Below are 454,305 nucleotides of genomic sequence, written 5' to 3' on the forward strand. Positions count from 1 at the left end.
CGCCTCTTCGATCGTGCGGCCCGGAATTCCGCCGTGGTCAGGCAGCGGCTTGTCGCCGACGGCCGGACCGCTGAACCACAGACGCCCGATGTGCTCGAGGCCGTCATAGGAGAAACGAACCATGACGTCGCAGAGTGCTCCGTCAGCGTCGATGGTGGCGAGATGGTGCTCGGCGCGAAAATCAGTCATTCACCCGGAAGCTGCGGCGTCGGTTGACGCGAGGAACGGATCGATCGCTTCCCAGAGCTGCTCGGGACGCTCGACATATGGAACGTGGCCACATCGATCCAGAAAGACAGGTTCGGTCTTGAGAGCGCGAGCCACGTCGATTGAAGACGCGGGTGGAATCGGATCGTCACGACCGTGAACGAGGCGAGCCATCACCTGCAAGCGCCCGATGTCCGGCCGAAGATCAAAATCGCCGAGACTGTCCCAGGTCGACTGCTGCACGCGGCCGACCACACGGAACGGTGTGAGGTTGCGAGCGTTGGCCGGATCGTAGAAATAGCCCGCGACCCCGAGCTCGAATATTCTCTGGCGATATGCATCCGGATCCCTCTCGCGCAAATCTGACGCCATGAGAATCGCGCGCTCGTCCGCAATGGCCGGCGCATTCCCCCGTGCGCGGAGATTCGCGTCGAATTCAGCACGATATTCACTCGTCACAGGCGCAGGACTCATGAGAACGAGGCGAGCCGGCTGCGGGAGCGAAGCGTCCTGAGACTGGGTGATGGCATATAGCAGCGCAAGCATTCCTCCCCAGGAATAGCCAAGAATGGACGGAGACGTAATATCACATTCCTGGCATAGAGCCGCGAGGTCCATGACATGGTCCCGCCAACCGATAGGGCTATTGTCCGACGCCCTCGATTGGCCGCCGCCACGCTGATCGTAGAGCAGCAGATCGTACTTCTCGGCCAGATGCAGCATCTGTGGAAGGAGATACCGGTGATCGGCGCCGGGTCCCCCGTGAAGCAATATGAGAATCGGTCTGCCGGGCTCGCCGTATCGAGCCCAGTAGAGCGGGACCGATGTGGAGCTCGTGAAGCCGGCTTCGCGCGGGGCTGGGATCGGGAGAGGCACGATCCAAATTTAATCTCGACCGCCCCGGCGTCTTGGTTTGTTGCGTACAAACCACACTGTGTAGCGCGGATAAGTCAAATACGTACCGTGATCCACAACTCTCGCATTGGCAAATATCTCAGATTGCTCTAAGTCGTTGCAGCCCAACACGTTGTACTTGTCACAAAATTCTGAGTAAAACGGCATCCGCAATGCTACACAAATGATTGCGAGAAGGACCTGATCCTTATGGTGCTTCGTCGCCCGTTACTGGCCACTGCTCCCAATGGATCTGTGCGAGTCACGCAACGGGAGAGACATCCCCGGGCCTCCCTGGTTTGGGGCACTTTTTTTTGGAGACAGCTTCGTGAATAATCGGGTTACTTCGCTCGTCGCAGCAGCGGTTGCCGTTACGCTAGCCGGCGCTGGCACCGGTAACGCCCAGGCCGTCACCCCTGCCGGCACCTTCGGGAGCCTCCCCGTGGCCACTTTCGGTGGTACTGGAATCCCGAACAACGCAGTCATGACAGGAGGAGTGAACGGCGCCACGATGGGCCTTACGGCGACGCCACGCTATTCCGCTCCGGCCGTTACCAACGATGGTGCAGGTACGTTTTTCGCCGCCGCCGGCCCCAGCGCCACCAACCCAGCATACGCAGGCTGGAACTTCGACTTCTATACCGATGCCGGAACTTCCAATAGTCTGTTCAGGCTGTTCGTGGACCGGGATCCCGGACAGGGCACCAATCAGTGGGCGATGCAGCAGATTCCCCTCGGGACCTACCAGGACTCCTGGAACGAGGGAATGTCGTTTCTGAACGGCGCGTTCGATCCGAATACAGCTGGCGAATACTCGTTCCTGCTCGTCCAGTACACGCCGACCGGCCCCTACGGATACACTGAACAGTCCCGCGTTGCAATGAACGTGGACGTCGGTGCCACAACTACACCGGAGCCATCGTCGCTCGCGCTTCTGGGCACGGGCTTCGTTGGCGTCGCAGGTTTCGTCAAACGTCGCGTCAAGCGGGTGTAATCGCGGCTTTTCCAATAAGAAAGCACCGCAATCCCGTCATTGGGGTTGCGGTGCTTTTTGGTTTCATCGAGGCACGTAGTCCGCGGGGACTTTCGCCCGTTCCTATGTCATCGCGCGGTGAAATCCGTCTTTGAGCTAACTGCGCGGCAGGTCTCCGCGATCAGCTCGGCGACGTTGTTCACGTCGTTGAGCGATATCATCTCGCTCGGCGAGTGCATGTAGCGATTCGGGATCGATACGAGGCCGGTTGCAACGCCTTCGCGAGCGATGTGGATCGCATCGGCATCGGTTCCAGTGTCGCGACCAGCGGCATGCACGCTGAACGGAATCTTCTTTTTCTCGGCGACGTCGCGAAGCAGTCCGAACACTACGGGCGACACCACGGCGCCGCGCGTGAGAACCGGACCGCCATCGAGCTTCGCCTCACCGTGTTCCTTCTTCTCGATATTGGGATGGTCGATCGCGAACGTGACGTCGACTACGATCGCCATCTGCGGCCGCAGCGCAGCAGCTCCGACGAGCGCGCCTCCCCCGCGATAGGCGATCTCTTCCTGGGCGGTCGCAACGGCGACTACCTTCGCCTTGCCGGGCTTTTCGGCGTAGCGCCTGAGAGCCTCGAGAACTGTGAACGCACCAATGCGATTGTCGATCGAGCGCGACGCGATGCGCGAATTTGGCAGCTCGATTGCCCGCGCATCGATCACGCCTGGATCGCCGACCGAGAGCATCGTCAGACACTCCTTCTTGTCACGCGCGCCGACGTCCACCCACAGATCGCGCATCCGTGCACCCTTCTCGCGATCCTCCGGGCGAATGATGTGGATCGGGATCTTCCCCACGACACCGATTACGTCGCCATGGCGCCCGCTGAATCGAATGCGCTGCCCCACGAGAACCTGTGGATCCCAGCCCCCGATCGGAGCGATGTAGGCGTATCCATCGTCATCGACATACGTGACGATTACGCCGATCTCGTCGATGTGGCCGGCAAGCATGATCGTCGGCGACCCGGACGGGTTCACGACAGCCATTGAATTGCCGGAAACGTCCGCCGTCACCTCAGCGAACTTCGAAGCCTCGGCGCGCCAGACCTTGGCAGGCGCTCCTTCAAAGCCCGAAGGGCCGGGAGTGTCAAGAAGCTGCTTGAGAAACTCGATCGATTTTGGTGTAAACATGGTCGGATAATTTACCACGCCCCGGCCGCAGAGAGCGATCGGGGCGTGTTGGTCGATGGCGTGTCCATCCTTGAAAGATCGGCAGCTGGAGCCACAGTCTCAAAAAGACGGGGCACTCAGATGTTTGCAGCGGCCGGTCCATCGCCCGCTAGCGAAGGACCGCCTTTGCTATCGTCTGCAGCTGCATGTTGGAGGTGCCTTCGTAGATGGTGCCGATCTTGGCGTCACGGAAAAACTTCTCGACCGGATAGTCGGTCGTGTAGCCGTAACCACCGAACAGCTCGACGCAAAGCGACGTAACGCGCCCGCAGACCTGGGACGAGTACAGTTTCGCCATCGCGCCCTCTCGTGCGATGTCCTTGCCGGCGTCCTTGAGCCGCGTCGCGTTGTACACCATGAGGCGGGCCGCTTCGATTTCGGTCGCCGCCTGCGCCACCTGAAACTGGATAGCCTGCATCTCGGCCAGCGGCTTGCCGAACTGCTGGCGCTCCTTGATGTAGGCAATCGCAGCATCGAGCGCGCCTTGCGCAACGCCGATCATCTGAGCGCCGATCCCGATGCGACCCTCGTTGAGCGTCTCGATTGCAATCTTGTATCCCTGTCCAGCGGGGCCAAGCACGTTGGCGGCCGGAACCTCGCAGTTGTCGAGCAGCAATTCGACAGTGGAGGAGGCGCGAATGCCGAGCTTGTCCTCCTTCTTGCCCACCCCGAATCCGGGAAAGTCGCGCTCGATGATGAACGCGGTGATTCCCTTGTAGCCGGCGTTCGGATCGACATTGGCGAACACGACATACAGGCCAGCCTCAGCGCCGTTGGTGATCCACAGCTTACGGCCGTTCAGCACATATGAATCGCCGCGCTTCTCGGCGCGAGTTGCAAGTGCGAACGCATCGGATCCGGATCCGGCTTCGGAGAGCGCGTAGGAGCCGAGCGTGCCGCTGGTGAGCATGCCGAGATATCTGGCCTTCTGTTCTTCAGTGCCGTAGCGTGCTATGGGATAGTTGACCAACGTGTTCTGCACGTCGCAGACGATTGCAGCGGACGCGTCGACCTTTGACAGCTCTTCGACAGCCAGCGTGACCATCATTAGCGCACCGCCTGATCCGCCGTACTTTTCATCGACCTCGATTCCCATCAAGCCAAGGTCGAAGTATTGCGGGATGAGAGCGGGATCTATTTTTCCGGCCTTCTCCATGGCCTTGACGCGCGGCGCGACTTCGGTGGCGGCAAATGCGGCCACCGCATCGCGGAACATCAGCTCGTCCTCGGATAACATCGTAAGTGCTGGACGGATATCTTGCATTGTCGGCATCTTCGGGCAATGAGTACGGGTGGTTCAGGCGCGATTCCGGTATCTGGGGAAACGAGCCAGTATAGTATAGGTGAAAGTCCGGTCGTCCGCGACGGTATTCCGCGGCCCTTACCGCAGCCGAGATCACATGCGTGTCCTTCTCGTAGAAGATGATCCAGAGCTTTCCTCCGTCATCACGGACGGCCTGCGCAACGATCACATAGAGGTCAACGCGGCGCAGGATTTTGCGACGGGCCGCGAGCGGGCCCTGCTCGGGACCTTCGACGTGATCGTGCTGGACGTGCTCCTTCCGGGCGGCACCGGGTTCGATCTCTGCCGCATCATTCGGGAGCGAGGAATAACGACCCCGATCCTGATGCTCACCGCCCGGGACGCTGTCGAAGATCGCGTGCGTGGTCTCGAATCCGGCGCCGACGACTATCTGACGAAACCATTCGCGTTCATGGAGCTCACGGCGCGGATCAAGGCACTCGCGCGACGCCGTCCGGCCATCGCTCCGGAACACTACGACGTCGCCGATCTCCACGTCGATATTCCAACACGTGAGGTGACTCGCAGAGGTGTGAAGATCGCACTGACGGCGAAGGAATTCTCGCTGCTCGAGTTTCTCGTGCAAAACGCCGGCAACGTGGTGACGCGCGGTGCGATAACGGCCCACGTGTGGGACGACAATCACGATCCGTTCACGAACGTGCTGGAAGTGCTGGTGCGGAGGCTGCGGCGCAAGATCGACGACGGCTTCGAGCCCAAGCTGATACAAACGCTCCGAGGCGCGGGTTACAGGCTGGGCGTTTGACGGACAATCTCGCACGCCTTCGCAGGCGTCTCACGATATGGTACGCCGTGACGCTCGGCACCATCGTCGTCCTGCTGGGCGCCGGTCTGTTCATCGCAATACGGTCGCAGATCTCGTCGCAGCTGAATGCGTCACTCGCGATGGCATCCGACGCAATTCAGCGCGCCACCAGTATCCGCGAAGCGGAGCAGGCGTCGGCGTCGGGAGCTGTGATGGACGCTGTCGGCGAGCTTCGCATTCCCGACCGCGACCTGTATCTCTTCGACCACAATGCGAGGCCGTTGGTCCCGTCCACCGCGCCGGCGGCAATCACCAATGCCGCGCGAACCGCATTGCAGGATTCGACTGCCCTGCTCACTCTGTATCCTCCCAACGATCACGTACTGCGAGTGTCCGCGAAGCGGTTCCGTTCGCGCGGCGGAAACGTCTACGTGTCGGTTGCGGTCGCCGATCAGCTCGAGCTCGAGGATCAGTACGCCAACCTCATCCTCGCGTTCGGCGCGGCCGCGCTCGGCGCACTCGTATTGTTTGCCGCCGGCGGCTCGTTCCTTACACGCAAATCGATCGAGCCGGTAGAGCGTACGATGAACTACATGCGGCGGTTCATGGCCGATGCCGCGCACGAGCTGCGTACGCCGCTGGCAGTGGTCCGCAGCCGCGCCGAGGTCGCGCTCGCTTCCGGCGGTGATAGCGGCCGGGAGCGCGAGGCGCTGGTTGCCATCGAGCGCGAGGCCACCCGGCTTGGCAAGATCGTGGAGGACCTGCTGCTCCTCGCGCGGTCCGACGCCGGCGGCTGGCCGGTCACGATGAAGCGGATATTTCTGGATGACGTGGTGTCCGATGCGGTGAGCGCCGCCAGCGCGCTGGCATCGCGCAGCGGCGTCAGCCTGTCTCTGGATGCGTTCGAGGAAGCTTCGATAGACGGCGACGAAGCGCTGGTGCGCCAACTGACGATGATCCTCCTCGACAACGCCATCAAGTTCACGCCGTCGGGCGGATCGGTAACGGTGTCGGTGACCAGCTCGCCCCAGGGACCGCTGCTCGCAGTTGCCGATTCCGGAACCGGGATACCCAGCGACCAGATGGCGCACATTTTCGAGCGCTTCTATCGGGGCGATGCGGCGCGCGCCCGCGGTGACGGAGCGGGGCTTGGGCTGTCCATCGGCCAGTGGATTGCGGACGTCCATCACGCACGCATCACATTCCGCTCCGAACCGGGCAACGGCACGGTCGCCGAAGTCCGATTCCCCGCGCCACCGCGAGGCAGGACGCCTGAGTAATCGGCACCGGTTTGATTATGATTTGAAGATGCAAAACCCTTTTCAAGAGGCTCTCGTGTTCGCACGCTTTCTCTCGCTCGCCACGCTGGCGTTCGGGTCGGCCCTGGTAGCGGCGCCGCTTTGCGCACAAACGGCGACAAGCGGTTTTCATGTTACGCGTCGCATTGCTGTTGCCGGAGAGGGTGGATGGGACTACGTCACATTCGACACCGCGCGCAGCAGATTATTCATCTCGCGCTCCACGCGCGTGCAGGTGGTCGACGCAAATTCCGGCCAGCTCATCGCCGAGATTCCCAACACTGGTGGCGTGCATGGAATCGCTCTCGCCTACGGGCTCGGCAAGGGATACACGAGCAACGGTCGTGATACGACGGTGACGGTATTCGATTTCGTGACGCTCGCACCCAAAAAGGTGATCCGCGTTACGGGAGCAAATCCCGATGGAATACTGTACGATTCAGTCACCAACCGCGTATTCACATTCAATGGCCGCGGCCAGAACACGACGGCGATCGACGCTGTTGGCGATTCAGTCGTGGGCACGCTCGCTTTGGGCGGCAAGCCTGAAGCCGCCGTTTCAGACGGTGCAGGTCACATCTTCGTCAACATCGAGGACAAGAGCACCATAGTCGAGTTCGACGCCACGAAGCTGACCGTGCTTCATACATATCCGATTGCTCCTTGCGAGGAGCCTAGTGGATTGGCGATGGATCAGGCGCATCACCTGCTCTTCGCAGGATGTGGCAACAAAATGATGGGCATCATCGATTCCAACACCGGCCAGGTCGTGGCGACCCCGCCGACAGACGCCGGCACCGATGCCAACGCCTTCGATCCCGTGACCGGAACCGCATTCAGCTCGAACGGCGCTGGAACACTCACACTCGTGACGCAGCCCACGCCTGGAAAATTCACGAGCGAGAACATCCCGACCGAGCGAGGGGCGCGCACGATGGCACTGGATCCCAAGACGCACCGGGTCTATCTCATCACGGCCAGCTTCAATCCAGCGCCGGCTCCCACCGCAGCGCAGCCACGTACGCGGCCGAGCATGGTGCCGGGTTCATTTGTGGTACTGGTGGTCGGAAAGGAGTGACCTCGCGGGGCCGGTCGCGGCGTCAACTCGCGACGGCGACCGGCTTCACGAGAACGTCGGCGAACACCTCGAGGGCAAGCTCTGCCTTGCCGAATGGCGCTGATACCTGAACGCCCGCGACCATTGGCTGCACGCGCTCGAGCATTTCCCGCGCGATCGCGATCCCTTCCTGTATCGCGTGTTCCTTGGACACAGCATTAGCACGACGCATGCGCGCGATGATTTCGTCTGGCACGGTGACACCGGGCACTTCGTTCGCGAGGAATTCCGCATTTCTGACTGAAACGAGCGGCCAGATTCCGGCGACGACGGGAATCCGGAGCAACTCGATGCTGCGCAGAAACGTCTCGAGCTGGCCCGCGTCGAACACGGGCTGAGTAATCGCATACTCGGCGCCGGCTTCAACCTTCCATTCGAAGCGTCGTCGTTCGTTGGCGACATCGAGTGCAGCTGGATTCACCCCGACCCCTACAACAAACTGCGTCGGCTCGCCGATTGCATTACCGCCGGGATCCAGTCCGCGATTGAGACTGCTCACGAGGTTCGTGAGGCCGATCGAATCGATGTCGAATACGGCAGTCGCTGACGGATACGGCCCCATCTTCGGTGGATCGCCTGTGATCAGCAATAGGTTTCGGAGTCCTACGGCGGAAGCACCGAGCAGATCGCTGAGCATGCCCAGCAGGTTGCGATCGCGACAGCAGTAATGCGTGACGGTTTCGATGTGCGCGTTCTGCTCGATGAGCAAACTCGTGAGGACCGCGCCCATGCGACTCTGCGCGCGCGGACCGTCGGGGACGTTGATCGCATCGACGCCGGCGTCGCGCAACGCCGCGGCGTCGCGCAGCAGCTTTGACGCGTCCACGCCACGCGGCGGAACCAGCTCGACCGACGTTACAAATTCTCCGGCCGCGATTTTCTTCGCCCAGCGCGACCGATCACCGAAGGGAACGGGTGCGACACCGGTTGCCTTGTTCTCCGAAGGGACATGCGTGACTGTAGCGCGCGAAGTGCGCCCCGAGCGCGGGGCCAGCGGTCGCACACCTTCGGCGATCTCGCGGATGTGCGCCGGAGTGGTCCCGCAGCATCCGCCGATCAGCTTCGCACCGGCTACGACGAGATGGCGCGCATAGGTGGACATGTATTCCGGACTCGCCATGTACATCGTGCGCCCGCCAACGTCGCGCGGCATGCCCGCGTTAGGCTGCGCACTGAGCTTGCGTGCCGTGAGTGGCGCCATCTTCTCGATCGCCTCGAGAATCGTCTGCGGGCCGACGGAGCAGTTGAGGCCGATGATGTCTGCACCTGCGGAATCCAGCGCACGCACGATGTCTTCCGGAGTTGCACCGTACGCAGTGACGCCATCCGCATTGATGGCTACCTGCGCGATGACGGGCATTGCCGCATCGACTGCGCGCGCCGCAGCTATCGCCTGGGTCAGCTCGTCCAGATCCGAAAACGTCTCCAGGATGAAAAGATCGGCACCGCCGTCCTTGAGCGCCTGCATCTGCTCCGCGAAGATCTCGCGCGCATCGTCGCGCGACGTCGGTCCGTACGGCTCCAGGCGAACACCAAGTGGACCGACTGCACCGGCAACCAGAACAGCATCGCCAGCCGACGTGCGAGCCAGTTTCGCCGCAGCGGTATTGATCTGCCGCACATCGGCGGACAGACCGTGTTGCTCCAGCTTGATTCTGTTGGCGCCAAAGGTATTTGTCTCGATCACCTCGGCGCCGGCACTCACATACTCGTCGTGAATCGAGCTGATGAGCTCCGGCGCGCGAATGCTCAGCTCATCGTAGCACTGATTGATGAACACTCCGCGGGCGTAGATCATCGTCCCCATCGCGCCGTCGAAAACGACCAGCGCCTCGGGATCGAGCAGCCGCCTCAGCAGCGCGTCACGCAAGCGCAGGCTCCCGCTCTGCCGCGGCGCCACGCACAGCATAGTAGCGTGCCTCGGGATGGTGCATGATCACAGCCGCAGTCGATTGCTCCGGCATCAGTTGGAACGACTCGCTCAACACCATGCCGATCTCCTCGCTCGCGGGGAGCAACCTGAAGACAACTGCGTGATCTTCCAGATCCGGGCAGGCACCATAGCCCCACGAATAGCGTTTGCCCGAATCGATGCCCAACTCCGCCTTGACGTTTCGGTGACTCCATTCCGCCAACGCCTCAGCGGTCTCGACGCCGAGCCCGTGCCGGTAGTACGCCTCCGCATATTCGTTCGCGGCCTGCAGTGTGGCGAACTTTTCCGTGGCCGCATGGCCGACCGTCACAACTTGCAGTGGTAACACGTCGACGACACCCGAGTCGACCGAGCGGACGTAATCCGCGAGACAGAGCCGCTCGCGTCCTACCATTCGCGGAAATGTGAAGCGTGCGGTCTCGCGCTTGGTTCCGTCAGCTGCGTACGCACCGGCGTCATAAACGATGATCTCGTTGCCGGACGACTGCACCGGGAAATATCCGTACACGACTTCCGGCTTGAGCCACCCCTCGGCTTTCGCCTCCGCCTTGAGTCGCTCCAGGACGGGCTCGAACTCCTCGCGCACCGTGCGCTGATACTGCTCGCCCGAGCCGCGGGCGCCCCACTGGAGGCGATACAACTCGTCCAGATCGAGATACTCGAACACATCGTCAAGCGGAATGTCGCGCAGCACACGCGGTCCCCAGAACGGCGGCGTCGGGATCGGATTGTCGGCAGCGACGTCGCTCCGCGTCGTCGAATCCGTTCCCGCAGCGGTGTCCTTCCCTACCTGCGTATGCAGAAAGATGTCCTTGTGCGCATCAGCCATCAGTTTCTCGACGAAGTCGGCCTTGCGCGTGTCATCCTGCAGCACGTCCATGGTGTCGAGACCTTCGAACGCGTCTTTGCAGTAGAACACACCGGCATCATACGCGCGCTCTCCGTCCACGAACATCGCGCGCCGTCCGAAGCGCCGGTTGATCGCGGCGCCGCCAATCATCACGGGGATGTGGATGCCACGCTTGTCCAGCTCCTGAACGCACAACGGCATCTGCTTGGATGTAGAAACCAGCAATGCGCTCAACCCGATCGCGTCGGCATTGACCTCGATCGCCTTCTCGATGATCGTATTCACCGGGACCTGCTTGCCCAGGTCATATACGGTGTAGCCGTTGTTCGAGAGAATAGTATTGACGAGCGACTTTCCGATGTCGTGCACGTCGCCGTACACGGTCGCGAGCACCACGCGGCCCTTGGTGTATCCCTCGCTCTTCTCCAGGAACTTCTCGAGATGCTGCACGGCCTTCTTCATCACTTCGGCAGACTGCAGTACGAACGGAAGAATCAATTCACCGGCCCCGAACTTGTCGCCGACGTCCTTCATCGCCGGCAGCAGAACACCATTCAGCACGCGAACCGGATCGGTGCGCACGTTCGCGGCATCGAGCGCATCCTCGATCCCTTCCTTCTTTCGGTGCAACACCATCCAGTGAATCTTCTCATCCGCCGTCATGCCTGCCGTCGGATCTTCCTTGGCCGCCGGACCGGATGTACCTGGTTCCGGCGCCGCCGAGAAGTACTCGATGAACATCTGCAACGCATCGGGCCTGCGATTGAACACGAGATCGTCGGCGACCGCGCGCTCAGCAGTCGATATCTCGGCGTACGGCCTGATGTGCGCCGGATTCACGATCGCGGCGTCCAGCCCAGCCTGCACGCAGTGATGCAGGAACACCGAATTGAGCACCGAGCGCGCCTCGGTAGTCAATCCGAACGATACGTTTGAAACGCCGAGAATCGTTCCGACACCCGGCAGCTCGCGCTTGATGAGTCTGATTCCTTCGATGGTCTCTGCCGCGGAATCGATCCACTCCGCGTCACCGGTCGCGAGCGTGAAGGTGAGCGCATCGTACAACAGATCTTCGGGCGCAAGGCCATACTCGCCGACAGCTATGTCGTAGATCTTGCGAGCCACTTCCAGCTTGCGCTCACGCGTCTTGGCCATGCCGATCTCGTCGATCGTCAGCGCAACGACGGCTGCACCGTGCTTCTTGACGAGAGGCACGATGGATTCGATGCGTTTGCGGCCGTTCTCCATGTTGATCGAATTCACGATCGCGCGGCCTGGCACATGTTCCAGCGCTGCCGCAACGACGTTTGCTTCGGTGGAGTCGATCATGAGCGGCGCTTCGACGCCCATCGACAGCAGTTTCACAACCTGAGACATCTGCTCCGCTTCGTCCGATCGCTCGGTGACGGCGACGCATACGTCCAGCACGTGCGCGCCCGAATCCACCTGTTCGCGGCCAACCTCCACGATCGACTCGTAGTCCTCCGCGAGCAGAAAGCGCTTGACGCGACGCGAGCCCTGCGCGTTGACACGCTCGCCGACTATCAATGGCGGCGGCGTCTGACGCAGGGAAGTGGCGCGCATGGCCGAGGAGACCATCGGAAGACGCGGCTCCTCGCGCTCGCGCGTCGACGGCTTCGCTCCGGGTGCGCGCAGCTCGTTCACGCGCGTGACTATCGCTGCGAGATGCTCCGGGGTCGTTCCACAGCAGCCACCGACAATACGGACGCCGAAATCGCGTACGAACTCGCCAAGCGCGTCTGCCATCGGCGCGGGCTCGAGCGGATAGATCGCGTCGCCGGTGCCCGTGTTGAGCGGCAGTCCGGCGTTCGGAATCACCGACAACGGCAGCGTCGCGTTTTCCGCAAGGAACCGAATCGGCTCGCGCATGTGCTCGGGGCCGGTCGAACAGTTCAGGCCGATCACATCCACGTGCAGTGATTCGAGCGTCGTCATCGCGCTCGCGATGTCGGTGCCGAGCAGCATGCGGCCACTCACGTCGAGTGTCACCTGCGCCTGCACGGCGACACGCTTCCCCATCTCCTGGAACGCGCGCTCGATGCCGACAACCGCCGCCTTTACTTCGAGAATGTCCTGCGACGTCTCGATGAGAAGCACATCCGCGCCGCCCTCGATGAGCGCCTTCGCCTGCGCGCAGTAGTTGGATGCGAGCTCTTCGAAGGTCACCTTCGACAGCACGGGATCCGTGCTGGACGGGAGCATTCCGGTCGGACCCATGGAGCCGGCCACGAATCGTGGACGATCCGGCGTCGCGAACTTGTCGCACGCGGCGCGGGCAAGCTGCGCGGCCTTCACGTTCAGATCGTGCGCCCTGTCCAGCAGCCCCCACTCTTCCAGTCGGCGCGGCGTCGATTGAAAGGTGCACGTCTCGACGACATCACACCCGACAGCGAGGAACGATTCGTGAATTTCCTGAATCACATCCGGCCGCGTGAGCACCAGGTTGTCATTGCATCCTTCCAGCGCCTTGCCACCGAAATCGTCGGGGGTGAGATGATAACGCTGGATGTTGGTTCCCATCGCGCCGTCGTAGACGAGGACGCGGTCGGCGAGTGCGGCGAGATACGCGGACGAAATGGAGCGGTCGGGAGAGCTTGAAGTAGTCATACCACCGTAAATACAAAAAGAGGCCCGGCGGGGAGCGCCGGGCCATGAGGGGCGCTTTAGCGAAAGTTTTACGTGGTCGCAATTTGCCTGAAATCGCCACGGGTATCGGTTGTCTCGAACGATAGCCCCGAAAGCCACCCGGGACAAGGGCCGTCCATCCGATAAGCCGGATGGACGGATATAGTTCTCTACATCCCGACCATCCGCAGGAAGGCCCACTCGAGAATCCCAAGCAGGAAGTACGCTACGATCGGCGTGATATCGAACATGCCGAGCCGAGGGACGATGTCCCGGAGTGGGCGGAGCAGCGGCTCGGTAAGGGCGAACGCCCAGCGCACCCAGCCGGAAAACGGCGATATCGGCAGCCAGGAGACGAGAACCACGATTATGATCGCGAGCCGCAGGACGTCGAATGTGAGCTTCACGAGCATGACGAAGAGCCCGGCTGGACCCGATGACGCCGCGAAGATCATCGCCACGAGCCCCTGGAGCACGAAATCGAGGCCGCTGATGATCACGATTCCGATGAACACCGCTCCGACCAGAGCCCAGATCGGCGCCGAACTCGGACTTCCACCCGCGCGTACGATGCGCCGCTCGATGGGTGCCACCATGGGATCGACGAACCGGCGAATGGTCCGTGCCATCGGATGAAATGGGTTTATCCGTCGGGTCCGAACGAGCCAGTCCAGCAGAAAGGCGATCGCAAGGATGACAACAGCGACCGCGACTACTGTGCGGACCGCGCCGGCGAAAAGAGCAAGGAAAGGAAGCAGGGCCATCATTTACCGGGTGAAGGATTCGCGGCTGGTTCCGGAAAGGGCTGATTGGTCGATCGTTTCACGTCGTACACGAACGACTGCACCTTCCCGTCAGACAACTTTACGGTATAAAAGAGTTGCGCGTCGTCCGCGACGGAGTTCATCGCGATGATGCTGCCGCCGGCGGGAATCGGCAAATCGCTGCGCGGCTCCAGCCGTATGGCGGGTCCGCCGCCCATGAGCCCGCGCGGGCCCATTCCCCGGTCCGAGCGTCTATTGTCGCCCTCTTTCTCCCGGGCCTTCCTGAGCGAATCCATGCGCTCGCGCATCTCGTTGCGCAACACTGACGGATCCTGCGGGCCGTACAGGCGCGCACTCGTTGCGCCGGTCGCAGAGCGATACACCGCGACGAGATACTCGTCACCAGCCGTCCTTGCGAACAACAGGGTGTCGTCCGCCTGGGGAATGAGCGACGGCCAACGCGTCTCGCGGATCACGTCGGTGTTGGCGAGAATGATTCTGCCGCGCGGAGCGTCACGGTCGGTCTGCAGGAAAAAATAACTTCCAGCATTGTCCACGAATTCGTAGCGTGAATCGAACGATTGCACAAGCTTAACGACGGGCGCGCCGAAATTGGGCTTGCCGGGATCATCGAGATCGATGAAGTAGATGCGTGTGTGCGAATCCGCAGGATACGAGATGGTGAACACCGCGTAATGGCCGTCGTCGCTCACACGCGCCGCGTAACGCCACTCGGGATGATCGAACTGGCTGAAGATCAGTGCGTCATTCGATTCGGCGCGGCCGAGTCCGTGATAGTAGATGCGCTCGCGCCCATTCGCAGAATCCTGACGCACGTACAGAAAGCCCTTTTCGTCGTGCGACCAGGGGGCAGGCGAGATGCGAGCGTAGTGCAAGACATCGGGAAGATCTCTTCCCGTCTGAACGTCACGAACGCGAACCTGATATGGTCCCGTGCCCGTTGCCGCGCCGACTCCGTAAGCGACGTAGCGGCCGTTTGGCGAGGGCGCGACGATGGAGAAGCTTCCGGCCGGAAGCAGCATGCGCGGAGCGACACCTTCTCCGCTACGCACCTGCAGCGCACCCGACGCGTCAACGTCGAAGTACTGCCTGCCGGTCTTGAACGGCGCGAGCAGACTCGGCGGCGTCAGCTCCGTTATTGCAGAGCGTCCCGGAGCGTTCGCAGCCGTACTCTGCGCAACAACTGTGGTCGGGACGTAACCGCCAACCAGAATGGAGAGAGCCAGCCAGCGAATGTGTCGGTGCATGGGATGGGAGTGGTTGCGTCTGAATCTACGGCAACGTGCGACGTGCCACAGCCAACTGTACGTCGCTGCCACGTTGCGTGTTATCCGATCCTAGATACACCGATGACCCCCATTCCGCACCGATCGAACGCCATAGATTTGTGGGCGGCCGTGCAAGGCCCGCATGTGAACCAACAATCGAACGCACCATGCCCGAATCGAAGGACCGCCGCTACTGGCTCCTCAAGAGTGAGCCAACCTGCTTCTCATACGACGACCTGCTGGCCTCACCCGGCCGGACGACCTACTGGAGCGGCGTGCGTAACTACCAGGCCCGCAACTTCATGCGTGACGACATGAAGAAAGGCGACGGGGTGCTCTTCTATTACTCCGGTGCCGATCCCGCCGGTATAGTGGGGACGGCAGAGATCGTGCGGGAGGGCTACCCTGATTTTTCCGCGTGGAACCCGTCGGACGAGCATTATGACCCCAAGAGCAGCGAGGCCAGCCCGGTCTGGTACATGGTCGACATCCGGGCCGGCGACCGATTCGAGAACTTCCTCGACCTCCCGGGCCTGCGGCACGTCCGCGAGCTGGAGAAGATGGAGCTGCTTAGAAAAGGAAGCCGGCTCTCGGTGCAGCCGGTCCGCCCGGACGAGTGGGCGACCATCCTCCGGATCGGCGGAATATCCCGCCGTGGGCGCTCGCGAGCTCGTTGACGGCATGGCCGGACCCGAGTATGTTACTGACTGGTCAGTAACATACCGAAAACACATATGTCAGCAGAAGTTACGGAACCGCGCTGGCGGCGGCTTCCGGAAGAACGCCCCCAACAGATACTGCACGCTGCGCTCGAGGTATTCGGCGAGCACGGCCTTGCAGGTGCACGCCTGGAAGACATTGCCAGACAGGCCGGCGTGTCCAAGGGCACCATATACCTCTACTTCCCGAACAAGGAAGCGCTGTTCCGCGAGATGGTACGCTCGACCATAGTCGAGGCAATCGTCGCAGGCGAGGGGATTCCAGACACCGGCTCGGCGCGTGAGCAACTGCTCGCATTCATGCAGCACTACTGGGCTTTCGTGCGCACGCCGGCATTCTCGGTGATCTACCGGGTCGTCGTGAGCGAGCTGCACCACTTTCCGGATCTGGTGGAGTTCTACAGCGCCGAAGTCATTGCTCGCACTCAGAAACTTCTCTCCGGCATAATACGGCGTGGCATCGATGCTGGAGAGTTTCGTGCGTTGGATCCAGCGGTCGCGGGGCGGATGCTGATCTCTCTCTTCAGCACGAGCGCCATGTGGTGCTGCAAGCGAAAGTACTTCCCTCACCTTCGCAACCGGCCGGACGAACAGATATACAACGAGCTGGTTGACTTCTACCTTTCCGCGCTCCGCGCGGTACCTCAATAATGAAAGGCAAATTCACCACGTGCATGGCGCTTGTGTTGAGCCTGGGCATTGCATCGGGCATGGCGGTGCAATCACTGGTAGCACAGGACACGACCACGGCGCCGGTACCATCCACATTATCGATCGGCGATGCGGCTCGCATTGCCGCTCGCAACAGCGCGCCGGCGCAGGGCGCACGGATACGTGTAACCGAGGCAGAAGCGCGCGTGCGCCAGAGCCGCGCGGACATGTTGCCATCGTTGAAGGCGTCCGCGTCGCAATTCACTCGAACGCTCAACACCGCGTCATTCGGTTTCTCGCTTCCCGGGCTCAATCCGAACGGACAGATCATCGGCCCGTTCCACGTGCTCGATGCGCGCGGAAGTGCGGAGGCGCCGTTGTTCAACTTCAGCGCTTTCGCGCGGTACCGCGCCGCTGGTGCGGCGGTCAAGGCGAGCAGCGCTTCTGCGACAGTCGCATCGGAGCAGGCAGGCTCACAGGCTGCGCTGGCGTACATCCAGGCGCTGCGTGCTGAAGACGATCTCCGCGCGCGCGGCGAGGACAGTGTGCTCGCTGCCGATCTCGTGAACGTTGCACAGGCTCAGCTCGACGCCGGGACGGGCATCGCCCTGGACGTTACCCGCGCGCAGGCGCAGCTCGCATCGACGCGCGCCGGTCTCATCAACTCGCGCGCGGCGCGTGACCGCACGCTCATTGCGCTTGCGCGCGCGCTCAACGTTCCGGCGCGCACGCCGCTCGTTCTGACCGATTCACTCGGCAGCATGGACACCACAGCCGTGACCACCGACGAGGCGGCAGCCACCGAGCGGGCGTTGCGGAACCGACCCGATCTGCTCCAGGCAGCGGCACGCATTGCAGCCGCCCAACAGGCGGTAAGCGCTATTCGCGCCGAGTACCTGCCGACCGTGTCGCTCGTCGCCGACGATGGCGTCAACGGACTGTCGGTGCATCACATGTTGAATACTTACGAATACGGTCTTCAGATATCAGTTCCGGTTCTCGATGGACTCCGTCGCTCCGGCCGCATTCAGGAGCAGCAAGGTCTGGTGCGCGAAGCGCAGGTGCAGCAGCAGGACATCCGGCAGCAGGCCGCCGCGGACGTCAGTACCGCGATCCTCGACCTGCACGCAGCGGAGCAGCAGGTGCAGGCGACGCGGGAACAGCTGAGGCTGGCCGAGCAGGAAGTCTCGCAGGCGCGCGAGCGTTTTCGCGCGGGAGTAGCCGGTAACGCTGACGTCATAACGGCTCTGCTGGGACTCACCACGGCGCGCACCTCGGTCATCGATGCGCAAACGAATTTCCAGACGGCTCGCGTCGCGCTCGCGCGCGCGCAAGGCGTCGTCACGACCCTTCCCTGAGCACTCACTCTCTCGTAAACATGGCAAGCGAACCCGGCAGCAAGCGCAAGATCATCATCCCCATCGTCATTGTAGTTGCGGTCGTCGCGGCGATATGGGGCTTCAGGACGTGGAGTTATTCACGCAGTCATGAGAGCACTGACGACGCGCAGGTGGACGGCCACATCGTTCCTGTGCTCGCCAAGGTTGGCGGCTACGTGACCAGCGTCGCGGCGGACGAGAATCAGCACGTGAACGAGAATCAGATTCTCGTGACACTGGATGACGCGGAGTATCGCGTTCGTGTCGAGTCGGCGCAGGCCGATCTCGCCGCGGCGGAGGGCGTCGCTGGAACCAGGACGACCGAGGGTCAGGCTGAAGGCCAGGTGGCCACCGCGTCGGGGCAGCGGTCGCAGCTCGATGCCCAGGTCATCGCGGCGCAGGCGGCCAACACGAACGCGCAGGCGAATCTGGCGAGAATGAAGGACCTGGCAGCGAAGCAGATCGTGTCGAAGCAGCAGCTCGATGCTGCGCAGGCAGCAGCAGCAGCGGCCGAAGCGCAGTTGCTCGCGGCGCAGCGCCAGGTCACGACAGCGGGTTCGCAGATATCCACCGCGCAGGCCGGCGTGCGAATCGCCGAAGCACGGTCGAGCGCCGCACAGGCAGCGCTGGACAACGCGAAGCTGCAGTTGAGCTATACTCGCATCACGGCGCCCGCGAGCGGTCTCGTTGCACGCAAGCAGGTCGAGGTTGGCCAGCTCGTGACAGCCGGCCAGCCTGTGATGAGCATCGTGGCGGACACGGGCATGTGGGTGACGGCGAATTTCAAGGAGACGCAGCTCAACGACATCAAGGTCGGCCAGCCGGTCGAATTCGACGTCGATGCCTACGGCGGTTGCACTGCACGCGGGAAGGTCGAGAGCCTGAGCGGCGCGACTGGCGCAAAGTTCGCGCTTCTGCCACCTGACAACGCAACCGGGAACTTCACCAAGGTCGTTCAGCGCGTACCGATTCGCATCGCGGTAACGAATGGATGCCCCGATCATCCTTTACGGCCTGGCCTCTCGGTAAACGTCCACGTAGCGACCCAGTAGCGCACGAGGTAGACGCACCCGGGAGCGCGGTAAGTGATGGCGCTGGGCAGGCGGGCGGTCCGCCGGGGTTTAGATTTCCCGGCGGTGTCCCCACCTCCCAGCCCCTCAACTCAACGCGTGAACGAGCCGTCGCGTAATTCTTCTGACGAGCGGTTACTGACCGCCGCTGCCCAGCGGGGCGACCAGGCGGCGTTCGGAATGCTCGTACAGTTGCATGCAAAGCGTGCGTATGCGGTCGCACGGGCGATTGTGACTGTGCACGAAGATGCGGAGGATGCTGTTCAGGAAGCTTTCGTCCGCGCGTATCAGGCGCTGGACAGATTCAATCTGGAGCAGTCGTTTGGACCGTGGCTCAACCGGATCGTGGCCAACGCGGCACTGGATCTTGCAAGGCGACGGAAGGTACGTACAACTGATGAGCTGCACGAATCGCTCGCGGGAAGCTTTCGTGATCCTGGTGAAGCGGACGAGCTTCGGCGCCGGTTGGGTGAAGCACTGGCGCAATTGCCTGAACGCATGAGATCGGTGCTGGTCTTGCACGACATAGAAGGGTTCGCACACTCCGAGATAGGAAAGACGCTCGGGATACCGGAAGGAACGGCGCGATCGGACCTGCACCACGCTCGACAGCGGCTGCGGGGAATGTTGCGCGACTTGAGGAACGACTGATGACGGACAACCAGATCAGGCTCGACGAGCCGCTGCCCGACAAGGTGATTGCGACCGTGCGCGACATGTATGCGCCGCCTGACGGCGACGCGTACTGGAGTGTGCTCGAGTCGCGCATAATGGCGCGCATCGGTGACTCTGCGGCAGGCCGGTGGTGGATGGTGGTCGGGAGCTGGGCGCGCGGTGGTCTCGTTGCCGCGGCGGCGATCATAGTGGCGGCGGTCGTCGGCGCGTTGCTGATTCAGGCACACGATCGGGATCTGCGCACGGCATATGAGTCGGCCACACAGCCCAGCATCACGCAACAGGTAACCGTGCCGACTGGCGCGCTGAGCGAGCGTGACGGTCCAGATACGCGTGGCGCGACCTTCCGCGACGTAATCTCCTCTCACTAGCACTTGATGCAACAGTCCAAACTGGTCGCGGCCCTGGTGATCATCGGTGCATTCGTCGCTGGCGGGGCCATTGGCGTTGCCGGCGATCGCGCTTTGCGCCCGGACAACGCAAGCGGACCAGTCGATTCCCGCACCTTCTGGAATCGCACCGCGACGGAGTGGGGACTGACCTCCGCCCAACGAGCAGTCGTCGACTCGCTGATGGACGCACAGCGGAAGAAGATCTCCGCGATCTACAAGCCGCTCCGCCCGACGCTGGATTCGGCCGATGCACTGGCCCACCTCGTGAGCGACAGCACCCAGGACGCGCTTCGCCGCGTCCTCAATCCCGAGCAGCAGAAAAAGCTCGACGCCCTGCGCGCCGAGATGCGGAAGCACGACGCCGCGCGCCGCGCGCGACGGATGAAGATGTAGGGCAGGCACGGGGGCCTGCCCGTACGATCATCCGCCCTGCCCCGTCGAAAAGCATTGACGGCGGCGCGATATTACGGGATGACACAAAGTGCGCAGCGGCAGGTTCCACCGTCGATCGGCGCAAAGCCGGACCTCCATACCTTCGAGCACCACTGGCAGGACGAGGCCGACGCGGCCTACCTGTACGACATCCTGGCCGACCTCGAAAAGGATACTCACAAAAGTGATGTCTTCCGCCGACTCTCGGCGGTCGAAAGCCGACATCTCGAGATCTGGGCGAGGCTGATCCGCGAGAACGGCGGAACTCCAAAACAATTCAGGCCCACCGCGCGCACTCGACTGCTCGCGGTGCTGGGCAAGCTGCTTGGACCCGGGTTTCTGCTCCCCATGCTGCTCGCGGAAGAAGGACGCGAGGTGAAGGGCTACATGGACATGCACCGCGCAACGCCGCGCGGTGCACCGGGCGGCTCGGAAGCCCTGCTGCTCGCGCGCGAATCCGCCGAGCACGCCACCGAGCTTTCCGCGATTACAGGGACCAGCGAGGAGCCGTGGCATCGGAAGGGATCGGGCGGATTCCTGCGTAACACGGTTTACGGCTTCAACGACGGTCTCACGGCGAACTTCGGTCTCGTCGCCGGCGTGCTGGGGGCGGCGGCTGCGTCACCGCAGCACATGGTGATCGTCGCTGGCGTCGCCGGACTGATCGCAGACGCGTTGTCGATGGGATCGAGCGGTTATCTCGCGGCCAAGAGCGAGCAGGAAGTCTATCAGCATGAGATCGAGATGGAGCGCGACGAGATTGCGCTGATGCCCGAAGTGGAGCGCGACGAGCTCGCGCTCATGTATGAGGCCAAGGGGATGGAACGCGGTGTCGCCGAACAGCTCGCGCAGGAGATCATGCACGATCCCGAGCGGATGCTCCGCGAGCAGGTTCGGGAAGAGCTCGAGATCGGCGAGCCAAACATGTCGCCGCTGCGCGAGGCGTGGCTGACCGGAGGCGCAACTGCAATTGGTGCGTTGATACCGGTACTGCCGTTCTTCTTTCTGACCGGGCGATCGGCAGTAATAACATCGTTCGTAATCGCGATGGCGAGCCATTTCTTCGTTGGCGGATTGAGATCGGTTTTCACGGGCCGCGGGTTGTTCCGGTCCGGGTTCGACATGTTCGTCGTCGGGCTCGGCGTCGCGGCTGTCGGCTACTACGCGGGAGAATGGGTGGCACATCTGCTATGATGAAGATCACACACGCAGCGCTCGCGTTACTCGTCACAGGTGCGACAGGATGCGTCCTTGTCGCCGGTAACAGCGGCAGTTTTTCGGCGTATCCGACGGACTCGCAGCGGATCGAGGCGCGGTCCGAGATTGTCAGCATGATGGACGCATCCGCGCGCGCCTGGACGAGGGGTGATCTGGATGGTTTCATGGACTCGTACGAGTCGGGCAGCGGAATTACTTACGTTACCCCAACCGGCGTGGTCCACGGTCGCGATGCAATTCGCGCGCGATACGCACCGCGCTTCGCTCGTGGAGCGCGACAGGATTCACTTTCGTTCGAGAACCTCGAGGTGGATCTGCTCGCGCCGGATCTCGCGAACGTCATCGCCTATTACAGGCTGAGTCGCGGCGACTCTACCGTTGCCCGCGGGCCGACGAGCCTCGTGATGCGCAGGCGCGACGGACAGTGGCGCATCATCCACGACCATTCTTCGTGATCCATGGTCCCGCATCGCAGTGGCGTCCGCGGACATTGCCTGAGACATCGCGGTGACGACGCTCACGTCCTGCGGCTCGCCACGGTCGCGGGGCGATCAGGGATGACCGGGCCTTCGGCGGCCAGGGAGAATGCATGCAGTAGGCGTTGAAATTCGACGTTATCGACCTAGCACCAGTGTAGGGCAGCCCCTTACACGGGAAAGTGGGACTTGCCCGACAGTCGCAAGCCGATGCGAGTGGTATGATTCCGAATCACCGTTGACGCGAGAGTGTGCTTTGCGGTCATCACGATGTGTACGTTGAAGCAATCGGACGAGACCGGACACGCTGCGCTGGACGATGTCGCGCCGCGCGATACGACCGCTCCCGCGACGACGCTCGCTCCGCCGCACGGGTCGCCGGGTGCGGTGTCCGCGCGTTACCGCAGGCGCGCGGGAGCGTTCATCGCGATCCTCGCGATCGGAATCATCATAGCGATTCGCCACTACATTCCAGGACTCCTGGGTGCGGCGATTCTCCACGTGCTGTGCCTGCGTGCATATCGCCGCCTGGCCAGCCGCATGCGCCCGAAAAGGGCTGCGCTGGTAGTCGCATTGGGAATGGCAACCCTGTTTCTCATTCCTATAGTGTGGCTCTGCGCAGTGGCGCTTGCGCAGTTTCCTGACACGGTGGCTCGTGTAGTCCAGAGCACGACTTTCCGTCGTCTCGCCGAGCTTCAGATCGGTCCCTTCGACGTTGGCGCGCAGTTCTCGCGAATGCTGGAGTCGCTTGCGACATCCGCACCGAAGCAGGTCTTTTCGCTGGCGGGGAGTGTCACACGCGGCATTCTGAACCTTCTGATCGCGACCGTCGGTCTCTATTACCTGTTGTATCGAGCCGATGATCTATGGGCGCGCGTTCGACCGCTCATTCCATTTTCCGCAGCAGGTGCGGATGCACTGCGGTTGCGTTTTGGCCTCGTAACGGAGGCGACCCTGCTCGGCATGCTCGCAACGGGAATGGCACAGGGCACGACCGTTGGCCTCGCGTTCTGGATCGTGGGTCTTCCCAACCCGATCGTGTGGGGAATGGCAACAGCGATTGCGTCCATCTTCCCGATTCTCGGCAGCGCGCTCGTCTGGGGGCCGGGAGTACTCGTCCTTGTTGCAAACGGGCGCTACGGCGCGGCTGCGGTGCTCGCGCTCATCGGCGGCGTCGTGGCATCCAACATCGACAACATCATCCGGCCACTGATCTATCGCCGCGTGTCGGGCATTCATCCGTTGGCGACCCTGGTCGGTGCGTTCGCGGGAGTTGAACTGATGGGAATCACAGGGCTCCTGATGGGACCTCTCGCAATTTCGTACCTGTTCGAGCTGCTGCGCCTGTATGAGAGTGAGTTCGGCGAGCTGGCGACACAGCAGTAAGCACTCGATTCTTCCGCGGCTGGTTCGCTAGCCACAACCACACCCAATTTCCGGAGGCCTGCATGCAACAAGAGAACGAGACAGAGACAGCAGTTGGGAGGATGACCGCAGGGGTGACCGGATTGAATTTTCGCGGTCGCGTGGTACTGCTCGCGAGCGATGGCTCTCCGGCTGCACAGGCCGGCGCGCGCATCACTGCCGCGCTCGAACGCGAGCGCGGTGCGACACCGGAAATCCTGCACGTGTTCGATCTCAGATCCTTTCCTACCGTGCCATTCCTGGAAGAAGCGCTCGGCGCGGGCGATCAGATGCTTGGCGAAGCAGCCCACGGCGAGCAGCGACTGGAGGTCATCGCACAACTGGCCGGCGTGGCGCCGGAGGCATCGCGTTGGCCAGTTCACATCGCCGCTGGAACTCCGGCTGTCCAGATCGTGACGCACGCCGAAAAGCTGAACGCCGCGCTCATCGTCGTTGGGCTGCGACAGCACGGTCGACTCGACCGCATCATCGGCGATGAGACGACGCTGCAGGTACAACGACATTCCACGTGCGCCGTATTTGCCGCGCGCGGAGACAGCACCGGATTGCCGCGGCGAATTGTCGCAGGGATCGATTTCACGCGAGCGAGCGTTGCCGCCGCTCGGGCGGCGGTGGATATCGCAATGCCGGACGCCAAGATGACACTCGTCCACGCGCAGGAACCGGACGACGGTTCCATCACCGATGACGGACACGCGGTGGTGAACAGCCTCGGAGTGGCTCGTGCGTTGGAAGAAGTTCGCAACTTTCTCGTGAGCCAACTACCAACCGACAGCCCTGTCACGATCGACACGCTCGCCGGATCGGGCCGGCCATCCGAGCTTCTTCTGAGCACGGCGGAGCGAGTCAACGCAGATCTCATCGCGATAGCAAGCAGGCGGCACGGACCCGTAGCCCGTCTCATGCTCGGGTCGGCTGCGGCCGAGCTGGCACGCGCATGCGTCACGTCACTTCTGCTGGTACCGCCAGTTTCATGAGTGCATCCTTCGGGGCGAATACACGTCCGCGCGTGATACGCACCGAGGGCGGATAGCCAAAGGCACCGTGTGGCGCTCTCCTCTACTGGCAATCATGAATCTGGCGGAACGCTGACGCAGGGCGTCACCGTCGCGTGGCACTCGCTCGACGCTGATGAAGCGCTGCAGCGAATCGGAGCGTCACGGCACGGACTATCGGAGGCCGAAGCGGAGCGCCGGCTCGTAACGTGCGGCCGCAACGTCATCCAGGTGGTACGCCCGGAGCGTGCCTGGCGAATCCTCCTGCGACAATTCGCCAGTGTCATTGTTCTCCTGCTCGTAGTGGCAGCGCTTTTTGCGCTGTTCTCCGGTGACGTCGCTGACGCAATCGCAATCGCAGCCGTGCTGGTGCTGAATATTGCCATCGGCTTCGCCACCGAGATCAAAGCGCGCCGTGCGATGGAAGCGCTCCGCCGCATGGATGCGCACCAGGCGACCGTCATCCGGGACGCAGTTGTCAGACGGATAGACGCGGCCAGGGTTGTCCCTGGCGACGTAATCGTCATGGAAGCGGGAAGTGCCGTACCTGCAGATGCACGGATACTGACCGCAATGGAACTGACGACGGTAGAAGCACCGCTGACGGGTGAAGCACTCCCCGTATCGAAGCGCGCTGCACCGCCGGCAGCGATCGACGCACCGCTCGGCGACCGAACTTCAATGCTGTACATGGGCACAACCGTTGTCACAGGAAGCGTCACCGCCGTCGTGGTTGCGACGGGAAGCGGAACCGAAGTCGGACGGATTGGCATGCTTGTGTCCGGCATCTCCGACGAGCCGACGCCGCTGGAGAAGCGGCTCGACGTGCTTGGACGACAAGTCGTGTTCGCGGCAATCGCGGTCGGAGTCGGGGTAGCCGTTCTCGACTTTGCGCACGGCAGTCCGCTCGCGTCGGTATTTCTCATAGCCGTTGCAATCGCGGTCGCGGCAGTACCGGAAGGACTGCCGGCAGTAGTAACGATTACAATGGCTGTCGGCGTACGACGCATGGCGAAACGGAAGGCAGTCGTGCGGCGAATGTCGATGGTCGAAAGTCTGGGGTCGGTGACCGTAGTGTGCACCGACAAGACGGGAACGCTGACGCTCGGTGACATGACCGCCGTTGCATTCTGGACGCCCGATGGTGTTGCATGGCCGGACGCTGGAACCGAGATCGCCGTCAGCGGCGCTGGTTACAGGCCGGAGGGTGAGTTCCTTGTAAACGGAGTACCGACGCCTGCGAGCGACCTTCCGGCACTCCACCGATCGCTGGTTGCAGGCTCCATGGCAAACCGCGCGAATCTCGCTCACACGCGCAGCGACGAGTGGCGTGCGCAGGGCGATCCGACGGAGGCGGCTCTTCTCGTGGCGGCACGCAAGGGTTCAATCGATCGTGCCGAACTGCTGCATACGATGCCCGAAATCGCGGAGCTGCCGTTCTCGAGCCAACGAATGGTGATGGCGACGTTTCATCGCTCGTCCACCGGCGCGATCCAGACATTCGTGAAAGGAGCCCCCGACCGCGTGCTCGCTCGCTGCACCACCGCCGCGACACCGACCGGCGATCGAAATCTGAGCCCAGTCGCGCGGAGTACGGTGCTGCGCAGCAACGAAGCGCTGGCGGCCCGCGGGCTACGTGTGCTAGCGCTCGCAGACGGCCAACCGCAGGGTACGGACGAAGCGAGTCTGCAGAACCTGTGCTTCCTGGGCCTGGTCGGGATGTTTGACCCGCCCGCGCCGGGAGTAGCCGAGACGATTCATTCGTTGCGCACGGCGGGCATACGCACGATCATGCTTACCGGCGACCAACGACTCACCGCAAGCGTCATTGCGCATGCGCTCGGTGTTGCTGCAGAGGGCAGCGAGGCACTCGACGGAGCCGAGATCGACGCGCTATCGGACACCGCCCTCGCCGCGCGACTGGAATCGGTGAGCGCATTCAGCCGAGTGAGTCCGGAAGCGAAGCTGCGAATCGTCGCGGCCTTGCAGATGGACGGAAACGTCGTTGCGATGCTCGGCGACGGCGTCAACGATGCGCCGGCTCTTGCGCGCGCGGACATCGGTGTCGCGATGGGTGGTCGCGGCACGGACGTAGCCAAGGAAGCGGCCGGCGTCGTTCTGGCAGATGACCGGTTCTCCACGGTTGCTGTCGCCGTCGAAGAAGGGCGCGTGATCTACAGCAACATCAGGCGCTTCGTGTTCTATCTGCTGAGCTGCAATCTCGCAGAGGTTCTCGTGCTGTTTGCGGCTGCGATCGCCGGTCTCGCGTCTCCCCTCCAGCCACTCCAGATACTCTGGCTCAATCTGCTGACTGACACATTTCCGGCGCTTGCGCTTGCCATGGAGCCATCCAGTCCAGGCGTAATGACGCGACCTCCGCAGAATCCGCACGCACCGTTGCTGTCGCGGCGACTCGTCCTGACCTCAGGCGGATATGCGCTTCTAATTGCAGCCGCCACGTTCTCCGCTTTACTATGGGGTCTATCGGAAACTGGCGGCGATCGCATCCAGGTGGTTCGGCATGCCGGAACGCTCGCCTTTATGACCCTCGCGCTTGCTCAGATCACGCAGCTCGTCAACGCTCGAAATCTGCCAGGCGACGTGGGCACGCGGCGGATCAACTGGTACGTCGCAGCCGCGGCGGGAGTCGCAGTGGCGCTGCAGCTGGCAACCGTTTACGTGCCTCCGCTCGCGAGAGTGCTGGCCGTCACTCCGATCGACCTGACGGACATCGCCGTCATAACTGCGCTTGCGCTGGCGCCACTCTACGGCGGCTATATCTTTCGATTCGCCGCCGCGAAGTGGCCGCGCTCAGACAGCTATGCTGAGCAACCGTCCAGGAACATGCACGACCTTCTTCGGCGATGACGCAACGAACTTCGCGATAGACTCGTCCTTCATCGCGAGTGCGAACGCCGCATCCTGTGTGATGTCACGCGGCACACGGATCTTGCCACGCACCTTCCCGTTCACCTGAACCACCAGGTCTATCTCGTCGTCGACGAGCAAGGACGGATCGAACTCCGGCCAGCGTGAGTCGAACACGCTGGTGTCGTGACCGAGCTGCTCCCACAATTCTTCAGCGAGATGCGGCGCGAACGGCGCAACCAGTTGCACGAGCGGCTCAACCTCGGCCCGACGCGGAACACGGTCGGACTTGCGGAGCACGTTCATGTACTCCATCATCGCCGCTACGGCCGTATTGTAGCTGAGACGCGGTATGTCCTCGCCCACCTTTTTGACTGTCGCGTGCAACTTGCGCTCGACTTCCGGATCCAGAGTTCCGTCAGTGTCACAATCGCGCACCGAAACCCAGAGACGATCGAGGAAGCGGCGCACTCCGGAGATCCCCTTGTCCCTGAAGTCGCCACCCTCTTCGAAGGGCCCGAGGAACATGAGATAAGTGCGGAAGGCGTCCGCGCCCCACGTGTCGATGTACTCATCGGGATTCACCACGTTGCCCTTGCTCTTGGACATCTTCGCGCCTTCGCGAATGATGAGACCGTGAGCGCGGAACTTGGTGAACGGCTCCTCGAAGTCGAGCAGGCCGGCGTCGTGCAGCACCATCGTCACGAACCGTGAATACAGCAGATGCAGCACCGCGTGCTCGTTGCCGCCGATGTATGAATCAACCGGCAGCCACTTACGCGTGATAGCGGGATCAAATGGCTGACTGTCGTCGCCTACGCTCGGATAGCGCAGGAAGTACCACGCGCTGTCGAGGAACGTGTCGGACACATCGGTCTCGCGGCGCGCCATCTTTCCGCACGTCGGACACGGCACGCGGTACCACTCGTCGTGACGGGCGAGCGGCGAGATGCCTGAATCGTCCGGCTTGAAGTCATCGATCATCGGCAGCAACACCGGAAGATCCTTCTCCGGAACCGGAACGACTCCGCACTCATCGCAGTAGATGATCGGAATCGGCGGGCCCCAGTAACGCTGCCGAGAGATGCACCAGTCGTGCAGACGATAGTTCGTGACTGGAGTGGCCTTGCCCTTTGCCTCCAGCGACTTGACGATCGCGTGCTTGGCGGCGTGCACAGTCATTCCATTGAACTCGCCGGACTCGATGAGCGTCTCGTCTTCGTGCACGACTTTCTTCACAGGCAGCTCGAAGCCGTGAGCGAATTCCAGATCGCGCTCATCGTGCGCCGGCACGGCCATTATCGCACCAGTGCCGTACTCCATCAGCACGTAGTCCGACACCCACACGGGGATCTGCTCGCCCGTAGCAGGATTCGTTACCGTGCTTCCAGTGGCCACGCCGGTCTTGTCCCTGGTCGTCTTGCGCGACACGAGATCGCGACGCGATGCACGCTCGCGATACTCGTCCACAGCCGCGCGCTGCGCATCGGTGGTGTGCGCGTCGACCAGTGGATGCTCCGGGGCGAGCACGACGTACGTCGCGCCAAATATCGTATCCGGGCGCGTCGTGAACACCTTGATTCCATCGAACCAGATCTCGGCGCCTTCGGACTTGCCGATCCAGTTGCGCTGCGCGGTCTTGGTTGTCTCGGACCAGTCGAGATTGTCGAGATTCGCTAGCAGGCGATCTGCGTAGCGCGAGATCGCGAAGAACCACTGCTCCAGAAACCGCTGCTCGACCTTGCTGCCGCAACGCTCGCACTCGCCGGCGATCACCTGCTCGTTGGCCAGCACTGTCTTGTCGGTCGGGCACCAGTTGACCGCGGCCGCCTTCCTGTACACGAGCCCCTGCTTGTACAGCTGAAGGAATACCCACTGCGTCCAGCGGTAATACTCCGGATCGGTGGTCGACAGCGACCGTGTCCAGTCCACCATCAAACCGCCGTTCTCCAGCTGGCGCCGGAAGTTGGCGATGTTGCGCGGGATCATCTCCGCCGGATGCACGCCGACCTTGAGCGCGTAATTCTCGGAATGGATTCCGAACGCGTCGTAGCCCAGCGGCTCGAATACGTCGAGACCCTGCATGCGCTGATATCGCGCAAAAATGTCATTGCCCGTGAACGCAAACATGTTTCCGACGTGCAAGCCTTCCGCAGACGGATACGGAAACATCATCAACGCGTAGTACGGACGCTCGGCACCACGTATGTTGGCGACATTGGTGCCGCGCTCGGCCCAACGCGCGCGCCACTTGGCCTCTATCGCGCCCGGATCGTACGGCGGAACGGTTTCGGATTGGCGGTCGACTGATTCCATTCACTCAAAATAAGGGTGCCGTATAGCCCCGTAGCCCCCGGAAGTCCCGAAAATGGCCGCGTGTGCGTAGCTTTTGGCGATGCCGCAGACACCCACACACCCCAGCTCATCGAATCAGTCCAGTCGGATCGAACACGATCTACTTGGCGAGCGCAGCGTACCATCAGACGCCCTGTACGGCGTGCAGACGCTCCGCGCACTGGAGAATTTCCCCATTTCCGGTACATACGTCGGCCAGTTTCCGACCTTGGTCGCGGCGCTCGCCTCCGTCAAGGAGGCTGCGGCGCTGGCGAATGAGGAGTTGGGCCTGCTGGACGCGAAGATTGCGCGCGCCATAGTCGCTGCCGCGGAGACCCTTCGGCGCGGAGACCACAGCGACCAGTTCCCGGTCGACATGATTCAGGGGGGCGCCGGGACCTCGACCAACATGAATGCGAACGAGGTAATCGCCAATCTCGCCCTGGAGTCGCTGGGTCTTCCGCGGGGCTCGTACGACGTGATCCACCCGAACAACCACGTCAATCTGAGCCAGTCGACCAACGACGTCTATCCCACGGCGGTCAAGCTGGCGCTGCACGCGAGCATCACAGAGCTGCAGACGGCGATGGCCGCGCTCGCTGGGGCATTTCTTCAAAAAGGCGAAGAGTTCGGCGCCTTCATCAAGATGGGCCGCACGCAGCTTCAGGACGCGGTACCGATGACGCTCGGGCAGGAGTTCAGTGCCTTCGCCCATACCATCCTCGAAGACGTCGACCGCCTGGGCGAGGCGCAGAAGCTGATTCTTGAGATCAACATGGGGGCGACGGCCATTGGTACCGGGATAAATGCGCCCGAAGGCTACGCGGAGTCTGTTCGGCGCGAGCTGTCGCGGGTGACAGGTCTGACGCTGATAACCGCGCCCGACCTGGTCGAAGCCACCGCCGATACAGGTGTTTTCGTTCAACTGTCCGGTGTGCTAAAGCGTTGCGCCGTAAAGCTTTCCAAAATCTGCAACGATCTCAGACTACTGTCATCCGGACCACGCGCCGGATTCGGCGAGATCAATCTCCCCCCCATGCAGCCAGGCTCGTCGATCATGCCTGGAAAGGTCAACCCAGTGATTCCTGAGGTCGTGAATCAGGTCTGCTTCGACGTGATCGGGGGAGACGTGACAGTCACGATGGCCGCGGAGGCCGGTCAGCTTCAGCTGAATGTTTTCGAGCCGGTGATTGCCTATCGACTGCTGCGCGGCATGTCGATGCTGCGGAATGCATGCGACGTATTGCGCACTCGATGTGTGACAGGCGTCACAGCGAACCCGGAGCGCATGCGCCACTTTGTTGAACACTCGATCGGCATCGTCACCGCGCTGGTACCGGTTATTGGCTACGAGGCCGCGACCGATATTGCGCGCGTCGCGCTGCAATCGGGGCGCGGCGTTTTCGAGCTGGTACTCGAGCGCGGACTCATGACGCGCGAAGAGCTGGACCAGTTGCTCAATCCCGAAGCGATGACGAAGCCCAGGGGGCGTTGAACGTGCCCAATTTGCCTTGGACAATTTTTCGGAGCCACCGCGGGTAGCCCACCCCGGCAATACGCCCTATCTTACCACTGCTGAACAGATCCACCCTCAACCCACTATCATGATAGGCTCTCATCGCCTGCGCCGACTGGCCCCGCTCGGAGTGGCAGCGGTGCTCGCGTTGGCGCTCGCGGCCTGCGCTCAAAGCTACCCGAACTCCACGTTCACACCCCACTCGGATCTCGGTCGCTCGATCGACTTCCTGTGGAATCGCCTGATGTTCTTCGGGACGATCGTATTCGTTCTGGTCGAGGGGGCGCTGATCTACGTGGTCATCCGCTACCGTCGACGCAGCGAAGATGTGACTCCGCCGCAGACACACGGCCACGTGTTGCTGGAGATTACCTGGACCCTCATCCCGGCGGCGATTCTCGCGTTCATCGCGGTGCCGACGGTACGGACCATCTTTCAGACGCAGGCACCCGCGCCGGCAAATTCGTTGGTGATCGAGGTTTACGGTCACCAGTGGTGGTGGGAATTCCGCTACCCTCAATACAAGTTCACTACGGCGAACGAGATTTACATCCCCAAGGGACGCACAGTCGATCTGGTGCTCCACTCGCAGGATGTCATTCACTCGTTCTGGGTGCCGCAGCTGGCGGGCAAGCGTGACGCGATCCCGAATCACACCAACCATATCTGGTTCACGCCCGACAGCAACATGGCGACGACGGTATGGAACGGCTTCTGTACCGAGTACTGCGGTGACTCGCACGGTGAGATGCACTTCCGCGTCGTGACTGTGAATCCGGATCAGTTCGCGAGCTGGGTCACTCGGCAACAGGCGCCGGGCTTCTTCAGTCCACCACCAGCCCCCGCGGCCCCTGCGGCCCCCGCAGCTGGTGCAACTCCCGCAGCCCCAGCAGCACCGACACCGGCCATACCGACTGCAACTCCAGCGCAGCTAGCGGCGTACATTCTTCCGCGCGCCGAAGTGCCGGATTATGCAATTCCGCACACGCCCTTCCCCGACGCGGTCAAGTTCGACGACAAGCTGCAGGGCGATCCCGCAGCGGGCGAAAAGCTGTTCGTCGGCGCTGGCACGTGCAACGCCTGCCACTCAGTGGCTGGCAATCCACTCGCGGTCGGCACCATCGGACCGAACCTCACGCACGTCGGATCGCGCATCGCGATCGCGGCCGGCATGTACGTCAACGACAAGCCGCATCTTTCCCGTTGGATCAAGAACGCGCGCTTGATGAAGTCCGGCGTTCTGATGCCGACGCTCGGCAAGGGTCAGTACGACCCGCAGACGAAGGCAACAACCCCGTCAGGGCTGTCCGACCAGCAGGTTGCTGATCTCGTGGCATACCTCCAAGCACTCAAGTAGGCGCGAAGACAAATGGCAACGACTGTCATCGACACGACTCCTGCTCACCTCAAACCATTCGTTCCCTCTCCGACACCGGCGACGGTTACTTTGGAGAAGAGCACGATCTGGGGTTGGCTCACCACTACCGATCACAAGAAGATCGGTACTCTCTACCTCTTCACCGCCCTCTTCTTCTTCCTCGTCGGTGGTCTAGAGGCGGAGATCATCCGGGCGCAACTGGGCGGACCCAATCGGCATCTGGTGAGCGCCGAGACGTACAACCAGATATTCACGATGCACGGCACGACCATGATCTTCCTCGCGATCATGCCGCTCAGCGCCGCATTCTTCAACTTCATCATTCCGCTTCAGATCGGCGCGCGCGACGTCGCGTTTCCGCGACTCAACGCATTCAGCTATTGGGTCTATCTGTTCGGTGGTCTCTTCATCAGCATCCCGATCCTGTTCGGCCACGGACCGAATGGCGGCTGGTTCGGTTATGTGCCGCTCACGACCAAGGCCTACTCGGCAGGAATCAACATCGATTTCTGGGTGATCGGTCTGCAGATCCTCGGCATCTCGTCTCTCGCGGCAGGTTTCAACTTCATCACGACGATCATCAACCTGCGAGCACCCGGCATGTCGCTGATGCGGATGCCTGTCTTTACATGGATGGCGTTCGTCGTGCAGTTCATGGTCATCCTGGCCTTCCCCGTCATCACGATCGCGCTCTTCTTCCTGATGATGGACCGCTTCTTCGGAACCCAATTCTACGAAGTTGCGGCAGGCGGAGATCCGCTCCTGTGGCAGCATCTCTTCTGGATCTTCGGACATCCGGAAGTCTACATCCTCGTCCTGCCGGCGTTCGGTCTGGTGAGCGAGGTGCTTCCAACCTTCTCCAAGAAGCCACTGTTCGGCTATCCGGTGATGGTCTACTCGGGCATTCTGATCGGCTTCCTTGGCTTCGGCGTGTGGGCACACCACATGTTCGCCGTTGGAATGGGGCCGGTTGCCGACTCGGTGTTCGGCGTCACGACGATGCTCATCGCGATTCCTACAGGCGTCAAGATCTTCAACTGGATCGGGACGATAGCACAGGGGCAGTTCAAGGCGACGTCCGCATCGCTCTTCTGCGTCGGCATGGTCGCGCTGTTCACGATCGGTGGAATCTCGGGCGTGATGCACTCCTCGCCACCAGCGGATCTGCAGCAGACTGACTCGTATTTCATCGTCGCGCACTTCCACTACGTGATGTTCGGTGGCTCGATCATGGGACTGTTCGGAGGTATCTACTATTACTTCCCGAAGTTCTTCGGTCGTCTGCTGAACGAGAAGCTCGGCAAGTGGCACTTCTGGCTGACGTTCATCGGAATGAACCTCACGTTCTTCCCGATGCACTTCTCGGGCATGCTCGGAATGCCGCGCCGCATCTACACGTACGACGCCGGCCAGGGTTGGGAAGTGTTCAACCACATCTCGACAATCGGCGCGTATCTGCTGGCAGTCGCGACCGCGATATTCATCTACAACTTCTTCAAGAGCCGCGTGTCCGGGCATGCTGCAGGCCCGAATCCGTGGGGTGCAGGCACGCTGGAGTGGACGATTCCATCACCACCGCCGGTCTACAACTTCGCGGTTCTTCCAACGGTTACGTCACGTTATCCGCTGTGGGAAGGCAAGCAGGCTGACATCGAGAGTGCACGTATCAATCAGCAGAGCGGCAAGACCGCCGAGCAGCTTGGGATCGTGATACCGTACAGCACTATCAAACCATTGCTCGCCGCGGCGTTCATGATCATCATGTTCTCTGGCCTGATCGTCGGTCACTGGCTGATCCTGGTGGGAGCGGCTGCGACGGTGTTGGCTCTTTATGGATGGCTCACGAGTCCGCTCGAACCGGAACATCATTAAAGGAACAGGCGCGGATTCATCCGCGCCCTACTGAACCACGACCTTCGCCCGCAATTAATGTCTACTGCGACCGTATCACATCATTATTCGAGCACCGGCCTCGAAAACCGGAAGATCGCGATCTGGGCCTTCATCGGCTCGGAGTGCATGCTCTTCGTCTCGCTCATCTCGACATACCTGATCTACAAGGATCGGAGTGTCGTTGGGCCGTATCCTCACACCCCGTGGACAGACCCATCCACGGGCCATGTGTACCATGCGATTCTGAACATCCCGGTCACGTCGGCCTCGACATTCATTCTCCTCATGTCGTCGCTTGCGATGGTGCTCGCGCTTTCAGCGGTCGAGAACAAGGGCAAGCCACAGCGCAATCTCGGCGAGCGAATCCTCGGCAATTCCAAGCTGTGGCTCTTCATGACGGCGCTGCTCGGACTCGGATTTCTTGGCTGCCAGGCGTATGAATTCACCTCGTTCGTCAACGAAGGACTCACGATCAAGACGAACCTGTTCGGATCGACGTTCTTCACGTTGACCGGATTCCACGGTGCGCACGTTACCGCGGGCGTGATCTGGATCCTGACGATGCTCTTCATCGACTTCAAGCGCGGCCTCGGTCCAGCCGATGCACTCAACGTCGACATCATGGCTCTGTACTGGCACTTTGTCGACGTCATCTGGGTCGCGATCTTCACACTCGTCTATCTCATCCGGTAAATCAGATGGATCACTCACAAAGCCATTCCGCTCTGACACCCGCCCAGGAAGCTGCCGCGGGCCATGAGCACACGGGTCCAGGCTGGTCGGTTTACTGGAAGGTCGCAGTAGTACTGACCCTCATCACGATCGGCGAAGTCTGGGTTTACTACATCCCCGCCTTCGTTGCATCGCGGATGTTTCTTCCCACGCTGCTGACCCTGAGCGCGGTGAAGTTCGTGATAGTCGTGCTCTTCTACATGCATCTTCGTTACGATTCCAAGCTGTTCCGAGTTCTGTTCACGGGTCCGTTGATAATTGCGTGTTGCACGCTCATGGCACTCCTGTTTCTCTTTGGACACCTGCATCTAGGACACGGTGGATAACCTGCTGTTGTTGTTGGCCCTCCACCCGGTCGCGCAGGTCGGGTGGACGGGCTGGTCGGTTCACTGGAGCACGGTAATCGGTATCGCGGCTCTCGCCGCACTGTATCTCTGGCGCGCATCGCGCGCCCCCGAGCCGGGTACACCGACGGGCAGACAGAAGCTCACGTTCTTCGCCGGCCTGTTCGTGATGTTCGCCTCGCTGAACGGTCCGCTGCACGACCTGAGCGACTCCTTCCTGTTCAGCGCGCACATGGTGCAGCATCTGCTGCTCACGCTGTTGCTCCCGCCGCTGCTCATCGCCGGAACGCCAGGATGGATGCTTCGTCCGCTGATCAAACCCAGAGCAGTTCGCGCCGTCGCGAAATTCGTCACACGTCCCGTGTCGTGCTACGTGATCTTCAATCTCGTGATCATCGGATGGCACCTGCCCGTGTTCTACAACGCCGCGCTGGCGAATCACAACATCCACATCGGCGAGCATCTCATGTTCATCGCCGCCGCGGTGCTGTTGTGGTGGCCATTCCTCAGCCCGATGCCGGAGCTGCCGCGGCTGTCGTATCCAGGTCAGCTGTTGTACTGCTTCCTGACGACGCTTCCGATGTCAGTCGTGGCGATCTACATCACCATGGCCGATCACGTGCTCTATCCGGCGTATGCAGCTGCGCCGCGTCTCTGGCACATAACGCCGATGATGGATCAGCAGGCGGGCGGGCTGATCATGTGGGTGCCAGGCAGCTTTGTATTCTACGGCCTGATGACCTTCGTATTCTTCAAGTGGGTCGCCCGCGGCGAGGATAGCCTTGCGGCGGCGCAGGTGGACTGGGTCCCGAAAGCCGACCCAGTCCGCTGACGTCACGCGTCGGTCCCGTCGAGCGCCTCGGTGAAGTGCCCCTTGAGATCGGGATGGCGCATCCACATGAACGTGAACATCACGATCGACGCGAGCAGATTCGCGACCATGATCTGATACCATGCGATGCCGCCGAGCGCGGTGGTGACGCTCAATAGCGCGGCCAGTCCGTAGAAGCCGCCTTCGACGATCACAAAGGTTATGAGAAAGCCGGCGAGTATCGCCGGCGTGCGGCGCGCCTGGTGCACGATCCACGCGACGATGATCCCGATTATCGCGAACGCGACATAGTGGAATATGGTGTAGATCGTGACGTGCAGCGCCATGGTGTCGCTCATGCGCGGAGCCCCGAGAAACCGAAGGAGTCCCGTGCCCAGAACGTCCGGGGTGAAGAATGGGTGGTGTTCGATCGTGTCAACGATCAGCAGCCAGACCGCAATCACGGTGGCGCTCAACACACCTGCATAGATCCCTTCACGAATCGTGTTGTGTTCACGAACGGGCATGCATTCTCCTGAGCAAAAGTAGGGAACGCCGACAGGTAATATTGGCTCAAACCCGCATAAACGACAATCGGCGCCGCCTCGTATATTTGTATCATGGAGCGTGCCGCGCCCGCCCGCCTTCTGTCCCTCGATGTATTTCGAGGTGTGACCATCGCGGGTATGCTGCTTGTAAACAACCCGGGGAGCTGGGGCGCAATCTACCCGCCGCTCGAGCACGCCGCGTGGAACGGCTGGACACCAACCGACGTCATCTTCCCCTTCTTTCTGTTCATAGTGGGGGTGACCACCCATCTCTCGCTCAGCTCCCGCCGCGCGCGCGGCGCGACCGACCGGGATATCATCCTCCAGATTCTTCGACGAGGATTCGTCATCGTCCTGCTGGGCTGGCTCATGGCAGGATTCCCGTACTACCCGCTCACCCGGATCACCGAGATACGATTCGGCGGCGTCCTTCCCCGCATCGGAGTCTGCTACATAGCAGGCGCCCTGCTGACGATGAAGACGAGTCTCAAGCAGCAGGTCGTCATACTGGCGGTGCTGCTGTACGGCTACTGGTTCCTCCAAACACTTGTTCCTGTCCCTGACCAGCACGGCGCCATCGGGGCGCTGCTGCTGAACCGCCCGGATGCCGTTCTGTCGGCCTGGCTCGACCGAACCGTACTCGGATTGCCGCACCTCTGGGTCGGCAGCAAAACGTGGGATCCGGAAGGAATCCTGTCCACGATACCTGCGATCGGAACGGTCATTCTGGGCGTCTTCACCGGCCGCTGGATAACGCGAAAGGACGTGCCGATCGACGAGCGCCTGAACGCGATGTTCGTGGTCGGGGCGCTTGCTATGATGGTCGGACTGATGTGGAACTGGGTCTTCCCGATCAACAAGAGTCTCTGGACCAGCTCCTTCGTGATCTTCACTGGCGGCATGGCGGCAGTCACGCTCGCGGCCAGCATCTGGCTGGTGGATGTGAAGGAAGTACGATGGTGGACCAAGCCGTTCGTCATCTACGGAATGAACCCGATCCTCGCATTCGTGGGATCCGGTGTACTCGCGCGGATCATCTACACGCTGGTACAGGTACCATACGGTGGCAGAATCGTCTCTCTCGAGACGGCAATCTACGAATCAGTGTTCCTGAGCTGGCTCGAACCGCGCAATGCGTCACTGGCTTTCGCGATCTGCGTAGTACTATTCTGGTTCGGCATCCTCACGGTACTCTACCGACGAAAGATCTTCCTCAAAGTATAGCTTCTATTTTCCTGGTGCAGAGAACTCGAAATATCCTGCTCGTTCTGATCGCGATGGCGATCGCACTTCCTGTAAATCCGGCAAGCGCGCAGAAGACCAGCAAGAAACGCAAGAAGGTCGCAGTAGTTCAGAACCACAGACGCAAGCCGTCAAGATCGAGGTCGCCCAAAGCGGCCTCGCCGATCACCGCTGTTGCGCACTACACGTCGCCGCGAAGCGCGTCCGCGCTTGCAAGCGATCTCGGCATCTTCCTGGAGCGGACGCGCAGCGGACAGTGGGGCGTGATGATCACGTCAGTATCACGCGGTGACACGCTCTTCTCGCGTAACCCCGGGCTCGAGCTGAGGCCCGCGTCGACGATGAAGCTCTTCACCACGGGCCTCGCGTTCGATCGTTTCGGGCCGGAGTATCAGTTCAGCACCGACGTACTGCGCGATGGTCCCGTCTCGAGCGATGGTACGCTCCAGGGCAACATCATCCTGCGTGGAGACGGTGACCCGTCGCTGTCCGGCCGATTTCTGGATGGCGGCCCCAACGCTCCGATGGCGATGCTCGCCCAACGTGTCGTTGCTGCGGGCATCAAACACGTAACAGGCGATGTGATTGGCGACGCAACGGCGTTCGACAATTCCCTCGTCCCTGACGGATGGCTCACGCGCTACCTCGGCGCAGGCTACGCCGCACGCGTGAGTGGCCTCTCGCTGAACGAGAACATCGTGTGGGTCGCGGTCTCGCCCGGCTCGGGTAGTCACGCCGAAGTTGCGCTCGAACCGATGACCACGGCGATGACCGTCATCAACAAGGCGCGCACGGTTGGAGGAAGAGGTGCCAACCTGCGCATGAGCAAGAAGTCCGACGGAACGATCACGGTTACCGGAACCATAGGCCGGCAGGCAGGTACGCGCCGTTACTCATACGTGGTAGATGATCCTGCGATGTTCGCGACCGGAGCGCTACGCGCAGCGCTGCAGGCGGCAGGAGTGACGGTCAAGGGTTCGACGCGACTCGCGCCGACTCCGGCGAAGGCCGTAAAGGTTGCAAGCCTGCCCTCGCCAACGCTGGCGCGGATGGTGAGCGCGATGAATCGCGAGAGCATCAACCACTACGCGGAGCTTCTCTTCCGCGACGGTGCACGCGGGCCGCAGCACACGATGCAGGGCACGGTTGCCAACGGCAACCACGCGATGCATCAGTTCTTCGCGCGCGTCGGAGCCGACACGTCGACGATCTACAACGCCGATGGGAGCGGACTGTCGGTGGACGACCGTGTTACGGCGCGATCGATGGTTCAGCTGCTGGATTACGCACACAATGCGAGCTGGGGTCCCGAATTCCACGCGTCGCTGCCGGTTGCTGGCGAGAGCGGAACTCAACGCACTCGCATGAAGGGAAGTCCCGCACAGGGGAACCTGCATGCCAAGACGGGAACCACAAACGACGTGATCGCGCTCGCCGGTTACGTTACTGCAACCGACGGCGAGGTACTGGCGTTTTCATTCCTGTACAACGGCAGCGACCGCTGGAACGCAAAGTCAACGATCGACGTGATGGGCGAGACGCTGGCGAGCTTCGGGCGCGACTGATCGCCGGCGCGACGCGGGAATCAGATCGCGCGGATGTTGATCCCACGCTTCGCCAACTCGGCGATGTACTCCTTGGCCGGTATGCATTCGTCGGGGGTGTGAACCCCGTCCGGCTTGATCTCTCCGCGTGCCTGCATCTGACCCGTGATGCTCAATGAGTAGCCGGTCGTACGCATCATCGCGCTGATTCCGTGCTCCGCGTCGTACTTGTCGATGAGCTCCCAGCCGAGTTTCTTCGCAGTACCATTCTTGCGGCCGCTCACCTCGACGCGCAGCGCGACGAGATCGGGTGACTTGGGCTTGGTGAGGTGCGGACCCATCGCGGCGACTGCCACATCGCGCGGCGCGACCTTCGTTCCCTTCACATTGATCGCGTCGAGGTCGAGCAGTCCCAGATCGCGAATCGCTTCCATGATCTTCGCGTGGCCGGGATAACGTAGCGTCTTGTACTCCATCGTCTTGATCTTGCCCTCGTAGCGGAAGGGCAGAGTCGAGAGTCCGCCGGCAGTGTGGAATGCCTCGAGCTCTCCAACCGGCTTCGCAAATTCCACCGGCTCGATCTCGCTCAGCGCAGTCACCTGCGCGCGCTTGCCGTTCCGCACCACCCACGAAAGCGTCGTGTAGTAATCGAGCACACCTTCCAGCGAGTAGACGATCTGATACTTGAGCGGACCCTCGGGGTGCTGTGGCAGTCCGCCCACGAAGATCTTGACCGAATCGACTTCGTCCAGCTGCGAGATGCCGTACTGCGCGAGAATGGTGTCCATCCCAGGAGCGAGTCCGCAGTCGGGGATCACAGTGCACTTCTGCTCCTTCGCGCGGCTGTCGAGCTTCTTCTGCTCGAAGACGATGTCGGTGTTGCCGCCGAGGTCGCAGAAGTTCACTCCGACTTCGACCGCGTACTTCGCCATGTCGAGATTGAAGTAGTACGGAATCGCGCTCATGACTGCGTCGCAGCCGCGCATCAGAGCGCGCACAGCATCCGCATCGCGCACGTCCACCGGCGTCGGGATCAGCCGCTTGCCGGAGTATGGCTTGAGGAAGTCGGCGAGGTGATCGATGTGAAGGTCGGCCAGCCGAACCTCGGTGACTTCGGGATTCTGCAAGAGATCGTACGCGCAAGCCGAGCCCTGCAGTCCTGCGCCCAAGACGAGCATCCGCATTCTGGTATTCCTCAAACGAAAGTGAAACGACGTGACAGCGAAAACAGAAAACCTCCCATGAACAGCGTGGGAGGCGGCAAATTCAACAAGGCCCTGACACCTATCCGATTGTTACAGGATCGAACAGGTCATCCCCACGCGCGAATGCTGGGCGCGTGCGTTGGGAGCCGCAAAGAGGCTCGGGCGTTCCATGGCTGGAGTAAGGATGTTGGCCATCAGACCCGAATGCTACGGAAGAACGCGGCGAGAGTCAAGGCGACGGACACCCGGCACGCCGCACGATGAGGCTGACGTCGAGCTGTTCCACGAGTGGCTATTCTTCAGATATGACCTGGCAATCCCATCTTCTCACGACGCCGGAACAGCTTCGCGACCTTCTGGAGCGGTCCAAGCGGATCGCCGTACTCGGAATCAAGCCCGATCCACACCAGCCGGCGTATGACATCCCCGAATACTTGCAGCACGCCGGCTACCAAATCATTCCTGTCCCCGTCTACTATCCGGATCTGAAAGAAGTATTGGGTCAACCGGTCTATCGGTCGCTCGTCGACGTTCCTGGTGAAATAGACATCGTCGACGTCTTTAGACGCCCCGCGGACATTCCGAAGCATATCGACGACATGATCGCGAAGCATCCGAAGGCCGTCTGGTTCCAGCTCGGAATTCGGAACGACGAAGCGGCAGAGGCGCTCGCACGTGCAGGAATTGACGTCGTGCAGGATCGCTGCATGAAGGTCGAGCTGAAGCGGATCGGAAGATAGCAGGACAGATCGTCATTCCCGCGAAAGCGGGTCGACGAGTCCCCTACGCGCAGACCTGGTTCCGGCCTCGGTCCTTGGCGCGATACAGCGCGGCATCTGCCTGCGCGAACAGATCTTCCGCGCTGTCGACATGGGGTGACGGGAAACACGAGACGCCGATCGAAACTGTGACTCGGACAGAAGCCGTTCGCGCAGCCTCGAAGTTGTGCTGCTCCACCCGCTGCCGGATGCGCTCGGCGAAAGCAACGGCGCCCATCTCACCCGTTTCCGGAAGGACTACCACGAATTCCTCGCCGCCGTAGCGCGCGACCATGTCCACGCTGCGCACGGCTCGCTGAAGGATCATGCCGATGCCGCGCAACACTTCGTCACCGACCAGATGGCCGAAGGTGTCGTTGACGAGCTTGAAGTGATCCAGATCGATCATGAGCATCGTCAGCGGCGAATTGTAGCGCCGCACCCGCTCCAGCTCGGCGACAAGGCGAATCGTCAGTGCGCGGCGATTGAGTAGATGCGTGAGCGGATCGGTATGCGCCAGCGCTTCCAGGCGCGCGTTATCGGCCTTGGTCTGCTCGATCGTGTGCGCCTGCTCGATCGCGTTCACAGCACTCTTGATCACCGTGTCGGCGAACTCGACATCGCTTGCCGCAAGCGGATCCTGATCGGTCGTGCGACGCAGGAGGAATACGCCGGTGCGCATCTTCTCGAACGCGAACGGAATCGCGATGACGGAGCGCACGTTCATGCGGGTGCCGTCGCGTGCCCACTGTTCACGCAGACGGGCGTACCACGGACTCGTCTGCAGGTCCTGTATCAGCACCGGCCGCTTCTGATCCAGTGCGGCGGATACTTCGGGATAGCGATCGAGCTCGATCTCCAGATTTGCGAGATTGGGTTGCTCGAATGCGGTGGCGACCATTCCACGTGCATCGCCTGCTCTGGCAAGGATTACCGAAGAATGGGAGAGCTGCAGTGCACGGGCGAGTCGCCGGGCGACCATGTGGAAGATCTCCTCGGTGGAGAGATTCCCCATGACTTCGTGCATGATGTCGACGAGGTGACGCTTGCTCTCAGCTTCCTGTCGCGTGCGAAGCAGCTCGCCTTCAGCCTTGCGCAGGGCAGCACGCAGTGCTTCGAGTTGATCGCCGGCTTCGGCGCTAGCGGCTGGAGCCGCAGGATCGGGGAGATTCTGCGGCGTTTGCTCGCACTCCGGACCAGTCACACCCGCTCGAGCGGGATCGGGATCGGGATCGGCTTCGGGAGGATTTCCTTGCGGGTCCACCGTCATCGGATTCCGATCCGCACTCGTGGGATGTGGCGGCTCAGTCAGGTCCCTGTCACTCTTCGTCAGCAAGCGTTTCGACTATCTCCTCATCCGCGGTGCCGTCGTCATCCTCGACCTTGTCTTCGGGGATGACACGCGCAACCGCAGTCACAAGATCGCCATCGTCCAGATTAACGAGCTTAACACCCTGCGCAATTCTTCCTGTCACGCGCACCTGCGAAACCGACGAACGTATGATAACGCCGTGTTTCGTAATGAGCATGATCTCATCTTCGGGCAACACTTCCATCAGTGACACCACGTCACCGGTCTTGTCCGTGCGGTTGACAGTGATGATTCCCTTTCCACCGCGCTTCTGAACTCTGTAATCGTCTATGTGCGAGCACTTGCCGAGTCCCTTTTCGGTTACAACGAGAAGAGTCGCCTCGCGCTTGATCACGACCATTCCAACGACTGCGTCGTCCGGGCGCAGCTCGATGCCCTTCACACCTGTTGTGTCGCGGCCCATCTCGCGCACATCCTTCTCATGGAATCGTACCGACAGGCCATGCTTTGTTGCGAGCACGACGTCGTTCGTTCCACTTGTAACCTGCACGTCGATCAGCTCGTCACCGGATTCAATCTTGATTGCCTTGATTCCGTTGGCGCGCGGATTTGCGTACGCCGACAGTGCGGTCTTCTTGACCGTTCCGCGGCGGGTACAAAACAGCAACGACTGCGTATCCCCGAACTCGCGCACGGGAACCACAGCTCGAATCTGAGTATCGGGCTGGACGTTGATGAGGTTAACGATGGGCTTTCCCCTGCTGGCGCGGCCAGCCTGGGGGATCTCGTGGACCTTGAGCCAGAAACAGCGCCCGTCATCCGTGAAACAGAGGATGTAGTCATGGGTCGACCCGATAAACAGGTGCTCGATGAAGTCCTCTTCCTTGAGCCCCTGCCCGTTCAGGCCGCGACCGCCGCGACGCTGCTTGCGGTAGGTCGAGGTGGACGTCCTCTTGATGTATCCCGTATGTGAGATCGTGATCACCATGTCCTCCTCGGCGATCAGATCCTCGACCGAGAACTCGCCCTGGTCGTTGGTGATCTCGGATCGACGCTCGTCCCCGTAGGTGGCGTTGATCTTCTCCAGCTCCTCGCGAATGATCTGCATGCGGCGCGGACGTGACGCGAGAATGTCGCGCATCTCCTTGATGAATGCGCGCAGATCCTTGAGCTCGGCTTCCAGCTTCTCGATCTCGAGACCGGTGAGCTTGGCGAGGCGCATGTTGAGGATCGCTTCCGCCTGCCGCTCGCTCAGTTTGAAGCGCGCCTGCAGCTGCGTGCTCGCCGTGGGTGTGTCCTTGGCCGCACGGATGAGCTTGATGACCGCGTCGATGTTGTCGACGGCGATCTTCAATCCTTCGAGGATGTGCTCGCGCTCGAGCGCCTTGTCCAGCTCGAACTGAGTGCGCCGCGTCACTACTTCGTGACGGTGCGCGATGAAGTGCATCAGCACATCCTTGAGCGGCAGCACCTTCGGCACCAGCTGCCCCGTCACCGAATCCGGGACGAGCGCAAGCATGATGACACCGAACGTGGACTGCATCGCGGTGTGCTTGTACAGCTGGTTCAGAACTACGCGAGGAATCGCGTCGCGCTTGAGCTCGATCACCATGCGCATTCCATCGCGATCGCTCTCGTCGCGCAGATCGCTGATGCCTTCGAGCTTGCCCTCGCGGACCTGATCGCGGATGTCGATGAGCAACCGGGACTTGTTGACCTGGTAAGGCAGCTCGGTGACCACGATCTGGGCACGATTGGAAGACTCGCGCTCCTCGATCACCGCGCGAGCGCGCATGACGATTCGTCCGCGGCCGGTTTCCTGGTAGTCGGTGATTCCGGCGGTGCCGTAGATGTAACCGGCGGTCGGGAAATCGGGCCCCTTGATGTGCTTGCGGAGCGCGCTGCCCGGAAGATCGGGGTCTTCGATGAGCGCCACGAGCGCGCTCGTGACTTCACGCAGGTTGTGCGGCGGAATGTTGGTCGCCATTCCGACCGCGATGCCGGACGAGCCGTTGACGAGCAGATTGGGCATCGCCGACGGAAGCACGCGCGGTTCCTGCAGGCGATCGTCGAAGTTCGGCTGGAAGTCGACGGTGTTCTTGTCGATGTCGCCGAGCATCTCGGTGGCGATGCGTGTGAGACGCGCTTCGGTGTAGCGGTATGCGGCCGCGTTGTCGCCATCGACGGATCCGAAGTTTCCCTGACCGTCCACCAGCGGATAGCGCAGCGAGAAGTCCTGCACCATGCGCACGAGTGCGTCGTACACAGAGCTGTCACCGTGCGGGTGATACTTGCCGAGCACGTCGCCGACGACGGTCGCGGACTTCTTGTACGGGCGTCCGGGAACAAGACCGAGCTCGTTCATCGCATACAGAACTCTGCGATGCACCGGCTTCAGCCCGTCACGCACGTCCGGGAGCGCGCGCGAGACGATGACGCTCATCGAGTAGTTGATGAACGATTCCTGAACCTCTTCGTGGATCAGCCGCGGGAGTATTCGCTCGCGGTTATTTGGAGCTGTCATGGCGTGTCGATACCGCACTTGCGGTGGGCGTCCGAGCAGGAACCCACCTGATGATTTGAGCTAATTCAGGGCAACCTCGAAATATAGCCGCCGGAACGCCTTTTAGCAACCTCGCCACAACAACGTAAGTTATTGTGGGACAATGATTTAGCGCATCGCTCCCGCAATCGCGCAGTGCGCCGTGATTTCGGTATCTATTCGGGGGCTAAAAGCCGCTAGATTCGGACTCGAACTCGTCGGTCCGGTCGGCAGCATCCTGGGCCGCGTTTTCGCGGTCGATCGACTCACGCTCGGCCTTGTACCGGTTGTACCAGTTCCGCGTCACCTCGCCGGCCAGATCCCGGTTGCCGAGCCCGAAGGCGAGCGAAGCCGAGAGCGCGATGGCGCCGAAGAGGATCGCGAACGCGGTAGTGACGATGTCGGTCGCGACGCCGAGCTCCTGCAGCGCCATGAAGATGGCGATGAGGATCACCCCACCCTTTCCGAACCGCGACAGGGTCGGGCCGCCGTGTATCGCGCCTGCGGAGGCCATGATGAGCCCGCCCACGAAGTCGCCGAGTACGATGCCGACGATGATGATTACGATCGCCGCAATGAGGCTCGGGATGTAGCTCACCAGCTCGCCGAACATGTTGCCGAGCGACGAGAGGCCAAGGGCGTTGGCGGCGATCATCAGGACGGCGAACATCACGAACCAGAAGACCACGCTCGCCGTGACGCGCGTCGGGTTCATGTGGGAACCGGAGCGCTCGACTGCCTGGAGCACGCCACCGCGCTCCAGGATGTGGTTGAAATGGACTCGCCGGAGAAGCTTGTCGGTTCCCTTCTCCAGCAACCTGGCCAGGAGGTAACCCGCGAAGAGGATTACGAGCGCACCGAAGAGCGCAGGGACGTAGTGGTAGAGCTGGTCGAAGCTGTCCTGCAGGCGGTCGCCGAAGCTGGTCGAGTCCATGAATGGGAAATCTATGGGCAACCGCTCGGCCGTGCGCAACGAGTTTCACGCCATGAAGCGGGCGAGATATGGTGCAGTGCGGCTCGCGGTCGCGCGCGAAACGTCCGCGGGTGTGCCCATCGTGACAATCCTTCCTCCCTCTTCACCGGCACCCGGCCCGATATCGATCACCCAGTCGCTTCCGGAAACGACGCGCATGTCGTGCTCTACCAGGACGACGGTGTTGCCGGCATTCACCAGCCTGTCGAGCTGCGCCATGAGCCTCTCGACGTCGGATGGGTGGAGACCGGTCGTGGGCTCGTCCAGGACATACAGAGTGTTGCCACGTGACATGCGCTGCAATTCCGTCGCGAGCTTGATCCGCTGAGCCTCGCCGCCCGAAAGCTCGGTGGCGGCCTGACCGAGGCGGATGTATCCGAGTCCGACTTCGCGCAGCACCTCGAGCGATCGACGCACCGGCTCGTCATCCGCGAAGAATTCCAGCGACGCGTCGACCGTCATGCCGAGGACTTCGGCGATGTTACGGCCGTGGTATTGGATCTCGAGAGTTTTGGCGTTGTAACGCGCGCCGTGACACGTTGGGCAGGGAGTGTACACGCTCGGAAGAAAGAGCAGCTCGACGAAGACGAATCCCTCTCCTTCACACGTCTCGCAGCGACCCTTTGCGACGTTGAACGAGAAGCGGCCGGCGTCGTAATGCCGCGCACGCGCCATCTTCGTGGCGGCGAACAGTTTGCGAACGTGGTCGAACAGTCCGGTGTACGTGGCGAGATTCGAGCGCGGCGTGCGACCGATCGGCTTCTGATCGACGACCACCATGCGTTTGATCTGCCCGACGCCGCTAGCGATTCTTCCACCGAGGGTGGGCGGTGGCGTCTGCTCCAGATCTTCCATCTCACCGGCGATCGCAGGCGCCTCGTGTCCCAGCGCTTCGGCTACGAGCTCGACGAGCACCTGACTCACGAGACTGGATTTGCCGGAGCCCGAAACGCCGGTAACTGTCGTGAGCACGCCGAGCGGGAACGCAACGTCGAGGTGACTGAGGTTGTTGCGCGTAACGTCTGCAAGACGCAGCCATGCGCGCGGCTCGCGAATCGTACGCTCGGGGAGCAGGTCGCGCCCGAAGAGATGGCGACGCGTCTGCGATGCTTCGATCTCCGCGAGTCCCGCTGGCGGACCGCTGTAAAGGATGAGTCCGCCCTGCTCGCCCGCGGCAGGGCCGACATCGACGATCCAGTCGGCATGACGGATCACATCGAGATCGTGTTCCACGACCAGCAGCGAATTGCCCGACGCTTTCAATCGAGCGAGCGCCGTGAGCAACGCTTCCGTGTCGGCCGGATGCAGGCCCGCCGACGGCTCATCCAGAACGTAGGCGACGCCGAACAGATTCGAGCGTACCTGTGTCGCAAGCCGGAGCCGCTGCAGCTCGCCGGGCGAAAGAGTGGGTGTGCTGCGATCGAGCGACAGATATCCGAGACCGAGGTCGAGCAATACTGCAAGACGACCTTCCAGATCCTCTGCAATGCGCTGCATTACCACGACCTTTTCCGGATGCACTGTCTCGATCCTGGCGGCATTCGCAGAGGTTCCGTCGACATACGGTCGCAACATGCTGGCGAATCGCGACAGCGGCAGTCGCGAAATTTCGGCGATGTCGAGTCCCGCGAATTTGACTGAGAGTGATTCGAGACGCAGCCGCTTGCCGTGACAGAGCGGACACTCTGTGCTCAGCATGTACTGGAGCGCGCGTTTCTTCATCAGCGCGCTCTGCGTGTTCGCGAAGCTGTGCAGTACGTGCCGCCGCGCGCTCGAGAATGTGCCCATGTAGCTGGGCTCCTCCTTGCGCTTGAGTGCGCGCCGCGTTTCCGCGGGTGTGTAACCGGCGTACACGGGCACCACGGGCTGCTCGTCAGTGAAGAGAATCCAGTCGCGATCCTTCTTCGAAAGCTCGCGCCAGGGGCGATCGACATCGTAACCGAGTGTAACGAGAATATCGCGCTGATTCTGTCCCTGCCACGCCGTTGGCCACGCAGCTACGGCGCGCTCGCGAATGGTGAGCGTGTCGTCTGGCACCATCGAGCGCTCCGTCACTTCGTAGATGCGGCCAAGCCCGTGACACCGGGGGCACGCACCTTCAGGAGTGTTGGGCGAAAACGATTCGGCGTAAAGCAGAGGCTGCTTGCGCGGATAGTCGCCGGCCCGCGAATACAGCATGCGCAACAGATTCGATAGCGTCGTGACGCTTCCGACCGATGAGCGGGTGGTCGGCGAGCCGCGCTGCTGCTGCAGCGCTACCGCTGGCGGAAGTCCGTCGATGGAGTCGACTTCAGGTACGCCCATCTGATGAAAGAGCCGTCGCGCGTACGGCGCGACCGATTCCAGATAGCGCCGCTGCGCTTCGGCGTACAGCGTGCCGAACGCGAGCGATGATTTACCCGAGCCGGAGACGCCGGTAAAGACCACAAGTGCATCGCGTGGCACGTCGAGATCGACGTTCTGGAGATTGTGCTCGCGCGCGCCGCGAACGCTGATGAAGCCGGTGAAATCGTCGTTGTCGGAGTTTCGCATTCAGCGGGTGCGGGGGGGATGAAGCGCGGAGGTGCCAGACTTGTGCCATGGTCATGACCGTTGGCGGGCGCAGGATGCGGGCAGGCACGGAGCGTCTCACAGGGGCCGGGAGCCCCTCGGGCAGGCACGGGGGCCTGCCCTTACTCAGTTGCGGGTGCCGCGCTTGACGTCGAAGATCGCGCTTCTATGGCAGCTTCCGCATATGAGCCATTCACGCTGGCGCGAGTAGCCCAGGCCGAACGAGCCGCCGCCGATCGATCGGGAGGTCATGCGGCCACCGCAGATGGGGCAGACTACGGGCTGCTCACCGATAAAGGCATCCTTGATCTCGGCAAGCTGGATAGGGGTGTACTGGGCGGACTCGGCCATGCCTTCATTCTACGCAAATGCAGCGTTTATCGCCTCCCGGTGCGGTAGATCTGGATCCGATTGCGCCTGAATGGGCCACGCGCGGATATATCCGATCGACATCCAAATCCGATTGCACGTAACGGGGCCAGGCGCGGAAGAATCCGCGCCGTACGCAGGACCGTCAATTCGGTGCGCGGCGAATATTACGGGGCGCGGTCCGACGGTATGGTCACGACGATCTTCCCGAACTGCGCGCCGCTCTGGAGTCGCGCGAAGGCTTCTCTTCCCTGCGTGATGTCGAATACCGAATCGATCGGTGGCAGCAGGCGACGGTTGCGCAGCTCGTCCGCGACCGCTGCGAACTCGGCGTCGTTGCCCATGGTGGAACCGAGTATGGTCCACTGATTCCAGAACAGCTTGCGCGCGTCGGTGGTAACCGTGGGACCTGACGTCGCGCCGCATGTCACGAGTCTGCCAAATTTGCCGAGCGCACCGAGCGAGGATTGCCAGGTCGCCTCGCCGACCGAATCGACAACGACGTCCACGCCACGCTTTCCGGTGCGCGCTCGAATCTCTTTTGCGACATCCGTCGTACTATAGTTGATGGTTTCGTCTGCACCGAGTTCGCGCGCGCGGGCGAGTTTCTCGTCGCTGGACGACGTGACCCAGACGCGCGCGCCGACCTGTTTCGCGATCTGGAGGGCCGAGAGCGCGACGCCCCCTCCGATTCCCTGGATGAGGACCTGCTCGCCGGGTCGGAGCTGCGCACGCGTAACGAGCATGCGCCACGCGGTGAGCGTTGTGAGGGTGAAGGCGGCGGCTTCGGGAATCGGCGTGTCGCGCGGAATACGTGCGACGTTCCGCTCGGGCACAACTATACAATCCGCGATGGTACCTGGCGCGTGCTCGCCGAGCAGGCGAAAACGAACGCAGAGGGATTGCTCGCCGCGTCGGCAATATTCGCAGGTCCCGTCGCTGAGGCCCGGATTGACGACTACGAGATCATCTGTTCCGTCGACGATACCGACCGCGTCGGCGCCCATTATCCAGGGTGGCGCTATCGTGGCGCCGGGCAGCCCCTTCAGAACGAAGAGGTCGAGATGATTCAGCGCTGCCGCAAGAACACGAATACGGACTTCGCCCGGCGTGGGCTCCGGAACCGGCAGGTTGTCACGCAGCTCCAGCTGTTCGATCCCGCCGTGCGCGGAGATTGTCAGTGCGCGCAAGTGTACTCAGTGAGGGGATATATTTAGGGACAAACATCAAGATACTCGAAATGATCGCTTTGAAAGTTCCGCCCCTCGGGGAATCCATTGTTGAAGCGACGGTGTCGCGCTGGGTCAAGCAGCAGGGTGACGCAGTGAACGCCGGCGATACCATACTGGAGCTAGACACCGACAAGATCACGGTCGAAGTGCCTGCACTCCGCGCCGGGGTTCTGGTCAAACAGGCCGTGAAGGAAGGTGACGTCGTCCATGTGGATGACGTGCTCGGCGAGATAGACGAGACGGCGACGACTGTTGCGCCCGCCGCTGCCAAGCCAGCTCCGCCGGCACAGGCTGCGCCGGCGCCGGCGGCAGTCACGCCGCAACCCACGCAACCTGCGCCGGCTGCGCCGACCGTGGCTACAGGCGCGCCGCAGAAGTCTTCGCCGGCAGCACGCCAGGTAGCCGAGGCACGCGGCGTCGATATCGGCGCCGTTCAGGGCACGGGGCGCGGCGGCGTGGTGAGCAAGCCGGATGTGCTCGCTGCTCAACCATCGGCTCGCCCTTCGGCACAACCGACAGCGGCCGCAACTCCGGCGGCGCCTTCAGGACCGCCTGCGCTCCGCTCCGCGCCTGCTCCGTCAGCACCGGGCGAGCGGGAAACGCGCGAGAAACTGTCGACGCGCCGCAAGCGCATCGCGGAGAACCTGCTCCAGTCGCATCTCGCGACGGCGCACCTGACGACGTTCAACGAGATCGACATGAGCGCCGTCAGCTCGCTCCGCGAGCGTGTGAAGGAGAAGATCGAGAAGCAGCACGGCGTTCGCCTCTCGTTCATGCCGTTCTTCGTTCGCGCTGCATGCATCGCGCTGCGCGATTATCCCGTCGTCAACGCACAGCTGGACGGCGACGAGATCATCTACAAGAATTACGTGAACATGGGAATCGCGGTCGCGTCGGAGCAGGGACTGGTGGTTCCAAACATCAAGGACGCGGATCGGAAAGGATTGCTCGAGATTTCGCGCGACATCACGGCTGTTGCAAAAAAGGCGCGCGATGTCAAGCTGACGATGGACGATCTCACGGGCGGGTCCTTCACGATCACGAATGGCGGTGTGTTCGGCTCGTTGGTATCGACTCCGATCATCAACTATCCGCAGGTCGGCATTCTCGGGCTTCACAAGATCCAGGATCGGCCTGTTGCTATAGCCGGCAAGGTCGAGATCCGGCCGATGATGTACGTGGCGCTGTCGTACGATCATCGCATCATCGATGGACAGGCGGCGGTGCTGTTTCTGGTGCGCGTGAAGGAGTTGATGGAAGATCCTGCCACGATGTTGATCGAATGATTCGAGGCGGCACGGGGGCCTGCCCCCACACGCCTGCCCATCCATGCGCGTAGCGGTTTATTGCGGCGCGCACGCGGGGCTGTCGGCTAGTTTCGCGGAGGCTGCGCGCGCGTTGGGCGATGGGCTCGCGCGAAACGGAATCGGGGTCGTGTACGGTGGCGCGTCGCGCGGGTTGATGGGAGTTCTCGCCGACGCGGCACTCGCTGCGGGCGGCGAGGTGATCGGCGTGTTACCGCGATCGCTCGGACATCGCGAGCTGGCGCACAAGGGGCTCAGCGAGCTCCACATCGTCGATACGATGCACGAGCGCAAGGCGCGCATCATCGACCTGTCGGATGTGTTCGCGGTGCTTCCGGGTGGAATCGGGACCCTCGACGAATTTTTCGAGACGTTCACCTGGGCGCAGATCGGCATTCACTCCAAGCCGATCGCGCTGATGGACGTGGATGGGTTCCATCAACCTCTCCTCGCACATCTCCGCAACTGCGTCGCGGCCGGATTTCTATCGCAGGAAAGACTGGACTCGCTTCTGGTGTATAAGGAAGTCGGGGATTTTCTCAAATTTCTCTCAATGGGCGCAGTACCTTCGGCGGTTGCGCCGAGGTACGCTGCGCTGGCTGAATCATGAATAACTGTGACGTTCTGATAATTGGCGGCGGTCCTGGTGGCTACGTCGCCGCAATCCGTGCCGGGCAACTCGGTCTCAGCACCGTCTGTGTCGAGATGGACAAGACGCTCGGTGGCACCTGCGTCAACGTCGGATGCATTCCATCCAAGGCGCTGCTCACGTCGACCGAGCACCTGGAATTCGCGAAGCTTCACGCCGCGGAGCATGGTGTGAAGATCGAAGGTGTAAGCGCGGACCTCGGCGTTATGATGAAGCGCAAGCTCGATGTCGTCGCGCAGAATACCAAGGGGATCGAGTTTCTCTTTCGCAAGAACAAGGTGGCGTGGGCAAAGGGCCGCGGCACGCTGCGCGCGGGTAACGTGGTCGATGTGACTGCGAACGACGGAACTGTCACGCAGTATCAGGCACGCAACGTGATCATCGCGACCGGTTCGGTGCCGATCGAGCTGCCGTTCTTCAAGTTCGACGAGGAGCGTGTGCTGTCGAATACCGGCGCGCTGACGATCCCCGAGGTACCGAAGCACCTGATCGTGATCGGCGGCGGCGTGATCGGGCTCGAGTTGGGGTCGGTGTGGCGGAGGCTCGGTGCGAAGGTGACGGTCGTTGAGCTGGCGGCGACGATTCTGCCCGGGATGGACGAAGACGTCGTGAAGGAAGCTGACAGGATCTTCCGCAAGCAGGGGCTGGAGCTTCGTCCAGCGACGCGTGTGACGGGCGGACGGCGCGACGGCAACAAGGTCTTCGTCGACATCGAAAAGGACGGCGCGAAAGAGACGCTGGAAGGCGATTACGTACTCGTTGCAGTTGGACGCAAGCCCGTGCTGAGTGGAATCGACGCCGCCGGACTCGGTCTCGCGCTCGGCAAGCGCGGCGAGATCGCGGTGGATGCGCAGATGCGGACCAACCTGCCGAACGTGTACGCGATCGGCGACGTGGTCGGTGGAAAGTTGCTCGCGCACAAGGCGGAGGAAGAAGGCGTGATTGCGGTCGAAGTGATCGCCGGTCACCCTGTGCACATGGATTACAAGTCGATGCCCGCGGTCGTGTACACGCATCCGGAGATCGCGTCATGCGGACTCGCCGAGCACGAGGTGAAGGCGAGCGGCCGTGCGTACCGGACGGGCAAGTTCCCGATGTCCGCGAACGGCCGGGCTCGGACGATGGCAGAGACACAGGGCTTCGTGAAGTTCGTCGCCGACGCTGAGACTGAAGAGATACTTGGATGCCACATCGTTTCGGTGGACGCCGCTGATCTGCTGCAGGAAGTGGTGCTTGCGATGGAATTCCGCGGAACGAGCGACGACATCGGGATAACAGTGCATCCGCATCCGACGCTGTCGGAGTCCGTGAAGGAAGCTGCGCTCGGCGTTTCGGGTCGCTCAATTCACATCTAGATCGACCGTCGAAGCGGATAGGAACTCGTCATTCCCACGAAAGCCCGAGTGACGGGTTAGCGTGCGTATTCGCACATAGCGCGATTTAACGGCCCGCGTGGTCGGGCGTCAAAGGGATGTGACTACTATCCCATTCCTCTGGCGAACGCATGCGGCGCGACGGCTCATCGCGCTTGGTGCTGTTGTTCCGTCGCTCGTGTTGGCGCAGCGGCCCGGTGCGAGCGTTCCCCGCGGAACGAAGCAGGCATCCGGGGCTGTGACGTCCGCTGTTCGCGAGCAGACCGCCGACCAACAGGTGTTGCAGGTGCTCAACCGCCTCGCCTTCGGCCCGCGACCGGGCGATGCGGCGACGGTACGATCGGTCGGTGTAGACGCGTGGATCGATCAGCAGCTGCACCCGGAGCGCATCAACGACGACGCCATGGATCAGATGCTCGCGCGGTATCCGATGCTGCAGCAGGATCAGGCGTCGCTCGCATCGCAGTATGCGGAGGCCCAGCGGCAATTCCGTCTCGTCAAGCGCGATACGGCCGGCCGCAACGCACCGCAAGACATCGACACGAATGCATTGAAGGAGATCCGACGGTCGCACGCGCAGCTGGTCGGCGAGATCGAGTCGGCGCGCGTCGCTCGCGCGGTCGCGAGCAACAGACAGTTGCTTGAAGTGATGACTGATTTCTGGGAGAATCACTTCAACGTCTTCGTGGGCAAGAATGCCATAGAGCCGTACTATCTCGCGGATTACGACCGGACGATACGGCAGCACGCGCTCGGTAAATTCCGCGACCTGCTAGGAGCGGTAGCGCACTCGCCGGCGATGCTGGTCTATCTCGACAACGCGCAGAGCCGCGCCAATCCCGGGCAACCGACGCTTCGCCCGATTCACGCGGGGCCGGGTGGCATGGTGCGCGTGCAGAACGGGGCGCTCGACATCGAAGCGATAATCCGTCGCAGGAATCTCGACCCGCAGCAGGCACAACAGCTTCGCCAGCGCGCGGCTGCCGCGGCGAAGGCCGGTCTCAACGAGAACTACGGACGCGAGCTGATGGAGTTGCACACGCTCGGAGTCGATGGTGGATATACGCAGCAGGACGTGATCGAAGCGGCGCGCGCGCTCACAGGCTGGAGCGTTCGGCCGCCAGCACAGGGCGGAGGTTTCATCTTCCGTCCCGAATGGCACGACGCCGCGGAGAAGGCATTTCTCGGCCACACTCTCGCGGCAGGTCGCGGGGAGCAGGATGGCGAGGACGTGCTGGATATTCTGGCGCGCAGTCCATCGACCGCGCACTTCATATCACGACAGCTCGCGCGCAGGCTGGTAAGCGATTCGCCTTCGACCGCACTGGTCGAGCGGGCCGCACAGACATATCTCAGGACCGACGGTGATATACGCGAGGTCGTGAGAAGTATCGTCACTTCGCCGGAGTTCTTCTCGGAACGTGCATATCATTCCAAAGTGAAATCGCCATTCGAGGTAGTGGTCAGCACCGCGCGCGCGCTGGGCGCGACGCCTGATTCGACCGCGCGGACGGCGCTCGCGGTGGCTTATCTCGGCGAGCCGGTATTTGGACACCGGGATCCGAACGGATGGCCGGAGACGGGCGACGCCTGGATGAATACCGGTGCGATATTGAACCGGATCAACTTCGGGCTCGCAGTTGCGGCCAACAGATTGCCAGGCGCGAACATGCACACGCTACCCGGAATCGATTCGCTGGTGAATGCGCCGCGCGCGACGCAGGTGGACGCAGTCGTAGCGACGCTTCTGGAAGGTGCAGCATCACCGGATACCCGCAAGATCCTGATGAGCGGCGAGCATCCGCTAGCCGCGAGTGCGGCCAGCGCTGCTCAAGGCGCAGCGAATGGAGCTGTTGCCAGCAACGACGCGACGATGGATGAGGCGTCGATGGCGAATACGCCGAGGGTAAAGGGCGGCGGAAAGCTGCAGGGAATGCCGGGACTGCAACGCGCGCTTGCGCGCAATCCGATAGCAGGTCCGGCTCCGCAGCTTAGCGGGCTGGCGCAGATGGTTGGATTTGCACTCGGGTCGCCGGAGTTCCAACGCAGGTAGAGGACACACGCAGACGCGATGGATTGCGCGTCGCAAACTGAGGGCGAATCAGCATGGACCGCAGAGTATTCGTGAAGTCGGGAGCGCTCGCGCTCGTTACGATGGGATTGAGTCCCAGCTTTTTGCGCAGAATGGCGTATGGCATGGAGCTGAAGAACGTCCCCCGGGGGAAGACGCTCGTATGTCTCTTTCAGCGTGGCGCGGCTGACGGATTGAACGTCGTGGTGCCGCATGGAGAGCAGGCGTACTACGACATGCGGCCGACGATCGCAGTTGCGCGGCCGGGGCAGGCGGCGGGCGCGATCGATCTCGACGGATTCTTCGGACTGCATCCGTCGCTCGCGCCGCTCAAGCCGCTCTGGGATCAGAAGCTGCTTGCACCGATCCACGCCGTAGGAAGTCCGAGTACGTCGCGCTCGCACTTCGACGCTCAGGACTTCATGGAAACGGGAACGCCGGACGTGAAAGGAACTCCTGACGGATGGCTCAATCGTCTTCTCGCGGTGGAGGGGACGTGCCAGCAGTGTCAGGCCGAGCCGTTCCGTGCGGTTGCGATGACGGCGCAGACGCCTCGCATACTCGAGGGACCCGCCGAGACGATTGCGATGAGCTCACTGGGGGAGTTTTCGGTTCGTGCGACGGGCAGCGAGGTCGAGCGGCTCGAGGCGCTTTACCGTACGGGGAGCGCGGATCTCGTGCACGGAACCGGGCAGGAAATGTTCGGCGCAGTCAAGCTTCTGAAAAACGCCAATCCTCAGCAGTACGCGCCACGGAACAACGCCGTTTATCCGAAAACGCAGTTCGGTCAGCGGCTCATGCAGATTGCGCAGCTCATCAAGTCGAATGTAGGTTTGGAGGTTGCGTTCGCCGACGTTGGTGGATGGGACACGCATGTGAATCAAGGGAACGGCACGGGACAGCTTGCGGGACGACTGGACGATTTTGCGAAGTCGCTCGCAGCGTTCACGCAGGACATGGGCGATCAGATGAACGACGTGCTCGTGCTGACGATGTCGGAGTTCGGACGTACGGCTCGGGAGAACGGCAACCGCGGTACCGACCACGGCCACGCGACGGCGTTCTTCGCGCTCGGCGGCGGAGTGAAAGGCGGCAAGGTCTATGGCAAGTGGCCTGGTCTCGCGCCGGAGCAATTGAATGAAGGGCGCGATCTCAAGCTGACTACGGACTTTCGCACGGTGTTCAGTGAGGTAGCCGTGAAGCATCTTGGAGCATCGCGAGTAGAGAAGATATTTCCCGGATACACGGGCGGGCCGCAAGAGTGGCTCGGGCTCGTGTGAGCGGAGAGATGAGATGAGAAAAGATGCGTCCGGCTGGGAAGACCAGCCGGACGCTTTTGTTTGTGTGCGCGCGGTTTGAGGTGCGACCGAAGCACTCCGGGAGATCAATCAGCGCCAGCGGGGCGTTTCGATCCAGTTGCTCGGGTTGGCGCGGATGTAACGGCGGATGTTCGCGAGGGCACGGTCGTTACGGATGATGCACTCGTAATAGTTGCGTTGCCAGAGCCGCCCACGGAAACGCGTCCAGCCATGATCGGTCACGGCGTGGCGATAGCGCGCGGTGGTGAGGGATTTGATGTGTTGTACGACGTCGGGCAACGCGATGTCGCGCGCGACGACGTTGACGACGGGGTACGGCGTTTCGCGTGGCGTCGTATCGCGCGCGACGACGTGAACGACGGGGTACGACGTTTCGCGTGGCGACGAATCCGTAGAGGCAGGCCCCCGTGCCTGCCCACGGCACCCCGGATGCGCCGACCCGCCCAAACCCCCACGACGGGGCGTTTCGCGATCGTCGGATCGCGATGCGTTGGATCGCTTTTGCGCGTCGTGTGTGCGTTGGTGTTGGACGGGCGACGGTGCGACACGGCGACGGGACGGCGTTTCGTTGGTTTCGTCACGTGGGCAGGCACGGGGGCCTGCCCCTACGGATTCGTCATCGTGCGAAACGTCGTACCCAGTGGAGGGCGTCGTCGCGCGTGGTTCGTCATTACGCGATGTGACGGATCGCGTCGTTAACGTCGTCGCGGTCACCCGACGCAAAACGACGATCGCGTGAATGTGATCGGGCATCACCTGGAATACGTCGATGTGGACGCGGGGGTGCCATGAATCCAGGTTCGCGATGACGGAATGCACCATCGACCCGGCTTCGCTGAGGAGCATTCTGCCACGCGCGATGCGACCGAAACGCGGGGCGCGCTGCTGTGCTACGATCGTTACGAAATACGCGCCTGCATGCGAATAGTCGTAACCTCTTAGTCGAATTGAATGGCGGCCAACGGCACTGCGTCGCGACGGGCTCACTTACCGAAAGTGTCACCAACGCGACGACAAACGAGGTATCCACGATGTGCGAGCGTAATCACATCCTGGCCATGACCACCCAGCGAAGCTTGCAATGTCGTTGCGTCCACGGCTCGGCTCAACACCCCACAACGCTTAACCAATTCTTAATACTCGCGTCATCGCCGTATAACCTGGAAGTCGTACGTTCGCTTGCGTAGCCATCGGCACCAAGCAAGGCCACTGCGTTGCGCAGCGCCAGGCGCACGTGCAATCCTTTCCGGCGAGGTACGATGTCTCGACCGTTGTTCTGTGCGCTGGCGTTGGTACTTGGAATCACGCAATCGTTGGCGGCACAGACGTCACCGCCGCTCGGCCGCGATGTGCTGCATGGTCATATCAGTGTGGATGCCGGCAAGCCGGTCGCCGGCGCAACGGTGACAGTCACCATGGCGCCGGATCGATCGTATCGTCAGACGCAAGCGGATTCAAGCGGGTACTACGAGATTGTGTTCCCGCAGGGGACCGGCGACTATCTCGTGCATGCTGTTGCTCCGGGCATGGATGCCGCGCGCAAGCGGGTGACGCGAAGTGGGCGTGATTCGGTGTTCGTCGTCGATCTGCATCTGGCACGCACGGCGGCTCAGCAGCTCGCCGCCGTCAATGTACGCACCCGCAAGCCGAAGCTGTACGGTGGTGACGACTTTCGCGGCACGCCCGGACCCGGTGCCGTTGAGCACGACACATGGGACGGCGTCGCTGGCTCTATCGCACCGGATCTCGCCGGGAATCTTGCCGCCATGCTCACCACCGCACCTGGAACGGTAATGACTTCGAGCGGCACGTCCGTCGCGGGGCTTGATCCGGGGCAAAACACTGCGACGCTTAACGGACTGGGGTTTGCCGGAGCCGATGTGTCTCGCAGCGCTGTTACGCACCAGCACATCACGACGTCCACCTACGATCCTGAACGTGGGTGGTTCGGTGGCGCGCAGGAACAGATCGAACTGGACGAAGATGTCATCGCACCGATTCGCCACGCGCATCTCACGCTCGACGCTCCAGCATTTCAGTATACGGACCCGGCGTCGCGCGCTCTCGGACAACGGTTCACGCGTCGCGTCGCTAGCATCGGAGGTGCGGACCGCACCCATCTTGACAAGCTCGCGTACAACTATGGACTGACAGCGTCCCGCCAGATCGATCAACCGGTGTCCCTGTTCACGGCACCTGGCAGCGTGCTGTCGCAATCCGGCATCTCGTCTGATTCCGTCGCGCGATTTGGATCAGAGCTCTCTGCCGTGGGCCTTTCGAGGCCAACAGCTCCTCGTATTGGCACGCGCACATCCGATCACGTCACTTTCATCGGACAGATCGGAAACGCGCCAAGCAATTGGGCGACTTTCGAGGATACGAAAACTACATGGACGTTGGTCGGGTTTGGCTCGGTCGATCGGCAGAACAGTGGCAATCTCACGCCGTCAGCCACAGCCAGCGCGGTGAGCATTCCGCGGAATCGCGATCTTGCTATGCAGGCGCATCTGGTGAGTCATGTGCGCGACAATGTGCTGACAGAAGGGAGCACAGGGATATCGCTCAGTCGTCGCGAGACTCTTCCGGGTGAGCGAATTCCGGCTGCATCTCTCCTGCTCGCGTCAGCGACACCGGCTGACACGAACATTGCGAGCGCGGTGCCTGTGGCGTTCGGTGGAGCGACGACACAACCCACGATCGACCATTGGACATGGGAGACATCGGGAGCTGTAAAATGGTATCCGCTCTCGCATCCGACCCACAGACTCAAGCTGTCGGCGGATGCGCGATTGGATGGCAGTCGCGCGCATCAAATACCATCGCTCGGCGCCTTCACATATCAGTCAATCGCCGATGTCGCGGCGAATCATCCATCGTCATTTACGCGTCTGCTGAACGCGCCGGATCGATCCGGACGGGTCGGTAATGCGTTCATTGCATTGAGAGATTGGTGGCGCGTGGGCCAATCGCTGGAGTTGCTCTACGGGCTCAGATTCGAGGGAACGCGATTCCTCGGCGCACCGAACGAAAATGACGCCGTGCGTGCCGTATTTGGGACTCGCACTGATCACGTGGCGGATGCATATGGCTTCAGCCCGCGGATCGGATTCACCTGGAGCCTTCGCGGTGATACCTATGAGCGCGGCGCCGCTGGCCTGATTGGCCAAACCTCGGCGTTTGCGCACGGCACTCTCCGGGGCGGCTTCGGTGAATTTCGAAGTTTCATGTCGCCGGATATGGTTGCGGCAACCAGCGCGCAAACAGGATTGCGTGATGGCGAGTTGATGCTGACGTGTGTGGGAGCTGCCACGCCAATCCCGGAATGGTCAGCGTATCTCGCCAGTACGAGCAACACTCCGACGAGCTGCGCGAACGGTACGCCATCGTCTCTTGCGTCCGTGGCGCCCACTGTCACGTTATTCGATCCGGCGTACCGCACGCCGCGAAGCTGGCGTGGAAATCTGAGCTATACGTCGAGCGTATGGCACGTCAACTACGTACTGGATGGATTCTACGCCCTGAACGTGGACCAGCCCGGTAGAATCGACCTCAATTTCAACAATAGCCCCGCGTTCATCACCGATGAGGGAAGGCCCGTATTCGTCGCGCCGGGAAGCATCGTACAGGCGAGTGGGATCGTTGCATCGAGCAATGCTCGCCGTACGGCGAGCTTCGGCAGCGTCTTCGACAATGTGTCCACAAATCAATCGATCAACAAGCGCGCGACGCTCACGTTGTCGCCTGACCTCGACGATCTGCAGCGGTGGTTCGCGTCACTGAGTTACAGTCTTTCCAGCACTCGCGCGCGAAGTACCGGCTTCGATGCCGAGACGTTCGGCTCTCCGCTGGAGCGAGGCTGGGCACGCAGCAGCCTCGACGCAAGACATCAGATCATGGTGCAGGGCGGACTGACTGCTCGTCACCTGACATTCACGATGTTCGGAAGAGTACAATCCGGCCTGCCGTTCACACCGATAGTCGGCAGCGACGTAAACGGTGACGGACTGATCAACGACCAGGCATTCATCTACGACCCCACCAGGACATCCGACGCGACGCTCGCGAACGGAATGCGCGCACTGCTGCGCGGTGCGCAGCCCGCAACGCGGAGCTGCCTCGAGCGACAGCTCGGTGGTCCCGCTGCCCGCAATAGCTGCGAGGGACCATGGACCGCGATGCTGAATGCACAGATCATGTATCAGGGCAAGCTTCCGTTCACGAGATGGGGATCGGTGGTATTGTTCTTCACCAACCCGCTCGGCGGGCTGGATCAGCTCGTGCACGGAGCTGACCATCTGCGGGGCTGGGGGGCGTTCGCGATGCCAGATCCAGTTCTGTACACCGTGCGAGGTTTCGATCCATCGGCCAGCAGATTCCTGTACGCGGTGAATTCGCGATTTGGCGATACGAGGCCGAATGCGACGGCCTTTCGCGTCCCATTCCGAGTGACGCTGGACATTTCTGTAGATCTTGCACCAGATCCGTACGAGAGTTTCGTCAAACGCTGGCTTCGCCCCGGGCGCCACGGATTCGACGGCCCGCGAATGACCGCAGCCGCGATCAAGCGAAACTACGACAGGATATTGCCGGACCCGTATCGCGCGATACTCACGGAATCTGACTCGCTGCTGTTGACTCGGACACAGGTCGACAGCCTCACACAGGCCCAGGCAGCGTATCGCAGCGCGCGGGATTCAGTGGTGGTCGATTTCACGACATACCTGGCGAATCAAGGTGACGACTACGACGTCAAAGAAGCGACCAGGCGCGAGGTTGCCGCCGTCGAAGCAGCAACCGAACTGGGACACGTAAGCATAAGGCGTTCACTGCCGAAGATTCTCAACAAGCTGCAGCTACGCATGCTGCCCTACCCCGCCAACCGCCTGTACGCGGCGCCGGGCGACGTGCATGGCACCGAGGCGTTGCGGCAACGTTGAGCGTGCGACCGCACGCGACGCTAGTGAAATATCCTGTGCAGCAACCCGCCAATCCCCTTCCCGATCTTCTCCACCGCGTTCGGCACCTGTATCAACGTGCTGTCGAGCTGGATCTCCGGTGGGCCGGAGTGCACAGGACACGGAGTCGTGGGCAGGGTTCCCGGCTTGAAGTACTCTCGCTGCCTGATCGGACACCATTCTGTCGCCAGATATCCTGTTCGCGCGTCGATCGTCGCCGGAACCATTCCCGCCGGTGGCGCCCATGAATTCGGGGGATCGGGTTCATCCCATCCATTGGTGATGAAATCCGCCCACGCCGGTGCTGCGAGGCGGCCGCCCGACGCGTTGTATCCAACGGGCCGCGGCGTATCATAGCCGAACCAGAATCCGGCGACGATCGTCGGCGTGAAGCCCATGAACCAGACGTCGGTGCCGTCATTGGTCGTGCCGGTCTTGCCTCCAACGAGCCCGTCGACGCCGAGGTCGCGGATGACGTAGCCCGTGCCGTAGTTGACGACTGATTGAAGCATCGACGTGATCTGATACGCGTCCTGCGGAGTCATGACGCGCACACGCTGGTTGTCGCTGCTCCATAGCACCTGGCCGTCCGCGGTCTGAATGCGGCGCACCAGTCGCGGCGTCACGCGAAAGCCTCCGTTCGCAAACGGTGCATACGCTGTCGCGAGCTCCATAGGCGTGACTTCGAGCGCGCCGAGTGCCGCGGACGGGACGTTGGGTAGATCGCTGCGGATTCCGAAGCGGTGTGCGGTCGCGATAATCGCTGGAATGCCGACGAGCTGGCTGACGCGAACCGCCGCCGTATTCTCTGATCGCATGAGCGCGCGACGGAACGTCACATGTCCGCCGTATTCTCCGCCATCGTTCTTCGGCGACCAGATAGTGTTGCCAACCTTGACCGAGATTGGCGCGTCATCGACTTCGCTCGCCGGTGTGTAGCCTGCCGCGAGTGCAGTAGCGTACACGAACGGTTTGAATGCAGAGCCCGGCTGCCGGTGCGCGAGCAACGCACGATCGAATCCGCCGCGTTCGAATGTACGTCCGCCAACGAGCGCGCGAATGTCACCTGTGCGCGGGTCGAGGGCCACCATTGCCCCCTCGACGTGCGGACCGCGGCGCTCGGATTCCTGCTGGATCACCGCCGCCTGGCGCCGGACTGCGCGATCGGCGGCAATCTGCGCTCGCTCATCGAGCGTCGTGTACACGGTGAGATCGTTGACGTCGCGCGATCCGCCCTTGAGAACGGAATCAACGACATCACGCACCGCGTCGATGGCGTATGAGTCACCGGACATGTCCGGCCGCCACTCGTTCTTCGCCACACGAAGTGGAGTCTTCACGTACTGACTGTCTGCCGCAGGTGATATGTACCCTTCGCGCGCCATCAGTCCGAGCACGAGATTGCGGCGCGCGAGGGCTCTGCGTGGCGAACGACGCGGTGTGTACGCCGACGGTCCTTTCGGCAGCGCCGCGAGCATGGCGCCTTCCGGAACCGTGAGGTCGCCCACACTCTTGCCGAACAGATCGCGACTAGCCGCCTCGACACCGTAAACGCCGTTACCCAAGTAGATGACGTTGAGGTAGAGCTCCAGTATCTGATTCTTGGTGAGATTGCGCTCGAGCAGCCGGGAGAGGCGCATCTCCAGCAGCTTCTGACGAAACGAGCGGCCGCTGTACCGGCGAACGGCGAAGGTGTTTCGCACGACCTGCATCGTGATCGTGGAAAATCCTTCACGCACACCGCCGGCGCGAATGTTCCGGAGCGTGGCGCGCACGAGCGCGTGCCAGTCGATCCCGTGATGGTCATAGAAACGGCGGTCTTCCGTCGCGACGAATGCCCGGCGCACGGGAACTGGAACCGCGCTCAACGGTACATTGACGCGGCGTACGACGGCCAGCCGGCTGATGAAGTTTCCCTCGCGGTCCAGAACTCGTCCGCCTTCGTCCGGATGAAACGACCGGATGTCGGCGGCGCTGGGGCATCCGTCACCGCCGCAGGTCGCAAGCCATGCGTCGGACCCGTAAATCGCGACGATGAGAACCGCGATCGCCGCCGTTATATATTGCCTCTTCCCGATTTTGCCGAGCCGTAGATCCATGATCAGAATGTATCGCCCATTAGCAGTTGCCCTCGGCGTGACCGTTGCGGGAGCCGCAATCGCCGGCGCTTCCGTGGCGTCACGCCGGAGCGCCACGTCGCCGCTGAATACCCCAAAGCACCGTGCTACGGTCACTCCGGCAGCGGCGGAGCCGTCCCCGATTGAGTCGCCAGCTCCGCCCCGCGCACCAAACAAGATGGGGCGCATCCCGGTGCTGGAATATCACCTGATCGGTGATCACGACGCTCTGTACAGTAGAACGCGCGAGCATTTCCGCGCGGATCTGGAAGATGCCTATCGCCGCGGATACCGGCCGGTGACTCTGGCGCAGGTGCTCGACAAGAATTTCAGTGATGTTCCGGTGGGAATGTCGCCGGTGGTGGTAGTGTTCGATGACGCGTCACCTGGCCAGTTCAGCTACATCGAAAAGAATGGCAAGCTCGAAATCGACCCTACCAGCGGAGTGGGGATCTGGCTGGATTTCGCCAGATCGCATCCGGGATGGAAGAACCGGGCCGTGTTCTGTCTGTTGAACGGCGCCGCCGCAGGCCACAATTTCTTTGGCGATAACGTGAAGTTTGCCGGCCAGAAAAAGGAGTGGCGGTTCCAGAAGGTGAAGTGGCTCGCTGACAATGGCTTCGAGCTGTGCGATCACACAGTCTGGCATGCGATGCTCAACAAATATTCCGATGCAGTTGTTCAGGAGCAGATCGCGCGCAATGCCATGGCCATCGATTCAGCGGTCCCGGGGTACAGGATCCGATCGATGGCGTTGCCATACGGTATCTGGCCGAAGAATCGCCAGCTCGCATGGCAGGGCTCGTGGCGCGATCCCAAGACCGGCAAGGTTCACAGCTATCACTTCGACGCTGTGATGGAAGTTGCCGGTGGGCCGACTCGGAGCCCCTACGACCCTGCTTTCGATCCCCACCACGTCACGCGCGTGCAGGCGGTCGGAAACAACATCAGGGACGAGCTGGACAAGCTGGACAGGACGAACACGCGCTTCGTACGCTAACGCTTCGGAACTTCCGCTAACGCTTCAGAACTTCCATTTGCGCAGGATTCCGATCGCCTTTTCGAGTGCTTCGCGCTGATCGGGTTCGGTCGCGTTGGCGAGTAGCTGTTCGTATGTGTCTATGGCGAGATCGAGCGACTCGTAATCGTGCTCTGCGCCGGCCAGGGCAGCTGCATTATCGGCCAGATTGGCACGGGCGAGATCGTCGTCCGGGAACTGCACCGTGACCTGGCGCCAGCGTTCGGTCCGGTCGCGGGGATTGGATTCGGCGAGGGCCCACATGTGCCATGCACCGCGACTTGCGGGATCGAGTTTCCGTGCCCGGTCGGCGATCTCGCCGACCAGGTCCGGGCCCCTTCCCTCCAGCCAATATCCATTGGCGAGGCGTACCAGCGCCTGGGCGTCGCCAGGGTTTTCTGCCACTGATTGCTCCAAATCCGCAACCGTGGGGTATGATAGATCGTCCATTTACCGAAATGTATCCCTCTGGACAAGAGTCGCGGGGGGTGCTAGCGTAAAGGGAGCAGTAGAAACCATAGTGCGAACAAGGCGCGTGTGATCGCGCGCAGATTGAAGGGCATAGTCCCCGGGTGCGCCGCGTGAGTTGGCCCCGCGCTCCCCGAGACACTTCCGAATCAACACGACAAATCGAGTGACCGCGACGATTGCGCCCTGCGCCCGTTGCGTAATGCGCTTGCGGCGAGTGTCGCCGGCGCCTCTGTACCCGAAAAAATCTTTTACATGACTGAACGCCGACGTTCAACCCGTCGCGGTCGTGGGCAGAGCCCCGACGATGCAACGTCCACCGATGCGATTTCGGATGCGAATCCGTATCTCGACTCCACTCCGCAGCCCCCATCGGCCCCATCGGCCCCTGCTCCCGCACCGGAGCCGCGGCCGCACCTCGATCCGGTTCCGGCCGTATCCCTGCTCCCGCGCGACAATGGGAGCGACGGTTCATCGGCTCCGCCGGATTCATCGACCGGAGGCGGCGGTGTCCAGGCAGACGGCTCCGGCGGCAATGAGGACGGCGGCAACGAGCGCGGCGGACAGGGACGCGGACGGTTTCGCCGCTTCAGACACCGCAATCGAAATGCCCAGGGCGGCGGCAATCAGCAGCAGCCACCGCAGCAGCAACAGCAACATCAACGGCAGAATCAGAACAACAGCCAGCAGTTCGGTGGCGGACGCCGCAACAACCGCCGCAACCGCCCACAGCCAGATGCCGCACCCCGCGGCCCCGTAGGACCAATCATCGTCGAAGGCGAAACGTCAGGCCTCTTCGATCCGCAGCGCGACGCAGGATACCTCCGCAGCGCAAGCCAAAGCTACCTGGCGGAAGCCAACGATCCGTTCGTACCGGCGCAGCTCGTTCGTCAGGCCGGTCTCCGTCGCGGGGATCTCGTGACGGTCACGGTTGGCCGCGATCAGCGCGGCCGTGTGACCGCCGCCGAATTGCTCACCGTCAATGGGGGCGATCCCGAGGCGGCGCTACGCCGGCCCGAATTTGCGTCGCTCGTCGCGTCGTATCCGGATCGCAAGCTGTCGCTCGAGACCGGCCGTCCAGCCAAGGCCGGGCCGGAGCTGACCCGACGCGCGATCGATCTCATCGCGCCAATCGGCTACGGACAGCGTGCGCTCATCGTCGCCCCTGCACGCGCAGGCAAGACGATGTTGTTGCAGGCGGTCATCGAGGGAATCGCGATCAATCAACCGCACGTGCAGCTGTTCGTCCTCCTCGTGGACGAGCGCCCCGAGGAAGTGAGCGACATGATCTCGATCGGCCACGGCGAAGTAGTCGCATCCAGCTTCGACATGCCGGCTCAGCGCCACGCTGACGTCGCCGAGATGACGCTGGAGAGGGCCCGCAGGCTCGTGGAGCTCGGGCAGGACGTCGTGATCGTACTGGACTCGATAACGCGTCTGGCGCGTGCCTATAACACGATCGAGCGTGGCACGGGCCGCACAATGAGTGGCGGGCTCGACTCGTCGGCGATGGCGAAACCGAAGGCGTTCTTTGGCTCGGCCCGCTCAGTAGCCCCCGAGAATGGTGGCGGCTCGCTCACCATCATCGCGACGGCGCTGGTCGAGACGGGGTCGCGGATGGACGACGTGATCTTCGAGGAATTCAAGGGAACCGGCAACTGTGAGATCAAGCTGGATCGCAGCCTGGCGGAGAAGCGCATCTTTCCGGCCATCGACATCGGGATAAGCGGCACCCGGCGCGAGGACAAGCTGTTCCGTCCCGATCAGCTCGACCACGTCTACACACTTCGCCGGGGTCTGCAGCAGATGCCCTCGAGCTCGGCGATGGAGTGGCTGATAAAGCGAATCGCAGCGACGCCGAACAACGACGCGCTGCTCTCCGGCCTCTGATTTCGCAGTTGCGTCCGTAAGCCCGTCCCGCCCGGAATGCGGAGCCATGGCGGCTGGAAAAACACGTGCGCCTCGCGGCCCGGGCCTTGCTCTCTGGCGGGCATGGTTCCTCCACTTTTGCGGCGATCGCTCCAGGTCGCCGCAGTAGCGGTCGCTTCGCTGGTGATCGCGGCAGCTCCCCTCCCGGGGCAGGCTGCACGGCCGTCGTCCGGCAATCCCGAAATCACCGAGCTGACGCTCACGGGCGTGCACGCGGTCGATCCGGACGAGCTGCGCCTCAATATCGCGACGGATGAGTCGCACTGCGTATCAGTGCTGCTGAGGCCGGTCTGCGTCTTCAGCAAATCGCCGACGTTCTACAAGCGCCTGACGCTGAATCGCGCCGAGCTCGCGCGGGACATGCTGCGGGTGATGGTGTTCTATTTCAAGCGCGGATATCGCAATGCGCAGGTGGACACGACCGTCGTTCCGACCGGTCGGAATGCGGTGCACGTCACGATCGCGGTAAACGAGGGAAAACCGACGCTGGTGTCGGGGATCAGCATAGTGCAGGACACCGAAGTGCTGTCGAAAAGGCAGCTGCGCCGCGTTCTTCTCCTTCGCAAGGGACGGCCGTACAGCCTGATCAAGCTGGACTCGACGATTGCCGCGCTGGATTCGCGCCTGTGGAATCGAGGTTACTCCGATGCAGTAATCGATACCACTGTCGTGCTCGACACCGTCGCCGGGACTGCCGATATCACGATCAAGGCGAATCCGCGATGGCGCGCACGCGTGGCGACCATAACGGTCAAAGGAAACAAGGGCGTCAACGATCGCACCATCAAGAAGTCGCTGTCGTTCAAGCCAGGCGGACTGTACAAGCAGTCGGACGTGCTGGCGAGCCAGCGCGCTCTGTACGAGTCGAATCTCTTCCGCCGCGCCGCGATCGAGGTGCCAACGACAGATGATTCGCTGAAGCACGTGCTCATCGACGTGCAGGAAGCACCGCCGCACGACGCACGTTACAGCGCAGGATTCAACACCGTCGATTTCGTACAGGTCGCAGGACACTATGCCGATTACAACTGGCTGAGTGGCGCCAAGCGGCTGACCATCGATGCGGCTGTAGGGAATCTGTTCGCTCACACATTGAACGGAAACGGCGTGTTCTACGACGTCGGCAAGACCGTGGTCGGAGGTTCGGAGTCACAGTATCTTGCTGCCACATACACTGCCAGCGCCGACGTCAGATATCCGTGGTTCGGATCGCCGAACAACGAGGGTGCATTCGGTGTCTTCGCTCACCGGCGAAGCGCCCCGGGCATATACGTCGACAAGGGGTATGGTCTGAGTGCGACGTTCACGCGAACGCTCACACCGCGCGGGCCGCTCAGTCTCAACTACCGGTTCGAGGAGACGGCCGTGCAGGCCGGCGACGTGTACTTCTGCGTCAACTATGGCGTCTGCGACGCGGCGACGCTCGTTGCGCTGGAGAGGAAGCAACGGCTATCTCCGCTCGCGTTGAGCTTCTCGCTGGACAGGACCGACAATCCGTTCGAGCCGCGGCGTGGCTACCGGACGCAGTTCGATCTGGAGCATGCGTCGTCGTATACGGCTTCCGATTTCAGATACAATCGTGGCGCAGGTGATTTCGCGCTGTTTGTTCCCATCACACGCCATTCGGTGCTGGCCGGCCACCTGAGGGTGGGCATGATCGGCGCGCTGGCGAGCACCACGAACGCCGTGGGAGTCGCGAGTGGAGCGCTGGGTGCGACGGCTATCCTGCATCCGCGCAAGAGATTTTACGCCGGCGGCTCGCAATCCGTACGCGGCTACCCCGAAGGCCAGCTCGGGCCGCGCGTCCTTACGGTGCCGGCCGCAAAGCTGCTGGCAGATGACTCCGCTAACGCGCAGTGCAGACCGGCGACGATCACGAAATGCAACCCAAACGCATCGCTGTTTCGCGATCGTGATTTCGTGCCGCGGCCGCTTGGCGGCAACCGCCTCATCGAGGGGAGCCTGGAGTTCCGCTTCCCGCTGTTCGCGTCGCTCATCGGCGCGACCTTCGTCGATGCGGCCTACCTGGCGCAGAATACGAGTCCGGGATTGCCGAAGAGCAAGGCCGCGATCACTCCGGGTATCGGCGTCCGCTACCTGTCGCCGGTCGGGCCAGTTCGTGTCGACGTCGGCCTCAATCCCGAAACGAGCGAAAAACTGCCCGTCGTCACCGAAGATCTGGCGAGTGGCGGAAGAGGGCTCGTCACGCTCGACCAATCGCGCGTGTACTCACCGACGCATGGGAGCGGCGGTCTCAACTCGCTGCTCGCGCGCCTGACGCTGCACCTGTCGATCGGAGAGGCGTTCTAGATGCGGAAGCGCACCGTCGCTGCTGCCACGGTGGGTGCTCTCGTCGTGCTGGCGATGCTGATCGCCGGTACGGTGCTTTTCGTCACGCAAACGGATTGGGGCAGAAAGAAGGTTGGTGGTTACGTGATCGGCCTGATAAAGCAAGCGGCGCACGGGTACGTAACAGTCGACCGGGTCGATGGCAACTTGCTGAATGGCGCGACGATCGTTGGTCTCACGATTACGGACAGCGCACACGCGCCATTCGTCAAGGCGGATACCGTAGTCGCCACTTACGGAATCGGCGACCTCATCAACAAGCGCATATACCTGGACAATGTCCGCATCGTGCATCCCGTCATCGTCCTGGACCGGATGCCGGGTGGCAAGTGGAACTACGACAGGATCTTTCCGCGCGACACGACGCAGCCGCCCGGCCCACCGGGCTATCTGTCATGGATCACACTGCGCAACGTGACGATGGTGGATGGCGAAGTCACGTCGCACAGCCCATGGACGCCAAGCGATACGCTCAAGGGAACCAAACGAGACAGCGTCATACGGTTCACGCTCAGCCCGCTCGCGCGACTCAACGTGCAGCGCGTCGCCGGCGGATTTCAGAAGACATCGCAGTTCAGGAACATCTACGGAACATTTCCGTTGATGCGGCTGGAGGACCCGAACGACCGTCGCCAGATCATCGATGTGTCGTCACTGCGCATGACCGCGGAGCCGCTGCGGCCGCCTTCAGTGCGGGTGACCGACGTGAAGGGACGTTTCATTCTTCTTGCGGATTCGTTGTACTTCCACGGCATCGACGCAACGCTCGCGAGCTCCAGGCTCTCGAACGGAACGGGACGCTACAATTTCGACAGCAACGATCTGAGGCTCCGGTTGCACGCGGACACCGTGGCAACCAACGACCTGTTGTGGATCGACCCCAGCATACCCAAGGACGGATCGGGCAAGCTGGACTTTGCGCTCGACTGGGTAGGACCAACGAGCGACTACCTCGCGACGAACGCTTCACTCGCGGTTGCCGGTGCCACGATGTCAGGAAGTCTCGGCACGCTGGTTACCGACACGGTCGCGTTTCACGATACCAAGCTGCGCTTCAGCCATGTCGATACGCGCACCATCCAGCAACTGTTTCCGACGATCATATCACCGCGTCAGGGCTACCTCACAGGCCGCATGGCTGCGCGCGGCGGTTTCGGCGCCATGCGCATCGACGGCGACGTTGCGTTCCAGGATCCGCTCACCGGCACGAGCCGCGTCATCGCGCTCGGCACCGTAGGCGCGAGCAAGGGCATCCTGCGAGCGACCGACCTGCACCTGACGTTCTCGCCACTCAAAGTTTCGCTCGCACGTGCAGTCGATCCAACTCTACCGATCGGAGGCACGATCAATGGCAAGCTGATGCTCAACGGCTCCAGCGCAACTGGTCTCACAGCAACCGGCGACCTGGTCCACGAAGATGTAACGGGAAAATCGCACGTTACCGGCAGTGGCACGTACGCGCGCGGCAACCGGACGCCCCTCATCAATGCGAATCTGCAGCTTTTGCCGCTCTCGCTCGCGACCGTCGGCCAGTTCGTGACCGCGGCCGGGCTGCGCGGCACGGTCACCGGTCCGATTTCCGCGACTGGACCAATGCAGAACCTTGCTGTCGCAGCGGATCTGACGACGCCCGATGGCGGAACCATCGTTGCCCACGGCACCGTCGATCTCGCGTCTCGCCCGCAGAGCTATGATCTCAACCTCACAGCGCACCTCTTCGACGCCAGCCAGATAAGCAGCAAGGCACCCTCGTCCCTGCTCACGGCCGACGTTGCGGCCCGTGGGGCGGGCTTCGATCCGGCAACCTTGAATGCGACGGCGACGGCGAACGTGCAGACGTCCACCTACGACAGCGTCACGGTTGATTCCGCAACTGTACGACTTGCAGCTGCGAACGGCCTTCTGACCGTCGACACACTCTCCGTCCACGTCCCGCACGGCTACGCGAACGCGTCAGGTCAGTTCGGCCTGGTCGTTGGCTCCGCCGGAAAGCTAAGCTACGCTGTATCGATCGACTCGCTCGGCGCGCTGTCACGGATACTGCCGCCAACTGATACGGGTGCGGTGACACCGCGACCTGCAATTCTCGCACAGCGAATCGCACGCGCCGATTCAGCGCGGGCACAAGCTGCCAGAGCGACGGTTGCCGAGCGAGCTGTCACCGGAGCGCCGGTCCCGGCGTTTCCCGTCGATACACCAAGAGCCATTCCGCGCAACGCTCTGCGGGGATCGATCGTTGCGAAGGGCACGGCCACTGGCAACATCCATACATTCGACATGGCAGGCTCGGGGACCGCAACCGACATTGTCGCATTCGGAAGCGCCGCCCATGCGATTCGCGCAAACTACACCTGGACCGGCGCGCTCACGCCGCAGTCGCGCGTCAGTGCGCAGGCCAGTGCGGTCAACGTCCTGGCGCTAGGGTTCGCACTTGACACCGTAACGCTCACCAGTTCCTACGCCAAGCCCAGTGGAAACATTACGCTGGCGATTCATCAGGATTCGAACCGGGTCTACAACGCCAGCGCGCAATTCACGCTCGACAAAGACCGGGATGACCTGCTGCTCGACCAGCTGCGTCTCAAATTCGACACAACCGTATATGCCAGTACGGGGCCGGCGAGGATCCATTTCGATCCGATGGAAACGTCGATCGAACACTTCGAGATCAATAGCGCTACTGGTGGACGTGTGTACGTCAATGGCAAGATCCCGGTAAATGGCAACACGGATCTGGAACTGCACGTCACGCAATTCGAGATCGGCAACATTGCAGCCCTGCTGCAGAGCGACGTGAACGCGCGCGGCCTCGTATCAGTCGACGCGCACCTGCGCGGAACTCGTGCCGCGCCGGTCATCGACGGCGCATTCGGTCTCGAGCGACTCGTATACCAGGGCCGCGCGACACCGGAAGTACACGGCCGCGTCAAGTACGCCGACGAAACGTTGCAGACAAACATTACCGCGGGCCGCGAAGGGGGACCGCCGATGCTGGTTGCGCGCGGCACCGTGCCGATCAATCTCGCATTCGCCGGTGTGACCGGTTCACGAGTACCGCACGATCGCGCGATCGATGCAACCATAGACGCCGATTCGCTGCCACTAGATTCGATCCCGCCGCTGAGCGACGTCGTGACGAACCTTAAAGGGCGCGCGCTCGCGAAATTCACGGTCACGGGTACCATCGACCGACCCGACGTGAATGGCCGGGTGACACTGTGGAATGGCAGTGCACGCATCGCACCGCTCGGCGTGACGGCAAGCTACGTGGCCGGCAACATCCGGCTCGTACACGATACGGTGATCGTCGATTCGCTCGTCGCGCACAGCAACGGTGTGATCAGACTTACTGGCGGAATCGGCATCAAGACGCTGACTCAGCCATCCTTCGCGCTCAAGCTCACGGCCAACAACGCGCGCATCATCGACAATGACAACGGAAACCTGTACGCCAATGCCAACGTGAGCTTGAACGGACCGTTCAACAACGTTGACGTCACTGGATTCGCGCACGTGCTCCGCGGCGTGATCTACATACCGGAATCGACGGGGAAGACGCTCGTTGGCGCAGGTGATCCTGCACTGTACGCCGTGGCGGATACGACCAACATAGGCGTCCGCGAGCTGTTTCCGAGCCAGTCGCCACTGCTGGCGAACCTGCGAATGAACGTCGCATTGATGGTCGACCACGACGTGTTCGTGCGCTCCAACGACGCGAACGTGGAAGTGTACACGGACAACCCGCTCCGGATCGGTGTCAATCGCGCGAAGCAGACCTTCCTGGTGGACGGCGTGTTGTTGAGCGATCGTGGCGAGTACCGTTTCCAGAGCCGTCGGTTCCAGATTCGTCAGGGCTCCGCGACGTTCATCAACTCGCCGAAGCTCAACCCGACACTACAGGTGACCGGAGAGTATGACGTCCAGCTTCCGACCCGGGAGGCAATAGCGATCCGGATCATCATCTCCGGGACGCTGGACGCTCCGAAGATATCGCTCGAGAGCGATGCGCAACCGCCGATCTCGCAGACCGACCTGCTCAGCTATCTGGCGTTCGGGCGTACTTCTTCGTCGCTGCTTCAACAGGAGGGTGGCGGCCTGACGACAGGCGGGAGCGGCGGCAGCAACATCGTCGGCGCGGGCGCTGCATTTGCCGCGAAACAGGTAGCGGCCGCGGCGCTTGGTGCACTCACCGATCAGGCGGCCGGCACCGCTGCGCGATCACTTGGCGCTGACTTCTTCAACATCACACCCGCCGCCGTTTCGCTCGACGCGGGCAGTTTTCTTCGCGCGACGCAGGTGGAATTCGCCAAGTACATCCGGACGAACACCTTCCTGCAGCTTCAGGTGCGGCCCGATCCAGCGTCGCTACAGAGGCCAGGCTTCCAGATCACGCATCGCTTCAACACGCGGGCCGGATATCAGATCGATGCCAGCTTCGAGCCGCGCTATCTGCTCAGCCAACCATCGCTGTCTCCCGATCAGACGCCCCAGACGACCAGCGCGTTCGGATTGTTCTTCGTGCGGCAGTGGCGCTACTGAGTCCGGGGGTCCACGCGAGCCGACTCGGGCACTCGTAACGTCGCGCCGAGCGCGGCAGGGCCGCTGAGCGAGCTTGGCGCGTTGAGATGTGCACCGTCGTCGATTCCCACACCCATACGGTTGAGCAACTCGCCGCCCAGCCAGCCCGCCAGTCCGAGGAATGCAACGCCGCTGAACGAGAAAAGAAGCGCAAGTGGCTCCGGTGCAGTCGGTCCATGGAGCCGCAACAGCCAACTCACCAGAAAGAACGTAACCAGCGTCGCACTGCTCAGGCCGTGAAATCCGCCAATGCGCTTGGCCCTCGTTCCTGACGGTATCGCCAGGTAGTCGATCAGGCCGAATATCGCTGCGATTATCCCGCCGACAACGCCCGCGCCGATCATGTAGAACGCGACCAGCGCCCACGTCTGGCCGCCGTGAACTACATAAACGGCGTCGAACAGCGCAGCCGTGGCAAGCAGGCCCATCGGAAAGGATACAACGATCTGGTGCGCCGGATGCCCAAGTAGCTTCGTCTTGCTTTCCACTCACACTCCCGTGTGCAAACGCGTCACTGAACCACCACGACGCCACTCATGCTCAAACCATGAATGGTGCAATGATAGTTGTAAGTTCCAGCTGTGGGGAACGCCACGACGCGCGTGCCGGACGCGAAGTCGGAAACGTTCGCCGGTGCGCCCGCCGTCGTGAATGTCACGTTGTGAGTGGTGCCGGATGTGTTGTTGAACGTGATGCTGCTTCCGGCGGCGATGGTGACCTGCGATGGGTCGAACGCGTTGCTCGATACGAGGCAGACAGTGCCATTACCCGGCGTGCAAGTCGCGGACGGGTTTCCGGGATTGCTCGGAGGGGTCGGCGACGTGCCGTATCCGCCAGAGCCACCGCAGGCCGTTGCCGCCATGATGGCTGTCGCTAGCACAACAGATGAGATGATGTTCATGCACGGAACGTCGCCGCGCACGACCGGCGCATACACCCCGCTTGCGGCGAAGTGCAGCGTTCAAGCGGTGGAGGCCGACGTTACACGGTCAGTGACCGCAGGAACTCGGCGACCGCAGTCCGATAACTTCTCCCTGACGGAAGCCTCGTTCCATCCTGGAGAATGATCCGGTAATCACCCTGCTCGTTCGGGAACACTTCCTTGATGCGTGTCGTGTTCACGATGGCTGATCGGTGAATGCGCATGAACAGCGAAGGAAGCCGGTCCTGGAACGATGTGAGTGTGCCGCGAACGAGGTGGGAAGCCTTGCCCATGTGGATTCTCACGTAGTCGTCCACCGCCTCGATCCAGTCTATGGAGTCGGTTGGGAGAAGAACGTGCTTTCCATCGAGACGGATCGCAAGCCGCTCGGCGTCGCGCGGCGTCTTCATTTCCTCGACGAACTTCCTGAGGTTCTGGATGTGCGACGAGAAATCGGACGATGCGAGACGCGTCTTCGCGCGGGCGACGGCCTGCATGAGACGATCGCGCGCAACCGGCTTGAGCACATAATCCACAGCATGCACGTCGAACGCCTTGAGTGCATACGAGTCATGCGCAGTGACAAAGATGATCATCGGGATGTGCGCCGGATCGAGTTGCGCGACCACGCTGAATCCGTCGATCTCCGGCATCTGGACATCCAGAAGGACGACATCCGGTGCCAGCCGCGAAATCATCTGGACGGCTTCCCGCCCGTTGGACGCATCGCCCACTATGACGACATCGCTGTCGGCTTCCAGAATGGTGCGCAGATGGCGGCGCGCAAGCGGCTCATCGTCCACGATCAATATCTGAACAGGGGCCCGATTCATTGGATCCTCACTCTGTGGGTGCATTCATCGAATCGCCGCGATTCATGTGCTCGACGTGATATGGGATCTGCATCGACACCCGGAATCCGCCCTGCTCCGGACTCTCAACCGTGAATGCGTGGGCGTCGCCGTATAGATACATCAACCGCGCCCGAGCGTTTCCGATACCGATGCGCTCGACGATCAGGTCAGCGGACTGGCCCTTGAGACCAGGTCCGTCGTCGCGCACCTCGAGCGCCAGGAAATCTGCGTCACGCCAGGCTCGAATCTCGATCTTGGTGCGCGCCGAGCACTGGGCGAGTCCGTAGTGGATCGAGTTCTCCACCAGTGGCTGCAGGATCAGAGTCGGAACGAGCGAGTCCCCGATCGAGTCGTCGATATCGGTCACGATCGTGAGCCGATCCTCGAACCGGATGCGCTGAATCGCCGTATAATGGTCGAGTATACGCAATTCGTCTCGCAACGGCACCTCTTCCGCGCCGCCGGCGTCCAACGAAACGCGCATCAGCTCACCCAGGCCCGAGATCATGCGCTGCGCGGCGGGCGGATCGGCGTCCACGAGCGCCGTAATCGCATTGAGTGCGTTGAATAGAAAATGCGGACGAAGCTGCTGCCTCAAGCTGTCGAGCCGGGATGAAGCGAGCCGCATCTGCAGAACTGCCTGTTCCTGCGCCTGGGCCGCATATCGACGCGCGAGTCCCTCGTGCCACCACGTCGCATACGTCGCGATCCCGCCCGCGGCCGCAAGCAAGGTGAGCTTCGCACCCTCATCCAGCAAGGCTACCGACGCCGTCCCGCTGGCAGAGACGGGATCACCAATCGCAACTCCATAGATCACGAGGAAGAGGAAATCCAGCGATGCATATGCAACGAGAATGAACACGGCAACAATCGCCGCACGCCGCGCAGAAGACAGAATTGGTCGCGCCGCAAGTATTGCGAAGTATGCAAGGACCATCGGAGACTTTAGACCAAGCGTCGGCGTCGCGATTATGCCGTAGGCGCCCATCGTCGCTGTCACCGCGACGACGTCCACAATGGGATTCAGCACCGGGAGCCAGGATGGCAACACCGGACGCCGATAAAGGAACCAGGCCTGCCCCACCGTCCACACCAACATGGGCGCCAGAATCGCGGCGTTCACCAGATTGAGACTGCGTGGCAACACCGGAGCATAGGCAGCGGCGGCGATCGCCAGCACGAGCAGCACCACGCCACGTACCGTATTCAACTTCCGCTCGGCGCGATCGCGCTCCACGTCGAGTACGCTCACCTGCCTGTCGACGGCCATGTGCATCGCCCTAACATATGTCGCCGCACCGACGGCGCCAGCCGGAAAAAGACCGCTCAACGCTCGTCCGACGGAGGCTTCTCCTCACCGTGATTGTTACGCAGCTCACCGCGAGAGTGATCCCGTGCATCGTCTGGTTCTTACGTTTCGGCATGCGAAGCCAACTCACATCGCGAGTCGTGCTGCTGGTAGCACTCAGCTGCCTGGGTGCCACGCAGGCCTTCTCTCAATGCCGCCCACCGCGCGGAAGCAACGAGGCCCGCCTGCTCGCCTTTTACTCTGTTCCATTAGTCTTCAGCGCCGATCCGGCATCACTCTCGCTACAACCTGGCGCCGCGAGGCTCTCCGGCGAAGCTGCCTACGTCCCGACGGCGTCGGCGGCATTGCAACACACCGATTACTGCTACACGGGAAAGGCTGAAAACACCGGCCTCACAAGTTTCTTCGGACGTCCGCGCCTCGCTGTCGGTCTGCCGGGTGGCTTCGGGTTGGAGGTGAGCTACCTGCCGCCGATCACGATCGCGGAGGCCACACCGAACCTCGGCAGCGCGGCCATCTGGTTTACACACGGCGTCAACTCAGCCCTTCAATTGACGGGGCGCGTGCATGGCACGGTCGGCACCGTCAAGGGACCGATCACCTGTCCACGCAGTGCGTTGCAGCAGACCGATCCCGCGACGCCATGTTACGGAACGAGCCCCTCAACCGATGAATTCCAGCCGAACATGGCCGGCGCGGAGCTGATTGCGTCCACGAATCCCGCAACTGCGGCGAGCTTCAGGTTCTCCGCAGGCCTGGGCGTCGACGAGCTGTACCCACGGTTCAAGGTGGGTTTCACCGACCTGTTGGGCGGCACCGATCACACACGAATCGCTGTCGATCTCACACGTGTCACGGCGCTGGCCGGCGCAACCGTCCTGCTCGGCCACCGCTGCGACGCGTCAGCGCAGGTCTTCACGTCGTTCTCCGACGCGACCACGTTGCGCGCCACCATCGGCTGTCTGCTCAACCGATAGAGTCAGCTCGCTCCTTTCCCCGCGTACTCGTCCCACAGGGCAGCCATGGCTTTCGTACCAACCCGGAAGTTCTCGACGCTCATCCACTCGTCGGGCGCGTGGGCGTTCTCGCCCGGCAGACCAAACCCAACGAGCAACACCGGCGCGTCGAGAATTCGCTGAAAATCGCCGACGACCGGAATCGATCCGCCTTCTCCAACGATCACCGGATCGCGTCCGAAGGCAGCATGCAGCGCACGACGTGCCGCGTCGAAGATCGGACCACTGAGATCGGCGCGCCACGGACGTCCTCCGTGCACGTAACTCACCTTCACGGTGACGCCGTCGGGTGTGAATTTCTTCACGTGCGCCTCGAACAGGCGAGCGATCTTCGCCGGATCCTGATTCGGCACCAGCCTGCAGCTCACCTTGGCCATCGCCTTGGCTGGAAGTACCGTCTTGGCTCCGTCTCCCGTGTAGCCGGATAGCATTCCGTTCACTTCACACGTCGGACGTGTCCACAGCTTCTCGAGCGTCGTGAATCCCTTCTCACCACCGAGGCTCGTCACTCCGATCTCACGCTCGAATTGAGCGTCGGTGTGCGGCAGCTCCCGCATTCCGGCGATAACCTTGTCCGAGAACGGACTCACGTCGTCGTAGAAGCCCTCGATCGCGACGTGTCCATTCTCATCGTGCATCGACGCAATGATCCGCGCGAGTGCGGTGGCCGGATTGACTACTGCGCCGCCGTATATTCCAGAATGAAGGTCGCTTGCCGGACCCTGTACGTCGATCTGGAAGTACGACAGGCCGCGCAGCGAAGACAGTATCGAAGGTATCCCTTCAGCGAACATCGACGAGTCGGATATCACGACAGCATCGGCCGCGAGAAGCTTACGCTCGCGCTGGACGAACGCCTCCAGATTCTCGCTTCCGACTTCCTCCTCACCCTCCGCGATGACGACAACGTTGCAGGGGAGAATGCTGCGCGTTCGCAGATGTGCCTCGAGCGCCTTGATGTGCAGGAAGAGTTGTCCCTTGTCGTCCACGGATCCGCGGGCGTAGATCCGACCCTCCCTCACCTGCGGCTCGAACGGCGGGGACGTCCAGAGCTCGAGCGGCTCGGCGGGCTGGACGTCATAGTGACCGTATACGAGCACCGTCGGCGCGCGAGACCCTGCACCGCGCCATTCACCGACCACGACCGGATGTCCCGGTGTCTCGTGGATCGAGGCAGCCAGACCGGCCTGCTCGAGCGATCGCTTCACCCATTCGGCCGCTGCGCGGGTGTCGGCATTGTGTGCAGGCTGCGCGCTCACGCTGGGGATGCGCAGGAAATCGAAAAGCTCTTCCTCGATCCGCGACTGGTGTTGCGTGAGGAATGATTCTAGGTCGTTCGCGATCTTCGGCATGAGTTCAATTTAACGGCGCATTTCGGGCCTGCAGCGGGGCTCCGGGCTATCTTACGGCATGCCGAACCGCCTGGCTGGCGAGACATCGCCCTACCTGCTCCAGCACGCCGACAACCCCGTCGACTGGTATCCCTGGGGCGACGACGCACTCGACCGGGCGCGCAGGCTCGACCGGCCCATCCTGCTTTCGATCGGTTACGCTGCGTGCCACTGGTGCCACGTCATGGCGCACGAATCGTTCGAGGATCCTGCGACCGCCGAGCTCATGAACGACAACTTCGTGTGCATCAAGGTGGATCGCGAGGAGCGTCCTGACCTGGACGCGATCTACATGCAGGCGGTTCAATCCATGACCGGTCACGGCGGCTGGCCCATGACGGTCTTCCTGAATCCCGGCGGCGAGCCGTTCTACGGCGGCACCTACTTCCCGCCGACCGACAGACACGGCATGCCGTCGTTCAGGCGCGTACTGGAGGCTGTCGCCGAGACGTACAGGAGTCACCCCGACCGCGTGGCCGCCAGCGCCGAGTCGATGCGGCGCATTTATGAAGCCTCGGCGGTAAGCGACGGCTACGCGGGCAGCATCGATTCCGCATTCCTGGAGCAGGCGTTTCAGGCGATCGCATCCGGCTACGATCGGCGTTTTGGCGGGTTCGGCGGTGCGCCGAAGTTTCCACCGACGATGGTGCTCGATTTTCTGCTGCGTCACTGGGCCCGCACGGGCGAGAATACCGCGCTGGACATGGCGGCTGCGACGTTCGTGAAGATGGCGCGCGGCGGCATTTACGATCAGATCGGCGGCGGATTCGCGCGTTACTCGGTAGATGAGCAGTGGCTCGTTCCGCATTTCGAGAAGATGCTGTACGACAATGCCCTGCTCCTGAGACTCGGCGCGCACCTCTACGAGGCGACGAAAAATGACGAGATCCGCGCTGCAACTGAAAAAGCAGGAGATTGGCTCGCGCGCGAGATGACGTCACCGGAAGGCGGCTTTTACTCGTCGCTGGACGCGGATTCGGAGGGCGAGGAGGGAAAATTCTACATCTGGAGCTCGGAAGAGCTCGACTCGCTGCTGGGCGCTGATGCACCGCTGGTGATGGCGTACTACGGCGCGACGACGGGTGGCAATTTCGAGGGAAGCAACATCCTGAACATTCCCTCCGACCCATCCGAGATCGCACGCCGCTTCGACGTCGATGTTGCAACCCTGGCGACCACGATTGCGCGCGCGGATGAGATCCTCATGCAGCGACGCTCGCAGCGCGTCCGGCCCGGCCTCGACGACAAGATTCTGGCCGGCTGGAATGGGCTCGCGCTGCGCGGGATCGTCGAGGCGGCGCGAGCGTTCAACCGCGCCGATTTCCGTGATATGGCAGCGCGTAACGCGGAATTCCTGCTCACACGTATGGTCGTCGACGGCCGCGTGATGCGCAGCTACAAGGATGGCACGGCGCGCATCGCCGGCTTTCTCGAAGACCAGGCGGCCGTTGCACTGGGCTTTCTCGCCATGTTCGAGCAATCACTCGACGTGAAATGGCTGAACGCGTCACGCCAGTTGGCCCGAGTGATGCTTGCCGAATTCTGGGACGCGGATGCACAGGCATTCTACGATACTTCGAACGACGCGGAGAAGCTCGTATCGCGGCCGCACGATCCCACGGACAACGCTACACCATCCGGAACTTCGCTCGCTGTCGATCTCCTGCTCAGGCTTGCGAATTATGACGACGACCAGTCGTACGGCGACCGCGCGTCGCAGGTAATGAACTCGCTCGCGGGACTGGTCACGCGTTATCCCTCCGCGTTCGGTCACCTGCTCGGCGATGCCGAGTACGCCGAAACGTTCGCGTGCCACGGTGAGTATTGCGACATGCCCTCACCGCGCGCACTGGATATCGCACGGGCCACACCGACCATCAACAAGCAAGCCACAAAGTAATCATCCATGCCGACAGACGGATATTCGTTCACGCGTGGGATCTTCGCCGGTGAGATAAACGACGAGCTGCTGTTCCCATATCCGCCACAGCTCGACACGCTCGATTCATCGGAAGCTGCGACAGTCACCCGACTGGTTCAGGCGATGGAAGGTCGATTGGGCGGCCTCATCGACTCAGTGAAGTTCGATCAGGAGGAAACGATCCACGACGACGTGATCGCCGCACTCGCCGAGCATGGATTCCTCGGCATGACGATTCCGCGACGATTCGGTGGACTTGAGCTGTCGCCACGTGCGTACGCGAGAGTGTGCGAAGCGATCGGCGGTGTCGACGCCTCGATCGGCGTCTTCATCGGAGTGCACTGCGGTCTGGGCTGCAAGGCGATAGTGATGTACGGCACCGAATCGCAGAAGCAGCAGTGGCTGCCGCGCCTTGCGCGCGGTGAGATACTCGTATCCTACGCGCTCACCGAGCCACTGATAGGCTCCGACGCGCAGCACGTGAAGACGACGGCGACGTTGAGCGCCGACAAGTCCCACTGGACCCTCAACGGCCACAAGATCTGGATCGGCAACGCGCATCGCGCCGCTGTTCTCGTCACCTTCGCGCAGACGGAAGTCGAGCGCGACGGAAAGTTCGTGACAAGGCCAACGGCGTTCCTCATCGAGCCCACGATGCCTGGATTCCGCGTTGTCGAAACGGTCCGAAAGATGGGTATTCGGGGATCCACCCAGGCCGAGCTCGAGTACACGGATCTCCGCGTTCCCGCGGCAAACGTGCTTGGCGAGATCGGCCGAGGCTTCGCGGTCGCCGTGCACGTGCTGAACGGCGGCCGGCTCACGCTCGCCGCCGGATGCACAGGCGGGGCCAGGCACGTCTTCCGCGAGATGACCAGCTACGTCGAGCAGCGTATCCAGTTCGGCAAGCCGCTCGCCGACTTCGAGATCACGCAACGGAAGCTCGCGACGATCGCATCGGACATCTACGCATCCGATGCAATGCTCGGGGTCATCGCAAATCTTGCCACGGATAACGAAGCAGACTGGTCGCTGGAGGCCGCGATCGGCAAGGTGTTCGCGAGCGAACTGATCTGGCGCACCACTGATGAAATGGTCCAGCTCGCTGGCGGCCGCGGATTCGTGAAGCCATATCCGTACGAGCGCTTTCTTCGCGACAGCCGAATCAACAGGATATTCGAGGGCGCCAACGAGATCCTGCGACTATTCATCGCGCTGAACGGGATTCAGACACTCTCCGGCCAGCTCAAGGAAGTCAGCGTTGCGCTGCGCGAGCCGATCAAGCATCTCGGACTGCTCAGCGAGTTTGCGGCGGCAAGAGTCCGTAACGCGTTCGGCGCCAGCGCGACACTCGATTTCGAGCTGGACCCAAGGCTTGCTGCGCACAAGGAGTCATTCGAGAAACACGTCGCCGAGCTACGGTCCTCGGCCGAGAGCGCGGTGACGAAATATCGTGGTGAGATCGTGGATCGTCAGATGGTGGTCGAGCGGCTATCCAACATGGCGATCGAGCTGTTCGCCACCGCGTGTGTCCTGTCGTACACCCAGGCCCTGCTCGAGAGGCAGGACGACGCGCGCGCGATCCTCCTGTGCGACATATTCTGCGTGGGGTCGGGCCTGCGGTTCCGCGCTGCGCGCGTCGCCCTGGCTGGCGGCGCCGATGGAACGCTCGATGACGCGCGGCGCGCATTGGCGGCGGAAGTGCGAGCCGATAAGGGATATGCATTACCGGATTCGATTCTCGATGTACCCCGGACAGTCGGCACTGTGCAGTCGGTGAAATGAGCAACGGAGACCAGAGCGCGATGCGCATCCGCGGCCTTCGCGGAGCTACGCGCGTCGCGCGCGACGACTCGGAGTCCATCCGCACCGCGACACGGCAATTGCTCGCGGAGATGCTGTTGCGCAACTCACTGCGCCAGGATGCGATCGTCAGCGCGTTCTTCACGGTTACACCGGATCTCGTGAGCGAATTTCCCGCCAGGGCAGCTCGCGAGATGGGATGGGATGATGTGGCGATGCTCTGTTCGACCGAAATTCCCGTGCCGGGCTCGATGGACCGCGTGGTACGGGTACTGCTTCACGCCGAGCTTCCCGCGAACACTTCGGTGCGGCACGTGTACCTCAACGGAGCAGAGGAATTACGCCCCGATCTGTGACGGCGGCGCAGCTGGACGAGTCTTGACTGGTTGGACCATACGACAACAATCGAGGAATCCAATGCGCGCTTCCATATTCGCCGCATCCATCACGTTTGCGGCTCTCGCGACACCCGTTGTTCTGCCCGCGCAGACACCGCCCGACGGTGCCGAGCTCGTGCGGTTGATGCACGACAGGTACGTTGCGAAGTGGTACACGACACTGACGTTTACCCAGGCCACCGAGCGACGCACCCCCGCCGACACGATGGTGCACGAGACCTGGTACGAGACGATGAAGCTACCCGGCAGACTGCGCATCGATGTCGGCACGCCGGACGGCGATCCGATCATCCTCTTCGCGCGCGACAGCATCTTCGTCCGCCGCGGCGGTCAGAACCTCCCTGCGCGGGCGGGCCGGAATCCGCTATTGTTGCTCGGATTCGACATCTACACGCAGCCCATCGAGCGCAGCGTGAGCGCGTTGCGCGAGGAGGGCTTCGATCTCAGCAAGATGCACGAAGGCACCTGGCAGGGTCGCCGAGTATTCATTGTCGGTGCGGCTGAGGGCGATACGACGTCGAAGCAGTTCTGGGTCGATGCCGACCGGCTGGTCTTCGTGAGGATGGTCGGACCCGTGGCACAGGGGCGCCCCGGCGTCGAAGATGTCAGGTTCGATCAGTACCAGCCCGCCGGTAACGGATGGCTCGCAACCCTCGTAACGGATACGCGTGCCGGCAAGCTCGTTCAGAAGGAGCAATATTCCGACATTCGCGTCAACGTGCCTGTGGCTGACAGCCGCCTGGACCCTGCAAAGCTCGACCAACCCTGACAGATGCTACTGCCCCTCTTCGTTTCAGTCCTTACCGCAACCGCGCAGCTGCCGCGCGACACCGTCACAGATGTTCGGAACCTGCCGATCGTCGAACTACGCGCAGCACACGCCACCAGTAACACGGTCGCGATAATTCTCTCGGGTGACGGCGGTTGGGCCGACATCGACGAGAAGGTTGGAAAGCGACTGCAATCGCGTGGGATCGACGTGGTTGGCGTCGACATGCGCGACTATCTGCGCGGCGGAGGGCGGTCGCCGGCTGTAATTGGACGCGACGTCTCTCGCATTGCGCGGCGCTACATGGCACTCTGGAGGAAGCACGACATTGCACTCGTCGGCTACTCGCGCGGTTCGGACCTGGCGCCATTCGCCGCTACGAATCTCGCTCCCGACATCCGTCCGCATCTCACTCTGATTGCGATGCTGGCCCTGCTGGAGCGCGCAAGCTTCTCCTATCACTTCTCCGACCTGTGGCGCACGACATCGGGCAAGGACGACACGCCCATTCTGCCACAACTCCAGGCACTCAAGGGCGTGCCGATGGTCTGTGTTTACGGAGCTGAGGAAAAGGAATCGCTCTGCCGCTCTGCACCACCGGGACTGATGACGGTCATCGAGCGCAAGGGCAAGCATCACTTCGACGGCAACTACAACGCACTGGGCGACATCGTTTACCAGGCCGTGATGAGAAGCGCGAATGGGACGCCGTTGGGGGATCTGGAAGCGCCTCAGTAACTCAACACCCCATCTACCAGCTTGGCCACGGACGTATAGGGGTGCTCCTTCGCCTCGCCGATCCCCATGATGTGCAGCACTTCCCATTCGTGCGCCTTGAAATAATCGGCGATCATCGACCGGTGACAGCGCCACCATACTGCTTCTGAACACATCGCGGCAACCCTGTCCTCGCGGGCGATCGCGGCCAGCGACTCTGCAGCCTGGGCAAACTCTTCGGTGTCCATGTAGTCGGCATATCCGCGAAACGCCTCGTTCTGCCACTCGGAGTGCGGTGAGTCCGGGAGCGCCTTGCGTCTCCCGCCGAGTGCCGGCATTGGCGTGTATGCGATTCCCGCGGTTGCAAGCGATCGTTCGAGTTCGGCCGGATTGAACTGCGGAAACTTTCGCGATCCTGCGAACCGTCGCACGTCAGCGATACGCATTATGCCGTGCGCGGTCAACAGGTCGATGAATTCAGCAATGGGATGAGTCGAGTGGCCGATCGTCCAGAGCGTTCCTGGCGGCTGCAGGGCTAAAGGTCCGCGCACGATTTGAGAATTGTGCCGCAATTGAGACATACCAGCTTGCACTTGCGCCATTCCAGGCGCGTACTGCCGCACACGTCGCACGTGTCTTCCGGCGGCGTCTCCGTCGAGGCTGATGCTGCCTCCGGGGGTGGCTCAGTACCGCTCTGGGCGCGGTCCAACTCACCCCTCGAAATCGAGCGCCAGATCGAGCGCCGGCGCGGAGTGCGTGAGAGCGCCGACCGAAATCCAGTTGACTCCCGTTTCCGCGATCCCGCGAACCGTCTGAAGATTCACACCGCCGGACGCCTCGATCACCGCGCACCCCGCGACGAGCTTCACGGCGTCGCGCATGTCCTGGAGTCCCATGTTGTCCAGCAGGATGATGTCCGCGCCCGCGCTGATCGCCTCGCCAACCTGCGAGACATCGTCGCATTCCACTTCGATTCGCGTGCCGGACGGAGCAATTGCGCGGGCGCGATGCACTGCGAGCCCGACGTCGTCGCCCAGCGCGGCTATGTGGTTGTCCTTGATGAGCACCGCCTGCTCGAGATCGCTGCGATGGCTCATTCCGCCGCCGCAGCGCACGGCGTAGCGCTCCAGCTTCCGCCAGCCCGGGGTCGTCTTGCGCGTATCGAGTATGCGTGCGTTCGTGCCGCGCACCGCGTGCACGTACTGCGCGGTGAGCGTCGCGATGCCCGAGAGACGTTGCATGAAATTCAACGCCACCCGTTCAGCACTCAACATCCCGCGCGCACTCCCGGTCAGAAAGAGAATCGTGTCCCCGCGATCGATCGGCCGCGCGTCGTGCGAGTCCTCACGGATCGCGATCGTTGGATCGCGCTGCCGGAATGCCTCGATCGCCAACGAAGTGCCACACACCACTCCGTCGCGTCTCGCGACGAGTGCCGCACGCGCAGTCGTCGCAGGATCGATCGTAGCGTTGGTCGTCACGTCCGCGTCTGCCGCATCCTCTTCCAGCGCCGCGTGCACGATGCGCGCCCGGTGCTGCGCGTCGAGCGGAAAGCGCGTTCGCTCTTCCGGTGAAAATGCGAACTCTGCCAGCCGTTGCAGCGACGGGTCGGTGAGCGAGTTGGATTCGATCATTCTCCCGGATCCTCGGCCGTCGACGGATCGAGTGAAAGCGGCGTCGGCCTACCGCCAACTGCCACCATCCGCTCGATTGCACGCCGAGCCTTCGCCGCCGTATCAGGATCGACGGTGATCCTGTGCTGCATGTGCTGCAGCGAGGCCAGAACCTTTGGAAGTGTCGTGACCTTCATGAATGCGCACACCGCCCGATCATTCGCTGGAATGAACCGCTTTGTGGGATTCTCGCGCCGGAGACGGTGCAGGATGCCCACCTCGGTCGCGACAATGAATTCCTCCGAATCCGAGATCGCCGGCCGGCGGATCATTCCCTCGGTCGAGAGAATCTGCACACCCGCGGCGTCCACCGCACCCGACGACACCGCCTCGACCGCGCTCGTCGCGCAACCGCATTCCGGGTGTATGAGAAATTCCGCGCCGGGATGCAGCGCGCGCTGAGCGTTGATGTTCTCCGGATCGATGCCGGCGTGCACATGGCACTCACCCATCCACACGTGAATATTTTCGCGTCCCGTCACGCGGCGCACGTGTGCGCCGAGGAACATGTCGGGGAGAAAGAGAATCTCCCTGTCAGCCGGAATCGAGTTGACGATGTCTACCGCGTTGCCGGAGGTGCAGCAATAATCGCTCTCAGCCTTTACCTCTGCCGTGGTGTTCACGTAGCTGACTACGATCGCACCGGGGTGTTCGTTCTTCCATTCGCGCAGTTGCGCGCCGTCGATCGTCGCCGCGAGCGAGCAGCCGGCAGCCATGTCCGGCAGCAGAACCGTCTTGTCGGGCGAGAGGATCGCCGCCGTCTCCGCCATGAAGTGAACGCCACAGAAGACGATGACCTTCGCTTTCGTCTTCGCCGCCTCGCGGCTCAGTCCGAGCGAGTCGCCGACGAAGTCAGCAGCGTCCTGCACTTCCGGACGCTGGTAGTTGTGCGCCAGGATGACCGCATCGCGTTCACGTGCGAGCGACTTGATGCGCGAGACGATGTCCTCATCCTGTGTCGGGTCGTATATCGATTCAATCATGAATATTGGTTCCGAGATGCGGTGCCGGAGCCGCAATGAGAGTGCTTACCATTCGATGTGGCGATCACGCCACTTTCTCTTGGGACGCGGAAAGTCGCGCCTGAAATGTCCGCCTCGCGATTCCTTGCGAAGCAGTGCTGCCTGCACGATGAGACGTGAAGTCTCGATCATGTTCCCTTCTTCCGTCGCGCCGATCGGGAGGCGCGCCTCGATTCCGTCCAGAATCACGAGGCAATCCAGCAACGCGCCGGCCGTCCGGTCGATCCCTGCATTATCCCACATCACGCGTCGAACCTCGTCGGCTGCAACCTGCGCGGCACCACGATCCAGCAGCGGCGGCGCACTCCACATCGTCGTCGCAGGTTCCGCCGCGAGCGCCACGCCGGTCACCATGTCACGCGCCACACGCTCGGCGAAAACCAATCCTTCGAGCAGAGAGTTGGAGGCGAGCCTGTTGGCGCCGTGCACCCCCGTGCGCGCCACCTCTCCGCACGCGTACAGCCGCGGGATGCTCGCCCGCCCCGCGAGATCGGTCACGATCCCGCCCATCATGTAGTGTGCAGCCGGCGTGACCGGAATGAGATCCGTGTTCGGATTGATGCCGCGCGCTATGCAGAGCGCGTAAATTCCCGGAAAATGCTCTTCGAACGGTCGTTCGAATCGAGTTGCGTCGAGAAATACCTTGTGGCCGGCGCGCTGCTGTCTGAAGATCGCGCGCGCCACGATGTCACGCGGTGCGAGTTCGGCGAGCTTGTGCTCCCTGAGCATGAAACGCTCGCCGCGGTCGTTCACAAGTATGGCGCCTTCGCCCCTTACGGCCTCCGAAACCAGCGCCAGCGGCGTCTCCGCGGTGTCCAGCGCAGTCGGGTGGAACTGCACGAATTCCATGTCGGCCAGCTTGGCGCCAGCCCTGTGCGCGATGGCGTAACCGTCACCGGTGGCCACCGCTGGATTGGTCGTGTAGCGATAAACCTGCCCGCAGCCGCCCGTCGCCAGGACGGTGGCGTCAGCGATGAATTCCGTCGCCTTGCCGGCGACCGTCGCGCGAACGCCGACGCATACGTCGTTATCTATGATCAGATCGAGAACACGCGTTTTCTCGGACACGTGAATCGTGGGCGCCGCTCGCACGCGCTCGATCAGCGTGCGCGCCACCTCGGCGCCGGTCTGATCGCCGTGCGAATGGACTATGCGCCTCCGCGAATGCGCGGCCTCGCGCCCCAGCTGAAGGTTCCCCGCGGTGTCGCGATCGAATTGCGCTCCGGCGGTCGCTAGCTCGCGCACCCGATCGGGACCTTCCTCGACTAGCACTTCGACAGCGGCTGCGTCGCACAGTGCGGCGCCCGCTGCGAGCGTGTCGATCCGATGAAGCTCCGGAGAGTCGCCGGCTCCCAGAGCGGCGGCGATGCCACCTTGCGCGTACGCGGTGGCGCTATCGAAAAGAGAGCGCTTGGTGAGAACGACCACTTCACCCGAATCGGCGGCTCGCCACGCGGTGTGCAGTCCTGCGACTCCGCTCCCAACCACCAGGAAACGAGTGCGAATGCGCTCAGGCATGTGCGAAAGATAGCCACCCGCGCCAGCCGGCGCAGTTCCGATGACGCCCGTACGGCGGCGCTTTGTTCCGCGAACTGAAATCCACTCTATCGTGGCGGCCCAATCCCATTGGAGCAAGCCATGAAGTCGAAGGCGAAGTCGCTCGTGAAGTCCAGCCGCACGCTCATCCGTACGTTGGTCGCCGTCACGGTGATTGCCACGGCAGTTGCACAGCACGGATGCAGTGACACACCAACTGCACCGGTCACACTGACTCCTACTGGCGCTTCGGATGCCATCAACGCACCCGGCGACGACAGCGCACCCGAAACGATCTTCCTCGCCCCGCTTGGGCCCAAAAAACACCCGCGAGGCGTGCTCGACACGACGCTCGCACCCTCGGTCACAATCTGTCGCCTCAACGGTGACGACTGCGGCAGTGCCGACACACTGGCGCATTTCGTCCGTGATTCCACCGCCGACTCGACGCATCGAATCGAGCTCAGCGATCGCGCGTATCACTTCCGCTGGAATGTGGAGGATCTGCCCGCAGATCCATCGGCTGCATACCGCCTGGTCGTCACGCTCGGTGACACCACGGCTGGCTTCACTGATTTCAAGCTGGTCGATCCGGACTATCGACCAGCGGCAGAGGATACATCGCGCTTCGCGTTCATCACCGATCGCAACTGGCTCAATGTTCGATTCCAGATATTCGTACCGCCAGTGACGCTCACTGTAATCTCCGAGCCCGGCGTTCACGGAGATCTCGGCAGCCAGACGTACAGCTTCCGCCGCGGCGACCGTGTGGAGTACAACTTCGCAGCAGACTCGGGCTACCGTAACGCTCTGGTGACACTGGATCAGAATCCCGTTGCAAAACGCGGTCGTGTCACCATGGATGCGTCGCACGTTCTGATTGCATCAGCCGACCGCGAGGCCGGCGTCGCATCCGGCGACGAGTGGATCCTGCGCGACGCGCGTGCACTGCTCAGGTCGAACGACAAGATTGCATCTGCACAGAACCTGCTCCACAAGCTGGACGAGATGCAGGACACCGCCAATATCATGGAGCGGTTGCGGCGCGTCGAGATGACGGTCCTGCAGCGCGAAGCCGATGCAACCGCAATGCCTGCGCTGGACGCCGCACTCGCGGGCCACGCTTTCGACGCCGGGTCAGGCGCGGGATCGGGCAATGAGGCGCCGGGAAACGGTGGCGGCGACATCGGAGACGTTACCGCTTCAGCGCTGCTCGTGCCGCTCGGCACGTCGTCACGTTCACAGCTACTCCCGCAATTGCCGGCACAACTACATCCGGCGACAACTATCATGTCGCCCCTGTCGCCAGCGACGTCCAGCGCCGAGCCTGTGACCATCGCGTACGTGAACGGCATTCTCACCACACCGCTCGGCGCACTGTTCGCCGCGCATCACATAGCGGTAGCTGCACGAGAGGCGCAGTGGTACGCCAACGCTCCATTCGACGTCAAGCTGTTGTACAACCGCAGCGCCATGGCGAGCGAAAGCGGCACCGAGGACCGCTGCATTCTGGAACTGGGAATCCAGGGCGACTGGCTCGGCATCAATTCGCTTCCGGATGAGGTTGCAAGATGTCTCAATAGCACGAGGCCGCACGCCCTCGCGCTGCTGGCCGACTACGCCGAGGTGAGCCAGCAACTGAGCAGTGTGCTCGATCGCTCGCTCAGCGCGCGCCCCGCCGACGTCGATACGATAGCCGCGATCACGACGCGGCTGCGTGATGCGGGGCGGCACGTCGTATTCGTCATGCATTCGCAGGGTAATCTCGTCGTCCAGCAGGCGTTGACGCTGCTCGCTCACAGGGGGAAGTATTCGCAGGCGCGCGACACCACATGCATCGGCGGCGTGGCGCTCGCATCTCCAACCAGCGAGGCGTGGCCGATCGCGCCGCGACACCTGCACGGACTTGTTGTCGACGGCGACGCTATCCTCATGCTCGGTCACAATAAATTCCCGCGCGTGCGCACGCCGCTGTCGGATTCTGCGGCGAGCGCGACCGGCGGTTCGCTTCAAGCGCGGATTGTATCTCTCGTTTCCGCCTCCAGACTTCGATGGGGCCTCCGCCTGCACGGCATCATCGAGAGTTATCTCATGCAACCACCCATGCGCGGACGCATACAGGATGCGATCGTGGCGTCGTACAAGGGTTGCGCACTGGGTGACGTTTCAATCGCGCCAGCCGACATGCGGCTTCGCACAGGCGAGACGCGAAGCCTCAGCGCTGCGTTGCGGGACATGGTCGGTGATCCACTCGACGGTCGCCGTGGACTCACATGGAAGGCAGAATCGCAATCGGATTGGCAGCGTGGCGTCGCCCTGTCATCCGACGGTGTCGCAACGGCGAGATATGTCGGAGGCACGAGTGTGAGCGCCGTGACGCGAAATGTTGTCGGCACGACAGGCATAACGGTCGATCCGGCGCAACTTCACATCTCGGCGAACGAAACCCTTTCGGCGCAATGGGTGTTCGTGTGGCCGCCGAGTACCGGCAATCAGGACCCGATTCCGGATTTCGTCGTCCCGCCGACGAGTTGGGGCGGCGGAAGCTGCGCGGAGTTCACGGTTTTGAAGAGCAACGGCCGAGAAGGGACCGCCAGCAAGCAATGCACCGCTGACTACCACGTTGCGATCGACGAATTCCCGGGCGCTGACAGATACGTGGGCGCATTCTTCGAAAAGCATGCGACCGCATCCCTGTTCAGCGTGTCGGCACGCAACGCATCGCTCCACGGAGCAACCAGCGGGCCGACTCCGAACATAGATCTGCTTCCCGGACCCACGCTCATCGACCGAATCGGCGTGACCGCGCTCGATTTCGCTGGCCATCTTCTCGCGAGCGGTAACGCATGCGTGCACGGATGTCTCGGCTGGCCGGATCTCCAGCACTAGCAGATACGCCCGGCGCGCTCCCCGGGTATCCGGGCAGCCGCCAGTGCGGGCCAACATCTATATTTACCACCCGTGCGCAAGATCATAATCGCCGTCGTGGTACTGCTCGCAGCCCATGTCGCTCTGCTGCTGGCTGGAGCAGGCCGCGGCAACGCGAGCCTCGCCCGCTCCGGCACCACCGTCGGGATTGTTTTCGACGTCGGTGGACGCGGAGACAAGTCGTTCAACGATGGCGCATACGCGGGCGCAGACAGCGCGCGCCGGATGCTCGGCGTCACCGTGCGCTACATCGAGCCTGGCGATGGCTCCGATCGGGAATCGGGGCTTCGCCTGCTGGCCGCGGAAAAGATGGATCTCGTCATGGGCGTCGGCTTCATCTTCACGGATGACCTGACCAACCTCGCGCGGGAATATCCCAACATCAACTTCGCCGGCATCGACCTGTCGCTCGCATACGATTCCACCGGCAAGCTGATCCCACCGCCGCCAAATCTTGCCGCTCTCAAGTTTCGCGAGGAAGAAGGCTCCTTTCTCGTGGGGTCACTCGCAGCGCTGGTTGGACATTCAAAGAAAGTCGGTTTCATCGGCGGCATGGACATACCGCTGATTCACAAATTCGAGGCGGGTTATACCGCGGGTGTGAAGTACGTCTGTCCGGACTGCACCGTGATCGCACAGTACGCCGGTGTCACTCCCGATGCGTTCAAGAATCCCAGCCGCGGCAAGGAGCTCGCGTTGAGCCAGTATCAATCCGGCGTCAACGTAATCTTCCACGCCAGCGGTGCGACGGGCCAGGGCGTATTCGAGGCAGCGCGCGCGATGCACAAGCTCGCGATCGGCGTGGACGCGGATCAGTACAACGACGCACCCGGCTACATACTCACGTCGATGGTCAAGCGTGTGAATGCAGCGACGTTCGATGTGATCCGACGGGCGCACGAGGGACAGTTTCACGGCGGCGTATACTCGTTTGGCCTCAAGGAGGGCGGTGTGGGCTACGTGTATGATGAGCACAACAAGGGACTGATCCCCGATTCCGTGCACGCGCGCGTCGAGGCGATCAAGGCAGACATCATTGCCGGCAAGATCAAGGTACCGACGACCAGATGACGAGTTCGCACACATCCGCGCAAGCGCGCACGCTCGCTGTGCGGATGCACGACATCTCCAGGTCGTTCGGTCCGGTGCGCGCCAATCGCGATGCGTCTCTCGAAGTCGCACTCGGCGAGATCCATGCACTCGTGGGTGAAAACGGCGCCGGCAAGTCCACGCTCATGCGCATTCTGGGCGGATTGCTGACGCCGGATTCCGGCACTCTCGAAGTGAACGGCCGCGACGTCACGGGATGGAGCACGCCGGACGCCATTGCGGCTGGAGTCGGTGTAGTGCACCAGCACTTCATGCTTGTCCCGACTCTTACGGTCGCGGAGAACCTGGTACTCGGCAAGGAACCGACGAGCGGTGGTCAGCTGGATTACAGACGCGCCGTGGCGGACGTGAAGCGGCTTGGCGAAGAGACAGGCCTGGTGATCGACGGAACGCGACTCGTTGCCGACCTCTCCGTGGGCGAGGCGCAACGCGTGGAGATTCTGAAGACGCTGTATCGCGGCGCGAAGATCCTCGTGCTGGACGAGCCGACCGCCGTGCTCTCACCACCGGAAGTGAAGGAGCTCGCACAGGTACTGCGGCGCGTCCGCGATAACGGAGGCACGGTCATCATCATCACTCACCGTCTGGACGAAGTGATGTCGCTCTCCGAGAACATCACCGTGATGCGCGCAGGTGAAACCGTCGCTCGCTTCCACACCGCCGATACGAATCCTGCTGAGATCGCACAGGCGATGGTAGGCCGCCACGTGCGGCTTACGACTCGTGAGTTCGCGATCGTCACGGAGAGCGCAGCTGCCGCGAATGCGACCTCCGCATCGAGTGCGGGCAACGCGTCACCCGGGGCGCCATCCGGTGGCCTTGAAGTGCGTAACCTTCTGGTTACGGGTTTTCGCAGATCGTTCGAAGTGAACGATGTGTCGTTCACCGTCAAACCGGGCGAGATTCTCGGAATCGCGGGAGTCGAGGGCAACGGCCAGAGCGAATTGATCGAAGCGATCGCGGGATTGCGCGCGATCGCGGGCGGCTACGTTGGACTCGGCGGACGGGATGTCACATCCGCCTCGCCGCGCGAGCGGACCGATGCCGGCCTGTCGCACATCCCCGAAGACCGCCAACGACGTGGACTGATAATGAATTATTCGGTCGCGGACAATCTCATACTTGGGATGCAGCATCGTTTCACGCAGCACGGTTCGCTGGACCGCGCCGCGATAGCCGAATACGCCAGCGAGCAGATACGCACCTTCGACATTCGACCGACCGACGCGTCGCTTCCCGCGCGTGCGCTGTCCGGCGGGAACCAGCAGAAGGTCGTCGTCGCGCGGGAGATGGGCGGCGGTCGCGACTATTCAGTACTGCTCGCATCGCAGCCGACACGCGGCGTCGACGTCGGCGCGATCGAGTTCATACACGCACGGCTGATCGCCGCGCGTGATGCAGGCAAGGCGATTCTGCTGGTGTCCGCCGAGCTCAATGAAGTTCTATCGCTGTCCGATCGCGTTGCCGTGATGTGCGGCGGCCGTTTCGTCGTCATGATGCCGGCCGCGGACGCAACCGAGGAAGTGCTCGGCGAGTACATGACCGGCGCAAGAGAAGCAGCATGACGGCGGCACGACGCGAAAAGATAGAGGAAGCGCTGTTTCCTCCAGTCGTTGCGATCCTCATCGCGTTTGTGGCTGGCGACATCATCATGCTCAGCTTCAACCAGTCGCCGTTCGTCGTGTGGCGGCTGTTGCTCGAGGGGACATGGGGCAACGCGTACGGCTTTGGCCAGGTGCTTTACAAGGCGACGACGCTTTCGTTCACGGGAATGGCAGTTGCGTTCGCGTATCGCGCAGGTCTGTTCAACATCGGCGGCGAGGGACAGCTAGCAGCGGGCGGACTCGCCGCCGCACTCGTCGGGTTCGCGCTACCGGTCGGGTTCCCTGCTCTGCTCGCGATTCTGCTGGGCTGCCTTGGTGCCGCAGCTGCCGGCGGAGTCGTTGGCGCAGTGCCGGGATATTTGCGCGTTCGTTTCGGTGCGCACGAGGTGATCACGACGATCATGCTCAATTTTATCGTGCTGGCTCTGCTCAACTGGTTCATTGCAACCAGGCTGCGCGTGCCGGAAACGTTGCACACGCCCGAGATTCATGCGGGCGCGATTGCGCGACTCAGCGCGGTGCTGCCGGCGTTCCACGGCTCCGCGGCGAATCTGTCGGTGATCGCTGTCCTGCTTACCGCAATCGCCATGTGGTACTACATGTTCCGCACGCGTGGAGGATACGAGCTTCGTGCGGTCGGGCTGCAGCCGGACGCAGCCGAATACGGAGGAATCTCCGTCGGTCGCGTTCTGTTCAGCGCAATGACTGTATCGGGCGTCATAGCCGGCCTGGGCGGCATCAACTTCGTGCTCGGCTACAAGTACTACTACGAGGATGGATTCGCTGGCGGCACGGGATTTCTCGGAATCGCCGTCGCGCTCGTCGGACGCAACAATCCGTTCGGCATCTTGCTCGCCGCACTGTTCTTCGCGACGCTGTCGCAGGGCGGCCTCGCAGTCAACGCGTTCGTGCCGAAGCAGATGGTGGACGTGCTTCAGGGCATCGTCATCATAGCGATCGCGGCGTCCGTTCCCGAGGTTCAGCGCATCCTGCTCGGGTCGCGAAGGCGTCCAGTCACGACATCGGCACTCGATTCACAGCCGGCTGCGACAGAGCCGCCGGCAGCGGCGGTCTGACGCGATGAATACCTTCGCCATCGTCACGCAGGTGCTCCGCATCGCAGTACCGTATCTGTTCGCCGCGGCTGGCGGAGTTATCGCCGAGCGTTCCGGCGTCATCTCGCTCACGCTGGAAGGGTACATGCTGGGCGGTGCGTTCGCGGCCGTGGTTGGCACGTTCTATTCCGGCAGCCCGGTCGTTGGCGCGTTGTGCGGCATCGGCGGTGGTGCGGTGCTTGCGCTCATCCACGCCGTTGCGTCGATCAGGTACCGCGCGGACCAGGTGATCGTCGGCATCGCGGTCAACCTGTTTGCGATCGGAATCACGCGCGTTTTCCTCAAGCTCATGTTCGGCAGCTCCTCCAACTCACCCCGCGTCGACGGTTTCGCCACGGGATATGGCGATCCACTGCTGTGGCTGGGGCTGCTCTCTACACCGATCGTCGCGTTCATTCTGTTCCGAACCGTGTTTGGCCTGCGCGTGCGAGCCACCGGCGAGAAGCCCGAGGCGGCGGCCAGCGTCGGCGTGCCGGTGCATCGTATCCAGTACATGGCGGTTCTTCTCAGCGGGGCCCTCGCCGCATTGGGGGGCGTGTACCTGGCGCTGGATCAGCACCAGTTCACGGATCAGATGACGGCGGGCCGAGGGTTCATCGCAGTTGCGGCCGTCATCTTCGGGAGATGGAGCCCGTTGCGCGCCGGTGCCGCGTGCCTCTTGTTCGCGGCTGCGGAGACGGTGCAGATACATCTTCAGGGCAACCATGTGATCGCATCTCAGTTCATCGAGATGATACCGTACGTTCTGACGATCGTTGCGCTGGCCGGAGTGGTCGGACGCGCGATCGCGCCGGCGGCGCTGGGGCGGGGCGAGACGTAGCCACGGTTCGGGTGACAATCGGGTCGACCGCCCCAGCGGTAGCCGGGACGGGGCGAACGGATGTCTCCGCGAGGTGGCTGCTCGGCCCCTTATTCATTCACGCAGCGCAGCCCCCCTCATCGCGGCGAGCCTCCACTCCTGCCGCCGCGCGTTCGGCTAAATTCCCACCACATGCGATGTCACTTGAAAATCCGCTGCACGGCGCCGGCCCAATGTATCCGGTGCAGTTCCAGCCTCATGAACGCATGGACATCCCACAGCCGCACCGGGACCGACTCATACCCACGGCTTCCGGCGTGATCCCGTACCGCCGCCCTTCAACATCTCGCTTCCGCTAGTGCCCAGAAGCGCGGCACTTGGACGCCTGACGGCACTCATCATCACGGCGTTTGTCGACATGGTGGGGCTGCTCATGATCATCCCCCTCATGCCGTACTACGCGCGTTCGTTCGGCGCGAGTGCGCTCATGGTCGCGTTGCTCATGTCGTCGTTCACGGCAGCCCAGCTGCTCAGCGCGCCGTTCTGGGGAAGGGTTTCGGATCGCTACGGAAGGCGTCCCGCGCTTCTCTTCGGGCTCGGTGCCGCAGCGATCGCGTACGTCGTGTTCGCATACTCGACTACGATATGGCTTCTGCTTCTGTCACGCGTCGTACAGGGCGCAGGCGGCGGCACGACGGGCGTCGTGCAGGCCTATGTCGCTGACGCGGTCGAACCGGAGGAGCGAGCCAAGGCACTCGGCTGGATCTCGGCCGCGACGAACGTCGGCGTTGCGCTCGGCCCGCCCGTCGGATCGTTTGCACTCAAGTTCTTCGACGTGCACGGCCCCGGTCTTATCGCCGCCACGCTCTGCGTGCTCAACATCGCGTTCGCGTGGCGCTATCTGTCCGAGTCACGCGACATGGTCGAGGCAAAACGTGTCGAGCCCAAGCGCGGAGCATCGTTTGCGGCTGTGAAGCACGTCTTCACGCACACCAAGGAAGCGGCACCGCGACTCATCTGGGTGTACGCGATCGGCATTGGCGCGTTTCAGGGAATCACGGCGATCCTGGCGCTTTTCCTGGACGACAAGTTCGGCATCACGGCCGATCGCATCTGGGTGATCTTCACGTTCATGGGAACGATTTCGGTGATCACACGTGCCGGGATACTCGGCAAGGCCGTCGACCGGTGGGGCGAGGTGCGGCTGTCACGCATCGGTCTCGTGATGCTCGCAGCCGGACTCGCCGCGTTCCCTCTGATGCCGACGTACGTAACGCTGTACCTCGCAGTGACACTGATACCACTCGGAACCGCATTCACCTTCCCATGCGTCACGTCGATGCTGTCGCGCGTCATCAGCAGGAACGAGCGCGGCCTGTACATGGGGGTGCAACAGACATTCGGCGGGCTTGCGCGCGTCGTAGTCCCGCTCTTTGCCGGCTTCACCTACGACCACTTCGGACATTCGATCCCGTTCCTGGTGTCGTCAGGACTGGTGCTGGTAGGCCTGGTCGTCGGATTGGGTATCGACGATCCAAGAAACCCGAACCGCCAGGTCCAGAAGGCAGCGGCGTAGCCAACGGGGCGGGGCGCGTATCGCGACCGTGCGCGCGGTGATCATCCGGTTTCGATCGGGCGTAAATGCGTCAGCCGTGCCCTGGGGTCGATTGGCGCGGTGTTCATCCAATATCGATCGCGCGTAAAATGACGGTTACGTAATGTGGCGGAATGGGCGCGGTGTTCATCCGATTTCGATATCACGTAAAATGACCAGGCGCGGATGCATCCGCGCCCTACACAGGCGTACCGGAACGGCGCGACACTATGGTACGGGACGCACGCCAGGCACGTGACGGGTTGTCCATTACGTAATTCCGGACTCGTTCTAACGCATCTGCATCGCGAATGATCCTATCGTGAAAGCTGCGCTGCCAGATTGGCGCTGGCGGAGGCTCAGGCACCATTGTGATGTCACGCGACGCACGCTGCTTTGTCCAGCCAACGATATCACTGAGACTTGCTGTCCGATTCCGCGTGGATAGCAGTACGACTATCGCGTGGACGTGATCTGGCATTACTACGAATCGGTCGATAACCACACCATCGAAACTGTCGCACACCGTCAACCAGCGTCTATGAACAGCGAGGCCTGCAGCCGTAAGTGCAATCCCGTGCCGCGTGGGGGCGCCGAAGATAGGTCTGCGGCCGTGCGTAATGGTTGTAACGAAATACACGCCGGCCCTTGCGTAGTCGTATGCCGACCAACGTGGATGCGTGCGCGCATAGAAATTATTCATGGCACAACGATGCGACCGGGCCGAATACTCGATCCCATCGTTTGACAAGCACCACAATTACATCAATGCGTTTGTATCGATGCCCCGCCGACACGGAATTCCGATTGCGCCGTCCCGGTACGCCTGCGTAGGGCGCGGATGCATCCGCGCCTGGTCATTTTACGTGATATCGACATCGGATGAACGCCGCGCCGGTTCCGCCACATTCCGTAACCGTCCATTCACGCGCGATCGAAACCGAATGATTGCCGCATCAATCGACCCCACGACACGCGGATCCGTGTACGAACGATCGGACCTCGATGAACGCCGCGCCGGTCACCCCACATTGCGTAATCGTCCATTTACGTGATATCGAACCCAGATAATCACCGCATCAATCGACCGCACGACGCACCGATCCGTCTACGCGCGATCGAAATCGGATGAACACCACGTCAATCGCGGCGCACTACGCAACAATCACATCAACGCATTTGTATCGATGCCGCGCCGACACCGAATGCCGATCGCGCCGTTCCGGTACGCCTGCGTACGGCGCGGATGCATCCGCGCCTGGTCATTTTACGCACGATCGAAATTGGCTGAACCCACCGCGAACCGCACCGGATCCCCCGGGAGCAGCTGCGCGAATCTCGACAGACACGAATCCCTGATCACCGCGATCTTCGGATATCCGCCTACTGTCGGCCCGTCGTTCATGATCACTATCGGCGTACCGCCGTCCGGGATCTGTATCGCACCAACACAGGCCGGCTCCGACGGCGACGCGGCAGATCCGCTGTGCGAGATCGCGACGCCGTCCAATCGATAGCCACTTCTGTCCGACGCGAGCGAAACCAGATACTCTGTGTTCAGAAATGTCGCCCACGCAGCATCGTCGAACAACGATGCTTGCGGTCCGCGCATTACCGTTACCGGGCCGCCGGAATTCGTACGGCCGCCTCGTTTGTCGTATTCGATATTGTGGTACGGTGTGATCACGTGATCGCCGATGGGCAATTGATCACCGTTGCGCAGCCTGCGCCCGTCGAATCCTCCCATTCCGGCGCTCAGCAGCGTCGATCGGCTGCCCAGCACGATAGGCACGTCGATTCCACCGCGGACCGCGATCAGAACAAACCGCCCGCGCACGATGCGGTCGATCCGCAACTCGTCACCGTTGGCAATGACGATCGGCAGCCACGGATCCGCCTTTACTCCGTTGATGCGCAGTATTGCCTCCGCCCCGCCAATCGCGACCTTCGCCGCGCAACCGAAGCGAAGCGCTCCACCAGCAACAGCCCACTCGATCATCGCGGCGTTGGGATCGTTGCCAAGAATCGCATTGAGCAGCAAACCAGACTCGCGATCCGCGAGCCCCGATACCGGAACTCCAGAATCACGGAAGCCAACGCGTCCCAGATCCTGTATCGTCGCAAACGGCGGCGCCGCAATTACAGTAATTACATCGCTCATCCGTCGACCCTGACGAACCGAACCGAGTCGCCCGCGCGAACCAGTGCAGGCGGGTCACGCGTCGGATCGAACATCGCCATCGATGTCGTTCCGATGAGATGCCAGCCGCCCGGCGTGACCAGCGGATAGATCGCCGTCTGCGCGCCGGCGATCGCGACCGATCCCGCGGGAACGCGCACGCGTGGATTCGTGCGACGCGGGAGTACCAGTGCTTCATCGAGATCACCGAGATAGGTGAAGCCGGGAGCAAAGCCAGTCATGTACGCGCGATACGTCCGCGAGCAGTGCTTCTCGATCAACTCATCCTGCGCCAGCCCCGTGCGCTCGGCAACTTCTGCGAGATCGGGCCCGTCATAACGCACTGGAATCTCGATCAGCGTCGAGCTGTCATCGCTCGCTGCATTCGCATCCCCGATCAGATTCGCAACCTCCGCCGATACGGTCGCGAACGACACCGCCCGACTGTCGAAGTACACTGCGAGTGTCGTGTACGCCGGCACCACGTCCGTAACCGAAGACAGCTGCGTGTCGCGTATGCGTCGAGCAGCAGTACGCACGCGGACACCGACATCCCAGGATATCGTGCGCGCAAACGTTACGAGCAGTGCATCGTCACCAAGCTGCTGTATTATCGGAAATTCATCCACGGGGAGTCACGTTCGGACGTGCATCACGGGCGTGCGAACGACGCCACGCTGATGCCGGCCTGTTCCAGCCGCGTCCGAACCGCACGAACGATGGCAACCGCGTCGGGGCCGTCCCCATGCGTGCAGAGCGATTCGGCACGGATGCTCACGACAGCGCCATCAGCCGAAAGCACCGTACCTGTCTGCACCATTCGCAGCGCACGCTCGGCTACGGCACCCGCGCCTTCCAGTACCGCGCCGGCCTCCGTGCGCGGTACCAGCGTTCCGTCCCTGCGGTACGCGCGATCGACGAACGCCTCGCTCACGCTTCGAATCCCCACCCTTGCCGCCGCTTCGGTCAGCGCGCTTCCCGCAAGACCGAGCAGAATGAGCGACGAATCCACGGAGCGCACTGCACGTGCTATCGCGTCCGCAGTAGCAGCGTCTCTCGCCGCGCGATTGTACAGCGACCCGTGTGGTTTGACGAATCGGAGATGCGCCCCCGCGGCGACACACACCGCCTGCAAGGCGCCGATCTGATACACTACCATCGCTTCGACCTCAGACGGCGTCACTGCAAGATCGCGGCGACCAAACCCTACAAGGTCCGGATAACCCGGATGCGCACCGATCGTTACCCCTCGCCCCGCCGCGTTCGCTACCGTCTCCCGCATCACGACCGGGTCGCCCGCATGGAAGCCGCACGCGATGCTCGCCGATGTCACAGTCGCGAGCAGCGCGTCATCGTTAAGCCTGTAGCGTCCGAAGCCCTCGCCCATATCGGCGTTCAGATCGACGGCCAGGCCGCCTGCAGGGATGAAATCCGACGCGCCCTTCATGACACCAAAGTTGCGGGCGAATCGCTGGCGCCGCAACTTCTGGCATGACTTCTCCCGCCGTCTCCCCGCGCTCGATGCGAACCGTCCTCATCGCGTCCTGTGCGGGCTCGATGATCGAGTGGTACGACTTCTTCATTTTCGGCTCGCTCGCGGCTATCCTGGCGCACCAGTTCTATCCGCCCAACAACCCGACCGCCGGCTTCCTCGAAGCCCTCGCGACCTTTGCCGTTGGTTTCGCGGTGAGACCGATCGGCGCGCTCTTCTTCGGGCGCATCGGTGACCGGCTTGGTCGAAAGAAGGCGTTTCTTACAACGCTCGTCGTCATGGGCACATCCACGTCGGCGATCGGCCTCCTGCCCGGCTTCGCGACGATCGGGTTCCTCGCCCCGGTCACACTCGTCGTCCTCCGCCTCATCCAGGGACTGGCACTTGGCGGCGAGTACGGCGGGGCAGCGGTCTATGTGGCCGAGCATGCGCCAGAGGGAAAGCGGGGCTACTACACGAGCTTCATTTATACCACGGCCACTGTTGGACTGCTCGTGTCGCTGCTCGTCATCCTTGTCACGCGCAGACTGATTGGCGAGGCCGCCTTCGCCGCGTGGGGATGGCGTGTTCCGTTTCTCGTGTCGTCGATACTTGTCGCGATATCGTACTACGTACGGCGCAAACTGGAAGAATCGCCGATGTTCGCGGAGCTCAAGGCGCGCGGCGAGACGTCCTCCACGCCAATTCACGACGCCTTCGGAAATTCGCGATGGAAGGTGATGCTCACGCTCCTCTTTGGCGTCATCTCCGGACATGCCGTGACGTGGTACGCCGGACAGTTCTACGCGCTGTTCTTTCTGCAAACCGTGCTCAAAGTGCCGTTCGGCGCCGCGTACATGGCGGTGACGGTCGCACTCGTTTTCGGAACACCGTGCTTCGTTCTGTTTGGCGCGCTGTCGGATCGCGTGGGCAGAAAGCCAATCATCATGCTCGCCTTCGCACTCGCCGCGATCACGCTGTATCCCTGCTATCATCTCATGGCACGGGCCGCGGCGGGAACGCCCAACGTTCCTGCGCTCGCAGCGCTCATATTCTATCAGATCGTGCTCGCCGCGATGTGCACCGGGCCACTCGGCGCACTTCTCGTCGAAGCATTCCCGACGAGCGTGCGTTACACGGGGGTGTCGTTCGTGCACCACATGGGAACGGGATGGTTCGGCGGATTCCTGCCGCTCATCGCGACCGCACTCGTAGCGCGGACGGGGAATCCCTACGCCGGGTTGTGGTACCCGATAATCGTAACCGCAGTGACGTTCGTCATCGGCGTGACACTGTTCAAGGAACGAAAAGGTACTTGGAGCACGTAGGCAGGAGATGACGACGCTCGCCACCGGCAAGGATGGCGAGCGAATGTGGGGCACGGATGCATCCGTGCCTGTCATTTGCAATGCAATCGAACCTTACGGTCCCTTCTTCGTCGGCGCCTGGAGCTTACCCTTGGTCCAGATCACCAGCAGTGCACATCCGCTATTCGATCCGGATGACAGCTCCATCGGTACATCGACCGGATTGTAGAACTCGACCGCCGCGACGTCCTGCTCGCCGACGATCTCGTCGATCGACTGACCCGCGCTCGCCGATACCGTATTGTTGTCGATGAGGTACGCGACACAACCATTGCCGCGCGTCGTGGAGACGTTTGCACTCGACCCGCTGCCGGTCACGTAGATGCCGGGAATGCGCCGGAGAATGTCGGACGTGTATGTCGGACTGATCTTCTTGATCTGATCGAGATCCATGTAACGGCCCATTCCCATCTTGCGCCGGCGCTCGAATCCAGTGCTTTCCAGCGGATCCGCCTTCGCCTTGACGTCGACGCTGGACAGCACCGGTGTGTATGCACCGAGACGCACCGTGAGCTGATTGGTTGCAAGCGATGTTACATCGATCGGCTGTTCTACAGGTGAGTAGCCTACACGACGCACCAGCACCGATTGCGTGCCGGGAACGACTCCCGTAAGAGTGAACTTGCCATCCGGTCCGGTGGATGTGGATGACTCACTCCCCTGCACCGAGACGCGCGCGCCAGGCACGGGAACTCCACCCGCGTTGGTAACTGTACCCGTGATCACCGCGCGTCCAACCCTGTGCGTCCGCGCCCCCCCGGTCGTGTCGCCCGAAGCGACAATGGCCGGTGGCAATATCAACATGCGCATCGAAAGCGCGTGATCGGCTACTTCGATAGGGACTTCCGCTGTCTTGGCAGTGCCGCGAATCGCCTGCAGCGACCCGCTGAAATTCGCAGGCACTCCGCATATGCGATACGTCCCATCCGCCGCGACGGTCGCCTTCCGCACGTGCGGCGTTGTCCGAAGCCCGACAACTGTGTTCACTTCCGTTTCCGACCACGCAACCGACACCTCGGCGCCGGTGGCCGGCTTATCCGTATCAGCGTCCACCACGCGTCCGAGGATGACGCCCGGCCCGAAGCGAAGCTTTGCCGGCGTGCATACGGAGGTGATCAGCGTACGGGTTCCTGGAATTGCCAGTTCCACCGTCTGGACCTGTCCTGCCGTCACCGTGATCGAGTCCGAGAGCAGCCGGATGCCGAGCGAATCCAGAACCGGATGCGTCACCTCCAGCACGTACTTGCCCGGAGGGATCGAATCGATCCGGAACGCGCCCGCCTCTGTTGTCACCGCGTGCCTCCCCGCCAGCCCCATCACCGCGATGCCGGCACGAGCCAGCATCTCCTCGTGCAGGGAATCGAGCGCGGCGCCCATTATGCTGCCCGTTCCGGGCGCCAGGGCACTAGCGGATGGTTTGTCGGGCACCGCCTTCGTGGCCGTCGAGTCAACCGGCTTCTGGATGATCGAGTGACGTGGAACGATCCGTTGCGCTTGAACGGCAGACGGAAATGGCAGGCAGAACAGCGCAACAGCTGCTGCCAGAATTGCAGAACGGCTCATAGGATCTCTGACCATGTTGCCCCGTATATTACTCCAGATGGGCACTCAAAACTCGAATCGCGAAGTCGTGTTTCTCTCCGGCGTTCGCACTCCATTCGGTACGTTCGGCGGTGCGCTGCGCGACGTCTCCGCCATCCAGCTTGGCGTTATCGCCTCTAAGAGTGCGATAGATCGCGCCAGTATAGCGCCAACATCGATACAGCAGACCATCTTTGGAAATGTACTCTATACCACCAACGACTCGCTGTATTTCGCGCGCCACGTAGCCCTGCGATCTGGTTGCCCGACCGAAGCGCCCGCACTAACTGTAAACCGCTTGTGTGGCTCAGGGTTCCAGGCAGTCGTGAGCGGAGCCCTCGAGATCATCACCGGCGAGGCCGAAGTCTGCCTCGTGGGGGGCGCCGAGTCCATGTCCCAGGCACCACACGCCGTCCGCGGAATCCGGTGGGGCGTGCCACTTGGCAAATCTCCCGCGCTGGAAGATACCCTGACGGAGGGTCTCAAGGACTCATTCGCCAGCGTATCAATGGCAGATACCGCCGAGAACCTCAACGAGAAATACGGCATCGGACGGGCGGCTTCGGATGAGTTCGCGCTCCGTTCGCAGATGCTCACACGGGACGCTTGGGAGTCAGGGGTGTATGACGAGGAAGTGATCCCCGTTCCAGTAAAAAATCCCAAGACACGTGAGACGGAAGATTTCCGCCGCGACGAGCACATGCGCCCCAATTCCACCGCTGAAGGACTCGCAAGACTGCGCCCGGCATTTCGCGAGAACGGTGTCGTGACGGCGGGCAACGCATCCGGCATCGGCGACGGCGCAGCAGCCATGGTCGTAGCGAGCCGCGAATACGCCGACGCGCACGGCATCAAGCCACTCGCGAGACTGGTCTCGTGGGGCCTCGCAGGCGTCGATCCGCGCATCATGGGAATCGGTCCCGTGCCAGCGACAAGGGCCGCGCTCGAGCGCGCTCATATGTCGATCGACGACATGGACTTGATCGAGGTCAACGAAGCATTCGCCACGCAGACGTGCGCGGTTCAGGCCGAGCTGCACATTCCGCGTGAGAAGTTGAACATACACGGCGGCGCGATCGCGCTGAGCCATCCGCTTGCCGCGTCAGGCGCACGCATCACCGTCCACCTGTTGCACGCGCTGCGTGCCAGCGGCAAGCGCTACGGACTCGGCACCGCCTGCATCGGCGGCGGTCAGGGGATCGCGCTCATCGTGGAGTCGCTCGGCGCTTGATCGCAATGCCATCATCCCGCAAATCCGAACGAATGAAGAAGCTTCTGCGTTTCAGTGCCGCTACGGTCGGGGCTGCATCGATCGCCGGCGTGTTTGCATGTGCGTCCGGATCTGCATCCCAGCCGCAGGCGGTCCAGCCAATCATCATGGGCCGCTCTCCTGACACGACGTGGCCGATAAAGACGAGAGAGAATGTCGATCTGTGGCTTCACGGTTTCGCGCTGCTGTCGGACGACAGCTCGGCGCAGGTACCGTTGTTTCGGCGCGGCTACCGTGATGATCTGACCGTCCTGAAGAACAAGGCAAACGTCCTGACGCAGCTCGACGTCAACCACGACAAGCTGGCGAGACAGCTCACATCGAGTCGTCTGTTGATCAACGCGCAGTTCGTTCCGTTCTACTTCTCCTCACTGGAAGAGATGCGTACCGTCATCGACCGCTTCGTTGCGTCGAACGGGAGCCCGGGCTCCGCGAAATCACAGACGGAATCGGCGCAGTTCGCCGTACTCGCGAGCTATTTCCAGAGTCCGGCAGATCGCACCTGGCTCGCGCTCTTCGCATCGTCGTTGTGGGATGAGGACGCCAAGTTCTATCACTCGTACTGGGTGCAGCAGCAGCGCGAGCGCGCCAACGTGATCGACTCGACGACTGCAATGTGGCAACATCTCATGCGCCCGCGCATTCAGCGATTCCTTACCAACACGCAACAGCGCGACGGCGACATAATTCTGTCGCTCCCGCTCGCAGGCGAAGGTCGCACGATCAGCGCGGCCGGTGGCTTCCGTACCACCGTTGCCGTCACATTTCCGAATCGTCCATCCGACGCGCCGGAAGCGATGTACACTCTCGCGCACGAGCTGGTCGGTACTGTCGCAAATGCTGCGATCGCCGACAACACTACGCCAGCGGAGCAGCGCAGTGGTGCAGCAGATCGCATTTCCAGCACGGCAACAGTGCGCGCAGGTCTCATGCTGCTGGAGAAATTCGTTCCTGAGTTGGCAGACGGGTACGCTCGCTATTACATACGCGCGACTGGTGCGACACCGAGCGCCGCGCCACGCACGCAGCTCGCGTCGCTGTTCCCGATTCCAGACGCGATCCGTGACGCGATGAAGCGCCAGATCGACAATATCGACAGTGGAATCTGATCTTCCGGAAAAGGCGTCTGCCAGCACGGCGGTAACCGCGCCCGAGCACGGACTGGATCGTCGTGCGGTGGAGCGTGTGCTTGCGCGCGCCGCCGAGTTGCAGGGGATCGGCGGCGGCGAACAGGACGCGGATGCGATCACTGAAACGAAGTTGCTCGAGATCGCGAAGGAAGCAGGTCTCACCGTCACGAGCGTTCGGCAGGCGCTGGCCGAGGAGCGTACGCGCGTCAGCAACGATACGGACGATGATAGCCGTTGGCTCGTTCGCGTCGCGGGGCCGACATCCGTGTCCGCGTCGCGAACGATTCCGGGCGAGCCGGAAGCCATAATCGCATATCTGGACGCATACATGCAGCGGGACGAGTGCATGCAGGTCCAACGCAGGTTCGCGGATCGAGTGACGTGGGAAGCCAGAAACGACTGGGTCGCAGCGATCAAGCGCGGCCTTCGCAGCGGCGGCCGGTCATACCAGCTCTCGCGCGCCAGTCAGGTTGCCGCAACAGTGGTTCCCGTCGATGACAAGAGGTCGCTGGTTCGCCTGGACGCCGACCTCGCGCCTTCGCGCACCAATGTCGTGCGCGCCGGAGGTGCAGTGACCGCCACGGGTATCGTGGCCGGTGGCACCTTCGTCGCCGGCGCGACACTCGCGCACGTTGCCGTCGGGCTCGCGCTCGGGATGGCCGCGTTTCCGATCGCGATCGCTGGTGGCGGCGCGTATCTCATCCTTCGACGGCATCACGGCTTCGCCGAGCGCATTACGCTCGCGTTGGAACAGGTACTGGACCGACTGGAGTACGGCGAATCGCGTCGTCCTGCCAATCTCCTCGAAGCGCTGGCGGCCCAGCGGCAGATCCACAGGTGACATGCTCATGAGCGACACACATAACGGCATCAAGGTCGTCGCCGTACTCGGCGGCGGACTCATGGGATCCGGCATCGCGCAGGTGTGCGCCGCGAGTGGATACGCGACGACGGTACGCGAAGTTTCCGACGAGCTCTGCGACAGGTCGCGCGCCGCGATCCTCGGATCCTTCGACAGGGCGATCGAGAAGGGCAAGGCGACGGGAGCAGACAAGGAGGCAGCGCTCAAACTGATTCGCTTTACGACTTCACTCGCTGATCTGGCCAGCGCCGACATCGTGATCGAAGCAGTGGTGGAGGATCTCGCTGTCAAGTCAGAGATGTTCGCGGAGCTGGATAAGCTGTGTGGACCGCACACGATCTTCGCGTCGAATACGTCGAGCCTGACCATCGGCGAGATTGCCGCCGCTACTTCGCGCGCGGACCGGTTCGTCGGAATGCACTTCTTCAATCCCGTTCCGGCGATGAAACTGGTGGAGGTCGTGCGGGCAATCAAGACCAGCTCTCGAACTGTCGAGCGCGCGCTCGCGTTCGTGCGTTCACTCGGCAAGGAGCCGATCCGGGCGCACGACAATTCCGGCTTCGTGGTGAATCTTCTCCTGGTACCGTACATGATCGATGCGATCCGTGCACTGGAATCGGGCGTCGCGTCCATTGCGGACATCGACAAGGGGATGATGCTCGGTGCGGGATATCCGATGGGCCCGTTCACGCTGCTCGATTTCGTTGGACTCGATACGACGTACAGGATCGCGGAGATCATGTACGACGAGTATCGCGAATCACGCTATGCGCCACCGCCACTGCTCAAGCGAATGGTGATCGCCGGCATGTACGGCAGGAAATCGGGAATGGGATTCTACGATTATTCGAAGACACCGCCGGTCCCGAACGACCTCGGCGTCTGACGCGCGTTACGACAGCGTGAGTACAGTCGCTCCAACCAGACCGGAGTCGTTCCGTGGACCATTTCGCACGGACGACGCGGCACTCGCCGTTTATTCCGAAGGTGCGGGAATTGCGCGCATGATACCGCGCGCGGTCGCTGTGCCGGCTGATATCGCCGATGTGCAGACCATCGTGCGATGGGCGCACGCGACAGGTACGCCGCTCATCCCGCGCGGATCCGGCAGCGGAATGGCTGGCGGCGCCATCGGCGATGGTGTGATAGTCGATCTCAGCCGCATGCGCGGTATGTCGGCGGTCGATGTCGCGAACCGAACCATCTCGGTGGGCCCTGGAATAACTTGGCAGGAAGTCGAAACGGCCGCGCGTAGTGCCGGCGTTCGCTTTCCACCCGATCCGTCCAGTGGCGCATTCTGCACCGTCGGAGGGATGGTATCCACCAACGCATCCGGTGCGCATTCGCTCAAGTACGGTCCGACGCGTCGGTGGGTGATAGCACTCGACTGTGTGTTCGATGACGGAACGCGTGCGACCGTGCGCCGCGGCGCGCCTATCCCCGACAATGTTGCCGCGCTGCAGCGCTTCTGGAGCATGGCGGGCGCTCTCACTACCGCGGATGCAGTCACGCCGTCGATACATGCAGGAGTGCGCAAGGATTCATCGGGATATGGCATTCACGCATTCGCGGAATCCGACGAACCGATCGACATGATAATCGGGAGTGAAGGAACACTCGCGATCGTAGTTGGCATCGAGCTTCGCCTCGCGCCGGCGCCGCGCGCAACGAGCTCGCTGCTCGGCAGTTTTCCCACACTGGAGTCGGCCGTTTCTGCCGCCACTCAGGCGCGCGATGCCGGGGCCGCAGCGTGCGAGCTTCTGGATCGCACATTTCTCGATGTCGCCGCAAGTGCAGCACCACTGCCACAGGTCCCGTCGGCGTCCGAAGCAGTGCTCCTTGCCGAAGTGGAAGCTGACAGCGACGACGAAGCACGTCACGCAGCGGAATCACTCGCTGCCGCGTTCCGATCCGCTGGTGCAACGTCCGTCGAGCTTGCGCTTACCAGACAGGCCGAAGGCGAAATGTGGGAACTGCGCCACGCAGCGAGCCCGATTCTCACGCGGCTCGGCCCATCACTGACGTCGATGCAATTCGTGGAGGACGGCGCCGTTCCCCCAACGAAGCTGCCGGAGTACGTGCGCGGTGTACGCGCGATTCTCGCGAAGTATCACGTCACCGGCGTGATCTTCGGGCACGCGGGTGATTCGCACGTTCACGTCAATCCCCTCATCGACATCAATCGCACGGGATGGCGCGACATCATCGCCGGAATGCTGGACGAAGTGGTAACCCTGACTGCCAGGCTTGGCGGCACACTCGACGGAGAGCACGGCGACGGGAGACTGCGTACGCCGTTGCTGAGCAGGGTATGGAGCGCGGAGATTCTCCGCCGTTTCGAGGCCGTGAAACGCGCGTTCGACCCATCCGGAATATTGAATCCCGGAGTGAAGATCGCCGTCGCAGGGGAAAGTGCGATCACAAACATTAAATACGACCCCGAGCTTCCACAGCATCCACCTGCGGCGGCGGCCGCACTCGCACGCGTGAGCGATGAGCGTGCGTACGCTGCATTCCGCCTCGACTTGATCGACGGCGTCGCGTAACTTTGGCGAGCGCCTCCCCTCCCGCATACTCACCCTGACCGCTCAGCACACGTGTACTATACCGAGCCCAAGATCACCGTTCTCTCGCGCCCTCAATTCACCGAACCCGCCGGCCTGCCCGTCAACTGGATCGGCGACAGCACGGATGGGGAGCGGCTTGCCGAGTTCGCGGGACGCCTGTGCTACATGAGTCAGCGGAATCCCGCGTCGCGCAGCACGCGCGAGTATCTGGAGAACATCAAGAAGCAGGGCCACGGCAGCGTACTGGAGCACGCGAATTATTCGCTGCTCGTCGAAGGCGTAAGCCGGTCGCTCACGCACGAGCTGGTGCGACACAGAGCTGGAATGGCCTTCTCCCAACTTTCCCAACGCTATGTGGATGAGTCCGAAGCGAACTTCGTCGTACCGCCCGCAATAATCGGTGACGATGCGCTCCGCGACGCGTGGCAGACTCAGGTCGATGCAGCACAGAGCGCGTACGTAGCGCTGGTCGAGCAGCTCATGCAGCGTTATGCGTGGGTTGCGGACAAGGTGCACCGCCGCAAGATGGCACGCGAGGCCGCGCGCGGCGTGCTTCCCAATTCCACGGAAACCAAGATCGTCGTTACCGCCAACGCGCGGGCATGGCGCACACTGCTGGAGCTACGCTCGAGTGAAGGCGCCGAGCTCGAGATTCGCCGTTGGGCGGTGATGGTGATTCGAGTATTGCAGACCGAAGCACCTGGATTCTTCAGTGATTTCGAGATATACCAGGCAGATGATCGACGCGAGGCCGCACGCGTGACGTACCACAAGGTCTGACGGAAGCGTCAGACGCTCACTTCACACATCAGCGCAAGCAGGTTTCCGTCGGGATCTTTCAGAAAGGCCATCCAGATCTCGACATTTTCCAGACGCGCCACGACATGCGGCTTGTCCTCAAAAACGACGCCGCGCTCGGTTAGCGAACTGTACGCTTGAGCAATGTCCGCCACTACGTAATAGATCACCGAACTGCGGTGGTCATGCTCCGGCGACTCCGGCGTGGTGAGCATGAGTCGCATGCCACCGCAGTCGAAGAATGCGAGACCGGGTGGTGCGGCAAACAGGAACTTCAATCCCAGCACGTCACGATAGAAGCTGGTCGCCCGCTCGACGTCGTGAACGTTGATCGCGATCTGCCCGACGCGCTCGATCGCCCAGGTCTGCGTAGAAGCGTCCATGATGGAAAATCTATGCGAAACCGCCAGAAAACTCGCATCAGACGATTTACGGATTCCAGACATCAAATAGGGAGAAGTCCAGTCGGACCCTTACCTGACCCTCATCTGGCATGAAACATCTGATGTCACGCACGCCATCACGACACGTTCTCCATCTCCACAGCGCACGAACCGCGGCCACATTCGCCTGCCTGGTTGTTTCCCTGTTGCTCTCCCCACGGCTCGCCCGCGCCCAGACCGGCGCCGACGTGGTCCGTGGCCGCATCACCGACGACTCGGCGCGCGCCATCGCCGGCGCCAGCATCACGGTAACCCGCGGGCCCGACCGGCTCGTGCAGAAGTCGACCAGCGATAGCACTGGCGCCTTCAGTCTCCGGTTCGACCCGGGCACAGGTGACTACCTCGTCTACGTCACCGCACCCGGCTTCGCTTCTGCACGGCGCCGAGTGCAGCGGGAAGGCAGCGAGCGCGAGCTGGTCGCCAACTTCGTTCTCAGACCGGACCTCGCCAAGCTCGCCGCGGTAAACGTGACGGCATCCAAGCCGGTGCGAGCCCGCAATGACGTCAGCCCATTCGATCCCGAAACAGGCGCTTCAGAAAAATGGCAGGACGGAGTCAAGGGCGACATTCCACCCACTACTGCAGGCGATCTCAATGCTGTGGCCGGCACCATGTCGAACGTCACGATGACCGGTGCGGGTCCGTCCATACTCGGCTCAGGAGCAGAATCGAACCTCACGACCCTGAACGGCATGGGAATGTCCGCTGGGTCGATTCCGCGCGCAGCGAACACGAACGTCAGAGTAACGGGCGCGACTTTCGATCCTACTCGGGGAGGATTCTCCGGTGCCAACATCGACGTGCAGCTCAGTCCAGGGGATCGCTTTTATCAGAGGCGCCGCGGCTATCTGACACTGAGCCCATCCGCGTTGCAGCTCACCGATGCCGTTGGCCGCGCGGCGGGTGTGCAACACGGCACTGTGCGCGGCAGCCTCGGTGCCGATGGCGAGCTCATTCGCAACGCGCTCACCTACAACGTAGCCGTCGATCTCGCGCATAGCGTGAGCCAGCCTGCTACCCTTCTCGACGCGGGTGACGGCGTGCTGCTTCGCGCCGGAGTGTCGCCCGACTCCGTCGCGCGTCTGTTCGGAGTCGCGACACCGCTCGGCCTCGCGCTGTCCGGCCACGGTATTCCCGCATCACAGCAGCACGACGCATTCAGCTGGCTCGGCCGTCTCGACGACACTCGCGACACGCTCGCAACCCGCGCGCTGACAAGCTACGCGACCTACACGCGCGACGGAGGCATCGGCTTCGCCCCACTCAGCGCGCCGTCTGCTGCCGCTGAGCATACACAGGAAGCGCTCGGTGCGCAGCTCACGATCGGCAACTACGTCGGCAGGAATCGCATGGTGCTGACCGAGACACGAATGGGAGCGAACACGGTCAGGAATCACCTCACGCCATACGAAGACATACCGGGCGCCAACGTCCTTGTGCTCTCTCCAGCGATCGATGCATCGAACGGCATTGGTGTGGGAAACCTCGTGCTTGGCGGCGGTCAATCGCTCTTGAACGACACGCGCTGGACACTCGAGGGCTCCAATCAGACAACATGGAATACCAGCGGAAAGCGAAACCACTTCAAGGAACTTATCTGGGGACGCGTCGACGGACTGCGCCAGAGCTCCTTCTCGAATCAACTTGGCAGCTACACGTTCAACTCGCTCGCAGATCTCGCCGCTGGTAATGCAGCGAGCTTTTCGCGCACCCTCTCACATCCAGCCAGTTCTGGAACCGTATGGAACGCAGCAGCAGCGTTCGCTCACCAGTGGGCACCATCGCGCATGTTCAGCGTGTTGTACGGAGCACGAGTCGAGGCTGATGGCTTCGCCTCCGCTCCCGCGCAGGACGCAGCGCTCGATAACGCTCTTGGCGTGCGTACAAATGTTGCCCCGTCGCGCATTCATTTCAGTCCGCGCGCGGGATTCTCATATACGTACAGCCATGACAAGGCCAACGGAAATGGAATGAACAATTCCCCGATTGGCTCGTTCTACCGCAATACGACAGGCGTGATTCGCGGAGGAATCGGCGACTTCCGCGATCTGTTGCGTCCCGACATTCTCGCGAGCGCGTCCGCTGCAACAGGACTGCCGAATGGCACGTCACAGCTCTCGTGCGTCGGCAACGCTGTGCCGTCGCCCGACTGGTCGATGTTCCAGAGTGACCCCGGCACGATTCCCACGCGCTGTCTGGATGGCTCCGGGTTACTTGCAGATTATGCTCCCGCAGTTTCACTGATCAGTCCATCGTACGACGTACCGCACAGCTGGCGCGCATCGCTGGATTGGTCTTCCAACCTCGGTAGCTGGCTGCTCAAGGTTGGCGCACTTGGCTCGTACGACCTCTCACAGCCCGGCACCGTCGACGTCAACTTCGCCGGAACTCAGCGGTTCGCCTTGCCCACGGAAGGCAATCGACCGGTGTTCGTGTCCACCGCCGCGATCGACGCGCCAAGTGGTGCGGTGTCGCCAGCGGAGTCACGCAAGTCGGATCTGTTTGGACGTGTCGGAATGCGGACCAGCGATCTGCGCGGCTACGGCGGTCAGATGACGACTACTATTTCTCCCGACGTATTCAAGTTCCGGTCCCGCTCGGGCTTCTCGTTCTTCACATCGCTGTCCTACACTCTGCAGGAGTCGCGTCGCCAGTTCCGCGGGTTCGATGGTGCTGCGTTCGGCGATCCGCGTCTCACGGAATGGGCGCCGTCCAACAACGACGCGCGCAACATCTTCGTGTACACGCTGGGATTCTACGCGCAGAAAACGGGCGCCGTCACGCTCTTCACCCGTCTGCAGTCCGGACTCCCGTTCACGCCCATCGTGCAGGGCGACGTCAACGGTGACGGTCTGAGCGGCGACCGCGCATTCATCCCGAATCCGGCGCTGGGGGTGGATACGGCGCTGTCGAGCCAGCTGCGTGCGCTCATCGCCAACGGATCATCCAGCGCACGAAAGTGCATTCTCGACAACCTCGGACAGGTCGCTCCTCGCAACGGCTGCCGTGGGCCGTGGACTGCCATGCTCAACCTTCAGTGGAGTCCCCCGTTCCCACGTCGCTGGCTCGGGCGTGTCACACCGAATGTCTATTTCGAGAACGTACTTGGCGGCGTCGACCAGCTTATGCACGGCAGCAGCGGCCTCCGAGGATGGGGCGGTCAGCCAGTCGTCGATCCGGTGCTGCTCGTTCCGCATGGCTTCGATCCAGTGTCGAAGAGCTTCAAGTACGCGGTGAATCCGCGCTTTGCAGATACGCGTCCCGTCAGCACGTTGACGCGGAACCCGTTCAGGATTACGCTCGATTTCTCGCTCAACCTATCCGTCGACTACCCGCTTCAGGAGCTGCGCCGGGCGATCGAGCCCGTAAAAGGGCCACACGGTTACGCGAGACGAACGGCGGACTCACTTGCGGCATTCTATCTGTCACGCACCTCGAGCATCCACAAGTTGCTGCTGGAGAATAGCGATTCGCTCTTCCTCACCAAGCCGCAGATCGCGGCGCTTCAGCGCGACGATTCGGTGTACTCGACCCGAGTGCGCGCGATTTACATCCAGCTTGGGAACTTCCTCGCCCAGCACGAAGGTCGTGATCCGGGCAAGGCGGAGCTCGACAGCGTCAGGAATACGAGCAAGACGTACTGGAAGATCTTCTGGGAGCAGCCGGAGATAGCCGATTCGGCGGTTACACCAGCGCAACGTGAGCTGATGCCGATGTTCAAGAACATGCTGGCGGTCACGCCCAAGGATCGCGAGCACAGTCAGTGGAATTTTGGCTCCCCGGTGACTTTCACTGACAAGCCACGCCAGCCCCAGAAATCCAGCGGACAGATGAACATCCAGGTGGGACACTGAGGCACACGAAAAAGCGGGGCCGCGCTCGTCACGCGTCCCCGCCTGTCCTGCATCATCACCACTCGGACGATTCAGTTTTCGTAATCGCCTTCTCCGTTGTACACCAGCCCCTCGGCTTCACGAACGCGGTCCAGTAGCGCGCCGATTCCATCGGCGGGCGCCTTTTCCGGTGCCGATACTTCCTCGGCACTGCTGCGTTCGAACCACGCCAGATTCAGCGTGGGATCCGGGACCGGTGCGCTGCGCCCGTCGAACACGGGCAACGCTCCGAAATCCATCTTCCCCCCTGGGAGAATCGGGTGTGCACAGTCGTGCACACCGTCGGTACACCGGCGCATAATAACAAGTTTCGCGCCACTGACCAGGAACTTTAGCGCCAGCGTCGAGCTTGTGTAGATGCGCCTCGGAACAGTGACCCTGCTGGTACGATTTCGTCACATGTCGACGGCGGACGGTTGTCACTATTTGTGACAGGGCGGTGGGTTGGGCGCGGTCGCGAACGCGTACCGGTTCGCCATGCGACCTGGTCCTGCCTGGTCTACCGGATCGTCGCCGGATCCACGCCGCGCGAGGCAAATACTCTCGCGACCGTTTCGGCGATCTTGTTGTTCGGCGTACTCGCACCCGCGGTGATCCCCACCACCACATCCCCCGTCTCCGGGAGCCAGGCTGGCGTGGCGACGTCGTCGCGGCCCTGGCGGAGACGGTGGTGAATGACGCCGGCCTCCACGTCGATGCACGCCGCGTCCTCGATGTGATACGTCGGAACCTTGTCCGCGCACATGGCCGCGAGCGAGATCGTGTTGCTCGAGTTGTAGCCGCCCACGACGACCATGACGTCCGGCGGGTCGAGCAACATCTCCTGTACCGCGTCCTGCCGGTCCTGGGTCGCCGAGCAGATCGTGTCGAAGGTGCGGAAATTCGCGGCGGCATATTCCTCGCCGTGCCCGCGCGCCATGGCAGCCTGCGTCTCGGCGGCGATCGCAAGACTCTCGCTCGCGAGCATGGTGGTCTGATTGGCCACGCCGATCCGCTTGAGGTCGCGATCCGGATCGAATTCGGGCGACGCCGCGTGCGGCGAGAACTTGGCGCGGATCTCGTCGGCGGTGCGCTTCCCTTCCAGGAAATCGCAGACGATGCGCACCTCGTCCATGTCCCGCACGATCAGGTACTGACCGCCCGGATATTTCATCACCTGCGACGCCGTGGCGCGCGTCTCTTCGTGGTAGAACTTGCCATGAATGAGGGCGGTGTAGCCGTCACGCGCGTAGCTCTCCACGCGCTTCCAGACGTTGAGGACCGAGCCGCATGTCGTGTCGACCATCACGCAGCCGCGCTCGCGCAGAGTCGCGAAATCGGCCACTGTCACACCGAAAGCCGGAAGCAGAACCACATCATCCGGATTAACGATGCTGAAATCGAACGACGCTTCGTTGGTGTTGGCGTTGTGCTTGAGGAAGATCACGCCGGCTTCGCTCAGCCGACTGTTGATGTGCGGGTTGTGGATGATCTCGCCCGCAAGGTAGATCTTCTTGTCCGGGAACTTCTTGCGCGTCTGATAGGCGTACTCGACGGCGCGCTCGACGCCGTAACAGAAACCAAACTGACGCGCCAGCCGGACTGTCACGCCGCCGGAGCTGATCGAGAAGTCGCGCTCCTTGAGCAGATCGACCAGACGCCCGTCGTACGCGGTCGCCAGCTCCTCCTCCACGTCAGCCTTGAGGCCGAAGCCTTTGCGGAAGTATGTTGGAGGGGTCGTCGGGGCCGTCATGCATTGAAATTTAGTGACCGGTGATATTCGAACGGTCGTTCGACGACGCCAAACCACGCGCCGAATTGGTGGTGGTGGGTACGGCGCGGATATATCCGCGCCTGGCCCCGTTAGGTGCAATCGAATAATGACGCGCCGCTATCGCCGCCCCAGCACCGCCGCGTCGATCTCGATGCACCACGCGTGCAGCAGCATCAGATGCACCTCCTGAATGTGCGCCGTGACACTGCTCGGGACCGCAAGGACATGATCGGCACTGCATCCAACCAGTCCGCGCTCGCCGGTGAGCGCAATCGTTACCGCGCCTTTCTTTGCCGCCATGGCCAGCCCGCGAACGACGTTCTCGGACGAGCCGCTGGTGGTGATCCCGAGCGCGACGTCCCCGTCGCTCGCGAGTCCCTCGATCTGGCGCTCGTACAATGCGCCGTAACCGAAGTCATTGGCGATGCACGTGACCGATCCGACGTCGCCGCCAAGTGCAATAGCCGCGTAAGGGCGACGGGTCTCCTTGAACCGGCCAATGAGCTCGCCCGCCATGTGGCTCGCCTGAGTCGCGGAGCCGCCGTTTCCGAAGCAGAGAATCTTCTTTCCGCCCAGAACCGCTGCTACCAGCGCGTCACCTGCCGCGCCGGCCGCGTCCGCGAGGATCGTTGCGCTTGCCTGCACCGTGCGGATGTTTTCCGTGAAATGGGCGGCGATCAAGTTGCGGCTTTTTTCTGTCGTCACGTTTTCTCTCTTGTGTGATCTCATCCTGTGACCACGGTCGGTCGAGAAGCTCCTGAAGCTCGTCCAATGTATCGGCCTTCACGGCACCGCGCTGCCCACGCACGACGCTGAATCGGAGCGGACGGTCCAGTACCGGCAGCTCGGCCTCGGTGAGCGTGCGGGCTATCTTCTCCGGCAACCTCAATCGCGCGACGCCCGTGCGCGATCCGTCGGCATTCTCCTCGACGTCGTAATCGATCCACGCCTCGCGATCGCGCACGAGGACCATATCGGGCAACAGCGACAGTCGCGCGCGTTCTTCCGGCGACACGAACTCGTCTGGATCGACCGTCAGCCGAGCGTTGCGAAACTCCTCGACGGAATTCACATCTGCGAGCTGATTCTCGTACAGTGCGGTCAGCTCGTCGAATCCCAATCGCGGCGTTGCGCCGCCCGATCGCCGATACGCCTCACGCACTGCGTTGATAGCTGCGTGGTTGCGCTTGACCGACACCTGCCGAGCCTCCTCGCGCGCGGCAGCCTGCGCGAGAATGTGGCGCGCCTCGGCGGCCAGCTCGGGCGGAAACTCGCGCACGGGCTCGATCTCGCGATCGAGCTCGAAGCCGAAATATTCCACCCGGCTGAACAACACCAGCTGGTCGTGCTTGCGGTGCGCATCGTACATCAGCTGCGGCTTGCTGCGGGTGGCGTACTTCCGGATGAGGCTGTCCGGGATCTGCGTCCCTTCGATTCCGGCGCGTGGCTCGCCATTCTTGCCGGCGAAGTAACGCAGACTTCCCGCAATGGCACCCCAGCTCCCGCACACGCTCGTCTTGGAGACGCGCGCGTTGCCTCCGTCGCGCGTCTGCTCGTCGATCACGAGATCGAATGGCATCGTGCGCGCGAGCAGTTCCGCGAATTGCTTGTAGGTATGATCGCGCGCGAATGGCAGCTTGGCCGGCAGCGGCATTCCGAGACTGCGATACACGCTTGCCATGCCGAGCGCAGCGTCCTCGATCGACTTCACGAGCACGCCGCGTCGCTCGGCCCATTCCAGCACCGAATCGTCGAATTGATGCCGGGGAAGTCCGTACACCTCGCCCGTGAAGCCGCATTTGGACAACGCTTCGGCGTACACATTATACGCAGTGAGATGATCGCTTCCCGGCACGAGGAGTCCATCGAGATCGCGCTCCTCGCGCGTCATGCGATGCAAGGACTCGATGCCGCTGATGACCGCGACATACGGGATGAGGTCATCGTCGGCATTCACGAGCAGCTCCGCCCACGGACGATCCACAGGCAGCGCTTCGACCGACTTTCCGTAAGTCGTAAGCTTGCCGTTCTCTACTATGCCGCGATCGTCGAGCAGCGCCAGCGCCTTGCGATACGAGACGCGATCGAGAGGAACCGGAAGATCCAGTGCATCCGCGCGAACTCCGAGAGCTGCGCAGGTGAGTGCGACACGCTCCGAATCACCGGCGAGCTGAAATTCTGGCGCAGTCGGTTGCAGCGATTTGAAATCGATTGCGCGATCGCTCAGTATGAAAACGCGACCGCCATCCACGCGGCCGTGTACGCGCCCCGCCATCTGCAATATCTCGTTGCTGCCGAGGTGCAGCTTGCTGAGCACGTTCTTGCCACGCTCGATGATGTTGGTGAAGCGGGTGTCGTCGATCACGACGGTATCCAGCCCGCGCACGTTGAGTGCGCTCTGGCCCGCAGCCGTCATCGCGAGCACGTACGGTTTCTTCTCCGTTCCTTCGAGGAACGGCCGAATCACGCGAATCGGCTCACCGCCGTGGTAGAACGCAGTATTGATCCGTGGAAACGCCGCGTGCACCGATTCTGCCGCCTGCTCCACACCTGCGCGCGTGGGAAGAAACACTCCAACGCCCCGCCGTTCCTTGAACACCGCGCGCAGAAATTTCTCGTCCAGAAATTCGAGCGGATCCCTGTTGATGACCTTGACCGTCGCCGCCTTGGCAGGATCGAATGCGCTGCTCTCGATCACCGACGCCGAGCCTAGGTACTCGGCGTAGAAGGATGGATCGACCGTCGCGGAGAGCCAGATGTAGCGGCATCCAACGCGCTTGCCGAGGGCAAGGCACAGCTCGAGCTCGGCGGAGGTCTGGTGGATTTCATCGACGATCAGCGTGTCGGTCGCGCGAATGTCGTCGTCCTGAAACCAGCGCCGCGCGATGCCGGTAGTGACGATTATGACGTTCCACGTCGGCGTTTCCGGGGTCGCCTCGCGCTCGCGGTTAACGACGCCGACGCGGAGATCTTTCGTCTTGAGGATCGTCTCGGCGATCGGTCGGATCGCAAGTGTCTTCCCTGTACCCGTGCCGGCAACGATCCCGAACCCCGCGCCGCTTTCGGCCAGTCGCTGAATCTCCGTACCGTGCTCGCGGGCGAGGACTGTCTCAAGATGGAGCGCCAGCGCCAGCTCGATCGTCTCACAGGCCGCGCGCGTGGGTGCGATGACGATCACCCGCCCATTGGGCGGCTCGGCAGCCACGAATGCTTCGTGGTCCGGCGGCAGGTAGCGGTCATGGACCGCGCGCGGAGAGGTCACTACATGGAAGATATCACGATACTGCGACTCGGTTCACGATCCGTGCGGTCCCTCGGCCGCCGCGTACCCGACAGCCGGCATCGCGGCGAGATAATCGTCCAGTCCGGCCAGCGGATCGCCGTCCAGTACCGTGCCGTCGGGCGCTTCCAGTACGAAGCCGGCGTCGCGGATCATCTCCAGATCCGCCCTGGCTTCCTGACCCGCGGTAGTGAGATAGTCACCGATGAACAGGGAGTTCGCGGGGTACAACCCGAGCGGTTGCAGCGATTTCAGGTGCACTTCGCGGCCGCCAGCGATGCGGATCTTCTTGCTCGGCAACAGAAACCGGTAGAGACACAGCACTCTGAGACAGCGGCGCGGATTGAGCTCGTTGATGCCAGCAAGCGGCGTTCCGTCGATCGGAATCAGAAAATTGACCGGAACACTCGATACATCCATCTCGCGCAGCGACAGAGCCAGGTCGATTATGTCGTCGTCGCTCTCGCCCATCCCGATGATACCGCCCGAGCAGCTCGAGATTCCCGCCTCGTGCACATTCCGGATCGTCGTCTTGCGATCCTCGAACGTGTGAGTCGTGCAGATCTCGCCGTGATAGCTCTCGCTGGTGTTGAGATTGTGATTCACCGTATCGACGCCGGCGGCCTTGAGACGATGAGCCTGATCGTCGTTCAGCAGCCCGAGACACGCGCACACTCTCAAGTCGTGATTTGCCTTTATCTCACCCACTGCGTCGAGAATCTTGCCGAACACGCGCTCGCCCGGCGCCCTGCCGCTTATCACGAGACAGAAGGTTCCAGCCTTGAGAGTCGCAGCACGCTCTGCTGCATCGAGGATCTTCTCACGAGCGAGCAGCGGATACTTCTCGATGTCCGCGGTGGAAATCTTCGACTGCGAGCAGTAATGGCAGTCCTCAGGACAGAGTCCGCTCTGCGCATTCAGCAGAAAGTGCAGCCGTACCTTGTTGGACCAGTAATGCCGGCGCACGCGATACGCGGCCGCAAGTTGCGACAACAGCTCGTCGTCATGCGCTGCAAGCACTGCACGGGCTGATTCGTGCGATATGATTCGTCCGTCGAGCGCTTCGTCGGCGAGGGCGTTCCAATCATGGTGCATCATCGAGTCCAAGACTTGTAAGTGATATGTTCGATGCGTCATCCGGAGTTCGCGTGTAGGCGAATGGAATGACGCGAATGTTCGGCAACAATTCCCTGATCAATTCCAGGTTGGTACGCTCTGGCAGGCCATCTTGTTGATCCGTAATCGTGTTCAGCACGACCGCGCGAATTCGGATACCGAACTCCCTTGCGGCGCGCACGGTCAACAATGTGTGATTCACAGTGCCGAGCCTGTTTGGCGCGACTATCACGAGATCCAGACGCCAGCGCCTGAACAGCGTGGCGTAAGACTCCTCCTCGGTAATCGGTACGAGCAAACCACCCGCACCCTCGACGACAATGGCGTCGCTATCGGCGCATAGACGCTCGAACGCGTCGTCGATCACGCCAAGATCGACCGGAGTATTCGCGCGCCGCGCTGCAACCAGTGGCGCCAGCGGCTCGGCGAGTGAAACCGGGCCGACATATTCCATTGGATACGCCATTCCCGTCGCACGCCACAGCGACTCCGCGTCTTCGGTACAGCCGCTCTCAACCGGCTTCATCGCCGCGACTCGCGCGAAGCTGGCGCGCAATGCCGCCACTATCGAGCGAGCCACGATTGTCTTGCCGATCCCCGTGTCGGTTCCCGTCACGCCTATGCCGATCACAGCGATTCCAGAAACTGGCCGATCACGGAATAAACCGCGGCGAGATCCGCCGGAGTCGCGCAGAACGGTGGAAGCACGTACACCACATTCCCTAGCGGCCGCAGCAGGATGTCGTACTGGAGCGCGAATGCTGCGAGATCTCTGCCGATCGGACTCAGGTAGCCGCTGCCGACAGCCAGATCGAACGCGGCTACAGTACCGATCGTTCGCGGATTCCGAGCCAGCGGATGCGATGAGACGCTGGCGATTCCAGCGAGATGCGCATCGTGAATCGCCTGACGCCGCCGCGCGCACTGGTCATCCAGCAAAGCGAGCGACGCGCGGCCTACCGCACACGCGATCGGATTCGCCGTGTACGAGTGGCCGTGGAACAACGTGCGATGTCTGTCCTCGCTCAGGAACGCGTCGAATATCTCGTCCGTGGCGACCGTTGCGCCAAGCGGCAGCGTGCCGCCGGTGAGCCCCTTGCTCAGGCAGATGATGTCCGGTGCAATCCCGGCCCGCTCGCACGCGAACAGCGGCCCGGTCCGGCCGAACCCGGTAAGCACTTCGTCCGCGATGAAGAGGATACCGTTGTCACGCGCGCGCGTCCTCAGCGCGGCGAGCGTTGCTTCGTCATACATCAACATGCCGCCCGCACCCATCAGCAACGGCTCGACGATCAGCGCCGCGATGGCGCTCCCCTCTCGCTCCAGCAGCGCATCGAATGCCGCAACCGTATCACCCGTCGTGGGGTCCGGTAGCCGCCTGACGTCGAACAGGAGCGAGCTGAACGGATCCGTAAATGTTCCGCGCCCGCTCACGCTCATCGCGCCGAAGGTATCGCCGTGATACGCATTCTCGAGCGCGACGACGATCGAGCGCTTGCTACCGCGATTCGCGTGATACTGCAGCGCCATCTTCACAGCGACTTCCACTGCGGTCGATCCATCGTCCGAGAAGAACACGCGGTTCAATCCTTTCGGCAGGATCGCGACGAGATCGCGCGCGAACAACGCCGCCGGCTCGTGCGTGAACGAGGTGAAAATTATCTGATCCAGCATCGCGGCCTGTCGGGTAATCGCATCCACGATCGCCGGATGCGAGTGCCCGTGCAGCGTCACCCACCACGACGATATCGCGTCGAATATCCTGCGTCCGTCCGCCGTATGGATGAATGCGCCGGACGCGCTGGTTGCATGAATTGCCGGCAGCGCACCCAGGTGCTGCGTGTATGGGTGCCAGATATGGCGCGCGTCCGCGGCGACGACGTCTGACAACTGCGTCGTCAATTCAGCACCGCGGCAATCGCACCGACCAGCCCGTCGATGTGACTGGCGTTGTGTGCGGCGCTCACCGTGATGCGAAGACGCGACTGACCCATGGGAACCGTTGGTGGACGAACGGCTCCGACGAGATATCCAGCTTCGCGCAACGCATTGCCGACCGACGTCGTACGCTCGGACTCACCCAGCGCTATCGGCACGATGTAGCCGTCGTCTTCACCGGTTGAAGAATGCCCGATCTCACGCAGCCCGGCGCGCAGATAGCGAGCGTTGCTGCGCAGCATGGTCCGTCGCTCGGGCTCGGAGTTTACGATGCGCAGCGCTTGGAGTGTCGCAGCCGCGAGCGCCGGCGGCGACGCGGTGGTGAAGATGAATGAGCGTGCACGATTCATCAGGTATTCTATCAACACACTCGATCCACAAACGAAGGCACCGATCGTACCAACCGCCTTCCCCAGCGTCCCCATGATCACGTCGATCTCACCTTCCACACCACAATGCTCCGCCGATCCTCGTCCGTTGGCGCCGAGCACGCCCGTCGCATGTGCGTCATCGACGTAGGTCCACGCACTGAATTCCCGCGCGATCGAGACGAGTTCGGCGAGCGGAAAGATGTCGCCGTCCATGGAGAACACACCATCGACCACGATCAGCCTCCGGCGAAAGGTGCCGGCGTCGGCCTCGAGCATCGTACGCAAGGCCGCGAGATCCATGTGTGGAAAGACCCGCACTTCGGCTCTGGAGAGACGCGCTCCGTCTATGAGCGAGGCGTGGTTGAGCTGGTCGGCGTAGATGACGTCGCGACGTCCTGCAATTGCCTGGATGGTTCCGACGTTGGCAGCGTATCCGCTCGGGAAAAGCAGTGCCGCTTCAGTGCCCTTGAATCTCGCGATCTCGCGCTCGAGCTCGACGTGAGCGGCCTGGGTTCCGGAGATGAGGCGTGCCGCGGCGGCTCCAGTGCTGCCAGTCGTCAATGCCTGGACGGCAGCGCGCGCGATACGTGGATCTCCCGCCAGTCCGAGATAGTCGTTGGATGAGAAGTCGACGACGCGTCTGCCGTCCTGCAGCATCTCGACGCCCTCTCCACGCGTCACCGTGCGCATGACGCGCGTGAGTCCAGCGCGCTCGATCGTACTGAGCTCGCGCGCGAGCGCTTCGTCTAGCGATGGAAGCGTAGAGCTCGCGGCGTCGTCGATCGAAGTGATGTTGCGATTCCTGTCAAAAAAAAGGACCCTATCGGGTCCCCGTGGCTGATGCGACTGACTGGATTACCGATGGTGTACGAAGGAAGCGAGCGCAAGTTGAATCTCACGCTGGCCAGCGATGTCGTTCTCCACGTAGAACTCGGTCTCCCACGGCTGATCGGGCCCGTAGCTGGAGCGCGGCTGAACTGGAACCACCTGGCGCGCCTTCAACTTCTTTTTTGGAGCCGGTGCGGGACGCTCGCCCTTGGCCTTATCCAGCTTTGTCAGCGTATCGGAGGGCGTCTTGACCGTGACCGGGCCGGGTTCTTCCGCATGGGAAGCGAGCGGAAGGGCGAAGGCGATGAGCGTACCCACCACAGCCAGCCTTGCGAAATTCAGCCGAGTCATTCTTTGAATATATGACGAGGTACCCGCAATGGCTACAAACTTGCGTTTTGGGGCTGGTTTTGCTGGGTCGGACCCCGGCGGGATCACACAAACGCCTCGCCAGCGATACTGGTTCGTAACGTGTGGACCCGGACGAGAAGCGCCCCGAGCCCGAGTACGGTCGCGATAAACAGCACGATCGAGCCGATGACCGGGAACATCCCGATCAGGAGCAGGAGGACCCCGCCGATTCCAAAACTCAGGAGCGTGCCCGAGCGCCCGGCCCGCGCCCGCCCCCCGAGCACGTGCTTGCCCAGCCAGATCGCGAGCGTCACCCGGCCGATGTACAGTGAGATCCCGTACACAATGGCAGCCAGCAGCGCGAGTGGCAAGCCGATGATCGTGCACGCCACCAGGACGACGGCAATTGGCAATAACAGGATCCATCCCAACCCAACGATCGCCGACCAGCCCGGCCGCACACCGATAACGTCTGCCGCGTCATCCATCAACCGCGGCAGCAACGCAACGATCACGGCCCCGACGACGAGGAAGCCAAACAGCCAGAGCAGCCCGATGACGTACGCGCCACGGCCGCCCGTCACCGCCGGAAGTGCGGTGGTCCGCCCCGTTACGCGCGCGTGAGGATCGATATGAACCTTGCCGGCGGGGACGCGATAGCGCAGGCCGCCCGCGATGGCTGCGCCCGGCCCCAGCATAAGCTCGTCCGCGATGACCTCGACATCGGCGCCGATCGGCCCGTTCAGGACAACGGTGCCTCCGGAGACGAAGACTCCTCCGCGCACAGCGCCATCGACGCGGACCGATCCGCCGGCGAGGTACGCGTTTCCGTCGATTACCGCGTCGCGGTCAACCGTGAGCGCCCCGCCAGCCATGGTAGCATTCCGCGTGACCGCTGCGGTCAGCTGAATCCGACCACCGACGGCCCGGAGCGCGCCATGGACGCGCCCAGCTATCGTCTGGCGTCCCCCGATTCCGAGATAGTCACCGCCGGCCTCTCCCGAGAACCGCACCTCGCCGCCCGCGAGCATGACGTCGCCCGCAACGCTGTCGATCACCTCCGGCGTCGACCCGGAACCCAGCACGTCGTCGCCGCGTCGCACGATTTCACTCTGAGATTGTGGGCCAGTGCAGGCAAGGAGAGCAGCGAACGCTGGAGCGACAAGCGCAAGACCAAGCACGCCAACACGAGCATGATCGCGGACCATCATTGGAGTCTCCCGCAAAAGAGGGCAGCGCGCGACGAAACGACGTTTGAATGTTGGCAATCGTCGGCGAGTTCACTATCCGGAGATTGCCTGTATGTGTGTCCGGGAAAGGGATGGCGTGTGCCGTCCATTCGCCTACCCACGCAACAGTTGCAAACAGTCAGGGATTCGCTGGCATTAAAGACACCGGATGACTGACAGACACGCCTACGGGGCAGGCCTATTATGGGATGACAAGTCCATCTCCCGGCTGCTCGAGGATTCTCGATGTCGACACTCACACTCCCGCACGCAGAACCATCGCTGGAAGTTCAGACGGCGATTCGTGACCTCACCGACGTCACCCGCGCTGACTTGCCAGTGGTCGGCGGGAAAGGCGCCAATCTCGGTGAAATGATTCACGTGGGACTGCCCGTCCCAACAGGCTTTGTCATCACGGTCGATGGTTACGCCCACTTTCGAAACGCATCCGGCATCGCTGGCCAGGTGGACGCGCTGCTGCGATCGGTGCCGGTGAATGACCCCTCCGCCCTGCAGGAGCTGTCGACGCGGCTTCGAGGCCTCGTGCTCCGAGCAGCAATTCCTGACGACCTGGCCGACTCGATCCACGACGCATATGAGCGACTGAGCGCTGCCGCACAATCGAATGCAACCGGAACACCCGATGTCATGGTTGCGGTGCGCTCCTCGGCGACTGCAGAGGATACCACCGCCTTCTCGTTCGCTGGAATGTTCGAGAGCGTGCTCGGCGTGCAGGGCTTCACGGCACTGGCTGATGCGATCCGCGTCTGCTGGGCCTCGACATTCGGGGCACGAGTGCTGTATTACCGCCTGACACGCGGTATGCCTTCAGAAATGCCTGTTGCGGTGATCGTGCAGCAGATGATTGCGTCCGAAAAGTCCGGTGTGATCTTCACAGTCGACCCGGCAACCAGAGACGCCACGCACGTGGTGATCGAGGCCGCGTGGGGAGTTGGCGAGGTTGTGGTGGGCGGCCAGGTTACGCCGGACCATTACGTGGTCGACAAGGCGACGGGCCGAGTAATCGAACGGACCACGCCGCGAAAGGATTTTCTGATCGAGCCGCTGCCGACAGGCGGCATGCACCAGGTCGATCTCTCCACCGACCCTCGAATGAACGCGCCGGTTCTCGGTGACGCCGAGATCGCCGAGCTGGTGTCGCTGGCACGCAAGAGTGAAACGCACTACGGAGCACCGCAGGACATGGAGTTCGCAATCGCCAACTCGCGAATCTATCTCACTCAAACGCGGCCGATCACCACGCTGACACCGGCTGCAACGCCATCTGTCGCGGCCACCTCGGCCGCGCCAGCATCCGGTCCAGCGCCCGTGCTGCATGGAATGGGCGCAAGCCCCGGAATGGGAACCGGACCTGTCAGAATCCTGCAGGCAGTGAGCGAGTCCGCCGCACTTCGTCCAGGCGAGATCCTGGTAACCCGGATGACGTCTCCCGATTGGGTCCCGCTCATGCGTCGCGCAGCGGGAATCGTTACTGATGAGGGCGGCATGACATCGCACGCCGCAATCGTGTCGCGCGAGCTCGGTATTCCATGCGTCGTGGGCACCCGCGACGCTACACGAATACTGCATGACGGGATGGTCGTTACCGTCAATGGCCGCGAAGGAACAGTGACGGAGGGAGCCTCACCCCCGGCAGCCAGTGCACCGCATCCCACGCCGCGCGAGGGAGCGATCTCCACCGGGGCGAGCGCGCCAATCGTTACGGCGACGCGCCTGTACGTGAATCTCGCGGAGCCCGAGCGTGCGGCCGACATCGCGCAACGCGACGTCGATGGTGTTGGATTGCTGAGAGCCGAGTTCATGATGCTGTCCGCGCTCGACGGGATGCACCCCCGCGAGATGCTCGCGCGTGGCGGCGGTGACGACTTCGTTCGACGGATGGCGGAGAAGCTGCATCTCTTCGCATCTGCGTTCGACCCGCGACCGGTGATCTACCGTGCGATGGACTTTCGGTCCAACGAGTTTCGCAAACTGACCGGCGGAGCGGCGCACGAGCCCGAGGAGGAGAATCCGATGATCGGTTATCGCGGGTGCTTTCGCTACACCCGTGAGCCCGACCTCTTCGCACTGGAGCTGCGCGCGCTGTCTGAAGTGCGCAAGGATTTCTCGAATCTGCATCTCATGCTCCCCTTTGTCCGCACCGGCTGGGAGATGACTGCGTGCCGCGCTCTGATCGATGCAAGTCCGCTTGGAAAGGACCGCCGCATGCAGCTCTGGATCATGGCGGAGGTACCCTCGGTCGTGAGCTGGATGGAAGATTACGCGCGCGCGGGTGTAACCGGCGTGTCGATCGGTTCGAATGATCTCACGCAACTGATGCTTGGCGTCGACCGCGACAGTGCAATGCTGGCGCCATTCTACGACGAGCGCGACCGGGCCGTGCTCGATGCCATCCATACGATCATTACAAGATCGCACGAGCTCGGGATGACGTGCTCGATCTGCGGGCAGGCACCGTCGGTTCATCCGGAGTACGCTGCACAGCTCGTGGAATGGGGTATCGACTCGATCTCTGTGAATCCCGACGCCATCGAGCAGACGCGTCGAAATATCGCAGCCGCTGAGCAGCGGGTCATCCTTGCAGCCTCGCGTCGTACCCTATTATCACGTGCTCCATCGTTTCCCACAGCGCACTGAACCCTCACTGGAGATGACCATGCCGCGCAAGACCATAGCACAACTCTTCGATCTGACTGGCAAGACAGCGGTCATCACCGGCGGATCGATGGGGATAGGCCGTGGCATTGCACAGCGTCTTTCCGAAGCTGGCGCTACCGTCGTCATCGCCGACGTCGCCGAGCAGCAGGGAAATGCGTGTGTCGCGGAGCTCACAACAGCGAAGCACCAGGCATTTTTCATCAAGGCCGATGTAAGTTCCGAAACTGACGTCCAAACCCTCGTCCGCGAGACGGTCAGACTCACCGGACGGATCGACATCTTCGTGAGCAACGCGGGGATCTATCCGCAAACGTCGGTGCTCGAAATGGACGTTGCACTCTGGGACAAGGTGCAAGCTGTCAATCTGCGTGGCCTGTTCCTGTGCAATCGCGAAGCGGCGCGATCGATGGCGGCGACGGGCGGCGGCGTCATCATCAATATCGGATCGGTCGATTCCGTGCATCCGAGCATGATCGGCCTGGCTGCCTACGATGCATCCAAGCATGGTGTGTGGGGATTTACCAAGAACCTTGCGCTCGAAGTGGCCAAGCGGGGGATTCGCGTGAACGCCATCGCGCCCGGTGGCATCGCGACCGAAGGACTGAAGCAATCGATGGGACAGGAAAAGCTCCGCGAAAACATCGAAGCCTTCGAAGCCAGCGTTCCGATGGGACGACTTGGCGAGCCCGACGATATCGCGACGGTCGCGCTCTTTCTCGCCAGCGATGCCTCGTCGTACATGACTGGCACGCTGGTCGTGGTCGATGGCGGGGTGCTGTTGCGCTAGCGCCCGTCGATGCGGCAGTAGCCGCGAGGAACCATCCCCACCGCGGCGCGCCATATGGCGCGCCGCGGTTTCAGTCGCCGAACGAGACCCCGGTGGCCCGAGCGGTCAACACTGTGTCGTGATTTGGATCCACGCGCTTCTGCTCGCGTAGCGCCTCTTCAATGGGAATAGTAACGATGTGTGGCGATTGCAGTGCTACCATGTGGCCCCACTTTGCGTCCGCAACCGCGCGAACTGCGGCGCCACCGAATCGTGTAGCGAGCAACCTGTCGTATCCCGTTGGTTGTCCGCCACGCTGCAGGTGGCCGAGCACCATCGAGCGTGACTCCTTACCCGTGCGCTCCTGGATCAGTTCCGCGAGTTGCGCGGCAACGCCGCCAACGCGTACGGCCTGACCCGGTAATGAAGCGCCGAGCACGCCTGCCGCGCGCCCCGCTTCGTGCGCACCCTCGGCCATCACGACGATCGAGAAATGCCGTCCTGCGAGATCGCGCGATACGATCTTCTCGCAAACGCGCTCGGGATCGTATGGGATTTCCGGAATCAGGATCACATCAGCCGATCCCGCGAGACCCGCATGCAGCGCGATGAACCCGGTGTCGCGTCCCATCACTTCGAGCACGAACACGCGGTCGTGCGACTCCGCGGTCGTGTGCAGCTTGTCGATCGCTTCCAGCGCGGTCTGCACTGCAGTATCAAAGCCAAACGTCGTGATCGTCCCGCTCACGTCGTTGTCGATCGTCTTGGGGACGCCCACCACCCGCATGCCCTTGTTCGTGAGCTGCTGCGCGATCGAGAGCGAGCCATCGCCACCGATCGAGATCAGCGCATCGATCCCGAGCTCGGATGCGCGCGCGATCAGCTCGTCCGACCGGTCGACGATCTTGTAGCTTCCGTCGCTCTGGAGCACGGGATACGAGAAGGGATTGCCACGATTGGTAGTGCGGAGGATGGTGCCGCCGAGGTGTCCGATGCCGCGGACGGTCACGCGCGTCAGCGGGACGATATCTTCCTCGCCGAGCAGTCCGGCGTAACCTTTGGTGACACCCAGCACATCCCAGCCACGCTCGATTGCGCCAAGGACCGCGGCACGGATCACCGCGTTGAGACCCGGCGCATCTCCGCCGCCGGTGGAAAGAGCGATTCTCACTTTTGCCTTTCTAGCAGATTCACGATGTCTCGATTATGCATTGCGTCGTGCGTGGGGTCAGCCGGTCGAGCGCGCGAGCCATGTCGCTACTTCGCGTATTTCTGGTATAGCTCGCGGGCCGCTTCACTCTGCATCCCCTTCAAGACGTTCATCGCGGGCGCGCGCAACACGTTGCGCCACGAGGTCTCGGCCATCACCTCTCGCGCCAACGGCAGCGCGGCGTCACCAGCGACCTTGATGTAGGAAGCTAATGCGGTTCCGCGCACGATGGGCGACGCGTCGGCACGCGCCGCGCTTGCGAGCAGCGAATCGGTGGCAGCACCCGGAAAGCTCGCGAGCGATTCCATGGCAATCTGGCGAACGCGCGATGCAGTATCGCGTGCCGCCAGGAACACTGCCGCGCGTGCCACCGAATCGTTGGGGAAGGCGGCAAGCGCGGTTACCGCTTGCCCGCGTAATCCTGTGAACGGATCGCTCGCCGCCGCGATCGCCAGGGCGCGAGCGGCAGATCCATCACCCTTCCGAGCAGACAGCAAGGTGATGGCTTCGTCCCGGGCCGCGACGTCGTCGCCGTGTGCCAGCTGATAGTCCAGCATCGCGGTGGATCGCGGGAAATCGCTCAACGCGAGGATCCACGAGCCCTTGTTCCACTCGATCGCGCGCGGTGCCGATGGCAACGTCATCACGAGATCGCCCTTTCCGTTTCGTACGGACATCGTGCCCCGCACCGGTGCTCCGTCGGTCAGCACTTCGACATCTACGTCGGCGTCGAAATACCCGGTCAACGAATCGCGCGGCTGGATCTCGTCCGCATGCAACGACAACCGCCTGGCCAAGGTATCGTACGACGCGGAGACCCTGAAGACGGGGAACCCGGCCCCGTAAACCCACTGGTCGAAGAACGTCTTGTAATTGCGGCCGGTGCTCTCCTCGAACGCATGCCTCAGATCCTCCGTGACGACGTTATGATACATGTGCGACTGCGCGTAATGGTGTATCGCCGCCCAGAATACGGAGTCGCCGAGCTGGTGCCGCAGCATCTGCAGCACCGTCGCGCCCTTGGGATAGATGTGACCGCTGAAGAAGATCTCGAGCGGATCCTTGACGTACCTGTCGTACACGATCGGCCGGCGATTGCGGCGGTCCGCTTCGATGGTCTCCTGCTCGGCCTCCATCCTGTCCCACATCCCCTCATCGACACCACGCGATGCTTCGCGATAAGTCTGCTCCATGAAGGTTGCGAAGCCTTCATTGAGCCACGCATGCGACCAGTCCCGCGTCGTGAGTAGATCGCCGAACCACTGGTGCCCCAGCTCGTGCGACATCAACCCGTCAGCGTTGAACTGCGGCTCGGCCCACGCTGGATGCAGCATGCCGTCGTCATTCTGCGTTGTCGCGCTCACGTTCTCCATGCCGCCGAAGATGAAATCCGGCACAACGCTCTGCGCGTACTTGGCCCACGGATACGGAATTCCGGTCTTGCGCGAGAATACGTCGATCGCGTCGGGAGTCTTTCCGAACCCGCGCTTCGCAGCCTCGACCGAATCGGGATAGGTCCAGTACTCCACCGGAACGTCGTGCCAGTGATCCCGCACGACCGTGTACTTGCCGGTTACGACGCTCATCAGATACGTCGATGCCGGCTTGGCCTGCGACCAGCTCCACAACGTCCCACCCTTCACTGCACGCTTGCTGATGAGCTTGCCGTTGGAGAGTGCGCTCTCGCCTGGATCCGTGACGACGGAGATCTCCCAGGTCGTCTTGTCGTCCGGATGATCATAGGTGGGAATCCAGTACCGGTTGTCCTGCGCCTCGCCCTGGGTCCACATGTAGTGATTTCTGTCGATGAAATAAGCGCCCTTCTTTGGCTTCAGAGCTTCGTAATCGACCGTGAATGTCGCTCGCGCACGCGCCGCCAGCGGACGGCGCAGATGAACGGTCAGCATCTCACCGTCGTAATCGAACCTGAGCGGCGCGGATCCCGTAGCGACTCGGCGAATCGTCATACCGACGGCGTTGAGCGGTACGTCGGTAATGGGATGATCGAGAGCGGCGATGCGTAGTGTGGTGCTGCCAACAACCGCGTGACGTGCCCAGTCGAATCTCACTCGGAGAGACTGGTGCTGCAGATCGTATTCGTGCGGTGGAAGTGTGTGTACCGTGCCTTCAGGCTCCGGTCCCCACTTGATCAGCGCAGTATCCGAGAACGGCGGCACAGCGTTGGTGTCACTCACCAGCCGCACGTTCGGAATGATCGTCGGCGGGGTTGGTTGAGGGATTTCGCCAGGAACCGCCGGCTCAGGTGATGGTGTGGGCGCCGGGCGCCCCGCGCAGCCGAATGCAGCGGCGCAGACGAGGATCGCGAGCCGAGGGATGATAGCCATTTGTTGCTCCGCAACGGTTTGATACTACGCACTGAGACACGATTCAACCGCCAACTGTTGCTCATGCTACAGTGTCTCATGCGCCGTTTATCATACTGCACGCATCATTCCCACCGAGCGTCGAGCCGGAGATTCGGATTTACGATTCTCGAGCTGCTTCTGGTGGTGACGATTATAGGCGTTCTTACGGGTGTCGCAATACCGAGAACGCGTTACGCACTCGACCGGATCGCCGTGAGCAATTCTGCATCCGACGCCACCGCCCTTCTGGAGCTGGCTCGACACCTCGCCATGACACGCGGCGAACGCTTGAGTGTGGACATCGATTCAGCCCCAGCGCGGCTCACGTTGAGGGCAGGCGTGGACACGATTCGAAGACGCGATGAAAAGGCCATACACGGCGTTCGGTTCGCGCCAAGCCGTTCGCCCGTGGTTTTTTCACAGCTCGGGATAGGATTGGGTGTGTCGAATCTCACCCTCGTCGTCACCCGCGGCTCGGCCGCGGAAACGGTGACCGTCTCGAGACTCGGACGGGTACGACGATGACGCAGAGCCACCGTCATTTCCGCTTTCGCGGGAATGACGGATATACCAGCACGCTTTCGCGCGGATGACGCTCTGGTGGTTTCCCTGCTACGAGTCTACGCGGCGGTGGTACCGAAATCGTAGCCGGGAACGGAGATGCGCGGGATTTCCTGGCCGATCACGCGCTCGATGGTCCGAACCATCGCAATCTCGTCCGGTGACATCAGCGTATAAGCATCGCCACTCGACTCGGCGCGGCCTGTACGACCGATGCGGTGCACGTAATCCTCGGGCTCCTGCGGAACGTCGAAGTTGATCACGTGAGTGATGCCCGTCACGTCCAGGCCGCGCTGTGCCACGTCGGTCGCGACCAGAACGCGCATCGTACCGTCCTTGAAGTCGTCCAGCGCACGCGTGCGTTCCTTCTGCGTCTTGTCACCGTGCATCGCGGTGGCCTGAATTCCGGCCTGGCGCAGATCCCGCACGACGCGGTCGGCGCCATGCTTGGTGCGCGTGAAGATCAGAACCGAGTCCATCTCCTTGTTCTTGAGCAGCTCGGTCAACAGCTGAGTCTTCCGGATGCGCGGAACGGGATAGACCGCGTGCGTGACGCCGGTCGCGGCCATCGAGCGCCGTCCAACCTGGACCACATGCGGCTTCCGCAAATACTTCCGCGAAAGCGCTTCGACCTCAGGCGGCATCGTCGCGCTGAATAGCATCGTCTGACGGTACTTCGGGATCTCGGCGACGACCCGGTTGATCTGCGGAGCAAAACCCATGTCGAGCATGCGATCCGCTTCGTCCAGCACCAGAATCTCGAGATCGTCGAATACGACGTTCTGGCGCTCGATGTGGTCGAGCAGTCGGCCCGGCGTCGCGATCACTATGTCGATGCCCTTCCTCAACGCCTTGGTCTGCGGCTCGAGCGCCACGCCACCATAAACAGCCAGCGTCTTGAGGCCCGAGCGCTCAGCGTACTTCCGGAAGTTCTCTTCCACCTGCACGCACAGCTCGCGGGTCGGCGTCAGAATCAGCGCCCTGGCTCGATGTGGCCCACCCGTCAGCTGATTCAAAATTGGGAGCGCGAATGCCGCGGTCTTCCCTGTTCCCGTCTGGGCGAGGCCTATGAGATCTCTGCCTTCTAGCGCCAGCGGGATTGCCTGGGCCTGGATTGGTGTCGGATGTACATATCCAGCGTCCTGAACCGCTTGCAGAACATCGGGGTTCAACCCGAGGTCCGCGAATGTGAGGGCGGTCTCCTCCAACGTGTTCTCTAAACTCATTTTGATACTAAATATAACCAATTAACCCCTTGATTGCTTGAGTTACCAGGTCCGGGGCCTCCTCTGGCACCACATGGCCGCAGCCATCGATCACGGTAAGAGAGGCGTGCGGCAGCACCTCAACGTACCGTCGTACCCATCTCCGGATCACAAGATTGTCGCTCCGGCCATCCATTATCGCCGTCGGTGCAGAAATGGTTCCAAAGCCACAGTCCGTTCCAGCACTCCACTCGAAAGTGTGCAGCAGGTCCCACATGGCCCGCACGAACCCGGGGAACTGGCTCGGCGCCCAGTACTCATCGATATCGTGTGCGGTGGGACGATACAGACTCCCGTAGACCACGCTGAAGACGGCCGCGATCATCCATCTGTGCAGCAGCCACGGCAGGACCGGCGCGACCGGGCGCGGTGTGAGTGTGCGAAGAATCCTGAGCTCCCACTCCGTGCCGAATCCGGCCGGCGCCAGAAGCGCGAGGGCCGTGACGCGGTCTGGTGCGAGCACCGCCGCTCGCGCGCAGATCGGGCCACCCATCGAATGCCCGACAAGTATTGCGCGCCGGATCCCGAGCGAATCCATCGCCGAAAGGACGCATTCGACCTGCGCATCGAGTGTGTAGAGACGCGCGTCGCCAGGCTTGTCGGATAAGCCGTGACCGGGCAGATCGATCGCAATCGCGCGCAATCCCGCAGCAGCCAGCAACGGCATCAACCTGCGAAACGAATAGACCGAGCATGCCCATCCATGCACGCACACCACCACATGGGCGGCGCTCGCGTCGCCGGTCGCGATCGCACGAATCGTCGTCGCCCCGGTCTTCAGTGCGAGCGTGTGGTACGAAGTGCTGTAGCGTGAATCACCCGCCGGAAACATTTTCTCCGGCGGGATTCTCCCCGGGATCAGACCAGCTTTATCTGCCAACCCAGAAGTCGCGCGATGAGACCGATCCGGAACGTCACGTCGGTCCAACGCCCATCCCCCTCCAGATTCGTCTCGAGTGGGAACTTGGGCCACGCATACGGATTGGTAGTGGTCGGCTCGCTCGTCCCCTTGTTGTGCGGCCGCCATACGCGATCACGCCCGCAGTCGTCCACGAAACGCTCGAAGAGCTTGAGCCACGTTTCGTTCCGTTTGAGGAAGCCCAGTCGTGCCATGATCTCGAGCCACGTCAGCGCGAATGGAATGTCTGCATCGACGACGTTCTTGTTGTGCAGAAGATCACCCATCACGAGGTGCGGCTGCGTGACGATCTCCTTGCCGTACATCTGCACAGCTTCCTGGGTCGGCTTGGGCTGCGACAGATACGCGTAGAGCCGCTCCATCTCCGGATAGTGCTCGCTTCGGAAGATGGGCATGTGTGCAACCATCATCAGCGCATATATCGACGGTGGCGACGCGTGCTCCGCCAGAACGTGCCGATTTCCGATCCGGATCCACGGCTTCTCCGCGAGCGCCGAGTCGAGGTAGGCATCGATGCGCTCCATCGCGCGACGTGCGGAGCCGCGAAGACGCGGATCTGCTTCGTAGCCGGCGTGTGCGAGTGCAGCGGATGACGCCTCACGCAGGATCTGGCGACCACGCAGCGCTATGTCGGGCGCCTTCGCACTCGCACGCAGCTCGTAGAGAAAGCGCGGATCGGTGTCTTCCGCCAGTAGACGAAAGAGCGGCCGCCGAGCTTGCGCCAGCGGCGGAGAATCTCGATGCCATCCGTATTCCAGCAGGCGCTCGACCGCCGGGATGGTGCCGAGCCCCTCGATTCCATCCTTGCCCGGCTTGGGAAGCGTGAGCATCCGCTCGCTCCACGTTCCGTCCAGCGATTGCGTAACCGCGATTCTGATAGCGTACGGCGACGCCAGCGAGAGCGTTTCGAGCTTTGGCCCAGGTGGAAGTCGTGCAACATCGACGAACGCGCGATACTGGATCGGCGGCGCGGCGTGATCGAGGAGCCAATTGAGTGGAAACTCGATCGACGGCTCAGTTGGTTCGGTTGAACCGGTTTCGGCTTCCGGGGCAGCGGACGTCAGCTCGGCCATACGCGCTCACGAATTGGGGTTTGAGGGGCAGATGCATCCGCGCCTCGAATGTTCCGGCCGGTTAGCGCCCATATGCGTCCCGCGCGGCAATTATAGCGCCTTTTTCAGCAAATGCCAGGGGGTAGCACGCTATGTTCTTTACCGACAACGACTTACAGGTTTTGCGATAACCCTTTCTACCGGCCCTCCAAGGCGTCCGTATGGTACTTGCTGCCGGGATTCCAGAGGATCCAGCTATCGAATCCATTGTCGTAACCGGCCTTGATCTGTGCTCTGACCTGTGACGCGCCATACGCGGGCGGCCCCAGCGTAAAGTCCTGATACCATGGCACTATGGCGGCTGCGTTCTTCAATCCAGCCGTTCGTCGCTTCATGTCCTTTAGCACGCGATCGATAGTCGCGTACGGGTGCGCGTTCGGGCTGGCAAGTCCGTACGTACCGGGCGCGAAGTGTGATGGATAGACCATGGGAAGCACGACGTCAGCGCGATCGATGAACATCTCCCAGCGCTGTCCGATTCCCATGTCGGTCGTGTCGGTCGCGGTAAGTCCGAAGACGTCGATGGTCATCGGCATGTTATCGGACTTGAGCGAATCGCGCACGACGCCGAGCTGATCATGAATCACCTGCGCACGCGTTCGGCCGTGCGCGAGCGGGAAGGACGCCTCGCGCACCATGCGATCGTCATCCGGAAAGCGTACATAATCGAACTGCACTTCACTGAAACCGATGTCGTGCGCTTCGCGCGCGAGGTCGATCGCGTATTGCCACACAGCAGGCTGTGTCGGATCCAGCCACGGATGTCCGTTCTTGTCGAGCCACGGCTTGCCGTCCGCGCGACGCTTTATCGCCCACTCGAGCTTCCGCCCAGCCAGCAGCGGATCCTTCGCAACCACTATGCGCGCGATCGGATATATGTTGTTCGCCCGCAGCGAGTCGAACAGCGCAGCCAGGCGTCGCTGTGACATGGGCCGGTTGGTGTCCGCGCCGATCTTCTGCGCGAGTGGTACGCGCGATTTGTACAGCACCAGGCCTCGATCATCCTTCACATCTATGACGAGCGCGTTGACCTCGGTGCGCTTCGCGATGTCGATCAACTTCCACATGCTGTTGCCGAGCGCTGCCCATCGATTGACGTACAGCCCGCGCAGTGTATCGGGATGCGCCACGTACGTGACGGGTGTTGGAACAGTGTCAGGACGCGGCACCGAATCCTTCGAGACACCGGCGTCGTGCGTGCGAGTTGCAGATGCGGACGCAGAGACGGATTTACCGGTAGTTGCGGATTGCGCCGGCTCGCCGCAGGCGGCGACCAATGCCAACGCAAATCCAGCGATCAAGCCAATTCCCGTCCGCGCATTCAATGAGAGAACGGCGCCGCGGCGCCGGTCAGCTATCACGCCTGAGGACTCTCGCCATCTCGTCCTGCGCGTACAGCACGGCATCCACTTCCTTTCCGATCGCGACCGCCTGTTCCGCAACCTGCGTAACGCTGTCGTATGAGCGCGTACCAGTCGAGAGACGGCCGACATCCATGCGAAGCTGCCGCATCGCGCTGATCGCGCGATTCAGCTTGTTGTCCGCCGCCGCACGCCGATTGCGCATCTCGCGCAGAGACACACGCTGGCGACGAAGCTGTACCAGCCTGCGCACGCGCCCCTCGCTCGCCTCTTCTTCCAGCGGATTTGCCTCTGCTTCCAGCTCGCTGATCTCGCGCTCTATCGCATCGCCCATTCCCGGCACGTTCGCGCGGTCCATGTTGTCGATCGCGGATACCAGCTGCTCGATGCGGACGTACAGCGAATCCGCGGATGACGCAACGTCCGGAACGAGTTTGCGCTCTTCATCCGACAACCCGTTCATCATTCGCTGAATATCTGCGCGTGCAACCGCTGCTTCCTGCACGATCGGGTAGCGCTCGACGACGTCTGCAGAGATAGTGGTATGAAATCCGGTCATTCCCTGCATCGAGCCAGGTGCAAGTCCGGACGGCATCGGTGAAAATGAGGTGAGACCACTTCCGTCGCGCATGCGTGCGCGCAGTCGCTCACGCGCGACCTCGCGCTTCTGCGGATCGAACAGCGCACGCGCATCGTCGATCCGTTCGTTCACCACGTCGGCGAAGAGCGCATCGCGCGGCTGGCGAAACACGTCGCGCCAATCATAGCCGCGATTCCACAGCTTGGAGTAGCCGACTGCTATCGTCGCACCCCAGATGGCATCGATGAAGAAGAACGAATGGTCACCGAAAATGCCGAGCGGTATGAACGCGGCGCTGACGGCGAGCCATGTTATGACTTTCTTGCGATACGCACGAACCGGCTCCGCTTCCCAGCGCGCCAACTCGACGGCACGCGAAGGATTGTAGGTCGGCCGAACCGGTGTTTGCGGGCGGCTCATCTGCTGCGTGCGGATCGGCTCCGCCGCAGGCCGCGGCTGGTATGGCGAATTGGACGGAACACCGAGCGTCTGCGTCCGGCCGTTGAGCGCATCCACCAGCGCTGTCGCTGTCGGAAACCGATCACTCGGCTCCTTTGCCAGGCAACGCATGATGATTGCGCCGAGGTCTTCGGGCAGGCCCTGCACCCGCTCGTTGATTGGACGCGGTTGTTCCGTGAGATGCTTCACGAACATGCCGGGCGTATTCGATGCGACGAACGGAAGATCGCCCGACAGCATCTGGTAACCAACAACGCCCAACGAATAGATGTCGCTACGCCCATCTACGCCGCGATCGCCCGCGCACTGCTCCGGCGACATGTATGCCGGCGTTCCGATCGCGAGACCGGTCGTGGTCAGACGTGTATCATTGCCCTCGCTCACCGCGCGCGCGATTCCGAAATCCGTCACCAGTGCGCGGCCGCTATCGGAATCGAGCAGGATGTTGTCCGGCTTGATGTCGCGGTGTACTACATTGCGCGCGTTCGCGTATGCGAGCGCATCGGCGACTTCACACAGGATACGACGCGCTTCTTCCGCAGCCATCGGGCCGCGCTGCCGCAGGCGTTGCGCGATCGTGTCCCCGTCGACGTATCCCATGATGAAGAAGACGAGATTGTCGGCTTCTTCAACCGTGTAAATGGGAACGATCGACGGGTGGCTCAGTTGTGCAGATGTTTCCGCCTCGCGCAGAAAGCGCGAACGGATATCCGCGCGATACGCGAGCTCGGGCGGAAGGACCTTTACGGCAACGAGACGCTTGAGTCGGCGATCGCGAGCACGGTAAACAATGCCCATGCCTCCCCGGCCGATCTCCCGATCGAGCTCGTAGTTGGCCTCGAGCACACGACCCAACTGTGCGCGTAGCGCATCGTCAGGCCGGTTTGGCAGACTTTCGGGCTCGGTCATACGTCAGACCGGCATGCTACCATAAAGAATCCTGCCGTGCTGGCGTGGAACTTGGTGCGCGGAATATGCAATTTAGCGTCATCGGGGCCGTTGCGCGTTAGACACGCGATACGGCTCACGGTTTGCGCCAATTGGCAGAGTCGATCAGATCCGTCGATCGACTGCCACTCGGCGTCCACGACGAATCCGATAATTCCATCATGGCACAACGTCAGACTATCCCTGTTCTTCCTTTGAGAGGAACGGTCATGTTCCCCGGCCTCACCTCGCCCATATCGGCAGGTCGCCCCGGAACCTTACGAGCAATCGAGTCAGCCCTCAAGGCCGACCGGCTCGTTTTCGCCGTCGCGCAGCGCGATAACAGCGACGAGCCGACGGCGGACATCCTTTACTCCATGGGCGTCATCGCCCGGATCGGGCAGATCCAGCGCGGCCTGGGCGGCGTCCAGCTCCTGCTCCAGGGCGAGCAACGCGCCACTGCCCTGCAATACACCACGACCGAGGGCTTCCTGAGCGCCGTGGTCGTTCCCGCCGAGGAGATGAACCCGGTCGATGAGAACGACGCCGCCTTCGAAGCGCTCGAAAAGGAGACGCGCGAGCGGGCCGGCGAGCTGGGAGAGAAGCGCGGCCTCCCCGAAGAGGTCGTCCATCAGGTCCTGGAATCGGTCACGGAGCCGGGCCGCTTTGCCGACCTCGTTGCCGGCTACATCGATCTGCCGGTGGCAGAAAAGCAGGGCCTTCTCGAGACACTGAGTGTCGAGGAGCGACTGCGCCGCGTGCTGGTTCAGGTGCAGCGCCAGATCGAGATGCTCGAGGCCCAGGAGGACATCAAGTCGCAGGTCCAGGAAGAACTGGGCGAGCGGCAGCGCGAGATGTATCTCCGCGAGCAGATGAAGGCGATCCAGAAAGAGCTGGGCGACGGAGACTCGTCCAAGGAAGTCGAGGAGCTGCGCGAGAAGCTTTCAACGCTGCGCCTTCCCAAGGAAGGCCGCGCGGAAGTCGAGCGCGAGCTGGGCAGATTGGAGCGGTCGGGCCGGGAGTCCATGGAGGCTCAGGTCATCCGCACCTACCTGGAATGGATCGCCGAGCTCCCCTGGAACGATCGTTCGAACGACGACCTCGATCTCAAGCATGCAACCGAGGTTCTGGATGCCGATCACTATGGACTGCAGGACGTGAAGGATCGCGTCCTCGAATTCCTGGCGGTTCGTCAGCTCAGGGCACAGCAGCTAGCCGAAGAGGTCAAGGAAACTGGGGCTGTACCCGCCGAGAAGCTTCGCGTCGAAAAGGACGAGGCCACCCCAGCGCTCGGCGAGGAGCCAGAGCCGGAGCCGATCACTGATGAGAAGGAGGTCAAATCTCGCGCGATGGCGAAGGGACCCATTCTTCTGTTCGTTGGACCGCCCGGTACGGGTAAGACGTCCATCGCGAAGTCTATCGCTCACTCGCTCGGCCGCGAGTATGTGCGCATCGCGTTGGGCGGTGCACGCGACGAGGCTGATATTCGCGGACACCGTCGCACCTACGTCGGAGCGATGCCGGGTCGAATTCTGCAGGGGATGAAGCAGGCTGGAACCAGGAATCCTGTCTTCCTGCTGGACGAGGTGGACAAGCTTGGCGTGTCGTATCAGGGCGATCCATCGTCGGCGTTGCTCGAGGTTCTCGATCCAGCGCAGAACGATTCGTTCACCGATCACTATCTCAACATTCCGTTCGATCTGAGCGAGGTGTTGTTCATCGCGACCGCGAACTTCATTCAGAACATTCCCGGTCCGCTGCTCGACCGCATGGAAGTCGTCGATTTTGCCGGCTACACCGAGCGCGAGAAGGCGGAGATCGCGAAAAAGTATCTGCTTCCCAAGCAGTTGGAGGAGAGCGGACTGAACGACAAGGGAATCGAGTTCACCGACGACGCGGTGATGTCGGTGGTGTCGAACTACACTCGCGAAGCTGGCGTGCGCCAGCTCGAGCGTCAGATCGGCGCGGTAGCACGGAAACTTGCGCGCAAGATCGCGAGCAACGACGAAGTGCCGAAGGTCGTCGATGCGGACGAGGTTCGCACGCTGCTCGGAAGACCGAAGGTGCATCCGGAGCACATTCAACCACAGAACGAGGTCGGTGTCGCGACGGGGATGTACTACACGCCAATGGGCGGCGACATCATGTTCGTCGAGGCGTCGATCCGCCGCTTCTACGGCAACCGCTCGAACGACAGCGTGGAGACTGCAGGACCGGGCGGCGCCGTGTCGCTCATCCTGACGGGCCAGCTGGGCGACGTCATGAAGGAGTCAGCGCGTGCAGCGTTCACGTACGCGACGAACAACGCGGCGCGACTTGGCATTCCGAAAGACAGACTCGGTTCCATCGAAGCGCACATCCACGTTCCCGCGGGAGCAATTCCAAAGGACGGACCGAGTGCCGGACTCGCGATTGCAACCGCGCTCGTGTCGGAGATGAGCGACCGTCCGGTTCGTCGCGATGTTGCGATGACGGGCGAGATTACACTGCGTGGTCGCGCGTTGCCGATCGGCGGTTTGAAGGAGAAGGTGCTCGGTGCTCACCGCGCCGGCATCAAGCACATCATTCTGCCCAAGGCAAACGAGCCCGACATCGAGGACATTCCCGAGGAAGTGAGGTCGCAGCTGACCTTCCATCCGGTGGAGACGCTGACCGAGGTGCTGCAATACGCGCTGGAGCCAGCGATGGAAGAGGCTCCATTATCGGTAGCTGTGTAGATCACGGGACTCTTCATGTGAGCGACGTTGCCGAGTCGTCATCCCCGCGCAAGCGGGGATGCATGTAAGCAGTTGGGTTACGGAAAGGCAGGAGGCCCGGAGATCTCATTGGATCCCCGGGCCTCCTGCTTTTCGTACGATCGTTCGGACGTCCGAACGGGTTCGCTACAGTGTGACTATCGGACGTACTCGTAAAGACCCACGAGCCCCACAGCCAAACCGCCGATCGCGATCGCCGTTCCCGCGCTGTCGCCGATCAACAGACCGGCGACGAGTCCTGCCCCGCCGACTGCCATCAGTGCAACGCCCTCGCCCTGGTGCAAACCTGCCGCGGCGGCCGTGTTTACGGCGAGCGGAGCGTTCGCATCGGCCTTGACGTTGATGCCGGCGACGTCCGGCCGGACCATCGAAGGCGCGGTTGCCGGGGCCGACGCAACTACCGGGGCCGGCGACGCCGGCACGAGCGTGGCTGGTCCGGAAAAGCTCTGCGCGGTTAGCGCAGCGGGGGCAAGTGCGACGGCTACAGCTAGCGAAGCGAACAGATGTCTCATTGGGTTCCTCGTGTCATTGTGGTGTGGCGTCCAAGTTACGTGGCGACCAGCCTCTTCGCTGTCGCGCTGACGCGGATAGGCGTATCGCAATCGCCGCGCCGCGATCGCCAAAATAGATTTCCGGCAGTGATATCCTCAAAAAACTCGATCGGCTTCATCGCAGCCGCGTCTGCCGCCATTCTCGTCCTCGCTACCTCCATAGTCGGGGCGACGCCGATCCTGAACGCCGAGACAGGTCTTCCGGTCGCCGACGCGACCCTCATCCACTCGGCGGCCTACACGATGCTCGCGCCGATCTGCACGGTGCTGGACGCCCTGACCTTGCTGTCGTTGCAACAGCATGTGGCGGTGCTCGCGACCGCGGTCCTTTGCGTCATCATATGGAGAGTGTTGCGCGCGCGGTCAGTACGCACGTCAATTTTGCGTGAAGCCGGAGTTGCACTCGCGACGCTGGGGACCATCGTGATCGTTTACGGGACCGGAGCTGTGATTCCGCGCCCAATGGCGGCGATCATTATGCACGATCCCAATGATGTCGTGATCGACTTTCACAGTCACACCAATTCTTCCTGGGACGGAAGGTCCTGGTTCACGCCGGAGCGCAATCGCGCGTGGCACGCCGGCGCAGGGTTCGATGTCGCGTACATCACCGACCACAAGAGTCTTGCAGGCGCGCTTGCCGGAATGCGACGCAATCCTCCCCACGCTGGTGACGGAACCACGTTGCTCCCCGGCCTCGAAGCGCGCGACCAGTACGAGCATATACTCGCGATCGGAATCGACTCGACGTTCGCGATCGATCCAAAGGGCAACTGGCACGATCCGGAACGCGACACGGCCCTTGCCGTGACCGCCGCGGCACCGCTGCTCATTCTCACGATTCCCGGTAACATCGACATGATCCCGGAGAATGAGAAGCACGGGTTCGCCCGACTCTACGCTGTCGAGCTGAGCGACGCGGCCCCGAAGGGAGTCGGCGTAATACAGAAGCGGAGAGCGGCGATCATTCGATTCGCGGATACGCTGAACCTCGCCGTCGTTGCAGGATCTGACAATCACGGTTACGGCAGCACCGCCGCGGGCTGGAGCGTGATGCAGATTCCGGACTGGCGCGCGATGAACTCCGCACAACTCGATTCGGCGATTCAGCGCGGAATCAGGATCGAGCGGCGCCACGCGGTGCGCGTTTACGTACGAGACTCTCCGGACCCCGGCTCGTCCACTCTCGCAACCGTATTCACGGCACCGCTCGTTATCTGGCGCGTACTCGCCGATCTCGACTGGGCGGAGCGGATTTCCTGGCTCGGCTGGATCGTGCTTATCGCTTCGATTGCAACCATGCTGAGCTCGCGCGCGGCTCTCGATACGATTCCACCGGCAGCCCGCAGGAATCCCGAGAAGACCTGAACGGGATCTCTCGCTTCCAGGCGATCCATCTCACCGAGCGATGTCAGGATCTCGCGACGCATCTTGAGGGCGATTGGTGCGACAACCAGCAGCGCATTGAAGCGCGCATCGTAGCGAGCGCCGAGTCCTTCGATGAGCGCAGCAGTGCGCGCGAAGTACACCATGTCGGGCGGGAGAATCACGGGGAAGTCGTACAGCGTTTCGAGCACCTGATCCGCCAGCAGCTCACGCTCGACGAACTCGATCCGCTCCTGTGCGGTGGTGCGCTCGAACGCGACGCCGAGCAGGGTTTCCACGAGTCGCACGATGACGTGCCTGTCAACACCTTCCTGTACCAGGCCGAGTGCGTAGAACCCATCGACGACGCCTGACGCGTCCTTCTTGATCGCGGCGAAGACGGTGCGCACCAGCGCGAGGCGCGTCGATTGCGGAACGTCGACGACGAGTCCGAAGTCGAGCAGGACGATGCGTCCGTCGTCGCCCCACAGAAGATTTCCCGGGTGCGGATCCGCGTGAAAGAAGCCATCGACCAGCATCATCTGCACGTACAGCTCCATCACCGTGCGCACCAGATACTCGGTATCTACCTTGCCGCTCGCGATCAGCGGTGCAAGTGCGTCGATGCGCGTTCCGGCCATGTACTCGAGCACGAGGGCGCGTTGCCGCGTCATCTCGGCGAACACGATCGGCACGGCGACCTTGGGATTGAACGCGAAGTTGGTGCGAATGCGCTCGGCGTATTCGCCTTCCTTGCGGAAGTCCATCTCGTCACCGATTCTGCGCGCAAATTCCGCGAGTATGGCGCGCAGCCCGAGCACGTGAGGATTGGGGAAGAAGCGCTCCGCGCATCGAAGGATGAAGTCGGACGCCTTGACGTCGGACGCGACGGTTCGTTCGATGCGCGGACGCAACACCTTCACGACAACGTCGACGCCGAGATAGCGCGCCCGATGAACCTGGCCGAGCGATGCCGAGGCGAGCGGAACGCGATGCCAGTCGGTGAAGATATCGGTTACCGGACGCCCATAGCTTTCGAGAATTACCTGCTCTATCTGCTCGACCGGGACGGGCGGAACGCGGTCGGTTAGCGTACTGACAGCGCTCAGATAGGGCTCGGGCAGGAGATCCGCGCGACCGGCGAAGATCTGGCCGATCTTGACGAAGCTGGGCCCGAGTTTCGCAATCGTCGCGACGAGGCGTTCCGCGCGGCGCGCATGAAACGACTTGCTGCGCTTCGCCGGCAGGCCGATCACGATCCAGCGCCGCACATCGCGCCGGAACGAGAGGATGAATGGAAGCACGCGCGAGAGCACGTACAGCGTGCGCATATATTTCTATGGTTCAGGTAGCATCGGGAAGACGCATCCGCCTTCGGGACAAACTAGCGATGGGAACGGCCCAGCACACGCACGATCAGTACGATAGCGGCCACACGCATGGCCACGGCCACGGCCACGGCGACCATGAGCACTCCCACGGGGTCGTGGATCCGTCCATTGCCAGCTCGGAGCGTGGGTTGTGGGCGGTCAAGTGGTCCGGGATTCTCCTGCTGGCCATCAGCGTCGTGGAGCTCGCCGTAGTCGCGATGTCGCATAGTACCGCGTTGCTCGCCGACATGATCCACAATTTCGGCGACTTCGCGACCGTGGTCCCGCTCTGGGTCGCGTTCGCGCTGATGCGTCGAGAGCCGGGCCGGGGGTTCTCGTTCGGCTACGGACGTGTGGAGGACCTGGCCGGTGTGCTCGTGGTGGCGGTGCTGTTCATGAATGCGTTGTTCGCGGGTTACGAGACGATCTCCCGCATCGTGAATCCGCAACCCATCGGTCACCTGGCAATCGTGGCTATCGCGTCGATCGTGAGCTTCGTCGGTAATGAGAGCGTCGCGATAATTCGGATAAAGGTCGGCCGCGAGATCGCAAGCGCCGCACTCATTGCCGACGGCCATCACGCCCGCGCTGATGGCTGGACGGCGCTTGCCGTCCTCGCCGGTGCGACTGGCGTTTATCTAGGATTCCCGATCGCCGATCCAATTGCAGGCGTCGTGATCACCATCGCCATTTTTGGAATTGTGTGGACGAGTGCCAAGACGATCTTCACGCGCATACTCGACGGTGTCGATCCCGAGACGCTGGACCAGCTTCGCGCCGCGGCTCTGGAAGTGAGCGGAGTGAAGGACATCACCGATCTGCGTGCGCGATGGATGGGGCATCAGCTGTATGCGGAAGCGAGCGTCGTCGTTGCGTCATCGTTGAGCGTGGGCGAGGCACATACCATTGCCGCCGCGGTCGAGCATCAGCTCGTTCATCACGTGCCACATGTGAGTAACGCTCTGATTCACGTCTGTCCGGCAGGGAATGTGGGGGCGGAGTTTCACGCGGTCGATCCGGAATGTGGAGATTGCGACAAGACCGAGCAGCCTGATCTGGCAATCGCGACACACTCGGCCCCGGTTCCGCGGGCGTAACAGCCGTCACGGACTAATTACATACGCTGGCGCAATATCTCGCCGAGCACGCGCGTCGCATTTGTGATGATGGTTTCGTCGGATCCGCCGAAGCCGAGCAGCAATCCGGTCTGACACGCATCGGCTGCGTAGCAGGTCGACAGCGCGGCCCCTGAAAGTCCTCTCGCGATCATGCGTCGAACCACATCACGATCATCGACGCCGTCTTGCAGCAGGGTCGAAATGTGCAGGCCGGCGTCGGCGTTGTAGACCGTGAGACGATCGGCACAGTGCTCGGCGAGCCCTTCCAGTAGCGCGGCGCGCCGGCTCAGATACAGTGCGCGCATGCGACGAAGATGCCGGGCAAAGTGGCCCTCGCGTATGAAGTCCCTGAGCGCGAGTTGATAGAGCGTCGGCGAGAATATGTCGAGCGCCTCGCGCGCAGCGAGGAACTCCTCCCGGAGCGATGGCGGAGCCACGATGTAGCCAACACGAATCGAGGGGAACAGCACCTTGCTGAAGGTGCCTATGTAGATCACGCGGTCGTGTGCGTCCATTCCCTGCAGCGCACCCAATGGACGACTCACATACCGGAACTCGCTGTCATAATCGTCTTCGAGAATCCACGCGGAATGTTGCGTCGCCCACTCGATGAGCTCCAGGCGGCGCGTTGCAGTCATCGCCGTTCCCATGGGATACTGATGCGACGGCGTAACGTACGCCGCGCGCACTTTCGATCCAAGTGCGTTCAGCGAGTCTATCTGAATACCTTCATGATCGATCGGAACCGGCGCCATGACCGCTCCGCGTGTTGCGAGCGCGGAACGCGCACCGGGATATCCCGGCTCCTCCATCGCTACGATGTCGCCGCGACCGAGCAGCGCCGCCGCGCAGATGCACAACGCCGCTTGCGAGCCAGACACGATGAGCACCTGCTCGGCCTCGCATCGCACGGCGCGTGCGGTGCGCAGGTGCTCTGCTACCGCGGCTCTGAATGACGCTACGCCGGCGGGATCACCGTACGCCATTCGCGCCGGCGTGAGCGCTCTCGCATGACGAGCGACCAGCCGCGACCAGATAGTGTGCGGGAACTGATCGAGCGCGGGTAGACTGATCCGAAACGGACGAAACCCACCATCATCCCGGTAAGGTGGGAGCGGATCGGACAGATGCCGAGTCCGCGGGGTCCGCGATGGCGAGTGTTTCGTGGATCGCCCGGACTGTAGCGGAGATGCGGAGCGGAGCGCATCATCCGGCACCGAGACGCTTACGAAGGTTCCAGATCCGACGCGTCCCTCGAGATACCCTTCGTGCAGCAGTTGATCGTAGGCCGTGAGCACTGGCAGCCGCGACACGCCGATGTCCTTTGCGAGTGCGCGTGTGGAAGGCACGCGTTGCCCCGCGCGGAGCAGCCCTGCAAGGATGGCATTCCGAATCCCGTCGTAGATCTGCTGCTGGAGGGGAATCCCCAATTCCCGATCGATGGGCAGGAGCGACAGGATCTCCGGGCTCGCCGTAGTCTTCACGTCCGGATGGTCGCCAAAGTGGTCATGCCAAGAAGATAACAAATGGCGCTGGTGGGAAGGCCAGTGCCTGGCAATCATCCGTGAATGACGACCGCCCGTGAATTCGCAGCGCCGGCGATTGCTACTCTACACGACGGATCTCACGATTTCGACTTTCTGCACGGTCGATGGAATGTCCACCATCGGCGACTATCTCATCCGCTGTCCGGCTCGTGCGAGCGGTACGAGTTCAATGGAACCGCGGTGGAGCGGCCGCTGTGGGATGGTCAGGCGAACATCGAAGAGCTCGACGCGGAACTTCCTGAATGCAGGCTGCATGGGCTCGCGTTGCGTCTCTACTGCCCGTTGTCGCGTCGGTGGGCGATCCATTGGTCCACCGCCGAAAATGGGACGCTCGATCAGCCCATGATGATCGGTGATTTCAGGAACGGGTACGGCGAATTCTACAACCAGGAGACGTTCGAGGACCGCGGCATCTTCGTGCGCTTTCTCTGGACGAGCCTCACGCGAGAGAAGTGCCGGTGGGAGCAGGCATACTCCGCGGATGGCGGCATGACGTGGGAAACGAACTGGATCATGACCTTCACACGTATGGCGAGGCGACGACGATCGTTCAACCTGCCTCTGAGGCGGCAGTGACATGCCTGCCGGCACCGAGCACACCATGGCCGGTCGTGGAGTTGCGCCGATACACGCTCCGCCCCGGCAAGCGCGAGACGTTGATCGCGCTCTTCGACCGTGAGTTCCTGGAGACCCAGGAAGAGTGTGGAATGGATGTCATCGCGCAATTCCGCGACATCGATCATCCGGACGTTTTCACGTGGCTGCGTGGCTTCACCGACATGGACTCGCGCGAGACTGCGCTGGCGGCCTTCTACGATGGGGCGGCGTGGATCGCGCATCGCGATGCGGCGAACGCGACGATGATCGACTCCGACAACGTGCGCCTGCTCCGTCCGGCGACTCCCACATCGGGCTTCGAGCATGGGAAAGAGGGTCGAGCGGACATCTGCGCGACGCGCATTCCGACCGGACTCACCGTCGTCACCATCTATACGATTGCGCCGCATGCGAGCGCCGGCTTCGTGGACTTCTTCGAGCGAACGATTGCACCGGAGCTGACTGCAAGCGGCGCGCATCCGCGCGCAATGTTGGAAACAAAGCCGGCCGAAAATACATTCCCGCGACTGCCGGTGCGCGAGGGCGAACATGCATTCGTGTGGTTCGCGCAGTTCGACGATGTCGGTGCATACGACCGTCACTGTGCCAAGCTTTGCGCATCACGCGAATGGAGCGAACGGAAGCACGCGTTGCTGGAGGAGCGACTGTGCGCGCCGGTGGAGCGCTGGCGGCTGACTCGAACTGCGCGCTCTCTGCCTCTCTCATACTCGCGATGTGACCTTTCGGATCAGCTATCGCGTGGGCAGGGAGATCCGTGAGTAGACGAACGAACGTGCAGCGAAGTCTGCGGTGCTGTACTCTGCTTGCAGCGCTGCTGCCGTTGCGCCTGTCGGCTCAGGCCGGTTCCGACAGCCTACGGCAGTCCCTCAGTGATGCGTGGTGGACTGGGCCCGTTGCGGCAGCCGGCGCGGGAACGTTACCGCCAGGACACGTCCTGTTCGAGCCGTACTTCTATGATGTGCGCACCGCCCACACGAACAGCTTCGGTTCGAGCGCGTTTGTCGTGTACGGACTCGCGGATCGCATTGCGCTCGGATTCATTCCCGTCATCGGTTACAACAAGCAGAGCAGGAACTCGGGCGGTGGCAAGAGCAGCTCGCATGTCGGGTTGGGCGACGTCAGCCTACTCACGCAGTACCGGCTCACACAGTTTCATGAAGGCAGCTGGATCCCGACCATCTCCGCCCTGGTCGAGGAGACAGTTCCGACCGGCAAGTACGATCGACTGGGAGACCGGCCGAGCGATGGGTTGGGCCAGGGAGCGTACACGACGACGTTGTCGATCTACTCGCAGACGTATTTCTGGATGCCGAATGGCCGGATACTGCGTACGCGACTGGATCTGTCGCAGGCGTTCTCGAATGCTGCGACGGTGCGAGACGTGAGCGTGTACGGTACAGCGGATGGGTTTCGCGGACATGCGAAACCAGGAGGTTCGTTCTTCGCAGATGCATCGGCAGAGTACAGCCTGACGAGGAGATGGGTGTTGGCGCTGGACGTCAACTACGGACAGCGTGCCGGTACGAGCGTCAATGGATATGACGTTTTGAGTTCAGTCAGCGGACAGACCTCGCAAGGCATCACCATGAGCTCGGGGTGGAGTGACGCAATCGGGTTCATTCCGGCCGTGGAGTACAACTGGACTCCGAACCTGGGAGTGATCTTCGGAGTGCGCAGGATCTTGCCGGGCAGGAATTCGTCCGGGTCAGTAACGCCGGTGATGGCGATAAACTTCGTGCGCTAGATGTGTACGGTTGAGTCATCGTCACTTCACGGCCCGCACGGATAGAAATATCCCCTGACGGAATAAATCTGCGGCCACCGAGGTCTTTATGTAATCGCAACTCTCTACCAAAAGACCCATGGCCATCATAAATAATCATGCTCGAGACAATGTCGCGTTACCCGACTCTCGGGAGGAATTCGACCCAGTCAACGAGGAGCCTTCTTCGGACGGGGTGGACCGTCGTCACTTTCTCAGCTGTATGGCGTGGGCTGGAACAGGCATGTTGTGGACGTTGAGCGGCGGCATCCCGCGATCCTCGCTATTGGGCGCCGAGTCGCTGCTGAAGGCAAAATCGAAGGGCGATCTCTTCTTCATGCAGATCAGCGACAGCCACATTGGATTCGACAAGGCTGCCAATACCGACGTTACCGAGACGATGCGAGCCGCCATCGCGAAGATAAATGCATTGCCGGTTCAGCCCGCATTTCTGCTCCACACCGGTGACATCTCGCATCTGTCCAAGCCATCCGAATTTGATACCGCGGACCAGGTGTTGCTGGAGGCGCGCGCCGGCAAGACGTTCTTCATACCGGGTGAGCATGATGTGAGCGTGGACGGCGGCGCGAGTTATCTGGATCGCTACGGCAAGGGAACGCAGCGCGGACGAGTCGGTGGCGGATGGTACAGTTTCGATCACAGTGGCGTCCACTTCATGGGTCTCGTGAACGTCCTCGATCTCAAGGCTGGTGGACTTGGCTCACTTGGCTCTGAACAGCTGGAATGGATAGAAAAGGATGTGAAGCACCTATCCAGCAGCACACCGATCGTCGTCTTCGCGCACGTTCCGCTCTGGAGCGTGTATCCTGCGTGGGGCTGGGGCACGGACGACGGCGCTCGCGCACTTGGCTACCTCAAGCGCTTCGGATCCGTCACCGTGCTGAACGGGCACATCCACCAGACCATGCAAAAGGTAGAGGGAAACGTGTCGTTCCACACGGCACTTTCCACCGCGTTTCCGCAGCCGCGTCCCGGCACCGCACCGGCGCCGGGACCAATGACAGTTCCCGCAGGTCAGCTCCGCGACGTGCTGGGTGTGCGCGAGGTTCGTTACATTCCCGCACACCGGCATCTGGCACTGGTCGATGATACGCTCTCCGGAAATTCTCCTGATGCAGCGTTTGCGGCGGGAGAGGCCAATGCGCGTGCACATGCGGCACAGACGGTTGCCGCCGCGTCAGCCGCACCGCCTCGCTCGAACGAGATCGGCATCGACAATTTCGCCTTTGCGCCCAGGGTTCTGACCGTTCCGGTCGGCGCGAGCGTGACATGGCGGAACAAGGACGACGTGCCCCACAAGATCCAGAGCGCCGACAAGCGTTTCGATCCGTCGCCGCTTCTCGATACGAAGGCAACGTACACCGCTCGATTCACCAAGCCGGGAGAGTATCGCTATTTTTGTTCGCTACATCCTGTGATGCAGGGTACGATTATCGTTCAATGACCGCGTCGTATCCATGATGAGACGCAGCGCCAACGTAGAACCAGCGATAGCAACTGATGCCACGACGCGCGCTCCTGACCACGCACAGGAGCACGGGTTCGAACGCGTCGTGCTGCCGCACCTCTCTGCCGGATTCACACTGGCGCGATATCTCACCGGGAACGCCCAGGATGCGGAGGATGCAGTGCAGGACGCTATCGTTCGCGCAATGAGATACTTCCACACGTTGCGAGGCGACGATGCTCGGCCGTGGTTCCTCACTATCGTGAGACGGGTGTGTCTCACGAGCTACAGTGTCGACTATCAGGCAAGAGAGAACAGTCTTTCTGTGGACGAGCCGGCGCTTCAGCTGATCGACAGCGACGAGACACCCGACACGGCACTGCAGCGCTCGCTCGTCCGCGATCGTGTCCGCGAGGCTGTCGATCAGCTTCCACCTCCGCTGCGCGAGGCCATAGTGCTGCGAGAGCTTCAGGACTGTGCGTACGGCGAGATCGCGACGATCACCGACGTTCCAATCGGCACCGTCATGTCGCGCCTGTCGCGCGCGCGCGAGCGACTGGCTGCATTGCTGCATGGCGTCGTGGACATGGGAGATGTTGCATGAGCGATGAAATGACTGATCGTCCCGATCTGAACACTGCGTTGCGCGACGCGCTCCCCACCTACGAAGCACCAGCCGCGCTTTCAGCGTGGGCAACCGAGCAGGCGCGCCGATTCGACATGGAATCGCGCGGTGAATCTGCTCGGGCGCCCGAGCGGAATCGTGCCAGGACGTTGTCGGTTGCGCGCTGGCAGATGGCTGCGGCCCTCCTCTGTGCCGCTGCACTCGGCTGGGCTGGAGCAACTCTGCGTACCGTCACGCACGGAATATCTGCATCGGATCAGACCGCCAGCGCGCTGGTCGACACGCACATCCGATCGCTCCTGCCCGGACATCTCATCGACGTCCAATCCAGCGACCGGCATACCGTGAAGCCGTGGTTCGCTGGCCGCATAGACATCTCACCACCGGTCATGGACCTGGCATCGAAAGGCTTTCCGTTGATCGGAGGCCGGCTCGACTACGTCCAGGGACATTCGGCGGCAGCGATCGTCTACGGTCGGCGGCTTCATATGATAAATCTGTTCGTCTGGCGCTCCCCTCCTGGCGAGCAGGCTGTAGCGTCGACAGTAAGGGATGGATACGCAATACTTCACTGGACTACCGGGGACCTCAGCTACTGGGCTGTATCCGATGCAGCTCCTGCCGATCTCGATGCGTTTCGGGCGGCGTATTTGGAGGAAGCGTCGCCGCCAGCATCACGCTGACTGATGCCAGCCACAAAAAGGGATCTGACGGGACGCGAAAAGCAGCTCACACATCTTTCAGCTGTTGGCAAAGCGCCACCTCTACTCGGCAGATCGCTGCTCCTTGTCTTCGTCATCATGTTTGGTGCGACGGCGAGTTTCTATCTATTGCTATCGGTTGTTCCGTTGTACGCGACAGCCGCAGGAGCAGGCGGGATCGGCGCGGGATTCGCAACCGGAGCACTCATGTGCTCTACAATCGCAGCTGAGTTGGCCACACCGTACATGATGGGAAAGTTCGGGTATCGTATTGTGTTGGCTGCTGGCCTCGTGTTCATCGGGTTGCCATCGCTGTTGTTGATCCCCTTCTCCAGCATCGCAGCAATTCTGGCGATCTCTCTCGTTCGCGGAATCGGGCTCGGTATAACCGTGGTGATAGGCAGCTCTCTCGTTGTGTGGTTCGTCCCCGAAGAGCGGCACAGTGAGGCACTGGGACTTTACGGTGTAGTTGTTGGTATACCAGCAGTAGTGGGCCTCCCCCTCGGCGTTTGGCTTGCCGTTCATTTCGGATATGCACCAGTGTTCGTGGCCGCCGCAGCGGTTGCAACTGTCGCGATACCGGCAGTATTGGGACTGCCTCGCCGCGAATCTGATCTGACTGAGCCGATCGACTTTCTTCACGCACTTCGAGCACCGGAATTGAACAGGCCAGCGATCATATTTGCGGCCACAGCCATGGCTGCAGGCGTCGTCGTGACATTTCTTCCGCTGGTGGTAACTCAGGCGGACGGAAACGTCGCTGCCGCCGGTCTTCTCGTGCAGGCTGTGTCGATGACGTTGATGCGCGGATGGGCCGGCCGTTACGGCGCGCGGCGCAACACGACATTGCTCACGGCGGCTGTGCTCATGACCGCGGCAGGGATCCTTGCAGTGGCTGCAAGTAGAAACGCAGCCGTCGTACTAACGGCGATGGCAGTATTCGGCGGTGGTTTCGGCATTGCGCAGAACGCGAGCCTCGCACTCATGTTCGAGCGAGTCTCCAAATCCCGCTACGACGCTGTCAGTGCGTTGTGGAACGCCGCGTACGACGCGGGACTAGGTGTCGGAGGCGTCGGGTTCGGCTTGCTTGCCGCTCGCAGTGGATACGGAATGGCGCTTGCGCTCACGGCTGCGCTGGTAGTTGTCGCGCTCATACCAGCACGACGCCTGGCGGCCAGCTAGAAAACCAGCGCGCCACCCTTGAACGCAGTCCACGGATCCAGCTTCAGCGAATCCGGCTCGGTGCCTTCGACCCAATACTCGGTATAGCGCCGATTCGGCGGCGTGAGCGCGTTCGCCATCTGCCCTGTCGCGCGATCGAGCTCCGCGCTGATCACGCCGATCGGCGGCATCCAGTCGGTCTCGCGAGCCCCGCGTGCACTGAGATAGGCCGAGACCATGCGGCCCCACACGGGGGCCGCAATCGCGCCACCCGCGGACGCGCTGCCCATCGGCGTTGGTCGATCGAAGCCCATCCACACACCGGCGACGATTCCTGGCGCGACACCGATGAACCACGCGTCGGTGTTGTCGTTGGTGGTTCCCGTCTTCCCCGCGACCGGTATGCTGTAGGGCACGTACTTGCGCACCGCGGTCGCGGTTCCGCGATCCACCACGTCACGCATCATGTCGCGCGTGACGAACGTTACGCGGGGATCGAGCGCCGGCTGCAGTGCGTGAACCGGCTGCGACATCACCACCTTGCCGCTTGGATCTTCCACCCTGTAAATGAACCTCGGCGTGACCGGCGTTCCGAGATTCGCGAACGTCGTGTACGCGCTTACGAGATTCAGCGCCTGCACCGCCGACGCACCGATCGCGCTTGCCGGAACCGGGGCGATCGGCGACGTGATGCCCATTCGCCGCGCGGTCGCAATGACGGAATCCATACCGAGCTTCTGGCCCAGCTCGACGGCAACGATGTTGCGCGACTTCGCGAGCGCTTCGCGCATCGTGATCATGCCGAGGTAACGGTGATCGTCATCGTCGGGACGGTAGTAGCGACCGTTGGGAAGAAGAATCGCGATTGCAGTATCCGCGAGCATCGTCGTCGGTGCGAGACTGTCTGCCACTGCTGTAGCGTAGACAATCGGCTTGAACGAAGAGCCCGGCTGCCGCATCCCGTCGATGGCGCGGTCGTAGGAGCTGCGTGCGTAGTCCCGCCCGCCGACCAGCGCGCGCACGTCTCCGGTGTTCGGATCCAGAGCCACAACCGCTCCCTGCAGGTAATCCTTCCCGGACGCGATCGTCGGGTGCCTGTATCCCGGCCGTGCCTCTATTGCATCTGCTTCGGCGCGCAGTGCGTCGGTCGCAGCCGTCTGCATCAGGGGATCGATGCTCGTATAGATGCGATATCCACCGGACATAACCGGAATCCCCGCGCGGGTTGCCTGGATGCGCACCACATCGATGAAGTACTGTGCGGGCGCCGGCATTCCCCAGTTGGGAGCCGTGACGAGCGGAGTGGCGCGTGCACTGTTGAACTCCGATTGCGTTATGTAGTGCTGCTGCTGCATCAGCACGAGAACCGTATTGCGTCGCTCGACCGTGCGCGCCGGATGCAGCACCGGATCGTATATCCCCGGTCCCTTGGGCATCGCGGCGAGTGTCGCAGCTTCGGGAAGTGTCAGCTTGCTCGCCGATTTCCCGAAGTAGTGCTGCGCGGCGCTCTCGATTCCGTAGTAGCCGTGCCCGAACGATATGACGTTGAGATAGGCTTCGAGGATCTGTTCCTTGTTGTAGTGCTTCTCCATCTCGCGCGCAGCCTGCTGCTCGCGCCGCTTGCGTTCCAGACGCGCGAGCGCCGACTGATCGCTGTCATTCCGGTTGATGATGTCCGGATGCATGTTGCCGACCAGCTGCTGCGTGATGGTGCTCGCGCCGCGCCGGTCGCCCATGATGTCGTCCTTTATCGCGCCGGCGATGCCGATGAGATCGACGCCGTTGTGTTGATAGAAGCGCTGATCCTCGACCGCCACGAACGCCTGACCGACGTACTTCGGGAGTGTGCGGATCGAGATGCTGGTGCGCAGTTCTCTGCCGATCTCGCCGACGAGCGTTCCGTCATTGGCGAAGACGAGCGACGCCTGCGGCAGCGGGTCGATCCGCCACGGGTCGCCTGAACTGCTCTGGGCGCCCGCGCTCAGCACGGGCGTCGCAAGGAGCAGGAACGCGCTGGTCAGGGCGATCCGCCGTGCGGCAAGGAGCATGCTTTCGAAGATAACCCCGCGTTGGTACACTTTGCGCCTATGTCCTTGCAGGACGGTGTGTTAGCTTCACACCCATGGGTTCCAATACAAATCCCCCGGAGTCGGTAGCAAGTGCCCTCGTGGCGATCCGTCGCCTCGTCCGGACGCTTCGAACGACTGCCGTTTCGGTCGAGCGGGAAACCGGTCTGAGTACCGCTCAAACGTTCGTTCTGCAACTGTTGCTCGAAGCGCCTGCGGAGTCGATGAACGACCTCGCGGCGCGAACGTCCACAGACCAGAGCTCCGTGTCGGTGGTGGTCAGCCGGCTCGAGGCCAAGGGGCTCGTTTCCCGTCTCAACTCGGCCACTGACGCGCGGCGCACCCAGGTCGTCATAACGGCCGAAGGGACCGCACTCATGCACCGCAAGCCGCCCACGGTGCAGGAGCGACTCACCCGCGCACTCTCGGCCATGCCTGCCGGCTCGCTCGGCCAGCTATCCAGTGAATTGAACAGCCTCGTCTCCCTGATGGGCGCCGATGAAGAACCCGCCACCCTGATCTTCGAAGATGACGCAGCCGGCAGCAGTTGAATCACAGCATACCCCACCCTTCTACGACGTTGAACAACGCCGAACGCTGGTCATTTCCGGGCTTGCGATAATCGTTGGCGTGGGCGCTGTGGGAATCGCAAGACTCCTCATCGCCGCGATCGCGCTCGTCACCAACATCTCCTTCTTCGGCAGATTCACAGCACATAGCGTCTCACCGGCCGACAACCACCTCGGCATCTGGGTGATGATCGTCCCGGTGATCGGCGGAGTCATCGTCGGATTGATGGCGCGCTATGGGTCAGGAGCGATTCGCGGCCACGGCATTCCGGAGGCGATGGAGCAGATACTCACCAACGAGAGCAAGATCTCGCCGAAGATCACCGTCTTGAAGCCGTTGTCGGCTGCTATCGCAATCGGCAGCGGCGGACCGTTCGGCGCGGAAGGCCCGATCATCGCAACCGGCGGCGCGCTGGGATCGCTCGTCGGTCAGGTACTCCACACCACTCCCGACGAGCGGAAGACCCTGCTCGCCGCAGGTGCGGCTGCAGGAATGGCGGCGATCTTCGGCACGCCGGTAGCGGCTGTCCTTCTTGCAATCGAGCTGCTGCTGTTCGAATACCGCCCGCGCTCGCTCGTCCCGGTCGCTCTCGCATCCGCGACCGCGACGGGAATCCGCATGGTATTCGAGGGCTCCGCCGGAGTCTTCGCGATGCCACAGTTGACGCAGCCGAGTGGCGAGGCGTTGACGGCATATATGGTGTTGGGCGCAATCGTTGGCGTCGCCGCCGTCGGAGTGACCAAGTCGCTGTATTACATCGAGGAAGGTTTCGAGAAGCTTCCGATCCACTGGATGTGGTTCCCTGCCCTTGGCGCCGTCGTGGTTGGTATCATCGGATACTTCGAGCCGCGCACACTGGGCGTCGGGTACGACAACATCTCGAACATTCTCGCCGGCAACTTCACCAATGCCGTGCTCATCGCCCTGGTCGTACTCAAGTTCGTCTCGTGGTCGATTGCACTCGGCAGCGGCACCTCGGGCGGAACGCTCGCACCGTTGTTCACCATCGGCGGTGGACTCGGCGCGCTGCTCGGGATATTGTGCGTGCACTGGTTTCCGGGTCTGGGCGTCGACCCGCGCATCGCCGCACTTGTTGGAATGGCGGCGATCTTTGCCGGCGCGTCGCGCGCGTTGCTCACTTCCGTCGTGTTCGCCTTCGAGACGACCCGACAACCGATCGGCCTCCTGCCATTGCTGGGCGGCTGCAGCGCGGCGTTCATCATATCATCTCTCATGATGCGCTACACCATCATGACGGAGAAGCTGGCGCGACGCGGCACCCACGTACCCACCGAGTACATCGCTGCGGACCCAACCGAGATCGCGCGGCGCGACGCAGAAGCGGTGCGCCATCGACACTTCGATCTGCCGACGGACTTTGGCGCAGCGCGGCGTGAGGCCAGGGAGTCGCGCAAGACGGAGATTCTCTAGCGCGGATGTTTTATCTTTCTCGCCTGATACCTTAGATCGGAGATTCAGGCAGCGATGACAGACGCGACGCGGTACGTCGAACAGATTCCCATGCATGTCGGGCCCGTAACCCTCGAAGGGCAACGGGCCCGTCTCATTCCAATGACCCGCGATCACGTGGATGCGCTGTTCAGAGCCGCGGATTTCCCTGCGATCTGGGAACACACGGGGACACGTCCGATAAAGACGGTCGATGACATGCGACGCTACGTCGATGTCGCACTCGCTGAAGCGGCGGCGGGAACTGCCGTTCCATTCGTCACGACCGACCCGGTAACCGGCGAGATCATCGGCTCCACGCGATTCGCGAACATGAGTCTCGCCGATCACCGCGTCGAGATCGGATGGACGTGGATGCGCCCCGACCGTCAGCGTACGGGAGTGAATGGCGAGGCGAAGGCGATGATGTTGCGCCAGGCCTTCGATGTGTGGGGCGCGCTACGCGTGGAGATCAAGACCGATGTGCGCAACACGAGATCGCGCGCGGCAATCGAGCGGATAGGAGGCCTGTACGAAGGCACCTTCCGGCAGCACATGGTCGTGCGCGACGGCCGCGTGCGTGATACGGTCTACTACAGCATCATGGATTACGATTGGCGAGACCCGAACCACCGCGCGTACAAGAACGCCGTCTCGTATGGCATCACGCCAAATCCGGAGCCACTGGTTTGAGCAACTCATACGCGTATCACACCCTCGACGTCTTCACCGATACGATATTCGGCGGCAACCCGCTCGCGGTACTGACCGATGCACGCGGACTGAATACGGAGCAGATGCAACAGATCTGCAGAGAGTTCAATCTCTCGGAGACCGTATTCGTACTTCCACCCGAAGACCCGTCGCACACGCGACGCGTTCGCATCTTCACGCCAGGCCGGGAGCTGCCGTTCGCGGGGCATCCAACCGTCGGCACTGCGTTTCTTCTCGCTGCGACAGGAATGATACCACTGACCGAAGGCGCGACGCACATCGTGCTGGGCGAAGGCGTGGGGCCTGTTCCGGTGACGATACGTGTCGAGGCCGGAAAGCCGGTTTCCGCGGAGCTCACAACCGCGCAAGCGCCGGAGTTCAGAGGTGACGCGCCAACGGCACGCGACATCGCCGCTCTCCTATCACTGGACGTATCGGATGTGTCGACTACACCACTGACGGCTGAAGCGGTATCGTGCGGGGTTCCATTCCTCATTGCGCCGCTCGCGAGTCGCGACGCCGTCAGTCGCGCAAGGCTCGACCGCGCGACGTGGGAGCGAGTGCTGGCGAATGGATGGACGAAGGAAGTGTATCTCTTCGACGCGCGTGCAGTGTCAACGGGTGGTGCGATCCGCGCGCGGATGTTCGCACCGAGCCTGGGGATTGGCGAGGACCCGGCGACTGGCTCTGCAGCTGCGTGTCTCGCAGCGTATCTCGCGAAACATGCAGCAGACGGCGCAGCGCTGAGCTGGACCGTCGAGCAGGGCTTCGAGATGGGGCGACCGAGCATTCTGTCGCTGTCGGCCGAGAAGAGTGCCGGGAAGATCGGAGCGGTCAAGGTCGCGGGAAAGTCGGTGTTGGTGAGCCAGGGCACACTGCGGGTGCGGTAGACCGACGTCCGACGCGGCGCCGAATTGGTAGTCCCGCGCCAGGGCTCGATATATCCGCCGCACCTACCGTCGCCTTCCGACCAGTGTGAAGTTTCTACCATGGCCGACGTTGTGAACCTCACCATCGCGCAATTCCAACCGAAGAAAGGCGATTACTCAGGCAATCTCAAGCGATTCGAACAACTGTTCGAGTCGTTCATGAGCGCCGATCCACGCCCTGACGTCATCGCGTTCTCCGAAACCGTGCTCTCTGGCTATTTCGTCGAAGGCGGTGTTCGCGACGTTGCGTTGCCGGCCTCGACTTTTGCGACCGACGTCAACCGTGCCTTTCGCGCGCGCTGCACCGGACAGGTCGATGTGGTTGCAGGATTCTACGAGCTGCACGAAAACACGTATTTCAACAGCGCGATTTACGTCACACTCGGCGGTGACGAACCGGTGATTGCGCACGTGCACCGCAAGGTCTTTCTCCCCACGTACGGTCTCTTCGACGAAGAAAGATTCGTCGAACATGGACTCGGGGTTCGCGCGTTCGACACGCGCTGGGGACGCGCCGCTATTCTCATCTGCGAGGATGCATGGCACGCGCTCACGGCTACAGCGGCAGCGCTCGACGGCGCGCAGATCATCTTCGTTCCATCTGCATCTCCCGCGCGTGGTGCGTGGCCACAACCGGACGAGGAGATACGCGGCCCCGCGAGCATGCATCGATGGGAGCGTCTCGCGCGCGATCGCGCGGAGGAGCATGGCGTCTTCGTAGCTCTGATTCAGCTCACGGGCAACGAAGGCGGGAAGGCATTTCCCGGCGGCTCGGTGATCGCGGGGCCGCACGGCGACATTCGCGCGCGTGCGCCGCTGTGGGACGAGGCTTCGATATCGGTTTCACTCGACCTTGGCGACATTACCCGCGCGCGCGCATCCTCACCGTTGCTCGCGGACCTCAGAACGATGTTGCCGCACATGCTGCGCTCACTCGGACGCGCCGGCGAGCGCGAGTAGGCTGTCGTGAAACGCGTCGCACCGATTGTCACGGGCACAACGCCACCGCCGCTGGCGCTCGATTGCGAGCTCACAACCGAATGGCTGGTTGCTTTTCTGCGCGCAGAGTTCAAGCGGCGCGGTTTCAAGAAGGCCGTAGTCGGCATGTCGGGGGGAGTCGACTCTGCCGTCACCGGATTTCTCTCCGCGCGCGCGCTTGGCGCTGAGAATACGATTGCAGTCAGGATGCCGTATCGCACGAGCAACCCACAATCACTGGAACATGCCAGGCTCGTAACAGAGGCGCTCGGCACGGTGGAGCGCACGATCGAGATCTCCGCCGCGGTGGACGGATATCTCGAAAACGAGCCTGACGCTGATGCGTCCCGGCGCGGCAATGTCATGGCGCGGATGCGAATGATCGTGTTGTTCGACCTCTCCGCGAAATATCATGCACTGCCTGTCGGAACGGGCAACAAGACCGAGCGGCTCTTTGGCTATTTCACCTGGCATGCAGACGACTCGCCGCCGATCAACCCGTTGGGCGATCTCTTCAAGACCCAGGTGTGGGAACTTGCCAGATTCCTTGGCGTTCCCGATGCGATCATCAACAAGCCCGCGACAGCGGACCTGATTCAGGGTCAGACGGACGAGAGCGATTTCGGCATCTCGTACGCGAACGCCGATGCGATTCTCAACTGGTTGCTGACGGGCTACACACCCCAAGAGATAGTCGCGCACGGCTTCGCTGCAGCCGACGTGGAGATCGTGCGCAAGCGCCTCGGATCGACTCACTGGAAGCGCAAGCTTCCGACAGTCGCCATGCTGAGCCCGACGGCGATTGGCGAATCGTACCTGCGGCCGGTGGACTACTAGGGGGAGACGGCACGAGCCGCGGCACGACCTGTCTCTTACTTCGCCGCCAGCGACTCCGACGCGACGCGGGCGCATTCCGCCAGTACGGCAGCACCGATGAACAGTGCATCCTCGGATGCATAGTATGACGGCGAATGCGCGGCGATCACGCGACCGCCTTTCTCGCGTGCACCGATTCGCATGAAGCAGCCGGGAATCTTCTGGATGTACTCGGCGAAATCCTCGCCGCCCATGTTGGTGGTGCCAAGCGGCACGAGCGCGTCGGCGCCGAGCACGTGAGTGACTGCCTCGCGCGCCCAGTTGGCGCCGATCGCGGGATTCACGATTGGCGGAGTGCCACCCTTGAGCACGACAGCGGCGCTGAGTCCATACGTTGCGGCGATTGCCTGTGCCATGCGCTGCACTTCACCGGTGAGCAGCGCGCGCGTCTCAGCGGTCGTGGCGCGAATGGTGCCGCTCAGCTCCACGCTATCCGGGATGATGTTCGGTGCGCTTCCGCCCCTGATCGTGCCCACCGTCACCACGCCCGGTTTCGCGGGATCGAGCTGTCGCGAGACGATCGTCTGCAACGCGCCTATCAACGCACCTGCTCCGACGATCGGATCGCGCGACTCGTGCGGCCGTGCACCGTGCGATCCGGCTCCGGTGAGTGTTATGCGAAACGTATCTGTGGATGCGGCGAGTGCGCCTTCCTGCGCGACGATCTGCCCTACCTCGAATCTGCGATCGACGTGGCCTCCGAATATCGCGCGCACGGAGTCGAGGGCGCCGGTTGCGAGGATCGCGCGCGCGCCTTCACCGACTTCTTCAGCAGGCTGAAAGACGACGAGTACGTCCCCCCGTGCCGGAGATTCGAGCAACAGACGCGTCGCCGCAACCGCCCAGCTCGCATGCACGTCGTGACCACACGCGTGCATCACGCCGTCGTTCGCCGACGCAAATGGCAATCCGGTATCTTCGTGGATGGGTAGCGCATCGATGTCTCCGCGCAGCGCGACTATCGGCGCCGCGTGGTCCCGACCCGGTACGCGTGCAATGAGCCCGGTATTGGCGACACGTTTGATGTCGGTGACGCCGAACCCTTCGAGCGTCGACGCGAGGAGATCCGACGTTCGCTTTTCCTGCCACGACAGCTCAGGATTGCGATGCAGATCGCGTCGCAGCGCCGAGAGCTGAAGGGCAAGATCGTCCGGAAACAGAGCCCGCACGGACTCGGGGACGCGCGGGCCGGAGCCGTCGCTTGCTGATTTTGTCGACATTTCGGTTTCTCTTTGTGTTACTACGCGCTGAGCGTGGTGGAGCGGACCGTGAGATCATCGATACGATCCTCGTCGACCGCGACGCCGATGCCTGCACGAGTCAGCGGGACTTGCATCATGCCGTCGGGGCTCATAGTCCATTCCGGCTTGATGATGTCGCGCTCCCAGTAGCGCGCGCTCGGGCTCAGGTCGCCGGGAATCGTGAAGTTCGGGAGCGATGCGAGCGCGACGTTGTAGGAGCGACCGATTCCACTCTCGAGCATGCCGCCACACCAGACCGGTATTCCATGTCTGGCGGCCAGATCGTGAATTGCGCGAGCCTGCTGGAATCCGCCAACGCGGCCGGGTTTGATGTTGATGATGCGGCCGCTCTTGAGCGTGATCATATCCTCGGCGCGGTCGACGCTGGTTATCGACTCATCCAGGCAGATCGGCGTCGTGAGCATGTGCTGCAGCTCGGCGTGCCGCACGATGTCGTCATGTGCAAGCGGCTGCTCTATCATAACGAGGTGAAGCGGGTCGAGCAGCTTGAGATGCGCGGCGTCCTTGAGCGTATAGGCGTTGTTCGCGTCCGCCATCAATGGTGCATCGGGATACGCGTTGCGTACCGCGCGAATGAAGTCCAGGTCGTGACCCGGCTCGATCTTGAGCTTTATCTTGCGGTAACCGTCAGCCAGCGCACGTCCGACGCGTGCAACCAGCGCATCGGGTGATTCCTGGATACCTATCGATATTCCGGTCGGGATCTCGGTGCGCGTGCCGCCGAGCAGTCGCGCGAGCGGCATGCCATCCCGCTCTGCGACGAGCGCCCATGAGGCCATCTCGATCGCGGCCTTCGCCATGTTGTGGCCACGGAAATTGAGCTCCAGCGCCGGGTGAAGGTGCGCAGCCTGCTCGAACTCCGTTCCAAACACGCGCGGCGCAACGTATTCGGTGATTACGAGCCACGCCTCGTCTATCGTTTCCGAGGCGTAGTTCGGACGCTCGCCCGCGACGCATTCGCTCCACACCGTGACGCCGTCCGCATCGCGCACCTTGAGAAGCATGATTCGCCTCTCCGTGCACAATCCGGACGAGATACGAAATGGCTCCTTGAGCGGAAGCCGGATTTCGTGAAGCTTGATCTCCTGAATTCGAATCATCGGTTGGGTCCGTTGGTGCGGGTCATCGTGCCAGTAAATAGGTGCCCGGTTTGGCGTCATCGCCGCGCAGGAAGCCGAGAACGGAATATCCGCGGCCGAGATATGTCGTGAGGGCGGTGCGAGTCGTCTCGCGCCACCGGGTAGCGCGCTTTGCATCTACGTCAAGTATTGCAAAGATATCGTTCGGTATCGCGACCCGCACACGCGCATCATCCGGAAGCGGGTCCGGAAGCACTTCCTCGATAATGGGCGTGCTCGACCACTCTACCGTGTTCAGGTTGTCCCCTCGCGGCGCGGTATCGTCGAGCTGCCACGCAACGATGAAGCGGTCGGTACCGAGCGCGCTGTGCAGCACGCTGCCCGTATCCTCACCATAGAAATTCGTGCGATACTCCACCGCGCGCGCACCGAGCTGCATCAGGTTGAGATATGCGTTGCGCGCCACGAGAGGGTCATACGTCCAGTACATCTTGCGCACGCCGATCTCGAGCAGGAGATCGCGCTGATATGTCTTGAGCCTCTTCCCGAGACCCATGTCGCGCGCGCCGACACGTACCGCCAGCATGTCGGACCAGTGGGCAAGCTCGCCGTCTCGAACGCCCGTAATACCGAAAACGAAGCCGAGCATGGAGCCATCGGGGGCGAACGCCGCTGCGGTAACGCCACCCACTTCCTGGGCGATGCGTAGAATGATGCTCGGCACCACCTCGGCGAACTGACTGCCCCACGTTTCACGCTCGATGACGACGCACTCATCGTATTCGGGCAGCGTAGCGACACGGCGGATGGTGATGGATTCGGCGCTTTCGCGCGAGCCCACGGTGAAAGTCGGCTTGGAGGACATCTTCGCCTTCAAATCTAGCTGACAGGACCGGGTGTGCTCAGACGAGTGGCTCGGCCCTGGGGATGATGCCGTAGGAACGTGCGTTCTTGTAGGCACGGTGACCGGGATCCCGCCAGTCGGTGTCTATGACGCTGTAATACGCTGTGTTGCGTACGCGGCCGTCGACGATCATGTGCTGGCGCAGCGTGCCCTCGTAGGTGCCACCGATCCGCTCGATCGCGGCTCTCGATCTGGTGTTGCGTACGTCGGTCCTGATCTCGACCCGCAGCGCGCCCCAGACGTCGAACGCCTGCTGAAGCATCAACGCCTTTGCCTCGCCGTTGACGCCGGTGTGCTGACGGTCGGGCCGCAGCCACGTCCAACCAACCGCGAGGCGTCTGTCGTTGGGGCTGATGTCGGCAAAACGCGTGGAGCCGAGCACTTCGCCGGTAACGCGATCCGTCGTTACGAAGGGAATCGTCTCACCGGCCGCCTGCTCGGCCAGTGCGGTTTCTATATATGTCCTGATGTCGGCGATCGTCTGCATCGGCTGAGTCGTGGTGTGCTCCCATATCTCAGGGAAGTCAGCCGCCTTGAACAATGCTTCAACGTGATCCAGCGTCATTGGTATCAGCCGGACACGACTTCCTTCCAGCGTTACCGGGCCGACGCGCATGGGGAACTGCTCGACGTACCGCACGTGCTCTGTCATCTACTGCCCACTCTCCAGTGTCTTGAAATGATCTTCCCACACTAACTGCTGCGTCGCATCGTCGGGCCGGCGTCGCGCCAACCAGGCCCGCTGCGCTACCGCTTTTCCCCAGGGCGGTAACGTTGGATGGTGTGCGTCTCCACATCCTTCTCCTGCCAGTATACGCGCTTGAGCTCACCGCGAGCAAACATCTCCGCCTGGTCGCTGTGGAAAGGTGAATCCTCCCGTGAGCTCTCTCCGTAAGCGAGTACGGAGTAAGCCTGTGGCTCGTTGTCGAACTCCACCGCGAGAATCCAGCCGTCGCCACCGTTTGCTTCGCGCTTGCCGTCCGGGTCGTCCTTGTACCACAGAACGCGGAAGCATCCGATGTCACCATTGCAGCCACCAACCGGAACATCGACCTTTCCGATTCGCACGCGATGCACGTCGCCCCATGCAACGTCCGGAGATCCGAAGCGTCGCGTTGTCTCCTCTACAGCCCACTTGAACGCGTCGACGGAGCGATCGGGAAAGCGAATCCCGCTTGGCGTCGACGCGGGCTGCTTCTCGGTCCACTGCACGGCATACATCGTGTCGGGCCGAGTGTGATCGACGTACTTGCGCCACCACATCTCGAACAGCACTCCGCCGCGACTCGCAGGCGCGACCGTCTTGTCCCATCTGGCGATCATGTCGATCGCCTTTGCAACATCCGGTGACGGATTGGACGCGCGGACTTCCCTGACCAGATCATCACGAACGCGATCTGCGAGCAGCATCCTGTACGAATGCTTGAGCGCAAGTACATCCTGAAGGTTCAACTTGCGATCGTTGTCGATCAGGCTGAGCGCAAGCTGTTGACGCAGACCGAGCCGCGGTTCGGGAAAGTACGCTGGGTATTTCGAACGGTCCAGCGGTTGCCGGAGGTTTGTGAAGTACGGCGGGTCATTCGAATTCTCTACGTAACCACCCTTCGGGTTGAGCAACTGCGGCAGCGAGTCGAACGGTATGAAACTGGTCCACGCTTCCGACGTACGAGTGATCGGTACCGCGGCAGTATCACCACCACTGGGCAGCGGGAGCTTCGGTATCGAAGCGTTCCACACGTAGAGAATGTTGCCGGCACGATCCGCGTAGGTGAAGTTGGAAGTGATGCGCGCCCTCATGCGCATCGCGTCCTTCCACTCGGCGAGCGAGTGCGCGCGCATCATGCGCAGGAACTGCTCGCCACCGCGAACATCACCATCGCCAGCTGCCTTGAGTACGTAGATCTTGCCGTTGCCGCGATAGATGACCGGACCTAGCGTGGTGCGAAACGATTCGCGCGTCTCGCTCGAGAGGCCGTTACCATTGCGGAACTCCACGGTCGTCAGTTGGCGTTGCAACGGAATCGACGCGCCATCGAGCAGGTAGTGATCCACCTGCGTCGAATCGACCTCGAGCGAGTATATCTGGGAAAGCAGCGGTGAATTGTTGGTCGTCGACCAGCCAAGGTCGCGATTGAAGCCTCCGACGACTCCGAACGGGCTGCCGATGCGGAAATCGCCATAGAAATCCATGACTCCAGGCACCGTGAGCTGCGCCTCGTAGTAACCGGAGTTCCAGTTCAGATGTGGGTTGCGCAACAGAATCGCGTGTCCCGACCTGGTGCGGCTGGGCGCGAAGGCCCATGCGTTGGAGCCCTCGTCAGGCGGATCCTGACCGCCTGCGATCCGTGACGCAACTGCAACTTCGGGCTCGGCGTTTCTGCCGCGTCGCGCCTTGGGATCGATCCTGTCGAGGAACCGCGCAGCCTCACGCGCTGACGCGCCCGACACTTCGTGCGCGAGTACATCGTAGCCGGTGAAGTGAGGCGCGAATCCCGCTGGAAACTCCTCGGGGTGCAACTCGATGTAACGATTAACGCCCTCGGCGAATCCGTCATAAATCGCGCGTGTATCCGTATCGAGCGTTGGATAGCCGCGAACGGCTGTCTCGTATGTCAGACGTGCATTGAAGTCGCCTTCGATGCTGTCGCGTCCGAACCAGCGACCCATCTCACCCCGCGAGTGCAGCAACCCCATCGCGACGCGAGCACCGTAATCTTCGATCTGAACGTACCCCAGGCCATAGCCGGCCGCCTCCATGTTATCTGCACGAATGTGCGGCACACCGTGTTCGGTGCGCCGCACCTCTACGTGTTGCGCGATGCCTGGCGGACCAGTCTGTGCCCCCACGATCGTGGAGGCACAGACGAAGAGCGGAACTACAAGGAGCGACCGCATGGAGCCTTGCAAGGATGCGGAATGCATCACGCGTTGCGGTCAGTGCAGGTCTGCGCAGAGGGCAGGTTTGGATTGTTCTGTTCCGCCTGCGGAACAGGGAAGTTCACGTCCGGACCGTAATTTCCGCCCTTGTGCCATGCGCCCGTCGGGAACACCGACTCGGCCGGTCTGTTGTAGAACTTGATGAGCCGGCGCATGTCGCCTACACGATGTCCCGTGGAGAACAGCCAGAAGGCACGTTCACGGAATATCAGGTCGACGCGTGCCGCGTCCGTACCGGGGTCGGTCAGCGTCGCTGGAAGTCCGGCGACACCGCCTTCACTGCGCGCCTGGTTGAGCTTGGCGATCGCGCCGGCGGGGTTGCCTGCGCGGAATGCCGCCTCGGCTTCGATCATACGCGCTTCGACACCGCCGACGATCGTCACCGAAGCGTCGCGCGTCGGCCAGATCATCTGTACGAATAGCGGAGTCGATCCGTCGTCTCGCGTGTTGAACGTGGCGCCGATCGCCTTGCACTTGGTGTCACCACCCGTGCAGATCGGTACCCGCGGATCGTTCGCAGTGGCGAAGTTCAGGCCATTCGTACCTTCACCAGTGCTGACGCTGTAACGGCGTGCGATGTTGTTATAGCTCCATATCTGGTTGTCGGTCGTCGCCTGCGAATGCAGATTCTGGTACACAAAACTGGTTGGCACGCCTGCCACTGCCACCGCCGCGTCTGCCGGCCTGTCGAGATTGAGCAGGATCCGGCCGCGTGTCACCAGGAGCGCATCCTTCACCCTCAGATCGGCAGCGGACGTTCCCGTGATCAGCGCGATGCCGCTGTCCGCATGCGCGAGCGCAAGCTTGAACGCATCGGTCGTCGACATCGGCGAGCCGTACACTTCCGTGCCGTTGGTGATGGTGCTCAGTATGAGACCGTTGCAGTAATTCTCACCGATCGCGTTTTCCACATACGCCTGAACGAAATACATCTCGGCGATATCCGACGGCGGGCCGTTTGGACTGTACTTCTGCAGCAGCTGCACCGCCTGCGTGGCCGCCAATCTCGCACGGTGCAGCATCCGATCGACGTCCGTAAGGAAACTGTTCGATGGATTGATCACGCGCTCATCCACCGACTGGCGGTCGATGAACGAGTCGCCGTTGTTCCACTCGTCGGCCAGCAAGCCGCTCAGAAGGAACAACCCTTCCGAACCGGTGCTGCCGCCGCTGGTTGCGGAATTGAGTCGTGCTATCGCCCCGTACCGGACTGCAGACGCACCGGCAGCGGACTGCACGTCACTCGGATTGATGACGTCCGGATCTGTAACCTTCAGCACGTCAGCGACGTTGCAAGCGGCAAGCGCGAGCGTACCAACAACCGCGAGCGGCGCTGCCCAGCGCAGCACGAAGCTGCGCGAACGTATTGTCATTTGTGAAGTCATTGGAGGTGTCATCCTAGAAGCCGATGGAGAAGCGGAGCATGTAGTACGTCGGCGGACCGAAAGCCTGGAATTCCGAAGGTGCGTCGCCCGTCGTCGCAAACGCTTCGGGATCGACACCGCTGTACTTGGTCCAGACAATACCGAGGTTACGTGCTGCGAGCGTGATAGCCAGGTTCCGGCTGTGGAGAATCTTGTTCGCGATGCGGTCCGGAGCCGTGTACGTCAGATTCAACTCGCGGAAGCGGATGAAGTCGCCGGGCTCTATGAAGCCGCCGACGGTTCGGCTTGGCGTCTCTCGCACTGCCACGGTACGCGCCTGCTCGAACAACGATGACGCAGGATTGATCAGACCGGAGCAGTTGTTACGGCTCGCGCAGCGAATGCGCTCGGTGTTGTTGTAGATCTTGTAGTCACCTTTGTAGTCGAACATCGCTTCCACGCGGAACAGGCGATGGAAGAACTCGATGCCGTTCGTCATCGCCAACTGGTATTTCGGCATCGAGTTACCGAGATACGCCGCGGTATCGCCCACGGTGACCTCGCTCAGTGTCGGATCCTTGTTGTACTCGATGACACCGTCGTGATTCTTGTCGCTGTAGCTCAGGATCGGCTTCGTCCACCAACCGTTGAGCGGATATCCCTCGCGATCCTGGAGCGTCGAGCTCAGCACGATCGGCGGCACGCCGCCCAGGCTCACGAGCTCATTGGTGTTCGTCGATCCGTTGAATGTGATGTCCCAACCGTATCCAACGTGCTGGATCGGTATCAACGTGACCAGCGCCTCCCAACCCTTGTTACTCACATGCCCGAGGTTCTCGAGACGTGCAGTGGTTCCGGTGCCGAGTGACGGCGGTAGAACGCGACTGACGAGTGCGTCCTTGGACTGTTTGCTGTAGTACGTGATCTCGCTGGATATCCGGCCGCCGAAGAACGTTCCGTCCGCGCCAAGCTCGAACTCGGAAGATCGCTCCGGCTTGAGGTTCTGGTTGCCGAGCGCCGAGAAGACCAGTGCGGGCGCATTGCCACTGGAGGTAAGCGCGTTGGTTGCCGTGTAGTACTGGACCGCGTCGGTGGTTCCCGGCTCGACACCGGATGCGCCGTACGCACTGCGCAGACGCAGCTGATTGACCCAGCTGAGCTTCGGGAAAAACGACTGGTTCGAGATGACCCAGGATGCGGAAACCTTGGGGTACAGAACAGTCTTGAAGTTCGCACCGAATGCGCTGTTGCGATCCGAGCGCACCGCGCCGGTCAGGAACAGGTTGTCACCGAATGCAAGGCGCTCTTCGAGGAATGCACCGAGCGTGCGGGTCTCGGTGGTCGACTCGTCGGCGGTGAGTGTGCCGGCGCCGGTGATCGTCGTCGCGCCGGGAGAGAGGTGAATGCCCTGTGCGCCATTGCGATCGAACAGGCTGCGAACAAACTGAAGACCGACCGTCGTGGTCGATCCAACAGCGTCGTTGATCTTGTGGGTCGCGCTGCCGCTCAGGTTCGCCGTGTAGGTGAAGAAGTTGGTACGATTGTCGATCTTGAAGCCAAGCCGGCTGTCGCCGCCCAGATTCGGGCACTCTGCGAAACGGCAGAGCTGCGTGTCAGTGCGATTGATGTAGTCCAGGCCGAGATCCGCGCGGACCGTGAACCAGTCGGTCGGACGCCAGTTGGAGTTGCCTCCAGTGATGACGCGCTGGATCGCCTGATTGGTGTAGACCTGGTAGATGTCGCGTGGCGTGATCTGACGCCAACCATACAAGGTGTCGCCGGTCGCCGGATTGATGTTGTACTTGAATCCCGGTCCCGCGTACGTGTTGCCGGCGACTCCTTCGGTTCCCGAGTCATCGCTCGTTGGAAGTCGCATATTCTGCGATATGTATCCCGTATTGAACGCGAGGTCGAACTGCGGACTGAGCGCCATGTTGAAGTTCGCACGCGTCGAGATCTTGCCCATGTGATTCGGGTCGGCCGCTTCCGGGCGAAGCTTGAGATTGTGCGCCGCGAGATACGCCTGGTCGAACTCCGGCACCTTGAGCACGCCGTCCTCGCTCTCCCACTGGCCGCTCATGAAATAGCGAACCGCCGGTGATCCGCCACTCAACTGCAGCCCGTGCGCCTGGCGATAACCTGCCCCGTTCGGCGTCGATTGAGGGTCCTTGTAGAGATTGTAGCTGGTCACACTGTCCTGCGTGCACGTTCCGTAAGCCTGGGCGGTCAAATAACAATTCACCCTGTTGGACACACTCGACGTCGTCGCCGCCGTCTTGCCCGTCGTCCAGCCGGTGTACGCGTCCGGATAGGTGTTGTTGTCGACGTGTACTCCCTGTTCGGTGAAGTACTTGAGCTCCGTCTTCCCGGAGGTGCCGTGTTTCGTCGTGATGACGATCACGCCGTTGGCCGCGTCGGTGCCGTACAGTGTCGCCGCTGATGGGCCGCGAACTACTTCGATGGAAGCAATTTCTTCAGGATTGATGTCGTCGATTCGGTCCGGCGTCGTTCCACCCACGCTCAGTGTCGATGATCCGGTCGTGCCTTCCACGCGAACTCCGTCGATGACGTAGATCGGATTGTTGGAGAGCGACAGGGAACTCGTTCCGCGAATGCGGATGCGCGATCCGCCACCCGTGTTGAGACCGGGCGTAACCTGAACGCCGGCCGCGCGCGAAGTGAGCAGATCTGCCACGTTCGCCACGGCCTTGGTCTGAACATCCTTGGCCGCGTCGATCTGCGCGATCGCGTTACCGACCTCGATCTTTCGCTGCTGGCCCGTCACGGTCGTCACGACCCCTTCGAGCTTGGTCGCGACTGCTTCGAGCGCGAAGTCGACCGTTGCCGACTGAGCGTCTGTGATGGTGACTGACTGCTGTTGCTCTGCGTAGCCGATGCGCAGCGCGCGCAACCTGTACGTTCCCGGCTTCAGACCGGAAATCCTGTACGCGCCGCTCGCATTGGTCGATGCGCCAAGGTTGGTCCCCGTGACGGTCACGTGCGCGTCGGGAATCGGCTGGGTGGTGCCCCTCACCATCACGTGTCCCGTAACGGTTCCCGTCTGGGCTGCAGCCACCCCAGCGAACGACACAAGCAGCACGAACGCGCCAATCGCGCCACGACCGCGGGCGCGAAGCAGATCAGTAATCATGTCAGATGTCCTGTTGAGAGGGAGCGAGCGTACAAGGGCTGGCAACTAACACCATTTCTCCGCGGTAGAGGGTCGCTTCGTGCTTCGCCTGTCGTCAAGAACATATCGAAAAAGAGTTGCAGAATCTGCAACTCTGTCCCATCAATTGTCTTAACGCGGAATTAACATCGTACGGCATGTCGTGTCGCGCAAGGACGGGTTTTGTCCCTGATCCTTCGAAAGCACCGGATTCGCTCGTCACGACAGTCGCTCCCGTGCGTATATCTGGGGATGCGGTTAGAGTTCTAGAGTTTGCAACAGGGTTGCATTCACCTGTCACGAGAAGAACTGTGCTGAAAAAGAGCATGAGTGTCCTGGAGCTGTTTTCGCCCAGCCTTCGCGAGGTCGGCGTAGTGGAGGCGGCCAACCAGCTCGGACTTTCCAAGGGAACGCTGTCACGCTGGCTGAGCGCGATGGAGGCTGCGGGGTTCCTCGATCGCGACCCGGTTTCGCTGCGCTACCGGCTATCGGCCCGGCTCGCCGTCATCGGCGAGCTGGCGCGCGATGCCACGAGCCTTCAGCGGCTGGCGATCGCCGAGCTGCAGTGGCTCGCGGCTACCACGGGTGAGACTTCCAATCTCGCGGTGCTGGTCGGGGCCGAAGCGATGAACCTTTCGGCCGTCGAGAGCCCGCGTCCAATCATGCATACCGGTTGGGTTGGCCGCCGGCTTCCCGTCCACGCCACTGCCGCGGGCAAGTCGTTGCTGGCCTGGCACGCGCCCGCGGAGCTGCGACGACTGCTGCCGGCACAGTTTCCAAAGCTCGCCGCGCGAAGCATCACGAACCTCGACGACTTTCTCGAAGAGCTGGCGACTGTGCGCGAGCAGGGCTATTCAGTCGCGTGGGCCGAGATGGAGGACGATCTCGCAGCCGTCGGTGCGCCGGTCCGGAATCACACGGGCCTGGTGGTCGGCGCGCTCACCATCGGCGCGCCGATCTCCAGAGTTCCTGAAGACCGACTGAAACTCTGCAGCGAGGCGGTGCTGAAGGCTGCCAACTCCCTATCGGAGCAGCTCGGCTACCGGAGCGAATTCACACCCTAGTTACGACGTCGGTGTTCCGGCACGTTTGATCGCGCGCCCTGCCAGCGCGCCGGTGTACGTTCCGCCGTCCACCGCGGGAACGCCGTTCACGAGTACGTAGCGCATGCCGACCGCCAGAAGCGTTGGCTGCTCGTATGTCGATTTGTCCGCAACGGTCTTCGGATCGAAGACTATGACGTCGGCATATTTCCCGACTGCAACCGTTCCGCGATCCTTGATTCCCAGCGTCTGCGCGGTGAGTGCGCTGCTCACGTGCACGGCCTGCGGAAGCGTGAGAACGTGACGCTTGTACACATACTCGCGCAGCTTTCTCGGGAACGTGCCGTACTTTCTCGGATGACCGCCCGATCCGTCGGAGCAGGTGCTCACCCACGGCTGCTTCATGAAGTTGTCGATGTCGGAATCCTTCATGTTGAACGACGCTACACTCGCGTCGCCGCTCTTCACTATCTCTATCGCCTCGTCGATCGGCGACCGGTTGTGCGCCCTGGCAGCCTGATCAAGTGTCCTGCCACGGAGGCCAGCGGTCGCACCGGTATCGCGCTCGGTCGTGATGACCAGCGCAGCAGCTCCGCCACGCCGCCGCAGATTGTTCTGCATATCCGCGACGAGCCGCGCATGTGTCGGCGCATCTGCAATGCGCGCGAGCAGCGAGTCGCGCCCACCCTCCTCGGCCCAGCGCGGCAGAAGCGACGCACCGACGCTGGTACCGGACGCGGTATACGGATACTGACACGCGACAACATCGACACCTGCCCTGCGCGCATTGTTGATGAGGGCGATCACTGTGTCGCTCTGACCCCACACGTCGGTGCCCAGCGCCTTGATGTGCGAGATGTGGATGCGCATGTGCGCCTCGCGGCCGATGCGGATCGCCTCATTTACGGCGCCGATGAGGCCGACCGTGTAGGAGCTCTCGTCGCGGAGATGCGTGTCGTAGATGCCACCATGCTGTGCCGCAACCTTGGACAGCTCGATCACTTCCTCGGTCGAGGCGTAGCTTCCGGGTGCGTAGTAAAGACCCGTTGAAATACCAAGTGCGCCGCCGTCCATTCCACGCGCCACGAGCGCGCGCATGCTGTCCATCTGTGCAGGCGTCGGCTTTGCGTCGGACATTCCGAGCACGTGTCCGCGCACCGATCCCTCACCGATGAACATCGCGGCGTTGGTCCCGATTCCCTGCTGCTGCCACCTGTCGAGCGTCTTTCCCACCTCGAGCGGACTGGATCCGTCGTTGCCGGTCATGACGGTCGTCACGCCCTGCATGAGATAGTTGACGTTACCATGTCGCGCGGGACTGGACAGATCGGACTCCGCATGAGTATGCGAGTCGATGAAGCCGGGCGCGACGATGAGGCCCCTGGCGTCGATCGTACGGGTGGCGTGAATGTGCGCGGCCGTCGCATTCCCAACGAAAACGATGCGATCGCCGCGAATCGCGACGTCCGCCGCTCGACCAGGACTGCCGGTTCCGTCCACAACTGTGCCACCACGGACGAGAATGTCCGCCGAGTCGGTCGCTTGTGCGTGTGCGACTGATGCGGAGCCGGACGCAGCAGCGACGCTCGCACAGATTACGGACGCAAGCAGAGTTGCAGGGCGAAAATTCGGCATGTTGTCGGCCGCGAGTGAATTGTGGAAGCAGCCATTGCGGCTGTGCTGCAGCCGCGACGACATCATTCTGTTCGGGCCGAATATTGTGCGGTTGGCCAGTTTTGCGCTAGGCGACAGAATTTGCAACCGGGGGGAGGGGGGCTCGAAACTATCCAACCTATGATCTCGTCACGACCTCGATCTCGATGGCATTGAGAGAGAAAGGCACGGATGCATCCGTGCCCCACCTTCGTGTACCGTCTTCGCTAGTGGAGAGTGTCGTTGCTTTCGGAGAACGATAAGACCAACACCGGTGGCTGAGGACTCGCGCACCCGATTCGCGCACCGATGGCCAGCGATGGTGGGGCGCGGATGCATCCGCGCCTTTCACTTAAATGAAGCTCCCGGCCAGATCTGCCAGATCGACGACGAGATTCAATGAGCTGGGCTTGCCGGATCGAGATTCAATGAGTTGGGCTTGCCGCAATGAACCCGGCCCGCCCGACAGCAACCAGCGGAGCCCGCTTCACACACTCCTCACCTCGGCACTGCGATCTTCGCCGGCATCACCTTGACCCGGGTGCTCCGCTTGGATCTCTTCGCCCCGGTCATGTATGAATCGAACGTCACCTGCTGCGATGACGTGAGCACCGCGCGAACGTCGCTCATCTCGCGATCGTTGATCGTGGCTGCACTGTCGGCGCCGACTTTTCGCGCGGCTTTCATGGCGGGCGCGTACTTCTCGTGGATCGACTTCACCTGTGCCTTCTGTGATTCGGTGAGCTGCAGCGCGGTCCACATGGCGGGTTTGGCGCGGCCATATGTGTGGATCGATTGGGCGCTCATCGAGCTGGTGCTGATGCTGGTGCTGATACAGCAGGCGACCACGGCGAACAGAATTCGGCTGAGTGTCATGACTTCTCCCTGTGAAGATGGAGCGCGGTCGATCCGCGCGGGGAGAATATCTGTTGGTTCGTTGCAATCAGACCGGCGAAAAAACGACGCGGGCAATCCAATAAGGACGGCCCGCGTCTGGTGCAGCTACGTCAATGAGCTTGGCTGTCGGAACTACAGCGTGTTGGCTGGCTTCACCGGCTGCGCTGGCTTGGTGCCCATTCCGGGACGGAATCCGCGTCCGCCCATGTGGCCCTGCATGCGCACGTGCGCGCTGTCCATCTTCTGCTGCTGCTCCGGCGTAAGGATCGCGCGCATCTCCGCCATCTGCTGCTTCATCACACCCTGCATCGGCGCCATGTCCGCCTGGAGCTTGGCGCGCGCGGCCTTCATTGCCGCGGTGTCGTGGCTTGCACGGGCCTTCTTCATGGCGTCGAAGTCCGGCTTGGACTTCTCGCGCGCGGCCTTCATCTGTGGCGCGTACTTCTCGTGGATCGCCTTCATCTTCGCCTGCTGATCGGCGGTAAGATTCAGGTTCCGCATCATCCCGCGGTGCATCATCCCGCGCTGCGGGGAATTATGGCCCGTAATCGATGCCTGAGGCGGAGTCGTTGCCTGAGCATGCAGTGCGGGAACGGCCATCAGACCAGCTGCAGCCGCTACTGCCAGAAATTGTAGCTTCATGTCTTTCTCTTCTCCTTGATTTGATGCCGCACAGGCCCGATCGCGCGGCTAAACATACGACGTCGAGGGGAGGCGAACGTTAAGGCTGATGCAACCTGAAGCTCCGGCAAATCGCGCGATCAAATCCGATCGAACGACCGTTCGCAACTCTAGCGCAGCAGAGTCACGAGGAGCGCGATGGCCGCGAGCACCAGCGCCGCGCCCGCAACGATCAGCGTGACGCGCACCGCCGCCGCCCACCTCCCCTGTGCCTCCTCAAACGCCGCCATCACTCGCTTCTCGGCGCTATCCTCCGGCACCTGGGCCGCATCGAACAGAGATTGGCGCATGATGCTCTTGGCCGTGAGCACGTCGCGCATTGCAGCCTCGAAGTGTGCCTGGTGAATCGCGCGCGGTGATGCCGTCGCTGGCTCTGCCGCTGCCATCGCGGCCGCCTTGAGGACTGCATTCTTGATCTCGCCGCCACTCGCGTCGAACAATTCGGCGAGCACATGAAAGTCGACGTCTGCAGCGAGCGGCGTCTTGTCGGGATGGATCTGAACGCGCCAGATCTGCTCGCGTTCTTCGGCACCGGGCCGCTCGAACAGAACGTGCGTGCGGATGCGTCGCTCGAATGCGGGATCGAAGTTCGCGGCAAGGTTCGTCGCGAATATCACGACTCCGTTGAAACTCTCCAGCTCGCGCAACAACACGTTCACGATCGTATTCGACTCGCGCTGCATCGGCTGCAAATCGGATGTAGAACGCCGCGCGGCGATCGCGTCGGCCTCGTCGAAGAAAAGCACGGCGCCCTGCTCGTCCGCGACGCGGAATACGGCTGCGACGTTCTTGGGAGTCTCGCCGGCCCACATCGACTCCATCTCCGAATAGCGTACGACGAGAAGACGTCGTCCCAACGCCTGCGCTATGGCCTCGGCGCAGATCGTCTTGCCGGTTCCCGGAGGCCCTGCAAAGTTGAAGGCGAGACCGAGTCCGGTGGCGTGACGCTCGCCGAGTCCCCATTGCCGGAAGATGAGGTCGTGATTGCGAACCTGCGCGAGCGCCTGCTCCAGGGTCTGGCGCGTTTTCGGCGGAAGGATGACGTCGGCAAAAGTGCGTACCGGCGCGACGACGTCCACAGTCCCGCGCTTGGAAGCGCCGGGCACGAGACCGAAAAACTCAAGCAGCGGTGTGGCCACCGTTACTCCGTTATGAAGTGAGTGTTGTCATACACCGGCGCGGTTGCGCGCGATCCCGCGCCGGTTTCGTCATCCGCGGATCTTGCTCATCCAATCTGTGATCGACGATGGGAGGAACATGTTGTCCGAGATTTCGGCGATCTCCTCGGCTTCCTTCCATCGTTCCTCGAGAGCGGCGAGCTCGCCTTCGAGCGCGCGCCGCTCGTCGTCTTCGTGCGTCATCATCTCGAGCGCGAGACGCGCTTCGAGTGGGATGGTGGAGAGGCGGCCCTGTGCTGTCGCGCTCCAACTCGTCTTCATTGCGAATGAAGCAGCCGTATCCAGGAGTCGGGTTGCATTCCCCGCTTGCTCGACGAGTTCGACTGCCGTCTGGACATCGCGCTTCGTTCCACCGCGACCGTTTATCGCGGGAAGAAGGGCGGCAAGTGCCGGGAGCGCGTCTCGCGCGTCCAGGTTTACTGTCGGCCCAGCGTCGATCCGCCGAGAATTCATCCGGCGCCACTTGTGACTGCCTTGGGGAAGCGAAAGTTGCCAGCCTGATTCGGTCGATCGAATGATCTTTGCGTGCGGCAACTGTGCGCGAGTGACTTTCACAATTCCATTCGGTGTTGGAACTTTCGCGACGACGCGTCGCCCCCGTACTGCGTTGAAACTATTGAACGCCACACTGTAAAGGCTGGCTCCGCCGCCTGCGAAGAGTCCAACCGAAACCGCTCCCGACACGAGCACGCCGACAGCGACGACGCCAGCTCCGGCCATGATGTAATGCCGCTGGCGCCTCTTACCGAACTGATCCCCGTATCTCCACGCCGCCATTTCGGGGCGCTGCGGATCTCCAACGCGAACGAGTTCCAAACCTTCGGCAACTCGCGCGAGTCCGATGTGTTCCGTGGACATGCGCAACTTCGTGTCGCGAAACAATCGCTCGCACTCTTCGATCGCTTCCCATCGCTCTTCGATGGGAGTGAGGTTCCATCGCTCGCACGAGCGACACACTACCCACAATCTGCCCTTCTCTCCATCGAACGCCAGGCGGCGTCCGATGGGGAAATGCTCGACTACCTCGTTCGCGCCGAGGTTGTTGTGGCAGAAGAGGCAGGTCGAGTACATGCGCTATTTGCGTTCGTAGACACTCTTGCCACCGATGTACGTCGAGAGGACACTGGTCTTGAGGATGTCGCTCGCAGGTATCGTCATGATGTCCTGATCGAGCACGGTGAAGTCCGCGTACTTGCCGGGGGTGATGGAGCCCATCACGTGCTCCTGAAATCCGGCATACGCAGCCCAGATCGTCATCGACTTGAGAGCTTCATCGCGCGTCATCCGTTGTTCCGGATACCAGCCGCCGTCGGGCCAGCCGGTGGAATCGGCGCGCGTTATCGAGCTGTGAAAGGTGATGAGCGGATTGACGTTTTCAACGGGAAAATCCGTGCCGTTCGGAACGATTACGCCGGTGTTGAGCAGCGAGCGCCACACGTATGCACCGCGAATGCGCGACGGACCGAGTCTGTCCTCGGCCCAGCGCATGTCGCTGGTCTGGTGACTTGCCTGCATGCTCGGGATCACTCCGAGCTGAGCGAAACGCGGGATGTCGGCGGGATCGAGGATCTGTGCATGCTCGATTCGAAAGCGGTGGTCGGCGGTCGGCACGGCCTTGAGCGCGCCTTCGTACGCGTCGAGCGCGTTTCTGTTGCCACGGTCTCCGATCGCGTGCGTCGCGACCTGAAACCCGTGTCGCAGCGCCGACGTCGCAACACTCTGCAGGTGTGCTTCGGTCGAGACGAGCAGCCCAGTGTTGCCGGGATCGTCGGAATACGGAGACAGCAGTGCAGCGCCACGCGAGCCGAGTGCACCGTCAGCGTAGAGCTTGATCGAGCGCACCCACAGGTGGCCGCCGTACAACTCGCTGCGCGGACCGATGGAGTAGTAGTGCGCGATCGCCGCGCTGTCGTCGGCTATGAGTATGTAGCCGCGGAGATCGAAGTTGCCCTTCTTCGCCATGGACTCCATGACGTCGATGATCCTGCGCGGCTCGCCCGGATCGTGGATCGAGACGAGGCCCCAGCGGTGCACGTCGGCGATCGCGGCCGATATCGCCTGTTCCAGCTGCGCATCGGTTGGAGGTGGGACGGCGCGGCCGATCAGATCCTGTGCATTGTCGACGAATACACCGGTCGGGTTGCCGCTGGCGTCGCGCACGATGCGACCACCGGACGGATCCTTCGTCGCAGCGGTGATCTTCGCCGCTTCCATCGCGCGCGCGTTGGCGAGCAATGCGTGCCCGTCGATGCGCTCCAGCACGACCGGATTGTCGGGGAACGCGCGCGTCAGCGCATCACTGGTCGGAAACTGTTTGGAGGCCCAGCGATTCTGATCCCAACCGTGTCCTTTTATCCACTCGCCCTTCGGAACCGCGCCCGCATGCTTCTTTGTTCTGTCGATGACTTCGTCGTACGACAGACTGCCGGCGAGATCGGCTTCGTGCAAGGTTTCACCGAGCTCGGTCAGGTGACCATGCGCGTCGGCGAGGCCTGGAAGCACCGTTGCACCGTGCAGGTCGATGACACGTGTGTTGGGCCCCTTGAGCGTCATCGCCTCGCTCGTCGATCCGACGAACGCGAAGATGCCATCGCGCACGGCGAACGCCTGCGCTGCAGGACGGGTGTCGTCGACCGTGTAGATGTGTCCGCCGGTAACTATGAGATCGGCGGGCTTTGGCGCTGACACCGTTCCCTGTGCGACCAGCGAAGACGCGCAGAGCAGCAACAATCCGGCGAGTGTTCCCCGCTTCGCCTCGGTCTTGAAAAGCTTCACGATTCGTTTTGCCAGTGGGTGGTTCAAGGAAATTCTGTACAACACGTTGCGGCCATCGCCGACGCGCTCGACGACGCCTTCCTTTTCGAGGCGGATGATCGCCTCGCGTACCGCGGGCCTGCTGATCTTCGTTTCGCGCGCGATGCGCGGCGGAGCGTGCTCTCCTCCCGGTGATAGCACGCGCAGCACACGTACTGCTGCCTGTGTGCCGAGTATCTGATCCAGCGGATGCGGCCTGGGAGCCACGGTTATCGCGGCTCCTGCGATGAGCGAATGGTCAGATGACCGTCAGGCGCGACAGTCAGCGTCACGTGACTTCCCACGACCGCTCCGGGAGGAAGCGTAAGAAGCTGTCCCGCTCCGTCGATTACCCTGGTGTCTGCGCGCGCCATCTTGAGAATCTCCGCCGCCATCCCCACAACTGCAAGTTTTCCGTCCCCGATGCCGAGCGCCGTCGCCCAGGGGCGCGCGGGATTGCCGGTGCTCACGCGGGCATTCGTTACGATGACCGACAGGCCGGCGCCGGTCACACGGATTGCCTTCTGTCCACGTAGATGGAAGCCGCGGCGGCGGTCCCGAGGATTACGACTATCACGCCGAGTGATGCGACTGTGGGAACTTCGTACCACGCGGCCGTCAGCATCTTGAGTCCCACGAAGACGAGTATGAAAGCCAGACCGATGGTGAGATAGCGAAGCTTGCCGACAACACCCGACAACAGGAAGTACAGCGATCTCAGTCCAAGTATCGCAGCAACGTTCGACGTGTAAACCAGAAACGGCACCCGCGTCACCGCGAAAACCGCCGGTATGCTGTCGACTGCGAAGACGAGATCCATGGTCTCGATCAGAACCAGCACGACGAACAGCGGAGTCGCCATTCTGCGCTTCGCTCCGCCTTTCTCGTCGCTCACCTGGACGAAGAAGTGCTCGCCCTTGTATTCGTTGTAAACCGGGATCAGACGACGGACCAGCCTGAGCACTGGATTTGCGCCGGGGTCGACGTGCTTATCGCCGCCCATCCCCATTCGTATCCCCGTGATGACGAGGAAGATGCCGAACACATACGTGACCCAAGCGAAGCGGTTGAACAGAGCCGCGCCGGCCGCGATCATGAGCCCCCTCATGACCAGCGCGCCGAGTATGCCCCAGAACAGAACGCGGTGCTGATACTCCTCCTTGATGTTGAAGTAGGAGAAGATCAATACCATCACAAATATGTTGTCAACCGAGAGCGAGTACTCCACGAGGTAGCCCGTGATGAACTCGACTCCGGCGAGATGGCCCTGAAAGTAGAAGATCCCAAGGGCGAAGAGAAGCGCCAGGGCGACCCACACCGCGCTTCGAATCGCAGCTTCCTTTACTGACAGCTTCTTGCTGGTGCTGAAGAGGCCAAGGTCGACCGCGAGCGCGATCAGAACGACCGCGTTGAACGCGATCCATGGGACCAGCGGAGAGTGGATCATCTCCGCGCCCATCGGTCAAACCCTATCTGCGCTCCATCGCATCGCGTACGTCGAGCAGGATCTCGAAATACAGCTGCTCTCTACGATACGCAAAATCGAGAGTGGCCATCTGCGACTGGTCGCCAGTGGCCTTGGCGCGCTCGAATGCCTCGCGATACATCTCGTCGAGGTTGGCAAGAATTCTGTCGCGGGGACGTGACATAGGGCGATAGGAAGGTTGTGACGGCTCGTTTCCCATGTTGGCGATCCGGTCGAGGATCGTCTCGGGGTCGCGTCCGTCGAATAGAATTTTTTGGGCTGCGCCGAGGGCTAGCCGTCGGGGGTCAATGGGGTTCGTCAAGCCTTTCTAATGTAACGTGTAGAGGTAAGCCGCGACGTCGGCAAGCGGCTGGCCGGCCGTGCCGGTGGCCACGGGGACACCGGGGGCACGCGCGCCACCGGACATGGACGTGGCGACGAAGAATGCCGTCGCAGCGGCGATACCGCCCGCCAGCTTGGACGGCGCTGGCACATCAAACACTCGTCGCAGCACGGCGAGCAGTGCGATCAGATACACGAATCCCGCTGGAATCCACATTATGAGTCCGGCCAGCTGCTGATCTTCGAGCGCGGTGAGATGCCACAGCGCGGCGCCGGCGCTCTGCGAGTAGTACCACGGCGTGCCGGAGAACGTGAGAATGGCGCCGAGCGCACCGCTCTGCACCATGGTGCCAACGAGCACCAGGATCGATCCGGCAATTCCGCCGTGCCCGCGGAGGGGCTTGAGCGCCACCCACCACATGAGCAGCGCGGTGAGATAGAAGCAGCTGTGCTCGAGTGCATGGATGGGCGCGCTGGCGAGCGCGGCCGAGTACGGACCGGGAAGGTGCCATCCCCACAATGCGATAGTGTGAAGTGCCCACGCAGGCAGTGGCAGTACAAGTATCGCAGCGCCACGCCGCATCCCGCTCGCGTTCCATGCACGACCACCGGCTACGCGAGCATCGTGCGGCAGACACCAGAGGAACGGAAGCAGCGGCGCGCCGAGAATCGCGAGCGGCGCTGCGACTGCGATGAGCAGCACGTGCTGCAGCATGTGCGGGGAAAACAGTGTGTCGGCCACTGCGTCGAGTGGCGAGCACAGTGCCATGAGCAACGTAAGGATTCCGAGATAGAACGATGCAACCTCGCCGCGCGACACCACGTGACCGCGCCCCGCCCTCGTCCACAACCGCCGCACGCCAACTCCGTACAACGTCCCCATGGCAACAATCGACACGAGCGCGCCGGGATCGCCTCCCCAGTGCTGCCAGACGTTGGCGGGCGTGACTACGTCGGCATCGGCGACGTGGAGCAGCAAGCTACCGATCATCGGCCCGATCATCACGAAGCGGTGCCGCGCGCAGTTAGGCTGCCACTCGCGCTACCGGGCTTGCAATTGCAGCCGGGTAATGGGATCGTGGCGTGTACGAGTAGCGTGGTAGCGCACAGTCGCAATGCAGCGAACGTCGCGCGACCTCTCTGTTTCATGGGGTACGGTCATTGGCAGAGCGCGTGCCACGTGTGTTGCATCGACACGATCCAGGCAAACCCGGTCGCATCGCCGCCCGACGTTGCACGTTCACTAGATGTGCACTGCATGTGCACTACACCGGCGTAACACGGTGGAACACTGCCTCTTCAACAACGTGGCCGCCCTTGAGATGCTCCACCACTATTCGCTCGAGCAGCTGCGGCGTCACGCCGGCGTACCACACACCTTCGGGATAGACGACGACGATCGGCCCGCCCTCGCAGACTCCGAGACACGGAGTCTCGCCACGCTTCACACGATTCGGTCCGAACAGCAACCCCTCACGCTGAAGCAGCGATGCCAGCAGAGTGTACAGCGCGCGGCCTCGGCGCTCCGGCGAGCAATAGCCGCCAGTGCAGATGATGATATGGCGCGCATACGGTTCCATCGGCCTTGGTAACGGTGCCATATTCATCTTATAATAATCGCCCCTCACAAACTGATGTTTTTATGAGTGAAGTCGACCCTGTAATCGCTGCCAAGAGATACGCGCACCCAGAAGCCCTCGTGAGCACCGAATGGCTCGCTGAACGACTTGTCGATGATTCGATTCGCATACTGGAGTGCGACGAAGATGTACTGCTGTACGAAGTCGCACACATTCCCGGCGCCCAGAAACTCGACTGGCACACCGATCTCAACGATACCGTGATTCGCGACTACGTGAGCCGCGAACAGTTTCAGGAACTGCTGCGCTCGCGCGGAATCGACGATTCGAAAACCGTCGTGCTCTACGGCGACAAGAACAACTGGTGGGCCGCGTATGCACTGTGGGTGTTCAAGTTGTTCGGCTTCGAGAACGTTCGGCTGCTCGACGGTGGACGGGCCAAGTGGGAAGCGGAAGGCCGTCCGATGAATACCGAGCGTCCGTCGTTCCCGCGTACGTCGTACGACGCCCCACCGCGCTCCGACGAAAAGATTCGTGCCTTCTCCACGGATGCACTCGCGCAATCGAAAGCCGCAAAACCGCTGATCGACGTGCGAAGTCCTCAGGAATTCACCGGTGAGCGCACACACATGCCCGACTATCCTCAGGAAGGAACGCTCCGCGGCGGCCACATTCCAGGCGCTCGCTCGGTACCGTGGGCCCGCGCCGCCAACAGTGACTCCACGTTCAAATCTGCTCCGGATCTGCGCGCGATCTACGAGCGCGAACAGGGCCTTACAGCGTCGGACGATATCATCACCTACTGCCGCATCGGTGAGCGCTCCGCGCACACCTGGTTCGTCCTTACCTATCTCCTCGGCTATCCCAACGTCAGAAACTATGACGGATCGTGGACCGAATGGGGCAATACCGTGCGCGCGCCAATCGAGGTGGGGTCATGAGCGGAACTATACCGGCGGAAGTAACAGTGGTCTGGGCTGGTGAAGGCCGGTTCGACGGTGGCCGCCCCGGTGGTCCAACCATTCATCTCGACACGTCGGCGAAGACGGGGCCCAGCATGGTCGATACGCTGCTCTGCGCGCTGGCCAGTTGCGCGTCGGCCGACGTGGTGGACATTCTCGCCAAGCGAAGGACACCGGTCAGCTCACTCAGTGTGAACGTCAAGGCGGAACGCGTGGACAGCATTCCGCGGAGGCTCGCACGCGCTACGCTCAACTTCGAGATCGGCGGCGCAGGGATCGAGCGCGTTCACGCGGAGCGCGCGATCGATCTCGCTGTCACCAAATACTGTTCGGTCCGGGATTCACTGAGAGAGGACATTCCCGTGGACTGGACGCTGCAATTGATTGACGAGTGAAATCGCGTTGACGCGAATCGGCGTCGTCGGTACTGACAGCGGCGTCGGGAAGACGGTGGTCGCGTGCGCGATCATCGCGGCGATGCGCGAGGCGGGAGCTCGCGTCGCTCCCATGAAACCGATTGGCCGGCGCGGAGCGGGCGACATCGAGCAGATGCGAGCGGCGTCCGCCATCGGCTATCCCGACCGGCTCGTGCAACCTGTTGCGTTCGAGGATGCCGCTTCGCCACTTGTCTCCTCGCGCCGGGGCCACGCACCGATCGACGTCGAGATGCTGGACCGCGCTTTCGCCGAGCTCTGCACGATGAGCGATGCAGTGGTCGTGGAGGAAGCGGGTGGGTTGTTGGCGCCGATCACCGAGACCGAGAGCTTTGCGACGCTGTTCAGACGATGGGGACTCGACATCGTGATCGTGTCGCCAAATAGTGTGGGAGCGGTCAGCCAGGTTCTCATGAACATGCAGATCGTACGAGAGCACGGGCTGCGTGTGCGAGCTGTGGTGCTGACGACGCTCTCGCTGGCGCGGGGCGGCACTGCGGAACGCACCAATCAGGCACTACTCAAGGAATTGCTGCTGACCGTTCCGGTTGTGAGCTTCCCCTACGTCGAATCGCCCGCCGATCCACGGCAGCTCATGGCGCTGGCTCGCGAGCTGTCGGCGAGTCCAACCATCGCGCGGCCAGCCTGAGCGCTGGCCGCGACCGTGTCACCGGGCGACCACCGGTGACCGATCAGCATGCTTCTCAGTCCTTTGGAGATGATGGCTAGAACAGATTCCAGAGGCCACCTCTACGGCTCGGCTTCTCCGCAGATGATCCGCGTATCACGCGTAATACTGCTCTTCGCGATCGCGTACGCGGTGATCGTATTCGCGATTGGCGTGGTTCCGCTCAACATGCTGTTTCGCAAATTGCTCGGCGCCAGCATCATGCCGGCGATCTGGCGCACGGCGATGATCCGTCTCGTGCAGCGCACGGCGGTCGCAGCGATAGCCTGCTGGCTTGCACTGGTGATCTCGGGAAGAGTCCGCGGACGTCTCACAGGAAAGGGGATGCTCGCCGTGGGTGCTGCAATGTCCGGCGCACTTGCCGGCGCGGTGGATGTCGGGCTTCAAAAACTGTGGACGTCGTATCTCGTCAAGGCAGCGCAGGCCGGACTCATGTGGGGTGTCGCGCTGTCGTGCGCGATTACCGCGGCCGTTGCGATCGTCGTAACGCTGCTGTTCATCACGCGGAGCACGAAGTTGGTACCGCTGGAAAGCTAGCCGGTCGGGGCAGCTTGCATGCGAAGCGGTGGCGGCGTCGTGTAGCGCCGCCACCGCTTCTTTCAGTTGCCCGGCCTAATGCCGCAACAGCCTGCGCGCAGCAGGAGGAAGAGACATGCGATGACTCGCGTTCGGAACATGAGCGGTACCGTTGTCGGATTTGCCGGACACGGGGACTGCGAGGAACGCGTGTGCTTCGCCGGTACTCTTCACAATCGCCAACCCCGTGATCTCGCCATCGCCGCTGATACTGAAAGGCGATATCAGATACAACGGAGCATCTGCAGGAATGAGGTCATTGAGATCTGTCATCACGCCATGCTGCCAGATGTAGGGACGGCATGTGGCGAGCGTAATGTCGCACGACCCACCCACCATTTGTTCGCGGTCGTTGATCGAAAAGGGGGTATTCGCAGCGTCCCGTGGATCTGCGCTCATGAGGCCGAGGTCGCGCATACCGGTTGCCTTTGTCCACATGAAGGGATGCGTCGATCCGTCCGGAAAGCTGGCACCACCGACGATCGTACCGTTGTTGTTGATATCGGCTGCGACATTGACGTTCTCGGGAGCACCAAGATTGCCGATGTCGATCGGCGAGCCGTGGTCCCAAAGGACGGCGTGCGGTCCCAGAGCGAAGCCGCTGAAGTTTGTGTTCGAGCACATCCCCGAGGTGCCGACTACCTGGCCTCTGTCGTTGTTCTTGAGGGCAATCCCGACCTCGTCGCCCGGGAGCGGCGGGAGCTTTTGAATCTCGCCTTTAGGCCCCCAGACCACGGCCTGGAAATGGCTCTTTTGAGGCGCCATGCAGGTCGCGTCGGCTGTTCCGTCTTCCGCGGCGCCCACGATCTCACCCCGATTGTTGATCTCAAGAGCTGCTGCATTGACACCACCCAACGTTGGAAGCTCGGTGAGCGCTCCATCATGCCATCGCGCGGCACGACAGATCTGGCCGCTGTGCAGCGCGCAAAAATCCTCCGCCAGTGGATCGTTCTCGCGCGTGTCGGAGAGGATCGCGAGATCCGGGCTCTCCGCTCGCCCGCTCGCCTGGCTGTTCAGTCCTCCGAGGGTGCCGAGATCCGTCGTCGTTCCTTGATACCAGCGGGCCGCATGCTGGAATCCATCCGGCGTCAGACTGGAGCCGACGGCTCGGCCCACGTTGTTGATGTCGAAGGCGATGCTGAACGAACCGCCCAGTGTCCCGAGATCGATGACCGTGTAATTTGACGGCGTCGTTCTTCCGCGAGCACCGGCCGAGGGCGACGCGGCGAGCGCCGACGAGACAGACGTAGGTGCATCAGAGCACGCTACAGTTATTGCAGCAGCAGTGGCCGCTAATATCGCCAACGACGCACCACGCCGGCCGACAATACGAGGATTGCGCGTGGGTGCAAATGGTGTGCGGGGCATGAGAGGATCTCCTGGGCTACGGTTATAGGCTGAAAGTCGGCACGCTGGCCAAGACCGGCGAAGTCACACGCTGCATTGCCGCGTGGATCATTCACCCGTATCTTGGCCAGTGCGTTCTTGGCCGCACAGCAAACGCGCAGAATCCACCGAAAAGACGCAACGCCCTTACGCGGGCAGCATCGTCCGAGGTGCCGAGATGGCCGAACAGGCAGACGCGGCGGCGCGCGAAGTAGCCGCGCGGGAGACAGCGGCGGCGCTCGCCATGCTTCGCCGGGGCGCACCCGATGGGCTGGAACAACTCATTCCACTCGTCTACGCGGAGCTACGGCGCGTCGCACACCGGCAGCTCGCCGTCGAGCCGGCTGGCCACACGCTCTCCACGACCGCGCTCGTCCATGAGGCATATCTCCGCCTCGCTGACCAGACGCGCGTCGAGTGGACCAGCCGTGCACAGTTCTTCGGTCTGGCCGCACGTGCAATGCGTCGCGTGCTCGTGGATTACGCACGCCGGCATCAGGCGGCACGTCGCGGAGGACCACAACAGCGGCCGGTCGCTCTGGATGATGCTGAGGCCGATTCGGGAGCCGATGCTGACGCGCTCGCCGTCGCCGCGCGCGGCGACGAGCTGCTGGCGCTGGACGAGGCGCTCGAGCGTCTTTCGGCGCTCGACCCGCGGCTTGGCCGCGTCGTGGAATGCCGGTTCTTCGGCGGCCTTACAGAGGCTGAAACGGCCGAGGCACTCGGCGTTTCGCAGCGCACCGTCGCCGGCGATTGGTTGATGGCACGGGGATGGTTGTATCAGGCGCTTCGGGAGGAGAGCGGATGACGGCGCCGGAGCGCTGGGCGCAGGTTCGCGCCGGTGCAGAAGCGCTTCTGGCACAGTCGCGCGACGTCAGAGCCGCCTTTCTGCTGCGCGAGTTCGGTGACGACGAATCGCTGCGTGCGGAGATCGAAGCGCAGGCGGAGGCATGCGAGCTGGCTGCGCAGTCTCCCGACTTCCTCGCGCAGTCGGCCACGTCGTTTGCCGCACCGATCCTTGCCGATTCTCCGGACACGGAGCACAAAGGCTATTCCGAATCAGCACCTGGCGATGCGACCGAGGCAGCGCTTCGAGCGGCGCTGGCGGGACATTACGACCTCGAGCGGCAACTGGGAAAAGGCGGGACCGCGACCGTCTATCTCGCCAGAGACCATCGGCACGGACGGCTCGTCGCACTCAAGGTGCTTGACCAGGTACTCGGTGCGGCAATGAGCTCCGAGCGCTTTCTGCGAGAGATCCGTGTCACCGCTGGCCTTACTCATCCTCACATACTACCGCTGCACGATTCCGGTACCGCTGCGGGTTTGCTGTACTACGTCATGCCGTATATCGATGGCGAGACACTACGGGAACGGCTCGCGGGCGGGCGCAAACTTCCGCTTGATGCTGCGCGGCGACTGGTACGCGAAGTCGCGAGCGCGCTGGCGTATGCCCATCGCCGCGGAGTGATACATCGTGACATCAAGCCTGCGAACATTCTACTGGAGGACGGCCATGCTGTCGTGGCCGACTTCGGTATCGCACGAGCAATGCGTCGCGCACAAGAGCCGGCGGAGACGGAGACGTCCCACCTTCTGCCGCGACAGCCGAGCAACGTGATCGACACGCTGACACAGGCAGGCATGTCGCCCGGGACGCCGGCATACATGGCGCCAGAGCAGGCGCTCGGTACCGTTGAAGTGGACCATCGCGCCGACATTTACGCACTCGGCATCGTCGCGTATGAGTCACTGGCAGGGGTGCATCCGTTCTCTGGACGCACGCCGCGAGCCATGGCAGACGCGCACGCGACCGAGATTCCGGCGTCGCTCGCCACGCATCGCAGCGATGTGCCACCCGCGATTGTCGCGCTCGTGATGCGCGCACTTGAGAAGGATCCGACAGACCGACCGCAGTCCGCGGCGGAGATTGTCGCGATGCTGGACCGCGCACCGAGTATCGTGGAATCTGCTGGCACACGGAAGCCCAGTCGCATCATGGCGCGGAGGATGTCGCGCGTCATGGGCGCCGCGATCGCATTGATTGTAATCGTGAGCGCGTTCGCTACCCGCTCCTGGATGGCACGGCGTGATACGGACTCGTCCCGCCGGGAGGCAGGCGTTTCGCACCGTCCGGTCGCTGCCTCAGCGGCGCCTGTAGTGGACGTCGAACGACGCGGCACATCCGATCCGGAGGCGTACGAGCTGTATCTCAAAGGCCACTATTTCTGGACTCAACGTGGCGCGGCCAATCTCGCCCGATCCATCACGTACTTCCAACAGGCTATTGCGCGTGACTCATCGTTCGCCCGCGCGTACGCAGGACTGGCTATCGCGTACAGCGCCCTGCCAGTTTACCCGCCGGACTCAGCGGACTCGACGAAACTGACCACCATGAGCGCAGATCGTGCGACTGAGCTGACCAACGCGAGTGCGGAGCGCGCGGTGAGACTCGACTCCACGCTCGCCGATGCGCAGCTCGCGATGGGGATCGGGCTCGACATGCGCGCCCGATTCCCCGCTGCACTGGCTCGCTATCGCGCAGCGGCGGCTCTCGATCCGTCATCCGTCACCGCTCATCACTGGATTGGGATGAGCCTGCTCAACCTTGGACGCACCAGCGAGGCGATCATCGAGTTGCGGCACGCAACGGAGCTCGATCCGCTTGCTCCTGTGCCCGCTGCCGCGATTGGCACCGCCCTCCTGTTCGCGCGGCGGTTCCGCGAGGCCGAGGCCGCGTCGCGCCGCGCACTCGCTCGCGACTCCACGTTCGGATTTGCCATCTACACGCTTGGGCTCGCGCAAGTATTTGAAGGACAACCGGACAGCGCAGTACGCACACTCACGCGCGGCGCGCGCGTGGATCCGGATGACGCACACATCGCAGCGGCTCTCGTCCTGGCGGACGCGGCAGCTGGCCACTGGAACGACGCTGCGCGAACACGAGATCAGCTTCACAGCCGCTGGGGCAATCGCTGGGGCGATCGCTCGGGCTGGGCCGACGTCGAGGTGGCTGACATGGTGTTCGGTGACCAGGAACCAATTGTGCGCGTGCTGACGAGCAAGGCGGGCCAGCTCCGCTTTGCCGAGACCGGCGGCATGCTGGGCTGCAATCCGTTATTCGACCCACTCCGGTCAAACGCGCGATTCCGCGCCGCGATGCGCGAACTGGGCGTGGCAACGTGCCCGGTCACTCCACGCTGGCATCTTCCCCCGCATCCCCGAATGTGAGACCGCGCTTGGAGATTACGAGTGTGCCAGAAGATGGCGCACGCACATTCTCAACAGACATGTAACCCGTCTCGCGAAATTCTGCTCAAGGACATGGAGCAGCGCCGACACTCGCGTCAGGGCATGTGTTATGCACGATTCTGCAGGGGCACTTCTACACGCAAACGGGAGGGCACGATGCCACGGGGCGACAAATCTGCATACACGGACAAGCAGAAAAGACAGGCCGAACACATCGAACAGGGATACGAGTCGCGCGGTGTTCCGGAGAAGGAATCGGAGCGGCGTGCGTGGGCGACGGAAAACGCGATAAGTCACGGAGGCAGAAAGGCCGGTGGATCCGGCCGAGGAACCTCCGAGAATCGCGAGCCCGAGCGCAAAGGTGGTCACTCCGAAAGTCACGCGGAGAGAAGCAGAGCCGCCAAGAAGGGCTGGGAGACTCGCAGGCACGGCCACTGATCAGTCCGGCCAACCCGCCTGTCGAGGCAATACTGCGGCGCTACTTACTCCAGCGCTTTTCCGTCTCCTCGAGTTCTACACGCAGTCTGGAGTAACTATCGTATCTGGCTGCGCTCACCGCCCCGGACTGAACGGCGGCGATGACTGCGCAGCCAGGCTCCGACAGGTGTGAACAGTTCCCGAAGCGGCATTCGTGGATGAAAGGCCGGAATTCCGGAAAACAGTCCGGCAGGTCCACAGGGTCGAGACCCCACACTCCGACCTCGCGCAGTCCGGGAGTGTCCGCTACGTAGCCACCAGCCGGAAGCGGATGCATCACCGCGCCCACGGTGGTGTGACGTCCCTTGTTCACCGATTCGCTGATCGCGCCGACTCGCAAGTTGAGCCCGGGGTACAGCGAATTCATCAGCGACGACTTGCCGACTCCTGATGGACCGCTCAGCGCGCTCGTCCTTCCATCGAACACGGCATGCAGCTCCGCGATCCCGGTCCTTTCGATCGCGCTCGTGAGGTGGACCGGATAGCCGGCTGCCTCGTAGTCGCCGAAGCGCACGCGGATCTCTTCCTCGTCTGCCAGGTCGGTCTTGTTGATCACCACGCGCGCAGCGAGGGAGTTGGCTTCGGCGATCACGAGAAAGCGATCCAGCATTCGCGGGTGCGGCTCGGGGTTGGCCGCGGCGAACACGACGATTACCTGATCCAGATTCGCAACGACGACGCGCTCGCCCGCGCGCCCACCCGGTTCACGCCGTGCGAGCTGCGACGTACGCGGGAGAATCTCGGTGATCATCCATCCGCCCCCACGCTCGCCCTCGATGACCCTGACGTTGTCCCCGACCGAAAGCTTCACGCCTGAATCGCTCACCAGCTTGAGACGGCCACGCAACGAGGCGTCGTGCATCTCGCCGGTGCTCGTGCGCACCTGCCACACTCCACCGGTGCCCGACAGGACACGGCCGAGGTGGGATGGTCCCTCGATGCTTCGTGGTGTCCCCGTCACGAATCTCGCATGACGTCGTACCACGGCCGCTCTGGCGTCTGTGCACGGGTAATCAGATCATCGAGCGTGCGTTTCGCGTCGCTCAATCGCATTGCACCGAGTGTGGTGCGCGCGGCGTCCTCGGTCTCACCGAAGGCGATGTAGTCGGTTTCGAGATGGCCGGCGGCGGATGGATCGCCGCGACGCCAGTGTACGAACAGCAGATAGGCGCCGAACCGTCCAGCGGGTTCGCGCACTTCGTCGACAACGATGTCCACGCTGTACGACGCGCCGTCCCTGCCCTCGAATGCGGCCGGTCGGGAATGCACCGCACGGTAGCCGCCAACCGTGTTGGCGTCACCGGCGTCATGATCGGCGGGAAGAAATCGGCCCATAGGGGCTCAGTGGCGGCTCAACGTCGGCCGCGCACCATCTCCTTGACGATGTTGCCCGTCATGAAGGCGACATTGGCGGGACGCTCTGCGAGCCGGCGCATGAGATAAGGATACCACTGTGTACCGAACGGGACATAGCACCGCATTCTCCAGCCCTCGCGGACGATCTTCTCCTGCAGATCGCGGCGAACCCCGTACAGCATCTGGAATTCGAAGCGATCGGGCTTGATGTCGTTCTCGCGTGCGAACTGCTTCACCTTCTCGATTATGACTTCGTCGTGCGTAGCGATACCGGGATAGGTACCGTGCAGGATGAGACTCTGCATGCACGTGATGTAATTCGCGTCCACATCGCGCTTTTCGGGAAACGCGACGCTCGCCGGCTCCTTGTAAGCACCCTTGCATATGCGCACGCGAGCACCGAGCGCATTCATGTGCTCGACGTCCGCCTGTGTTCGATACAGATAGCTCTGGAGCACTACTCCGACAGTACCGCGGAATTCCGGATACAGCCGATTCTCGAACAACTCGAGTGTCTTCTGTGTGTAGTTGCTCGCTTCCATATCGAGCCTGACGAAGCTGCCGTACTTGCGCGCCCGTTCAAGCACGTCGCCCATTATAGAGACGCACAGCTCTTCGGAAACGTCCAGACCCATCGCCGTGAGCTTGACGCTCACATTCGCATCGAGCTTCTCACGCGCGATGCGATCGAGAATCTTCAGGTACTCGGCGCCGGCGGCTCGCGCCTCGGCTTCGTTGTGAACGCTTTCGCCGAGCAGGTCGAGCGACGCTGTGATTCCGCGACCGTTGAGCTCCCGAACCGCGGGAACCGCGGTCTCGAGCGTCTCGCCAGCGACGAAGCGGGAGGCGAACCCTTTGGCCAGGCGATTTGTCTTGACGAACTTGAAAACTCGCGGCTGGTTGGAAAGATAGAGCAGTGCGTTTCGGATCATCTTACTTGTATAAGCGGATTACTGGGAACGGTTTGCCGGTTGCGATCGACGTGTCGAAGAAATTCCAGTCGACGAGTCCGTCATCGGATTCCGGCTCCAAAAGATAAGCGGCGAGCGGGCCGAAGCGCCCTGTTGCCGGTACGGCCACGTATCCGCCGGCGGGAACGTCGCGTGCGGATGGCGTACTCCACGTTCCGGTCACACGAGTTTCCCGGTGGCCCTGGAACGGGCGTGCCGACGTGATGACTGAATCGACTGTGAATACCGACAGCCGATTGCCCGTCCCGCCGGGCGAGAACGGTTCGACGCTCAGGCCATGGAGCTCCAGGAGCGCCACGATCTTCGCGTCGTTCGGGACCAGATACGCATCCGGATGACGCACCTCCAGTATCGGCTCGAAACGGTCGTACACCGGCATCACCTGCGTGATGAAGCGGCCAGTACGCCGTATGCCCCTGGGAACGCCGGCCTGGGTGATCGTCGAGTCGCCAGTGCGCGTCAGAACCTCGAAAGGAATTGGCGCATCGAACGGCTTGGTGGTCATCCGGGAACGGATCGGAACGTTGGCTTCCTGAACGTTGTAGGCCGTGGATCTGATCTGCTCGAGCTGCGCCGCATGTCTCGCTGTGGCCGACAGAATCTCCTGAACGAACGCGTAGGTCGAAGCGACGCGACGCTTGAACGGATCGTGCGAAAATGCTTCGCTCAGGATGGACACGCGGCCACGCATTCCGTAGTAGTTGGTTCCGTAGCGCGGCGTGTGCTCGTAAGTGTACCAGCCGTCCTTCACCGTGTCGGTCAGCTGGGCCTTACCGTCTTCGCGACCGAAGTTGCCGTAGTCGAACACCTCGAAGCCGCGGCCGTGCATGCGAGCGCGGATCTCGGGGAGGATCGTATCGCGTGTGAGACCGCCAGCGAAGCCCGGCGCATACGATGCCGGATTCAACGACGGCGAGTACGTCAGCGCGAAGCCATGAAAGCTTCCGTCGGTCGTGTGGAGATCGACGTACACGTCCGGATCCCACTTGTCGAACATCGCGAGCGATGCGCGCGTTTCCGGTGCTTCCGCCTTCACGTAGTCGCGATTGAGATCGAGGCCCTGCCCTTGCGCTCTGGTGCCTACCAGCTCCGGTCCATTCTGCTCTCTGCGATTCACCGCCTGATCGGCGAACTTCTCATTGCCGTCTGCGTTGTAGATCGGTACGGCAATCAGTACGAGCGAGTCGAGTACGTTGGGACCGCGCTGATACGTGAGATCACGCACGAGCGCGAGCAGTGCTTCCTTGCCCTCAACCTCGCCGGCGTGGATGTTCGCGTTGACGTACACGATCGGGCGACCGAGCTTGCGGGCTTCTTCTGGCGTCCTGACGACCGGCCGCGACGCAATCAGATACGGGATGTCGCGTCCCTCCGTCGTCTTGCCGATCACTCCGTATGCCAGCGGTGCGTTACGCGAGCGAAGCCCGTTGATGAACGCCATCACGTCGCCGTAACTGGACGTCCTGTTGTAATTGGACGCCTCGGCGCGAGTCTGAGGCATCGGGTAGATCGGCCGCGACGGATCGATTCGCGCAGCGCACGCTACGCCGAACGAGGCGATGCTGACCGCGACGACGCCGCGGATGGTGGACGTGATGGTATGACTCATCTGGTGGGGTTGGCTGGTCAGTCCTGCGGGTAGAAGCGCGCGTTGGAGCGCGCCATCTGCAACAGGATGGGTGCGGCTTCGAACCGCCCTGGAAACCTTACGTTCAGGTCGTCCAATTGCTGCAAGAACAGCTCGATCCCCATGGTGTCCATGTAACGGAATGGGCCGCCACGGAACGGAGGAAAGCCGATTCCGAATACCCCACCGACGTCGCCGTCGCGCGGTGAGCGGATGATTCCTTCTTCAAGACAGCGCGCTGCTTCGTTGAGCATCGCGTAAACGGTGCGACGCTGAATGTCGTCTTCGGAGATCTCCGCGCGCGGGCGACCGGGTGCGAAGATCTCGTACACCGACTGGTCGACGCCACCCTTCTTTCCGGCTTCGTCGTAAATGTAGAATCCCTTCTTCGACTTGCGGCCGAAACGTCCCGCGTCGATCACGCTTCGCAGTGATTCCGGTTGCGAGAGACGGGCGCCGAACTCGTCGAACATGATCTGGCCCACCTTGCCGGCAATGTCGAGCCCCACCTCATCGACGAGAGTTATGGGCCCTACCGGAAATCCGAAATCCACGAGTGCCTTGTCGATCGCCTCGATCGAGCCGCCCTCGTCGAGCAACCGTCCGGCTTCACTTATGTACGGAGCGAGTATCCGGTTCACGAAGAAGCCGGGCGAGTCCTGCACGACGATGACCGTCTTGCCCAGCTTCTTGCCATATGCGACAGCCGTTGCGGTCACCGAATCCGACGTACGCCCGGTAACGATCACTTCCAGCAACGGCATCCTGTCGACCGGAGAGAAGAAGTGCATGCCCAGCACACGCTCGGGACGGCGCGACACTTCAGCGATTCGCGTCACGGGGAGGGTGCTCGTGTTGGTCGCGAAGATCGCCTCCGGCTTGACGACGGCCTCGACCTCACGAAGCACCGCATGCTTCACGTCCAGATCCTCGAATACAGCCTCGATCACGAGATCGACGTTCGCAAAGCCGCTATAATCGATCGTGCCGCTGACGAGCGACATGGTATCCGCGTACTGCATGCGCGTGATCTGGCGTCTGGTCAACCGTCCCTTCAGCACCTTGCTGATCGCGCTCAAACCCTTGCCGATGTGTGGCCAATCGGCGTCCTTCATTCGTACTATCGTTCCCTGCTGAATCGCTACACTCGCGATGCCGGCACCCATGAACCCGGAGCCGATTATTCCGATCTTCTGGATGTTGAGTGCGGCGGCGGTGTGACCTGGGGGAAGTCCACTGTCCTTCTTGAGCGCGGTCGTGGCGAAGAAGAGGAAGATGAGCTGTCTCGACACATCAGTCGCAGCCATCTGGCCGAACAGTCGCGCCTCCTCGCGCAGACCAGCCGGCATTCCTCTGTTCATTCCGGCTTCGACAGCATCGATAGCCGCCAGCGCCGCGGGAAAATGGCCGTGCGTCTTCTTTTCGGTCTCCTCGCGCGCCTTCCTGAACACGACGCTGCGGCCGACCGGATTCGAATCCAGCAGCAGTCCGGACGCGCCGCGCGAGCGCGACGCGCGCTTGAGTCGTCCGTCACCCAGCGCTCTGGCTCGATCGATCGCGATGCGACGCAGGATTGCGGGATGCACCATCTCATCCACCAGGCCGGTCTGCAACGCCTTCTTGGCGCGCACGTTCTTGCTCGTGAGAATCATGTCCAGCGCGGCACGGGCTCCGATCAGACGCGGCAGGCGCTGCGTGCCGCCTGCACCGGGAATCAATCCGAGCTGCACTTCAGGCAACGCGAGAATCGTTTTGGGGTCATCGGTCGCGATGCGCCATCTGCATGCGAGCGACGCTTCCAATCCGCCACCAAGACACGCTCCGTGAATCGCCGCGACGAACGGAACGCGCGACTTTTCAAAATGCTCGACGAGTGCCTGTCCGTCGCGACTCAGACGCTCGGCGTCCTCCGCATCACGCAGTTGCGTGAACTCTTCGATGTCTGCGCCGGCGATGAAAGTATCCGGCTTTCCACTGATCAGGACTGCGCCCTTCACCGTGTCGTCGCGGTCGATGCGATCGAACAATTCGACGAACGCTTCGCGCATGCCGCGCGTGATCTTGTTCACCGGCTCGCCGACCAGGTCGATCGTCAGGATCGCGATGCCATCTTCGATTTCCATGGTCACGGGAGCCTGATACCGTCCATTCGCGACCGGAGTGTTCATGCGAGGCTCCGTCATACGTCGCGCTCCAGCACCATCGCGAAGCCAAGGCCGCCGGCTGCGCAAACCGTCATGAGACCATACTGCGCATCGCGGCGGCCCATCTCGTTCAGCAACGTCGTAGTTATGCGCGCGCCTGTCGCGCCGAAAGGATGGCCGAGCGCGATCGAGCCGCCCATGACGTTCAATCGCGCGCGATCGACTTCACCGACTGGATGCTCGAAGCCGGCGCGATGCGCCCACTCCACCGACTCGAACCCCTTGAGATTGCACAGCACCTGCGCCGCGAATGCCTCGTGCATCTCGACGAGGTCCATGTCTGCAAGTGTGAGTCCCGCGCGGTGCAGCGCAACAGGTGCAGCAAGCACCGGGCCCATCAAGAGCTGCTCGCCGGGATCGAGCGCGGAGTATGCGTACGATTTGATGTAGCCGAGTGGCTCGTAGCCGAGCGACTTTGCCTTTGCCTCGCTCATGAGAAGGACGCAGGCACCGCCATCCGTAAGCGGCGACGAGTTGCCGGCGGTGACGGAACCGTAACGCCTGTCGAAGACAGGTTTCAGCGCAGCGAGCTTCTCGTACGATGTGTCTTCACGTATGCCGTTGTCGGTCTTCACGACAGCGTCGTACTGCGGCGGCACCAGCACGGGCGAGATTTCGGCGGTCAGCCTACCATCGGCGGTGCCGGCAGCTGCAAGCCTGTGCGAGCGCAGCGCGAAGTGATCCTGATCCTCGCGCGATATGTCGTTGATCTTCGCCATCTTCTCAGCGCTCTCGCCCATCGTCTCGCCGGTCGTTGGCTCCGCGATCGCCGGAGTGATGGGAACCAGATCCCTGGGCCGGATCCGGGAGAGTGCACCGATACGGCCGGTAAGCGATTTGGCGCGCGACGCCGCGACCAGAGCATCCGCAAAGCCTCTCGAATGCAGAACCGGCACGTTGGAGAGCGATTCAGCGCCGCCGGCGATTATCACGTCGTGATGGCCCAGCGCTATCTGATCCGCAGCGTCGGTTATCGCCTGGTTCGCCGACGCGCAAGCGCGGCTCACACTGTAGGCCTGCACGCCCTTGGGCAACGTCGGCATCAGCGAGACTTCGCGCGCAATGTTCGGGGCCAGAACGTTTGGAACAACCGTGCCGAATATCAGCGCTTCGACCTCGGTCCCGCCCAGATTGGACCGCTGGAGCAGCTCGTTCACGCACAGCTTGCCGAGTTCGATCGCAGAGAGGCCCTTGAACACAGTGCCGGAGCGTGCGAACGGCGTTCTCACGCCCGCCACAACCGCGACGCGGCGCCCGTTTCCAAAGGTCGGCATTGCTTGAACTTAGGCAGCAGGCGCGCGTTGTGCTACCGAGCAGCCGCCCGGACGGTCGTCTGCCCGCCGCGTTCATTGGGCATTGGCACAGATGCGGACGCGCATCTGCTCGCAACTCTGCGCGATTAACCTGGAAGTCCGGGATCCGGGCACAAAAAAGCCGCCCATCGGACGGCAAAGCTCAGCCTGGTTCGACTCAGTTCAGTACCGAGTCCGGATTCTGTGAATCATCGAAGGCGAATACGCGCCTTGCACCCTTCCACCAGCTGCTCCTGGTGTTTGCCAGGGTTTCGACCTTCACTCGGGACCCCGGCGTTGGCGCGTGCACGTAACGGCCATCACCTATATAGATGCCGATGTGCGAGATACGCTTGCCGTGGCCAAAAGTAAGGAGGTCGCCGGGCTTGAGCGACGCGATGTCGCGCTCGATCTTCTTGCCGGCCAGCGCCTGCTCACGCGACGTCCGTGGAAGCTTCGCCCCGAAATGTTCCATCACGTACTGTACGAGCCCACTGCAATCGAAACCCGAGGACGGCGATTCGGCACCGCGCTTGTACTTGATCCCGAGCTGCGCACGCGACAGGGCAACTATCGAATCCCGGAGCGCGTGAATCGAGCTGCTGAGCTGCTGGAATGGCCTGGGCTCCGGAACAGGCTTTGGCTGCGTGATGGTCACAGTCTGGGCGCCCGCCGACGACACAAATAGAGCGCCGGAAAGAACCGCGACGCTCATAAGATTTGTGATACGGCTCCTGCCGCGGCTGTTTTTCATGCTCGGTCAAGCTAAAGATCGGCACCTCATGCTGCAACCGCGAAAAGAAACCGACAATCAGCCGACCGGCATCATATTAGTGATATCTGGCTGCAGGGATCGTGACGTGACCCTTGACGTCACGGTACTCGATCGACCCGTTACCGTTGGCCCGCACTGCCAGATTGCCGCCGATTCCACGGGCTGCGACCTCTCCTGACGACTTGGATCCCACCGTCACGTCGCCGCCTATGCTGGACAGCTGGATCTCTCCCGACCCGTCCTGCGGGATGCTGACCGAGCCGGCGATGTTGTTCAAATAGATCGCGCCGCCGCCATCCACGATGTGGACGTCGCCATAGACGTTGGCGACGATCATGTCGCCGCCGCCGTCCGTTACGTCGAGCTTGCCGCCCACCGTGTCTATGTCCAGGCCACCGTCGCCGTGCCTCAGACGCATGGTCCCCACGTTGCGGAAGGTGGACTCGCCCGTGCTGTCGATCACGTCGAGGGCCAGCGATGGCGGCAGCTGAATCACGAGATCGAGTGACGCGGTGGCTCCGGGATCGTGGCGCGAAGGCGGGAGAATCGCGGAGACGAGGATCGTGTCGCCCGCCCTGCGGCTTGTTATCCGGATCCCGTTGAGGGTTGCGACGGTCGCCGCGTGCGCGGTCCCGGTGACGAGGACTTCCGTCGCTGAACTCACTCCCTGAACCTTGAGATTGCCCGCACCCGCGTTCAGCACGAGCACGGTTGCTCCCGCGGCTGGAACGTGCACAGTGCGCGTCGCAGTCTGCTCCATTCGGCGCAGCGTGCATCCACCCAACAGCACAATGGCGATACCAACGCCAAGCCTGGCCACCCGCGCAGGCACCACGGTCACGCTGAACGGAGAGTCATGAGCCTCGGCAACTCGACACTGTACTCGGTAATTACGTCGCAGCGAACGCAAGCGCTGTCTCGCCGCATGCGAGAGCCGTCGGAGCCCCTGTCACGAGTCTCCGGGCGGGGCGATCTGGAGTACCCTTCGGTTGAAGCCGATGTTCACTCTGAACGATTCCAGAGGGCCGTGCGCGGGTGCCGCCAGCATCGGTGGCACCCGTGGATCCTACATATCGTGGATGGTCTTTATCGCGGTGACCTTGAGGTGCCGCACCGAGGTCGGAAGGCGCAGGATCGTCGTCTCTCCCAGCTTCTTGCCTACCAGAGATCTTCCAATCGGTGATGACATCGACACGTGGCCTTCCTCGAAGTCACCATCGCCAAAGACGAGGCTGTAGACCTCTGTCTTGCCGTTCTTCTCGTCCTCCACCGTGACTTCGGAGCCGAGTCCGACGGCATCGCGCGCGATCTGTGAGACATCGATCTGCGACAACTTGGAGAGACGCTGACGCAGCTGCCCCAGACGCGCCTGAACGAATTGCTGACGCTCGAGGGCGGCCTTGTACTCCGAATTCTCACGCAGGTCGCCGAGCTCGACGGCCTTACGGATCTCATTCGGCAATACAACGTTCAACTCGTGCTGCAGCTTCTCGACCTCTGCGCCGAGCTTGAGCTTGAGCTCTTCGATCATGGGAGCCTCGATGCGACGATGCCTGATGTGAGAGGGGGAGGCAAAAAAATGAACGCCCGGCCGGGGGGTCGGGCGAACGGATGATTCGAGGAAGTTATCCGGCCGCGCTGGAAGGCGCAATCCGACGCCGGTCGGATGTGCAGGTCTGCACCGGGCAATATCCGATTGGCTATCTTGCTCCAGCTGTCATGACTGGCACTCCTTCTTCATCGAATGGTGCGGCGATCGCCGCCGCCACTACCGGACCAACGCTGAGCGAGCGTGAGCGGGTGGTGGATCTGCTGCAGCTTCGATTCGCCGACGACCATCTCTCGCTGGATGAGTTCGAGCGTCGCGTAGCCGCGGCGTACCAGACGAGAACGGCGGCCGAGCTGGACGATCTGGTGGCGGATCTCACGCCGGCAACGACGCTGCCAGCCGTGACAGCGGCGCAGTCATGAGCAGATTGATACTCGCGATCGCGGCGGTCGCCACGCTGAGTGCGTGCTCGCGCTTCGAATCGTCTCGGAAATCCGATTCTGCGACAGCACGGTCCGATTCCAGCGTACAACACCCCGCCGACACCGCCATCACGGTAACCGCAACTGGCTACGGGCCGCTTCGCATCGGGATGACCGTCGCCGCCGCCGCGAGCGCACTCCACTCTCCTGCTCCATCGACAGTTGGGCTCGACACGGCATGCGCGTACGTTCACTTCGACGCCGCGCCGCCCGGCATGCGAATCATGGTCACCGGCGGAACAGTCGTGCGCATCGAGGTCGATTCGACCACGGTGCCGACCGGACTCGGCGTGCGTGTCGGAGACTCGGAAGCGCGCGTCAAGGCGCTGTACGGGTCGCGCGTTTCAGTCGAGCCACACAAGTACCTGCCCGGCGGTCATTATCTCGTCGTGTCTCCCATACCGCCAACCGACAGCAACTTCCGTTTGATATTCGAGACGGACGGAAGTCGCGTTACATCCTACAGAGCAGGCCAGCTGCCACAGGTCCAGTGGGTGGAGGGATGTGCATAGCATGGAAGCCATATCGATAACTCCCGCGACGACAGCGCTCGTCCTCATCGATCTCCAGCGCGGAATCGCCGGCGGCACAACGGTACCGCACGGAGCGTCGCTGGTCGTGCAGAACGCGGCCAGGCTGGCACAGGCCTGTCGCGATGCAGGAGTGCTCGTGATTTTCGTGCGCGTGGACGTGGGTCCCGGTGGCATACTCTTCCCGCGCGTCAACTCCGACGTTCCACGGCCGGCGTTCAAGACTTCAGCGGGCTGGTCGGATCTCGTGCCTGAGCTTGGCGCGGGCGAGCGTGACGTGATCGTCACAAAGCATCAGCCGAACGCATTCTTCGCGACCGATCTTGAAATTCACCTGTCACGCCGCGGCATTCGCACGATCATACTCGGCGGAATCTCCACCAATATCGGTGTAGAGTCCACGGCGCGCGCTGCGCAGGAGCGCGGTTACGATCAGATATTCGTCGAGGATGCAATGGCCGCGCGTGAGGTGGACCTTCACGAGTTTCCGGTCCGTCGTTTCTTCCCGACGATCGGCAGAGTGCGCAGCACCGCGGATGTCGTTGCTTGCCTGAGCGCGGCGGCGAAGTAGATCGTCTGGAACTGGTCGTTCCCATTTTCGCGGGAATGACGAATCGGCGCGCGGCAACGTTCACCAACGCGCTGTTGCTGCTATCGACACTGTGCGCATCGCCGCTACTCGCACAGCAGCACCGCGTCACCATCACTGTGGATCCTCGTGATTCGATAGCCGCTTTCGATCCAATCATCGCGCTCGGCTCGACCATCGACGGGCACAACGAGGACGCGACGCGCCACATCTTCACGCGAGCGAACGTGTCGGCGATGAAGTCGGTGAACTTTCACCCGATATCGTACCGCCTTCGCACCGAGCTCGGCATCGAGGCCTGGCACTGGAATCCGCGCGGGCGCTGGAGCGATCCCAACCATCGACAGGGCTACTGGACGTCCGCCGATACGATCGGATCCCCGATAACGGTGTCTTATGGCTACCGATTACCGCGGCGCGGCAATACGATCGATCAGGCCAACGACGAGGGCTATTCGCGTCTGACCGACGGCGATACCACGTCATTCTGGAAGAGCAACCCGTATCTGGATTCGCGCTATACTCGCGAGCCAGGCGCGAGTCATCCGCAATGGGCGATCGTCGATCTCGAGCACAATGAATCGATCGACGCGGTGCGGATAATGTGGGGGACGCCGTACGCAACGAGCTACGACGTTCAGTACTGGGAAGGCGAACAGCCCAAAGGTCCGGACGACAACGCAGACGACACCGGGTGGCGCACAGTCACCGACGGAGCAATACGGGGCGGCAACGGTGGTGACGTAACGCTCGATCTGGCGCGACGTCCCACCACCACGCGCTGGATACGGATCCTGCTGCGCACGAGCTCCGGCCGCGCGCCGGCTGGCTCGACCGACGTGCGCGATGGGCTCGGCTTTGCGATGCGTGAGATCTATGTGGGTAGAATCGAACACGGAAGCTTCCGCGAGGTTACTCGACACGCTCCGGATCCGAGCGCTCAGAGTCGCACGTATGTATCCAGCACCGATCCGTGGCATCGCGAAGTTGACCGCGATGAGGGAACCGAGCAGCCTGGCATCGACCTCGTGTTCGCGAGTGGAATCACGCGCGGATTGCCGATGCTCACGCCGGTCGGCGTGCTGTACGATACACCGGCGAATGCAGCTGCGCTGCTTCGCTATGTGCGCAGGCGACGCTACCCGATCCCGCGCATCGAGCTGGGCGAGGAACCCGACGGTCAGTTCGTATCACCGCTCGACTTTGCCGCACTGTACGCGCAGGTAGCCGACTCGTTGCGCGCAGTCGATTCGAACATCGCACTCGGCGGTCCGTCGCTGCAGGACGCGCGCACCAAGGTCATGATGGCATGGAAGGAAGGCGATTCGGACGAGCGGTCATGGCTGGCTCGTTTCGTCGCGGCTCTTACGATGCACGGGCATGCGCGCGACCTCGGCTTCGTTTCGTTCGAGTTCTATCCATTCGATGACGCGTGCTCCGGAAGCGCCCCGCAGCTCGCGCAGGTAGCGCGAAAGATACGCACCGCTGTGGCGCAGTTCCGCAGTGACGGCGTACCCGAAGACGTCCCGCTATTGATGACCGAATACGGCTACTCGCCGTTCTCGACGGCGTCCGAGATGAATCGCGCTGGCGCCCTTCTCAACACGATGGCGGTCGCCGAGTTCCTCGCTGACGGAGGCTCACAGGCATTCTTCTATGGAACTGAGCCAAGCAGTCTCGATCGTGGTGCAGCCTGTGATAGCTGGGGAGACAATACGCTGTTTGTCGCGGACGACGACCGTCACATCCTCGCGAAGAACTCGACGTATCATGCGGCGCACATGCTCACAACACTATGGGCAGACTCGGCCGGCGGCCGACATAGCGTACTCGCGACGAAGGTGACGGCGGCGGCCGCTACTGCACCGCCGATCGCTTCGTACACGTTGCGTCGTCCTGATGGACGGATCGCGGTGCTGATCACGAATCGCGATCCCGCGAATTCCTGGACCGCCGACATTCGCGGAGTCGGCGACGCGCACGCGACATTCGACGTATGGCGATTCTCTGCCGCGGAATACACGTGGCACCCGAATGGCGCCGACGGGTTCGCGAAGCCCAACACAGGACCGCTGAAGATGAGTGTCAGCGCGGGTGAGACGCTGACGTTGCCGCCGTATTCGATTGTAGTGGTGCGTCAGCGCTGAGCCGACGGGCTACTCCATGTCGAATTCGCGTGCAAAGGCGACGGCAAAGACGAACGTCTTCGCGCGGTTGCGGCTTTCCATCGCGTCGGCGACACGTTCGAGGCGGGCGGGAACCGACATGATCTTCTCCTGCGCCTTCTTGCCGATCTCGTTGAGCCCCTCGATCGCGTCGATGGCCCAGTAGCGGATCTGCTCTTCGACGATCCTGAGATAGTCGCGCGGCCCGTAGATGCCAGCTCGCCGAATGACATCCGCCATCTCGCGGAAGTGCGGCATGTTCACACCGGGCATGTCGATCGACGGCATGATGGCCGCAGCCGACTCGAGCGCACGATTGGGGTCGCGGGCGAGCACTTCCTGAAAGACATTGCGGTAGAACACGTAGTGACGCGCTTCTTCCTTCGCCACGTTCGCCAGCACTGTGCCGATCATCGGCTCGTATTCGCTTGCCAGCTTGCCGGTATTGGCGTGACTGACCTGTGTCGCGCGCTCCTGGAGCGTGGTGTACACGAAAACGCGATACGGGTCCTTGTCCCACGTCGGCTCGAAGCCGGACTTGAGATACTCGAACTGCATCCTCTCGAGCACAGGATTGTCCAGCACCAGGCTGTCGCGCGAATAGTCGTGAAGTACCGCACCGTGCCGATCTTCTTCAGCGGTCCACAGATTGGTCCACTTGGACCAGAATGTGTCGCCGCCGAGGTATGCGGCGAGCAGACGGTGAAAGTGCGGCAGTCCCTCTTCAGTGAGAAGATTGAGGGCCAGCGCGACTCGCGCTGGCGTGCTGATTCCCTCGGCCCGGCGCCGGAGGTCCCGGATGTGCTTGTCCGGGTCCGTGTCGGGGGCCGCGGAGAGCAGCTCACTCGGAAACCAGAGTATCCGCTTGGACTCATGAGCCACCATGAGCTGGCGCACCTCTTCCTCGAGATCCGCCAGAACCTCTACTTTGGCCAGCGTCTCTGCCTCTGACATGTTCATGCTGGGTTGGTGCTCATGACTGGAACTTACAAGAAAGCAGACTTGATGCCAATTCGGCAGAATCACGTTTAATGCGGGAACAGGGCCACAGGGCAGCGATCGCAGTCACTCAGAGAGCGTTCAATCACACGTTTAGCGCGATTGGCCGGTATTCCGCTAACTTTCAGGATTGCCCTAAAAAAACGGACTTCGCGTGTCATTTAGCAGTTTCAAGCTGGACCCCAATCTTCTCAAAGGCCTTAAGGAACTGGGCTTCGTTCGTCCGACGCCAATTCAGATGGACGCCATCCCGCCCGCGATGGAGGGGCGCGACGTGCTTGCGTGCGCCGCGACCGGAAGTGGAAAGACGGCGGCGTTCCTGCTTCCAATACTTCACAAGCTGATCGAGCGGCCGCGCGGAACTACGCGCGCACTCATCGTCACGCCCACACGCGAGCTTGCGGCGCAGATCGCGGAGCATCTCAATGAGATCGCCGTTCACACACCGATAACGAGCGCAGCAATATTTGGCGGCGTCGGCATGTCGCCGCAGGAACACGCATTCCGCAGCGGCGTGGACGTGCTCGTTGCAACGCCAGGGCGGCTGCTGGATCACCTGCGGCATCCGTACGCGAAGCTCGACCGGCTGGAGTTTCTGGTTCTGGACGAAGCCGATCGCATGCTGGACATGGGCTTCCTTCCGGAGATCCGGAAGCTTCTGCGCCTGCTTCCGGCGCGGCGCCAGACGCTCTTCTTCAGCGCGACGATGCCGCCTCCAATCGCGGCGCTCACGCGCGAGATGTTGACCAACCCCGCGATGCTCCGCATAGAGCGAAACGCGGCGCCGCCGACTGGAATCACGCAGGCCGTTTATCCCATTTCGCAGGAGCTCAAGGCTCCGCTGTTCCTCGCGCTGCTGAATCGCGGCGAGATGAAGCAGGCGCTCGTGTTCACGCGCACCAAGCATCGCGCCAACCGTCTCGCGGACTTTCTCGTGAAGAACGGCGTCAAGGCTGATCGCATTCATGGCAACCGGTCGCAGACTCAACGCACGGCGGCACTCGCCGGATTCAAGAACGGCACGTACAAAGTGCTCGTCGCGACGGACATCGCAGCACGCGGAATCGACGTCGAAGAGCTGGGTCACGTAGTCAATTTCGACGTGCCGTTGGTCGCGGAAGATTACATCCACAGAGTGGGCCGTACCGGGCGCGCGGATGCGACGGGTGAAGCATTCACCTTCGTGGCACCGGACGAGGAAGGCGATCTTCGCACGATCGAGAAGGCAGTGGGCAAGCGGCTGCCGCGCGTAACCGTACCGGATTTCGATTACGATGCGCGTCCCACGCAGAAGCTCGAGGTACCGCGCGGCGAGCGCATCGCGGCGATCCGCGCAAAGAAAGCCGAGGATCGTGCGCGCGCCGCTGCCAAGGCGGCGCGGCGGTCGACGGGCGGTGCCGGACAGTCCGGACCATCCGGCGGGCGGGGGAGGCCTTCCAAACCGGCGCGACCGGGAGTGCCTGGCACCAATCGGCCGAAAGCCGGAAGTTCTCCGCGGCGTCCCGGCGGCGACAAAGGGCGCGCACGGTAACCCCTCGTAACGGGCCGGCCAGCTGCCGGGCCCTCAATTCGTAAGGAGAAAAGGCGCTATGAAGATGGAGCAGTCGACAGTACCCGCCATCCTCCTGGCACTAGGAGTAGCGATCGGCGGCCTCCTGATAGGAAACGGTTTCGCGCGCGGTCGCTCCGCCGACCGGTTCGTGACCGTGAAGGGCGTCGCGGAGCGCGATGTCCAGGCCGACCTCGCCATCTGGCCATTGCGAGTGGTAGCCGCCGATAATGATCTGACCGTCGCGCATACCAAGCTCCAGACGAGCGTTCAGAAGATCATGCAGTTTCTCGCGGCACAGAAGATCGATACGACTCAGGCGACGCTCGCGAATTTCCAGGTTTCGGACGCATTCACCAATCAGTACGGTGGAAGCGATCGCGCGCCGACGCGCTACGTAATCCATCAAACGATCGTCGTGCGGTCGAACGATCCGGCGACGGTGCTTGCAGCGAGCCAGCATGTGGCGGAGCTGGTGAATTCTGGCGTGGTTCTGTCCTCGGGCGGCGAGTATGGAAACGGCGGCCCGACCTTCGTCTTCACCGGTCTCAACAAGCTCAAGCCGGCGATGATCGGCGAAGCCACAGCACGAGCCCGCGAAGCCGCCGCCAAGTTCGCCACCGACTCCAGGAGCGAGCTCGGCGGCATTCGTCAGGCTAGTCAGGGAGTGTTCGAAATCCTCCCGCGCGATCAGGCCCAGGGAATCACTGAAGAGAGCCAGGTCGCGAAGACGGTCCGCGTGGTTTCGACCGTGGATTATTTCCTGAAGAACTGAGTGCGTCCGGGCCCGCGTACCCGCTTCCGGCCCGAGCCTTACGACCGCCGCTAGTACCGATCTTGCAACACGGACGTTTTCAATCCAGCCCAACCTGAGCCGGCCCGACTTGTCGCGAGCATTTGTCAACGAAGATGCAGGTGGAACCGTACCGCGCCGCAACTACGCACTCCCCGAGCGTGACGATCCCACGTTTGACGCAGCTGCCGCGGCCGCTCTGCTCGAAGCTGCGCGAGCCGGCGAGACTCCGAGCGCGGAGGAAGCGACGGGCTACTACTGGGGGGAGCCAAGATTGCACGAACACGTTCGCCGGATTCGCGACAGAGCGGAAGCCACAAACGATGACCGTCTGGTGCAGCTGGCAGACCGTTTTCTACGATAGCACCCCAGCCAACCCATTGCGCCCATGACCATCGTTACCCGGATTGCTGCATGAACGCGAGGCCGACGCTGTGGCTTGCTGCTCTTACCGACTACGTGCTGCCACTTGCGCTCGTGTCGGAGCTCGGACGCAATGCGTGGCCGCAACGCGATAAACAGCGCCACAGGGCGCTCCAGGCGGTTGCGAACTCGCTGTGCAACATGGTTGCGGTGGATCGGCGCTATCCCAATGAGGTGCGGCTCAACCATCCGCAGGGTGGATTGCTCGTTCTCGATGTCCTCGCGCGCCGCTGCACGCTCAACGCCGCCGACGTGACCGCGATCGGGCTGGTCGACCGTCTTGGGCTCTGGCTGCATGCGCAGCTCGACAGTGCGCGTATTCCGGAAGACCGGATCTGCGGCGTCCGACTCGAGATGGAGTACACAGCGAGCGAGCGGACGTACCTCGCAAGCGGGCGCGTGTGGGAGATGCAATTCTCGCTGCGATCGGAAGTCGTTACCTTGGACCAGAGCTACGTCGGCACCGCGCCGCCGTGCACGGCGGCGGTGCCGTACGGCGTCGGGGCGCTGATGCCGTGGTAACCCAACCCGAACTGACAGGGAACTGATGACGACTCAGGTACTCTCGCATCCCGGCGCCGACGAATACGCGCCCTACTACAACACCTACATAGCACCGGTCGCGGGCACGAACGCGCTCGAGACTCTCGTCACCCAGCTCGGAGCTCTGGATCCGCTCCGATCGCTCGGCGACGCGCAGACGCTGCACCGCTATGCGCCGGACAAGTGGAGCGTGAAGGAAGCTGTCGGCCACATCACGGACGCCGAGCGAATCTTCGCGTGCCGGATGCTCCGCATCGCGCGCGGCGATAAGACGCCGCTACCGGGCTTCGACCAGCAGCCATACGTCGATGCAGCGCATTTCGATAGTCTGCCGATCGGCACTCTCGTCGATTCGTTTCGCGCAACTCGCGCAGCAACGATCGCGCTCACAAAGGAGATCGACGGTGACGCTTGGCTGCGAACGGGGACAGCCAGCGGATTCACGGTGAGTGCGCGGGCGCTGGCGTACATCATCACCGGCCACGCCGCGCATCACATCGGAATACTGAGAGATCGTTACGGGATGCCGGTGTAGCTCGCGGGAAACGCGTGACGCTACCTGCAGTACTCGACTTTATAGGCGTATCGGTGTTCGCTGTCAGCGGCGCGCTTGCCGCTGGGCGAAAGCAGCTCGATCTACTGGGCGTGGTGGTGCTCGCGCTCGTCACTGCGATCGGCGGCGGCACCATTCGCGACGTGCTGCTGGATCGCAGCCCGATCTTCTGGCTCGCCAACGGGTCGTACATTCTGGTGATCGCTGCATCGGCGTTGCTTACAGTCGCCTATGCGCGCTGGCGGCGGCCACCCCGGTCAGCACTTCTCCTCGCCGATGCGCTCGGACTCGCGCTGTTCAGTATTACCGGGGCACAGATCGCCGAGCGAACGGGGCTTCCGCCGGTGAGCTGCGTGGTGCTCGGCACGATAACCGGATCCGCTGGCGGAATTGTCCGCGACGTGCTGAGTGCCGAGATCCCGCTGGTGCTCAAGCGCGGAAACCTGTACGCGACCGCCGCGATCGCCGGCACGGCAACCTACGTCATACTCGAGGAACTGAGCGTCCCGCGCCCCATTCCGTCGTTCGCCGGAATGGCGGTGATCGCGGGGGTACGTCTAGCGGCAATCCTCTGGGGGCTGCAGCTTCCCGTGTTCGAGCTCGACTCTTCGGCGGAGAAGCGTTAGACAATTCTCCGTCGCAACTCTGTCAGGAGAATGAGATGTCGATTGCCGGAAGCGTGCTTCCAGAGTTCGATCAGGAGATGGCGACAACACGCACGATGCTCGAACGCGTGCCCGAGACTCGCGCGCAGTGGACACCGCACATCAAGTCACGGACTCTGGGCCAGCTCGCGTCGCACATCGGCAATCTGCCGCGGCTTGGGCTCATAGCGATGGAAGCGGACGAGCTGGACCTGAACGAGACGGGGAGCGGCAGAAGTCCGGAATTCGATTCCACGGCAAATCTGATTCGCACTTTCGACGAGAATGTACGGCGTGCCCGAGCAGCAATAGAGTCGGCTTCGGATTCCGACATGATGGAGCCGTGGACGCTCCGACGGGCCGGCCGGACCGTCTGGACCCTTCCCCGCGCCGCCGTTCTGAGATCGTTCATCCTGAGCCACATGATCCACCACCGTGGCCAGTTGAGCGTCTATCTCCGTCTCAACGACGTCCCCTTACCATCTGTTTACGGGCCTTCGGCCGATACAAAGGTATAACGCCTCCCTGGCGGTGACCTCGACGGCCGAGGCACGTCTATAACTGGGCTGCCTCCTGAGCCCCATCGAGCGACAGAACCTTTGCACGGAGCGAGCGATGCACGTCAATCCGAATGACAATCGCGGCCGCTGGATCATCATAGGCGGTGCCATGGGCGCCACCTTCGCCGCCAACACCCACCATCTTCCGATCGCTCTCGCGCTCGGAATCGCGGCCGGAATGACGATCGGCACGCTGATCAACCGGATGGCGCCGAACAGGGGCGGCAAGTAGCAGGCACTTCCCCGCACTGCATGCCAGCTGGACAGCCCCAGCGCCGCCAGCGAAGTTACGATCATGTTGGGCGACCTCGTTGAAAGGTGGCGCGTACAGGCGATGCGCGCGTTGCAGGGTTGGGCCACCGAGAAACGCACCCTGCGCGGTCTCCCGGTCACGCTCATCAACACGCGTCCCGACATCGACTCCGAGCTCGTGTTCAGGCGACTGGACACCGCGCTGGGGCTCATCCAGCAATACCGGCCCGCCACTTTCGCACAGCTGACGCAGGACTTTTCCCGCATCCACGTCGTGCGTTATCCTTGCCGTGCGGCGTTCTACCCTGATTCGCGCACCTGCCTGGTCGAGCTCACCTTCAGCGTGAATCCGGAATTCACTGAAGCGCAGATTGCATCGTCCATCGTGCACGAGGGAATGCACGCGCACGTGTTCGCGACCGGAAAATCAGATCCTGCTGAACGACCCGACGAAGAGAGGCTGTGCAGGCAGGCCGAGCTCGAGTTCGGATTGGCGATCCCGAATGGCGAGGCGATAGTTCGGCGCGCGACCGAATCGCTGCAGCTGGATGACGAGGACGTCGCCCCCGTGATCGACTGGCAACAGGCGCAACAGGCGATCGCGGAGGTGGATGCGCGCGCGACATCGCGTGGGCGAGATGAGGGGAACCCGTCATCCCGCTCGTGATTCCTCCGCTGCATTCGCTGCTGCTCTTCATGGCGGCGGGCCTCGCTCTCAATGTGACACCTGGACCGGACATGCTTTACGTCGCGGCGCGCAGTACCAGCGAAGGGCGCGCCGCCGGCATCGTTTCGTCGCTCGGCATCGCGACAGGCACACTGTTTCACATTTCCGCGGTCGCACTCGGCCTTGCCGCCCTGCTCGCGGCGGTGCCGATCGCATATACGGCAGTGCGCATCGGCGGCGCGATCTACCTCATGTACCTGGGTGTGCGCGCATTCGCGACGCAGTCACCGGTCGCAACACGAGAGGTCGCGCGCGCATCTCTCGCGACGATCTTTCGTCAGGGTGCGATCACCAACATTCTGAATCCGAAGGTCGCGCTTTTCTTCCTCGCGTTCCTGCCGCAGTTCGTCGACCCCGCACGCGGAAGTGCGGCGGCCCAGATCGTCGTGCTCGGCCTGATCTTCGACACGTCCGGTACCGCGGTCAACGCGATCGTCGCGCTCGGCGCGAGTCATGCGGCGGAACGCGTGCGCGCCAACAGCAGGTCGGCCGATGTCCTGCGCAAGATCACGGGCGTGATATTCATCGGACTCGGACTTCGGATCGCGCTGGCAAGCCGGCGTTGAGCGGCAGCCGGATCCACAGATCATCAATTAGACTGATCGGATGGCTTACCAGATAAGGCATGCGACCCGCGACGACGTCGCACAGCTGGCCCAGCTTCGCTACGACTTTCGCTCCAATCTCTCGGCGCCCGTCGAAGATGAGCCGGATTTTGTCGACCGCTGCCGGTCGTGGATGATGGAGCGGCTGGGTGACGGTCGCTGGTATTGCTGGGTCGCTGAAGATGGCGACCAGCTGATCGGAAACGTCTGGATTCAGTTAGTAGAAAAGATCCCGACTCCGACCGACGAGCCGGAAGAACATGCGTATCTCACCAACTTCTTCGTACTGGAGGCCGCGCGTGGGCAGGGTATCGGGTCCCGCATGCTGTCCCAGGTTCTGGAGTGGAGCGCGCGAAGGCAGGTTCATGCCGTGTTTCTCTGGCCGACCATCCGCACGCGCGCGATGTACGAGAGGCATGGATTTCTGGCGGACGGCGACGCAATGCAGTTACTGTTTGCCCCGAGAGCGCAGTAGCACGGAATGAGTGCGTAGTACAGATACGCGGACCAAATGAATACAGCGCGGCGTAGATATAGATTACGACGGAGCGCGGCCTGGCTTCAAATCGAACTGCTGTAATCCTACGCACCTATCAAACCATCCAACCCCTCATGAGTCCACAGGGTCGCCGCCCCAACCTCAGTGCGGGACTACTTCTGTTTCGCCGCGGCGCAGGGTCGGCCGCGCTCGAATTCTTCCTGGCGCACCCGGGCGGTCCGTTCTGGGCAAACCGGGACGACGGCGCGTGGACGATCCCCAAGGGCGGCGTGGAAGCTGGCGAGGCAATCCTGGATGCTGCTCGCAGAGAATTTCAGGAAGAGACCGGCATCGCGCCTGAGGGCCCGTTCATCGATCTGGGCAGCATCCGGCAACGCGCGGGCAAGATCGTGCACGCATGGGCGTTCGAGGGGGACGCGGATCCCGACACGATTGTCAGTAACAGCATGACAACCGAATGGCCGCGCGGATCGGGTCGTATGATCACCTTTCCGGAGGTGGATCGTTGCGGCTGGTTCGATCCGGCAGCGGCGCGCGGGCGAATCAACGCTGCGCAGGGGGAGTTGCTGACTCGTCTGGAACAGACGCTCGCCGCGGGTGACAGTGCGGGACGGAAGTCCGGCTAGACGGTCGCGCGCATCGCGGCGTAGGCCAGCACGACCCACGCGGCGATGAATGCCACACCGCCCAACGGTGTGACGGCGCCGAGCCAGGTAACGCCGGTTACCGCGAGGATGTAGAGGCTGCCGGAAAACAGTACGATGCCAGCGAGCATCAGGAACCCCGAAAGTTGCAGCGCTCCAGAAGTCCGAAACTGGCTTGCGAGCGCGCCAATGAGCAACATGCCGAGCGCGTGATAGAAATGATATTGCGACGCTGTGTGATACACGGACAACATCTCCGGCGAGAGCCGCGCTTTGAGCGCATGTGCTCCGAATGCGCCGAGGATTACGGCTAGCGCGGCGTTGATGCTACCGAGTGCGATGAAGGTGCGCGCGACAGGTTGCATCGGTTACTGCCCCATGATCATCGCGAACATCAGCGGGGCGACGATGGATGCGTCGCTCTCGATGATGTACTTGGGTGTGTCGATGCCGAGCTTGCCCCAGGTGATCTTCTCGTTCGGGACGGCGCCGGAATAGGATCCGTAGCTTGTAGTCGAATCGCTGATCTGGCAGAAGTAGCCCCACAGCGGCACTTCCGGCCGCTGCAGATCCTGGTGCAGCATGGGAACGACGCAGATCGGAAAGTCGCCGGCTATGCCTCCGCCGATCTGAAAGAATCCCAGCGATGTGGACTTCGTGAGCTTGGTATAGAAATCGGCGAGGTCGATCATGTACTCGATGCCGGTACGAACCGTGTGGACGTTCTTCACGTCGCCGGTTATCACGTGTCCGGAGTACATGTTGCCGAGCGTGGAGTCTTCCCAGCCCGGAACGAACATCGGGAGGTTCTTCTCCATCGCCGCCAGCATCCACGAATTCTTCGGACCGATCTGATATTCGCCTTTGAGCTTTCCGCTGCGAAGGATCTTGTACATGAATTCGTGCGGGAAGAAGCGTTCCTTCTTCTGATCCGCCGCGACCCACTCTTCCAGCACCACGCTCTCGATGCGGCGCATCGCCTCCATCTCGGGAATGCACGTATCGGTGACGCGATTCATGTGGCGGCTGAGCAGCGCGTGCTCGTCCGCCGGAGTGAGATCGCGGTAGTGCGGAACGCGCTCGTAATAGTCGTGCGCCACGAGGTTGAAGATATCTTCTTCGAGGTTCGCGCCCGTGCAGCTGATCGCGTGTACCTTGTCCTGCCGGATCATGTCGGCGAGCGACCTTCCGATCTCGGCCGTGCTCATCGCACCAGCGAGTGTGACGAGCATCTTGCCACCGCTATCGAGATGCTTGCTGTACGCATCTGCGGCGTCTATTACCGTCGCGGCATTGAAGTGACGGAAATGCTCGCGGACGAACGCAGTGATCGGTGAAGTGGAAGGCTTGTCGGTCATTGTAGTCACGTTGGAATTGATTGCGAAATTGCTACTTGCCCACTGAGTGGGACGGGCCGATCCTACGCCTCTCCACCGTGCGCGTCTCGGCGACATACGCCTGCGAAATCGTGGCCACTACTTCGCGCGGATCGTCGGTCAGTATGAGCAGATCCAGATCCGTGGGCGAGATCTTGCGCTCGACCAGTACTTTCGACTGAAGCCAACGCACGAGTCCGGCCCAGTACGCGCGACCGAACAGAATGACCGGAAACTGATAGATCTTGCCGGTCTGGATCAGCGTTATCGCCTCGAACATCTCGTCGAGCGTGCCGAATCCGCCGGGAAAGATGACGAACGCGTTGGAGTACTTCACGAACATCGTCTTGCGCACAAAAAAGTAGCGGAAGTTCACGAGCGTGTCGACGTACGGGTTCGCACCCTGCTCGAATGGAAGCTCGATGTTGCAGCCGACCGAGTGTCCACCGCCTTCCTTCGCGCCCTTGTTCGCCGCTTCCATCACGCCCGGTCCCGCGCCGGTCACAACCGTGAAGCCGGCCGCGGCGAGCAGGCGGCCGGTCTCTTCAGCCGCCTGGTACATCGGATCGTCGGGCGCGGTGCGCGCGGAACCGAATATCGCGACGCCGCGCCTGACATCCGCGAGCGCATCCATCCCCTCGACGAACTCGGCGGTGATACGCATGACGCGCCACGGATCCGTCTTGGTATAGTCCTCCTCCGCGGAGCGTGGCGCCTGGAGCAGCTTCTCGTCCTCGGTTACACTTGAAGCCGAGACGTACTCAGGTGTATCGCGGATCGACTCGTCGATCTTGCGCGTGGCACCGGACTGACGCTGCGGCGTTACCTGGGATGGAGGGGTCCGCCCGGCCATCCTGTGGCCGGCCTCGGTCCGCTCCTTGGTGCCCTCGAGTGCAGTCTTGCTCGCCTGCTTGAGCAGTTGCGGGTTCACCCGCTTGCCCGAAGCGGTCCTAGGCGCCTTGGCAGGCTTCGTGGGAAGGGGCTCGGTAGAGACGGTATCCTGAACAAGCGTCGGTGTGGCGCGCTTCTTGGTCTTCGTAGATTGTCTGGCTGCAGTTTTTGCCATAACCGAATCTAGTGCCCCCTTCTCCCTCTGTAATAATTCTGCTTGCCGACGGCGCACGCCCGGATGTACTGGGCGCGGCGCTGCAATCCCGCGAGCTTCCCGCGCTCGCACAACTTGCCGACGATGGTGGATTCCACACCGTCACTACCGCGTTCCCTTCGGTAACAGGGCCGGCGTATACTCCGTTCCTGACGGGGCAGCATCCCGGCTCCGTCGGCCTGCCGGGCCTCAGATGGTACGATCGCGCCCACTCGACGTGCAGATGGCCGAGCTATGCGCGCAGCTATATCGGGCCGCAGTGCCGCTTTCTGGACGGCGATCTGGATGAGGACGCCGAGACAATGTTCGAGCTTGCCGATTCGAGCATCGGCGCGCTGAGCGTCATTCGGCGCGGACTGCCACCGTCCAGGCAGATCGGGAGCGGCACCGCGTTCGTCGCGCGCACCGCGATCACACACTTTCGCGGCCGGGTTTCCGGCTGGCTGGACATCGATCGCAACGTTGGCGACAGATTCGTGCAACGCGTGCGCGATGAGGGACCGGAGTTCGCGTTTGCCGCGTTCACTGGAATAGACAAGGCGTCGCACGCGTTCGGCCACGACTCGCCGATGGTGCGCGATGCGATGCGGGTGGTGGACGACGTGTGCGGGCGAATTCGCGCGGACGCTGAGCGCGCCGGCAATTGGGATTCGACGCACCTGTGGATCGTGAGCGATCACGGACACTCACCCGTCAGGACACACGAGGATCTCGCGGGTGTTACGGCGTCGCTTGGTTTCAAGGTCGTAGCGCATCCGTGGACCGTGCGGCGTGGCGCGCAGATCGCGGTAGCCGTGAGTGGCAACGCAATGGCCCACATCTATACGGGGCTCACGAGCCGAACGCGGAGCTTCTGGCCGTCGCTCAGCAGCGAGTGGGATTGTGTTGCAGACATGCTGCTTAGCCGACAATCGGTGGACGTGATGCTGCTTCCGCTGTCGTCCACGTCGTGCGAGGTGCGCACGAGCGACCGGGGCCGTGCTGTCGTCTCATGGGACGGCGCGCGATACGCGTACCGCCCAGTAACGGGCGATCCCCTTGGAATCGGTGAGTGCGATGACATGAGCGAGAGCGACGCATTCGATGCAACGGTTGGTAGTTTCTATCCTGATTCGATCGTACAAATAGCGCGCATCTCGTCGTGCTCGCGAAGTGGCGACATGATACTGTCCGCGGCTCCGGATTGGGATTTCCGCGCGCACTACGAGCCGATTCCGCACGTATCCTCGCACGGCGCGTTGCACAGAGAGCACATGCTGGTGCCGCTCATTACGAATCGGCCAATTCATGGACCGGTGCGTCGCACCGTGGACGTCATGGCGTCGGCGTGCGCGGTGTTGGGGGTTACGGCGCGCAAGATGGAAGGGTTGTCGTTCATCTGACTCGAGAGGCACGCGAGTCGAATGGCGCCGTCCCGCCCAGCGCGCGCCGCCCCCGCCCCCGCCGCGCAACCGGGGACCAGGCGCCCCGACCCTACCGTTTCGCCTGATCCTCGAGCCGCTGATAGACCGCGCGTGCACGCACGATCTCATCATGAAAACGATCGCGCTCTGCGTCCGTACGCCAGGGTGCGTGTTCTTCCTTCGTCCACACGGCGTCCACAGCTTCTCCCAGGAAGTGTGCATCTTCGGCTGAGATGTACTGATGTCCTCCGCGAACGACGTACACAGGACTTGTCTGCGCGAACGAGTAGCCGTCGCCTATGTAGCGCGACGATGGACCGATCACTCTCGCCGCGATCCATCCTCCTTCAGGAATCGCAACCGTATCACTGAACGCCAGCTTGAGCGAATCCGCCGCGTTGGACGGGGTGATGCTGCGCACGACCTTGCCGTTGACCAGAATGTCCAACTGCGACATCGGTGCGATCGACACTGCGTTGGCGCTCACCTTGAGCGTGCGCGCAGCGCTGGATGCGAGCGCAATCTCGTCGCCTGGCTCGTGGCCAGCGACGTCGAGGAACAGTAGCGGACCTGTCGAGCCGAAAGTGTGTCCTGCCTTGATTCCCGCGAACCAGCTGGCGAGAGTCAGCGGACCCTTCACATGCACATACGTACGGTCGGTTCCTGGCGGTGGATCACGCCAGACATCAGAGAAGTTATCCGTGCCGGACGTTGCCGGAATTCGGAATCCGCAATTCAGCAAACGGTAATACATCTCCGCGGACGAATACTCGTCCGACCACACCGCACCTATGTCGTAGTAATCACCCTTGCCGAGTGCCGCGTCGACGGGGATCAGCGTGCTTGCGGCCTGCGCTGGTGTCTTCACGAGCGAGTAATACGGATGCGGGAATCCGGCGATGCCGCCCTGCGCGTGTGCCGAATCGATGTACATCGCGTCGAGCGTCGGCTGCGCGTAGGAAGTATTGGGCACTCCGCCTGTGAGCGGCATGATGAAGCGCTTGATGCCGAGTATCGAGATGTGTCCCAGCAGACCGCGAAACTCTTCGGCGTATTGCAGGATGTACTGCGGTGTCGACAACGGGCTTGGCTTTCCCGTCAAATCATCCCATCGACCCATGAGGCGCGTGCCGTCCATGTGGATCAGCGCGTTGGTGACGTGTAGATCTTCCGCACGCAGCTCATCGAAGAACGTCTGATGCGTGAGACCGAAACGTCCCTGGTGCAGATCGTGGATGTGCGTGTCGCCGGAGTACCAGCCGCGCGCCGGAAGATCTGCCAGACGGGCGAGCCGGATCGTTGCGCTCTTCGTTCCGCCGGCTGTCACATCGAGCTTCACCGAAGACGGATGATATTCGTAGCCCTTGAGAGCTTCGATCTGCGTCTGTCCGGCGGGCACATTGACGTCGAACGTACCGGTGGTCTGGAAGTATTGCGTCCCTGTTGCAGCGATGGACCGTTGGAAGCCGCCCTCCGGTGCGTAGCCGCGCCCATCGCTCGCCGTTATGTAAATGCGTGCCGGCGTCGGCTTGCCATCGGGTCCGAGGACAGTGACATGAATTCGGCCGTTCGGTATCACCGGCTTACGACTGCGGATCGGCACTGCCGACCAGGATGAGAACGGCCCTCCGCCGATGCCGGCAGTGTAGAGCACCGTTGCGCCGGCGCGATTCGACACGAACGCAAACCTGTTACCATGCGGACTTGGCGAAGGCTCGTACTCGTCGCGTGCATCGGCGGTGAGGCGCTCTGGATTTCCGCCAGCGACCGGAACGATCATCACGTCGTTGCTTCCGCCTTCATCCGACACGTACATCAGCGAAGTGCCATCCGGAGTCCAGACAGGCCTCATCCGGTACTCGCTCTCTTCGTAATGCACGAGACGCGGCTCGCCCGACGGAAGCTGCTTCACCCAGATGCCACCGCTGCCAAGACGCCCGCGCTGTGGCGCAACGTAAGCCAGCTGATTCCCGTCGGGTGAGACAGAGGGCTGGATTCCGGCGACGACCTGCTCATCGGTGTTGCTCGCGAGATCGTGCCGGTAGATGTGGAACGACTCGCCGCGCCCCGGGCCGCGCGGACTTACGAAGTAGATACTCTTTCCGTCGTGACTCCAGACGGGCTCGACATCCACCGCCGAATCGGTAGTGATGCGCTGCACGGTCCCGCCATCGACGCTCACTATCCCGATGTCGAGATTGGCGTTGCCGGTGTCCATCGCTAGCGCGATGCGCTTGCTATCCGGACTCCACGCCGGCTCGAAGTAGTCACCGGGTCCGGACGTGAGCGCGATCGCTTCACCGCCCTCGGCCGGAATCTTCCAGATGTCACCGCGCATGGAAAACGCGATCCAGCGTCCGTCCGGACTCCACACGGGAGCCATCGGTCCAGTGGAGACCGCAGGAAGCATGTGACGCTCGATACGGTCAGAGTGGCCGTAGCGGCTGGGGTCGGAGTGACCTGGCCCCTGCGGACGGGCATTTCCGATCGAGACGAGCGCCGTCAATCCAGCGACAACGATTCCTGCACCGAGCCAGATACGTGCTTTCATGCGGATAACTCTCCATTACGCAAACCGGGGACGGTGGAACACCGTCCCCGGTTTGCTGTCATGATCAATACTACGGCTTGTCCCACCATACGCGGCCGTTCAGCGTTGCTCCGCCTTGCGCGGCGCTCGCCGCCTGCCATGCGGCATTGTTGAAGGACTGCTCCGACACCGGGTATGTCAGGCGGCGCGGCACAACCTGCGGCGACGTGATCGCGGCCGGGCCGGGTTTGAGATCCGGCACGCCAGTGCGGCGCCACGAACTGTATGCTTCCGTTCCTTCGGAGAACAGGGCGATCCAGCGTTGCAGCGCAATCTGCTGCAGACCGGTTGCCGGCGAGTACGCAACGCGAGGCGAGGCGACGTACGCCGCTGTCACGTTGTCCGCGATTCCGTTGTACTGCATCGACGCCTGAATACCGGCGTTGTACAGCGCAGCGGGATCGCCCGGTGCCCAGCCACGCGCGGCTGCTTCTGCTTCATCGAACAACACTTCGGAGTACGCCATCAGGATCGATGGAGTCGCCTTGCCGCGATATGCAATTCCAACGCGCGATGTGTTGTTGATCCCGATTGCGATTGCAGCATCGTCCTGCAATCCGTTCGGCGCACCGACGTAGAGCTTCTTGCTCGGGCTCGAGATTATCGGGTCGGCGTAGACCGCGAGACGGGGATCGAACACCGTATCTGCCGGCGTCGGCCCGATCGAGATATACAGGCTCTTCAGGATATTCACCAGCGTCTGGCTCATGTGCTGGTCGTCGCGCGTCACGAAGTTGGCGTAGATCGGATTGTTGTTCGTGCCGTCACCAGGCCACTTGAGCAGCGCGTTGTCGGCGTTCGATGTGAACACGCCGGCTGCGATCGCTGCCGCGACTTGCGTCTGCGCCGTGGTCGGATCGACCTTGGACAGGCGCAGCGCATAACGCAGGCGCAACGAGTTGGCGAACTTCTTCCACTTCGTCGCGTCGCCGTTGTAGATCAGATCGGCGGTTCCATAATTCGCACCGCCGGGTGCGCTGATGTCGCTGGCCGTCTTGAGGTCGGCGAGTATTCCCGCATAGATGTCCTTCTGGGCGTCGTATTGCGGGGGTGCCGAAGGATCGGATTTGTTGGCCTGCGAGTATGGGATGTCACCCCATATATCGGTCATGATTCCGAACGTCCACGACTTCATCACGAGCGCTGGAGCGACGATGTTCGCACTGTCCTTCTGACTCGTGTGCGCGAGAATCGTCGCGAGATCCTGCAGACCTCCAGCGTAGAAACCGGACCAGTATCCGTTGATGTTGTCCGGACGAATCGAATACGTGTCCTCGTCCGTGAAACGGTCCATTGCGATGTGCTGCGCCCAGAGCGAAGTGAGCGTCAGATCGAAGCTTCCCCCGCGCGCGCGCCCGACGACGTCTGTTATGGCCGTCGGAAACAGGAACTGAGGAGTTACACTGCCTGGCGCGTTCGGATTCTTGTTGATTCCGGTAAGGCCGCTGTTGTCGCATCCGCTTGCCAGTAGTGCAAGAGCAAGCGCGGACGTCACGCCGATTGTTGTTGAGAGTCTCATATGCTCATCTCATTCTGAGAGTATTGGGTGGCGGTCACGGCGTGACGTTGACGGAAAAGCCGAGGCTCTTCGTGGATGGGACACCGATGAACTCGATTCCCTGAACATTGCTGTTGTCGAACGCAGTCTCTGGATCGATGTTCGGAGCCGCGGCGTGCAGCCACAGATTCCGTCCAACGAACGCCACGTTCATCGCCGAGACGCGGAACCGGCCGGCCACCGACTGCGGCACCTCGTAGTTGAGTCTCACTTCACGCAGCTTGGTGAAGGTTGCACTCACTATGTTGGCTTCGTGGTTCTGGAACAGGGAGTTGAAATACGCCTGTGATGTAACCTTCGTCGTATTCGGACTTCCATCCGCATTCACACCACTGACGATCAGTCCGCCACCATCGGCGAGCGACTCGGCCGTCTCGCGGCCGAGCAGCGAGGACTTGAGTACTCCCGACTCCTCGCCGAACATCTTGGTGGTGCTGAAGATCTGACCACCCTGCTTGGTGTCGAAGAGGAAGCTGAAATCCCAGTGGCCATAGTGGAACTTGTTCTGCAGGCCACCGATCCAGTTCGGCGAATAGTGTCCGAGCACACGCTGTGTCGGATCGGTCTGCGGAAGGCCATTGAGCGTGATCAACTGGCCCTGTGCGTTGCGCAGATACGGATTCCCGTACAGGGTCCCGTAAGGCTGATTCGCGCGAGCCTCGACGCTGAGTCCCCAGTAGGTGCCGAGCACGACGGTCTGAAGTCCCTTGTACAGACTTACGACCTCGCTCCGGTTTCTCGCATAGTTCCCCGTGACATCCCACTGGAAGTTGCCGCGCTTGATGGGTGTGACGTTGAGCTGGCCTTCGATACCGTGGTTACGCAGCGATCCGGCGTTGACGACCGCCGATGTGTATCCGATGGTCGAGGTGATCTGGGCGGGAATGATCTGATCGCTCGTGAGCTTGTTGTAGTACGATCCATCGAACGAAACGCGATCGTCCAGGAATCGCAGCTCTGCACCGGTCTCCCACGAGCGTGTGCGCTCGGGCTTGAGATTCGAATTCGGAATCTGATCCGGCACGGTGAACCGCGGAATCGATCCGAACGGAGTGCCGGGCGAATACGTCACGGCGAGCTGGTATGGATCGGCGTCGTTACCGACCTGTGCCCAGCTTGCGCGCAGCTTTCCATATGAGAGCAACCCGCCCATGTGAAGCGCCGGCACTGCGTCGGTGAAGACGAAGCTGCCCGACACCGAGGGATAGAAGTACGAGTTGTTTCCCTGAGGGAGCGTGGACGACCAGTCGTTGCGGCCGGTTGCGTCCAGGAACAGGTAGTTGTCCCACGAGAACTGCGCCTGGCCGTACAAGCTGTTGGTCTGGCGAGACGATGCGAACGACGACACCAGAGGCGTTACTGCGGAGTTCCCGATGTTGAACGTGCCGGGAATTACGAGGTGCGGCGTACCGTCGTTGTAATTGCTGTTGGCGTTGTCGCGGCGGTTACCACCGAAATTGAACGTCATTCCGAGCTTGCCCGTCGGCTTCTTCTCCGCGGTCAGCAGGAAGTCGCTGTTCGTCTCGCGAACGAAGAGATTCTGCTCGAAGAACGCGCCGCCTGCGTAATCGACACCGATGTTGCCATTGGCGTATTCCTGCTTGCGCCAGTCGCGGTGCCAGTCGGTTCCGGTTCTGGCCATACCAGTCAACCAGTCGTTGAACTTGTACGTCACGTCGCCGGAGCCGATCACGCGATCGCGCGTGTCAGCATTGGGGTCCGCGTAAACATCCCAATACGGATTGTTGGTGGTGGTGTGGTTCGGTCCGTTCTGCGTACCGTCAGGATTGATGTAATTCTTCATGTGCGGGAGATCGCGCTGGCGACCGCCCCAGATCATGAGGTTGAAGATCGCGCTGTTGGCGTTGTAACCCGTCTGCGGTCTGTTCTGATTCCGATCCTGGATGTACTGCACGTTCGCGCGCGTGCTCAGTTTGGACGTGATCTGCGCACCGCCGTTCATGCTGAGATTGAGGCGCTGGAGCGTGTTGGTTGGATAGATCGACTTCACGTCCAGATTGGTCGCGCTGATGCGGATGTCCGAGCGCGGGCCAGCTGCGGTGACCGCGACGTTCGTCGTGGAGGTGCGGCCGGTATTGAAGAAGTCAGATACGTTGTTCGGGGCCGGAACCCATGGCTCTGGAACTCCGTTGCTCCACCATTGGACGATCGGCCGGCCATCCATCTTGGGACCCCAGCTGCGGTTGACGTTGTCGCTGATTCCGCCGCCCTTGCCATCCTTGTAGGCGAAATTGCCACCGGAGCCCTGACCGTACACGTTCTGAAACTCGGGCAGCCGGAGCGGTGTCTCGAAGGTGAGATTCTGGCTCACCTTGACGCCCATCCCCTGGGTGCCCTTGCCGGTCTTCGTCGTGATGACGATCGCCCCGTTCGCGGCGCGTGCGCCGTACAGCGCGGCTGCGTTGGCACCGGCGAGAACGCTGATCGACTCGATGTCGTCAGGGTTGATGTCCGAAGCCGCGTTGCCGAAGTCGAATCCGCCAAACCCGCTGTTGGTGCTGGCGGAGTTGTCGATCGGAATACCATCCACCACGAAGAGCGGCTGGTTGTTGCCGGTGATGGAGTTCTCGCCGCGTATCACGATGCGGGACGATCCGCCTGGCGGACCATCATTCGTGACCTCGACGCCGGGCACCTTGCCCGCGAGCGCGTTGACGATATTGGGCTCACGCGCTGCGGTGAGCTCACTCGCGTTAACGCTGGTCTGGGCCACACCGAGCGATCGCTTGTCGCGCTGAATGCCGAGCGCGGTGACGACGACGCCCTCGAGCGCGGTAGTGGTCGCGGTGAGCGTGAAGTCGTGTGTGTTCGTTCCCGCGGTGAGAACAATCGAGGCGGTTCCGATCTTGTATCCGATGCGTCGCGCCGTAAGCGTGACGGCCCTGCCGGTGATCCGGTCAGCGGAGACGGTGAACGAGTAACGCCCGTCCTCCCCCGTCGTGGACCCGATGTTCATTCCGGTGACAAAGACGCTGGCACCCGGCAGCGGCGCGCCGCCCACGGCTGTCACGCGCCCGGTGACCTGGGCGCTACCCTGAGCGTGTGACCAGCTCGGCAATAGCGCCAGCGCACCCGTGAGCACGGTGGTGAGTCGAACGAGACGTCCCATCCTTTTTCCTCCTTGGCGACCTGGTATTGGGAAATGGTACGAACTTGATACAGATCTGTTTCCCACGGATAAAGTATCCAGTATGCGGTTATTGACAAGCAGGAACCGGTGAACGGTCACATTTGAGGCATGAACGGCGCATTCGCGGTGAAAAGACCCTCCAGGCCACGCGGATTCCGCCGTTCCCATCCTCGCACGGCCTGAATCGGGTCGCCATCGTGCCTAACCCCCTGCACGGCATATGGCCCGAATCGCTCGTTAAACATTTGGCGCGGGGCACCGCTTGGGTGCCGACCGCTTCCATTACATGGCTCGCCATGGAGTCTTCGACGGCGAGCGAAGCGGACTGCGGGCTGGCAAACTGGGCGTCATTCGCGAGTGATGCCCAATAAACGTCATTCCCGCGAAAGCGGGAATCCATCTGCTGCCGACCCACACGACGCTGCCATCGCGTCCAGAGATCGATAACATGGATTCCCGAGGCGCGGATGCATCCGCGCCCTACAGCGGGAATGACGTTTACCTGGAATTACTTACCTCAAATCCTGTTCACCAGACGACTTACTGTTTCAACAACGGATCCGGCTGCATTACAATACTTCCGTTCGACGTGCTTCCGCCGTAAGTGAGCTTGAGCTTGTAGACTCCCGGGGTAATGACGGCTGGCGGCGCGCGGCGTGCACGTGCACCCGGAGCAGCAGTTGGCGGTGCTTCCATCCGACCGTCCCACGCGTAACGCGTAATTCCTGGCCTGGCTGGCACTGACAGCGTGCGCGAACGTCCATCCGGGCTCGTTATCTCGAGCGTCGCAGTCCCCGATGCGCCGGCGCCGAGGCTGAACGTGATCAGCGGCGTGTTCACGATGTGCGAGCGGTCACGCATCTGATAATTGACTGGTTCGATGTACGGAGGATTCCCACCTGCGTACGTGTTCTCGCCCATCTGCCCACTGCGACTCTCGTCCACCCATATCGTGGCCGGGCGCTGCACGAACAGATGCGCGGCAGTCGTAGCCAGAGCCGGCTTCCATTCTTCGAGCGCTGTGATGTCGTCCAGGATGTAGATGCCGCGGCCGTGCGTGCCGAGTATTACGTCGCGATCCCGCGGATGAATGACTATGTCATGGACGGCGACGACGGGCAGGCCATTCTGCATCGGCCGCCACGTGTTGCCGCGATCGAGAGAAACCTGCACGCCGTGCTCGGTGCCCACGAACAGCAGATTCGGGTTTCTCGAATCTTCCTCGATTACGTACACTGGCGAATTCTGTGCGAGTCCGGCAGACAGGTTCTTCCATGTCTTGCCGCCGTCGGTCGTTCTGAACAGCCACGGAGCGCGGTTATCGCTGCGATGGCCATCGAACGAGACGTACGCGGTATTCGCGTCCGTCGCCGACGCGACTATGCGACTCACCCACGTCCCCTTCGGTACGTCGGGGATGTTTGCGTCGACTTGTGTCCAGGTAGCACCGTCATTGCGCGTCAGCCACACATTTCCGTCGTCAGTGCCGGCCCATATCGTTCCCTTCGCAATCGGAGATTCGGATACGGAAAAGATCGTCGCGTAGCTTTCCGCACCTGTTTCGTCAGGAGTGAGGCCACCAGTTCCGACTCCGTTCTTCGAGAGGTCGTGTTTCGACAGATCCTTGCTGATCGCCTTCCACGTCACGCCCTTGTCGGTCGACTTGAGCAGATAGTTGGATCCGTAGTACAGAACGTCGGGATTGTGCGGCGAGAGTATGTACGGCGAGGTCCAGTTGAAGCGAAGGCGTGGAAGTGGATCGCCCGCCTTTACAGGTGGAGCGACGTTCTTGAAGTTGACGATGTTCGCTTCCGTTATTCGCCGCTCGGTATCGGTGTGGCCGATGGGATCGACGACGCGAAACGATGCCTGGGTGCCTTCCGAATACACGGTGCGCCAGTCGCGTGGATCGACTGCTACGTACTGGCCATCGTCCCAGTGCAGCTTCCATGCGGCGTCGTTGCGAATGCCGAGTGCGTCGCGTGTGAAGCTCATCGTCCCGACCGTGCCGTTGTCCTGCAGCCCGGCATAGATCGCGTACGGCGTGCGCATGTCGACGGCGACCTTGTACGCCTGCATGATGGGCAGATTGTCGAAGAAGATGAACGACGATCCGTTATCGTGCGTGAGCGTCAGACCCTTGTCCTTGCCAAGATAGAAGCGATCCTTGTGTGCCGGATCGATCCACATCGCATGATGATCGTAGTTGGGTCCGAACGGCGCGCGCGCCGCCTCGAATGTCCTGCCGCCGTCGGTCGACCACTGGAAGCTGGTCGTGAGCACGTACACGAGCTGATCGTCGGACGGGTTGATGCGAATTTGGCTGTAATAGAAAGGTCGGTTGTTGTAGCGATTGAGGTACCGCCACGTTGCGCCGCCATCCTCGCTGCGATAGATGCCGGAGCCGGCCGTTGCGAGATCCTCCGAGCCAGGCTTCGCCTCGACAATCGCCATGAGAATCTTCGGATTCCTGTGATACACGTCGAGCCCGATGCGTCCGGTTTCTCCCGTCGGCAATCCGTTCGCCAACCTGGTCCACGTTCTGCCGCCATCGGTCGTCTTGAAGATTCCGCCGTCGGTGCTGCCAGCGTTGTAGCGCCACGGAAGACGCTCGCGCTGATAGAACGCTGCGTAGAGAACGTTCGGGTCGCTGGGATCCATGACGACATCGGTGGCGCCGATCCTGGGATCGTTCGGCAGTCCACCGCCTAGCTTCTCCCAGTTCTTTCCGCCGTCGGTGGTCTTGAATACGCCACGATCGCCGGTTGACGCCCAGAGATTTCCGATCGCCGCAACGTAAACAGTATCCGGACTTCTGGGATGCGTGACGATGCGCGCAATCTGGAACGTGTTGCGCAGTCCGACGTTGGTGAACGTTTCGCCACCGTCGGTCGACTTGTAGATCCCGTCGCCCCACGCAACGCTGTTGCGGTTGTTCGCCTCACCGGTGCCGACCCACAGGATGCGTGGATCAGGCTGGTATATCTTGATGTCGCCGATCGACGACGATCCGTAATGGTCGAAGATCGGCGTCCATGTCGTTCCTGCATTGGTGCTCTTCCAGACTCCGCCGGAGGCTGCGGCCGCGATCACGAAACGGAAATCGGTATCCAGCGCCTCGACGTCGGTGATGCGTCCGCCGGGCGAGCCGGGCCCGATGCTGCGCCACTGATAGTCCGCAAGCACCGAACCGGTTTGGTCGGGCGACGTCGCCTGAGCGCGTGCAGTGACGGGTGATAGCAGACCGGCGCCTGAAACAAGCGTGCCGGTCAGCAGGAATCGCCGCGCTCTGAAAAGCATTACTGGCATCGTGCCAGCGCAACTGGACACTTCTCAGGTGCAGGCGCAGGTGCGCTGCCCGGATTACCCGCACCGCCGTAACTGTACAGTGCGCGGCGCAGCGTCGCCAGCTCCGCACCAGGAACCGGCAGTTGAACGATGCTGTTCTCCGGCAACGTCTGCCATCCGCGCGCGTCGAAGAATGCGATGACTCCGTTCACGCCGTAGTTCTCGATTCCCTTCTCATAGCGAAGTGCGTCCCACAGGCTGCCGCACTGCCCGTTCAACTTGCGCGGCACGCAGCCGGCCTCGTCCGGCGGTCCATCGACGGTAACCGGCGGGAGTTGTCCGTTCGCGACGCGCGTCTTGTTGATGAGTGGCACGGCCTCGCTGGCGCGACCGAGGCGGATCAACGCCTCTGCTTTCAGCAAGTCCATCTCGGTGCGCGTCATGTCCGGCGTCGGGCCGTTCTGCCAGCTCGTGCCGGTACCGTTTCGAATGTAGTAGTAGTACGAGTAGCGATACGTGCCGCGGCTCGCGGCTCCAATCGACGACGCATTGTAACCGATATACTTGCCGGTGGCCGTCGGACCCGCTGCGCCCTGTATGCGACGATCCCTGGTACGCATCTGGAATGGCTGGCGGCTCGTCAACGGTGTGTTGATCCAGTTCTGATATCCACCACTTGAGTCCGCCGGTCCCAGCAGCCAGTAGCTCGGACGCCCATAATCACTCGGCGGCCCGCTCCGTACGCGTGCGGCGAGACGCTGCCAGTCATCCCACAGAATGTTCGGTTGCGCCACGGGTGCAAAGTCTGTCGTGATGCCGGCGTCGATTCTACGGATCACCTCGTTCCAGTCCACTGCCGCGCGCTCCGCGCTCGTGCGCGGTGAGTATGCGAGCAATCGCGCTGCGAACGAATTCGCCAGCCTCGCAAAACCATTCTGATCCATCGCTGCGAACATCCACGAATCACCCGGCAACGTGAAGTTGGCGGTTTTGGAAATCGCGATCGCGCTATCGAGCTGGCCGATCGCCGCCTTGATCACCGCGGGATACGGCTGAAATTGCGGCGTCGTGATCGTATCCAGCGCGAGCTTCTCGGTGGCGACGAAGGCCGAGTCGTAATAGAGGCCGAGATATCCGTGCGACACTCCCTGCATGAACTTGCCAACGGCGCGGGTGCGCGTAGTGCGCGCCGCGTCACCGATTACCAGACCACCGTCGATCGCGATGAGCGCGTCGTTGACAGTCGAGATCGTACTGTACAGATCGTACCACGGCCGCTGATTGACGCTATTCTGCGTGTTGACAGGGCTGTTGTTCCACGCCGAGCGCGGCTCTGTCGAGATCTCGAGCTGGCCGAAGTCGGCGAATCCCGATGTAACGTCGTGCGCGACTGTGGAAAATGCCCACGACGGATAGTTCCCGTGGCCAGCAACGGGCCACCAGGTGCGGAACGAGCTCGCGACGAACGTCTCCGCGGATACCGGAGCCTTGGTCGCACGGGCGCGGTCCGGCGCATTCGGATCAGTGACCGCGAGGTCCTGACATCCTGCAATCAACAGCGCGAACGCTGGAATGAGTTTTCTCATGTGGTGTCTCCGGGTCGCCATCAGAAGTTGATCTCGACACTGGTGGTGAATGTTCTGTAGCGCGGGTAGTCGAAGCTGTCGAGGCGCACGTTCGGAGTACCAACCTCGGGATCGTAGCCCTTGTACTTGGTCCATGTGAGCACGTTGCGGCCGATGAGCGACAAGGATGCGCCCGAAGCGCCGACCTTGGACAACGCTCCCGAGAAGCTCGGGGGGAGCTGATAGCGCATCGAGATCTCGCGCAGCTTCACGAATCCGGCGTCCTCGACGAAGTAATCGACCGGGTTGTTCGCGGAATACAGATTCACGTAGTAGTCCACGATCTTCTTGTCTTCCTGCGGCTTCCCTGCCTGATCGACGTCGCTGCTGCGACCGTACTGGTACATGCGCTGATTCGTCTGGTTGTAGGCGTTGCCGCCCATGTTGACGTCAAGAAGCGTGTAGAACGTCAGATCGTGCCAGCCAACGTTGTTCGAGATTCCGTAGTGGAAGCGCGGTGTGCCGTCGCCGATCTTCCGGACCGCGGTGTTGCCGTTGGCGTCCTGCTGCAGGATCGGCATTCCCCATCCGTAATTGTTGGTGCCGATCGTCGTGCTCGTTCCCCACAGCTTCTTTGTTTCGCCTTCCTTGTACGTGTTGCCGGGACCAACCCAGACGAGCAGGCCATCGTCGTTGGTTTGGAACTCCGCCGCTCGCGCCTGCGAGCCGGTTGGAAGTCCGGCGGGCTGCTTGAGGAAGGCAAAACCGTACATCGAGCCGAGCGTCGAGCCCGCGCAGCGATACGCAATCGTGTTCGTCGTGAAGCAGGAGCGATCGAACTCGGTGATCCTGTTACGCGAGCGATCGGCGACGAGCCCGAGCTGCCAGGTGAGCTTCGGACCGCGAAGGATCTGGGCCTGGAACGTTGCCTCTACAGTGTTCCCTTCCACAGTTCCGGCGTTCTGCCATTGAGTCGTGTAGCCGTAGAAACCCGGCAGCGGAATCTGAATCAGTTGGTCGGTAACCCTGTTCTTCGCGTACGACAACTGCACCGAGTAGCGATCCTTCATGATCATGTCGAGACCGAACTCGGTCTCCGTCGACAGCTCGGGCTTGAGCGCCTTGTTGCCGAGCGTGTTCTTCTCGAGACCGCCGCCGGTGGTGAAGTCGAATGTCTCGAACTGGTCGGCGAAGCTGGGGCGGCCGCCGGCCGTTCCACGCGAGATGCGCGGCTTGAACTCGTTGATCAACCCCTTGAACGGCCACCACGATTCCGACGCCATGCGCCACGCGCCGCTCCAGCGGTAATACTTGTGCCAGCGCTCTTCCGGTCCGAACAGCGAACTGCCGTCATGACGGATGAGGCCGTCGAAGATGTAGCGGTCGCCGTAGTTGGCGCCCAGCGTTCCGAAGTATCCTGTCGAGCGCACGCTCTCGAGCGTGGATGACACGAACCGATTCTGCGCGTTGTCGAGGCTGCGAACGCCAGGTGCGGCGAAGTTGGTTCCATCAGCAATCACGACAGAGTTGTCCTCACGCTCTATCAACGCGCGCAGCGTGCTGCGCAGTGTCAACGCCTTGAAGTGGCCGAGCAGGTTCGCGCTGGTCGATGCATTGAGTGCGTCGGTTGTGCCCTGCGTCTGTGTGATCTGACCCGGATCGCCCGCCGACCCGAACGTCGGCGACTTGAGACCCTGATCGAGGAAGTACGACAGGTTGCGGTCAGATCTGTCGTAGCTGACGTCGGCGTCGAAGCTCAGCCATGACAGCGGGCCGTAGTGGCTCGCGAGACTTCCGAGTGTGCGCGCGCTCTTGCGCTCTCTGAATTGCGTTGCGAGCACGTACAGCGGATTCGGCTCGCGGCCCTCGGGGTCGGGCTGGAAGATGTATGGCGTTCCGTCCGGATCCGGCTGCAGCAGATTCACGTCCGGTGCCTGATTGATGAGCTGGAAGAACGTGTTGCCGTTGAGATCGCGGCGCTTGGATCTGCTTCCGAATCCGCTGAACGATATGCGCCAGTCGTCACGAAGCTGGTGATCCAGATTCAATCTCACGTCGTTCTGGCCGTATGTGCCTGCGTTCAGCACGACGCCGTCCTGATTTGAATTCACGAGCGACAGCAGCCAGTTCGTGCGACCGCCATTCTGCGCCATCGTCACGGAGTTCTTGTACGTCTGACCCGGATCGAAGAAGCGCTGGATCTGGTCGTAGGTAGGGTCCGGATAGCGGCTGTCCTGGAATCTCGAGAAGATCGGCTTCGGGACGCGCGTTGCGCGAGTTACGGGTGCGCCCGCGGCGTTGAGATACGTCGTCGCCGCAGAATCGACCATGTAGTAGTTGTACTTGGCCCAGTGCTTCTTGTTTGCGATCGAGCTCGTTCCGATCTCGGAGCGCACCGTTATGTGTGTCGGTCCTTCCGGCAGGCTCGCACCACGCTTGGTGCGAATCTGGATCACGCCCGAGGAGGCGCGCGAGCCGTACAACGACGCCGCGGCGGCACCCTTGACGACTTCCACGCTCTCGATGTCGAGCGACTCGAGATCTGCGGTCGATCCGTCGAATGCCTGGCTGAGGATCACGCCGTCCACCACGATGAGCGGTGAATTGGACTTGTTGATGCTCGTCGGCGAACGCAGAACGATGTTCGTCCCCGTCCCAGGCTGGCCACTCGGCACCACCGTCACGCCGGCGATCTTGCCCTGAATCGTTTCGACTGCGTTGGCCGACGGTACTGGCGCGTTCTCCGCGTCCACTCGTCCGACCGTGAACGGAACGCGTGTGCCGCTCGTCGGATCGACGACGCCCGTGCTCACGACCGCTTCGAGCATGAGCGGCACGGATACGATGTGAAGATTCAGCGTTGTGGTGGCGCCCTCGTTCACGGCAATTCCTGGCCGCGTGAGTGGCTTGAACCCGAGGCGACGCGCGTCGATCGTGTGCGTTCCGGGTGCAACACCGTTGATGGTGTAGCGGCCTTCGGAATCGGTTATCGCCCCCAGGCGTCCACCAGTCACCGTCACCTGGACTCCGGCAACGGGGTGATTTCCCAGAGAATCAGTGACGACACCCGTGATGCGTGAATTGGGGTTGGTAGCCCCCTGCGCGCGGGCCGACCCGGAAGCAAGTACGGCGAACAACGACATCGCGAGGCCGGAATACCACGCTCGACGATACAACTTCATGGACCTGCTCCTGGCTATGGCTGGTTCGGGTCCGGATGCGCGAGCAGGGAGAAACAAATGTATTTCTCCCTGCTCTTTGCGGCCGGCGGGACTCAGCGCTCAAACTTCACCAGGGTACCACCAAAGGGCAAGATTATATAAAGATTTAATGGACAGGCTACCGGTGGGCACCTCCGGCCGGCGCGGGACCGAGCAGCCTGTTCAGGTCGGCGAGCTGGAGATCGAGCGCGGAACGCAGCGTGCGATAACGCTCGACCGCGTCGCGGCCGATCTTCTGATCGGCGCCGTTGGTCATGCCGTACAGGTAGGTGATGTTGCCTTGCAGCTCCGGCTTGCTGTAACGGATCGGCGGCGTTTCGAGCGTGGCCGCGATGGCGTTCAGACGTTGCAACGTGTCGGCGGCGGCGCCGGTGGCGCCGGTGGCGCCCTTGAGTCTCGTACGCGCTTCGCGAATGCGCGCGACTGCAAGATTGACGTCAGTTACGAGGTCGCGTACGCGCATGTTGTGATCGAACTGCTGTTGCATGTCGGCGACGGTCACGCCGTCGCGCGTGATGCGCGGATCCGGCTTCACGACGAGAGGCTGCGTTTCCGTCCACGCTGCGTCGCTCCCCGATGCAGCAACGGTGAGACGAACCCTGTACTCACCCGGCACAGCCGTGGGGCCGCCGCCACCCGCGGGACGCGAAGCACTCTGGCGCGGACCGGGATAGGAAAGATCCCACGTGAAGCGGTTCAGCCCCTGATGCTTGGTGATGTTGACGGGACCGGAGCGCCGGCGCGGCGCATCCTCGTCCTGTTCCTCACGGGCCTGCGATTCGCGCGCGCGCTCATTCGCGGCAGCGGTCGTGAACGTGCGCACAACCTTCCCGCTTGCGTCGAGTATGTCGAGCTTCACTTCGCCCTCGGGCTCCTTCGCGAAGTAGTAGTCGATCATCGCGCCAGGCTGCGGGTACTGCGGCGCAGATGCGCTGTTCCCGCGTGCAGATATCGAAACGGGATTGGCCCTGTAATGCATGCGATACGCGTCACGCGGCTTGAAGAGATGCGCGCTGGATGTGGCGATCGCATCGCTCCACTGATGCAACGGAGTCAGATTGTCCATGATCCAGAACGACCTGCCCTGTGTCGACAACACCAGATCCTTCTGGTGCACGTTGATGTCGGTGATCGGGGTCGCCGGGAGATTGAACTGGAACGGCAACCAGTGGCCTCCGTTGTCGAGCGACACGTACATTCCGAATTCCGTGCCGGCGTAAAGCAGGCCGGCGCGCGACGGATCTTCACGCACCACGCGCGTCGGCTCGTCCTTCGCGATTCCGTTGGTTCCGTCGGTGAGACGCGTCCATGACTTGCCGTAATCATCGGTGCGATAGATATATGGCGCAAAATCACCGAGCAGATAACGATAGACCGCGATGTACGCCGAGCCGGGGCGATGCGGTGAGGGATCGATCGTCTGTACGCGGCCACCAGGCGGCAGATCCTTCGGCGTGACGTTGGTCCACGTCTTTCCATCGTCACGCGTTACGTAGACCGGACCGTCGTTGGAACCGGTCCATATCAGACCCTTCTGCAGCGGAGATTCGCGGATCACGTACAGTGTCGCGTAAACTTCCTCGCCCGTCACGTCGCGCGTGATGGGGCCGCCACTCACTGCATTGAGATAGCGCGGGTCGTGCGCCGTGAGATCCGGACTTATTCGTTCCCACGTCACTCCCTCGTCGCGCGTGCGATGTACGTACTGCGATCCGTAATAGATGACGTGCGAATCGTGCGGCGAAAGCTCCAGTGGCGACACGCGCTGAAAACGATAGATGAGATCGCCCGGCACGCTTCCATACAGCGACTGCGCTCCGACCCAGTATTGCTTTTCCTGACCGGTCCGCAGCGACATCCGGCTGAACTGTCCCTTGCACGACCCGTAAACCGTATCGGGATTTGTGATGTGCGGCATGATGGGTCCGGTCTCGCAACCCGGTCCGCCGCGCCACTCCTCCTCCTGCCCACTGTTGAGCGGCAGACTCGGCACGATCAACGTCGTATTGTCCTGCTGCGCCCCGTACAGTCGATACGGGAACTGGTTGTCGATCGACACCGCGTAAATCTCGGCGGTCGGCTGATTGAACTGCGTGGACCACGTGAGTCCGCCATCGAGCGAGACGTTCGCGCCGCCGTCGTTCGCCTGGATCATCACGTTGCCGTCCCTGGGGCTGATCCACATGTCGTGGTTGTCGCCGTGAGGAACGCGCACGGACTTGAAATTTCTGCCGCCGTCGGTGGACTTGTAGAAATTCTCGGCGCCGCCGTAGACAACATCTGCGTTGGTGGGATCCGCGGCGAGCGTGACGTAATAGAACGGGCGCGTGATGAGCTGAGGGTTTGAGCTGGTGAGTGACCAGTGCTCGCCCGCGTCATCGGAACGATACAGACCGCCGCCCGGCTTCGCCTCGATCAGCGCGTAGACTCGATTCGGATTCGCCGCTGTCACGGCGATGTTGCTCTTGCCGAACAGACCGGACGGAAGACCGCCGGTCATTTTTGTCCAGTGATCTCCGCCATCGGTGCTCTTGTAGAGACCACCCTCGTGGCCGCCGCTCAGAATTGCCCACGGCTTGCGCACGCCCTGCCAAATCGAAGCGTAGATGACCCTGGAATTACCAAGCTGAAACTCCACGTCGGCTGCACCCGTGCTGTCGGAGATGAAGAGCACCTTGTCCCACGTCTTGCCGCCGTCCCTGGTGCGAAAGACGCCGCGCTCCGCGTTGGACGTGAAGGCGTTCCCGATTGCTGCGACGTACACGATATCCGGATTGGATGGATCGATACGCACACCACCGATCTGTCCCGCGTCGCGCAGTCCCGCGAAGCTCCAGGTCGCGCCAGCGTCGGTCGACTTGTACACACCGCGTCCCGTCGAGACGTTGCTGCGTATGTCGTCCGATCCGGTGCCAACGTAGATGACATTCGGATTCGATTGCGAGACGTCTATCGATCCCATCGAGCCGACAGGAATCTTTCCGTCGGAAATGGGAATCCACGTTGCGCCTGCATCAGTGGTCTTCCAGAGGCCGCCGCTCGCGACGCCCATGTAGAAAGTGCGCGGCTCGGAGGCGACGCCCGTTACGGTGGTTACGCGTCCGCCGCGATCCGGTCCAACCATGCGATAGCGCAGATCCGAGTGCGCGTTGTCGAATATCGCGGGTGACTGGGCAACAGCGGTTGTGCCGAGCGCCGCGGCTGCAAGCGCGGCAATAAGGAACGACGTGATACGGGGCATGAGATCTCGCTGACAGGTGGAACATGAACAGTCTGCATACGGCTTGCGTCGGGAAGTATGGAACACAACGCACGCCCTGTCCATGCTGATCGGTCTAGAGAGCTACGATGTCCGTCACAGAAATGTTGTACTGTGTGATCGTCCACGCAGGACTGGCAACCGCCGCGGAGGCGGCAAATCCATCTGGCGCATGCAGCGCGCGGACTGTCGTATGCGGATCAGGCGTCGCCGCTTCCCAGATGCTTGCGCCGCGCACCTTGACACGCGCTTCCGATCGCGTCCACGCTTCAATGAAGCGCAGATCGCGATTGTCATCGGTGAGAATCGTCTCGATTTCTTCGTGCGTGAAAAAACGCTTGAGGATCGTCTCCGCATTCGGCACGGCACGCAGCTGCTCTATGTCCACACCGACCGGAGCCACGCGTGTCACCGCGATCATCGATACGTCGTGCGAGTGCGAGATGGAAAAGTGCAGCGCCGGATCGTTGCGCAGTAGCGGCTTTCCCTTGGGCGCATCGTACAATTCTATCTTTTCCAGTGGCGCATAGAGCAGTGCAGCGAGCACGCGTCGCGTCGCGTCGCGAACCGTTGCGCTGTCTCCGCTGTCGAGTGTGAGAACACGCACCTCATCGTCGCGTAACGGCCGCACAGCATCGTTCACGCAATGACTCCCTCGATCACTCTCGCAATCACTCGAGCTCGATCAGTTCGACGGCGACTCGACCATCGGTAATCATCATGATTGCGACACTGGGAGCGAGGTCGAATCTTCGGGCACCTGCGGCGCCCGGATTGACCGCCACGCGGCCGGCAAGGTCGAGGATCAGTTGTTTGTGCGTATGGCCATATACTATGATATCCGCGTTCGGGTAGGCTCTGAGCAGTTGCTCCGGTTTGGGCCGGCCAAGCTCGTTGCCATGACTCATGTGAAGGCGGAGACTCTCGAACGTTTGTTCGAAAGACACTGGAAGATTCGGATCGCCAACGGGATCGCAATTGCCGGCGACCGCGTGGACCGGGGCGATGGTCCTCAGTTCATGGAGGATGTCGTCACCGCACACATCGCCGGCGTGAAGGATCAGGTCGACCCCGGTGAAGGCCGAATGAACTGCCGGCCTCAGAAGGCCGTGCGTATCGGAGATGAGCCCCAGCCTGATCACGGTCGCACTCTGTGGCGGTACATCGACGAAAGCTAGGCGGAAGTGTACGCCCACGAGAAGGGCTGCCGGCGGGGCAGTCGTCTCATCGAGCCCCGTGCATGTCTAAATTGGGGCATGTCAATGCTGAGACTGGCCCTCGCGCTCGGCGCCCGTTCGCTGCGTCGCCCGACGCTCGCGGTCGATCTCGCGCGGGTGAGTTGGCGCTTCCGGAACCGGCACTGGTACCGCCGGCCGCCATTTCTACCCATCCCGGACCGGGAGTATGTACGCTGGCGTATGGATACAGCGTACGGATCACCAGATTTCCTCCCACCCGCCGACGACGTGGAGCGATACGTCCGGTGGGCGTCACGAGATTGAATGGGTACGGTAACAACGTTGTGATCCCGGCGGGATCATTGTACGTTATCTTCCCGCTCGGACCTCGAAACTCCACCACGAATCGGGAGTTCTGATGTATATCGATCCCGCTGCAGGCAGTCTCGTGCTCCAGGTAGTAATCGCTGGCGTGATCTCGGCGCTGGCCTTCATGCGTCGTGCGCGCAGAGCAACCAAGGCGTTCTTCGTCTCGCTCTTCAACAGGCACCACCGATAGCTTGACGCGACTCGGAGCGTCGTTCCGAGACCCGAGTGGATTTGTTTTCGACCGGAACGGTGTGCTTTACCGGCAGGTCAACCGGGTCTTTGCAGATGAATTCGATGCATGCTCGTCATCCGGCCTGTACGACGAGCTCATGGCCGATCGCCTGCTGGTACCGCATGCATCGGCTGATGTAGCGCTGGCGCTGACGACGGATGCGTACGCCGTGCTCGAGCCGGAGCGCCTCCCATTCATATCGTATCCCTACGAATGGTGCTTCGGGCAGCTGAAGGACGCCGCACTGTTGACGCTCGCCGTCCAGTCGCGCGCGCTCGAGCGGGGCTTCGTTCTGCGAGACGCCAGTGCATACAACGTCCAGTTCGTCGATGGGCGGCCGGTGTTCATGGACACGCTGTCGTTCGAGCGTTATCGCGACGGGGAACCGTGGATCGCATACAAGCAATTCTGCCAGCACTTTCTGGTGCCGCTCATGCTCATGGCGCGCCGCGACATTCGCTTCGGCCTGCTCTTGCGCGAATATCTCGATGGGATCCCGCTCGATTTCGGGAGCGAGATGCTGCCGAGGAGAAGTTGGGCGGACATACGGGCGTTGCTGCACATCCACATGCACGCCCGCGCGCAGCGAAAGTATTCGGAAACGAAAGTCTCGTCGGCTGTCGGCACGCGCCGGATGACAAAGCAGGCACTCGTCGCGCTCAGCGAAAACCTGAGCGAGGCGATCGAGCGGCTCACCTGGCAGCCGGATGGCACGCAGTGGGCGAACTATGTCCAGGACACGAACTACAGTGACGCAGCGGTCGCGAGCAAGCAGGACACCATCCGTCGCTACCTTCGCGAATCGAATCCTGCGATAGTTTGGGACATCGGCGCCAACACCGGAGTATACTCGCGCATCGCGAGAGAGATTGCGCCGCTGGTAATATCGTTCGATATCGACCCCGCTGCCGTCGAGCGAAACTACCGAACCGTGCGACTGCAGCGGGAGACGGGGATTCTGCCGCTTCTCATGGACCTCACGAATCCATCGCCCGCCCTGGGCTGGGCGCACGCGGAGCGGATGTCGCTGGAGGAGCGAGGTCCCGCCGACGTCGTGATGGCGCTCGCTCTCGTGCATCATCTGGCGATCGGCAACAACGTGCCACTGGGTCACGTCGCGGCATTCATGGCGCAACTGGGACACAATCTCATCATCGAGTTCGTTGACAAGGAGGACTCACAGGTCGTGCGTCTGCTTCGCAATCGCGCCGACATCTTCGACGATTACACCCGGGACGGCTTCGAGAGGGCGTTCGCGGCGCACTTCGATATCGACGAATGCGAGCAGGTGGGCGACGCGCGCAGATGGTTGTACTCGATGAGGGGTCGAAGAGAGCTCCTGACATGAGGTGGTTGCGCACCACATATCCGGCGATGTTCGCGATCTTCCCGATTATCGGAGTCGCGGCCAACAATCCCGGGTATTACAGATTGATCGACGTTGTCGTGCTGTGCATGGTTGCGATAGCAGCTGTCGCGGTGCTGTACGGCATCACATACGCGATCATTCGCATCCTGACGCGCGTGGCGTCAGGCCCGGACGTAGCTGCGCTGGTAACTCTGGTCGCGGTCGCGCTGTTCTATTTCTACAAGCCCCTCCCGCTCGGCGCCATCAAGGGCTGGCCACTTGCACATCCCGTGTACGCTCTGGTGGTCGTCGTCGCTATCGCCGCCGCGTATTCCTTCGCGAAGAAGCGTGGGATAGCGCGGAAGCTTCCGTCGATGGGTACCGTCAGTCGCTTTCTTGCGCTCACGGGCGGCATTCTGGTTTGCGTCTCCGTCTGGCGATTGGCGTACGACGAGATCAGCGACATGATTGCGCTACACCGCAGCGACATGGTCCGGGACTTCGAGCGCCCCGTTCCGATGCGTGTCGCCGACGCGCGGTCAGATGGAGGATCGACGAGTGCGGCTCGCGCACCGAAGCGTGACATCTACATCATTGTTCTCGATGAATACGCCGCGACCGACGTATATCGCGAGCGGTATGGCTACGATAACGGCCCGTTCGAGGATAGCCTGCGCGCACTGGGATTTCAGATTCCGCGCGATCTGCGCAGCAACTACGCGAATACGCTTCTGTCGATCACGTCGTTTCTGAACTTCGCGCATGTGCAGCCGATCAGCCAGGTCATGAGTCCCGGTTCGAAGGACTTCACGCCAGTAGCATACCTGATGGAGCACAACAGGGCCGAGCGATTCCTCAAATCGCAGGGATACAAGTTCGTGTTCTTTCCGTCAGCATGGTACTCGCCGACATTGACGAACAGCGATGCCGACGAGCAGTACGATCCGTACAAGCACTTCAGCCTCGCGCGCGCCATACATCGTTCGTGGCTCGCGCAATACTTCGCCGACATGACGATGTTCAGCAAGTTCATGCCACGCATGGCGAGCGAGAACAAGGTGGACGCCGACCATGAAATGCTGGACGTCGCGGGCGTTCCGTCGATCGCGGCAGACCCACGTCCTACCTTTACCTTCGTGCACGTGCTGATGCCGCATCTGGGCTTCAAGGTCGATTCCGCGTGCGCGCCGCTGGTCAGGTCTCCTGGAACTACCGGGCTTTCTGGGGAGCTCAAGTGTCTCAACAGACAGACGCTCAAGATGGTGCATGCACTGATTGCCCGGTCGTCGGTGCAGCCGATCATCATTCTCCAGGGCGATCACGGGTCACAGTCGCTGAAGCAGTTCGTAAGCTACACCGCGCTTCCAAACACGGACCAGGCCAGAGAACGGTTCAGACCTTTCGGCGCATACTACCTCCCGGGCAGCCCTGCTGGCGTGATTCCGGATTCGACCAGCATCGTGAACGTGTTGCGTTACGTATTCGATTACTACTTCAACACCGACCTCAAGCCGCTGCCGAACACGATGTACTATTCCCACTGGATGTATCCGTACCGAATGACGGAAGTGGACGCCAACTTCCACGTGGTCAGGCAGCAGCCAGCGCGTAGTAGGTAGATTTCACATGTGACCGAGCATGGGGTGGAAGCGCCGAGGGACATCGAAAGTCGCGTCAAGGCGCGCGCGCGGCAGCTCGGCTTCGATCTCGTCGGAATCGCGACGCTGGGCGAAGTCGAAACTGCGGATCACTTCGACGAATGGATCGCCGCCCGTTACGCCGGCGAGATGGGATATCTGGAGCGCGGCGCCGAGAAGCGTCGCGACACGCGGAGGCCGTTCGAGGGAGTACGGAGCGCAGTCGTCGTCGCGATGAATTACGGCGGGACGCAGCCGCCCGGTCCCGTAGCGCGCTACGCGCGCGGCGACGATTACCACGATCTGATGATCGGCAGGCTGAACGAGCTGCACCGCTGGATCGAGGTTGAGACAGGTCGCCCTGTCCGCGGCAAGCCGTATGTCGATACTGGCCCGATACTCGAGCGCGATCTCGCGCGACGCGCTGGACTCGGCTGGTTCGGAAAGAACACAAATCTCATCAATCCGGAGATTGGCTCTTTCTTCTTTCTGGGCGAGCTGTTGCTGGATCTCGAGCTGCGTGCTGACGATCCATTCGAGATGGACCGTTGCGGGAGTTGCACGCGATGTCTCGATGCGTGCCCGACCGACGCGTTCGTCGCGCCGCGGGTGCTGGACGCGACGAGATGTATTTCATATCAGACGATCGAGCAGAAGGGGCCGATTGCGGAGACGCTACGCGAAGCGATCGGCGAGCACCTGTACGGGTGCGACGTGTGTCAGGAGGTGTGCCCGTGGAACGTGAAGTTCTCGAGGGATGCGACGGAGCCGTCGTTTGCGGCGCGTGAAGTCATCGCGGGTAAGGATGCGCAGACGTTGGCGACGGAAGTGCTCGCGATGGAGCAGGAGGAGTTCAGCGCGGCGTTTCGGAAGTCGCCGATGAAGCGTGCGAAACTCGCGGGTTTGCAGAGGAATGCGGCGGTGGTGCTTGAGAACGGGGACGGAGTGGGGACGGACTCCGCACGGGATTCATGATACCCGTCGGTAAACGCTAGGCCCGCCGTGGAACGTTCTGTGCGATACAGGTACGGTGCGTGGTGAACCACCGCATGACGTTCATCAGTGGATTCCTGTGATCCTTGGCGCGACGAACTCGCAAACGTAAATTGCCCGCGGAGCAACGCCTCACAGATCGCGAGCGCTGCTGCTGACCGGCGAGATTGGAGTCGAATTCGGTTGAATTCCGAAACCGGAGCCGCGAGTTCGGAGTCCGTCCCTACTCCGTCCCCTGGCGGGTCGGGATCACGTGCGAGGCTTGATTGGCCACGGCGTGCCATACGGGCACCCCGATACACCCATGCGACGCTCCGCGGCGATGAACGCAGGCTCATCTCTGAGTGAATCGAATATCGGAACGCACGGACCGAAGGCCCCACCGGCCTGCACGCTCTCCCAGTCGATTCGTTGAATGAGAGTCGCTCGCTGGGCCGGCGGAATCCCGAACGCGAGCGCTGCATCGAGATCATCAAGACTCATTGCGTCCCCATGGTGACGCACCCGCTGTTCGTGCGCCAGCTGGATCGCTGCACGCACCCGCTCGGCGTCGCTCCAGCGTCCGGCTGCCGCGTATGCCAACACGAGATCGCCCTGAACGTTTGGCAGGGAAGGGTCGCGTCGACGTGCCATCTCCATAGCTGTGACCGCCGAGTCCGCGTGGCCGGTGAACATTTCGGCCATGGCGATGTCGTGATATGCAGGTGTGAAGGACGAGTCGAGCGCGATCGCTTCACGCGCGGCATTGAGTGCTCCCCGAAAATCGCGCGATGCATAGAGCGCCTGGTCTACGGTTGCCACAATCACGGGCGAGAGCGGGTCGAGCGCGGCCGCACGCCGTGCCTCCGACAGCGCTTCCGGAATTCTGCCGAGCCACGAGAGGCTTTCGGCATGCCACTGCAGCGCGGTCGGATCGTTGGGCGCGATGGCCAACGCCGCGCGGCATTGCGGCTCCGTTTCCGCGACACGCATCAACAACGGCCCTGCACCGCACAGCGCGATGTGCGCGTCAGCGAGCGTGGAATCGAGCGTCAAGGCATGTCGTGCGCTGGCGATGGCGAGGCCGCCGAGCGAATCGGGGTCCATTGGCACGTAGTCGGGAAGGACGGCGTATGCCATACTGAGCCCGGCGTAGGCCCGCGCGAAGTGCGGATCGCGCGCGATCGACTGCTTGAAGTAGCCGATCGAGCGGAGAAGGTTCGCACCGCCGCGCTTCTCCCAGAAGAAGCGCCCCTTGAGGTAGAGATCGTACGCGGCCAGGTCGGTCGTTCCGCGGCTCGAGTCGGCGACTGTCGCCGCAGCCGTGCCGCGAAGCGCCGGCTCCAGCGCTTGCACAATCTGCTTTGTGAACTGGTCCTGCACCTGGAACACGTCGGTTGCGCGGCTCTCGTACGTGTCCGACCACACGACGAGCCCATCCTTCGCGCTCGTCAGTTGCGCGGTGATGCGGAGCCGGTCGCCCGAGCGCTGCAGGGTACCCTCAACTATGCCGCCGACGTTCAATGTCCGACCGATCTGCTGCGCTGGCAGCTCCTTCCCCTTGAACGCATACGACGAAGTTCTCCCCGCAACGCGGAGCGACGGCAGCCGCGACAGAGCGTGCGCGAGTTCGTCCGTCATCCCGTCCGAGAAGTATTCGTCACTCGCGGCACCACCGACATTCACGAAAGGGAGGACCGCGACCGTCGTGATCGCGCGCGCAGCTCCCGCACTCGCGGAATCGGTGGCCGAGGACGCGGGCACAGAGGTGTGATTCAGCGCCTGCGTACGGCGGCTCCATCCAAGCAGCAGGACGCCGGTGAGGACCAGCGCGCCCAGGGCCGCAACTGCCACGCGCCGTCCGTAGCTCGCGCGCGGCGCGTCCCCGGATCTGCGCACACCCGCAGACGCCGTACGTTGCACATCCGGCATTTCAATCAACGCTGGAGATTCGAGTGCAGTGACAATCCCGGTTGCGCTCGCGACACGTGCACCTGGATCCTTCTCGATGCAACGCATCACGAGCGCTCCGAGCGATGGCGGGACGCCCGGTGCGCGCACGGACAGCGGCACCGGCGCTTCGGCAATCTGCGCAGCGATGAGCTGCTGCGCGGTCGCCTTCCCCGCGAACGGATGCACACCCGCGAGCAACTCGTACGCAACGACGCCCCACGCATAAATGTCCGCGCGCGCATCCACGGGATCCCCCACGGCCTGCTCCGGCGCCATGTACGCGGGAGTGCCGAGCGAGGTGCCGACCACGGTGAGTGTTCCACCAGGCGCCTGCGTCTTCGATGCGCTGACTGCCTTGGCGATTCCGAAATCCGTGACCACCGCGGCTCCGCCTGAGAGCAGCACGTTTTCGGGCTTTATGTCGCGATGCACAACTCCGCGTGCGTGCGCGTAGGCGAGCGCGCGCGCCACATCACGCAGAATCGCGACAGATTCACCGAGCGGGAGTGGCGCTGCTGCCGCACGCGCGACGAGCCGCGCGCGGAGCGACTCGCCGTCGACGTAAGGCATCGTATAGTACGGGAGCGCGGGATCGCCGTCGCTCGGCGCAATCTCGCCTGCATCAATGACGGGGACAATGTTGGCCTGCTGCAACTGCGCGGCGAGTTTGATCTCGCGCTCGAACCGCTCGGCGCTCAGGCCGACGGCCAGCTCATGGGTGAGAACCTTGATAACCACGGTGCGGCCGAAGCGCGTCTCTTCGGCCACAAAAACGCGCGACATTCCGCCACCACCGAGCTCGCGGTCGATGCGGTAGCGTCCGGCGAGCGCGCCGAGCAGACGATTCTCAACAGATGTCAAACAGAGATCTCCCGTGCCGCCGTCGCCACGCCGTCTGTGGGATGGGCACGACGGGTGGGAGTGCCCCGCGCACTCGCGTGGAAGTTACGATCCCATGATGGGTGCGGCAACTGGACAATCCCGACGCGCGGTGGGAACGGACGGCTCCGCCGCATCGCCGACGGCTGGAGTCCGTCCCCTGGCTGGTGGCAGCGAGCTAAACCTCTGTCGTAGAAAGAGTTCGGCGCCCGCTCGAGAGCGGGATTTCAAAATGGGTGTATCGGCACACGTCCCAGGACGTGTGTTCGTGGAATGTGAAGTTTTCGCGGGATGCGACGGAGAGTGGGTTTGCGGCGCGTGAGGTGATCGCCGGGAAGGATGCGCTTGCACTCGCGACAGATCTGCTCGCGATGTCGCAGGAAGAGTTCAGCAGCGCGTTCCGTAAATCACCGATGAAGCGTGCGAAGCTCGCAGGGCTGCAGCGCAATGCGCGCGTGGTGGTCGATGGCGCTGACCACATCTGAGTCCACGCTCCGGAGTGTAGCCAGAGCGAGCGGGGCAGACCTTGCGCGATACACATTCGGAGTTCGCATCGCGAGAGCCCGAACAGTTGCTGGGGGAGATTAGCTGCCTGTTGCGGACATCGCTCTCATTGTTTCGCGAGTTGCGTCCAGTCCTGGATCAGCGTGAGCGGCACCGGACCGGCCGCATTGCCGGAGACCAGCAGCAGTCGCCCGTCAGCCGCGACGTCGACGCTTGTGAGGTTTCCCGGGGCACCAGGAACAGCTTTGGGGATTCCTGCGCGCAGCTCCGGCCCGTCATCAATTGACGAGGACATGAGCGTGCCTGATGCGGAGATGAAATACAGCGTGCGTCCATCAGGACTCCAGGCGGCGCCATTTAGCGTTGGTTTGTTGAGGAAAGACTCCGACACCTGCACGCTGGCTGTGCCTGATCCCAGCCGGGCGACGCAAAGCCGAGGCTGAGCGTCGTTCTTCATGGTCAGGTAGTAAGCGATCAACCGCCCGTCAGGCGATGCACGCTCTCCGATCTCGTCTGCGGGCGTTACAATGACCGGGGACGGCGTGACGGTGTTGCCCGAGATGTCCAGTCGTTCAATGTCCCACCCGGTTCCCGCCACCTGCACATCGGCAACGATGGACCTGCCGTCGGGCGACCAGTCTATGAGGAAGTGCGCCGAGCCGTGCGTGAACCTGAGCTGCTTTGGCGGCGAGCCATCGACCGGCGTGATCGCGATAGTTCGCTCGTCCGGCCCTGGTGTCGCCACCGTGCGACCGTCGTGCGACCACAGGCCCAGATAGTCAGCGGGTACGTCGCCAACCAGCTGGTTCCACATCGCGCCATCAGCCCTGAACAGCGACAGCGCGCGCGTCTGGCCGGGCTCTGGCTGTCTGATGCCCACGACATATTGTCCGTCGGGCGAGACGCGTGCATTTCCAACGGCGGCATGCGCAACCAATACCGTGGTCGTGTTCACTTTCGGATCGAACCAGTCGAGGCTGGCGTCCACGAGCCCCAATCCACGAAAGACGAGCATACCCGACGTCGACGCAGTAAAGTTGCCGTCGATGCGGAACTCGTTCGTCTCCAGTTCGGGCACCACCGCAGCCGGGCGGCCCGACAGCTTGATGCGCCCGGGATCAAACGGCTGAGCCATCAGCAGCCCGCCGCGCGTATACAGCAGGCGTCCGTCGGCGTATGTCACGTTGGAAGGCACATCGAGCAGTTGCCGGCTCGTCAGGCTGCCCAGCTCAGCCACACGCTCAACGCCAGCCCAAGCGGCGCCATTTCCTTCGGCGTAGAGGAAATGACGGCCATCTGGAAGGAAATAGGGATTGCGGTCGGTCACGATCCCGCCAGGCGCAGCGGTGATGACGGGCTTTGTAGCGGGCTTCGCGGCACCACCGTCGGCGGCGACCTGATACAGAGGACCGCCGACGTCGGGAGCAAACACGATGGTACCGTCGCTGCCCCAGCTCCCGCCGCGACCGTTTGCGGCTGGTGCCAGGTCGCGAACGGCGCCGCTCTCAACGTCGATACGCTTGAGATGCGCGCCACCAAAGAAGCCGAGACTGCGGCCGTCCGGCGACCAGAAGAAGTAGACCGCGCCCTCGGTGCCGGGCAGCTCCCGCATGCGCCCGGTGCTGATCGTGCGCACCCACAGCGCGGTCACGCCGTCGCAGGTCGCTGTGAAGGCGAGCGATGCGCCATCGCTGGTCAATTGAACGACATTGCCGCCGGCCAGCTCAACGAAGGTGCAGGCGGCGGGCGGGAGAAAGCTGGATTGAACTGGCGTACGCGGCTGCGTGCGCGTGAGGGAGCGCGCTGCTACAAAAGCAATGAGCAGAAGCGCGAGCAGCGCGGTGCTGAGTATCCATGGCAGCGCACCGTGCCGCTTCGCGAACCGCGAACTGGCTACAGTGCGGCGGCTGCCGGCGCGCGGTTGAACTTCGCCTGCGCCACCCATTGCGGCGGCGAACTCGCTGGCGGTCGCGAAGCGATCGGCGGGAAGCTTTTCGAGTGCCGTCATTACGGCGTCGTCCGCCGCGGGCGGAATGCTCCTGCGCTGCGCGGTGAGCGCGCGTGGCTCGGTAGTGATCACCTGTGCTACAATCGCCTGCGCAGTTGATCCAGTGAATGGCGGATCACCGCACAGCATCTCGTACGTCACGGCGCCGAGCGAGTAGATATCGGAGCGCGGACCGATCTCACGCTCACCCATTGCCTGCTCGGGCGACATGTACTGCGGCGTGCCGAGCGAGAGACCCGTCTGCGTCATTCGCTGTCCGCCAGCCTGCTCCACAGCGATCGCGATTCCGAAGTCGGCGACGAGTGCGCGGCCGTCGTGCAGGAGGATGTTTTCGGGCTTGATATCGCGATGCACGACACCCCGTTTGTGCGCGTACTCCAGTGCGTCGGCGACCTCGCTCGCGATGCGTATCGCGTCGGCAATCGGGAGCTGGTGCTCGCGCTCGAGCCGGCGCCGGAGCGTTTCACCCTCCACGTACGGCATCACGTAGTACAGCAGCCCGTCAGCGGATCCTGAGTCGAACAAAGGCAGAATGTGCGGATGCTGCAGGTTCGCCGTGAGCTCGATCTCTTTCAGAAAGCGTTCGGGCCCGAGAATGGCGGAGAGCTCTGCGTGCAAAACCTTTATGGCAACTTTACGGTGATGCTTGACGTCCTCGGCGAGATACACCGTGGCCATACCGCCCGCACCCAGCTCGCGCTCGATCCGGTATCTGCCGTCAAGGGACGGCTGGAGCCTCGCTGATAACTGGTCGGTTGCCGGCTCGGACATGTCGCGCATAATGTACGTTCCCGCGTGTAGCGCCGCTCGCTCGCGACGCGGACCTGCCTACGTAATCCTGTTCAGCGCGGAGTCACGTGCATCACCCACACGTCGCTCTGGCGGTCGTCCACAGTGAAGTACATCCGGCCCGCTCTCAACGCCCACTCGGGCCGGAACGAGCTCTGCGCGGGGTTGTTCAGCGTCAGCATCAGCCTTGCTGCGCCGCCAGCAACGGGAACGGACCAGAACTGCGCCCTGCCTGCTGCATCGTGTGCCTTGAAATACAGCTCGCGACCGTCGCTGCTCCAGAACGGCTGCTCGCCGAGCATTCCGTGAGACTTCGCGGGATCGAACACCACCCGCGGTGCGCCTGAATCGGCGTCGACAATGTCCAGCGCGCCGCCTGTGAAGGTACTTGTAGTGTACGCGATAGAGTGTCCGTCGGGTGACCACGTTGCGTAGCCGCCCTGGCGCGTACGCTGCACGGGTTTGCCCCAGATTCCGTTGTGGCGCCGCACCACCCAGACGCTTCCCTGCGGACCGAATATGGAGAATGCGAGCGCGTTGCCGTCGGGTGACCACGATGGCTTGGATTCCTGGAGCGGCGACGACGTGACGCGCTGCACCGCACCTCCGTCCAGCGGCAGCACGTAGATGTCGCGCGATCCGTAACGCCATGAATGAAAGGCGAGCTCGCGTCCGTCCGGCGACACCGTTGGTGAGAAGTCGTCCGTGGAGTCGAAGGTGAGTTGTTCCGGTGCGCCGCTCGGCAGTCGCTGGCGATACAGCTCCGACGTCCCGCTCACGTTCGAGTCATAGTACACCCATTTCCCGTCAGGCGAGCCGTCGAACTCCTCGATCACCTGCTGGCCTGTCGTGATCGGCAACGCCGACCTCGCGTCGACACCGTTCGGAGGGAATGGCAGTGACTGCAGGTTGGCGGTAGCGCTGTACACGTCGTACGCGACCGACTTTCCCTCTGACGAGATGGAAACGGAGTGCGCGCCGAGTCCGGTGGTGATCCGGATTGCGCGGCCGCTCGCGCGGCCGTCGCGCGCCGTGGGAAGTGCATAGATGTCGAGCGGGCCGAGGCGGTCGGAGACGAAATACAGCCACTTGCCATCCGGCGACCAGAACGGACTCTGGTTGACGGAGCTGCTGTCGGTGACGGTGGACACCGCGCCGTCGCTCACATCAACGGTGACGATGCGGCTTGGCGAGAGGTTGCCGAGGAAGCGGCCAAGCTGCGAGTACTCGCGGTTTCCCGAGGCGCAGGCGATCGTTGCGCCATCAGGTCTCCACTGGCAAGCTGACACCTCTCTGAGACGTGCGAGGAGCCGCGAATGTCCGTCCGCGTCGCGCAGGTACAGCGAGTCGCCGTGTGCGTAAGCAATTCGCCGGTCGTCGGGTGACCACACGGCATTGGTGATCCGACCATCCGGAGCGGCGCGCATTTCCGGTCGCGGCGATCCGCCCGACGATGGTGCGCTGAACACTGCGCCGCCAGCAAGGAACAGGATTCGCGATCCGTCTGCCGACCATTGCGGGTTGGTTTCGACGCTCGTGGAATCATCGGTGAGCTTCACGGCGCGGCCGCCCGCGACCTGCCGCACGTATATGTGCGTGAGCACGGTGCTGCCACCTGCGTACGCCACGTACTTGCCATCGGGGGAGAGTGCAGGCTGGATCTCGAGTCCCGGCTCCCACGTCACCTTCCGCGCATTGCCGAACGCGGCGATCGGTGCGTTCGGTCTGTAGTGCTGTCGCGCGATCAGAAATCCGGCGCACCCGAGTGCGACTGCGCCGACCGCGACAGCAGCGACCCAGAGCGCGGGCATTCCACTCGCCACGTCGGTGCTCGTGCGTCTTCGTACAGCGCCCGTTGTCGTTGTGCCGGACATTGCGCGCGCGAATTCGGCGGCGCTGTCGAATCTGTCGGCCGGCAGCTTCTCGAGCGCCGTGAGCACCGCATCCTCGACCGCGGGCGGTACGCTGCGTCGCTGCGGTATAATCGGCGCGGGATCCTGTGTCACGACCTTCGCGACTATTGCCTGCGCACTCGGGCCCGTGAATGGCGGCTCACCGGTGAGCATCTCGTACGTTACTGCGCCGAGCGAGTAGATGTCCGAGCGCGGACCGACCTCGCGCTCGCCGGTCGCCTGTTCCGGGCTCATGTACTGCGGCGTGCCGAGTGACAGTCCCGTCTGCGTCATCCGCTGACCGCCTGCCTGCTGCACGGCCAGTGCAATGCCGAAGTCAGCTACAAGGGCATGTCCGTTCTGGAGCAGAATGTTCTCAGGCTTTATATCGCGATGCACTACGCCGCGACCGTGTGCGTACTCCAGTGCGTCGGCAACTTCGCTCGCTATTCGAACGGCGTCCGCGATGGAGAGCTGCTTGTCGCGATCGAGCCGTCCGCGCAGCGTCTCACCATCCACATACGGCATCACGTAGAACAGCAGCCCGTCTGCGCTCCCTGAATCGAATAGCGGAAGAATATGTGGATGCTGCAGATTCGCGGTGAGCTCGATCTCCTTGAGGAAGCGCTCGGAGCCGAGGATCGCGGACAGCTCTGCGTGTAGCACCTTGATCGCAACCTTGCGATGGTGCTTGATGTCTTCCGCGAGATACACCGTCGCCATGCCACCCGCGCCAAGCTCGCGCTCGACACTGTATCGATCTCCAATTGTCGCTGCGAGACGAGCTAACACATCTTCTCCAGAAGGGGTCACGGCGCGGTACGCCGTGACAAAAGGCCGGGCCAATCGGCCACAACGCGTAGGTCGGTATGCGCGTCGCGCGGTCGTTGCAACATCACGAACCCTGCGCCTCCAGGCAAAACGTCATAACCCGGGAAGCGTGGGCCGCGAAGGTACGAATCCGCAAATAGCGCAGCCGGCTTCCCCGCGCGTCCATCAGTGATCGGGACCGCGAACAGACTGTCGGCGCTCCGATAGTACAACTCCTTGCCGTTCTGATCCCAACGCGGCTCGTCACCAGCCACGACTGAGACCTGGATCTTGGCGCCGACAGTCGCATCAGCGCTGAACGGTTGGACATAGACTTCATGTTGGCCGGACTCGTCCGACACGAACGCCAGCCACCGGCCGTCCGGCGAGAGCTCAGGCTCAATTTCCATGAATGGCGATGCGTCGAGTGTTCGGATCGTATGGTGTCCGTCCAGTGAGATCGCATAAATGTCTTCGTTCGTCTTCGCATCATTCTGACGATAGATGAGCCAGCGTCCGTCGGCGGTCAATGCGCCTGGGAACTTGTATCGCGGACCCTTCACTAGCGTATCCACGCCACCTGTTCCGTCCGATGCGCGCGCGAGGATGTCGTATGTCCCGGCAATATTTGCGGAGTAAGCGATGCGCTGACCATCGGCACTCCACACTGGATAGATGTTATCGTGACCTAGCGTCAGACGAGTCATGCTTCCGCGAGCTGGTTCAAACAGCCAGATATCGCGCGCGGATCTCTCGCCGATATCGACTGCGATGCGTTTGGCATCGGGAGAGAGGCTTAAAGCCTCGTAGTCGCGCAGGTCACGGTCGAGAACGCGTGCTGTACCACTGCGACCAACCGCCACAATGTGTGCGTTATTGGAACTGCCGCCCGCGTATGCCAACGTGCCTTCGCTCGACAGAGCAAAGCTCTCCCCGTCGAGATCATCATCGATCCCCGCAATGCGAACAGCCGGCCCCGTGAGCTTCCCATGCGAAGGATCGAACGACGCCGCGAACATTGCCCCATCTGCGGTAGCATACACAAGTCGCCCCAACGCATATCGTCCAGCTTGCGCCTGAACGTCGAGTAAACGCACTCGCCTGTTATCCAGGGAGACGAGCGCGAGTCGCGACGACGACGTGCCGGTCATTCTCGCAACGCACAGCAGCGTGCGACCGTCAGGCAGAAGCTGCGGCAGCGAAAGCTCGACCTCACCCGCGCTTGAATCCGGTAGCGCAATGATACGAGGCTTACCGCCTGTTGCGGCGACCGCGAGTATACCGAGGCCAAAACGGAAGCGCGGCGAGTAGCGGATGATACCGTCAGCGGCCCAATCGCCTCCGCTTATCCCGGCGCCGGCATCAACCGATCCGTCGTTGGTGCCTGGAATCTGCTCCGGATCACCTCCGTTCAGCGACACTTTCCACAGCGCACCGCCCGCGGAGTACGCAATAGCCTGACCATCGGGCGAGAAGAACGGGGTGTCAGCTCCATCGGTATGTGGAAGCGCCCGCACAGTTTTGTCGGCAAGATCACGCACGAATACAGTGCGGTTGCCAGCCGGGTTTGTCGCAATGAACGCAAGACGGGTCCCATCAGGGGAGAGAGCCAGTCCGGCCTTGGAGAGTGTTTCTTCCGCGGGTATCGTCACGGAAAGTGATAGCGGGCGCGCGGCGTCGGTGCCCGGCGGACGCACCCAGCCCCATGCTGCAACAGCGACCGCCGCGAGCGCGACAGCGGTTGTACCCATCGCGAGATTGCGCCACGGCCGCGGGTCGGAACCGGCTTTGTCCAGACCTGAACGTGTAGCGCGACTGACACGCCCAGTGCTACTGGCCAGCGCGGTTGCGAATTCACTCGCACTTGCAAACCGATCAGCGGGAAGTTTCTCGAGCGCCACCGTCACCGCATCTGCAACGTGAACAGGGACGGTCTTGCGTTGCAATGTGAGTGACTTCGGTTCGCCTGTAATTACCTGCGCGACGATTGCCTGCGCACTTGGTCCGGTGAACGGCGGCTCGCCCGCGAGCATCTCATACGTCACCGCGCCGAGCGAGTAGATGTCCGAGCGCGGACCGACCTCGCGCTCGCCCATCGCCTGCTCGGGGGACATGTACTGCGGTGTGCCGAGTGACAATCCCGTCTGCGTCATCCGCTGACCGCCTGCCTGCTGCACTGCCAGTGCGATGCCGAAGTCAGCTACAAGGGCATGTCCGTTCTGGAGCAGAATGTTCTCAGGCTTTATATCGCGATGCACTACGCCGCGACCGTGTGCGTACTCCAGTGCGTCGGCAACTTCGCTCGCTATTCGAACGGCGTCCGCGATGGAGAGCTGCTTGTCGCGATCGAGCCGATCGCGCAGCGTTTCACCATCCACGTACGGCATCACATAGTACAGCAGCCCGCCTGCGCTCCCTGAATCGAATAGCGGAAGAATGTGTGGATGCTGCAGATTCGCGGTGAGCTCGATCTCCTTGAGAAAGCGGTCTGGTCCCAGCACCGCCGACAGCTCTGCGTGCAAAACCTTTATGGCAACTTTGCGGTGATGCTTGACGTCCTCGGCGAGATACACCGTGGCCATACCGCCCGCGCCAAGCTCGCGCTCGATGGTGTAGCGATCTGAAAGCGCGGCACTCACGCGGTCCGGAATCGAGATCATCGAGCGATCACTGCAGTACGCGGTGGAACGCGCGCCGGCGCGAGCGCGGTCTGGAGCTGGTCGCGGAGGAGGTCGGGCATGACTGCGGGCGGATCGGCGGTCACGAGATTCAGCGACTGAGTGAAGTTGCTGGCCTGGCACCCGCCGCATCCCGCAGCTGGTCGGTGGGATCGACGCCGCTGAATGACGGCGCGACGACGCAGCTGCCGTATCGATTGCGATAGCCGGCAAGGATGCGCGCCTGATTGTCCCGCGCAACGGCGATTTTGTTTCGAGAAAGGCCGAGCAGGGTGGCCCGGGACCAGCCGGCCATCATGTGGTTCGCCTCGCGAAGTCTCGCGACGGCGGACAGCATCCGGTCCTGCTCGGCACCTGAGAGCGGTCCTCCAGCTCGGCGCGTCGGCTGAAGCTCTATTCGCTCCGAGTTCTCCGCGAGGTTCGTCGCTTCGAGCACCGGCAGCAGCCGATAAGGCTTGGACCACGTCACCATGCGATCAGCCGACGTGTGCGACGCTGCATCTGACGCGACGGCGGTGCGCCAGGCTTCCGCATCCCACGTGCGCGTCGGCGGCGTGTACGCGTCTGCGAGAGCGGCGATCGCGCGGCGGTCGCGTCCACCTTCCACCGCGGCCTGAATGGTATCGAGCTGATGGTCGAGGCATGCTTCGATCGCCGCGCGGGTGAACGCCTGCGGTCCATCGTCGTCACGGAGCTCGAGTCGCATCGCCTGTTCTGCCTCGTGCACCTTGGCGCGCCAGTGCAGTGCCTCGACCGTCTGCTCCGCGCCGAGCGCGATGAGCACACCGAGCACGATGATTCCGACTTCCTTCAGAAACTCGCGGAAGTTGTGGATCGGGTTTGGCTTGTGGATTTCCATCGGCGCCTCACGCTCCTGAGTTGAATGCAGGGTCGCTCACCGGGCATGCTCGACGCCGTGCGACTGTTCACGGATTTTCGTCAGAACTTCACCGAGCCAGTTCGTCACCACGATGAGCTTGGCACCCTCGCCCGCGTCTCGCGCCACGATGAAGCGCTTGCCGTCACCCTGCACGTCATAGCTACGGTTGACAAGCTGCTCTGCTGCATCGCTCGTGAAGAGCGAGTCGGTGCGAACGACACGCGGCATGGCGCCGTGAACGTCGAGCGTCGCGACCCTGAACGTGCTGTGGATTCGGTAGAAGAGTTGCCGGCCGTCGCGCGACCATTGTGGCTCGAGACCGCCGTCAGGTGAGATCTGCACGTTCCCGCCGCCGGCCGGGAAGGAACGCACTGACACCTCGAGCCGATTGCCAGCCGTGGTCGTGTACGCGAGCCACTTGCCGTTCGGTGAGACGGTGGGCGTGAACATCGCCGGCCCTTCGAGAACCGGGATCGGCTGGCTCGCGGCGCCTCCGGTATTGCTGAGTGGGACCGCGTACGCCCGAACGCGCGACGCATCTGGTTGCGTCAACGCGAGCTCAACAAGTAGATAGCGTCCGTCCGGAGAAAAGGAGATCTGCTTGGCGTTATCAGGAATCGATACGGTTCCCGGAATCTGTTCCGCGGCACCACTGCCGTCCGCCGGGATCCAGAACGGCTTCGATCCGGATGGCAGGCGTTGGATGAAGCCGATACGCGCCCCGTCCGGAGTCCACGCAGGGTCGCTGGCGAGCCCGGACTGCGTCAACTGCGACAGCACACGCGTGGTGAAATCGTACGACCAGATGTCGGAACTTCCATTCCGATCGATCGCCACAGCTATCCGCCTGCCGTCGGGTGACCACACGGGTCCAGCCGCATGGTACTGCTCGTCCGGCACAGTGTCGACGAGCGCGCCATGCTCACCCAGCACCTCGATTCGCGAGGCAGAGGTTCCGCTGACGTACGCGAGCGTCCCGTCGTCGCTCATCACGGCGAGCACGCCGGCGTCCACTCCCTTCACCCTTACGCCGTCGACCAACACGACTGGCGCACCCAGCACTCGCCGCGAAGCCATATCGAAGTGCACGCCCATGATTCTGCCGTCATTGCGCCCGAAGAGCAGGATGCCATCAGCATACCCGATCACGTTCGCACCCTGGAGCTGCAGCCGCGTCACGTTACCGCCGCCGAGCGAGACCATCCCGATCTGTGCGCCGGCGACGGCGCTCGCCGGACCGGCGCGTGCGACGTGAAACGTCACCGTCTCTCCGTCCGGAAGGATGAATGGCGTCGTCCACGTCTCGTTGCGGTGCGGGTCGGCCGCGGCGACGATGTGGCGCGCGCCGTCGGGTGCCACGCGCCAGAGTGTATCATTTGCGACGAACACGACGTCCGTCGAGTGGGTCCAGGCGAAGTCGAGTGCGGAAGCGTCGGCAAGCTTCGTCGGCGCGCCGCCAGCCTCTTCGCCGACCAGAGCGGCGGAGACCACGCCGTCCTTGAGGAACCCGATCCGTCTCCCGTCGCTCGAGAAGTGCAGATCGCCCGCGGTGTGCACACCCGCAACCGGCACAGGGCCGAGCTGGTCCAGCCGCCTCAGGTAGAGCTGCTCGTTCGCGCCGGCCTGGTAGGCCACAGTCTCACCATCGGGTGAGATGGCGACAGTGGATCCACCTTCCGCGACGTTTATACGCTCCCCTGCCGGGGGGTCAATCGTGAACCGCACCGGAGTCGCGGGTGGCCTGTGACCCGCTCGCGACCACGCGGCGGCCATGACCAGCGCAGCGAGCGTGGCGAGCCCCGCGACGCTCCACGGAACGGCTCGATATGCGCGCGAGGTGTTCGTGTGCACACGCTCGCCGCGGCTGCCCGGAAGCGCACTGCGCTCCTGAAGCGCAGCCGCGAGGTCGGCCGCGGTCGAGAAACGATCTGCCGGAAGCTTCGCCAGTGCGATGAGGACAGCGGCGTCCACGTTTGACGGCACCGTGTCGCGCACCGCACTTGGTGCACTCGGTCGCTCGGTCATCACCTTTGCGACGATGCTCTGCGCCGTCGGCCCGGTGAATGGTGGTTCACCGGTAAGCATCTCGTATGTCACCGCCCCGAGGGCATAAACGTCCGTGCGCGCGTCCAGGTGCCGCTCGCCCATCGCCTGTTCGGGTGACATGTACTGCGGGGTGCCGAGTGACAGGCCGGTCTGGGTCATGCGCGCACCGCCCGCCTGCTCAACGGCCAGCGCGATGCCGAAGTCCGCGACGAGCGCATGCCCGTTCTGTAGAAGAATGTTCTCCGGCTTTATGTCACGATGCACGACACCATGCTCGTGCGCATACTGCAGCGCGTCGGCAGACTCGCTCGCAATCCGCACTGCATCAGCAATCGGAAGCTGTCGCTCGCGCTCGAGACGACTCCGCAGCGTTTCTCCTTCCACGTACGGCATCACGTAGTACAGCAGCCCGTCAGCGCTTCCCGAGTCAAAGAGAGGCAGAATATGTGGATGCTGCAGATTCGCGGTGAGCTCGATCTCCTTGAGAAAGCGGTCTGGTCCCAGCACCGCCGACAGCTCTGCGTGCAAAACCTTTATGGCAACTTTGCGGTGATGCTTGACGTCCTCGGCGAGATACACCGTGGCCATACCGCCCGCGCCAAGCTCGCGCTCGATCGCGTACCTGTCAGCGAGGGCGCTGCGCAGCGTGTCGAGCGGATCGGCGGTGGATGTCATCGAGACAGCAACGTACGATTCCGTGGCTGGCGCGGCAACCGGACAATTGTGACGAGCAGCGGCCCCACACGACCGCAAGCCAGGTCAGAGTCGTGGTCATGCCGCGACACGCAGATCAACTCTGTGCACGCAAAGTGAGCGCTGTTTGAGACATAGTCACACCCCACTTCACGTGATGTGCACACAGCTACGGACCAGACTTGTGCGCGAGATCGTCGAACCAGTGCTCGACGAGCACCAGACCCTGACCCTGGTCGCGCGAACGAATGACGAGGAATTGCTGATCGTTCGTGCTCACCACGAACGGGTCGGCGTTGATGCCAACCGCTTGGGTCGCGGTGGGCGTAAGCGAGTCGCGACGGATGACGCCGAACTCGGGCGACGTTCGGACTGCGGCTGCCATGAGACGAGAGCCCTTGGTCCGATAGAATAGCTCATGTCCTGAGTGTGACCAGCGCGGCGAGTTACCTCCACCGATCGAGACCTGCCACTTGCCTGCGTTCACATCGGGGAACGGCCGGACGTACACTTCCCACTGCCCGGACTCGGTCGACGCGTACGCGAGCCAGTGCGAATCGGGCGAGAAGGTTGGCCCATACTCCGCGAATCTTGCGCCTTTCGAGAGTACGCGAGCTGTCGAGTCGCCGCGCCGCACAAGCGCGATGTGAGAGGGTGCTTCAACGATTGCAATCCACTGCCCGTCCGGACTCCAGGACGCATCCATGATCGGCGTGGGACGACGCAAGACTAAACTGTCATTCCCAGTTCCATCCGCCGCGCGCTGGTAGAGCGCTCCGCGCCGAATAAATGCGACGTACCGACCATCGGGGGTCCAACCGCTCCAAATGTCCGGCGAGTCGGATGTCGTGAGGCGTGTGAGCGCTCCGTCGGGAAGAGCCTTTACCCAGATGTCCTCCTCCCCACCCGACACGCGGCTTACACCGAGCGACCGGCCATCGGGAGAGATTCCCATGCCACCCCCCAGTCCCGCCTGCATCCCGTCGACGCCCAGCGGCGTGATCGTCCCCGCGCGCGAGACCCAGACCAGATCACCACCGCTCGCGTCGCCGAGCTGATACAGGAGCCGGCCACGATCCGAGAAACTGAAATCCGCAGATCCGAATGCGCTCTCGACCCGAACGTGCTCGAGCACCCGCGTCGGCGCACCAATCGCGAATGTACGCGTGTTGAATGGCGCCGAGTAGACCGCTCCGTCGGCAGTGGCCCACACCAGCTGGCCCGTCGGCGCGTATCGAGCGTAGACGCCGGCGACGATGTCGACGGACTTTTGGCTGCCCGGCGGGATCGCGACGATGCGCGACGCTTCATTGTCGCCGCTCGACGGTCGAAACGACGCGATGAGCGCATCGCCACCGGGGAGCACCTGCGGCCAGAAGTAGCCCGTGCCGACACCCACGTCGGTTGGTGGTTGAATCAGCGTTTCCGAAACTCCGCCCGCGGCGGGAACGCGCTTCAGGCCGTCGTTCGTCGCGCGATAATACAGTTTCCCATCCGCCGCCCAATCGAGTCCGCCGCGACGGGCCGAGTCCACGACGATCCGTGGCACGCCTCCTTCGATCGGAACGACTCGTATCTTGCGGTCGGTCAATGTCTCGAACGCCACCTGTCGCGCGTCGGGCGAGAGAACAGGCAGCACACCGCCTTCGGTCCCGCGAATCGGGGTTGCGTTAAGCTGGTCGAGCCGACGCGACCAGAGCTGATGGCTATCGCCGGTCGACGGCCCCCAGTAGACGAGGACGGTTCCATCGCGGGAGAGGACAAAACTGTTCCCCTGAGGCGCGGCCTCGACGTCCTGTCCCGATGGAAAGGCAATCATCGTTCGGAGCGCAGCATCGTCAGCACTCGGACGCCGCAGCCATGATCCCCAGATCCCGGCAGCGGCGCCGACCAGGAGCGCGGCGGCGATAGCCACCCACCAGCCTCGCGAGCGCGTTGGGCTTGGTGATTGCGTGCGTGACACGGCCGTTGCGCCCCGCGCCTCCACGACGACGAGCGCGTCCGCGAAGTGTGCGGCGCTGGTGAAGCGATCGGCTGGCAACTTTGCGAGTGCGGTCAGGACAGCATCCTCAACATTCGGCGGCACGGTGTCGCGCAGAGTGCTGAGCGGCGTGGGGCGCTCAGTCATCATTTTCGCGACTATCGCCTGCACGCTCGAACCGGTGAACGGCGGGTCGCCGCACAGCATTTCGTATGTCACGGCGCCGAGAGCGTAGATGTCGGTGCGCGCATCGATGGTCTTCTCACCCATCGCCTGCTCGGGCGACATGTACTGCGGAGTGCCGAGCGACAGGCCGGTCTGTGTCATGCGAACGCCACCAGCCTGCTGCACTGCGAGCGCGATACCGAAATCAGCTACGAGTGCACTGCCGTCGTGAAGCAGCACGTTCTCAGGCTTCACGTCGCGGTGGATAACACCATGACGATGTGCGTAATCGAGCGCGCTTGCCACCTCGCGTGCGATCCTCACGGCATCGGCGATCGGAAGCTGACGTTCGCGGGTGAGCCGGGTGCGAAGCGTTTCCCCGTCCACGTACGGCATGACGTAGAAGAGATATCCATCGGCGTCACCCGAATCGTGAAGCGGGAGGATGTGTGGATGCTGCAGATTTGCCGTCGTGCGAATTTCGGCGAGGAAACGGGCAGCACCGACGACAGCAGCCAGATCCGGGTGAAGCACCTTCACCGCGACATGCCGGTCGTGCTTCAGGTCGCGTGCCAGGTAGACCGTGGCCATTCCACCCTGCCCCAGCTCGCGCTCGATCGCGTAACGGTCGGCGAGGGCGCCCCTCAGACGCTCGAGGTTGACGGCGTCCGCGTTCATGCGCGATGCGCGCAGAGCAATCGACCGGCCTTGTAACTGCACGCCATTAGGGGATGACTATGTGAGAAGTCCAGAACTCGCGTCACCGACGTACTCAACGAGCGCGAGCCTTCTCGAAGAGTTCGTGGAGCGTCATACAGATCCTGATTCAGCGGACGTGGCTATGTGTGCGCTCGGCCCAGGAGGATGAGTGGCACCGCCGGGCAGAATATCCGCGGCAGCCGTGGACGACGCAAGGCGTTACACTGTCTCTACGCTTCAGGGCTCGCCCCACGGAGTCCCGAGGCGGCGAACTGCATCCGCCCGCGTCGTGTTGAGCGGAAGGCAGATCGAAGTCGTCACATGGCTGGCTTTCGGCAGCTCGATCCCCAGCGACTTGCCAGTCGCGAGTGCGAACGCGGCATCCTGCTTCAGGTCCCACGCTTCGTACCTGGCCTCCTGAAGGGCTTGGGCGAATGCGAGGCGTGCGGCCGGGCCGAGTGGGCCGGGCCACGTTTCGAGCGTGCGCAGTTGCGTCCACGCCACCTGCTCGTGCGTTTCGTGCGCGTTGATGCGGGCCAAGAGGCTGTACAGAAGATCGAAATTGCCCTGCTCGGCGGGATCGAAGAGGCTGGAGCGGCCACTCGCGGTGGCGGACTGCCAGCGCTCGCTGAAGACGGGGTCGATGCTAGGACGTCCAATCCAGGTGGGCGCGGGATCGAGCGCTCCGTCGCGCGCGCGGCCGAGCAGAGCGGCCAACTCGTCGATCCGTCGGTCAATGCAGGGCTCATTGCTCACTCGGTCGCGGATGAGTCCGAGATTGAACTGCACCTCTGCGAGAACGTTTCGGCGCGCTTCGTCAGCTGCATGGCGCTCGCGCAGCGCTGCGACGCTCTGTTCCGCGCCGAGCGCGATCAGGACGCCGAGCACGATGATCCCCACCTCTTTCAGCAACTCGCGCCAACTGTGGATCGGATGTGGTTTGTGGATCTCCACCGCGCCATTTACTCCTTTCAGTTAGCGGATGACACTTGACGACTGCAATAATCCTGTGCAGTACGCGCTGGAGAATGTACGGGAGCACTCGTCGGACGTCAAAGACATTAAAGTAGTATAGATCCGGCGTTCGTTAAGTCGCATCAAAGCCAGTTTGCGATCAAGCGAGCGAAGCAAAGTGAGCTGATGCCGGGTGTGAAGATGCTTCACGATGCCCTTGGTGTCCGGTGATGTATTGCACTCGAACGTTGTGAGCGCGGTCCATCCGATGCTGGAGTTACCAGCGTTGCGGGGGCCGGGGACGGAGTGGGGACGGAGAACCCCTCACCCTTCCGCACGAGCCTGCGTGGCTGCAACTTCTGCGCGTGAACGTGACCGCATCTCTCGACGACGCACTGGCGGGCCGCTACACGATCGAGCGCGAGCTCGGTCGCGGCGGCATGGCCACGGTGTACCTCGCACGTGATCTCAAGCACGACCGTCTCGTCGCGCTCAAGGTGCTCGACCCCGAGCTCGGCGCCGTGCTCGGCGTCGAGCGATTCCTGAGCGAGATTCGCGTCACCGCCAACCTGCAGCACCCGCACCTCCTCCCGCTCTTCGACAGCGGGAGCGCCGACGGGCTGCTGTACTACGTGATGCCGTACGTCGAGGGCGAGAGTCTGCGCGCATGGCTCGAGCGCGAACGGCAGCTCCCGGTAGACGAGGCGCTGCGCCTCACGATCGCCGTTCTTTCCGCACTCGCCTACGCGCACGAGCACGGAGTCATTCACCGCGACCTGAAGCCGGAGAACATCCTGCTGCAGCACGGCGAGCCCGTCGTCGCCGACTTCGGGATCGCGCTGGCGGTATCGAAGGCCGGCGGACAGCGCGTCACGCAGACGGGGCTCTCGCTCGGCACGCCGCAATACATGTCGCCAGAGCAGGCGACGGGCGATCGCATGATCGACGCGCGCAGCGACATCTACTCGATGGGCGCGGTGCTGTACGAGATGCTCACGGGCGAGCCGCCGCATACGGGCGCGAGCGTGCAGGCGATCATCGCGAAGCTCCTGACCGAGCGTCCGCGCAGCATGCGGTCGACGCGCGACACGGTGTCGGAGCCGGTGGACGCGGCGACGATGAAGGCGCTCGCCAAACTTCCCGCTGACCGCTGGAGCACGGCGCAGGAGTTCGCCGAGGCACTGCGCGGAAGCGCGACGATTACGATTCGCGAGGGGCACGGCGCGCTCGCGCTGCTCGCCCGGCGCGCGCGACGCATGACACGGTCGATGACGGCGTGGCGCATCACCGCCAGTGCGTTGCTCGCCGCGGCAGCGCTCCTCGCCTGGCTCGCGTTCCGGCCCCATCCGCCGTCACCGGAGCTGCAGCTCGTGCGACAGCTCACGTTCGAGGGCGATGTCGTCGGTGCGGCGATCTCTCCCGATGGCTCGTGGCTCGCTTACGTGAGCGACGATTGCTTCGGCCAGGCGTACACATGCACACGCACGCTGCAGGTCCGCGAGGTGGACGGCACGCAATCGGTGAAGCTCGTCACCTGGCCAGCGATCTACAGCGACCTGCGATGGTCGCCCGACGGGGAAACGGTGGGCTTCGCCGGATCGCCGGACTCCACGGCGCCTGCGCGGTATCTCATCCCACGGCTCGGCGGCACGCCGCAGCGAGTGGGCGACGCCGCGGCCGCCTGGACGTTCGCGCCGGACGGCAAGCTGGTGGAAGTCGCTGGCGCACCCGGCAATCACGCGCTCGTATGGCTCGATCCCCATACCCTCGCGCGTACGGACAGCGCGACGCTGCCGCGCGGATTGGAATTCGCCGATCTGGCCGCGAACCCGGAGAACGGGACGTTCGCCGCCAGTGGCTCGAGCCATGGCGCGAACATGCTGGCACTCCTCGACCACCGCGGACGGTTGCTCGACAGCACCACGACGTTCTACATCCGCTCTGATGTCCGCTGGGATGCAACGCACACGGGAATCCTGATACTCAACCCGTCACCAGGCACCGCGGACAACCTCCTCCGCATCCCGGTGTCTCACGGCAAGCTCAGAGCCGATCAGACGCAACTGGTGCTCGGCCAGGTGAGCGACGGGATCGGGACCAATGGGACCATGGACGTGGCGCCGTCCGGGCGGGCGTCGATCATCGACGGTCCGGTGTCGTTCGAGATTCTCACCCTGAAGCTCGGCGATCCGACCGCGAAATGGACTCCACTGACCCACCGCACGAGCTGGGTGTGGGGACAACAGTTCTCGCCCGATGGCCTCTCACTCGCAGGGTCGGCGACCGACAACATCGGTGACAACGTCTATGTCTTCCCGTTGTCGGGCGCTCCGCCGCGCCCCCTCTCCGCACAGCACGGACTGCGTGACTATCCGTTCTGGTCGGCTGACGGACAGCACATCGCATTTGATGCGACAACCACCGATGCAACGCGAATAGGCGCGATGTTCACGGATGCGGCGGGTGGACGCGAGCGCGTCATCCGGCGCGAGTTCGGACTTGGGGTTACCAGCGGATGGCTGGGAAATGATGCCATCGTGCTCGCGCAGCCGGGTGCGCTGGTGGTCGTGGACACGACCGGGCGCATCCGCCGCCGGATTGCGATCCCCGACTCCCTGAGCGGCTTCGCACGGGTGATCACGGACGCCGCCACGCAGCGAGTGGCGTACTGGTCAGCCGTCGCGAGCGCGATCATCGGTGGCGACATGGCGAGCGGCAAGCTCTCGCGATTGGTGAGCTCGAAGTCGCCGGTACAGCCAGTCGGCTGGGGGAAGGATGGATCGCTGTTCGTCACCGGGGAGGCCGCGGGGCAGACGACGTTGCCGGTGGGGAGTGCACCCCGGCGAGATCTGGTGCTGGAGCGCCTTCCACCCGGCGGCTCGGCGTTCGTGCGCGTGGCGACGCTCCCGAACGGTTGCTGGACCGCGCTCGGGGGCGTGACCGTCGGCGCGGGTGGTACGCTCGCCGCGTGCACGGTGCGGCGGTTCGTGCCGGACGTGTGGCTGGCCGATCGCGCGGACAAGTCGGGGTGGTGAGAGGGAGCTTGGGTGGTGGTTTGCGAATGCGAATGTGCCTGGTGCGTTATCCGCACCAGGCACATTCAGTTACACCCTGACCGCTGTCCAGCGGCGGGTTACTCTCTCGGACCGACGTCCGGAGCTACCTGCAACCGAAATACAGCCCGACGGTTGGGCGCCTGGCCAGCTACACCTGAAGCGTCGGTGACCGGCTGGCGTTCACCCCTGGATTCCACGATCACGCGGCTGGCGTCGACACCGTGACTCACGATGTACGACTTTGCTGCGCTGGCGCGCTGCTCGCCAAGCGCGATGTTGTACGCGCTGGTTCCAAAATGATCAGTGTATCCCACGATCATGATGGACATCTGCGGATTGGCACGGAACAGCTCCACCTTCTCATCCAGCGTTGCTCTCGCCGAATCGGTGAGATCGGACTTGTCGAAGGCAAAGTGGATGGTGGCCTGCATCGTCGTAACATTCGCGGCAGATACCGGAACTGGTGCCTTGCCACTCGAATTGCGCAACGAATCGCGCAACGCGTTCAAGGCCGCATCGCTGTCGCGCAGCCGCCTGGTTTCGGAAGCGCTGACTGAATCCTCATGCTCTACCATCACCGGCGCCGGCGCGGGTGCCATGACGGTCACAGACTGCACGCGCCGAGCAGGGTGACGATAAAGGCTCACACCCACACGAACGCTCTTGTAGGTCTTCCAGTTCTGATTCGCGAGCCAGTCCCAGACACCGTCAACTCTGAGAGCGGCGTTGTTGGTCAGCGCGATCTTGGCACCGACCAGTCCGTCCACGCCGTAGCTGTGCATGAAGTTTGTCTCCGTGGAGACACCGGCTCCAGCGCCCACCAGGAACGACACTGCACCCACCTTGAGCGGACTGGCTACGAGCCGCCCCGAGAGAATGCCGACGTTCACATTCGCCAGGCCATTCGGCCGGCTTGCCCGCATCTCTGCGTCTTCGAACTCCATCGACAGTCGGGGATCGAGAAAGATGCCAACTCGGCCGCCTCCACCATAACCCGACTTGAGACCGAGGCTGTTGTCAAATGATGCAGCGCTCCCGAACGCCCCGAATTCGACTGTTCCTCGTTCCTGCGCTCCAGCGGCTACGGCGAACACCAGCGTCGCCATACCAGCAATCAAAACTTTGATCGACATCCAATTCTCCTGTAGATACTTCAATGAGCACTTCCTGACCGTGACAGATGTCGAGACCGGACAGCCGTCCGGCCTCGACCCTTGTCGGCATTACGGAAGCGTTATGACGTTGCTGGTTCCGAGCGATACTGCGCCGTTGCGTGCGAGAGCACGGCCGAGCAGCGTCGCGTTATCCACTAGTGTGATGCTCGTGTAGGCGACAATGTTGCCCTGCCAATGCGATGCGGTACCGATGGTAGCCGAGGTACCGACCTGCCAGTACACATTCTTGGCCTGAGCACCGTTGATGAGCACTACGTCACCGGCTGTGGTCAGCCCGCTACCGGCCTGGAAGACGAAGGTCGCGTTCGGATCGTTGCCGCCATCGAGTATCAGTGTGCCGGTTACGCCGATCCCGCTGGCCGTGCAGTACACGCCGGCCGATTTGGTCGTGCCACCGAGGTTCGCCACGATTGCGTTGGCGGGTGGGCACGGGAGGCCGGCAAGTGTGTTGTATGCCCTTGTCAGGTCGATCTGTGCCTGCGCAGCGACTGCATCACCAAGATGCTGTACGCCGGTGATGACGCATGGTCCGAAGCCGGTGATCGTGTTACCCGGGCTGATGCTGACGTCAGCGTTGATGGTACCGAGGCTGACGCACGTCACTGCGGTGCCGGCCATGATTCCATTCGGCGCGGCTGCGCCAAGATTGATGAGCGAGGGCGACGGAGGTGGAACTGTCGCCAGTACTGTTACAGTCGCCGTTCCCGAAATTGTACCGCTCGTGGCCTTCACTGTGTTGGTGAACGTTCCCGCCGTCGAACCAGCGGTGAAGCGACCGGTCGAGTCAATGCTGCCGCCGCCATTCACTACAGACCATACCGGCGTGATTGCGGAGATGTTTCCGTTGCCGTCGCGACCAACTGCCGTGAACTTCTGCGTGGCGCCGACCTGCGTGCTGTCAGGATTCGGTGTTACCGTGATCGTCGCAAGTGGCGGTGGGGCCGGCGGCGTCGACATCACCACGACAGTGGCCGTCGCCGAAACCGTACCGCTCGTCGCCTTGATCGTGTTGGTGTAGGTACCCGGCGTCGAGCCGGCGGTGAAGAGACCGCTCGCGCTGATCGCCCCGCCACCTGCAGCTACTGACCAGGTCGGCGTGAGTGCAACGGAGTTGCCGGCTGAATCTCTGCCAATGGCGGTGAACTGCTGCGTACCGCGCACTATCATAGTCTGCGGATTTGGCGAGACGACGATTGTTGCCAGCGGACCAGCGGTGACGATGATCGTCGCAGTGCTGGTCATGTTTCCGCTGGTCGCCATCACCGTGTTGGTGTAGGTACCGGGCGTTGCGGATGCCGTAAAGACGCCGGAGCTGCTGATGGTACCACCACCAGTGACGACGGACCAGGTAGGAGTGATGGCTATCTTCGCGCCAGAATAGTCCCTCCCGACCGCCGTGAATTGCTGCGTACTGCCGACTGCAAGCGTCTGGGGGTTGGGCGCGACGCTGATGGCTGAGAGCGTGCCTGGATTGCTGATGCCGTGGACGTCGCACGCTGTGGCGAACAGTCCGGCGAACCCGATTGCCGCGACTATTCGTGCAATGCGCGCACTGCGAACCAGCAGCCGCGTTCCGCGACTACTAACTAAACTTTCTTTCATGTGTTGGAGCCGTTGTGCAAGTGAACGCGAGAAAGTGCCGATGCGCCCCGGCTCGCGGTGATCCTCACGCTATGTTCTTCAACGGATGCGTGAGCCTGATCCCCGTCATGATGTGGACTCTGCACCGTGCAGACTGCAACAAGAAAAGCAGACTAGCACGGCGCGTGAGTCCGAGATTCCTTCTGGATACTAGCCGTTCCTGCGGCGGCGAAGCACGGGGAACAGTCCCAGCATCCCGGTTCCGAGCAACGCCATGGAGCCAGGCTCGGGGACGGTGCTGGTGGCACCACCGCATTCGTTCGAGATGACGTTCGTGTCCATCGTTACCGCGCCGTTCAGGGCGATCGCTCTGCCGCATGAGATGGAGGCGCCGGTGGTGAGCGTGACACTCTGATCTGCTATGATACTTCCCTGGAATTGTGTGCCAGTGCCCAGGGTCGCGGAACTCCCGACCTGCCAGAACACGTTTGCGCCCGGCGCACCCGTCGTCTCCGACACTGAGGATCCGCTGGCGGTTGTGAGTGCGCTCCCGATCTGGAATACGAACGTCGAGTTCGGATTGCCAAGAAAATTCAGAAACAGATTTCCGGTGAGTTGTGCCGAGGACGAAAAGAAATACACGCCAGGCGTCAGCGTCATTCCGCCAAGATCCTGACCTGACAGATCAGCGGTGACTGGCAGAGCAGCAAGGTTTCCGTACGCGGTGCTCGCGTCATTCTGCGCCTGCAGCGCAACAGCATCTGCATCATGCACCGCGCCGTTGAGAGTGATGCTTCCCTGTCCCGTAATAGCAGTTCCCGGCGAAACTCCGAGGTCGCCAGTAATCGTTGTGGGGCCCGTGTTCGTAACCGTCGACGCCCCGAGGACGCCGAACGACTGCGCCGTGCCAAGGGTTCCCTGAGCCGTCAGCTGGGATGTGCCGAGGAATGCCGCCGCGAGAGCAGCGAACGACGCTGCTATTCGAACGGTACGCCTGGAATTGATGATGCTGAGTGCCCGTCCGCAATGCTTTCTTCCAAGAGCGAAGTGCCTCGATTCAGTGCTCGACATTCCTAGTGCTCCCACGGTGAGAGTTCGTCTATCAGATCGCGTGCTGGATCGAAGACTTCCTGCTTGCACTGAGAAACGAGAGGGCTAGCTCACGCATTGACAGGGAAGAAGAGAGTGGTCGCCACGCCGCTGTCGCATAGAGCAAGATGCGATCCCTTTCAAAAAGCATGGTGCGCAATCAGGGGCGCGCGCCCGTTATACGGCCATTCTGTCCACTACACGATGGCGCGCATATTCAGCGCGTCGTGCATTTCTGCCGAGCCGCCAAACGGCGCCGTCCCTGCTACATCGACTGGCGGTGCGCCAAGCGGCGCTGCGCAAAACGATAACCGCCGATCCCCACGATCAACCACGCCGCGCCCGCAAGCCAGCCGCCGAGCACGTCGGTAAGAAAATGCACGCCCAGATACACGCGACTGAAGCCAATCGCGCCGATGACCGCGATGCCACCGAGAACGAGTGCGACGCGCCTGCCGCGCTCGTGTACCTGATCGAGCAGCAGCACCAGCAGGAAGCCGTACGCGATCATCGAGTTCATTGCATGGCCGCTCGGAAAGCTGTAAGTCGGGTGCGTCATGAACTCAGCAGCGGTAAGCGGCCGCGCACGATGGAAGACGAACTTGAGGATCGTGCTCAGCAGAAGGCCGCCGCCGGTCACGAGCGCCACGGCCCACACGTGGAACCAGTCATGGCGCCGTGCGAACGCGATGAGACTGATCGCGACCGTTACCGCGAGCACGGGGGCACCGATGTAGCTCACCCACGTGAAGATCGTCTCGCCAGGCTCCGTGTTGTGCGAGTCCATCCATGCGTTGATGGCTGCATCACCGCGCGTCAGTGCGTCATGCGTCGGGATCTCGTGGCCGATGAAGAGGAAGAGCGCGATCAGGACGATGACGGCAATAGCACCGGCAATCGCGTACGCGGTCAGGTATTCGGTCGGATGGTGGCGTGCGAACCGGGAGTCGCTCTGCGGCGGTGTCAGATGATCGGCGGTCATAATGGCCCTCTGGCCGTTGGAGACGACTGTCTACCCTTTCCCTGCGCGTGGAAACTCGGCGGCTTGCCGACGCTCCGCTTAATGCTAAAGATGGGCCCGCAGGTGTGACCGTGCCGATCCGTCCCCAGATAGAACGCGGGGTCGATCGTGACGAACAGGAGATACGGATGCGGTGTCATTCTTGCAACGCCACGCGAGTCGTCAGCCACGGAAGACGTCCCCTACTCGAGGTTTGCACGTGACCACATTCACGGTTGGGTATTTCGTCGGCAGCCTCGCGAAGGAATCGATCAACCGGAAGCTCGCGCTTGCCCTCAAGCGCCTCGCGCCGCCGGAGCTGCAACTGCGTGAGATTCCGATCGGCGAGCTGCCACTTTACTCGTACGACTATGACAAGGATTACCCGCCCGCCGGCCGTGCATTGAAGGAGGCCATAGCCGCCGTGGACGCCGTGCTCTTCGTGACGCCGGAGTACAATCGGTCGATTCCCGGCGGTCTCAAGAACGCCATTGACTGGGCGAGCCGCCCCTGGGGCACCAACTCCTTTGCGCGCAAGCCGTCGGCGATCATCGGTACGTCGCCGGGCAAGATCGGCACAGCAGTCGCCCAGCAGCACCTCCGGAGCATCCTCGCCTTTTGCAACTCCCCACTGATGAACGCCATTGAGGCGTACATCTCGTTCACGCCGGGCCTCATAAGTGACGATGGCGAGGTCACTGACCAGTCCACTGCCGAGTTCCTCGCGAACTACATGGACGAGTTTCTGGGCTACATCACGCGCGTCTACACCGCGTTGCCGCGTACGACCGGTGCGGCGGGCGCGGACATTTCGTCGTAACGCAAGAGCAAAATACTGTTTCGCCGCTTCCATGATGAACGCATCGGGGGGCGATTTCGTTCAGACCGATCCATGGCACGCCCAATGACATGGATCGGATCTCGAGAATGACAGCACGTTGATCGCGTGGCATTCGGGCTGCCCGACCATCATGCACCGCCAAGCTCCCGAGTCATCTCGATCATCGTCGGCCGGAAACCCGAACGAGTAAATAGATGCTGTGCCGCCTCGTTCTGCGTGGCTGTCGAGAGCACTACTCGCGGTACGTGACGCTCACCGAGTGCTGTCAGAGTGGCGTCGAGCAGAGTGCGGCCGATGCCGCGATTGTGATGAGCTGGATCGACAACTATGTCGTGCAGAATGCCCGCAGGTCCGCGAAGCGACATGTAGTCGTATCCCTCGACCGCGGCGTACGTGTAGCCCTGCACTTCACCATCGCTCTCTGCAACGAGTACGATAACCTCCGGATTGTCGAGTTGTGTGCCGATGAACGAAGCGTAGCCTGACTCGGTGCGCGGCGAAGCTGCAATGAAGCGTTGCGGATCAAAGTCGTGATGCATCCGGACGAGCAGTGCACCCAGCCGGCCGATCGCAGGAAGATCGGCACTTACAGCAGGACGAACGATCACGTCTGAAGATCTGTCCTTATTCTTCGGCAACAATGCGGAATTCTCGCTAACCTTAATCACAAGCAACGAATAGTCTTTCGTATCGACAGAGTGAAAATTACATGCGGATCGGCATTCTTGGTTCAGGGTTGATGGGCGGGAAGATGGGGACGAGCTTCACACACGCAAAGGAATTAGCGCTGCTGATGGGACAGCTGGCTTACGAAGGTGAGGGGGGCGCAGGACTGGCATACAGATTCGAACACTTCGAGGAGTTGGAGAGACCTTAACATGACCATTCTCTTCCTCGCCCACTCCTGGCTTCGTTATCTCGTCCTGGTTGTCGCGCTCGCGGCTCTGAGCGCGCTCACGTACACTGTCGCGACGGGTCGCTCGGTACGCCCCGCTCGAATCCTCGCCAACTCGTTCGCCGGTCTGCTCGACCTCCAGATCGTGCTCGGAATCGGACTCGTCATGGGCGGCATCTTTCCCGACGCGGTGACGGGTCACCTCATGCTGATGGTGCTCGCGGCGGTCGTCACACACGGTTCATTCATCGTCGGACAGCAGTCGAGCGGCGATCGACGTGAACTTGGCATCCGACTCGGTGGAATCGTGCTCGCTCTGGCGTTGATCGTGGTGGGAATCATGGCGATAGGGCAGACCATCCTGGGACGCTCGGCTCTCCCAACCTTCCCGCAATAGCGGCTACAACCAGACGCAATAGCATCGCACATGCGGCGCGATCCGGTGGACGATCAGACCTCGCCAGTTACACCACGCGATCTTCGTCTGGCGGTTCCGCAGCGCGCAACGATGCTCGGGCCGCAAGTATCGCCTCGGCGTTCGCCGCGGGGTGGACGGCGGTCCAGCGGAGCGTATCCTCCACAGCGCCCGACGTGTAGCGACGTGTCGCCGTGCCGTCGTCCCCTGCGATCGCGATTCCACCCAGATCGAGCAGCGCCGTGACGGCGGTACGTTGCACCGCAGCGGCAGTCTCGGTCGCACCCGCCACCACGTCCAGTAGATTGCGCTCCGCTTCCGCACGAGCCTCGGTTTCAGGCTGTCGGCGGTAGCGCCGGAACAGTGCGTGACAGTCCTTGGACACGCGGCGGTGCGCGCGGACCATTTCGCGCACACTCAGAAGCGTGATCACTGTCGGAGCATCGAACGCGTCCGCGATGGCGAGCATGCGGTCGAGGACCGGTGTGTCGGGAAGCGGCCGGAATCGGCGGCGCGTGATCGCGGTGGGAAACGAGCCCAGTGCGACCTCGATATTGGTGAGCTCGTCGATGAGAAGGCTGGCAAGCACGCGACGTCGCTCGTCACGCGCCTGCGCCTCCCTGCGTCGCGCCTGGCGCGCCGTGAAGTGCGCCGACGCCCAACCTCCGAGAATCGCTGCACCCGCGCCGGTGAGCGTGGCAAGCGTGGATGGCAGGGCTAGAGCAAAGGTGCTCGGATCGCTGGACATAGGTCTGGGGTGCTGGGGCCGCAAATCGCCGGTGCGCTGGCGTGCGATGCTAATTGATCGGCCGCGGAGTCGGGACGCAAGTGCGCGCCGCGGGCCACTCCGCATCGGCGTCGGCGTCCGCGTAAGCATGCTTCCCTTGCTCCCTGTCCACGGAAGCTGTTATTTGGTTCGCTCGCCCCGTTTTCTCCCTGCTGACCGGGTCGCCCATGAGATCGTCGCTCGCGTTGTCGCTTCCATTGTCTCTTGCGTTGCTGACGCCGCACCGGGTTATCGCGCAAGCAGCCGTCGATTCCGCACTCGGCGCATACATCGCCTCGATTCGTGCGATCGACACGCACGCACATCCCATGCGACCTGTAGCCAGCGGTGAGCCGGCAGACAGCGAGTACGATGCACTTCCCCTCGATGGAATTCCGCCGTTTGGATTTCCGCATCGGCTCACCCCGGAAGATCCGATCTGGCAACGTGCTCAGTTTGCCCTGTACCGAGTCCCCATCGCAACGCCGGACAGTGCGCGCAAATCACCGCTCGATGCGGCAGTGACGGGCAACATTGCGAAGCGTGGTCTGCATTTCCCGGAGTGGGCGCTCGACGAGGCGGGAGTCGACGTGATGTTCGCGAATCGCATTGCGATGGGGCCTGGTCTCGATACACCACGCTTTCGCTGGATTGCATTCGTCGATGCACTCATGCTTCCGCTCGATACGCGTGCAGAGGGAACCACGCCGGATACGCGCGTCCTTTATCCCCGAGAAACCAGACTGCTGCGCCGATATCTTCGCGATCTCGGCGTGACGCACACACCGGCCACACTCGCGGAGTACGTCCGGCGCGTCGTCACGCCGACACTCGGGCGGCAACGAGCAGCCGGCGCGATAGCGGTCAAATTCGAGGCTGCCTATCTGCGTCCTCTCGACTTCGCCGATCCCGACTCGGCGCAGGCCGCACGCGTGTACGCACATTACTCCGCCGGAGGTGTGCCGACACACGCCGAATACAAGGCAGTCGAGGATTATCTCTTCCGCGTCATAGCACGCGAGGCAGGACGACTCGGCATGTCGGTGCAGATCCACTCGCTCGAGACATTCGGGAGCTACTACAGGTCGGCAGGCGCCGCACCGCACCTGCTCGAGCCCGCATTCAATGACTCGACGCTGCGCGGCACCAACTTCGTCGTGATCCACGGCGGCTGGCCCTTGGTGAATGAGACGCAGGCGCTGCTTGCCAAGCCGAACGTCTATACCGATATCTCGGCGATGGATCTCATTCTGTCGCCGACGGAGCTTGCCCGAGTGCTGCGGCAATGGCTGGGTGAGTTCCCCGACAAGGTTCTCTACGGGAGCGACGCATTCGACGGCGGCACCGAGCAGGGATGGGAGCAGGTTGCCTGGGTTGGCAGCACGACCGCGCGCCGCGCGCTGGGGATCGCACTCACAGGAATGATGCGCGACGGCGAGATAAGCAGAAGCCGCGCGGAGGCACTGGCGCGAATGGTTCTGCGCGATAATGCGATAACGGCATACCGATTGTCGGGCGTCAGCCGGTGAAGCGACAATAATACGGCATCAGTGAAACCCGGTAACCCGGGATGTTCCGCGTGGCGCCATAGCGCCGGGGATTGCAGCGGGGTTACAGTAGATAGCAGATGAGTCCGCCCCTCTTTTCCGTCCTCGACCTCGCGCCGGTACCCGCGGGCTCGACTCCGGTCGATGCGCTCAGAAACACGCTCGATCTGGCGCAGCACGCGGAGCGGCTGGGTTATCACAGGTTCTGGCTCGCCGAGCACCACAACATGACGGGCATCGCTAGCGCGGCGACCGCGGTCGTGATCGGGTACGTGGCTGGTGGGACGCGCACGATTCGCGTCGGGGCGGGTGGCATCATGCTTCCGAACCACGCGCCGCTCATGGTCGCGGAAGCCTTTGGCACGCTCGAGTCGCTCTATCCGGGACGAATCGACCTGGGCCTTGGCCGCGCACCCGGCGCGGATCAGCGGACGATGCGCGCGCTGCGACGCGATCCAGCGAGCGCCGACAGCTTCCCGCAGGACGTGCTGGAACTCCAGGCATTTCTCTCGCCGGTGAAGCCGGGACAACGCATCCAGGCCGTGCCGGGCGCTGGCCTCGACGTACCGCTCTGGATTCTGGGATCGAGTCTGTTCGGTGCACAGCTCGCCGCCGAACTCGGTCTTCCATACGCGTTCGCATCGCACTTCATGCCCGATGCCTTGATGGACGCGCTCGACGTCTATCGCACCGCATTCAAGCCATCGGCGCAACTCGAGCGGCCGTATGCGATGGCAGGGATCAACGTCTTCGCCGCGGATACGGACGCTGAAGCGCGCAGGATCTTCACCTCGGCGCAGCAGCAATTCACCAATCTGTTGCGCGGCACGCCCGGCCGGCTGCCCCCTCCGATAGACGACATCGAGCGCTACTGGAGTCCGATCGAGAGGGCGCAGGCGTCGGCCAGGCTGGCGATGTCCTTTGTGGGATCGCGCGAAACTGTCGCAAGTGTACTGGCAGAATTCATCGAGATGACCGGCGTCGAGGAGATCATCGTTGCGTCCATGATCTACGATCACGCGGCAAGAGTGCGTTCGTACGAGATTCTCGCGGATGTGATCGCGCGACTCTAGACGCAGCCGGCGCGCTTGCCGGCCAGCCACGACGGCCTATGTTTACCGCTGTTCCCCCCCCGAAACGGAGGCCGGCATGAATGACGGAGAACGCTTGAACGCGAGCCGGAGGCGCGGCTGGCGGCGCGCGATGCCACTGTTGCTCATCATCCCCTACGTCGGCACTCTCTGGGTCTCGACATACGCATCCGTGACGCCAGAGCTATGGGGAATCCCGTTCTTCTACTGGTATCAGTTTCTCTGGATCGGCATCGGCGCAGCAATCACCATAGTCGTCTATCTCGCTGAAGATCGCACCGACATGTCACGCAGCAATGGCGGTGAGCGATGAAGGATTTGCCAGCCGTCTTTCACTCAGCGTCGCGCGATCAACGAGTGTATGCGTGAACGTACCTGCACTCGCGGTGATGATTGCGCTGTTCGTACTGGTTACCGGACTTGGCTTCTTCTCCGCACGCTGGCGCAGCGGAGACATGGATCTCCTGCACGAGTGGGGGCTCGCGGGCGGACGGTTCGGAACCGTCGTAACGTGGTTCCTGCTCGGCGGCGACCTCTATACGGCCTACACATTCATCGCGGTCCCGGCGCTGGTATTCAGCGCTGGTGCGATCGGGTTCTTCGCGGTGCCGTACACCATCATCGTGTATCCGCTCGTCTTTCTCGTGATGCCGAGACTGTGGTCCGTGTGTCGCACGCACGGCTACGTTACACCGGCGGATTTCGTTCGCGGGCGATATGACAGCAGTACGCTCGCGCTCGCGGTAGCGACGTCGGGGATTCTCGCCACCATGCCGTATATCGCGCTGCAGCTGGTCGGCATTCAGGTCGTGCTCGGCGCGGTCGGAATCGGCGGAACTGGCTTCATGGGCGATCTGCCCCTCATCATCGCGTTCGTGATCCTGGCAGCGTACACATATTCGAGCGGCCTGCGCGCGCCGGCGATGATCGCACTTGTGAAGGATGCGCTCATCTTCATCGTCGTGATCGCGGCCGTGATAATGATCCCCGCAAAGCTCGGCGGTTACGGCCACATATTTGCCGCGGTACCCAGAGAGAAGCTGATCCTGTCACCCTCGCAGTACGGCTCGTACGCCACGCTCGCATTTGGTTCCGCGCTCGCGTTGTTCCTGTATCCGCATTCCATCACAGGTGTGCTCAGCAGTGACAGCCGCAAGGTGATCAAGCGCAATGCCGCGTTTCTTCCCATCTACAGCTTCCTTCTCGGACTCATCGCGCTACTCGGCTTCATGGCACTGGCAGCGGGCATCAAGCCGGATGCAACCTACGGCGCGCAGTACGCGGTGCCGGCGCTCTTCAATGCGATGTTCCCGCCCTGGTTCGCTGGTGTAGCATTTTCGGCAATCGCGATCGGCGCGCTCGTTCCGGCAGCGATCATGTCCATCGCTACCGCGAATCTGTTCACGCGCAACATCTATCGTGAATACTTCCGGCCCGATGCAACGCCGCGCCAGGAAGCGCGCATGGCAAAGGCCGCGTCGCTGGTCGTCAAATTCGGCGCGCTTGCATTCATTCTGCTGCTGGAGAACGCCAGACAGGAAGCGATCAACTTTCAACTGCTCGGCGGCGTCTGGATACTGCAGACCTTTCCCGCGATCGTGTTCGGACTGTACACACGCTGGTTCCACCGCTGGGCCCTGCTCGCCGGATGGGCGGTCGGCATGGTCAGCGGAACGATGATGGCCGCGTCGCAACACTTTACCGCGATCTTCCCGCTGCACATCGGCGGATCGCTGGTGCCCGGCTACACGGCGTTCTACGCGTTCGTCGCGAACGTGATCATCACAGTCGTACTCAGTGTTCTCTTCAACGCACTGGGCGTTGCGAGCGGTGCGGATCGGACCGCCCGTGCCGACTACCTGGCGGAGAGCTGAGCCGGGCGAAGGGACCGAGGTGGAAAGATTCTTGCAAACAACAGTTTATCGTTGCCGGACAACAATCATGCGTGCGTGAATCGCCGCCCGCCCCTACCTTAGAGCCACGCACCTTGGGTCAGATGTAGCCGGAAGACGTGGAGACATCAATCAGGAAGCTCTGACGCATGGACGTGGAGCCGAATACCACCCCGACTCAAGCCACACTTCCGCACGGCGGCCCCGTGCGGCTGGTTACACTAGGACGCCTTGCTCTTCTCCAGCCTTCCGGCGAAGAGTTGCCCCTGCTTGGACACAAGCGTAAGCTGGCGCTCCTGGCCGTACTCGCGCTCTCTCCCAGCGCCGTGAGCCGCGAAGAGTTGATGGCGATGTTCTGGGCCGACGACAAGGACGAGCGGTCGCGACGGCATTCGCTGAGCAACTCGCTGTCGTTTCTACGCAGCATGCTTGGCAGCGACTCGATCGCAACGCACCGCGCCGATGTCACGCTCGCACCCGACGCGGTCGAGGTCGATGCGGTGGCGCTGCTTTCCGCTGCGCGATCCAACGATCACGCGCGCGTCATGGATCTGTACGAAGGACCCTTCCTGGATGGCATTTACGTCCCGGGATCGGCGCGCTTCGACAGCTGGGTCGACACGCAGCGCGCCGCCATCGAGCGCGCCGTGTTTCGCGCGAAAGATGCCCCGAAAGACTCGTCGACGGGAGCGAGCAGCAATACGGCCGGCACTGCCCCGCGCGCCACTGCGCCGCCAGCTCCGCAACTCCCGCCAGCGACGGAACAGCACAGCCTGCCGTTTCCCGCTGCCGGTGCCCATCGGGAGAAACACACCGATCCCAATGGCTTTCCTCTTACCAGACGCGTCCTGATCGCCGTCGCGTGGCTCGCGACGATCGTAACCATCGCTGCGTACGCGTTGCTGCGATACAATCCCGTCGTTACCACGCGACCACTGATCGCGGTGACCGACATCGTTAACGTACAGGGCGACACGGCCTCCGCATGGCTCGAAGATGGCTTGCCGCAGATGATCACCGCCGACCTGTCGAGCACCTCCGCGGTCGAGATGATCGGTCCGGCGCGCGTACGCACGACCCGCGCACGCGCACGGCTCCCTCTGCGCGGCGGACTGACTACGGCACAGGCGCTGGATCTCGGACGACGGCTCGGCGCGTCGACGATCGTACGGGGGGAATTCACACACGGCAACGGGACGTACGTGCTGGACATCAGTACACACGACGTTGCGAGTGGCCGCTCTGACAGCCGCTTCACCGTGACCGGAGCAGATCCCATGACGGTCGCCGGCTGGGCTGCCGGACGGGTGCTCGATCTCGCGGGCATCAACGGAAACAAGCCGCGTTTCGCGGATGTGGAGGCCAATAACGTCGCTGCATATCAACACTTCGTACGCTCACTGCATGCGGAGAGCGAAGGACGCTTCGCGGATAGCAGACGGGAGCTGGATGCATCGATCGCGATCGATTCGGGTTTCGCAAGTGCACTGTCCGCCAGATCGCGCATCGCTGCCGCCGAGGGCGACACCGAGACGCTCGGCCGCCTGAACCGCGCGATGACACATGCGCGACTCACTCCGTGGAACATCATGCGTGACGCGATCGATTCCGCAATTCACAATGGCGAGAACAGTCGTGCCGCACAGTTGGCAGTGGAACTCGTGGCGCGCTATCCGCATGATCCGCGGGCGTATGCAGCGCTCGCATCTATCTACACCAATCAGGGCGACTGGTCTCGGGCGCAATCGACGGCGCAGCAGGAGCTCGCGCTCGACTCTCTTGCCAACGAAGCTGGCGACGGGCCATGCGTACCGTGCAGTGCGTACGCCACGCTCGTACAGATCGAGCTGTTGCGCGGGAATCTCGGCGCCGCCGAGCAAACCGCGCGTCGCTGGGTGCAGCTGCAGCCGGACCTGCCGGTTGCGTGGGCCGTCATGGGAGACGTCCTCCATTACGCCGGCCGTTACGACGCAAGCGTCGGCGCCACCCGTCGCGCAGTGATGCTCAGTGGCAACGATCCGTCATATCAGGTTCGCGCTGCACGCGCGCTCGTCGCCGAACGCAGAATCGCTGCGGCGGACTCGGTCCTGGCGCAAATCCAGTCCACGAGCAAGCAGATCCAGAACGACATCAGCGACGTCAGGGTGCTGGCGCTGCGCGAGCGTGGCGAATGGGGCAGGTCCAACAAGCTCATCGAAGCGTACCTTGCCACACACCCGAATGACGACGCATTTCTGCTGGAGGAAATGGACGGACTCGGCCGGCTGGGCGCATACGCGGCCGCAGCGCGATTGTTCGATACGCGTATTGCACCGCGACTTGCGCCACCGGTCGAATCCGCACCGCAACGCCCGCGCGGCGATGCCGCTCGTGCCTTCAGCTGGACGCGCGCGCTGGAAGCAAACGCGATCGCCGGATCAGGCGATACCGTGCGCCTGCATGCAATTGCCGACTCGATGCGCGTCACGGGCGCACTGAGCTATCTGGATCGCGACAGGCAACTGTATCATCACGTCCTTGGCCTCATCGCCATGCAGGGAAAGCGATACGCGGAAGCGGAGGGAGAGTTCCAGGCCGCACGATGGGGTGTCGCTGGATGGACCGAGACAGTCGCGTGGCAGGCCCGCGCGGAAATGGCGCAGAACAAGCCTCGTGATGCGATCGCCACGCTGCGCCAGGGATACCAGGGGCCGCTCGACGCGATGGGCCGTTACGAACCACGCAGCGAGCTCGACATGCTCATGGCCATGGCGTTCCGGCAGGCGGGAATGCGAGACAGCGCCGCTGTATATGACCGGTACGTCGCGAGTGTGCGCAGCAGCTCGCGCGAGTGAATTACGGTCAGGGCTCCGCACGCGCTTCCAGCTCGGCGCGTGTGTGATTGAGCCGCGGGTGCAAGGGATCGGAAAGATCCATCCACTCCCACGGAATCCGGAACCGACGATACCCGACGACGGATCCAATCCTCTGAACAAGCTTCTGCGCGAATACACCACCCGTCAGTGCTTCCATGAGTCCGTACGCACCGACGTGAAACTCGACGACTACATAGTCGTTGCCATGCTCGTGCAGCTCGATCCTTGCAAGCAGCTCCTCGATCCTTCCAACCTTGAGTCCATCCACGTCGCGCACCAGGCGACCGATCAGATGACCGAGGAGCAATTCGCGAGACATTACTTCTTCTCTCCCTGCGATCCGGGAATGTGACCGATGATATGATCGCCGAGCCAGCGCTCCAGCCGAGTGGACGGAAGTGTTGCGCCGTCCACATCCAGCTCGATCGTACCGCCTATCCCACGAACCGCGGAGAATGGCACGCGGCTCACGCCGAAGTCGCGGTCACGATGCAACATCGCTGATATCGCACCGCGCAGCCTGACCATCCACGTCCCGACGCGCTCGGCGCGCACTGCGCCGCCAATGAGTATCGTCGAGACGCGCAGCGGCTTGCCTTCCGTCAGCGTCAGAGCAAGCGCGTCGACGCGTCCTATCCTGCGGCCATTGCGATCGCACAGGCACGCGTCCAACACGTCGTGGACCAGCTGTACTCCATCCATCGCTTCCATGTCAGCCGCCTCCCTTTAGCTGCAGCGGCAGGGAAACGAAGAACAGCACTATCGAAAGCACGGAGATGGAGATCAGGGCGATGTTGCTGATCCAGCCGTTACAGTGACGGCCCATGACCTTGCCGTCGTTCATCAGGGCGATGAGCGGGATCACCGTGAACGGAAGACTCGCTGCGGACAGCACCATCGACATGTTGGTGAGCGAGAGAGCACTGATGCCGAGCGTCGCCGGTATTGCCGCGACGAGTATCGCAACCGTGTAAACGGTGCTGAAGCGCGAGTCGCGAGCGGGCCGCAGATTCTCGCTCCATTCCCATCCGAATCCCTGCGCGATGAGATATGCGATCGATAGCGCGATCTCGAGCGTTGCACCGAAGCAGGTGATGCACAACGTTGCGACGAACAGCCAGAAACCAGCACGGCCGAGCGGTGATACGAACAGCGAGCCGAGTTGCTCGAACTTCTCGATGTGGACGTGTGCGGGTGCGAATACGAGCGCCGCCGTCACGATCACTGCAAGCGCGAGCGTACCACCAAACAAATTCCCGAGCCCTGACGTGATCCGGTTCACGCCCAGATAGTCCGGGGTCCAACCGTCCTCCACTGCGCCGGCAGAATAGAACAGATAGAGATAAGGACTGATCGAAGCACCGAGTATGCTCACGGCGAGATACCAGTAGCGTGCGGGATTTTCAGTCGGGCCGGATGGAATGAACGCGTGGCCGAGCGCGCCCCAGTCCGGATGCGCCTTGATCGCACCGACGGCGAACGAGATTGCGAGCAGCCCAAGGATCGCGGTTCCCTGCTCCACGATTCCGAACGTACCGCGCCACAGCAGCATCCAGCCGATCACCGCGACTGGTATCGCCCACCATGGAAATGCGATTCCAGTTGCCATCTGCAACGCAGTTGCCACACCGCCGATCTCGGCCATCAGTACCATGAAGCTGACAACGAACACCGCGATGAGCGCGACGAGAAAGAATCGCATTCCGAAGTGCTCGCGGAGCAAATCGACATACGTGCGCTTGCTCACGGCCGCGAGCCGCCCGGTCATCTCCATCAGAAAGGCGAGACTGATGACCCCAAGTGCCAGTGCCCAGGTGAGCTGGTACCCGAACTCGCTTCCGGCCTGCGCCGAGGTACCGATGGAACCGACTTCCAGAAACCCGCCGATTCCAGTGACGATTCCGAGTGCGATCTCGATCCACTTTTTCATGGCGACCGTGTTACATGGCAAGACCTCTGCCGGAATTTCGGGACACTCGCACACGGGGGCCGCGGGACCCGAGGCGAAGGACGGTCGCGCGGACCGCCACGGGCGACGTATCTTGTCTCGCGATGACGTTTCCCAGCGAAGCACCGGCGCGCCTGCGTGAACTGGCTCAGGCGTGGGCCGGAACCACCGTGAACGAGCGCGCGGCCTTCCAGACCTGGATGCTGCGCTTCTGCGAGGCACTCGGCGTCGCCACCCCCGATCCGCCGACGGCGTCGTACAGGTTCGAGCTGCCAGTGCAGGTGATGGATCGTGAAGGGCGGGAATCCACCAACTTCATCGATTGCTGGAAGTCGGGTCATTTTGCGATCGAGGCGAAGGCCTCAGGCGACGACAGGCGTAACGACTCGCTGCTGCGAAAGGCCTTCGGTCAGGTGCGCAACTACGTCGCGTACGTTTCCGGTGATGCGCCACCATATCTGATGGTGCTCGACGTCCCGCGCACTCTTATAGTGTGGGACCGGTGGAGCGGAGCGTACGGGGATTTCGCCGCCGGCCGGCGCATTGCGCTCAACACGCTGCACGATCGTCCCGAAGACATCCAGCTGTTGTACGATATCTTCGTCGATCCATCCGTCCGCGATCCCCGTGGGAAGGCACAGGTAGTGACAAGGGAAATCGCCGCCGGACTCGCCGAGCTCGCCGCGGAGCTGGAGACGCGCGGGCTCGACACCGAGCGCGTGGCGCGATTCCTCATGCGCTGCGTCTTCTCGTGCTTCGCGGAAGACGTCGGCTTGCTACCGGAGAATCTATTTCGTCGCACGCTCGAGACCGCGCGCAGCTCCGGCGATCACGAGCGTCTCACGATGGCGCTCACATCGCTCTGGAAGACGATGGACAGCGGCGGCATGTTCGGCGCCGAGCTGTTGCATCGCTTCAACGGGCACTTCTTCAAGACCGTGGAAGCGTTGCCACTCGCGGCGCGCGACGTTGATCTTCTAATCGATGCCGCCAAGCACGACTGGTCACGCGTCGAGCCTTCCATCTTCGGCACTTTGCTGGTTCGTGCCCTCGATCCCGAAGAGCGTCACAGACTCGGCGCCGAGTACACACCGCGCGCGTACATCGAGCGTCTGGTTGAGCCCACTGTGATCGAGCCAATACGCGAGCGATGGACTGCCGTGCAGGCGGCGGCGTTGCAGTTGGAGGACACGGGAAGAGCGCGCGACAGGACGAAGGCGATCAAGCAGATTCGCGAGTTTCACGAATGGATGCGCGGACTGTCGTTCCTGGATCCCGCATGCGGCAGCGGAAACTTTCTGTACGTGACGATGGCCGCGGTGAAGCGGATCGAGCACGAAGTGATGAACGAGATCGCGCGCCTGTCACACGGACAGGGCGGACTCGTGCTCGACGAAGTGCATCCGAGACAGTTCCACGGCATCGAGGTGAAGCCGTGGGCACGCGAGATCGCGGAGCTGACGCTGTGGATCGGATACCATCAATTCTGGCGCGAGTCGCATGGCGGAAGGACGCCGCCAGATCCGATTCTCGAGGACACGGGAACGATCGAGTGTCGCGACGCCGTACTGGCGTGGGATGAGATCGTGCATCGGCCGGAACGAGATCGCCCGGATCCGACTCCGAGAATTGTGTCGCCGATTACGGGGGAGATGATTCCGGATCCGAATGCGAAGCTGAAGTACTACGAGTATGTGGGGGGGAGGCAGGCGGAGTGGCCGAGGGCAGATTTTATAATCGGAAACCCGCCGTATATGGGCGTGCAGCGGCAACGCGCGTCGATGGGTTGGGGGTACATCGACGCATTGCGAAGCGTATACAGCACAATTCCCGATGGCGCGGACTTTGTCATGTATTGGTGGTGGCGGACTGCGAAACGCGTCGGCCGCGGAGAAACGATCCGCGCGGGCCTAATTACCACCAATTCGATCGTTCAGTCACTGAATCGAAAGGTTGTAGAGGAAGCGACCGAGAACAACGCAGAGGTTGTATGGGTTATTCGCGATCATCCCTGGGGGGATACGTCAAACGATGCAGCAGTCCGCGTGACCTTTACGGTTATTGCACCTACTGCGCAAAGCCACCGTATTATCACAGTTGACGACCGTGCAAACATCACGGCTTCGGAGCAGTATACGGAGCCCTTGAACAGCGATTTTACACCGCTGGCCAATGTAGGACAGAGTGCAACTGTCAGCCTACTTGCGAATCGGGGAATGAGCTTCCGCGGCGCTGCAATCGTTGGCGAAGGGTTCATGGTGCCGTCAGCTGCCGCGCCAGGGCTCGTGCGGGACGCGGACCCGACCCGTCAAGTACTACGGCCAATTCGGAACGGGCGTGACATAACGCAACGTCCGCGTGGTGATTGGGTTATCGATTTCGGTTCGATGTCCGAAGCGGAGGCACGTGGGTTCCCGCAATTGTATGACATAGTTCGCACGCGAGTGCGCCCGGCACGGGAAGCGCAGGCAGATGTCGGTCGGAGACGCTTTTGGTGGAGGTTTGGACGGTCGAACGAAGATATGCGTAACGGGCTCCGCAATCTCTCGCGTTTCGTTGCAACGCCGATGACGTCCAAACATCGATTTTTTGTTTGGCTTGAGCCCGAAATACTTCCTGATCAAGGAATAATTGCCATTGCGTCGGACAAGGCGGTAATGCTTGGAATTCTTAGTTCGATAATTCATGTCACCTGGTCTCTCGCTGCTGGTGGTCGCCTAGGCGTTGGCAATGATCCCCGATACAACAATTCCTTGACGTTTGAATCTTTCCCGTTCCCACTGCCGACAACGGATCAAGCCGAATCTGTGTCAACCCTCGCCGAGCGCCTCGACTCTCACCGCAAATCCGCGATCGCGCGCGATGAGCGTGTGACGATGACCGGCATGTACAACGTCGTCGAGAAACTCCGCTCGGGTGCAGCACTCACACCGAAGGAGCGCGTGATTCACGAGATCGCGGCGTGTGGTGTGTTGCGCGACATGCACGACGAGCTCGATGCGCTGGTCGCCGAGTCGTACGGGTGGCCGTGGCCGATGGAGAAGGAGGAGATACTGGAGCGACTCGTTGCGTTGCACGACGAGCGCGTCGAGGAAGAAAGTCGCGGTGTGATCCGCTGGCTCCGGCCGGAGTATCAGATCCCGCGCTTCGCGCCAGCCGCGACCGCGCTGACGCTCGCGATTCCGGACGCCGAAGCGCCGGCCGTTGCCGCAGCCGCGCTCCCCGCGTGGCCGTCGACCGCCGTGGAGCAGCTTTCGGCGATCGGTGCACTTGTCGCCCAGCGCCCGCTCGGGGCAGACGAGATCGCCGCCAGTTTCAGCGGCGCACAGCGCGCGCTCGTCGCGCGGCATCTGGAGACGCTGGCGCTGATGGGCGAGGTGACGCAGGACCAGGATGGGAGGTACGGAGTGGCGCGGAAGGTGGCGTAGGAGGGATTGCGTTGCGCTTTTCGCACGACGGCTAAGAGCTTCGGTCGACGGAGATCTGGTACCGCGCCATCGATCGTACGGGTGAATATTGCAGATCATGACTATAGCGATCGCGTTGAAGGTTTGCGACGGCTTGCCATATAGCCATATCCTGCGTATGGTTATCCATATGAAGACCACGCTCAACATCGACGATCAGGTCATGAAGCAGTTGCGGCGCGAAGCAGCGCGGCTGGACACGACCATGTCGGAACTGGTCGAAACTGCACTTCGACGGCTGCTCACACCGCAGAACGCCACGAAACCGCTGCCGCCTCTTCCAGTTTTTCACGCAGGACGCACACTTGTGGATGTCGCGAATCGTGATGCGCTGTATGATCTGATGGATGGACGTTGAGTGTTTGTTGTCGACACAAATATCCTGGTCTATGCTGCCAACAAGACTTCACCGGAACACGCCCGCTGCCGTTCGCAGCTGGAAGCGTGGCGGTCGCTTGCAGGAGCGTGGTATCTCACGTGGGGCATCTGTTATGAATTCCTGCGCGTCACTACACATCCGCGAGTATTGGAGCGACCGCTGGCGGCGGTCGACGCATGGGGATTCATTCAGAGTGTGCTGGCGTCGCCCGGGGTGAGCCTGCTCGTACCAACGATGCGGCACCAGGCGGTCGTGACTGAGCTGATAGGTCTCGTGCCGGAGTTACGAGGGAACCTGATGCACGATGCGACCACAGCCGCGCTGATGCGCGAGCACGGCATCCGGCGAATCTACACGCGAGACGCCGACTTTCATCGGTTCCCCGACATCGAACCGATCGACCCGCTCGTAATCGCCCGGTAGCTACTACCAGATGAAAGTGGCGCAATTCTGAATATTGCGCCAAAAAGGTGGCGCGATCGGACTTCATGCGCCAGGACAAGCCGACGCAGGCAGCCCGAGCATGCTGAATCGTCAGTCACATGCTTGACATTCGGTAAGCATGTACTTACCGTAAGTTATGGCTTACACATCAGCCCTGACCGCCCTCGCCGATCCGACCCGCCGCGCAGTGTTCGAGCGCTTGCGCCGCGGACCGGTGCCGGTGGGAGTGATCGCCGCGGGTCTTCCCGTCAGCAGGCCCGCCGTCTCGCAGCATCTCAGGGTGCTCAAGGATGCGGGCCTGGTGCGTGACGAAGCCGTCGGCACGCGCCGGCTCTATGCCGTCGATCCGCGTGGTATCGCGGAATTACGCGCGTGGCTGGACCGCTTCTGGGATCAGGCGCTCGACGCGTTCAAGGCTGAAGTCGAAGGCAAACCTCAACCGACGAAAAGGAAGAAATCACGATGACAGGCCCACGCACCGCAGCAACAGCGCCATCAGTTGCACCAGTTGTGAAGACGATCACCGTGAAAGCCACGCCTGCGCGTGCATTCGAGGTATTCACCGCCAACATGACCCGGTGGTGGCCGATCACCCATACGATCCGCAGGAGTGACGCGCCGATCGCCGAGGTCGTACTTGAGCCACGCGTGGGCGGTCGCTGGTACGAGCGCGGGACGGATGGTACGGAATGCGGCTGGGGCCACGTGATCGCGTGGGAGCCGCCGAACCGAGTCGTGCTCGCGTGGCAGATCAACGCCGAATGGAAGTTCGACCCTTCGCTGATCAGCGAAGTGGAAGTGCGGTTTCAGGCGCAGGGGACTGATACGACACTCGTGAGATTGGAGCACGGCAAGCTCGACGCTTTCGGAGAGGGCGCAGAGAAAGTACGCCAGGCGATTTCGTCGGAAGGCGGCTGGGGCGCGCTGTTGCAGGCTTACGCAGATGCTGTTGTGAAGGTCGCGTGAGTGAAGCGGGCGCCGGGCTCATTCAGCGTCGGCAGTTCGAGCGCGATCGTTGTTCCGATAGTAGCCGACGATCGATCTTCGCCCGAACCCGATGTCTTGAAGGGCCCGGCGGCGGTGCGGCCAGGGCGTAGATTCCAGCGCTGTGCCAGAACACGCAACGGATCACGCGGAGCGCGGTGGGCTTCCACCGGATAGACACACGAGGCGACGTGTATCACCAGCGGCGACGATACTTCTAGCCTTCGTCGCCGGCGGAGTGTCTGGCGCGATCTTTCCGCAGTTTGCGGGTGCGATCGGTCCCGTAGGAACGATCTGGGTCAAGGCGATCAGCGCACTGGTAGTACCACTGGTAGTCGCGTTGCTCATCACGAGCATCGCGTCACTTGCCGACGCTGGCGCGGTCGGACGGCTTGGCGTGCGGGTGATTGGAGTCTTTCTTGCGCTCCTGTTCGGCGGCGCGGTGCTGATCGCAATCATGACGCCATGGCTGCTGACGTTGTTGCGCGTCACCGCCGGATCGACGGGAGCGCTCGCGGGGACCCGCGAAGTCGCGCCGGTAGTTGCAGCAGCGCCACACGCAGCGCCCGGCTTCTGGGACTGGATCGGCGCACTGATTCCGGCGAATCCCGTCGCCGCGGCGGCCAACGGCGCGCTGCTTCCGCTGGTGATCTTCACAGTTGCGTTCGGCGTCGGTGTCACCAGACTCGCGCCGGAATCGCGCGCACATCTCGTCGGCTTCTTTCGTGGTGTTGCCGACGTCATGCTCGAGCTCGTACGCTGGGTACTATGGATCGCGCCGATCGGCGTATTCGGCCTGGCATACGCACTCGGCGCACGCACAGGATTCGGCGGCGCGCACGCAATCATCGCGCTGCTGATACTCGTCGCGATTGCGTGCCTCGTCTACACGTGCGCGTTGTATGTGGTCGCCGTCGTGGTGGGCCGAGTTCCGCTGGTCAGGTTCGCGCGCGCCATTGCGCCGGCGCAGGTCGTAGGATTCAGCTCACGATCTTCACTCGCGACACTTCCCGCGATGATCGAAGCGGGCAAGCTGCAGCTTGGTCTTCCTGCGGCCGCGACAGGCTTCGTGCTTCCGCTCGCAGTTTCGACCTTCAAGCTCGGTGCAACCATCGCGATCACGACCAGCAGTCTGTTCCTGGCTCGGATCTACGGCGTGACGATAACGCCCGCCGAGGTCGCTTCGATTGCGATGTCTGCAGTGTTGCTCAGCTTCAGTGTGCCGGGCATTCCAGGCGGCGTGCTGCTCGTCATGGTACCGGTGCTGACGAGTGTCGGGATACCGGCGGAAGGTATAGGAATTCTGCTTGCCGTGGATGTGATTCCGGACATGTTCAGAACTGTTACGAATGTTACGGCGGATATGGTGGCGGCTGTCATTGTGGCGCCGCATAAAGTGACAGGCGCGGATACATCCGCGCCCCACATTCGCGGACCATCGATGCTCGGATGATCGGTCGTGAGCGGATCGATCGGAAAAGACGCCGGACAAGGTGGGGCAAGGACGCATCCTTGCCTGTTACCTACCGTGTGATCGGGTAGGATTGCCGCCGCGTCACTGCGCCAGCACCCGCACCAGCCGCGCCAGCGACATCAAATCATTGAGATCCAGCACCTCCGCGGGCGAATGACTGTACCGGCCCGGCCATCCGAGCTGGGCACCGATCGCGCCCTTCGCCACGAATGGAACGGCGTCGGTCGATCCCTTGGTCGTGCCCACCTGCAGCGGGATATGATTGCTGTGAGCGAGTGCGATGATACGGTCGCGTTCGCTCGGTAACACGATCATCCCGTCGTCCGACGCTCGCAATACCGGCCCTTCACCAAGCGGAGCGAAGGCGAAAAATGGCGACTCCAACGGCGTATCTGACGACACGAAGGTGTCGATCGCGTATGCGTGCTGCACCGACGTCCCGATGTATTGCGCGGCAGCTGCCGCACCGAAGAGTCCGACTTCTTCCTCGACCGACCAGACGAAGATGACCTTGTGCGTCAGCTTTGCCGGATCCATCTCTGCAAGCGCCAGCAACAGGGCAGTGTCACCCGCCCTGTCATCCAGTGCGCGTGCGGTGAACCGTGTCGCAGCGAGACGTTCGCCGCGCTTGTATGCGGTAACAACCAGCCCGGGACGTACACCGTGCGTGACGAGTGCAGCCGAATCCATCCCGAACCATGCGCGCATGACGTCGGGGCGGCGCACCTTCGCCTGCTCGCGCGGTACGAAGACTCCGGGGAGTGATACGGGTGCCGCTGAGGCGGGTGCGTTACTGGTCGCCGGCCGGTCCAGAAACAACAGCGCGGGTTGGCCCTCCCATGCTGCGCCGTTGAGGCCGCCTTGCGACGTCAGCGTCACCGTTCCATCACGGTCGATGGATCGGACGATGTATCCCACTTCATCCATGTGCGCGAGAAAGACGCTCGTATCGCGATCCGGTCCCATCGACAGAATGAGGTTGCCTGCAGAGTCCTGTACTATCTGCTTGCGCGCCCATTCCGGCAATGCGCTGCGAATTGCATCGCGAACCGGAGATTCGCGCTCGCCGACCGCCGATAGCTCGGCAAGGCGTGTGAGAACGTCCGCAGCCACTGAAAGACTGTCGCGCGCGCGCGTTGCGACCGTCGCGGGAGGCCGCGGAAGCACAAGCCATGGTGCTGGCGACGATACGTGTGCGGCAGCGCGCACCGCAAGGAGCAACGAATCCAGATCGCTCGAGCGGACGCTCTCCATGAGCGAGCCGGCGAAGCGCGCGCGCACCGCCATGCGCGACACTGCGTCGCTGTTCACCGCCGGAACGGATCTGGCGCGTGGAGCGAAGGGTGAGTGCGACACCGCTGCGCTGTCATCACCCGACGCGCTTGCAGCGGCAACGATCATCGCCTCGTCGAACCTGCCCAGACGCGCCGCGGCAGCTTCCAGCCCGCTCCATCGAAAACTGCTCTGCGTGGACAACACGAACACTGTCTCGCCCGCAGTGTGCGCATTGCCGCGCTGCGCTGCGTGCGCGACCGATGCCACCGCTGCACATCCCGCGCGGCCGCTCGCGTCGGCGCCCGCCACATGGTCAGTGTATGTCCACGGTGGAACGTCACGTACAACGGGATCGATCAGGGTGACGCCGAGCGCAGTTGCTTCGGCGCGAGATCTGACGCCGACGTCTACCCATAGCTGGTCCACGTTCACGATCGACGTATCGCCGCGATGCTCCTGCGCGAAGTGAAGATTGTCCACGGCGACTACACCCGGGATGGATCCATTCTTCGTCAACACCCGCACCTGCTGCGCCTGATGAAACTGATCCCAGAGTGGATGCGTCGCACCATTTCCGGCGCGATGCAATCGCAGATAGCCCTGATCAGTTATCTCACTCACGATGAACCCTGTATGATCGAGCCCGCATGCGATCAGCCGACGAGGGTGACCGCTCCCGACTGTCATGACGAGATTGCCGAGTGCGTCGCGGCGCCAGTGATTGTCCGCGGCCATCACCGCATCCGTGATGCGGGATTCGTCTCCGGGCGGTGCGTCGTAAGCAAGCCAGGAAGCAATTGCGGCAACTGACGCGGGATCGCCTGACGGGCGAGGCGCATTCTGCGCCGCTGCTCCTGAAGTGAGTAGGAGCACCGAAGCGCCGGCGGCAATAACGAGCGAGAGACGCACGAAGAGTCCTTTGATGGGATGCGAAAAACTTACGACTCCCGACGGTCGTCTGCTGGCACAGCAATCTCACCCCGGCCCCGACGCTCTGCGGGGCACGTCACCTACTCGTGGCGGATCGCGTCGATTGGAGAGAGCCGCGCGGCGCGCATTGCGGGATACATGCCGAACGTGAGTCCGACGACGGACGCAGCAACGGCGGCGGTAGCGATCGTCGCTGGCGAAACTGCGGCGTACATCGGTATGGTCGTTGCAAAGCGCCTGGCGAGTGCCGCCAGCGCAAACGCGCCCGACAGGCCGAGCACGGTGCCAACTCCGGTGCCGGCGCTGGCCAGCGCGAGCGACTCGGCGAGAAACTGCACGAGAATATCGCGACGCGTGGCACCGACGGCCTTGCGCACGCCGATCTCACGCGTCCGCTCCGTGACGCTCGCGAGCAGGACGTTCATGATCCCCACGCCGCCGACTACGAGCGATACGCCGGCCAGAGCGCCCATTACGAGCTTGAATATCAGCAGTGCGTTGTTCACCTGCGCCAGTCGCGCGGCTTCCAGCTCGACGTCGACGCGCTTCTGCCAGTTCGGGAATTTCCCCGCGAGCCATCCGTCCACCAGGTCGCGCACCTCTCCGACTCCCTCGATGCTTCGCGCGCGGACGGCCAGCGTCGGTGTAATCACTCCACTTGGCTCGAACGTCGTCGAAGCGGCCAGAATGGGGACATACACGTCGAAGAGCCGCTCGCCAACGTATGGAGGCATGATACCGATCACCGTCAGCGGGCGACCATGCACGCGCACCGTCGCGCCGAGCATTCGCGATGGATCGCCGGTGCGCGACAGCTGCGCGGCCAGATTGTGCGACAGGACCACGACAGGCGCATCGCGGCGAGCCTCGGCGTCGGTGAAGTAGCGGCCCGTCTCCACGTCCTTGCGCCGGAACGTGACGAAGTTCGGAAGGGTTGCGTTCACGCGTACGGCGTGCGGTGCGGCCTGCGGCGACATGATGATCGCGCGTCCCGATGCGGACATCGACACGTCACCGCTCGGGCCGACTACGTCCTGCAACTCAGCGGCGTCCTGCAGCGTGAAGATGGGATAGCCCGATACCGGAAAGCTGAATCCGTCGCGAATCTCGCTCGTGCGGGACGCAATATTCACAGTCTGCACGTCGGTCGTCACCGCCAGCGACTCCCGGGCGTAATTCCCGAGTCCGTCGCCCAGTGCCAGCGTCATGATCACCGACGCGACGCCGATGATGATCCCGAGCGTCGCCAATCCCGTCCGCATCGGGTTGATGCCGAGTGCGCGCAGGCCCTGGAATAGCGATTCGCGAATCGCGCGCTGCATGTCAGTCCGAGCTCCGTCGGTACATGGTCATGACGGAAGCTGCGGCCCCGCGCAAAGCTGCGCCATCGTCCGGACGTAGTCATGCGATCTACAACTTTTGGTTGATACCACCACCGAGCCGGGCGCTCAGTCGCTCGAATGTGCCTTTTCGCATGGCACAAAGCGGCGCGGCGCATGACATTTACTGGATGGTGGTGACCGCCCGACTCCGCGCTCCATCCGAGCCGCTCTTTTCAAGGCATGCACCCGTGTGGCTGAACGTGTGGGCAGCGACGCAACTGGTCGCGCTCATGACGGCGACACGCATCGCAGTCGTCCGAAGCGGCTCGCTGCAATCCGTATTCGCCGGCACGACCGGGGCACGCCTCGCGATCCTGCTACTGGCCACGATCGCGGTACACGTAGCGGGCGTGATCCTGTACCGTTGGCTGGTACGCGAGTCGTGGCGGAGCATTGCTTACGTCGCAACCTGCTGGGCGCTCGTGTTCGCCACCTCGTGGCTACGACGCGAATACAGCCTGCTCGCGCTCGGCGCTCTGTTTCAGGCATGCATCTTCCTACCGTTCCAGTGGATAACAGGTGCGCTGGCGGCGTTCGTCATCGCCGACGTCATCGCCGTGAGCCGAACGGACAACGGATTCGTCGTAACACGATTCATCAACGCAATCCCCATCCTCGTGCTCGGCGTGATAGTCGGCGCGATCGTGCTGTACATCCACCGGTCGAATCGTGACGCCGCGGTGCAGGAAGATCTCCTGCGCAAGCTCGACGCCGCGCATCAGGATCTCGCCGCACGCTCGCGGGAGGCCGGGATGCTCGCGGAGAGGCAGCGACTGTCGCGCGATCTGCATGACACGCTCGCACAGGGTTTCACAAGTGTTATCGCGCAGCTCTCGGCGGCGGAACTGGTGCTGCGCGGACCGGCGAGCGATTCAGATGCATCCGCTTCAAAGAATGGCCGGCTCGACAATTCGAGCTCCGATCGGGCTGCGCTTGCCGCGCCGTACCTCGCCCAGGCGCAGGCGGTATCGCGAGCCAGCCTCACCGAGATTCGCCGGCTCGTGCTGGCATTGCGTCCTTCCGCGCTCGCCGACGGTCCGCTCCCTGCGGCGCTGGACCGTGTCGTGCACGAGTGGTCGGCGCTTCACGGCGTTCCCGCATCGTTCGAGTCCACCAACGTTCCCGAACTGGCCCAGGACGCGGAAGTAACGCTCCTCCGCGCCACGCAGGAAGGATTGAGCAACGTCGCACGTCACGCATCCGCCAGTAACGTCTCAGTCCGACTGTCACACGTGGACGATCTGGTGCTCCTCGAGATAGATGACGACGGCGTCGGCATCCCGGAGCAGACGTCGCAACCCGAACGCGGGCTCGGCATCGCCGGCATGCGCGAGCGCGCAGGTGCGCTCGGCGGCCGCGTCATCGTCGAAAGCTACAGAGGCAATGGTACGAGTCTGACGGTCGCCCTTCCATTTGCCACCGCGGTCGCAGCGTCGCAGAGACAGGAGCTTGCGTGACTCACCGTATTCGGATAGTGATCGCGGATGACCATCCAATCGTCCGTAGCGGGCTTTCGGGAACCCTTGGCAGCCAGCCTGATTTCGAGGTTGTTGGCGAGGCAGCAACCGGACTGGAGGCGTTGGATCTCGCGAGTACGCTGGATCCGGACATAGTTCTCATGGACATCCGCATGCCGGAGCTGGACGGCGCCAGCGCGACTCGCCGCATCATCGCCGGGAATCCACGTGTGCGAATACTGGTGCTTACAACGTATGCAACAGACGCGGACGTGCTGCGCGCGGTGGAGGCAGGCGCGGTCGGTTATCTGCTCAAGGACGTGCCGCACGACGAGTTGTTTCGCGCAGTTCGTGCGGTGGCGCGCGGTGAGCGTTACCTCGCCCACTCCGTTGCCGCGCGGCTCATGCAGCAGATGGCAACCCCGGCGCACGAGCCGCTGACCAATCGTGAAACGGAGGTCCTTCAATGCGTTGCACGCGGCGCCAGCAACAAACAGATCGCCACCACGCTCGGTATCGCCGAGCCGACGGTAAAGGCGCATCTGGTTCACATTTTCGGGAAGCTGGGTGTCGACAGCCGGACGTCGGCAGTCCGGGCGGGGGTCGAGAGAGGTTTCATCGAGCTCCACTGAATCCGCGGCGGCAGTACCCGTGGGATCCGCGAGTCTCGTGTCTTGCCGGACGCCCGAATGTCCTCCATGTTCACTTACCACTCACCCACAGGGACGACCATGGTGCCCGTAAATCGCCTGCGTCACGTCTTGATTTCGGCAGGCCTCGCGCTGCTAGCTTCAGCAGGCGCACATCTCCAGGCTCAGGCTCCCACCAAAGCTCCAACGAGCGCTGCAGCTGCGCTGCACATTCCCGTCGAGTTCTACAAGCTCGATAACGGACTTCGTGTGGTGCTGTCTCCGGACTCGACCACACCGACTGCGGTGGTCGCTGTGTATTACAACATAGGATTCCGCACCGAGCCGCGGAACCGAACCGGCTTCGCGCATCTCTTCGAGCATCTCATGTTCCAGGGATCCCGCAACCTCGGCAAGCTTCAGTTTGTAAAACTGGTGGAGCAGAACGGCGGCATCCTGAATGGATCCACGCGATTCGATTTCACCAATTACTTCGAGGTCATACCGACCCACGCGGTGCGCAGGATCCTGTGGGCGGAGGCAGATCGCATGCGCGGACTCGTGATCGACACGGCCAACCTCAACAACCAGCGCGACGTGGTCAAGAACGAGGTTCGCGTCAACGTACTGAACCAGCCTTACGGCGGTTTTCCGTGGATCGATCTGCCGATGCACGCGAACACCAACTGGTACAATGCGCACAACTTCTACGGCGACATGCATGACCTCGACGCAGCGAACCTGAGCGACGTCGAGAGCTTCTTTCACACGTATTATTCGCCCGGCAACGCAGTTCTCGTCGTAACCGGCGACTACGACCGTAACGATGTGCGTAACTGGATCGCCGAATACTTCGGGAACATCCCCGCCGCGGCCCTCCCGCCAAGACCAGACCTCTCCGAGCCTCCGCAGACGGCCGAGAAGCGTTTCACGCGAATCGACTCACTTGCCACACGTCCCGCGATCGGAGTCGCGTATCACGTGCCCCCACGCCTGACGCCTGAGTGGTACGCTTTCGGTTTGCTGGATCAGATCCTGGCGCAAGGCCAGAACTCGCGCTTCTACCAGGAGTTGGTGCAGAAGCGCGGTCTCACAGGAAGCGTCGATGCCGGCATCAACTTTGGACTCGGCGACATGTTCGATTATCAGGGACCGATGCTCTGGGAAATACAGGCATTTCACGATTCCGGAAAGTCGGGCGAGACGCTTCTCGCAGCCATGGACACGGCGATTGCGCCGCTGCGGACGACGCCGGTGAGTCAGGCGGTGCTCGATCTTGCGCTCGTAAAGCTGCGGTCGAGCCTTTATCAGGAGCTGGAGCAGTCCGCCGGCTTCGGCCGCGCGAACCTGCTTGCATCCTTTGCACTGTTCGACAACGATCCCGGCAAGATCAACGAGCTCGAAGCCGGCTTCGCGAGCGTGACGCCGGAGTTGCTGCTCAAGACTGCGCAGGAATATCTCGCTCCGACCAATCGCACCGTCGAATTCATCGTACCGGCCGCCAAGAGCGGCGCAAACCCATGATCGCGCGGAGACCAGACAGATGAAGAACATCATATCAGCCGCGGTCATCCTGCTTGGCGCCGCGGCCACTGTGAGTGCACAGCAGACCTTGACCACTCGCGAGGCGCCGCCGCCCCTCGGTACACCGAAGGCGTTCCACATTCCGCCGCGACACGACATCACGCTCGCAAACGGAATGAAGGTCACGCTGGTCCAGTTCGGAAAGATCCCCAAGGCTTCGATCTATCTCGAGCTTCGCACGGGCCACATCGACGAAGCTGCGACACAGACGTGGCTGGCCGACGTTACGACCGATCTCATGCGCGAGGGAACAACGACACGGAGCGCAACCCAGATCGCCGACGACGTCGCCGGCATGGGAGGAGAGCTCACCACTTCCGCGAGTGACGACATGTCGCAGATCGGCGGCGCCGTGCTCGGCGAGCGTGCCGCTGACATGGTGAAACTCGTGGCCGACGTCGCGCAGCATCCGTTACTTCCCGAAAGCGAGCTCGCGCGGATCAAGGCGAACGAGGCGCGTAATCTTGCAATCGCACTGAGTCAGCCACAGCCCGTCGCGCAGGAGGCTTATGCGCGACAGGTCTACGGCGACCATCCATACGGCCGTGCGTTTCCGACGGCCGCGATGCTGAACGGATACACGATCGCGCAGGTGCGCGACTTCTACGCGAGGAACTTCGGCGCAGCACGCGCGCATCTATACGTTGTTGGCGTCTTCGATCCCGCCTCGGTCGAGCGTGCGGCGCGCGATGCGTTCTCGGGGTGGCGCGCCGGTGCGCGTCCAACTGTCCACCCGCCAACGCCAAGCACGAAGCGCACCGTGACACTGATCGACAGACCCGGCTCGGTCCAGTCGACGCTGATTCTCGGCGTGCCCGTTCCCGGCCCCACCAGCGCCGACTACATCCAGCTCAACGTGATGGACGCGCTGCTCGGCGGCACTTTCGGCTCACGAATCACTACCAACATCCGCGAGCAGAAGGGGTACACGTATTCACCGTACAGCTATGTGAGCACGCACTATCACGACGCGAACTGGGCCGAGCAGGCTGACGTGACAACGGCCGTGACCGGCGCATCGCTCAAGGAGATCTTTGGCGAGATCGCGCGGCTGCAGAGCGCTGCGCCGGGCGAGCCGGAGCTGAGCGGTATCAAGAACAACATGATCGGCCTCTTCACGCTTCGAAACGCATCGCGCGGCGGGATCGTGAACCAGCTCTCGTTCGTCGACGAGCAGGGATTGGGTAATTCATATCTCGCCGACTACGTCAAGCACGTTCTGGCCGTGACGCCGGCGGAAGTGCAGCACATGGCGCAGACATACCTCAAACCCGAGCACATGACGCTCGTGGTGGTCGGCGACAGGAAGACGGTGGATCCGCAACTGGCACCGTACAGGGTGAACAAGTAATTCCGTGTAGTCCTCCCGGGTAATCGCCCGGGAGGACTACGCAACCCGTACCGCGTTCGATTCGGCCGCTACCGGGAACAGATCCGGATGCATTATCGCCGCGAGCGTCTCGATTCCGTTCACGAGACGCGGACCCGGCCGGCTGAGAAGCGAGTTTGCATCGACGGCCCACACCGGAATCCCGCCAGCCCAGGCCCATTCGTCTCGCGCCAGCAATTCGCGCGCAGCGGATGCCGCGTGCTCCACGTCGTACCCGCAGGGCGCGACTATGAGCAGCTCCGGCCGGCCGGATTTGATTGCTTCGACTGAGCGAACTGTGGAATGCTCGCCTGCGACCGACATCAGCTCGTGACCGCCAGCGCGTCGTACCATTTCGGGAACCCAGTGACCAGCCGCGAATACGGGATCGGTCCACTCGATCACCACGACGCTGGGACGCGGCGCGCGGGCGGCGCGCAGTGTCTCGTGCACGTCGCGAATACGTCCCTCGAGTGACTCGACGACTTCCGCAGCCGTATCCACGCAGCCGAGTGCCGCGCCGAGCCGGCGCATGTCCTCGGCAACGCCGTTCCAGGTTGAACCCGAGAGAGTCACCACGTCCGGCTTGCTCGGCAGTCGCGCTGCGATCGCGCGCACGTCGGTCTCGCTCACAGCGCACACTTCGCACAGCGCCTGCGTGACGATCAGATCCGGCGCCAGTGAGGTGATGGCGTCCTCGTCGAGCAGGTAGAGCGGCTCACCGGAGTGCGACAGGCCGCGCACCGCCTCGTCGATCTCGCGTGGGGTCGTCAGGCTCGCATCCATCATCGAACGCGTCACGCGTGGGAGCGTGCGCACGACATCTGCAGGAAAGTCGCACTCGTGCGTGATACCGACGATGGAATCGCCAGCATGAAGTGCGGCTATGATCTCAGTCGATGCCGGAAGCAGGCTCAGGACGCGCATATGAGTTTTTTCGACCTCTAGGGATTCTACCGTACCACCCCTCTCCACAAGTGGAGTGTAGCGTAGCTGCGCCAAGGGCGCCACGCCTGGGAGATCTCATCCGCGCGGGCAGCGGTTACTCCGCCGAGGTTGTTGCGGAGGACGACGTCTTCCCTGGGGAACGCGTCCGGCCAGCGTAGTGCGCGCATTGCGATGTAATGTGCAGTCCAGCGTCCTATGCCGGGCAGCGCGATGAGCTGCTTCATGGTTGCATCCGGATCAGCGCCGGCGTCGAGTTCCAGACGCCCGGACGCAACCTCGGTCGCGAGTCCGATGATTCCGCGGGCGCGCGACTGGATGATGCCGAGTGAGCCGATGTCATCCACGGCAAGTCCGGCAACGCGCTGCGCTGTTGGCGCGAGATGCGTCAGACCATCGTGCGGCGTGACGATGCTGTCACCGAACGCGTTCACGTAGCGACCCGCCAGAGTCGCGGCTGCCCTCACCGTGATCTGCTGGCCGAGTATCGCGCGCACTGCAAGCTCGAACCCGTCGAACGCGCCCGGTACGCGCATGCCCGGATTTGCTGCAACCACGTCGGTCAACAACGGATCGAGCATCAGCTGAGCGGAGATGATGTCGGGGCGAGCACTCAGGTCGAACATGCTGCGCAATCTGCTCAACAGTGTCGGGAGCACCGGCATCAGCGAACGTGTGAGCTCGACCAGCAGCACGCGCCTCTGCGGCATGTGCCGCACGTGAATCCAACCCGTGTGACTTCCGAGTCGTATGGTGCGCGAGTAGGAATCATCATGCACGCGCTCGACCCCTTTCGACGCTCTTAGGCGCAGAAAGTCGAGCATGCCTGTCCAGTCGAACGGGGGCCGATAGGCCAACTGTAGTGCGAAGGTGTCGGTCGGTACCGCGCTTACGGATGACTCGCTGGCCACCTTGCGCAGGCGCGTCGGTGGAATTCCGTAACGACCGCGGAACGCGTCGTTGAAGCGGCGCAGGCTCGAGAATCCGCTCGCGAACGCCACTTCCGTAACGGGGAGTGTCGTCTCCGTCAACAATTGCTTCGCCAGCAGGAGACGGCGCGTCAACACGAGCTCCATCGGTGACACGCCGAGCTCCTTGTGGAGGATGCGCCGAATCTGGCGTGAACTCCAGCCGAACTTCGCGGCGACCTGCTCGAGACCGGCACCGTTGTCGAGCATCCCTTCCTCGATGCGATACGCAACGAGGTTCGCGATCCGATGCGCGTCATCGACTGGCGCGTTACCTGGCGCAAGCTCCGGCCGGCAACGCAGACACGGCCTGAACGACGCCTTCTCCGCAGCTTCAGCGCTGTCGAAGAAACGGCAGTTGCCAGCCCTCGGCGTCCGCGCGGTGCAGACAGGGCGGCAATAGATCCCCGTCGACGTAACACCGACGTAGAACACGCCATCGAAGCGGGGATCGCGGGAAGTAAAGGCGTTGTAGAGTGCCGCGGGGTCCGTGGTCATGCCATATCATAGCACGATCCCTACAGTGCGACTAGCCATTTTCGGACATCGAATCACCCACCGCTGGCCGAGGCGGCAAAGGCGTGGTATGATCCGTTATAGGGGGCCGGCCGGTGTCCGAAAATGGCTGGTATAGTCCATCATAACGGAAGCTCATCGTGAAGAGACAGCAATTGCTCGGGCGACTGGATTCGGCCTGGAAGGACTTCGAGGAATCGTACGCCGGATTGTCGCAAGCGCAGTTGAAAATTCCACGCGTCACCGGCGAGTGGTCGGTTCGTGACATAATCGCGCACGTGACATGGTGGGAAGAGGAAGCGCTCAAGCATCTGCCGGTAATTCGCGCGGGTGGTGCATCGCCGCGCTATTCGGTGACGTACGGCGGCATCGACGCGTTCAACGCCATGATGACCGAGCAGCGTAGCGGACTTTCACTCGCCGAAGTGCTACGGCAACATGATGAAGTGCACGCCCGGCTCGTCGATTACGTCGCCGCAGCGCCGGAAGAGCTGTTCACGCGCGAAACTCGATTCCGGCGTCGTCTGCGATTCGATACTTACGGCCACTATCCCGTGCACGCCGGCGCGATCCGCGCGTGGCGTGCACGGACGCAGAGCATCGCTCAGTGATCTGATCGGGGAGGTGGTACGATCGTGTCGATAGCGTCGAGATCGGCGTTGCTCAACTCCCACCTTGCCGCAGCTACGTTGGCCGTCACCTGTTCAGGCGTCGTTGCGCCCGCGATTACCGAAGCGACTACGGGCCGCGCGAGCAGCCAGGAAAACGCGAGCTCGAGAAGGGTATGTCCGCGTGATTGCGCGAACGCGCGCAGCTCTTCGACCAACTCGAGCCTGGCATCCGTCAGTTGCGCAGCACGCGGTCCGCTCGCCAGCCGGCTACCCTGTGGCGCCGGTTGACCGAGATGGTACTTGCCCGTCAGCAGTCCGCTGGCCAGAGGAAAGAACGGTACGAACGCGACGTGTACACGTTCGCATTCAGCGAGCACTTCGACCTCCGGATCCCGATGCAGGAGACTGTACTCGTTCTGAACGCTCACGAAGCGTGCGATGCCACGATCCTGCGAGTTCTGCTCCGCGTCACGAATCTGCTGAGCGGAAAAATTGGAGCATCCGATCTCGCGCACCTTGCCGGCCTTCACCAACTCGTTCATCGCGCCCAGCGTGTCGGCGATGGGCACATCCGGGTCGGGGGTGTGAAGCTGATACAGATCGATGTGATCGGTACCGAGTCGCCGGAGGCTGTCCTCGGCGGCCGCGCGCACGTATTCGGGGCGTGCGCCGCGACGATCGTCGTCTATTCGCATGCCGAACTTGGTTGCGACGATGACTTCGGAGCGGCGGCTGCCCAGTGCGCGGCCCAAGTACTCCTCGCTCTTTCCATCGCCGCCATAGATATCGGCGGTGTCGAAGAAGTTGATGCCGGCATCGAGCGCGGCGTGCACGACGCGTGCGGTTGCCTGCTCATCCAGCCGGCCGCCGAAATTGTTGCACCCCAGTCCGACCGCCGAGACGGTGAGCGATCCGATTCTGCGCATATCTGTCATTGAATGGAATATCGTACATTGTGGTAGTGGAGCAGCATAATCTGCGCATACGCCGAGCCACGGAGTAGGGTTGGTAGAAACCGTCATTCTTCTCCTGATCATCGCTGCGGGTCTGGAGATGCTGTCGCGGCGCATAGGAGTGCCGCGTCCCATCCTGCTCGTCATCGCCGGCACGCTGCTGGCCCTGGTCCCGGCCGCTCCGACGGTCCGCGTGGACCCGGACGTCGTGTTCTTCATCTTCCTCCCGCCGCTACTGTACTGGGCGGCGATAAACACGTCGTATCGCGAGTTTCGGCAAAACAGCGTGGACATCATGCTGCTCGCGATCGGACTGGTGGTGGCGACCGCCGGCGTCGTTGCGGCCGCGGCACATGTGATGTTCCCGTCGCTATCCTGGCCAGCAGCGTTCGCCCTGGGCGCAGCGGTGGGCCCGACCGACGCGGTCGCGGCCACGGCGGTGATGCGACGGTTCGGCGTACCTCGCACGCTCGTCTCGATTCTCGAGGGCGAGAGTCTCGTCAACGACGCGACGTCGCTGGTGATCTTCGAGATGGCGCTGACGGCCGGCAACACGGGCACGTTCTCGCTCGGGCCTGCGTTGTTGAGCTTTCTGTGGGCGGCCGGCGGCGGAATAGTATTCGGCCTGGCCGCTGGATGGTGCATCGCGTCACTACGGCGCTGGATCGCGCGAACGTCGGAGCGGAGTCCGGTGCTCGAGAGCAGCATATCGCTGCTCACGCCATACGTCGCATTCCTTGCGGCGGACCGTGCCGGAGTATCCGGAGTTCTCGCCGTCGTCGTCGCAGGACTCTACCTGGGCCACGCGGCGGCGCGTCTGCTCACCGCGGCATCGCGCATTCAGACCATCAACATGTGGGAGATCGTCGATTTCCTGCTGGAAGGTCTGCTCTTCATCTTCGTCGGCCTCGGACTTCCGTTGGCGCTTGGTGCCGTACGTACCGGCCAAGAGGAGACGCTGGCCAGATTGATCGCTACTGCGGCCGCAGTGAGCGCAGTCGTGATCGTACTGCGTCTCGCGTGGGTATTTCCTGCTGCATACGCGCCACGGTACCTGAGACACCGATTCACGGGCCGGCATGAGCCGTATCCACCATGGCGGAGCGTCCTGTTCGTGGGATGGGCGGGGCTGCGCGGTGCGGTATCGCTGGTTCTCGCACTCTCGGTTCCGTTCGTCACTTCGTCCGGTGCACCATTTCCGGGGCGCGACGTTGTGATCTTCGTAACGTTCGTCGTCATCCTCGTTACTCTTGTTGGTCAGGGGCTGACATTGCGGCCGTTGATCTCGAAGCTCGGGCTCGAGCCGGATCGCGCCGATGCATTCGAGGAGATCAATGCGCGACTGCAGACCGCGCAGGCAGCTCTCGCACGGTTGGACCGGATCGATGCAGGCGAGGACGGCTCGCTATCGGGGCTCGGCGACGGCGACTCGCGTGGCGTGGTCGCCGCCCTGCGCGACGAATACACGCACCGCGTTCATCGTTACTCGAACGAGGTACGTACCAGATCGATCCCGCCGCCGGATCCCAACGGTGATCCGGCCGTTGGTGACGACGATGCCACGGAAGCTGACGTGGACGGGCGCCGCGCTGGTTCGTATCGCCTGCTGCGTCTGGCGACGCTGGACGCCGAGCGGCAGCGGCTGATTCAGATGCGTGACGGCGACGAGATCAGTGACGGCGTGCTTCACAGAGTGGAGCGCGACCTGGACCTGGAGCAGGCGCTCCTGACGGGGTTGGACGGCTCACAGACGAATGGCACGGTCGTGCGTATCCCGCGGACCACGCACGGGTGATAGTTTCCAGTAGAAACCATTCTGGAGAAGCCATGAAAGCGTCTACCGTGAAGAAACCCAACAACGCCGTACGCCTGCGGCGGGCTCCCCTTGCAACACCCACCGACCTTGGCGCGTCCGCGGTGCGAGACATCGCCGCTGCACTGAACGGCGTTCTCGCTGATGTTTTCACGCTGTATCTCAAGACGAAGAATTTTCACTGGCACATGAGTGGCCCGCACTTCCGCGATTATCACCTGCTGCTGGACGAACAGGCGGATCAGCTTTTCGCGATGACGGATCCGATCGCCGAGCGTGTCAGGAAGCTGGGCGAGACGACAGTGCGATCGATCGGCCAGATCGCGCGCACGCAGCGGATTCACGACAACGATGCGAGCTACGTCGAGCCGTCCGACATGCTGGCGGAATTGCGCGAGGATAACGAGATCCTTACTGCGAGTCTCCGGCAGGCCCACAACGTATGCGACGAGCATCACGACGTGGCGAGTGCGAGCCTCATCGAAGTATGGATCGACGAGACGGAGCGTCGCACCTGGTTCCTCTTCGAGTCCGCGCGAAGCGGGGATTCAAGCAACCATTGAGCGACCGCTGAACACCTCGCAACGGCCGCGATGAAGACCCTGAAGGAGACATACATCATCGCGACCTGCGCGACGCTGGTGTGCGCAGGCCTGGCTGTTCCGGCACGCGCCCAGAATGCGGCACCACCGCTGGGTGACTATCTGCGAACCAGCGTCGGCCTCAACGCAGGCCAGATTGCCGATGCGCAGAACGGCGCGGCAGTGGTGAAGCTGTTGCACACCGACGTCGGTCGCGACGTGACGGTATTCGGAATAATCGGAATACACACCACGCGGGATGCATATCTCGCGCACATGCGCGACGTTCAGTCGCTCATCGCAGCTCGCTCACAACGATTCGGAATCATCAGCGACCCGCCGACCCCGGCAGAGCTGCAGACCATCGCGCTGGATCCGTCGGAATGGCAGGACCTCAAGGGTTGCCGCGTGCGGGACTGCAACTTCAAGCTGTCGGAGTCCGACATGAAGCAGTTTGCGCAGGTGGACTGGTATGGACCGAACGCGGAACAGCAGGCTGATTCCGTGATGAGAGTTCAGGTGGCGAATCTTGTCGCAGCGTATCGCGCTCGCGGCAATGCGGCGATGCCACGCTACGACGACACCAACGGAGTTCAGGCAAGCGACGCATTCGCCGCTCTGCTCGATCAGTCGACCTACATCCAGCAGTACGCACCGGCGCTTCGCAATTATCTCGTGAACTTTCCCGCGGATCGGCCCGAGAATGCCCTGGATGTGATGTACTGGTCACTCGACAGGATTCCACATCTCCGCCCGACTTTCACACTCAACCAGATGGTGGTTCTCACACCGCCAGCCGGCAACGCGTTGATCGTGCGGAAGCAGATCTATGCGAATCATTACTTCGAAGCTGCCCTGGAGCTCTCGACGATCTATGATGCGCCGGCATTGAATGGGGGAGCCGGGATCTATCTGGTAACTACGCGCAGGTACCGATTCGATGCTCTACCGGGCGGTTTCCTGAACATTCGCGGACGGGTCCGCAGCCAGCTCCAGAAGGTCATGAAGTCCGACCTCGAGCGTGAACGCAAGACCGTGGAGGCGCGGCCGACGGGCTGAGGCTCCCCCGCGTCGGCATCCAAGATGCAGGACAGATGCACGACGCCCCACCCGACGGAGGATGTTCGATGCCAGTCCGCGTTCCCATACTCGCAGTGGCCATGGGCGCTGCGGTTGTCGCCCTGTCCGCTTGTTCTGGCTCGAATACCGAGAAGGCTCCCGACACCACGCACGCGCCGCCGATCGCGGCTGCGCCGGGCGCGCCAATGATCAGCCCCGAGGATTGGCCCGGCTACAATCGGACGCTCGCCGGAGACCGGTTCTCCCCCCTCGCCGAGATCACGCGTCAGAATGTCACGGAGATGAAGAGCGTATGCACCTACAATCTCCCCGAAGTCACGTCACTTCAGACCGGACCGATCGTCGTCCGGGGAACGATGTACTTCACTACGGACACGATCTCCTACGCCATTGATGCGAGTACGTGCGCCGAGCGATGGAAACAGCCCCGACATAGCGCCAAGCCGAGCCCGCTGCTGGTGAATCGTGGCTTTGCCTACATGGATGGCCGTCTCTTCCGGGGGACTTCGGATTCGCACGTCCTGGCGATGGACACCACGGACGGCAAGGTGCTGTGGGATCATGCCATCAGCGTGAACGCGCCGGGCATGTCGATACCGATGGCACCGATCGCAGCAGACGGCAAGGTCTTCGTGGGCAATGCCGGAGGCGATCAGGTGGGCGTGACGGGACACGTCTACGCGCTCGATGCGCGCGACGGACACGTCGTCTGGCAATTCGACGTGGTGCCTGATTCCGGCCCAGCGCGCGCGACGTGGACCAATACGCGCATTCCAGTGACCGGCGGTGGATTCTGGACGTCGTTCACATTCGACACCGCCAGCAAGGTGCTGTACGTCCCGGCTGGCAATCCGGCGCCGGATTTCGAAACCGAGCTTCGCACCGGCGACAATCTCTATACCAACTCGGTAATCGCACTCGACGCCGCCACGGGCAGGATGCTCGGCTACAATCAGCTCGTGAAGCGCGACATGCACGACTGGGATGTGGACAGTCCGCCGACACTCGTGACCACGCACGCCGGGACGCAGATCGTTGCGTCGGCAAACAAGGATGGCCAGCTGGCAGTGCTGGACCGCTCACAGATCGCGCGTGGTCGGGCGCCAACCGGCGACCTCGGCAACACCCTGCCTACGCTGTACATCAAGCCGACCACTACCAGGCAGAATGTGGACACACCCCTCTCGCGTGATCACACCACGCGCTTCTGTCCGGGCATCACCGGTGGATCGGAATGGAACGGCGCGGCTTACAGCCCGAATACAAATTCGCTGTATGCCGGCGCGGTGGATTGGTGCGCGACTGTGCAGCTCAAGCGCGATACCACGACCATTCCGCCGGCAGGTACGACGTGGCTTGGCAATGAAAACGCAAATCCGTTCGTGCCGGCGAGTGAGGCGCGCGGCTGGCTCACTTCATTCGACGCGGACAGCGGCACCGTGCGTTGGAAATTCCACGCACCGCATCCCGTGCTTGCAGGTGTTACGCCCACAGCCGGAGGGATTGTTTTCGCAGCGGACATGTCGGGCGAGCTGTACGCGTTCGGCGCCGACAGCGGCCACGTGCTCTGGAAGACCAACACGGGTCAGTCGACCGGCGGCGGAATCATCAGCTACTCCGCGGGTGGACGCCAACTCGTCGCCGTTGCGTCGGGAATGAAGTCACCCGTGTGGCCCGGTGCGGCGAAACAAAGTCGAATCCTGATATACGGACTGCGATGACTATGGCGTGACAGCGGCCGAGGAAGCGGCCGAAGAAGCGGTCGAAGAAGCCGTCGAAGAAGCCGCCGGCCCGGGACTGTCGCCTGTGACATGTTCGTCGTGCACATCCGGAACCGAAGCCGTTTTAGTGGCCCCGTGGGTGCGAAGCCTGTAGCTCTGCAGCAGCATCGCGCCACCGAACCAGAGACTGAATACCGCGATCGGGATTGCGAACACGCGTGGCCAGACAACGGCGACTATTGCCAGCGCGACGAGCACGGCACCCGCGACCGCGATCGCGCGCGAATCGGCGGCTGCGAGCACGCGTCTGTCTGTTACCGCTGCGGTGACCGTGTTGCCGAGTCGAATCGCGCCGGCGACACCGCGGCCCGCGCTGCCCGAGCCTCTCCTTCGGTCACGCATGCGCCGCGCCGGCGGCAGTCCCGGCAACGCATCATGTGAACGATGCCTGCGACGCCGTCTGTGCAGTACTACTTCAGTCGCATGCGCAAGGTCGTCCAGATACGCTTCCTCCATGCATTCGGCGAACGCAGTGTCTTCGATCACTGCATCGAGCTCGTAATTGCCGAGCCAGCTCGCAATGTTGAGATTGCTCGACCCGACGCGTGCGAGGCGACCATCGGCGACCGACGTCTTGGCATGCATCATCGGACCATTCCATTCGAACACGCGCACTCCGGCCTCGAGCAACGGCCTGTAACCTGCCTGCGAGAGCGGACGCAGCAGTGGAATGTCGGTACCGCCCGGAACGAGCAGGCGCACGTCGACGCCATCCTTCGCCGCCGCGCGGAGTGCCTGCACGTGTGTCGGCATTCCGGCATAATACGCATCGGACAGCCAGAGTGTCTCGCGCGCCGCTCCGGCGACCAGCTCATCGAGACGCAGCAACCGGGCCCGCCATGGCTCGCTCGCGACGACGCGCACCGACGTATCGCCCGCCACCGCGATACTATCGCGAGCGGTGAGCTCCTCCGGTGGAATCGGCGGGCCGACTACCGCCCACACGCGGCTGAACGCGCGCTCGATCTCGGCGACTGCCGGACCGCGCACTTCCACGCCGGTATCACGCCACGGCGCAATACCACGCTCTGGATCGCCCACCCACGCATCGCCGACGCAGAGACCGGTGATGAATCCGATCCCGCCATCGACGACGACGCTCTTCCTGTGATCGCGATGGACCCAGCCCAGCGGGCTTGCGAGAGTGAATGGATTGAAGCAGCGAACCTCGACACCGGCCGCGCGCAACGATTCCCAGAATCGCGACGGAGTCTTGGCAAACGCACCCATCCAGTCGTACAACAGGCGCACGGTCACGCCAGCGCGCGCCTTTTCGATGAGCGCATCGGCGAAGCGCCGGCCGGTTACGTCGTCGCGCATGATGTACGCTTCGAAATACACGTACCGCTCTGCGGATGCGATCGCATCGAGCCACGCCGGATAATTCTCGGCTGCATCGCGCAGAAGCCGGACGCTGTTGCCATCGATCCGCCGCGCATCCGCTGCGCGCGAGATCGCCTGGTCCATGATCGACCGGCCTGTGCTTGCGTCATGGCGGACTTGCGATCGCGGCACGTGCTGCGGCGAGAGGTCTGTGTGCATGGCTAGCGTCTCACGAACGTGCAAGGACGGCGATGCACTTCATGACATTCAGGGTTGGGGGAGCGGTCTTGGATTTCCGACCCGCGACTCGCGCCCCAGGATGTTGTCCACGTGTATTCGGACCAGGTGAATGCGCTTCGGCATCGGATCGTCCGCTCTGAGTATCTCCGGAACAGCACTCCTGAAAAGCCGGACCGCGTTTTCAAATTCGAACCAGTCCTCGGAGTGCATGTCCGAAGAGAGAAACTCGATCGCGCCCCAGACCTCGACCGAGCGCCAGTCCAGGATGCCATCGACTTCGTCCACCTCGAACGCCGCCCACGGATGATGCTCCGCCATCACCAGGTCGTCCCCGAGCTCCGCGCGCGTGTATATCCAGTTTTCGGAATACAGATAGTTGCATATCTTGAGGTGGAACCGGTCCTGAAAAGTGATTCCGACACGACCCAGATGATGCTTCGCGAGTATCGCGAGAGACTCATCGCGCGACAGCTCACGAACCGTGACGTTCAAATCTCCCGTGTCCTGCGCGTGCGCCGTGTCACCGTTGTGACTCGCGCCCGCTGGCGAAGACGTGCCCGTCGAGCCAGACATCTCGTTCATTTCTTGCCCTTCCGCTCCAATGATTCACGATCCCATGCGGCACGACTAGCCGCCGCTTCGTAGGTACGCTCGCAGAACTCGAGCAGTATTTCGTCGGGCGATGAGGCGGTGCGCACCGCCTCGTAAGGCAGTATGAACTCCCGCATGTTCGCATCGTAGTACGCACTCTCCGGTCCCGGAGGATATTCCCTGTAACCGTCCGGCTCGGGGTACGCGTATGAATAGAACGCCGCTTCCTGTGTACCACCGCCGGGCCAGAATCCCACGCTGCTGCACTCTCTCGAGTACGCCTCCTGCATGACGTAATCGGGACAGTTGGGAGCACCGCCGGGATGCAGCGGCGCGCCACGTCCCGAAAACCGTGTTGCAGCGATGTCGAAGCTTCCCCAGAAGAAGTGTACGGGGCTCGCCTTTCCCTCGAAACGCCCGCGGAACTGCTTGAGTACGCGGTCCACCTGAACCATCACACGCCACCATCGGTTCACGGAGTCCGCGTCGTACGACGCGTGCTGACTATCTTCCGCGAATGGAACCGCAGTTTCGACCTCGACGGGCACTCCTCTGATCTTCGCACCGATACCGAGCGCAGCAAGAACATCGAGATATTCGATGTAGAATTCCCGCACGGGACGCTGGACGAGCGGAATCGTGCGAGTCTGTCCCGCACTCGTTCGTATCGCGACGTTGTGATAGATGAAATCAAAATCCACCGTGGCGGTATGCTTGCCGAACGGCATGGAACTGGTCGTCAGGCCGCGCTCCGTTACGTAGAGCGTCACCTGCCACCAGTGATTCAGCATTGGCGCCAGCGCGAGTCGAGTCTTGCCGACAATCTGCGTAAGCATGTGCAGCGTCGCATAGCTGTCCTGCCACGATGCGAGCGTCAGCTCCGGCCAGACGGGGTCACCTTCTGTTGCCGCCGCTACCTGGTGTGCGGTCACAAGATCACCGCACCCGTGGCGCAGGCTCGAACGTCACGTCGTCGATGTAACACCAGCCCCAATCCTCACCTGGCTCGAACGAGCGCATGATCGGATGTCCTGTTGCGTGGAAGTGCTTCGTGGCATGCTTGTTCGGCGAGCTGTCGCAGCAGCCCACATGTCCGCAATCGAGACACAGACGCAGGTGCACCCAACCGCTGTGCATCTTGAGGCATTCCTCGCAGCCGTTCGGCGTGCGCGGCTCGACATCGCGTATCTGGTCGAGATGAGTGCAGGTTTGAGAAGCCATTGGAACGACCCCGTCACAGATGGTACTCGCGGAATATACCGCCGGACAGCTCCAATTGGAGCAAGACGCGCGCCCGCGGGAAGTCAGGCCGAGCGCTTGTGATACTGGCGTATGGCGACGCTGAGCACCACGGAGCTGATCGCGGCCAGGGCGGCGAGATGCGATGCAACGTCGCGCATCCGGGCACCCTTGAGCAGCACGGCACGCATCAGAGCCACGAAATGCGCGATCGGGTTGATCTCGGTGGTCCACTGCGCCCATACAGGCATACCACGAATGGGTGTGAACAGCCCACTCATGAGCAGGTACACCATCAACAGCGAGAATGTCACGAACATCGCCTGCTGCTGTGTCTCCGCCACGGTCGAGATCCAGAGTCCGATACCGAGCGCACCGACGAGATAGATCGTCGCGGCGAAGAATATCAGGACGAGGCTGCCGAGCATCGGAACGTGAAAGACGAGCCGCGCCACCACAAGCCCTATCGAGAGGTCGATCATCGCGAAAGTCCAGAGCGGTATCAGCTTGGCGGCGATGAAGGTCGACCGGTTGATGGGGGTCACATTGAGCTGGTCGAGCGTTCCGGCTTCCTTCTCCCTAACTATGTTCATCGCCGTCATCAACGTGCCGATCATCGTCACCAGCACGACGAGGATTCCGGGAACCATGTACTGACGATAGTCCAGTTCGGAGTTGTACCAACCGCGCCGGCGCAGCTCCATCACGGGATGACCTCGTGTGGGCGCCACACCATCACCGACGCCCAGGTTGGTAACGACCGACGGACTCACCTCCGCACCGAGCTCTCCGGCATAGTTCATCAAAATCGCATTGGCATACGTCTGCATCACGGCGGCTGCGGCGCCGTCCTCGGCGTTGAACACGAGCTGCAACGGTGCACGATGATCGCGCACGATTCCGCGCTCGAATCCCTCCGGAATCACAACGATCAGATCGACTCGTCGGTCCAGCTTCGCCTCGTCACCGTTGGCCATCGACGGAGATGATTCCGTCGGCACGAACCGCCCCGAGGCTGCCAACCGCGTCTCAACCCCGCGCGACATACTGCTGTGGTCCTTGTCGATGACGTACATGCGCGCGCTCTTTACCTCGAACGTCACTGCATTCGCGAGCACCAGCAGCTGAATCACCGGCATGATGAACAGCATGCCGAGCAACGTGCGATCGCGCACGATCTGCAGGAATTCCTTTCGCAACAGAAATCGCAGCACCCGCAGCCTCACGCGAGCCTCGGCTTGAAACTGCGCACAGCCGCTATCAGCAGCACGGCGAGCATGACGGTGAGTACCGCAAGTTCCTTCCACAGATAGGTGAAACCCACACCCTTCAGCATGATCCCGCGCGCGATCACGATGAACCAGCGCGCTGGAACGACGTACGTCACCATGCGCAGCCACGCCGGAAGGCTGGCTATCGGGAATATCATCCCGGACAGCAACGCGTTCGGCAGCATGGTTCCAGCGAGCGCTGCAAGCATCGCCGCGCGCTGGGACGGTGCCAACGCGGCGATAAGCACTCCAAGAGACAGGCCCACCATCGAATAGAGAACGCTGGCCGATAGCAGCAGCGTCAGGCTTCCCCGGAACGGGACATGGAATACCGCCCACGCCGCCAGCAGTGCAGTCGCGACGTTGCCAAGCGCCAGCAGCAGATACGGCATTACCTTGCCGAGTATGATCTGCCACGGGTGAAGCGGCGATACCAGCAATATTTCAAGCGTGCCGCGCTCCTTCTCGCGCGACAGCGATATGGACGTCATGAGCGCCGTGATGAGCGTCAGTACCAGTGCGATGAGCCCGGGCACGAACAGATTCACGCTCTCCAGCGTCGGGTTGAATCGCATTCGCAGCTGCGGAACTATCCGAACCGCCTGCCCCGTGGCGCCGATTTCCGCCTGGTAGCTGGTGATCACAGCGGTCGCGTACGCGGCCATAGTGCTTCCGGTATTGGGGTCGGACGCATCGCCGATCAACAGCAGGCGGGTTGGCACGCCCTGGGATAGCGATTCTGCGAACCGCGGCGGAAACGCCAGCGCAAGGTCGGCATCTCCGCGACGAAACAATGGCTCCAGCAGATCCAGCGTCTGCGATGTTGCCACGATTTCAAACCGTGGATTGCCCGCGAACCGATTGCGCAGGGCAATCGTCGCGTAGTCGGGCGTCGGATCGACCACGACGAGGCGCACATCACTGATGTCATTCCGCAACGCGTAGCCGAACAACACCACCATCGCCAGCGGGAGCAACAACAGGATCGTCAGCGTCTGCCGATCACGAAGGATGTGCCGCATCTCCTTGATGATGAATGCGTGCAGCGCTGATCTGCGGCCGGCCATTTGAATTCAGGCGGACTGAGGAGTCTGTACGCCTGCGGGACGTACCAGCCCCAGAAAGACCTCGTCCAGCGTTGCAGCGCCGAACTTCTGCTTCACTTCCGCCGGCGGCCCCATCGCCGCGATCCGCCCGTCCACCATTATCGAGATCCGATCGCAATACTCGGCCTCATCCAGATAGTGAGTCGTGACGAACACCGTCGTACCGCGCTCGGCGACAGTATAAATCATCTCCCAGAATTGCCTGCGCGTGATCGGATCGACACCGCCGGTTGGCTCGTCCAGAAAGACAACCGCAGGTTCGTGCAGCATTGCAACGGAGAACGCGAGCTTCTGCTTCCACCCCAGCGGCAGCGACTCGACGCGCTCATCGCTCGAGCGTCCCAGTTGCAGTGTCCCGATCAATGCGTCGCCACGGTCGCGGACCTCCAAATCGGTCAGTCCGTAGATTCCGCCGTACAGGGTGATGTTCTCACGAACCGTGAGATCCTCGTACAACGAGAAGCGCTGGCTCATGTATCCGATGTGCCGCCGCACGTCGTCCGCATTGGTTGAAACATCGAATCCAGCCACGCTCGCCTGACCGGACGTCGGCGCCAGCAGACCGATCAGCATCTTTATCGCCGTCGTCTTCCCCGCTCCATTGGCGCCGAGGAAGCCGAACACTTCACCCTGCCGCACTTCGAAGCTGATCGAGTCGACAGCGGTGAAGCTGCCGAAGCGCCGCGTCAGACTCCTTACGTCGATCGCCGTCGTCATGCAGCCGCCCGGACGACCGCTTCCGGCTGTCCCATCAACTCCATGAACGCATCCTCGACTCCAGCGGAGATCGGTTTCACGCGAACATCCGTGAATCCACTACCGGCGAGATACGTGCGCAGCTCCGCCACGATATCATCCGTCGCCTTCCCGGTCCGCGCATCGCTGTAATGGACTTCATCTCCGAACGGATAGACCGATTTCGCATGCTGGTAGTCCCGGAGCGATTGGATCAGCTTGTGTCGCTCGTTTGCATGCACGGCGATCAGCGGATTCGGATATCGCGCCGCGATTGCCGCGGGAGCGTCCACGGCAAGGATACGCCCTTGCTGAATCAGCCCGACCCGATCGCAGCGTGTCGCCTCGTCCATGTAAGCGGTCGATACGAGAATCGGCAGGCCCGATGTCTTGAGCGCGCCGAGCAGATCCCAGAATTCGCGTCGCGAGACCGCATCGACGCCAGTCGTCGGCTCGTCGAGAAAGAGAATCTCGGGGCGATGAACCAGCGCACAGCAAAGCGCAAGCTTCTGCTTCATTCCACCGGACAGCGCGCCGGCGCGACGATCCTTGAACGGCTCTATCTGCTCGTAGATCGGTGCGATGATGGCGCGCCCTTCGTCGATGCTCGTACCAAACACCGAAGCGAAGAAGCTCAGATTCTCTTCGACACTCAGATCCGGATAAAGCGAGAACCTCCCGGGCATGTATCCGACTCTGGAGCGAATCGCCCATAGATCGCGCACCACATCCAGCCCCAGGACCGTCGCCGTGCCGGAGTCCGGAACGAGCAGCGTAGTCAGAATGCGAAACAGCGTGGTCTTCCCGGCACCGTCCGGCCCCACAAGTCCAAACAGCTCGCCAGCGTTCACTGCGAACGAGACGTCGGACAGCGCGACAGTCTCCTCGAAGCGTCTTGACACACCGCTAACCTCCAGCGGCGCCTGAGAGCTCGCCACCGAGTGATCCGTCATGAGCTGCGCGCCGGCGCCGGTGAATCGGTGTTGGCCGCAGGATTCACGGCAGCTTTCGCGCTCGTCGCTCGAATGGACAGGTCCCCCGGCATTCCAATCTTGAGCGCGCCATCGCGATTGACGACGCGCACCTTGACCGCGTACACCAGATCCGCGCGCTCATCGCGCGTCTGAACCGGCGTCGGTGTGAATTCCGATGTAGACGACACCCAACTCACTGTTCCGGGCAGCGTCATTACATGACCGCCGCGATCGACATGCACGTCGACGATCTGCCCGACCCTGAATGACGACAGTTGCGGCTCGCTCACGTACGCGCGCAATACCAGCGTGTCGAGATCCGCGATCCGGTACAGCGGTGTTCCGGCCTGCACCACCTCTCCGGCGCGCGCATACGTCGTCAACACAGTTCCGGTCTGCGGATTCGTCACCAGGCTCTTGCCGATCCGGTCGCGGATCTGCGCCACCTGCGCATCCGCCGACGCCGCCTCCATCCCCACGCTCCTGCTCTGTGCCCGGGCAGCTTCTATCTGCGCCAGCAACGTACGATAATCCCGCTCGGCCTGATCCAACTGTTGTGCCGTCGCCGCCTGCTCTGCGTGCAGTCGCTGAGTACGCTCGTATGCCCGCTGCGACACGTCCCGTTGCACCAGCAACACCTTCAACTGCTTCGCAGCTTCCGTATTGCGCTCGTTCGCCGCATTGCGCTGGGCGTCCACCTGTTCCTGCTGCAGCGCAAGCTGGGTCGTATCGACGAGCGCCACCTCCGCGCCGCGTGCGAGCTGCATTCCTTCAACGGGAGTGAAGCGCTGAATCTGTCCCGCAGTTTGCGACGATACTACAACCTCGGTCGCCTCGAAGTTGCCGTACGCATCAGGCTTGGTTCCACCTCCGCAACCGGCGAAAGTGAAACTGACGGCCAGCGCCAGCGCCGCGCAGCGCGTCCCGCCGATGCCGGTAATACCAGAGCGAGTCATCAGTGAACTCCCAGGCCGAGTGATGTCAGAAAGTTCGCGCGCGCCTGTGCCAGCTGCACGCGATGCGTGGCGCGCGACAGCCGCGCGTCCAGCAGGTCGGTTTCGCGATCAACGTATTCCGCAGACGTGATCACGCCTTCCGAAAACCGGAATCCGGTTTCGCGAAGAATCTTCTCGCGCAGAGCGACGATCGTGTCGTCATCCACCAGTGTTTGCGCCAGCTGATCGATCGAGGCGACGTCATGCGCGATCGCTCGTCGAACACTCTGCGTGAATGCAGCTTCGTTGGTGGCAACGATCTGTCGCTGGAGCGCCAGCACCTCGCGATCCCGTCTCGTTGCGCCCCAGTTCCACGGCGTCCATTCGACCTGAACGCCGGCGAGCCAGTAGTTGCTGAATTCCTGCGCCAGCGGGTTCAGGCCCGGTCTCCCGTAGCCGGCGCGTCCGAATGCGGACACGCGCGGCAGATCTGCCGCGCCGAGTGATGCCTGTTGCTGCGCCAGAACGTCACCCGTGCGCGCGAACTGCTCGTATTCGGGCCGCGCCCGCAATGTGTCGACGCTCTGTCGTGCTCGCGCAACCTCCGCGCCCAGATCCGGCAGCACCAGCGCATCCGCGCCCGTTATCTTCTGGCCGGTAAGATCGCCGAGCACGACCAGCGCAGCGTCGCGACTGGCGGCAAGCTGCGCAACCGCCTGACGGCGACGCAGGAGCTCCGCATCGAGCATGTCCGTCTCACTTGGTAGCGCCGATCCTTGCGCGACGCGGCTGGCTGCAATCTTTCGCCTCGCCTCCAGGTCGGTGATCGCGCTCTCCTGTTCGGCGCGTTGAGCCTGTTGCAGCAACGCCGAGAAGTACGCGTCGTTGACGTTCTGGCGCAGAGCGAACGTGGATGCCTGAACACCAGCCTCCGACGCTGCGAGCTGTGCCCGCTCGACGCTGCGTCGTGCGCTCACTGTCGGGTCGTAGATCGGCTGCTGCGCTCCGACGTGCGCGTCGTACGTGTCGTGCGCCGGAACGGGCAATGACAATCCGTTCGGAAGCTGCAGCGGGAGCGTCACTACTTGCGATTGATACTGCCCCTGAGCATTCGCGCTGATTACGGGAAGCCGTGATGCATCGATGTCCTGCATCCGGAGCGCCGACTGCGACGATAGCAGATCGAGCTGTCGGGTGCGCGGGTCGTGTTGCACAGCGCGGTTCTGCAGGTCGTCGAGCCGAAGCGAGTCACGCGCGGCCGCCTGCTGCGCGTGCAGCATCACCGGACCGGCACAAATTGAAATCGCCGCGCATACAATTGCGCTCACTGATTGACGACACGTCATCACGGCCTCAGCGCGTTGAGGATGAAGTCAGGAAGCTCGCGTCTCCGCTCGTCGAGGAATCGCGAGAACGCCGCGTCGTCCTGGCCGAAGACGATGCGAAGCACCGGCCTCGCGATGAACGGAAAGACGCACAGCGCGACCAGATTCACGAAAAACTGGTCCGGCGCGATCGAGCGCATCGCGCCGATCTTCACCTGCTCGTCGATCTGCGCACCGAGTCGTGGCAGAAATGCCTGCATCACGCTCGCCGGATGCGTGCCCGCGATTTCTGCCGCCAGCGCCGTGAGCCGCTCGGGATTGAAGTGCAGCTCTGCGACGATATAGCCCGGAATGAACGGACTCTGCCGCACGACGTCGATGTAGAGGTGAACGAACTGCTCGACCTTCTGCTCGATACTGCTCTCGGAGCCGAGCACGGCGACGATAGACGGCACCATCCGCCCCGCGACGTCGCGGAAAACAGCCTGCGCCAGGCGGTCCTTGGACCGGAAGTAATAGTGCAGCAGCGCCTGGTTGACCCCGGCCTCCTCGGCGATCTCCTGCATTCGCGCGCCGGCGGTCCCGTGCCGCACGAAGACCGTTCGTGCCGCCCGAAGGATCCGCTCCTCGGTCTCGCCGTCCTTATCCCTGGACATTATTAATCAGATAGTTTAAGTAAACGATTAACAGGGGATAATATAAATGGCCCCAAGCCAGGTTGGCAAGGAGCCGGTTCGAGTGTGCGGGAGCGTCGTCATTCCCGCGAAAGCGGGAATGACGACGCTTGCAGTGCTTACAAACCCACCGACTTCATCCCGCCCTCGGCGTATCGCGCCCCCGCCGCAACTCCGCGCGGTGCGATCTCATCGATGCGCGACATGTCCGCAGCCGTGAGCACCACGGCCAGCGCTCCGACGTTCTCCTCCAGATACTTCTCGTGCCTGGTCCCCGGAATCGGCACGATATCGTTGCCCCGATGCAGCAGCCATGCGAGCGCGATCTGCGATGGCGTGCAGCCTTTCGACTTCGCCAACTGCTCGACGTGCCGCACCAGCTCCAGATTCCTGTCGAAATTCTCCCCCTGAAAGCGCGGATTATTGTGACGCCAGTCGTCGGCGGGAAGATCGTTCTCACTCTTGAATTTGCCGGTGAGAAAGCCACGGCCGAGTGGGCTGTAGGCGACGAAACCGACACCAAGCTCGCGGCACGTTGGGAGGATCTCATCCTCCACGTCGCGACTCCAGAGTGAATACTCGGTCTGCAACGCAGTTATCGGATGCACCGCGTTGGCACGCCGCAGTGTAGCCGGCGCGGCCTCGCTCATCCCCAGATGTCGCACCTTTCCCGCGCCCACGAGATCTGCCATCGCGCCTACCGTATCCTCGATCGGCACCTTCGGATCGACGCGATGCTGATAGTAGAGATCGATGTGATCCACGCCCAGGCGTCCCAACGATGCATCGCACGCCTTCCGCACGTAATCCGGCGAACCGTTGATGCCAAGATAGGCACCCGAGTCCGACCGCATGTTCCCGAACTTGGTCGCGAGCACTACCCTGTCGCGACGATCGCGGATCGCCTTTCCAACGAGTTGCTCGTTGGTGAACGGTCCATACATGTCCGCGGTGTCCAGCAGCGTTACTCCCAGTTCGATCGCCCGATGAATCGTCGCGATCGATTCGTTGTCATCATGTGCGCCATAGAAGTCGCTCATTCCCATGCACCCGAGTCCGAGTGCGGATACTTCCAGCTGCGCACGTCCAAGATTTCGTTTCTGCATCGTCGCTACCTGTCCACAGTTGCCATGCGTTCCTTGGTGTAGCGTTCGCCCGCCACCTTGTCGGGCGCAAGCGCATCGTCGAGTCGCGTCATTTCCGCGTCACTGAGCACCACATCGACCGCGCCGGCATCTTCCTCCAGACGGGCACGATGCTTGGTGCCCGGGATCGGCACGATGTCATCACCCTTGTGCAGCAGCCATGCGAGCGCGATCTGTGCCGGAGTCGCCTTCTTCTGCACCCCGATCTCCTTCACTACGGAAACCGCGCGCACGTTAGCATCAAAATTCGCGCCCTGAAAGCGTGGATCGCCACGACGGAAGTCGCCTTCCGGATATTCGTCGGCGCGCTTCACCGCGCCAGTGAGAAAGCCGCGGCCGAGTGGGCTGAATGGAACGAGCCCGATGCCGAGCTGACGCAGCAGCGGAATGATGCGCGGCTCCAGGTTGCGCTCCCACAGCGAATACTCGCTCTGCAGGGCGGATATCGGGTGTACGGCGTGGGCGCGTCTTATCGTTTCCTCGCCTGCTTCCGAGAGTCCGAGAAAGCGAGCCTTGCCCGCGTGCACGAGGTCGGCCATCGTGCCCACGACATCCTCGATGGGGACGGTGGGATCGACGCGATGCTGATATAAAAGATCTATGTGATCTGTCTGCAGCCGGCGCAGCGAGCCTTCCACTGCTTCGCGGATGTGCACCGGCCTGCTGTCGAGACCGCGCTCCTCCCCGGGCTTCCCGATGCGCCAGCCGAACTTGGTCGCGATTGTCGCCTGGTCCCGTTTCCCCTTCAGCGCGCGGCCAAGCAGCTCTTCGTTGGTGAAGGGACCGTACACCTCTGCGGTATCCAGGAAGGTGACGCCGATCTCGAGCGCACGGTGCAGCGTCGCGATGGCTTCCCGCTCATCACGCTCCTCCGGCGATCCATATGACGCGGTCATCCCCATGCAGCCGAGTCCGATGGCGGAGACTGTGAGGCCTTGTGTTCCGAGCTTTCGTCGAGCGATCATGCCTGTCGTTCCTCATTCGTTGTGATGACGATGCGTCATCCATCCGAAATAAGGATGCATGGTCGTGCGACGGGAAGTGGCAACGGCCCGCACACCGGCGCGCATGCGCGAGTAGTCGTGAGGTTACCCGGATGCGCGCCGGCAATTACAACCGGCAATTACAGCCGGCCTGACCCGCCACGTCGATCGGCCTCAGTGCTGCGTCAACCCGCCGAGCGTGAAGCGATACTCCTTCGCCGACTGGTCGTAGCTGACCGTGTAACTCGTCGGGAAACGGCCCGACGCTCCCCAGTCGGCAGGCTGCGGAATGGCGTGAGTCGCATTGGGATGCGTCTCGAGATACGCCTTGGTGATCATCGGTTCGAGGAAGATGAACTTTCCATCCCACGACCCAAAGATGAACGTGTTGGTGAATCCCTGTCCGTTCAGCTCGGGCGCCCTGGTGTCGGTCCAGTGCAGGCCCATCTGCGGAACGGCGTTGGCGGCCGCTACGCCCGGAGGTGGAACGTAACCAGTCGGTATCATGTTCGCCGACGGATAATTCGCCGCCTTGGCGCCGTACTGCGGATCGCTCGGGAGGATGGCGTTCTGCGCTGCACTACTCACCATGTAGAAGTGCAGGTCGAAGTGCGGTACGCCATACAGCTGCGGTGGCTCGTGCCCATTTGGATTCCACCCCAGCTCGGCGTGGTCGAAGCCGTGACCCTGCGCCTGTGCCGGTAGCGGCAGCGTGACCATCAGCGCGGTAGGGCTCGGACCGGTCGCCGTCGCGGGCAGGCCGTTGAGAGCCTGTTCGGTCATGGCAATACCCAGTGCAGTCGGGGCGCCGGCCGCGTCGGTCTGCACCCACGCGCGCGCGGTCCCCTGCGCGAAGCTCTGCGACGGCCCGTAGAACGTACCCGCTTTCGAGTCCGGCGCCTCGGTGTTGGAGCAGGCAATCGCGATGGCCGCGGTCGCGGTCGCCACTACTGCGGCGATGCCGATGAATCGTTTCGTGTACATGGTTTCACTCCTGAGTGGTCGCCCCAAGCCGGGCATTCTGCAGCGCCTGTTGCTGCCTGACACTCCAATAGCGAAAACCGGGTGCGGGATATTTCACGCGATTCGCCGGCAGGATTTCGGAGCCGGTTGAAAACGGCCCGCCGGCGTTGTCTGACGAGCGGTTCCGGTGGTATGATTGGGCGTGTCGCAGGAGCGGAATGCAGAGGTCGAGCGCCTCTTCGACGAGCTCATGGAGCTCGAACCCGCCGCGCGCGAAACGCGTGTACGACAGCTGGCGTCCACACCCGATGTTTCTCCCGCTGTTGCCGGTGAAGTAACATCACTGCTCGCCGCCGCAGACCGTGCTGGTGACTTTTTGGGTGTTCTCACGCGCGCAATCGCCGACTCTGACGTCGATTGCGAGGCAGGCGAAGTCATCGCGGGACGGTACCGGCTACAGAGCCGTCTTGGCCAGGGCGCGACCGGCGATGTCCATCTCGCATGGGACAATCAGCTCGAGCGGCCGGTAGCGCTCAAATTTCTCCGCGGCGCCGCACGCGACAACCTCACAGGACGGGCGCGCTTCCTGGCGGAGGCACGCGCCGCGGCGAAACTGGACCATCGACACGTCGCAACGGTGCACGACGTCGGTGAGGATGGACATCGACGAGCGTTCATCGCGATGGCTTACTATCCCGGCGAAACTCTCCGTGACCGTATCGCGAAAGGTGCGCTGCCACTGGCCGACGCCCTTCGCATCGCCGCGCAGATCGCGAGCGCGCTGGACGCCGCGCATTCGGTGGGAATCGTTCATCGAGACGTGAAGCCTGCAAATGTTCTGTTCGACGCCGATGGCGCGGTCAAGCTTGCAGACTTCGGCGCGGCGAAGCTGACCACGGGAACCATGTCGGCGAAAGACGAAATCACGATCGGGACCATCGCCTACATGTCGCCGGAGCAGGCGCGCGGAGAGCCTGTAGACCACCGTACCGATCTGTGGGCGCTGGGTGTGCTGTTGTACGAGATGCTCGCAGGCGTTCGTCCATTCACGGCATCGAACGCGGAGACACTGTTACGAGCGCTCGCCAATGACGAGCCGCCGCTACCACTGCCGGACGACGTTCACGCAACGTCGGAAATCCGCGAGTTGCTTGCGAGTCTCCTGACAAGTGACGTCGCACGACGTGCAGGGAGCGCAGCAATCGTGAATCACACCCTCGCCAACTACATCAACGACGATGCGAGCTCGACCACGACACGCGCATCGGCGAGCGTCGCGCTCCCGAGCCCTGTGACGAGTTTCGTAGGGCGGGAGCGGGAAATCGCGCTTGCACGCGATCTCCTGTCGCAAACCCGCCTGCTTACGCTCACCGGTCCGGGCGGTACCGGCAAGACTCGTCTCGCACTACAACTCGCCGCCAACCTACACGACGAGGACATCGACGGAATCTGGTTCGTACCGCTCGCGGAGATCTCGGATCCGTCCCTGGTCCCCTCGATTCTCGCACAGACCATGGGCTTGCGTGACCTCGGCGGTAGCAATCCGCGCGACCGTGTGATCGCCGCCCTGCGTGAGCGACGCGCCGTTGTAGTGCTCGATAACTTCGAGCATGTAATTCGGGCCGCGACGTTCGTGTCGGCGCTGCTCGCTCGCTGCCCTCGGGTGTCGGTACTTGTCACGAGCAGAATTCCACTCGGCGTGCAGGGCGAGCAGGAGCTGCCCGTGCCGCCACTAACCACGCCATCCTCGACAGATTCCGACGCAGCAAGCAGCGAAGCAGTACGTCTTTTCGTGCAGCGTGCGCGCGCGGTTCGGCCGGACTTCACGCTGAACGATGACGGACTCCTGGCTGTGGCGGAGATCTGCAGACGACTCGACGGTCTTCCCCTTGCACTCGAGCTCGCGGCGGCACGGGCGAAGCTGCTATCGCCGCGTGCGATGCTCGCTCGCCTGGAGAGCAGATTCGATCTGCTGCAGGCGGATTCTTATGACCGTCCGGCGCGTCACAGCACCATGCGAAACGTCATCGACTGGAGCTACGTACTTCTCACCGACGCGGAGCGGACGCTCTTCAACACCCTGTCGGTATTTGCTGCCGGCGTTTCGCTCGAAGCAGCAGAGGCGATGTACGATGCGACGCATCTCCGCAATGGAGATCCGCGCTCATCCTTTGCAGTACTCGATCTGCTCGGATCACTATGCAACAAGAGCCTGCTACGTCAGGAAGAGCAATCCGACGGAGAGCCGCGCTTCATCATGCTGGAGACGGTGCGCGAGTTTGCCCTGGATCGGCTGCGCGCGGCCGGTGGCGAGACGGAGGCGCGCCGAGCCCATGCCGCGTATTATTTATCGCTGGCAGAACGCGCCGCGAGCCAGCTCCGCGGCCCCGCGCAGGCGGAATGGCTGGATCGACTCGAGCGGGAATATGCGAATTGTCGTATCGCGATTGACACCGCACTCGGCCAGACGCGCGCGCAATCGCCCGAAGGGCTCGTAACCGCGGCGCGACTTGCGATCGCGTTGCATCGGCTGTGGCTCACACGTGGACCGCTGCTGGAGGGTGTGGAGTATCTGCGGCGAGTCACCGAAGCCGCCGACGACGACGCACTTCGCGACGCCGTGAGCGATCCGCTCGACATCAAGCTGCGAGCGGGCCTGCTGAGCAGTGCCGGTCAGCTTGCGAATGTGCGCAGCGTATTTCCCCAGGCGCACGACTTCTTCGCCCGAAGCCTCGCATTGCACCGCGAGGCATGCGATGAGGCCGGCGTTGCGACGACGTTGAACAATCTCGCATGGTCGGCGTGGATAATGGGAGACATGAACGCCGGCGAACAGATGGCCACCACGGCGATGCGGATGCACGAGAAGTCCAGCGACGCGCTCGGCGCTACGCTGTCGCTGAACACTCTCGGCTGGATCGCGATGGAGCGTGGACAATACTCCCGCGCCGAGACGTACTTCGCAAATGCTGTGACGTCACACCAACAGCGCGGTGATCGCAGAGCGGTCGCCTTTACACTGGGATGGATCGGAATACTGGCCGCCCGTCGTGGCGATTTTTCACGCGCCATCGAGCTGCACACGCGGGCGATAGACATGCTGGAACCGGTGGCCGATCAGGGTTACAGGGTTCTGAGCTGCGTACGGCTCGCAGCTGCGCGTCATGCGGCCGGAGAGCCGGGCGACCACGTCACTGCGATCGAAATGAAGCACCTGCCGGAATTGCACGAGCAGGGTGGGCGCCTGTGGCCCATCGCCTACACGCTCACCGAGCTCGGCGCAATGCTGCGTGATGAGGGTCGCTTGCACCACGCACACCGGATCCTCGACGAGGCACTCGAAGTTCGCCGCCAGACCGGTGGATTGCATGGTGTTGCAGAGGCCCGTCTGCTACTCGGCACGGTGCTCCATGCACTGGGCGGTGAAGTTCAGGCACGGGAGGAACTCTTTCGCGCACTCACCACCGCGCGTGACTTCGGCGCAATTCCCGTCGCCATCGATTGCATCGAAGCGATCGCGACGCTCACGCTCGCCCCAGCTCGGCCCGAGCTTGCAGCGACACTGCTCGCCGCGGCTGGCCATCGTCGCGAAATACTCGGCGCACGCCGGGCGCCGCGGTACGACACGGCGTACGAACGATCGCGAGCGTCGTTGTCGTCCGCGATGGGAGACGACGCGTTCGCTCGCGCGTGGCGGTCAGGCGCGACAACTTCTGTCAACGACGCGATCACGCTCGCACTTCATTCGCATTCGTGAGCGAACGCTCATCGCGCATGCGCCAGCACTCTGCCATCTTTCCGCCGTCGAACCGTACGACAACACTTTCCCATGTATGTGTCGCGGCTGCCGGTTGTTCGGGAGCCCTCATCGTCGCATGACAGTGAACCAGCCCGTTCACCGCTACAAGCAGCTCGATCGTCCAGACCGCATCCGGAAATCGCGCACGCTGGCTGCGGACACGTGAGAGAAATTCGTCTCTGCGGTGATCCCCACCGATGCCATGTTCGATGAAGTCGTCAGCGAGGAATTCGTCCGCGCCCTCCATCATGCCGCGCTGCAGTACCTGATCGACGAATACGTAGTAACGGCCCACGTCGGCGTCCGCGTCCGCCGTTGCTCCAGCCGTCCGGCCAGGATGGGTTGGGATGGACGGCTCTGAATTCTCGATAACGGGAATTTGCTGCATATGCCTCTTGCTCTGTCCGCGCGTGTAAGATTCCTTCATGAGCCTCGCTGGAATAAGCGAGAATTACACCCGGGATTTTCATCGAACGTGTGACCCGCACGTGGCCTACGAGACTCCAGATGCAGAATCCGCCGGACCCATCAGAAGTCACGCAGTTCCTGCGTCGGTGGCGCGCCGGTGATCAGAGCGCGCTCGACGATCTGTTGCCACGCGTGTATGGCGAGCTGCGCGAAATCGCCCGTGCACGCCTGCGCGCAGAGCGGGTCGACCACACACTGGACACCTCCGCGCTCGTCCACGAGGCCTATCTTCGCCTGACGGAAGGCGCAACCACGGACTGGCAGGACAGAAATCATTTTTTCGCGGTTTCGTCCACCGCAATGCGCCGCGTGTTGATAGATCACGCCAAGAGCCGCCAGGCGCAGAAACGCGGCGGCGCACCTGTCCGTGTCGACGTGGACCTGTCTCAGCTCGCCGACGCCGCCGCGAGCGCGGAGTCAGACCCGGAATCGTTGCTGGCACTCGACGAAGCGCTTGCGAGACTCGCGCAAATCCATCCAAGACAGGCGAAGGCGGTCGAGCTGCGCTACTTCGCGGGACTGACGTTGGAGGAAGCAGCCGGTGTGTTGTCGACGTCCGCGCCCACGGTCCTTCGCGATCTGCGCTTTGCACAGGCGTGGCTGGCGCGCGAGTTGAGCTGAGAGCGAATCCCAAAACCTGCCAGGAGCTGCTGCTCACCTTTCTGACGGATGTGTAGCGTGATGCGACGCAATCAAACGACTTCATCGCAGTCGGGGAAGTTGTATTAGTTGCCCAGAGGCGCCTTCAGTTCGACACGCGAATCGGCACCCTGATGAGCAAACCCGGTGGCGCGCGGATACCAGGCGGCGGCGTACTGTTCACGTCGAGCCTGAGCAGTCCCGTATGCTGCGGTACGAATTCGAAATCGTACGTCTCACCCATGCTGATTATCAGCCGCGCCGGGCGGAGGGCTTGCGCAATCGCGGGCAGCGCTGCGCCATCCTTGGCAACCGGCCTCCAGCGCACGATCGTAGCGTCTCCACTCTTCGACGGCGCACCAACCTCGCGCGCGGTGAGCGAGACTGTCGGTGTCGGAGTCTGGGTGCTGAGGTTGAGAAGTCGAAATCTCGCTACGCGACCGACGTGTAGCACGACCGTGTCAGGATTGGCCTCTCCGTTGATCTCGAGCGGGTGTGCGGGATTGAATCGCTGACCTTTGAGAAAAAAGACATGATCATCCGGCGATGCAGCCGCGCCAGGATCCCGCACGATCAGCGCGCCCTCGAGGCCGGCCGCCTGTTGTCGCAGGTCGTCCATGTGTGCGTGATACATGAACGTGCCCGAGCGCGGTGGTGTGAACCGTGCCTCGAATGAATCGCCAGGTGCGATTTCAGGTGCCAACCGCTTGCCGTCCCCGCTGAATCCCGGCACACCATCCACGTAACTGTCCTCGACTTCAATTCCATGCCAGTGCACGCTCGTCGGCTCGGCCAGGTGATTCACGATCATGATCGAGACCGGCTCGCCACGCGTGAGATCGAGTTCCGGACTGAAGTCCCTGCCAGTGTCGATGCGACGACCGTGCTCCTCGAGCATGAACCGCATCGCCGGCAGCGTGTCCGAGCGGCCAGCGTGGTGCACCGACGAATCAGCGATTGCGATCAGGCGTAGATGCCGCGTGGCATTGGGCTCGCGGACGGCAACCATGCCTGGTCGCGAGGCGACCTCGACTCCGAGCACGAGCCCTGCCATTCCCCGCATCTGCGGGTCTTCCGTGTCGGCCGGGATGGAATTGTTCGGTTCCGTGTGAAAGGCGAAGTGGCAGTGGAAGAGCCAGTTGCCCGGCCGGTCCGGCGACCAGGTGATCGACATGGCCGATAATGGCGACATCAACTGGGTAACGACGTGTTGTCCTGGCTGCGGCCTGCCCTGGTAGTCGGCCAGCGGGCCTGAGAATGCATCGACGCGGTAATAGAACCCGTGGAGGTGCATCGGATGTATCTCGCTGGACGCGTTGATGACTCGCCAGTGCACCGAATCACCCACAGTCGCGTGTATCCGATCCGTGTTCGGCCACGAGCGACCGTTGATGGTGAATACCACGCGCCCAGCTTCCGTCGGTGCCACCGCGATCGGTGCGTGCGCGGTGTCTTCATACGCCGCGAACGCGGAGTCGAGCGTCTGCATGATCACGAACACACGGTCATGCGCCGGCTCGCTCTTCGACGCCGTGTCGATCACTATCGCGCCGGCGAGAAGTCCTTCCATCAGTGCCTTTTTGCTCGAACCGCGCGCGGTCGTCGCGCGATACCCGTAGTTGCCGGGGACGGTGGCATTCGTCGTAACCGTTTTCGTGTCGCCAGCGGGAACGACGACGGAGTCGTCAGCGCCGGTCCGGTCCGGGCCACCCCTGAGCGCCGCGGGCACCAGGAACGTGAGCGGGGTTCCAAGCGAGTTGCGGATCGAGAACCGGAGCTGCGTACCACGCGGTACGCGTATGAACGGTCCGGGCATGAGCGGCGCCTTTCCCGGTTCGGCGAAGGCCGCGATCCGCATCGGCGGACGGTGTGGACCGTCGATGAGAAAAGCGCTCTCTTTCGCCTCGAGCGTGACCGCGAGCACGCCATCGTGCAGCACGCCGGCGCGCTCGATGTTCGAATTCGCCTGAACGAGCGGTGCGGGCGCGGACGACGTCGGTGCGCGAGCAGTGAGGACGGACCCCACGATCCCCGCCAGCGCGAAGACTGATTGCATGTGCGATGGTGCCCGCGCAACTTCCCTGATCCGCGCTGTCCAGGCTGCGGTCGATACCGAGCCCGTGCCCAGCGCCAGAACGCACATCACCGACTTGCTCAGCATCACCGTCCTCCCGAAAGAGCGACCGCATCGCCGTGCCTTGCGTCGTGCAACGTGGAGCGAATGTATGAGCGTCCGTTGGCCGTGGCAAGCTACGCCTGGCGAGCGGTCGACACGCAGTGTCCGCCAGCGCACATGGACCCGGGCACCCGTATATTCTGCAACGAACCCGTTCTCCAGTACCAAGCCCACAGCCACCACGGTCTCGATGCGACTCATTTCCCTTCCCCTCGTCGTCTCACTCGCCGCGATCGCAGCCGTTCCTGCGACACCGACCACAATCGCGCCGTCCGGCGACATACTGGGCTTCACGCCAGCGTCGTCGCGCGCCGAGCAGGAATGGGAGACGAAGTTCCGCGCACTGCCAAGTCCGGCGCGAATGCGAGCCGACATGAAGCGCCTGACCGCATATCCGCATCACGTCGGCTCGCCGTATGATAAGAACAACGCCGAGTGGCTGCTGAAACAGTTCCAGGATGCCGGATGGGATGCACACATCGAACAGTTCGACGTGCTCTTTCCGACCCCGAAGGAACGCAAACTGGAGATGATCTCGCCGACACGTTTCGTCGCGAAGCTCGCGGAGCCACCGGTGCCCGGCGATCCAACTTCATCCCAGACGTCGCAACAACTTCCGCCCTACAACGCCTACTCGATCGATGGTGACGTCACGGGTCCGCTAGTGTACGTCAACTACGGGCTCCCGTCGGACTACGATGAGCTCGCGCGACGCGGAATCTCCGTGAAAGGTGCAATAGTCATCGCGCGCTACGGCAGATCATGGCGCGGAGTCAAACCCAAGATCGCCGGTGAGCATGGCGCCGTTGGCTGCATCATCTATTCGGATCCCGCGGATGATGGATACACTCAGGACGATACCTTCCCGGTCGGACCGGCTCGCGCTCCCTACAGCGTCCAACGCGGCAGCGTGATGGAGATGACTCTCTACCAGGGAGATCCGTTGACTCCGGGAGTCGGGGCGACCAAAGATGCAAAGCGTCTGGCGCTCAAGGATGTAAAGGTATTTACCAAAATCCCCGTACTTCCCATCGGGTACGCCGACGCCAAACCGCTGCTCTCTGCAATCACCGGCGACGTTGCACCGCGCGACTGGCGTGGTGCGCTGCCAATCACGTACAAGATCGGGCCCGGCCGCGCGCGCGTTCATCTCGTGGTGAAGTCCAACTGGGACATCAAGCCGGTTTACGATGTCATCGGACGACTCACGGGCAGCACGCAACCAGATCAGCTGGTGATCCGTGCCAATCACCACGATGCATGGGTCAACGGCGCGGACGATCCGGTCGCAGGTCTCGTCGCAGAGCTCGAAGAGATGCGCGCACTCGGCGCTCTCAAGAAACAGGGATGGAATCCAAAGCGCACCATCATCTACGCCGCCTGGGACGGTGAGGAGCCCGCAGTACTCGGCTCGGCCGAATGGGCGGAGACGCATGCGGCAGATCTGAGCGAGCATGCAGTTGCATATCTCAACAGCGACAACAGCGGCCGCGGATATCTGAGCGTCAGTGGGTCGCACATACTCGAGAAGTTCATCAATGGTGTAGCGCGCGACGTGATTGATCCCGAAACCGGCGCGACACTCGAGCGCAGGATGCGTGCGGCAGAAGTGATGCGCGCCCCTGCTGCGCGGCGCGACGCCACCCGCAAGCGCGCAGATCTTCCCATCGGCGCGCTCGGCTCCGGCTCCGATTATACGACGTTCCTGCAGCATCTCGGCATTCCATCGATGGACCTGGGCTTTTACGGCGAGGGCGGGCGCGGCTCGTATCACTCCGCGTACGATGACTTCTACTGGTACACGCACTTCTCCGATACCAGTTTCGTGTACGGACGCGCGCTTGCGCAGACCACCGGGATGGCGGTGATGCGGCTGGCCGACGCGGATGTGATTCCGTACGACTATACGGACCTCGCGGAAACCGTGCAGGGTTACGTAGGCGAGCTGAAGCGGCTGGCGAGCGGCATGGCCGCCGACGCGGTGGAGCACAACCGGGAAGTGCGCGACAGCACTTTCATTCTCACGACAGATCCGCGCAATCCAATGGTCGCGCCGACCGTCGAACCCGACGTTCCAAAGCTCGACTTCTCGGCACTCGACAGCGCCACCGCGGCACTGACGCGCGCAGCAGCCGCATACAACACGACGTTCACGCACGCACTCGACGCGGCAACCACGTCGGAGAACTTCGCCGCGCTCAACACTCAGTTGATAAAGAGCGAGCACATGCTGACGTCCGATGCCGGACTACCCGGCCGACCATGGTTCAAGCACCTGCTCTACGCACCCGGAGTGAACACGGGTTACGGAGTGAAGACCATCCCAGGCGTCCGCGAAGCAATCGAAGCGAAGAACTGGACGCTCGCAACCAGCGAAATGGCGCGCGTGTCAGCCGCATTGAACGCCGAAGCCGCGCTGGTGACCAAGGCCACCGCCGAATTGCGTCGATAACGCCCCCGCGCAAGAACATCCGCGCCCCGCGCTATCGACGCACCCGATTGGTGGTCATGCGTAGGGCGCGGATGTATCCGCGCCTGCCCATTTACGCGCGATCGAATTCGGATCACCGCGACGTATGCGCGCCCGCCCCATTTACGCGCGATCGAATCCGGATGATCGCGCCGTCAACGCGACGTACCCGCGCGCGCCGATTTACGGATTATCCAATCCGGATCGGCACACCGTTCACGCCGCCACGGGCCGGCGCGCGAACAGATTCATGATCCCGCCGACAACGCCCACCACGAGCGCCGCCCACGCCAGCGTCGGCGTCGCGAGATATCCGAGTCCCAGCGCCGCATCGAGCGAGTACTGACCCGGCCCGGTCAGCAACAAGCCGGCTGCGACCACGCCATAGAGCAACGGCACTTCGATGCCGCCGTTCGCCGCGAACACGCCGTTCTTGAGATGCATGCTCACCGCGGCGACGATCATTACCGAGATAATGAGCGCCGGACCGACCGGTCCGAGAAACCCGAGCGCGAGCAGAATTCCGCTGGTGACTTCAGTCGCCGAAGCAAGCGTCGCGAAGAACCGGCCCGGGCGAAAGCCGAGTGAATCGAAGAAACCCGCCGTTCCGGCGAGTCCATGCCCGCCGAACCAGCCGAACAGCTTCTGGCTGCCGTGCGCCGCCATCAGCAGCCCGAACACGACCCGCACGATCAGTAATCCAATGCTGGCTGTCGCGACATCGATGAATGGTGTTGTCATTTGAGTAGTTGGTAAATGTGGTTGAACGACTTTCGGAAATGCGTGGTATGACACTAACTGTTATAACATCTATTATTGCAAAAAAAATCAGGCCGGCTCTCTTATCTCCGCGAGCGTGCTGACCAGCGACGCCACCGCGCGCGGGTCCAGATGCCTGCACCGCTTGCGCTCGATCAATTCGAGGTCGGGAGTCGCCTGCGTGAGCAGACGACGACCCTTCGGCGTGATCCGCGCCGTGACGTGCCGCCGGTCAACCGCATCACGCACCCGGCTCACCAGCTCCATGTCATCCATCCTGTCCAGCAGGCGCGAGACGTCGGGCACCTTCGAGATCAGCCGCTCGGCTATCTCCCGGCCGCACAAGCCGTCCTTGCCCGCACCCTGAAGGATGCGAAGAACGTTGTACTGCGTGTGCGTTATCCCGTGCGGCCTGAGCGCCTCGTTCTGCTCATGCTCGAGCACGGTCGCGGTCCGCAGGATGGACAGAAGAGCCTCGGCCGTCCTGGATGGAAACGGCTTGGTCTGACGGATCTCCTCCTGCAGCGTGCGAGTCATGACACATAATACGTGTTATAACATGCATTGTCAATACCAGCGTCTGTCGGACACCGTACAGATGACGGTACTGGCAGACCCAGCCTCATGCCTGTATATCCACGTGATTCTTACAACCCGCTTGCGTAGCAGTCCGTACTCCTTGTGTCGCAGCACTGCCACGGCGTTGCCCGATGCGCTGCGTCGGGCCTGCATCAAGCCTGTGTCAACCCTGCGTCGACCGCTGCACCGGCGGATTCTTCCACTTACCCGCACGACAATGCACATCAGAAGCGCCCACTTCCCCACCATCTCCCGCACCGGCTACCGCACTCAGCTCGGCGTCGCCCTCGCGGCGGCCGCCATCGCTGCCGCGCCGGCAATCCACGCGCAGCAGCGCACGCTCACCACGGCGGACTACGACCGCGCCGTGAAGATGCTCGCGCCCAATCTCAATCCGCTCGTGAACGGCGGCTCGGTGCGCGCCACCTGGTTGCCGGGCGATCGGTTCTACTATCAGAACACCACTCCGACGGGCGCCGAATGGGTGATCGTCGACCCCGCAAGGAAGACCAGCACTCCGCTCTTCAAGGCTCCGGAAGTTGCACAGGCGCTGACGAAGGCTGGCGCTGGCACGATCGATCCGCGCAACATACCAGCGCAACGCGCCGAGCTGTCTGCGGATGGAAAGCATGTCGTGCTCGACATCGGGCGGCGACGCTGGAGCTGCGACGTGGGAGGCGGCACCTGCAACGCTGTGAACGACACCACGCCGCGCCCCGGTCCATTCGGGCCACCGCCGGGAATGTCTCCAGACGGAAAGAAGGTCGCGTTCATCCGCGACTGGAATCTCTGGGTCCGCGACGTCGCGACGGGACAGGAAAAGCAGCTGACTACCGATGGCACCGAGAATTTCGGCTACGCCACCGACAACGCAGGCTGGGTGCACAGCGATCGCCCGATCGTGCTCTGGTCGCCCGACTCGAAGAAGATCGCAACACAGCAGCAGGACGACCGTCACGTCGGCGACATGTATCTCATCGATACGCGCGTCGGTCACTCGCATCTGGAGCACTGGAAGGGTGCGTATCCGGGCGACAGCGTGATCTCGATGATCTCGCGCGTGGTAATCGACGTGGACAACGCGAAAGTGATTCGTCTCCAGGATGCGCCGGCCTATCACCGCGCCATGCTCGGCGACAACATAAACATGGCCGATCTCATCTGGAGTCCCGATGGATCGCAGCTCGCGTACGTGAACACGTCGCGCGACCACAAGCATGAAACGGTGAAGCTCGCCGACGCGAACACCGGCGCGGTCCACACACTGTTCGAGGAAAGCTCGCCGACCCAGTTCGAGTCGATCGCCGGATGGCGCATCATCTGGCCGGCGCACCAGATCATATGGTCGTCCGAGCGCGACAACTGGGCACAGTTGTATCTGTACGATCTCAATACGGGCAAGCTCATAAACAAGATCACGACCGGCGAAGGTCCCGTGACGCAGATCGCGCACGTCGACGAGAAGGGCCGCTCGCTCATCGTCGGTGCGCTGGGTCGCAATCCATCCGAAGATCCCTACTTCAAGCACTACTATCGCGTGGGGCTGGACGGAAAGGGATGGAAGGAGCTGACGCCTGAAAGTGGCGACCACACGATCCAGGTGTCGTCAGACGGGCGCTACTTCGTCGATACGTACTCGAAGCCCGACGTTCCGCCAACCGTAGTGCTGCGTGATGCCACGGGCCGCGTCGTGATGCAGCTCGGACACATGGACATCTCGAAGCTCGTCGCGAGCGGATGGAAGCCGCCGATTCCGTTCACGGTAACGGCGCACGACGGCAAGACCAAACTGTACGGTCTGATGTTCCGTCCCACCAACTTCGATTCGACCAGGAAATATCCCATCATCAACAACCCGTATCCGGGACCGCAGTCAGGCAGCGTGGGATCGCGCAGCTTCTCGCCCGCGCGCGGCGACCGTCAGGCGCTCGCGGAGCTTGGCTTCGTCGTGATCACTGTCGATGGAATGGGAACGCCGGACAGATCGAAGAGCTTCCACGACGCGTACTACGGCGCAATGGGGCGTGACAACACGCTTCCCGATCAGGTCGCGGCGATGAAGGAGCTTGCGTCACGTTATTCGTGGATCGACATCGATCGTGCGGGGATCTACGGACACTCGGGTGGCGGCTTCGCCACCGCCGACGCGATGTTCCGCTATCCGGATTTCTTCAAGGTCGGGATCTCCGAGTCGGGCAATCACGATCAGCGTAATTACGAAGACGATTGGGGTGAGCGTTATCAGGGGCTGTTGGTGAAGAACGCCGACGGCACCGACAACTACACCCAGGAAGCGAACGAGAGTGTCGCGAAGAACCTCAAGGGACATCTGCTGCTCGCGCACGGATCGATGGACGACAACGTTCCACCGTCCAACACCATGCTCGTAGTGGATGCGCTCATCAAGGCGAACAAGGACTTCGACGAGATAATCATCCCGAACGTGCATCACGGTTACGGTGCGGCGTCGGATTACATGATGCGCCGTCGCTGGGATTACTTCGTGCGCTATCTGATGGGCGCGGAGCCGCCGAAGGAATACGAGATAGCCACGCCGGCGGCGGGCGCGGCGCGCAGGAGGTAGAGAAGAGCCGTCATTCCGCCTGGGCCAGCACCCCCCCGCGCACGGGGGGGTGCTGGCCCAGGCGGCAATCTGCCGGCATTCTGCGACCGGCCAACCTGCCTGGCGGATGGAAGTCCTCACGGTCCTGGCGGCCAGCCCTTATTTTCCAGAACAGGCAACATGGGCCCGTCTTGTGCGGTATAGGGAGAAATCGGGCCGCCGCGTGAGGTCATCACCGCGGAGAGGCTGGCGTACCTTGCGGCGAGGTAGTGCGATCCGATAGTGGACCCCAGGATCGGGTTCATTGGATTGCAGGTGGCGCTGGCTGGCACGCAGCCGGCGAAGTCCGGGTTCTGATTTCCACTACTGCTCAGATGGACATCGCACTGGTAATAGTAGCTCTCCTGCTCTTCGTCGTCGGACCGGTGGTCGTGGTGAACCGCGACCTTCTATTCAACCGCTCCGCCACGAAGCGCAGGCAGTATACCGAGCCGCCGCTCCCATTTTTGATAATTCCGACCTCGCCGGACTCGTCCGACATCCAGCCTGCTGGTACCGTTCCGTGGCGAGCCCGTGCCCCGATGCGTCCCTCCGTCGAAGAAACGGCTGAAGTGGACGAAGAGCCTTTCGAACGATCGTTCGACAGGCACGCGGATTACTCGGAGGTGGCCGATAACACGGCCAGCGGACGGCGCCAGACGCCTTCGGTCGACCTTCCCGTAGAGCCGATTCGCGTCGCGCCGCTGGCCGACGTTCGGGGTGGCATCGAAGAAGCCGATGACATGGACGAGCCGTCGCCCGACGCCACTGTCGTCTTTCACCGGCCGATGGACGAGGCTGTGCAGATCCTGCCCGGCCGGCTCCACGTCCTGTCCGGCGAGGCGGCCGGAAAGGATTTTCGGCTGGTGAGCAGGATCGGTGAGGCGCCACACATCGTGGTAGGACGCGAGACGGGTCCGCCGTACCGGCACATCACGCTCGAGGCACCCACGGTCAGCCGTCGCCATGCGCGCATCGATTTCGTGGATGGGCACTGGACCATCACGAACCTGTCCAAGACCAATCCTGTGCTCGTGAACAATCGTGCCCTCCTCAACGGTGGCACCGCGCGGAAACTATCCAACGGTGACTGCATCGAGCTGGGTGAAGTGGCGCTGCGCTTCCTCGCGAGCTGACAGTCACGCACGATGGACATGACGTTCCCGGATAGCCTGGCGCAGTCCGCGCTGAATCCACCGCCGGATCTTGCTGGTGCCGCTCCGTTCAGCGATTCGTACGAGCTGATTCGTGAGATCGGTCGCGGCGGCATGGCGATCGTCTATCTGATGCGCGAGCGTGCAACGGGGATCGAGCGCGCCGTCAAGGTGATTCACACCAAACACCTCGACGATGAGGAGGCGCTCGCGCGCTTCGATCGCGAGGCGCGCCTGGTTGCGCAGCTGCAGCATCCGAACATCGTTGCGACGCACTCCGTACGATGGATCGAAGCTGTGGGCTTCGGACTGGTGATGGATCACGTCCCGGGCCGCACGCTCAAACAGATGTTGCGCGACGGGCCCAAGATCGCATTCGATCAGGCCACGTGCATACTCAGCGACATCGCCGCTGCACTGAGCTTCGCGCACGAGCGGGGCATCGTGCACCGCGACGTCAAGCCTGAGAACATCTTCATCGACGAATCATCCGGCCGCGCGCTGCTCGCCGATTTCGGCATCGCGCGCTCGGTCAGCAACGACACGCAGCAACTGACGCTCGCCGGCGTCGCGATCGGAACGCCGACCTACATGGCGCCGGAGCAGATCGACGGATCGCTCGTCGATGGTCGCAGCGATCTCTACAGTCTCGGACTCGTCGGCTGGGAAATGCTGACCGGGCGGAGGCCGTGGGATGGCGAGACGTTGTACAACGTCATCTATCATCAGAAGCACGACCAGCTTGCGGCAATCGACGCACTGCGACCGGAAACGCCGGTGCGAATGGTGGCAGCGATCGAGCGACTGCTCGAGAAGTCTCCGGCCGACCGGTGGCAGTCCGCCGCGCAGTTCCGGGACGCGCTCATATCCGATGCACCGATCCCGCGCAGGCGTGAATTCGTAGCGCCCGCGCCGGATGAGACCATCGCCATGACGATCTCACCTGCGCACCAGGTTCGGAGCAGGATTCGTCGCGTCGCACCATTCGCGGCGATCGGCGCGGCGCTCGTGAGCGCGACGTTGCTGTTTGCGTGGCCCGTCTCGAACTGGGTGCCGCTCATCAGCGGCGGAAGCAGCGGTGCAACGCACGCCGCACCGAAGCATGCTGCCGCCGCTCCCGTACCTCATTCACCAGTTGGTAACTACGGCAGATACGACTCGGTCGGCGCTGGAATCGTACCTGCGGCCGGCGCAGCGCAATCGGCGAGCGATCCATCTGCAACCAACGTCGATTCAAGCGCAATCGCAGCCACGGCTGCGCACGACTCGAGCACGCTCAAGTCGACTCAAGCGCTTGCCGCGCCAAAGGGCGCAGCGACAGTACCGGAATCCGCAGCACAGGCGAACGTACCGACGACGATGCCGCTCCCCGCAGCGCCGGCGCCACTGCTCGTAGTGGCGAGTGGCCGCTCGACGATCGCGGCTGGTGGTGCACACACCTGTCTCATTGCGCTGGCAGGCGCTACCTATTGCTGGGGCGCCAACAGCAGCGGTCAGCTCGGCACGGGCACGTCGCAGGGTGCAGCGCCAACGCCGACGGCGGTTACCGGCAGCACGCACTTCTCCAGCATCTCCGCCGGTCTGTCGCATACGTGCGCGCTTGCACGCGGCACGGTCTACTGCTGGGGTAACAACGACCACGGACAGCTCGGCGACGGCACCCACGCGTCGCACGACACACCGATGCGTGCCGCACTGGCACGGTCGCTGACATCGGTCGTGAGTGGAGCGGGATTCAGCTGCGGTCTGGCAAGCGATGGCACCGCGTATTGCTGGGGCGCGGGAAACCGCGGTCAGATCGGAGATGGAGCCGCGAGCGAGCGAGTAACGCCCGAGAAGGTTGCCACGAACGTTTCGTTCGCGATGCTCGCGGCTGGATGGAACCACGTGTGCGGGTTGACCGAGGCCGGACGCGCGTACTGCTGGGGCGCGAACGACTCCGGACAGCTGGGTGACGGCACGATTGGCGATCACTCCAGTCCGACGCCGGTGCGAAGCGACGTTCGGTTCACGGCTCTGAGCGCGGGAAGCGCACACACGTGCGGCACCACGGCCAGCGGAGCCGCGTATTGCTGGGGCGACAATCAGTACGGCCAGTTGGGCGACGGCACGCATGGTACGCACTTCACTCCGACCGAAGTGAGCGGCAGCGCGCACTTCATTGCGTTGTCGGCGGGAAGCGTGCACACCTGCGCGTTGACGCGGAGTGGCGATGCATGGTGCTGGGGCCGCAACACGTACGGCCAGCTTGGCGACGGCTCCACGGTCACTCGCACGATACCAGTACCGGTTTCCGGTGGTCACGCATTCACGACAGTGAATTCGTTTGGATCACACACGTGCGGTACGACGGAGACCGGTGATCTCTTCTGCTGGGGTTACAACCTTGATGGACAGTTGGGCGACGGAACACGCGAGCATCGTCTCCGCCCGACGTACATCGAGAAACCAGCCTGAGAGCCTGATGCGCATGCGGCGTGAATCGCTCGCGTCGCGAGTCCACCAGTTCTGGATCGACTGCCGTGCTATCATGGCAATCGCTGCGCTTATCGCGTGCGGCGGCTCGACGGATTCGGTGGCGCCCGGCGGCGGCGGTGGTGGCGGTGGAGTTCAGATCGCCATCACGCCCAACGCTCCGTCGATCACAGTCGGCGCGCAGGCTACGTTGCAGGCGGAGGTACGCGGTGCGAATGGGCAGGTGATCTCCGGCGCGACCGTATTCTGGTCCAGCGCTGACACGAATGTCGTTACGGTGTCATCGGCGGGAGTCATTACCGGCAAGTCCGTCGGAAATACACAGATCGCAGCGAGTTCGAGCGGCGCCTCGGCTGTAGCGACGGTCACGGTTCAGCAGATCCCGGTCGCGTCGGTGGCTGTGCTTCCATCGGCGGCGACGCTCGTGATCGGTGGCACTGTCACCTTGCAAACCGTAGCATACGACGCGAATGCCAATCCTCTCAGCGGACGGTCGATCGTCTGGGCCAGCTCGGCGTCCCAGGTCGCGACGGTGGATGCATCGGGCAAGGTCACCGCGATCGCCGCCGGTACGGCAACGGTGAGCGGAACTGTCGAGGGGAAGACCGCATCTTCCGCGATCACTGTTACCGTTGTTCCCGTTGCAGCAGTTGCCGTTGTACCCGGATCTGCTGCGCTCGACGTGGGTGCATCCAAGGCGTTCAATGCAGTTGCAACGGATGCGAACGGTAACACGCTGACTGGGCGTCCCATCACGTGGGCGTCCGCGAATACGTCGATCGCAACTGTGAGTACTGCCGGTCTCGTCACTGGTACGGGTGCGGGCACTACGAATATCACCGCGACCGCGGAAGCCAGGACGGGAACGGCGCAGGTCGTTGTAACGGCGACGACACCGCCGCCACCGATTCCGGTGGCGTCGGTCGTGGTGGCTCCGGGAACCGCGAGCCTCAACATCCGTGGATCAATCACGCTTTCCGCAACATTGCGCGACGCGAACGGTGCTACTCTGTCCGGGCGCACGATTACGTGGTCCAGCAGTGCGACGACGATAGCGACCGTAACGAGCACGGGCGTCGTCAACGCAATAGCGCCCGGCTCGGCGACGATCACGGCGACCAGCGAGGGCAAGAGCGGAAGTGCGACGATAACCGTTCTGCCACCGGCGCCACCGTCGGTTGCATCAGTGACAATCCTTCCGAATGGTGCAACGATCGATTCCGGCAAGACGGTGACACTGACTGCTACAGTACGCGATTCTGCGGGTAACGCATTGAGTGGACGTCCTGTATCCTGGAGCAACAACGGGTCGTCGGTCGCAACGGTGTCACCAAGCGGTGTCGTCACCGGCGATACACTTGGATCAGCACCCATTACGGCCAGAAGCGATACGGCCAGCGCATCCGTAATTGTCACGGTACGCAGGGTGCCCGTTGCCTCCGTAGTAGTCGTTCCGAGCAGCGCGACTATACAGGTAGCCGCAACGGTGACGCTGACGGACACCACAAAAGACGCTTCAGGGAACGTGTTGGCTAATCGCCCAGTCACTTGGGTATCCAGCGCTCCGGCAATCGCATCTGTCGACGCGAGTGGAACCGTTACAGGACAAGCGGCCGGCACTGCGACGATCACAGGGACGCGCGAAGGGAACACTGGCACGGCAAGGATTACAGTGATTCCGATACCGGTGGCGACCGTCACGATTTCGCCGCCCAATCCGTCGGTAGTTGAGCATCTGACGGCAAGTCTGTCAGCGGTCACCAAAGATAGAAACGGCAACACCCTGTCGGGACGCACAGTCACGTGGTCGATAGTATCGACGTCGGTTGCGACGATAAACGCAAACACTGGCGTCGTCACAGGAGTCAGCCCCGGCACTACCACGGTTACAGCAACGAGCGAAACAATACCTGGTACGACAACGCTGACCGTAACGGCGGCGCCCGTCGCCACCGTCATCGTCGCGCCGCAGACCGCCTCACTCATCGTCGGGGCGACACAAGCATTCACCGATACGACCAAGGATGCGCCCGGCTTCGTGCTTACGGGACGTGTCACGACGTGGACGTCGAACAAACCGGGCACCGCAACCGTCAACCAGACGACAGGGCTCGTTACTGCGGTAGATTCGGGAACCGCCATAATAACCGCGACGAGTGAGGGCATAACCGGTAGCGCAACGGTTACAGTTTCGCTGGTACCGGTTGCAGCGGTAACGGTTACCTCTTCGCGCCCGAGCCCGATGGTCGGGCAGACCGCCCAACTGACAGCGAGCCCAACGGACGCTGGAGGTAACCCACTCTCCGGACGTGCCGTCACATGGACGTCAACGGATCCTACAGTGGCGACGGTAGATTCCAATGGCCTTGTCACCGTGCTCAATGCGGGAAGCGTGACAATCGACGCGCTGATCGATGGTACGACTGGGTCGATTACTTTCTTGATACCATGACTAACGCACCATTTCGTGGACTGCGCACTGCAGCGCTCTTGCTGATCGGATCCTTCATCTCGGCTTCCAGCGGTCGCGCCCAGACAACGCCGACCGACGTAGCGCGATCGACATTGCCCAGTCGCTGCGTCAGTATCGTGGGACCGCTCGCTCCCGTTTCGGACAGCGCAAGATCGGCCGCGCAGCTGATCGCCGGACGCGCACAGGCCGCGTCGATCGTCGGTGACAACGCGGCCGCGACGTCGTTGTACCAACAGGCTGCGAATCTCAATCCGACCGATCCCAGCATCGCGTACGCACTCGGCCGCGAATACGAAGCCACCCACGACGAGCGCGCGATGCGCGAGTATTGCCGTTTTCTCGCGATCAACCCCGGTGCCGCCGAAGCGAGCGACGTGCGTCAGCGAATTGCAGAACTCGCGCTCGCACTCCCGCCCGACACCACAGTCGTGCGAATACCAGTCGCTGCGTCGGCCCCGCACATGCCGGCTCCGGCTGGTGTGTTCCTTGGCGGCCTGATCATTCCCGGACTCGGCCAGATGACGACGCATCGCCCGTTTGCGGGGGTGCTCGTGCTGGCGGTCTCCGGCGGCGCGGTTGCGTACGGACTGCAATCGCAGAACAAGGCGGTGCAGGTAACTCACACCGCCATCGATCCGCTCGGTCACAGCTATACCTATCAAACGACCGAGACGCGCAGCGAGCGCCCCAACGCCGCTGTGGGGCTCGGAGCGGCAGCTGGCATCGCCGTCATCGCGGCAATCGAGGCCGCCAGCCACGCACACTCCGCCCGTAGCGCGGCGGCCGCGCAGGGATCGGCGCGCGGAATGTCTGCGGCACCTCTGCTGGCGTTCGGGCCGAGTTCCGTTGGCTTTGGGCTGAGCATCCGCTAGAGCCCCGTTCGGCCATACGGTGCGAAGCCATTTGCACCGCGGGTTTCAGTGACATGGGCGCGACTTGTGCGTAAGGGAGTCCTGTCTCCGTCACTGGCCCCGGATGAGAACTTCTGTCGCCACAGCACATTTGTCAGCTCCTTCTGGAGCCCGCCTCAGAACGCATTGGGTTGGGTAGATCGATGCTGCGTCGCCGTCAGCCTCAATTTTTTCAGGCAAATCGCTTCACTGCGGTATTCCTCGCTGTCGTAGTAACCACCGGATTTCTCGCGTGTGGCGGCAGTGGATCGGACTCCGTGGCGCCCACGAGTCCGACACCCGCTCTGATAGCGATCAGTCCGAACTCACCCGCAGTCGCCGTCGGCGCACAGATTGCCCTGCAGGCGCAGGTGCACGATGCCAGCGGCCAGCTCGTGCCTGGCGCGACCGTCTTCTGGTCCAGCAACGACACAAGCATCGTTTCGGTATCACCGGCTGGTGTCGTAACCGGGAACAGCGTTGGAACGACCCAGATCGCGGCGAGCTCCGGCGGGCAGTCGGCGGTGGTCCCGGTGACCGTGCTACCGGTCGCCGTCGCGTCCGTCGCCATAGCTCCGGCAACTGCGACGATCACGATCGGTGGAACGGTGACTCTGCAGGGCATCGCGTATGACGCGGGTGGAAACACGCTGACCGGACGTACCGTCGTCTGGGCCAGCTCGGCGCCACAGGTTGCGACGGTCAATTCCTCGGGTCAGGTGACGGGCGTTGCAGCCGGATCGGCAACCGTGACGGGAACTGTCGAAGGCAAGACAGCATCATCGGCGATTACGGTGACAGTGATCCCCGTCGCTGCTGTCGCAGTGAGTCCGGGATCGGCAGCGCTGGATGTCGGCCAGTCGGCATCGCTGACAGCGGTCACGACCGATGCGAACGGAAACACACTGACCGGTCGGACGATCACCTGGGCGTCAGCGAATACGTCGATAGCCACCGTAACCGCAGCCGGTCTGGTGAAGGGAATCGGCGCCGGGACGACGACGATCAACGCGACCTCCGAGGGGAAGGCCGGAACGGCTCAGGTGGTGGTGACGGCAACGACACCGACACCACCACCACCGCCGCCACCGACGACGACGGTCGCGTCGGTGACGGTCAGCCCTGCCTCCGTCACACTCACCAACAACCATCCAAAGACTCTGACTGCGAAAGTTGTAGACGCGAACGATCACGTGATCAACGGTCGCACGATCACCTGGAGCTCCAGCGACAGCAGCCACGTTTCAGTCACCAGCACAGGTGCAACCACCGCTGCGATAACCGCAGTAAGACATGGTACCGTCTTCGGCATAAGGATCACTGCGACCTGCGATGGCGTCTCTGGTACTTCGATTGTGACGCTGACGTATTAGCGCAGCGCGTACAGCCACGTCGCTACGTCGCGCGCTTCGCGCTCCGACACACCGAGATCCGGCATCGCCGTCCCTGGCTTCACATTGCGCGGAAATCGAATCCACAGCACGAGAGTTCCAGGAGTGGTCGGCAACATTCCCGCAATGTGCGCCGGCCGGCGGTTCAATCCGGCGACGGAAGCTGCGGTCGGCTCTTCTGTTGGATACGTGGAAGTGTCTTTTTGTGCGCTTTCGGCCGAGTGAGTACTTTCCGCTCGTGGTGCACATTATGCCTCGACGTAACGCCATGACCACGCCTGTCGACGACAAGCTACTTGATAGACTGCAGCAGAAGACGTTCAGCTACTTCGTGAACGAGGTGAATCTCGACAATGGCCTCGTGCGCGACAGAACGGAAGTCAACGCACCATCCAGCATTGCGGGAACAGGCCTTGCCCTTGCCTCGTATCCCGTGGGTGTGGAGCGCGGATACTTCGAGCGCGACGATGCCATCCAGCGCACGCTCTCATGTTTACGTTTCTTTGCGAAAAGCACGCAGAGTACAGACAGAAATGCGACTGGCTACAAGGGGTTCTACTACCACTTCCTGGACATGCAGACGGGCCGCCGCGTCTGGAAGTCCGAACTGTCATCCGTCGATTCTGCGTTCCTCCTGGCGGGAATGTTGACAGCGGCAGAATATTTCACACGCGATACACAGGAAGAGCGCGAGATCCGCGCGCTTGCGACACAGCTCTACGAGCGCGTCGACTGGCAGTGGATGCTCAACAACGGCCCCACCCTCTCGCACGGATGGACGCCGGAACGTGGCTTCATGCGCTATCGCTGGCAGGGCTACAGCGAGGCGCTTCTGCTCTACATACTCGGCCTTGGCTCGCCGACGCATCCACTGCCCCAGGAGACGTACACGGCATGGACATCGACGTACAAGTGGAAGAAGATCTACGGCACGGAGTTTCTGTACTCCGGTCCGTTGTTCACACATCAGCTATCGCACGTCTGGATCGACTTTCGCGGCATCCGCGACCCTTACATGCAGCAAAGGGAGTCGGATTATTTCGACAACAGCCGGAGTGCGACACATGTCCAGCGCAAGTACGCGATCCGTAATCCGATGCAGTTTGCCGGATACGACGAGTCATGCTGGGGTCTCACGGCAAGCGATGGCCCGGCCCGGATCACATGCCGCGTCGATGGTATCGTGCGACGCTTCTACGACTACATGTCGCGCGGCGCACCCTATGGTCCCGACGACGGTACGATCGCTCCGTGGGCCGTCGTCGCCTCGCTTCCCTTTGCACCCGATATCGTGCTACCCGCGATCAAGCAATTCCATCGATTGAAATTGATGGAACCCAATCCGTACGGGTTCCCGACGGCGTTCAACCGGACCTTCCCGACGAAAGACGCCGGAACGATCGGATGGATCTCCCCCAGTCACTGCGGACTCAATCAGGGCCCGATCGTCCTGATGATCGAGAATCATCGCACGGAGCTGATCTGGAAGCTTATGCGCAACTGCTCTTACATCGTCACCGGATTGCGCCGCGCGAAGTTCGCGGGCGGATGGCTGCAGAGTTAGCGGGGGCCGGGAATCAATCGCTCGACAATAACGACATCGCGCCAGACGCTGTCGAGCTGGGCATGTTCTTCGTACGTCCCCACCGATGAACGGGGACGAGATCTGCGAATACTCGGCGAGTACACGAAGAACCTTACCTTGGAAGACTGACACACGTGTCATTCGCGCACGGGCTTCACACCTTCGGGCGCGCGCGGATATCCCACAACATCGACTGTCCATCCACGCTTGCGCAGACGATTGGCAACCATCGTCAACTGCGCCGGCTCTCCGATCGCGCTCGAGTACGCCCAGCGAAGTGACGGCGAGTACAGAAGAAGAGCACCCTGCAGATTCGGAACGTCAATTGGCTCAACCCAGAGGGAATCACGACCCGCACCTGAGAGCTTGATCCACTGGCCCCGAGCGACAACGTGAAGCGTGCTCAGCGGCGCGCCATAGTTCTTGAGCGACGCGGAATCGCCCTTCGCGCCAGGCTGTGCCACGTAAATCGGCAGTCCTTTCCTGGACACCCACGATGCGCCGCCCGACGGAGACGCCGTCCCCATTATCGCGCCAATCACTTTGCTGCCAGAGTCGTTCGAAGCCAGCCAACTCGCAGCACGTGCGGCGTTCAAGGGCAGGTTTCCCGGTTCGAGAAGCACCCAGCCTTTGCCGACCTTTACAGCCGCGACCGGGCCACCCGGCGCTTGGAATACCGCGATCATTCGATCGGGCGCAAGGCGCGCGTTGGTCAGAGGCAGGTCGGCCATCGGATGACGTGCGTGCGCCAGATATTCCGATCGAACGGAGTCGCTCAGCACGAGTGAATCAGCTGGAAGCGCAGGATTGAACGCTACCGACAGCACGGTCATGCGCTTGTACGGTCTTCCCACTCTTGCGATGTCCCACTGCGCAGGAGTCCGCACATGTGAAGCGGGGTCGGTGCGCCACTGAGAGTACCAGACTTCGACAGTCATCGGTCCCCACGGAGCGAGCCCAAAGTCGTTGGACTCGTCAGCGTGATAGCGTGCCATCGTCAGAAAGCCGTCGCTACGACGGAAGAACGCCGTCGTCGGGAATCCGTCAATCGTCGCCGAGACAGCCGCCTCCTGGATTCCGCCTATCACGGTGTCGGGGCGCGAGCGCAGATCCGAAGCGTTGCGAAGTAGCAGCACCAGGCGGTCGGGCGTAAATGCGAACAGCTCGCGCCGTTCATCGATGTATGCAACGTTCAGTGCAGTCCAGTTGTCGACGGTCCTGCCTGCATTGGCGACGCTTGGAAGTGGCGTCGTGCTGTAGCGAGCAGCCACTGTGTCGATCACAAGATCGGTGACTTCGGTCCACCGAGGTCCGGCAAATCTTCGCACATTGCGCCACGTGCGCGTCGTGTAGTCACGCATGTCGCTGTTCAGCTCGTAGCTCGGGGCGTCCTCGAACGGTCGTGGAGCGAAGTTCGTCGACAGCCACTGCGTGACCATTGAATAACGCGCCGTCCGAATACCGCGAAGCGCATCCAGACCACCCATCTGCGCGATCGCCGAGTCGACAGTCGCCATGGCCCGCAAGTCCGTCCGGGCGGTGACTGGCGTGGGCCTCTGAAGGACTGGGTGCGCAGTCGCGATAAGAGACGACAACAATGCAATTGTCCAGAACATCATGACGGGAGTTCAGGTAATCGAGCGGGACATTCAGCAGTTGCGAGGAAGCTAGAATCGCGGTCGTCCACATGACAACGGACGAGCAGCGAACGGTAGCGATCCTACAGCGAGCGGTCGTTTGACTTCGGCTAAAGCGCTCGGTCCTTGCGGCGGTCCGCAACTGGGGCAGCGACCACGGTCGCGGATGCGTCGAGCTGCCATTGGCGACGCTAGACGATGAATTTGGGATTACGCACTTCGCGTCTCGCGGAGCCCTCTGGTCGTGCAGAGATCGGTAGTACCGCTAACGGACCAGAACCGTCCGCTCGCTGCAAAATATGAACCTGTTGCGCGGCGGGGGGTTAGCGTGCGAGAGAACGGGACACCGCCGGCTCCTGAAACGATCATCAGGAGCAACGCACGCACAACGCAAACCAGTACCTCTCGCGAACATGACTCCTCGCACTATCACGAGCGCACTGCTGCCGATGCTGCTCACGTTATTGAGCACTGCCGTCGCCGCACAGGCAACTCCACCCCGTATATTCTCGCCCGGCGTGATCTCGGGTCCGGCGAACGACCTGTCGCCTGCCTTCACCCCCGATGGCAAGACGGTTTTCTTCACGCGGTCCAACTCGAGCCAATCGACGATTCTCGTTTCACATCTGTCCGGCGTAACGTGGTCGAACCCTCGAATCGCTCCGTTTTCTGGAGAGTGGCTCGATCTTGAACCGACGATGGCTCCGGACGGATCGTACCTGATCTTCATCTCAAGCCGGCCCACAGCGACGGGCGGAAAGCCAATCGATGGGTTTTACAACGGCGCTGCACAACCAGGTAGAGGCGGAAACCTCTGGCGCGTTGATCACACGTCGAGCGGATGGGGTGAGCCGCATCGCCTGCCGAACATAGTCAACAGCAATACATCGATCTACTCGCCAAGCATCGCGGCAGACGGAAGCATCTACTTCATGCAACCAACGGGCGCAAAGACAAGGTTTCACCTGTTTCGCGCGCAGTTCTCGCACGGCGAGTTCGCGGCTCCGGTCGAAGTACCCGTGAGCGCCGGTGAGGACATCGGAGACTTCGATCCCGCTGTGGCGCCCGACGAGTCATTCATGGTTTTCTCGTCCACGCGCATTGCTGGCAAGGGCACATCACTCTTCATCACGTTTCGCAGGAGCGGCGCCTGGAGCACACCGGAGTACATGGGAGACACCGTGAGTATTCCCGGCGCAGGCAGCATCGAGGCGCGCCTGGGCGGACCAGGTCATCGCACGCTCTACTTCTCCAACCGGTACGTCGAGCCAGCGACCCCGCCCCAGAGTCGGGCATTGAGTGCCAGGGGCCTCGAGCTCATGGCGGAATGGAACAACGGCCTCGCGAACATCTGGCAAGTGTCGCTCGCCTCCTGGCTCGACAAGTGACGAGACGAAACGCATAAATTCAGCCTGTAGCTGCTTGCTGCGGCGGCGCCTGTCGACAATCATGAGACCAACGGCTCGCGACCCGGGACGAAGTGCCTGCCGAACCGATCTTGTGAACCGAGTGCACCGATGTTAGCGTCGCGATAATGCAAGTCCTCGTTCCGAACGCCACGGAGGAAAGCGGACGGCGCCGGCGGGTGCCGTTCGATGTGATTCTCGTCGCCGTGTGGGCGGTACCGGCCGCGCTTGCGGTCATCGAGACGTACACGTTCGCGCGAACGAGCGGGAGACCGTTTTCGCTCGAGTCCATCATGCTGCGCGAGACTGCAACGTGGGCCACCTACGGCGTGCTGGCCCCGCTGGTATTCCGGCTCGCAAACCGGTTTCCCCTCCGCGCCCCGTCAGTGCGCCGGCACCTCGCCCTGCATGTCTGCGGCGCCATCCTCGCCGGGTCGGCGGCTGCGGCGGTAGATACCGCCGCGACCCAATTGACCCGCAATGCTACCGACTCCGCTCAACTGTTGACGATGAGCGTTGAGCGAATGTTCCTGTCATGGTGGCTCGGCGGCCTTGCTGTCGCCTTTCTGTCGTATTTCGCGGTTGTCGGCGTCGCCCACGCCATGAGCTACTTCCGCGAAGCCCAACAGCGCCGGGAGGATGCGCTCCGCCTCGAAGGCCAGCTCGCCGATGCGCGGCTCGCCGCTCTGCAAGGGCGTTTGCATCCGCACTTTCTGTACAACACTTTGAATGCAATAACCGTCCTCGTCCGCGACGGCGACATCACCCGATCGACGCGAATGCTGGAGCTTCTCAGTACCATGCTACGCCGCGTGCTCGACGGATCACTTCCACAGATCGTCCCGCTGAGTACCGAGCTTGCGCTGTTGCGTCAGTACCTGGAGATAGAAGAAGTGCGCTTCTCCGACAGACTGACGGTCACACTCGACGTCGATACGCATGCTCGTCAGGCCGGAGTGCCAACGCTCGTGACTCAGCCGCTCGCCGAGAACGTGATCCGGCACGCAGTGGCGAATACCTTGCGCCATGTCACGCTCAGCATCAACGCACACGTCATCAGCAATCCGGAAGGGCGCGACACGCTCGAGTTGACGGTGTCGGATGACGGTCCCGGGCTCACACCGGGCTGGGAACGACGTCGCATCGAGCATACGGGACTTTCGGCTACGGCGCTGCGCATTACGACGCTCTACGGCTCTGATGGTTTGCTTGAAATACACCCGCGAGCTGACGGTGGAACCGTTTCCACTGTGCGCATCCCGTACGTGAAGCTTTCCGAGCGTCGTGACGACGAGTGGACAGCAGTCGATGATGATCTGACACGGCAGGCGGTTTGATGCGCGTCGTAATAGTCGATGACGAGCCGCTCGCAAGACGTGGCATTCGTCAGCTGCTGGCCGACCATCCTGATGCGCAAATCGTGGCCGAATGTCCCAGCGGAGCGGTAGCTCTTGCGGCAGTACAGACGCTCTCGCCCGATCTGTTATTTCTCGATGTACAGATGCCGGAAATGGATGGATTCGAAGTGGTTCGACGAATCGGAGTCGAGCGGATTCCCTCAGTCGTGTTCGTGACCGCATACGATGAATTTGCCGTGAACGCGTTCGAGGCGTCTGCCGTCGATTACCTGATGAAGCCGGTGGGACCGGAGCGGTTCTCCGCCGCAATGCGTCGCGTGCGCGAACGCCAGACCGAAACGGCTGCCCTCGCCCGCGTTGCGGAGCTGCAAGCCTTGTTGACGCAGGTGACTCCCGCGATAAGCCAACCGCTGCTCGTCACTACAGCGAAGGGCACGATACGTATCGATCCTGATGAAATTGACTGGATCGGCGCTGATGATTATTACGCCGTTCTGCACGTTGGTGTGAAGCATTATCTGCTTCGCGAATCGCTCGCATCGTTGGAGGATCGTCTGCCAGCCGGTCGCTTCGTGCGCGTCCATCGCTCCGCGATAGTGAATTGCAGCAGAGTGACGGAGGTTCGCCGAGGAGTGGTTGTCCTGCGCGATGGCATCACTCTGTCTACCAGCAGGCGCCGGCGTGCGGCGGTAAGAGCTGCGTTGGGCGAGACGTCCGCCGCCTGACGCTCAAAAGCGCCGATCCAACCGCTCGCTGAATCCGAGCTACCGCCCGCTGCAAGCTCTGGAATTGCAGTCGCAATGAGTCTTACCAGGATGCTAAGCTGAAGCTTGCGGCGTAAGCCTGCTCGCCATTCACATCAAACATCTCAGGGAGCTTCGGTGCGCTACTCTTCCGGCGCTTTATTCCGCGGTGCAACGCGGAACATGATTCCGCTATTCGCCACACTCACCATCGCTTCGGCGGCGCCTGCCGTCGCGCAATCGACCCACGTCGCTCCGATCGGCTCCGGTGCGGGTGCGAGCACCGCGCTGGTGCCCGGATCAGGGGATCTGACGACGGCACATTTTCGCGATACTACAACATCTTTCCGCTTCATACAGGACAGATTACCGAAGGGCGATTCGGTCGATATCGTTCGCGGTGTGGGGCATGAACAGATCCGGCACGTGGCGTATCAGGGGCGGCCCGCTATGCTGCTCGTCAAGACGGTAGACCTTAACGGGCGCATGTATGTGGACAGCTCAACCGTCCTCGTCGACGGTCTTGCGCCAGTATCGGAGGTCTCGATCCTGGGGTCGCGACGCACGACGTACGCATACGATGGCGCCAGGGTGCATCGGTCGGTCACGCAGCCCGATTCCGCAACGAGGACCACGGATCACGATTTTCGAGTTCCGATGTTCCATTTCGAAGGGCTCGATGCCGTGATTCGCTCGATACCCTTGCGCCCCAATTACCACACGATCGTCCGCCTCTACTCCGAAGGCGACGACGGCATCGAGATGGATACAATAACCGTCGAGAAGCGTGACGGCGCCAGGATATGGAACGTGCGCTTCGCCGATCCGGTGATCATTGCCCATTATGGAATAGACGGTGACACACGCAGAATCGTGCACTACGACATCGCGCGCCATGCCGATCGCGCACATTTCACGTATGTGTTCGATCAATAGCCAACTTGAATCGCGCGCTTGGCGGTGTTGAAAGTAGCTGTCAAAATACCGTCCCGTCCCACGACCGGAGGGCAGCCGGCGACGTGTACGTGTCGCTAACTTTACATCGTGCCCGAAACCCCACGCGCCATGAATCTCGCCGACCGTCTCCGCGATGCTGCCGAGCTGCTCGAATCGATAGCCAGCGACCGATCGCTGCTTGCCGGTTTGCCGGAAGAAGACAGAACCCGACTGCTGCAGGCCGCCGGCCGCGTCTCACGACCCGATGCAATCGACCGCCGCCGCCTCGTCCAGGCCACCAAGCGCGAGCGCAGGATCGCCAAGGCGAATCGTGCGGAGACCGTGCTTTCCAACACCGGCATCCGCAAGCTCCGCCGCGAAACGGTCTTCATGACACCGAACGTCTTTCCGCCGGCGCAGTTCGAGCAACATGACGTCGAAGACGATGCGGATTTTCGCGAAGCCGTCGAGCCGCAGAATTGCTACATCTGCAAAAAGGATTTCTCGACGCTTCATCATTTCTACGATCAGCTCTGCCCATCGTGCGCCGCGCTGAATTTCGCGAAGCGCACGGAGTCCGCCGATCTGCGCGGCCGCGTTGCGCTGCTCACGGGCGGACGAGTCAAGATCGGATATCAGGCCGGCATCAAGCTGCTGCGCGCAGGCGCACAGCTAATAGTCACGACACGCTTTCCGCGCGACTCCGCGTCGCGTTACGCGCAGGAGCCTGACTTTGCGATGTGGAGCGATCGGCTCACCATCTACGGACTCGATCTGCGTCACACGCCGAGTGTCGAGGCGTTCTGCGCCGAGATGCTGCGCACGCGTGATCGTCTGGACTTCATAATCAACAACGCCTGCCAGACCGTTCGTCGCCCGCCTGCTTTCTACGAACACATGATGGAGGGCGAAACCGCAGCGCTTCACACCTTGCCCGAAAAATCCCGCAAGCTGCTCGGCGAATACGAAGGACTGCGCGGGTATCACATGCTTCCCGAGGGCGAGTCCGGCGCCACCGTGCCCGCTGTAATCGGTGCGCGCACTTCCGAAATCACCGGACTGACGCATGCTGCCGAGCTGTCGCAGATCAGACTTCTCCCGGATGAGGAGGCCGCTCAGCGCGCGCTCTTCCCCGAGGGAAAGCTGGACCAGGACATGCAGCAGATCGATCTGCGCGAGCGCAACTCGTGGCGCATGTTGATGGCCGAAGTGCCGTCCGTCGAATTGCTCGAAGTCCATCTCGTCAACGCGGTCGCACCGTTCATCATCAACGCGCGTCTAAAGCCACTGATGATGCGGACACCGGAGCGCGACAAGCACATCGTCAACGTGTCGGCAGTCGAGGGACAATTTTACAGAACGTTCAAGACGACGCGCCATCCGCACACCAACATGGCCAAGGCCGCGCTCAACATGATGACGCGCACCGCTGCGGCAGATTACCACCGTGACGGCATTCACATGAACGCGGTCGACACGGGCTGGGTGACCGACGAGGATCCAGCCGACATCGCCGCGCGAAAGACCGCGGAGCACGGGTTTCATCCGCCGCTGGATATCGTGGACGGCGCCGCGCGCATCGTCGATCCGATCATCGCCGGCATCAACACCGGCGAGCATGTGTGGGGCAAATTCCTCAAGGATTACGTGCCGACCGACTGGTGACGCCCCGCGCGTACTGACCGTGCGCCCCAAGGTGCGCTAGCCACCGCGATCGGCGACGCGTACTTTTTTGCGAGAGTACCCCTCCCAACTTGACGATGAACCTCTCGCATCGCAGCACGCTCACGGCTCTCGCGTGTACACTCATCGCGCACGGCCTGCTCTCCTCGCAAGCCGCGGCTCAGACCTCGACTCTCCCCAGCGAGACGCCGGCGCGGTTCACTCCCGCAACGTCGTCGTTCGATTACGTGCGACGCGAGGTCATGATCCCCATGCGCGACGGCGTGAAGCTGCACACCGTCATCCTCGTCCCGAAAGGCGCCCACCGGGCGCCGATCCTCATGACCCGGACGCCCTACGACGCCAACGCCACCACCACTTACGCCGCAAGCGCGCATCTCGCCTCCAACCTCGCAGGCTACGACAACGCGCTCGACGTCATAATTCCCGGCGGCTACATCCGCGTCGTGCAGGATGTCCGCGGCAAGTATGGCTCGGAAGGCGACTTCGTCATGAATCGGCCACTCATCGGCCCGCTCAATCCAACGAAGGTCGATGAATCGACCGACACCTACGACACCATCGACTGGCTCGTCAAGAACATCCCCGAGACCAACGGCAAGGTCGGCGTGCTCGGCATCTCCTACGATGGATTCGAGCCCCTGATGGCGCTCGTCAATCCGCACCCGGCCCTCAAAGTCTCCGTTCCCATGAACCCGATGGTCGACGGCTGGATGGGCGACGACTGGTTCCACAACGGAGCCTTCCGCGAACAGAACATGCCGTACGTGCTCGAACAGGAAGCCACCCGCGACAACTCGGCGAAATGGTGGACCGATCACTTCGACGACTACGACCTCTACCTCGACGGCGGCTCCGCTGGCGAGCTCGGCAAGGCACACGGCCTCGAGCAGGTCGGATTCTGGAACCGCATCCTCGCGCACCCGAGCTACGATTCCTGGTGGAGTCAGCAGGCCATGGACAAGGTCCTCGCCGCACAGCCACTGAAGGTGCCCGTGATGCTCGTCCACAGCCTCTGGGATCAGGAAGACATCTACGGCGCGATAGCTGTCTACAAGGCCATCAAGCCGAAGGACGTCAACAACGACAAGGTCTTCCTCGTCATGGGACCATGGCACCACGGCCAGGAAATCGAGGACGGCAGCTCACTCGGCGCCATCAAATTCAACAGCAACACATCGCTCTACTTCCAGCAGCACATCCTCGGACCGTTCCTCGCTCACTATCTGAAGGACGACGCACCCGCAGATAGCGTGGCACCGGTCAATGCATTCGAGACCGGAACCAACACGTGGGAGCGTCTCGCCTCGTGGCCATCGGGCTGCGCCAGCGGATGCAGCATTCATCCGACGCCGCTCTATCTGGAGCCAGGCTTCAAGGCAGCGTTCTCCGCGCCTGCGTCCGGCAGCGTGGCATTCGATGAATACACGTCCGATCCGGCAAAGCCGGTTCCGTTCCGCGCCCGCCCCAGCCAACCCATCGGCTACGATCCGCCGCTGACATGGGTGCACTGGCTCGTGGATGACCAGCGCGAAGCGTCCGGCCGCACCGACGTGCTCGCGTATCAGTCCGACGTGCTGAAAGCACCGGTCAAGATCAGCGGCCAGCCCATAGCGAACATCATCGCGTCCACTACAGGCACCGACGCGGACTGGGTGGTGAAGGTGATCGACGTCTATCCCGACGAAGTCGGCGGCGACGCGAAGATGGGCGGCTACCAGCTACCCGTGTCGATGGACATCTTCCGCGGCCGCTATCGCGAAAGCTTCTCGACACCAAAAGCCATCACGCCCAACAAACCACTGTTGTACAGGTTCGAGCTTCCAACAGCGAACCACGTCTTCCTTCCCGGACACCGGATCATGGTGCAGATCCAGTCCAGCTGGTTTCCGCTGTACGACCGTAATCCGCAGACCTTCGTCCCCAACATCTTCTGGGCAAAGCCTGCCGATTACAGGAAGGCCGAGCAGAAGATCTATCACGAGCCGGGCAACGCGAGCTTCGTGGAACTGCCCGTGGTGGCAGGGTCAGCGCGGAATTGACCAGGGACGCGGGGATGACGTACTGCTCATCCCCGCCCTTTCCTTCACTCAGCCATGTGGATGAACACTTCTCCGCCGTAAGCCTCGGGCGCCGTGACTCTCACGCCGGCCATGTTCTCGCGCACCCAGGCCGACGCGCGACGCGAGCTCTCGTCCGCTCCTTCCCGATTCTCGCATACCGTCACCGTCGCGAGTGCCTCTCCGTCCCGAATCGCGTAGTAGGCGATGAAGCCGGGTCCGTCACCAAGCAGTTTCTTCACTTCATCCTGCCGCTTGTCGAGCTCGTGGATCAACTTCGCCACGCCGCTATAACGCCGTATCACTGCGTACATGCCGCTACTCCGTATGCTTGGGGGATTGGACTGGGTCGCTCGACGCCATCGACCCCGAAATTCGGTGCCGAAAACTGAATGGCATAGTCTGCACCAGCGAAGCGCGATGTCAAGGCGCGACGCGCAATATCCAATGCTCGTGATCGCGCGTAATCATCACGCTTCCGGCGTCGATCTCCGGCTCGGGCTCAGCTCGCAGGCTGTTCGCTTATCAGGAACGAGCATCGTGGTGGATTCTGTCCGCGCTCGCACCGCTCGCAAACCTTTCCCCCAGTCACTTCCGCGAGGAGCTGCTCCACCATGCAGCACGCGTCCGGGTGCGACGAGACCGCCTGCGACAGAGCGCAGCCATTGCCGTGGATCTCGTACCCTTCTGCCGTCTCGACCACATCCGCGTCCGCACCAAGTTCCGTCAGCAGGCTTGCGGCGTCACCCACCCGCTCCGCAAACGTGCCCGACGCCCGGGGACCGAGTCTGGAGCCCGCCCCTCGCAGTATCGATCTGACCTCGCCCGGATGCCTGCTCTCCAATTCAGCAATCAGCGCTGTCAGCGCCGGTGCATATGCGCTCGAGAAGAGCGTATCCGCCCCTTCCGCGACGCCGTAGAGCGTCGCCGGCTTGCCAACGGTTCCGTCGCGCCGGGAGCCGGCTGCTGCGACCACCCCATCGCGCTCGAGTGTCGCGATGTGAGCGCGGACGGCGTTGTCGGTAAGACCGAGCGTCGCCGCAATCTCGTCGACACTGCGCCACCCACGCCGAAGAATCGCAACGATCCGACCACGCGTGCTATCCCCGAAATGTCTTTCCCACCAGCGCATGCATCCTCCTCTCTGACCGTGCAAGCCTCTCAACTACAGTACCAACAAACATACGTATAAGCAATAAGTCAATGATTTCCTTGACAAATCCCTGCGCTCGTGCCATATGTCAATCACGGCGTTGCCACATCGCAGGCCGTGGGCGTCGTCCAGCCCAACCACCACCACAACCGTACCAGGAGTTCTGAAATGAAGAAGCCCCGACTAATTGCTGGAGTCCTAGCAGCCCTTGCCACCACCGCGGCAGCCGCCCTTGTACCAGCGCCAGCCAGCGCCCAGGCCCGTCACACTGCGCCTGCGGTACGCCTCGCCAAGTCACATACCCCGGCGCACGCCGCCGCAGCACTCGACGACCCCACCATCGTGGCCATCTTCGACGCCGCCAACAGCTGGGACATCGACCTCGGCAATCTCGCCCTCAAAAAGAGCAGCAACGCCGAGGTCCGCACCTTCGCCGACATGATGGTGCGCGACCACAGCGCCGCCCGCAAGCTCGGCCGCGACCTCGCAACGAAGCTTCATGTTACGCCGACCCCTCCTGGGAAGGACTTCGCACTGTACAAGGACCACGTTGCAACTCTGGCGAAGCTGAACAGCCTCAGCGGCGCCGCTTTCGATAAGGCCTACGTCGCCCACGAGGCCTGGTATCACCAGGCAGTGATCGATGCCGTGACCAACACCCTGCTCCCCGCAACCAAGAACGCGGAGCTGAAGGATCTCGAGGTCAAGGTCGCCCCGAACTTCCAGGCTCACCTGGCAGCGGCGAAGGCTCTCGAGACAAAGCTCGGCGCATAAACTCACCACAGGCAATGCGCGGTCGCCACATATCGGTGGCGACCGTGCCACAGTCGTGGGCCCCACCACGACCAGTCCCATCTGATCAACTTGCGCAAGGTCTAACCGGCCAAGGGGTTACGACTAGCGCGGGAAACGGCCCGGCCGTGGCATGTGCGATGCCGTATGAGCGGCTGCGTACTAAATCCTACCAGAGGCATCGTCCCATGATACGTCAGTTGAACGCAGCGGCCTTACTCGCGATCGGCGCCACGATCGCCGCACCGACTGCAAACGCACAGTTCACCAATGCGTGCGGTGGATCGGATTTCTTTTCCTGTGTGACTCTGGCGGTGAGCGGGCAGGGAACATCGACGCTGCTGTTCACAGTAACGAACACCTCCAACGGTGGGGTGGCGAACAACCCGAACAGCGTGTTCAAGGAGTTCGGAGTCGGTAATGGCGCGTTTACCGGAACCGCACCTACGGTGACCGCGACCGGTGCCCTCGCCTCACAGTTCAGCGTTGCGAGCACCAATCCGAGTTCGGTCAGTGGTGTCGGTTTCACGGCGACCAACTTCTTCGGCCTCACACCCAACGCACCGCCGCCGACCAATGGTCTGCACGACGGTGAGACGGTGGGCTTCTTCCTCGCCTTCGCCAATTCAACCGACGCGAACCAGTTTCTGAACGGCTTCCAGTTCGCACTTCACGATATCGGTGGCCTCACCCAGGCTTGCGGATCCAGCAAGGCGGCATTCAGCAGCGACGGAACGCCGCTATCCGGCAGCGCGTCGCCGATTTCCGCCAGCACTTGCAATCCAACGTCGACCGTTCCCGAGCCAAGCTCGATGGCACTCCTCGGGACCGGACTCGTCGGACTCGTTCCAGTCATGCGGAGACGCAGAAAGTAGCTGCGCCTTCCGGCGCTCATCGTCGGACACCTTCAGTACTCCAACGCTCCGGTTCACTCGAAGAACCGGAGCGTTCTCATTGCCGTGCGTCGCGCAATGCCTGACGTAATCCGTCGCTTATCTCATTCGATGAGAAGTCGGCCAGATCTTCCAGTGCGCGCTGGAAATCCGCTACCGAGACCGTACTCAGCGCAGCCGCCGTTATCGCACCCGCGCCGACGCGATTTCCGCCATACAGAAACGGCGTGAGCCGATTCCGGCCATCGACGTCGAAGCTCCATATCTCGCGCCCGGTGCGCGCATCCAGCAGAACCGCAGTTGCATTCATGAACAGATACGCAGTGCTCTGCCGGCGAAGATCGATTCCGGAATTGTGCATGTTCACTTCGAGCACGAAATCGGCGTTCTGCCGGTTGGCGGCTGGGGTCGCGCCGAGGTACCGGCTCGTCCGCTCGAGCGTCCGCTGTGACATGATGGCGGTGAGGTCGACCAGTGCCACGGCGCTATCCAGCCTCGTGCGCGCGCGCCGGCCTTCGACCTCCTTCGCAACCCCGGAGCCGGCCGCAACGACCGCTGAGACCGCAGAGACCGGGTCATTGACGTCTGGCACATTGTACCATCCGGTCACCAGCTCCGGCCTGGGCGGCGCGATATACACCAGCGCGAGCGATCGGCTCGTGAAGTTGTATTCGGAGAGATGATTGTGACCGCCGCAGCCGGCGCCGAGGAGAACTGCTGGCACCAGAACCATCGCACGAGCGATTCGGTAGCGAGACAGATGTGATCTCATACGTGACTCCTGCCCGGTTTCTGACCTGGTGTGTGTGAATCCACGCGATTGCAGCGTCCAGATCTATGACGACGGTGCCAGCCGTCCGTGACCGCTCGATCGTATTCTGCCCCCCCGACCCCGCTCCCCGGCATGGCCGCGCAGCCGCACTGGCGATATGGTTCAGACATGCCCGATCGAACCGGAGATATCAGGCGCGAAATCGCTGAGGCAACCCAACGCGCGCTTGTCGCTGTCGCGCTGCAAGCGTACGAAGAGGCCGGATTATCCGGGCTCTGCGGTGAGGGACGCTGGGAAGTGGCGTTGGGTGCAATACGAAGCTACGACGTGCGGAACATCACGGAGAAACCGGCTTTGGAGAAGCCGGCTTTGTAGCAGCGACCACGCACTCGACACACTGGCTTGCAGAAACTCGCGGTGCGTGAGATGCCGTAATCGCATCTCACGCACCGTCCATGCGTTAACTGATGATCGTCACTTGACGATCTTCGCCCCGGTCAGCTCGGCGACTGCGCTGAGCGTTGTCTGAGCTGCATTGAGACCAAGCCGGAAGTCCGCATCGCTGTATGTCTTGTAGAGATCCGTCGGCTGGTGCCACTGCGGATCCCAGCCTGCGCCGATCTGCGCGCCACGCTCGTTCTCGCGAAGACTGACCGAGGGAACCAGGTTCTCGAAGGGCTGTGAATCAGTGTTGGTCATGTGCTGGCCGACCTTTGCCGGATAGTCCGTCGCGTACTTGTCGTTTGCAGTCGACAGTGTCCACGCGAGCTTCTGGGATGCCTCGGCCATCTTGGAGTTGGACTGGAACTCGATGTTCACGTCAGCTTCCGGCCGCTGCACCGGGCTCATGCTGCCGTCGGCGCGTGGCATTCCATGATCGAACATCATCATGTCGTGCTGTATGACGCCGAGCCACCTCGGTTCGGGATACTTTCCCGAGCCGGCTGGATCTTCCTTGCCCTGCAGTGCCTCGCGTTGCTCTACATACGCCTTGGAGCCGTTGAGTCCCGTCTCTTCGTTGTTCCAGAGGATGAAACGAATCGAGCGGTCGGTCTTCACATCTGGCGAACTGAATACGCGCGCGAGCTGCATGACGAGCGCCGTGCCCGATCCATCGTCGTTCGCGGCTTCACCCCAACCGATTCCGTCCATGTGTCCGCTCACGATGTACATCTCGTCCGGATGCGTGGTGCCGATCTTGGTGCAGTAGACTTCCTGACGCTCTCCGGCAACGCTCTGCGGCGTGTCGAGCTTGCGCAGTGCGAGATCGGGCTGACGCAGCGAATCGGTATTCACACCGGTCGGCATGATCTTGCCGCGCATGACGGATCCGCCGGAGCCCGGCCTCTTGTTCCCACCCTCGGCGGCGCGCGCACGGAAGCGAGCGAGTTGTTCCGGCGTCAGCGGTTCACGCGGCGGCGGTGGCTGAAAGTCATACGTGATGCGTTCGGTGTTGGTGCAACCGTAACTCTTGAGCTGCGCCTCGATCCAGTCCACCGCCTTGCGATTGCGCTCCGTTCCCTGACGGCGATCGCCGAACTGGGTGAGTCCCTTGACAGTGGCCTTGTACTGATCCAGCGACAGCCGCGACACCATCTCCCTGATCGGGTCGAAGGCTGTGTCGGATGAGGCGGCGTTACGAGCTGGTGTCTGAGCGGCAAGAGGCACAGTAACGACGCCGGCGAGAGCGCCGAGCATTACCAGGCGATTCAACGAGGTGGACATGCTGATGTGGGTCGAGGTGAAGACTGGACGAGCAAGCGTTTTCGGAATCTCGCTCACACTGCTTACGCGCGCGACGTTGACATTGCTGCCCTGAACGCCGCGGCGGCAGCACTGGGTGCTCGCCCCGTCAGTCGCAGCTCCGTGAGCGCGCGCCTGAGATCGCGCTTGAACGCCGCGCTCTGCAACGGAACGACGGCAATGTAGCCCAGCGCGAGCTGGTCGGCCGCCGCGGCACGGGACACGACTGCGAGGCCAAGGCCAGCCGCCACCGCCTGCTTGATGGCCTCCGTGCTCCCCAGCTGGACGGTGGTCCCCGGATGGACTCCGTGCTCGGCAAGCGCGGCTTCGGCCACGACGCGGGTACCGGAGCCTGGCTCGCGCAGAATGAATGGCTCGTCGATGAGGTCGGCTGCGCGCACGCGGCGTTTGTGCACCAGTGGATGGGATGCAGGCGCAATCACGACGAGTTCGTCCTCGCGCCACGGGATCACGGATATCCGCTCGTGAGACACCGGCCCTTCTACCAGCGCAATGTCGAGCCGTCCCTCGAGCAACCGGCGCGCGATCGCACGCGTATTGGCGCTCACGACCCTCAACGTGACCCCGGGGTGCTCCTGATGAAAGCGCGCGAGCAGCGGCGGGAGAAAGTACGTCGCGACGGTAGTGCTCGCGCCAACGCGCAGAACGCCGCGCTCCAGGCCGCGCAACGAAGCGAGCTCTTCTTCGGCGATTCGCTCGACACCAAACAGCTCGCGTGCGCGTGCGAAGAGCGCAGTGCCCGCGTCGGTGAGGCGCGGAGTGCGGCCGGAGCGGTCGAACAGCGATAGCTGCGTCTGTCGTTCCAGCTCCTGCACCGTTTTGGAGACGGCAGGCTGACTCAGCCGCAGCGCAATCGCGGCACGAGAGAAGCTGCGCTCCTGCGCGACCGCGGCAAAGACACGTAGATGGTGGAGATTGAGTGCCATAATCTATCGCAATACTAACATATAAATAATGTCTTTGTCTTATATCTCGGCGCCGTCTAGTCTTATGAAATGGGACAGAAACCCGTCATTCCCGTGGAAGCGTACTCAGAGAGCCGGGATACGGATTTCGACAGCCGGCTTCTCTTGCTCCTGCCAGGAATCCTCCTCGCAGTCGTTGTCAGTCTCGTATCGCTCGCCATCGCAAACGTCGAGGAGCGCGTCTTCGGACATGCGATCATCGAGGGGCTCGTCGTCGCCATTCTGGTCGGGATGATCGTCCGCACTCTCTGGATGCCGCCCGCGAGCATGAATCCGGGTGTCTCCTTCACTGCCAAACAGGTGCTCGAAGTCGCGATATTCCTGCTCGGCGCATCCGTGGATCTGCCGCTCCTGCTGCGCGCAGGACCGTCGCTCGCAATCGGGATCGTGCTGCTCGTAATCCTCGGGATCTGCGGCAGCTATTCGATCGGTAGAATGATGGGACTGCCGCACAAGCTCGCGGTGCTCGTCGCGTGCGGCAACTCGATATGCGGTAACTCCGCAATCGCCGCAATTGCACCCGTGATCGGAGCGAAGAAGGAACACGTCGTGTCGTCCATCGCGTTCACGGCGATTCTCGGTGTTGTCGTCGTGCTGGGACTACCACTCCTGATCCATCCACTTGGGCTCAACAACTATCAGTACGGCGTGCTGGCTGGACTCTCCGTTTACGCGGTCCCGCAGGTTCTCGCCGCAGCATTCCCGGTGAGCATTCTCTCCGGCCAGGTTGGAACGCTCGTGAAACTGGTACGCGTTCTGATGCTGGGTCCCGTAGTGATATTCTTTGCCCTCACTCATCCGAATGAAAATCCCGACGGCGGTGCATCTCCGACGCGGTTTCAACTGACGCGGTTCGTGCCGTGGTTCATCATTGGATTCCTGCTGCTGGCGATACTGCGGTCGACCAACGCGATACCCTCGACATGGGTTGCGCCGACACGCGCGGTATCGACCTGGTTCACCGTCGCGGCGATGGCCGCGCTCGGACTGGGGGTCGATCTCAAGGCCATGACCAGAGTGGGCCCGCGCGTCATTACGACCGTCACGGGCTCGCTCTGCGTCCTGATCGTACTGAGCCTCGGGCTGATTCACTTCCTGCACATCAGCTGATCGGCAGAATCGTCCGTTTGCGAAATCTCCCGGCGGGCGTAGCTTCTTTGGAGTGGCCCAGGTCGGCTGAGCCGCACAACTGGTTATCACCACGTCAACACCTTGCGCGTCAATCACTTACGGTTGATCACACTCGGTCGCCTGGCGCTTGTTTCCGGCTCGGGTGATGACGAATCGCTGTCCAGGCGTCGCCGGCAGCTTGCTGTCCTGGCGGTGCTCGCGCTCAACGCGCGTCCGGTAAGCAGGGAACAGCTGGTCGACATGTTCTGGGGCGATGAACCCGAGGACCGCGCCCGCCATTCGCTCTCCAATGCGCTCTCGAGCATTCGCGGGTTGCTCGGGCCGGCCGCGATCGCCACTCGGCAAACAGACGTTGCTCTCTCTCCCGATGCGCAGCTCGGCGTCGATGCCCTGGAGTTCAACGCAGCGTGCGAGGCATCGGACCACGAGCGCGCGGTCGCGCTGTACACCGGACCGTTTCTGGACGGCGTTTTCGTTCCCGATTCGCCCCGGTTCGACGCCTGGGTTGCACGTGAGAGAGCGCGGCTCGAGCGCCAGTTCCTGCACGCGTGCGAAGCGCACTGCACGGCACTCTCGCGTGCCGGCCGCTGGGACGAGTGCGCAGCGCTCGCGACGCGGTGGCTGGATGCACTGCCACCGTCCCGGGCGGCTGCGATAATGATGCTCTCGTCGCTCGCCGCGCCAGGTACCAGGGAGGCGCTCCACACCGCGCTCAATGCGTATGACGTGCTCGTGCGACGGCTCGAGCTGGACTATGAATCACCGCCCGATCCGCGCGTGACCCTGCTGGCCGCCGGATTTCGCGAGCAGATGCTGCGCGCGCCCGACATCGCGGTGCCGGAAGTAAACGTCGCGTCGTCAGCGCCGCCTGCGGCTGTGGCGTCGTCCCACTCATCCGACGTCGCGATGACGCACACCGACGCGGCGGCACATGCCTCGCAATCACGCGGACCGAACAAGCGACATGCATGGAAAGTGCGGCTCGGCGGCGCCGTGATTGCCGCGGCCGCCCTGGCAGCTGTTGGGTATCGCACCATGTCGGCGCGAGAAGCCGCTGCAGCGCCGCGCATGCGTCCGTTGATTGCGGTGACGAACGTCGTCAACGTGCGACACGACACGTCGATCGCATGGCTGGAAGACGGTCTCAAGCAGATGATCGCCGCCGATCTCTCGAATTCGAACGCAATCGATGTCGTTCCACCGTCACGCGTCCACGACGTGCTCGTTCGTGCGGGATACCCGTCCGGCACCGCAATTTCCACGGACCAGGCAGCGGATGTTGCCCGACGTGTGAATGCGACGTTGGCGGTGAGCGCCGAATTGAGCCATGGCGGAGGAGGATATGTCGTCGGCATCGACGTGTTCAATGCGGCCGACGGAAAGTTGCTGCGGATGTCCACCGTAACGGGCACCGACATACTCGGTGTTGCCGATGCGGCTGCAGCGCGCGTACTCGACGTGGTGAACTCCGCAGCCCGGTCCCCGCATTTTGCCGACATCGAGACCTCCAGCCCGGAAGCCTACAAGCATTTCGTCCGCGGCATGCAGGCGAGCGCCGCGGGCCAGTTCCCGACCGACGAGCGCGAGCTGGACGCAGCGCTCGCACTGGATCCCGGGTTCGTAAGCGCGATAACCGCGCGGCGTGATATCGCGATCAAGCATGGCGAGCTCGGAGTTGCGGCGCAGATGGACTCAGCGTTCGCGCGCCACTCAAATCGTGCATCCGCCTGGGACCGATTGATCGATGAAGCGTCACGGTCGTTCCACGGAGGTGAAATAGCGCGCGCCGAAGCTCTGGCGCGGGATATCGTCGCGAGATATCCAGGCGATCCGCGCGCATATGTTTTCCTCTCGTATGTGTTGATGGAGCACGGACACTGGCTGTCGGCGGATACCGTGCTGCAGGCGGAGCTCGCTCTGGATTCGCTCGCTGTCGCCGCCGGCCCTGGTCCCTGCGCGCCGTGCTTCGCGTATCACGGAATGGCGGATACTCGACAGGAAGCCGGCGATTTCGCCGGTGCGGAGCGCGCGGCGCGAGCCTGGGTCGCATTGCAGCCGGAATTGCCGGACGCGTGGGTGACGCTGGCGAACACACTGGCCGTGAGCGGGCGCCCGGACCGGGCGATAGCGGTCGGTGAGCATGGCGCATCGCTCACATCCGATCCATTTCCTGCAATCTCCGTCGGTCGCTGGTTGATCATGAGCCGGCGTTATGATGCAGCCGAGGCGTACGCTGCCAAACTCCGGAAGTCCACCAATCCGCAGCTGCGTTATGGTGGCGACGACATTGAGGGAATGGTCGCGCGCGAGCGTGGACAACTGCGCGCCGCGAACAGGATCTTCGAGCGCGTCGAGTCGACCTACGGACCGACCGATCCGATGCATCTGCTGCACGCCGACGATCTCGCACGACTCGGAGACTTCGCCGCTGCGCGCAGTGAATTCACGGCATTCGCGCGTCTCGGTCCGACCGATGGCTCACTCGCTCTGAGCGGCGACGACGCACGCGCATTCACATGGCCGCGCGCACTCGAGGCCGACGCGTTGGCGGCCTCGGGCGACACGCTGCTGTTGCGTGCGATGGCCGACTCGCTCGAACAGGTCGGTCCCCGCAGCTACTACGGACGCGACTGGACGATCTTCCACCATGTCCGTGGCCTCATCGCGATGCAGGGCAAGCGATACGCAGAAGCCGAGCGTGAGTTCAAGGTCGCGCGCTTTGGCTACGCGGGTTGGACACGCACCGTAGCCGAGCTGGCGCAGGCACAACTCGAGCAGGGGCGCGCGCGCGACGCGATTGCGACGTTACGTCGCGCGTACGCGAGCGCGCCCGATGCCATGGGTCGCTACATGCCGCGAAGCGAGGTCGATCTACGCATGTCGAACGCATTTCGCGCGGCCGGGATGACGGACAGCGCGCGGGTGTATCGCCAGTACGTCGCGCGCGCGTGGGCGCATGCGGATCCGGAGGTGAAGCGTTTGATGGTGAAGTTGCCGGATAGCTGATGTAGCAACGTGTCCCATCGGTGCCGGAGTAACTACAATATGCGCCACCACGGTGTAGCAAGAATACGATCACCCAACACGTACGTCCCGGTCCCACCGTGCAGGAGAAGTGCTCCGCGGACCTTGCTGCCGTACTCTGCAATAAAGCTGCGGAGCGGTGCAGCATCGTTGTATCCCGGCCGCGAGCCGCCCTTGCATTCGATCGCGATCACCGTCTGATCCGGTAGCTCGATTACGAAATCCACTTCATCGCCGGTCGTCGTGCGCCAGTGCATGATCGATGGCCTCTGTGCAACGCTGTCGCGCCAGGCAAGCAGATCGCACAGCACCATGTTCTCGAGATGGAAACCGCTCGGTTCGACTTCCCCTGCGATGTACGTCGCGAGACCGGTATCGCTCCAATAGCATTTGGGACTCTTGATGAGTCGCTTTCCACGGTTGACGGAATATGCGCTCACACGGACCAGCTGGTACGATGTCTCGAGCAAATCGAGATAGCGATCCACGGTCGTCGGTGGAATTCCCGCATCCCGACCCCATTCTGTCTTGTTCACGATCGCACCGATTCGAAGCGCTGCGACGCGCATCAATCGCCGAAAGTCAGTGCGATTCGCAATGGATGCGAGGTCCTGAAGGTCACGATCGAGATACGTATCGATGTATCCCTGATACCAGATGGCACGCGCCGTGGCCGTCCCGCAATCGAGCGCCGGCGTTGGGTAGCCGCTCATACTTACCAGCGTACGCCAGTCATCCTGCGGATTTGGCGAGGCGTTCGCGATCGCGTTCCATTCACTGAACGGACGCGTCTGGTACTCGTCCCAGAGTCCGGCAGTCCCGAAGCCAAGGCGCTCTCGGCGCGTCATCGGCCAGAGTGTTGTATATGACGCACGTCCCGCGAGCGACTCTCTGATTTTCTTCATCGCCAGCAGGTTCGCGGACCCGGTCAAGACGAACTGACCGGGAGTCCGCCGTGGTTGGTTATCTACGTACTCCTTGAGACTGAGAATAAGCTCCGGGTCACGCTGTACCTCATCGATTACCAGATGTGGCGAGCGTGCAAGAAGACCGGCTGGGTCCGCAGCCGCCTGCTCGCGGATGTCGGAGTTGTCCAGTGTCACATATGGATACTTGCCAAACACTGGATGGCTTCGCACGAGAGTGCTCTTCCCGGTCTGGCGTGCGCCCATGACCACTACCACAGGCATCACGGCTGCGGCAGCCGTCAGATGCTTGGCGGCCACCCGGGGAAGGATTGAAGGGTCTGGCGGCGTGCGCTGGCTGGCCATGGATATCGGGAACCGGTGGTGGATTATTCACCATATGATGGTGGATTATCCACCACGTGATGGAGGATAATCTAAGAGACTTTGGAGAGATGGCAAGTCTCCATCGCCACTCTCAAGGCAATCTCCACCCAGTGCGAGAGGGCGTCTACGCACCATCCGGCTGCTCTCGCCGCTGGCCCTCCGAGCATGTCATCTGATTTTCTTGCAGACCTTTGCGATCGGAGCCTAGCTCTTCGCTACCGCGTCCCTCACCCCGTAAAACGCACTCGCGAGCCTGCCGATCGAGTGGTTGTAGTACAGAATGAGCAGCACACCGAACGCGGCGACTACCAGCACCTCGGCGTTCATCCCGCCGCCGAGGCCGGCCCACACGAGACCGACAGCGAGAGCGAGAGCGCTGGCCAGATGTCCCACCACTGTGTACGCATTCGCCGGAACGAGCTCGACCGGATGGTCGAAGCTCCTGCGCGCGACCATCGTCGCCTTGGCGAACAGCGGGAATCCTGCGAGCCCGAGCAGCGCCAGCGGCGGCAGCGTGCCCGCAATCACGAACCCGATGAGCGTGAGTCCCGCAATCGCCGCGATCACGGGATACACACGACTCGCACGCAACAATCCGAGTCGCACGACCATCGTACGTTTTGATACCTCGTCGTCACTGGCTGCATCCTGGAACCCGTTGATGAACAGGATCAGCGCTACCAGTATCGAAACCGGGATCGAGGCAGCCAGCGCGAGCATCGGAATGCTTCCGACCTGGACGTACGTCGTACCGCACACGACTCCGACTCCAAATGCAAGCGCCACTGCAAGCTCGCCGAGTCCGCGGTTTGCGAGCCGGAAAGGCGCGCCGGTGTAGATGAAGCCGATCAACAGTCCAGCAAGCCCGAACAACAGCACGCCTGCGCGCCCGGCGATCGCGAAGTATGCACCGATCGCCGTACTCACCAGGCCGAACCCGAGCATCGCAACCAGCAGCTCGCCGCGCGTCGCGAGACCACGTTGCAACACTCGCGACCCGCCGGTGAAGCCCAGTATGGGGGTGCGGTTTCTGTCATCGGCCCCACTGAGCTGATCGTCCAGATCGTTCTTGATGTTGGTGCACGCTTGCAGTGCGACCGCTGCGATGAGCGTGAGAAGTGCCCATCCCCAGTTCACGGCGCCGGTCACTGCAAACGCCGCCGCAACTCCAACGACCACTGAGGCGGCGCTCGCCGTGAGTGTGGGCCAGCGCACGATCTCCTTCCATGTGCCGAGCCGGCGAGCCATCAGCGCGCGGTCACTCGGCCTGTCCGTGGCGTCGCTGCCAAAGTCGAGGATCGACGGTGGCCGTCCCGCGACGATCTCTCCGAACACGCGATGCTTCATGAAGCGCGGCGTGACTCGCACGAATGACAGAAGATCCGTCTGTCCGACCGAGTCGAGATAGCGCACGATCGACGAAGTTCGCATCGTGGCCTGCTTGGCGCGCTCGCGCTCCTCGGGGTCACGCACGATTTCCGCGCGCCCGGTCAGCTCCATCTCCCAGCTCGTGTGCTCTTCACCAGTTGGCGATTCGTGCAGCAGCAGCGCAACTTCCGGTCGCGTGCTCATCTCGCGAATCTTGGGATCGGTCTTCATCGAAGCCAGATACACGATGGGGCGCGCCGCTGGATCATCCGGCAGCCACGGGCCGGGGTGCATCATTCTGACGCGTACCTCCTCGCCCGCATGCGTGCCGACCGCAACGCGAGTCGCGGCGAGCAGAGCCGCGCGGATGCGGAGCTGTGATTCCTCTGTCGATGTCGGGGCCGGAGGCGCTGGAGCAGCCTGGGTGGTTTCGCTCATTCCTTGATGTGCTCGGTTCGTGGGGTGCCCGAGGTGGCTGGGCACTTCGTCCCTGTAGTCTAGCACGGTCCGGCGCGATCGGGCCATATAGTCAAAAATTGGCCCTTGCACCTGACGTTACGGTAGGGTTTAGACTGGCTGCGTGGCCACATTGGAACCGTTAAGAGCTGGGAGGAAGGCAATGAAGGAACCGCCATGGAAGGTCGGTGAGTTGGCCCGCAACACGGGCATGTCCGTTCGCGCCCTGCACCATTACGACGAGATCGGACTGCTGAGGCCATCGCTCCGGACCGCGGCTGGTCACCGGCTGTACGACCGGACCGACATCGAGCGGCTGCAACAGATCCACTCCCTGCGACTGATGGGGATATCGCTGGACGAGACGAAGCGACTGCTCGACGGGGCTGCCGCTTCTCCTCGGCAGGTAATCGACCTGCACCTGGCCAGGCTGCACGAGCAGATGGCCATGCAGAAACAGCTGGTCAGACGCCTGAAGGCGCTTGCCGATCATCTGGACACCGCGAAGCCTCTCTCACTCGAAGAGCTTTGCAAAACAATCGAGGAAATGATGCGAGTCGAGAAATACTTCACTCCCGAGCAGCTGGACGTGATGGAGCAGCGAAGAATCAGCGTCGGCGAGGAGCGTATGCACACCGTGCGCGACGACTGGAACGAGATTATTCCGAAAGTACGGGCGGCGATGGAGAACGGCACCGACCCCACGAGCCCCGAAATACTGGCGCTCGCGCGACGCTGGAAGGCACTCGTCGACGAATTCACCGGCGGCGATCCTGCAATCGCGAACGCCGTGAAGACGATGTACAACGACGACGGACCGGCGCTGCAGGAAAAGCTCGGAAATGTGCCGACGAAGGAGATGTTCGCTTACATCTGCAAGAGCATCGAGGCACTGAAGAGCTAGGAATACATTGCAGCACGGTCGCAGATAACAGCGATCGGACCTGCATAGTGCTGCAATCTCGCCACGCCGCCGGCACTGTCTCCGTGCAGCGGCGCTGGCGAGGTGTTACAACATGACGCTACCGGCTATCGTCAGCGAAATATTCGCTCGAGGCCGTTGCCGATGCCGGCGACATCGGCGCGCACGATATCCGACGCTGATTGCGTGCCGCACTCCACCTCACTGCGCCTCAGCGAACGACCACCCGAAAAGTTTCATGGCATGAGGTGCATGATCCGCTCACCCGCGCGAGATGGATCAGCACGGTATCCTTCAGCGCCGCTGGCCCGTGTGTCCTGCGAACGGCGACTGCGAGACTGTCAAAGCCGCCGTGCGTTCGCTCGGCAAGTTCCTTCCACTCGGGTGGAAGCAGTGCCTCGATTGCCGGGTCTGCAGCCGCTGCACTTCGGGCTGGCGCGATCGCGGCCAGCAGTGCGGTTGTGTCACCTTTCGCTGCAGCGTCCATCGCGCCACCTACCGCGCCGAGCATCTGGCGCATTTCGCGCAGAACTGCCTGCTGCGCATCAGCCGGCAGCGACACCGGCGTTCGTTTGTCAATTGACGCGACGGCCGGTCGTTCGCGTTGGCCGCGGTCGCATCCAAGTGACGCCATGGAGATGATGCCAGCAACCACTGACAGCCTGGATAGGTAGTTCACGTCGTCTCCTCATCGGGTGTGAGCCGCGCCCGACATCAGTGCGGGATACGTGCCTAGCGCGATGAATTGCAGCAACAACCTGGGTGTCAGGCACTTCGGAACGCCAGCACACCGTTTTGTCCACCGAACCCGAACGAGTTCGAGATCGCGGCGTCCACGCGCATCTCCCGAGCCGTGTTGGGTACCACGTCCAGCGGACACTCTTTGTCGGGCGTCTCGAAGTTGATCGTAGGCGGTACCACGCCGTGCTTTATTGTGAGCGCGGTGGCCGCGGCCTCGAGCGCACCCGCGGCGCCAAGGGTGTGACCAAGCATGGACTTGATGGAGCTGACTGCGGGTGGTGTGCGGAACGTGGTGAGAATCGCGCGCGACTCGGTGGCGTCATTGGCCCGGGTCGAGGTACCGTGTGCGTTGATGTACTGCACGTCCGACGCGTCCAGGCCAGCGTCGGAAAGTGCCATCGCCATGGCCGCCGCTGCCCATTTGCCGTCCGGGTCGGGCTGAGCCAGGCTGAACGCGTCGCTGGTCATGCCAAATCCTGCCAGCTCGGCGATCGGCTCGGCGCCGCGCGCGCGTGCGTGTTCGAGTGTCTCCAGGACCAGCACAGCCGCTCCTTCGCCCATCACGAATCCGTCGCGGTTGAGATCGAATGGACGGCTTGCATGCTCTGGATCGTCGTTGCGGAGCGACAGCGCTCCCATGGCGCTGTAGCCGTTCAGCACAAATGGTGTGATCGTGGATTCCACGCCGCCGGCCAGCATCACGTCTGCCTGTCCGGCGCGCAACACGGCGAGTGCCATGCCGATGGAATGGGCGCCCGTTGCGCACGCGGAGACGGCGGAGAAGTTGGGGCCGTTGATGCCGAGCGCGATGGCGACGTTGCTGGCCGGCATGTTGGGAATGACCATGGGCACGCAGAACGGGCTGATTGCCCTCGCGCCTCGATCGAGAAACCCCCGGTGCTGCTCCTCGAGTTCACCGTAGTCACCCGCCGCCGTCCCCACACAGCAACCCACGCGCAGCGGCTGCTCGTTGGCCAGATCGAGACCGGCATCCTTGACGGCGTCCATTGCCGCGCCCACTGCCATCTGGGAATTGCGGGCCATGCGCTTGGCCAGCTTGCGCGACAGGTAGGCCAGAGGATCGAAGTCTCGAACCTCCGACGCAATACGCGTGGCGTAAGGCGTAGCATCGAACGCCGTAATCGTGCGAACACCCGACACGCCGTTGGTCAGCGCCGACCAGAATCCCTGGCGCGACGATCCGATCGAGCTGATGACGCCAATTCCGGTGATCACGATCTTTTTGCGTGTAGTCATGCTCTATGATAGCTCGATGACGGGAACGACGGTCGCCCTCCACTCACACAGCATCGAGATCGGACGTACCGGACCGAGTCCGTCGAAGCACCATCCATCCGGCAAAACCAGCCAGCAACGAAGCAGTAAAAATCCCCAGCTTCGCCGCCGTGAGCAGCTCCTCCGATCCACCAAACGCGAGGCCCGCAATAAACAGCGACATTGTGAAGCCGATCCCGCCGAGCAACGCGACGCCGAACAACATGCGACGTGTGACGTCTGCAGGGACCGATGCGATCCCGCTACGCACCGACAGCCAGGTCGCGAGCGAGATTCCGATCGGCTTGCCAATGAAGAGGCCGGCGAGCACCCCGACTGCCACCGGGCTCGTAATGAGATGGCCGCTGCCACTCAAGGACACTCCGGCGTTCGCGAGCGCGAATACTGGCATGATTCCAAAATTGACAATTCCGCTCAATCCATGTTCCAGTCGCACGAGTGGCGCCTGCGCGTGGTCGGCCAACGTATTGAGCTGTTCGAGTGCAACCTGATGCGCGCGGCTCGACAGTACGGTGGCTTCCGGCTTGTGCGCATCGTGAAAGTCCGCGAGCGCATCGCGAGCACCCGCGAGGAACGCGCTCTCGTCGATACGGGTACGTGTCGGAATCGTGAACGCGAGCAGAACTCCCGCTACTGTCGCATGAACGCCCGAAAGCAGTACAGCTATCCAGAGTGCGAGCCCGATCAACGCGTACGCCCACGTCGCGCGAATCCCGACCGCATTGGCGACTATCGACAGCACCAACAGTGCAGCGGCCGCGACGAGCGCGCCCCACGATATCGTCGCGGTGTAGAACAGCGCGATGACGAGCACCGCGCCGAGATCATCAGCGATCGCGAGCGCTGAGAGAAACACCCGGAGCGAGGATGGAATCCTGTCGCCCAGGAGCGCGAGCACGCCGAGCGCGAACGCGATGTCGGTCGCCATCGGAATTCCCCAGCCGCGCGTGGCGTGCGTCGATACGTTGAACGCGACGAACAGCATCGCGGGAACGATCATGCCGCCGAGTGCTGCTGCCACCGGAAGTGCAGCCTGCCGCACCGACGCGAGCTCGCCAACGAGAATCTCGCGCTTGATCTCGAGCCCCACGAGAAAGAAGAAGACGGCCATGAGGCCATCGTTCACTACCTCGTGGAGTGTGAGAGTCGCATGCGTCGCGGCGACACCGATGGATATCTGTGTCTCCCAGAGCGCGTGGTATCCGTGCGCCCACGGGGAATTCGCCCATACGAGCGCAATTGCCGCGCAAACAAGCAGAACCAGCCCGCCCGCCGGCCCGGCCTGCATCATGCGACTCAGCGGAGTCGTTATGTGGTCAATGAGCGGCCGTTTCATGCCTACAGTCTAGCACCATTGATACGCAAAGGGAGGCCGCGACGGCAACAGCGCGATCGCCGGGCATCCGACTTGCGCCTGCACATCTTCACACGTTCACGAAGATCACATCGATGCCCGACTCTGCATATTCCGATACATTTGACGTCGCCATAATAGGCGGCGGGCCTGCAGGCCTCACCGCCGCTCTCTGGCTCGCTCGTTATCTCCACCGCGTGATCGTCATCGACGCGGGAGATCCGCGCAACTGGGAAACCCGCGGAATACACGGCTACCTCGGCTGCGAGGGAATCACGCCGAGCGAGTTGCGTGGGCGAGGTCGTGACGAGTGCCGGCAATTCGGCGTGACTCTGCTGGATGCAACAGCTTCGCGTGTCGATCGCGTGGACGACGATCTGTTCAGCGTGACGCTCGAGTCGGGGGGAACGCTGACCGCTGCACGACTGCTGCTTGCGATCGGAGTGCGCGACGTGTGGCCCGACATACCCGGACTCGACAGATGTTACGGCGATACCGCTCATGTCTGCCCCGACTGTGACGGTTACGAGTCACTGAACAGGAAGACAGTCGTCATAGCGAGCGGGCGCAAGGCCGCAGGACTCGCGCTCGCACTCACGACGTGGACGCGCGAGATCGTGATCTGCACCAATGGTGAGCCCGCAGACATGAGTGCGGAGATAATGAAGAAGCTCGACGCGCTCAACATCCCGATAATCGAAGCGCCGATCGAGCGCGTTCGGTCATCCGAAGGCGAGGCGCGCACGATAGAGCTCAGCGGCGGAATGTCACTCGACTGCGATCAGATATTCTTCTCCATCGGGCAGGAGCCGTCCGACGACATGGGCAATCAGCTGGGATGCGAGCGAGACGAGATCGGACGCGTCGTCACCGATCTGCACTTTCACACGTCAGTCCGAAACGTGTACGCGGCCGGTGACATAATTCACGGTCCGCAGCTCGCCATTGCCGCCGCGGGAATCGGTGCAGTCGCGGCGATCGCGATTCATCATTCACTGCTGCCGGAAGGTCGCAAGCTGTAGCAGCAGGTGCAACATCGTGCTGGCGTCGTACAACGACGTCGGCCGCTACCAGTGAATCGTGATCTTCTGAGTTCTGCCGCGACGGGTGACGTCGAGCGTCACGCTGCTGTCGGATGCGAGGCGCAACGCAGTCATTATTCCGAGCGGACTCTCGACCGGGATGGAATCGGCGCGTGTGATTACGTCGCCGGATTGCAGCCCCGCCTTCGCCGCATCAGATCCATTGCTTACGTCCACGACCAGCACGCCGAAATTGCGAACGTTGAGCGCGTGGGCGAGCCCCGCGTTCAGGCGGGCAAGATACGCACCGGCGAACGGCGTAGCCTCGCGATCGGAGGCGACCGGCGCGGCGATCGCTATCGGCCCCGACGGAACGCCGTACATGAGCGGCAGCGCTGCACCACTGGTCGAGCTGACCGTGATGCCCTCTCGATACACATTGCGCGCCGAACGCCTCGCGACCGTCAGCGTGAGCCTGCGAACTCCATTGCGCCGAACCTTGACAACGAGCTCGCGGCCCGCGACAAGAAAGGGGCGCATTGCGACCGGATCCGAGCTTGCGTCGACGTCGTTGTAGGCGAGAATCGTGTCGCCGGCGACCAGGCCTGCAGCCTGCGCCGGCGAGCCCGGCTCCACGGATGCAACAACCGGGTATCCGACCTTGACGGCGGAATCCTCGTTACCGCTGGCCTTCTGAATCACCGACAGTCCCACCCAACCCGACGGTGCCGCATCGTTCGACGCCGACTTCTGTGATGCTTTCTGCGGCGCTTTCTGCGATACTTTCTGCGCAGACGCTACAGTCGATACGGTAATCATGGCCGTCACGGCGGCAGCTACCAGGGCGCGGCGCATCTAGAAACTCGTCATTGTTGAGCCGACAGGCAGCGCGTTGCCTAGTTGCTGCAGCGTCGCTTCGCGCGCAGCCGACGCCGACAGGTAATACTGGTTGAGCAACGGATCACGTGGCGCATCCTTGATGGCGGCGAGCGATGCAGCCGTCATCTCGTCAAGTCCAGCGAGTCGATCGCGATACAGATCCGGCTCGGCGGTGATTCGCGGTTCCGTATCTGTCGCGGCGAGGAATGCAGCGGCGCGCTGATAGTCCGTCTGCGCACGCAGAAGTGTCCGGCGAGCATCGGCCTTGGATGAGAATTCCTTGCCTCCAATGCGGACCGACGTCCCGTGGCTCCCCGTGCTGTCGGATATGGCCAGCTGCATCTGGGTTATGAAATCCTGCCCGAACGTCATTCCGCGGCCTGCGACGACACCGACGCCGACAAGCGCGGCGCTGGCGGCAAGCCGCATCGTCCACCGTGCAGTGGTGCGAAACCAGCCGGATCCCGGTACGACCGGCTCTGCAACGTACTCGCGCTGCGCCGACTTCCGCGCAGTCGAGTCGTCATGGATCAACCCTTCCTGTCGCAAGGACATGGACAGAGAGCGCCACTCCGTCAACGGCGCCACGACGCGCGTCTGCTCGCGCGTTATGAGCGCGTCGAGCGCCTGTTCCGAAAGTTCCTTAGATGGGAGTGCCATGCTCTTGACCAACGCCAGCGGAGAATCCTTCAGCTAAATGCGCGAGTAGCCGGCGTAGCTTCGCGCGTGCCTTGAACAACTGAGACTTCGACCCACCTGTAGTGATACCCAACTCGCGTGCAATCTCCTCGTGCGTGTACCCTTCCACATCATGCAGAAGGAATACCGTCCTCGCACCGGGCGAGAGCTGGCGCACGGCCTGGTCTATCGACTCGGCCACGATCCCCCTCTCCGTTTCGGATTCCGGATTGTCCGGAGCTGTTGCGGTATCATCCTCGACATCGATCTCCACCTTTGCGATACGCCGTACCTTGCGTAGTGCGTTGAGCGTGCGATTTACGGCTATTCTGTGCGCCCACGTTCCGAACTGCGAATCACCACGATAGCTTGGAAGCGCACGGAAAATCTGAATCCACACTTCCTGGGCGACATCGGCTGCCAGATCGCGGTCGCCGCAAAGTCGCAGCACCACGGCATCTATGTGCGGGGCGTTCTCCATCCAGAGCTGACGGAGGGCTCTTTCATCTCCCTCCACCGCCCGCTGCACGATTGTCTGGTGCGTCGTCATCCAGTGTGTGCTTGTATTTGACTCAGGTTGTATCTCAAGGGTTGCCGGAATCGTCAAATATGACAAATTGGGCTTCCCCGCGTTCGGTTCTCACTCGTCGGTCTTCATGCTGTAGGTCTTTCTGATGCTGGCTGCTGCTCTTCTCTTTGCCCTCGCCGGAGGATCCGGCGCCGTCGCCCCCATCCCGCCCGCCCCCGATCCGGCCGGTGGCGTTGGCCTGCCAGTAGCCTCCCCAGCCTCGGTCGGCATGTCCGCCGAACGGCTCGAAGCCATTGACCGCGTAGTCGAACGAGGGATCCAAGCAGGTGGATACCCCGGTGCAGCCGTAATCGTCGGGCGAAAGGGCAAGGCCGTTCTCCAGCGCGGCTTCGGCCGACTCGCCTGGGACGAATCTAGTCCAGAAGTAAGCCCGACTTCCACCATATATGATCTGGCCTCCCTTACCAAGGTGATCGGAACGACCACCGCGATAATGGTTCTGTTCGACCAGGGCCGGATCTCGCTCGATGCCCCCGTCTCGCGCTACCTCCCCGAATTTACCGGCGGCGAGAAGGATTTAGTAACAATTAGACAATTATTGACCCACCGGTCGGGACTGCCGGCCGGCCGCGAGATCTTCAAGCTCACCCACGATCCGGTCGAGGCGAGAAAGCTGGTCCTCTCGACGCCGCTCATCGCGCACCCGGGACAGTACTACGAGTACTCCGACCTGGGCGCCGACGTGCTCGGCATGGTCGTCGAAGCAGTGTCGCAACAGCCGCTCGATGAATTCCTCGCCGATTACGTCTTCCACCCGCTGGGCATGTACCAGACGGAGTTCCGACCGGCGGACTCGCTCGACGCCCGCATCGCACCGACGGGTACGTCCGGCGGAGGCCGCAGAGCGCGCGGCGAGGTCAATGACGAGAATGCCTACGCGCTCGGCGGTGTGGCCGGCCACGCTGGACTGTTTTCCACTGCGGCTGACCTGTCCATATTCGCGCAGATGATGCTGAACGGCGGCACGTACAACGGAGTCCGGATCATCGCCGACTCCACCGTCCAGCTCTTCACCACCCGCGCTGCAGGCCACAGGGCACTCGGCTGGGACACCCCAACCGGCTCGTTCGGATCCGGAAACTACCTTTCCGAACGCTCGTACGGACATACCGGTTTCACGGGCACGTCACTCTGGATCGATCCGGATCGCGACATGTTCGTCATCCTGCTCACCAACAGGGTGTATGCGTCACGCTCGCCACACCCGGTGCGCGTAATTGCCGACGTGCGGTCCGATCTGAGCGATGCGGCGTCGCTGGCGGTCACCGATATGGGATCGGGCACACTCGTAATGCCCGCATCGTTCCGCGCAGACCGCGAGGTAGGGTGGCATGAGCGCGTGAGAGCCAAGCGCGGCGGACGGGCGCGCCACGCGAAGTCGTTATCTTCAATACATGGAAGCCGCACCAGCAGATCAGCTGCAAAACACGAGCGAAGCTCGAGCGCCAGGCACACCGCCAAGCGCAGCTCCAGCCACGTCTCCAAAAAGCCAGCAAAGTCAAAGCACGCAACCAGCTCCAAGTCCAAGCACACCAGCAGCAGCAAGTCAAAGCACAAACGCTGAGTCAGAGGCACCAGCCGCTCAACCAGCCGACGCTGCCGCGACATCGGAGCCGACCCGGGGCGTCGTGAGTGAGGATCAGGTGAAGCTGGGACTCCGGCGCGTGAAAGACCCGGATCTCCAGCTCAACATCGTGGATCTGGGCCTGGTTTATGGAGTCCGCGTGGACGGCGCGGTGGTATCGGTGGACATGACGCTCACCTCGCCGGGCTGCCCATCCGGCCCCGAAATCATGGGCGACGCCGAACGACAACTGCGCACGCTGCCGGGTGTCGAGGATGTGAAGATCAACCTGGTCTGGGCACCGTTCTGGTCGCCGGACAAGATCGAGCCAAGAGTCAGGGCGTATTTGGGATTGTAGCCGGCGACGCCACCCGGCGCGCCGAATTGGTGGTCCTGCATAGGGCGCGGATGCATCCGCGCCTGGCCCCTTCAGGCGCGATCGAATCCAACACACATCGCCCCATCCGTTCGTACACAATTCGTAAACCATAATTCAATGGCGCGGTTACGTCCCCGCGTGCATTATCTCCGCATGCGTTTGGACGGCTTCGGTTGGGCGCTATGCGGCTGCCTCTTGATGTCGTTCGGGTGCGCGCACAGGAGCCAGTCCGACCTCATCTCTGACACGGGTCCCGAGATCAGCGTCAGACGGATGCGAGTGGCGCAGCACGGCATCCCACCCGGCCCCACGTTCTGGAACTCCGTGAGTGAGCTCGACGTCACCGCCGCGCGCGCGCAGGCGAGCACGATGTCGGAGCGATTCTTCACCGACGCACTGAGCTCGCTGGTCGACGGCAACGTCGTTGGCGCGGAGGTTCTGTTTCATTCGCTGCTCGCCGATCCGGATCCGCTGGTGCGCGGGCGGGCGAGGATCGGACTCACCGTTTCGCTCAATGCGCAGGGCAAGTGGCAGGATCTCGCCGCGCTGCCACCGGAGATTCGAGCGGACGGCGACACTGTTGGCGACATGGTCGATCGCGCCGCGGTCGATTCATGGGCCGGCGTGTTGCGCGACGTACCGCCCGTCATCATCGACGCGCCAGTCGTGCCCGATGTTCTGCCAGTAATCGGCAGCAGCATCGGCACGCCCATCGTCAAGGTCTTCATCAACGGTCACGAGCGCTACTTCTGGGTCGACACCGGCGCCACCATGTCGCTGCTTGCGAGCGACGTTGCAGCGGAGTGCGGCGTTGTACCATTGACCAAGGACACGCTTGCAATTGCGGCTGCTCAGGGCCGCATCGACGCACGTCCAGCGATAGCGAGCGTCGTTCGGATCGGTAGAATCACAGTAAGGAACCTGCCAGTCGCGTTGCTCGAACCCTCAGCGCTGCGACTGGCCAAGCGACTCGCATACGGCCGCCTCGTCACCGTGAAGCTCGATGGCGTGATCGGGTCCGACGTGTTGCGCAGACTGAGTGTGGTGCTCGACATGGGGGCGGGCACGATGTCGCTCGCACGTCCAGCCACGCACGCACCCAGACGACGCTCGCTGATCTGGATTGGTTTTCCAGTGGTGCGTCTCCTTACGCGAGACGGCAAGCCCGTGCTGTTCGGCCTGGACACGGGCGCCGACTCGACGATAGTCACAGACGCGTGGATGGATAGAACGCCCGACCCCGGATTGTCACCAGCGAAGGGTCGCATCGACGCACTCGGCGCAACACACGCCAGCGATCTGCCCGTCCTGCGCAACGTTACCGTGGGCGATGGTGAATACGTTCTCCATCTGCGCAACGTTCCGATCGTGCAGGAGCGACGGCAGACATTCGTTGCGCTGGATGGTGTACTTGGCTCCGACGTACTGGCGCATGCCACGCTGCGCATGGACATTACCAACGGAATGTTTTCCATCCGGGCACCAGGCACGGGGCCGCTGCCGAACGACACCGCGTTCGTGAAAGTGCGCAAGTGATCGTGACGCCGTGCGTCTACTGCCGAATCGCCCGTATATTCAGCAGGTAGCTCTACAGCAACCACTCCCATGACCAGATACTTCACAGCACCACTCGCAGCGGTGATATTGGCTGTCGCGACATCCGCCGGCGCGCAGCGCACAACGCAGCCCACGAGGCCCACGCTGCCGGAGCGAGCTGTGCGGCGCGACATCCCGCTGCAACCCGGGATTCGCCGAGCCTTTGCGCAGGGAACCCGGGATTCGACCGGCGCTCCCGGCCGGAATTACTGGCAGCAGACCGTGGACTACCGCATCGACGCGACGCTGGACGCACCAGCGGGAGTGCTGCACGGATCCGAGACCGTGACATTGCACAACACGACGCCGAACACGCTCGACAGAATCGTGTTGCGATTGTATCAGAACTATTTCAAGGCGACCGTACAGCGCAACGATTACGTCACCGACATCACCGATGGCGTTGTGATGGAGAAGCTGATTGTCAATGGTACGCCCGTGTCGCTGACCGACGACGCGCACTACAAGGTGAATGGCACCGTTGCGGCTGTCACGCCGGCTGCACCGATCGCACCTGGTGCGACAGCGACGATCGAGGCGACTTGGCACTTCGCAGTACCGCGCGTCGACACACTTGCGCGCGGCGAGCGCATGGGCCGCTTCGGTGATTATCTGTATCAGGTTGCGCAGTGGTATCCGCAGGTCGCGATGTACGACGACATGCGGGGCTGGGATACCGATCAGTACATGGGAATCGGAGAGTTCTACAACCAGTTCGGCAGCTTCGATGTGCACATCACAGTTCCGGGCGGATGGCTGGTGGGTGCGACGGGTGATCTGCAGAACCCTACGGAAGTATTATCGCAGCGCACGCGCGACCGTCTTGCGCTCGCGATGCGCGTCGACACAACGGTTCACGTGGTGACTGCCGCCGAGCGTGGTGCGAGCGCGACGATGCCGGGCGCAACACTTACATGGCACTTCAACGCCCCTCACGTCAACGACTTTGCATTTGCCACGTCACGGGATTATGTGTACGACGCGACGCACGCCAGCATACCGGGCAGGAGCGCAATTCCCGTAAACGTACTGTATCTTCCGCAACACACCGCGTACGCTACCAACAACACGGCGCAGTACGGGCGATTCGCGCTGGAGCATCATTCGCGTTACGTATTTCCGTACGAGTTCTCGCAGGGGACGATCGCGGACGGGCCGGAGACCGGGATGGAATATCCGATGATCATCTTCAATGGCCCCGGGCTCGGCGTAACCGTGCATGAGTTTGGACACGAATGGTTCCCGATGACCGTCGGCTCGGATGAGACGCGCTACGGCTGGATGGACGAAGGATTCAACGAGTACATCGACGCGGCCGCGACGGCTGATTTCGAGCACAAACCGGAAGTAATGGCCGCGAGCGCCGAGTCGTATCGACGCGTCGCCGGCTCCGAGCTGGAAGCACCGATGATGTGGCCCACCGACTTCGTGGGCCCGAACGCGACGATGACGACATACGTCAAGGCGCCCGTCGTGTTCTACGCACTGGGCGGAGTCGTTGGCGACTCCGCGGCGCATGCCGCGTTTGTCGATTACGCGAAGGAGTGGCGCTTCAAACATCCCTCGCCGTACGACTTTTTCATGTCGATGAATAGATCGCTGGGCCGCAACCTCGACTGGTTCTGGTATCAGTGGTTCTTCACGACATATACGGTCGATCAGTCAATCGAGTCCGTGGCCAGACGCGGAACCAACGAGATCGTCACGATAGACGATCGGGGCGATATGGCGATGCCCATCATCCTGCGCGTGGATTACACGAACGGAACCTCCGACACCGTGATTCAGAAGGCATCCGTCTGGTTCGCCGGCACCCGTCACGTTGCGATGACGATTCCGTTGCGCGGGAAGACTGTAAGAACCGTGACGCTGGATCCTGACAACCGCTTTCAGGACCTGGACAGGACCAACAACGTCTGGAAGGGCACTCAGTAGACGCCTGGCGTGTATGAAGTAAGGTTCCCGGGCGTTGATCGCAGTCATGCTCTAATACATCATGATTCATTGCGGCGCGATCGACGCTTCGCTTCATGCACTCTCATAAAGTTTCTGAAATGGCCGACCTGTACGCGCAACAGTCCGCTTCCCCCACCGCCAGGTGGGCGCACGTTCTCCTGAGGCTCTTCGCCGGTGCTGTGCTGTGGCAGCATGGAGCTCAGAAGCTCTTCGGAATGTTTGGCGGTCACGCCGCGGCGATCGGCTTCACGCTGCCCGGCATCGCCGGCCCGCTCGAGTTCATCGGCGGGTTGCTCATTATCGCCGGGCTGTTCACGCGCCCGGTAGCATTCATCCTGTCGGGGGAAATGGCGGTCGTCTACTTCCTCATGCATTCGCCTCGCGCCTTCTGGCCGGTGGAGAACCACGGCGAGGTGCCCGTACTGCTATGCTTCGCCTTTCTCTATCTCGCGGCGACCGGCCCGGGGATCTTCTCGATCGACTATCTGCGGCGCCGTAACCGGCCCAGCTCGATAATGAGTTGATCGAACTGCCAGCCGTATGGCTGGCTCAGGGGCCAGCCATCGGTCCGAGGCGCACCGTAGCGCTCTGGACGCGCCGGATGTAGGTCGCAATGGATTCGTCGTCGCGCGGATGAGGCAGGACGAACTCGGGACGCTCGGGCTCGGACGAATCGGGCGAATCCACCATCAGATCGCCACCCGCCCTTTCCACCGCTGACTCGAATTCGTCGATCGCGGAGAGGAGATCGGCAAGATCGGCATCCGAAGCGCCTTCGGCGGCCTGAACGCCCTTCTGATCCAGCCGCGCGAGCAGCTCTTCGTGGAGTGAAGCCCGCTCTTCACGCCTGATCGAGTCATCGAAATCTGATTGTTCCGGCATCGGAGTCTGGTTGGAGTCGAAGGCTTACTCTTCAAGTCCGATGCCGCGACCGCCGTCAGTTGACAGGGGCGCCCTGAACGGGTCTCGCGGATGTGGATGGCGTCTGGATCGCCATGCCTGCGGTCGTCATCCCGCCATCGCATGGTATTATGGCGCCGGTTACGTATTTCGCCGCGTCGCTGCACAGGAACACGACCATATCCGCGATGTCGTCCTTGGTCGCAACGCGGCGGAGCGGGAGCTGTTTCGCGAGTGCGTCCCGCACCAGCCCGGGGGGAGCCAGCCGGTCCATGCCTTCGGTGTCAGCGACCGCACCGGGTATCACACCATTCACGCGAACGCCCAGCGGACCCCACTCGAGCGCGAGCGTGCGGGTGATCATGTCGACACCGGCCTTGGCCGCGCACACGTGCGACTGCATCACCATCGCCTGAACTGCCTGCGGGGCTGATATGGTAACGATCGACGCGCCCGGACGCTCCAGATGCTCGAATGCCGCCCTGCAGGTGTTGAACGTCCCGAGCAGATCGATGTCGATCACCGACTTGAAGGCGTTGGCAGACATCGCACTCGCGAGCGCCGGAAAGTTTCCCGCCGCACCGCAGAGTACGATTCCGAGCGCGCCGAACATCTCGTGCGCCGCCCCGGTCGCGCGCGCCAACGCGTCGTAATCGCGAACGTCCGCCGCGAAACCAGCGGCTTTCCCACCGGCCGCGATGATCCCTTGAGCCGCAGCGTCCAGCCTGGACTGGGTTCGTCCTACGAGTGCGACGCTCGCACCCTGCTGAGCGAGTCGCTCGGCGATGCGCTGACCGATCCCCGAGCCGCCGCCCGTAATGAGAGCGGTCCTTCCCTCGAACATGCGCGGCATGAATGTAGTCATTTCAACGTCCCTCGAATTTCGGTTCGCGCTTCTCGGTGAACGCGCTGATCGCTTCCGCAAAATCACGCGATTGCATGAACGTCGCGTTCCAGAGCGCGGTGTAATGGAGACTCTCACGCACGCCGGCGTGCGCACGCTCGTTCATGACGCGTTTGACGCCCTGCACAGTGAGCGGCGGGTTGGCCGCGATGCGCGTCGCAATGGCGACCGCGTGCTGCAGCGCGGCTTCCGGCGTGTCATCGACGTGATTGACGAGGCCAAGTGCCGCAGCCTTCGCGGCGCCGAAATCCTCGCCCGTGAGACAGAGCTCGCGCGCCGCGCCCTCTCCGATGATCGCAGGAAGACGTTGCAGGCTTCCCATGTCCTCGACGATTCCCATACGCACAGCGCGCACAGAAAATGTCGCCTCGCTCGAGCACACGCGCACATCTGCCGCGCAGATTACATCGATGCCGGCACCGACGCACCATCCGGAAATGCTCGCTACGACGGGTTTCCTGCACGACATGAGCGAGATGATCGCGCGCTGCATCGTCGTGAGTTGATCCAGAAAGCGGGTGCGCTCGGCCGCCATTGCGGGAGCTGCAAGTGCGTATCGAAGCTCCGATGTCATCGCAACGAGGTCGAGCCCGAACGTGAAGTTGCCGCCGGCGCCGCTCAGCACCACGGCCCGCACTTCGGGATCCGCATCGAGATCGTCGAATACACCGGGCGCCTCACGCCAGAAATCGGGGCCGAGCGCGTTGCCCTTGCCTGGTCCTTTCAATAGCACGTGGGCGATGTGATCCGACACGCTCACATCGAAAGCGAGATGAGAGCCGCGTTGCGCTGATGCCGTCATGTGGTCTCCGTGTCGTCACCCTGCGATGCGATTTGTGCAATTGTATCGACGCCGAACCGGTAATGTGTCCAGTCGTTCATCGGGAACCCACCCTGCTTCTCATAAAACCGGATCGCGTTGACGTTCCAGTTGAGCACCGACAGCTCCATGCGCCCGCATCCCGATTCCTGCGCAATCTTCGCCAGACGTCTGAAGAGCTGCAACCCGATCCCGCGAGCACGCGCAGCGGGTCGTACGAAGAAATCCTCCAGATAAAGGCCGCGTCTGCCGGTCCATGTGGAGAAATTGAAGAAGTAGAGTGCGAAACCGTACGTCGCATCATCACCCTCTGCCATTATCACGTGAGCGACTGCCCTCGGTCCGAACAGCGCGTCGTGCATCAGCTCCGGCGTCGCCACCGCGGCCGTCGGATCGCGTTCGTATTCGGCCAGTTCGCGGATCAGATCCAGGATCGTCGGGATGTCGGCCGGCAGTGCCGGCCGAAGACGCACACCACTCATCATGCTTCTCCTCTTTCGGGATGGCGCCGCGCACACCGACTGCACAGCGAGCACCTGGACTGTAATTTCCACCAGAGCTAAAGGTACGCAGGACGGACGGGAACCGCGCCTGCCAGCCGGAGCACACCTGACGAGGCTAACGCGATGACGCTGTCGATCCGGAGCACGGTCCCGCTGGAGGCGCTGCTGATGATCTGCGCCGGCGCGTGTGCTTCATCTGGCGCCACACACGAGAGTGACGACCGCACCAGAGTGGCGGATGTCAACCAGATGGTCGTCGACGTGAACCTGCATCATGTCGAATCGGCCAGCGCGAAGGATCCGATGGCGAGTGCACCGCCAGTGCGCTGCACGTCGACCGGTCGCTTCGAGCGCGAGCTTGCGAGTCTGGCCAGCGCGCCAGGATAAAAGCAAACGCGGACGGGCATCGCTGCCCGTCCGCGTCGGTTATCTCGCTGCGTAGGCTACTGCAGCGTTATCGATCCATTGACGGTGCTCGCACGCAGTTGCCGTCCACCGCTTCCCACGGTGCCCTCCGCATGCCTCCGGCGCCTGTCGAAATCCAGCGGGAACTTGCTGTCGATGGACCCGTTGAGCGTGCTGAGCCTGACGTCAGCATTGAACGTGGATGGTGTGGTGATATCGATGCCACCGTTGACGGTGCTGAAGCGCATGTCGCCCGTGCCGGAGCTTCCCATGGATGCGGTGACCGACCCGTTTACAGTCTCACCCGACACGGTTCCGCCCCGCGTGTCGACATTCACATCCCCGTTTACAGTGCGAGCATTCACATCACCCGTCACCTGCGTAACGCGCACCGCGCCGTTGACAGTGTTTGCACGAACGTCGGAGCTGATACGCTCGACGGAAACGTCACCATTCACGGTGTTGCCGGCCGTGCGCACACCGGCTGGCACCTGCACCGAGATCTCCGCCGTCACGTTCCGCCTGCGATTGCCCTCGTTGTCGTTATTCCGACTCCCCCTCATGCCGTCGATGTCGCACGTGGCATCGTCGTTCCACATGGCGCAGATCGTGAGGTTATTCCCGTCGCGCACTACAGCATAGTGCACGGTGCGGGGATCACCGCCCGAGTGAACGTGCTTCACGGCCTGGACGTGCACACTGCCGTCCGAGCTTGCGGTGAAGCGCAGCGCTCCGTTGATGTTGAACAACTTGAGTGATCCGCCGCTCGCAAGCGCGCCGTCCCACTTCCACGTGGTTCCATCGCGTCCGAGATCCTGTTGCGCCATGAGCGGCGCGGCACCAACAGCTGCGGCACACGCCGCCGCCATGACGTACCTGGAAGTCCTGATCATTGGTTCACCTTTGAGATGTGTACGCTGCCGCTGAAAGTTTCTACTCGCACCCGTCCGCCACCACGGTTGATTACGAAGTCATAGTTGGTACTGTCGTCGTCCGGATCGCGGTTCTTTCGCCTTACGGCTCCGGGAAAGTCATTCGATACCGATCCGCTGAATGTTTCGACACTCAGAGTCGCCTCGGTGTTGCTCGCCAGCTTCAGTCTCGCGTCCCCCGAGTGCGTCTCGAAGTCATACCTTCCGGAGCTCGGTACGGATCCGGTAAAGTCGATGTCGCCGCTCACGGTTGTGACATGCACCCGATCGCCCCGCACACCGGCCAGACTGATACCCCCGCTCACGGTCTCGGCGGTGACGGACCCTCCGACCCCCGTAAGCGAGACGCGCCCGCTGACGTTCTCGACGTGCGCATCGCTGACGACGTTTGAAACCGTTATGCGGCCCGATACGCCTTCGACGTTCACGGATGCGCCGAGGTCCCGAAGATCGATCGAGCCGCTGACGTTGTTCGCGTCGACCGCTCCACGCAGACCTGCGGCGTTGATGCTTCCGGATACCGCCGCCAGCGATGCCCGCGTTCCGCTCGGAACTGTGACGTCGTACGTGGCCGTTCCAAGGTCATCGCTGCGCCCGCGCCGGCTCCCGGACCTTGTCTGCTCCAGAGTCAGATGCGAGCTGCTCGCGTCGAGTTGCAACGAGGGCTCGCCAGTGGTACTCGCGACCACCCGCACCTGGTTCCTGTCCCAGGTAGAAACCTTCATCGTCCCCGAGACCAGCGAGAGATCGATGGTGCCGTTCGACGAGAACGGGAGCAGCGTGTCGATCTTCGCGACGCCGTGATCGCCGCCGAACCATCCCTGTGGTGGACGCGGCGCTCGCGGCGGCCGCGGCGCATCCGCCGGACTTGGCGGACTCGGCGGCGATGGCGGCGTGGGAACCTGGCCCCAGCACGGAACTGCGCCAATCGCGAACGCCGCTATCACGGCAGGGAGGACGAGTCGCTGCATTCGGATCTTCATGTGCGTGTTGCTCATATACTCATTTCCTCTCTCGTCATCACGCTGACGGAAGTAGTGCCGCAGCGCGCAACAACCCTGTCTTCTTGGCGAGCGTGCGGTCCAGCTGATCATTCAGGAGACGGCTGTTCGGGTCTTTCGCGAGCGCCGCCCTGGACTGGCTAATTGCTTCATCGATGACGCGCAAATTCTGCTCGATCACTGCAACTGTAGATGGATTCAACTGCCCGCGCCGCGCATCCAGTGCCGCGCGCAGTGTCGTGATCTCGGAATCGTAGGTCTGCCGCATCGCATCGCCGTCGTTGTCGCCCTGGCGCGACGCGAGCTGCATCGCGGGGCGACTGTGCTGCGTGATCTTCGGCGAATCGTCCGCGGCGTGGACCGCACCACTCCCAACCTGTGATTGTGTCGCGGCCATCTCACCCTGCTTCACGACATGTGATTGCGTGTCAGTGGTTGCGGGTACGATTGCAGGCGTGTTCGCAACGTTGCTCGCCACCGCACCGCCCTGCACGACGGATCGCGTGGTCAGTACGTACGTCACTCCCGCACTCGCGGCGATGAGCGCCGACGCGGCGATCAGCATCGGCACCCATCCGAACGACCTGCGGGCAGCTCGCGCCGGACGCGTCGCCATCGGAATGACGCGCGCCGATATGCGGCTCTCGATCGCCGGCCACAGATCGTGCTCCGGCACAATGCCCTGCAACAGCTCCGGGTTTTCCTCGAGATACTTCGCCACCGCGTCTCCAGCCTGCTCGTCATCCATGAGCGATTCTTCGTTCGTCATGCCAGTGCCTCCCTGAGAAGTCGCCGAGCGCGATGCAGTTGAGCCTTGCTTCCGCCTGCAGTGATGTCGAGCATCTCCGCGATCTCCTCGTGCTTGTATCCTTCAACGTCGTGCAGTGCGAACACCGCGCGGGCACCGGGTGGCAGCGCCGCTATCGCAACCGCGAGATCCATCTTCTCAGCATGATGCTCGCGCCTCACGATCGGCGGTGCCTCATCCAGTACGTCGTCGCTCTCGGTTCGAGCGCGATTGCGTCGTTCGCTTCGCTGGGCCTCCAACACGACGTTCACCGTCAATCGGTGAAGCCATGTCGAGAAGGCGGAGTCGCCGCGAAACTGCGGCAATCGCTCCCACGCCCGCACGAACGAATCCTGCGCCAGCTCCTCCGCGCGCATACGGTCACCACACATCCGCACACACACTGCGTACACACGATTCAAGTTGTCCCGGTACAGTCTCTCAAAGGCATGCCTATCCCCGCTGGCGGCGAGTCGTACATCCGGCTCGGCGGCCATGGGACTCATGGTGGGACTCGTGGTCGGACTCATGGTCTCGGGCGAGGTGGCAAGGGCTGTCTGCATCGGTCCTGGCAATAAGACGGACCGGAGTGAAGGAAGGTTTGAATCCGTACGTGGATTCTGTAGGTGCGGGCTCCCGTGGCCGCCCGCTTTGATGCCGTGAACGATACGGTGGCTCCGGGGCAAAAGACACGGTGGGGCTGTAGGGGCGGGCCCCCGTGCCCGCCCGCCCTGATGCCGTGAACGATACGTTCGCTCCGTGGCAAAAGACACGGTGCAATGTCGGAAAAACGTGGGGGACGTCAAAAAAACGTCGCGCGCCGGATATTGATTACGTCATACGGGTTCGACGTGGGCGGGGGCGTCGTCGTACGGCGGGCAGGCACGGGGGCCTGCCCCTACGGGCGTCGTCATCGATGGGGGCGTCGGCGTCGCGACGTCGTCGTCATCGATCGGGGCGTGGGGATCGCGACGACGACGTCGTCATCGATCGTGGCGTGGGGATCGCGACGACGACGTCGTCATCGATCGTGGCGCCGTTATCCCCGCAACGCCGCCACGAAATCCGATCCCAACACCGACGCCTGCCAACGCCTGAGCTCCGGGATCTCCGCGAGCTCCTCGACGGCCTTTGGCTTCCGGCGCGCGACTGCTTCCATACGATCCCGCGCGCACAGCACCCCGGGATCCAGCTTGAGCCGGGCGGCCGCGGCATCTCTGACTGATTTCAGCTTCGCGACGTTGGAATCGAAGTCGGGGTCGCGGTCCCAGCGCGCTGCCCGCGGGAACCGCGGAAGATCGGCCTCGGGAACCGCCAGCCCGCGCTGCACCGCATCCAGCAGATCCTGCGCGTGCCGCTCTACCACCCCGCGCGGGACGCCCTTGATCGCGGCGAGCTCCTCGCGCGTCCTGGGATGCACCCGCGCGATCTCGAACATCGCCTCACTGCCCATTACGCGGAACGTCGCGCGATCGAGAGCCGCGGCGCGCTCGTCGCGCCATGCAACCAGCTCCTTGAGCACCGCGAGCTCGCGCCGCTTGAGATCGCGCGCGCCCTTGGTGCGCATGAAGCCCGTCGCAGGATCGTCCGGCGCGAACTGGATCGACTCGAGCCGCTCAAACTCCTCCTCCGCCCACGACATGCGACCGAGCGATTCCAGTCCAGTGCGCAATTCGTCCCTCAAATCCAGCAGATAGCGCGTGTCCTGCGCGGCATAGTCGAGCATGCTCGACGTGAGGGGCCGCATCGACCAGTCAGCGCGCTGGTGCTGCTTGTCCAGCTTTACACTGAAGAACTTCTCCAGCAGCGCCGCTAGCCCGAACGCGGGAATCCCAAGCAACTGTGCCGCAATACGGGTGTCAAACACGTGCGTCGTATGCCAGCCGTAGTCCTGACGAAGCAGCCGGAGATCGTAGTCGGCGTCGTGGAAGATGACCTCCACTTCCCGATTCTCCATCAGCGCGCCAAGCTTGGGCAGCGCGCCAGCGTGCAACGGATCGATGATGGCACTATGATGCGGCGTGGAGAGCTGCAGCAGATAGATCCGATCGACGTAGCGATGGAAGCTCGCCCCTTCGGTATCCAGCGCGATTTCTCGGACGTCCGCAATGGAGTCCACGAAAAGGCCGGCTTTTTCTGCTGTGTCCAGGTAAACTGGCTGGTACGGATCTGCCATACCTCAATCTATCATGACCTCAGAGCGATTCCCGCGTCCCACAGAGCGTCACCCAGGCTGGTTTACCCGTGACATAGCACGAGCAGCACTCGTAATCCTGCTCGTCGCGGTCAGCGGCTTCGTGATCTTCCGGGCTCACAATCTCATCTTCGTCGCCTACATCGGAGCGCTGCTCGGCATCGCGATCTCGGCAGGCGCAGCGAGATTGCGGCGATTCGGCATAGGACAGGGACTGGGCGCAGCCCTGATAGTGGCAGCCTCGGTCGCGCTGTTGATAGGCTTCGGCGCCTGGACAGGGCCAACGGTCCGGACCCAGTACCGCGAGCTCAAGCAGCGCCTCCCGGAAGCGTTCGTGAAGCTGGACAGATGGATCGGCCAGCGCCAGGGCGGCGTGGTCGGCTCATTGCTTACTGGCGAGGCGGACTCCACCCAAGTAGCGCCATTATCGCAGCAGCAACGTGACAGTATAGGCTTAAATGGCCCGCAAAGCGGTGATTCCCTGGTTCACCTCAGGGCGCTCAAGGAGCAGATCCTGGCCCGAAGCCCGGGTGCTTCGGGCTACGTTCTGCCGGTGCTCCACTCGACCGTCGAGGTCGCAGCCAGCATCATCATCATCTTTTTCCTGGCTGTTTACATAGGGGCCGACCCCAAGCTCTATCGCGGCGGGATAATCGCCCTGATTCCGCACAGCAAACGAGTACGCGGCGAACAGGTGCTGGAGGCGATAACGCTCGCCCTGCGCCGTTGGCTCGTCACTCAGCTCGTCGCAATGGTGGTCATGGGCGTGGTCGCGACCGCCGTGCTCACGGCGCTGCAGGTACGCGCTGCGGTACCGCTCGGGATCCTGTCCGGCCTGCTGCAGTTCGTCCCCATGGCGGGGCCCATCATCAGCGCGGTGCCGGCGATCGCGATGGGCTTTGTGGATTCGCCTGAGAAGGCTGCGGCCGTGCTGGTCGCCTTCTACATCATCCACTTCCTCGAGAGCCATCTGCTGATCCCGCTCCTCATGAAGGAGGGAGTGAACCTGCCGCCGGTTCTCACGGTGCTTACGCAGGCCGGAATGGCACTCGCGTTCGGTGTCATGGGGCTGTTCGTCGCCGTGCCACTGCTGGTCCTGGTAATGATTCTCGTGAAAATGCTGTACGTCGAGGATGTGATCGGCGATCCGACTCCGTTGCCGTTCGTCGCCGAGCCGCCACCGCATCCGGATGCATGACAGGATAGGATGACGGACGAGACACCGCAGGCTCGGGGAGAACGCACAGGATCGCCGCTGCCGTTGTACGAGCGATTCCCCGCACTTCGCGCGATTCCACGCGTCTCGTTGTGCATCCTGCCGTCCCCTGTCGATCGCGTTACTGTCGACGGCGCCGAGATATGGATCAAGTCGGACGGGCTCAACGCAGCGGTTTGCGGCGGCAACAAGGCGCGAGCGCTCGAGTTCCTGCTCGCCGGTGTCGGCAGCGGCGACACTGTCATCACGACCGGCGGCGAGGGATCCACGCACGTGCTTGCCACCGCGATGCACGCACGCAGACTTGGCGCCCGTGTCATCGGCATACGATGGCGACATGACATGAATCACTCGGCGTACCGTGTCGCCGACATGATCTCCGATGAATGCGTGTCATCGCGCGTGTATGGCGGCGCGACGCGCGCGCTGCTCGCGGCACAGCTGGCCCGGCTCACTCAGCAATGCCATTACGTGCCGCTTGGCGGATCCACACCGATCGGCGTTCTCGCGCACGTCAATGCAGCGCTGGAGCTTGCGGAACAGATCCGCGCCGGAGAGTTGCCGCTGCCAGCGCGCGTAGTTGTTCCGCTCGGAAGCGGGGGGACCGTGGCCGGTCTGTCACTCGGATTCGCAATCGCGGGACTCGACATCGCGACGATCTGCGTTCAGGTGACGCCCGCCATTGTCGCCAACAGACTGCGGGTGCGGCGGCTCATCTCGCGAACCGCGCGCTTGATAGAACGATTGAGCGGAGAGCGCATTCCGCGCGTTCCAACGCATCTGCTCGGTGTCGTGCGCGACGCGTACGGCGGCGCATACGGCAGACCGCTTCCAGCTGCAACCGCGGCTGCGCGCTCACTCGCCGCGGCCACGGGAATTCAGCTCGACGACACCTATTCGGCAAAGGCGTTCGTGGTAGCACTGTCGCTTGCGCGCACTGCAAGCGGAACGACGCTGTTCTGGAACACGTTCGATTCGCGTTTGCTCTGACATTTCAGCGCTGGTACGCTCAGCACGCATCGGCCTGATCGGCGCGGCTCTTGCAAAACATTACGTGCGTCACAGATCAACCTTTCCGGGGAGGTTCAGATGGCAGCACGCAAGGCATCACGGTCGGGGCGAAAGTCTTCGGCTCACAAGACGTCGACCCGCAAGTCGACCCGCAAGTCGAGCCGGAAGTCATCCGGCAGGAAGTACAGCAGCAAGGCGAGCGCAACCGTTGGGAGCGCGATGCGCCGACGCAAGCACGGCACGCTCAAGACACGCGGCGGACGCAAGGTGACGAGCCGCAAGCAGGCACTCGCGATCGGAATAAACGAGGCGCGAGAAAAGGGTGAGAAGACGCCACGCAAGCGCGCGTCGAAGACGTCTGCCCGCAAGTCGGGCTCACGCAAGTCGGCCTCACGCAAATCCGCGCCACGCAAATCGGCTGCGCGGACCAGCGCCAGGAAGAAATCGACCGGCCGCAAATCTTCGGGCCGGAAATCCTCGGCCAGGAAGTCGTCGCGGTGACCCTTCATTCCCGCGAAAGCGGGGATGACGAAGAATCGAAAGGGAGGCCGTTCGAACGGTCTCCCTTTCGATTTCCAGTGGGTTGACGTGGCCGCCGCTGGCCGGCCGCGCAGTCTTGCGTAAATCATGTGTTGAGCATCGCGCGACCTTGTTGCAAATTGAGCCGATGAATGAGCCCCAGAAAGACGTAGTGACGAAGGCGGCGCCGGCACCGACGGTGTCGCTCTCAGCGGCGGAACGTACGCCGGCAGCCCGGGCTGGCGCTGTATTGTTCCGGCAGCGCGGCTGGTTGCCGATCCTCTTCCTCGGCATTCCCCTGGTCGCGCCGGGCTCGATGTCGCCGCAGCTCTGGGTGATCGGTATCGCTCTCGTGGTGGTGGGTGAAGCGTGGCGGCTCTGGGGCGTCGCCGCGGCCGGCACGTCGACGCGGCGACGCTCGCGCAACGTCAACAGACTCGTCACTTACGGTCCGTTCGCCTGGAGCCGCAATCCGCTCTACAACGGAAACTTCCTGATCTGGATGGGCTTCGCCGTAATCTCCGGCGTATTCTGGTTTCTGCCGGTAGCCATCGTTCTCTTTGCAATCGAGTACTCCCTGATCGTTCGGTTCGAGGAAGGAGTACTGGAGAGCACCTTCGACGGCGAATATCTCGGCTACAAGTCAGCGACGCCGCGCTGGATTCCACGTCCGCCCGCATCGCCCGCCGCTGGCGACTTCGACTGGCCGCAGGCGTGGCGCAGCGAAGTGAGCACCTTCATGCAATACGCGGTGCTCATCATCGCCTTCGTGATCAAGAGCCGTTACGGAATCGGCGGAAAGCCGATGCCCTGATTCGCAATCGGCGAATCAGCGTAACACATCGGCAAACGGCTGCAGCGATCCGTCGTTCGGCGCCGGTTGCAAACGAAGCAGCTTCGCAAGCAGATCGTACACGTCGACATTGGAGAACGACGGCATCGTCACTCCCTGCCTGAACGCAGGGCCGTGCGCCACGAATATCGCATTCATCGACGCATTCGCGTTGTCGTAACCGTGCGCACCGCCCTGAGGACCACGCCGAGGTCCGTGCATCGCGATCGTCCATCCATCATCAGCGACTGCTACGATCGGCGTGATCCGGCGCCCCTCGCTGTAGTGCAGACGCTCCGGAACATCGGCCTTGAGCCACGCACTCACATGCGGCAGCTTCCTGATCCTGGCAAGCAGCGCGGGCGCATCTCCATCACGCGGCGTAATCATGAGATCCGGCGACAGAGAAGTGATCCTGATCGACGCCGTGTCCACAACGTCGTCGAGATACACCACACGATCCGGTGACAGCTGCGACATGCCGTGATCGGAAACGACTATCAGATTCACCTTGTCGTACACGCCGCGATCGCGCAGCCCCCGCACGAGCCTGCCCAGCGCGCTGTCGGCGCGCGCCGCGGCCTCGGCAGTCTTTGGTGAATCCGGTCCCACCTCATGACCGGTATGGTCCGGCTCGTCGAAGTACAGCGTGATGAGCGACAGACGCTGCGCACCTGTGACATCGAGCCATGAAAGCACGGTGTCCACACGTGCATCGAACGGAACCTTCGCGTCGAACGGCTTCCACCTCGTCGGCCGAACGCTGTCGATCGCGACTTCGGATCCCACCCAGAACATCGACGCCGCGCGCTTGCCCTGCTTCTCCGCCGTGACCCAGATCGGCTGGCCGCCCCACCAGCGACTCTCCTTGGATGCAGCGTTGCTCATCGTGAACAGCGCCTTGAATTCCGGATCGTAGATCGTGTTGCCGACGATGCCGTGGTGCTCGGGATAGAGGCCCGTGACGATGGTGTAGTGATTCGGAAATGTCAGCGTGGGAAACGACGGGATCATCGCCTGAGCCGTGACGCCGTCGCGTCCGAGTGCATGGAGCGTCGGGACGGAGTCGGTGTCGAGATAGCTGCGTCGGAATCCGTCCATCGAGACGAGTATCACCTGTGGCGCGGCACCGGTTGCCGATACACCGGCCGCTGGCTGCACTGGCGCGGTGGCGCATGCTGAAACGAAGATTGCCAGCGTAGCGACGACTGACGCAGCGGCCGAGCGGTGCAACGATTTCATCTGGGTTCCGATTGGGGAGTGCGTTGGGGATGCTGCGGCGAGCCCGGGAACAGCAAAGGCGCCCGAAGGCGCCCCGCAAATACGAAGAAAGACGACTCTACCGTTGAGGCTTTCCAGGTGGATTGGGCCCCTTGAACACGTCCGCGTTGAGCGCGATGTACGACCGCAAGTTCTGCGGAACGTCTTCTTCCGGGAAGATGGCCGTCACGGGACATTCCGGCTCGCATGCACCGCAATCGATGCATTCATCCGGATGGATATATAGCTGCTTCTCGCCCTCGTAGATGCAATCCACGGGGCAGACGTCGACGCAAGCACGGTCCTTCACGCCGATGCAGGCTTCAGTAATTACGTAGGGCATTTCACGGGGTTGGTTCGGCCTTCTATGAAGCGATTGGTCAATCCTAAGAAAGATAGGCCCGGGGGACCAGATTTCAACGCCAGGGCGGGACGTTGCCCTTCCACTCCAGCTCCGGGTTGTCCCTGAAGAACGTCGCTTTTCGCCCGATCACCTGCACCACCTCGGCGCCGGTCGCGTCGGCGAGCGCGCCGGCGACTTCCTTGATAGGCGCACTCAGATTGCGGCTGATATCCACCTTCACGAGCTCGTGCGTTCGAAGCACGTCGTCCATCGTTTTTACGATCGCGTCGGTGACTCCGCCGTGCCCGACGTGAACCAGCGGACTCAATCGCTGCGCCTCGGCGCGCAGATTCGCTCGCTCCTTACTGTTCATTGCTCGCGCGCACCTGTCCAGGAATTGTAAAGAACGGTCTGACGTCGACCGCCGGACTGTTCCAGTAATCGTGCCGATCGGGATCGCGCCGCATTACCTGAAAGTGCAGATGCGGCACGGGCGCGTTTCCCGTCATACCAACATAACCGAGCAGTTCGCCCTGCGAGACATGCTCGTTCGGTACCAGGCCGTCCGCGTATCCTTCGAGATGCGCATAATAGAATATGAAACGGCCAGTTTCATCCATCATGTAGATGGTGATCCCGCCCAGCGCATTCCTGCTCAGCCGCATGATGGTACCGGACTCGGCGGCCACCACTCTCGTCCCCTTTGGAACCAGAATGTCACTCGCACGATGGGTCCTTCCGTTGTCGCGCCGGTCGTTGAAGCTGTCCGAAACGCCGCTCGGCTGAACCCCTTCGACGGGAACCATCAGCGGATTGGCATCGAAATAGGATGTGTCGTCAGCGTCCGCCGGCACCCTTGCCGTTCCGCCGGATGGATATGACTCCGGCACGGGAGCGGGTAGCGGTGGAAGTGGACGTATGCTCGCTCCACACCCGGCCATCGCGACCAGCGCAACGATCATCGCATTTCTTCGCGCGACTTCGAGCGGACTTCTCATCTACGATCAGATTTCCGCGCCAACGCCGGTGAGCGTCACGCTCGTCGTCCACAGCCTTTCCTGCAGCGCCACGTCGTGACTCAATGCACTTGTCCCCGCCGGCTTGCACTTGTCAAAGTACTGCCCCGTCACGCCTTCCACATCAGGCGACGCGGCAAGATACACGGTGGTACGCGCGCCTTTCTCCGGCGAGAGCATGAGCCACCGACTCAGAAAAGCGAGGATGGGAACATCCCGCCATATCTCCGTCGCGACGACTCCTGGATGCAGAGCGTTCACCGTAACGCCGCTTCCTGCGAGCCTGCGCGCAAGTGCGTACGTGAACATCAAATCCTCCAGCTTACTATCGGAGTACATGCGAATGTTGCTGTAGCTGCGCTCACCCTGGAGATTGTCGAAGTCGAGTCTGCCGCGCCGATGCGCACCAGATGAGACATTGACGATCCGGGCGCTACCAGCGGCACGCAATCCCGGAAGCAGCAGATGAGCGAGCATGAAATACGCGAGATAGTTCACCGCGAAGGTGCGCTCGATGCCATCTACCGTCAACTCGCGATGCTTGAGCGCAACGCCGGCATTGTTGACCAGTACGTCGATCCGGGGATGCGCGGCGAGAATTGCCGCTGCAATGGAGCGTACGTCCGATTGTGAGGAGAGATCGGCAATGGACAGCTCTGCACTGCCTCCGTGTCCGCCCTGCAGCGCCGCTGCCGCGATCTCTTCAAGAGCACGCTCGCCCCTGGCTCTATCGCGGCACACCATCACGATTCGCGCGCCGAGCGCCGCGAGCGCCGCGGCGGCGGCCTTGCCGATGCCCGTGTTTGCGCCCGTGATGACACAGGTCTTTCCGTGCATCGATGTGGTGACGGGGTTACAGGCGCTCATCCAATCTCGCTTGCATCTGGAGTGACAGGCAGGGATATACATCCCTGCCCCACCGGCGCGGACCATCGATGCGCGAATGATCGGTCGTAAGAGTAGCTATTCGCAGGTCTGTCCCCGGTATCGTCGCTCTCCGGAACGCCGATGCTCAACCATCACCAAAGATGCCAGATCAAGGTGGGGCAAGGATGTATCCTTGCCTGTTACTTGGAATGCAATCTAGACCGGATCGATGACCTGCACCTAGATCACGCCGTTGGTCGTGCCGGTGCCGTTCTGAATCGACATTGGCGAATCCAGCTTCACGACCACCTGTCCGCCACTCGGCAGGCACGCATCGTACTTCTCGGTCTGGTGTGCCAGTACCGCGCCCGCCGCGGCGCCGCCGGCGGCGCCGATGATCGTGCCCTTGGTCTTGGACCGGCCGCCGAGTATGCGTCCGAGAATCGCGCCCACGACCGCACCGCCGGCCACCTTGGTCGCGTCGTTGTTATCGGCCGCCTTCACCTTTTCGACGCCGGCGCTGACGATCTGGCCATTCACAGGATAGGTCTTGCCGCCGTACGTGATCGAGCGCACAACCAGGCCGATGTTCATGTTCTCGCCGGCCTGATTGCTTCGGCCGAGCGAAGTGATTTCCAGAACCGCCGTTGCACCCGCTGGAATCACGACGCCGTTGGATCCCGACACAGCCTCGGCGAGCGTCGCCGTTATGCGGTCGCCGACGCTGTTGGTGTTGGTGCAGACGCGCTGTCCGGAGCTGAGCGAGAGATTGGTTCCGGCTGATACGACTCCCACCCTCCCCTCGGTGTTGGCAGCGGTCGAAGGCGCCTTGACGACTGTGTTACCGGACGGTGTGGTGACCCGTGCGGGCGCCTGAGCAACCGCTGGGGCCTTTGGCTCCGGTGCGGGAGTGCGTCTGCGTGGAGGCGGTGCGACGGCGACACGCTTTTTCTCGACTACCGCGGCGCGGGGCGGCGCCGGCGGCGGTGTTGTGGGAACGTCCTTGAGCTGCGGCTGCGCGGCCGTATCGTTGTTCGCGAGCTGGAGATCGCGCGAGAGCGACGAGTCCTGCGCCAGAGGATCCTGGGCTGATTTATTGTCGCTCTTGTTGCATGCAGCAGCGGCGAGCAGCGCTATTGCACAGATCGCCGCGGGACGAATTGATCTCATTGAGTTTTTAGGTTCGCCTAGTAATTGCCACGAAGGATTGGACCGCGCTGATTGATCAAGATAGTTCCACCGCGGCCGTGACGTCCGCGAGGATCGCAGTGATCGCCATCGACCACTCCGCCACGTAAAATTGCACCGCCGATCGCGCCGATGATTCCAGCGAGCCCACCACCGCTGTGCGTCGATCCCGACTCACCCGATGGATAGGAGACGTCGACGGGTTGCGGGCGCGGCGTAGCGACAGCTGGCTGATCCACCGGAGCGGGAGTGGTGGAGGCGACATCGGAACTGGTGGCCGCAGGCTCGGACGTGGTCGTGGCCACGGGCAGAGGTGGAAGCGCGGCAGCTGGCGATGGCGTCACATCACGATGCGTCACGCGACTGCTGACCAGTCGCGTCGATTTGCTGGACGATCGAAGTTTCGCACGTCCCTGGGGCGACAGCTCCTCGGGAGACACGACTGTCTGCACACCGGCATGGGGTGCGAGTGCCAGCACATCGTTGGTCTTGGCAGTAGCCAGGTCCTTCGCCAGATCATCGCTCATTCTGGCGTCCTTTCCCTTGCACGCGGCAACGCTCAACAGAACCGCGGCGGAAGCGAACAGCGACCCGTAACGCATGTGTCCTCCAGCGGACGTCCTTCGACCATATTTCAACCCGCGTACTCAACCCCCGGTGCAAACCAAGGTTCCATCCTCATGATCCGAAATCTGGCGAAGATCGCAGCCCTCGCGGGACTGGCCGGACTGGCCGGACTGGCCGGACCAGGCTGCTCCTCCGGCTCCGCACCAGGGGTGACCGCCCTCCAGCGCATCGCGGCGCAACGGGCGATCCGGACCGAGGTCGAGGCTGCCTACGACTTCACCCGACGGGACGTTCCCGGGAACCTGATGGCCCTGTACGCCCCCACCGGACCCATCCTGTCGGCCAGTGGCGGGCGGATCACGACGTCGCGGGATTCGCTCCGGGCTGGCATCCAGGCATTCTGGACCAATGTCGGGCAAAATATGCGCGATGCGCACGTGGAGTGGACGGCGATGCACATCGACGTACTCGCCCCAAGAGTGGCCGTAATGACCGCAACGTACAGGATACCGCACAGACAGCCGAGTGGGCTGCCGCACGTGATCGGGGGCGCCTGGACCGCCGTTTTCGTGCTGCGAGGCGGGCACTGGTACATCGTGGATGAGCATCTGTCCGACAATCCGTTCGCATCCTGACCACGCCCGGATGGCGCCGCAATCGCGGCATGCGTAATCGCATGCTGACAGGTCGGTCGCAGCGTGACGATACTTGCCAGAAGCGACGGAAGGGCCGGACCGACCGGCTCCGGTGTGCCCTTTGCAGAACCAGGATCGTCAGAACTGACAATGTCGGAAGCGAAAGCGGCAGGCACGCCCTATCTGATTCACGCCTACGAGCACAAGGCGTACCCGATCCCCGCGGATCATCCGCTCTCGATCGGGCGGGAGACGGCGTGCGACATCACCGTCAACGAGGTGGCCGTATCGCGCCATCACGCGGAGATCCGGCAGGAAGGCGACGCCTTCGTTCTGCATCCCGTCGGGTCGACGACCACGGTGATGAACTCGATGCCGGTTCTAGCTCCGCAGCCTCTCCAGGAAGGCTCGACGTTCCTGGTCGGGTCCATGAAGTTCATCTTCACACGAGAGCGGCTTCCGGTCGCGATGAAGATCGCGACCCCGGTGGATCGTCCGGCTACAGTCGACGGCAGACGTCCTACGCTGACATTTCCGGGCCAGCCGAACGCGCCTGAGATTCAGCAGCCGTCAAACGGCCTCAAGCTGATGCCGCTCGTCCTGGTGGCCGTCGTGGTGATCGTCGGCGGCGCGGCGTACTGGGCGTTGAATCTGAGGTAGCGCAGGGACGCGGCGCAGCTGAAGCCGCGGTGGCACGCGAAGAGACAGGCGCGGATACATCCGCGCCCTACCTGCGCCATCATCATTTACGCCTGCAACGCGACGGTGATTCTTCGGGTCGTTATCGGTGGAGCCCCGCCTGCGGCGAAGATGACGGACAACCAGCTACGCACCCACAGCGAACCGCTCGAACGCGAGCTTCTCCAGCTCGTCGCGCACCGCGGGAATCGTCAACTCTTCCAGCACTTCGGCCGCGAACGCGTAGGTGAGCAACCGCAGCGCTATCTCCGGCCCGATGCCGCGACTCTTGAGATAGAACAACGCTGTCGAATCTACCGGACCGATCGTGGCGCCGTGCGTGCACTTGACGTCGTCGGCGTAAATCTCGAGCTGTGGCTTGGTATCGACGCGCGCACCGTCCGAGAGAAGCAGATTGTTGTTGCTCTGCTTGCCGTCGGTCTTCTGTGCTTCGGGCCTGACGTACACCTTGCCATTGAAGACCGCGTGCGACTCGCCGTCCATGACGCCCTTGTACAGCTCGTGGCTGGTGCAGCTCTCCTTCGCGTGAATGACGCTCGTCTGGTGATCCACGGTCTGCTCGCCATTCACGAGATACAGTCCATCCAGTGAAACGTGCGAGCCTTCGCCGTCGAGCAATGTCGCGATGTTCGTGCGCGAGAGATCGGCGCCGACCGCGAACGAGAATGCCTCGTAGGCACAGTCGCGGCCCTGATTGGCGTACCAGGATCCGACGTGGTATGCGCGGAGGCTCTCGCGCTGGATCTTGTAATGCCTGAGTCGCGCGCCATCGGCGACGTACACTTCCGTCACCGCATTGGTGAGATAGTTGGCGTTGCCGAGCGAGACATAGCTCTCCACGACGGTCGCCTCCGCGTGGTGTTCCATCACGATCAGGTTGCGCGGTGACAGCAGTGCGCCCTGGGCGGAATCATCGGACACGAAGATGAGATGCACGTTGCGTGGCGCCACGGTGCCGGCCCCTACTTGCACGAATGCGCCGTCGCCGGAAAATGCCGAATTGAGCGCGGTGAATGCGTGCGTGCGCGTGTCGGCGAGTCCGCCATGATGCTGCTCGATCACGCGTGCGTATCGTTCGTCGGACAACGCGCGGCGCAGCGGACCGGCGTACAGTTTGGCGCTCGCCTCGACATCCGACAGATGAGCGACGAAGTTCCCGTTGAGGAACACCAGCGTCTGCCATTCGCCTGCAAAGCGGAACTGCTCGATGTCGCGCTCGGCCAGCGCCGAAGACGCCGTTGCGACGGGAGCGTAGCTCTGTTCGAGGAGCGAGGCCACGCTGGTGAAGTGCCAGTCCTCGTTCTTCGTGGTAGGAAATCCGAGCGTCGCGAAGTTCTCGATCGAGGCGCGACGTTGCGCGCCGAGCCATTGCGGCTCGCTGGCGCGATCGACGTCGTCGAAGAGCGCTACGTATTCGGCGGCGCGCGCGTCGCGCGTTGCGACGGGCATCGGTGCGCCTGCGCGTCCGACTTCTGGCGAGTCGGGGTCCTGCGTCAGAACGACGTCAGTCATGACCTGGGTCATGCTGCGTCGAGCAGCCAGTCGTAACCGCGCTCTTCCAGCTCCAGCGCGAGCTCCTTGCCACCGGAGCGGACGATGCGGCCGTTGGCGAGCACGTGCACGAAATCGGGCACGATGTAGTTCAACAACCTCTGATAGTGCGTCACCACGATCGTGGCATTGTCGGGGCGGCGCAACGCGTTCACGCCACCGGCAACGATGCGCAGCGCGTCGATGTCGAGACCGGAATCGGTCTCGTCGAGGATCGCGAGCTTGGGCTGCAGCACGGCCATCTGCAGAATCTCGTTGCGCTTCTTCTCACCACCGGAGAAGCCGGCATTCACCGATCGGTTGAGCATCGATGCGTCCATTTCCACGAGCTTCATGCGCTCCTCGATGAGGTCGAGGAACTCGAGTGGATCGACTTCGTCCTCACCGCGGGCCTTGCGAATCTCGTTGTACGCCGAGCGAAGGAAGTAGGCGTTGGTGACGCCGGGAATCTCGACCGGGTACTGGAACGCGAGGAATATTCCCTTCTGTGCGCGCACTTCGGGTTCCATCTCCAGCAATTCCTCGCCGTTGTAGATCGCCGAGCCGCCGAGCACTTCGTATGCGGGGTTGCCGGCGAGCACCTGCGCGAGCGTGGATTTTCCGGAGCCGTTGGGCCCCATGACTGCGTGCACTTCGCCGGGCTTGATGTTGAGATCAATTCCCTTGAGGATCTCGCGTTCGGCGATTCCGGCACGGAGGGCGGTTATATCGAGCATTACTTGTGTCTGAATTGAAGATGTATTGTGCTGGCGACCGACATCAACCAACGCTCCCTTCGAGCGTGATTCCGAGCAGCTGCTGCGCCTCGAGCGCGAACTCCATCGGCAGCTCCTGAAATACCTCCCGGCAGAATCCGCTCACGATCATCGATACCGCCTGCTCCGCGCTTATTCCGCGCTGCTTGCAGTAGAAGATCTGATCCTCGCCGATCTTGGACGTGCTTGCTTCGTGCTCGACCGTTGCCGTGCGATTGGCGACTTCGATGTACGGGAAGGTGTGCGCGCCGCAGCGATTTCCGATGAGCATGGAATCGCACTGCGTGTAGTTGCGCGCGTTGTCCGCGCGCGGCATCACCTGCACGCGTCCGCGATAGCTGTTGTTGCCGTGACCCGCCGAGATTCCCTTGGAGACGATCGTCGACTTGGTGTTCTTGCCGATGTGGATCATCTTGGTGCCGGTGTCGGCCTGCTGATGATTGTTCACCACGGCGACGGAGTAGAACTCGCCGACCGAATTGTCGCCAACGAGCAGCACGCTGGGATATTTCCACGTGATCGCGGATCCCGTTTCGACCTGCGTCCACGAGATCTTCGAATTGACGCCCGCGGCCTTGCCGCGCTTGGTGACGAAGTTGTAGATGCCACCCTTGCCCTCGGCGTCGCCGGCGTACCAGTTCTGCACCGTGCTGTACTTGACCGTCGCGTTGTCCAGAGCGACCAGCTCGACCACCGCGGCGTGCAGCTGGTTGGTCGACCGCTTGGGAGCGGTGCATCCTTCCAGATAGCTGACCGATGCAGCTTCGTCGGCGATGATGAGCGTGCGCTCGAACTGGCCCGTATCCGCCGCGTTGATGCGGAAATACGTGGACAGCTCCATCGGGCACTTCACGCCCTTGGGGACGTAGCAGAAGGATCCGTCGCTGAACACGGCGCTGTTGAGCGCCGCGAAGAAGTTGTCGCTGTACGGAACGACCGAGCCAAGATACTTGCGAACGAGCTCGGGATGCTCCTGCACGGCTTCACCGAAGGAGCAGAAGATCACGCCATGCGCGGCGAGCTCTTCCTTCATCGTGGTTCCAACGGAGACGGAATCGAAGATCGCGTCCACTGCGACGCCGGAGAGGAACTTCTGCTCGTTGAGCGAGATCCCCAGCTTCTCGTACGTGCGCACCAGCTCGGGGTCGACCTCGTCAAGCGATTGCAGCGGCTTGACGCTGGTCGGCGCCGAGTAATAGCGAGCCGCCTGGTAGTCGATCGGCGGATACTTGACGTTGGGCCAGTGCGGCTCCTTCATCGTCAGCCAGCGACGATATGCCTTGAGACGCCAGTCGAGGAGCCACTCGGGCTCGCGCTTCTTCGCGGAGATCAGGCGGACCACGTCCTCGCTCAGGCCCGGCGCGACGGTGTCCGACTCGATGTCGCTTACGAAGCCGTACTGGTACTCACGGTTGACGAGTGACTCGATTGCGGTGCTCATTACTGCGTCTAACTCCTTGGCGTTACTGCACTTTCGCGTAGATTGATGTAAAGGTAAGTGATTTTGTCGGCTTTTTGTAGATAAACGATGCCATACCGCTCAGACTTCCCCCTGCTGGCCGCCAATCCGGCACTGCACTATCTCGATTCGGCTGCTTCGGCCCAGAAACCGAAGGTCGTGCTGGACGCGATCCGCGACTATTACGAGCGCAGCTACGCCAATCCCAACCGGGGCGCCTATTCACTCTCGGTGGATGCTACGGAACGGTATCATCTTGCCCGCAGGCGCATCGCCACCTTTCTGGGCGCGAAGGATCCCGACACACTGATCTTCACCCGCGGGACGACCGAAGCGCTGAATCTTCTCGCAACTTCGTACACTCGTTCGACTAGCCTGTCGAACGATCGTTCAGGTGCCGAGATCGTGGTGACGGCGATGGAGCACCACTCCGACTTCGTCACCTGGCAGCAGGCGGCGCTGGCGACGGGAGCCCGGTTCCGGATCTGCGAGCTGACGCCGGACGGGCAGATCGATCTCGATATGCTGGCCTCGATGCTCGGGTCACGAACCCGGGTGGTCGCATTTGGCCACGTCTCCAACGCGCTGGGGACGGTGAACCCGGTGAGCCGGATAGCTGCGATGGTACGCGACCGGTGCGATGCGATGATCGTGTGCGACGGTGCCCAGGGGGCGCCCCACATCCGCGTCGGGTTCGACGATCTCGGGGTGGATGCGTACGCCTTCAGCGGCCACAAGATGGGCGGGCCCATGGGACTGGGCGGCCTCATCGCGAAACGCGAGCTGTTGGAGCGAATCCCGCCGTATCAGTTCGGCGGAGACATGATCGAATTCGTGCACGACGATACGACCACGTGGGCGCCGCTGCCGCACAAGTTCGAGGCGGGGACCCCCAATTCCGCCGGCGCGGTCGGCCTCGCCGCGGCGGTGGAATATCTGGACGCGATCGGGATGGAAAATGTCCAGGCCCACGAGCAGAAGCTGGTCGCACTGGCTCAGCAGCGTCTGGAAGAGCTGGGCGACGTCACGATCTACGGTCCACCGCCGGCGCAGCGCAGTGGCGTCATCTCGTTCAACGTCGCCGACGTTCACGCGCACGACCTTGCGACGATTCTGGACAGCACCGGCGTCTGCATACGCTCCGGTCATCACTGTGCACAACCGCTGATGCGCCGGCTCGGCGTGAGCTCGACCGCACGTGCGTCATTCTACATCTACAACGACGAGAGCGACGTGGATGCGCTGGTGGCGGGGGTGAGGGAGGCGATGACGATGTTCGCGGAAAGCGGGACGGCATAGCGACAGGCACAGGTGCATCCGTGCCCCACCTTCGCTTGCCAGGCATCCCGCTCTAGAACCGGAACGAAATCCCGAGCTGGTACGTGATGAAATCCGCGGCTGACTGGTGCGGGGTGATGATGATTCCGTACTGGCTGTTCGGATCATCCATTATGTCGCCCTTCGTCAGATATCTGGCGCTCGAGATCGAGTTGTAGCGCGCGCCGACGTTGAGTGACATCGGTGAGCTGCCGGATGTCAGTGGGACGTTGAAGCCAGCGCCGCCGGTGTATGCGAGCGAGTTGTCGCTGTAGTTGGTGGTCTGCGCGATCTGCTGGGAATTGTCGTCCGTCGTGAGCGAGGTCTGTGTAAAGAAATAGGCCAGGCCGATACCGGCGTTCACGTATGGCCGCACGCGACCGAGCGGGAGCGTCAACTGCGGGCCGACGCTCGCAACGAAGATGTTGTTGGAGGTTTCTTCGCGCACGATGATCCGGCGCACGCTGGAGCTGAACGGCACGTAGTGCGTCTCGTTGCCGTAGTTGATGAACCCGGCATCGACACGAATCCCGACGATCGCCTGAGGGTCGAGTCCAAAGACGAAATGTCCGGCGCCTCCGAATCCCTGGCGTACATTCTGGCGAAAATCACCGATGGGTTGCGCGTACTCGAACGCAGCCCCTGCTTCCATGCGCGGCGTTTCTCGCAGACTCATCTGCGCACTCGACACGGAAGGGATCGCGAACGCAAGCACCGCGCAGGCGCCGAGGTGCCGGCCCATCAACTGGTGCATCAACTGGTGCATCAACCGGTGCATCGAGCCGAAATTCACGATTCCTTCCCCCTCCGTCGATCAACGTTTGGTCCAGACCAAAAGTACCCCGCATCCGTTGGACTGGTACTTCATGGGTGCTTCGCCGAGTCCGGCGTAAATCTCCATTCCCGCAACCTGTTGCGGTGGGACGATGTCATCCAGAGTCTCGTAACCGTCCTGCATCTGCATGCCATCCACGTACACAACTGGGACACATCCACCGCGCATAAGGATTACGTGGCCGAAGCTGCTGCCAGGCATCACCTGGATTCCAGGTGTCGTTCGGAGCGCATCGGTGGCGGTGATCGCATTCTTGAGCGCGTTGTCCGATGCAGTGATGTAGTGCCCCATTCCGGTGCGTGATCGCTCCAGGAAGCCCATTATGTCATTCGGCGCGCGTGATGGCTTGCCCATGATCACCACGCGTGACAGTTGTTGCACGCGATCCTTGAACTCGAGATCGACAGTTGCCGGTGTTTGCGGCGACAGGTCGACGGCGGCGCGCTGGGGTTCGTAGCCGAGCATGCGAGCCTCGACGCTGAAGGTGCCTGCGGGAAGACCGGTGAGCGTGAAGCGACCGTCGGCCCGGCTCCTGGTTTCGAGGCCGGTTCCCCACACCATTATCGTGGCGCCATGCATCGGCTTTCCGTCGGCGCCATGTACGAGACCCGATAGATCCGCCGAGCCGCGCAGGAGCGTGGTCGCACGTTGTACATCGGCGCTCACGCTCGAGTTGGAGTCGGTGCGCACTGCGACGGCGGAGCTGGAATCGCCGAGCGAGAAATCGCGTCGCGTTATGCCACCGATCGGGATTCCGACCTCGACGAGTCCGGATCGTCTTGCGCCCAGTTCCGCGCTCGCCAGCACGGTGTCGGCGCCGGGCAGCTTGCATATGCGATAGCCGCCATCCTCTCCCGTTTGCACGGGCACTCGTCGCGACTCTGAAACGAGGCCACGTTTGTCGATCACTATTTCGCGCCAGGTGACGACGACCTTGGCGTTGCCGATCGGCAGGCCGGACGCAGCGTCTCGCACGACACCGGCGATCGCGCCGGACGAGTCACTCGCTGGCTGCTCACCGCACACCGCCGCCATGATCCGCGCGGGGCCCGGAATCACCAGTTCGAGCACGTTGTCGCCGGCGTGAATCGTCGCCGATCTGAGCGGGGGCTCGATGCCGAGCGCGTCGACGGATGGGTGGAAGAAGCCGGCCGTGTAGCGGCCTGGCGCCATCGCTGGAATGCGGAATCGTCCGAGCGAGTCGGAGCGCACGGTGTACGCTCGCGTGCGGTGATCGACATCCACGAGCTGCACCTGAGCTTCCGCCAGCGGAGCGTTGGTTACGCTATCGTACACAGTGCCCGTAAGGCTCGCCGTCTCGCCGGTATCGGAGCGTTGTCGCGTGGAGCGCGCAATGCGCGCTCGGCCCGCTGTGGACGCTCGGGAAGTCGCTGGTGAGAAGAGCATCACCGCAAAGAGAATCGGAATCGCCGCCAACATTGTAAATCGGTCGTTTCGCACGCTGGCGCTGGTGTGGCTGGCGTGGCGGGTACTGGTGCGGCGTTTCAACTGGGCGATTCGCATGGTGTTGTTGGGTGAGCAGTCGCAGGAAATGTGTGGCTCGAATGGTGCTGCCGCCACGCGCCTGAAAGAATTTTGTGATGCCTTTCCTTACGTGCGAGCACCTGCCGGCGTCAGCGGATGGCTGGAAGAGCGCCGAGTATATTTGAGGTGGAATGGCAGACGCATCGCTGACGGCGCTTTATCAGGACATCATCCTGGATCACTATCGACGTCCCCGGAACAAGGGAACGCTGGAGCACGCGAGCATCTCGGTCCCGATGCGGAATCCGCTCTGCGGTGACGAGATCACGCTGGAGCTGGAGATGAACGGCGACGAGGTTACCGATCTCCGGTTCACGGGCCGCGGATGCTCCATCTCGCAGGCCTCCACCAGCATGATGACGGAGATGGTCAAGGGCAAGCGTGCCAGCGAGATCGGCCAGATCGGCGAGCGGTTTCGCGCGATGGTGATGGGCGATGCCGACGCCGCAGCGGATGCGACGCTCGGCAGGGCCAGGGCGCTCGCTGGCGTCGCGCGTTTTCCCGCACGGGTCAAGTGTGCGCTGCTGGCGTGGAACGCACTGGAGCGGGGTCTGGCGAGTGCTGCGTCGCAACACGGCGAGACCGACGGGGAAGAAGGCTGATGTACGCGATCGCGATCATCCGGTATCGCCGGCCACTGGATGAGGTGCTGACCGTGACCGACGAGCACCGCGCGTATCTGCGCACTCTGTACGACGGCGGAACATTGCTTGCATCAGGACCACTGGATCCACGCAGTGGCGGAGCTTTGCTGTTGCGCGTGCCGGACGATTCGGTGAACGAAGCACTGGATGCGATTCGCGACAACGATCCTTACGTTAAGAAGGGGATGGCGCAGTACGAGCTGCTTCCCTGGGCGCCTTCTACAGGACTGGAGAAGCTCAACCGGCTCTAGGATGCGACGATGCCTGGCACTCGATGGGTTCTCAGTGTCTGCTGTCTCATTGTCCCGGCAACCGCGCAGTCGCAACTGCAGCGCGGAGACTCTCTTCGTGTACTGAGCGAAGCGCATTCAGCGCAGAGCCGTTTCGAGCGTGGCCGGCGCGAGTCGCTCCCTCGTACAGGACAGCCGGACAGCCATCCATGCGAGACGCTGATCGGTCGCATGTGCCACTGGCGCGAGGACGGTTCGGAGAATCCGCGCCCCGAGACAGGGTCGATTGTGAGAGCCCGGCAGTCACTCATCGCGACGCTCGCCAGACTCAACGCCGTCTCGCCTGGCGACGATTGGATCGCGGGAGAGCGCGTGCGATACATGATCGAAGCCGGCGAGGATTCGGCTGCGGTGTCGGTCGCGCGGTCGTGCGCGCCGCCGCGCTGGTATTGCAAAGCGCTGCTCGGCTACGCACTTCACGCGTCGGAGCGATATGGCGATGCGGCTGCGGCATTCGACAGCGCGCTTGCGAAGATGCCGGCGGATGAGCGCTGCAGGTGGAACGACATTTCGGTGCTGCTCGACGACGACGAGCGCGCGAGTTACGATGCATTGCCGTGCGGACAGCGTGATTCCGTGGAGCAGCGCTTCTGGGATCTGGCGAAGCCTTCGTTCGCGGTTCAGGGGAACGACCGGCGAACCGAGCATTTCTCGCGCGTGCTGCTCGCCGACCTCTCCGAAACCGCCGCGAACGCATACGGACTGCCGTGGGGTGATGATTTACGGGAGATGCTCATCAGATATGGCGAGCCGCTCTGGTACAGTGTTGCGTGGCCGGGACCATACACGACATTCCAGACTCCAATTGGCCACGACCGCCTTCCGAGTTTTCACTTCGCCGCGGAAATGGAGGGAGACAGCGCACGCTGGGACGCCTACGCACCGGTCGCGAGGGAACTCTACGCGCCGCCGTACATCGACACGCTGGCGCCGCTCGACGCACAATTCGCGATGATGAAACGCGGAGATTCGGCGCTCGTGGTCGCCGTCTATTCCGACACGACACTGGGCCGCGCCATGCTCGGCGTATCAGGCACTTCGGGCGATACGAGCGGAGCGAGCGAGCATCACGGACATGTGCGTCGCGCACACAGCAGGTGGAAAGGAGAGATGGTTGCGATGGAGGCGTTCGATCCCGTACGGCTGCGCGATGCCCGAGCGCGAGTATGGCTGGCGCCGCCGCATCATGCCACAGGCGCGCCGGATCTCTCGACCCTGCTGCTGTTCGCGGCCGATACCAGCGCGACTGTCGAAACGCTGGAGGATGCACTGGCGCACGCTCTCACATCGACCGACCTGCACGGAGCGCGACGACTGGGATTGTACTGGGAAGAGTATGGCGCGACAAAACCGGATTCATCGAGCGGACCTCACGTGTCGGCGATCGATGCGGATTCGCAATCTGTTGCTGGGCCAGATTCATCATCGGATTCATCGTCGGTGCTCGTAACGGTTACCCGTATCGATGGCGGAGCGCTTAGATGGCTAGGCCAGGCTCTTCACATTACGGGTCGCGATTCTCCGCTCGCAGTCAAGTGGCACGATACGTACGCTAGCAGTGGCATTGCATCGCATTCGGTGGTGCTGGATCTGGCACAGTTACCAGGGGGAGCGTATCAGGTATCAGTTGCTGTCGGTTCCGATGATTTGCACCGGACCCGGATATCGCGCGAGATCAGGTTGCGATAGAGGCCGCACGCAGCTCACCATCGTTCATTTCGAACCGTTGCGTTGCGAGGATCGCGTCTGATTCCACGTGAGTCACGTGAACGACTGTGAATCCCCATTCGCGCTGGAGCGAGGCAAACTCGGTCAGCGCCGCTGTACGGCGCGTGACATCGAGGGCTGAGAAGGGCTCGTCCAGCAACAGGACGGACGGACGCGCGGCGAGAGCGCGACACAATGCAACGATCTGGCGCTCGCCGCCGCTCAGCGACGACACGAACCGCTGCATCAGATGATCCACTCCGAAGCGCCGTGCGAGATCATCCACGATTCCCTGCCCGACCGCGCCGTATTCGATGTTCCGGCGGGCATCGAGATGCGGAAAGAGATAGCCGTGTTGTGGCACGAGACCGATCCCGCGCGATTCCGGTGGCGCGAATGTAACGTCCACGTCGCCCGCTATCACGTGCCCGGACGTCGGCATGGCTGCTCCGGCCATCACCTCGAGCAGCGTCGTCTTTCCGGACGCCGTCGGCCCCGTGATGACTGCATGGCCACCCGCTGGAACAGTGAGCGATACGTCACGCAGCTGGAAACTGCCGACGCGCGTACAGATTGCGCGGCACTCGACCATCACACTGCCTCGTTGCTTCGGTCGTATCGCAAGGCGCGCAGCGCCAGGAGTGGCACTATCGAGACGACGACAAGCGTCGCCGCGATCGGAAGTGCGTCGCGCAATCCACCGGTGGTGAAGCGATCGTAGCTCAGCACGCTTACAACCTTCGGGTTGTACGCCAGCACGACGACCGCTCCGAACTCACTCACTGCGCGCGCCCACGTTACGATCGCCGCCGACGCCAGGCCGCGACGCGCCATGGGGAACGTAACCCTGCGAAACGCAGACCACGACGTATCGCCGAGCGTCCGCGCGACGAACTCGTAGCGCCTGTCCACTCGTGCGAACGCTTCGCGCGCGGCGCTCACGTACAGCGGCGCGGAGACGAAGAGCATCGCCGCGACGATTCCCGCCGGAGTACCGACCACGCGCAACCCCATATCCAGCAGCGTGCTACCGAACGCCGTATCCCGGCTGACCAGCAGCAGGATCGCGATTCCCGCCACCGGATGCGGGATCAACAGCGGGAGATCGACTATCGCGGCGATCAGTGCGCGGCCGCGGAATTTCGCCCGCGACAGCGCGTACGCGATCGGAGACCCGCACAACGCCGCGAGAAATGTCGCTACGGTCGCTGTTACGAATGTTGTCTCCAGAGCCTCGATCATGTCGCGATCGCGCAGCGCGCTTCCGATCCCTGCACCGCCCAGTACGACGAGAAGTATTATGGGGACGGCAAGAAACAGCAGCAACATCGCACCCAGTGCCCACGCGCCGACGTGCGCGATCGTTAGTCTGGACGTGGCGGTGTGCACTGACGTGTCAGGGCGCGTGCGTTTGCGGCGCGGGTGTCGTCTGCGGATTCGGATTCACAGGGGGGTGCGCCGAATCCGGGACCGCGGGCCGAGGAGTTGGTGATGCGGGCGTGATTGCTGGGGCCGAAGTGGTGGACGGTACGGGCACCGTGATCACCGGCGGCGTCGGACTGGCGAGGATCGGAGACTCGACGACGATCTTGCCACCGAGGTAGCCCGTGTATGAAACGGCGCAGACGGAAATGAGAGCACCAAGCCCCACGATTACGCGCAGCGCGCGCGCGGGTGACACAGCTTCGCGCGTCCGGATCATCGTTATCAAGGCGAGCAGTGCGAGCAGGCCGAGTACGCCAACGATCCACAGGGTTATGTCAGCGGCCGCCGAATGTGCCTGGATCGCGCCGCGCTCGATGTACCATGCATTCTGCACGGCGTGACGCGCCCTCCCGCCGCTCCACCACGCCGGGTAGATCGTCAAGCCGGCCAGAGTAAGCGTCGATAGTGCATAGACCCACGTAGCTCTTCGCGGCACCATCGCCGCGACGAGAACCGCCAGCGCGCCAATCACAGTAAGTACGATCGGAAAGTGATTGACCAGTGTGTGCAGGTATTGCCAGCTCATTCTCAGCCTTCGCGTTTTAGGGGCGCACTTTCGCCGCGTTCGCGATATAGATAGCTGGCGGCGACATCTTTGGCAAAGGCGGTGCCGTTACCGGCACCGCCCGAGCTCAAGATACACCGTGCAACGACGGTACTAGAAGGCCAGGATCAGAACGCCAGCCAGGTGTACAGGTAGAGGGTGTTGTTGTCCGACGCCCTCCGACCGCCAGCGACATCGTAAGCGGTAGATGCACCGTTGAACTTGCTGTAGTACACGTACTGCAGACCCACCCGTGTGTTCTCCCAGGCATTGTAGGTCAGCTCCGCAGTCTCGCCTGTCGTATTGGGGCTGCCGGTGCGGCTGCCGCTGAATACCGCGGGAGCGAAAAGAAGAGTGTCTCTCGTACCGGTGGTCTGGAAGAACCCGACCGTAGCTCCGTAACGCTGATTGGCGAGCACGCTCACGTTCGCGCGCAGTGTCGCGAGTGTCGGCTTCAATTCCTCTGCTGCCTGCGCGCCATTGGCGAGGAACGCGTCGAGCCGTTGCTGCTCATGGATGTACGTCGCGCGGCCGATGAGCATCGTGGTGCCGATGCCGTGCTCCACCTGCGCATCCACCCCGATGTCCGTATACCGATTGGTCGGCCCGGTCACGCCCTGCGGATAGAGATTCGCAGCAAAGCCATACGTACCAACCATCATGTAGGTCGGACCATACTGGTGCTGCAGTGCGAGTCGCCAGTAGGGCACCACTCCGCTCGTCGTATTCGAGGCAGTCGAGTCGAGGGGCATTGCGCCGCCCTGTGGCGCGGAGCGATAGGCGGTCGCTTCAGCGTACAGGATGTTATCGAACAGCGAGTACACGCCCAGTCCGACCACCTGTTGCGCGAGAGCTCCATCGATGAGAGTACTGGCCATCGGCGATGGCGCCACCGAGGAGGACATGAATGGATAGCTCCACGCCGGAGTAGTGTTCCAGACATCCTGGACCGTGGGATTGTTGTGCAGGGTCAGGCCGAGAAGCACATCGCGACTGCCCATCGTCGCATGACGCGCGTAGCGGATATCCACGTTGTCGATACCGAACGAGCCGTCCGGAGACGCATAGGTGAACTGTGTAAATGCGCCGAGATTTGCAGTCAGTTGACCGGCGACGAATATGCTCGCCTGGTCCGGGAATGCCGCCGTATTGTTCTGCGCGCCGGGCTGCGCCGTATTCGTGCGGGTCACGGATGCCACCACCATTGCAGCGACCGGCGGAATCGACGCAAGCTTCAATCCACCCGACGTGTCGGTGGGTTCCCCGATGGTGGAGAGACCGGTCAGTGTATACCCATTGAGCTTGAACTGTCTTCCGAATGGTGTGAGCTGCGGAAACGCATAATGACACGCGCTGCAGGCAAGCTTTGTCTGACGCGAGAAGCTCGGCACCATCGTCGATGTGTGAGCGAAGGTTGCACCCTGCGCCTTGTCGAGCGCCGCGAAAAATCCGCGCGGTGCAACGACCCGCGTCACACTCATTCCAGGTACGACGTCGACATCATGCGAGCGCGTCGACACTGTTCGTGCCGACGCGGATGCGAGCGGCGCGCCGACTACGGTGAGGGACACTGCAGCACGCATGAAATACACGCGGCAATGCGATGGACGTCGGTGACTACGCGAAAACGATTCAAGCAAGCGCACGCCGATCATGGGTAAGGCTCCTTGAGAGATTGCTAACAGTACGGCTGTCAGTGCACATCCGCAATGAAGAAATTCCCCAGTGTTGCATCTGGGATCGGCACTTCCACGTTCACCTACAATGGCGTAAAGGAAACACTGACACATCGCAACTTTGCGCATTCTTAGTGTGCATCACGCGAGTGATTTGCCCGACAAAAGTTCAGGTAAACTCCGATGGGCGCGTGGTGTCGCGAGACGTAACGTTCAGATGCACGGACAGCCAGTGCTGCAATGCTCACATGTAATCCGAGGGAAGGGATCATGTCTCACACACCATTTCTGATCGTAGCATCCGTGGCAGCACTGTTTGCCACGTCGTCTGCAGCAGTTGCGCAGAGCGCTACGTCGGACAACGCTCACGTAATTATCGTCAAGCTCGTGGTGAAGCCGGGCAGCACGCCCTACACCTTCGAACCGTCGAGCGTCAACGCGGTACGGGGCGACACCGTGCGCTTCATCGACGAGGAAGCGGTTCCGCACGACGTTCACTTCACGAGTCACCCGGGCGGCACCAAGCTCGGCAGCATCACGGTCGGCCCGTATCTTACGAACAAGGGTCAGACATACGACGTCGTCATCGACGATCGTTTCGCGGCCGGCAAGTACAATTTCGTCTGCGACCCTCACGATCTGCTCGGCATGCATGGAGTGCTCACCGTTGGCGAGCGGACGGTAGCTACGAACGCCATCAAGTGACAGGCGACGTGGCCGCAGGCCGCGGCCGCATCGCTGCACTCCTCCGGTAGTGGACGATCTGGAGGGTCGGCGTTCGATTCGACGATCGAGGGGCCAGGCTTGAGAGCCTGGCCCCTCGATCGTTACGGCGTTCGAGCCTATATTTGGCGACAATGACCCAGAACGCAATCGAAGCAAGCCACGTGAACAAGCAGTACTCGGGACACGTCGCCGTGCGCGATCTGTCCCTTTCGGTCCCTACGGGCTCAGTTTACGGGCTGCTCGGCCCCAACGGCGCCGGCAAGACGACGACCATCAGGATGGTCCTCAACATCATCGAGCCGGATTCCGGGACCATCAATGTCCTGGGAGTTCCGGCGACGTCGGCGGGAATTTCCGATCGTATCGGATACCTCCCCGAAGAGCGTGGTCTCTATCGCAAGATGAAGGTGCGCGACGTGCTCAAGTTTCTCGCCGCGCTCAAGGGAGTTCACGCACACGACGCGGATCGACGCATCGACTGGTGGCTGGACAAGCTGTCGCTCCGCACGGACGAGCGCGACTGGGGGTCGGCCAAGATCGAGGAGCTGTCGCGCGGCATGCAGCAGAAGGCGCAGTTCATCGGCGCGCTGGTGCACGATCCCGATCTCATGATCCTGGACGAGCCGTTCAGCGGACTCGATCCCGTGAATGCGCAGGCACTCAAGGATTCGGTGATGGATCTCAGGAGCCGCGGCAAGACGGTGATCTTCAGCACTCACATCATCGAGAACGCGGAATCGATGTGCGACTCGGTATGCATAATCGCACACGGTGAGAAGCTGCTCGACGGAACGCTCGCCGAAGTGAAGACCCAATACGGCGGGCCGCCAGTCGAGAAGACAGTGATGGTGCAGCCGTCACTGTACGACATCTTCCTGCAACGCGTTGGTGCAACAGGCGTCGAGCCGGGAATGCGCGGACATGGCTGATACGGCATCGAAACTCTGGGCGATCGTGCGGCGCGAATACATCGAACGCGTGCGCACACGATGGTTCATGATATCAACGATATTCGCGCCCTTGCTGTTCGCGGCGATCGCATTCCTGCCGTTGCTGCTCATGACCAAGGACGCGAAATCAGTTGCGCCACGCGTTCTGATCATCGACGCAACGCAACAGGGGCTCGGCAAATACGTCGCGCGCTCGCTCGCGGTGCTGCGCAGCACATCCGAAGACGCGACTACCGCAGACGTCCGGATCGTATCCCCGGATTCGCTTGCGCGCGCGCGCGAGGACGCGACGTCCCAAGTCGCGCGTCGGCTCGCCAACGGATTCGTCGTCCTCGATTCAGCGACGTTGCGGGGCGACACGGCGGGGTATGCCGGACGACAGGCGGACTCCAAGAGCGATCGCCTCACCATCGCGAACTCGGTTCGTTCCGGATTGATCGCCCTGCGTCTCGAAAGAGGGGGGCTGTCGGCACCCGCGATCGACAGCGTCGTGTCAGCGCCAATTCCCACGATTCAGGCGGTCTCGATCAACGATACCGGACGGGATGTCACCACTCCGGCGAAGGCGATCATCGCCACGATCGTCGCGTTCTTCCTGTACATGTCGATCATCATCTACGGGCAGAACATGCTGAGCGGCGTGATCGAGGAGAAAATGTCGCGCGTGTCCGAGATCGTCATCTCGAGCGTGAAGCCGGAAACTCTGCTCGCGGGCAAGGTGATCGGCGTGACGGCGGTCGGTCTCACGCAGCAGATCGTCTGGGTCGGTGGCACGGTCCTGCTCATCTCCGCACGCACGATGCTGTTCGGTGCACCGGCGATCGCCAAGGCACAGGCTGCGGGCGCGGCCGGAGGGTTCGGCTCGAACGACATGCTTGCGGCGCTCGTCGCCACACCATGGAGCTGGGTGGTTCTCGTGCTCGTCCTCTTCCTGCTCGGCCTGCTCTTCTACGGTGCACTGTACGCCGCCGTCGGCGCGACGGTCGGCAGCGAACAGGATGCGCGGCAGGCGGCGTTCCCCGTGGTGTTGCTGCTCGTCCTGACCGCGGTGCTTATCTCGCCCACGGTTCAGAATCCGACCAGCACGCTCGCAGTCACGATGTCGATGCTGCCGTTCTCGTCGCCGATCATTCTGCCGATACGAATGGCGATCACGAACGTTCCGACCATTCAGGTAGTCGCGAGTCTCGCGATTCTTGTCCTGAGCTGCCTCGGCGCGATCTGGCTGGCGGGACGGATCTACCGCGTTGGACTGCTCATGTATGGAAAACGGCCGACGCTGTCGGAAGTGAGGAGATGGATCTTCACGTCGTGAACGAATAAAGGGACGGAGTGGGGACGGAGTGGGGACGGACTCCACTCCCTCCCCGCTCCGTCCCCCCGGCAGAAAGTTCCTCCGGAGTCCGTCCCTACTCCGTCCCCATCTACGATCCTCTACGCACAGTACTGATCGAACGCATGCGTCAGATCAGTTGCGATGTCATCCGCGGAACGCCCCTCGATCTGGTGACGCTCGAGCATGTAGACGATCTTGCCGTCCTTGAGCAGCCCGATCTGTGGTGACGAGGGTGGGTAGCCCAGGAAGTAGCTGCGTGCGCGCTGCACTGCATCGACGTCCTGGCCGGCGAATACCGTCGTCAGGGTGTCGGGCTTCTTCGCGTTGGTGATCGCCTTCGCGACCGCCGGACGGGCGTTACGGGCGGCACAGCCGCAGACGGAATTGACGACCACCAGGGTCGTTCCCTTCGAATCCTTCAACTTCGCGTCCACCTCGGCGGCGGTCCGCATCTCTTCAACACCAAGACGCGTCAGCTCGGCGCGCATCGGAGTAACTAGTCGTTCGTCGTACATGAGTGGCCCTCAGTGGTGATTACTAAAGATAAGTTAGTCACCTACTCACGGTTCCACATCCCCGCCGGGCGGCTCGGCAGAACGAGTATGCGAGCCCCTCTTTCGCTCGGCGCGGATCTCCCGCCGACGTACGAATTGCGCGACGCCGCCGAGCACGAGGGCGAACAGACAGACCATCGCGAAGCGACTGAGGAAGGTGGTCGCCGCCATTGCGGGCCAGTCGCCGAATACCGCGCGGCCGGTGCCCCATCGCTCGCGGCCGGCGAAGATCAGCACGAGGCTGAGTAACGATTCGACCGCCGATTCCAGCAGCGCGAAGGCCGGCGCGCGCCAGACCCACTGATGCAGCGGGTAGCTCGCGAGATGAATCGTCGCGAGCGCGAGCAGTATTACCGGGATCGCTATGAACGTGCCGACGAACGAGTGCCAGTCCAGCTCTGCGCCGTGCGCGTTCGCGATCACGTGAAGCACTCGCACGACGACTCCAGCTATGATCGCCATCTCGATCAACGAGGCGGCGATCCGATGCCATACGCTCCGGGGAGCGGGATGATACGCTGTGTCTGTCCCTACTTGATCCAATGTCCCAGTCGTGACCAGCGGATGTCGGTTATGAACGGCAACGGCCGGTCCGAGTCATCCGCGTTGTAGGAGTAGTACACGAACATAGGACGTCCGCGCACATTCTCCCGTGGGACGAAACCCCAGTACCGGCTGTCCTTCGAATCATACCGGTTGTCGCCCATCATGAAGAAATGGTTGGCCGGCACGACGATTGGACCCCAGTTGTCGTGGGTCGGTTCCGCTGGCGCTGCGCCGAAGCGCGACGACGTGAGCGCGTATCTCTTCTGCCAGCCGAAGTGCTCCGGGTCGGGATAGTCCGGCTGTGCTGGTACCTGGCGCGACGGATCTACTGCGGACGCCGGCCGGTGCGACTCGACGCCATTCACGTAAAGCACCGCGTGACGCATGTAGAGCGTATCGCCGCCGGTTCCCACGAGACGCTTGACGAGCGTCGGCGTAGGATCGTCGCCGTTGTCCGCCTGATACGGCGACACGAACACCACAACGTCTCCCTTTGTGGGAGTCCGATAACCCGGCAGGCGGCTATCGGTGAAGGGGATGTGCGCGCCGTACGTCATCTTGTTGACGAACAACCAATCACCCACGAGCAGCGTTGGAATCATGCTGCCCGAAGGAATTCTATAAGCCTCTGCGATGAATGCGCGGAACGCGAGAAAGACCACGATGACTATCGCGAATCCCTTCACGTTCTCCCATATCACATGGCGTGGTGACTGCTGCGCGAAGGGGCGCGCTTTACCGGCGCGCCCCTTCTGTACTTCGTTCGACACTGAATTACCGCCTGATCAATCCTTGAGGTGCTTGTTGACAAGCTTCGTCATATCGAACATCGACACCTGCTTCTTTCCGTTGAACACGGCCTTCAGGTTGTCGTCAGCATTGATCATGCGACGCTCCTTGGGGTCCTGCAGATTGTTCTTCTTGATGTACACCCACAGCTTCTTGGTGATCTCAGTGCGCGGCATCGGCTTGCTGCCGACGACGGCCGCGAGTTCTGGCGAAGGCGTCATCGCCTTCATGAAAGCTGCATTCGGCTTGCGAGCTGCCGCTTTCTTCTTGGCAGGCGCCTTCTTGGCAGCTGCCTTCTTGGCTGGTGCCTTTTTAGCAGCGGCCTTCTTGGCCGGCGCCTTCTTCGCTGACGACTTCTTGGCCGTGCTCTTCTTCTTCGCTGGCATACAATCTCCTGTGAGTGCGGAAATTCCGGACGGGGAGCAAGCTATATCCTAGAGAGCAACGCGCAATAGGGAAACTGCGAATTTCTCCCATGAAAGTAGCGCTTTTTCCTCACCAGCGTGCGGAACGCACCGCTACACGACCGCCAGTCGGCACGGAATCGGGGCGCTCCAACCACTGAACCAGCACCGAATCGCCATGGAGCGCGACCGTCGGAGAGTGCGCGGGAAGGCCCGGCAGCGACACTATCAACCGCTGCTCGAAGATGTGTCCCATGGTGCGGGAGAGAGCGAGTCCGACCTGTGAGAGATCGCCATTGGGGTCTTCATACGCGACGACGAGATCGTTTCCCCGCGCGGCTACCGACACGTGAGCCGGTTGATCGCCGCCATACACCACGGGCACCGGCGCGTGAAATATTCCGTCGCCGCTTCCGAGCGTCCGGGCATCCATGCTATGGGTGAAAAAGACTCCCGGCCCTTCCTTCGCCACGAGGAAATACGCGATGTCGACGTAGTTGGTACTGCTGTCGGCCGCGATTGCCGGCGCGGGTCTGGCGCACCCTCGGCGGGAAACATCCGCAGTATCGGCGGGCTGCGCGATGGCCCATGTCTTTCCCTCGTCCGTCGACCGGCCCACCATGAGGACCGAGCTGCTGTCGTCGCGCACTTCCCACCAGGCGCCGTACACGTCGGGGCCGGACTGCACCGTCCGGAGCGACCCCGGGCACGCGCCGTTGGGCGTCGCCGCGGCTGGCGGATGCAACGTTATGGCGGCTGAAGCCGGGTAGCTCACATTGCCCAGCGTCACCGGTGATGAAGAGCACGCAACGGTCAGAAGTACCGCAATCGCCGCTGTTTCCGCGAGTGCGAAGCTCCGAACGAGCCGCCGCCCGCGTAACGATACTTCCCGACTGTACATGCTTGCTAATTTACAAGCATGTCAGCATTCAACGGTAACAGACGAGTCCCTCCTCCGGCCAACGAGCCGGTGAAAACATACGCGCCCGGAACGCCGGAGCGCACCGAGCTGAAATCGCGCCTCGCGTCGATGGCGGCGGAGCGCATCGAGATCCCGGTCGTCATCGGCGGCAAGGAATTTCGGAGCGGCAAGCTCGCGCAGGCCGTGATGCCGCACGACCACTCGCACGTCCTGGCCGACTGGCACATGGCGACGCCCGAGATGCTGCAGCAGGCAGTTGCGGCATCAGCGGAAGCGCGCAAGGAATGGAGCTCCTGGTCCTGGGGCGACCGCGCGGCGGTCTTTCTCAAGGCGGCGGAGCTGCTCACCACCACGCACCGTCAGACGCTCAACGCCGCGACGATGCTGGGCCAGTCGAAAACTCCGTTCCAGGCCGAGATCGATGCTGCGTGCGAGCTGATCGACTTCTGGCGCTTCAATCCGTATTACGCCGAGCAACTGTATGATCAGCAGCCGCTCAGCGACCACACGATGTGGAATCAGCTGGATTACCGCGGACTGGAAGGCTTCGTGTACGCGGTCACTCCGTTCAACTTCACGTCGATCGCGGGCAATCTTCCGACCGCGCCGGCACTGATGGGCAACACCGTCATCTGGAAGCCTGCTGCGACGGCGATCCTGAGCGCGTGGTACATCTACAAGCTTCTGGAAGAAGCCGGCCTGCCGCCGGGCGTAATCAACTTCGTTCCCGGCGACCCCGTGATGGTGTCCGATGCGCTGCTGTCGCACAGGGATCTCGCTGGTGTGCACTTCACCGGAAGCACCAGCGTGTTCAACAGCATGTGGAAGACGATCGGCGCGAACATGTCGTCGTTCCGTTCGTATCCGCGCATCGTGGGCGAGACCGGCGGCAAGGACTTCATCGTAGCGCACGCCTCGGCGGACGTCGACGCACTCGCCGTCGCGATCGCGCGCGGTGGGTTCGAGTTCCAGGGCCAGAAGTGCTCGGCGGCGAGCAGGGTTTACGTACCGGAGAGCATCTGGCCCAGGGTCAAGGAGCGCGTCGTGGGAATCATGCAGCAGCTTCGCATGGGCGATCCCACGGACTTCCGCAACTTCATGGGTGCGGTGATCGACAACCGCGCATTCAAGAAGATCAGCGATTACGTCGAGCACGGCCGCGCGAATGCGAGCATCGTGCAGGGCGGCGTTGCGAAGGGCGACACCGGCTACTTCATCGAGCCGACACTCGTCGAGACTCGCGACCCGTCGTACAAGCTGCTGTGCGAGGAGATTTTTGGACCGGTCGTGACTGCGCACGTGTATCGCGACAGCGAGTACGAGGCGATGCTGCGAACGGTAGACAGCACGTCACCATACGCTCTCACCGGCGCCATCTTCTCGCAGGATCGCGCCGCCGTGCGCACCGCGATGAACATCCTGCGCGACAGTGCCGGCAACTTCTACATCAACGACAAGCCGACCGGCGCGGTGGTGGGACAGCAACCGTTCGGCGGCGCGCGTGGATCGGGAACGAACGACAAGGCGGGATCGCAGCTCAATCTCGTACGCTGGGTTTCGGCGCGATCCGTGAAGGAAACATTCTCGCCGCCGCACGATTTCCGTTATCCGTACATGGCGGAAGAATAGAACGGAGTAACAGATGAGTGACAGAATCGGGCCGGTGTGATTGCACGCCGGCCCGATTCACATCAGGGAACGATCCGGTTCTTCAGCTGTTCCAGCTCCTTCAACGATAGCGGACCGGAGAGCGTGAACGACGTGCCGTCGACGGACGTCCACGTAATCGCTCGCGTCGCCAACCCCGACGGCGAGCGCAATGCAAGCGGCGCTGCACGCACTCCTGCATCAACGTGCGCTGAAGTATCGGACCGATCTTCAGCCGCAGGCGGCGCAGCGATCGGCCGTCGTTCGTCCAACGTCACAGTGGAGCCGGAGTCGAGCTGGAACGTGGTGTGTCGGACGCGCGACGTGCCGGCATCGTAGACATTGCTCGAGATCACGCGCGCGCCAGTGATCGACGGCAGCGGCTTCGCAAATCCCCCCGTGCGTTGCAACACTCCGGCTGCGGCGGTCGTCACGACCTCCGCGAGCGCAGTTGACTGGCTCGGAAGCGCCAGGGTTACCTGCGCAACGCTATCCGCCTGCAGGTTCACGGTCGCGCTGTTCGCTGCAAAGCCGATCTTACGCGCCGTCAATACGTGCGATCCCGCCTGGGCCACCGAAACCTTGAACCTCCCGGTCGAGTCGGTCGCGGCGACCGCGTCGGTTCCCGCGACGCTCACGCGCGCATCAGCGAGTGGAAGCCCCGTCGCGACGGCCGTCACTCGGCCTGTGACGGTGAGCGAATCCGCCGATGGTGCGGCCTTCGCCGCCGCTGCAACGCCTGCGACTGCGACTGCGGATAAAGACTCGCCATGTGATTTCGGCGCTACCGCGACCTGCGATTTCGGCGCAGCCGGCGACGGTACGCGAGGCTTCTGCGTTCCGTCGTGACTCGTACCCTTAGGCGCAGCCGAAGCAATCGCCACCGAACTTTCAGCCTGTGGTACTACGCCACCACCGATGTCGGTATCAATGGCCCGCGCCGCTACAGACGGTGCCGCGCGCGTGACCGGCGCAGACTTTTCCCGCACCACCAACCCAAGAGCCACTACAACCACGGCCGCAGCTGCAATCGACACATACGCGCGAACGCCCCTCACCGGTTTCGCACGACGCGACGCTGAAGTCTGCAAATCGAACGCCGCGGGCACTGGACGGGCACTCACAGGAACAACATCACCCGGCACGTCGTCGAGCGCCGAAAGTATCCGCGTCGATGCAGCGATGAGCCCGCGCGCCTCCGCAGCAGCGGCCGCACACGTCTCGCACGACGCTACATGCAGCTCGACGGCCCTCCCCTCATCCGCCGGCAGCGCTCCATCCAGCCACGCGTGCATCGTCCCCTCGTCCACGTGCGGCTCGCCTGAAGATCCGTTCTCAGCCATTGCGCTCCCTCCCCGCTGCTTCGCGTTGCATCTCCTCGTACGTCTCGACCAACCTTCGCCGCGCACGTGACAGCGTGGTACCCATCGAGTTCACCGACAGATTCAACGCCTCCGCAATCTCACCATAAGCCAACCCCTCCTCGCGCAGCAGCAACGCCATTCTGTCACGCTCGGCGAGTGAGTCCACCGCTCTTCGAGCGAGCGCCGTTTCGCGCGCGCGCTCGGGAGATGGCCCATCATTTCCATCATCCTGTCCAGCGTTCTCGGCCGCTTCCGCCGCCTGCTCAGCGCGAAGCAGAATGAGATGCCGCCTTTGACGCTCGCTGCGACGCGCATCGTCCCGAACGAGGTTCGTCGCCACTGCAAAGAGCCACGCGCGCTCGTTCGTGAGCGTATTTTGCCGCAGTGCACGCACGAATGTCTCCTGTGCAATCTCCTCCGCCCAGTCACGATCGCCCAGACGACGCGTGAGATACCGGACGAGCGTCGCGTGATAGCTCTTGAACAGCCGCTCAATGTCAGTCATGGATCGACTTTCACCGACGATGTGAGAGCGTCGCCATGATCGCGCATCTCACCAGCCGGCGCGCAGCGCGGCAACGTCCTGCGCGCTGAGATCTGTCACGCCGTCCGGACCGACTTCCAGCATCACCCCACGCCCGATCACGATGACGTGATCGCCGAGGGCGAGCATTGGCTTGATCGAAGGGACGATGTCCAGCACCCTGAAATATGCCGCAGAGAAGGACTGGACGCGCACTTTTGTGAGGCTGCTGTCCTTGAGTGCAGCGGCAGCGCGCGTGTCGGACCAGATCCCGTTTGCGAGAACGAATGTGCGATCGCCGATGTGCCGCGTTGCACCTCCTGCAGTGTCGACCGCACCCGCCGCGCTCGCAGCATCCGCTGCCGCCAGAGTGGTGGCCGCACGCTGCGCGGTTGCCTTCCGTGCCTGCTCGAAAGCAGCGGGCGCAGAAGCGGCCACGCCAGTCACGACCACCTGGCTGAGCGCGTTGCCGGTGCTGACGGGAGCGCTCAGCGTCATTCCAACCGGAGATGACCGTGCGTGTTCCTGAACGAGATACGAAGTGAACTCGGTTGGAATCCCGAACTTCTCGCCCAGCGACCGGATCTCGTTGTCCGCTCGGGATTCGCACCAACTCGCCGACGCTCCGCACTCAGGTATCCGATGCGTTGGGTCGCCCACAGGCGGCCGATGAACGAATTGTTGCGCTCGTTCCGCGGAAAGGTCACACGCTGAGTCCAGTGCACCGCCCCGTGCGGCGAGTCGCCATCGAAGTGCAGGGTCGCCGAGCCGGATCCGGAATAGCGCGCGAGAATCACGATGTTCTGTCCCGCGAATACATCGATCGGCGAGCCTGGAAGAATCCTGCTGAGACGTACTCCATCCGACGAAACACGCACATCGGTTGCGACCGGATTCGCAAGCCGCTGCGATACCACCGCTACCGCGCGCTCGACGTCTTCCGACGGGCGCACGAACTGCGCGGTGCCGCGTCCCTGCAGTGCGAGCTGCTCCAGCAAGGAAGCGTTCACGTCGCCACCGAGGCCGAACGTGAACACGCGCGCATCCCCGCGCAGCTGGCCTGCTTCCGCCGCGATCGCGTCAGCGCGCGTCTCGCCGATCGTCGGCTGGCCATCGGTGAGAAAGAGCACGATCTCGAGCCTGTCAGATCGATCGCCGTCATCGCCGCGGCGCAGGGCTGCGGACAATGCTCCGGAGATATTCGTGGAACCTTCCGCCGAGAGCGACGCGAGATACGAGAGCGCCGCTCGAATGTTGGATGGAGTCGCCTGGACGAAGCCGTCGCGGAAACTTCGCACATCCGTCGAAAAGTCGATGAGCCGGAATCGGTCGCGCGAATTGAGTGACGAAAGCAACTGCCGCCCAGCTGCACGCGCCTGCTCCATCTTGCTGCCGGCCATTGATCCGCTCACGTCGAGAACGAATGTTATGTCGCGCGGCGTGACGTCCGTCGATGCCGCCGGAGGAACCACGTTGATCAGCGCGAAGCCGTCGTCGCGTCCGTCGCCATTCGCCAGAAGCGTGATCGATGGTTTTCCACTTGCGCGTCCTGCGGGGACCAGCAGAGTGAGCGCCGGTGCGTCGCCGCGCGCCGTCACGATGTTCATCCCGTCGCGCGACGCGAGTGTCAGCTCGTGCGTGGGCGAGTATGGCGCTCCATAATTGCTTCTGGCGGCGTACCTGAGTGTGAACGTCGATCCCGCACTGTCGTCCGCACCGTCCGCGTCGACGGCCCTGATGTTGCGCACGATCACTCGGGGGCGACGGCCCAGGGGTCCGCCCATCGTGTAATCGATGCGCAGCGCGTCGCCCTCGCGCTCGGCGACCTGATCGAACCGCACAACCACACGCTTCGATTCACCCGCCAGGATCGGGAATATTCGCGTGCGAAGCATTCCGTAGCCCATCCATTCAACCAGGGCGGGATCGCGCTGACGGCGCACTATCTCCTCGTAGATCGATCGTGCGTGCTGCGCATCCATCGTCTCGCCGCTCACGAGCTCGCCATCGATGGAGAGCTTGAGATCGCTGAAGGCAGCGTCGTGCGGCAGCGGAAATACGTAATCGGCCTCGCCGATGCGTCCGCCGTGATTCACGAACATCTCGTCCACTTCGTAGTGCAGCACGCCATCGCCGAGTGTCACCGTCACACGCGACGCGCTTCTCGTCACCGCGGCGTTCCATGGAAGCGGCCGAGCGCATGGGACGTCGGTCCGGCATGGAAGCGGAATGCACTCGCCGCCATTCCCGCAACGCGGTATGAGCACCCCCTGTGCGCCAGCGGTGGCGGGGAGCGTGAGCCAGATGCCAGCCATCATCACGGCCATGATCGGGACGAGCGCCAGGGTCAGTCGGGTACGCATTGGATCGGTCTCCAGTCGAAGGTGTCGCTGCATGGAGACGCCGGCGCTGCTGGATCTTGCACATGGGGCTATCCGACTGCCGGGGACGGAGTGGGGACGGAGTAGGGACGGAGTGGGGACGGAGTAGGGACGGACTCCGTGTGAATTCGCTAAGTGCAGCAGGAGTAGGGACGGACTCCGCGCGCCCTTGACGGAACTCGGGATCGCATGTATATAATCATGCAGTTATATAACGACCTTTTTATATATGCTCCAGAACTCAACCAGTCTCGACGCCACGTTCGCGGCCCTCGCCGACCCCACCCGGCGCGCAATCCTCGCGCGCCTCACCACGGGAGAGGCGTCGGTAAGCGAGCTGGCCCAACCGTTCTCCATCAGCCAGCCCGCGGTCTCGCGGCATCTCAAGGTGCTGGAAGGCGCCGGACTGATCTCGCGAGGACGCGACGCGCAGTGGCGGCCGGCTCGCCTGGAAGCCGGCCCGCTCCGGGAAATAGCGGATTGGGTCGAACAGTATCGCCACTTCTGGGACGCGCGCTTCGACGCGCTGGATAACTACCTCAAGACCATCCAACACAAGGGGAAGAGACATGTCCGCAAGCGCAGATAGCACTGGACTCAGCGCGCCGGCGACAACTGGACCGGAACTGCACATCACGCGTTTCTTCGACGCGCCGCGCGAGCTCGTGTTCCAGGCGTGGACCGATCCCGAGCATCTCGAGCGATGGGAGAACGCGCCGGTTGGATTCACGGTGACCACTGTCAAATCCGAGATACGGCCCGGCGGCGAGTACAGGGTCTGCATGCGCTCGCCCGAAGGGGTCGATCACTGGCTGCAGGGTGTGTACACCGAAGTGGTTCCTCCCGAGCGGCTCTCGTTCACTCACACGTGGCTGCGCGCAGACGGCACACCCGGCGTGGAAACTCACGTCACACTCACATTCGCCGATCGCGGAAACCGGACCGAGCTCACGCTTCACCAGACCGGCTTCGACACCGTTGCTTCGCGTGACGGCCACGACGGCGGCTGGAGCAGCACTTTCGATCGCCTCGCCGGCTACCTCGCCGACCTGCATGCGCGATCCTCCAACCCACACCAGACACAGTCATGACAGCACGCTCCGCCCCTCTCTCGATCACGACGGACGTCCTGCGCCACCAGGCGGGGATGGTTCATCAGGTCGTCAAGCTGAACGTCGAGGGAGTCACGCAATCCGAGTCACTGATCCAGCCGCAGCCAGCAGGAAATTGCCTCAACTGGGTGGTCGGCCATCTGCTCGCGGTGTACCATCAGGTGCTGCCGCTGCTCGGCCAGCAGCCCGTAATCGAGAGCAGCGTGATCCAACGCTACAATCGCGGGTCGGCGCCAATGCTTGATGGCACGGAGGCGCTGGACATATCCGAGCTCACAGCTGCATGGGATGAATGTTGCATGCGTGTGGACGCGGGACTCGCTGGTCTCTCAGCCGAGACGCTCGCAGCGCCGGCACCGAGGAGCCCGACGGGCAACCCCGATGAAACCATCGGTTCGCTGCTCAGCACGGTATGTTGGCATCAGGCATATCACGCTGGCCAGACTGGTATCCTTCGTCGAATCGCCGGTAAGCCCGGCGCGATAAAATGACGGCGACGAGCTAGCCTTTTCCGAAGGGAGAGCGTCGCCGGCACACTTCACATGAACAGCAGGATGATTTGATGTCACGACCTCTCGATGGAACAGTCGCACTCGTAACGGGAGCCAGCAGCGGCATTGGCGCGGCGACGGCTCGTTTTCTCGCCAACGCCGGTGCCGCTGTAACGCTCGCCGCGCGCCGAGTCGATCGGCTGGCGGAATTATCGGACGAAATCACGAAAGCGGGTGGACGCGCGCTCATTCACGAGACCGACGTCACCGACCCGATACAGGCACGGGCGATGGTCGAGACGACCGTGCACGACCTTGGCCGGCTCGACATCGTCATCAACAACGCCGGCGTGATGCTGCTCGGCCCCATCGAGGACGCGCCGATGGAGGAATGGGAGCGCATGGTGCACCTCAACGTGCTCGGCCTGCTCTACACTGCGCACGCGGCGCTGCCGCATCTGTTGAAGGCCGCGGAGATCGGACCGCGCCGTGTTGCGGATATCATCAACATCAGCTCCGTCGCGGGGCGTGTGGCGCGCCGCGGCTCCGGCGTGTACAACCTCACCAAGTTCGGAGTTGGTGCGTTCAGCGAGTCGCTGCGGCAGGAAGTTACGGGTCGCCACGTGCGCGTCGCACTGGTCGAGCCGGGTGCTGTCACCACGGAGCTGACCAGTCACCTGCGCCCGGAGATCCGCGAACAGACCGCGCAGCGGTTGGCGAACATCGAGCGGCTGCACGCGGACGACATCGCCGATGCGATCACGTACATGGTGACGCGGCCGCGGCGTGTCGCGATCAACGAGATGCTGATCCGGCCGACTGAACAGGAGATGTAGCCTCGCACGCGTAAACGATGGTACGCACGCGTAGGGCGCGGATTCATCCGCGCCTGGCCCCGTTCGGTGCGATCGGAATCCGATGTTCGACGGATTCATCCGCGCCTGGCCCATTTACGCGTGATGGGAATTGGGTGAATGTGGAATTGCATCGACGTCAACGTTATCGAATGTCGGATTCGTGAACGTCGCCATGAACGCCGAATGTCGTCATCCCGCCGAAGGAACGTCACCCCCGCGAAAGCGGGGGCCCATGGACGAGGCGTGAGGCATGGAATTCAAGTTCGCAGGAGTCGCCTTCGGCGGACGAGGGATCAAACTGCGGTCTTTGTCCCGGATCAGTGACCGGTTCTGACACCTGCGAACTGGAACAACATCATGTCGACGTCGGCCATGGATTCCCGCTTTCGCGGGAATGACGACTGATAACGCGACGACGTTCGACAATATCGCGGTTCATCCACATCGTCGTTCATCCACATCGTCGTTCATCCAATTTCGATTGCACCTGAATGGGCCAGGCGCGGATGAATCCGCGCCCTACGTGGGATTACCATCGTTTACGCCTGCAAAGGATTGGCAACGTCATCATATCGTCGCGGGATGACGGTTCTATTGATCGTCATCCTCTGATTGTCACATCTTGACAATCATATCATATCCACATATCCTGCACATGACTCGCACAGGAGCCGTCCGTGCAGGAGCCGAATACCGATGTGATCCAGGGGACCCTGGACATGCTGATCCTCAAGACGCTCAGCCTGCAGCCGATGCACGGCTACGGGATCGCGCGCCGGATCGAGCAGATTTCGAGGGATACGTTCAAGGTCAATCCGGGATCGCTGCTGACTGCCCTGCAGCGACTCGAGCGCAGCGGGGCGCTCGATGCGGAGTGGCGGCAGACTGAAAATTCGCGCCGCGCGAAGTTCTATTCGCTGACGCGGGCGGGTCACAAGCAACTGGGCGTGGAGACGGAAGACTGGACGCGGCGCGCATCGGCCGTCGCGCGCCTTCTGAAAGCCGAAGGTTGAGAGCATGTCGCTCCTGCGTCAGCTCACTCGCGGCCTGCACGCACTCACCAATCGCGCCGCCACCGATCGGAACGTCGCGGACGAAGTAGACGACTATCTCGAGAACGCGCGCGCAGCACACCTCGCCCGCGGGCTGTCGCCCGACGAAGCACTGCGCGCTGCGCGAATCGAGGTAGGCGGAGTCACCAACGTGAAAGAACAGGTCCGCGGCTACGGCTGGGAGAACGCCGTCGAGACCATGCTCGCGGACGTGCGCTACGCATTCCGCCGATTCCGCGGCAATCCGGGCGTCACCGTCGTCACAGTCGTCACACTTGCAATCGGCATCGGGGCGAGCACCGCCATCTTCAGCGCGGTCAATCCCATCCTGTTCGAGTCGCTGCCCTACCCCGACGCGAAACGAATCACGATGATATCGGACATGGGCGCCGATGGAGCGCCGCTGGACGTGACATTCGGCACGTATCGCGAGCTCGTGCAACGAAGCCACTCGTTCGACGCCATGGCTGTCGTGAATACGTGGCAACCAACACTGGTTGGCCGCGCCGAGCCGGATCGACTGGACGGGCAGCGCGTGAGCGGAGATTACTTTCGCGTGCTCGGCATGTCGCCGATGCTGGGACGGAATTTCACATCCGCGGATGACAGGGAGAACGGCCCGCGTGTGGTGATCCTGAGCAACGCGCTGTGGCACAATCGCTTCTCTGCCAATCCCGACATCATCGGCCGCTCGGTAAGACTGAACGACGATGATTACGTCGTAATCGGCGTGATGCCTGCAAAATTCGAGAACGTCCTTGCACCGTCGGTGCAGATATGGGCACCGCTTCAATACAACACGGTCTTCGGGCCTGACAGCCGCGAGTGGGGACACCATCTGCGCATGATAGGACGCATGCGCGCCGGTGTCGGACTGGCGCAGGCGAGAGACGAGCTGAGCGCGATTGCGCGAACCCCACGAAGCGACTTCCCGCGCGTCCCATGGGCATCGCTCAGGAGTGGATTGCTGGTCCACTCGCTGCAGGATGACGTAACCAGCGGAGTGCGGCCTGTCCTCCTCGCGGTACTCGGCGCCGTCATCCTTGTGCTGCTGATAGCGTGCGCCAACGTCACCAACCTGCTGCTCGCAAGCAGCGCGCGGCGACGCGGCGAGTTTGCGATGCGGTCAGCACTCGGAGCGAGACGGACACGACTGACGCAGCAGTTGCTGACCGAGAGTCTTCTGCTGGCAAGCGTCGGCGGTGCGCTGGGCATGATCGTCGCCGAGCTCGGCGTGCGAGCGTTGGTGGCGCTCAGCCCCACCGGACTTCCACGTGTCGGCGTGATTCGACTGGATGCGGCCGTGTTCGCGTTCGGCCTGGTGGTGACGACTCTTGTCGGTCTGTCGGTCGGTGTGATACCGGCATTGCGTGCATCGCGCGAGGAGCTCAATCTCGGAATGCAGCAGGCGTCGCAGCGTACGACCGGCGGCCATCAAGCCACACGCAAGGCACTCGTCGTCACCGAAGTCGCGCTCGCGGTCGTGCTGCTGATCGGCGCTGGACTGCTGCTTCGCAGCATCAGAACTCTCCTCGAAGTGAACGTCGGCTTCGATCCGTCGCACGTGCTCACGATGCAGGTACAGGAGTCGGGTCACCGATTCCAGCAGGACAGTGCCAGCGGGGACAGTGCCAGATACGAGTTCTTCGCAGAGGCGCTCGGGGCTGTACAGCACATACCCGGCGTAGCCGCTGCTGCATTTACCAGTCAGTTGCCGCTGAGCGGCGAGTTCGACGGTTACGGTGTGCAGTTCGAGAACGATCCCAACGCGAACGCCACCGGCTCGGCGCTCAGATATGCTGTGACGCCTTCGTACTTCGCGACGATGCGCATTCCGCTACTGCACGGGCGATTGCTCGGCGCCGAGGACCGTGCCGGTGCGCCACGTGCGGCGCTCATCAACGAATCGTTCGCCAAGCGCGAATTCCCGCACGACGATCCCATCGGTAAGCGGCTCGGCTTCGGTCCTTCCGACGGACGTCTCTACACGATCGTCGGAGTCGTCGGCGACGTGAAGCAATCGTCGCTGGCGGATGGAGAGACTGACGCGATATACGTCTCGCCGACGCAGTGGCACTGGGTCGACAATCGCATGACGCTGGTGGTGCGCACGAACGGCAACGCGGCGGCGCTCGTTCCCACGGTGCGAAACGCGATCCACTCCGTGGACAGGAACCAGCCAGTAGTCCGCGTCGCCACAATGGATGATCTCGTGGACAGATCCATTGCCGATCGTCGCTTCGCGCTCATTTTGTTCGAAGCGTTCGGAATGGTCGCGCTGGTGCTGGCCGCTGTCGGCATCTACGGCGTACTCTCGTCCAGCGTCACGGAGAAGGTGCGTGAGATCGGAATTCGCGCGGCGCTGGGTGCGTCGCCGGAGAGTATTCTCACGCTGGTGCTCGGTCAGGGGATGAAGCTCACCGCGCTGGGAATCGCGATCGGACTGGCGGCCTCTCTCGCCGCTACTCGCGCAATCGTGTCGATGCTGTTCGGCGTATCACGGCTCGACGCGATGACGTATCTGGCAGTAGTTGTTACGCTGGGTGCGGTGGCGATGATCGCGTGCGGGGTACCCGCGTGGCGCGCGGCGAGGCTGGATCCGAATCGCGCGCTGAGAGCAGAATAGCGCGCTCGTCGTAGGTCGTCATCCCCGCGAAAACGGGGGTCGACGGACCGCGATTGATTCAACACCGCCGCGTCGCAGGCGTAAATGATGGTTGCGCAGGTAGGGCGCGGATGCATCCGCGCCTTGGCTTGAATACGCGACGACGACCCATGTCATTCACCAAACCGATTTGATTGATTAATTTTGATTCAAATCGATTGGAGACGCTGAGAAATGACTGACAGGGTCATCACCGCACACGTACCGGGCCCGCTCGCGAAGAAAGTCGATGAGCTGGCGAACAGTCTCGAGCGCTCGAGAGGCTGGATCGTCAAGGAAGCGCTAACCTCGTGGGTAGCACAGGAAGAAGAGCGTCGGCAGTGGACGCTCGATGCATTGGCCGATGTAGATGCAGCCCGCGTGATCGATCACGAAGCGGTGCGCGCCTGGGCTGCAAGCCTCAGTTCGGAAACACCATTGGCGGTTCCTGTCGCCACTCCCGCGCAGCCACGTGCCAAACGCGCGCCGCGCAAACGGTGACAATCCAGTGGACCACGCGGGCGCTGTCCGACCTGAGCCGCCTGTATGAGTTTCTCGCGATTCGAAATCGTGATGCCGGAGCGCGTACAGTTCAGGCGCTGGTAGATGCACCTGCTCGTCTAACGCAGAATCAGCGAATCGGAGAGCGGCTTGCGCAGTTCGCGCCGCGCGAAGTGCGAAGGGTGCTGGTTGGAGACTACGAGGTGCGGTACGAGATCAGGGAATCGCGCATCTATGTACTGCGACTATGGCATAGCCGCGAGGATAGACTCTGATCGGGCGCAGGCCGGGTCATTCCGCCCCCGGACGTCGTCATTCCCGCGAGAATCTCAGGCCTTGTGTCGGTACGTTATGCGTCCGCGCGTGAGATCATACGGCGACACCTCGACAGTCACGCGGTCGCCTTCGAGGATTCGAATGCGAAAGCGGCGGAGCTTGCCGGCGATGGTCGCGAGCACAGCTGCTCCGTTGTCGAGGGTCACGCGGAACGACGTACTCGGAAGGACTTCTGTGACGGTCCCTTCGAGCTCGATCAGATCTTCTTTGGAGATACGGTCCTCTGGGTGTGAGCTGCGGCACTTCCAATACAGCTATTGAGGTTAACCTATCTAGAAGCGGGCGTCCAGATACAGGCTGGCCTGGACCCCACCCCGGGGACGGATCCCCTTGGCCAGATCCAGCCTGATCAGCCCATCCATGAAGGATCCCCCTATGCCGGCCCCGCTCACGGGGACCACCCCCTCGTTCCAGCTGTGCCGGTCGCCGGCCCAGCCAAGGTCGCCGAAGATGACGGGTTTGGCGAAGACGCTGCCCAGGCCGAGCTCCAGGCGCGAGAGCCAGAAGGCGTCGCCGACCGCGGCGCCGACGTCCTGGCCGCGCACGGTGGAGGTGCCGCCCAGATACCAGAGCCGCTGCACGGGGACGTGCCCGCCCGACGTCCCGCCGCTCAGCGTGAGTGCGCCGGTGACGGGACCGGCGAGCGGATGCATGACGGTGACGTCGGCCATGCCACGGGTATAATCGAATGTGCCGGCGGCTCCGTCGATGCGAAGGTTGGAGAAGAGCCTGAGTCCGTCCGGATCCTCACCATGCGATCCGTGCTTCAGCAGCGACAGTCCGACGACGCTTCCCTTCTCCACGTCGATGTTGTTCGGGAAGTAGCCGCCGCCGAGCTTGCCGCCGAGTGAGAAGTGAGTCCTGGTGCGCGCACCGAACTCCTGCTCGCCGAAGAGACGCCAGCTGCTGAGCAATCCTTCTTCCTGATCGTGCACCAGCTCCGCGCCCCACGATCTGTAATACACGCCGTCGTCTCGGCCGAACATCAACGCAGAAAGCGACGAGCTCAGACTGAACGGATCGCGTCCGAGATCGTTCGCGGAATTGAGCCGGCGATACACGTTCACGCCGTAAGTCTCGCGACCGTTGGTGCGCGAGATGCCAAGCTCGCCGTTGGGCGAGAGATCGAATCCCAGCTGTCCGATCGCGTGAGTCGAATAGCCGCTCCCCATGTCGTCGTCCACGCGCAGACCGGTCGAGAGTCCCTCGATGCGATTGTAGCGCGTGTATGGAAGGCCGTACTGCACCACCGGTGGTGCAAATCCCGCGCTTCCTGCCTGACGCTTCAGCGACAGCGCATTCGCGACGAGTGCGTCGATGTCACCGTCGCCGAACAGCGAATCGGGTTTGTCGTAGATGGACTTCGGAAGCGTCGCCGATGTTGCGAGCGATGCGGTGTCACAGGGAACGCGGACCAGCATGCTGACCGAATTCTCGTGCGACGTGCGTGTCGTCTCGCGATACGTTGCACCGTTCGCGCACGCGCTGTCACGTGCCTCGCGGCGCGCCCTTCGTGCAGCCACGCCGTGCGCTGTGTCTGCAACAGTCAGTTGAATCGGCGGAACTTTCAGATCTGCGTTGACGGTCTCGTAATCGAAGCGCTGGCGCAGCTCGAACGGAAAGCGCATGATTCCGGCGCGCGCCTTTCCCTCTGCGGTCTGCATGCGCGGCAGCCAGAAACGGCCTTCGTACAGGCCGTAATCGACGGTCATCACATCGATGCCGCCGGTCATCGGAAGAATCATCGGCTTGATCCAGCCGGGTATGTCCTTCTCCGGATCCTCGCCGTCTTCTTCCTTCGCGACCGACATCATGTCCATCGGCTCGGCCATGCGATACACACCGCGCACGAGCTGTCCTGTAGCGACGTCGAACCAGAGCGATCCTACAACGAGATTCCAGCTCGACGTGCGCGGTTGCACGCGCAGCTCGCGCACGAGGATGGTCTTCCCGCCCGGCAGCTGGAACGAAACCGAGTCGCCGCTCTCGTACGTGTAATACGCCTCGGCGCCGTTGCCGAGTGGATGGATCAGCGCGTTTGCATCAGCGTCGGCCTTTGCGACCTCGGAGCCGATCCAGAGAGTTTCGCGGCCGGGATAGTATGGAATCGGAACGCTGCCGCTGCCCAGATTGACGTCAGTCTCGCCGGCGCCCTTGAACATCGGGAGTGCGGATCGCGCGCCGGTGATGTCGACGAGCGCACCGTTGCCGCGCTCCCATTTGATGTGCGTTGCGCGCTCGGTGCGGAACAACAAGCGATCGCGGCCGAGGCTCGTGATCTTGGAATTGACTGAAAGGCGCTCGTACGTGGTGGCGTCGTATGATTTGAGCGCGGAGTCCTGCGTGAATCGAGCGGCGCGCGCGCGATCGAGCAGGGTGCGTGCGGCGGGATCCTTGAATGCAGTCGCGAGCAGTTGCGGCGTGACGTCGATGTGGCGCGCTTCGCGACGTTTTACGTGGAACGAATCGCGAGCTTCGCGAATGGAATCCATGCGCACCGCCATGGAGTCCTGGCGTGCGAGCTCCTTCGCACGCTTGACGCTGTCGGCGTGGGAAGTCTTGCCATTCGTGACTGTGACGGTGACCTGTGCGAAGATCAGCAGTGCAGCTGCTACCATGCCGGGTTGGTCACCCGGGGGCGCGGATTGGTTCCCGAACTGGCGAACCATGGGTCGGTCGCGTACCGCGCGCCATATGGAGATCCGCGCGCCCGTAAAGATGGCGCGGGTGAACCCGCGCCCTACCTATTTATGGATCAGACCCTGGAGGTCGGCGGGGTTCCACGGGGCGGTCTGCGATTTGGTTGCCGCGCGTACCGACGCCACCTGCTCGGCGGTGATCTTGGACGCCGAGTTACCCCAGCTGGAGCGCTCGTAGCTGATGATCGCAGCGATCTCGGCGTCGGACAGCTGGTCGCCGAAGGGGGTCATCGCGTTATTGAACTTGGTGTTCTTGACCGTGATGTCGCCCTGGAGACCGTGGAGCACTATGCGGATCGGCACTTCGGGGTTGTTGAGCAGCCATTCGGAACCTGCCAGCGGCGGATACGCGCCGGGAACGCCGAGTCCGGTCGCCTGGTGACAGGCAGCACATCGGGTGAACAGCTCGGCGCCGTTGGGCGCGGCTGCAGCACCGCCGGCGGCGACGGCAGCGCCTGGAATGACGGCCTGGGTCGAGTCGAAGTACATGACGCTGGTCGGCTGATTGGCGGCGACCGAGGTGCGGTCCGTGTCGCGGCTGTCGGCACCGCCACAAGCGGCGAGAGCGACGAGCGAGGTGCAGGCCGCGAGGGCCGCGAGAGTACTGATGCGTCTGGTGGTCATGAATTGAAAATATCTCGATCCTTACTGTCGGACCAAGTTGGTAAAGGTGATCTGGACGTTACTGGCTGTCGAGCCGGAGGTCGCGTTGCAGTCGCGGCCATTGGCAAAGCCCGTGAGGTTGCCATTGCCCGAGACCGTGAAGGAGCCGTAGAGGGTGCCGGGGCAGGGGGATGGGACTACCAGCGTAATGTCGGCACCGAGGTTGGTGGTCTTGCCGGTGAGACTGCCTGCGTAGAGTTGCTGGCCTGTCGTCGAGTCGGTCAGGGCGAAGGTGCCGGAGAAGGACTGGCCGAGCTGGGAGGTGGTCATGGTGAAGGTCAGCGGCGAGGCCTGGCTCGGCGGGACGCTTACCGGGATGGCGCCGGGGTGGAACGTCGCGGGGCCGGAGTACGTGGCGTTGTAGAGGGCCTGGTCGAGGCCGGTGATGGCTTGGCCGGAGCAGGCGGCGAGGGAGAGGACGGCGGCGGTGAGGAGTAAGCGACGCGGCATTACTTGGGCAATATAACGGGCGTGGGATGCGCGCTCGGGTCACCGGACGCGGCGATTGGTCGCGAGGTACGTTGCGATGCATTCGGCTGCGGGCATTGAAGCCGTCAGTCTGCAGTTATGGCAACGGTACCGGCCCGTCGTTCCGATGGAGCCGCACGTGTGGTCTTAGCGTGCAAAGCGATGCAGTATAAGATGGCGGATCGCGATTGGCGCCGAAAAGCCTAGCGGATAACGCGACGCGAGTTACGTCTCGCGGAGATGCGAAGCCGAGGCAACTTACGTTACGTGTATGCAGTGTTTTCGAAGCCGAGCTTTGCAGTGTAATACGCCTTAGCTCGACGACACACCCTTCCGTACCCCCCACTTAAGTTTCATCGATGGAACCCATCGAGCCGAGTTTTCCCCAATACATCGGCCGCTGTGTGTATTGCGGTCGAGCCGATGTTCGGCTCACGGACGAGCACGTCGTACCGTACGCTTGGAATGGCACGTGGGTGCTTCAAAAGGCAACGTGCGACGAACACCAGCTACTCACTTCGCGCATTGAGAACGAGGTCCTGAAAAATGCCTGGGGGGCTGCGCGAGCCACTCTCGGCGTGCGTACTCGTCACAGGAAGGACCGGCATGGCTCTTATCCAGTGAAGCTCGAGCGGTCAGGGGCCATCTTGACACCCCAAGTTGAGGTCCGCGATCACCCGGGACCGCTTGTCATGCCGGAATTCGCAGCCCCCGGCAAAACACCAGCGAGTTCACCGATTGCTGGGATGCCAGTGACGGAATTCCCAATGTTGTATCGCCCGGCGAAGCTCAGGGCCGTCGGAGTAACCCACTCAGCAGACGCTGCGTGGGTGCGTTTCCCCGATCCGAAGGTGTTCGCGCTTTTCTTGGCCAAGATTGCGCACACGTTCGCCGTCGGATGTTATGGCATTGACATGAACCTCGGAACGCCGCTCCTTCAGGCTCTACTCGTCGAGGACGCGAGCATTTTTCGTTACGTTGGCAACGATTCCTCACTCGGAATCCACACGGATCCTGCTGGGGATCACAGCGTCGTCATAGCCGGTACGCTGGAAGAACGATTTGCGTTCGTCAGGCTGTTTCCTGGCACGGAAGCTCCCGAATATGTCGTTCGTCTAGACTCCCCCGCCGCGGGCTGAAGAGCGTTAAGCGGAACTTAGGGTCAGAATGGACTTTCTTGACGCCAACGAATGGCATACCACGAGAAGGGCTCTCTGACCTCAGTTTCATGCTAGAACCGTGGTCAGATCTTGTGCACGGGAGACAAGATTCGACTCAACGGCGATCAACCGCCGTGACCGACGGGATTCATAATGGACGACGCAGGCGTCTCTCGCTGCGCTCGCGCGAACGCGCCCGCCGTCGCGCCAGCGTTGTCTAAAGCGATCGCTGCAGCTGACCGCCATTCAGCATTGCCAGGGCCTGGATATGTTTCGCGCAGGCGCCTCACGGTCGCAATAGCAGTCGTGGCCCACGTCCGAAAGTCGTCAAGACGAAAAACCCGCACGTCGATGAGGTGTGGTAACGCTTCGCGCTCGAGCTTGCTCACGGGGGTCACGAGGACCGGAAGAATCTTCGCATCCTTTGCATTGGGAAGCTTGTCGCGGATCCAGTTTGGGTGCGTCGCAACCTGACGTGCTTTGCCGACTGAAAGTATGCTGTCAGCTCCTGCCTTCGAATGCGACTCAAACACGATTATAAAGTCGTCATCGGAACGCCACCATGGATCAGGAGAGCCACGCTCCTCTACTTTCCCCGCCTCGAACCCCAGTAGCTCGCCCAACCCCACTTGCCCAGCTTCGAAGTCGTGCGCCTCGCGGCTCGCAAGCCGTGCCATCACATCAGCAACCTTCCGCTCGAATCGATGATTCAAGAGCATGCCGTGTTGGTCAAACACACCTTCCAGGCGTTCGATTTGTGCTCCCAACGCTGCAGCGCCGCTGTCAATTTCTGAGACAGCGTGTTCGCTGCCTGAAGCGTATGACCGGCGTGCTAAGGTCACCAACCAGGAGATATCTGGAGCTGCTTTCGCTGCAGCCGTGAAGTGATCTCGCGCGTACTGCTCGAACCCAGGGCTGCCATTTTTTGCCGCCAAGTACGCCGCACTACCCGCCAGATACTGCCAGAGCGCGCGGTAGCCACGCAGCTCTGGGCTCTCCAGCTTGGCCAGAACGTCCCGGCACTGATCAAGCGCTGCCATGTAATCGCTTCTCCAGATTGCCTCTTGGTATTTCACCTCGTGCGGCGCCGCCTCTGCAAGCTCGTCAATCCCGGCAGGCGGAACCTGCACTGCGGCGGCACGGAGCGCCTGAATATCCTCCTCGGCTAGTTTCCACTCCTCCCCCTGCGCCATCAGAGCTTCAAAAGCTTGGACAAAATCCGTCACATCCGCGCCACGCGACTGCTGGACACCGAACTGCAATTCTGCAGCGAGTTCCGGATGCATGGGACCTGTGTTCTCTGGAAGGAGCACGTAGCGTGTAAGCCCTTCCCCAAGAAGTACTACCGCGCTGTAGTCGTTTGGCGAGCGAGTGCATCGACCAAAAGCTTGCGTTACGCGCGTGAGCACACGGTCGGCGTATAATTGCCGCGCACTCATCCTATGGATCAAGAACCGCTCCTGCAGATTCGTCGCAAGTGGAAGCCCATCGATAATCAGCAACCGGCATTCGTCGCTTGGCAGGTCAATCCCATCGTATCGGTTTGCCGCGATGGCAACCGCCCGATCAGTAGCGATAAAGTCGTCCTTACTGGCCTCTAGTGCTTCGGCGTCAAACGACCTGAACCGAAGCGTGCTTTTCACCCATTCTTTCCATTTTTCCGCACTGCGATCGTCCGTTGTAAGAATCAGCGTTCGACCAGCGCGGCGAGCGAGATGCTCAACAACAGACTTTGTGCCAGATTCATCGAGCGAGAGTCCTGGCATGAGAAAGAGCCTTCGACCGATCGCTTGACGTTCCCATCCTCCCGGAACGGGAAGACGCTCGATAAGCGGCCGCCCAGTGATGCGTTCCAAATCACCACCACGCCCCAATGTTGCCGACATGTACACGCGTTGATTCGCACTGGCGAACGGTTCATGCACTCGTGTCGGCGGCAGAAGTGGCCGAATCAGCACTTCGCCTGGGGAGACATAGACATGACAGGCAAGCAGATGCTCACGCGTGCTCCGCCACGAGTATCGAACTGAATCGAGCTTAGGCGCCCAAGCGTCCAAGAGCGCCACCACCGAATCGTGAACGAGAAACAACTCCGGCGTGCTCACCATGTCGACCCACTGAGCATCCCAGTAGTCGTTGAGTTCGGCGTCGGCGAGCTTCTGATATGTCGAAACCGAGAGCGCCGGACGGAGTACTTCAATCAGTTGCGAGTAGAGCGGAGCCTCCTCTGCGCTTGAACGGCGAATTCGCAGAGTCCACAGCGCGGCTATGTACGACTCTGCCGCATGAGCATCATCAAGGATGATCAGTTGCGGGTTCTCGAAGAATGGCTTGATGTTGAAAAGACTACTATAAGACGTCACGGCAGGAACGTCGCCTGTCAGGAATGCTGCCTTGGCGGTGTTGGCGTAGTTCGCCTTCTTGCCTGTGAATGGCTCAACTTTGATACCGTAGTCGCGCGCGTGTTTCGCAACCTGATTCACGAGCTGGTTTGTCGGGCAGAGATAGACGCACCGGAACTTGTCGATCGTGCGGCGCCATTCTGCGATGGCAATGCCAACGAGTGTTTTTCCGCTACCGGTAGGGAGTCGAATGGCAATATCGCTCGCGGACGACGCGTCGTAAGATCTAAGTACGTCCGCTTGCTGCGCCCACAGGCTCTCGATCTTCCGAGGCCTGGCATCAAGTATTACTCGTTCGATCGATTCTGGTGCTGGTACGGGAGTCTGCACACGTTTCAAGGCCATTGGGCGATCTCCTGATGTTATTTGTGCCCTGGGTTTGGCGAAGGACACCGACCGTCGCGCGGCAGGGCCTCGCGGGGTCGTATCACCACATCTCAAGGCCTTCGAAACTCGAAGCGTCGGGCCTCTATTTCGGCGCTCCCGACGTCCGAGCTGGTTCCGAGCTCTTCGGCTCGATCCACTCGCTTGCGGGCGCTACGTCGAATCTAGGCGGTTGCTTACCGACCACCAGGGCCGCTAGGTGCCGACGGGTTGGCAAGAATGCGATTATTCCGCTGCCGTTCTCACTTTGCCGTGATGCATCCGCCACTGTCACCGATACCGCCTATATTTTCACTTGAACCCATGCGATCGAATACCAGTGGCATCATGAAAGTGTCCGAACGTCGGCTCGAAGACGAGCTGATCGAGAAGCTCAACGACCTGAAGTACGAATTCCGTAACGATATTCGCGACCGGGCGGCGCTCGAGAAGAACTTCCGGGAGAAGTTTCAGACGCTGAATCTCGTGACTCTCACCGACGCCGAGTTCAGGCGTCTTCTGGACGAGATCGTCACGCCCGACGTATTCGCCGCCGCGCACACGCTTCGTAACCGCAACAGCTTCACGCGCGACGACGGAACTCCTCTCAACTATACACTCGTCAACATCGCTGACTGGTGCAAGAACACCTTTGAAGTTGTCAGTCAGCTTCGTATCAATACCGATTATAGTCATCATCGCTACGACGTCCTGCTGCTCATCAACGGCGTCCCGGTTGCTCAGATCGAGCTGAAAACCCTCGGTATCAATCCGCGGCGAGCTATCGAACAGATCGTCGAGTATAAGAACGACCCGGGCAACGGCTACACGCGTACGCTCCTATGCTTCGTCCAGCTTTTCATAGTCAGTAATTGGGACTCCACTTACTACTTCGCCAACAATAACGCCCGTCACTTCGCGTTCGAGGCCGACGAGCGCTATCTGCCGATCTACGAGTACGCGGCCCCGGACAATTCTAAAATCAAGAGCATCGACCGCTTCGCGGACGCCTTTCTCGCGAAGTGCACGCTAGGCCAGATGATCAGTCGCTACATGGTCCTCGTGGCCAGCGAGCAAAAGCTCCTGATGATGCGACCGTACCAGATCTACGCGGTCAAGAACATTGTCGAGTGCATCGACAAGAATCTGGGAAACGGCTACATCTGGCACACTACGGGCAGCGGCAAGACGCTCACCAGCTTCAAAGCATCGACGTTGCTCAAGGCTAATCCAACTATCGACAAGTGCATTTTCGTCGTAGACCGCAAGGACCTGGACCGCCAGACGCGCGAGGAGTTCAACCGCTTCCAGGAAGGATGCGTCGAGGAGAACACCAACACCCACACTCTCGTCCATCGCCTGCTCTCGGATGACGCTGCCGACAAGGTAATAGTCTGCACCATTCAGAAGCTTGGCCTCGCCCTCGACGAAAATAGCAAACGCAATAGGGGCCGCGAGAAAAGAGGACTATCAAGCTACACGGACCTGCTCGAACCGATGCGCAACAAACGCATGGTTTTCATCTTCGATGAATGTCACCGTTCGCAGTTCGGCGATAACCACCAGGCTATCAAGGAGTTCTTCCCGAAGGCGCAACTCTTCGGCTTTACCGGCACTCCCATCTTTGAGGAGAACGCCATATCCAAACGCGTCGAGGACGAGGTCCAGACGCTGAAGACCACGGAGGCCCTTTTTCAGAAGCCACTGCACAAGTACACGATCACGCATGCGATCGAGGACCGTAATGTCCTGCGCTTTCACATCGACTACTACAAAGCCAATAAGAAGAACGCTCCTAAGTCCGGTGAGCCGCCAGCTAAACGCGATGTCGTCGATGAGATCCTCGCCAAGCACGATGCTGCCACCGGAGGGCGTAAGTTCAACGCGCTCTTTGCCACCGACTCAATCAACGATGCGATCGCATACTACACACTACTCGCGCAGGTGCAGGCCGAGAAGATGCGAGCCGATGCAGATTTCGCCCCGCTTAACATCGTAGCCGTTTTCTCCCCGCCGTCCGACGTCAGTACCGATGTGAAGCAGCTTCAGGAGGATCTGCCGCAAGAACAGGCAGACAACAAGCACGACCCAGAACAGAAGAAGCAGGCCCTCAAGAAGATCATCGCCGACTACAACGAGAAATTCGGAACGAACCACAGCATCGACGAGTTCGATCTCTACTATCAGGACGTTCAGAAGCGCATCAAGGATCAGCAGTTTCCCAACGCAGACCTGCCGGAGAAGGGGCGCGAGAAGGTCGACATCACGATCGTGGTGGACATGCTACTGACGGGGTTCGACAGCAAGTATCTCAACACGCTCTATGTCGACAAGAAACTCAAGCAACATGGACTGCTCCAGGCCTTCAGTCGCACCAACCGCGTACTGAACGACACCAAGCCTTACGGTCATATCCTCGACTTCCGCGGCCAACAGCAGGAAGTGGATTCCGCCATCGCGCTCTTTTCGGGCGCCAAGGCCGATAAGGCCCGCGAGATCTGGCTAGTCGATAAAGCCCCGGTAGTCATCGACAAGCTCAAGACCGCCAAGGCAGCCCTCGACGCGTTTATGAAGTCGCAGAACCTCACCAGCACGCCCGAAGACGTCGCGAATCTGAAAGGCGACGACGCGCGAGTCGCGTTTGTCAAGCATTTTAAGGAAGTGCAGAGGGTGCAGACACAGCTCGACCAGTACACTGACCTCACGCCTGCGCAGGAATCAACAATCCAATCGATTTTACCGACGGCCGAGTTACACTCCTTCCGCGGAGTTTACCTCGAAACAGCCCAGCGGCTCAGAGCCGAGCAGAACAAACCGGGGAGCCAGACGAGCACCCTGCTCGACCAGCTGGACTTCGAATTCGTCCTCTTCGCCTCGGCTACGATCGACTATGACTATATCATGAAGCTCATCGCCGATTTCTCAACGAGAGCGCCCGGCAAGGCGACTATGAGCCGGGATGAGTTAATTGGTTTGATCGCGGGCGATTCCAAATTCCTTGACGAGCGCGACGACATAACCGAGTACGTACGTGGCCTCAAAGCGGGCGAGGGCCTCAACGAATCCGCAATCCGCGCTGGCTACGAACGATTTAAGGACGAAAAGGCTGCCAGAGAGCTCGCCGAAATCGCCAACGAGCACTGCCTGCCAGTGGCGTCGCTTAAGGCCTTTGTCGATAGAATTCTCGTTCGCAAAATTTTCGACGGCGAACAACTCACTGAATTGCTCGCCCCACTCGATCTCGGTTGGAAGACGCGCACGCAGAAGGAACTTGCACTAATGGCCGACCTCGTCCCGCTACTGAAGAGGCGTGCCGGCGGCCGCGATATCTCCGGCCTCGAGGCCTACGAGGAATAATCGATGGCGAAGAACGACAAATCGGTGACGATGCCGAGGTTGCGGTTTCCGGAGTTTCAGCACTTGCCGGGTTGGGAGAAGCAGCCTTTGAGTGCGCTGCTTAATTACGAACGTCCGGACGAATACTTCGTCTCAGACACAGCGTATCAACAGTCCGGAACGCCGGTCCTTACGGCGAACAAGAGTTTCATCCTTGGATACACGAACGAAAGCGATGGGATTTACGAGGATCTGCCAGCTGTGATCTTCGATGACTTCACCACCGACAAGAAGTATGTCAATTTTCCCTTCAAAGTAAAATCGTCCGCCATCAAAATTCTCACGACGAAGGGCGATGACAGCCTCAAATTGATTTTCGAATTGATGGGCGGGCTCAATTTCAAGCCGAAAGAACATAAGCGCTACTACATTTCCGAATATCAAGCTCTGGAAATTGCTCTCCCAAAAGAGGCCGAACAACATAAGGTCATCGCGTGCCTGATGTCGCTGGATGAAGTGATTGCCGCCCAGGGGCGGAAAGTCGAGGCGTTGAAGGCTCACAAACGGGGTCTGATGCAGCAGCTTTTCCCCCGCGACGGGGAAACGGTTCCGCGCCTCCGCTTTTCGGAGTTCCGTGAAGGGCCGGAGTGGGCTGAATCAGCACTGGGTTCACTGGCCGCCGTCAAGAACGGATATGCGTTCAAAAGCTCGACTTACGCGACCCAGGGGTTTCGCATTGTGACAATCGCCAATGTTCAAGCTGGCCAGCTTGCTCTCGGTGTCACAAAACGCATCGCGGAGTTACCCACGGATCTGCAGAATCATCAGAGGTTATCAGTAGGAGACATCTTGATCTCCATGACCGGCAACGTAGGTAGGGTTTGCTTGGTCAATTACCCCAATCTTTTGCTCAACCAGCGGGTTGGAAAGCTGATTCCGTATGATGTGAATCAAGAATTCTTCTACCACGCACTTCAGCGCGATGAGTTCCGCAAGACTATGCAGTTAAAGGCTGCAGGTGGGGCGCAGGGAAATCTGAGTGCCCCGGATATAGCCGGATACGTTGTTGCGTGGCCGCGAAACGATAAGGAGCAGCATCGAGTCGCCGACTGCCTCTCCTCCATCGACCGCCAGATTGCAGCCGAGTCAGAAAAGCTCCACGTCATGAGAAACCATAAGAAGGGTCTCATGCAGCAGCTATTTCCCCCGCCGGAAGGGACGTAAGGCATGCCTTACGCTTCCTATTTGAGTCTGCCTTGGCTAGCGGAGCATCTCCGCGATGAATTGCGGTCGAAAAAGTCGATCCTTCTCTACGCGTACAACGGGGCGGGCAAGACGAGACTGTCTGGCGCGTTCAAAGATTTGGGGAAGAAGGGGGATGACCGGGATACGTTGTACTTCAACGCGTTCACCGAAGACTTGTTCAACTGGCACAACGACCTCCAGAACGACCGCCAGCGAGCGCTCACCATAAACAAGGAATCCCGCTTCTTCGAGGGGCTCTGGCAGTTGGAGATGGAAACCCGTATCCGTCGGCTGTTGGACCGGTACGCTGACTTCGACTTCCGTATCGACACCGAGAACTGGAAAGTCAGTTTCTCGCGTGAAATCACGACGGGCGAGGGCGACAGCGCCAAGACCGAAGTCGTCGACGATATCAAGATCTCCCGTGGCGAAGAGAACATCTTCATCTGGTGCTTTTTCCTTGCAATCGTGCGGCTCGTGCTGGATGACGACGGCAATGGCCCCTATTCCTGGGTCAAGTACATCTACGTTGACGATCCGATCTCGTCCCTGGACGACAACAACGCGGTCGCCGTTGCACACCACCTAGCGCAGTTGCTGAAAGATGCGCCCGACCAGCTGCGGGTGGTCGTCTCCACCCACCATGTGCTCTTCTTCAACGTTCTTTGCAACGAGATGAAGAAGCCACGCAAATATTTCCTGACTAGGGAACCGCGAGGGCGTGGCTTTACAGTGCAGGAGACCGACAGCACGCCGTTCCTTTACCACCTTGCGTCGCTGCAGGAGCTATACATGGCGCATGAGTCCGGCGCGCTGTACACGCATCACTTCAACATGATGCGCCGCGTAATGGAGCAAACAGCTTGCTTTTTCGGATATGAGAGCTGGGATAAGTGCCTCAAGCCTGAGGACGACGATCCCAATGCCACAATCTACAAGCGGGTGATCGACCTGATGAGCCACGGCGATTATTCGCTATATGAGCCGCGGGAAATGTTGCCTGAGAATAAGGAGCACTTCGGCAGAGCGCTCCGTCAATTCATCGCCCATCATCCATTCAATCCAGTGCTGTTCCCTAACGAAACGACGTAACATCTCATGACTGAACAAGACCAAAAAGAGCTTGGTAAGACCCTCTGGAACATCGCTGATCAATTACGCGGCGCAATGAACGCGGACGACTTCCGCGACTATATGCTGTCGTTCCTGTTCCTGCGCTACCTCTCGGGCAACTACGAGGTCGCCGCAAAAAAGGAATTGGGTGCGGACTACCCCAAGCATGACAACATCGGCCATGCCAACGGCGATGCCACGACGCCGCTGCAGCTATGGTACCAGCAGAACATGGGAGATGCGGCGGAGTTCGAAAAGCAGATGCGCCGCAAGGTGCATTACGTGATCAAGCCTGACTACCTCTGGGATCACATCGCCTACCTGGCAAAGACGCAGAACGATGAACTGCTGAACACCCTGCAGAAAGGGTTTAAGTACATCGAGGAAGAGTCGTTCCAGAGCAACTTCCAGGGTCTGTTCTCCGAGATCAACCTCGCATCCGACAAACTGGGACGCAAGTACGCCGACCGCAACAGCAAGCTTTGCGCGATCATCAGTGAGATCTCTAAGGGAATGGGGGAATTCTCATCCGAGGCAGACGCACTGGGCGACGCGTACGAATACCTGATCGGGCAGTTCGCGGCGGGCTCCGGGAAGAAGGCCGGGGAGTTCTACACGCCGCAGCAAATCTCGAACATCCTCTCCGCCATCGTCACGCTCGACAGTCAGGATCCCAAGACCGGGAACCGCAGCAAGCTAGAGAGCGTGTTCGATTTCGCCTGCGGCTCGGGCTCGCTGTTGCTCAATGTGCGCCGTCACTTGAAAGAGGCCGGCGGTACCATTGGCAAGATCTACGGACAGGAGTCAAACATCACCACCTACAACCTGGCGCGCATGAACATGCTATTGCACGGGGTGAAGGACACTGAGTTTGAGATCTATCATGGCGACTCTCTAAAAAATGACTGGGATTGGCTTCGCGAAACGAACCCAGCGAAGAAACCGCAGTTCGACGCTGTGGTTGCAAATCCGCCATTCAGCTTTCGCTGGGAACCCAAGGATGAAGTGAGTGATGATCCGCGCTTCAAGAACCATGGCGCGGCTCCAAAGAGCGCCGCTGACTTCGCCTTCCTGCTGCACGGCTTGCATTACCTGAAAGACGACGGGGTGATGGCCATCATCCTGCCGCACGGCGTGTTGTTCCGTGGTGGCAAGGAAGCGGACATCCGCATCAAGCTGCTTAAGGACGGGCACATCGACACAGTGATCGGCCTGCCACCCAACCTATTCTACTCGACTGGGATCCCGGTTTGCATTCTGGTGCTAAAGAAGTGCAAGAAGCCGGATGACGTGCTGTTCATCAATGCGACTGAACATTTCGAACCTGGTAAACGGCAGAACCGACTCCGAGAAGAGGATATCGAACTGATCATCGGTACGTATCAACATCGCAAGGAGCAGGAGCGGTATTCCCGTCGCGTGTCGATGAAGGAGATCACGGACAACGATTACAACCTGAACATCTCACGCTACATCAGTACTGCCGAGGCGGAAGAAGAGATCGATCTCGCGGCGACGCATGACGAACTCGTCAGGATTGAGGGCGAAATCGTTCAGTCAACGCTGAAGCACAATGCGTTTCTAAAGGAGCTTGGTGTGCCCCCCCTCCCGTTGGGCAATTCGGATTCAAAGTAGAGAGGGTAGGCTGCCAGCCACATTGACTCGGGGAACCTGGATGCGGCTGTCATGTGGATGGGCCACGTCGTCTTGCTCAGGCTGTGGTCCTCCACAAGCCTGACGCGTGTCTGAAGCTGCGTAGGCATTACATCTTGCACCGTGCCCAAGGCGCAGACCAGACCCTGAGACACAGATGCGCAGCGAGCAAACCCGCTCCGGTGTCGGAAAGCGGGTACGGAGCGGGTTCTCCTTGAGGTCTTTACCTGTAGAGCCTGCTGCTGCCACGTGGAGAGGTTGAGGCGTCGTCTGTCCACAGGTGCCCGGTGATTCCGATCTGCGACGGCTCTAAGATGCCGAACAGCTTGTAGCCGTGAGGCATGTGGTCCTACGGGACGCGCGAGGGCTCATCGACCTCGTGCCCGCATGGCCGCCCATCGGACGAACACGTGAAAGACTGAGCCCAAAGCCTGTAGTTCAATCCTTCACCAGTGCATAGTATCGTGCCGCGTCATCCGCCATTCCCGGGTGGCACCTTGGGTCCAAATAATACGGTCGTAGGACTGCTTCTAAGCGGAAGTCCCAGAGCCGCTACCGGCACTTCGGATGCATTAATTAGACTCATGTGGACTAATGAGCAGTTTAGTCTTGCTAATTAGCCCAGGTCAGGTGTATTATTAGCCCACACTAATCGCACATGACTACTTTTAGAAATGGCAGACAACAAGGGTAAAGGCGACGAAATAGTCCAGTTGGCCCGATTGGCTATGACGGGCCGACCTCAGGACGTTCAAGCGTATATCCGGCGCTTGGCCCGGCGGTATCAAGGGGAACTGCCCGCAATGGCTGCACAGCTCACGGGGTTGCTGCAGGAGGCACCAACCCGCCAGTCCCCGCTCCGCCGGGAAACTGCGTCGCCAGTTCCTGTGGATTTAGAATCGCGCCTTCAGTTAATACGCATCGAGAACGCCCCAACCCTTGGAGTTGAACCGCTATGGGAAGCTGGCGTCAAACGCTCTCTCGACCAAATTCTTTCGGAGCGGGAGCACGACGAAGAGTTATTTAGCCAGGGCTTATCACCAAGCCGTTCGATCATTTTTACCGGTCCGCCGGGCGTCGGGAAAACGCTCGCCGCGCGCTGGATCGCCCGCGAACTCCACCGCCCGCTTTTGACGCTCGATCTCTCCGCCGTCATGAGCAGCTTTCTCGGTCGCACCGGGACCAACGTCCGCCATGTCCTCGATTACGCCAAGAGCGTCAATGGAGTGCTGTTGCTCGATGAAATCGACTCCATCGCGAAGCGACGCGACGACGCGACGGATGTAGGTGAACTGAAGCGACTCGTTACTGTGCTCTTGCAGGAAATTGACGATTGGCCGGCCACGGGCTTGCTCATTGCTGCCACAAATCACGCAGACCTTCTGGATCCGGCGGTATGGCGTCGCTTCGAAATGCGCGTGGACTTTCCCATGCCGACCGACGCTGCTGTTCGTCAGGCCGTCGAAACATTCCTTGGATCGAGTAAAGCGTCCGCGGCATGGAACGACGTGTTGGCGGTCACACTGCGCGGACTTTCTTTCAGCGACATTGAACGTGAAATGATGCTCGCTCGGCGGACGGCTATTACACAAGACATCCCGCTCGAAGATGCACTCGGTCAAGTGGTCCAAAGTCGCGTCGAACCGCTGGCCCGCCGCGAGCGAGGTGAGATCGCAATGTGGCTAACCGAGGCCGGTATCTCGCAACGGCAGGTCCACGAATTAACCGGCGTTAGCCGCGACACCATCCGGAAGAAGACGAAGCCGGCCGATGCAAACACCCGGAAAGGAGTAACCGATGGCTGAGCGCAGTAATTTTCTCATTGGCTATGGAGAGCGACTGGCCGCAGATATTGCGGCACCCGTGGCGGGCGCGCCAAAGAAGCACCCCTATACGTTCGCGGAGGCCCGCCAACGTCTCGCGCCGAAGGTGAAGGACACAGTCACTGCACTGGACAAACTCTCCGATGAAGTTTGTCCACGGGATCAAGCCGTTGCGCTCGTAACCCTACACCCTACTTATCTCGCCAAGTCTTATTACCCGGCGGAACTACTCAAGACGTACGGGCTGGAGACAATCGGAAGCCGGGCGCGCGAAGTATCGCCTAATAAATGGACGAAATTGAAACCGCCGGAATCGGCCATTACCTCCGAATTCTTCGTTGCAGGCGCCCGAAGGCACTTTCGCGACCTTGCAGCCAATATTGACCATCTAAACAAGGAAGCTCTGGGCGCCAACGATCTTATTAAGATCGAAGATTTTCGTGCTCAACCAGCGGAAGAAAAGTTGAAGCCGCTCCTGTCCCAAGAGATGGAACCGCTACTGGAGATCGTTCTCCACGCACAACCAGTTCGAGAAGATGCTTTCATACTAGAAGGCTTCCAGGCTTACCTCAATACGTTCGGAGTCAAGCTAAGCCTCGACAAGCGCCGGTTTTTTGCTGAAGGGCTCTGTTTCCTTCCGCTTCGCGTTCCGCGCAACATTGCCGCTGAGATCGTGAAGTATTCCTTTCTGCGCCTCGCCCGCGAAATGCCTCGGCTTCGCCAGTTCCGTCCGATGACGCGAGCGACGCCCGGCTTTACGCCCTTTGTCTGCCGCCTGCCTGCCGAAGGACCAATCGACCGCGACTTACGGGTCGCCGTGTTCGACGGCGGCGTGCGGGCGGACGCCAAGCTCGATCTCTGGGTCAATCGGAGGGAAACGAAGAATATCGGCGCCGCTGTGCCAGATTTCGAGAATCATGGGACCGCAGTGACGTCGGCACTGCTCTTCGGGCCTCTGCAAGACGGTGTTACCGCCGAACGTCCTTACGCAAGCGTCGATCACTATCGCGTCCTCGACGCCGATACGATGAAGGACGATCAGCAGGAACTGTACAGCGTACTAGAACGCATTCAAGACGTGCTTGAGTCGCGGCCCAAATACGACTTCATCAATCTCAGCTTGGGTCCGGATCTGTCGATCGAGGACACCGATGTCCACGCATGGACGGCGGTGCTCGACCAGTTGTTCGCTGACGGGCTGACTCTGCCAGCAATATCAGTAGGCAACAGCGGCGAACTAGACTGGACTTCCGGTAACGCTCGCATCCAAACGCCTGCCGACTGCGTCAATGCGCTATCTGTCGGCGGCTGCGACCGAGTCGGCGCAGGCTGGAAGCGCGCGTCGTATAGCTCGATCGGGCCTGGCCGCAGCCCCGGCATCATGAAGCCCGACGGTCTTGCATTTGGCGGTTCGAGTCGAGAGCCCTATTGGGTCCTTAGCGCAGAGAATCCTGGCACGGCAATGCCGATCACAGGCACCAGCTTCGCGTCGCCCACAGCGCTGCGTACAGGCATCGGGGTGAAGGCGCATTTTGGTAAGCCACTCACGCCATTAGCAATCAAGGCGCTTCTGCTCCATTGCGCCGATGATGGCGGCCACGATAAGACCGAGGTGGGCTGGGGCCGCATTCCCGATAACTTGCACGAGATCGTACTTACCGACCAGCACGCTGCGCACATCGTATATCAAGGCGAACTGCGGCCCGCGAGCTGGGTGCGAATGCAAATTCCGATCCCGCCAGAACCGATGATTGGCATGGTCGACATCACGGCGACCTTCTGCTTTGCCACGCCGACCGATCCGCAAGATCCGCTGAATTATACGCGTAGCGGCCTTGAAGTACGGTTCCGCCCACATGATCAAAAGCGCAAGAGGCCAGATCAACTCCACGCCGATGCGAGCTTCTTTTTTCAGGCCAAGGACGTCTCGATCGAAGAGGCAGACCTGCGAGCTGATGCACATAAGTGGGAAACCACGCTGCATAAGAACCGTGCGATGCGTGCGCGCGGGCTGCGCAACCCTGTATTCGACGTGCATTACAACGCAAGGATCGGTGGCCGCAACGCGGTAAGCGCCAACAAGATCCCATACGCACTCGTCATCACGATCGAGTCGAAGAAAACCCGGAATCTCTACGACAAGATTTTGCAGCGTTATCCGACGATCCTCGAGCCCTTGCGGCCAGTCGTCGAAATACCGATCCGCACCTAATTGATTCGCGGAGCGTTAACCCATTGATAGGAGAAAGATATGAGCGAGGAAAATAAACAGCGCGGGGGTGAAGAGACCGTCGTCGCTGAACTCAAGAAAGAGGTCACAGAATTAAAGGAGGAAGTCGAAATCCTCGAGGAAATTATCGACCTTGAGGAGTGGTCCAAGGCGGACAAGCAGCCAAGGCGAGCCAAGCGTTACCGCATACGGATCGACAAGGATTATATCGTCGTCGAGGTCCACTCCATGACCGGGCGGGAGATCCTTGCCCTCGTCGGAAAGACTCCAGAAACACACCTGCTCTCACAGAAATTCCGAGGCGGTCGCGTCGAGCCCATCAAGTCCGATCAGGTAGTCGAGTTTCATCGTCATCAAATCGAACGTTTCCAAACTTTGGCGCTCGATCCGACAGAGGGATGACGAACATGCGGCGACAATTCCAACTCGGCGAGGAAGACGAGGAATGTCTTACCGCGCGGGGTCAGCCATGGGAGGCCATCATCGAGAATACCGCGAAATGGCTGATCTTCCCCGATTACCCTGTTCCGGAAGGATACAACCATCGCACGGCAACGGCCGCGGTTCGAATCAAGCCCTCGTATCCAGACGATGATATCGACATGGTCTATTTCTTTCCGCCTCTGGCGCTCGCAAGCGGCAGAACAATACGTCAGCTCAGTTCGTTCAGTTTGGATGGAAAGCAATATCAACAATGGTCGCGACATCGCACACCTGCCAATCCATGGCGGCCGGATTTAGACAATGTCTGTACCCACCTACTTCAAGTGGATAATTGGCTAGAAAGAGAGCTTAGCAAATGAACACATTATGTATATGCACGTTAAGCTGAGGCTAACGCAGACCGATCACGCGCGATTGGTCTCCCACTTGCTTCCGGGTGACGGGCTCGAAGCTGTGGCGGTTGCGCTTTGCGGGCGGCGGCGCAGTGAGGCACATCACTGCTTAACTGTGCGTTCGGTGATTCCTATTCCGTACGACGAATGTAAAATTCGTGCACCTGACCGAGTTACGTGGTCAACCGCACGTCTGATTCCGTTGCTCGAAACTGGACTTGACCCGCTTTAATGGACACCAAGTTTAGGCTGCCTTGATCTCTTTCAG

377 protein-coding genes (1 of these 377 cut by a window edge) are annotated in these 454,305 nt (G+C 62.2%); 187 read left to right on the forward strand and 190 right to left on the reverse strand.

Annotated elements, in window-relative coordinates; all coding sequences use genetic code 11:
* Together V4529_14540 and V4529_14545 are read right to left on the reverse strand one after the other, a co-directional pair.
* Nucleotides 1-189: the start of a hypothetical protein gene (locus V4529_14540; GenBank protein ID MES2359549.1), read on the reverse strand. 267 nt of this gene lie to the left of the window's left edge; the window shows 189 of its 456 coding nt (coding positions 1-189); the start codon lies at nt 187-189; its stop codon lies off the left edge, out of view.
* A complete protein-coding gene (locus tag V4529_14545; GenBank protein MES2359550.1) occupies nt 190-1,083 on the reverse strand; it encodes an alpha/beta hydrolase in 894 nt (297 codons plus the stop codon).
* A gap of 346 nt (nt 1,084-1,429) precedes the next feature.
* Here V4529_14545 and V4529_14550 point away from each other — a divergent pair, with 346 nt between their 5' ends.
* Nucleotides 1,430-2,095, forward strand: coding sequence for a PEP-CTERM sorting domain-containing protein (locus V4529_14550; protein ID MES2359551.1), 666 nt, complete (start codon nt 1,430-1,432; stop codon nt 2,093-2,095).
* A gap of 107 nt (nt 2,096-2,202) precedes the next feature.
* Here V4529_14550 and V4529_14555 read toward each other — a convergent pair whose 3' ends face one another.
* Both V4529_14555 and V4529_14560 read right to left on the reverse strand, forming a co-directional pair.
* Nucleotides 2,203-3,270: a M20/M25/M40 family metallo-hydrolase gene (locus tag V4529_14555; protein MES2359552.1), complete on the reverse strand. Its 1,068-nt coding sequence runs from the start codon at nt 3,268-3,270 to the stop codon at nt 2,203-2,205.
* Between the two features lie 148 nt (nt 3,271-3,418).
* Nucleotides 3,419-4,582 carry an acyl-CoA dehydrogenase gene (locus V4529_14560; protein ID MES2359553.1) on the reverse strand — a complete coding sequence of 388 codons (1,164 nt, stop codon included), beginning with the start codon at nt 4,580-4,582 and terminating at the stop codon, nt 3,419-3,421.
* 127 nt (nt 4,583-4,709) lie between these two features.
* Here V4529_14560 and V4529_14565 point away from each other — a divergent pair, with 127 nt between their 5' ends.
* From V4529_14565 to V4529_14575, 3 genes are read left to right on the forward strand one after another with little or no spacing between them, the layout of a single operon-like run.
* On the forward strand, nt 4,710-5,378 hold the full coding sequence (locus V4529_14565) for a response regulator transcription factor (protein ID MES2359554.1): 669 nt from the start codon (nt 4,710-4,712) through the stop codon (nt 5,376-5,378).
* Nucleotides 5,375-6,658 (forward strand): HAMP domain-containing sensor histidine kinase, encoded by a 1,284-nt coding sequence (locus tag V4529_14570; GenBank protein MES2359555.1) that lies wholly within the window; start codon nt 5,375-5,377, stop codon nt 6,656-6,658. Before V4529_14565 ends, V4529_14570 begins: the two co-directional genes overlap by 4 nt.
* A 28-nt stretch (nt 6,659-6,686) precedes the next feature.
* Nucleotides 6,687-7,754, forward strand: a complete 1,068-nt coding sequence (locus V4529_14575) for a YncE family protein (GenBank protein MES2359556.1) — start codon at nt 6,687-6,689, stop codon at nt 7,752-7,754.
* 22 nt (nt 7,755-7,776) lie between these two features.
* On the opposite strand, the gene V4529_14580 is transcribed toward V4529_14575, so the two are convergent.
* The 4 genes from V4529_14580 to V4529_14595 all read right to left on the reverse strand — a co-directional run bounded on the left by V4529_14580 (nt 7,777) and on the right by V4529_14595 (nt 15,254).
* Complete coding sequence (locus tag V4529_14580; protein ID MES2359557.1) at nt 7,777-9,663, reverse strand: bifunctional homocysteine S-methyltransferase/methylenetetrahydrofolate reductase; 1,887 nt, start codon at nt 9,661-9,663, stop codon at nt 7,777-7,779.
* Entirely contained in the window at nt 9,656-13,204 is a 3,549-nt protein-coding gene (gene metH, locus V4529_14585) for a methionine synthase (GenBank protein ID MES2359558.1), read from the reverse strand. The genes V4529_14580 and metH overlap by 8 nt, the downstream gene beginning before the upstream one ends.
* 188 nt (nt 13,205-13,392) lie before the next feature.
* On the reverse strand, nt 13,393-13,986 hold the full coding sequence (locus V4529_14590) for a YggT family protein (GenBank protein MES2359559.1): 594 nt from the start codon (nt 13,984-13,986) through the stop codon (nt 13,393-13,395).
* Nucleotides 13,986-15,254: a hypothetical protein gene (locus V4529_14595; GenBank protein MES2359560.1), complete on the reverse strand. Its 1,269-nt coding sequence runs from the start codon at nt 15,252-15,254 to the stop codon at nt 13,986-13,988. Before V4529_14595 ends, V4529_14590 begins: the two co-directional genes overlap by 1 nt.
* 188 nt (nt 15,255-15,442) lie before the next feature.
* Between V4529_14595 and V4529_14600 the strand changes: the two genes are divergently transcribed.
* The 12 genes from V4529_14600 (at nt 15,443) to V4529_14655 (ending at nt 27,575) form a co-directional block, all read left to right on the forward strand.
* Nucleotides 15,443-15,952 carry an EVE domain-containing protein gene (locus V4529_14600; GenBank protein ID MES2359561.1) on the forward strand — a complete coding sequence of 170 codons (510 nt, stop codon included), beginning with the start codon at nt 15,443-15,445 and terminating at the stop codon, nt 15,950-15,952.
* Nucleotides 15,953-16,009: 57 nt separating this feature from the next.
* A complete protein-coding gene (locus V4529_14605; protein MES2359562.1) occupies nt 16,010-16,645 on the forward strand; it encodes a TetR/AcrR family transcriptional regulator in 636 nt (211 codons plus the stop codon).
* The gene (locus V4529_14610; GenBank protein ID MES2359563.1) at nt 16,645-18,003 is read left to right on the forward strand and encodes a TolC family protein; all 1,359 of its coding nucleotides are present in this window, start codon (nt 16,645-16,647) and stop codon (nt 18,001-18,003) included. The genes V4529_14605 and V4529_14610 overlap by 1 nt, the downstream gene beginning before the upstream one ends.
* Before the next feature lie 20 nt (nt 18,004-18,023).
* A complete protein-coding gene (locus V4529_14615) occupies nt 18,024-19,076 on the forward strand; it encodes an HlyD family secretion protein (protein MES2359564.1) in 1,053 nt (350 codons plus the stop codon).
* A 117-nt stretch (nt 19,077-19,193) separates the two neighbouring features.
* Complete coding sequence (locus tag V4529_14620) at nt 19,194-19,745, forward strand: sigma-70 family RNA polymerase sigma factor (protein ID MES2359565.1); 552 nt, start codon at nt 19,194-19,196, stop codon at nt 19,743-19,745.
* Nucleotides 19,745-20,140, forward strand: coding sequence for a hypothetical protein (locus V4529_14625; protein ID MES2359566.1), 396 nt, complete (start codon nt 19,745-19,747; stop codon nt 20,138-20,140). Before V4529_14620 ends, V4529_14625 begins: the two co-directional genes overlap by 1 nt.
* Nucleotides 20,141-20,146: 6 nt before the next feature.
* Nucleotides 20,147-20,554, forward strand: coding sequence for a hypothetical protein (locus V4529_14630; GenBank protein MES2359567.1), 408 nt, complete (start codon nt 20,147-20,149; stop codon nt 20,552-20,554).
* Nucleotides 20,555-20,632: 78 nt separating this feature from the next.
* Nucleotides 20,633-21,787 carry a VIT1/CCC1 transporter family protein gene (locus tag V4529_14635; protein ID MES2359568.1) on the forward strand — a complete coding sequence of 385 codons (1,155 nt, stop codon included), beginning with the start codon at nt 20,633-20,635 and terminating at the stop codon, nt 21,785-21,787.
* Nucleotides 21,787-22,266 (forward strand): SgcJ/EcaC family oxidoreductase, encoded by a 480-nt coding sequence (locus V4529_14640; protein MES2359569.1) that lies wholly within the window; start codon nt 21,787-21,789, stop codon nt 22,264-22,266. The genes V4529_14635 and V4529_14640 overlap by 1 nt, the downstream gene beginning before the upstream one ends.
* A gap of 300 nt (nt 22,267-22,566) precedes the next feature.
* Nucleotides 22,567-23,673, forward strand: coding sequence for an AI-2E family transporter (locus tag V4529_14645; protein MES2359570.1), 1,107 nt, complete (start codon nt 22,567-22,569; stop codon nt 23,671-23,673).
* A gap of 62 nt (nt 23,674-23,735) precedes the next feature.
* The gene (locus tag V4529_14650) at nt 23,736-24,689 is read left to right on the forward strand and encodes a universal stress protein (GenBank protein MES2359571.1); all 954 of its coding nucleotides are present in this window, start codon (nt 23,736-23,738) and stop codon (nt 24,687-24,689) included.
* A gap of 69 nt (nt 24,690-24,758) precedes the next feature.
* Nucleotides 24,759-27,575: a cation-translocating P-type ATPase gene (locus V4529_14655; protein ID MES2359572.1), complete on the forward strand. Its 2,817-nt coding sequence runs from the start codon at nt 24,759-24,761 to the stop codon at nt 27,573-27,575.
* On the opposite strand, the gene leuS is transcribed toward V4529_14655, so the two are convergent.
* The gene (gene leuS, locus V4529_14660; protein ID MES2359573.1) at nt 27,519-29,891 is read right to left on the reverse strand and encodes a leucine--tRNA ligase; all 2,373 of its coding nucleotides are present in this window, start codon (nt 29,889-29,891) and stop codon (nt 27,519-27,521) included. The two genes, V4529_14655 and leuS, sit on opposite strands and share 57 nt — an antisense overlap.
* Before the next feature lie 79 nt (nt 29,892-29,970).
* On the opposite strand from leuS, the gene aspA reads away from it, so the two are divergent.
* The 6 genes from aspA to V4529_14690 all read left to right on the forward strand — a co-directional run bounded on the left by aspA (nt 29,971) and on the right by V4529_14690 (nt 36,604).
* On the forward strand, nt 29,971-31,404 hold the full coding sequence (gene aspA / locus V4529_14665) for an aspartate ammonia-lyase (GenBank protein MES2359574.1): 1,434 nt from the start codon (nt 29,971-29,973) through the stop codon (nt 31,402-31,404).
* Between the two features lie 109 nt (nt 31,405-31,513).
* Nucleotides 31,514-32,782, forward strand: a complete 1,269-nt coding sequence (gene coxB / locus V4529_14670; GenBank protein ID MES2359575.1) for a cytochrome c oxidase subunit II — start codon at nt 31,514-31,516, stop codon at nt 32,780-32,782.
* 12 nt (nt 32,783-32,794) lie between these two features.
* Nucleotides 32,795-34,675 (forward strand): cytochrome c oxidase subunit I, encoded by a 1,881-nt coding sequence (gene ctaD / locus V4529_14675; GenBank protein ID MES2359576.1) that lies wholly within the window; start codon nt 32,795-32,797, stop codon nt 34,673-34,675.
* Nucleotides 34,676-34,732: 57 nt separating this feature from the next.
* Nucleotides 34,733-35,389: a cytochrome c oxidase subunit 3 gene (locus V4529_14680; protein MES2359577.1), complete on the forward strand. Its 657-nt coding sequence runs from the start codon at nt 34,733-34,735 to the stop codon at nt 35,387-35,389.
* A 5-nt stretch (nt 35,390-35,394) separates the two neighbouring features.
* Nucleotides 35,395-35,754 (forward strand): cytochrome C oxidase subunit IV family protein, encoded by a 360-nt coding sequence (locus V4529_14685; protein MES2359578.1) that lies wholly within the window; start codon nt 35,395-35,397, stop codon nt 35,752-35,754.
* The gene (locus tag V4529_14690) at nt 35,747-36,604 is read left to right on the forward strand and encodes a cytochrome c oxidase assembly protein (protein ID MES2359579.1); all 858 of its coding nucleotides are present in this window, start codon (nt 35,747-35,749) and stop codon (nt 36,602-36,604) included. The genes V4529_14685 and V4529_14690 overlap by 8 nt, the downstream gene beginning before the upstream one ends.
* A gap of 2 nt (nt 36,605-36,606) precedes the next feature.
* Here V4529_14690 and V4529_14695 read toward each other — a convergent pair whose 3' ends face one another.
* Nucleotides 36,607-37,110: a hypothetical protein gene (locus V4529_14695; GenBank protein ID MES2359580.1), complete on the reverse strand. Its 504-nt coding sequence runs from the start codon at nt 37,108-37,110 to the stop codon at nt 36,607-36,609.
* A gap of 93 nt (nt 37,111-37,203) precedes the next feature.
* Here V4529_14695 and V4529_14700 point away from each other — a divergent pair, with 93 nt between their 5' ends.
* Together V4529_14700 and dacB are read left to right on the forward strand one after the other, a co-directional pair.
* Nucleotides 37,204-38,355 carry a DUF5009 domain-containing protein gene (locus V4529_14700; GenBank protein ID MES2359581.1) on the forward strand — a complete coding sequence of 384 codons (1,152 nt, stop codon included), beginning with the start codon at nt 37,204-37,206 and terminating at the stop codon, nt 38,353-38,355.
* Nucleotides 38,356-38,369: 14 nt separating this feature from the next.
* Complete coding sequence (gene dacB / locus V4529_14705; GenBank protein ID MES2359582.1) at nt 38,370-39,938, forward strand: D-alanyl-D-alanine carboxypeptidase/D-alanyl-D-alanine-endopeptidase; 1,569 nt, start codon at nt 38,370-38,372, stop codon at nt 39,936-39,938.
* 20 nt (nt 39,939-39,958) lie between these two features.
* Here the strand turns inward: dacB and V4529_14710 are convergent, their stop codons facing one another.
* Complete coding sequence (locus tag V4529_14710; GenBank protein MES2359583.1) at nt 39,959-41,101, reverse strand: saccharopine dehydrogenase C-terminal domain-containing protein; 1,143 nt, start codon at nt 41,099-41,101, stop codon at nt 39,959-39,961.
* 326 nt (nt 41,102-41,427) lie between these two features.
* Here V4529_14710 and V4529_14715 point away from each other — a divergent pair, with 326 nt between their 5' ends.
* A complete protein-coding gene (locus V4529_14715; protein ID MES2359584.1) occupies nt 41,428-41,862 on the forward strand; it encodes a CoA-binding protein in 435 nt (144 codons plus the stop codon).
* A 43-nt stretch (nt 41,863-41,905) separates the two neighbouring features.
* Here V4529_14715 and V4529_14720 read toward each other — a convergent pair whose 3' ends face one another.
* The 6 genes from V4529_14720 to V4529_14745 all read right to left on the reverse strand — a co-directional run bounded on the left by V4529_14720 (nt 41,906) and on the right by V4529_14745 (nt 50,816).
* Nucleotides 41,906-43,216 carry a sensor domain-containing diguanylate cyclase gene (locus tag V4529_14720; GenBank protein MES2359585.1) on the reverse strand — a complete coding sequence of 437 codons (1,311 nt, stop codon included), beginning with the start codon at nt 43,214-43,216 and terminating at the stop codon, nt 41,906-41,908.
* Nucleotides 43,200-45,716: a DNA gyrase subunit A gene (gyrA, locus tag V4529_14725; protein ID MES2359586.1), complete on the reverse strand. Its 2,517-nt coding sequence runs from the start codon at nt 45,714-45,716 to the stop codon at nt 43,200-43,202. Before gyrA ends, V4529_14720 begins: the two co-directional genes overlap by 17 nt.
* Nucleotides 45,717-45,921: 205 nt before the next feature.
* Nucleotides 45,922-46,668, reverse strand: coding sequence for a hypothetical protein (locus tag V4529_14730; GenBank protein ID MES2359587.1), 747 nt, complete (start codon nt 46,666-46,668; stop codon nt 45,922-45,924).
* A 45-nt stretch (nt 46,669-46,713) separates the two neighbouring features.
* Nucleotides 46,714-49,239: an excinuclease ABC subunit UvrA gene (locus tag V4529_14735; protein ID MES2359588.1), complete on the reverse strand. Its 2,526-nt coding sequence runs from the start codon at nt 49,237-49,239 to the stop codon at nt 46,714-46,716.
* Nucleotides 49,240-49,383: 144 nt separating this feature from the next.
* The gene (locus V4529_14740) at nt 49,384-49,608 is read right to left on the reverse strand and encodes a hypothetical protein (protein ID MES2359589.1); all 225 of its coding nucleotides are present in this window, start codon (nt 49,606-49,608) and stop codon (nt 49,384-49,386) included.
* 185 nt (nt 49,609-49,793) lie between these two features.
* Nucleotides 49,794-50,816, reverse strand: coding sequence for a zinc-binding dehydrogenase (locus tag V4529_14745; protein MES2359590.1), 1,023 nt, complete (start codon nt 50,814-50,816; stop codon nt 49,794-49,796).
* Between the two features lie 50 nt (nt 50,817-50,866).
* On the opposite strand from V4529_14745, the gene odhB reads away from it, so the two are divergent.
* From odhB to V4529_14770, 5 genes are all read left to right on the forward strand, one after another.
* Nucleotides 50,867-52,144: a 2-oxoglutarate dehydrogenase complex dihydrolipoyllysine-residue succinyltransferase gene (gene odhB, locus V4529_14750; protein MES2359591.1), complete on the forward strand. Its 1,278-nt coding sequence runs from the start codon at nt 50,867-50,869 to the stop codon at nt 52,142-52,144.
* Between the two features lie 43 nt (nt 52,145-52,187).
* Nucleotides 52,188-52,772, forward strand: a complete 585-nt coding sequence (locus V4529_14755; protein ID MES2359592.1) for a TIGR00730 family Rossman fold protein — start codon at nt 52,188-52,190, stop codon at nt 52,770-52,772.
* Entirely contained in the window at nt 52,769-54,166 is a 1,398-nt protein-coding gene (gene lpdA / locus V4529_14760; GenBank protein ID MES2359593.1) for a dihydrolipoyl dehydrogenase, read from the forward strand. Before V4529_14755 ends, lpdA begins: the two co-directional genes overlap by 4 nt.
* A 118-nt stretch (nt 54,167-54,284) precedes the next feature.
* Entirely contained in the window at nt 54,285-56,237 is a 1,953-nt protein-coding gene (locus V4529_14765; protein MES2359594.1) for a DUF1800 domain-containing protein, read from the forward strand.
* Nucleotides 56,238-56,290: 53 nt separating this feature from the next.
* Nucleotides 56,291-57,535, forward strand: a complete 1,245-nt coding sequence (locus tag V4529_14770; GenBank protein ID MES2359595.1) for a DUF1501 domain-containing protein — start codon at nt 56,291-56,293, stop codon at nt 57,533-57,535.
* 108 nt (nt 57,536-57,643) lie between these two features.
* Here the strand turns inward: V4529_14770 and V4529_14775 are convergent, their stop codons facing one another.
* The gene (locus tag V4529_14775; protein MES2359596.1) at nt 57,644-57,853 is read right to left on the reverse strand and encodes a transposase; all 210 of its coding nucleotides are present in this window, start codon (nt 57,851-57,853) and stop codon (nt 57,644-57,646) included.
* A gap of 980 nt (nt 57,854-58,833) precedes the next feature.
* Between V4529_14775 and V4529_14780 the strand changes: the two genes are divergently transcribed.
* Nucleotides 58,834-62,511 (forward strand): carboxypeptidase-like regulatory domain-containing protein, encoded by a 3,678-nt coding sequence (locus V4529_14780; protein MES2359597.1) that lies wholly within the window; start codon nt 58,834-58,836, stop codon nt 62,509-62,511.
* Between the two features lie 20 nt (nt 62,512-62,531).
* Here the strand turns inward: V4529_14780 and V4529_14785 are convergent, their stop codons facing one another.
* Nucleotides 62,532-64,628, reverse strand: a complete 2,097-nt coding sequence (locus V4529_14785) for a PBP1A family penicillin-binding protein (GenBank protein MES2359598.1) — start codon at nt 64,626-64,628, stop codon at nt 62,532-62,534.
* Between the two features lie 7 nt (nt 64,629-64,635).
* Between V4529_14785 and V4529_14790 the strand changes: the two genes are divergently transcribed.
* Nucleotides 64,636-65,646 (forward strand): polysaccharide deacetylase family protein, encoded by a 1,011-nt coding sequence (locus V4529_14790; protein MES2359599.1) that lies wholly within the window; start codon nt 64,636-64,638, stop codon nt 65,644-65,646.
* Nucleotides 65,647-65,670: 24 nt separating this feature from the next.
* On the opposite strand, the gene V4529_14795 is transcribed toward V4529_14790, so the two are convergent.
* Complete coding sequence (locus V4529_14795) at nt 65,671-66,069, reverse strand: hypothetical protein (protein MES2359600.1); 399 nt, start codon at nt 66,067-66,069, stop codon at nt 65,671-65,673.
* Nucleotides 66,070-66,387: 318 nt separating this feature from the next.
* On the opposite strand from V4529_14795, the gene rho reads away from it, so the two are divergent.
* The 3 genes from rho to V4529_14810 all read left to right on the forward strand — a co-directional run bounded on the left by rho (nt 66,388) and on the right by V4529_14810 (nt 74,949).
* On the forward strand, nt 66,388-68,022 hold the full coding sequence (gene rho / locus V4529_14800) for a transcription termination factor Rho (GenBank protein MES2359601.1): 1,635 nt from the start codon (nt 66,388-66,390) through the stop codon (nt 68,020-68,022).
* A gap of 102 nt (nt 68,023-68,124) precedes the next feature.
* Complete coding sequence (locus V4529_14805) at nt 68,125-70,371, forward strand: BamA/TamA family outer membrane protein (protein MES2359602.1); 2,247 nt, start codon at nt 68,125-68,127, stop codon at nt 70,369-70,371.
* Nucleotides 70,372-74,949 carry a translocation/assembly module TamB domain-containing protein gene (locus V4529_14810; GenBank protein ID MES2359603.1) on the forward strand — a complete coding sequence of 1,526 codons (4,578 nt, stop codon included), beginning with the start codon at nt 70,372-70,374 and terminating at the stop codon, nt 74,947-74,949. It abuts the gene before it with no gap.
* Here V4529_14810 and V4529_14815 read toward each other — a convergent pair.
* From V4529_14815 to V4529_14830, 4 genes are all read right to left on the reverse strand, one after another.
* On the reverse strand, nt 74,943-75,476 hold the full coding sequence (locus V4529_14815; GenBank protein ID MES2359604.1) for a DUF2231 domain-containing protein: 534 nt from the start codon (nt 75,474-75,476) through the stop codon (nt 74,943-74,945). The two genes, V4529_14810 and V4529_14815, sit on opposite strands and share 7 nt — an antisense overlap.
* A 23-nt stretch (nt 75,477-75,499) precedes the next feature.
* On the reverse strand, nt 75,500-75,889 hold the full coding sequence (locus V4529_14820) for a plastocyanin/azurin family copper-binding protein (protein MES2359605.1): 390 nt from the start codon (nt 75,887-75,889) through the stop codon (nt 75,500-75,502).
* Between the two features lie 80 nt (nt 75,890-75,969).
* Nucleotides 75,970-76,743 (reverse strand): LytTR family DNA-binding domain-containing protein, encoded by a 774-nt coding sequence (locus V4529_14825; GenBank protein ID MES2359606.1) that lies wholly within the window; start codon nt 76,741-76,743, stop codon nt 75,970-75,972.
* 7 nt (nt 76,744-76,750) lie between these two features.
* On the reverse strand, nt 76,751-78,034 hold the full coding sequence (locus tag V4529_14830) for a histidine kinase (protein ID MES2359607.1): 1,284 nt from the start codon (nt 78,032-78,034) through the stop codon (nt 76,751-76,753).
* A 152-nt stretch (nt 78,035-78,186) separates the two neighbouring features.
* Between V4529_14830 and V4529_14835 the strand changes: the two genes are divergently transcribed.
* The gene (locus V4529_14835; protein ID MES2359608.1) at nt 78,187-79,050 is read left to right on the forward strand and encodes a hypothetical protein; all 864 of its coding nucleotides are present in this window, start codon (nt 78,187-78,189) and stop codon (nt 79,048-79,050) included.
* 2 nt (nt 79,051-79,052) lie between these two features.
* On the opposite strand, the gene V4529_14840 is transcribed toward V4529_14835, so the two are convergent.
* Nucleotides 79,053-80,441 (reverse strand): dipeptidase, encoded by a 1,389-nt coding sequence (locus V4529_14840; protein MES2359609.1) that lies wholly within the window; start codon nt 80,439-80,441, stop codon nt 79,053-79,055.
* 58 nt (nt 80,442-80,499) lie between these two features.
* Between V4529_14840 and V4529_14845 the strand changes: the two genes are divergently transcribed.
* From V4529_14845 to V4529_14865, 5 genes are all read left to right on the forward strand, one after another.
* A complete protein-coding gene (locus V4529_14845) occupies nt 80,500-82,380 on the forward strand; it encodes a thioredoxin domain-containing protein (protein MES2359610.1) in 1,881 nt (626 codons plus the stop codon).
* Nucleotides 82,381-82,386: 6 nt separating this feature from the next.
* Nucleotides 82,387-84,183, forward strand: a complete 1,797-nt coding sequence (locus V4529_14850; protein MES2359611.1) for an acyl-CoA dehydrogenase family protein — start codon at nt 82,387-82,389, stop codon at nt 84,181-84,183.
* Nucleotides 84,180-84,557: a chorismate mutase gene (aroH, locus tag V4529_14855; protein ID MES2359612.1), complete on the forward strand. Its 378-nt coding sequence runs from the start codon at nt 84,180-84,182 to the stop codon at nt 84,555-84,557. Before V4529_14850 ends, aroH begins: the two co-directional genes overlap by 4 nt.
* 61 nt (nt 84,558-84,618) lie before the next feature.
* A complete protein-coding gene (locus tag V4529_14860; GenBank protein MES2359613.1) occupies nt 84,619-85,368 on the forward strand; it encodes a hypothetical protein in 750 nt (249 codons plus the stop codon).
* Between the two features lie 3 nt (nt 85,369-85,371).
* Nucleotides 85,372-86,106: an AcvB/VirJ family lysyl-phosphatidylglycerol hydrolase gene (locus tag V4529_14865; GenBank protein ID MES2359614.1), complete on the forward strand. Its 735-nt coding sequence runs from the start codon at nt 85,372-85,374 to the stop codon at nt 86,104-86,106.
* On the opposite strand, the gene V4529_14870 is transcribed toward V4529_14865, so the two are convergent.
* The 4 genes from V4529_14870 to V4529_14885 all read right to left on the reverse strand — a co-directional run bounded on the left by V4529_14870 (nt 86,100) and on the right by V4529_14885 (nt 90,298).
* Nucleotides 86,100-86,636 (reverse strand): DUF488 domain-containing protein, encoded by a 537-nt coding sequence (locus V4529_14870; GenBank protein MES2359615.1) that lies wholly within the window; start codon nt 86,634-86,636, stop codon nt 86,100-86,102. The genes V4529_14865 and V4529_14870 overlap by 7 nt on opposite strands.
* Nucleotides 86,637-86,795: 159 nt before the next feature.
* Nucleotides 86,796-87,719 carry a carboxylating nicotinate-nucleotide diphosphorylase gene (gene nadC, locus V4529_14875; protein MES2359616.1) on the reverse strand — a complete coding sequence of 308 codons (924 nt, stop codon included), beginning with the start codon at nt 87,717-87,719 and terminating at the stop codon, nt 86,796-86,798.
* Complete coding sequence (gene nadA / locus V4529_14880; protein MES2359617.1) at nt 87,716-88,741, reverse strand: quinolinate synthase NadA; 1,026 nt, start codon at nt 88,739-88,741, stop codon at nt 87,716-87,718. Before nadA ends, nadC begins: the two co-directional genes overlap by 4 nt.
* A gap of 45 nt (nt 88,742-88,786) precedes the next feature.
* Nucleotides 88,787-90,298, reverse strand: coding sequence for an L-aspartate oxidase (locus V4529_14885; protein MES2359618.1), 1,512 nt, complete (start codon nt 90,296-90,298; stop codon nt 88,787-88,789).
* Nucleotides 90,299-90,418: 120 nt separating this feature from the next.
* On the opposite strand from V4529_14885, the gene V4529_14890 reads away from it, so the two are divergent.
* The 6 genes from V4529_14890 to V4529_14915 all read left to right on the forward strand — a co-directional run bounded on the left by V4529_14890 (nt 90,419) and on the right by V4529_14915 (nt 99,448).
* Complete coding sequence (locus V4529_14890) at nt 90,419-93,205, forward strand: hypothetical protein (GenBank protein ID MES2359619.1); 2,787 nt, start codon at nt 90,419-90,421, stop codon at nt 93,203-93,205.
* A gap of 72 nt (nt 93,206-93,277) precedes the next feature.
* The gene (locus V4529_14895; GenBank protein MES2359620.1) at nt 93,278-94,315 is read left to right on the forward strand and encodes a BMP family ABC transporter substrate-binding protein; all 1,038 of its coding nucleotides are present in this window, start codon (nt 93,278-93,280) and stop codon (nt 94,313-94,315) included.
* On the forward strand, nt 94,312-95,919 hold the full coding sequence (locus tag V4529_14900; GenBank protein ID MES2359621.1) for an ABC transporter ATP-binding protein: 1,608 nt from the start codon (nt 94,312-94,314) through the stop codon (nt 95,917-95,919). Before V4529_14895 ends, V4529_14900 begins: the two co-directional genes overlap by 4 nt.
* Nucleotides 95,916-97,034, forward strand: coding sequence for an ABC transporter permease (locus tag V4529_14905; GenBank protein MES2359622.1), 1,119 nt, complete (start codon nt 95,916-95,918; stop codon nt 97,032-97,034). Before V4529_14900 ends, V4529_14905 begins: the two co-directional genes overlap by 4 nt.
* Nucleotides 97,035-97,038: 4 nt before the next feature.
* Complete coding sequence (locus tag V4529_14910; GenBank protein MES2359623.1) at nt 97,039-97,893, forward strand: ABC transporter permease; 855 nt, start codon at nt 97,039-97,041, stop codon at nt 97,891-97,893.
* Nucleotides 97,894-98,230: 337 nt separating this feature from the next.
* Nucleotides 98,231-99,448 (forward strand): MFS transporter, encoded by a 1,218-nt coding sequence (locus V4529_14915; protein ID MES2359624.1) that lies wholly within the window; start codon nt 98,231-98,233, stop codon nt 99,446-99,448.
* 1,285 nt (nt 99,449-100,733) lie between these two features.
* Here the strand turns inward: V4529_14915 and V4529_14920 are convergent.
* From V4529_14920 to V4529_14930, 3 genes are read right to left on the reverse strand one after another with little or no spacing between them, the layout of a single operon-like run.
* On the reverse strand, nt 100,734-101,627 hold the full coding sequence (locus V4529_14920; protein ID MES2359625.1) for a biotin-dependent carboxyltransferase family protein: 894 nt from the start codon (nt 101,625-101,627) through the stop codon (nt 100,734-100,736).
* Entirely contained in the window at nt 101,624-102,274 is a 651-nt protein-coding gene (gene pxpB / locus V4529_14925) for a 5-oxoprolinase subunit PxpB (protein MES2359626.1), read from the reverse strand. The genes V4529_14920 and pxpB overlap by 4 nt, the downstream gene beginning before the upstream one ends.
* Before the next feature lie 23 nt (nt 102,275-102,297).
* Nucleotides 102,298-103,092, reverse strand: coding sequence for a 5-oxoprolinase subunit PxpA (locus tag V4529_14930; protein ID MES2359627.1), 795 nt, complete (start codon nt 103,090-103,092; stop codon nt 102,298-102,300).
* Between the two features lie 44 nt (nt 103,093-103,136).
* Here V4529_14930 and V4529_14935 point away from each other — a divergent pair, with 44 nt between their 5' ends.
* Nucleotides 103,137-104,444, forward strand: a complete 1,308-nt coding sequence (locus V4529_14935; protein MES2359628.1) for an MFS transporter — start codon at nt 103,137-103,139, stop codon at nt 104,442-104,444.
* A gap of 93 nt (nt 104,445-104,537) precedes the next feature.
* On the opposite strand, the gene V4529_14940 is transcribed toward V4529_14935, so the two are convergent.
* Complete coding sequence (locus V4529_14940; protein ID MES2359629.1) at nt 104,538-106,046, reverse strand: carboxypeptidase regulatory-like domain-containing protein; 1,509 nt, start codon at nt 106,044-106,046, stop codon at nt 104,538-104,540.
* Nucleotides 106,047-106,083: 37 nt separating this feature from the next.
* On the opposite strand from V4529_14940, the gene V4529_14945 reads away from it, so the two are divergent.
* The 6 genes from V4529_14945 to thyX are packed head-to-tail and all read left to right on the forward strand — an operon-like array spanning nt 106,084 to nt 112,673.
* Entirely contained in the window at nt 106,084-107,295 is a 1,212-nt protein-coding gene (locus V4529_14945; GenBank protein ID MES2359630.1) for an acetyl-CoA C-acetyltransferase, read from the forward strand.
* 32 nt (nt 107,296-107,327) lie between these two features.
* Nucleotides 107,328-108,443: a hypothetical protein gene (locus V4529_14950; protein MES2359631.1), complete on the forward strand. Its 1,116-nt coding sequence runs from the start codon at nt 107,328-107,330 to the stop codon at nt 108,441-108,443.
* Nucleotides 108,433-109,305, forward strand: coding sequence for a hypothetical protein (locus V4529_14955; GenBank protein MES2359632.1), 873 nt, complete (start codon nt 108,433-108,435; stop codon nt 109,303-109,305). Before V4529_14950 ends, V4529_14955 begins: the two co-directional genes overlap by 11 nt.
* A gap of 7 nt (nt 109,306-109,312) precedes the next feature.
* The gene (locus tag V4529_14960) at nt 109,313-110,212 is read left to right on the forward strand and encodes a 3-hydroxybutyryl-CoA dehydrogenase (protein ID MES2359633.1); all 900 of its coding nucleotides are present in this window, start codon (nt 109,313-109,315) and stop codon (nt 110,210-110,212) included.
* A gap of 16 nt (nt 110,213-110,228) precedes the next feature.
* Complete coding sequence (locus tag V4529_14965; protein MES2359634.1) at nt 110,229-111,872, forward strand: FAD-binding oxidoreductase; 1,644 nt, start codon at nt 110,229-110,231, stop codon at nt 111,870-111,872.
* Between the two features lie 51 nt (nt 111,873-111,923).
* Nucleotides 111,924-112,673: an FAD-dependent thymidylate synthase gene (gene thyX, locus V4529_14970; protein MES2359635.1), complete on the forward strand. Its 750-nt coding sequence runs from the start codon at nt 111,924-111,926 to the stop codon at nt 112,671-112,673.
* A gap of 8 nt (nt 112,674-112,681) precedes the next feature.
* On the opposite strand, the gene V4529_14975 is transcribed toward thyX, so the two are convergent.
* Entirely contained in the window at nt 112,682-113,074 is a 393-nt protein-coding gene (locus tag V4529_14975; GenBank protein ID MES2359636.1) for a VOC family protein, read from the reverse strand.
* Nucleotides 113,075-113,280: 206 nt separating this feature from the next.
* Between V4529_14975 and V4529_14980 the strand changes: the two genes are divergently transcribed.
* Entirely contained in the window at nt 113,281-116,988 is a 3,708-nt protein-coding gene (locus V4529_14980) for a carboxypeptidase-like regulatory domain-containing protein (GenBank protein ID MES2359637.1), read from the forward strand.
* A gap of 71 nt (nt 116,989-117,059) precedes the next feature.
* Here the strand turns inward: V4529_14980 and V4529_14985 are convergent, their stop codons facing one another.
* The 10 genes from V4529_14985 to V4529_15030 form a co-directional block, all read right to left on the reverse strand.
* Complete coding sequence (locus V4529_14985; protein MES2359638.1) at nt 117,060-117,245, reverse strand: hypothetical protein; 186 nt, start codon at nt 117,243-117,245, stop codon at nt 117,060-117,062.
* Between the two features lie 281 nt (nt 117,246-117,526).
* Nucleotides 117,527-118,759 (reverse strand): 4-hydroxy-3-methylbut-2-enyl diphosphate reductase, encoded by a 1,233-nt coding sequence (locus V4529_14990; protein MES2359639.1) that lies wholly within the window; start codon nt 118,757-118,759, stop codon nt 117,527-117,529.
* A 138-nt stretch (nt 118,760-118,897) separates the two neighbouring features.
* Nucleotides 118,898-119,425, reverse strand: coding sequence for an SIS domain-containing protein (locus V4529_14995; protein ID MES2359640.1), 528 nt, complete (start codon nt 119,423-119,425; stop codon nt 118,898-118,900).
* Entirely contained in the window at nt 119,376-122,042 is a 2,667-nt protein-coding gene (locus tag V4529_15000) for a DEAD/DEAH box helicase (protein ID MES2359641.1), read from the reverse strand. Before V4529_15000 ends, V4529_14995 begins: the two co-directional genes overlap by 50 nt.
* Nucleotides 122,043-122,075: 33 nt before the next feature.
* Nucleotides 122,076-123,158 carry a biotin synthase BioB gene (gene bioB, locus V4529_15005; GenBank protein ID MES2359642.1) on the reverse strand — a complete coding sequence of 361 codons (1,083 nt, stop codon included), beginning with the start codon at nt 123,156-123,158 and terminating at the stop codon, nt 122,076-122,078.
* Entirely contained in the window at nt 123,145-123,807 is a 663-nt protein-coding gene (bioD, locus tag V4529_15010; GenBank protein ID MES2359643.1) for a dethiobiotin synthase, read from the reverse strand. Before bioD (V4529_15010) ends, bioB begins: the two co-directional genes overlap by 14 nt.
* The gene (locus tag V4529_15015) at nt 123,804-125,078 is read right to left on the reverse strand and encodes an adenosylmethionine--8-amino-7-oxononanoate transaminase (GenBank protein ID MES2359644.1); all 1,275 of its coding nucleotides are present in this window, start codon (nt 125,076-125,078) and stop codon (nt 123,804-123,806) included. The genes bioD (V4529_15010) and V4529_15015 overlap by 4 nt, the downstream gene beginning before the upstream one ends.
* Nucleotides 125,075-126,175, reverse strand: coding sequence for an 8-amino-7-oxononanoate synthase (gene bioF, locus V4529_15020; protein MES2359645.1), 1,101 nt, complete (start codon nt 126,173-126,175; stop codon nt 125,075-125,077). Before bioF ends, V4529_15015 begins: the two co-directional genes overlap by 4 nt.
* A 165-nt stretch (nt 126,176-126,340) precedes the next feature.
* A complete protein-coding gene (locus tag V4529_15025; protein ID MES2359646.1) occupies nt 126,341-126,664 on the reverse strand; it encodes a hypothetical protein in 324 nt (107 codons plus the stop codon).
* An 83-nt stretch (nt 126,665-126,747) separates the two neighbouring features.
* On the reverse strand, nt 126,748-127,872 hold the full coding sequence (locus tag V4529_15030; GenBank protein ID MES2359647.1) for a hypothetical protein: 1,125 nt from the start codon (nt 127,870-127,872) through the stop codon (nt 126,748-126,750).
* 267 nt (nt 127,873-128,139) lie between these two features.
* Here V4529_15030 and ppsA point away from each other — a divergent pair, with 267 nt between their 5' ends.
* Nucleotides 128,140-130,551: a phosphoenolpyruvate synthase gene (gene ppsA, locus V4529_15035; protein ID MES2359648.1), complete on the forward strand. Its 2,412-nt coding sequence runs from the start codon at nt 128,140-128,142 to the stop codon at nt 130,549-130,551.
* 19 nt (nt 130,552-130,570) lie between these two features.
* On the forward strand, nt 130,571-131,359 hold the full coding sequence (locus V4529_15040) for an SDR family NAD(P)-dependent oxidoreductase (protein MES2359649.1): 789 nt from the start codon (nt 130,571-130,573) through the stop codon (nt 131,357-131,359).
* Nucleotides 131,360-131,429: 70 nt separating this feature from the next.
* On the opposite strand, the gene V4529_15045 is transcribed toward V4529_15040, so the two are convergent.
* Both V4529_15045 and V4529_15050 read right to left on the reverse strand, forming a co-directional pair.
* Nucleotides 131,430-132,509, reverse strand: coding sequence for an ATP-dependent 6-phosphofructokinase (locus V4529_15045; protein MES2359650.1), 1,080 nt, complete (start codon nt 132,507-132,509; stop codon nt 131,430-131,432).
* An 86-nt stretch (nt 132,510-132,595) separates the two neighbouring features.
* The gene (locus V4529_15050) at nt 132,596-134,893 is read right to left on the reverse strand and encodes a M1 family metallopeptidase (protein ID MES2359651.1); all 2,298 of its coding nucleotides are present in this window, start codon (nt 134,891-134,893) and stop codon (nt 132,596-132,598) included.
* Between the two features lie 78 nt (nt 134,894-134,971).
* On the opposite strand from V4529_15050, the gene V4529_15055 reads away from it, so the two are divergent.
* Nucleotides 134,972-135,439: a GspH/FimT family pseudopilin gene (locus V4529_15055; protein ID MES2359652.1), complete on the forward strand. Its 468-nt coding sequence runs from the start codon at nt 134,972-134,974 to the stop codon at nt 135,437-135,439.
* A 95-nt stretch (nt 135,440-135,534) separates the two neighbouring features.
* Here V4529_15055 and V4529_15060 read toward each other — a convergent pair whose 3' ends face one another.
* From V4529_15060 to V4529_15080, 5 genes are all read right to left on the reverse strand, one after another.
* Nucleotides 135,535-136,701, reverse strand: coding sequence for a DEAD/DEAH box helicase (locus V4529_15060; GenBank protein ID MES2359653.1), 1,167 nt, complete (start codon nt 136,699-136,701; stop codon nt 135,535-135,537).
* A gap of 7 nt (nt 136,702-136,708) precedes the next feature.
* On the reverse strand, nt 136,709-137,620 hold the full coding sequence (locus V4529_15065; GenBank protein MES2359654.1) for an alpha/beta hydrolase: 912 nt from the start codon (nt 137,618-137,620) through the stop codon (nt 136,709-136,711).
* Entirely contained in the window at nt 137,599-138,732 is a 1,134-nt protein-coding gene (locus tag V4529_15070; protein ID MES2359655.1) for a hypothetical protein, read from the reverse strand. The genes V4529_15065 and V4529_15070 overlap by 22 nt, the downstream gene beginning before the upstream one ends.
* Nucleotides 138,733-138,908: 176 nt before the next feature.
* Nucleotides 138,909-140,132, reverse strand: coding sequence for a putative glycoside hydrolase (locus V4529_15075; GenBank protein MES2359656.1), 1,224 nt, complete (start codon nt 140,130-140,132; stop codon nt 138,909-138,911).
* Complete coding sequence (locus tag V4529_15080) at nt 140,122-142,080, reverse strand: serine/threonine-protein kinase (GenBank protein ID MES2359657.1); 1,959 nt, start codon at nt 142,078-142,080, stop codon at nt 140,122-140,124. Before V4529_15080 ends, V4529_15075 begins: the two co-directional genes overlap by 11 nt.
* Nucleotides 142,081-142,280: 200 nt before the next feature.
* On the opposite strand from V4529_15080, the gene lon reads away from it, so the two are divergent.
* A complete protein-coding gene (gene lon / locus V4529_15085) occupies nt 142,281-144,815 on the forward strand; it encodes an endopeptidase La (GenBank protein ID MES2359658.1) in 2,535 nt (844 codons plus the stop codon).
* Between the two features lie 176 nt (nt 144,816-144,991).
* Here lon and V4529_15090 read toward each other — a convergent pair whose 3' ends face one another.
* Together V4529_15090 and V4529_15095 are read right to left on the reverse strand one after the other, a co-directional pair.
* Complete coding sequence (locus V4529_15090) at nt 144,992-145,366, reverse strand: hypothetical protein (protein MES2359659.1); 375 nt, start codon at nt 145,364-145,366, stop codon at nt 144,992-144,994.
* A gap of 1,187 nt (nt 145,367-146,553) precedes the next feature.
* The gene (locus V4529_15095; protein MES2359660.1) at nt 146,554-148,101 is read right to left on the reverse strand and encodes an AarF/UbiB family protein; all 1,548 of its coding nucleotides are present in this window, start codon (nt 148,099-148,101) and stop codon (nt 146,554-146,556) included.
* Nucleotides 148,102-148,160: 59 nt separating this feature from the next.
* On the opposite strand from V4529_15095, the gene V4529_15100 reads away from it, so the two are divergent.
* On the forward strand, nt 148,161-149,237 hold the full coding sequence (locus V4529_15100) for a cation diffusion facilitator family transporter (protein ID MES2359661.1): 1,077 nt from the start codon (nt 148,161-148,163) through the stop codon (nt 149,235-149,237).
* A 17-nt stretch (nt 149,238-149,254) separates the two neighbouring features.
* Here V4529_15100 and V4529_15105 read toward each other — a convergent pair whose 3' ends face one another.
* Entirely contained in the window at nt 149,255-150,742 is a 1,488-nt protein-coding gene (locus V4529_15105; protein ID MES2359662.1) for a PLP-dependent aminotransferase family protein, read from the reverse strand.
* 84 nt (nt 150,743-150,826) lie between these two features.
* Between V4529_15105 and V4529_15110 the strand changes: the two genes are divergently transcribed.
* The 7 genes from V4529_15110 (at nt 150,827) to V4529_15140 (ending at nt 157,161) form a co-directional block, all read left to right on the forward strand.
* Nucleotides 150,827-151,381 carry a hypothetical protein gene (locus V4529_15110; GenBank protein ID MES2359663.1) on the forward strand — a complete coding sequence of 185 codons (555 nt, stop codon included), beginning with the start codon at nt 150,827-150,829 and terminating at the stop codon, nt 151,379-151,381.
* Complete coding sequence (locus V4529_15115; protein ID MES2359664.1) at nt 151,378-152,181, forward strand: NIPSNAP family protein; 804 nt, start codon at nt 151,378-151,380, stop codon at nt 152,179-152,181. Before V4529_15110 ends, V4529_15115 begins: the two co-directional genes overlap by 4 nt.
* The gene (locus V4529_15120) at nt 152,178-153,167 is read left to right on the forward strand and encodes a transporter (GenBank protein MES2359665.1); all 990 of its coding nucleotides are present in this window, start codon (nt 152,178-152,180) and stop codon (nt 153,165-153,167) included. The genes V4529_15115 and V4529_15120 overlap by 4 nt, the downstream gene beginning before the upstream one ends.
* A gap of 118 nt (nt 153,168-153,285) precedes the next feature.
* Complete coding sequence (locus tag V4529_15125; protein ID MES2359666.1) at nt 153,286-154,650, forward strand: cupredoxin domain-containing protein; 1,365 nt, start codon at nt 153,286-153,288, stop codon at nt 154,648-154,650.
* A 16-nt stretch (nt 154,651-154,666) separates the two neighbouring features.
* Nucleotides 154,667-155,257: a sigma-70 family RNA polymerase sigma factor gene (locus V4529_15130; protein MES2359667.1), complete on the forward strand. Its 591-nt coding sequence runs from the start codon at nt 154,667-154,669 to the stop codon at nt 155,255-155,257.
* 8 nt (nt 155,258-155,265) lie between these two features.
* Nucleotides 155,266-155,961 (forward strand): anti-sigma factor, encoded by a 696-nt coding sequence (locus tag V4529_15135; GenBank protein ID MES2359668.1) that lies wholly within the window; start codon nt 155,266-155,268, stop codon nt 155,959-155,961.
* Nucleotides 155,962-155,964: 3 nt separating this feature from the next.
* Complete coding sequence (locus tag V4529_15140; protein MES2359669.1) at nt 155,965-157,161, forward strand: MFS transporter; 1,197 nt, start codon at nt 155,965-155,967, stop codon at nt 157,159-157,161.
* Here V4529_15140 and V4529_15145 read toward each other — a convergent pair.
* Nucleotides 157,158-159,188 (reverse strand): PBP1A family penicillin-binding protein, encoded by a 2,031-nt coding sequence (locus V4529_15145; protein MES2359670.1) that lies wholly within the window; start codon nt 159,186-159,188, stop codon nt 157,158-157,160. The two genes, V4529_15140 and V4529_15145, sit on opposite strands and share 4 nt — an antisense overlap.
* A gap of 74 nt (nt 159,189-159,262) precedes the next feature.
* On the opposite strand from V4529_15145, the gene V4529_15150 reads away from it, so the two are divergent.
* The 6 genes from V4529_15150 to V4529_15175 all read left to right on the forward strand — a co-directional run bounded on the left by V4529_15150 (nt 159,263) and on the right by V4529_15175 (nt 164,683).
* Nucleotides 159,263-159,757: a MarR family winged helix-turn-helix transcriptional regulator gene (locus V4529_15150; GenBank protein ID MES2359671.1), complete on the forward strand. Its 495-nt coding sequence runs from the start codon at nt 159,263-159,265 to the stop codon at nt 159,755-159,757.
* Complete coding sequence (locus V4529_15155; protein ID MES2359672.1) at nt 159,735-161,207, forward strand: chloride channel protein; 1,473 nt, start codon at nt 159,735-159,737, stop codon at nt 161,205-161,207. The genes V4529_15150 and V4529_15155 overlap by 23 nt, the downstream gene beginning before the upstream one ends.
* Nucleotides 161,208-161,261: 54 nt before the next feature.
* A complete protein-coding gene (locus V4529_15160) occupies nt 161,262-161,918 on the forward strand; it encodes a GNAT family protein (protein MES2359673.1) in 657 nt (218 codons plus the stop codon).
* Nucleotides 161,915-162,829 (forward strand): PhzF family phenazine biosynthesis protein, encoded by a 915-nt coding sequence (locus tag V4529_15165; protein ID MES2359674.1) that lies wholly within the window; start codon nt 161,915-161,917, stop codon nt 162,827-162,829. The genes V4529_15160 and V4529_15165 overlap by 4 nt, the downstream gene beginning before the upstream one ends.
* A gap of 99 nt (nt 162,830-162,928) precedes the next feature.
* A complete protein-coding gene (locus V4529_15170; GenBank protein MES2359675.1) occupies nt 162,929-163,828 on the forward strand; it encodes a nitrilase-related carbon-nitrogen hydrolase in 900 nt (299 codons plus the stop codon).
* Nucleotides 163,829-163,834: 6 nt separating this feature from the next.
* Nucleotides 163,835-164,683, forward strand: a complete 849-nt coding sequence (locus V4529_15175; GenBank protein MES2359676.1) for an NAD+ synthase — start codon at nt 163,835-163,837, stop codon at nt 164,681-164,683.
* 35 nt (nt 164,684-164,718) lie between these two features.
* Here V4529_15175 and V4529_15180 read toward each other — a convergent pair whose 3' ends face one another.
* From V4529_15180 to V4529_15210, 7 genes are all read right to left on the reverse strand, one after another.
* Nucleotides 164,719-165,942, reverse strand: a complete 1,224-nt coding sequence (locus V4529_15180) for a M20 family metallopeptidase (GenBank protein ID MES2359677.1) — start codon at nt 165,940-165,942, stop codon at nt 164,719-164,721.
* A gap of 20 nt (nt 165,943-165,962) precedes the next feature.
* Nucleotides 165,963-167,084 carry an o-succinylbenzoate synthase gene (menC, locus tag V4529_15185; protein ID MES2359678.1) on the reverse strand — a complete coding sequence of 374 codons (1,122 nt, stop codon included), beginning with the start codon at nt 167,082-167,084 and terminating at the stop codon, nt 165,963-165,965.
* 22 nt (nt 167,085-167,106) lie between these two features.
* Nucleotides 167,107-167,928, reverse strand: a complete 822-nt coding sequence (locus V4529_15190; GenBank protein ID MES2359679.1) for a hypothetical protein — start codon at nt 167,926-167,928, stop codon at nt 167,107-167,109.
* 37 nt (nt 167,929-167,965) lie between these two features.
* Entirely contained in the window at nt 167,966-168,619 is a 654-nt protein-coding gene (locus tag V4529_15195; GenBank protein MES2359680.1) for a GNAT family protein, read from the reverse strand.
* 95 nt (nt 168,620-168,714) lie between these two features.
* A complete protein-coding gene (locus V4529_15200) occupies nt 168,715-170,862 on the reverse strand; it encodes a penicillin acylase family protein (GenBank protein MES2359681.1) in 2,148 nt (715 codons plus the stop codon).
* Between the two features lie 26 nt (nt 170,863-170,888).
* Nucleotides 170,889-172,277 (reverse strand): RagB/SusD family nutrient uptake outer membrane protein, encoded by a 1,389-nt coding sequence (locus V4529_15205; protein MES2359682.1) that lies wholly within the window; start codon nt 172,275-172,277, stop codon nt 170,889-170,891.
* 25 nt (nt 172,278-172,302) lie between these two features.
* Nucleotides 172,303-175,419 (reverse strand): SusC/RagA family TonB-linked outer membrane protein, encoded by a 3,117-nt coding sequence (locus tag V4529_15210; GenBank protein MES2359683.1) that lies wholly within the window; start codon nt 175,417-175,419, stop codon nt 172,303-172,305.
* 344 nt (nt 175,420-175,763) lie between these two features.
* On the opposite strand from V4529_15210, the gene V4529_15215 reads away from it, so the two are divergent.
* Complete coding sequence (locus V4529_15215) at nt 175,764-176,501, forward strand: IclR family transcriptional regulator (protein MES2359684.1); 738 nt, start codon at nt 175,764-175,766, stop codon at nt 176,499-176,501.
* On the opposite strand, the gene V4529_15220 is transcribed toward V4529_15215, so the two are convergent.
* From V4529_15220 to V4529_15270, 11 genes are all read right to left on the reverse strand, one after another.
* Nucleotides 176,502-178,178, reverse strand: coding sequence for an amidohydrolase family protein (locus tag V4529_15220; GenBank protein ID MES2359685.1), 1,677 nt, complete (start codon nt 178,176-178,178; stop codon nt 176,502-176,504).
* A gap of 453 nt (nt 178,179-178,631) precedes the next feature.
* Complete coding sequence (locus V4529_15225) at nt 178,632-179,009, reverse strand: hypothetical protein (GenBank protein ID MES2359686.1); 378 nt, start codon at nt 179,007-179,009, stop codon at nt 178,632-178,634.
* Between the two features lie 153 nt (nt 179,010-179,162).
* Entirely contained in the window at nt 179,163-179,672 is a 510-nt protein-coding gene (locus V4529_15230) for a Spy/CpxP family protein refolding chaperone (GenBank protein MES2359687.1), read from the reverse strand.
* A gap of 149 nt (nt 179,673-179,821) precedes the next feature.
* A complete protein-coding gene (locus V4529_15235; GenBank protein ID MES2359688.1) occupies nt 179,822-180,850 on the reverse strand; it encodes an ATP-binding protein in 1,029 nt (342 codons plus the stop codon).
* A gap of 69 nt (nt 180,851-180,919) precedes the next feature.
* Complete coding sequence (locus V4529_15240) at nt 180,920-181,960, reverse strand: hypothetical protein (GenBank protein MES2359689.1); 1,041 nt, start codon at nt 181,958-181,960, stop codon at nt 180,920-180,922.
* 3 nt (nt 181,961-181,963) lie between these two features.
* A complete protein-coding gene (locus V4529_15245; protein MES2359690.1) occupies nt 181,964-183,910 on the reverse strand; it encodes an amidohydrolase family protein in 1,947 nt (648 codons plus the stop codon).
* Between the two features lie 2 nt (nt 183,911-183,912).
* Entirely contained in the window at nt 183,913-184,194 is a 282-nt protein-coding gene (locus V4529_15250; GenBank protein ID MES2359691.1) for a hypothetical protein, read from the reverse strand.
* Nucleotides 184,191-185,141, reverse strand: coding sequence for a TerC family protein (locus V4529_15255; GenBank protein MES2359692.1), 951 nt, complete (start codon nt 185,139-185,141; stop codon nt 184,191-184,193). The genes V4529_15250 and V4529_15255 overlap by 4 nt, the downstream gene beginning before the upstream one ends.
* Nucleotides 185,142-185,151: 10 nt before the next feature.
* The gene (locus V4529_15260) at nt 185,152-185,331 is read right to left on the reverse strand and encodes a hypothetical protein (GenBank protein MES2359693.1); all 180 of its coding nucleotides are present in this window, start codon (nt 185,329-185,331) and stop codon (nt 185,152-185,154) included.
* Nucleotides 185,332-185,475: 144 nt separating this feature from the next.
* On the reverse strand, nt 185,476-186,480 hold the full coding sequence (locus V4529_15265; protein MES2359694.1) for a cytochrome c oxidase assembly protein: 1,005 nt from the start codon (nt 186,478-186,480) through the stop codon (nt 185,476-185,478).
* A 274-nt stretch (nt 186,481-186,754) separates the two neighbouring features.
* Entirely contained in the window at nt 186,755-187,090 is a 336-nt protein-coding gene (locus tag V4529_15270) for a (2Fe-2S) ferredoxin domain-containing protein (protein ID MES2359695.1), read from the reverse strand.
* Nucleotides 187,091-187,131: 41 nt separating this feature from the next.
* Between V4529_15270 and V4529_15275 the strand changes: the two genes are divergently transcribed.
* The 4 genes from V4529_15275 (at nt 187,132) to V4529_15290 (ending at nt 189,690) form a co-directional block, all read left to right on the forward strand.
* On the forward strand, nt 187,132-188,010 hold the full coding sequence (locus V4529_15275) for a sulfurtransferase (GenBank protein ID MES2359696.1): 879 nt from the start codon (nt 187,132-187,134) through the stop codon (nt 188,008-188,010).
* Nucleotides 188,007-188,426, forward strand: a complete 420-nt coding sequence (locus tag V4529_15280) for an OsmC family protein (GenBank protein ID MES2359697.1) — start codon at nt 188,007-188,009, stop codon at nt 188,424-188,426. The genes V4529_15275 and V4529_15280 overlap by 4 nt, the downstream gene beginning before the upstream one ends.
* Nucleotides 188,416-189,114, forward strand: a complete 699-nt coding sequence (bioD, locus tag V4529_15285) for a dethiobiotin synthase (protein ID MES2359698.1) — start codon at nt 188,416-188,418, stop codon at nt 189,112-189,114. The genes V4529_15280 and bioD (V4529_15285) overlap by 11 nt, the downstream gene beginning before the upstream one ends.
* Nucleotides 189,115-189,186: 72 nt before the next feature.
* Nucleotides 189,187-189,690 carry a hypothetical protein gene (locus V4529_15290; protein ID MES2359699.1) on the forward strand — a complete coding sequence of 168 codons (504 nt, stop codon included), beginning with the start codon at nt 189,187-189,189 and terminating at the stop codon, nt 189,688-189,690.
* Nucleotides 189,691-189,765: 75 nt separating this feature from the next.
* Here V4529_15290 and V4529_15295 read toward each other — a convergent pair whose 3' ends face one another.
* Nucleotides 189,766-191,097, reverse strand: coding sequence for a hypothetical protein (locus V4529_15295; GenBank protein ID MES2359700.1), 1,332 nt, complete (start codon nt 191,095-191,097; stop codon nt 189,766-189,768).
* A 196-nt stretch (nt 191,098-191,293) separates the two neighbouring features.
* Between V4529_15295 and V4529_15300 the strand changes: the two genes are divergently transcribed.
* From V4529_15300 to V4529_15310, 3 genes are all read left to right on the forward strand, one after another.
* On the forward strand, nt 191,294-191,923 hold the full coding sequence (locus V4529_15300; GenBank protein MES2359701.1) for an ECF-type sigma factor: 630 nt from the start codon (nt 191,294-191,296) through the stop codon (nt 191,921-191,923).
* The gene (locus tag V4529_15305; protein ID MES2359702.1) at nt 191,920-194,346 is read left to right on the forward strand and encodes a protein kinase; all 2,427 of its coding nucleotides are present in this window, start codon (nt 191,920-191,922) and stop codon (nt 194,344-194,346) included. Before V4529_15300 ends, V4529_15305 begins: the two co-directional genes overlap by 4 nt.
* A 177-nt stretch (nt 194,347-194,523) precedes the next feature.
* A complete protein-coding gene (locus V4529_15310) occupies nt 194,524-194,805 on the forward strand; it encodes a plasmid stabilization protein (protein MES2359703.1) in 282 nt (93 codons plus the stop codon).
* Nucleotides 194,806-194,845: 40 nt separating this feature from the next.
* Here the strand turns inward: V4529_15310 and rsgA are convergent, their stop codons facing one another.
* The 9 genes from rsgA to V4529_15355 form a co-directional block, all read right to left on the reverse strand.
* Complete coding sequence (gene rsgA, locus V4529_15315; protein MES2359704.1) at nt 194,846-195,805, reverse strand: ribosome small subunit-dependent GTPase A; 960 nt, start codon at nt 195,803-195,805, stop codon at nt 194,846-194,848.
* On the reverse strand, nt 195,802-196,179 hold the full coding sequence (locus V4529_15320; GenBank protein ID MES2359705.1) for a hypothetical protein: 378 nt from the start codon (nt 196,177-196,179) through the stop codon (nt 195,802-195,804). Before V4529_15320 ends, rsgA begins: the two co-directional genes overlap by 4 nt.
* A gap of 17 nt (nt 196,180-196,196) precedes the next feature.
* Nucleotides 196,197-197,132, reverse strand: a complete 936-nt coding sequence (locus tag V4529_15325) for a proline dehydrogenase family protein (protein ID MES2359706.1) — start codon at nt 197,130-197,132, stop codon at nt 196,197-196,199.
* A 1-nt stretch (nt 197,133) separates the two neighbouring features.
* Nucleotides 197,134-198,780 (reverse strand): M14 family metallopeptidase, encoded by a 1,647-nt coding sequence (locus V4529_15330; protein MES2359707.1) that lies wholly within the window; start codon nt 198,778-198,780, stop codon nt 197,134-197,136.
* 17 nt (nt 198,781-198,797) lie between these two features.
* Nucleotides 198,798-200,981: a fatty acid oxidation complex subunit alpha FadJ gene (gene fadJ / locus V4529_15335; protein ID MES2359708.1), complete on the reverse strand. Its 2,184-nt coding sequence runs from the start codon at nt 200,979-200,981 to the stop codon at nt 198,798-198,800.
* Nucleotides 200,978-202,276: an acetyl-CoA C-acyltransferase FadI gene (gene fadI, locus V4529_15340; protein ID MES2359709.1), complete on the reverse strand. Its 1,299-nt coding sequence runs from the start codon at nt 202,274-202,276 to the stop codon at nt 200,978-200,980. Before fadI ends, fadJ begins: the two co-directional genes overlap by 4 nt.
* A 196-nt stretch (nt 202,277-202,472) precedes the next feature.
* Entirely contained in the window at nt 202,473-203,009 is a 537-nt protein-coding gene (locus V4529_15345; GenBank protein ID MES2359710.1) for a C40 family peptidase, read from the reverse strand.
* 115 nt (nt 203,010-203,124) lie between these two features.
* Nucleotides 203,125-203,910, reverse strand: coding sequence for a hypothetical protein (locus V4529_15350; GenBank protein ID MES2359711.1), 786 nt, complete (start codon nt 203,908-203,910; stop codon nt 203,125-203,127).
* Between the two features lie 225 nt (nt 203,911-204,135).
* On the reverse strand, nt 204,136-204,600 hold the full coding sequence (locus V4529_15355) for a GreA/GreB family elongation factor (protein MES2359712.1): 465 nt from the start codon (nt 204,598-204,600) through the stop codon (nt 204,136-204,138).
* Nucleotides 204,601-204,680: 80 nt separating this feature from the next.
* Between V4529_15355 and V4529_15360 the strand changes: the two genes are divergently transcribed.
* From V4529_15360 to V4529_15375, 4 genes are read left to right on the forward strand one after another with little or no spacing between them, the layout of a single operon-like run.
* Complete coding sequence (locus V4529_15360) at nt 204,681-205,040, forward strand: DUF1707 domain-containing protein (protein ID MES2359713.1); 360 nt, start codon at nt 204,681-204,683, stop codon at nt 205,038-205,040.
* On the forward strand, nt 205,037-205,612 hold the full coding sequence (locus V4529_15365; GenBank protein MES2359714.1) for a hypothetical protein: 576 nt from the start codon (nt 205,037-205,039) through the stop codon (nt 205,610-205,612). The genes V4529_15360 and V4529_15365 overlap by 4 nt, the downstream gene beginning before the upstream one ends.
* Nucleotide 205,613: 1 nt before the next feature.
* Nucleotides 205,614-206,201 carry an isochorismatase family protein gene (locus V4529_15370; protein ID MES2359715.1) on the forward strand — a complete coding sequence of 196 codons (588 nt, stop codon included), beginning with the start codon at nt 205,614-205,616 and terminating at the stop codon, nt 206,199-206,201.
* Nucleotides 206,177-208,366, forward strand: a complete 2,190-nt coding sequence (locus V4529_15375; protein ID MES2359716.1) for a discoidin domain-containing protein — start codon at nt 206,177-206,179, stop codon at nt 208,364-208,366. Before V4529_15370 ends, V4529_15375 begins: the two co-directional genes overlap by 25 nt.
* Nucleotides 208,367-208,375: 9 nt before the next feature.
* Here the strand turns inward: V4529_15375 and V4529_15380 are convergent, their stop codons facing one another.
* The gene (locus V4529_15380; GenBank protein ID MES2359717.1) at nt 208,376-209,344 is read right to left on the reverse strand and encodes an acyl-ACP desaturase; all 969 of its coding nucleotides are present in this window, start codon (nt 209,342-209,344) and stop codon (nt 208,376-208,378) included.
* Between the two features lie 193 nt (nt 209,345-209,537).
* On the opposite strand from V4529_15380, the gene V4529_15385 reads away from it, so the two are divergent.
* The 12 genes from V4529_15385 to V4529_15440 all read left to right on the forward strand — a co-directional run bounded on the left by V4529_15385 (nt 209,538) and on the right by V4529_15440 (nt 217,157).
* A complete protein-coding gene (locus V4529_15385) occupies nt 209,538-210,914 on the forward strand; it encodes a DEAD/DEAH box helicase (protein ID MES2359718.1) in 1,377 nt (458 codons plus the stop codon).
* A gap of 58 nt (nt 210,915-210,972) precedes the next feature.
* The gene (locus tag V4529_15390; GenBank protein MES2359719.1) at nt 210,973-211,707 is read left to right on the forward strand and encodes an SIMPL domain-containing protein; all 735 of its coding nucleotides are present in this window, start codon (nt 210,973-210,975) and stop codon (nt 211,705-211,707) included.
* 109 nt (nt 211,708-211,816) lie between these two features.
* Nucleotides 211,817-212,089, forward strand: a complete 273-nt coding sequence (locus V4529_15395) for a hypothetical protein (GenBank protein ID MES2359720.1) — start codon at nt 211,817-211,819, stop codon at nt 212,087-212,089.
* A gap of 50 nt (nt 212,090-212,139) precedes the next feature.
* On the forward strand, nt 212,140-212,670 hold the full coding sequence (locus tag V4529_15400) for a hypothetical protein (protein MES2359721.1): 531 nt from the start codon (nt 212,140-212,142) through the stop codon (nt 212,668-212,670).
* A 25-nt stretch (nt 212,671-212,695) separates the two neighbouring features.
* Nucleotides 212,696-213,226: a DinB family protein gene (locus tag V4529_15405; protein ID MES2359722.1), complete on the forward strand. Its 531-nt coding sequence runs from the start codon at nt 212,696-212,698 to the stop codon at nt 213,224-213,226.
* A gap of 14 nt (nt 213,227-213,240) precedes the next feature.
* On the forward strand, nt 213,241-213,870 hold the full coding sequence (locus V4529_15410; protein MES2359723.1) for a trimeric intracellular cation channel family protein: 630 nt from the start codon (nt 213,241-213,243) through the stop codon (nt 213,868-213,870).
* Between the two features lie 35 nt (nt 213,871-213,905).
* Nucleotides 213,906-214,406: a DinB family protein gene (locus tag V4529_15415; GenBank protein ID MES2359724.1), complete on the forward strand. Its 501-nt coding sequence runs from the start codon at nt 213,906-213,908 to the stop codon at nt 214,404-214,406.
* 97 nt (nt 214,407-214,503) lie between these two features.
* Entirely contained in the window at nt 214,504-214,680 is a 177-nt protein-coding gene (locus V4529_15420) for a hypothetical protein (GenBank protein ID MES2359725.1), read from the forward strand.
* Between the two features lie 63 nt (nt 214,681-214,743).
* Entirely contained in the window at nt 214,744-215,367 is a 624-nt protein-coding gene (locus tag V4529_15425; GenBank protein MES2359726.1) for a hypothetical protein, read from the forward strand.
* Complete coding sequence (locus tag V4529_15430; GenBank protein MES2359727.1) at nt 215,364-215,993, forward strand: LysE family translocator; 630 nt, start codon at nt 215,364-215,366, stop codon at nt 215,991-215,993. The genes V4529_15425 and V4529_15430 overlap by 4 nt, the downstream gene beginning before the upstream one ends.
* A gap of 40 nt (nt 215,994-216,033) precedes the next feature.
* Entirely contained in the window at nt 216,034-216,507 is a 474-nt protein-coding gene (locus tag V4529_15435; protein ID MES2359728.1) for a GNAT family N-acetyltransferase, read from the forward strand.
* A gap of 137 nt (nt 216,508-216,644) precedes the next feature.
* On the forward strand, nt 216,645-217,157 hold the full coding sequence (locus V4529_15440) for an NUDIX domain-containing protein (GenBank protein MES2359729.1): 513 nt from the start codon (nt 216,645-216,647) through the stop codon (nt 217,155-217,157).
* Here V4529_15440 and V4529_15445 read toward each other — a convergent pair.
* Genes V4529_15445 through V4529_15455 form a run of 3 tightly spaced genes read right to left on the reverse strand, consistent with a single transcriptional unit; the run spans nt 217,154 to nt 219,404 of the window.
* A complete protein-coding gene (locus V4529_15445; protein MES2359730.1) occupies nt 217,154-217,540 on the reverse strand; it encodes a DUF423 domain-containing protein in 387 nt (128 codons plus the stop codon). The genes V4529_15440 and V4529_15445 overlap by 4 nt on opposite strands.
* Before the next feature lie 3 nt (nt 217,541-217,543).
* Nucleotides 217,544-218,533, reverse strand: a complete 990-nt coding sequence (locus tag V4529_15450; protein ID MES2359731.1) for a deoxyhypusine synthase family protein — start codon at nt 218,531-218,533, stop codon at nt 217,544-217,546.
* Between the two features lie 31 nt (nt 218,534-218,564).
* On the reverse strand, nt 218,565-219,404 hold the full coding sequence (locus V4529_15455; protein ID MES2359732.1) for a TIGR00730 family Rossman fold protein: 840 nt from the start codon (nt 219,402-219,404) through the stop codon (nt 218,565-218,567).
* Between the two features lie 224 nt (nt 219,405-219,628).
* Between V4529_15455 and V4529_15460 the strand changes: the two genes are divergently transcribed.
* The gene (locus V4529_15460) at nt 219,629-221,038 is read left to right on the forward strand and encodes an alkaline phosphatase family protein (protein ID MES2359733.1); all 1,410 of its coding nucleotides are present in this window, start codon (nt 219,629-219,631) and stop codon (nt 221,036-221,038) included.
* 91 nt (nt 221,039-221,129) lie between these two features.
* Here V4529_15460 and V4529_15465 read toward each other — a convergent pair whose 3' ends face one another.
* The 9 genes from V4529_15465 to V4529_15505 form a co-directional block, all read right to left on the reverse strand.
* Nucleotides 221,130-223,610, reverse strand: a complete 2,481-nt coding sequence (locus tag V4529_15465; GenBank protein ID MES2359734.1) for a CehA/McbA family metallohydrolase — start codon at nt 223,608-223,610, stop codon at nt 221,130-221,132.
* A 70-nt stretch (nt 223,611-223,680) separates the two neighbouring features.
* Nucleotides 223,681-225,144, reverse strand: a complete 1,464-nt coding sequence (locus tag V4529_15470) for a SusD/RagB family nutrient-binding outer membrane lipoprotein (GenBank protein ID MES2359735.1) — start codon at nt 225,142-225,144, stop codon at nt 223,681-223,683.
* 58 nt (nt 225,145-225,202) lie between these two features.
* Nucleotides 225,203-228,337 (reverse strand): SusC/RagA family TonB-linked outer membrane protein, encoded by a 3,135-nt coding sequence (locus V4529_15475; protein ID MES2359736.1) that lies wholly within the window; start codon nt 228,335-228,337, stop codon nt 225,203-225,205.
* A 561-nt stretch (nt 228,338-228,898) separates the two neighbouring features.
* A complete protein-coding gene (locus V4529_15480) occupies nt 228,899-231,667 on the reverse strand; it encodes a hypothetical protein (protein MES2359737.1) in 2,769 nt (922 codons plus the stop codon).
* The gene (locus V4529_15485) at nt 231,658-233,232 is read right to left on the reverse strand and encodes a hypothetical protein (GenBank protein MES2359738.1); all 1,575 of its coding nucleotides are present in this window, start codon (nt 233,230-233,232) and stop codon (nt 231,658-231,660) included. The genes V4529_15480 and V4529_15485 overlap by 10 nt, the downstream gene beginning before the upstream one ends.
* Before the next feature lie 20 nt (nt 233,233-233,252).
* Nucleotides 233,253-236,393, reverse strand: a complete 3,141-nt coding sequence (locus V4529_15490; protein MES2359739.1) for a SusC/RagA family TonB-linked outer membrane protein — start codon at nt 236,391-236,393, stop codon at nt 233,253-233,255.
* 157 nt (nt 236,394-236,550) lie between these two features.
* Complete coding sequence (locus tag V4529_15495) at nt 236,551-239,673, reverse strand: hypothetical protein (GenBank protein ID MES2359740.1); 3,123 nt, start codon at nt 239,671-239,673, stop codon at nt 236,551-236,553.
* A gap of 94 nt (nt 239,674-239,767) precedes the next feature.
* On the reverse strand, nt 239,768-240,334 hold the full coding sequence (locus V4529_15500; GenBank protein ID MES2359741.1) for a 4'-phosphopantetheinyl transferase superfamily protein: 567 nt from the start codon (nt 240,332-240,334) through the stop codon (nt 239,768-239,770).
* 28 nt (nt 240,335-240,362) lie between these two features.
* Nucleotides 240,363-240,833 (reverse strand): metallophosphoesterase family protein, encoded by a 471-nt coding sequence (locus V4529_15505; GenBank protein ID MES2359742.1) that lies wholly within the window; start codon nt 240,831-240,833, stop codon nt 240,363-240,365.
* Nucleotides 240,834-240,947: 114 nt separating this feature from the next.
* Here V4529_15505 and V4529_15510 point away from each other — a divergent pair, with 114 nt between their 5' ends.
* From V4529_15510 to queG, 5 genes are all read left to right on the forward strand, one after another.
* Nucleotides 240,948-241,193 carry a hypothetical protein gene (locus V4529_15510; GenBank protein MES2359743.1) on the forward strand — a complete coding sequence of 82 codons (246 nt, stop codon included), beginning with the start codon at nt 240,948-240,950 and terminating at the stop codon, nt 241,191-241,193.
* 94 nt (nt 241,194-241,287) lie between these two features.
* Complete coding sequence (locus V4529_15515; GenBank protein ID MES2359744.1) at nt 241,288-241,428, forward strand: hypothetical protein; 141 nt, start codon at nt 241,288-241,290, stop codon at nt 241,426-241,428.
* Nucleotide 241,429: 1 nt separating this feature from the next.
* The gene (locus V4529_15520; GenBank protein MES2359745.1) at nt 241,430-242,818 is read left to right on the forward strand and encodes an SAM-dependent methyltransferase; all 1,389 of its coding nucleotides are present in this window, start codon (nt 241,430-241,432) and stop codon (nt 242,816-242,818) included.
* Nucleotides 242,815-244,437 (forward strand): hypothetical protein, encoded by a 1,623-nt coding sequence (locus V4529_15525; GenBank protein MES2359746.1) that lies wholly within the window; start codon nt 242,815-242,817, stop codon nt 244,435-244,437. Before V4529_15520 ends, V4529_15525 begins: the two co-directional genes overlap by 4 nt.
* A gap of 9 nt (nt 244,438-244,446) precedes the next feature.
* Nucleotides 244,447-245,430: a tRNA epoxyqueuosine(34) reductase QueG gene (gene queG, locus V4529_15530; GenBank protein ID MES2359747.1), complete on the forward strand. Its 984-nt coding sequence runs from the start codon at nt 244,447-244,449 to the stop codon at nt 245,428-245,430.
* A 267-nt stretch (nt 245,431-245,697) separates the two neighbouring features.
* Here the strand turns inward: queG and V4529_15535 are convergent, their stop codons facing one another.
* A complete protein-coding gene (locus V4529_15535; GenBank protein ID MES2359748.1) occupies nt 245,698-248,241 on the reverse strand; it encodes a protein kinase in 2,544 nt (847 codons plus the stop codon).
* Nucleotides 248,242-248,534: 293 nt separating this feature from the next.
* Between V4529_15535 and V4529_15540 the strand changes: the two genes are divergently transcribed.
* Nucleotides 248,535-248,744, forward strand: a complete 210-nt coding sequence (locus V4529_15540) for a hypothetical protein (GenBank protein MES2359749.1) — start codon at nt 248,535-248,537, stop codon at nt 248,742-248,744.
* A gap of 125 nt (nt 248,745-248,869) precedes the next feature.
* Here the strand turns inward: V4529_15540 and V4529_15545 are convergent, their stop codons facing one another.
* From V4529_15545 to V4529_15575, 7 genes are all read right to left on the reverse strand, one after another.
* Nucleotides 248,870-251,551, reverse strand: coding sequence for a protein kinase (locus V4529_15545; protein MES2359750.1), 2,682 nt, complete (start codon nt 251,549-251,551; stop codon nt 248,870-248,872).
* 62 nt (nt 251,552-251,613) lie between these two features.
* A complete protein-coding gene (locus tag V4529_15550; GenBank protein ID MES2359751.1) occupies nt 251,614-254,244 on the reverse strand; it encodes a protein kinase in 2,631 nt (876 codons plus the stop codon).
* Nucleotides 254,245-254,261: 17 nt separating this feature from the next.
* The gene (locus V4529_15555) at nt 254,262-256,922 is read right to left on the reverse strand and encodes a protein kinase (GenBank protein ID MES2359752.1); all 2,661 of its coding nucleotides are present in this window, start codon (nt 256,920-256,922) and stop codon (nt 254,262-254,264) included.
* A 109-nt stretch (nt 256,923-257,031) separates the two neighbouring features.
* Nucleotides 257,032-257,799, reverse strand: coding sequence for a hypothetical protein (locus V4529_15560; GenBank protein ID MES2359753.1), 768 nt, complete (start codon nt 257,797-257,799; stop codon nt 257,032-257,034).
* A gap of 36 nt (nt 257,800-257,835) precedes the next feature.
* On the reverse strand, nt 257,836-260,541 hold the full coding sequence (locus tag V4529_15565; GenBank protein ID MES2359754.1) for a protein kinase: 2,706 nt from the start codon (nt 260,539-260,541) through the stop codon (nt 257,836-257,838).
* Nucleotides 260,542-260,728: 187 nt separating this feature from the next.
* The gene (locus V4529_15570) at nt 260,729-263,383 is read right to left on the reverse strand and encodes a protein kinase (GenBank protein MES2359755.1); all 2,655 of its coding nucleotides are present in this window, start codon (nt 263,381-263,383) and stop codon (nt 260,729-260,731) included.
* A 258-nt stretch (nt 263,384-263,641) separates the two neighbouring features.
* Nucleotides 263,642-264,358, reverse strand: coding sequence for a hypothetical protein (locus V4529_15575; GenBank protein ID MES2359756.1), 717 nt, complete (start codon nt 264,356-264,358; stop codon nt 263,642-263,644).
* A 365-nt stretch (nt 264,359-264,723) separates the two neighbouring features.
* Here V4529_15575 and V4529_15580 point away from each other — a divergent pair, with 365 nt between their 5' ends.
* Nucleotides 264,724-267,393 carry a protein kinase gene (locus V4529_15580; GenBank protein MES2359757.1) on the forward strand — a complete coding sequence of 890 codons (2,670 nt, stop codon included), beginning with the start codon at nt 264,724-264,726 and terminating at the stop codon, nt 267,391-267,393.
* 98 nt (nt 267,394-267,491) lie between these two features.
* Here the strand turns inward: V4529_15580 and V4529_15585 are convergent, their stop codons facing one another.
* From V4529_15585 to V4529_15600, 4 genes are all read right to left on the reverse strand, one after another.
* A complete protein-coding gene (locus V4529_15585) occupies nt 267,492-268,547 on the reverse strand; it encodes an OmpA family protein (protein MES2359758.1) in 1,056 nt (351 codons plus the stop codon).
* Between the two features lie 90 nt (nt 268,548-268,637).
* The gene (locus V4529_15590) at nt 268,638-270,191 is read right to left on the reverse strand and encodes an ice-binding family protein (protein MES2359759.1); all 1,554 of its coding nucleotides are present in this window, start codon (nt 270,189-270,191) and stop codon (nt 268,638-268,640) included.
* 189 nt (nt 270,192-270,380) lie between these two features.
* On the reverse strand, nt 270,381-271,241 hold the full coding sequence (locus V4529_15595) for a DUF3494 domain-containing protein (GenBank protein MES2359760.1): 861 nt from the start codon (nt 271,239-271,241) through the stop codon (nt 270,381-270,383).
* 283 nt (nt 271,242-271,524) lie between these two features.
* On the reverse strand, nt 271,525-272,241 hold the full coding sequence (locus V4529_15600) for a phosphatase PAP2 family protein (protein MES2359761.1): 717 nt from the start codon (nt 272,239-272,241) through the stop codon (nt 271,525-271,527).
* Nucleotides 272,242-272,479: 238 nt separating this feature from the next.
* Between V4529_15600 and V4529_15605 the strand changes: the two genes are divergently transcribed.
* Nucleotides 272,480-273,079 (forward strand): NADPH-dependent FMN reductase, encoded by a 600-nt coding sequence (locus tag V4529_15605; GenBank protein ID MES2359762.1) that lies wholly within the window; start codon nt 272,480-272,482, stop codon nt 273,077-273,079.
* 149 nt (nt 273,080-273,228) lie between these two features.
* Here the strand turns inward: V4529_15605 and V4529_15610 are convergent, their stop codons facing one another.
* Nucleotides 273,229-273,738 carry a GNAT family N-acetyltransferase gene (locus tag V4529_15610; GenBank protein ID MES2359763.1) on the reverse strand — a complete coding sequence of 170 codons (510 nt, stop codon included), beginning with the start codon at nt 273,736-273,738 and terminating at the stop codon, nt 273,229-273,231.
* Nucleotides 273,739-273,978: 240 nt separating this feature from the next.
* On the opposite strand from V4529_15610, the gene V4529_15615 reads away from it, so the two are divergent.
* Nucleotides 273,979-274,392, forward strand: coding sequence for a hypothetical protein (locus tag V4529_15615; GenBank protein MES2359764.1), 414 nt, complete (start codon nt 273,979-273,981; stop codon nt 274,390-274,392).
* Nucleotides 274,393-274,459: 67 nt separating this feature from the next.
* On the opposite strand, the gene V4529_15620 is transcribed toward V4529_15615, so the two are convergent.
* Nucleotides 274,460-275,158 carry a hypothetical protein gene (locus V4529_15620; GenBank protein MES2359765.1) on the reverse strand — a complete coding sequence of 233 codons (699 nt, stop codon included), beginning with the start codon at nt 275,156-275,158 and terminating at the stop codon, nt 274,460-274,462.
* A gap of 206 nt (nt 275,159-275,364) precedes the next feature.
* Here V4529_15620 and V4529_15625 point away from each other — a divergent pair, with 206 nt between their 5' ends.
* The 5 genes from V4529_15625 to V4529_15645 all read left to right on the forward strand — a co-directional run bounded on the left by V4529_15625 (nt 275,365) and on the right by V4529_15645 (nt 282,540).
* Entirely contained in the window at nt 275,365-276,705 is a 1,341-nt protein-coding gene (locus V4529_15625; GenBank protein MES2359766.1) for an amidohydrolase, read from the forward strand.
* A 98-nt stretch (nt 276,706-276,803) separates the two neighbouring features.
* Nucleotides 276,804-277,796 (forward strand): LLM class flavin-dependent oxidoreductase, encoded by a 993-nt coding sequence (locus V4529_15630; GenBank protein ID MES2359767.1) that lies wholly within the window; start codon nt 276,804-276,806, stop codon nt 277,794-277,796.
* Nucleotides 277,797-277,872: 76 nt separating this feature from the next.
* A complete protein-coding gene (locus V4529_15635; protein ID MES2359768.1) occupies nt 277,873-278,127 on the forward strand; it encodes a DUF3311 domain-containing protein in 255 nt (84 codons plus the stop codon).
* Nucleotides 278,128-278,179: 52 nt separating this feature from the next.
* Nucleotides 278,180-279,688 (forward strand): sodium:solute symporter, encoded by a 1,509-nt coding sequence (locus V4529_15640; protein MES2359769.1) that lies wholly within the window; start codon nt 278,180-278,182, stop codon nt 279,686-279,688.
* A gap of 167 nt (nt 279,689-279,855) precedes the next feature.
* Complete coding sequence (locus V4529_15645; GenBank protein MES2359770.1) at nt 279,856-282,540, forward strand: hypothetical protein; 2,685 nt, start codon at nt 279,856-279,858, stop codon at nt 282,538-282,540.
* Nucleotides 282,541-282,547: 7 nt separating this feature from the next.
* Here the strand turns inward: V4529_15645 and V4529_15650 are convergent, their stop codons facing one another.
* From V4529_15650 to V4529_15660, 3 genes are read right to left on the reverse strand one after another with little or no spacing between them, the layout of a single operon-like run.
* Complete coding sequence (locus V4529_15650; protein ID MES2359771.1) at nt 282,548-282,880, reverse strand: hypothetical protein; 333 nt, start codon at nt 282,878-282,880, stop codon at nt 282,548-282,550.
* On the reverse strand, nt 282,880-283,272 hold the full coding sequence (locus tag V4529_15655; GenBank protein ID MES2359772.1) for a hypothetical protein: 393 nt from the start codon (nt 283,270-283,272) through the stop codon (nt 282,880-282,882). Before V4529_15655 ends, V4529_15650 begins: the two co-directional genes overlap by 1 nt.
* Nucleotide 283,273: 1 nt before the next feature.
* On the reverse strand, nt 283,274-284,491 hold the full coding sequence (locus V4529_15660) for a divalent metal cation transporter (protein ID MES2359773.1): 1,218 nt from the start codon (nt 284,489-284,491) through the stop codon (nt 283,274-283,276).
* Nucleotides 284,492-284,613: 122 nt separating this feature from the next.
* On the opposite strand from V4529_15660, the gene V4529_15665 reads away from it, so the two are divergent.
* The 6 genes from V4529_15665 (at nt 284,614) to V4529_15690 (ending at nt 291,236) form a co-directional block, all read left to right on the forward strand.
* Nucleotides 284,614-287,937 carry a DNA methyltransferase gene (locus tag V4529_15665; protein MES2359774.1) on the forward strand — a complete coding sequence of 1,108 codons (3,324 nt, stop codon included), beginning with the start codon at nt 284,614-284,616 and terminating at the stop codon, nt 287,935-287,937.
* A 169-nt stretch (nt 287,938-288,106) separates the two neighbouring features.
* Nucleotides 288,107-288,334: a ribbon-helix-helix protein, CopG family gene (locus V4529_15670; protein MES2359775.1), complete on the forward strand. Its 228-nt coding sequence runs from the start codon at nt 288,107-288,109 to the stop codon at nt 288,332-288,334.
* Nucleotides 288,335-288,778 (forward strand): TA system VapC family ribonuclease toxin, encoded by a 444-nt coding sequence (locus V4529_15675; protein MES2359776.1) that lies wholly within the window; start codon nt 288,335-288,337, stop codon nt 288,776-288,778.
* A gap of 157 nt (nt 288,779-288,935) precedes the next feature.
* Nucleotides 288,936-289,265 carry a metalloregulator ArsR/SmtB family transcription factor gene (locus V4529_15680; protein ID MES2359777.1) on the forward strand — a complete coding sequence of 110 codons (330 nt, stop codon included), beginning with the start codon at nt 288,936-288,938 and terminating at the stop codon, nt 289,263-289,265.
* Nucleotides 289,262-289,765 (forward strand): SRPBCC family protein, encoded by a 504-nt coding sequence (locus V4529_15685; GenBank protein ID MES2359778.1) that lies wholly within the window; start codon nt 289,262-289,264, stop codon nt 289,763-289,765. The genes V4529_15680 and V4529_15685 overlap by 4 nt, the downstream gene beginning before the upstream one ends.
* A 142-nt stretch (nt 289,766-289,907) precedes the next feature.
* Nucleotides 289,908-291,236, forward strand: coding sequence for a dicarboxylate/amino acid:cation symporter (locus V4529_15690; protein MES2359779.1), 1,329 nt, complete (start codon nt 289,908-289,910; stop codon nt 291,234-291,236).
* Between the two features lie 102 nt (nt 291,237-291,338).
* On the opposite strand, the gene V4529_15695 is transcribed toward V4529_15690, so the two are convergent.
* Both V4529_15695 and V4529_15700 read right to left on the reverse strand, forming a co-directional pair.
* The gene (locus V4529_15695; protein ID MES2359780.1) at nt 291,339-293,441 is read right to left on the reverse strand and encodes a M28 family peptidase; all 2,103 of its coding nucleotides are present in this window, start codon (nt 293,439-293,441) and stop codon (nt 291,339-291,341) included.
* Nucleotides 293,442-293,542: 101 nt separating this feature from the next.
* Complete coding sequence (locus tag V4529_15700) at nt 293,543-294,784, reverse strand: ABC transporter permease (protein MES2359781.1); 1,242 nt, start codon at nt 294,782-294,784, stop codon at nt 293,543-293,545.
* 152 nt (nt 294,785-294,936) lie between these two features.
* Between V4529_15700 and V4529_15705 the strand changes: the two genes are divergently transcribed.
* The 4 genes from V4529_15705 to V4529_15720 all read left to right on the forward strand — a co-directional run bounded on the left by V4529_15705 (nt 294,937) and on the right by V4529_15720 (nt 299,865).
* Nucleotides 294,937-296,301 (forward strand): sensor histidine kinase, encoded by a 1,365-nt coding sequence (locus V4529_15705; GenBank protein MES2359782.1) that lies wholly within the window; start codon nt 294,937-294,939, stop codon nt 296,299-296,301.
* Nucleotides 296,298-296,933, forward strand: a complete 636-nt coding sequence (locus V4529_15710) for a response regulator transcription factor (GenBank protein ID MES2359783.1) — start codon at nt 296,298-296,300, stop codon at nt 296,931-296,933. The genes V4529_15705 and V4529_15710 overlap by 4 nt, the downstream gene beginning before the upstream one ends.
* Before the next feature lie 102 nt (nt 296,934-297,035).
* Nucleotides 297,036-298,454: a pitrilysin family protein gene (locus V4529_15715; GenBank protein MES2359784.1), complete on the forward strand. Its 1,419-nt coding sequence runs from the start codon at nt 297,036-297,038 to the stop codon at nt 298,452-298,454.
* A 19-nt stretch (nt 298,455-298,473) separates the two neighbouring features.
* Entirely contained in the window at nt 298,474-299,865 is a 1,392-nt protein-coding gene (locus V4529_15720; protein ID MES2359785.1) for a pitrilysin family protein, read from the forward strand.
* A 36-nt stretch (nt 299,866-299,901) separates the two neighbouring features.
* Here V4529_15720 and V4529_15725 read toward each other — a convergent pair whose 3' ends face one another.
* On the reverse strand, nt 299,902-300,810 hold the full coding sequence (locus tag V4529_15725; protein MES2359786.1) for an ABC transporter substrate-binding protein: 909 nt from the start codon (nt 300,808-300,810) through the stop codon (nt 299,902-299,904).
* A gap of 26 nt (nt 300,811-300,836) precedes the next feature.
* The gene (locus V4529_15730; protein ID MES2359787.1) at nt 300,837-302,294 is read right to left on the reverse strand and encodes an AlkA N-terminal domain-containing protein; all 1,458 of its coding nucleotides are present in this window, start codon (nt 302,292-302,294) and stop codon (nt 300,837-300,839) included.
* A 158-nt stretch (nt 302,295-302,452) separates the two neighbouring features.
* On the opposite strand from V4529_15730, the gene V4529_15735 reads away from it, so the two are divergent.
* Nucleotides 302,453-302,923 carry a DinB family protein gene (locus V4529_15735; protein MES2359788.1) on the forward strand — a complete coding sequence of 157 codons (471 nt, stop codon included), beginning with the start codon at nt 302,453-302,455 and terminating at the stop codon, nt 302,921-302,923.
* On the opposite strand, the gene V4529_15740 is transcribed toward V4529_15735, so the two are convergent.
* Nucleotides 302,917-303,858 carry an aldo/keto reductase gene (locus V4529_15740; protein MES2359789.1) on the reverse strand — a complete coding sequence of 314 codons (942 nt, stop codon included), beginning with the start codon at nt 303,856-303,858 and terminating at the stop codon, nt 302,917-302,919. The genes V4529_15735 and V4529_15740 overlap by 7 nt on opposite strands.
* A gap of 70 nt (nt 303,859-303,928) precedes the next feature.
* Here V4529_15740 and V4529_15745 point away from each other — a divergent pair, with 70 nt between their 5' ends.
* The 4 genes from V4529_15745 (at nt 303,929) to V4529_15760 (ending at nt 309,071) form a co-directional block, all read left to right on the forward strand.
* Nucleotides 303,929-305,671, forward strand: coding sequence for a Na+/H+ antiporter (locus V4529_15745; protein ID MES2359790.1), 1,743 nt, complete (start codon nt 303,929-303,931; stop codon nt 305,669-305,671).
* A gap of 32 nt (nt 305,672-305,703) precedes the next feature.
* Nucleotides 305,704-306,252 (forward strand): DNA starvation/stationary phase protection protein, encoded by a 549-nt coding sequence (locus tag V4529_15750; GenBank protein ID MES2359791.1) that lies wholly within the window; start codon nt 305,704-305,706, stop codon nt 306,250-306,252.
* Between the two features lie 30 nt (nt 306,253-306,282).
* Nucleotides 306,283-307,329, forward strand: a complete 1,047-nt coding sequence (locus V4529_15755) for a hypothetical protein (GenBank protein ID MES2359792.1) — start codon at nt 306,283-306,285, stop codon at nt 307,327-307,329.
* 68 nt (nt 307,330-307,397) lie between these two features.
* Entirely contained in the window at nt 307,398-309,071 is a 1,674-nt protein-coding gene (locus tag V4529_15760; GenBank protein ID MES2359793.1) for a PQQ-binding-like beta-propeller repeat protein, read from the forward strand.
* On the opposite strand, the gene V4529_15765 is transcribed toward V4529_15760, so the two are convergent.
* The 14 genes from V4529_15765 to V4529_15830 form a co-directional block, all read right to left on the reverse strand.
* Complete coding sequence (locus V4529_15765) at nt 309,072-310,598, reverse strand: phospholipase D-like domain-containing protein (protein MES2359794.1); 1,527 nt, start codon at nt 310,596-310,598, stop codon at nt 309,072-309,074. It lies immediately after the preceding gene.
* Nucleotides 310,599-310,721: 123 nt separating this feature from the next.
* Nucleotides 310,722-311,276, reverse strand: coding sequence for a pyridoxamine 5'-phosphate oxidase family protein (locus tag V4529_15770; GenBank protein ID MES2359795.1), 555 nt, complete (start codon nt 311,274-311,276; stop codon nt 310,722-310,724).
* Complete coding sequence (locus V4529_15775; GenBank protein ID MES2359796.1) at nt 311,273-312,163, reverse strand: DUF5996 family protein; 891 nt, start codon at nt 312,161-312,163, stop codon at nt 311,273-311,275. The genes V4529_15770 and V4529_15775 overlap by 4 nt, the downstream gene beginning before the upstream one ends.
* Before the next feature lie 58 nt (nt 312,164-312,221).
* Nucleotides 312,222-312,506, reverse strand: coding sequence for a UBP-type zinc finger domain-containing protein (locus V4529_15780; GenBank protein MES2359797.1), 285 nt, complete (start codon nt 312,504-312,506; stop codon nt 312,222-312,224).
* A gap of 83 nt (nt 312,507-312,589) precedes the next feature.
* Nucleotides 312,590-313,750 carry an ABC transporter permease gene (locus V4529_15785; GenBank protein MES2359798.1) on the reverse strand — a complete coding sequence of 387 codons (1,161 nt, stop codon included), beginning with the start codon at nt 313,748-313,750 and terminating at the stop codon, nt 312,590-312,592.
* Nucleotides 313,747-314,862, reverse strand: a complete 1,116-nt coding sequence (locus V4529_15790) for an ABC transporter permease (protein MES2359799.1) — start codon at nt 314,860-314,862, stop codon at nt 313,747-313,749. The genes V4529_15785 and V4529_15790 overlap by 4 nt, the downstream gene beginning before the upstream one ends.
* 6 nt (nt 314,863-314,868) lie before the next feature.
* Nucleotides 314,869-315,618 carry an ABC transporter ATP-binding protein gene (locus V4529_15795; GenBank protein MES2359800.1) on the reverse strand — a complete coding sequence of 250 codons (750 nt, stop codon included), beginning with the start codon at nt 315,616-315,618 and terminating at the stop codon, nt 314,869-314,871.
* The gene (locus tag V4529_15800; protein MES2359801.1) at nt 315,615-316,538 is read right to left on the reverse strand and encodes an ABC transporter ATP-binding protein; all 924 of its coding nucleotides are present in this window, start codon (nt 316,536-316,538) and stop codon (nt 315,615-315,617) included. The genes V4529_15795 and V4529_15800 overlap by 4 nt, the downstream gene beginning before the upstream one ends.
* Nucleotides 316,539-316,585: 47 nt before the next feature.
* Nucleotides 316,586-317,566, reverse strand: coding sequence for an HlyD family efflux transporter periplasmic adaptor subunit (locus V4529_15805; GenBank protein MES2359802.1), 981 nt, complete (start codon nt 317,564-317,566; stop codon nt 316,586-316,588).
* Nucleotides 317,566-318,891, reverse strand: a complete 1,326-nt coding sequence (locus tag V4529_15810) for a TolC family protein (protein ID MES2359803.1) — start codon at nt 318,889-318,891, stop codon at nt 317,566-317,568. The genes V4529_15805 and V4529_15810 overlap by 1 nt, the downstream gene beginning before the upstream one ends.
* Nucleotides 318,891-319,526 carry a TetR/AcrR family transcriptional regulator gene (locus V4529_15815; GenBank protein MES2359804.1) on the reverse strand — a complete coding sequence of 212 codons (636 nt, stop codon included), beginning with the start codon at nt 319,524-319,526 and terminating at the stop codon, nt 318,891-318,893. Before V4529_15815 ends, V4529_15810 begins: the two co-directional genes overlap by 1 nt.
* A 137-nt stretch (nt 319,527-319,663) precedes the next feature.
* Complete coding sequence (locus tag V4529_15820) at nt 319,664-320,650, reverse strand: aldo/keto reductase (protein ID MES2359805.1); 987 nt, start codon at nt 320,648-320,650, stop codon at nt 319,664-319,666.
* Nucleotides 320,651-320,655: 5 nt separating this feature from the next.
* A complete protein-coding gene (locus V4529_15825) occupies nt 320,656-321,654 on the reverse strand; it encodes an aldo/keto reductase (protein ID MES2359806.1) in 999 nt (332 codons plus the stop codon).
* A 192-nt stretch (nt 321,655-321,846) separates the two neighbouring features.
* Entirely contained in the window at nt 321,847-322,656 is an 810-nt protein-coding gene (locus V4529_15830; GenBank protein MES2359807.1) for a DUF5602 domain-containing protein, read from the reverse strand.
* Nucleotides 322,657-322,837: 181 nt separating this feature from the next.
* Here V4529_15830 and V4529_15835 point away from each other — a divergent pair, with 181 nt between their 5' ends.
* On the forward strand, nt 322,838-326,392 hold the full coding sequence (locus V4529_15835; protein ID MES2359808.1) for a protein kinase: 3,555 nt from the start codon (nt 322,838-322,840) through the stop codon (nt 326,390-326,392).
* On the opposite strand, the gene V4529_15840 is transcribed toward V4529_15835, so the two are convergent.
* Nucleotides 326,364-326,822, reverse strand: coding sequence for an ester cyclase (locus V4529_15840; protein ID MES2359809.1), 459 nt, complete (start codon nt 326,820-326,822; stop codon nt 326,364-326,366). The two genes, V4529_15835 and V4529_15840, sit on opposite strands and share 29 nt — an antisense overlap.
* Nucleotides 326,823-326,941: 119 nt before the next feature.
* Here V4529_15840 and V4529_15845 point away from each other — a divergent pair, with 119 nt between their 5' ends.
* Entirely contained in the window at nt 326,942-327,523 is a 582-nt protein-coding gene (locus V4529_15845; GenBank protein ID MES2359810.1) for a sigma-70 family RNA polymerase sigma factor, read from the forward strand.
* A gap of 124 nt (nt 327,524-327,647) precedes the next feature.
* Here the strand turns inward: V4529_15845 and V4529_15850 are convergent, their stop codons facing one another.
* Nucleotides 327,648-329,702, reverse strand: a complete 2,055-nt coding sequence (locus tag V4529_15850; GenBank protein ID MES2359811.1) for a multicopper oxidase domain-containing protein — start codon at nt 329,700-329,702, stop codon at nt 327,648-327,650.
* 205 nt (nt 329,703-329,907) lie between these two features.
* On the opposite strand from V4529_15850, the gene V4529_15855 reads away from it, so the two are divergent.
* Nucleotides 329,908-332,169 carry a transferrin receptor-like dimerization domain-containing protein gene (locus V4529_15855; protein MES2359812.1) on the forward strand — a complete coding sequence of 754 codons (2,262 nt, stop codon included), beginning with the start codon at nt 329,908-329,910 and terminating at the stop codon, nt 332,167-332,169.
* A gap of 234 nt (nt 332,170-332,403) precedes the next feature.
* Here V4529_15855 and V4529_15860 read toward each other — a convergent pair whose 3' ends face one another.
* On the reverse strand, nt 332,404-332,928 hold the full coding sequence (locus tag V4529_15860; GenBank protein MES2359813.1) for a DoxX family protein: 525 nt from the start codon (nt 332,926-332,928) through the stop codon (nt 332,404-332,406).
* Nucleotides 332,929-333,015: 87 nt separating this feature from the next.
* Complete coding sequence (locus V4529_15865; protein ID MES2359814.1) at nt 333,016-333,483, reverse strand: MarR family transcriptional regulator; 468 nt, start codon at nt 333,481-333,483, stop codon at nt 333,016-333,018.
* A gap of 259 nt (nt 333,484-333,742) precedes the next feature.
* On the opposite strand from V4529_15865, the gene V4529_15870 reads away from it, so the two are divergent.
* From V4529_15870 to V4529_15895, 6 genes are all read left to right on the forward strand, one after another.
* A complete protein-coding gene (locus V4529_15870) occupies nt 333,743-336,109 on the forward strand; it encodes a DPP IV N-terminal domain-containing protein (protein MES2359815.1) in 2,367 nt (788 codons plus the stop codon).
* A 353-nt stretch (nt 336,110-336,462) separates the two neighbouring features.
* Entirely contained in the window at nt 336,463-337,263 is an 801-nt protein-coding gene (locus tag V4529_15875) for an FHA domain-containing protein (protein ID MES2359816.1), read from the forward strand.
* 12 nt (nt 337,264-337,275) lie between these two features.
* Nucleotides 337,276-339,738, forward strand: a complete 2,463-nt coding sequence (locus V4529_15880; protein ID MES2359817.1) for a protein kinase — start codon at nt 337,276-337,278, stop codon at nt 339,736-339,738.
* Between the two features lie 7 nt (nt 339,739-339,745).
* Nucleotides 339,746-342,208, forward strand: coding sequence for an Ig-like domain-containing protein (locus V4529_15885; protein MES2359818.1), 2,463 nt, complete (start codon nt 339,746-339,748; stop codon nt 342,206-342,208).
* Nucleotides 342,205-343,101, forward strand: a complete 897-nt coding sequence (locus V4529_15890) for a hypothetical protein (GenBank protein ID MES2359819.1) — start codon at nt 342,205-342,207, stop codon at nt 343,099-343,101. Before V4529_15885 ends, V4529_15890 begins: the two co-directional genes overlap by 4 nt.
* Before the next feature lie 182 nt (nt 343,102-343,283).
* On the forward strand, nt 343,284-344,492 hold the full coding sequence (locus V4529_15895; GenBank protein ID MES2359820.1) for an Ig-like domain-containing protein: 1,209 nt from the start codon (nt 343,284-343,286) through the stop codon (nt 344,490-344,492).
* Here V4529_15895 and V4529_15900 read toward each other — a convergent pair.
* Nucleotides 344,489-344,629, reverse strand: coding sequence for a hypothetical protein (locus V4529_15900; GenBank protein ID MES2359821.1), 141 nt, complete (start codon nt 344,627-344,629; stop codon nt 344,489-344,491). The two genes, V4529_15895 and V4529_15900, sit on opposite strands and share 4 nt — an antisense overlap.
* Nucleotides 344,630-344,778: 149 nt before the next feature.
* On the opposite strand from V4529_15900, the gene V4529_15905 reads away from it, so the two are divergent.
* The gene (locus tag V4529_15905) at nt 344,779-346,074 is read left to right on the forward strand and encodes a glucoamylase family protein (protein ID MES2359822.1); all 1,296 of its coding nucleotides are present in this window, start codon (nt 344,779-344,781) and stop codon (nt 346,072-346,074) included.
* A 158-nt stretch (nt 346,075-346,232) separates the two neighbouring features.
* Here V4529_15905 and V4529_15910 read toward each other — a convergent pair whose 3' ends face one another.
* Nucleotides 346,233-347,612, reverse strand: coding sequence for a hypothetical protein (locus V4529_15910; GenBank protein MES2359823.1), 1,380 nt, complete (start codon nt 347,610-347,612; stop codon nt 346,233-346,235).
* 533 nt (nt 347,613-348,145) lie between these two features.
* On the opposite strand from V4529_15910, the gene V4529_15915 reads away from it, so the two are divergent.
* The 6 genes from V4529_15915 (at nt 348,146) to V4529_15940 (ending at nt 355,900) form a co-directional block, all read left to right on the forward strand.
* Nucleotides 348,146-349,120, forward strand: coding sequence for a hypothetical protein (locus V4529_15915; protein ID MES2359824.1), 975 nt, complete (start codon nt 348,146-348,148; stop codon nt 349,118-349,120).
* A gap of 146 nt (nt 349,121-349,266) precedes the next feature.
* On the forward strand, nt 349,267-350,475 hold the full coding sequence (locus V4529_15920; protein MES2359825.1) for a histidine kinase: 1,209 nt from the start codon (nt 349,267-349,269) through the stop codon (nt 350,473-350,475).
* Nucleotides 350,475-351,221, forward strand: a complete 747-nt coding sequence (locus tag V4529_15925) for a LytTR family DNA-binding domain-containing protein (GenBank protein ID MES2359826.1) — start codon at nt 350,475-350,477, stop codon at nt 351,219-351,221. The genes V4529_15920 and V4529_15925 overlap by 1 nt, the downstream gene beginning before the upstream one ends.
* A 201-nt stretch (nt 351,222-351,422) precedes the next feature.
* The gene (locus V4529_15930; protein ID MES2359827.1) at nt 351,423-352,175 is read left to right on the forward strand and encodes a hypothetical protein; all 753 of its coding nucleotides are present in this window, start codon (nt 351,423-351,425) and stop codon (nt 352,173-352,175) included.
* Between the two features lie 129 nt (nt 352,176-352,304).
* A complete protein-coding gene (locus V4529_15935; GenBank protein ID MES2359828.1) occupies nt 352,305-353,840 on the forward strand; it encodes an SDR family oxidoreductase in 1,536 nt (511 codons plus the stop codon).
* Between the two features lie 95 nt (nt 353,841-353,935).
* Complete coding sequence (locus V4529_15940; protein MES2359829.1) at nt 353,936-355,900, forward strand: CocE/NonD family hydrolase; 1,965 nt, start codon at nt 353,936-353,938, stop codon at nt 355,898-355,900.
* A gap of 44 nt (nt 355,901-355,944) precedes the next feature.
* Here the strand turns inward: V4529_15940 and V4529_15945 are convergent, their stop codons facing one another.
* Complete coding sequence (locus V4529_15945; protein ID MES2359830.1) at nt 355,945-356,232, reverse strand: hypothetical protein; 288 nt, start codon at nt 356,230-356,232, stop codon at nt 355,945-355,947.
* A 188-nt stretch (nt 356,233-356,420) separates the two neighbouring features.
* Nucleotides 356,421-357,050: a helix-turn-helix domain-containing protein gene (locus tag V4529_15950; protein ID MES2359831.1), complete on the reverse strand. Its 630-nt coding sequence runs from the start codon at nt 357,048-357,050 to the stop codon at nt 356,421-356,423.
* Nucleotides 357,051-357,239: 189 nt separating this feature from the next.
* On the opposite strand from V4529_15950, the gene V4529_15955 reads away from it, so the two are divergent.
* Nucleotides 357,240-357,845: a DUF4142 domain-containing protein gene (locus tag V4529_15955; GenBank protein ID MES2359832.1), complete on the forward strand. Its 606-nt coding sequence runs from the start codon at nt 357,240-357,242 to the stop codon at nt 357,843-357,845.
* A gap of 206 nt (nt 357,846-358,051) precedes the next feature.
* Nucleotides 358,052-358,738, forward strand: a complete 687-nt coding sequence (locus V4529_15960) for a PEP-CTERM sorting domain-containing protein (protein ID MES2359833.1) — start codon at nt 358,052-358,054, stop codon at nt 358,736-358,738.
* Nucleotides 358,739-358,814: 76 nt separating this feature from the next.
* On the opposite strand, the gene V4529_15965 is transcribed toward V4529_15960, so the two are convergent.
* Nucleotides 358,815-359,528 (reverse strand): hypothetical protein, encoded by a 714-nt coding sequence (locus V4529_15965; GenBank protein MES2359834.1) that lies wholly within the window; start codon nt 359,526-359,528, stop codon nt 358,815-358,817.
* Nucleotides 359,529-359,696: 168 nt separating this feature from the next.
* Between V4529_15965 and V4529_15970 the strand changes: the two genes are divergently transcribed.
* On the forward strand, nt 359,697-359,903 hold the full coding sequence (locus V4529_15970; protein MES2359835.1) for a hypothetical protein: 207 nt from the start codon (nt 359,697-359,699) through the stop codon (nt 359,901-359,903).
* A gap of 99 nt (nt 359,904-360,002) precedes the next feature.
* Here V4529_15970 and V4529_15975 read toward each other — a convergent pair whose 3' ends face one another.
* Nucleotides 360,003-361,253: a M20/M25/M40 family metallo-hydrolase gene (locus tag V4529_15975; protein MES2359836.1), complete on the reverse strand. Its 1,251-nt coding sequence runs from the start codon at nt 361,251-361,253 to the stop codon at nt 360,003-360,005.
* 62 nt (nt 361,254-361,315) lie between these two features.
* Nucleotides 361,316-362,218: a LysR family transcriptional regulator gene (locus V4529_15980; protein ID MES2359837.1), complete on the reverse strand. Its 903-nt coding sequence runs from the start codon at nt 362,216-362,218 to the stop codon at nt 361,316-361,318.
* Nucleotides 362,219-362,287: 69 nt separating this feature from the next.
* On the opposite strand from V4529_15980, the gene V4529_15985 reads away from it, so the two are divergent.
* Together V4529_15985 and V4529_15990 are read left to right on the forward strand one after the other, a co-directional pair.
* Complete coding sequence (locus V4529_15985) at nt 362,288-363,367, forward strand: YeiH family protein (protein MES2359838.1); 1,080 nt, start codon at nt 362,288-362,290, stop codon at nt 363,365-363,367.
* A gap of 102 nt (nt 363,368-363,469) precedes the next feature.
* The gene (locus V4529_15990) at nt 363,470-366,394 is read left to right on the forward strand and encodes a BTAD domain-containing putative transcriptional regulator (protein ID MES2359839.1); all 2,925 of its coding nucleotides are present in this window, start codon (nt 363,470-363,472) and stop codon (nt 366,392-366,394) included.
* A 32-nt stretch (nt 366,395-366,426) separates the two neighbouring features.
* On the opposite strand, the gene V4529_15995 is transcribed toward V4529_15990, so the two are convergent.
* Together V4529_15995 and menA are read right to left on the reverse strand one after the other, a co-directional pair.
* Nucleotides 366,427-367,638 carry an ATP-binding protein gene (locus V4529_15995; protein MES2359840.1) on the reverse strand — a complete coding sequence of 404 codons (1,212 nt, stop codon included), beginning with the start codon at nt 367,636-367,638 and terminating at the stop codon, nt 366,427-366,429.
* 270 nt (nt 367,639-367,908) lie between these two features.
* Nucleotides 367,909-369,510 (reverse strand): 1,4-dihydroxy-2-naphthoate octaprenyltransferase, encoded by a 1,602-nt coding sequence (gene menA, locus V4529_16000; protein MES2359841.1) that lies wholly within the window; start codon nt 369,508-369,510, stop codon nt 367,909-367,911.
* A gap of 181 nt (nt 369,511-369,691) precedes the next feature.
* On the opposite strand from menA, the gene V4529_16005 reads away from it, so the two are divergent.
* Entirely contained in the window at nt 369,692-370,432 is a 741-nt protein-coding gene (locus V4529_16005; GenBank protein MES2359842.1) for a MerR family transcriptional regulator, read from the forward strand.
* Nucleotides 370,433-370,661: 229 nt separating this feature from the next.
* Here the strand turns inward: V4529_16005 and V4529_16010 are convergent, their stop codons facing one another.
* The 3 genes from V4529_16010 to nhaA all read right to left on the reverse strand — a co-directional run bounded on the left by V4529_16010 (nt 370,662) and on the right by nhaA (nt 373,823).
* Complete coding sequence (locus V4529_16010) at nt 370,662-371,129, reverse strand: hypothetical protein (protein ID MES2359843.1); 468 nt, start codon at nt 371,127-371,129, stop codon at nt 370,662-370,664.
* 86 nt (nt 371,130-371,215) lie between these two features.
* Nucleotides 371,216-372,448: a beta-ketoacyl-ACP synthase II gene (fabF, locus tag V4529_16015; GenBank protein ID MES2359844.1), complete on the reverse strand. Its 1,233-nt coding sequence runs from the start codon at nt 372,446-372,448 to the stop codon at nt 371,216-371,218.
* A 43-nt stretch (nt 372,449-372,491) separates the two neighbouring features.
* Complete coding sequence (nhaA, locus tag V4529_16020; GenBank protein ID MES2359845.1) at nt 372,492-373,823, reverse strand: Na+/H+ antiporter NhaA; 1,332 nt, start codon at nt 373,821-373,823, stop codon at nt 372,492-372,494.
* A gap of 113 nt (nt 373,824-373,936) precedes the next feature.
* Between nhaA and V4529_16025 the strand changes: the two genes are divergently transcribed.
* A complete protein-coding gene (locus V4529_16025) occupies nt 373,937-374,863 on the forward strand; it encodes an NAD(P)/FAD-dependent oxidoreductase (protein MES2359846.1) in 927 nt (308 codons plus the stop codon).
* 45 nt (nt 374,864-374,908) lie between these two features.
* Here the strand turns inward: V4529_16025 and V4529_16030 are convergent, their stop codons facing one another.
* Genes V4529_16030 through V4529_16040 form a run of 3 tightly spaced genes read right to left on the reverse strand, consistent with a single transcriptional unit; the run spans nt 374,909 to nt 376,970 of the window.
* Nucleotides 374,909-375,718, reverse strand: coding sequence for a PDZ domain-containing protein (locus tag V4529_16030; GenBank protein ID MES2359847.1), 810 nt, complete (start codon nt 375,716-375,718; stop codon nt 374,909-374,911).
* Nucleotides 375,719-376,402, reverse strand: coding sequence for a hypothetical protein (locus V4529_16035; protein MES2359848.1), 684 nt, complete (start codon nt 376,400-376,402; stop codon nt 375,719-375,721).
* Nucleotides 376,386-376,970, reverse strand: coding sequence for a sigma-70 family RNA polymerase sigma factor (locus V4529_16040; protein ID MES2359849.1), 585 nt, complete (start codon nt 376,968-376,970; stop codon nt 376,386-376,388). Before V4529_16040 ends, V4529_16035 begins: the two co-directional genes overlap by 17 nt.
* A 124-nt stretch (nt 376,971-377,094) precedes the next feature.
* On the opposite strand from V4529_16040, the gene V4529_16045 reads away from it, so the two are divergent.
* The 5 genes from V4529_16045 (at nt 377,095) to V4529_16065 (ending at nt 383,028) form a co-directional block, all read left to right on the forward strand.
* Entirely contained in the window at nt 377,095-378,573 is a 1,479-nt protein-coding gene (locus tag V4529_16045; GenBank protein ID MES2359850.1) for a serine hydrolase, read from the forward strand.
* 64 nt (nt 378,574-378,637) lie between these two features.
* Nucleotides 378,638-378,931: a metal-sulfur cluster assembly factor gene (locus tag V4529_16050; GenBank protein MES2359851.1), complete on the forward strand. Its 294-nt coding sequence runs from the start codon at nt 378,638-378,640 to the stop codon at nt 378,929-378,931.
* Between the two features lie 345 nt (nt 378,932-379,276).
* Nucleotides 379,277-380,488: a retropepsin-like aspartic protease gene (locus V4529_16055; GenBank protein MES2359852.1), complete on the forward strand. Its 1,212-nt coding sequence runs from the start codon at nt 379,277-379,279 to the stop codon at nt 380,486-380,488.
* 69 nt (nt 380,489-380,557) lie between these two features.
* Complete coding sequence (locus tag V4529_16060; GenBank protein MES2359853.1) at nt 380,558-382,483, forward strand: M1 family metallopeptidase; 1,926 nt, start codon at nt 380,558-380,560, stop codon at nt 382,481-382,483.
* Nucleotides 382,484-382,602: 119 nt separating this feature from the next.
* Entirely contained in the window at nt 382,603-383,028 is a 426-nt protein-coding gene (locus V4529_16065; GenBank protein MES2359854.1) for a DoxX family protein, read from the forward strand.
* A 25-nt stretch (nt 383,029-383,053) separates the two neighbouring features.
* On the opposite strand, the gene V4529_16070 is transcribed toward V4529_16065, so the two are convergent.
* Genes V4529_16070 through V4529_16085 form a run of 4 tightly spaced genes read right to left on the reverse strand, consistent with a single transcriptional unit; the run spans nt 383,054 to nt 385,610 of the window.
* Nucleotides 383,054-383,386, reverse strand: coding sequence for a hypothetical protein (locus V4529_16070; GenBank protein ID MES2359855.1), 333 nt, complete (start codon nt 383,384-383,386; stop codon nt 383,054-383,056).
* Between the two features lie 55 nt (nt 383,387-383,441).
* Nucleotides 383,442-384,269 carry an SDR family oxidoreductase gene (locus V4529_16075; protein ID MES2359856.1) on the reverse strand — a complete coding sequence of 276 codons (828 nt, stop codon included), beginning with the start codon at nt 384,267-384,269 and terminating at the stop codon, nt 383,442-383,444.
* 1 nt (nt 384,270) lies between these two features.
* The gene (locus V4529_16080) at nt 384,271-385,110 is read right to left on the reverse strand and encodes a crotonase/enoyl-CoA hydratase family protein (GenBank protein MES2359857.1); all 840 of its coding nucleotides are present in this window, start codon (nt 385,108-385,110) and stop codon (nt 384,271-384,273) included.
* On the reverse strand, nt 385,107-385,610 hold the full coding sequence (locus V4529_16085) for a GNAT family N-acetyltransferase (protein ID MES2359858.1): 504 nt from the start codon (nt 385,608-385,610) through the stop codon (nt 385,107-385,109). Before V4529_16085 ends, V4529_16080 begins: the two co-directional genes overlap by 4 nt.
* Nucleotides 385,611-385,754: 144 nt before the next feature.
* Here V4529_16085 and V4529_16090 point away from each other — a divergent pair, with 144 nt between their 5' ends.
* Nucleotides 385,755-386,018, forward strand: a complete 264-nt coding sequence (locus tag V4529_16090) for a hypothetical protein (GenBank protein ID MES2359859.1) — start codon at nt 385,755-385,757, stop codon at nt 386,016-386,018.
* A gap of 56 nt (nt 386,019-386,074) precedes the next feature.
* Here the strand turns inward: V4529_16090 and V4529_16095 are convergent, their stop codons facing one another.
* The 5 genes from V4529_16095 to V4529_16115 all read right to left on the reverse strand — a co-directional run bounded on the left by V4529_16095 (nt 386,075) and on the right by V4529_16115 (nt 390,932).
* A complete protein-coding gene (locus tag V4529_16095; protein ID MES2359860.1) occupies nt 386,075-386,929 on the reverse strand; it encodes a DUF4097 family beta strand repeat-containing protein in 855 nt (284 codons plus the stop codon).
* A complete protein-coding gene (locus V4529_16100) occupies nt 386,926-387,966 on the reverse strand; it encodes a DUF4097 family beta strand repeat-containing protein (GenBank protein ID MES2359861.1) in 1,041 nt (346 codons plus the stop codon). Before V4529_16100 ends, V4529_16095 begins: the two co-directional genes overlap by 4 nt.
* A gap of 22 nt (nt 387,967-387,988) precedes the next feature.
* Nucleotides 387,989-388,738 carry a hypothetical protein gene (locus V4529_16105; protein ID MES2359862.1) on the reverse strand — a complete coding sequence of 250 codons (750 nt, stop codon included), beginning with the start codon at nt 388,736-388,738 and terminating at the stop codon, nt 387,989-387,991.
* Nucleotides 388,735-389,319, reverse strand: coding sequence for an RNA polymerase sigma factor (locus V4529_16110; GenBank protein ID MES2359863.1), 585 nt, complete (start codon nt 389,317-389,319; stop codon nt 388,735-388,737). The genes V4529_16105 and V4529_16110 overlap by 4 nt, the downstream gene beginning before the upstream one ends.
* 476 nt (nt 389,320-389,795) lie before the next feature.
* The gene (locus V4529_16115; protein ID MES2359864.1) at nt 389,796-390,932 is read right to left on the reverse strand and encodes an HRDC domain-containing protein; all 1,137 of its coding nucleotides are present in this window, start codon (nt 390,930-390,932) and stop codon (nt 389,796-389,798) included.
* A gap of 13 nt (nt 390,933-390,945) precedes the next feature.
* Between V4529_16115 and V4529_16120 the strand changes: the two genes are divergently transcribed.
* From V4529_16120 to V4529_16135, 4 genes are all read left to right on the forward strand, one after another.
* On the forward strand, nt 390,946-392,148 hold the full coding sequence (locus tag V4529_16120) for an AI-2E family transporter (protein MES2359865.1): 1,203 nt from the start codon (nt 390,946-390,948) through the stop codon (nt 392,146-392,148).
* Between the two features lie 9 nt (nt 392,149-392,157).
* A complete protein-coding gene (locus V4529_16125; protein MES2359866.1) occupies nt 392,158-393,156 on the forward strand; it encodes a pyridoxal-phosphate dependent enzyme in 999 nt (332 codons plus the stop codon).
* 240 nt (nt 393,157-393,396) lie between these two features.
* The gene (locus V4529_16130) at nt 393,397-393,678 is read left to right on the forward strand and encodes a DUF6496 domain-containing protein (GenBank protein ID MES2359867.1); all 282 of its coding nucleotides are present in this window, start codon (nt 393,397-393,399) and stop codon (nt 393,676-393,678) included.
* 166 nt (nt 393,679-393,844) lie between these two features.
* Nucleotides 393,845-394,510 carry an isoprenylcysteine carboxylmethyltransferase family protein gene (locus V4529_16135; protein MES2359868.1) on the forward strand — a complete coding sequence of 222 codons (666 nt, stop codon included), beginning with the start codon at nt 393,845-393,847 and terminating at the stop codon, nt 394,508-394,510.
* Between the two features lie 15 nt (nt 394,511-394,525).
* Here the strand turns inward: V4529_16135 and V4529_16140 are convergent, their stop codons facing one another.
* The 7 genes from V4529_16140 to V4529_16170 form a co-directional block, all read right to left on the reverse strand.
* Nucleotides 394,526-395,770, reverse strand: a complete 1,245-nt coding sequence (locus V4529_16140; GenBank protein ID MES2359869.1) for an ectonucleotide pyrophosphatase/phosphodiesterase — start codon at nt 395,768-395,770, stop codon at nt 394,526-394,528.
* A gap of 97 nt (nt 395,771-395,867) precedes the next feature.
* Nucleotides 395,868-396,131 (reverse strand): ferredoxin, encoded by a 264-nt coding sequence (gene fdxA / locus V4529_16145; protein MES2359870.1) that lies wholly within the window; start codon nt 396,129-396,131, stop codon nt 395,868-395,870.
* 73 nt (nt 396,132-396,204) lie between these two features.
* A complete protein-coding gene (locus V4529_16150) occupies nt 396,205-396,504 on the reverse strand; it encodes a YhbY family RNA-binding protein (GenBank protein MES2359871.1) in 300 nt (99 codons plus the stop codon).
* Complete coding sequence (locus V4529_16155; GenBank protein MES2359872.1) at nt 396,494-397,129, reverse strand: M23 family metallopeptidase; 636 nt, start codon at nt 397,127-397,129, stop codon at nt 396,494-396,496. Before V4529_16155 ends, V4529_16150 begins: the two co-directional genes overlap by 11 nt.
* A gap of 6 nt (nt 397,130-397,135) precedes the next feature.
* Nucleotides 397,136-398,014, reverse strand: a complete 879-nt coding sequence (locus V4529_16160; protein ID MES2359873.1) for an SDR family oxidoreductase — start codon at nt 398,012-398,014, stop codon at nt 397,136-397,138.
* A 240-nt stretch (nt 398,015-398,254) separates the two neighbouring features.
* On the reverse strand, nt 398,255-399,184 hold the full coding sequence (locus V4529_16165) for a glycine zipper domain-containing protein (GenBank protein ID MES2359874.1): 930 nt from the start codon (nt 399,182-399,184) through the stop codon (nt 398,255-398,257).
* A gap of 17 nt (nt 399,185-399,201) precedes the next feature.
* A complete protein-coding gene (locus V4529_16170; protein MES2359875.1) occupies nt 399,202-399,804 on the reverse strand; it encodes a hypothetical protein in 603 nt (200 codons plus the stop codon).
* A 78-nt stretch (nt 399,805-399,882) separates the two neighbouring features.
* On the opposite strand from V4529_16170, the gene V4529_16175 reads away from it, so the two are divergent.
* Both V4529_16175 and V4529_16180 read left to right on the forward strand, forming a co-directional pair.
* Complete coding sequence (locus tag V4529_16175) at nt 399,883-400,404, forward strand: nuclear transport factor 2 family protein (protein MES2359876.1); 522 nt, start codon at nt 399,883-399,885, stop codon at nt 400,402-400,404.
* Between the two features lie 150 nt (nt 400,405-400,554).
* On the forward strand, nt 400,555-401,064 hold the full coding sequence (locus tag V4529_16180; GenBank protein MES2359877.1) for an FHA domain-containing protein: 510 nt from the start codon (nt 400,555-400,557) through the stop codon (nt 401,062-401,064).
* 165 nt (nt 401,065-401,229) lie between these two features.
* Here V4529_16180 and sufD read toward each other — a convergent pair whose 3' ends face one another.
* From sufD to sufB, 3 genes are read right to left on the reverse strand one after another with little or no spacing between them, the layout of a single operon-like run.
* Nucleotides 401,230-402,615: a Fe-S cluster assembly protein SufD gene (gene sufD / locus V4529_16185; protein ID MES2359878.1), complete on the reverse strand. Its 1,386-nt coding sequence runs from the start codon at nt 402,613-402,615 to the stop codon at nt 401,230-401,232.
* Nucleotides 402,616-402,623: 8 nt separating this feature from the next.
* Nucleotides 402,624-403,370, reverse strand: a complete 747-nt coding sequence (sufC, locus tag V4529_16190; protein MES2359879.1) for a Fe-S cluster assembly ATPase SufC — start codon at nt 403,368-403,370, stop codon at nt 402,624-402,626.
* Between the two features lie 43 nt (nt 403,371-403,413).
* Nucleotides 403,414-404,850 carry a Fe-S cluster assembly protein SufB gene (sufB, locus tag V4529_16195; protein MES2359880.1) on the reverse strand — a complete coding sequence of 479 codons (1,437 nt, stop codon included), beginning with the start codon at nt 404,848-404,850 and terminating at the stop codon, nt 403,414-403,416.
* Nucleotides 404,851-404,937: 87 nt separating this feature from the next.
* Between sufB and V4529_16200 the strand changes: the two genes are divergently transcribed.
* The gene (locus tag V4529_16200; protein MES2359881.1) at nt 404,938-406,167 is read left to right on the forward strand and encodes a SufS family cysteine desulfurase; all 1,230 of its coding nucleotides are present in this window, start codon (nt 404,938-404,940) and stop codon (nt 406,165-406,167) included.
* A 52-nt stretch (nt 406,168-406,219) separates the two neighbouring features.
* Here the strand turns inward: V4529_16200 and V4529_16205 are convergent, their stop codons facing one another.
* Both V4529_16205 and V4529_16210 read right to left on the reverse strand, forming a co-directional pair.
* Nucleotides 406,220-406,978: an outer membrane beta-barrel protein gene (locus tag V4529_16205; GenBank protein ID MES2359882.1), complete on the reverse strand. Its 759-nt coding sequence runs from the start codon at nt 406,976-406,978 to the stop codon at nt 406,220-406,222.
* 21 nt (nt 406,979-406,999) lie between these two features.
* On the reverse strand, nt 407,000-408,481 hold the full coding sequence (locus tag V4529_16210) for a carboxypeptidase regulatory-like domain-containing protein (protein MES2359883.1): 1,482 nt from the start codon (nt 408,479-408,481) through the stop codon (nt 407,000-407,002).
* A gap of 215 nt (nt 408,482-408,696) precedes the next feature.
* On the opposite strand from V4529_16210, the gene V4529_16215 reads away from it, so the two are divergent.
* Genes V4529_16215 through V4529_16225 form a run of 3 tightly spaced genes read left to right on the forward strand, consistent with a single transcriptional unit; the run spans nt 408,697 to nt 411,188 of the window.
* Nucleotides 408,697-409,167 (forward strand): SUF system NifU family Fe-S cluster assembly protein, encoded by a 471-nt coding sequence (locus tag V4529_16215; protein MES2359884.1) that lies wholly within the window; start codon nt 408,697-408,699, stop codon nt 409,165-409,167.
* Nucleotides 409,167-409,460, forward strand: a complete 294-nt coding sequence (locus tag V4529_16220; protein ID MES2359885.1) for a YciI family protein — start codon at nt 409,167-409,169, stop codon at nt 409,458-409,460. Before V4529_16215 ends, V4529_16220 begins: the two co-directional genes overlap by 1 nt.
* Before the next feature lie 9 nt (nt 409,461-409,469).
* On the forward strand, nt 409,470-411,188 hold the full coding sequence (locus V4529_16225; GenBank protein ID MES2359886.1) for a hypothetical protein: 1,719 nt from the start codon (nt 409,470-409,472) through the stop codon (nt 411,186-411,188).
* On the opposite strand, the gene V4529_16230 is transcribed toward V4529_16225, so the two are convergent.
* The 4 genes from V4529_16230 to V4529_16245 all read right to left on the reverse strand — a co-directional run bounded on the left by V4529_16230 (nt 411,175) and on the right by V4529_16245 (nt 414,806).
* Nucleotides 411,175-411,798 (reverse strand): ATP-binding cassette domain-containing protein, encoded by a 624-nt coding sequence (locus V4529_16230; protein MES2359887.1) that lies wholly within the window; start codon nt 411,796-411,798, stop codon nt 411,175-411,177. The genes V4529_16225 and V4529_16230 overlap by 14 nt on opposite strands.
* Nucleotides 411,798-412,595, reverse strand: coding sequence for an ABC transporter permease (locus tag V4529_16235; protein ID MES2359888.1), 798 nt, complete (start codon nt 412,593-412,595; stop codon nt 411,798-411,800). The genes V4529_16230 and V4529_16235 overlap by 1 nt, the downstream gene beginning before the upstream one ends.
* Nucleotides 412,596-412,602: 7 nt before the next feature.
* The gene (locus V4529_16240) at nt 412,603-413,217 is read right to left on the reverse strand and encodes a hypothetical protein (protein MES2359889.1); all 615 of its coding nucleotides are present in this window, start codon (nt 413,215-413,217) and stop codon (nt 412,603-412,605) included.
* A 146-nt stretch (nt 413,218-413,363) separates the two neighbouring features.
* Nucleotides 413,364-414,806, reverse strand: a complete 1,443-nt coding sequence (locus V4529_16245; protein MES2359890.1) for a cytochrome C — start codon at nt 414,804-414,806, stop codon at nt 413,364-413,366.
* Between the two features lie 375 nt (nt 414,807-415,181).
* On the opposite strand from V4529_16245, the gene V4529_16250 reads away from it, so the two are divergent.
* The 3 genes from V4529_16250 (at nt 415,182) to V4529_16260 (ending at nt 417,902) form a co-directional block, all read left to right on the forward strand.
* Nucleotides 415,182-415,616: a plastocyanin/azurin family copper-binding protein gene (locus tag V4529_16250; GenBank protein MES2359891.1), complete on the forward strand. Its 435-nt coding sequence runs from the start codon at nt 415,182-415,184 to the stop codon at nt 415,614-415,616.
* A gap of 152 nt (nt 415,617-415,768) precedes the next feature.
* Nucleotides 415,769-416,566 carry an ATP-binding cassette domain-containing protein gene (locus V4529_16255; protein MES2359892.1) on the forward strand — a complete coding sequence of 266 codons (798 nt, stop codon included), beginning with the start codon at nt 415,769-415,771 and terminating at the stop codon, nt 416,564-416,566.
* On the forward strand, nt 416,559-417,902 hold the full coding sequence (locus V4529_16260) for an ABC transporter permease (protein ID MES2359893.1): 1,344 nt from the start codon (nt 416,559-416,561) through the stop codon (nt 417,900-417,902). The genes V4529_16255 and V4529_16260 overlap by 8 nt, the downstream gene beginning before the upstream one ends.
* Nucleotides 417,903-418,021: 119 nt before the next feature.
* Here V4529_16260 and V4529_16265 read toward each other — a convergent pair whose 3' ends face one another.
* The 5 genes from V4529_16265 to V4529_16285 form a co-directional block, all read right to left on the reverse strand.
* The gene (locus tag V4529_16265) at nt 418,022-418,438 is read right to left on the reverse strand and encodes a BrxA/BrxB family bacilliredoxin (protein ID MES2359894.1); all 417 of its coding nucleotides are present in this window, start codon (nt 418,436-418,438) and stop codon (nt 418,022-418,024) included.
* A gap of 45 nt (nt 418,439-418,483) precedes the next feature.
* Complete coding sequence (locus V4529_16270) at nt 418,484-418,939, reverse strand: hypothetical protein (protein ID MES2359895.1); 456 nt, start codon at nt 418,937-418,939, stop codon at nt 418,484-418,486.
* Nucleotides 418,940-419,007: 68 nt separating this feature from the next.
* The gene (lepB, locus tag V4529_16275) at nt 419,008-419,793 is read right to left on the reverse strand and encodes a signal peptidase I (GenBank protein ID MES2359896.1); all 786 of its coding nucleotides are present in this window, start codon (nt 419,791-419,793) and stop codon (nt 419,008-419,010) included.
* Nucleotides 419,794-419,808: 15 nt separating this feature from the next.
* A complete protein-coding gene (locus V4529_16280) occupies nt 419,809-420,198 on the reverse strand; it encodes an SWIB/MDM2 domain-containing protein (GenBank protein ID MES2359897.1) in 390 nt (129 codons plus the stop codon).
* Between the two features lie 109 nt (nt 420,199-420,307).
* Nucleotides 420,308-421,117, reverse strand: coding sequence for a hypothetical protein (locus V4529_16285; protein ID MES2359898.1), 810 nt, complete (start codon nt 421,115-421,117; stop codon nt 420,308-420,310).
* Between the two features lie 18 nt (nt 421,118-421,135).
* Between V4529_16285 and pruA the strand changes: the two genes are divergently transcribed.
* Nucleotides 421,136-422,767: an L-glutamate gamma-semialdehyde dehydrogenase gene (gene pruA, locus V4529_16290; protein MES2359899.1), complete on the forward strand. Its 1,632-nt coding sequence runs from the start codon at nt 421,136-421,138 to the stop codon at nt 422,765-422,767.
* Between the two features lie 62 nt (nt 422,768-422,829).
* Here the strand turns inward: pruA and V4529_16295 are convergent, their stop codons facing one another.
* The 4 genes from V4529_16295 to V4529_16310 are packed head-to-tail and all read right to left on the reverse strand — an operon-like array spanning nt 422,830 to nt 427,035.
* Nucleotides 422,830-424,128 (reverse strand): carboxypeptidase-like regulatory domain-containing protein, encoded by a 1,299-nt coding sequence (locus V4529_16295; protein ID MES2359900.1) that lies wholly within the window; start codon nt 424,126-424,128, stop codon nt 422,830-422,832.
* The gene (locus tag V4529_16300; protein ID MES2359901.1) at nt 424,121-424,654 is read right to left on the reverse strand and encodes a sigma-70 family RNA polymerase sigma factor; all 534 of its coding nucleotides are present in this window, start codon (nt 424,652-424,654) and stop codon (nt 424,121-424,123) included. The genes V4529_16295 and V4529_16300 overlap by 8 nt, the downstream gene beginning before the upstream one ends.
* 48 nt (nt 424,655-424,702) lie before the next feature.
* Entirely contained in the window at nt 424,703-425,170 is a 468-nt protein-coding gene (locus tag V4529_16305) for a hypothetical protein (protein MES2359902.1), read from the reverse strand.
* On the reverse strand, nt 425,167-427,035 hold the full coding sequence (locus V4529_16310) for a VWA domain-containing protein (protein ID MES2359903.1): 1,869 nt from the start codon (nt 427,033-427,035) through the stop codon (nt 425,167-425,169). Before V4529_16310 ends, V4529_16305 begins: the two co-directional genes overlap by 4 nt.
* 247 nt (nt 427,036-427,282) lie before the next feature.
* On the opposite strand from V4529_16310, the gene V4529_16315 reads away from it, so the two are divergent.
* The 8 genes from V4529_16315 (at nt 427,283) to V4529_16350 (ending at nt 433,985) form a co-directional block, all read left to right on the forward strand.
* On the forward strand, nt 427,283-427,642 hold the full coding sequence (locus tag V4529_16315) for a metalloregulator ArsR/SmtB family transcription factor (protein MES2359904.1): 360 nt from the start codon (nt 427,283-427,285) through the stop codon (nt 427,640-427,642).
* Nucleotides 427,623-428,144 (forward strand): SRPBCC domain-containing protein, encoded by a 522-nt coding sequence (locus tag V4529_16320; GenBank protein ID MES2359905.1) that lies wholly within the window; start codon nt 427,623-427,625, stop codon nt 428,142-428,144. Before V4529_16315 ends, V4529_16320 begins: the two co-directional genes overlap by 20 nt.
* Nucleotides 428,141-428,656 carry a DinB family protein gene (locus V4529_16325; GenBank protein MES2359906.1) on the forward strand — a complete coding sequence of 172 codons (516 nt, stop codon included), beginning with the start codon at nt 428,141-428,143 and terminating at the stop codon, nt 428,654-428,656. Before V4529_16320 ends, V4529_16325 begins: the two co-directional genes overlap by 4 nt.
* Before the next feature lie 71 nt (nt 428,657-428,727).
* Nucleotides 428,728-429,492 (forward strand): SDR family NAD(P)-dependent oxidoreductase, encoded by a 765-nt coding sequence (locus V4529_16330; GenBank protein MES2359907.1) that lies wholly within the window; start codon nt 428,728-428,730, stop codon nt 429,490-429,492.
* 698 nt (nt 429,493-430,190) lie between these two features.
* Nucleotides 430,191-430,526 carry a PadR family transcriptional regulator gene (locus tag V4529_16335; protein ID MES2359908.1) on the forward strand — a complete coding sequence of 112 codons (336 nt, stop codon included), beginning with the start codon at nt 430,191-430,193 and terminating at the stop codon, nt 430,524-430,526.
* 4 nt (nt 430,527-430,530) lie between these two features.
* Complete coding sequence (locus V4529_16340; protein ID MES2359909.1) at nt 430,531-433,191, forward strand: ABC transporter permease; 2,661 nt, start codon at nt 430,531-430,533, stop codon at nt 433,189-433,191.
* A 213-nt stretch (nt 433,192-433,404) separates the two neighbouring features.
* On the forward strand, nt 433,405-433,710 hold the full coding sequence (locus tag V4529_16345) for a ribbon-helix-helix domain-containing protein (GenBank protein MES2359910.1): 306 nt from the start codon (nt 433,405-433,407) through the stop codon (nt 433,708-433,710).
* A complete protein-coding gene (locus V4529_16350; protein ID MES2359911.1) occupies nt 433,707-433,985 on the forward strand; it encodes a type II toxin-antitoxin system RelE/ParE family toxin in 279 nt (92 codons plus the stop codon). The genes V4529_16345 and V4529_16350 overlap by 4 nt, the downstream gene beginning before the upstream one ends.
* A gap of 54 nt (nt 433,986-434,039) precedes the next feature.
* On the opposite strand, the gene infA is transcribed toward V4529_16350, so the two are convergent.
* The 4 genes from infA to V4529_16370 all read right to left on the reverse strand — a co-directional run bounded on the left by infA (nt 434,040) and on the right by V4529_16370 (nt 437,858).
* On the reverse strand, nt 434,040-434,261 hold the full coding sequence (infA, locus tag V4529_16355) for a translation initiation factor IF-1 (GenBank protein ID MES2359912.1): 222 nt from the start codon (nt 434,259-434,261) through the stop codon (nt 434,040-434,042).
* Nucleotides 434,262-434,318: 57 nt separating this feature from the next.
* Nucleotides 434,319-436,664, reverse strand: a complete 2,346-nt coding sequence (locus tag V4529_16360) for a hypothetical protein (GenBank protein ID MES2359913.1) — start codon at nt 436,662-436,664, stop codon at nt 434,319-434,321.
* 126 nt (nt 436,665-436,790) lie between these two features.
* On the reverse strand, nt 436,791-437,369 hold the full coding sequence (locus V4529_16365; GenBank protein ID MES2359914.1) for a cytochrome c: 579 nt from the start codon (nt 437,367-437,369) through the stop codon (nt 436,791-436,793).
* A gap of 21 nt (nt 437,370-437,390) precedes the next feature.
* Nucleotides 437,391-437,858: a hypothetical protein gene (locus V4529_16370; protein ID MES2359915.1), complete on the reverse strand. Its 468-nt coding sequence runs from the start codon at nt 437,856-437,858 to the stop codon at nt 437,391-437,393.
* A 764-nt stretch (nt 437,859-438,622) separates the two neighbouring features.
* Here V4529_16370 and V4529_16375 point away from each other — a divergent pair.
* Nucleotides 438,623-439,015 carry a hypothetical protein gene (locus V4529_16375; protein ID MES2359916.1) on the forward strand — a complete coding sequence of 131 codons (393 nt, stop codon included), beginning with the start codon at nt 438,623-438,625 and terminating at the stop codon, nt 439,013-439,015.
* A gap of 146 nt (nt 439,016-439,161) precedes the next feature.
* On the opposite strand, the gene V4529_16380 is transcribed toward V4529_16375, so the two are convergent.
* A complete protein-coding gene (locus V4529_16380) occupies nt 439,162-441,768 on the reverse strand; it encodes a DEAD/DEAH box helicase (protein MES2359917.1) in 2,607 nt (868 codons plus the stop codon).
* A 381-nt stretch (nt 441,769-442,149) separates the two neighbouring features.
* On the opposite strand from V4529_16380, the gene V4529_16385 reads away from it, so the two are divergent.
* From V4529_16385 to V4529_16420, 8 genes are all read left to right on the forward strand, one after another.
* Nucleotides 442,150-445,158, forward strand: a complete 3,009-nt coding sequence (locus V4529_16385; protein MES2359918.1) for a type I restriction endonuclease subunit R — start codon at nt 442,150-442,152, stop codon at nt 445,156-445,158.
* Nucleotides 445,159-445,161: 3 nt separating this feature from the next.
* Entirely contained in the window at nt 445,162-446,361 is a 1,200-nt protein-coding gene (locus tag V4529_16390) for a restriction endonuclease subunit S (GenBank protein ID MES2359919.1), read from the forward strand.
* A gap of 3 nt (nt 446,362-446,364) precedes the next feature.
* A complete protein-coding gene (locus V4529_16395; protein ID MES2359920.1) occupies nt 446,365-447,474 on the forward strand; it encodes an AAA family ATPase in 1,110 nt (369 codons plus the stop codon).
* A 6-nt stretch (nt 447,475-447,480) separates the two neighbouring features.
* Nucleotides 447,481-449,130 carry a type I restriction-modification system subunit M gene (locus V4529_16400; GenBank protein ID MES2359921.1) on the forward strand — a complete coding sequence of 550 codons (1,650 nt, stop codon included), beginning with the start codon at nt 447,481-447,483 and terminating at the stop codon, nt 449,128-449,130.
* A 692-nt stretch (nt 449,131-449,822) separates the two neighbouring features.
* Nucleotides 449,823-450,953 (forward strand): ATP-binding protein, encoded by a 1,131-nt coding sequence (locus tag V4529_16405; GenBank protein MES2359922.1) that lies wholly within the window; start codon nt 449,823-449,825, stop codon nt 450,951-450,953.
* The gene (locus tag V4529_16410; protein MES2359923.1) at nt 450,946-453,183 is read left to right on the forward strand and encodes a S8 family peptidase; all 2,238 of its coding nucleotides are present in this window, start codon (nt 450,946-450,948) and stop codon (nt 453,181-453,183) included. Before V4529_16405 ends, V4529_16410 begins: the two co-directional genes overlap by 8 nt.
* A 39-nt stretch (nt 453,184-453,222) precedes the next feature.
* A complete protein-coding gene (locus V4529_16415; GenBank protein ID MES2359924.1) occupies nt 453,223-453,603 on the forward strand; it encodes a multiubiquitin domain-containing protein in 381 nt (126 codons plus the stop codon).
* Entirely contained in the window at nt 453,600-454,004 is a 405-nt protein-coding gene (locus V4529_16420; GenBank protein ID MES2359925.1) for an E2/UBC family protein, read from the forward strand. The genes V4529_16415 and V4529_16420 overlap by 4 nt, the downstream gene beginning before the upstream one ends.
* Nucleotides 454,005-454,305 lie beyond the last annotated feature (301 nt).

Source organism: Gemmatimonadota bacterium, assembly GCA_040388625.1.
Classification (GTDB): domain Bacteria; phylum Gemmatimonadota; class Gemmatimonadetes; order Gemmatimonadales; family Gemmatimonadaceae; genus Fen-1247.

Excerpts from the sequence above, each read along its gene's own strand:
- V4529_16045 (MES2359850.1), top strand. The coding sequence starts at position 377,095 with ATGCTGGCTGCTGCTCTTCTCTTTGCCCTCGCCGGAGGATCCGGCGCC.
- V4529_15970 (MES2359835.1), top strand. The coding sequence starts at position 359,697 with ATGCCCGATCGAACCGGAGATATCAGGCGCGAAATCGCTGAGGCAACC.
- V4529_14785 (MES2359598.1), bottom strand. The coding sequence starts at position 64,628 with ATGGATCTACGGCTCGGCAAAATCGGGAAGAGGCAATATATAACGGCG.
- gyrA (MES2359586.1), bottom strand. The coding sequence starts at position 45,716 with ATGACAGCTCCAAATAACCGCGAGCGAATACTCCCGCGGCTGATCCAC.
- V4529_14905 (MES2359622.1), top strand. The coding sequence starts at position 95,916 with ATGACGGCGGCACGACGCGAAAAGATAGAGGAAGCGCTGTTTCCTCCA.
- V4529_15655 (MES2359772.1), bottom strand. The coding sequence starts at position 283,272 with ATGGAAGCGATGGATGGAGTACAGCTGGTCCACGACGTGTTGGACGCG.
- V4529_15485 (MES2359738.1), bottom strand. The coding sequence starts at position 233,232 with ATGAGAAAACTCATTCCAGCGTTCGCGCTGTTGATTGCAGGATGTCAG.
- V4529_15590 (MES2359759.1), bottom strand. The coding sequence starts at position 270,191 with ATGAAAGAAAGTTTAGTTAGTAGTCGCGGAACGCGGCTGCTGGTTCGC.
- V4529_16415 (MES2359924.1), top strand. The coding sequence starts at position 453,223 with ATGAGCGAGGAAAATAAACAGCGCGGGGGTGAAGAGACCGTCGTCGCT.
- V4529_16030 (MES2359847.1), bottom strand. The coding sequence starts at position 375,718 with ATGCGCCGCGCCCTGGTAGCTGCCGCCGTGACGGCCATGATTACCGTA.
- V4529_14975 (MES2359636.1), bottom strand. The coding sequence starts at position 113,074 with ATGGACGCTTCTACGCAGACCTGGGCGATCGAGCGCGTCGGGCAGATC.
- V4529_15040 (MES2359649.1), top strand. The coding sequence starts at position 130,571 with ATGCCGCGCAAGACCATAGCACAACTCTTCGATCTGACTGGCAAGACA.
- lpdA (MES2359593.1), top strand. The coding sequence starts at position 52,769 with ATGAATAACTGTGACGTTCTGATAATTGGCGGCGGTCCTGGTGGCTAC.
- V4529_15845 (MES2359810.1), top strand. The coding sequence starts at position 326,942 with ATGCAGAATCCGCCGGACCCATCAGAAGTCACGCAGTTCCTGCGTCGG.
- V4529_14755 (MES2359592.1), top strand. The coding sequence starts at position 52,188 with ATGCGCGTAGCGGTTTATTGCGGCGCGCACGCGGGGCTGTCGGCTAGT.
- V4529_16175 (MES2359876.1), top strand. The coding sequence starts at position 399,883 with ATGATCCGAAATCTGGCGAAGATCGCAGCCCTCGCGGGACTGGCCGGA.
- fadJ (MES2359708.1), bottom strand. The coding sequence starts at position 200,981 with ATGACGGAGCCTCGCATGAACACTCCGGTCGCGAATGGACGGTATCAG.
- V4529_15450 (MES2359731.1), bottom strand. The coding sequence starts at position 218,533 with ATGACCGACAAGCCTTCCACTTCACCGATCACTGCGTTCGTCCGCGAG.
- V4529_15620 (MES2359765.1), bottom strand. The coding sequence starts at position 275,158 with ATGTCCAGCGATCCGAGCACCTTTGCTCTAGCCCTGCCATCCACGCTT.
- V4529_15805 (MES2359802.1), bottom strand. The coding sequence starts at position 317,566 with ATGACTCGCTCTGGTATTACCGGCATCGGCGGGACGCGCTGCGCGGCG.
- V4529_14715 (MES2359584.1), top strand. The coding sequence starts at position 41,428 with ATGACCTGGCAATCCCATCTTCTCACGACGCCGGAACAGCTTCGCGAC.
- V4529_15660 (MES2359773.1), bottom strand. The coding sequence starts at position 284,491 with ATGAAAAAGTGGATCGAGATCGCACTCGGAATCGTCACTGGAATCGGC.
- V4529_15330 (MES2359707.1), bottom strand. The coding sequence starts at position 198,780 with ATGAGTCATACCATCACGTCCACCATCCGCGGCGTCGTCGCGGTCAGC.
- V4529_15895 (MES2359820.1), top strand. The coding sequence starts at position 343,284 with ATGCTGCGTCGCCGTCAGCCTCAATTTTTTCAGGCAAATCGCTTCACT.
- V4529_15905 (MES2359822.1), top strand. The coding sequence starts at position 344,779 with ATGACCACGCCTGTCGACGACAAGCTACTTGATAGACTGCAGCAGAAG.
- V4529_15940 (MES2359829.1), top strand. The coding sequence starts at position 353,936 with ATGAACCTCTCGCATCGCAGCACGCTCACGGCTCTCGCGTGTACACTC.
- V4529_14860 (MES2359613.1), top strand. The coding sequence starts at position 84,619 with ATGCGCGCTTCCATATTCGCCGCATCCATCACGTTTGCGGCTCTCGCG.
- V4529_15565 (MES2359754.1), bottom strand. The coding sequence starts at position 260,541 with ATGACATCCACCGCCGATCCGCTCGACACGCTGCGCAGCGCCCTCGCT.
- aroH (MES2359612.1), top strand. The coding sequence starts at position 84,180 with ATGAGCAACGGAGACCAGAGCGCGATGCGCATCCGCGGCCTTCGCGGA.
- V4529_15435 (MES2359728.1), top strand. The coding sequence starts at position 216,034 with ATGGCTTACCAGATAAGGCATGCGACCCGCGACGACGTCGCACAGCTG.
- V4529_15265 (MES2359694.1), bottom strand. The coding sequence starts at position 186,480 with ATGATCGGTAGCTTGCTGCTCCACGTCGCCGATGCCGACGTAGTCACG.
- V4529_16075 (MES2359856.1), bottom strand. The coding sequence starts at position 384,269 with ATGACTACATTCATGCCGCGCATGTTCGAGGGAAGGACCGCTCTCATT.
- V4529_16160 (MES2359873.1), bottom strand. The coding sequence starts at position 398,014 with ATGAGCGCCTGTAACCCCGTCACCACATCGATGCACGGAAAGACCTGT.
- V4529_16095 (MES2359860.1), bottom strand. The coding sequence starts at position 386,929 with ATGATCAGGACTTCCAGGTACGTCATGGCGGCGGCGTGTGCCGCAGCT.
- V4529_15025 (MES2359646.1), bottom strand. The coding sequence starts at position 126,664 with ATGACTCGGCTGAATTTCGCAAGGCTGGCTGTGGTGGGTACGCTCATC.
- V4529_15255 (MES2359692.1), bottom strand. The coding sequence starts at position 185,141 with ATGGGCGCGGAGATGATCCACTCTCCGCTGGTCCCATGGATCGCGTTC.
- V4529_15445 (MES2359730.1), bottom strand. The coding sequence starts at position 217,540 with ATGCAACCTGTCGCGCGCACCTTCATCGCACTCGGTAGCATCAACGCC.
- nadC (MES2359616.1), bottom strand. The coding sequence starts at position 87,719 with ATGATCGAATCCAACTCGCTCACCGACCCGTCGCTGCAACGGCTGGCA.
- V4529_16150 (MES2359871.1), bottom strand. The coding sequence starts at position 396,504 with ATGAACAGTAAGGAGCGAGCGAATCTGCGCGCCGAGGCGCAGCGATTG.
- V4529_16360 (MES2359913.1), bottom strand. The coding sequence starts at position 436,664 with ATGGTAGCAGCTGCACTGCTGATCTTCGCACAGGTCACCGTCACAGTC.
- V4529_15635 (MES2359768.1), top strand. The coding sequence starts at position 277,873 with ATGAATGACGGAGAACGCTTGAACGCGAGCCGGAGGCGCGGCTGGCGG.
- V4529_15495 (MES2359740.1), bottom strand. The coding sequence starts at position 239,673 with ATGCCCCGTATCACGTCGTTCCTTATTGCCGCGCTTGCAGCCGCGGCG.
- V4529_16065 (MES2359854.1), top strand. The coding sequence starts at position 382,603 with ATGGCCGACCTGTACGCGCAACAGTCCGCTTCCCCCACCGCCAGGTGG.
- V4529_15665 (MES2359774.1), top strand. The coding sequence starts at position 284,614 with ATGACGTTTCCCAGCGAAGCACCGGCGCGCCTGCGTGAACTGGCTCAG.
- V4529_15050 (MES2359651.1), bottom strand. The coding sequence starts at position 134,893 with ATGGCTATCATCCCTCGGCTCGCGATCCTCGTCTGCGCCGCTGCATTC.
- V4529_15210 (MES2359683.1), bottom strand. The coding sequence starts at position 175,419 with ATGATTACTGATCTGCTTCGCGCCCGCGGTCGTGGCGCGATTGGCGCG.
- ppsA (MES2359648.1), top strand. The coding sequence starts at position 128,140 with ATGTCGACACTCACACTCCCGCACGCAGAACCATCGCTGGAAGTTCAG.
- V4529_15270 (MES2359695.1), bottom strand. The coding sequence starts at position 187,090 with ATGGCACCGTTACCAAGGCCGATGGAACCGTATGCGCGCCATATCATC.
- V4529_14920 (MES2359625.1), bottom strand. The coding sequence starts at position 101,627 with ATGAGCGATGTAATTACTGTAATTGCGGCGCCGCCGTTTGCGACGATA.
- V4529_15830 (MES2359807.1), bottom strand. The coding sequence starts at position 322,656 with ATGTACACGAAACGATTCATCGGCATCGCCGCAGTAGTGGCGACCGCG.
- V4529_14850 (MES2359611.1), top strand. The coding sequence starts at position 82,387 with ATGCCGACAGACGGATATTCGTTCACGCGTGGGATCTTCGCCGGTGAG.
- V4529_15125 (MES2359666.1), top strand. The coding sequence starts at position 153,286 with ATGGCCATCATAAATAATCATGCTCGAGACAATGTCGCGTTACCCGAC.
- V4529_15960 (MES2359833.1), top strand. The coding sequence starts at position 358,052 with ATGATACGTCAGTTGAACGCAGCGGCCTTACTCGCGATCGGCGCCACG.
- V4529_15060 (MES2359653.1), bottom strand. The coding sequence starts at position 136,701 with ATGAGTTTAGAGAACACGTTGGAGGAGACCGCCCTCACATTCGCGGAC.
- V4529_15770 (MES2359795.1), bottom strand. The coding sequence starts at position 311,276 with ATGAACGAGATGTCTGGCTCGACGGGCACGTCTTCGCCAGCGGGCGCG.
- V4529_15720 (MES2359785.1), top strand. The coding sequence starts at position 298,474 with ATGAAGAACATCATATCAGCCGCGGTCATCCTGCTTGGCGCCGCGGCC.
- V4529_15280 (MES2359697.1), top strand. The coding sequence starts at position 188,007 with ATGAGCGGAACTATACCGGCGGAAGTAACAGTGGTCTGGGCTGGTGAA.
- V4529_16390 (MES2359919.1), top strand. The coding sequence starts at position 445,162 with ATGGCGAAGAACGACAAATCGGTGACGATGCCGAGGTTGCGGTTTCCG.
- fabF (MES2359844.1), bottom strand. The coding sequence starts at position 372,448 with ATGACTACACGCAAAAAGATCGTGATCACCGGAATTGGCGTCATCAGC.
- V4529_15790 (MES2359799.1), bottom strand. The coding sequence starts at position 314,862 with ATGGCCGGCCGCAGATCAGCGCTGCACGCATTCATCATCAAGGAGATG.
- V4529_14730 (MES2359587.1), bottom strand. The coding sequence starts at position 46,668 with ATGGACTCGACCAGCTTCGGCGACCGCCTGCAGGACAGCTTCGACCAG.
- V4529_16170 (MES2359875.1), bottom strand. The coding sequence starts at position 399,804 with ATGCGTTACGGGTCGCTGTTCGCTTCCGCCGCGGTTCTGTTGAGCGTT.
- V4529_15850 (MES2359811.1), bottom strand. The coding sequence starts at position 329,702 with ATGCTGAGCAAGTCGGTGATGTGCGTTCTGGCGCTGGGCACGGGCTCG.
- V4529_15585 (MES2359758.1), bottom strand. The coding sequence starts at position 268,547 with ATGTCGATCAAAGTTTTGATTGCTGGTATGGCGACGCTGGTGTTCGCC.
- V4529_15155 (MES2359672.1), top strand. The coding sequence starts at position 159,735 with ATGACGCAGCCGGCAGCAGTTGAATCACAGCATACCCCACCCTTCTAC.
- V4529_15600 (MES2359761.1), bottom strand. The coding sequence starts at position 272,241 with ATGACCGCCGATCATCTGACACCGCCGCAGAGCGACTCCCGGTTCGCA.
- V4529_16135 (MES2359868.1), top strand. The coding sequence starts at position 393,845 with ATGAATGAGCCCCAGAAAGACGTAGTGACGAAGGCGGCGCCGGCACCG.
- V4529_15145 (MES2359670.1), bottom strand. The coding sequence starts at position 159,188 with ATGCTCCTTGCCGCACGGCGGATCGCCCTGACCAGCGCGTTCCTGCTC.
- V4529_14600 (MES2359561.1), top strand. The coding sequence starts at position 15,443 with ATGCCCGAATCGAAGGACCGCCGCTACTGGCTCCTCAAGAGTGAGCCA.
- V4529_16405 (MES2359922.1), top strand. The coding sequence starts at position 449,823 with ATGGCAGACAACAAGGGTAAAGGCGACGAAATAGTCCAGTTGGCCCGA.
- V4529_15225 (MES2359686.1), bottom strand. The coding sequence starts at position 179,009 with ATGACACTCAGCCGAATTCTGTTCGCCGTGGTCGCCTGCTGTATCAGC.
- V4529_16295 (MES2359900.1), bottom strand. The coding sequence starts at position 424,128 with ATGGCTGAGAACGGATCTTCAGGCGAGCCGCACGTGGACGAGGGGACG.
- V4529_16410 (MES2359923.1), top strand. The coding sequence starts at position 450,946 with ATGGCTGAGCGCAGTAATTTTCTCATTGGCTATGGAGAGCGACTGGCC.
- V4529_14700 (MES2359581.1), top strand. The coding sequence starts at position 37,204 with ATGGAGCGTGCCGCGCCCGCCCGCCTTCTGTCCCTCGATGTATTTCGA.
- V4529_15750 (MES2359791.1), top strand. The coding sequence starts at position 305,704 with ATGAAAGCGTCTACCGTGAAGAAACCCAACAACGCCGTACGCCTGCGG.
- V4529_16305 (MES2359902.1), bottom strand. The coding sequence starts at position 425,170 with ATGACGCTGAGCGCTCCCGTCAGCACCGGCAACGCGCTCAGCCAGGTG.
- leuS (MES2359573.1), bottom strand. The coding sequence starts at position 29,891 with ATGGAATCAGTCGACCGCCAATCCGAAACCGTTCCGCCGTACGATCCG.
- nhaA (MES2359845.1), bottom strand. The coding sequence starts at position 373,823 with ATGAAACGGCCGCTCATTGACCACATAACGACTCCGCTGAGTCGCATG.
- V4529_14595 (MES2359560.1), bottom strand. The coding sequence starts at position 15,254 with ATGCACCGACACATTCGCTGGCTGGCTCTCTCCATTCTGGTTGGCGGT.
- V4529_16340 (MES2359909.1), top strand. The coding sequence starts at position 430,531 with ATGTCGCTCCTGCGTCAGCTCACTCGCGGCCTGCACGCACTCACCAAT.
- V4529_15150 (MES2359671.1), top strand. The coding sequence starts at position 159,263 with ATGGGTTCCAATACAAATCCCCCGGAGTCGGTAGCAAGTGCCCTCGTG.
- V4529_16365 (MES2359914.1), bottom strand. The coding sequence starts at position 437,369 with ATGACCACCAGACGCATCAGTACTCTCGCGGCCCTCGCGGCCTGCACC.
- V4529_16285 (MES2359898.1), bottom strand. The coding sequence starts at position 421,117 with ATGTACAGTCGGGAAGTATCGTTACGCGGGCGGCGGCTCGTTCGGAGC.
- V4529_15985 (MES2359838.1), top strand. The coding sequence starts at position 362,288 with ATGGGACAGAAACCCGTCATTCCCGTGGAAGCGTACTCAGAGAGCCGG.
- V4529_14575 (MES2359556.1), top strand. The coding sequence starts at position 6,687 with ATGCAAAACCCTTTTCAAGAGGCTCTCGTGTTCGCACGCTTTCTCTCG.
- fdxA (MES2359870.1), bottom strand. The coding sequence starts at position 396,131 with ATGCCCTACGTAATTACTGAAGCCTGCATCGGCGTGAAGGACCGTGCT.
- V4529_16375 (MES2359916.1), top strand. The coding sequence starts at position 438,623 with ATGCCAGTGACGGAATTCCCAATGTTGTATCGCCCGGCGAAGCTCAGG.
- V4529_15910 (MES2359823.1), bottom strand. The coding sequence starts at position 347,612 with ATGGCGACTGTCGACTCGGCGATCGCGCAGATGGGTGGTCTGGATGCG.
- V4529_15260 (MES2359693.1), bottom strand. The coding sequence starts at position 185,331 with ATGTCACGTCCCCGCGACAGAATTCTTGCCAACCTCGACGAGATGTAT.
- V4529_14960 (MES2359633.1), top strand. The coding sequence starts at position 109,313 with ATGAGCGACACACATAACGGCATCAAGGTCGTCGCCGTACTCGGCGGC.
- V4529_14710 (MES2359583.1), bottom strand. The coding sequence starts at position 41,101 with ATGCGGATGCTCGTCTTGGGCGCAGGACTGCAGGGCTCGGCTTGCGCG.
- V4529_16115 (MES2359864.1), bottom strand. The coding sequence starts at position 390,932 with ATGGCAGATCCGTACCAGCCAGTTTACCTGGACACAGCAGAAAAAGCC.
- V4529_15080 (MES2359657.1), bottom strand. The coding sequence starts at position 142,080 with ATGACCGAGCCCGAAAGTCTGCCAAACCGGCCTGACGATGCGCTACGC.
- V4529_14650 (MES2359571.1), top strand. The coding sequence starts at position 23,736 with ATGCAACAAGAGAACGAGACAGAGACAGCAGTTGGGAGGATGACCGCA.
- V4529_16325 (MES2359906.1), top strand. The coding sequence starts at position 428,141 with ATGACAGCACGCTCCGCCCCTCTCTCGATCACGACGGACGTCCTGCGC.
- V4529_16140 (MES2359869.1), bottom strand. The coding sequence starts at position 395,770 with ATGAAATCGTTGCACCGCTCGGCCGCTGCGTCAGTCGTCGCTACGCTG.
- V4529_14680 (MES2359577.1), top strand. The coding sequence starts at position 34,733 with ATGTCTACTGCGACCGTATCACATCATTATTCGAGCACCGGCCTCGAA.
- V4529_15320 (MES2359705.1), bottom strand. The coding sequence starts at position 196,179 with ATGGGCCGATTTCTTCCCGCCGATCATGACGCCGGTGACGCCAACACG.
- V4529_15870 (MES2359815.1), top strand. The coding sequence starts at position 333,743 with ATGCACATCAGAAGCGCCCACTTCCCCACCATCTCCCGCACCGGCTAC.
- V4529_15650 (MES2359771.1), bottom strand. The coding sequence starts at position 282,880 with ATGTCTCGCGAATTGCTCCTCGGTCATCTGATCGGTCGCCTGGTGCGC.
- V4529_16035 (MES2359848.1), bottom strand. The coding sequence starts at position 376,402 with ATGGCACTCCCATCTAAGGAACTTTCGGAACAGGCGCTCGACGCGCTC.
- V4529_16265 (MES2359894.1), bottom strand. The coding sequence starts at position 418,438 with ATGTACGACGAACGACTAGTTACTCCGATGCGCGCCGAGCTGACGCGT.
- V4529_14640 (MES2359569.1), top strand. The coding sequence starts at position 21,787 with ATGAAGATCACACACGCAGCGCTCGCGTTACTCGTCACAGGTGCGACA.
- V4529_16420 (MES2359925.1), top strand. The coding sequence starts at position 453,600 with ATGACGAACATGCGGCGACAATTCCAACTCGGCGAGGAAGACGAGGAA.
- V4529_15855 (MES2359812.1), top strand. The coding sequence starts at position 329,908 with ATGCGACTCATTTCCCTTCCCCTCGTCGTCTCACTCGCCGCGATCGCA.
- V4529_14910 (MES2359623.1), top strand. The coding sequence starts at position 97,039 with ATGAATACCTTCGCCATCGTCACGCAGGTGCTCCGCATCGCAGTACCG.
- V4529_15965 (MES2359834.1), bottom strand. The coding sequence starts at position 359,528 with ATGAGATCACATCTGTCTCGCTACCGAATCGCTCGTGCGATGGTTCTG.
- V4529_16060 (MES2359853.1), top strand. The coding sequence starts at position 380,558 with ATGACCAGATACTTCACAGCACCACTCGCAGCGGTGATATTGGCTGTC.
- V4529_15705 (MES2359782.1), top strand. The coding sequence starts at position 294,937 with ATGGCACAAAGCGGCGCGGCGCATGACATTTACTGGATGGTGGTGACC.
- V4529_15595 (MES2359760.1), bottom strand. The coding sequence starts at position 271,241 with ATGTCGAGCACTGAATCGAGGCACTTCGCTCTTGGAAGAAAGCATTGC.
- V4529_15680 (MES2359777.1), top strand. The coding sequence starts at position 288,936 with ATGGCTTACACATCAGCCCTGACCGCCCTCGCCGATCCGACCCGCCGC.
- V4529_15420 (MES2359725.1), top strand. The coding sequence starts at position 214,504 with ATGCACGTCAATCCGAATGACAATCGCGGCCGCTGGATCATCATAGGC.
- V4529_15545 (MES2359750.1), bottom strand. The coding sequence starts at position 251,551 with ATGCGCGACATGTCCGAGCCGGCAACCGACCAGTTATCAGCGAGGCTC.
- V4529_16255 (MES2359892.1), top strand. The coding sequence starts at position 415,769 with ATGACCCAGAACGCAATCGAAGCAAGCCACGTGAACAAGCAGTACTCG.
- V4529_15405 (MES2359722.1), top strand. The coding sequence starts at position 212,696 with ATGACGACTCAGGTACTCTCGCATCCCGGCGCCGACGAATACGCGCCC.
- V4529_15425 (MES2359726.1), top strand. The coding sequence starts at position 214,744 with ATGTTGGGCGACCTCGTTGAAAGGTGGCGCGTACAGGCGATGCGCGCG.
- V4529_15070 (MES2359655.1), bottom strand. The coding sequence starts at position 138,732 with ATGGCCGAGCTGACGTCCGCTGCCCCGGAAGCCGAAACCGGTTCAACC.
- V4529_15685 (MES2359778.1), top strand. The coding sequence starts at position 289,262 with ATGACAGGCCCACGCACCGCAGCAACAGCGCCATCAGTTGCACCAGTT.
- V4529_16090 (MES2359859.1), top strand. The coding sequence starts at position 385,755 with ATGACGCTGTCGATCCGGAGCACGGTCCCGCTGGAGGCGCTGCTGATG.
- menA (MES2359841.1), bottom strand. The coding sequence starts at position 369,510 with ATGAGCGAAACCACCCAGGCTGCTCCAGCGCCTCCGGCCCCGACATCG.
- V4529_14990 (MES2359639.1), bottom strand. The coding sequence starts at position 118,759 with ATGACGGCCCCGACGACCCCTCCAACATACTTCCGCAAAGGCTTCGGC.
- V4529_14865 (MES2359614.1), top strand. The coding sequence starts at position 85,372 with ATGCTACTGCCCCTCTTCGTTTCAGTCCTTACCGCAACCGCGCAGCTG.
- V4529_15570 (MES2359755.1), bottom strand. The coding sequence starts at position 263,383 with ATGAACGCGGACGCCGTCAACCTCGAGCGTCTGAGGGGCGCCCTCGCC.
- V4529_15310 (MES2359703.1), top strand. The coding sequence starts at position 194,524 with ATGCCACGGGGCGACAAATCTGCATACACGGACAAGCAGAAAAGACAG.
- V4529_16155 (MES2359872.1), bottom strand. The coding sequence starts at position 397,129 with ATGAGAAGTCCGCTCGAAGTCGCGCGAAGAAATGCGATGATCGTTGCG.
- V4529_15725 (MES2359786.1), bottom strand. The coding sequence starts at position 300,810 with ATGCGCGTCCTGAGCCTGCTTCCGGCATCGACTGAGATCATAGCCGCA.
- V4529_16100 (MES2359861.1), bottom strand. The coding sequence starts at position 387,966 with ATGAGCAACACGCACATGAAGATCCGAATGCAGCGACTCGTCCTCCCT.
- V4529_16220 (MES2359885.1), top strand. The coding sequence starts at position 409,167 with ATGTACGCGATCGCGATCATCCGGTATCGCCGGCCACTGGATGAGGTG.
- V4529_14840 (MES2359609.1), bottom strand. The coding sequence starts at position 80,441 with ATGCCGAAGATCGCGAACGACCTAGAATCATTCCTCACGCAACACCAG.
- V4529_14615 (MES2359564.1), top strand. The coding sequence starts at position 18,024 with ATGGCAAGCGAACCCGGCAGCAAGCGCAAGATCATCATCCCCATCGTC.
- V4529_15515 (MES2359744.1), top strand. The coding sequence starts at position 241,288 with ATGTATATCGATCCCGCTGCAGGCAGTCTCGTGCTCCAGGTAGTAATC.
- V4529_15305 (MES2359702.1), top strand. The coding sequence starts at position 191,920 with ATGACGGCGCCGGAGCGCTGGGCGCAGGTTCGCGCCGGTGCAGAAGCG.
- V4529_15670 (MES2359775.1), top strand. The coding sequence starts at position 288,107 with ATGAAGACCACGCTCAACATCGACGATCAGGTCATGAAGCAGTTGCGG.
- V4529_15475 (MES2359736.1), bottom strand. The coding sequence starts at position 228,337 with ATGGGACGTCTCGTTCGACTCACCACCGTGCTCACGGGTGCGCTGGCG.
- V4529_15755 (MES2359792.1), top strand. The coding sequence starts at position 306,283 with ATGAAGACCCTGAAGGAGACATACATCATCGCGACCTGCGCGACGCTG.
- V4529_14780 (MES2359597.1), top strand. The coding sequence starts at position 58,834 with ATGTCTCGACCGTTGTTCTGTGCGCTGGCGTTGGTACTTGGAATCACG.
- fadI (MES2359709.1), bottom strand. The coding sequence starts at position 202,276 with ATGCCGACCTTTGGAAACGGGCGCCGCGTCGCGGTTGTGGCGGGCGTG.
- V4529_16130 (MES2359867.1), top strand. The coding sequence starts at position 393,397 with ATGCGCCGACGCAAGCACGGCACGCTCAAGACACGCGGCGGACGCAAG.
- V4529_16315 (MES2359904.1), top strand. The coding sequence starts at position 427,283 with ATGCTCCAGAACTCAACCAGTCTCGACGCCACGTTCGCGGCCCTCGCC.
- V4529_16280 (MES2359897.1), bottom strand. The coding sequence starts at position 420,198 with ATGCCAGCGAAGAAGAAGAGCACGGCCAAGAAGTCGTCAGCGAAGAAG.
- V4529_14830 (MES2359607.1), bottom strand. The coding sequence starts at position 78,034 with ATGGCCGTCGACAGGCAGGTGAGCGTACTCGACGTGGAGCGCGATCGC.
- V4529_15135 (MES2359668.1), top strand. The coding sequence starts at position 155,266 with ATGACTGATCGTCCCGATCTGAACACTGCGTTGCGCGACGCGCTCCCC.
- V4529_15975 (MES2359836.1), bottom strand. The coding sequence starts at position 361,253 with ATGTCCACCTCGTTGAATCGCCTGGTAATGCTCGGCGCTCTCGCCGGC.
- V4529_16270 (MES2359895.1), bottom strand. The coding sequence starts at position 418,939 with ATGGCGATCATAGCTGGAGTCGTCGTGCGAGTGCTTCACGTGATCGCG.
- V4529_14635 (MES2359568.1), top strand. The coding sequence starts at position 20,633 with ATGACACAAAGTGCGCAGCGGCAGGTTCCACCGTCGATCGGCGCAAAG.
- V4529_15810 (MES2359803.1), bottom strand. The coding sequence starts at position 318,891 with ATGACGTGTCGTCAATCAGTGAGCGCAATTGTATGCGCGGCGATTTCA.
- V4529_15205 (MES2359682.1), bottom strand. The coding sequence starts at position 172,277 with ATGACAATACGTTCGCGCAGCTTCGTGCTGCGCTGGGCAGCGCCGCTC.
- V4529_15880 (MES2359817.1), top strand. The coding sequence starts at position 337,276 with ATGGACATGACGTTCCCGGATAGCCTGGCGCAGTCCGCGCTGAATCCA.
- V4529_15390 (MES2359719.1), top strand. The coding sequence starts at position 210,973 with ATGAAGATGGAGCAGTCGACAGTACCCGCCATCCTCCTGGCACTAGGA.
- V4529_15110 (MES2359663.1), top strand. The coding sequence starts at position 150,827 with ATGACGACCGCCCGTGAATTCGCAGCGCCGGCGATTGCTACTCTACAC.
- V4529_16165 (MES2359874.1), bottom strand. The coding sequence starts at position 399,184 with ATGAGATCAATTCGTCCCGCGGCGATCTGTGCAATAGCGCTGCTCGCC.
- lon (MES2359658.1), top strand. The coding sequence starts at position 142,281 with ATGGCACAACGTCAGACTATCCCTGTTCTTCCTTTGAGAGGAACGGTC.
- V4529_14770 (MES2359595.1), top strand. The coding sequence starts at position 56,291 with ATGGACCGCAGAGTATTCGTGAAGTCGGGAGCGCTCGCGCTCGTTACG.
- V4529_15885 (MES2359818.1), top strand. The coding sequence starts at position 339,746 with ATGCGCATGCGGCGTGAATCGCTCGCGTCGCGAGTCCACCAGTTCTGG.
- sufC (MES2359879.1), bottom strand. The coding sequence starts at position 403,370 with ATGCTCGATATAACCGCCCTCCGTGCCGGAATCGCCGAACGCGAGATC.
- V4529_16110 (MES2359863.1), bottom strand. The coding sequence starts at position 389,319 with ATGCAGACAGCCCTTGCCACCTCGCCCGAGACCATGAGTCCGACCACG.
- V4529_15090 (MES2359659.1), bottom strand. The coding sequence starts at position 145,366 with ATGAGACATCTGTTCGCTTCGCTAGCTGTAGCCGTCGCACTTGCCCCC.
- V4529_16080 (MES2359857.1), bottom strand. The coding sequence starts at position 385,110 with ATGACGGCATCAGCGCAACGCGGCTCTCATCTCGCTTTCGATGTGAGC.
- V4529_15815 (MES2359804.1), bottom strand. The coding sequence starts at position 319,526 with ATGTCCAGGGATAAGGACGGCGAGACCGAGGAGCGGATCCTTCGGGCG.
- V4529_15950 (MES2359831.1), bottom strand. The coding sequence starts at position 357,050 with ATGCGCTGGTGGGAAAGACATTTCGGGGATAGCACGCGTGGTCGGATC.
- V4529_15760 (MES2359793.1), top strand. The coding sequence starts at position 307,398 with ATGCCAGTCCGCGTTCCCATACTCGCAGTGGCCATGGGCGCTGCGGTT.
- V4529_14590 (MES2359559.1), bottom strand. The coding sequence starts at position 13,986 with ATGGCCCTGCTTCCTTTCCTTGCTCTTTTCGCCGGCGCGGTCCGCACA.
- V4529_15825 (MES2359806.1), bottom strand. The coding sequence starts at position 321,654 with ATGATCGCTCGACGAAAGCTCGGAACACAAGGCCTCACAGTCTCCGCC.
- V4529_15190 (MES2359679.1), bottom strand. The coding sequence starts at position 167,928 with ATGTCCTCCAAGCCGACTTTCACCGTGGGCTCGCGCGAAAGCGCCGAA.
- V4529_15875 (MES2359816.1), top strand. The coding sequence starts at position 336,463 with ATGGACATCGCACTGGTAATAGTAGCTCTCCTGCTCTTCGTCGTCGGA.
- V4529_14805 (MES2359602.1), top strand. The coding sequence starts at position 68,125 with ATGGTTCCTCCACTTTTGCGGCGATCGCTCCAGGTCGCCGCAGTAGCG.
- V4529_15200 (MES2359681.1), bottom strand. The coding sequence starts at position 170,862 with ATGCGGTCGCTCCTTGTAGTTCCGCTCTTCGTCTGTGCCTCCACGATC.
- V4529_15370 (MES2359715.1), top strand. The coding sequence starts at position 205,614 with ATGGAAGCCATATCGATAACTCCCGCGACGACAGCGCTCGTCCTCATC.
- V4529_15275 (MES2359696.1), top strand. The coding sequence starts at position 187,132 with ATGAGTGAAGTCGACCCTGTAATCGCTGCCAAGAGATACGCGCACCCA.
- odhB (MES2359591.1), top strand. The coding sequence starts at position 50,867 with ATGATCGCTTTGAAAGTTCCGCCCCTCGGGGAATCCATTGTTGAAGCG.
- metH (MES2359558.1), bottom strand. The coding sequence starts at position 13,204 with ATGACTACTTCAAGCTCTCCCGACCGCTCCATTTCGTCCGCGTATCTC.
- V4529_15920 (MES2359825.1), top strand. The coding sequence starts at position 349,267 with ATGCAAGTCCTCGTTCCGAACGCCACGGAGGAAAGCGGACGGCGCCGG.
- V4529_14565 (MES2359554.1), top strand. The coding sequence starts at position 4,710 with ATGCGTGTCCTTCTCGTAGAAGATGATCCAGAGCTTTCCTCCGTCATC.
- V4529_15355 (MES2359712.1), bottom strand. The coding sequence starts at position 204,600 with ATGATCGAAGAGCTCAAGCTCAAGCTCGGCGCAGAGGTCGAGAAGCTG.
- aspA (MES2359574.1), top strand. The coding sequence starts at position 29,971 with ATGCCGCAGACACCCACACACCCCAGCTCATCGAATCAGTCCAGTCGG.
- V4529_15740 (MES2359789.1), bottom strand. The coding sequence starts at position 303,858 with ATGACAGATATGCGCAGAATCGGATCGCTCACCGTCTCGGCGGTCGGA.
- V4529_14835 (MES2359608.1), top strand. The coding sequence starts at position 78,187 with ATGCGAAGCCAACTCACATCGCGAGTCGTGCTGCTGGTAGCACTCAGC.
- sufB (MES2359880.1), bottom strand. The coding sequence starts at position 404,850 with ATGAGCACCGCAATCGAGTCACTCGTCAACCGTGAGTACCAGTACGGC.
- V4529_15300 (MES2359701.1), top strand. The coding sequence starts at position 191,294 with ATGGCCGAACAGGCAGACGCGGCGGCGCGCGAAGTAGCCGCGCGGGAG.
- V4529_16225 (MES2359886.1), top strand. The coding sequence starts at position 409,470 with ATGCCTGGCACTCGATGGGTTCTCAGTGTCTGCTGTCTCATTGTCCCG.
- V4529_14890 (MES2359619.1), top strand. The coding sequence starts at position 90,419 with ATGAAGTCGAAGGCGAAGTCGCTCGTGAAGTCCAGCCGCACGCTCATC.
- V4529_15240 (MES2359689.1), bottom strand. The coding sequence starts at position 181,960 with ATGTACTCGACCTGCCTCTTCTGCCACAACAACCTCGGCGCGAACGAG.
- V4529_14945 (MES2359630.1), top strand. The coding sequence starts at position 106,084 with ATGGGCACTCAAAACTCGAATCGCGAAGTCGTGTTTCTCTCCGGCGTT.
- V4529_15765 (MES2359794.1), bottom strand. The coding sequence starts at position 310,598 with ATGGACCAGGCGATCTCGCGCGCAGCGGATGCGCGGCGGATCGATGGC.
- V4529_14820 (MES2359605.1), bottom strand. The coding sequence starts at position 75,889 with ATGAACATCATCTCATCTGTTGTGCTAGCGACAGCCATCATGGCGGCA.
- V4529_15630 (MES2359767.1), top strand. The coding sequence starts at position 276,804 with ATGAGTCCGCCCCTCTTTTCCGTCCTCGACCTCGCGCCGGTACCCGCG.
- V4529_15195 (MES2359680.1), bottom strand. The coding sequence starts at position 168,619 with ATGACAGAGCACGTGCGGTACGTCGAGCAGTTCCCCATGCGCGTCGGC.
- V4529_16260 (MES2359893.1), top strand. The coding sequence starts at position 416,559 with ATGGCTGATACGGCATCGAAACTCTGGGCGATCGTGCGGCGCGAATAC.
- V4529_16240 (MES2359889.1), bottom strand. The coding sequence starts at position 413,217 with ATGAGCTGGCAATACCTGCACACACTGGTCAATCACTTTCCGATCGTA.
- V4529_15095 (MES2359660.1), bottom strand. The coding sequence starts at position 148,101 with ATGCGCACGCTGTACGTGCTCTCGCGCGTGCTTCCATTCATCCTCTCG.
- V4529_14810 (MES2359603.1), top strand. The coding sequence starts at position 70,372 with ATGCGGAAGCGCACCGTCGCTGCTGCCACGGTGGGTGCTCTCGTCGTG.
- V4529_15415 (MES2359724.1), top strand. The coding sequence starts at position 213,906 with ATGTCGATTGCCGGAAGCGTGCTTCCAGAGTTCGATCAGGAGATGGCG.
- V4529_15780 (MES2359797.1), bottom strand. The coding sequence starts at position 312,506 with ATGGCTTCTCAAACCTGCACTCATCTCGACCAGATACGCGATGTCGAG.
- V4529_16200 (MES2359881.1), top strand. The coding sequence starts at position 404,938 with ATGCCATACCGCTCAGACTTCCCCCTGCTGGCCGCCAATCCGGCACTG.
- V4529_15935 (MES2359828.1), top strand. The coding sequence starts at position 352,305 with ATGAATCTCGCCGACCGTCTCCGCGATGCTGCCGAGCTGCTCGAATCG.
- V4529_15700 (MES2359781.1), bottom strand. The coding sequence starts at position 294,784 with ATGCAGCGCGCGATTCGCGAATCGCTATTCCAGGGCCTGCGCGCACTC.
- V4529_14610 (MES2359563.1), top strand. The coding sequence starts at position 16,645 with ATGAAAGGCAAATTCACCACGTGCATGGCGCTTGTGTTGAGCCTGGGC.
- V4529_14900 (MES2359621.1), top strand. The coding sequence starts at position 94,312 with ATGACGAGTTCGCACACATCCGCGCAAGCGCGCACGCTCGCTGTGCGG.
- V4529_15380 (MES2359717.1), bottom strand. The coding sequence starts at position 209,344 with ATGAACATGTCAGAGGCAGAGACGCTGGCCAAAGTAGAGGTTCTGGCG.
- V4529_15230 (MES2359687.1), bottom strand. The coding sequence starts at position 179,672 with ATGAAGCTACAATTTCTGGCAGTAGCGGCTGCAGCTGGTCTGATGGCC.
- V4529_15440 (MES2359729.1), top strand. The coding sequence starts at position 216,645 with ATGAGTCCACAGGGTCGCCGCCCCAACCTCAGTGCGGGACTACTTCTG.
- V4529_15290 (MES2359699.1), top strand. The coding sequence starts at position 189,187 with ATGGCTAGAACAGATTCCAGAGGCCACCTCTACGGCTCGGCTTCTCCG.
- sufD (MES2359878.1), bottom strand. The coding sequence starts at position 402,615 with ATGACTGACGTCGTTCTGACGCAGGACCCCGACTCGCCAGAAGTCGGA.
- V4529_14950 (MES2359631.1), top strand. The coding sequence starts at position 107,328 with ATGAAGAAGCTTCTGCGTTTCAGTGCCGCTACGGTCGGGGCTGCATCG.
- V4529_15890 (MES2359819.1), top strand. The coding sequence starts at position 342,205 with ATGACTAACGCACCATTTCGTGGACTGCGCACTGCAGCGCTCTTGCTG.
- V4529_16310 (MES2359903.1), bottom strand. The coding sequence starts at position 427,035 with ATGCGTACCCGACTGACCCTGGCGCTCGTCCCGATCATGGCCGTGATG.
- ctaD (MES2359576.1), top strand. The coding sequence starts at position 32,795 with ATGGCAACGACTGTCATCGACACGACTCCTGCTCACCTCAAACCATTC.
- V4529_16085 (MES2359858.1), bottom strand. The coding sequence starts at position 385,610 with ATGAGTGGTGTGCGTCTTCGGCCGGCACTGCCGGCCGACATCCCGACG.
- V4529_16125 (MES2359866.1), top strand. The coding sequence starts at position 392,158 with ATGACGGACGAGACACCGCAGGCTCGGGGAGAACGCACAGGATCGCCG.
- V4529_14560 (MES2359553.1), bottom strand. The coding sequence starts at position 4,582 with ATGCCGACAATGCAAGATATCCGTCCAGCACTTACGATGTTATCCGAG.
- V4529_14605 (MES2359562.1), top strand. The coding sequence starts at position 16,010 with ATGTCAGCAGAAGTTACGGAACCGCGCTGGCGGCGGCTTCCGGAAGAA.
- V4529_15840 (MES2359809.1), bottom strand. The coding sequence starts at position 326,822 with ATGCAGCAAATTCCCGTTATCGAGAATTCAGAGCCGTCCATCCCAACC.
- V4529_15915 (MES2359824.1), top strand. The coding sequence starts at position 348,146 with ATGACTCCTCGCACTATCACGAGCGCACTGCTGCCGATGCTGCTCACG.
- V4529_14685 (MES2359578.1), top strand. The coding sequence starts at position 35,395 with ATGGATCACTCACAAAGCCATTCCGCTCTGACACCCGCCCAGGAAGCT.
- V4529_16370 (MES2359915.1), bottom strand. The coding sequence starts at position 437,858 with ATGCCGCGTCGCTTACTCCTCACCGCCGCCGTCCTCTCCCTCGCCGCC.
- V4529_14885 (MES2359618.1), bottom strand. The coding sequence starts at position 90,298 with ATGCCTGAGCGCATTCGCACTCGTTTCCTGGTGGTTGGGAGCGGAGTC.
- V4529_15615 (MES2359764.1), top strand. The coding sequence starts at position 273,979 with ATGACCATTCTCTTCCTCGCCCACTCCTGGCTTCGTTATCTCGTCCTG.
- V4529_16400 (MES2359921.1), top strand. The coding sequence starts at position 447,481 with ATGACTGAACAAGACCAAAAAGAGCTTGGTAAGACCCTCTGGAACATC.
- V4529_15980 (MES2359837.1), bottom strand. The coding sequence starts at position 362,218 with ATGGCACTCAATCTCCACCATCTACGTGTCTTTGCCGCGGTCGCGCAG.
- V4529_15170 (MES2359675.1), top strand. The coding sequence starts at position 162,929 with ATGGCCGACGTTGTGAACCTCACCATCGCGCAATTCCAACCGAAGAAA.
- V4529_15325 (MES2359706.1), bottom strand. The coding sequence starts at position 197,132 with ATGATCCGAAACGCACTGCTCTATCTTTCCAACCAGCCGCGAGTTTTC.
- V4529_15140 (MES2359669.1), top strand. The coding sequence starts at position 155,965 with ATGCCAGCCACAAAAAGGGATCTGACGGGACGCGAAAAGCAGCTCACA.
- V4529_15220 (MES2359685.1), bottom strand. The coding sequence starts at position 178,178 with ATGTCGTCGCGGCTGCAGCACAGCCGCAATGGCTGCTTCCACAATTCA.
- V4529_15945 (MES2359830.1), bottom strand. The coding sequence starts at position 356,232 with ATGTACGCAGTGATACGGCGTTATAGCGGCGTGGCGAAGTTGATCCAC.
- V4529_15525 (MES2359746.1), top strand. The coding sequence starts at position 242,815 with ATGAGGTGGTTGCGCACCACATATCCGGCGATGTTCGCGATCTTCCCG.
- V4529_15400 (MES2359721.1), top strand. The coding sequence starts at position 212,140 with ATGAACGCGAGGCCGACGCTGTGGCTTGCTGCTCTTACCGACTACGTG.
- bioF (MES2359645.1), bottom strand. The coding sequence starts at position 126,175 with ATGCGCACGGTGACGCGTGGAGAGGGCGTCGAGATGCTGCAGGACGGC.
- rho (MES2359601.1), top strand. The coding sequence starts at position 66,388 with ATGACTGAACGCCGACGTTCAACCCGTCGCGGTCGTGGGCAGAGCCCC.
- V4529_14845 (MES2359610.1), top strand. The coding sequence starts at position 80,500 with ATGCCGAACCGCCTGGCTGGCGAGACATCGCCCTACCTGCTCCAGCAC.
- bioB (MES2359642.1), bottom strand. The coding sequence starts at position 123,158 with ATGATGCACCATGATTGGAACGCCCTCGCCGACGAAGCGCTCGACGGA.
- V4529_16320 (MES2359905.1), top strand. The coding sequence starts at position 427,623 with ATGTCCGCAAGCGCAGATAGCACTGGACTCAGCGCGCCGGCGACAACT.
- V4529_16180 (MES2359877.1), top strand. The coding sequence starts at position 400,555 with ATGTCGGAAGCGAAAGCGGCAGGCACGCCCTATCTGATTCACGCCTAC.
- V4529_15560 (MES2359753.1), bottom strand. The coding sequence starts at position 257,799 with ATGGAAATCCACAAGCCAAACCCGATCCACAACTTCCGCGAGTTTCTG.
- V4529_14555 (MES2359552.1), bottom strand. The coding sequence starts at position 3,270 with ATGTTTACACCAAAATCGATCGAGTTTCTCAAGCAGCTTCTTGACACT.
- V4529_15490 (MES2359739.1), bottom strand. The coding sequence starts at position 236,393 with ATGAAGTTGTATCGTCGAGCGTGGTATTCCGGCCTCGCGATGTCGTTG.
- V4529_15955 (MES2359832.1), top strand. The coding sequence starts at position 357,240 with ATGAAGAAGCCCCGACTAATTGCTGGAGTCCTAGCAGCCCTTGCCACC.
- V4529_16105 (MES2359862.1), bottom strand. The coding sequence starts at position 388,738 with ATGACGAACGAAGAATCGCTCATGGATGACGAGCAGGCTGGAGACGCG.
- V4529_15930 (MES2359827.1), top strand. The coding sequence starts at position 351,423 with ATGATTCCGCTATTCGCCACACTCACCATCGCTTCGGCGGCGCCTGCC.
- V4529_15865 (MES2359814.1), bottom strand. The coding sequence starts at position 333,483 with ATGACTCGCACGCTGCAGGAGGAGATCCGTCAGACCAAGCCGTTTCCA.
- V4529_14935 (MES2359628.1), top strand. The coding sequence starts at position 103,137 with ATGACTTCTCCCGCCGTCTCCCCGCGCTCGATGCGAACCGTCCTCATC.
- V4529_14630 (MES2359567.1), top strand. The coding sequence starts at position 20,147 with ATGCAACAGTCCAAACTGGTCGCGGCCCTGGTGATCATCGGTGCATTC.
- V4529_15900 (MES2359821.1), bottom strand. The coding sequence starts at position 344,629 with ATGTTGCCGACCACTCCTGGAACTCTCGTGCTGTGGATTCGATTTCCG.
- V4529_16250 (MES2359891.1), top strand. The coding sequence starts at position 415,182 with ATGTCTCACACACCATTTCTGATCGTAGCATCCGTGGCAGCACTGTTT.
- V4529_15555 (MES2359752.1), bottom strand. The coding sequence starts at position 256,922 with ATGATCTCGATTCCGGACCGCGTGAGTGCCGCGCTTTCAGATCGCTAC.
- V4529_14735 (MES2359588.1), bottom strand. The coding sequence starts at position 49,239 with ATGCGAAACTCCGACAACGACGATTTCACCGGCTTCATCAGCGTTCGC.
- pruA (MES2359899.1), top strand. The coding sequence starts at position 421,136 with ATGTCAGCATTCAACGGTAACAGACGAGTCCCTCCTCCGGCCAACGAG.
- V4529_15860 (MES2359813.1), bottom strand. The coding sequence starts at position 332,928 with ATGACAACACCATTCATCGATGTCGCGACAGCCAGCATTGGATTACTG.
- V4529_15795 (MES2359800.1), bottom strand. The coding sequence starts at position 315,618 with ATGACGACGGCGATCGACGTAAGGAGTCTGACGCGGCGCTTCGGCAGC.
- V4529_15480 (MES2359737.1), bottom strand. The coding sequence starts at position 231,667 with ATGCCAGTAATGCTTTTCAGAGCGCGGCGATTCCTGCTGACCGGCACG.
- V4529_15360 (MES2359713.1), top strand. The coding sequence starts at position 204,681 with ATGATTCGAGGAAGTTATCCGGCCGCGCTGGAAGGCGCAATCCGACGC.
- V4529_16040 (MES2359849.1), bottom strand. The coding sequence starts at position 376,970 with ATGACGACGCACCAGACAATCGTGCAGCGGGCGGTGGAGGGAGATGAA.
- V4529_15510 (MES2359743.1), top strand. The coding sequence starts at position 240,948 with ATGTCAATGCTGAGACTGGCCCTCGCGCTCGGCGCCCGTTCGCTGCGT.
- V4529_15925 (MES2359826.1), top strand. The coding sequence starts at position 350,475 with ATGCGCGTCGTAATAGTCGATGACGAGCCGCTCGCAAGACGTGGCATT.
- V4529_14740 (MES2359589.1), bottom strand. The coding sequence starts at position 49,608 with ATGGCCGAGTCCGCCCAGTACACCCCTATCCAGCTTGCCGAGATCAAG.
- V4529_16005 (MES2359842.1), top strand. The coding sequence starts at position 369,692 with ATGAAGGAACCGCCATGGAAGGTCGGTGAGTTGGCCCGCAACACGGGC.
- menC (MES2359678.1), bottom strand. The coding sequence starts at position 167,084 with ATGATTCGAATTCAGGAGATCAAGCTTCACGAAATCCGGCTTCCGCTC.
- V4529_15130 (MES2359667.1), top strand. The coding sequence starts at position 154,667 with ATGAGACGCAGCGCCAACGTAGAACCAGCGATAGCAACTGATGCCACG.
- V4529_15100 (MES2359661.1), top strand. The coding sequence starts at position 148,161 with ATGGGAACGGCCCAGCACACGCACGATCAGTACGATAGCGGCCACACG.
- V4529_14790 (MES2359599.1), top strand. The coding sequence starts at position 64,636 with ATGTATCGCCCATTAGCAGTTGCCCTCGGCGTGACCGTTGCGGGAGCC.
- V4529_16070 (MES2359855.1), bottom strand. The coding sequence starts at position 383,386 with ATGCCGGAACAATCAGATTTCGATGACTCGATCAGGCGTGAAGAGCGG.
- V4529_16385 (MES2359918.1), top strand. The coding sequence starts at position 442,150 with ATGAAAGTGTCCGAACGTCGGCTCGAAGACGAGCTGATCGAGAAGCTC.
- V4529_16330 (MES2359907.1), top strand. The coding sequence starts at position 428,728 with ATGTCACGACCTCTCGATGGAACAGTCGCACTCGTAACGGGAGCCAGC.
- V4529_14825 (MES2359606.1), bottom strand. The coding sequence starts at position 76,743 with ATGAATCGGGCCCCTGTTCAGATATTGATCGTGGACGATGAGCCGCTT.
- V4529_14625 (MES2359566.1), top strand. The coding sequence starts at position 19,745 with ATGACGGACAACCAGATCAGGCTCGACGAGCCGCTGCCCGACAAGGTG.
- V4529_15215 (MES2359684.1), top strand. The coding sequence starts at position 175,764 with ATGAGTGTCCTGGAGCTGTTTTCGCCCAGCCTTCGCGAGGTCGGCGTA.
- coxB (MES2359575.1), top strand. The coding sequence starts at position 31,514 with ATGATAGGCTCTCATCGCCTGCGCCGACTGGCCCCGCTCGGAGTGGCA.
- V4529_14695 (MES2359580.1), bottom strand. The coding sequence starts at position 37,110 with ATGCCCGTTCGTGAACACAACACGATTCGTGAAGGGATCTATGCAGGT.
- V4529_16300 (MES2359901.1), bottom strand. The coding sequence starts at position 424,654 with ATGACTGACATTGAGCGGCTGTTCAAGAGCTATCACGCGACGCTCGTC.
- V4529_15180 (MES2359677.1), bottom strand. The coding sequence starts at position 165,942 with ATGTCGACAAAATCAGCAAGCGACGGCTCCGGCCCGCGCGTCCCCGAG.
- V4529_16230 (MES2359887.1), bottom strand. The coding sequence starts at position 411,798 with ATGGTCGAGTGCCGCGCAATCTGTACGCGCGTCGGCAGTTTCCAGCTG.
- V4529_15645 (MES2359770.1), top strand. The coding sequence starts at position 279,856 with ATGGACGTGGAGCCGAATACCACCCCGACTCAAGCCACACTTCCGCAC.
- V4529_15295 (MES2359700.1), bottom strand. The coding sequence starts at position 191,097 with ATGCCCCGCACACCATTTGCACCCACGCGCAATCCTCGTATTGTCGGC.
- V4529_14930 (MES2359627.1), bottom strand. The coding sequence starts at position 103,092 with ATGAAGGGCGCGTCGGATTTCATCCCTGCAGGCGGCCTGGCCGTCGAT.
- V4529_16120 (MES2359865.1), top strand. The coding sequence starts at position 390,946 with ATGACCTCAGAGCGATTCCCGCGTCCCACAGAGCGTCACCCAGGCTGG.
- V4529_16395 (MES2359920.1), top strand. The coding sequence starts at position 446,365 with ATGCCTTACGCTTCCTATTTGAGTCTGCCTTGGCTAGCGGAGCATCTC.
- V4529_15160 (MES2359673.1), top strand. The coding sequence starts at position 161,262 with ATGACAGACGCGACGCGGTACGTCGAACAGATTCCCATGCATGTCGGG.
- V4529_15055 (MES2359652.1), top strand. The coding sequence starts at position 134,972 with ATGCGCCGTTTATCATACTGCACGCATCATTCCCACCGAGCGTCGAGC.
- V4529_14940 (MES2359629.1), bottom strand. The coding sequence starts at position 106,046 with ATGAGCCGTTCTGCAATTCTGGCAGCAGCTGTTGCGCTGTTCTGCCTG.
- nadA (MES2359617.1), bottom strand. The coding sequence starts at position 88,741 with ATGATTGAATCGATATACGACCCGACACAGGATGAGGACATCGTCTCG.
- V4529_15465 (MES2359734.1), bottom strand. The coding sequence starts at position 223,610 with ATGAAAGCACGTATCTGGCTCGGTGCAGGAATCGTTGTCGCTGGATTG.
- V4529_15030 (MES2359647.1), bottom strand. The coding sequence starts at position 127,872 with ATGGTCCGCGATCATGCTCGTGTTGGCGTGCTTGGTCTTGCGCTTGTC.
- V4529_15455 (MES2359732.1), bottom strand. The coding sequence starts at position 219,404 with ATGGCCGGGCGGACCCCTCCATCCCAGGTAACGCCGCAGCGTCAGTCC.
- V4529_15345 (MES2359710.1), bottom strand. The coding sequence starts at position 203,009 with ATGAGCGTCGCGGTTCTTTCCGGCGCTCTATTTGTGTCGTCGGCGGGC.
- V4529_16215 (MES2359884.1), top strand. The coding sequence starts at position 408,697 with ATGGCAGACGCATCGCTGACGGCGCTTTATCAGGACATCATCCTGGAT.
- V4529_16025 (MES2359846.1), top strand. The coding sequence starts at position 373,937 with ATGCCCGACTCTGCATATTCCGATACATTTGACGTCGCCATAATAGGC.
- V4529_15730 (MES2359787.1), bottom strand. The coding sequence starts at position 302,294 with ATGACCACGGACCCCGCGGCACTCTACAACGCCTTTACTTCCCGCGAT.
- V4529_15365 (MES2359714.1), top strand. The coding sequence starts at position 205,037 with ATGAGCAGATTGATACTCGCGATCGCGGCGGTCGCCACGCTGAGTGCG.
- V4529_15625 (MES2359766.1), top strand. The coding sequence starts at position 275,365 with ATGAGATCGTCGCTCGCGTTGTCGCTTCCATTGTCTCTTGCGTTGCTG.
- V4529_15820 (MES2359805.1), bottom strand. The coding sequence starts at position 320,650 with ATGCAGAAACGAAATCTTGGACGTGCGCAGCTGGAAGTATCCGCACTC.
- V4529_16345 (MES2359910.1), top strand. The coding sequence starts at position 433,405 with ATGACTGACAGGGTCATCACCGCACACGTACCGGGCCCGCTCGCGAAG.